This is a genomic window from Sporomusa termitida, from assembly GCF_007641255.1.
GTDB lineage: Bacteria > Bacillota > Negativicutes > Sporomusales > Sporomusaceae > Sporomusa > Sporomusa termitida.
Map to the genome: position 1 here is coordinate 3,448,529 of NZ_CP036259.1, position 461,373 is coordinate 3,909,901.

Genomic DNA, 461,373 nt, shown 5'->3' on the forward strand with positions numbered 1-461,373 from the left:
CATACCGCCGCCAATAATCAGGGTATCCACTTTATGCAGCAGATTTTTAATAACGCCGATTTTATCCGAAACCTTGGCGCCGCCGATGATGGCCACAAAGGGCCGGGCCGGGTTGGTAACAGCCTGCCCCAGGAACAGCAGCTCTTTATCCATCAGGAAACCGGATACAGCCGGAATATATTTAGTGATACCATGCACCGAGGCATGGGCCCGGTGAGAAACGCCAAAGGCGTCATTAACCAGAATGTCCGCCAGGCCGGCAAGCTGCCTGGCAAAATCAGGATCATTTTTTTCTTCTTCGGCATGAAACCGCAGATTTTCCAGCAGCAGCAGCTGGCCGCCGCCAAGGGCTGCCGTCATTTTTTGGGCTTCCGGGCCCACGCAGTCGGCAGCAAACCGGACCTCACGGCCAAACAGCAGCTGGGACAGCCTCAGGGCCACAGGTTTAAGGGAAAACTGCGGGGCGACCTTCCCCTTGGGGCGGCCCAGGTGACTGGCTAAGATAACAGCCGCATTTTTAGACAGTAAATATTCCAGGGTGGGCAGCGTGGCCCGGATGCGGGTATCGTCAGTTATATTGCCTTCTTTATCCATCGGGACATTGTAGTCTACCCGTACCAGCACCTTCTTGCCGGCCACCCAGATGTCATTCAAACTCTTTTTATTCATGTGTCATTCCTCCAGTTAGAGCTTAGAGAGAGGAAGCAATCCCAAACGCTGTCTGAGATTGCTTCTTGAAATCAGGGCTATAGGCCTTTGCCGATAATAAAGCTGATGAGGTCGACAATCCGGTTGGAATAGCCCCATTCGTTATCATACCAGGAAACGACCTTGACCAGATTATCGCCCACCATCATGGTAGACAGGCCGTCGACGATGGAGGAATGGGGATTGCCGTTATAATCTTTGGAAACAAGCTCTTCTTCGGAAAAAGCCATAATCCCTTTGAGTTCGTTATTGGCGGCTTCTTTAAGCGCGGCGTTGACAGCTTCGGCCGTAGCCGGTTTTTCCAGCTGCGCCACCAGGTCGGTAATCGATACATTCGGGGTGGGAACCCGCAGGGCAAAGCCGTTGAGTTTGCCTTTGAGTTCAGGCAGCACCAGCGCCACCGCCTTGGCAGCTCCGGTCGTGGTCGGAATGATCGACACGCCGGCGGCCCGGGCGCGGCGCAGATCCTTATGGGGCAGGTCCAGAATATTCTGGTCATTGGTGTAAGCATGAACGGTTGTCATTAAGCCTGATTTGATGCCGAATTTTTCCTGCAAAACTTTGGCAAACGGGGCCAGGCAATTGGTCGTGCAGGATGCGTTGGAGATAACCTGATGGCTGGCTGGATCATATTTATCCTGGTTTACGCCCATAACAATAGTAATATCCTCATTTTTACCCGGCGCCGAGATAATAACCTTCTTGGCCCCGGCTTTAACATGAGCCAGGGCTTTGTCTTTTTCTGTGAATCGGCCGGTCGACTCCACCACAACGTCTACACCCATATCCTTCCAGGGAAGGCTGGCCGGATCTCTTTCCGCCAGCACCTTAACCAGTTTGCCGTTAACGGCGATGCCGCCGTCCACGGCTTTAACCTCAGCGTTCATCGTCCCATGGACTGAATCATATTTTAAAAGATGGGCCAGTGTTTTAGCATCAGTCAGGTCATTGACAGCAACGATTTCAAAATCAGGATTGTTGACAGCAACCCGAAAAACGTTCCTGCCAATACGGCCAAAACCGTTAATTCCAACTTTAATAGTCATTATGAAATTCCCCCTAAATTAAATTTGTGTTTATAAGTAACCGGATGGCCTTGGCTGCGGCTTCATCAGTAATGAGCACATCCTGGCCGCCGGTGCCGGCCACCGCTAAAATAGCCTTAGCCTTGGCACTGCCGCCGGCTACGGCAATTACAGTGCCAATACCGGCCAGGTCATCCAGTCGTAAACCAATACTGCTGGTAACATATACAATCTCCCCCGGCAAGGCACAATATTGCCCCAGGGCTTCACCTACGGCCCCCCGCCGTTCAATTTCGGCAATGGTTGCTGCCGGCAAACCGCGCCGCTGCGCCATCTCAACCGCATCACCAATGCCATATACTAATATATTGGCTTTTTTAATGATTTCAGCCACAGTCCCCAGATTGGCATCACCGGCTAAGATCACTTCCATGGTTTCCTCACTGACCCCGTCGGGAATATGCAGCAGGCGGTAACGCCCGCCCAGTTTGCCCGCCAGTACGGCGGCAATGGTATTGGCCTGATACTCAACCACCTCGCCCAGGCCGCCCCGGGCCGGTACAACCGCAGTTGTCGGCACACTAAAATTGACGGCTTCCGCCACTTTGGCCATAGTTGAACCGCCGCTTACGGCAACAACCATATTATCTCCCAGATGCTGGCCAAGTACACCTGCCGCCGCCCGGCCAAGTTCACGCCGGACGGTGCTGTCGGCCTCGCTGTCGCCGGGGATGATAATCACTTGGTTCAGCTGCAGCCGCTCCGAGAGTTCATTCTCCAGCCCGACCAAACCATGCAGCAGGCGAATATATTCAGCCAGATCGGCCAGCATCGCCTGCCCTTCGGCCGTCACACTCATGCCTAGCTGGGAAAACTCGACCAGCCCGGCCGCCTTTAACCAGTCTACCTGCGCCCGGACAACCCGTTCCCCCATAGCCAGCATTATTGCCACTGCCCGGCGGCCAACAGGCTGGGCATGCTGAATATACCGCAGGAGATTATACCTTGCTTCAATTACTTGCGTTAATTCAGGCGCAATCTTGCGCTGCAGTTGAATAATCTTATCCACCATAATCCCCTTTGGGTCGCAAACTGTCCCGGTTGAACATATTTTGTCCCGTAACGGTAGCAAAATCTCTGTTTCATGTTAATACTATTCGCCCGGCGTAATGAAATTCCTGCATTTTTAACAAAAATATGGGTTTTTTTTACGGAACGCCGGCGGTGGCCACGACCAGGCCGCCTTCTTTGACAATGCCGGGGATCAAGCCCCGCCCACCGCATTTGTCAGCATTGCCTCGGTATTTTGCGATCCCGGCGCCAATACCGGCTAACACCCGGCACAACAACAAATAAAAAGACCTCTAACAGAACCGCAGTGCAGTTAGAGATCTAAATATTCACAACATTAATGTCTTTTGCGCCTGCTTGAGGCCGGAATCGTCAGCTCCTCCCGGTATTTAGCGACTGTCCGGCGCGAAACCATAATCCCCTTGCCGTTTAAGAGATCGCTTAACGCCTGATCACTTAAGGGCTGTTTCGGATTTTCGGCAACAATAAGCTCTTTGAGTTCCTGCTTGACCCGGCTGGCGGAAATATCCTCGCCCCCGGTACTTTGCAGACCGGCAGTAAAAAAAGTATTCATGCCAAATACCCCATGGGGAGTACAGACATACTTGTTGGCAGTGGCCCTGCTCACTGTTGATTCGTGAACGCCAATCTGTTCGGCCACTTTTTTCATCGTCAATGGCCGCAAAAACTTGGGGCCGTGGTCAAAAAAATCGCGCTGGAGGCTAATAATAGCTTCAGTCACGTTATATAAGGTACGGCGACGCTGTTCAATACTTTTTATCAGCCAGACAGCCGCATGGATCCGGCCTTCGACATATTTGCGGGCATCAGTGTCGGCTTCGCGGACAATTTGCCGATAATAAGGATTGATTGACAACTGCGGCACATGATTGTCGTTAATAAGAATGACATACTCGCCATTAAGGCGCTCAATCGAAACATCGGGGGTAATATAGCCAGGCTGACCGCCCCCGAAAGCCCGGCCTGGTTTCGGATCAAGCGTCCGGATAATATCAACGGCCTGCTGTACTTCGTGAGGAGTACAATGCAGCTTGTCTGCAATTTGTTTATAGCGGCCGCATGCCACCTGATCAAGATGTTCGGCGATAATTGCCTTAACCAGGTGGATCTCCGGACCCGGCGTCTGCTGCGCCAGCTGGAGCAATAGGCATTCCTGCAGGTTGCGCGCCCCTACCCCCAGCGGGTCAAAGGTTTGAATAATTGCAAGAACATCCTCCGCACACTCCCCGGCAACCCCTAGCCGGGCTGCTGCTTCCGCCAGTGTACCGCATAAATAGCCATTATCATCAATACTGCCGATCAGGTATCTGCCGACTGTAAGATGAATTGGTTCAAACACAGCAAAATGCAGCTGCATTTCCAGATAATCCTGTAATGATACCGTCTGGGCATCAGCCACTTCCCGGGCCTGGGTCGGCTCCGACATCCCGGCCTGACTACCGCCGGCTACCGGTGTACCGCCCAGCAGATATTCAATCCAGCCATCAGCCTCAGGCTGATTGTCATATTCGGCACCGGTTGGCTCCGGCACCGCCGGTAACTCGTCGCCATTCTCCTGCTCATTTTCATTTTCATTATAGTTGGCATCAGCCTCAAGCACCGGGTTTTCCAACAGTTCTTTGCCCACCAAAGCCGCCAATTCCATGGATGGAAGTTGCAGAATGGCAATTGCCTGGCGTAATTGAGGAGTCATAATTAGTTTTTGTGTTGTTTCTAATTTAAGTCCATAGTCTAACTGCACACCTGTTAACCCTCCCCCTGTGGCATCCGGCAGACCTTTTGCCTGCCCCTATACCATAATAATATGACAAGCATTAGAAAATATGTCAGCAGATCCGCGGTAATTGTTCGCCTGACAACATATCTAAGAGGCGAAGTCCGCCCACGGTAGTCCTGAGCGCCACCTGCCCTGCCGGCTGGGCGGTTACAGACCCAATCACCCGGGCCGCGGCCGCCAGCGGGTTTTGCCGCAATATCGTCAGAACTTTTCCACTATACTCTTTTTCGACAATAAATACGACTTTTCCTTCATTGGCAAGATATAAAGGATCAAATCCCAGTAATTCACAGACAGCCTGCACTTCCGGCCGCACCGGCAGTGTATTTTCTTCCAGGATCATGCCCACGCCGGCCTCGGCGGCAATCTCATTAAGCGTGGTTGCCAGCCCGCCCCGGGTAGGGTCACGGAGCATCGCCACCTGCGGCACTGCGGTCAGCACCGCCGCCACCAGCTGGTTGAGCGGGGCGCAGTCACTGGCAATTGCCGCCGGCAGCGTTAGACCGTGCCGCTCACTCATAACCGCCACGGCATGATCGCCGAGATAGCCGCTGACAATGATATCCTGACCGGGTTTAACACCGGGTGCGCCAATGTTGACACCAGGCAGCAGGACGCCAATCCCGGCCGTGTTAATATAAATGCCGTCCACAGCTCCTTTTTCCACAACCTTGGTATCACCGGTAACAATCGTTACCCCGGCCGCCACTGCCATTTGGCGCATCGATTCGACAATTAACGTCAGCTCAGACAATAACAGACCTTCTTCCAGAATAAAGCCGGCGCTCAGATACGCGGCCTGGGCACCGCACATCGCTAAATCATTAACGGTGCCGCATACCGCTAACTTGCCGATATTGCCGCCGGGAAAAAACCGGGGCTTAACCACATAGCTGTCGGTTGTAAAGGCCAGGCGGGTACCGCCTACATCCAGCCGGGCCCCGTCGTGGAGCTCACTCAGGGCCGGATTGGCAAAGGCCGGCAGCATAATATTCCTGATTAGCTCATGACTGAGACGGCCGCCACTGCCATGGCCCAGTAAAATGCGTTTCTCCCGGTTATTCACAGCTCCACCGTCCTTGCCCGTATTTATACCAGGCGGCACAGGCCCCTTCGACAGAAACCATGCACGCCCCCACCGGCTGCTCCGGGGTGCAGTGCCGGCCGAAGCAAGGGCAGGCCGGCGGAGTAATCAAGCCGCGCAGCACCTCGCCGCAACGGCAGCCGGCCGGTTCCCGTGACCCGGCAACCGTCAGCGGCAGCGCCGCTTGGGCGTCAAACCGCCGGAAAGCTGCCGTTAATTCCAAGCCTGAACCGGCAATCTCGCCAAACCCCCGCCAGCCGGTACCGGCCGGCTGATACACCTGATCCAGTATGTCCCTGGCCGCCGGATTGCCTTCAGTCTTAACCACCCGCCGGTATTGATTCTGCAGTTCAGCCTGCCCCTGCTGCAGCTGCTGCAGGAGCATGTAAATACCCTGGAGAATATCAAGCGCCTCGAAGCCGGTAACCACGGCCGGCACCCCAAATTGCCCGGCAACAAAACGGTAGGGTTCCAGACCGCTGATGGCAGCGGTATGTCCGGGCAGCAAAAAACCATCAACCTTGGTTGCCGGTGTGGCTAAAATGGCCTTAAGGGCCGGCGGCACCAATTTGTGGGCCGACAGGACAAAGAAATTAGTCAGGCCCTGTTTGTCGGCCTGAAGGATAGTGGCCGCTGCCGTCGGGGCAGTGGTCTCAAAGCCGACAGCCAGAAAGATAACCGCCTGGCCGGGATTATCCCTGGCAATAGCCAGACTGTCCAGGGCCGAGTAGACAATACGGATATCGGCGCCACAGGCCTTTTCCGCCATTAAACTGGACTCTGAGCCCGGCACCCTGAGCATGTCGCCAAAGGTGGTAATAATTGTACCCGGGCGGCGGCTGTAGGCAATGGCCGTATCCAGATATTCATTAGGGGTCACGCACACCGGACAGCCGGGACCGCTGACCAGTTCAACAGCCGCCGGCAGCAGCTGCCGGATACCGGCCCGAAAAATGGCAACCGTATGGGTGCCGCACACCTCCATAAGCCGTACCGGCCGGGTAGCCAGACAGGTTATGCCGTCAGTGAAAAAACGGGCGGCACGGGCTGTTTCTTCAGCTGTCAGCAGCATACTGATCCAACTCCTTAAACAATGCCAGCGTCCGCCGGGCCTCTTCCTCATCAATCGCCTGAATCGCAAAACCGGCGTGAACCAGTACATAATCGCCCACTGCCGCCTCCGGCAGCAGCATGATGCTGACCTGACGGGTTACGCCGCTAATCTCCACCGTGGCCATATATTCTGTTCGTTCAATAATTTTGGCAGGAACAGCCAGACACATATTCACCGGCTCCTTTCCCCGGCAATCACCGCCTGGCCGAGGGCCAGGCCGCCGTCATTCGGCGGCGTTTGCCGGTGTAGATATACTGTAAGCTCATATTGCGCGAGCATTCCGATAACTTGAGTCAATAGAGTAAGGTTTTGAAAAACGCCGCCGCTTAAAGCGACCGCTTTGATGCCGGTGGTCCTGCTGATCGCTGCCACCAGCTCGCAGGTGGCGGCAGCCAGGGTAGTATGAAAATCCGCCGCCAGCTGCTGTATGGGCAGCCCTTTTATCATTGCCTGGCACAACTCGGCAAACACCGGCTTAAAATCCAGTATCCGCAGCTCCCCGGCCTTACTGACGTCATAGGGCAGCACCCGTCCGGCCGCCCCCCGGGCGGCAAGTTCAAGCTCCACCGCCGCCTGGCCTTCATAGTTAATACTCTGCCTGATGCCCAGCAGCGCCGCCGCAGCATCAAACAGCCGGCCGGCCCCTGAGGACAGCGGTGTGTTAAGGCCCTGGCCGGCAGCCGCCAGTACCAGCGGCCAGCCTGACGGCAGCCTATGCACAAACGGTAGCGGCAGCTCGACAAACTGCGGGCCGTACAGCGCCTGCAACAGCCAGACAGCCAGCCGCCACGGCTCTTTGATGGCTTTGGCCCCGCCCGGCAGCGGCAGGCAGGCCAGATGACCCAGCCGGCGGTAGCCGGTTAAGTCGGCTACCAGAAATTCACCGCCCCACAGGGTACCGTCCGGACCATAGCCGGTGCCGTCAAAAGCCACGCCGATAACCGGCCCGGTCAGCCGGTGCTCGGCCATAACAGCGGCAATATGGGCATGATGATGCTGCACGGCCACACTGGGCAACGCCAGGGTGGCGGCATACTTTGTTGACAAATAGTCAGGATGCAGGTCATGGGCCACCACCCGGGGCGCAACATTAAGCAATTTTTGCCAATGCAGAATCGCCGCCATATAGGCCTGATAGGTCGGCACATTCGCCAGATCGCCGGCGTGAGCACTCATAAAAGCCTGCTGGCCGCGGGTCAGGCAAAAGGTGTTTTTGAGCTCACCGCCCACCGCCAGCAGCGGCGGCAGTGCCCGCCCCAGTCTGACCGGCGCCGGCACATACCCCCGGCTGCGGCGCAGGAAATAGGGCTGATCCAATACGGTTCTAACCACCGAATCATCGGCCTGACAGTAAATATCCCGGTTATGAACAAGAAAATAGTCGGCAATACCCTTCAGCCGGGCGGCAGCATCGGCATCTTCATGGGCAATGGGCTCGTCGCTGACATTGCCGCTGGTCATAACCCAGAGATCACCTGCCGCCAGCAGCAGGGTATGGGCCGGGGCATACGGCAGCATGCAGCCCACATACGGATTCCCCGGTGCAATCATCTCCGCCAGATCATAGCCTGCAGCCTTGGGCAGCAGCACAATCGGCCGCGCCGCACTGACCAGCAGCCGTTCATCGGCGGCCGACACCCGGCAGCGGGCTTTGATCGCCGCCAGACTGCCGGCCATAACGGCAAACGGCTTATCTTCCCGGACCTTGCGCCTGCGCAGCCGTTCCACCGCTGCACCGTCAAAGGCGTTAACCGCCAGGTGATAGCCGCCAATGCCCTTGATGGCCAGGATGGCGCCGGTGGCAATCAGCCGGCCGGCAGCCGCAAAGACGTCCTGTGCGGCCGGGGCGGCCGGCTGGCCCTCCCGGTCCAGCAAGCGATACTGGGGACCGCACACCGGACAGGCATTCGGCTGGGCATGAAAACGCCGGTTGGCCGGGTTGTCATACTCAGCCTGACAGGCCGGACACATGGCAAACCGGCGCATTGTCGTCGCCCGGCGGTCATAGGGAATATCCTCAATAATGGTATAACGGGGGCCGCAATCGGTGCAATTGATAAACGGATAACGGTACCGCCGGTCTTCCGGGTCCAGCAATTCCCGGCGGCAGCTGGCACAGGTGGCAACATCAGGCGAAACCAGCGCAGTCTTCGCGGCGCCGTCAGCACTGGCTCTGATGGCAAAGCCTGTATACCCCTGCGGCGCCCCGGGCCGGACCGCAACCGACTCAATGACGGCCAGGGGCGGCGCCTGGTCCTGCAAGGCCGTAATAAAGGCGGTAAGCCGGTCCCCGGCCGCTTCGGCGGCAATGTCAACCCCGCTGGCATCATTGGCAACCCAGCCGGTTACGCCATAGCGGCCGGCCAGATTATAAACAAAGGGGCGGAACCCCACCCCCTGCACAATACCGGTTATATGAATATGAACAGCTGCACACCTCATATACGAAACTCCTTAGCGTTAAGCTTCAGTCCGCCGGCTTCTGACAGGCAACCGCCAGTTTGGCCTGGATCATAATTGCACATTCCAGCCGTTTTTTCTGCAATTCACAACCCAGCTCATACGGTTTCAGCAGGTCGTTGTGGAACAAATCAGCGTTGGCATGACAGCCGCCGCTGCAATAAAACCGCGCCCAGCACTCACGGCAGGACGGTTTATTCAACACATGGGCCTGCCGGAATTTTACCGGCAGCGCACTGTTTACGACTCCTGTATCTATATTGCCCAGCTTATATTCATCCCGCCCCACAAACTGATGGCAGGGATAAAGATCGCCTGCCGGCGTTACGGCGAAATACTCATGGCCGGCGCCACAACCGCTCAGGCGTTTGGCCACACAGGGACCATTGCTTAAATCCAGGTTAAAATGGAAAAAGTCGAACCCCCTGCCGGCCAGCTTGCGCTCCAGATATTCCACGGCCAGTTGTTCATATTGGCGGTAGAGCTCCGGCAGGTGCGCTGCCGTCAGTTCGTAAGCAGCGTCTTTCGCCACCACCGGCTCCACCGACAGCTGACTGAACCCGAGCTCGGCCATGGACAGTACATCGGCCGCAAAGTCGAGATTGTAAGCAGTAAACGTGCCCCGCAGATAATAGTTCTGGTCGCCGCGGGCGTCGGCAACCTGCTTACAGCGCTTAACCACCAGATCATAGCTGCCGCTGCCGTTAACACAGGGACGCATCCGGTCATGCGTTGCCGCCCGTCCGTCCAGGCTGAGCACCAGGCTGATTTGATTTTCGTTTAAATATTCAATCAGCGGCTCTGTCAGCAACAGGGCATTTGTCGTCAGCGTCAGCTTGAACACCTTGCCGGTTTCCGCCTCCCGCTGCCGCACATAGCTGACAACATGACGGACCGTATCCATATTCAGCAGCGGCTCGCCGCCAAAGAAATCCAGTTCGCAATTACGGCGCCGGCCGCTGCCCGCAATAATAAAATCAACCGCCTTTTCCCCAATCTCCCGGGACATGAGCCCCCGGGCCCGGCCAAAATCACCGGTGCCCGCAAAGCAGTAGCCACAGCGCAGATTGCAGTCATGGGCCACATGCAGGCATAAGGATTTAACCAGCGGCTGTTCACTAAAAGTCAGCGGTACCGTCAGTTCCGGGGAAAATAGCTGCCCGGCCTGTACCAGCTCCGCCAGCTCGGCTACCGCTTCCCTCACCGCCGCCGGCGCATAGGCAGGCTGGAGGGCGGCAACAGCCTGCTCAGCGTTCGCACCGTCATAAATATCCAGTATATCATACGCCAGCTTATCGACAAGATGGACGGCGCCGCTATTAATATCAAGTACAATATAGAGACCGTTTAGATAGAACTTATGAACCTGCATTGATCTTCCTCTTTCTACCGGCGACGTCTTAAAAATGCCGCTCCAAAAATACAGCCCCTTGGCCTGTCGGGGCAAGGGGCTGGGCTGTGCCTACTTCTGGCAGACCTGATTGCCGACAGTGCAGGAAGTCTTGCAGGCCGACTGGCAGGAAGCCTGGCATTCCCCGCAGCCGCCTGTATGTACAGTTTGGGCCAGCGATGCTTTATTGATAGTCACAATATGCTTTTTCATAGTTAATTCCCTCCTTGCCTACTCAATATGTGGGTAAATAAGTAAAACTCTACTATACTATTTTAGCCTTTTTACCGGCAGGAAGCAATAGCCAAACGCACGCGCCCGCCGGGACCGCTGTCAAGGGGACGGTTCTTTTGACAGATGTCAGAAGAACCGTCCCTCTGACATTCGCATCCCTTTGGCACTCCCGTCGGCTACTGCCGGGTGACCGGGGCCAGAATAATTTTGACCGGCAGGTTCGAGGCACCGGGCGGTGAGAAGGTCAGCCACAGCGACTGACCGCCGCTGAAATCACCGAGATGGTCCATGTCGGTTGACGTCTTACTGCCAAAAAACAGCCTGTCCGCCGGGGTGCCGACGACGGCCTCCTCCCGGTGGCGGTATTTAAGCTTGAGGCCGCCGGCATATTCCCCGCCCCGGGGGTTTAGATAAACGGCATAGTTTTGTTCAAAGGCGGTTGGCAAAAATACCCTGTACAAAACACCATAATTACCGTAATTCAGGGCTGGCGAGCCGTCGGTCGCATCAATGCCGGCCACATAGGTGTCCAGCTTATGGTCGGCCAGCGTAATCCCCAGCACGCCGTCGCGGGTGGAATCATATACCTGGGTTGGCACAACCAGCCGGTCCCGGCCGGCGAAAGTGCCTCGCAGGCGCTGACTGTCGGTGGGCAATATCTTCGCTTTTTTAATAAACTCAGCCGGATCAGCCTCAACCGGCAGCATCATAACAACCACCTTCACCGGCTCCTTGGTTTGAAAATCGTAGATGCCATTAACCAGCGCATCGGGGACAACCACCGTTTCATTGAGCACCGGCTCCAACAGGGCCGTACCTTTAGCCGGTACCTCGATCAGTTCGACCTCGTGCTGGTTCAGGTAGTTAAGCTGAGCAATCTTCCCCACGGCCAGATAGTCCAGGCTGGGACCGCCCAGGCCATACTGATTGACAATAACCTGGGCCGCGGTGCGCGATTCATTAACAAGCAGCACGACCACCTTTTTTAACTCCCTGGTCGCATTCACATGATGGAAGAAAAGGCGGACATTACCGGCGACTGTGTCCTGGTACATAATACCGTCGGCCGGAACCATCTCCGGGCTGTCGGAAAGCAGCAGCGTTCCGCCCAGCTCAGTCACGGTCGCAGGCAGTTCGGTAACCCGGGAAACATCAAAGGGTGCGGTTGGACCAGGGTTAGCCAGGCCTGGCTGGGGGGTTGAGACAAAATTAACGGCCATGGTGACAGCAACGGCAACACCGGCCTGACGAAACCAAGTAAACAAATAGCATACCTCCTAACAGGCCAATCGCCTTCCAGGCAATTATAGCAAACTATTGCCTGGCCAGCAACCTGCAGGGAGATTTTACCAGCAAGCCGGTCAGGAAGCCAGGACTGCCAGCGTGGCATACAGGCGGGCCCGCAGCAGCCGAAGATGAAACGCCCACAGACCGCAGCGGGGCCGGGTATATTAACTACTCATTCTGCTCCTGCGCCTCTGCCGGCAGCCGGCTGCGCAGGGACTCGGCAATCTCCCCCAGTTTGCGCAGGCGGTGATTGATCCCGGATTTGCCGACCCGCCCTTCCAGGGCTTCCACCAATTCCGCTAGGGTGGCTTCGCGGTGTGCCAGCCGGGCCTCAGCGACCTCCCGCAGCGCCGGCGGCAGTTTGTCTAACCCCAGGTGCCGGGCAATCAGGCTGATACTGTCCACCTGGCGCACAGCCGCATTAACCGTTTTCTGCAAATTAGCGGTTTCACAGTTAACAAGCCGGTTTACCTGATTGCGCATATCTTTGACCACCCGGACATTCTCAAACAGCAATAAAGCGTTATGGGCGCCGATAATCTGGAGAAAAGCAGTAATGGCATTGCCGTCTTTAAGATAGACTATGTAGTCGTCCTTCCGGTCCGTCATCCGGCCCGGCAGGCTAAGAGACTTCATAATTCTGACCAGCGACTTGGCCAGTTCCGCATTGCCTGTAACCAGTTCCAGGTGGTAGGATCCTTCCGGGCGGTTAACGGAGCCGCCGCCTAAAAACGCGCCCCGCAGATAAGACCGGCGGCAGCATACTTTACGGAGAATGCTGCTGTCAGACTGGACATTCAGGCCGTCCGCCCCCATGATCCCCAGAGCGGCCAGCAGATCATTAACGCCCGGTGAGGGAATAACCCGGACATGGTAGGTGTTACTCTTCTTGAGGCGCCGGCCACGGGTAACCACCACCTCGGTTTTTACATCGGAATACCGTTTGATAAGACTCAGTACCTTCCGGGTGACAGCAGCATTTTCACTGCTGAAATTAATGCCCAGATTGTTATTGCCGCCAATCGCCATCGAACCACCCATCCTGATCAAGGCCGCCAGTTCAGCGGCTAAACAGCAGCTTTGCTCGCCGATAATACGAGCCAGTTCATTTTTTACTTCAGCAGAAAACGACAAAGTCTTCAGTCCTTTAGCTTTTTAATGCTTTCGGCCATAATATAGTAGTCCAACAGCCGCATCCGGTCGGAATTGATCTTAAGGTCATAGACCATGGACATGATGGTACGGGACAGGCGGGCCGGATCATGACGGACCAGATTGGTTTCACTGATCAGATTGGCTTTAACCACCTTAACGCCCATCGCTTCAATGCGGTCCAGATCAGGCACAACCGGCTGCGCTCCCCGCTGGGCATAAAACTCCCGCAGCTCCGGCGCCACCTCCTGGACATTAACAATCGCCATGTCGATCGAACCCGGGCCGGCATGGTCAATAATGGCCTTGATATGGTCGGAAGCAGTATAGCCGTCGGTTTCTCCCGGCTGGGTCATCACATTGCAAATATAAATCTTAACAGCGTCGCTTTCCCGCAGCATCTCGGCGACGCCGTTAACCAACAAATTTGGAATCACACTTGTATACAAACTGCCGGGGCCTAAAATACAGGCATCGGCCTCACGAATCGCCTCAATAGCCCCTTTAACCGGCCTGACATCGGCCGGCGTTATCGCTACCCGTTTTATGCGTTTGCCGGACAGCGGAATCTGCGACTCTCCCTGCACCACGGTGCCGTCCGTCATTTCCGCCAGCAGCAATACCGGCTCAGTCGAAGAAGGCAGGACCTGCCCCCGCACGGCCAGTACCTTGCTCGATTCTTTGAGCGCCAGTTCAACATCGCCAACAATCTCAGTCATAGCGGCGATAAATAAATTGCCAAAACTATGACCGGCCAACTCGCCGCTGCCGCCAAACCGGTGCTGAAACAGCTTCTCCATCAAGGGCTCGGTATCGGCCAGCGCCACCAGGCAATTGCGCAAGTCCCCCGGCGGGATAATGCCAAAATCCTTACGCAGCCGGCCTGATGAACCGCCGTCATCGCCGACGGTCACGATGGCGGTGATATTGCTGGTAATACTCTTAATCCCCCGCAGGAGTACCGACAAACCGGTGCCGCCGCCAATGACGGCAATCGCCGGCCCGCGGTTGAGCTTGCGTTTTTCAAAAATAATCTCAACCAGCTTATCGGACCCTTCCGGCACCAGGACACTGATAACGGACTTGATAATCTGGCGCGTGGCCGCCAGCATAATGCTCATGCCCAAAACAACAATAGTAAGCCCGGCGACGGTAGTAACGGCATAATAATAGTTGCCGGTCGTCAGGTAAAACAAGCGGAAAATAGCTTCTTCCACCACACCGATATATTTATAGTTAAAGACAATGGCCAAACCTAAACTGACTAAAATAACGCCTGCCGAAAACAGCAGCAGCCAGCGCTTAAACTTCATCCCTGGATATAACCATTTCAAAAAGTGCATATAATCACCCGCATCATTCAATCATTTTGACTTGCGCAGTTTCTGACGCCCGATCATTCAATGACGTTGTGCTTAATATCCCGGTGTTCAACATTGACTTTAAAGCCTTTGGCCTTCAGATACTCAAACATCTTTTCCGCAATAAACACCGAACGGTGCAGACCACCGGTGCAGCCGATGGCAATAATCAGCTGGCTTTTTCCTTCTTTGACATAATGGGGAACAAGAAAGTCAATCAGGCCGGCCAGCTTTTCCATAAACTGCTGGGTAACAGGCCATTTCCAGATATACTCACCCACCACAGCCTCCTGACCGCTTTTGCGCCGGAGTGACTCCACATAAAATGGATTGGGGAGAAAACGGACATCCATCACCATATCGGCGTCAAGGGGCATACCGTATTTAAAGCCAAAGGAGACAACAGTCACCGTCATGCGCTCCAGTTCGCGTTCTTCCGCGAATAACAGCGTTATTTTGCCTTTGAGCTCTGCGGTGGACAGACCGGAGGTATCGATAATATGGGTTGCCCGGCCCCGGATTTGCTCCAGCCGGTCCCGTTCACGGTTAATTCCCTCGCTGATCCGGCCATGGGGCGCCATGGGATGACGGCGGCGGGTTTCCTTATAACGGCGGATGATGGTGGCGTCGGAGGCTTCCAGAAAGAGAATCTCATACAAATGCCCCTGCTTTTCCATCCCCTCGAGCACCTGCGCCAGGGTATCAAAAAATTCGCCGCCGCGGATATCGACCACCAGGGCAATCTTGGAAACCTTGCCGCCCGACTGAGCACAAAGTTCAGCGAATTTGGGAATCAGCATCGGCGGCAGGTTATCCACACAAAAGTAGCCTAAATCCTCCATCGCCCGTATCACCTGAGACTTGCCGGCACCTGACATGCCGGTGATAATAACCAGGCGAAAGTTATCTATCGTCATCGTGAACATCTCAACTTTTCCTCCCCTTATCTTTAAAACAGGCCCCAGGATCCCTGCTGATTTGATTAGCAGCCGCTATAGCCAAAGCCGGGCTTTCTGTTCCGAAACAAAGTGCCCGCAATACTTACACCTTAATTATAGGGCAGGGCCGGGAAAAAAGCAAAAAGCAGTTCCCGTCATTGCTGAACAGGAACTGCCGATGCCAAATTTATAGCTTAAACTTACTGACAGAGGTCTGCAACTCCTGGGCCATCTGCTGCAGCCCCTGGCCGGAGGCCGCAATTTCCTGCATCGAGGCCGATTGCTCCTGGCTGGCGGAGGCTACCGTCTGGGTCTGACCGGCAATATCCCTGCTGCTGGCCGAAAACGCCTCGACTGCAGTGACAATGCGCTGACTGCCGCCGGCCATTTCCGATATGGCGGCCGATATTTCCCGGATTTCTGCCGACATTGTGGCAATATGGGCGGCGATCTCGGTAAAGACGCCACCGGCGGTGTGAACGGCTTCTGCGCCCAGCCTGACCTCACGGGTCCCCGATTCCATCGCGGTGACCGCTAAACCGGTCTCAGACTGGATTTCGCCAATCAGAGCGGCGATTTGTTTGGCTGACTGACTGGCCTGTTCAGCTAAGCGGCGCACCTCCTCGGCCACCACGGCAAACCCCCGTCCCTGCTCGCCGGCCCGGGCTGCTTCAATCGCGGCATTCAGCGCCAGGAGGTTGGTCTGACTGGCAATCCCGGAAATGGCATTCACGATTTCGCCAATCTGCTGGGAATATCCGCTCAGCTTACCAACCACAGCCGCCAGGCTGTTGACCGTTGCTTCAATGTTTTCCATCTGGGACACCGCCTTACCCACGGTCCTGCTGCCCGACTGAGCCGCAGCTGCCGTATCCTGTGATGCCGCCACGACCGTACCGGCATTGGCGGCGATCTGCTGAATGCCGGCCGCCATCTGGCCGGCAACAGCCAGGGCATCGTTGGCGGCCGCTAACTGACCCTCGGCATCGGTGGCGACATGCGCGATTGATTCATCCACCTGGCCGGCGGCCCGGGCCGAGGTCTCCACAACAGCCGCCAGGGTATCCGCGGCGGCCGCCACCTGGCCGGCAGAGCCCAGGATCGCCCTGATGGTGGTTTTAAAACGGCTCTGCATGGTATTGAGCGCCGCCGCCAGCTTACTCAGTTCATCACCATCAGCGACCTGTTTGACCGGAATACTCAGATCACCCTCGGCCAGGCTGTTGGCAACAGTAAGCATACTTTCAATCGGCCGGCACACCATGCGGGTGAGCAGAAGGCTGAGCCCGCCGCCAACCAGAACGGCGACCAGGGCCACCAGGGCCGTAATGCCTAAAAGCCGGTCCATACTTATATAGGCACTGCTTGACTGTTCATCCACAATTGCCTTATTAGCTTTGACCACTTTTGTCAAAATATCGGCAATCTGTTCAGAATAAGGTGTAATCCGGGCATTAATGACAGCGGCCTCCGCTTTCAGCTGCTGCGCCTCAGCCGCATTGCCTGCCGCCAGCTGTTGATGGTAAGCACGGACCACCGGCGCCAGATCATTGACAACCCCGTCGGCATGCTTACTTGTCAGCTGAATGAGTTTCTGTACATCCTGGCGGGAGTTTTCATCCACTACATCAATAAGCTGGTGTTCCAGCACTACAGTATTACTCATCGACTGATCCTGCAGCTTGGCAAATTTTTCATCCCCGTAGGCAATAAACCCGCGGGTGCCGGCCACACCGGCCCCAAAGCTGTTTTCAATCTGCAGCGCCAGCTGTAACCGTTTGTTGGCCGCATCAATCGAAGCCAGGGTCTTGCCAAAAGAATTCATCGACAGGTAAGCTATGGCCCCCAGCATAATAATCAAGCCCAGCATAACCGTAAACCCCAGACTGATTTTAGTACCTATCTTCAATTTTCTAAGTACCATATGTATCTCCCCCAGCCCGCTAATATCCCTATATAAAGAAAACACGGCTTGCGCCGAGCCTTGGCGAAAGCGGAAGCCGATGTTGCCCTTATCCAGACGGAAAGTTATACTTTCTTACAGGATAAAAAAAAACGCTTCTAAGCCAGCATTGCTATCACTGTACAAAAGCGTCTTTGCTATCACCTATATGTGTTTATAGTGTAATAATACCAGGTTGTCTGTCACTTGACAAGATACACTTTGCGAAAGCCGTACCAATATTTTAAAATATTTACGCTACTCGCGAAAAAAGGGGACCGCCCGGGGCTACCATTGGCGATCCAGCATAGTCTCCACCTGCGCAGCCGGCAGCGGACGGCTAAATAAATAGCCCTGCATTGTATTGCAATTCATCTCCCGCAGAAACGCACGCTGTTCCACTGTTTCCACACCTTCAGCCACAACCTTGAGCCGGAGATTATGGGCCAGAACAATAATAGCAGAGATAATGGCCGCATCCTCGGCCTCCCGGGTGGCATCCTGAATAAAAATCCGGTCAATCTTAAGGGTGGTAATCGGAAACCGCTTTAAATAACTCAAGGATGAATAGCCTGTGCCAAAATCATCAATAGCAATTTTGATGCCCATTGCCCCCAGTTCCTTAAGGATAGCAATCGTATAATCGACATCCTGCAAGGCAATGGTTTCGGTTATCTCCAGTTCCAGATATTCAGGAGCCAAACCGGTGGCAGCCAGAATCTGGCTGACCCGGCCGATAAAATTAGGCTGACGAAACTGGCGGCCGGACAAATTTACCGATACCACGACCGGCGGATAGCCACGATCCTGCCAGGCTTTATTCTGAGCGCACGCCGTCCTGAGCACCCACTCGCCAATGGGCACGATCAGGCCTGTTTCCTCAGCCAGCGGGATAAACTCCATGGGCGGCACCAGGCCGCGTTCGGGATGCTGCCACCGGACCAGCGCCTCAACGCCGGCGGTACGGCCGGTGAAGCTGTCAATCAGCGGCTGATAATACACGACCATTTCCTGATTGCTGAGGGCCTGCCGCAGGCTGTTCTCCAGCACAATCCGCTCCAGCACCTTTTCGTTCATGCTCTTGGTATAAAACTGATAGCCGGCGCCGCCCTGCTCCTTCGACCGGTACATGGCCGACTCGGCATTTTTCAGCAGCGAGTCCACATCCTGACCGTCATCAGGGAAGACCGCAATGCCGACACTGGCGGCTGCATGCCAGCTATAGCCGTTCAGGTCGATTGGCCGGCGAATTTCTTCAATCATAATTTCAGCAAATATTGCTGCAATTTTAGATTCAACCAGGTCCGGCAGCAAGACGGCAAACACATCGCCGCCAACCCGGGTTACCACTGCTTTTTCCCCTAAGCACCGGGTCAGTCTGATGGCAATAATACTAATAAGTTTATCGCCAATACTATGGCCTAACGTATCATTGACAACCTTAAAGCGATCAATGCCGACAAAAAACAAGGCCATCATCCCACCGTTACGTTCCGCTGCCGACAGGGCCATCATCAGGCGGTCAATCAGCAGCAGGCGGTTGGGTAAACCTGTTGCCCGGTCAAAATAGGATAAATACTCGATCATGGCCTCGGCCCGGCCGAGCCTGATCGCGGTCCGCAAGCCCCGGGACAGAATTTCTTCGGAAAGTTTTCCTTTCACCAGATAGTCAGTGGCCCCGGCCTTCATGGAATCAACAGCCAGTTGTTCGTCTCCCTGGCCGGTCAGAATAATCACAGGCGTTTTGACGCCGGCCGCCCGGATCGCCGACAGCACGGCTAATCCGTTATCACCAGGCAGGCAATGATCCAGAAAAATACAGTCATAGCCGCCCCCCCGGGCTTTCGCTAGGCCATCAGCGCCATTATCGGTTTCATCGATTACAATATCGACGTACGCCGCCTTCAGCGCCCGTATGACCATAATCCTGTCAACCTGGTCGTCATCAATCAGCAGTATACGGAGTTCTTCAACCATGCCAAGCCTCCCTTATGGCATTTCACTTAAGGTCCAGTAATGATCCAGCGCCGCCATAGCTTCAACAAACTGCTCAAAGGACACCGGCTTAATAATGTAACCGGCAACATTGAGCTGATAGGCAGCAATCACATCACATTCCTCATCAGAAGTTGTTAAAACGATCACTGGCAGGATCTTATGCTCAGGGTCCTGTCTGATTGCCCGCAAGAATTCAATCCCGTTCATGCGCGGCATATTAATGTCCAGCAAAATAATCCCCGGCCGGCCCATACCGTCAGGGCCGCTCTGCCTGCGCAGCAGGGCTAACGCCTCAACCCCGTCGCGGGCTATGTATAGCGGATTGGTCAGGTTAATTTTTTTAAAGGCCCTCATTACATTCATGATATCCACTTCATCATCTTCCACCAGCAGTATACTCATGCTCTTATCCCGCATATTGAGCCTCCCCAGCCTTTTGGTAATGGATATTCTCACCTGCGCCTGTAATTTCCTGCTGAATGGTGTCAGATTACAAGGATTTTTTACATCGCTATCGCAATATGTATTTTTCAATGGCTTCTGCGACCCCGTCAGCATCATTGGACAGCGTCTCGAGCCGGGCGGCCGCTTTGACGGCGGCATTGGCATTACCCATCGCTACGCCCCAGCCGGCATATTGCACCATCGCCAAATCATTGCCGCTGTCGCCAAGCGCCATGATTTCCGCTTGCTTAATGCCCAGCCCGTCGGCCAGAAACGCCAGGGCCTGTCCTTTATTGGCCAGCGGGTCGGTAAGCTCCAGAAAAGTCGGTTTGGAAACAGCAATACTGAGTTTGCCGGCAAACGCAGCTTTTAACTGCCCGGAAATCTTTACAATCTCAGCGGGGTCGGCCATAATCAGGATCTTGCTTGGGCAGCCCGCTTCCGTGTATAAACGGTTGCCCAGCACAACCGCCGGTACCCCGGCCAGTTCCGCATAACGCTGCGCATAATGGTTAAGCTCAGCCACATGGAGCTCATCATCGACATAGGTCTGGACATGCCAGCCCCGCTCCCGGCATAAGGCCAGGATCTGGCCGGTAAGCTCCCGGGGGACCGGTCTGTTCAGCAGTACCTCACCCGACAAACAGGACTTAATCAGCGCCCCGTTATAAGTAATAATCGGCACATCAAGCCCCAGCTGCCTGGCATAAGGCAGGGCCGAGGCGTACATCCGCCCGGTCGCAATCGTTACCATAACCCCTATTGCCACGGCCTTGCGGATCGCCGCACAGGCCCGCGGTGAAACGGCCAGCTTACTGTCCAGCAGGGTATCGTCCAAATCCAGGGCTATTAGTTTTATCTTCATTATTACTCTCCTTTGCTGCTTGAATAACGGCGTGGAATTCCTGGCTGCAAACCTGGTTACGGCAGTCATCACGCTATAATAAAAAAGGAATTTTGCGGTTGGCAAAATCCCATAATTTTTACCTGTCCTGTATCACTTTAGACAAGGTAAAGCTGCACAGAGTCATCAGCAATACGCCTGCCAGCAAGGCAATGGCACCGGTTACCTGAAACCCCGGCAGGGCCTTAACGACCATGAACGGGGTAAAGATATTGGTCATCACCGTAACGCCGCCCAGGGTCAGCATATTAAACGGCAGCTCCGCCAGGGCTAACAGCGGTCTGATGGCGGCATTGGCCAGACCGACAATCGTCGCTCCCAACAGTGTCCCGCCCAGAGTATCCACAAAAATACCCGGCAGCTGGGCCACCATGACCACCAAAATAACTGCATTGATTATGATTCGCAACAAAAAACCTGTCACCGGACTTAATCCCCTCCTGCCGAATCACCATTTCCATATCGGACCGGTATCTATTATTATATCCCACCGGGCAAAATTCCCGCAACATTTTTTTTAGCCTGTGACTAACCGGCAGTTGGGGTTCAGACCTCACCGGCAGCTAGGTTTTCGCTATGCCGGTCCGGCAGCTATCGCCCTCATCCAGCTGCTTTACAGCAAACTGCCGCCGCTTTCCAGGATGAGCAGCGCTTTTTTCATCTCCAGCCCGCCCCCAAAGCCGGTAAGACGGCCATTGGCTCCCACTACCCGGTGGCACGGCACGACCAGGGGGGTGCGGTTATTATGCAGCGCCCCGCCCACGGCCCGGCTGGCCCCGGGGTTGCCGACAGCCCGGGCAACCGCCTGATAGCTGACCGTGGTCCCATAGGGGATTTCTGCTGCCGTAAATTTAAGAACGGCTGTCTGAAAGGGGCTGTAGAACCGCCAGTCAACGGGAACCGAGAACGTGACCGGAAAGCCCTGAAAATACAGCCTCAGATCACCGGCCAGCTGCTCCGACCACAGGCCGGCCTTATGGCCGGCAGCCAGCGGCATAACCTTGCCATTTGGGCGCTGGATATCAGCAGCCGCCAGTTGCGCCGCCGGCCGCGGAAAACCCAGGGCCCACAGGCCGGTGTCAGACCAGACGGCAGCCACCAGGCCCCAGCCGGTGGTGATGGTATTGCCATAAAGGCTTGCCGGCTCTACCATAATATTTCCACAGGCACATCACTCAGCCCGGCTGTACCGGTCAGGATCATCGCCGCACTAAGCTCAGCTTTATATTTATTAAGAACAAACGCTACCCCGTCAGCACCGCCGCCTACCGCCGCAATCGCCAGCGGCCGGCCCAGCAGCACGGCATCAGCGCCCAGGGCCAGCATCTTCAAAACATCAGTCCCGCTTCTGATACCGCCGTCCACCAGGACTGTCATCTTGCCTTTGACGGCTTCAGCCACATAAGGCAGCACTTCAGCTGTACCGGGTGTATGATCAAGCGCCCGCCCCCCATGATTGGAAACAACAATGGCATCAACCCCGGCCTGCCAACAGGCTTCGGCATCATCAGGGGTCATGATCCCTTTGACAATAAACGGAATGGGCGTATGGTTCTTAATGTATGCAAGCTCCTGAATGGTTTTGGGGCCTACAGGCTGACCGGCATTGGTCATATTCACCAGGGCGGCGGCGTCAATATCCATACCGAAAGCCGGGGCCCCGGCCGCGGCGGCCTGTTTGGCCAGCTCCACGATTTTATCGGTGTCCCGCGGCTTAATAACCGGTATGCCCCAGCCATCCTCACGGCCAATGGCATCCAGGCCGGCATCAAAGACAACCGGCACCGGGCCGTCGCCGGTCATGCCGATCGTGCCTGCCTGCCGGCAGCCGCTGATGATCGCGGCGGTGTATTCCGCCTCCGCCATGGCCCCATTCATATTAAGGGCAATACCGCCGATGGCGGCACCAATCACCGGCAGCGCCAAATCCAATCCCAGAATACGGCAGGCCAGATCCGGCTTCTTCACACTGTGAACGGTCCTTAAGTTCAGCCGGCATTCAGCCAGCGCCTGTATATTATGACGAAAGGCTGCACCTGTACCCAGGCCGCCCATACCAGGCACCTCGCCGGCACAGATAGTCCCGTTGCACACCGGGCACACCCGGCAGGCGCCGCGAAACCTTGCTTTCGCTGACCTGTGAATTGTATTTATATCCATACAGATTCCCTCCCCAGTGAAACATTTGTCTTTTGTTGAAATTCTTTTTTAGCCGGTAAATTCCTGCCGAACGGTGGCTAACAGGTATAAATTTTATTAACCTGACCATATTACAATTAAGACAACCGTTGAGTTGAGGAGGTCATGTTATGACTGTGATGGACAAAATTAATTCGCAAACCCGCACGATTATCAATTCCATTTTTGACAAAGAGCCCTTAAACTACATTGAGGCTGCCGGCTTATACGGCGTCGTTGCTCAGGGCCGCTTCAACATCTCGCTCCTGCAGGTGATGTACAATCATACCAATGACCCGGAGCTTAAGGCCCTTGTTAAGGAAGCGATTGACCAGCATGTGGCAATGACTATCGAAAAGGCGGAAGACAAGCTGGCCAGCACTGATGGCCACACACCGGGTTTCCATTTTATCAAACGCAACCTGCACGATTCACCGCTTAATATCCCGGACGATGCCCGGCTGACCGACAGGGAAATCGCCATTGCCGTCGGCACAATGGCCAAGGCTTCGCAAGCGGTCATCCTGACCGGCCTGCACCAGTCCTATCAGCTGGATGTCGCCCTCATGTACCGTAAGGCCCTGGATGACGGCCTGGACTTTGACTACCGCTTATTACAGCTTATGCTGAAAAAAGGCTGGCTGCCGCATCTTAATAAAATTTCTCATTAGTTCTCTCTTTAGTAGCTTGTCAGCCCTAAAACGGTGGAATAAAGGGCTTGGTTTTACTTTTGGCATTGCCCCAAAAGTAACAAAAAGTCTAGGCCCAGAGCCTCCAAAAGCTGAAAAGCCGGGCGGTATTCCTAAAATCCGAAACTCGCTGCGCTCAAACAGTACGGATTTCTTAACGGCATACCGCCCGGCTTTTCTCCTGCGGAACGCTTTTTCCGGCAAAGGGCCGGGGGGGTTACCGGGGGTGCGGGGGCACCGTCTCTGCTCAAGCTGGGCATTGACCTTGGTCCCCTTATTTTATAAGGACTTTCAGCCTCGCAAAATTTATAAATTCTCATAGTATAAAAAAAGTCGCGCCCGGCGCGACTTTTTTCTATCTATTACAGCTTCTCAAACTGATCTTTGCCTACCCCGCAAATCGGGCACTGCCAATCCTCGGGAACATCGGCAAAGGCCGTTCCCGGTTTAACGCCATGGTCCAGATCACCCTCTGCTGGATCATATTCATAACCGCATACCATACACTTATATTTTTCCACTGACAATCACTCCTCTTCGCTAATTGAAATGCCTGTCTATATTTTACTATTTATGGAACAGGATTGCAAACTAAATTACCGGCGGAAAAAGTTATACACCGCCTCGGCGGCCGGTGTGCTCATCCCCTCTACCTTTGTCAGTTCGGGGATTGCCGCGGCTTTAATCTTAGCCAGGCTGCCAAAGTGATCCCACAGGGCTTTGCGCCGTTTGGGACCAATGCCGGGGATATGGTCAAGAACGGACACCAGGTTCCGTTTCGAGCGCAGCTGCCGGTGATAGGTAATGGCAAAGCGGTGGGCCTCATCGCGAATGCGCTGCACCAGATACAGTGACTGGGAATGGCGCGGCAGGATCACCGGCTCGCTGCTGCCCTCGCAAAAAATATGCTCAAATTCTTTGGCCAGACCAACAACCGGTACTGTACTAAGCCCGGCCGCGCGAATCACCGGCAGGGCGGAGCTAAGCTGGCCCTTGCCGCCGTCAATAATGATTAAATCGGGAACAGGGCCTTTGGTAAGCGCCTCCCGGTATCGCCGCCCCACGACCTCCTGCATCGACTTAAAATCATCAGGCTTGCCCTCCACTGTTTTCAGCTTATAGCGGCGATACTCATTTTTGTTCGGCTGTCCGCCCTCAAATACCACCATGGAGGCTACCGTTTCCGAACCCTGAATATGGGAGATGTCAAAACACTCAATCCGGTCAGGAGCTGCCGGCAGACCTAAATAGTGTCCAAGTTCAGCCGCCGCCCCGGTTGTTTTGTCAAAGTCAGCCTCCTGCCGCACGGCCTGCTCCTGCAATACATTGGCCGCATTGCCTGCCGCCATATTGACCAGATCCTTTTTCGTCCCCCGTTTCGGTGTTTCCACCTGCACACGGCTGCCTTTGACTGAACTCAGCCAGTCTGACAGGAGCTGCTGCTCAGCCACAGCCAGCGGCAGCAGGATTTCCCGGGGAATAAACGCTGCCTTACTATAATACTGCTTGAGAAAAGCCGCCAGGATAGCCTCATCGGTCTCATCTTCGCCACCAGCCAGCATAAAGTGGTCGCGGCCCACCATTTTACCGCTGCGGATAAAGAAAACCTGGGCGCAAATGCCGGCGGCCGACCGGGCCAGGCCGACCGCATCCTGATCACCGCTGCCTGTAACAATATTTTGCTTTTCGATAATCTTTTCCACCGCCGTGAGCTGGTCACGCAGCCTGGCGGCCTGTTCAAACGCCAGTTCCGCCGCCGCCGCCGCCATAAGCCGCCGGAGGTTTTTAACAACAGCATCACTGCGGCCTTCCAGAAACAGCCCCACCGCCTTAATCATCTCCCCGTAGGCGGCCTGATCGATCTTACCGGCACAGGGAGCCAGGCAGCGTTTAATATGATGTTCAAGACAAGGCCGCTTCGCATCAAGCCGCCGGCAGGAGCGCAGCGGAAACAGCGTCTTCAGCAGCCGCAGGGTTTCATGTACGGCCCCGGCACTGGTATAGGGACCAAAGTAGCGGGCCCCGTCCTTAACCACCTTACGGGTGGCATACACCCGCGGATAGTCCTCCTTGGTCACCTTAATATACGGATAGGTTTTATCATCCCGGAGACTGATATTGTATTTGGGCCGGTGTTTTTTGATCAGATTGCATTCCAGGATCAGGGCTTCAATCTCCGAGGCGGTAATGATGTATTCCAGATCGGCAATCCGCGCTACCAACGCCAGTACTTTCGGCGCCTGCTTGCGGCTGGACTGGAAATAGGAACGCACCCGGTTTTTCAGATTGACAGCCTTGCCGACATAGATAATCCGGTCTTTATTGTCCTTCATCAGATAAACACCGGGTTTATCAGGCAGCAGCGCCAATTTTTCCTCAACAACAGCAGCAATGGTAGAAATAGCCGGCACCCTCCCTTACTGCCGCGGTCCCCGTGCTAACACCGGGGCCAGATAATGACCGGTATAGGACTGGGGCACAGCCACCACCTGCTCCGGTGTGCCCTGGGCAACAATCGTCCCGCCCCGGTTACCGCCCTCCGGGCCCAGGTCAATAACATAATCGGCAGTCTTGATTACATCCAGGTTGTGTTCAATCACGATTACCGTATCACCGCCGTCGACCAGCCGCTGCAATACCTCCAGCAGCTTGTGGATATCGGCAGTATGCAGTCCGGTCGTCGGTTCATCCAGAATATACAGGGTCTTACCGGTACTGCGGCGGGCCAGCTCAGTCGCCAGCTTAATCCGCTGGGCTTCGCCGCCTGACAGCTGGGTAGCCGGCTGTCCCAGTTTGATATACCCCAGACCAACATCCTGCAGGACCTGCAGCTTGCGGTGGATCTTGGGGATGTTCTGGAAAAACTCAACCGCTTCATCCACAACCATAGCCAGCACATTGGCAATACTTTTGCCTTTATAGCGGACCTCCAGGGTCTCCCGGTTATACCTGGCCCCTTTACAAACCTCGCAGGGCACATACACATCAGGTAAAAAGTGCATCTCGATCTTGATAATACCGTCGCCTTTACAGGCCTCGCAGCGGCCGCCCTTGACATTAAAGCTGAACCGGCCCGGTTTATAGCCCCGCATCTTGGCTTCCGGCGTCTGGCTGAATACCTCCCGGATATTATCAAACAGGCTGGTATAGGTTGCCGGATTGGAACGCGGCGTACGGCCAATGGGCGACTGGTCGATATCAATAATTTTGTCAATATATTCCAGGCCGCGCAGACCTTCATGCGCCCCGGGCCGGGCATGGCTGCCGCGATACAGCTGACTGGCCAGGCCTTTATAGAGAATCTCATTCACCAGGGTGCTTTTGCCGGAGCCGGACACCCCGGTAACGGCGGTAAATACCCCGAGGGGAAAGCGGGCGTTCAGTTTTTTCAGGTTGTTCTCCCGGGCGCCGATAATCTCCACCCATTTGCCATTGGGCTGACGCCTCACCGCCGGGACCGGAATGGCTTTACGGCCGCTCAGGTACTGGCCGGTGACCGATTCGGCGCAGGCTTTTATCTCTGCCACCGTGCCCTGGGCGACAACCGTGCCGCCGCCGGCCCCGGCCACCGGGCCGATATCAATAATGTGATCGGCGGCATACATGGTATCCTCATCATGTTCCACCACCAGCAGCGTATTGCCCAGGTCCCGCATGTGCTTCAGGGTAGCCAGCAGCCGGTTGTTGTCGCGCTGATGCAGGCCAATGCTGGGCTCATCCAGGATATAGAGCACCCCCACCAGCCCTGAACCAATCTGGGTGGCCAGCCGGATGCGCTGGGCTTCCCCGCCGGAAAGCGTACCGGCCGCCCGGTCCAGGGTCAGATAATCGAGGCCGACATTGAGTAAAAAACCCAGCCGGGCATTAATTTCTTTGAGGATTTGATTGGCAATCACCGCTTCGCGGGCCGTCAGTTCAAGTTGGCCAAAGAACTCTTTCGATTCCGCTACCGTCATCCGGGTCACTTCATTGATATTCCTGGTACCGATCCGGACTGCCAGCGCTTCCGGCTTCAGCCGCGCCCCCTTGCAGGCCGGGCAGGGCTTGGAGCTCATATACTCTTCAATCTCTTCCCGGGCCCAGTCGGAGGTTGATTCACGGTGGCGGCGGGACAACAGGGGGATAACCCCTTCAAAAGTCGAATGATAGGTTTTGGTTTCACCATACATATTCTCATAGCGGAATGTAAATCTTGCCTGACCGGCGCCATTGAGGATAACCTCCTGGACAGGCCCGGGCGTCTGTTCCCAGCTGTCATACAGCGTCTGCCCGAAGTGTTCGAGCACCGCCTCCAGCTGACACATAAAGTAGGAATTAGAGCTCTTGCTGAGCGGGGCAATGACCCCGTCGATAAAGGCTTTGCCCGGATCGGGAAGGACCAGGGCCGGGTCGATCTCCAGATTATTGCCCAGACCGGTGCAGGCGGGACAGGCCCCAAAGGGGCTGTTGAAGGAAAACATCCGGGGCGCAATCTCCGGCAGGCTGATGCCGCAGTCCACACAGGCAAAGTTCTGGCTGAACATCAGCTCATTGGTGCCGCCGACAGCAACCGTCAGGATGCCGCCGCCCAGTTTAAGGGCCGTTTCGATAGAATCGGCCAGGCGGGCGGCTACGCCGTCCCGGACCGCAATCCGGTCGACAACCACCTCAATGGTATGCTTCTTATTTTTTTCCAGCTTAATCTCTTCCGTAATATCGCGGATCTCACCATCCACCCGCACCCGGACATACCCGTTCTTACGGATGTCTTCCAGGATTTTCTGATGCTCGCCTTTTTTGCCGCGTATCACCGGCGCCATAATGCTCAGCCTGGCCCCCTCACCCAATGCCAGCAGCTGATCAACGATCTGCTCCACCGTCTGCTGGCTGATAGGCTTGCCGCATTTGGGGCAATAGGGACGGCCGGCCCGGGCAAACAACAGCCGCAGGTAGTCATAGATCTCAGTTACCGTACCGACTGTCGACCGCGGGTTGCGGCTGGTAGTCTTCTGGTCAATCGAGATCGCCGGCGACAAGCCTTCTATATAATCCACATCAGGTTTGTCCATCTGGCCCAGAAACTGCCGGGCATAGGCCGACAATGACTCCACATAGCGGCGCTGCCCTTCGGCATAGATGGTGTCAAAGGCCAGTGAGGACTTGCCTGAACCGCTCAGACCGGTGATAACGACCAGCCGGTCCCGGGGGATTGTTATGTCAATATTTTTTAAATTGTGCTGTCTGGCACCTTTAATAATAATGCTGTCTGTCATGGTGGTTCCCCTCTTTATGCTACTATCTATTAACTGATATTGATTATTCGACTTTACTATTATACCAGTATTCGCCGCATAATGGTAGCATTCACTGTTAACAAAAATGCTGGCCTTATCCTGTTCCAAATGACCAGGAACAATATCAATATAATATACACCCGGCAATAACGCCGGGTGTCTGGGTCTATTTTACGGTTCTGTTGCTGTCTGGCGGCTCATTCCTTGTATTTTTCTGGCGCCTTGGTGCTTTGCCGCCGGTGGCTTTGGCTTTGGCCGGTCCGGCCCCGGCTTTTTGCCGGAGCTCCACAATCATATCCCGGAGTTCGGCCGCCCGCTCAAACTCGAGCAGCTTAGAGGCCTGGCGCATTTCTTTTTCCAGATTGGCGGCCAGTTCCAGCATATCGTCCCGGCCCATATTGCCGATGCGGTCGGTTTTGTAGGCGGCAGGCGTCTCGGCCACCTTAGTTGTTTCAATCAGCTCTTTCACCCGTTTTTCAATGGTCCGCGGGGTGATGCCGTGTTTAACATTGTAGGCCAGCTGAATCTCCCGGCGGCGCTCGGTCTCCCCCATCGCCCGGCGCATGGAGTCGGTAATATGGTCGGCATACATAATGACTTTGCCGTGGGCATTGCGGGCGGCACGGCCAATGGTCTGCACCAGCGAGGTCTCGGACCGCAGAAAGCCCTCTTTATCGGCATCCAGAATGGCCACCAGGGATACCTCCGGCAAATCAAGCCCTTCCCGCAGCAAATTGATGCCAATCAGCACGTCATGGACACCGGCGCGCAGGTCACGGATGATCTCCACCCGCTCAATTGTCGCAATATCGGAATGCAGGTAATTGACCTTGATCCCCATGCCCTTCAGGTATTCGGTCAGGTTTTCCGCCATCTTTTTCGTCAGGGTCGTTACCAGTACCCGCTCATTGCCGGCAGCCCGCAGCTTAATCTCAGCCAGCAGATCATCCATCTGCCCTTTTATGGGCCGTACTTCAATCTCCGGATCAATCAGGCCTGTCGGTCTGATAACCTGCTGGGCTACCTGGCTGGCTTCCTGCAGTTCATAGGCGGCGGGTGTGGCCGAGACATAAACAATCTGGTTGATCCGGGCCACGAACTCAGCAAAGGTCAGCGGCCGGTTATCAAACGCCGACGGCAGCCGGAAGCCATTTTCGACCAAAGCCTCTTTGCGCGAACGGTCACCGGCATACATCGCCCGGATCTGCGGCAGGGTAACATGCGACTCATCAATCACGATCAGAAAGTCTTCCGGAAAATAATCAACAAGGGTAAACGGGGATTCACCGGGCCGGCGGTTCGTAAGATGGCGGGAGTAATTTTCGATCCCTGAGCAGTAACCCATTTCCAGCATCATTTCCAGGTCATAGCGGGTGCGCTGGTCAATGCGCTGGGCTTCCAGCAGCTTGCCGTTAGCCCGCAGCCAGGCCAGGCGTTCCTCAAGCTCGCTCTCAATATCCCGCACGGCCCGCAGCATGTTTTCCCGCGACGTTACATAGTGGGAAGCCGGATAAACAGCAATATGCTTACGCTCGGCAATAATCTCGCCGGTGAGGGTATCAATCTCCAGAATCCGTTCGACCTCATCACCGAACAATTCGATCCGTAAGGCCTTCTCGCCATAAGCAGCCGGGAAAATCTCAACAATATCCCCCCGCACCCGGAAGGTGCCCCGGCTGAAGTTATAGTCATTGCGCTCATACTGGATAGACACAAGCTTGCGCAGGATTTCATCCCGGTCTTTGATCTGGCCCTGCCGCAGTGACAGCACCAGCCCCCGGTATTCATCGGGAGAGCCTAAGCCGTAAATACAGGACACGCTGGCGACAATGATGACATCACGCCGCTCAAACAGCGAACTGGTGGCCGAATGGCGCAGCTTGTCTATCTCATCATTAATGGAAGCATCTTTTTCAATATAGGTATCGGTCTGGGCAATGTAGGCTTCCGGCTGATAATAGTCATAATAACTGACGAAATACTCTACCGCATTATTGGGAAAAAATTCCTTGAACTCGCTGGCCAGCTGCGCGGCCAGTGTTTTGTTATGGGCAATCACCAGGGTCGGTTTTTGTACCTTTTCAATAACCTTGGCAATGGTAAAGGTTTTGCCGGTACCGGTAGCCCCCAGCAGGACCTGCGCCCGGTCACCGCCCTGGATAGCGTCAGCAAGCTGGACAATCGCGGCCGGCTGATCACCGGTAGGTATAAACGGGGCTTCCACTGTAAAAGGAATCCCCCCTTCCGTATGGACAGTATTAAGTTTGGGTACAGTTGCCATTCGCCTCACCTCACCGACTTTTAACTTGCCGCCAGCCAGACTGGCGGCATCTAGCGATTCATTCCTCTGTTAGCGGCGTTTAAGTTTATCAAGCACCCAGTCGAGCAGCCCGTAGCGCTCAGTCGCCATTTCCGCATAAAACTGCTCGTCCCCGTCCGGCACCGGAATTATCCCCAGCCGCCGCTGACCACGGGTAAACCGGACCTCTTTCACCAGGGTCCGGCCATCCCGCTCCAGGCTGAGGCTGAATTGGTCAGGCGTGTGACTGATGGCAGCGGCCAGCTCGAAACGGTTGTTAACAGGCATACCGGCCAGATGGGTAATAATATCACCCGGCTTAATGATCCTGGCGGCCGGTGTACCGACAACCGTATCCAGGGCCATAATGCCGTAAGGCGGGGGAACAAACCGGGGCGGGGCCTGCAGTTCCCGGCGGTTATCCAGTTGAATCAGCAGTTCGTGGCCAACCGGCGACAGCAGGGCGGCAATCACCATCAGCCAGGAATATTTCGCCGACAGCAACGCCAGTGCTAACAAAACAAGGCTGTATATCGCCAGATTCAGGGCCGACCGCCACCGTCGCTGCCGGGGCAGACTGGCGATGGCCATGTCGGTATAGCCGAGGGCCGCCACTACCGGGGCCATGACATAGACCCAGCCGGAACCGGCCGGCGGTTCCTCAGCCAACGGCAGCAACGGCCACCATTCAGGCATATTGATCATACCGCCGCCGGCGGCGTTCCCGGTCGGCACGGCCACCGCGGCCAGGATCACCAGCGGCAGCGGCCAGAAATTCTGCAGGCTGAAAGCCCCGACCAGCCGGCCGTCAGCCTTTTTGATAATCATCGGCATCGAACTGTAGCCGCCGCTGATGGCAATCAGCAGGCTCTCCGTGATATGCAGTACAGCCACCAGGGCCAGTACCTGCGGCACATCCACCTCCGGCCAGCCAAACAGCACACTGGCCAGAGCCACCAGACCGCCGGCATAGGCAAAACATAAAAACCGCATATTGATAAACATAAGCAGCAAAGCTACCGGCCAGATATAGGCCAGCCCCAGCTGATTGAGGGTAACGCCGACCAGGGTTAACAACAAGCTGCCGGTTATGCCGCCGATAAGGCCAAAAAAACCGGCCAGCAGGATCTGCTGGGACAAGGTGTAGTTATACACACCAAACATCTGCAGCTGCCGCTTCTGGGTCTGCCAGTACTGATAGCCCACCAGCGCCAGGATCAGCAGGAAATTAAAATTGAAGATGATCCCCAGGGCCCCACGGATAATAAGCAGCGTAATATCTGACCACGGAAACAAGTTGTCCTCACCTCAAACAAGCTTTAGTCCGGAGAATACAGTACTTCGTCTTTCTTAAAACCGATAGAATAATTGGCGTAGATTTTTTCGCTCGGCAATCTGTAATGCGACGACAACGAAGCAGTGCGGAAAAGCTCCGCAATTATCATTGGTTTTGCGGGAGATGAAGGACCAGGCCGGGAAGGAAGATAAAGGTTGGTCTATAGTCACTATAAACCAACCTGATCCCTACATTTTACTTTTCAAAACCTCAACCGCTTTATCAAGCTGTATATCTTTATTGTCTTGGGTTTCGGTCAATTCCAGCTGAATATCAGGCTCAATGCCGACGCCATTAATCGCCCGGTCCTTCGGGGTGAGATATTTGGCAATCGTCAGTTTAATGGCTGAGCCTTCATCAAGACGGATAACAGTCTGGACAGACCCTTTGCCGTACGTTTTGGTGCCGATCAGGGTACCCACACCGGTATCCTGGGCAGCTCCGGCCACAATCTCCGAGGCACTGGCACTGCCGCCGTTAACCAGGATAGCTACCGGGTATTTCGCGGCCGGCAGATGGGAGGAATGAGTCTCCCGGTGCCCGTCCCGGGTAACCACAGAGACTACCGGGCCTTTGGGTACAAACTGGCTGGCAACTTTAACACTTTCATCCAACAGCCCGCCCGGGTTATCCCGCAGGTCAAGCACCAGCGACTGGAGGCCTTCCTGTTCGAGCTCCTGCAATTTGTGGATAAAATCATTGCCGGTATTTTCATTAAACATCGCTATCCGGATATAGCCGATGTTGTTCTCCAGCATTCTGCCGGCGACAGTTTTAATCTGGATGTTCGAGCGGGTCAGGGTATATTCCTGCAGTTCCTGGCCCCGCAGAATAGTTAACACAACTTTGCTGCCTTCGGGGCCGCGAATTTTGCTGACAGCCTCGTCCAGGGCCAGGTCTTTGGTATCCTGACCGTCAATTTTGAGAATTTGGTCCCCGCTTTTGATGCCGGCCTTTTCGCCCGGGGTACCTTCAATCGGGGCCACAACGGTCAGCAGTTTATCCTTGGTGCCGATAACAATGCCCACGCCGCCAAAAGACCCTTCGGTCTCAATCATGAATTCTTTAAACATTTTGGCATCCATATAAATAGAATGCGGATCATTCAGGGAATTGACCATCCCTTTGATGGACCCGGCCATCAGGGTCTCAACCGGGACCTCCTCAACATAGCGGGCCTTGACAACCTGCAGGGCCCGCAATACCCGGACAGTGCTGATCACATCCGAGGACCAGGCATTCATCAGGTACAGGAATCCGGCCGAGGTTGTCAAAAATGTCACTAAAACCAATAGCACTGCACCAAAAATTATTTTACGGCGGCTCAATCAATACACCTCGCTGAAGTCGCGGGTTCAATACCGGACTTATCCCTTTTCATTTTATATTTTTAACTATATGTCAAATTGCCGATAAATATTCTTGCGCTAGGGCAGATATCCCAGCGGACTGACCGGCGTACCATTTTCACGGACTTCAAAATGCAGGTGCGGCCCGGTTGAATAACCGGTGCTGCCGCAGCGGGAGATCAGCTGTCCCTTTTGCACCCGGTACCCTTCTTCCACCAGCAGTTCCGAGTTGTGGGCATAAAGCGTCGAGATGCCGCCGCCATGATTGATAATAACGGCCTTGCCATAACCGCCCATCCAGCCGCTGAAGACAACGGTACCGCTGTCGGCAGCAAGAATGGAGTCCCCGTAATCGGCGCCGATATCAATCCCGCTGTGATAACGCTGCGTACCGAAGATCGGATGTACACGCCAGCCGAAGGGGGAAGTAATCGGGCCGGCGGCCGGCCAGATCAGCGCGCCGCTGCCGCCTGCCGCCCCGGCCGGGCCGCCGGTCTGGATATTACGGAGCATTTGCTCGATCTGACGCGAGGTCTCCATTAATTCCTGGTAGGCGCGCTCGGCCGTATCCCGTTCCTGCACCGCCGAATCCAGCACTCTTTCCCGTTCATCCCGGCTGGCTTCAATAACCAGTCTTTTGGCTGCAGCCTGGTCTTTGAGCTGGGCGATGGCCGCCTTGTCCCGCTCCAGCTCGGCCCGTTTCTGCACAACCAGCTCCCGTTCGGCCTTAACCTGGGCCACAAGGGCCAGGTCCTGATTAACGACCCGTTTGAGCAAATCGGCCCTGGTGGTAAAATCAGTAAAATCGGCAGCCCCCAACAGCACATCCAGATAATTAACCTGCCCGTTTTTGTAAATGTCACGCATCCGTTTATTGAGAATCTGGCTGCGCTCAGCCAGGTTTTTTTCAACCTTAGCCAGCAATTCGGTGTTTACCTCGATTTGCTGCTCCGTCGCTGCCAGCTTGGCTAAAATAGCATTATATTCAGCAACTGCGCTATCAAGGTCGCCCTGAATTGTCCGCAGTTGGTCCGATACGCTGTCAACCTGCCGCTGCGCCTGGGCGGCCCGGCTTTGCTGGGCCGCCATCTCCCGCTGAACGGTCTGCAGCTGCCGCTGTTTTTGATCAATTTCATCAGCCAGCGCCGTACCAATTACGCTGGCCGTCAGCAGGACAACAAGGCCTAAAGACAATATTCGTTTGCTCACAAGGGTTCTCCCTCCTGTTACACCTTCATAAAGCGGCGAAGTGAAATCGTACTGCCCAGGGCGCCAATGGCCGCCCCCACGACTAACAACACTATACTGATATGGGTTAAAAACGGGCTCTTCGGAATCAGCGGCAGAAAGGCCAGTGATTCGTAAACTTTTTCGGTCAGGGCGCTATAGGTCTGGCTCAGGACCAGCACCGCGCACAGGGCGCCGCCAAACCCTAAGATCATGCCTTCAATCATAAACGGCCAGCGGATGAACCAGTCGGTTGCCCCAACATACTTCATAATGCCGATCTCTTTGCGGCGGGCAAACACAGTAATTCTGATGGTATTGGCAATGATAAACAAGGCGGCCAGCGCCAGAAAGCCAATCAGCAGCAGGCCGACGATCCTGATCATTTTTGTCAGGCTGAATAGCTGTTCAATCACTTCCTGACCATATTTGGCGGTTTCGACCCCGGTAAGCCGGCTGATTGCCGCCGCTACCGGCTTAACATCCTCAGGCCTGTCCACCTTTACCTCAAAAGAGTTAGGCAGCGGGTTGGTATCCCCCAGGGCGGTGAGCAGTCCCTGCTGTTCACCCAGTCTGTCTTTAAACTTAACCAACGCCTGCTCTTTATCGACAAACATAACCTGCGTAACCCCGTTCAGCTTGGTTATCCTGGTGCCAAGCGCCCGCATGTCCCGGTCGGATAAGGAATCCTCCAGATATACGGTAATCTGAACCTGGGTTTCCAGGGTTGAGGCCATATGGTTAAGATTAAGGATCATAATTAAAAACATGCCTAAAATCAGCAGCGACAACGCTACTGTACTAATGGAGGCAATGCTCATCAGGCCGTTATGCCGGAGTGAGGAAATAGCCTCCCGCACAAAATATTCAAAGGTTCTAATCTTCATAACCATAAGCCCCTTTTACCTGATCACGAACAATGCGGCCTTTTTCAATAGCAATCACCCGTTTCTTCATGGCATCAACCACCGTCTTATCATGAGTAGCCATCACAATGGTGGTGCCGGCTTTGTTAATTCTGTCAAATACCTTCGTGATCTCCCAGGAGGTATCAGGATCAAGATTGCCGGTGGGCTCATCGGCAATCACCACCACCGGATTGTTGATAATAGCGCGGGCAATGGCGACCCGCTGCTGTTCCCCGCCGGACAGTTCTGACGGATATGTACGCAATTTATGCCTGAGGCCGACCAGTTCCAGCACATTGTGAACGCGCTTTTGCATCTCCCGCCGCGACGCTTCAATCACCTGCATGGCAAAAGCCACATTGTCAAAGACGGTTTTATTCGGCAGCAGACGATAATCCTGAAAGACAATGCCCAGGCCCCGCCGCAGATAAGGCACCTCGGCGGCTGTCATCGCAACAACATTACGCCCGTTAACGACAAGCCGCCCGCTGGTAGGCAGTTCTTCCCGGAAAATAAGTTTAATGAAGGTCGATTTGCCTGCGCCGCTCGGACCGACTACAAAAACAAAATCCCCTTTGCCAATCTCTACGGAAACATCAGCTAAAGCGACCGAGCCGTTATGATATACTTTCGACACTTCACTCATGGTAATCAATCCTAAAGTACCTCCAACGTTAATTACACGACTTAAAGCAATTTGTTGTATTCGACATGTTTTGGGAAAAACCTCCTTAATTTTTGATAATAATCATTCCCTGACAGCTGTATTTTTTCCAGAATATTACATTATTTCAGCAATTCCATCGTATATAAAGTGGTTACTCCCAGTACGCTCAGCAAGCCGAAATACCACCAGGCCACTTTGAGCCGCTGGGCGGCCGTCAGCTGATAATAAGTACTGTCCTGATGCTCTTCCCCCCGCCACAACTCAAACAGGGAAAACAGGAAAATAATTAAGATGAATATATTATGGGTATACAGAAAAACACCGCCAATAACAAGACTGCCAATCCACCACAGGCGGGGGGAGATGGCAGCGGCAATGCGTTCCCCGTCAAGCGGCGCGCAGGGAATCAGGTTAAACAGGTTAAGCAGGCAGGCCGTGTATGCCAGTACCAGTATCAGCATACTGTCGCTCCAGAAATAAAATGCCAGGCACAGCAAAGCACTGAGGGTACCGGCCGCCGGACCGCCAATCGCAATATTAGCCGTCATTTTGGCATTGACCGGGGCCCGGTTTAAGCTAATGACCGCGCCGATAAAGGGGATAAAGGTCGGCCCGGTGGCCCGCAGGCCGACAATGCGGGAAGCGACAACATGCCCCAGTTCATGGACCAGTAAAAGCAGAATAAACCCCAGAGCAAACCGGCCCCCGAAGGCCAGCGCATAAAAAGCCAGCGACACCAGCATGGAGGCGGCTGTCGACAGGGCGCCGCCCATCTGTATCAACGCCAGCAGACCAACAAACCCGATCCCGGCCCGGCGCAGCACCCGGCGAGCCAGGTTGATTACTGTCCAGTTGTTCACACAACCCCTCCTAAAAAAAATTGAGCCCGCCCCTACATAATACATATGCAGGGGCGGGCTTCTTTCATGCTTCAGCCGTCTTAGGCGTTTTTACGGCTGACGGCCTTCTGGACGGCAGCAACAATCGCGTCCTCGGTCAGATTATATTTTTTCAGCAGATCACCGGGTGTGCCTGATTCGCCAAAAGTATCCATAACCCCGACTCTTTCCAGCGGCACCGGGCAGTTTTCCACAACGACTTCAGCCACGGCACTGCCCAGGCCGCCGATAATGCTGTGCTCTTCACAGGTAACAATGGCTCCGGTATCCCGGGCCGCAGCAATAACGGCCTCTTTATCAAGCGGTTTGATCGAAGCCATATTCAGCACCCGGGCGCTGATTCCCCGGGAAATAAGCTGCCCGGCCGCCTGGCGGGCCGGTGCCGACATAATGCCGCAGGCAATAATCGTCACATCCACGCCGTCGGTCAGCAGGGCGGCTTTGCCAAGCTGGAACTGATACGCCTCACCGAACAGATCAGGTACTGCGGCCCGGCCCAAACGGATATATACAGGCCCCTGGTACTCGGCGGCAAAATCAATGGCTTGTCTCGTCTCCGTGCCATCGGCCGGAACAATAACCGTCATGTTCGGTACCGCCCGCATAATAGCAATATCCTCAACCGACTGGTGCGAGGCACCGTCCTCACCAACCGTCAACCCGGCATGGGTGGCGGCAATCTTAACATTAAGCTTCGGGTAGCAAATGGAGTTGCGGATTTGTTCAAACGCCCGCCCGGTGGCAAACATGGCGAAGGTGGATACAAAAGGCAGCTTCCCGGCAGCTGCCAGGCCGGCGGCAGTACCCATCAGATTCTGCTCGGCAATGCCGACATTAAAAAAACGGTCAGGAAAAGCCTTGGCAAATACATTGGTCTTCGTGGATTTGGACAAATCAGCGTCCAGCACCACGACATTTTTATTACGCTCGCCCAGGTCCTTAAGGGCCAGACCGTAGGCGTCCCTAGTCGCTTGGTTAGCCATGTTTTACCTTGCACCTCTTTCGTGGGCGGGCGGCTCTGAACGCCCATCTGCGTTGTTGCTCCTGCGGGCGTTCCCTCCGACGTACTTCCCAGTACGACTGCGGTCACGTCCTCGTCGCGCCTAGCATCTGGACATTCATAGCCACCCGCGTGTATATTCATAGTTTTTTAAAAAGAACGGTGGGGGTTTAATCCTCCAGTCCTTCCAGCTCTGCCAAGAACAGTTCGCATTCTTCCCGGCTGGGGGCTTTGCCGTGCCAGTCGGCGACATTCTCCATTTTGCAGACGCCTTTGCCTTTGACGGTTTTCGCGACAATCATAGTCGGCTTGTCCTTTACCGTCTTGGCGGTCTGAATGGCTTCATAGATCGCCTGGTGGTCATGGCCGTCAATGACCAGCACCTGCCAGCCAAAGGCCTGCCATTTCTCCGGTATCGGCAGCGGCGACATAACCTCGGCCACAGCGCCGTCAATCTGAAGACCGTTGAAATCGACAAAGGCGGTAAGGTTATCCAGCTTGTAATGAGCCGCAAACATAGCCGCCTCCCAGATCTGCCCTTCCTCCAGCTCACCGTCGCCCAGCAGGGCATAAACCCGGTAGTCGCGGGCATCAATCTTGGCCGCCAGGGCCATGCCATTGGCGGCACTCAGCCCCTGTCCCAAAGAACCGGTCGACATATCAACCCCGGGAATCGCCTTCATCTCCGGATGCCCCTGCAGCCGGCTGTTAACCTTACGCAGGGTAAGCAGCTCCGCCACCGGCAGATACCCTTTCTCCGCCAGCGTAGCATACAGCACCGGCGCCGCATGCCCCTTCGACAGCACAAAACGGTCGCGGTCAGCATCCTTCGCCTGCGCCGGCGACACATTCATCTCCGCAAAATACAGCACCGCAAGAATATCGGCAGCAGACAATGAACCGCCCGGATGGCCTGATTTGGCTTCCGTCACCATGCTTACAATATTGCGCCTGATGGACTTGGCCCGCCTGGCCAGCTCCTCGAGCTGCTCCGGTGTCAACTTCTTTACCATACTTTCATAAACCCCCTATTAGTCTTTATCTAAATTATGTATATTGCAATTCCGGCAGGCAAACACGCCCCAGCCCCCCCGTCCCGTCACCCCAATGTCCGCACGCGGACGAGGGCGTCACCCCGCTGCCCCCGCCAACCCCAATGTCTGCATCGCAGACGAGGCCGTCCCCCCCACCCCCGCCACTCCCGTCAATCCCGATGTCCGCATAGTGGACGAGTCCGTTTCCCCGTCCCGCCCATCTAAAATTGCATCCAGCACCGAAAATGCCGAGGGCCTGAAACGGGCGAGAAATGCCCAGATGCGAGGCGCACCGGAAGAGCGTGCCGCGCCGCGTACTGACGTACGCAAGCAAACGCTCTGAGGAGCAACGAAGCAGGTGGGCGTTTATCGCCCGTTTCAGCGCGGGGAGGAGAAGCCTTCGCCCAGGACTTCGTGAGCATCCGCCACAATCACAAAGGCCTGACGGTCAATCCGGTAGACCAGGTCCTTGATATGGGATACCTCCCGGGTACTAACCACACAGAAGACGACATCACGCTCAGACTTGGTATAGGCGCCGCGGCCGGCCAGCATGGTAACGCCCCGGCCCAGCTCGGCCATAATGGCATCAGCCACCTCGCCGGAGGAAGAAGACATGATAAAAAAAGCTTTGGCGGCACTGGGGCCTTCCTGGACCAGGTCAATAATTTTGGTTGTAACAAAGAGAGAAATAAGTGCATATAACGACAATTCGGCGCTGCCAAACACAACACCCGCCAGGGCAATAACAAAAAAATCAACACCCAGCAGCGCCTGGCCGATGCTGATGCCTGTCAGTTTATTGATAATCGCGGCGGCCAGATCGGTGCCCGCCGTGGTTCCTTTAAATTTAAAAACAATGCCCATACCCACACCGGCCAGCACCCCGCCATAGATGGAATTAAGCAGCAGATCACGCGTTAAAACAGGCACAAACGGGGCCGTAAAATCAATGCTTACCGCCAGTATGCCGGCACCAAACAGGGTATTCACGCCAAAACGGGCCCCCAAAATCTTAAGACTCAGTAGAAACATGGGAATGTCAAGCGCCAGCATGGTCAGCCCCACCGGCAGCCCGAAGGTATGATGCAGGACTGTGGCCAGGCCGCTGGTGCCGCCGGCGGCAACCTTATTGGGAATTAAGAAGATATTAAGTGCCAGCGCGGTAATAACCGTGCCCAGCCCAATCCCTGCATAGTCCCTGAGCCACTTCCATTTCACCATTGCTCCCCCCTTATTTCTTCATGAATCAGCTGAACACCATTCCCGGAACGGTTAAGCTCACTTAATCAGACTGAGCGCAAGTTCGGCGTTTTGAAAAGCTTTAGTCCGTAAAATATTGATATTTTCCACCCGCTTATGATTGGTCTGTTTGCGTTCTGTCCACAGTTCACGCACCCGGCCCAGCAGTTTGTCAGCCGTTACGGTCTTAAGCGTGCCACAATGCCTTTCGCCAATCGTTTCCAGAAACCGGTCAATTTTAGGATCATAGGAGATGCCGGCCATAGGTACATGCATAACAGCGGCAAAGATCAGCGCATGCAGCCTGATGCCAATCAGCAGATCCAGATTGCCGACCAGCGAGAGCAGCTCACTGGTACTATATTCACCAGGCAGCACATTGCTCTTATTTTTCATCCGGCCGGCGATTTTTTGGGAGACACTGAGATCATCAGGCCACTGCATGGGAATAAAAACGACCCGGGCGCCAAATTCGGCAATCATCTGATCGGCGGCATGCGCCAGCACCTGTTTAAAATGGCTCCAGTCCTTCCACTCCCGGACGGAGATGCCGATTAAGGGCGCCACCCCCTCCTGCCCATGCTGTTTCAGAATTGACCGGCCGATCTGCCGGTCAACCTGATGCATGGCCAATACCGGATCGGCCGTGATATAAACGGGGGGCGCCGTTACCTTGAGCCGCTTGAGCTCCTCGTAAGACCCGTCGTCACGCACAGTAATCATGTCCACCATATTGCCGATATAACGCATCGCGCCCTGGGCCAGGGTTCCCTGTACCGGACCAATGCCCTGGGCGTACAGCATGACGGGCTTACCCAGCTTCTTGGCCAGCATCATAATGCTGAGGTAATAATAGAGGCTGCGGTCACTGGTCACATCCTGGAGCAAACTGCCGCCGCCACTGATTAATAGCTGGCTTCTGGACATAACCCTGGCGATTTCGGGATAATTAAGCCGGTAGACGGCGCCAACGCCATGGCGCCGCCTGGTATCTTCGGGATCGCCGGAGATAACGGTAATCCGGATAGCAGGGTCAATATCGATTAAAGCCTCAATCATGGCTGCCAGCATCGCCTCGTCACCGGCATTGGCAAATCCATAATAGCCTGAAACAACAATTTCACTCATTAGCGGCCGGACTCCTTCCCAAACGGGCAATTACAACCTGGAGGATATATACGCCGACAACGGCAGCGGTACCAATCACCGCCCCTAACAGCAAGCCATCCAGACCCCGGATGACCGACATGAAAATGGGCGTCCGCAAATGCGCGAACGTTTCCACCAGCGATCCCTGCGCAATGGTAGCCGCTATTACGAAAATAAACTGGAAAAACCGCGGCCACTGATGCCAGATAGCCATTGCCGCCAGTAAAAATGCCGGATGGCCGATGAGAAACTCTTTGCCCCGCGGCCGGGCATACATTAGCTGCTCCAAAAGCGCCCGGAGCTTAAGCTCGGCCGTCGGCACAGGTACACCGGCAGTATGCCCGGAACGGCCAATAAATACCCAGGCGGCAAAAGCAGCGGCACCAACAAACAGCAAGGCTTTCATCGTCACCGGGTAGTTCAGGATGGTAACGACCTGGCGCCATAACCCGCGGGCATCCGCCGACCAGACCTGCTCAAACAGATTATACCTGGCCAGATAGGCGACAGCGACTAATATAAGCGGGGCGACAAAAGTCAGCTTTACGCCGCGGAATATCTCCATCTCCAGAAAAAACCGCACATCACTGAGTACAGCCCCTAAATACAGCCCGCCGGCTAAAGACAACAGGGTCGTAGCAGCAAGCGCGCTCAAGCCGCCGCTAATAACCCGGCCAATACCGGCAGAAGGGCCAAAGTCCCCGGCCAGTTCCCGGGCACGCCAGCGGTCCAGCTGCCAGATCATGGCCAGCACCGGGAAAATAATAGCACTGGCCAAACCGACCGCTTGCCGGCTTAGGGTGCCGCCGCCGCTCAGCACCGGGAATATCAGTACTACTGCCAGCAGCGCCACCAGGGCGTACTGCCAGCGGGCAGCAAAAGGAATAATCAGGGATAAGAAAAGCACCCCGGCCGCTGTCGCTCCAAGCACAATAACAGCAATTAGCCATGGTGCCGGAAAGTAGGGCGTAAAGGTCGTTGCCTTCCCGATAGTGAAGCCTGCTGCCGTCAGTTCCGCCTTGACACCAGCCACATAGTCAAGATTCGTTTCCAGCAGGGTCTTGCCCGGCTCAGGCTTATCATACTTGCGCATCAGATTGATCCGGATATTGCGTTCCTGGTCGGTGACCGTCCAGCGGCGAATCGCCTCAGCCGCTTTAAGTTTAGGCTGCTCATCCTTAGGGATGGTGTACACCCGGGCGGCCTGATAGTTATTGGCGGCAGCCAGTTCAGTCAGACCCTCCTGTTTAAAAAACTGTAATTGCAGCGGGTGTTCGATCATCGCCAGGGTGAGCCGGCGTTCTTTAAAATGCCTGGCAGTAAGCGGCAGCAAATCAGGATAGCCTAAGACTTCATCACCCACGAAAATCATGGCACTCAGATTTTTTATGCCGGCTAAACGGCCGAATACGGCATTGACATCAGCCGGGGTCACCTTGGTATAGTTAGTCGGCCGGGGCACTACATAAAAGCCAAGCTCGTCAACCTTAGCCAGTTCATCGGCCGGCAAGCCCAAATTCCATTTGACTGCTTTCTCAAAATTGGCTTTGGCGGCCAGCACCGGCCGGTCCCCGCCGGCCAGTAAGGTAACCCGGCCCGGCCCCAGGCGGCGTTCCAGATCGCTCTGGACTTCGGCGAAAACCTTGGTATCCTGCCCGGCCACATACACGTCTTCCGCTGCAATCCTGCCCTCGGCCAGCAAATTTTGCCAGAACGGGTCTGTAAGCGTACCCGTACGATTCTGGTGGAGAATATCCGCACCGGGCAGTGCTGTTACCTTGCCGTTCTTATTAAGCTTTTCCAGAGTGGTTTCATATACCGCCAGGGAGGTAATGCCGGCGGCCTTAAACCGGGCCAGCAGGCTGTCAGCTTGAATACCTTCAATTTGGGCCAGTTCCACAAGGTCTTCATACTCCATGACCAGTTCCACAGTGGAATTCGCCTGTTCCACCTGGTAACGCTGCCAGGCAACTACCCCGGCCGCCAACAGCCCGATGATGATGAGGCCGATTAACAGCTTATTATATGTAAAGGTTGTCAAAATCTCTCCACCCTTTTTGAAACTGCCAGCTACCTGCGGTTTCAATTGAATTACCAGATACTAGGGCCGATTATCTGTATAGATAGTCACTTGTCCCTGTTCAATAACAATATCACGCACATTAACGCCAAATGGCAGTTTTTTGAGATCAAGCAGCGACACCTCGGTCAGCAGTGAGCCGCCGATATTACCGACAGGGGTATTATTCAGCCAAAACCGGTCGGCCACAAAATTAATGCTGCGCTGCTCCCGGTCACCGGTAATCCGGCCTTCCAGCTTGATATCAACCCGGGCAATCCCCCCCAGGGTCAGGGCGCTGTCAACCTCCACCTTACCGGGGGAAAGGGTAACAGCGGCATTTTTGACACCTTTTACCGCGCTATTCAAAAATGCCGCCAGTTCCTCCTGCGTAATGGTGGTCGTAATTACGGCATCATCAACCTGCCGGAGCACCAGGGCCCGTTTCGTCAGCAGGGACGTCATATCGACAGCAACACCGGTTAAGACAATATGCATATTCCGCAAGGTAAGCTTGCCGGTCTTAACGTCGCTGACGTCCGCCGACACCCGGTCAAACGTACCGCCCAGCATGAAGACAGCCGGGCTTTTTTCCACTTTGGCGACTACCTGCCTGCTGCCGGTCAGGTCACGCAGCCCCAGGGCCACAGCATCAGATACCACCTTGGGCAGCACGATCTCGACCGCCGCTAACACCATGGTGAAAAACAGAATGATGGTTGTCAGGCGCTTCATGTCCTACCGCCCCCTTTGCGCACTGTCTACGCTATCCCTGTGTATTCAGATCACTCTTTAAATAGGCTTCCAGAAACAAGTCGATCTCTCCGTCCATAACGGCCTGGACATTGCCGGTCTCGGCCGCGGTGCGGTGGTCTTTCACCAGGTTGTAGGGATGAAACACGTAAGAACGGATTTGGCTGCCCCATTCAATCGCCTGATATTCGCCGCCTAATTCCGCTTTCTTATCATCCTGTTTCTGCCGCTCCAGCTCAAACAGCCGCGCCCGCAGCAGGCGCATGCACTGCTCACGGTTTTGAATCTGGGACCGTTCACTCTGACACTGGACAACAACACCGGTAGGCAGATGCGTGATCCGGACCGCCGAGTCCGTTTTGTTGATATGCTGCCCGCCGGCACCGCTGGCCCGGAAGGTATCTACCCGCAAATCAACCGGATTAATGGTAATCTCCACCGAGTCATCAATCTCAGGCATGACGTCAACGGCCGCAAATGAGGTATGCCGGCGGCCGCTGGCATCAAACGGTGAGATACGGACCAGGCGGTGCACGCCCTTTTCGGCTTTTAAATAACCGTAGGCATTGCTGCCGCTGATCATAAGGGTCACACTTTTTACCCCGGCTTCATCACCGGCCAGAAAGTCCAGTGTTTCCACCTTAAAGTTTCGTTTTTCCGCCCAGCGGACATACATGCGGAGCAGCATCTGGGCCCAGTCCTGGGCCTCAGTGCCGCCGGCCCCGGCATGCAGGGTCAAAATGGCATTGTTGCCGTCATATTCCCCGGACAGCATCAGCGTCAGCGCCGCCTGCTCCAGCTCCCGCTCCAGCCCGGCGATACTGGCGGTGATTTCGGTATATACACTCTCGTCAGCCTCTTCAATGCCCAGCTGCCACAGGGTGGCCAGATCGCTGTGACGGACAGCCAGCTCGCGGTGCTGGCCGATACTGTCCTTCAGGCGGGTAACCTCCTGCGCTATTTTCTGCGCTTCCTCAGGCTGTTCCCAGAAAGCCGGATCACTCATCCGATCTTCTAATTCTTCAATACGTTCCGATTTGCCGGCAACGTCAAAGAGAAGCCCTCATTTCCTCAAGCCGGTGGGCCAGGGCCTCAATCGACCCGCGTAAATCCTCTAACAGCACACTCTCACTCTCCTATTTGGCCCCGCAGCAGCGTTTATACTTTTTACCGCTGCCGCAGGGACACAGTTCATTGCGGCCGGTGGTATCGGCATTAACGACAGGCTCGGCCGGCTGGGCCTGCCTGTCGCCCTCTTCCCCGCCGCGGCCGGCCTGGGCCTGCCGCAGATGATCCTCAGGCTGGGCCTGGGAAATAATATTAACCCGGAAGATATAACGGACAATATCTTCCTGTACAGATTCAATCATTTGCTGGAACATATCAAAGCCTTCGAGCTTATACTCAATCAGCGGGTCTTTCTGCCCATAGGCCCGCAAGCCAATCCCCTGCCGCAGCATTTCCATGGCGTCAAGGTGATCCATCCATTTGGCGTCCACAGTTTTGAGCATAACCACTTTTTCCAGTTCGCGCATATTGTCGGGGCCAAACAGGGCCTCCCGGCCGCTGTAGGCGGTGTCGGCCGCTTTCAGCAGCTCTTCTTTGAGCTCTTCCCGGCTCAGAGTGTCAAGCACTTCCACCTTAAGCTCGCCGGCCGGGGCAAAGAAGCCCTCACAGTATTCAATCAGCCCGGCATAATCCCAGTCTTCCGGATACAGCTTTTCATTGGCATACAGGTCCATCCCATGATCGACAAGCTTTTCAATCATATTAAAGATATTTTCTTTCAGATTATCCCCCAGCAGAATTTTCTTCCGCTGACTATAGATAACCTCACGCTGCTGGTTCATTACATTATCATATTCAAGCACATACTTGCGGATGTCAAAATTACGGGCTTCCACCTTTTTCTGGGCTTGCTCAATCGAACGGGTAATCAGCGCATGTTCAATCGGCTCATCTTCCTCCATGCCCAGTTTATCCATAATACCGGCAATATTATCAGAGCCGAACAGGCGCATCAGATCGTCTTCCAGCGACAGGTAAAAACGGGATGACCCCGGGTCCCCCTGGCGTCCGGCCCGGCCGCGCAGCTGGTTATCAATCCGCCGGCTCTCATGCCGTTCAGTCCCGATAATATGCAGCCCGCCCAGGTCGGACACCCCGGCCCCCAGGACAATGTCGGTCCCCCGGCCGGCCATATTGGTCGCAATTGTCACCGCCCCGGCCTGTCCGGCCTGCGCAATAATCTGCGCTTCCATTTCATGGTATTTGGCATTCAGAACATTATGGCGCACACCCTGCTTTTTGAGCATCGCCGACAGATCCTCGGACTGCACAATGGAGGTCGTGCCGACAAGCACCGGCTGGGATTTGCCATGTTTCTCGGCAATCTCGCTGACAACCGCTTTATACTTGGCCCGCTTGGTTTTAAAGATAATATCAGGAAAATCCTGCCGCTGCATCTCCCGGTTCGGGGGAATAACCACAACATCAAGATGATAAATTTTCCGGAATTCAGGCTCTTCGGTCTTGGCAGTACCGGTCATGCCGGCCAGTTTCTTATACATACGGAAATAGTTCTGGAAAGTAATGGTCGCCAGTGTCTGGCTTTCCCGCTCGATTTTTACGCCTTCCTTGGCCTCAATCGCCTGATGCAGACCGTCGGAATAGCGGCGGCCAAACATAAGCCGGCCGGTAAACTCGTCAACAATGATGACTTCACCGTCTTTAACCACATAATCGCGGTCCCGTTTCATCAGGGCATTGGCTTTCAGCGCCTGGTTAAAATGGTGGGACATCTCGATGTTTTCACTTTCATAGAGGTTCTGCACATTAAGCAGCTTTTCCGCTTTCGCCACCCCGGTCTCAGTAGGTGCTACCGTATGGGCTTTCTCGTCAATAGTGTAGTCTTCGCCTTCTGTTAGTTTGGGAACAACCTTCGCCAGTACATAATACATATCTGTCGATTTTTCGCCAGGCCCGGAAATAATCAGCGGTGTCCGCGCTTCATCCACCAGGATACTGTCCACTTCATCGACAATGGAGTAATTGAGCGGCCGCTGCACCATTTGTTCCGGGTAAATAACCATGTTGTCCCGGAGATAGTCAAAGCCAAATTCGTTATTGGTGCCATAGGTGACATCTGCACTGTAGGCCAGTTTGCGTTCATCAAAATCAAGCCCATGGACAATCAGCCCCACAGATAATCCAAGATAACGGTACAGCTTGCCCATCCACTCGCTGTCCCGCTTCGCCAGATAGTCATTAACGGTAACAACATGGACCCCTTTGCCGGTCAGGGCATTCAGGTATACCGGCAGGGTAGCCACCAGGGTTTTCCCCTCGCCGGTACGCATCTCGGCAATTTTACCCTCATGCAGGGTTATGCCGCCTACCATCTGTACATCAAAATGACGCATGGCCAGCACCCGGCGTGACGCTTCCCGCACCACAGCAAACGCCTCCGGCAGCAGCTCATCAATTGTCTGGCCCTTATCAAGGCGGCGCTTAAATTCAGCCGTCCTGGCCGTGAGGGTGGTATCGCTCATGCTCTGAAGCTCAGGTTCAAACGCATTGATTTTTTCCACAAGCAGCATCATGCGTTTGATCTCTTTTTCGTTATCATCACCAAATAAGTTTCGCAAAAATTTAAACAAATTATCACTCCCCGGTAAAACAAAGAATCTTATGTAACAAAGTTCAGACTGCGGTAAACAGTCATAGATATAGTATGTGCCTAATATATGATTTTAACAGATTCCCGGCATAAAGTCAAAAACCGGACAGCCTGGAAAAACGGAAAGAGATTACCCCGCAATGCGGAATAATCTCTCTTTTCAGCCTGTCCTATCCGGCCTGGTGCTGCCCGGGAGTGCTGGGTTTACTGCCTGGGACCGGCTCAATTTCATTGGCTATCCATAAGGGGTTATGATGTTCAGCTTCCTCAATCGTCTGCGTCCCATCCCCAAACATGCATAAAAACTCGCCCCAGTTATAGATACCGAGAAAGATATGGGCAAATACGGATAGTCCGAGGATAATCCCAATCACCAGATGGGCCATATCAAACCAGTACATAACCGCTTTCGGGGCTACAGGCAGGAACGCATATAACGCCCAGCCGGTAACAATTAAGATAATGCCGCCAAAAAACATCATAATCCCCAGCTGCTTCTGACCGGAGTTCATTTTTCCCATCGGCGGTACCGGAATGGTTTTGCCTAACAGCATCTTCTGCGGATAACCGCCGCCAACCAGTAGCCAGTCCTTATCCCGCTGATCCCAGGAAAATATGCGCCGCGTAAAAGCAACAATCCGGTCTAACCCAAATATCGTATAGAGAATACAGGCTATCGTAAGAATGGCGGCCCCAACAATATGGATCTGCATCAGCAGGTTTTGCAGATCATCACCAAATGGCTTCAGCCAGATAAAAAATCCGGTGATTGCCGCCGGTAAAAAACCGAGAATCAACCCCCAGTGAAATAGCCGCGAGATAAGTGGGTGCTTCAGTACCCGCGGGCCGTGTTCATCATGATGGCTCATCAGTCTATCCCTCCTACACCAGCTTAGTCCGGTTTACATATTTAGTTAGTATGAAAGAGTTCCTCGGCCAAATGGCTGAGCGGATTGTGGGCAAATTTTTTGTAGACATCGGTAACCGCCTGATTGTTGTGGCTTTGGCGGATCTTAGCCTTTTCATCATCTTTATATATGCCCTGGGCGCGCATTTTAATGTACTTGGTACGGTCCTGCACCAAGTCTGTGGCCACATACGCCCCGGTCCAGAGAACGGCGCCGGCCACGCCAACGATTCCTAAAAACTCACGCCGCGTAACCTTGACGGCTTTTTCCACATAATCATATCGTGCCATGTTGTCCCCTCCTTATGCCCAAGGCAGTACGGCCTTGGCTTTATCAAGCCATGAAGTACCCATCGGATTTATCGGCTGGCCACCACCGTTGACACAGCCGCCGGGACAGTTCATGATTTCGATGAAGTGATACGGTGACTTGCCGGCTTGCACCTCATCCAGCAGCGGTTTTACATTCTGTTTTGTGCCATGGGCTACGGCTACATTCAAGGTAACCGCGCTGCCGGTCTTGGCATCTTTCAGGGTAACAGCGGCTTCTTTTACGCCCTGGAGACCCCGTACCGGTTTAAATTCCAGCACATCCAGCTCTGTACCGGTGATAACAAAATAGGCTGTCCGCAGCGCAGCCTCCATTACACCGCCGGTATTGGCAAAGATGGTAGCCGCCCCGCTGTACTGAGCCAAAGGGTTGTCTTGATCACTATACTCCGCCACAGTCCGGACATTGATGTTCAGTTTTTTAAACAGGCGGGCCAGATCTCTGGTTGTGAGCACTACATCAATATCAGGATAGTCGCCTGATTGTCCCTGAGTTTGCCAATAGTGGGCGGCGCTGTGGAACTCAGGGCGCGAGGCCTCAAACTTTTTCGCAGTACAGGGCATAATCCCCACCATAAATACGTCCGCCGGCGCTACCTGCCATATCTCGGCCGCACCATAGGTTTTCCCCAGGGCGCCGGCCATCATCATCGGCGACTTGGCCGAGGACATATGGGGCAGCAGCTCCGGGTAATACAGCTCGGCATAGGTGACCCAGGCCGGGCAGCAGGAAGTAAACTGCGGCAATGGTCCTAAGTGATGCGCTGTCGGCTCACCCAGGGCATAGTGCCGGATCTTGGCGATCAGCTCCATTCCCTCTTCCATAATGGTCTGATCGGCCGTAAAGTTAGTGTCCAGAACCTTAAAACCAGCCTCTTTCATAGCCCCATACAGCTTTTCGGTAACCAGGCTGCCCGGCTCCATCCCAAACTCTTCCCCAATAGCGACGCGAACGGCCGGCGCTATTGTTCCCACTACCGTCACCTGCTTGTTCTTAAGCTTGTCGATCACCTGGTCCACGACGTCCACAGTATCCTGGGGCGCGCCGAAGGGACAGTTGATAAGACATTGACCACAAGACACACATTTTTCGCCGTCAATCTTATGTATGGCTCCATATTTACCCTCGATAGCATCGGTTGGGCAAAAAGCCTTACACGAATCACAGCCCTTGCATGTCTTGCGGTCAATTTCAATAATGCCGGTTTTTTCCTGTGCTTGAAAACCTTTCAAGACAAAACCTCCTCACCATAAAAATAATAATTAGTCCTTGAAACCGGGGAACTTTGTGAAAATTGGAACAATTTCGGCCCGTTGAATTGCTATGATTATATAAATACCTGCTATAACTGTAAATTATAAAATAGGTCTTGTCAATATTACGGACTTGTATCTGTAAGTTATTTATTTCACTACAAAGAAAAATCGCTTAGAAGTTTAATTTTTAGCCTCAGCGTGCATACTAATATAAAAGGTTATAGGGGTTTATCATCTGGGAGGGTTACCATGAGCCGTGATGTTTTAAATATACTGGATATTGCCGGCCAGCTTGCCGACCTGAAGGATGTCGATTACAGGAATACCCTGGCAATCGCCGTGCTTATTGAGCTGCTGATTGAAAAAGGCCTGTTCACCAGACAGGAATTTATGAAAAAGTCCCGGGAAATGGAGTCGGCATCGTTGGCCGAGATTATTCTGAAACGCCGTTCGGAGATACAAAGCCAGCGGCAAATGTAAAGGGGCTGTCGCCTAGCGAGCCCTCACAGCAAACAAACGACGGCCACCGGCAGCAGCCGGAAGCCGTCGTTTGTTGTAAAAGCAGGTTTGTGAAATACCAGCAATTACAGCTGGCTTAGACAAGCAGCGGGAGTGGCGCAAGCTGCTGCAGCCCTACCGGTGCAGGCAGGTCATAAGCTCCCGGCGGATCTGGCGGCTGTCCCGCAACCCCTGCCGGTAGGCAATTTCCGCCGCCTGCCCGGACTCCAGCGCCGTGAGTGCCTCGAAATCCATGACCAAACCGGTCATTTCCGGCTGCTGGGCCTTCAGGGCCCGGGCCAGTACCAGCAGCTTGCCCAGGGCGGCACTGACCTCGGCGGCGGTTTTACTGTAGCGGGCATCGTGGGTGCCGGCCAGGTTGAGGATCTGGTCCACCCTGGTAAACACGTACTGGTCAAAAACCTCGCTCAACAGCCTGGTCAGCATAACCCCACCCGCCTGTCCGGGCCGGGGCCGGCGCCGGCAGCCGGCGGCCCGGCGGGCAGCGGTGTCACGGCGGCGGACAGCGGGGAGCGCTGGCCGGAACCGGGTTCTTTGTTGGTCAAACAATTTTATCCCCCCTATACTTAGGCCGGGGCAGAAGGCTGCAGGCCCTGCCGCCGGCTGTTTACAGGGGGAAATTAAAAGAACGCAGGCGCAGGCTTTACCCTACACATGCGTTCTGCTTCGATAACTGCTACAGCCCCAATACCAAATAAGCCGGCTATACCCGGCTCGACAGCAAGGCGGTCAAAGCGGTAAGTCAGGGCTGGCCCTGCTGCTGCCAATTGGCTGAGGAGAGAAGGAATGATTTGCTGCATCGTCGCACTAACAGCCCGGCGCCGCCGGCAACGTCCCTTCTTATACCCGCGTCCCCCCGCTTGTGCTGGGGCAGAAACGCGGTGTATAATAGAAATGTCGTCGTGGACAGCTTGACTGTTACGTGTAGGTGTTATGGCACCTTGCGCGGGCCTGGAAGTGCTTCCAACACTTTCAGGTCACGGCGACTTTTAATTTCCACCTATTTCTAATTATAGCCTGTTTGCGGGGAATTGCAAGTAAAGTTACGCTGTTTCCCGGTTCTGGGCATAAGAAAAACCGCGGGCACGGTCTTTTGGCTTTGCGCATAGCAGATAATCCTGGACAGCAAGGGGATGGGCTTACTTTTGGCATTGCCCCAAAGTAACCAAAAGGTCTAGGCCCGGAGCCTCCAAAAGCTGAAAAGCCGGGCGGTATTCCTAAAATCCGCAAACTCGCTACGCGCTCAAACAGTGCGGATTTCTTAACGGCATACCGCCCGGCTTTTCTCCTGCGGACCGCTTTTTCCGGCAATGGCCGGGGGGTACCGGGGTTGCGGGGCCGCCATTTCCTTGCGCAAGCCGGACATTGACCTTGACTGCCCTTATTTTATAAGGACTTTCAGCCTCTTATAAATTCCGATACATTAAAAAAAGCGGCCGCCAGGCGTTTTTTTCAAAACGCCTGGCGGCACGCGCCCTGCTGGCCACTATTTAAATTCAGGTTCAATCAGACCGTACTGCCCGTCTTTCCGGCGGTATACGACATTAACCTCTTCCGTGTCTGCATTCATAAAAACGAAGAAATCATGGTTGATGAGGTTCATCTGCATAACAGCCTCATCGGCACTCATCGGCTTAACAGCAAAGCGTTTGGTTTTAACAATGCTGAACTCGTCTTCGCTGTCCAGGTGAGCTGCCGGCGATGCAGTCAGTATCAAATCAGTTTTAAAGCTGCCGCTTTTCAGCTTACGGGATAGTTTGGTTTTATATTTCTCAATTTGTTTTTCCAGTTTTTCAATAACCAAGTCAATAGAAGCGTACATATCGTTCGTAGATTCTTCACCCCGGAGGAGTATGCCGTTGATAGGCACCGTAACCTCGACAATGTGCCGGCCTTTATTAACAGTGAGGATTGCAGTAATCTCGCCTGTGCTGGCACCATCGAAGTATTTAGTGACTTTACCAACGCGTTTGGCGACATAGTCTTTTAGTGCAGGTGTAATCTCAATATTTTTTCCACGTACTGTAATTGCCATACTACCCATCCCCTTTCCTGATCCTATATATCTAATATTCCCCATTTGCCGAAAAATTCCTTTCAAAAAATTCATACTTTAAATTTTTCTGTAATTTTTTTTACATAATTCCCGAAATTTAGGCATATCAGTACTAGAAAACACGGCGTGCGCCGCGCCGTGGGCGAAAGCGTAAGCCGATGCTGCCCTTATTCAGGGAAAGCTATACTTTCTGGCAGGATAAAAAATTAAAACCCGGCGACAGTATTGTCGCCGGGTATGATTTATGTTGTTTATAGGTCTTATTGCGCTTTATAGACGTTGCTGGCTTGCGGTCCGCGCGCACCGTCAACGATTTCAAATTCAACTTGCTGGCCTTCATTCAGGGTCTTAAAGCCTTGATCCTGAATAGCCGAGAAATGCACGAACACGTCGCCGCCATCTTCTCGCTCAATGAATCCGTAACCTTTTTCTGCGCTGAACCACTTAACTTTACCAATCATGTGAAACTCCTCCTAAGATAAACTACAGACCGCTTTTTGCAGTCACAAGTGGAAGTATAACATATATTTACAGCAATGTCAACGCGACCACCTGGCAGGAGTCTACAGGATCTTAGACAGGAAAGCCTGGGTCCGCTCTTCGCGGGCGTGCAAAAAGATTTCGTCCGGCGTGCCTTCCTCGACAATCCGGCCTTCGTCCATAAACAGCACCCGGTCGCCAACCTCGCGGGCAAATCCCATTTCATGGGTGACGACAGCCATGGTCATCCCTTCATGGGCCAGGGTCTTCATTACATCCAGCACCTCTTTGATCATCTCCGGATCAAGGGCTGAGGTAGGTTCGTCAAACAACATCACTTTCGGCTTCATGGCCAGGGCCCGGGCAATGGCTACCCGTTGCTGCTGGCCGCCGGACAACTGCTCGGGGTAAACCCGGGCTTTATCGGCAAGCCCCACTTTTTCCAGCAGGTTAAAGGCGACCTTTTCCGCCTCAGCCCGCGATAAATTCCGGACTTTGACCGGGGCCAGCGAGATATTGTCCAATACCGTCATATGCGGGAAAAGGTTAAACCGCTGGAAAACCATGCCCACTTCTTCCCGGACTTTATTGATATTCGCCTCATTGGTAAGCGGGATGCCGTCAACCGTAATCTCGCCCTCAGTCGGCTGTTCCAGATAGTTGATACAGCGCAGCAGGGTACTCTTGCCGGAGCCGCTGGGACCGATAATAACAACAACCTCCTGTTCGCTGATATGAGTGGTTACACCCTTCAGAACATGCAGCTTGCCAAATTTTTTATGCAGATCCTTAATGCTTATCATCAGTCTTGTACCTCCGCTCAAGATAATCCACAAGGCGGGATATGGTAAAGGTCATTACCAGATAAATAAAGGCTACTGTCAGCCAGATTTCAAAAGAGCCATAGGTCCGGGCAATAATAAGCTGGCCGCGCCGTGTAAGCTCCTCAAAGCCGATTACCGACACCAGGGAGGAGTCCTTAAGCATGGCAATAAACTCGTTGCCCAGCGGCGGAATAATGCGTTTAAAGGCCTGCGGCAAAATGATATAGCGCATCGTCTGCGCCCAGGTCATGCCCAGTGAACGGCCGGCCTCCATTTGTCCTTTGTCAATGGACTGAATCCCGGCCCGGAAGATCTCGGCCACATAAGCGCCGCTGTTAACACTACAGGCGGTGATGGCGGCAATAAAGGGGTCAATCCGCTGGCCAACCACCAGCGGCAGGGCAAAATAAATCAGAAAAATCTGGACCAACAGCGGCGTTCCCCGGATAAAGTCTACGTACAAGGCAGCAAGTGTTTTCACAGGCCAGAGCGTGGACAGGCGGGCCATCCCGACAAACATCCCGATCAGCAGGCCAAAACCAACACTAAGCGCCGAAATCTGCACTGTAACCCCGGCCCCCATCAGGAGCAGCGGAAACGAACGGATAATTAAATCAAAATCAAAATTCACATTCCTCACCCTTAATTAAAATGTATAAGGTGTATAAAATCACATGACAATTATATGCGGACAGGCAGTGGGTGTCAATAAATTTTTGGCCTGCGCAAAGACCTGGCTTGTGCCAATCCGTTAAAATACCGGCAACGTTTTTACTTATTATCAGCAAGGGGAAACTTGCTGATAATGTAAAAAACGGCGCGAAATATCGCGCCGTTGCCGATCCAGCCCTATTGAGGAGGTTTCTTGCCAAACCATTTTACATAGATTTTCTCATATTCGCCATTTTTCTTAAGTTCATCCAGTGCGGTATTAAGCTTGTCGACTAACTCGGTGCTTTTCTTGGAGGTGGCAATGCCATAATCCTCGGAAGTCAGCGGCTCACCAACAATTTTAGCATCTTTGCCGCCAGCCTGGGCGATATAATATTCGTTAACAGGCAGGTCGTTGACCACGGCATCCACACCGCCGGCTTTGAGTTCCATAAAGGCTTCCGGCGCAGTATTAAACTCACGGATTTTCGCATCTTTAATCTTTTTGGCTTCCTCAGACCCGGTTGTGCCGATTTGTACGGCAATACTCTTGCCTTCAAGATCCTTAAATGATTGCAGGGTATTATTATCAGCCTTTACAACCATTGACAGGCCCGATTTGTAATACGGTTTGGTGAAATTAACCTTCTTAGCCCGTTCTTCCGTGATCGTCATCGCCGAAATTGTGGCATCAATGTTGCCTGCTTCCAGGGCCGGGATCAGACCGTCAAAATTCATACTCTGGACCTGAACCTCCATCCCCAATTGTTTGCCGATAGCTTTGATCAGGTCCATGTCAAAACCAACATATTCTTTTGATTTTTCGTCCTGGAACTCAAACGGAGCAAACGCAGTATCAGAGCCGACTTTAAGCACTGCGGCCTTAGGCTGTTCCGCCGGCTTGGACGACTGGCCACAGCCGGCAAGCCCGAGCGCCATGACAAATATAACAAGCACGGATAAGGCAATCAGTTTTTTCGACACGTAGATAACCCCCTTATAAAGTGTTAAAAGATCTATAATGATTATACGATTCTCAGTATATTTAGACAAGTATTTAAGCATGTATACATATACAAAATATATTAGTTTATATCCAAAGTACATTTTCCTGACACAGTCCTTAATCGGTGTACTTTACGGCAAATTAAAAGCCCGGGTATACTGAATCCCGGGCATAGTATGCTGCAATATAAGTATGCTGCAATATATATAATATAAATTATTGCTCTTTTTTGGCGATAAAGCAGTCACGGCAGTAAATAGGGCGGTCATTGCGAGGTTTAAACGGAACCTGAGTAGTCACACCACACTCAGCGCATACTGCCTCATGCATCTCCCGCTGGGTTGTCTGAGCATCCCCACCATCACGGCTGCGTCTTCTATTGCCCCTGCATTCACGACAACGGGCAGGTTCGTTTTCAAAACCTTTTTCTGCGTAAAACTCCTGCTCCCCTGCTGTGAAAACAAAGTCTATTCCACAGTCCTTGCACTTAAGAGTTCTGTCCTGAAAAGCCATTAACGAAATCCCCTCACCTTATGAATTTAAAAACCACTGCTTAGCCGACCTGGTCTTTGACCCCACACCCGCCTGCTGGGAATTTCGCTAATAGGAGTTAACCCCTCACTACAGTTCCTCTCGGTCAACTTTAACCCTAATAACCGCCTGTTACTGGGACCGGCAGGGCTTACCTCTAAGCCGCACCATGCTCAAAGCCGCTTTGGGCTCCTTACGTGGGTCGTTTCGCCTGCGACTGGCATCGACTTTCAACCACAGACCTAAGCAAATTGGTTCTTATCTTAAATTATAGATTTCACTTCTGAAAAAAGCAAGTATATATTTTCAGATGGTTTGAAAATATGGTTATATTTAACAAGGAATTGCGTAAATAGGCTTAACAAGGGTGCCGGCCGCACTGTCAGGCTGGCAGATGGCACAGTGGGCGATGAGCCTGGGGAAAACCAGGAAACCTCTCACTCAGGAGCTAATCAAACACTGCCCCTGGGTTCAGGTTAACATGTTAATTTAGAAGCAAATGTATACATCCTTTTATTTATTGGCGCACCAGAAAAAAATTCGGGCCGTATTAAACGTAGGTGACAAAACTGGAGTTGAAGTAGTATTTAGCCTGTTTCGCCACCACCGACTGCACCACACTGTTGAGGACCGGCACCAAGGACCTGTCGCCGGCCAACAGCTGGCGGACTGCCGCCGGCTCTTCAGCCGCGGCTTCGCGAAAGCGCCGCTCGCTGAACTTCATATTGCCGGTCGCCTGATCCAGGGTTAACCCGATACTCTCAAATTTTGCCGCGGCCGGCCCCTGCAGCACGGCTTGCACCTGCTGCAGCAATTTAGCGCCTTCACTGTTTAAATAACCATAGGACTGTAAGGCTTCATTCGTCTGGTTGTAAGCACTGACAAGCCTGTCAGTGGCACTCAGCAGCTTAAAATTATACACCGAGTCGGTCGGCGAGATTTCATACAGTGTGTCAAGCAACCCCCCCTGGGCAAAGTTCTTGAGCGCAGCCTGCAAATTAGTGGCAGCTGTATTCAACCCGGCCACTTCTTTGTTGACCGCTTCCGTGGACGGATAAAAAACAGCAGAGCCCGGCCGCGGCTGTCCGCTCCCGGCCGGGCTCTGCTGATAGTCTGTCCGATAAGTTACCGGTAATATAGCCATCGCTGTCTCCTTTACAAGTAGTCCACCAAGCCCAAATCTACAGTGTTCTTGGCGCGATATTTCCCGTCCAGCTTCGTTGTCGTCGCCTTACATATGTCCGATATGCGCGGCTCCTTCGCCTTGCTGGGCGAAAAATCTCACGCATTTCATCCTATAGCTTTAGACTTGGCGGACTACTAGCTTTTCCGGTCAAACCGGATACCGGACACCGTTACTCCCAGACCATCATAGGAGCGGGACCGGTTATGATTGCTTTTCGTTTTGTTCAATAGGGTCCGCAGCTGGCCCATGATCCGCTGGTTATCCTGCTGAATCGCAAACACCATCTGTTTGGCCCGGGCCGGCGGCAGAAAATCAATCTGCCGTCCGTCCAGCTCAGTTTGCAGCCGTTCCCGCTGATCCAGCAATTCATAAAAGAGTTCCAGCTCTTCCTGGTCGATGAACTTAAGCATTTCCCGGGTCAGAAACAGATAATCCTCCCACAGTTGCCGTGTTGTCTTCACTTACCAACCACCGCCTAACTGCCAAGCTGCTGCGATAACCATAAACTCTGCTGGCTTAATTTGGAAAGGGCCGCCTCCATGGCATCAAACTGCGTATAGTAGCGTGATTCTATATTGGCTAAGCGGCTGGTCATTGTCGTCAGGCGTTCCTCATAGTCAGTTAACCGCTTCGCTAAATTACTGGTTGTATCGGTGGTATTCGCTTTGCCGGCTTCTGTTTGCAGCTTTTGCAGCGAACCGTACATCTGCTCATAAACCCGGTTGGCAACCCCTTCGGTAGCGATGGTATCACCGCTGGTGCCAAAAATCTTGAAAACAATATCCGGGTCTTCTTCCAGCGCTTTCCGCAAGTCATCCTCTTTGACATACAGCTTGCCCTTTAACGACGACTCGCTGTTGAAATTGCCCTCGTCATCTACATAGGATCCTGTACCAATCCCAATATCGGCTGCACTTTGATATTTGCCAGACAAGCCTGCAATCGGCTCAATAAAGCTCAGCCGCAGCTTGTTGACCATGTCGGTCAGGATCGGGTCACGGCGCAGCATACCGCTTTTGGCTTTTTCCTCCCAGGCCTTGATTTCGCTTTCTTTCATGTCTGCCTTTTGTTCATCGGTAAGCGGAGCGAAGTCGCGGTATTTGTCCTCACTGAGCTCATTATTCAACGCCGAAAGATAGGTATTATAAGTCTCGATAAAAGATTTAACCGTGGCAATTGTTTTATCAATATCCGACTTTACCTCAATGGTGGTCGGTATCGGATTCCCGGCAGTATCGGCATAGCTGACTGATTTTAGATTATAAGAGACGCCGGAAATGGTAAAGGTATTGGACGCCTGTTCCAGCTTCACGCCATCAAGGGTAAGACTGGCGTTTTGGCCGCGTTCGCTCAGGCTCACCAGGCCCAACGTGTCGGCCAGAAAGCTTTTAGAAGCAGCGTCATCGCCTTCCAGGGTAAATTCATCATTAATACTGCCGGCTTTTATGACAATGCGACCGTTGGCATCGACAGCAGCCGTCCCGGCACCTGCCTCTGCATTCAGCTGGCTAAGAAAATCGTTAATTGAAGTGGCCGCGTCCAGGCTGATTGTTTTAGTCCCCGCCTGGGTCTTAACGGTAAAGCTTAACGGGCCTGTTACAGGCTTGGCTAATTCATCGGCATCAAAGGCAGCCGTACGGCTTACCAAACCACTGGTGTCCACAAGCGAGCCGGTGCTGCCCAGTTTGAGCTTAGCAAACAGAAAATCCATGCCTTCCGCACTGGTGCCGCTGAAATCAACGTTTGCCGCCGCGCCGGTCTTATTGGTGTATAAATAAAACCGGTCTAAGGTAGCGTCATAATTGGCCTTTAGATCAATACCGGCATTATTAATCTGAGTGACAACATCATTAAGAGACTTGCTGGTATCGACTGTAATCTCTTTCCCATTGATCATGAGATTAAATGAAGTTCCTTCATCATATCCAAACTGAGCCTGCAAGGAGGTCTTCAGCTTGCCCTCTCCGGTAATACCGGCACTGCTGGACAGCTTAACGCCGTCGGCCAACCGGTCGACAATGACGCTGTGGCTGACATTGGCCGCTTCACCGTTGGCCGTGGCACTAACGACCGCATCATTCATCGAGGTTACCAGCTTCGGCGACAGGTTGCTTTGTTTCCTGAAGTCTGACACCGTTTTGTTACGGAATTCCTCAGTTAAGGAATAAATAGTGTTAAAATCTTTTTTCTTCCATTCCACCTGGGTTTTCTGCTGCCACACTTTATCATACGACGCACGGCGGGCCTTCATTAAATCTTTAACAAGCTGATCAACATCCATACCGGAGCCGCTTAAGCCATAGGTACGCATTACCATGTGAATCCCTCCTGAATTTGAATCCTGTATCTCTATATATAGTAATTAAGCCTTTTTATCCAGCAGAAAGCCAACAAATTCTCTAATCTTGGCTATCGTATCCAAAAATTCATGGGGCGGAAACTCTTTCAATACGGTATTGGTCTTGATATCGACAACCTGCACAATAAGCTGCTGTGTTCCTTCATGAAGTTCAAATTGAAGATCCGAATTTGCCAGCTGCATAAATTTCGTCATTTCCGCCGACATTTCTTCCAGCTTCTTACGGTCGCCTTCGGCCTCAGTCTCTTTACCAGGCAACAGGTCCTGCTCAACAGTACCGCTAACCTTTCCCTCCAGCTGTGGATTATAGGCTTTACTATTAAAGTTATTGGCAGCTTCAGCCGGCTTCAATGAATTCATGTAATAAACACCTCAATTTATGCGTTATCATATTATATTATCGATAATTTTTCATTTTTCTTTAGTGAATTATGTAAAAATAGTTAACAGCATCTTCGCAGTCTCCGCCCAGCCTCATTCATCAGGACCTCGTAAAAAGCGGCAAAAGCAGCCCTGGACTTATTGGCGGCAATAGACACCGCAAAAATTTCTACTCAATTTACTTAAGGTATGACAAATTATATAATGGTACTACAAAGCTTAGCGGGAGGTCACCAAGTATGAAAAAGCAATACGGGATCGTTTTTCTTCTCTGAATTCCGCCAAGGAAGAAGGCAGACTTGAAGGCAAACTCGAGATCGCCCGGGTGATGCTTAAACAAGGCTTGCCTGTAGAAACAGTTGCACAATGCACTGCCATTCCTGCAAGCGAACTGACCAAACTGTTGGAACAGTAATTACCGGAAAGTTTCTAATCTGGCATTCTTATAATTTATTAAGAGGCACTCATTTTTGAGTTGCCTCTTTTTTGTTCAGCGACAACAGGACCCCGGGGTCCCTTATTGTCCCTTGAAAAATCACCCTGCTGCTGCTATAATGTAATTACAATATAATTACACTAGGAGGTTAATATGGAAGCCGATATAATCAGAATAGGTAATTCTAAAGGTATTCGTATCCCTGCCAGTTTGCTAAAACAATGCGGAATAGACAAAAAGGTCGTAATTAAGGTAGACGGTAATATAATCACACTGGCACCTGCCCGTGCTCCTCGTCAGGGATGGGAAGAAGCGTTTAAAAAAGCGGCCTCAAGAGTACACGAAGATGACTCTGTTATCTATGATGATACAATTGACCTCGACCTGCTGGAGGAGAAGCCTTCCAATGTATGAACAATATAGTGTATATTGGGTAGACCTGAACCCGACCAAAGGCGGTGAAATGAATAAAGTCCGTCCCTGTGTGATACTCTCACCGACTGAAGCAAATAAATACTTTCTGACAGTTATTTCTGCGCCCATAACCAACACAGACTTAGGACTACCCACACGCTGTAAAATTAAAGTAAAAAATGTAACAGGGTTTGTTGCCTTAGATCAAATGAGGGCATTAGATAAAACTCGCTTCTGTGATAAAGCAGGTAGCTTGCGTGATGCAGAGATACAAATAATTAAGTCAATCATTAAGGAATACCTAGTAGATTAAATATCCCTCAAAGCAAAACCAACTGCCGGAAAGTTCCTAATCTGCCATTCCTTATAAATACTCGACTGTTCATAAATAAGAAATATGCGATAATATGAATGAGTGAAATCACTGAAGTATCTTATTCTTGAATCAAGGTAATGTAGATACTTCCTTTTATTTTTTTCTGATATAATTTATCTTTGGCGAGAAAGAACGCAAGGCAGTTACGTTAAACCTGCTAAACACTCAGGAATTGGAGGAATTAACGAGGATGGATCCGTCTATTCGTGAGGCCCTGCAAGCTGTCAATACCTATATGAGTAATCCCCAAAAGCGGCGGGAATATAAATTGCGCGAAAAGGCAATCCGGGATCATTTTTCTTCTCTTAATTTCGCCAGGGAAGAAGTCCGGCTTGAAGGCAAGCTCAAAGTTGCCGGGGCTATGCTTAACCAAGGCTTTTCCCCGGAAACAGTTGCCCAAGGCACGGCCATTCCTATAAATGAACTAACCAAACTGTTGGAACAGTAATTACCGGGAACTTTTCCGCCTGACATTCTCATAATTTATTGGAGGCGCTCATGCTGAGCTGCCTCTTTTCTTTGTTCAGCAGCAACAGTAGTATCATCATCACAAATCGCAAGGCCTGACCCCATGTGCGTCCATCATGTGCGTCCATAACAATTTATTTTACACTTATTAGAATACTAAATTTCTAATAAGAATTAACAATTTGTTTTGCCCTGGAATATGTGAAGACTAGTTGAAAGCTATGGCTATGCACCGCTTATGTTGTGAGATCGGAAAACACTTAACAGAAGAGGCTATTTTTTATCACAAACAAGACGCTACCTCCAAGGCTGCTTCGATGGTCTTGTCCATATCAAAATACTTGTAATTTCCAAGCCGACCGCCAAAAATAACTGAATCACAGCAGTCAGCAAGTGCCTTATACTGCTCATAGAGGACATTATTTTTCTCATTGTTTACAGGATAATATGCCTCGTTTCCTCTGCTCCACGAGTGTGGGTATTCTCTTGTGATAACAGATTTTTTCTGATTACCAAACTCAAAATGTTTGTGTTCAATGATTCTGGTGTATAGCACTTCCTTTTCCGTATAATTCACTACAGCGTTGCCTTGAAAATTGTCAGTGTCTAAAATTTCGGTCTTAAAATTCAATGAGCGGTATTCAAGTTCGCCATAGCAGTACGCAAAAAATTCATCAATCGCACCTGTGAAAATAGTTCGACTGGCTATAGTTGGGTTTGCCTGACGAAAAGAAAAATAGTCCGTGTTTACTTTCACTTCGCATCCCAAAAGCATTTTTTCAATGATTGATGTATAGCCGCCTATTGGGATTCCCTGATAGCGGTCATTGAAATAATTATTGTCGTAGATAAACCGAAATGGTAATCTTTTGATGATGAACGCGGGCAGTTCTTTACAGTCCACACCCCATTGCTTTTCCGTGTATCCCTTGATGAGCTTTTCGTAGATGTCACGTCCCGCAAGGGATAAAGCCTGTTCTTCCAAGTTTTTGGGATTGGTTATCCCTGATTCTAATCGCTGTATTTCAATGATTTCCCTGGCCTCATCAGGTGTCTTTATACCCCACATTTTGTTAAATGTATTCATGTTAAAGGGGAGGTTATAGATCTCCCCTTTATAATTAGCGATTGGTGAATTAATGTAATTGTTAAATTCGGCGAATTGGTTTATATATTCCCAAATCGCTTTATTGCTTGTATGAAATATATGCGCCCCATATCTGTGAACGTTGATGTCCTCAATGTTTTCGGTGTAAACATTTCCGCCAATATGTGCCCGTCTATCCAAAACCAAGCAAGTCTTTCCTTTCTTGGTCATTTCATGAGCAATAGTTGCACCGAATAAACCGGCGCCGACAATAAGATAATCGAATTGCATTGACTCGCCTCCTTTGCGTGTACTGATACTAAAAGCAGGGCATCAACCGTTTTGCAGCATAAATATATTTTTGTTCTTTTTATAGTATTGAATCATGGCTTCCGTCTGAGGACCATATCCCAAATGCCCTGCCAATGCGTTATTCGCAACAACCATGACCCTTGCGCTCATCATACAATACTTACAAATATGCTCCTCATCAGCACCAAGGTTATTACCGTCAGTGACCGGAAACATCTTCATGTCAATCCAGGTCTCTTTTGAAAAAAGCACCATACCGATACTATATCTCGAAGGGCAGACACAGTATTCGAGTGTTCCCTTACTTAGTTCGGAAGCAAGTATGTCAATATTCTTGAGCGACTCACATTGCTCCCCCCACATGAACTTCGCCGCTTCAGGATTTCTTAATATTTCAAGGTGATGGGTAGTTCCATCCGAATATTTAGCTTCCCCAAAAGTTTTCTGCCAAACGTCCGCCAGATCTAATCTCTCCAGAAGACGTATATAGCCAAAAGTATTTGCAGGAATCAGAGGTGTCACAAACCCAATCTCATATCTCTCCAAGAGTTCAAATTTTTCATATGTTTTCATTAGAACTTGAAATATGTCCTTTGTGACAAACATATCTTCATCCAGCTTGAAAACATAAGCTGCATGTTTGTGTAAATGTATCCCTATATTCAAAACCGCCGATATTTTATTGTTGGCTGTTGAGAGATACGACCATCCATTTTTCTCACAGATTCGATTAAGTTTCTCATCATATATACCGCTGCTCAAAACACAAACATCGAAATACTCTGGGACAAAAGACTGCACTCTAAAAAATACGTCATCCCACAGCGGCTTTTTATATCCCGCTAAGATTATCAGCAAATGCTTGGAATCCTTTGTCCTTTCAACAAACGTGTATTCTTCGTTTAACAGACAATAAAGATCATTCAGTATTTTGTAGGTATCCACAAAGATGAAATCCTCAATGGGCTTTTTCCCTATACTTTTAAGTTTCTCGGCAATCATTGGATAGTAGCTGCTTGTTACAATAATATAGGAATCCTGCAACTTATCTTTTGCATTTTCAAAAGATATAACAGGCATCCCGTTAGGCAACGCTTGTCCAGATGGCTCGGATTCATCGATCAATAGAGCAACGTCAGAAGTATGATTATACAAATACTTTTGATAATCAAAAAATGTTTTTCCAATTCCCCAAAAGGCAACATTTCGACCTGATATGCTCTTGGAGATGCCTTTAAAATCACACTCATAAAGAAGGCGCTCATATGAAGCATATTGCTCATGGTCCAAATACCCCATGTCTGACAGTGCCAATAACGCAGAGCGATATTCCTGCATGCAAACAATTACAAACAAATTCTCCTTTTTCTCATTCCGCAAAGCGTCCGATGCTTTAAGTGGATGATGAAGCAAATGAATCCTGTCTTTTCTTTGATCATATGTATCGTCAACATAATAACTAATGTTCAATCCAAACATTGCTTCAATGTCCGTCTGAATTGCACCGACGCCCCAAATAACGATTGTCCTGTTCGCAATCTTTTCTAATAACGCACCCAAAATGTATGCCTCCTTACCAAGCGCATATATAATCTCTAAGTTATTTGGGCAGAAAGCGTTTGGTATGTGAACAATAGTATTCCGCCATCACTTTGTGTTGTGGGCCATATGACAAATGCCCCACAATAGCATTCTCCGCAACCACCATAACTCTAGCGTGCATTAAACAAAACTCACAAATACGCTCTTCATCGGCACCTAGGTTCAGGTGTTTCTTTATCGGAAACATTCCCATTCTTACCCAATTGCGTTTTGTGAAAAGAATAAATCCAATGCTGTAGCGTATTGGACAGATTGAATATTGAAAATCGGCCTCGCGCAATTTTCGCGCCATTTCATCAATATCCACAAACTTAGGATTATTCTCACCCCACATAAATAAAGCCGCAGCAGGCGAATCATGAATTGTGCCATGATGGTGATAGCAATCTGTATAAACAAGTTCGCCAAAACGGTCTTCCCATTGTTTGACCGCATCGAAGATTTCAAGCAATCTGACATACCCATAACCGTTTACAGGAATCAGAGGCGTAACAAAACCAACTTCGTATTTGCTTTCGGCCTGTACTCTGTCATAGGTTGTCCGCATCATCTCAAAACAGCCCTGCGTAACAAATATATCTTCATCAATTTTATAGATATATTTGGCTTTTGGGTGCAAAGAAATTGCTACATTAACTGCAAGGGAGACGTTGTTGCGCTCCGTGCTTACATATGACCATCCATATCGCTCACACGTTAGCTGGAGCTCTTGATTGACTAAGCCGCTTGTAACCACTACGACATCCAACTGTGTTGGGACGTACTGCTTTAACCTTGGGAATACGCTTTCCCATACCAGGTTTTTGTAGCCGGATAAAATAACAAGCAATTCCTCTGAACCCTTTGCTCGGTCAACAAAGCTATGGTTATCCGTCGAGAATGTTGATAGCTTTCCCAGCAAGGAAAAGGTTCTAATATTTATAAAGTCCCTTCCAATTTTTAAGCCACTGTTTTCTAAAAGATGTGCAATTTCGTTGTAGTAAATACTGCAAACGATTATAAAATCTCCCGGCGCAATTTGGGCTTCTGAAAAAGGAATTACAGGTTTTCCCTCAATTGAGGCAGGAGAATTATCGGACTGACTAATTATAAAGGATTGTATAGTATCAAGGTATTCAAATATCTCTGCTTTATGATAAGAGTAGGTATTTCCGGCACCCCAAATATGTATCCGATTGCTCTTGATAGACTCAAATAGCGGATAGTTTATCAGCAAATCCTCGCCAAAGCCATAATGTATATCCTCTTTGAAGCCCATCGTTTCCAGCCGACGCGCAGCATAATCCTCATCCTTATCACAAATCAGGATAAATAAATCATTCCTGTCCTCATTTAAGAGATGGGCTGAATCATAAACTTGCTTATCTGCTGGTATGAAAGATTCCTGAGATTGCTCATTGTAAAAATCGTCCACAAAATACAGCAAATTGTTAAAAGTGAACAGTCCCATAATATCAGACTGTAGGTTTCCTGTACCAAAAATGGCAATTCGCTTATCTTTGATTTTTTCATATTGTGTATCCATATCCATATTTATCCGACTCTCCTTATATCGCGTACAAGACAGTTTCAGCAGTATTCCAGCTGTAATGGCGCAAATAGAATTTGTAATTCTCATTCACTTCGCAAATCATGAGAGGGATTTCCCAAATATCTTCCGGTTTGTGATAAACACTAATGGCTAATTTGGGTTTTTGATTGCTAATAATTTTTTTCATACCCCTTAGAGCTCTTAATTCAGCGCCTTCAATATCTAACTTAATGAATGTAATTCTCTCATCTTTCAGCACATCATCCATGCGAACAGTTTCAATCACGATATCACCATCATTGCTAATAGACGCAGTTTTCGGATCGCTTTCAGCTGAATTAAATTTTAATGTTTCAACGCAATCGGATAACGCTTTCTGGATAATCTTAAAAGGTACGCCAGTATTCCTTAACGCTGTTTCACAAACAGGAACCTGATACTGATTGGGTTCAAACAATATTATGCCTATATTTTTGTTTGCGGAAGCAGATTTGCTCCATTGAATAAAATCCAATGATGTATTTCCGTCAAGGCAACCACCATCAACAAAAACTTCATGCTCCGCGTGTTCCAAATATGGAAAATCGAAGTATTGTATTTGATCTTGCATTTTCTTGAAAAGATTTTGGAAACAAACGGGCAAATCACACACCGGGATATCAAAGCGATTCAATTGGGCTTTTAGGTCATCGTAATAATCTATTGAACCAATGACTACATCGACATTGTCATACCTCCTGATGAATTCATCCAGAGAAAGAACAGGCAGGTTTTTCACCAAATTTGCCTTATTTGCGTAATTATCAATGAAGCAGACAGCGTTTTGGATATACTCCACCAAAAATTGTCCAAATTGTCCGCAACCAAATATCGCCACCGGTTTTTCAGATGAAATTTTCTGAATGCCTAGTACTGCACTGTCAAAACAATCCAGGTTTCCCGTAAGTGAATATAACAACCTTGCTTCAAAGATCCTTTTCGATTCTTCATCACCCAGTCTGTCAATTATTTTTGCTATTTTTTCTTTAAATTCCATTCCAGTCACTCGTATCCCCCCTAAAAGATAAGCAAATTGTAATTATGCGGCGTCCCCCGTTCAATAGACAGAAAAAGCACAAGGATAACATAGTTTTTCACAGGATAGCTTACTATTTCGCTGATTTAAGCAGCCATAGCCAACAAATAGTACTCTTCGGGAGTTCGGTATCCATTGGTGGCATGAATTCGTTGCCGGTTATAAAAGATTTCCACATATTCAAATACGGCGGCCCTGGCCTGTTCGCGGGTCTGAAACCGTTGCCCGATCAGCCATTCATATTTCATCTTGCCCCAAAATGCCTCCATTGGTGCGTTGTCCCAACAGTTGCCCTTCCTGGACATGCTGCAAATAAATCCGCGCTCTTTGAGTACATCCTGATAATCCTTAGAGCAATACTGGCTGCCACGATCGGAGTGAATGAGTACGCCGTGGGGCGGCCGAGCTCGCTTGCAGACACTGTCTAACGCCTGCATGACCAGTTCTTTGGTCATCCGCTCACTCATGGATAATCCGACCACTCTTTGCCCGCATAGGTCAATGATGGCAGCCACGTACAGCCAGCCTTCCTCCGTCCATAGATAGGTGATGTCACTGACCATTTTTTGATTGGGCCTGGAGGCTGTAAACTCACGGTTTAACAGGTTTTCGGCAACGGCAAGGGCATGTTTCGAATTCGTAGTGGCCTTGAATATTTTGGCTGTTTTAGAGTGAATGCCCGCCTGCTTCATCAGGCGTTCTATCCGCTTATGATTTACTCTCAGACCCTTACGGCGCAACTCTTGATAGATTTTACGGCAACCATAAACATGGCGTTTCGTTTGATGAAGTTGCTCAATCTGCGCCAAGATGGCCTCGTTTTCTAAGTCCCTTTGGCTTTTCGGGCGATTTTCCCATGCATAGTAGCCACTGCGGGATACCCCCAGCACTTTGCACAGCTTCTCCACCCGATAGGTTTGGCGGTTAGCTTTGATAAATTTGAACCGTTTTATTTCTGGTTCTTCGCGAAGTACGCTGCCGCCTTTTTTAAAATCTCATTTTCCTCCCGCAGGTCACGATTTTCTCGTTCTAGCTTTCTTAGCCGCTCATTGTCTGGACTGAGCTTGCCGCTGCCGGGAAAAGGGGCATTAGGTTTTTCCCGATACTTTTTCAACCACCCATGAAGCGTATTCTCATTGATCCCTAACTCGGCTGCCACTTTGGATACCGGCCCACCGGTCGCTTCTACTCTTTTCACCGCTTGCAGTTTAAACTCGGCGTTAAACTGTTTCACCATTTCATTCCCCTCTCTGATTCCAGTATACTACGCGTTTCTACTGTCCATCAAAGGGGGGACGGGGCATTATATAGCATACAAAACATATTCCCTCACATCATCTGGCGAATAGTGCCTCAGAAAAAAAGTATAGCTGGAATCGAATTCCTTGATCAATTCAGGTATCATCCAGAAATGTTCTGTTTTGTGATACACACAAATGGCTAATTTGGGATGCACTTTCTGAATGGTGCCTTTTGCGCCCAGCAAGGCCTCATATTCGGCTCCTTCTATATCCATTTTTATAAAGGTCGGCAATTCATCATTTGGCTTTCCCTCAAAATATTTGTCCAAAGATGTTACTGGCTGAAGTCCGCTTTTTTCATAATATTCGGTAACGAAACTTGAGGCGCTGTCAGCTCCCTCTCCGAACGGAAGTTCCGAATCACAACACCATAACCCTAAATTCTCCAAAGTTATATCGTGTATCTTCAGAAGACTATCTCGATATTTCTCAAAAATCCTCTTATTTGCCTCGAAACCGTAGATATGTTTGTATTGTCCGCCTACATGCCGTACGAAATCAAAAGTTGTTTCCCCATCAAATACGCCTGCGTCTACAAATACTTCATGATCGGTTAGAAGGGATACAAGCCTCTCATCGAAATAATGCTCGTAATACCTAGAATAAGAAGTCAGGTATTTCAGGCTGTCCAGTATTTGCACTTTTGACAAATCATCATCAAACAGTGTGTAAGATTTCTTCAAGCCGTTCACTAGGTAATAGCCAATTATGTCATAGTATTTTATTTTTGATTCATCTAACGACAGTTTTATCTCGTGATAGAATTTTGCTTCCGAAACTGTTATGGCAACATAAGCGTTTTTATAATCCTCTTTCAATTGGTTGAAAGAAATAATTGGTATAGAAATGTCCGGGCATTTATTAAAAACTTTACCGGCCTTTTTGTTGTCAACGAAAGCACTAACTTTTACACCTATAGAAAACAAAAAAATGGCGGCAGCTTCTCCGAAATTCCCTGCGCCATATAAAATGATCAGGCGGTTTGAATCTATGTTTTCCGGCAAATATTCCCACTGCGAAATGTAATTAAGATTCCTGATCGTTCCTAAACGAAGATGTGCCCGTGATTCATAAGGAACACTTGCTACCTCAGTCTGAATCGCTGATATTTTTTTTGAGAATTTATCCATATTTCTGCCTCCCAGTTTTACTCAGATTGAAATAACAGAAGCTTTACCGCCTGTTTCATTTATCCACGTTGCCAATCGCTCCATTTTACACAAGTCAACGGGAAATTCGCTAGGTGGATATAGCCCCAGCGTCCTATACTTGCTGTTTGCAAAGTTATGCAACGAAAAAATCTCTACCGGATAGCAGTTGTACTGATGGATAAACTCTTTCAGTAGTTTACTATTACTGTCCTTCAGCGTAAATTCATTGCTGCAGGGAATGCGAAATATAACTTTTTTTTCTGTCGCTGCCAAATGGCGGACGTTATTCTTAAACAAGTCTGCTTGCCCGCCGAGTATCTTTTTGCATTCCTGTTCGTCCAATATCTTTAGATCAACAAAGAGTAAATCAACATATTCACTTACGGTTTTAACTGCGTCTATCGGAACGTGCAGCGCCGTTTCCAGGACGATATGTATATTACTCTCTTTTAGAAGCATTAAAACCCGCTTTAATTCCTGTGCCTGCAAAAGCGGTTCTCCCCCAGAAAAGGTAATCCCTCCGGTTTCCTTCCAGTAAGCTTTGTCCCTTAGCAAAAGATTGACAAGCTCTTGTGTCTTATACGATTTACCATATACGCCTATCGCACCAAATGGGCAGGAAAACTTCGTTTTATCAGCATAAGAGTATTTCAATATGGTTTCACCAGGGCAGGCGGCACAAAATACACTTTTCCCTCTATTGGCCGAACAAATATCTTCCTTGAAATAATATTGTCTCCCGCAACGTATATTTTCCGGGTTGGCACACCAAGGGCAATGCAGAGTACAGCCTTTCAGAAACACGGTTGTCCGAATTCCCGGACCATCCTGCATGCACATCCTTTGTATGTTTGTAATAATCAAACTCATATGTCAACCGGCTTTCCGTTCATTCTTCAACGCCCGTTCTATCAATACATCCTTGTACTCTTCGGGCAAATCATTAAAATAGGCGCTGAATCCCCACACCCGTACAATCAAATTGCTGTATTTCTCCGGCCTTTCTCTGGCCGCGATCAGCTTTTCGCTGCTCACCACATTCATTTGCATCTGGAAAAAGCCATTCTCTATGCTCAAGGCAATGAAGTCAACAAATTTATCAAAATTATTGTTTATAAAATCTGGTGTGATCATAAAATCTACTACATTTCCATTAAACCGGTTATCGCCATAATCTAGCGCGGAAGCAAAATTAACCACTTCTGTATAGGCGGTTGATTCTTCATTGGAAATATGGACCTTAAACGGTTCACCTTTTCTCCTGCCATCAAAGGAAGCTGGAAAATCTTTTGCCGCATCAATATAAGTCGGCGCACTCAAACCAAATTTCATTTTGCCACCTAAATAGGTCACAAAGCTCTCGGTCTCCGCAGATACAAATCGGGTTATTTCGTTGGTTAAAGTGATAATCTCATTATCATCATTACCATACTTGTTAACTCTGGATTTCAGCATAGAAATCCAATCTTCCATGTCCGCAAAATCAGTCACAATCATTTTCTTAATCGAAATCAGCGAAGCCGTTTTCTTCTCAAAGACTGCGTCTTTAATATTCAACAAGGCATTTACCACATTAGCTAACGCTACAGTAGTAATTCCGACATTGTGATATACTGCACCGCCATGCGATACATCTTTCTTGCTTTCAAAACAACCTTCCATAAACACTGACAGCACCGGATCATATTGAAGCCTTTGCATGCCAATAACTCGCTTTACTGCATTCAGATTCCAGGCCAAATACGTAAAATACCGCTTCTTGAATTCTTCAAACGTATCTATTTTCGTTAAAGGATCACGCATAAACAGGTTGTTTAAGCTCCGCATGAAATTTAACGTTGTCATATTGTTCAGCGAAGTATCTTTCCCACCAATGAGAGGCTCCCAGCATGCGGATGTAGTATAATCCAGGGCATCTGAAAGCGGAATACCAAAACGGGTCAACTGCGGAAGAATAACGCCATCATTTGACAGCAATGGCGCTCCAATTCCTGTCGCAATGCACTTGACTGCAGTTTCTAAAACATTCCTCGGCGTATTTCTGTTTACGCGCAAAAGAATTTTGGGGTCTGGCAGTTGTACTCTTTCAAGCGCCTGAATGAATAAAAGCGTCAAATCATTGTAAATATATCCGCCTTGTTTATCAGATTTTCCCAGCACAATGATTTGTCCGGTGTCTCCAAGCAGCATATTGCTTTTATCACGATAATTTTCGTGCAGGATGTGGAAAAAGTTTTCAACAATTGAGAGTGCATCTTCTTTACTTAACCTTCCATTTTCTATGTCTTGGTTAAAGTAATCGATCAATAACGAATCCAGTCCGCCCAGACCGACTAGCCGGTGATTGCTCTGCCAAATAATTTGGTTCAAAAACAGAATGCGTTGTAGAGCCTCTCTGAAGTTTGTTGCCGGATGATCAACCATATGTTGAAACCATTTGAGCTTCGCGGCATAATTATGCGGTTGTTGGCGGATAAGTTCATCACAGATACGAGTAATTAACATGCATATACTGTCAGTCACGCTATTGTAGTCGACACAAAACTTGTTGGAGCAGTCGTTATCTGCATATTTTAGTTGGCTAAGTCCACTTTTCAAAAAGCGGGAATAGTCTGGCGTTAGATTGCCGAAATTATACCCCCTGGACGCATCCATAAGATGGCTAAAATCCAAAAAATAGACAAACTCATTGTCGTTTAAGGTAATGGCGACATCCCTGCACATTGTTTTAAATAATTCACTTGCTGACTGCATTTTGACTCCCCCCGATTTAAGGATTTATACCTCGTAGACCGCATCCTTAAGTGAGATAACAGACAATTCAGGCACTATTTGTATCAAATCCCTGCAAATTTCATCGAAGTTACCTATCGGTGTAACAATAAGCACATCAATATGCGCATGTTTCGGAATATCATTCAATGCGATGACAGGCACTCCTGCAACCTGCAAGAGGCCCTCGGAATTTCTGTCTACAAAATACTTAACTTTTATGTTAGAGCCTTTGAGTTCAGCGTATAATAAACTTCCTAAATCACCTGCACCGTAAATGCCAACAGTTTTATAATGATGGTCAACGAAATATGAAGCTAAATTTTTGCCCGCATTTCGATTTTCCATCCACCGTTTTAGAGTTACAAAGCTTTCAAAATATTTATCGCTCGCCATTGTGTTCATTCCCCTCATACGAACCATATTTTTTCACCATGCGTTATTTTTAGATTGTCGCGATTATATAGAAAATACAGTGCTGTAAGCAATTCGCCGATATACCCAATATATCGATCTTCTCTGAGGGTTGACATTGCGGTATAGTGCTGTTCTATTGCTTCCAGTAAAGGAAACAGCCAGTTGCAGTATTGATCGAAAACTTCGGATCTTGCGATCAGCATATTGTAATTATATAGATACTTATCTGCCAAAATCGTGCGTGAAGCTCGGAAATAGTCCGGTTGCATTTTCTCCAGAGTTTGGAAAGTAAGTTGGATGTCTTCTGCAGAAATATACCGTCCATACTGCCTAGATGTATCGGGGCTGCATACAAACGGTAACGGCAGCACAACGTCGATGTCATTACACATCATCCTGCGAAGATTGTTTTCATCGAATCGCAATACTCTCCTGTAATGGAAGATTCCTTTATAGTCGCATCTCAGGTTTTTCCACAACCAATAAGATGCCGTAAGTTCCGAGTAATTCCTGTTTCTCTGAGAAATATTGTCTCCCGTATTATCTTTGAGGCTGCTTATCTGTTTATGTGTCAAAGATGCGCCTACTTGTATAGGATGAACCCAACTTGGATTCTCTGGTGCTTTTTTTAAGGATAAATCAACGTGACTTTTCGCCATCAAAATATGAATGTTCACTGGTGAGCTCTCGTTTGTGCCACAAGTTTCTGAATAATCTTCGAGAAGACGGAAGGAGGTTTTCTTCCTGAAATATTCAGATAGTAAAATATACTCTAAATGGGAATCAATACACAGATAGTTCACATTATCATATTTACTTAACAATTCCATAATCTGCTCATGATAAGGCTCAGGTGTAGCTATTAGTATTAGTTGTCCGTTAATAGGATCATACTGTGAAAGTGGTAGTACAGGTATACCATCAATATTCGCAGGATTATTTTCCTGCCAAGAAACAAGAAAACATTTTGGTTTAATCTGAAATGCTTCTATTAGTGCAATGTAAATTTGACAAGCAATCGCTTGGGCACCAAAAAGAATTACTTCGTTTGCATTATGCAATCTGGATATTACTTCATTACTATTCATCAAGGCTACTCCTATACTTCCTAAATTCCAAGTATTTGTTTGTTTTCCATTGCTTCATACAACGCACGAAAAATGTAATAATCCGTTGGAGCAGTAATCTTCATATTATTGGGCGTACTTTTGACCATATGCATCTCAACTCCGTAAATACTTAACAAGTGCGCCGAATCAATACTCAATAGACCCTCTTTTTGTGCCATCTGATAATATTTCCAAATTAAAGGATAGTTAAAAGACTGCGGAGCTTTTGCCACATACATAGTACTTCGCTCAGGTACATGATCAATTCTAGCCCCATCTCTGCTTTGCACTACGCTTTCCTTTGCCGCTTCCGCTGTAATTGCGGTATTATATTTTTTTGCTTTGGCTATATTTTCCGAAATCAATTCTTCAGAAATCAGAGGCCGAACTCCATCGTGGATAAGCACAATGTCATCCTTATTGCAAATATTCTCCATCGCTTTCAGTCCATTATAAATGGATTCATGTCCTGTACTTCCCCCTGGGACAATCTTTATAATTTTTTTGAAGTCATACCTATGGAGCATCAGTTGCAGTTCATTTATCCAATTCTCTAGACAGACAACGATAATATGATCTATCTCTTGATGTTCTTCAAAATGATCAAGCGTATACAAAAGCACAGGCTTCCCATGAAGTTCTAGGAATTGTTTTGGTTTTGCTCGTGAGTTCATTCTTTGTCCAGTTCCACCCGCAAATATCAAAGCTACATTCATCTTAATCACCCTATAATAGTTTGTTTGGCATATGTATAAATCGCAGTACCTGAAGTACCGTCCATGTATTGCTCATTCTGCCTCTCTGAATAAAGCTCCGGTTCTGGCATTTGTTGCACAGCAAAATCTAAAAAATCACTTAAAGTCAAAAGCTTGCTTTCAATAACGTAACCATTTGCTTTAGAATCTAGTGTTTTACAAGATTGTTCAAAAACAAGCTGTATTATTTCATGTATTTTATCGGCCTCTTTGTCTAATACAGTTACTTCTCCAACCCTGCATTTTTGAGACGAACAATCATACTCGATAAAACAATTGTGTTTTTCAGAGCAGGCATATATATTATCTCCAACCTTTGTCATGAAGATATAACACTGACTGAGAGCTTCTTTTCCGACATTGTGTGGAGACATTATTTCGGGTGCATTAAGAAATGAAATATTACCATTCCGAATATCAATTCTTAATGCTTGATTTGCTTGATAAGGCAACATCCAAACTCCGTCTTCGACAACGCACATTCCGACAAAGTTATATTTTGTGCTAGAAAAGCCTTCTGGATAGTTGCTATATTCAAAGCATTGATTTTTTTCTTTGTCCCACCTTATGATGGGAGTGTAGCATCTGGACGCAAGCCAGTAATCCTTGCCATCAAAACAAGCGGAGAAATAGTTGTAATCTTTTTTTCCAACTTCTAAAACGGTTGATACTCCGGTTTCCATATCAAAATCAAGAACGGCATTTGCGTTGGCCGATGGTATAATAGCATGGGTACCCGTGATTACAGGTTTCCAAAAGTAGGAATCCTCTATGCTGTTCTGTAATTTTCTAATGGCGCCCATCCATTCGGAATAATATTCTAAATGGCCTGTTGTGGGCTCCAATTGAATAATCGCTGGATAGGAACATGGCAAAAAAAAGACCCGCTCTTTAAATTCAACTACAGAAGAAAACTTGTAATCCTCGCAATAAAGAGATGCTTTTTCACCTTTGGGTTTATTAAAGTTAAATTTTTCAAATGTTTTATTTTGTTTGTCATATACAGCAATTTCATTTGCTGTATATGGTGAAAAATAGAGTTTTTCATTATATGAGCTGATAGAGGTGTACAATCTCTTTCCTTCCATCTTTTCTCCTGGAAAACTCCCCATATATTCGGCTTTCCATGTCCGTTTTTCCATCTTAAAAAGCCCATTAAATTCATATGCTGTGAACCAGAAAAACTCACCGTCGTCATATAGGTTCTCAAATGCGAGATGATTCCTTACGCCATCCTTGCTGCAAATCTCCACATTTTGAATCATTGCTGGTTTTTCGGTACACCGGTACAACGCCACCAGAGAACTGCTATCACCGTAGTATGCATCTGAAACTGCAAGAGCCCGGTGCAAATCGGCGGTATCATCGTAAATACCGAAACCTTCATGTATGTACTGCGCAACGATACTTTCGTACTCATTCAAGAGCTGTGGTCGCATGGATTGGTAGGCAGCCTCATTCAAAGGATGTGGACGCCACCAAAGGACAATATCATCTCTGTCGCGGAAGCAGTCAAAAACATAGCGAAGTTTATGCAGTACCTTCTCATTGCCTTCCAGCAAGCTGGCAATGCTTGTATTGTAGAGAATAATCTTTTTCCGTCTGCCGTCCGGCTTTGCAATTAACCGCTTCCATGCGTCCGTGATATAATAATCCTCGCGTTTTTTGTGGATTATCTTGTCAAATTTTGGCGAACCAATGGCAATAAACTTTTCCTTTGCTTTGCCAAATAGCCCGATACAATGGTTAGTCTTTTCAAATTCTTTGATAACACGAATATAGGTCTGTCTTATTTTCTCCGATTGTACCATCACCTTATCGGCGTGCAAGGTTCCTGCACACACACACAAATGCTCTGGCACATCATCCACGCAAACGAAATAAGGAATATAAACAAGCAAATTAGTAAATTTCTTCAATCGTTCGTTATAATAGCCGGGGTGGATGCTAGTAATAAAGTTATCATCATCATATGGATTATGGGTAACGATAATATCCGGACGCCGTTCCTCGACATTGTATGTCTGCCAGTCTACAACTGGTACATAATCAGGGTATTGGCCCCCCTCATAATGCATCTGCCCTAACCCACCACTTGGCAGACGATCATAGTAGGGAACTGGGACAACATACGCGTCACACTGCGAGTCCTCTTTCGCCGCAAACCAAATTGACTCCATACAGTCAAACATCGAAGCCTTATAAGGAAAAAACACAATTTCAATCTTATTCGGTTTCAACTCAATTTTAGCATTGTTTTCGATTTCAACCAGTTGTTTTTGAAGATACACAATGAAGTTTCCGTTGCCGTTTTCGGTTTTTATTTCAAGACTTGCCTCATACAAAAGCTCACAGTATTTTTCCAGGCAGGAAACCGTTTTAGTTCCTTCGCCCTCGATCTGCTCAATAAAATTCCCGATTTGTACCACGAAGTCCTGACAATCGATCAGGATTTGAATGACAGAGGCAAGCTCTTTGCGCAAAAAGAACCGCTTGATCTCAGCATTCGCCTCATGTAGGGTTTGTATAAGGTCTAAAATTTTCTTCTGCTGGTAACTCCGCATATACTCTTCTCCAGATATTTTTTATTTTAACTGCACCTATGATGGTTACAGCCAACATTTCCTCTGGTTATTCCCTTCGTCCAAATTGGAGCGAATAATCCTTCATTTCCTCTGGACTGGAATAAATAGGAATCCATCTTAACGGCCTCTCCATTCAGCAATCATTCGTTCATACATTTCCGCAAGTCCATATACCGGCTGCCAACTAAGTTTTTTTATCTTATCCACATTCAATCTCATGGTGACATCAGGTGCGTATCCCCGGCTTGCTACATCTGGTGGCACATCCACGTTTACGGAAATCCTGCCACCACAAACTTTGTCTGCAACAATCTCAGCCATTTCTCGAACAGTCACGCTTGCTTCAGGATTAGCGATGTTATAGGCTTCACCGTTTTCACCTTTCAAAAGTAAGAGCAGTATCCCCCGGATAGCATCAGATATATAGCAGTAATTTCCGCGTGATCTACCTTCCGTATGAAGTACAATATTCTTTCGGGCAAGTGCGCTGCGGGAAAATTGGCCAAACACCCGGGGATCATCTTTTACACAGCCCGCTCCAAAGGTCTGTGCAAGTCGCGCAATCTTTACAGGAACATCATATTGTGAAAAATAGCTGTTGCACAAACTCTCACACATTCGTTTACTTTCGGGATAACAGCTTCGTGGGTTTTTCAAGTCAATATAACCTAAGTCAGCCTCGCTTACAGAGGGAATATCCGGATCTGTAAGACCATAGACCTCCATGGAAGAGAGATAGATCATGCTTTTTACATGCTTTCTCTTGGCCAGCGTGAGGATATTAAAAGTCCCTTTAATAGAAGTTTCAATCACGCCAACAGGATTGGAGACCATTTCGAAGGACTTTGTCACCGCAGCACAGTGAAAAATATAATCAACAGAACCATCCACCTTAACTGCTTCACATATATCCTGAAAAATAAACTCAGCACCATACAGACTAACAAGAGGCTTTGCCTTTTCCGTGTCCCGGCCAAACGTTAAAATTTTAATGTTTAGTTTTAGTTGCTGATTTGCTGCGTACAATGCTCGGACTATCGCTGAACCAATCGTGCCGGTAGCCCCTGTGATAAGAACGGTGGAATCCTGCATGCTATTCCATGGGATATTCGTGTCCGCCACAATCTGCTGCATGTCCTCTAGCAAAATTCGCGACACTAGCCGCACCTCCTATTTTTAAACAAGAAAATCTTTAAAGAAATTAGTTCTTAAATTTGTCTATTGATTCGTTGGCGTCATATCGCAAAAGTAAATGGGTTTCCAATGCAATGGATTTACTGCATGATTAGATCTGATGATCAACATACTTCCAATCTTCCCCTAGCACAGTGGCAACCCGATTTTTATCATTTTCATTTTGAATGTTCCACCGTAAAAATTCAAATATGTCATTTGCGTGATAGCCGAGTTTATAAGCAGAAATAAACGCTTCTAAGGCAGCAGCCGGTTCATTTAAACGTTGCAGGCAATAGCCTCGGTTATAATACAAAGCCGGACTTATCACAGCGTTGACAGACATGGCTTGCTCTAGCGCCCAGTCATATAAACATAGCCCCTGTTGATAATAACTGTCTTGAATAAAACGACTACCGGTTACCACCGCAGCCTGCACCCTGTCGGGAAAAAACACCAGCAACGCAACAAATCGTTCCAAAGCGCTAGGAGTTCCCCAAAGGATAATCAGTTGGGCAATTTGTACATAAGCGGCTATCCCGGCATCAAGAAGATCCCGTTCTTCGCCACAATATGCCTTAATGATTTTGATAAAGACTGGCGGCAGTACCGCCACGCACTCGGCAACATAGTATTCATTCCCACTGAGCAAAGCCACTGCCGCCGCCGTTGCCGCCAGCCGATCATCCCCGTCTTGCCGATAGTAATCCAGTAAAGCATGGAAGGCTTTATCATAATATCCGTTAGCTACCAGCATCTGCAGCACAGCTACATCCTGTTTGGGATATTTTTTTTCCCGCAAACTTATATAGTAAGCCATAACCTGGGGTACTGCGTGTTTAACAAGGCAGTCCGCCAAGAAATCCAGATCGGCTTCATTGTCAAGATCATATAGTGTATTAATACATAGAATAATATCTTTTACCGCCATTGTACGGATCAACATCATGAGCCTGTCAAAACAAAGTGCATTATTATTATCAAGCTTTAACGATTCTAGATAATATTCGATCGCCGCCTCACAATTATTACGATGTTCACTGATAGCTCCTAGTCGATTATAGACCAGCCAAAGATTAGCAGGCAGCGGATTGAATTCGAGAGAATCATAATTTTTATGCAGTTGCAGGGTTTCCTGATACTCTTGAAAAGCTGTATCATATTTTTGGGATTCATAAAGCAAATTCCCTTTGGAAAAATGAAATAATGGATGATAAGGAAATTTTCCAATAGCTTCGTTAATTACAGCCATAACTTCCTTACTTGGATGATCTAATTTCAGCATAGCATCGATTAGGTTATGGTATGGTCTTATATTATGGCCAGAGAGCTCCGTTTTACTTTCAATAAACAAATTCGTATATTCAATAACCTTCTCCCATTCCTCCAAACCAAAATAACAGTCAGCAATGTATTGGTAATATCCCGGTTTCATAGGGGCTTGAGGAAGTTCTCTAAGTAGCACTTCCAGGTTTCTTTCCGCTTTTTCTTTACGATTATCACAAGAATACCCGGTATGATAGATTACAATATCTTTGGCGTCAGCCATAAAAGCATGTATTTTCTTCCCAGGCAGTTTATGCTGCAACATTTCATGAATGGGAAGTATATAACGTATATGCTTGTTATTTTTAAAAATTCTGACCTGAGTCATCACATCAAAAACCTTGCCGGTTACCTGATCGATATTAAGCATTTTGCAGGCAATGCTATTAAAGATTGGATCCAGCCCCTGTAGGACAGCGCGCACATTGCCGCCCATATTCTCGCCAAAATATTCATCGGCATCCAAAAAGATGATCCAATCACCTTTGGCTTTGGAAATGGCGTAATTCTTCGCGGCGGCAAAATCGTCAATCCAGTTAAAATAAAACACCTTTGCCCCGAGGTTTTTAGCAATCGCTACCGTTTGATCAGTTGAACCGGTATCAACGACAATAATCTCATTGACAGCCGTACGATAGCTTTCAATGCAGCGGGCAATTACCTTCTCTTCATTTTTCGCAATCATACAAGCCGAAATCTTCACTGACCCCACTGTCCTTTCTTATAAATAGAGACCAGAGTATGCACTCTGGCCTCTATAAGTGGTAAACTAGGAATTACCGGAGAAGCTGCAGCACACCCTGCGGCTGTTGGTTGGCCTGAGCCAGCATAGCCTGAGCGGCTTGGGAAAGAATGTTGTTCTTCTGGAAGTTCATCATTTCTTTCGCCATATCTACGTCGCGAACACGAGATTCGGCGGCACTAAGGTTTTCACTGGAAGCACCCAGGTTGTTAATGGTGTGCTCCAGACGGTTCTGAATAGCACCTAGCTTGGAGCGTTCTGCCGATACCAGTTCAATCGCATTGTTGATGGTAGAAATGGCGGCAGTAGCTTTGTCATAGGAGCCAATATCAAGAGCTTTCGCATCTGCGTTGCGAATACCAATATCCTCGGCTTTCATCGAATTTATGCCAACCAGAATGTTCTGTCCGCTATTAGCACCGATCTGCATGCTGAATGCCGAAGCAACGGAATCGCTAGCGGTAACTTGTGCCTTAATACTGATGGTGATACTTTCACCAACAGCCAAATCGCTCAGCGCATCGCCAGTTAAATTGATCACTTTACTATCACTACTGGTGATAGTAGCATCCGCAAGCGTCCAAGTGCTACCGCTAGGGCTACCAACTGTGTAATTTCCTGAAGAGAAACCAGCGGCGGAAGTGGTACGGGTAATGATAATGGTTTCACTTTTCGCAAAATCAGTAGCGACAGTACCAAGTTTGATATCTGCCCTGGTATTCAATTGAATAGTAGCTTTAGAGTCTTCAGCTACCACAAGGCCTTTCTTACTGCCGTCAATCAACTTCTGGGTATTAAACTCAGTGGTATTAGCAATTCGATCAATTTCATCGGTTAACTGATTGATTTCCTTTTGAATTTCACCACGGTCAATCTCAGTATTCGTATCATTACCGGCCTGTACAGCCAACTCGCGCATACGTTGGAGAATGCTGTGAGTTTCGTTCAGTGCACCTTCTGCAGTTTGGATCAAGGAAATGCTATCCTGCGAGTTCCGTTGAGCCTGGTCAAGACCACGGATCTGGCCGCGCATTTTTTCGCTGATGGCCAAACCGGCAGCGTCGTCGCCGGCCCGGTTGATGCGAAGACCTGAGGACAGTTTTTCCAGTGATTTGCTGGTCTGGCTGTTATTAGCGGACAAACGGTTGTACGTGTTCAGAGCCGCAATATTGTGGTTGATAATCATGATATAATTCCTCCCTGATTTTTATTGCCTGGGCATCCTTGCCCGGCAGAATTTATTTCAGTGACTGTCTCCCTGCCCGGCCGGTACAGGAGAGACGGCTACTGATCTTCCCACTAATAATATCGGTAACTTATTTAAGATCCTTAAGGCTGAAATAGCTTATTATGCGAAATTATTTTCCCAAAATACACTTTTTCTCGCTATATCTCCCATTTTCATCTATTCCTAAAAACTTTGTCAAAAATTAGCGGTATTTTATACCAACTATCAACAAGCAATTATAATAAATAAAAAAATAAACCGCTGGCAGCGGTTATAAGGCTTTCCTTATTCTGTTTATATCCTCATCGTGCTGCACACCCTGCCGCATTAAATATCTAACGCTTTCGCTCATTCTGTCCTGATTGGTTTCTACTTCTTCCACTTTCCTGTATGTTTGTTCAAGCATTTCCAATATAGCGGCATCGGACTCTTTCAGGTTCTTAAATTCAGCCTGCATAGTGGCTATTATGCATTCCTGGCCTGCTTTAAGGTCTTTGATTTCGCCCTGCATGACAGCCTGGCCTGCTGTGAGATCTTTGATGTCGCCCTGCATAGCAGCCTGGACTGCTGTGAGATCTTTGATGTCGCCCTGCATAGCAGCCTGGACTGCTGTGAGATCTTTGATGTCGCCCTGCATAGCAGTCTGGCCTGCTGTGAGATCTTTGATGTCGCCCTGCATAGCAGTCTGGCCTGCTGTGAGATCTTTGATGTCGCCCTGCATAGCAGTCTGGCCTGCTGTGAGATCTTTGATGTCGCCCTGCATAGCAGTCTGGCCTGCTGTGAGATCTTTGATGTCGCCCTGCATGGTTTTGATGTCTTCCTGCATGACAGCCTGGCCTACTCTTATATCTCGAATTTCGGCCAATACCTGTTTTAATAACTCTTCCATGTCACACCGCCTCCTAGCAATTATTATATCATAACTCTCTACTGTTCAGCAGGTATGCGTGCAAGCTAACTTTATCTAGCCGCGGCCTGCTGTCCCCGGGCGGCTTTCATGGCCTGGCTCCAGGTGTCACGGAGCTCGGTGAGCATCGTTTTGGCTTCTGCCAGCTGGCTTTTGTCTTTTTTGATGTTGGCCTGGATCAGGCGGTATTCAATATAATCATATAATTTATAATAGCCCTGCGCTATTTCATACTGCATGTCCAGGGTACACATAAACTCCCGCACAATATCCTGGGCCCGCAGATTCGACGTATTGGCTTTTTCCAGATTGCCCTGCTCCAGTGCCTGCATACTCTCAGCAATAAACCGGATAGCGCCATTGTACAGCATCAGTGTGAGCTCTTCCGGGGAGGCCGTCATAATCTGCTGATTTTTATAGACATTAGCGGTATTGGCCGCATTCATAGGCTTAACCCTCCTGTTTTTTTCATGAAACCACATAAAGGACGCTAGTACTAGTGCGCCCTGTTATCCTTTCGTAATCCCTTTTAAAATTTCCATCTTGCTCAAATCAACCGGTTGCGCCGATTGCTGGTTCTCGGCGGCAATGGCGTCATAAATCTCCCCCCGGTAGATCTTGATTTCTTTCGGGGCCTCAATGCCCAGGCGAATACTGTCGCCTTTGATATCGACAATGGTAAGCACAATATTGTCACCGATGACAATCCGCTCACCAACCTTGCGGGTAAGAGCAAGCATGACTACTTACCCCCTTTGGCAGCCTGATTGGGCAGGCCCTGGGGAAACAGACGGTGCCGGACCGTGTACGGGGATTTCTCCAGGACAATCTGCATCGCCGTCCGGCTAACCCAGTTGATGACAATGGGCGCCAGCAGATTGGCGGTCATTTCTTCGGTTTTTTCCGGGATGCGGACAATATTGACAATCTTCGGCGGATTGTCGTCAGCCAAACCAAGTTCAGCGATGATTGTGTCTTCCAGCTTAAAGCAATACTCTTTAAAAAACGGGAACGGATCGGTAATAACGAAGCTCAGATCCGGGTCTGTTGCCGACTGCAGAAACGCAAACGGGCTGTCAGGCTGGTAAGGCAGGAAGGCAAAGGCATGTTCAGCCGGAAAACCCGGCAGACCGGCGGGAAACCGGATAAGTGCAGAATCGGCAATCTCTATTTCCCCAAAGCGGGTAGACTGTATAAGCATAGGATCCCCCTTAGTTACGCCCTGATATCGATATCATTATAACCGGTAACCCACATGGTAATGCTGGGGTATTGGACCATGCGGAGATTGAACTGGTATGGCTCATAGTCGGTATTGACCGTCCCCCGAATCAGTTCGGTGCTGAACCGGGCCGGGGTTGGACGGAATTCCGGCTGGTGGGCGGTATATTTGATCGCCGGCGGTTCCAGCCAGGTCCAGATTACCTCCGGCACCGGCGTGGCATTGGCCTCGGTAGCCAGCGCCACCACCGCATCCTGGCCTGATTCGATCCGGGCCAGTTGATCACCGTCCTCGGCAATTCGGCCAATCGTCTCCAGGGCAATCTGCCGGCCCCGGTCGGCGTTGTCCCGCGAAAACTCGCCGCTGTCCTTAATGCCGTAGGAAGCCCGGAACGGACGCCAGTCAATCTCCAGCTCTCCCTGGGGCTGGCGGATCTCGACGGTGGCCGCCTCGGTATCGATCAGCAGCCGGGGCGGGGTTGTCGTTAAATTATTATCCGCTCGTACTGTTGTTATCTCCATTTTAGCAGGTTGCTGAGAAATATTAAGGGTCAACATGAAGTACAGCCCCCCGTGCAGCGTTAACTTAAAAAATCGACAAGCGACGGCGGCATCAGCCGGGCCCCGACCGACAAAGCGGCCTTGTACACACTCTCGCTTGTTTTAAAATCAATGATTGCCTTGGCAATATCGAGATCTTCATTGGCCCCCACGTCGCTGGTAATGATCACATTATTTTTTTCCAGCAGGGCCTGAGCCTGTTCATACATCGACATGCGGGCCCCAATCTCGGTCTGGGCCCGGAGAATTTTATCATGAGACTTATCCACAAGGTCAATGCCCACCTTGGACAGCCATTGCAGGTCCGGCGTACCGGCCGTAGTCTGGTTAGGCACGGTATAGGTATCGCCAATAGCCGTATAGGCGGAACTGGTCATATCATAGACAACATCAGCCGTTGTCCCCATATTCTCCTTGGGGAAGGTAATCTGGCCGCCGGTAACGGTCGCATCCGTCTTCCAGGACAACCCGCCGTCCAGCGAATAGGCGACTTGGGTCGGCAGGCCGCCGGCCACATTGTCCACTTTAAAGGTAAAGGCCGCATGATCCTCGGGACTGCCGGCAGCCAGCTGCGTAGCGCCCCCGGCCGGATTGCTCTGGACGTTGGAATTTTTCCCCTCCAGGGCTTCCTTAACCCGCAGCAGATTGTTCAATAAATCAGCAGTAACAATCTCCGTGCCACCCTCATTGATGGTGTTGAGCGGTCCGAACAGATCGGCCCCGGTCAGGCCGACGCTATCCTGGGAGGGGGTAATCTCGCCCGGCTGGATCCGCATGGAGATCTTGCTGGTATCACCGGAATACACAACGGTTTCAAACTGAGTGCCGTCGGCGGCCGTAACCATCCGCCGCTTAAAGGGTTCGGTCTTGTCCTGCTGGCCGGCAAAGACGTACCTGTCGCCGACCTTGGAATTGCCGATCTCAATGGCCTGGTTAATGATGCCGTCAAGCTCCTTGGCAATCGCCTCCATCGCCATGTCCGGATTGGGATTGACCGCCTTAATGACAAGCTCTTTGGCCTTAATCATAATGGAGCTCAGATCACTCACAGCCCCGTCGGTTGTTTCCATCCAGGATATTGCGTCCTTGACATTCTGGGTATATTGCTCATTTTGCCGCAGGTTAATATTAAAGCGCAGGCTCCTGATGGTTTTAACCGGATCATCAGAAGGGCGGTGCAGGGCTTTGCCGTCCGAGAGCTGTTCCTGAATCTCATTTTGCCTCTGCATGGATTTATTTAAGCTAATTAAGAAATTATGAGTCAGCATATTCGTACTTACGCGCATACCTTACCCCCTACCTTCCTACGACACCGGTGCCATTAATTAGTTTATCCAGCATCTCATCCATGGTGGTCAGCACCCTGGCGGCCGCATTATAGCCTTTCTGAAACCGGATCATATTGCTCATCTCTTCGTCCAGATTCACGCCGCACACCGATTCCCGCCAGTTGGTAATCGTGTTGACCAGGGTTTGCTGGTTATCGGTCAGCCGTTCGGCATTTTGCGTCTGGACGCCCAAAGCACCGATAAACGAGCCGTAAAAGCTGTCAAGGGATGCATTGCCCAGAATACCGGACGTATCCACCTTAAGCTTGTTCGCCATCAGCACGGCGTTGTCACCGGCGGCATTTCCCTGCGTGGCTGCGGCCTTGGCGGCAATTTTCTCCACCCCGTTGCTTGTGAAGAAATCGGGGTTGACCTGCAGTTGTTCGATCCATTTGTATTTAGGCACATCGGCAGCCGCTGCCACCCCAAAGATCGAGGTCAGGTCAGAGGCGCTGTAATTGGGATCAGGCTCGCCGCCGGCCCCAAAAAAGTTGTTGCCGGTGGAGTCATCCATCCCATAACCGCTGCGATGAGCGGCATTAAAGTCCTGCAGCAAAAACTGACTGATCTGGGAGAGCTTGTTCAAATAGGCTTTGATGCCAATATCACTTTCCCGCGCTTCCCCCTGGGAGCTGTTGGCGGTTTTATCGCGGGCGTCGATCAGCCCTTTGAGCTCGCCGGAGGTGAAGTTTACGGTCAACTGGGTGGAGGCGTCGACCACGTCAACCACCTCATAGCCGTAATCGGGGTCTACATGGGATTTTGTCTGCAGCTTGCTGCGTTCATTGCCGTCGACCAGCACCAGCCCCGAGGACTGTACAATATAGTTGCCGGCTTTATCTTCCGTAACCCGGACATTGACAATCTGCGCCAGCTGATCCACCAGGTAGTCCCGCCGGTCCCGGAGGTCATTGGCATGGTCAAGGCCGCCAACCTCAATCCCGGCAATCTGTTTGTTCAACGACAACATCTCGGCGGTAATCTGATTGACGGTGTCAACCCGAATGCCGATGACGGCGTTAATGTCGGCCGCCATCGCCCGCAGCTGCGTATTGGCCTGCTGGATGGCGTCCACAAGCTCAACGCCCCGTTCCCGCAAAGCGACTCTGGCCCCGTTGTCGGAGGCGTTGGTGGCTACTGTATTCCAGGCCTTCCAGTAGTTGTCAAGCACAGTCTGGATTCCGGTCTCGGTCGGTTCCTGAAAAACTCCTTCCACCTTACTCAGGGTACTGTAGATCGTCTCCCCATAGCCTAAGGTGGACTTTTCCTTCCACATCTGCTGATCAACAAAAGTATCACGGATTCTGGTAATGGACTGGGTGGCAACGCCGGTGCCAAGCTGCACCTTGCCGTTGCCGCTGTAAATGGTCTGGGGGGTTGTTGACACCAGGTTGACCCGCTGCCGGGAAAAACCGTCGGTATCCGCATTGGCAATATTGTGCCCCACTGTATCCAGGGACATCTGATTGGCGTAAATGCCTCTGACAACCGTATTTAAACCACCGAATGTCGATCTCATAATCTGCCTCCGTTTGCTGCGATTTCCGGGTTTATGCTCTGGTGTCCAAAATGGTGCGGCTGGAGCCTTTGTCCAGGGGCTGGCCCTTCGGCACATACGTGGGTCCAACAGCACTCTGGCTTAATATGTTAATATTATAATTTATAAAATCCAGCGACTGCTCAATTAATTTGGTATTAAGGCCGTTAATCTCCACAAGCTCTTTTGTTACCTGCTCAAAGCGGTCACTCAAGGCGCTTAATTCCCGGGCGGTTTCACTGCCGGCACAGACAATCAGGCTTGACAGGGCTGTTGCCGACGGGGGCAAGCCTGCCGCTGCCGCTAATTCCCGGGCCAGGGTTAACCGCATATTTTCCAGCCTGCCGGCTTCAATAATCAGGACCTCTTCCTGCCTGGTCAGCAGATCTAGTTCCTGCGGTCTGGCCTCAACCAGGATATCGCGTTTTTTCCGGCTGAGGGTAAGCAACGCCTGATAGAGTTCGAGAGTCTGGTTCAGGAGAATGATCAGTTTATCCCACATTGCTGTCATTCATAACAGCCCCCTTTTTAATACTGGCGTTCATTTTTGGAATAGGCAATAATTCTATCGGCAAGCTCACGGGCGTCAACCTTGTACTCACCTTTGGCAATCTGTTCGGATAACATGTTAACTTTATCTTCCCGTACTTCAGGCAGCCCTTTGGCTGTCCGGAGAATCTGATTTAACCCCTGGGCATGAGTGGATAAAATGACTTCATCCGGGCGCTGCGCAGGGCTTGTGCCCGGGTTCTTACAGTTCTTGGTCACCTTGGATTGTTCACCATAGATCTTGGCAATATTTTGGATATTTTTGATATTCATTAGTGAGCACCTCACACCTCGGGAATTCTTATTAATACTATCGACAAAAAGGGCGGGGTTATTAATCCCCGCCACACACGATTACAAAGATTTATCGTCTATTTGCACTCTCTATGTACATATTACTCCCATTATCAACAGTTTAGGATTCCTAGTGCCTTGACAAAGTCAAATGTTAGGTTATACGACGCATCTTTTCCCGCACTGCTTCGTTGTCGTCACCTTACAGATTGCCGATCTGCGCAGTTCCTCCGCCTTGCATTGCGAAAAAATCTACGTTGTCTAAAACTAACATCTAACTGTGCCAAGGCACTAGTCTCTGCCATACATGCGTGAACGGATTTTCACATCAGGCTCATGCTCTTGATGGCGCTCCTCGGTTTTTATCTGATCGAGAATATTTTTACTGCATTTATTGCATAACCGGCCCTCGCTAATCAAAGCACCGCAGCTGTCACAGGGATAGGAAACATCACCCATAATCCGGCCGCTGCGAAGAAGGCGCAGGATAATTTTATGTTTGACCCCTGTAGCCTGATGAATTTCTTCCATGGTTGCCTTACGGGTATCCCGCAGATACTCCATAACCTTTTCCGCATCGTCTTCCTGTCTGCGGTAGCATTCCGGACAAAGCCTGGCCACATTCTCCACATAGACCTTGCCACACTCCGGACAATTATCTAGTCCCATAGCGCCGCCCCCTTTACCTTCCCTATCTTTATTATACATGATCAGGCCCTTTTTGGCCTAGGTCTTTAGACTCATTTCAAAAATATTGAACATTTTTTTTAACAAGCCGGCAGGATTATGACGTTTTTTGGCTAATTAACAATATTGCTTATTTTATAGTGTTTTATGAGTGAGATGGCCGGTTCAGTCCCCTTTGTCCCCCTTTTTAAAGCAATCTCGCTTTTATGTATAATAATATGGAAAACAGGCAGGTATATTATGGAAACGAGAGCCATGTGTTGCTTTCCAATGAAAGGCAGTTTGTCGTGTATATGCTAACGCTCATGCAGGATCCTGAAATCTATGCCGGTGATACGGAAGCGATCAACAGTATAATCGGCAATTTTATGCAGCTTATTCAATTGAAAAATTCAAAACTATTCTTGCACAGCCAACAGGTTGCCAACTATTCCGTTAGTGTCGCTGCCAAGATGCGGCTGCCCCGGGAAGAGATTGAGCGAATCCGCCTGGCGGCGTTGTTGCATGATATCGGCCACCTTACCGTGCCTAACCAGGTGCTGTCCAAAGTGCCCTATCTGTCAACCCGCGAGATGAGCGTATTCAAAAATCATTGCAATGCCGGCAGTTACATGCTGGAAAATATCCCCTCCTGCCAGGAGTTGATTCCCTATATCCGCTATCATCATGAACGGTTTGACGGCACAGGCTATCCCAAACGGCTCAAGGGGGTAAACATCCCGCTCGGGGCCCGCATCATTGCTGTTGCCAACTATTATGACCGCTTTATTAATCCCTGCACCCAGAACTGGGTAAAAACCAAGGACGAGGCCGTCCGCGAGCTGCTCAGTCTGTCCGGTACGGCGTTTGACCCGGAGGTGGTCAAGGCCTTTATTGATGCGTTAGGGTAGGCTTACCTGGCCCCGCCGGCCAGCGCCAGGCCCTGTACTTTGACCGCCCCCGCCTGTTTCAATACCCGGGCGCATTCGTTCATCGTAATTCCGCTGGTAAAAATGTCATCCACGAGCAGAATCCTCTTACCTTTGATTAAGTCAGGGCGCGTTACCGCAAACGCGCCCTGACTGTTTTTGCGCCGCTCTTTCAGGGTAAGCTGCCATTGCGGCGCAGTCGCCCGCGTCCGGGCCAGTGCCTCCAGCCAGCTCAGCCGCTGACGCGCCGCCCAGGGCTGAAAGATGAGCGCCGTCTGATTAAAGCCGCGCTCTGCAAGCCGCTGCCGGTGCAGGGGTACCGGTACGACCCGGTCAACCCCGGCATAGCAGTCAGGCACCAGACCATAATCGAGCAGCCGGCTCAAACGGCCGGCATGCCTGGTGACACGGCGAAACTTCATATCCCGGATCAGCCGCCGGACCGGGCCGGAATAGCCAACAACCGTCTGACACCCATCCAGGTACACCAGGTTATGGATCGCCACCGCCACCTGCGTAGGCCTGACGAGTCTGCCCAGGCAGGCCTGGCACCAGCCATGATGGTCTGCCCATTGCCGACAAGACGGGCAGCGGCGGGGAAAGATAAGCGCAAGCAGGGCTTCCAGCCAGTCTTTTACCATAAACTTTCCCCCCGCAGGCGTTCAGCCAGCAGCGAATAGCGGCGGCGGGTCCGGTCACTCAGCACTGCCGTATTGAGGGCGGCCCGGGTGCCGATGAGAATAACCCGCTCTTTGGCCCGGGTGACCGCCGTATACAGCAGGTTGCGCTGCAGCATAATGTGGTGGCCGGGAGTCAGCGGCATCACGACAACCGGGTATTCACTGCCCTGGCTTTTATGAACGCTCATGGCGTAAGCCAGCGTCAGTTCATCATGTTCGCCCTTATCATAGACAACATCATCCTCCGGGTACCGCACCAATACCTTGCCGTCGGCAATGGCCACAATGTAACCGATATCGCCGTTAAATACCTTTTTGCTATAATTATTGCGGACTTGCATAACCTTATCGCCTTCCCGCAGCACCTGATTGACGCCCTGGATAAATTCTTTGCCCTCGGCCGGGTTTAAGGCCGCCTGCAGCAGCCGGTTAAGGTTTTCGACCCCGCAGGGCTGACGGTGCATCGGTGATAGGACCTGCACCTCCCGCCAGATATCAAACCCTTCCCGGGCCAGCTCAGTTTGACATAACTCGACCACCGCCTGGGCCGCCCCTTCACTGTCGGCCAGCTCACGGAACTGAAAATCCGGGCTGCCGCATTCCGGCGGGCGGCCCCGGTTAATCCGGTGGGCATTAAGCACAATCATGCTTTCACCGGCCTGCCGGAATACCTCGGTCAGCCGCACCACCGGGATCGCTTCGGAACGGATAACATCTTTCAGGACTGAGCCCGGCCCTACTGCCGGCAGCTGGTCAACATCACCGACCAGTACTACCCTGCAGCCGTCAGGCACCGCCTGCAGGAAGCAGCTCATCAACAGCATATCCATCATCGATGTTTCATCAACAATAACGACATCGGCATCAAGCGGATTGTGCTCATCCCTGGCAAAGACCGGCTCCTCCCCGGCCCCTCCCCCGGCCTCCAGCAGGCGGTGGATGGTCATCGCCTCGCGCCCGGTTGTTTCACTGAGCCGCTTGGCCGCCCGGCCGGTCGGCGCCCCGAGGATAATTTTACCGCCCTGCTGCTCTAAGAGGGCCAGAATGCCGCGCACGGTTGTCGTTTTCCCGGTACCAGGGCCGCCGGTCAATACCAGCACCCCGTGGGACAGCGCGGCCGCCAGCGCCTGGCGCTGGGCGGCTGCCAATGTCATATTGCCGGCCGCTTCCCAGTGATCAATCAAAGTATCCGTATCAATCCCGTCAATTGGCTTAGCCTCCGCCTGCAGCCGCAGCAGCCGCTCGGCCACCGCCCGTTCAGCCCGGTATAAATAGCGGGGATAAACAAGAGTCATCCCGTGGAAATCCTCGGTATACAGTTTGCCAAGTTTGATCTGTTCACTGACAACAACCGCGATATCCGCCTTGTCAATATTGAGCAGCCGGGCTGTTTCCTCGGTCAGCATCGCCTCCGGTACACAGCAATGCCCGGCCAGTCCGGTTTGCAGTAAAGCAAACTGGACCCCGGCGGCCAGCCGGGACGGATGGTCCCGGTCAAAACCCACCGCCAGCGCGATCTGATCGGCCGTACGAAAGCCAATGCCCTTTACCTCCTCGGCCAGCCGGTAGGGATCTGTTTCCAGCACCGCCACCGAATTGGCGCCGTAACAGGCAAAAATCCGGGCCCCATACGCCCCGGTGACGCCATGCATCTCCAAAAACAACATGACCTCTTTCAATTCGGCCTGTTCGGCATACGCCTTGCGGATTTGCTCTACTTTCTTATCGCCAATACCTTCCACTTCCGCCAGCCGGTGCGGATAAAGCTCGATGACCTCCAGCGTCCGCTCGCCAAAATGGGCCACCAGCCGGGCCGCCATAGCCCGGCCAATGCCCTTGATCGCCCCGGAGGCCAGAAACCGTTCAATCCCCTGCAGGGAAGTGGGGGCAACCCGCCGGCAGTGGCCGGCTTTAAACTGCCGGCCATAACGGCTATGCTCCACCCACTCGCCGGTCAGAGCCACCTGTTCGCCCACCAGCGGGGCCGGGAAACTGCCGGTAACAGCCACTGTGCCCTGCTCGCCGTCTGGCTTCAGGCGAAACACGGTAAAACTGCCGTCAGTCGCCTGAAATGTTATATTTTCAACAAGTCCTTCAAGTTTATTATCCACACTGTTAACTCCCAAACATAAGTTCTTGTATTTATTCGCAGTACCGGCAGAAAAATCCTGCATTTTTTCGTAATCGGGGCAGGATTTTTATCGGCGATGGAGTACTTTAAACAAAAGAACAGCATTATTTACATCAAGTTACATTTTGCGAGGCATAACGACTGTGAAAGAAGACATGTACACCTATCACTACTTTCAAAACCGCACGATTATGCGGCCGTCCCGGTCGGCCACCTATGTTTTTAATGTGGCCCTGTTCTCCTCCACTGCGTACATTGCCGCCACCCTGCTGTACCTGATCCGCTGAAGCTGCCGGTAAAACCGCAATGTACATCCAAACGCCCTGTTACAGACTGTAACAGGGCGTTAGTTTTATTTTCCCCGTTCTATACCAGGAGCACAGTCTCCCGGCTGCGGATCCGGGCTTCCACCGGTGCCGCCAGCGCGGCCCCTTTGATGCTAAAAATGTTCCTGGCAGCAATATCCTCCATAATCACCTGCGCCTCAGCCAGCGTCAGTCCCTCCTTCGGATCAGGCACACTCAGGCTGACCTCCTTGCCGGCACTTGTGCGAAACACCATTTCTAAAGTTTTAATCATTACCATCCCTCCTGCCGTTGTTACTGTAAACGCCTAAACCGAGTTACTGATTAATCAGCGTGTTGATATCCTGGCGGACAATCTCCACCAGGGTATGCTGCTGCAGGCTGCCCAGCCCGGCCGCCACCGCAAAGATATCATCGTCAGTCGCTTCGGAGCGGATATTCGTGTACGTGCGGAGTTTGAAAACCGGGCTGCCGGTTTCACTGACACCGGTCTGTACCTTCAGGACCACCTTGCCGCTTTGCGGCGTTTTTACCACTGCCATCAACATCACCCCCTTACCTGATACATTCCGGCAACCAACATTTTTAAACAGGTGCGGCCGGCAAAAGTTTAAGCCCGTAAAAAAAACAACTACCCTTAATTAGGATAGTTGTCTGCAGCCCGCCTGTATCCCTGGCCGGTAAAATCATTACCGGGCAAAAAACGGCCTGGCCTCTGAAAACTGCGGTTCTATAACAATGTTGCCGGTTTGGTCCAGGTAGCCCCATTTGCCGTTCACCTTTGCGGCCAGTAACCCGTTTGAGAAATCCAGCATCTGGGAAATTTCCCGCTGCGCCGGCACGACAAAGGTACCGGTTGCGTCAATAACCCCCCACATATCATTTTTCTTAACTGCCGCCAACCCGTCGGAGAAGTTGCGGGCTTCATCAAATTGTACGGCAATAACCAACCTGCCCCGGGTATCGATAAACCCCCACTTATCCTCCAGCTGCACTGCCGCCAGTCCATTGTGAAACGGCGCGGCGTCCGCAAACGGCCGTGTGGGCAGCATTTGCCCGCTTTTATCAATAAAACTCCATTTGCCATTCGTTTTCGCCCTGGCAAAACCCTCCCTAAAATCAGACAGCTCTTCGTATTGAGCCGGAATCATAAAGGCGCCGGTTTTATCCACATAGCCCCATTTCTTTTCCACCCGCACAAGTGACCAGCCAGCATTGAAGGCACCGACCGCATCATATTTTGTCGGCACAATCAGGTGGCCGTTGCGGTCAATATAACCCCGTTTCTCATTGCTGGGCAGCAGATTCAAACCATGACCCAGAGTAGTACCGGTAGCCTGCCCGGCAACAGCAGCAACTGCCGCCAGCAAGGAGAAACTGGTCTTAGACACCCGGACTTCCGCTATCCCGTCGCTAAAGGGAAAAACCTGATCATAGGGGGCTGAAATCACCGGCTTGCCGGTATTGTCGATATAGCTCCATTTTCGTTTAAGCTTTACCGCGGCCAGCCCTTCGCTGAACCCGTCGCCAATTTCCGCGAACTGCCCCGGTATGACTAAGCGGCCACCGGCATCAATGAACCCCCATTTTGCGCCAACCTGCACTGGGGCCAGCCCTTCCCGGTACCCGGCTGCATTTTTGAACTGATACGGAATGACAAGCTTGCCGGCAGTGTCAATGAAGCCCCATTTGCCTTGATTCTTTACCGGCGCCATTCCCTCCGCGAAGCTGCCGGCCTCCACAAACTGAGGCTCGATGGGGCTTGTACCGTTTTTGTCAATATAACCCCATTTCTTGTTGCGCTTCACTAGCGCCAGGCCTTCCTGGCAGCCGGCTATTTCATCAAATTGCACGGGGGCGGCCAGGTTGCCGTTATGATCATAAAAACCCCACTTCTTCTTGCTGCGAACAGCTGCCAGCCCTTCCTGATAATCGTGGACCTCATCAAAGGCCACCGGCACAATCACCTTGCCGGTTTTATCATAGTAGCCCCACTTTTTATTACTGCTGACAGCCACCACGCCATCTATAAAAGCCTTCGTATCGCTAAACAGCGCCGGTATGACAAACTTGCCCTGCCTGTCAATAAACCCCCATTTGCCGTCCAGTTTAACCTGCGCCAGGACTGCTTCCTGTCCGGCCGCCGCCGGCACCGGTGCCTGCTCAGGCACGCCGGCCGCCTCATTGCTCACTGCCACCGCTGTTAAAGCAGCGGCGCCGGCCGGCGGGGCCGCCGCAACGGCCGGCGCCGGCAGCAACGTACCGGCCAAAGCCAGCATCAGCCCCAAAACAGCGCCGCCTACTGCTCCTTTACGTCTCCGTAACATAGTCTTTCACTCTCCTTGTATATACATCAATCGACATATTCTGAGTCTAGCAAGAGATTCCAGGGCTGTCAATGAGACTATAGTCTCATCTTAAGATGGATAAGCCGGTCAGTTGCTTGTGCAAACAGGTTAATCCCCGCTGCCGCAGGCCATACACGGCCTGGGGCGTAATCCCCCACCTGGCAGCGATCTCCGTTAACCGTACATCGCCAAGCAACGTTGCGACAATAACCAGCCGTTGCTTGTCAGGCAGGGCCGCCAGTGCCTCCTTGACCGCCCCGGCAATTGCTGCCTCCTCTGCCGCCAGCTCGACATTATCGGGGGCCGCCAGGGTGGTAAGCAGGCTGTATTCCCCGTCCTCCCTGTCGCCGCCGGTCAGCGGCACCTCCCGCTGCCAGCGCCGCCGTTCCCGTTTAAACAGGTTCCAGACCGCATACCGGACCTGCTGCCTGGCATAGCCGGCAAAGGGTATGCCTGTTGACAGATCGTAGGTCTGTACGGCCCCGGCCAGGGCCAGCCAGCCTTCGGCGGCGGCTTCTTCTTTTATCCCGGCCACAGCCGGCTGACAGGCATATTTATACACCAGGCCGGCAAACCGCCGGCAAACCTCGGCAAAAGCGGCACCGTCCCCGGCCTGAGCCGCGATAACCAATTCTTCTCCCGTCATTTTCCTCACCTGCGGCAAGGAACCGGTCCCTCAAACTCAGCGCTTGCCGCCAGCATAGCACGAACGGTGAGAGAACACAAAAGCCGGCACCGCCCAGGTCAACACCCGAACGGCACCGGCACCGGCAAAACAGACGCTGACCGGCGGCCGCCGGACTTATTCGCCGGTAAGCTCCAGCCAGGCCTGATACTTTTCCTCAAGCGCCGCCTGCCGCGCGGCATACATATCGGCCAGTTCCCGGCTGAGAGCGGCCTCGGCATGGCTGGCCGGGTCGTTCAGCCTGGCCTCCAGGCCGGCGACCTCCTGCTCCAAACCAGCGATTTCTTCCTCCAGCTTCTTTATCAGCCGGCCAGGCTCCGGCTTACGCCAACTGCCTTTACCGGCCTGGCCCGGCTCTATCCGGTGGTCCGGCCGGCCCCCGGCTTTCTTCGCCGCCAGCCCGGCCTGACTGGCCGCCTGGGCGGCAGCTTTGGCCAGCCTGGCCTTTTTGTCGCGATAATAGCTATAATTGCCGGCGTATTCGGTCACCTGCCCGTCCGCCAGCTCAACCACCCGGTTAGCCACTTTATCCAGGAAATACCGGTCATGGGACACGGTCAGGAAAGTACCCGGAAAATTCATCATGGCCTCTTCCACCGCCTCCCGGGCCGCGATATCCAGATGGTTGGTCGGTTCATCAAGGATGAGAAGGTTAGCCCCGGTCAGCATCAGCTTCAACAGCGCCAGCCGCGCCTTTTCACCGCCCGAGAGATCCCCCACCAGCTTGTACACCTCATCCCCCCGAAATAAAAACGCCCCCAGGTAGTGCCGGGCCCGTTCCTCACTGAACGCAAACTCGCCCATAACCTCGGCCAGCACACTGTTGGCCCCGGTCAGAGTCTCGTGCTCCTGGGCAAAATACCCCAGCCGCACCCGGCTGCCGAGTTTAATCTTACCGCCGACCGGCGCCAGCTCTCCGGTCAGCAGCTTTAAGAGGGTTGTCTTCCCGGCCCCGTTCGGCCCGACCAACGCCACGCCATCGCCGCGCCGCACCAGCAGCGACGCCCCCTTCAGCACCTGTTTGTCGCCATAGCCGGCAACCACTTCCCCCAGCTCGGCTACCCGCTCGGCACACTCCGCCGGCGGATTGAAGGTGAAAAAGTCAAACCCGGTCAGATCTTCCGGCCGGCTCAGACGGGCCAGCCGCGACAGCTGACTCTGCCGGCCGCGCGCCTGTTTGGACTTGATGCCGGCCCGGTACCGGTCGATATAGGCCTCGGTTTTGGCAATATGGGCTTGCTGCTTGGAATAGGCCTTCTCCTGGGCGGCCAGCTTCTCCGCTTTTTTCTCCAGGTATTCACTATAGTTGCCGGCATAGTCGGCAATGGTTCCCTTCTCTATGGCCAGAATCCGGCCCACCACGTTATCAAGAAAGTAACGGTCATGGGAAATCACCAGCACGGCTCCGGCATACCCCTGCAAAAACTCCTCCAGCCATTCCACCATCGCCAGATCAAGATGATTTGTCGGCTCATCCAAATATAAAAAATCCGGCTGGCGGATCAACGCCCGCGCCAGGCAGATCCTGGTTTTTTGCCCACCGGAAAACTCGTGGGTCCGGCACTCAAGGTCCGCCGCCGTAAAGCCCAGGCCAAAAGCCACCCGCCGCACCGTATTGTCAACCTCATAGCCGCCGCCCCGTTCAAACCGTTCCACTGCCAGCGCATACTCCTTCATCAGCCTGTCAAGAGCCGCTTGCTGCTGTTCCCCGGCAATAGCCGCTTCCAGCCGGCGCATATCCGCCTGCCAGCCCAGCACATCGCCATAGGCGCTCACCAGTTCATCATACAGGGTATGCTCACCCAGGGCTGTATCCTGCTCGACATAGCCGGTCCGTTCCGATGGCGCCATCACCACCTGGCCGCTGTCAGGCTTCTCCAGGCCTAACAGGCAGCGCACCAGCGTCGTCTTGCCAACACCGTTGGGACCGATCAGCCCGACCTTTTCGCCCCGCCTGATTTGAAAACTAATCTCCGCCAAAACAGTTTGTATCCCATAGGCCTTGCTCAGGCCGTGAACTTCCAATACACTCATACGTCGCCTCCTGTCTGCATACTTATTGTACCTATTAATAGCGGCCGGCACAAGGGCGGCTTACGGCAAAATCCCGCCCCCGGCCCGTGCCTCTTGCCAACAGGGCCTGATTCTGGTAATATGGAATTATCCAGAACATATGTTTGTCCATTGTTGGAGGTACAGTCATGAGTGAATTGTTGAACGCCTGTACACGTATTGCCGCCATCATCCCCTGCTATCAACCTACCGGTGACAGCACTACCGTCATTGCCGTCGATGGCAGCGCCACAAGTCTGACGACCCGCGTACGCACCGTACTCCTCCGCCTGGCCCGGCTCCGGGCCATTGACCTGAGCGCGCTCCGAACCCGGACCAGGGCCGCGACGGAACGCAGGAACCTCGCACCGCTGCCGCTCGCCCCCGGGCTTGTCCTGGTGCCTGTCAAGGTTCGCCAGCCGCGGGTGGCCGGTGACACCACCACCGGCTATATCAATTTCCATGCCGTTACCACCGTAGCGGCCAATAAAAACAAGCCTTACCAGACAACGGTCACTTTATCCGGCAAGACTGAGCTCCCGGTGCTCTGGACACCAGCCACCGTCAACCGGCAGCTGGCTTTAGCCCGCCTGGCGGCAACGGCGGCCCCGGCCCGGCCGGTATTGTCCGCTGCCCTGCAGGCCACCTTGCCCGGTTACGACCCGGCGCTGCTGAACCTGGCCGTCAAAGTGGCTGAGCTTTTCAACGAAATAGTATGTATGAAACCCAGATTATAACCGAGTACCGATATGGTCAAGACACTAGCCCTCCATCCGGCTCCGGATGGCAATATCGCCTTTCTTCTGCCGCAGCAGGGAGGCTACCACCGCAATAAACTCTTCCGTTTTCAGCCGGGTAGTCAGGTCAAGCACATGCACCACCGAGCCCCGGCACAGCGGCATCGCCTCCGAGACCGGCCGGAGCGAGCTCCGGGAATGAACAATCGTCAGGACCGGCATTTCCCCGGCCAGACGCTGTAGGATGACCGGCGTTAAGTCATCGGAGCCGCAATCGACCACAACAGCATCAAAGCCATGGCTGCCTTCCTCCAGCTCGCTGACCAGGTACCGCATCAAATCTTCCACTTCATATTCCATATTCTTAAGCAAAATGATAAAACTGGCGTCAGGTAACCGTACCAGTTCCAACGCAGTAAACCAATTCCACACATCCTTTAATACATACCACAAGCCATACAGGGCCAGCGATACAATGACGATACTCACCGGATATGATAAAAACAAATTATCCTACCCCCTTCATTTGGGATAGGATAATATATGCGGGCACCCCGGTATTGGTCAATTATAATACCACAATCTTTTGCCTGATAGCGTACAGTACTGCCTGGGTCCGGTCAACCACATTAATCTTGCGGAAGATATTGGTCAGATGATTTTTTACGGTCTTCTCACTCAGAAACAGCTTCTGGGCAATCTCCTGATTACTCAGCCCCTGACCAATCAGCTGCAGCACTTCAATCTCCCGGTAGGTTAACCGTTCCTCCTTCCGGCGCTGCGCCATGGCCGTCTCGTGCCGCTTCTCTTCCTGCCGGGAAAACTCGCCGAACAACCGCCGGGCCAGGGTCGGGTAAATAAACGACTGCCCCTCAAAGACTGTGCGGATAGCTTTGACCAGCATGCCTGGCTCAATATCCTTTAACAGATAACCAATGGCCCCGGCCTTGATTACCTCAAACACATAACTTTCATCATCATGAATGGTGAGAATAATGATTTTAACTGTTTGATTGGCAGCCTTAAGCCGCCGGGTTACTTCCAGCCCGTTCATACGCGGCATATTCACATCAAGCAGAATAATGTCAGGCTTAAGGCGCTCAACCTGCCTGATCGCCTCATCCCCGTCCGAGGCCTCCCCAATTACATCAAAATCCGGTTCCAGCGACAGCACATTTTTAATTCCCTGCCTAAGAAGCGCATGATCATCGGCTATTAAAAGTTTTATTGTCAAAAACATTCACCTCCCTGCCGGGCATGTGCATAATATTTACAATATTTAAAAATGTTCCAGATTGACTAATATGTCTAATATTCGCCCTCCCTGTCGGTTTTCCTGCAACTTTCCTGTTCTCTTATTACGGATAAGACAAAGGTCCTACTGTCTAGTAGGACCTTACGCATGTTAACTAATAAACCCCAAGCCGCATACACAATTTTCGAAAAATACCAGGTTTTTTCGCTTGGGCTAACGACTGTACTTCAAAAATCTCCACATCCTGGCTGTTGATTATACCTTGGGGATTGGTGATCAGTATTTGCCGGGTTTTTTCCGCCCCGATTAAACCTCTAAGTTTTTCCGCCGTTGTTGATAAATCAGGATTGCGGTGCCTGGCGCTGTGGGCATCAGACCCGATGCAGTGCACCATATCCCGGGCCAGTAAAAGCTCCGCCGTCTGCCGGCTGCGCTCACCCATCCGCCCCATCAGGCTGGAACCGTTGACCTGGGTTAACACCCCCCGCCTAATCCATTCCACCAGGATCTCCGGATCTTTGGCCAGCACCGGATGCCGCTCCGGATGAGCCAGAACCGGGGTAATGCCGCGGGCCTGCAAATTAAAAAAGAAGTCCTCGGTAAAACCCGGAATATCAATAGCCGGCAACTCCACCAGCATATAGCGGCCGCCGTTAAGACAATACGGTCCCGGCTCTTTCACCAGCTTCAGAATATCCAGATGAATGGCAACCTCCCCGCCGGGATAAACAGGCAGATTCAACCCGCGCGTACTCCCTTCGGCCTGCAGCAGCCGGCACCCGGCCACAATTTGCTCCCAGGCCGGCAGCCACTCCCCCTCAATGACATGAGGGGTGGCCACAATGGCCTTTGTGCCATTGTTCTGCGCAATCTCCAGCATTTTCAGCGAGGTGTCCAAATCCCTGGCCCCATCGTCAATGGCCGGAATAATGTGACAATGTATGTCCAGCATCTGATATTATGTCTCCTTTTACTTGGGTAACCTTCGTTTTTAGTGTACCTTTGTCCCCTGGTTTTGTCAATTATCAGGCTGGTAAAAAAACAAACCTCCAGGCTTGAATCCGGCGGTTTGGCTAGTTATTTATTTTATTCTTCAAACATTTTTGGGCGAAAGAACAATATTCCTCCATCGTTTCAATAAGCTCCCGGCATTGTTCTGACGACAATGCGGCCGGCTGACAGCTCGACTGGCCCAGTACCTCCCGGTATATATCCTGCAATTGATAATTGCGATAACCTAATTTCAACAGCTGTTCTTTTAAAAATTCGATACGTTCCAACTCTGTCACCGTGATCCCCCTTAAACGTCAACAATTTATTCGTCATATTTTACAGAATAATCCTGACAATTTAGTTCATTGGTCCTATTGACATTTATATGTATTTATTATATACAATCGCATTGAGAATGACAATCAAAAACTTTCGTATATTTAATGCAAATTTCGACAAATAATGCTATCTGTCGACAAGCAACCCCGGCAGTCGCAGGCTGCCGGGGTATATATAGCTCCGGCCGGCAAACACCAGAACCGGCACTAAACAATGATCACCTCCTGCAACCGGTTGCAGCAGATCAGCTTCTCTTTTCCCGCCAGCCTGGTCCGGAGCTTGACCCCGTCCCCCCATAAGGCGGCGACATGCTTGAGGGTCTCCTTGGCATAACCAAGCTCCAGCTCCCGGCCGTCATAGTCATGCGCCAGAATTAACTCGCCTTGTTCCACAGCCACCGGTGTAATGGCCGGGATTCCGCCCAGGCCGACTGAATTGGCCAGCTGATCGCGGATTAGCTGCCAGCCGTCTTCGTCCGCCACTTCGGCCACAACCACATTATCGCCCTCCACCGCGTAGGCAAACAGGTTCATCTCCCGGCACAGCTCCTCATTCAGGTAGCGCCGCAGAAAAGAATGATCCCGCTCGCCGGCCCGGATCTCCTTAATCTTGTCCCGCCCCAGCGACCGGTCCAGATATTCAAACAGCTTGAAGCCGACAAAATAAGGATTGAGCTGCTGCTGATGGGGCCGGACCACCAGGTTGTGCCGCTGCAGGAACTCCAGATGCAGCCCCTGGGGCAGGTCCAGCTGCTGCAGAATCCGGTAATGCCAGTAGCTGGCCCAGCCTTCATTCATGATTTTGGTCTCCAGCTGCGGCACGAAATACAGGCTCTCCTCATGGACGATGGTCACCAGGTCCTGTTCCCAGTCCTGCAGCCGGCCTTTGGCCGCCAGAAACGCCAGCAAATCATGCTGCAGCCGCGGGGGTACGGCCTCGGCGCGCTCCTGCTCCAGCGTCTGGCGGGAATAGGCCTGCGCCAGACCGGTGCGGCTGACCTGGAACCGCAGGGCATGGGCCGCATCCAGGATGCGCTCCACCTTGTCCGGGCCGATGCCCGGGTCCTGGATATAGGCCCGCACCCTGTCGGCCTGGGCCTTGAAGGTCGCCAGCGTCAGTTCCGCCCGGGTATCCCGCTGGAACAGACGGTTATTCTTAAAGAAATCGTTATGCCCGTAGACATGGGCCATCGTCAGAATCTGCAGCAGCAGGGTGTTGTCCCGCATCAGGTACGCCAGGCAGGGATCGGAGTTAATCACCATTTCATACGGCAGCCCGCTCAGGTTATACTGATAAAAGGTCTTTTGCCGTTCGTAGGCCTTGCCAAAACTCCAGTGCGGGTAGTGGGACGGCATGCCGGTATAGGCCTCATAACACAGCATATCCTCGGCACTGCACAGCTCAAACTGCTGCTGATAGCAATCCAGGCCAAACTCTGCGGCCAGTTGTTCAATCCGGTCATTCCACCCCGCCAGTTCCGCCAGTGTGTAATCAGTCATCGTCCTCCCTCCCTGCGGTGTCCTTATCCAGAATCTGTTTAAACACCGGCCAGACATCGTCCTTATCGGTCATTCTGGCGGTGATAAAGTTATCGGCCTGAATCTTGTCGTCATATTCCCGTTGGACGGCGCTGACCCAGTGTTTAACCCCCACCTCGACATAACCGAACAGATTGCCGGCAGCGCATAGCTGCCGGGCCAGTTCCACCGCCCGGGGGATATCCTCCTGCCAGTTGTCGCCGTCCGAGCAATGGAAGGCATAAATATTCCACAGGCCCGGATTATAGCGCTGTTCTATAATCTCCAGCGCTTTGGCATAGCCGCTGCTGATATAGGTGCCGCCGGACTCGCCCCGGTGAAAGAACTCGTCTTCACTGACCTCTTTGGCCTCCGTGGTATGGGCGATAAAGCTGACCTCCACCTGCTCATACTTATAGCGGACAAACTGATACAACAGGAAGAAAAAACTGCGGGCCAGATATTTGCGGGTCTGGTCCATCGAGCCGGAGGTATCCATAATGCAGATGACCACGGCATTGGACTGCCGGTCCAGCTCCGGTTTTACCCGGAAATACCGCAGGTCATCCTCCCGGAAGGGAACCCGGCCGGCCCGGCTGCCCCCGTCCGCGGCCGGTCCCCCCTCGCCGCGCAGGGCGGTCTGCTGCCGTTTCAGCTTCTCAATGACCGAGCGTTTCTTGGCCAGGCGCGGCGGGATGCCTTTGCGCTGAAACCCTGACCGTTTATAGTTGCGCTCGGTTTCGACCTGGGAAAACTTTTTGCGTTCCAGATCAGGCAGGTTCAGGTCTTCAAACAGGTACTGCACCAGCTCGTCCAGCGTGATCTCTGTTTCATAGATATCCTCGCCCGGCTCATTGCCGGCCTGGCCGGCCCCCTGTCCCGGACCGGGCTGACCGGTTTTGCCGATGACCTGGCCCCGCTGCTCGCCGCCGGTACCGGAGCTTGTACCGCCATTGTTGTTGCCATAAACAAACCGGTATTCCCTGATCCCCTTAATGGGGATCTTAATCTTCTTGTCCTTGCTCTGCCCGATGATGCTTTCCTCCGCGACGATGCCACCGACATTTTTTTTGATGGCATCCTCGACCAACTGACGGTGCCGCTTGCGGTCCCACTGGGAACGGTCGGTTCCGCCGGCACCTGCGTCCTTGAAAATCGCCACAGCTCTCCCCGCCTTCCGCTTAGTTCTCATTGCCGGCGCTAATCCCGCCAGAGGTTGTTGGCCGCATATTTTAAGATCACATTGCAGCAATGGTCACAATAGCCGCTCCGGTTCATCTCCGCCACCATCGCATCATATTTGCCGTCCTGCTCCTTGTCCCGCACCCGGGCCTTGGTCACAACCCGCGACAACTCGCGGACCGAGGCGGTCAGTTTTTTCTCGATGGCCTCCTTGAGCGGTTCGTAGCTCCGGTAGTCGATGGTGCCCTTGTTGCGCAGCAGGGAAAACATATAGGAGGTTACGTCCTGCCGGAACCCGAGCGCAGCCGTACCGGTAATGCCGATTTGCTCCTCAATCGACTGCAGGAAGGCCACATCCGGCTCCAGCTCCTCGCCGGTATTGGGGTCTTTTAGTTTGGTGGCATTCACAAAGGCCTCCGAATGATCCAGATAGTTGTTAAACAGGCTTTCGGCCTGCTCCTGGTAGCCGTGGATAAAGGCCCGGGTCACCTCTTTCTCCAGCAGCTTGTTGTATTCTTTTTTAATCGTATCCTGCAGCAGGCCCAGATAACGTTTCTTTTCATCGTCGGCAATGACCATATCCTTGACCGCCTTCACCAGAGTATCAAGCACCGCCAGCGGGTTGATGCAGTTATGCTCCGATTCGGACAAAGCCGTATCAATGGCTTTCATAATAAAGCGGGTCGAAATACCGCTCATGCCTTCCCGCTGCGCCTCTTCCCGGAGCTCCATAATATCGACCTTGCGGGTTGAGCCCTTCTCGACGATCTCCTCCCCGTTGTAGATGCGGAGCTTCGTCAGGGGTTCCACCTTGCTGGTGGGGGCCAGGCGGGTCATGATGGCAAACATCGACGCCACCTCAATGGTATGGGGCGCAATATGGGCGTCAAAGGCACTGTTCTTAAGCATCTTGCGGTAGATCTTGACTTCCTCGTCCAGCTCCAGGCAATAAGGCACCTCCACCTTGACAATCCGGTCCAGAATGGCCTCATTGGTATGGTCGGATTTAAACTTGTTCCACTCAGCCTCATTGGAATGGGCCAGGATAATGCCGTCAAAATAGATCATTGACCCTTTGCCGGGCGAGGGGATCGACTTCTCCTGGGTCGCGGTAATCATCGTATGCAGATACTCAACATCATTCTTGAAGACCTCGATAAACTCCACCAGGCCCCGGTTGCCCACATTGAAGGCCCCGTTCAACGCCAGCACCCGCGGGTCATCCTCGGCGTACAGGTCCATTTTGGAGATATCAACCGAACCGGACAGCACCGAGGTATCCTGATTATTCGGATCAACCGGCGGCACAACGCCCACCCCTTTCCGGGACCGGACCGAAAACTCGGCCACCGCCACCGGCACCTGTTCAAACTCGCCGTTATATTCGTTCTTAAGCCGGTAACGGCAAACCGGGCACAGGTCCCCCTCAATCTTAACCCCAAGCACCTTCTCAAACTGGGGCCGCAGGTGCTTGGGGATCAGGTGCAGCGGCTCCTCCCGCATCGGGCAGTCTTTGATGACATACACCGGCGGACTCATCTCCAGGGCTTTTTTCAGCGCTTCCATCAGCGAGGACTTGCCGGCCCCTACCGGTCCCACCAGGTACAATACCTGCCGCGCTTCCTCGCCCTTCATGGCGGCCGAATGGAAATAGCGCATAATCTTCATAATACTTTTATCAATGCCGTAGAAGTCATTCGCAAAAAACTTGTACCGGCGCAAGGTTTCATTACCGTAAAGCCGTTTTAAACGGGGGTTTTCCTCGGTTTTGACAATCTCCACCCCAGGTGCGGCCAACAGTTCCTGCATACGTTGATGGGCCAGCATGGCGACTTTCGGGTTGTCCTTCACAATTGCAAGATAATCAAGCAGTGTCCCGGAAAAATGCTGATGCTTCCGGTTCTCACGGTCTGTTTGAATCAGACTGGCAAAATCAAAATTTCCCATACCTGGCCTCCTTAACGTATTTACTCGGTAACCGGCTGGTAATTCAGGGCATTAGCACCATCGCCAATTGTTAATCAGCAGCAATTTATGCCGCAAACAATGTATGTTTGTATACTAATAGCCCTAATTTGCGGACAATTGTCCTTGTTTGTAATTAGTATATCAAAATTATGTAAACTTGTCTAAAGGATGTTTGTGGCAAAAAAACACAAAGACAAGTACCCGGGCCGGGTACTTGCCTTCGTGTCCTTATTCGCTAACCGTCAGGACTGTCCCTTGCGGCTTCCATATCGTGAACAAAAGAGGATGCCCGCCAGGGCACTGCCGCTATCGATCATCACATCCCGCAGCTCACCGCTGCGGCCCGGCACATAGACCTGGTGCAATTCATCCACAGCGGCAAAAGCGGCGCAAAAAAGCATAGTGACAGCCACCAGCCACGCCTTTTTCTGTATGCCCAGATGCAAACGCAAGGCCTGATAAGCCAGACAGCCCAGGACAAAATAGTTGACCCCATGGGCCACCTTTCTCACAAACCCGTGTAAGTGCTGAATCAGCAGTTGCTGTTCTTTCGCACTCTGAGCCACAGGCAGCAGGGTTGTCAGCATGTCGGCCAGCGCTTGAACCACCATTCCGCTCAGCCCCTTAGACTCAGCGGCCGGCTGTGCGGAAAACCAAATAATCAGCAGCATCCAGCCGCCAAAAAACAACAGTGCCAAAGTTTTCATTAACGCCTCCGCCTGACTACCTTTGATTAAGGTCCCTTTACATTAAACATCCAGCCCCCAGTCCTGTCAAGGGACTGGGGGCTGCTTTAGGTGTCGAACCTATGGCTACATACCATCACGGTAGCCCTGGGGGTTATTGATTTGCCAGTTCCAGGCATCTTTACACATATCCTCAATGTTTTTTTCAGCAACCCAGCCCAGTTCTGCTTTAGCCCTGGTTGTATCCGCATAGCATATGCCGATATCGCCTGGACGCCTGCCGGTAATTACATAGGGGATTGGCCGCCCGGTGGCTTGCTCGAAGGCCCGGACTAACTCCAGAACACTGTACCCCTGACCGGTGCCAAGGTTATAGGCAGTCACACCAGGACTGACCAGTACCTTTTCCAGCGCCTTCAGATGGCCTTTCGCCAGATCCACCACATGGATAAAATCCCTTACCCCGGTGCCGTCAGGGGTATCGTAGTCATTGCCGAAGATACTGAGCTTGTCCCGTTTGCCAATGGCGACCTGGGTAATATACGGCATCAGGTTATTGGGGATGTCATGCGGGTCTTCCCCGATGTTACCGCTCTCATGCGCCCCGATCGGATTAAAGTATCTGAGTAAAGCAATGCCCCAGGCCGGATCGGCAGCATAAAGATCGCTCAGGATATCCTCAATCATCAGCTTTGTCCGCCCGTAGGGATTGGTCGCACTGCGGCCACAATCCTCGCCCAGGGGAATACGCTCCGGTACGCCGTACACCGTGGCCGACGAACTGAAGACCAGCTGTTTAACCCCATATTGAGCCATAAGCTCACACAGCACCAGCGTGCCGGTAATATTATTGTGGTAATAGGCCAGCGGCAAAGCCACCGATTCGCCCACCGCTTTAAGGCCGGCAAAATGGATAACCGCCTCAATGCGGTTTTCCGCAAAGACTTTGTCCAGCTTGTCCCGGTCCCGGATATCCAGCTGATAAAACCCGGGCTGTTGGCCGGTGATGGCCTTGATACGATTTAACACTGCCGCTTTGCTGTTGCTGAGATTATCGACGATAATTACATCATAGCCTGCCTGGAGCAGTTCCACACAGGTGTGGCTGCCGATATAGCCGGTACCGCCGGTCACTAAAATAGACATCGCGTAATTCCTTTCCAACTCCCGTATTTTACCGAATCAGGCTCGCTGCCCCTTTCACGTCCTATTCCGTACCACTTTCTCCCAGCAACTCCTATGTACCTGAAGCAAGCTACATGGCCCGTTTTAAAGCCTGAATCTCAGCCTCCTGCCGGGTAGTGCGAATGGCCAGCACGTCAAGCACATCTGAATGATGGGCTTGTACCAGTTCTATTTTATCAGCCTTATCACCAAGTACATGTATCATATGGACGATATCAGCAAACCCTTTTTCCAGCTTACCTGCAAGAGTTACTATATCCTGCTTCAGTACAGCAACATCCTGTTTAAGCCCTGCAACATCCTGCTTCAGGCCGGTGACATCCTGACGCAATTCCTCGGTAACGGCATTATTGTGGCCTACCATTGTAATCAGTTGGGCCATCATTTGTTCCATCCGGTCAAAACGTTCTTCGCTCATTACCTATCCTCCTCACAATTCCCCACTTAGGTTCTGGATTGTATTTTCCGTCTTTTCTTCCAGTATATCATCGTGGTATGAAAATAAAAAGCAAAATACAGAAAACCTGGACTAACTCCTGAAACATTCATTTGGGAGAAGCAAAATGACCGTCCCCGTGCTTCTACTGACTGGCCAACCGCCTGTAGCTGTCGATCCTGTCCTTCGCCTCCCGCTCGGCTTTCGCGAACAAGACTTGGGCCTTATCAGGAAATTGCCGCTGAAGCGCGGCATACCGGACTTCGCTCTGCAGGAACTCCTGGAAGCTGGCCGTAGGTTCCGGAGAATCGAGTTGGAAGGGATTTTTTCCCTGCGCTTGCAACTGGGGGTTAAAACGGTACAGCGGCCAATAGCCTGCCGCCACTGCCTGTTTGGCCTGCAGCTGACTCCTCAGCCCGCCGCGGATTCCGTGATTCACGCAGGGAGCATAGGCAATAATCAGGGAAGGGCCTGGATAGGCTTCGGCTTCGGCAATCGCTTGGAGCGTCTGCTTTTTATCGGCCCCCATGGCGATTTGCGCCACATAAATATAGCCATAAGACAGCATCATGATACCCAGATCTTTTTTGCGTATTTCCTTGCCGCCGGCGGCAAATTGGGCAATCGCCGCGGTCGGCGTGGCTTTGGAGGACTGACCGCCGGTATTGGAATACACCTCGGTGTCAAAGACAAGCACATTGATATCTTCGCCGGCGGCCAGAACATGATCCAGCCCGCCGAAACCGATATCATAAGCCCAGCCGTCCCCGCCGAAAATCCACTGCGACCGTTTGACCAGGAAATCACGGTACCCGTAAATTTCGTTTAACAGGGCATTACTGCCTTTCGCCGCTGCCAGAGCAGTGAGTAACCGCTCAGCCCGCTCCCGGGTCCCTTCCCCCTGATCCTTATGGGTTAACCAAGCCTGCAGGGCGCTTGCCAGCGGCTCCCCGACAGGCTGCGCCAGTGCTGTTTGGATCAGTCCGGCCAGATTCCGGCGCACCTGCTGTACACCCAGGTGCATCCCCAGGCCATATTCAGCATTATCCTCAAACAGCGAGAAGCCCCAGGCAGGCCCCTGGCCCTTGGCATTGGTGGTGTACGCTACAGACGGAGCGCTGCCGCCCCACACGGTCGAGCAGCCGGCGGCATTGGCAATCATCATGCGGTCACCCACAAGCTGGGTAACCAGTTTGGCGTACGGGGTTTCGCCGCAACCGGCGCAGGCCCCGGAAAACTCGAGCAGCGGCTGGGCAAACTGACTCCCCTTTACCGTCAGCTGCTGCTTGTCAGGAACCGGTTTAACCGAAATCGTGCCGGCGAAGGACCACCATTCATCATTGTACGGCTGCTGGCTGGCCAGTGGTTGCATGACCAGGGCCGGCTCCTTAGCCGGGCAAATGTCGGCGCAGTTGCCGCAGCCGGTGCAGTCCAGCGCGGAGATCGCCAGGTGAAACTGAAGCCCCGGATAGCCCTGCGCCGGTTTTACGGCCAAGCCTGCGGGAGCATTGTTTAGTTCTTCCTGATTGAGCAGCAGCGGGCGGATGACGGCATGGGGACAAACATAAGAACACTGATTGCACTGAATGCATGGGCCGGCCTGCCATTCCGGCACCTTGACGGCAATACCCCGCTTTTCCCAGGCCGTAACCCCCAGCGGGAATGTCCCGTCTTCCCTGCCGGTAAAAGTACTGACAGGCAGTTGATCGCCTTGCTGACGATTCATCGGCAGCATGACCTGTTCAATAAAGTCCGGTAACTGGCCCATACACGGCGCCTGTTCATCGACCGCACTTAACCAGTCCTGAGGCACCTGCACCCGGTGCAGCTGCTCAGTGCCGCGCTCGATCGCCGCCCAGTTCATGTCGATGACAGCCTGCCCCTGTTTGCCGTAGGACTGGACAACCGCGTCCTTAAGATAACGCACTGCGTCGGCCAGCGGAATAATCGCCGCCAGTTTAAAGAAAGCCGCCTGCATCACCATATTGATACGGCCGCCAAGGCCCAGCTGCTGCGCAATGTCGACTGCATTAATGATGTAAAACCCAATCGAGCGACTGGCAATGTACCGCTTCATCGCGGCCGGAATGTTGGCCGCAAGCTCCGCCGGTGTCCATAAACAGTTCAGCAAAAATTTCCCGCCCGGTTTTAGCCCGGCCAGTACATCATACTGGCCCACATAAGCCTGATGATGACAAGCCACAAAATCAGCCTTAGTGATCAGGTAGGAGGATTGTATGGGCTGCCGGCCGAAGCGCAAATGGGATATCGTCAGACCGCCGGATTTTTTGGAGTCATAAGCAAAATAAGCCTGCGCATGCAAGTCGGTATGCTCACCGATAATCTTAACAGTATTTTTGTTGGCGCCCACAGTGCCGTCTGCGCCCAGTCCCCAGAATTTGCAGCAGGTGGTTCCGGCCGGGGTCGTATTGATGTCGGCCGGATATGCGGGCAGAGAAGTACCGGTTACATCATCCACAATGCCGACCGTAAAGCCGTTCCGCGGATTTTCCAGGACCAGATTCTTATAGATTGCCGCAATGTGGGCCGGCGTAAAATCCTTTGATCCCAGGCCGTACCTGCCGCCGACAATGACCGGTGCCGCCTTTTGGCCAAAAAATGCGTTCCTGACATCCAGGTATAGCGGTTCTCCCGCCGCCCCGGGTTCTTTGGTCCGGTCGATGACAGCAATTTTCCGCACGCTCGCAGGAATTGCGCGCAGCAGGTGCTCAATGGAAAAAGGCCGGTACAGATGAACCTCAACCAGGCCAACTTTTTCCCCGGCGGCATTCAGATAGTCAAGCGTTTCCCGGATCGCGTCACAGCCTGATCCCATCGCAATAATAATGCGGCCGGCAGCCGGATCGCCGTAATAATTGAACAATTGATAATTGCGACCGGTAAGTTTGTTGATTTCCCCCATATAGTGCTCAACAAGAGCAGGGATTGCCAGGTAAAACCGGTTAACCGCCTCCCGGGTCTGGAAATAAATATCCGGATTCTGGGTCGTGCCTCGGAGTACCGGCTGGTCCGGGTTAAGCGCCCGGCGGCGGAACTCCCGGACGGCTTCTTTATCCAGCAGCTTTTCCATTTCCGCAGATTCCAGAACCTCAATCTTCTGGACCTCATGGGAGGTACGGAAGCCGTCGAAAAAGTGGAGAAACGGTATCCGGCCTTTGATGGCGGCCAAATGCGCCACTGCGCTTACATCCATAACCTGCTGCACCCCGCTGGAGGCCAGCAGGGCAAACCCGGTCTGGCGGGTGGCCATTACATCCTGGTGGTCGCCAAAGATGCTCAGCGCATTCGCCGCCAGCGCTCTGGCACTTACATGGAAAACAGCCGGTAATAGCTCGCCGGCCATTTTATACATGTTGGGAATCATCAGCAGCAGCCCCTGGGAAGCGGTATACGTAGCCGCCAGCGCGCCGGCCTGAAGGCAGCCGTGGAAGGTTCCTGCCGCGCCGCCCTCAGATTGCATTGCTATCACCCGCACGGGCTGGCCGAATAAATTTTTACGTCCCTGGGAAGACCACTCGTCAACCAGCTCCGCCATTGAGGAGGAAGGGGTAATCGGGTAAATGGCCGCCACCTCGGTAAAATGATAGGAAACGTAGGCGGCGGCAGTATTCCCATCCATGGTTTGTTGTCTGCGCTTTGTCATGCTCCATTACTCCTTACGGTAAATAGTTTGGCCATACAGCTCCAGGCTATAGGCACCGCTCACGCGGCCCCCCGGCAAACGATATGTTTTCTTGGTCAGCGGCTGCCGGAGGAAAAAACCGCCCCCGCCGGGTTGCCCGCCGCAGCCGTCCAAAATAACCAGGGCCGCGGCCGCGGTCGTAGTTTCAGCCAGGTTTAAGATTTGAGACGGTTCTCTATTGTCTATGGCAAGTTGGTTTAATTTAGTAATAAAAATTTCGCCCTGCGCCTGATTGATTCCCAGCAAGGCCACCCCCGGGCCGCCCGGGAAGGCTACAAGCCCAATATCCGGTGTTAGAAATTCCAGCCGACCTGATGCCGGCAGCAGCTCTGACAGCGGGGAACCGATGACCCCGCCCCCGGCTGCCGTCACGGTTGGACTGCTGATACTCAAAGCAATGACTGCCATGCTTTCCAGCGCAAACAGCCGGCCCTGTCTGGCCAGCCAAAAATCAATAGCTGCCGGATCACAGATCCGCTCCAGGGCATATTGCTCCCAGGCAAGCCTTGCTTGCAGTTTACTGATTGCAGCCAGCAAGGCCTGATGGCTGCCGATACTCCCCGCCGTTCCATACCCCATAACTAATAAGGCTACAAGCGGGCTTACTACCTGCCGGAAACTAAAAATAAACACCGCTGCCACGCTTGCAATCTACCGCACCACTGGGGTGCCGGGTTGTAATTGAAGCCACTTTTCTGCCGTGCAGCCGCCCTGTTGGGCTGTAATGGAAACCAAATCGTCAAAGGCGATTTCAGGAACCTGCTCAGCCTGCACGATTCTGGCAACCTCAGCCCCGGTAATGCCCTCATTGGCAATTACCTCCACAATATTCCCTTCATTTTTGAATACCTGCGCCGGCGAGAATTCATATACATCAAATTCCAGGCCTGCCCCGGACACGCCGATAACCCTTACCGGACGGTTCAACCGCTCAAGCAGCTTCTTTTCGATCGCAGTGAGATTAATCCGGTCTATCTTTAGTCCCACAACCTTGACCACGGTCTTATCCACATAGACAATGACGCGTTCACAGCCCATTAGTCATCAACTCCAGCCTTTAATCATTACGATAGATGCTCACGTTATTGGCCCGCAGGTTCCTTGGTTAAAGGCAGGCGGAAACGGTTTTCTCCCTTCACCGGATACTGCGCAACAATAGCCCGGGCTACTTGTATTGCCAATGTCTTACAATCAATATCTTCTGCTGCACTTTCCAAAACAGCCTTAGCCCCGCTGACAGCCTCCACTGTAGGTCCGGGCAGGGTAACAACTAACTTATCTTTAAATCTGCCCACAACAATTTTCGCCAGCAGATGCCCGTTGCTGCCGATCAGTTCGACCGCCTCACCCCCTTGTACAATATCCAGGACAGCTTCATGCGTACAGTCTACTGCCAAACTACTGTCACACACCTTACCGCCACCGGAACCACCTGTTAAAAATATAATGCCCCGGCCTTGGCCCCAGCCCCGCACCTCTTCTTGAATCTCCGCTTTCCCGTCAGGGGGCGGAACCGCTCTGACAATGCGGCACGCAGGCCAAACCCCCAGGGCCAGCGCCATGATCTGCGGGGAATTTGTGTCCAGCACAAGGCCTTGCCTAATTTCATCGCCGGTGGGAATAATAACGACTTCTTCCATGTTGGCTTGCGGTCACCTCTACTTTGCCGGCCATTTATGCCTACACCTTGATTCTGATTTTCTCAATCACTTGCTCACTTTTTATCCGGGCAGCATTCTCAACCCCCGGGATAATGGTGTCGGCCTGCCGGATGATTTGCTCGCGGCTTAATGCCGGCCCGCTCTGAGCCAGCGTATCCACGTTAATGCCGATTGCGGCTAATTCCAGTCTCGCTGCCGGCGTGATATTATGGGCATTGAGCTCCACGCCGTAAGCGGCCGCTACCTGCAGGACCGCCGGCGAGCAGCCTAATTCGGCGGCCGGCCGCAGGCCGAAATCAAGCGCATCCAGGATGGCCGTTGCCAGCACCTCCTTCGGAGCTACAATACACGGCAGCCTGGCCTTCAGGGTTTGCGCATAGACACCGGAACTATGTGCCGTATCACCGGGCTTACACTGCAAAAACTGCTGGGACCGGCTATAATCTTCCACAATGGTGCAGCCAATGCCCACGGAAATTTCCTTCCCGGTGCTGCCCCAGAGAATATCCTGGTCTCTGAGGATCTGCAACTGCCCCAGAATAGGTACAAGCATTTCTTCCATCGTTACGCAATCCATGACTTCGGTGCCGGAATTATTATTCACGACACGGCCGCTAATCGCCACATTGTGCAGCGGCACGATCTTTTGCAGCGGATCCGGTCCGATAAACAGCTTGCGCCCGGGAAACCTTGCGTAGCCCAGTTTAAGATGCGGTTCCCGGACAAACGTTGCCGGGGTTACCTCCCGCTCCTTGCAAAACAACCGGCCAAACTCCGGATGGATTTTACCCCCATCGGCGGCGGCAAACGCAACAATGGCGCCTGCGACACAAAGACCGTCACTGGTGGTTGTATAGGCGTGCTCCATATCAAAAACATTGATCGCAACCGGTGAATGAACATGTTTGGCAATACTTTGCAGGCCTTCATCAAGCGCAAGCCCGGCCTGCGCGAACTCACCCACATCAACATAGGCAATATGAACCGGTGCACCGTGTTGGGGACCACAGCCTTTGGGTAACAACCTGACTTCTATCCTGCCGTCGCTCATATATTCACCCCGCTTCTAAATTCCTTCATTCCCCGGCTAATGCTCCCCTAATTTAGGCCGCCGGTCTTCCACTGCGGCAAAACCAACCAGCTCCACATCCTCAGTAGGGTGCAGAATATTGGTATTCTCCAGGATAGCCCTCACCGGGCTGCCGCTCTTATCAAACCCTTTGATAATAATGGTATGCATGGTTTCCGGTATCCTCGGCACAACGACAATCTCAACATTCTCTACCCGGCTGTCCGCCGCCAGCGCCGTGACCGCCAATTCCACCCTGCCGGTCCGCAGCGACTGGAATTTTGCATATTGCAAATTCTCAAGCCCCTTAATCACTACCGTTTTCAGGGGAGAACACTGATAAACTGCCGCTGTAAGCTTTTGCAGCCAGTCAGGCAGGCTTGTGTGCATCGCTCTCATTTTTACAATTCCCCCAGTAACTTATAAAGAATCTTCAGCTACCGCCCAAGCCGCTAACTTGATTAAAGACCAGGTGCGGCCGATCCCTTGACCGGTTTGGCAAACACCGCTACCAACAGGGCTCCCGTTATCGCCAGGCCCCCGGTTAAAAAGAAGGCACTGGTAAAGTGACCGGAGACCTGGACGATGTAGCCGGTGACGCTCGGGGCAAAAATACCGGCGGTGTTCGACAGAAAATGCACAAACCCGCCCACGCGGCCCACACTGTCGCTCTGTACCGAGTCCTGGATGATCGCCCAATAGGAGGGGGTTGCCAGATACGCAAAGAATATACCGCACGACATCAAGGCCACAGCCGCCGTCGCGGTTGACACCAGGCCGCACAGGCCGATGGACACGGCAGCCCCGGCCAGGCATACCGAGATAACTAGCTTTCTGGCCAACACCAGCTTGCCAAGTTTTTTAACCAGGTAATCGGATATAAAGCCCCCCAGGCCGTACCCTAACGCGCCAAACAGCCAGGGAATAACACTGACGATGGCCATATTTTTAATGCTCAGATTATGGGCCATGACAAGATAGCTGGGAAACCATGTCAAAAAGAAGTAGGTTGCGTAATTTGTGGCAAAAAATGCCACAACAGTCGCCACAATGATTGGCTGCTTAATGTAGTAGCTCAGCGGCAGTTTTACCGTCGTTTGTACCGAGGTGACCTTACCTGTTTCAATCTCCTGCAGCTCTGCCGGGGATACATGCGGGTGATCCTTCGGCAGATCGGTTACCAGCCGCTGCCAGAAAATTACCCAGACAAACCCCATCACAGCTAAGGTAATAAAGGATATCCGCCAGCCGTATTGAACGGCAATCAGGCCGACGATGGGCCCGGCCAGGGCAGCCCCCAGCGACATACCCGTATCGGTAATGCCTTTGGCTTTGGCCCGTTCGGTTGCCGGGAACCAGTTATTGATCATTTTATTGGTAACCGAGCTTACCGGCCCTTCCCCGGCGCCAAACAGGATCCGGAAAACAAGCAGGGAAGCAAAACTCCAGGCCACAGCCGGGGCCGCTGCAAACACCGACCACAATATCAACGCAATGGTAATTGTTTTCTTCGGACCGTAAATATCTGATACATAACCGCCAATAAAACAAAACAGTGCATAGCTGGCAAAAAAACCACTGAACAAAACCCCCATCTGCGCCGGGGAAAGAGCAAACTCTTCCATAACATACGGCGCCACGATCGACAGTGATGCCCGGTCGACATAGTTGATAAAGGTTAACAGCACCATAAGACCCAGAACTACCCAGCGATATCTTTTCATGACACGGCCTCCTCGTAATGTTTCGTTCCGGTTTTACGCCCGCTTAGCTGGCTGTCCAGCCGCCGTCAATGACAATGTCGGCGCCGGTAATATAGCCGGCCCGCGGTGATGCCAGGAAAACGATCAGCTCCGCCACCTCACGGGGAGTTCCGGTCCGTCCCAGCGGGGTCCGTGCTTCAATCAACTGCCGCCAGCAAGCATCGTTCATTACTTTTTCCACCATCGGGGTACTGATGAAAGCCGGCGAAATCGAGTTGATTCTGACGCCGCTTTTGGCCCATTCATTGGCCATCCCTTTGGTAAACTGTCTGACGCCGCCCTTGCTGGCCGCATAGATGGTCCGTTCAGGCAGCACGATATGGCCTTGCAAGGAGCTTAAGGTCACAATAGCGCCTGAACCCTGGGCAACCATCGCTTGGCCGCATTCCAAACAACAGAAAAAGGACCCCTTGAGATTGATATCGATAATATAGTCCCAGTCTTCTTCCGTGTAATCCAGGGCCAGTTTCCTTACATTGACCCCGGCACAATTGATCAGCACATCAAGCCGCCCGTAGCGCGCCATAACCGTCCGGACCATGCCCTTGATCTCGCCAACCTTGCCAACATCAGCGCTAACGTAACCGGCCTTATACCCCCTGGCGGTCAGCTCAGCGGCATAGTCCCGGCCTTTGACCTCATTCCTGCTTACAATAATGCACTGGGCACCGTCCTCGCAAAACCGCTGCACGGCCGCTTTGCCGATCCCTTCACTCCCCCCTGTAACGACAACAATCTTCCCGTCAAACTCTTTCATCAACTTCACCTCTGCAATTAATTTGCTGCATTTTCTTCAGCACCCGCATTGAAGCCAGGCCCTTGCTGCGCTATAATGGAGACAATCGCCTGTGGGAACACACCCCTGTTTTCCCTTCGATTCGTCTCCATCAGCAGCAGTCGTCTTAGTGTGACGATAGGCAACAAGTGTCCTTGGGACACATACTCAGGCAGACTCTGCCCTTGTTTGGCGGCTCACAAGTGTGTAAGCCGGCTGTGGTTTCGGTTGCTCTTTTTTATCCGCCTCCTTTCTAACAGCCTAGACATTAGGTGCTTTTCCCCGGCTTTCTCAACAGCGGGCACCGCTTTTCCAGCTTCCTTCATTTGTCAACACGCAGTTGACTCACCCATATTTTATTTTAGTCAACTATTTGTTGACTGTCAAGGAGTATTCTTATGTTTTCACGAGAAATTTTTGGTCACAGGTTAAAAAATTTACGCCAAGCACATGATTTGACGCAGGAACAATTAGCGGCAGAATTTGCTGTTACCAAACAAACTGTAAGCTACTGGGAAAAAGGTGACAGGCTGCCCCCACTGAATGTTGCTACAGGTTTAGCCATATACTTCAACGTGTCCTTGGACTACATAGTTGGCTTGTCTGATAATAAGAAAAGAAGATAGACAGTATTTAATACACTATAGGCAGGTTGTCACCGCCGGGCTATAAATAACTTATGGCGCCAAAAAAAAATTGACCCACCCCCAACGATAAGCTACCATTGGGATTGCAAGATCACCAGGAAGCAGCAATGTTAAGGAGTGGGCTGACCCTTATGATAAGGCCAAAGGCATTGGCGGGTCAATCCACGTATTCAGTTGGCAAGGAGTTAAGGATATCTAAAAATACGCCAAGAAATATACGGCTGAAGACAATGGGCAGCACCTTTATTGCAGCCCCAACAGCTTACATCATAGTTTTTGGTAACAAGATGCCTAGACTTGGCGGAAAATATCTGATTATTCGGTCAGTGGTAGCAATATCACGAGAAGCAAATGAAATCCTCATAGTTAATACAGCCAGCGCACACTGATGCCGGCAAAATGATCAGTCTCATCCTGCCCGCCGTTAAAATCGGCATTACTGACCCGGGCCATGCCAACCTGGCCGTCCAGGAACACCCGGTCCTGTAATTTCGTCTCATATTGCAGCCATAGGGATTTTATGGTTTGCTGAACAGGGGCATCCCGGTCCTGTTTGACCTGGTTGACATTAAGGGAAAGCTTACTGTCCTTGTCCAGATAATTGCCAAGCTGCATATAATACTGACTGGCATTATGGCCGATGGGATCGCCGATAATGTCACCCTTATACACATAGCCATTGGTATACAGCTGGTGCCCATACCAGGCACTGCTGGTATTCGCGTATTCCACCTTCATATCCCAGGCGCCGTCCTGGCTGAGCCGGGGAATATAAACGCCCACCCGTTCCGCGATCTTGGAGGGCATGTAGTTGGCCTGGTCTTCACCATACAACTCGCCATAGACCTGGATACCATTCCATTTCGGTACCCGCACTTTAAAATCAAAGCCGGCAATATTGTTCCATTTATCGGCAGCGGCATCAGCGTTTTCGCCGATAAGCCAGTCCCAGTAATCGCCGCTGCTCAGACCTTTGCCTTTACCGCCAACCATAGAAGTAAAGGACAAACCGAAGGTAAAGTTTTGCTGGGGGGTAAAGGTACTCCGCATACCCACAAACGAAGGACTGTCCACCTCATCCTGATTAAACCGCGTCCGGTTGCTTTCCAGCTCGCTGTACAAAGCAGTAAAGTTCATGTCCCCCAGAAAGCGGAAAAAGCCGTTAGTCCTATAGGGTTCAAGATTGGAAACCTTAATTGAAGTCAGCGGTGTCATGTTATTGCCAAGAATCAGCGACCCTGTAGCCCCATGCCCCCAAAATACCGGGTCTTTGCCCACCTGGATGGCAGTCCCGTTGAGCCTGGTTTTGACATAACCGCTGGTCAGAGCGGCGTCGCCATGCCGGTCATCATCATAGCTAATACGCGGCGCCAGGGCAACAGCCACGTCAGGATCAAGTTTACCAGTCAGCAAAGCTGAGGCAACCACATTGGCGTCCCTGCCATAACGATACCCGTTATTATTATTGTTGAGCGGCTGCTGGCCAGCCCGTGGCCCACTGTCAGGGTTCCGGCGGTAGCGGAGGCTATTGCCGTCATAGTTGCCAAACTCCAGACGTACTTCCCGTAATGCCAGCGACGTATCGGCCACGCCCCCGGCCAATATCTGCAATTCCGGAGCCAGTTCGCGCTCCAGTTCATTCTTCATGCCCGCCAGGTACGCCGGCACTGGCCGGTGCGCTGCCTCGATCCGGATTTCCGTCAGCCACTGGGCCATTTGCATGCGGGTATACGGCTTTGTCCCATCTGGGATTGACTTCATATAGCCTAACCCATCAAATTTTTCTATGTAGCTGTACAGCGGACTGGATAAGGGAACATTGTGTGAAACGAGATCAGACGGTGAGGCCTGGACACCTGCAGATAATGAAGAAATGAGCAATGCTGCTGTTAGGGATTGTTTCCATGCTATCACGAACCCACACTCCTTATTAACGACTACCAGTTATCGATATCATTTACCGCCTGCGCACTCTGATAAACGGTCTGCGGAGCATGCCGCCTGATGATTTCCAGCAATTTACCGTCTGGCTTAAACATGTGCTTAAACCCGGGATTGAACATAAATGTGGTCTACTGGAACTTTATCAGGCTGGTGAATTAGCCAGGGAAACCGGTATTGGTGAAGCAAACCTGCACCAATGGCGTAAAAAAGCACGTTCCAAAGGCTATGCTGCACCAGCAGATGGGCAAACTTCAGAATGCTGGTGCACTCAAAATCGCGAGGCCTGACCACTTTGACCAGCGATTGCCCTGTCATACGATTAAAGGGATTGGCATTAATGATGTAAATTGTGTATAATATAATTAGCACTATAAAGGAGGTAAATACTATGAGTACCGCCAAAGCTGATTTGCATGGTATTATAGATAGCCTTTCCGAATATCAAGCTCGTAAGCTAAAAAAGGTGATCAGCCTAGTTGTTGCTGAATTTATGACCGCCGATCAGGATGATAAGAATAAAACTATGCTAGAAGCATTTGCGAATGCGCCCGAAACCGATGAGCCAATATCTGATGAGGATTTAGCCGCGATTGCTGAAGCTGAGAAGGATATTAAGGCCGGTAGAATGCGTCCGCCTCAGATGTAGTCAGAGAATATGGTTTATGAGGATTGAGATCAGCCGACAAGCTGAAAAAGATTTAGCCAAAATTGAAATGCCAATCCGAAAGCGGATAATCAAAGAGCTATTAGATTTAGAAAACAGCCTTGCCGGCAAAGACATAAAGAAACTCAAAGGCGAAATAGATCGTTGGCGGCTTCGCGTTGGAGACTACCATATTATAATGACAATTGACCAGGATAAAGTAATCATATTAGTATTGCATATTGGTCATAGAAGAGAAATCTACCGATAAATAGTAAGACCGGCGAAAATCTTCGGTCTTTTTTGTTTGCTCTCCCTTGCATAATGTTGGCCATTGGACAACAGAAAAGACTGACGCTGTACTGGAGCCGATACTGTTCTCCAACCACCCGTCGAGCAAAGTCAAGAGAATGCCAGACTTTGCCTACATCCGTTTATCATATTAAATCGCAAATCGCGAGGCCTGACCCCGAGTGACGCTGGCTCTCAGCTACTATCTTCATTGATGGCGATGATTCTATGCGCAAACGAAAAGATATTTAACAGATAAAGCTTTAGAAAAAAAGGCTCTCCATATACATCCAATGTTTGGCTGACGCAACATTGGATGTATATTCTTGCATTTTGGGAACCCGTGAGCAATGCTCAGTTTTCAGCGTGACGATTGCTCAACAAGCAACGTGAGGCGCACATACGAAATCTTCACCTGATAGCTGCAAGGTAAAATTCATCCTTGCTTGACTGTTGCTGAAGTAAGGTTTTGTGACGCTGTCTACTTATGCTCCCGACCAAGCATTATTTACCTCCTGCGTGATGCATCCGATAGACGGCGTCGCCTATCCCTTGAGCCCTTCCCGCAGCCGGCCTAACCCCATGCAGTTCTCAACTTTGGCAAGTCACTAGGATAAACTAACCAATGAATATTTCTTTTAAGTCAATTACCAAATTCTCAAATATACCAACTTTCACTTCGCTTAGCCCTTCTTCGTCAGGGCTGTAAGTTTTGGGTTTACCATATCGCCCATCGACCAATTCAAATACCATAACCGTAAAGTCAGTTGGGTGAACTACCCAATATTCTCTAACTCCACTGTTCTCATATAAACTCAATTTCTTAATCAAATCTTTCGCGGCAGTAGAAGGGGAGAGAATTTCAATTATCATGTCGGGTGAGCCAACACAACCTTTATCCGTGAGTTTGTTTTTATCACAAATTATGGATATGTCAGGCTCAACATAATTTTTAGCGTTTGAAATATCGGCATTATTTTCTAAAAACCATACCCCAAAGGGTGCAACATAAACCGCACATTGTTTACCTTCAAGATAGTTGCCGATTTTCCTAAATAAAATACCCAACACAGTTTGATGTATCCTTGCAGGGGGTGGTGTCATATTGTAAGCGATACCATCAATTAATTCCCATCGTTCACTCTCAGGCCATTTCTCTATATCGGCATAAATATATCCATTTTGCATTGTCTGAGTTAGCGGCATTATTTTACCTCCCTCTTGATAGTGCTAATCTTATTATACACATTTTGGCTTAAATTCACCATATAGCCTGAGTCCCGTAAAGTGTAACGATGAAAACTTCTGGCAACCCTAGATAAGCAGCGGGATCAAGACTAAACTCAGCATATGCGATACCTTCTTATCCGGGGAAACTGACAGCTGCATTTTTTTACAATCTTCCTGCCAATCAAATCATAACCTGCCTTCATTATTTTCAGCCCAAGTGTTGCCCTCAGAACTATTCAGGCCTGACCCCATGCGACCCCACATGCGACCCCAGACCCCAGACCCCATGCGATTTATACCATTTCCGCTCGTTCAGGAAATACATCACTAAGGTTTATAGTAAGCTCGGATAGGATAATCGGACTTATCGTATCCTCCCGGCCAAAATATTCTGATTCTCTGTATTTAGTTAATGCTTCGTTCATATAAAGTCTCGTTATGATTTGATGTAAGGGATCAACGATCCAGTATTCAAATATTCCATTTTGTTCGTAGAGAAGACGTTTTTTAACTACATCATAACTGGCCGTTGCAGGCGATAAAATTTCAATAATAAGATCCGGACTGCCCTTACACCCTCTATGATCAAGTTTATTCGGATCGCATACTACCGTTATATCTGGTTGCACTATGGTTGAAATATGATTCTCAATTTCCTCTTGGCGTGGCAGCCGAACATCGAAGGGAGCCGCATATACCTTGCATTGCCTGCCTTTAAGATAGTTGCCAAACTCTAACATCAGGTTTCTGGATATATCCTGGTGGAGACGATTGGGTGCTGTCATTGCATAGGCAACACCATCAATAATCTCCCAGCGCTGATCTTCGGGCCAAGTCAGATAATCCTCATAGGTATAAGTTCTATCATCCTTTACAGCGCTATTGCCCACAATACTCATCTCCCTAAATATCTTTATCTTAGTATATCATACTTCCAGTAAATTAAAACGGCTTTAAGCACCGTGTAATTTGCGATTGACTAACATTGAATCGCCGGGCCAATTCGGCACCGCTAACCTGACAACTTTTTAGGGCCAGACAGATAAACTGCCTTCTGGCCAGTACAACCTGCCGGTTTTTACTCTTGCCTAAAATATCTTCTACCTCAATCCCGTTCTCTAACGCAACTGTTTGCAGCAGCTCCGCCAGCAACTCAGGGTGATCGGCTGCCGCTACGCCGGGAGCCACAGTTTTTTCTGGTATAGTGGCTTGGGGCCGGGTGGCCGGGACCGGCGTCTCTTCTTCCTTCATGAAGGATAAATACCGGGCAATAGCAGTAGTCTTGCCCTCCGAAAAAATCCCTAAGATAAAACTAGAATCAATGAATGAACAGTCCGCTCTAAGATAATATTGATGGCTGCTCCATGAATAGTCAAGCCCATCTACGATTTGTGCTTTTAGCGGATTATTATGTATATATCGCAGCGCTAATAACAGATAGCTTTCATCTGCGCAAAGCTCCGCATTGTATCGTTGCTGAAAAACATGACCTACATGCGCATACTTTTTATTATAGTACTGGGTGTAGCATAGCTGTACACCTTGCATAACCTTCGCTAACGGCTGGCTGGTAACCGTGAGCAGAAGGTGCACATGGTTGTCCATTAGAACATATGCATACAGTTTGCAGGCAAATTTCTCCTTGTAATGTTTTAGCAATGTCAGATAATATGTCTTATCAAATTCGTCGCGAAATATAATCTGCCGATTATTCCCTCTGGCCGTTATATGATAAATTGCGCCATGATAATGCACTCGCTGTTTTCTCGACATAATACCACCCACCACCAAACATTACTTATTACTTTGTTTAAATCGCAAATCGCGAGGCCAAATCGCGAGGCCAAATCGCGAGGCCTGACCCCAGCCAAACATTGCCTCCGCTCTGCCACAACTTTACATATTATCCATAATATGTTGTCTAAACAGCATTATATCCTCTAATCTGTTTTGCAAAATATCATATACAATATTTCCGTCAATACTCATATATTGATGAGATATCATATTCCGGAAAGCTACCATTTTTATATATACCTGACACTCCGCTTCCGTCCAATAGCCAACATCTTTAAGAATTCTAAACCCATCGGCCAACATGTCTACCTGGCCTAAATCATCATCGGCTACAATATGATTAGCCGTGTCAATCATACAGTTAATGATGATAAACAAATTATACTCAACAATATCTCTAGCAACGGAGTGACTGATAAACTCAGCATATGACAATACCTTATATTGCCTTATCTTACGCATGGACTTTTCAATTTGACCAAGCTTACGTTCTATAATATCCTGCTTTACCATATTAAACCTCCAAATACCGCATCCTGGTTTTCCGGGTCCAATACCGTACATCGTTATATTCTTTAATGACAGCTAACGAATACTCTGCTTCAAACAGCGATGCATGTGATAATAAAACAACCTTTTGCATATTTGCCACATGCTTTAGCAATGGACTTGCCGTATTTAAAACAATCAAGTCAACTTCCCGTTTTGTAATATCCATCAGCTTTAACTTAAGTTCTAAATACCAATCAAAATCATTAATCAGATTTTGATTACTTATATATATTGCAATATCCACATCACTAAAACGATTGGTTTTTCCAGTCGCTACAGAACCAAATAACCATACAAATAACAGTTCCGGCCTTGTAGCAAAAAAATCTTTCAATTTATTTATCAAATCATAATCCTTAGACATGTAAATTCCCCCCTACTAATTATAGCAAAATATTGGGGAAATAAACAATCTGTATCTATTTTGCCAAAAAATTCCAGGCATATAACAAGCAACCTTCATTGATTTCCTGGCCGTGCTCACCACCCACAGCAGTCAGTAAGAACGCCGGACATAGTTCCTGTCCACAAAAACAAATCAATGTTGACGGCATTTTTTCCGGCTTCTGCCTTTTTTTCCGCAGCATGTCAGCGATGTGTTACGTAGTGTTTTAAGAAAACCGGCCTGCATTATCATCTCCTCCCTACCTCATTTTCATAATTATGGTATTTCGACCAACATAATTATATTCCTCCATAATCCATAATTTGTAACTTCCATTTGTTTACGCCATATACTATGGCTATGAAAATGTGACGGAACCCTCCAAGCCGCAAGAAGAGACCATTACCGCTAGCCGTGCTCACTATGAGGCGTTGCAAGCAGAAAACGCCACTTGAACCAGAAGGTCAATTGGCTGCTGGAGCAAATGCGCCTGGCGCGCCATCGGCAGTTTGGCGTCTCCAGTGAGAAAAGCCAATATGACACACTGAACCTGTTTAACGAGGCGGAGATCACGGCGGATAACAAACGGCCGTTCATGATGCGTACAAGCTCAATATTGAAAGCATTGATCCATCGAAAGATATTTCCATGCGTGAAGTATATGGTTTAGATAAAAGCCTCAGCGAGTGATTATTCAGCGCGGTTTCCAAATCTCTGGAACTGCGGCTCCGCCGCCGCACCGGAATATCCATAAGAAGGAATATAGAAAAAGGAAAAACTTGTCTTATGCTAAGCCATGAGCAGTTATCGCAGACAGGGATGAGGGCTAAGAGTACGGCTTATGCCCAATTATAAAAAACAACATCCCTCTCCCCTTGTTAACTTATTTACTTTGTTTAAATCGCAAATCGCGAGACCAGACCCCATGCAGACGCATGCAGACGCCCTGCTTGGACCTGCTTGAGATTACGGAGGCCCGATACAAAAAGACATCTACTATCTTCTGTTCACAGTTTGATGTGGGTGGTTGGCACCAGAAGATTGGTGAGGCGACTCTCGCTGATGCCATCTGCGACCGCATCGTCCACGACTCTTATCGTCTTGTCATCGGGGGTGAGGATTCCATGCGTAAACGCAAGGGCATTTCTGAGGGAGCATAAGCCCTAAATGGATGCTTGCGGTGGCACCGTCAATCCCACCGCCGCAAGTGTCAAATTTTGCTGCCGTAACTGTAAAGATTCGCTGCCCCATGGTGTAAAATTGCGCCGACATATTCACATAATACCACCCACCACCAAAACATTACTTATTTACTTCGTTTAAATCGCAAATCGCAAGACCTGACCCCATGCAGACCCTAGAAGAGTATCCCAGCAGTACACTTTTATACTACCGCTATCCGATCTATATCTGATAGATTCTATATGCAATTGTAAGGCCTGCCCCCTTGCGGTCAACACTTCAGCGCACTAATCACATTCTAAATAGTCCCGCAGCGCTTGCTGCCACTGCCGCATGGGATCCCCCACCGACATTCGCAGCATATAATTATCCAGGACAGAATAAGCAGGACGTTTTGCCGGTCTGACAAACTCAGCGGTTGTTACGGGAATCACCTCGATCTCTTTGCCTGCTTGCCGGAAAATCTCACAGGCAAACTCATACCACGAGCACTGTCCCTGGCAACTGGCATGATAGGTGCCATAGGCATCACTTGCCAGCAACCGGAAAATCGTCCAAGCCAGGTCAACGGTTGAGGTCGGCGTACCGATCTGATCCTGGACTACCCGCAAGGATTTTTGCGTCTCGGCCAGCCGCAGCATGGTCCTGACGAAGTTGTTCCCCTCCCCGTACAACCAGGCAGTACGGACAATATAGTGCCGGCCAAGGATTTGCCGTACGATTTCTTCCCCCTGCCATTTGGTCCGGCCATATACGGTCTGCGGATGGACCGGATCAAACTCTCGATACAGATCAGTGCCGGCACCATCAAACACATAATCGGTACTGATATAGGCCATACGCGCCCCGGTCTCCAGACAACCGGCCGCTATATTCCGGGCACCAATGACATTAACACGGAACGCAGTATCACTGTCTGTTTCCGCCCCATCCACGTTCATATAGGCGGCACAATGGATCACTGCCTGAGGGTGCACCGCCTGGAAAAGGGAGCGAACCTGCTCCCCGTTAGTTATATCTAGAGTATCAACATCAGTCAGGATCAACTCATAGTTTTTCCCTTGCCTGGCAATCTCCCGGCCCAGCTGACCGTAAGCACCTGTTACTAAAATCCTCATAAGACCGCCTCCTGTTTTACTATCCACCGAATTGCGGCAGACGCTCCGCATTAATATCGCGCAAGCGCGGGTAGTCCTGATCTTTACCCGAAAGTTTGACCTCGGCCAGCGGCCATTCGATCCCGATATCCGGATCATTCCAGGTGATGCCACCCTCGGCGACCGGTGTGTACACAACGCTGCATTTATACGCGAAATAGACAGTATCACTGACTACACAGAAGCCATGGGCAAACCCCGGCGGAATCCACAGTTGATGATGGTTTTCGCCGGAAAGAAATGCACCTGCCCACTGACCAAAAGTAGGCGAACCCACCCGAATATCTACAGCGACATCAAATACCTCACCCTGAATAACCGATACCAGTTTCCCCTGGGCATGAGGCTGCTGATAGTGTAACCCCCGCAATACGCCCCGGGTAGAAAAAGAGATATTATCCTGCACAAACTCTTCGGTAATCCCAATCGCTTCATACCGCGATTTCTGCCACGTTTCCTGAAAAAATCCTCGGGCATCCCCAAATATTCTAGGCTCCAGGATTAGTACCCCTGGTAAATTTGTTTCGTTAACCTTCACAATCTCAACTCCACGCACTTGATGATTTAGCCAAAAAGCCTGCCGGTACTGGCAGGTTCCTTCATTCACATTCACTCTCCGGCAATTTTCAGGAGATATTGACCGTACCCGTTTTTCTTCATACTACTGCCTAATGTGATCAATTCGTCGCGCAATATATACCCCATGCGATAAGCGATCTCTTCCGGGCAGGCTACCATCAGCCCCTGCCGCTCCTGAATCGTAGCAATATAGTTTGAGGCCTGCAGCAGTGACTCATGTGTCCCGGTATCCAGCCAGGCATAGCCGCGGCCTAATGTTTCCACCCGTAATGCGCTCTGCTCCAAATATAGGCGGTTTAGGTCGGTAATTTCCAATTCCCCCCGCGCCGACGGTTTAACCGACTTAGCCAGCTCAACCACATTGTGGTCATAGAAGTACAGTCCGGTAACCGCGTAATTGGATTTAGGATGAAGCGGCTTTTCGGCTAAGCTGACAGCCTGTCCATTACAATCAAATTCAACTACGCCGTACCGCTCCGGATCACTAACCCAATAGGCAAAAACGGTTGCTCCCGCAGCTTGCCGGGCGGCCGCCTGTAGTTTTTGGCTGAAACCATACCCGTAAAAAATATTATCCCCTAGGATCAGAGCGCAGCTGTCATGGCCAATAAATGCTTCACCAATAATAAAAGCCTGAGCCAAGCCGTCAGGACTCGGCTGCACGGCATAGGACAACCGAATGCCCCACTGCGCGCCTGTGCCAAGCAGGTTCATAAAACAATCCCGGTCCTGCGGGGTCGTAATGATTAAGATATCCCGAATACCAGCCAAGAGTAAGGTAGATAACGGATAGTAGATCATGGGCTTATCATAGACCGGCATCAGCTGTTTACTCACCGATTTTGTTGCCGGATACAGACGAGTGCCGGAGCCACCGGCCAATATAATCCCTTTTGTTACGGCCATGTTACTATTCTCCCATTCCCAGTCGTTCACGGCGGTAGCTGCCATCGGTCACCCGCTGACACCACACGTTGTTGTTGAGATACCAATTAACGGTCTTGATGATGCCTGTTGCAAAGGTTTCCGCCGGTACCCAGCCTAACTGCCGCTGGATTTTCGAGGCGTCAATGGCGTAGCGTAAGTCATGGCCGGGACGGTCTTTAACAAATGTAATTTGCTCGCGGTAGGACTTGCCATCACTGCGTGGACGGCTCGTATCAAGAATATCGCACAAGGTATGAACAATACACATATTAGTCATTTCATTATGCCCGCCAATATTGTATTTCTCACCGACGGAGCCCTTTTCCAATACAGTTAAGATAGCCTGACAATGATCTTCTACATACAGCCAGTCACGTATATTCCGGCCTGTCCCATAGACAGGCAGCGGTTTGCCCTCCAAAGCATTGATAATCATGAGCGGGATGAGTTTTTCGGGGAACTGGAATGGCCCGTAGTTATTAGAGCAATTAGTCATCAATACCGGCAAGCCATAAGTATGGTAATAGGCACGCACTAAGTGATCAGAGGCAGCTTTTGATGCTGAGTATGGTGAATTCGGGGCATAAGGCGTTTCTTCGGTAAAATAGCCAGTTTCCCCTAAACTTCCGTATACTTCATCTGTAGAAATATGCAAGAACCTGAATTTATTTCTCCCTTCAGCGCTTAACTCACGCCAATATTTTCTTGCGGCCTCCAGCAGCGTAAATGTACCATTAATATTCGTTTTGATAAATTCATCCGGTCCATCAATGGAACGGTCCACATGTGATTCAGCGGCAAAATGGACAATCGCCATTGGTTGGTATTTAGTTAGTAGTTCAGCTACTACCGCCTGATCACAAATATCCCCCTGCACAAAAGTATATCTTGCCTTATTTTCGATATCAGCTAAAGAATCCAGGTTCCCCGCATACGTTAGTTTGTCCAGGTTTACAATCCGGACCTCTTGCTGTTTGAGGGCAATATGAATAAAGTTGCTGCCAATAAAACCGGCACCGCCGGTAACAAAAATAGTCCCCATGCTGTATCTCACTTTCTCAAATCTTATTTTCCTATGTAGTAGTACAACACCCGCCTAATTGTCCACCAAATGCAAATTGCAAGGCCTGACCCCTTGTGCCACTAATACATTATATAGGAGGACTTGCCGGGCGGTTTCCGTCTCCGGTATCACGGTTTCCATTTAGCCGGAATCGCGGTTTCTTACGACCGGACTGGCGGTGTATTTTGATCCGGAATACTCAATTGCTTGGCCGAATAGCTCCGGATTCACTGGCCGAATGTGGCCGGAATCGTTGGCCGAATCACACCGAAATATGCACCTGTTTCAAGGATTTTACCACCAAGTTTCCAAAAGACGTCAACTGGAGCTTTGCTTTTACTTGTTCGCAAATATCACCCTGTATAAAAGTATAGCTGGGGTTTTCATCAATATCCTTAAGGAATCAAAGTTTCCTGCATAAGTCAGGTTATCTAAATTTATATGTGGACATCTTGCTTTGCCAGTACTGTACGAATAAAATTACTCCCAATAACCCTTGCTCAGCCTGTGACTACAATATTCCTCAAGTAAACTCCCCCTCTTAACATTAACAAGATCTTATATGTTTTCTATCTGATAAATATCTGAATGATTATTATTATGTGTTCCAACAAGTGAACCCAAGCCTCCTGAAAGCACATGGACCGGCTATAAAGTAAATCTGCTGTTTTCCTCTCCTATTGAAAAACAATCTCCAATTCTAACTTCTTTTGTCATCTAAGTCCACACCCTAGACAATCCTCATATTAACACTTCGGTTCAAAAAACAATGTAATTGTCAATAATATTAATCAGTTTTTGTCGATACGATAAACTAGTCTTCCAATTTTTGTTTTCATTAACTCATTTAAGTCATTATCGATACTAACACCTAATTGTTCACTAATCTTATAAAAGGAATAAGCATCATCCCAAATTAAAGGCTCTGGATTTAATCCTGCTCCCAAGAAATATAATTGTTTTTTTAGATCGCTTAAGTCTATCTCACTAAATTCCAGCTTATTATTACTCACTGTATATGCAAAGTCTATAAGTGTCACCTTCATAGATTCCTTTTCAGCATGAATTAGTATATTATCTGGTCTTACATCTCGATGTATTAAATCATGACTGTATAAAAAATCACAAATCTGGTTAAATTGCTTGACCAATTCATATCTATTTTGATTTGTCAGCCTATTATGAGAAATGACGCTTGTTAGAGTTTCTCCAGTGATATATTTTGTAGCAATAAATGCAAATCTTCCTTCATCTAAAAAAGCAACCACATTGGGTATATACCAGTCGCTTTTATCAAATCTGTTCTCTTTTATATATTTTAAAACCTTAATTTCTCTTGTAATTAAATTTTCATTTCCACCGGTTTTTATAAAAACTATTCTGTTGTCTTTTTTTGTGTTACCAATAAAATAGTGCGATCCATGGTGCCATTTTAAAAATTGAATCGGTTTAATCTTATAAATACCATGGCGTTTTAATATTTGCTTAAATTTGTAATACATTGTAAGATACCAGACTAATGCTTTAAGATGTTTTACAAGTCTACTTTTATAATAGTTCAATTTACTCATGTTATCATCCTTCGAAGTAATTGGGATGTTCAAGACATTTTATTTATTAGAGTTTGAACTCTTTTTACAATCTTCTCATTAAATAAACGCTTATTAGTTATACTCTGCTTAACTCTTTTATTATTATAGTATACCGATAAATCCACAGGTTCAGTGTATTCATATTCATTAGATTTCATAAATGAATCTAATAGATTCATCATTTGTTGTTCATCTGCAAACATCTTAATGTTTGTAGATTTATTATTAATACATTCAAACAATTCCCCTATTTTCTTAATATAGTCCTCAGAGACTCTGCGTTTATGGATTAAAGCATGGTATAGTAAAGAATAAAAATAATCAACTACATTCGGTGTATAGAACAGATTCTTATTAACTATTCTATTATTTAAAATATTTTTTTCCCAATTACTATCATAGTAATTATCTCCTAAATAACGGCTATCAAGAAGAATTTTTTCCTTTCCTACATTAATGTGATACTGAACTCTATGTTTTTTTCTGGATAGTTTTATGCCATTTGATATCCACTCAAATTCTTTCAAGTTATCTACTAATAAATCAATATCCCCATGGTTCTCAATTTTATATTGATCAGGTAAACACTCAAAATTCCTTAAAATAACATACTTTACGGTATTATTTAGAACATAAAAAAATTCATTAATATCCTTCCATCCATCAGAACCTGTGATGTCACGGTTAAGTGTTACGACCTCGCCCAAATGAATGCTTGAATTGTTTAAGAAGTCTGAAGCATTTAATCCCAGTAATAAGGTTAAATCATGGTCAGTTTCTTCCTTAGAATTTGTACAGTGAATTTTGTGTCCGCCACCAGTCATATCTCTGTATTTAGATTTTAAATCAAATGTGTTTTTATTGACTACTTCATCACCTTTGGATGTTTTTCTCTCAATATAGTGAGGACTGCTATCTTCAATTACAACTAACAAGAAAGGTCCTGTTCCACAATGCTTTTCTTTGTTTGAATTTGCAGGGAGTTTCCTTCCATAAAATCTAGAAAAATTTTCAGAAATTTTATCTTTACTCCAAATTATATTATACACTCCTAATACTTTGAAATTTTCCCGTATTTCATCAAGTATTATCTTTTCCTTATATCTTGCTTTCTCCCATACTATAAATAAATGGACTTCGGGACTATAAATTTTCTCCATTTTTAAATAATGCCCCTTTCGTAATTTTGCCCCAATTAGAGTAAATATTAATATTGAGTGTTTTCTTAACATATACTACTGCTAAAATATTTTTTGTTACTATTGAAATTACTGTTGCAATCGCTGCTCCTATAGCACCAATTATGGGAATTAGAACTAGATTAAATAATAAATTAATAATTGCGCTTATTATCATGTTTCTTTTATGAAATTCGACATGACCACTCATCATTAGCAAAGAGCCTACAGGCCCTGTAGCTAAAACAAAAAATTGGCCTGTTGCTAAGACAATAAAAATACCACTTGATTTAATAAATTCACTGCCAAATAAACCCAATATTGGCTTATTAAAAATAATGAGTACAATATATATAAAAAGTGATATAACTGTAAGTACCAGGGTACTACTTTGAACTAGAAATTCTAGTTTTTTATTTTCGTTATTGCTGCTTAGAACCGAAAATTTGGGACTGAGAACACCATTAAAAGCTACCAATATCATACTGCTCATCAAAACAATCTTTGAGGCGATACTGTACAATCCTACAGCCTCTGATGATAAAAAAACACCTATCATGTAAATATCCATATAACTCAATATTAAATTGAAGGAAGAGACCCACATCAACGGGATACTTGCATCTAATAATTCTTTTAATGAGAAATTGGGATAGCTTCCTTTATCTACTATTGGACAGCTTATCTTCCATAATACTAAACTTACTACAAATACAATTACATTTGAGGCAGTATAACTTGCCAATAAGGTTGATAGATTTAATTCAGTCCAAAAATATAAGAACACAATAATTGCAAGATTTACTATTGTTATAAATGCACTTTGCAAGAACATTCCGGTCTTTATTTTTCCGATCCCTTTTAACATTTCTGCTTGTAAATGTATTGTTACAAGCGGAAAAACTGCGATTGATATAATTTTTAATGCTAACGATAATTGAGGTTCATTAAATATATTGATAGCGATAAATTCTGACATAACATTTAATACTAGGACAATAATAGAAGATGTAACCAGTGTTATCAAAAATGAATTTCTTCTTAAACCCCTTATTTTATCCCAATTCAAATTATGATGATGAAATGATATAAATTTTAAAAGAGCATTATCTAATCCCAATTTTCCAATTACAGTAAAAGTAGTAAGTATACTTATACTAAGTTGATATACGCCTAAATCCACTGCTCCTAATACCCTAGCTAGAATTACGCTAACAACAATTCCAAATAATGCCGCCAATAATTTTATTAGCATAGATAAAGAGATATTTGCTATAGTACTATTTATCTTAAATTTCATACCTGTTAATTCCTTATTTTTTCAATATGGTAATCAATATGCTTTGTTTAATAAGTCATATTATATAAAATTTAACACCCCAATAAAGTCCAAAATAACATTTCGATCGAGGATAATAAATTTTGAAAGTTCATCATTATAATACATTACTAATAATGGTAATAATGCTGAAATTAGAAGTAAAACTATAGTTATTAATTTGTCAATTTGATTCATATATTGAAGTGTCATAGCACTATAAAAAAACTTTGCTAATAATGCATTTCTTTGCATTCGTTTCACTTCTAAAAAATAAAAAGTAAATGGTATACTTATAATTGAAAAAAACACAAATCGATATAATACTTCCACCATTTCCTGGTCTTTTTTGTCTATTTTATTGTTAGTTTTTCTGTCTATCCACCAAATAGTAAACAAATCGAATAATACATATACGAAAACGATTAGAATCCCTAAACCTGGCTCACGTTCCAGATATACTGTCAACTTCTGAGGAAATAGCCAAACTAAAATATTCATTACTATAGGAGCTACTATTGAAGCAATTAAAACTCCTTTCCAAACTAATGATATAAATTCTTTTCTAGGTTTTGTACATAAATAATAAAAGGGTGTATAAATTAATGCAAATTTGTGCATTGAGATAGCTATAAACATTAGTAAATAATGTTTAATTACTTTTCTTTTTTGTATAAATATTAAAGAAATAAATACAATAAGATACATTATTGTATTTCGTAATTGTGTTACATTTATAATTAGTAAACCAATGCTATACAAAATAACTACTAGATTAGTGTACCTACTTGACTTTGTAAACATGAGTATAACAAATATTAATAAAACTCCAATTATAAACAAAATTGATTCAAATTCTAATCCCATAAATTTTAAGAATTCAGCGAGATAGGAAAAGCCAATATCAAAAAGTTCACTATCATATCCCGTATCAAAACTGTTCTTGTAATCATAATAATCTAATGTATAACTTCTATTAAAAGCAACTGTAATAAATAATAATAGGAGTGGAAAAGCCGAAAGTACTTTGCTTGCAAATCTACTTATTCCAATAAACTCAAAAACCAAAAAAGTAAAACTGATTGCCAAAATTAAAAATAAAAGAATACTACTCACCTCTGATTTGAAAAACTTTGGGGTTTTTAACCTTGAATGATTGACTTTGTCCATCGGCTGGCGTTATAACCATCAAGCGGCATATTTTTTCGAATAATAACCGCTTTAACATTCGGTGTTATGACTTAGCGACAATTATCCTAATTATAGGTTACACTTATCCATTTATTAATGTTTCTATCCAATGATCTACTGTATAATTCTCAACAATCTCAGATTTTACATCTAAAAATTTACCATCTATAAATCTACGATTAATAAAAAAACTTTTCTCATCTAAAAACTGAATATTTTCAGCTTTAAAAAAATCATAATTTACCAGATCTTTATTATTTGTAATTAATTTTTTCTTTAAAAATAATGCTTCTAACGCTCTTAGTGTCAAACCAGATTGACCAGATTGATTTATATCTAATATACATTTACTACGATTAATTTCTTGAATAACATCATTATAAGTTATTGGTTCATCTTTTAATTCTATGGTTTTAGAAAAATCTTTTTTATCATCTTTAACAATATAAAACTTTGCTTTTATCTCTTTGTCTGTACAAATTTTGTAGATTTTTTCCAAAAAAGCTAAACGACCTTTATTTCTACCTACAAAAAAAATATCATTTTCTATAATACTACTATTTACAGGTTTATCTATCCAAGTAAATTGTGGATGGTATTTAAATTGATGTTTTTCGGCGTCGTTTTTATCAAAAGTGTAAATATTATTACAGCTTTTTTTTATAGCAGATATCGTGTTTTGATCTTTAACAATATTCCAAAACCAAAATACTATCCTAAAATCTTTAAAGCGGCTAACAATGTATTCAATATTCTTGATCCATATGGGGGCATCAAAAATTATAACAGTATTTTGATTTGAGTTTGTAGGTTCTTTATTCTTTAATAGAAAATCGACCCATATTTTTTTTGATTTTAAATTTGAGTGAATATGAATTTTTCTGAGCGCCCTAAGTACTTTGGAATTTAATTTTGGACTGATTGGTACAATCCTGTCTTTATATTTAGAATGCTTTATTGCATCTTCGATTAATTCCGCTCCTGAATGTAAAATATAGATCATAAATAGCTCCTTAAACTGTTTAGATAATCAATTTAGCTTTCGCCTTATTTGTTATGATATTTATTGCAGAAATATAATTTTTTCTTAATTCATTTTCTGGCTGATTAAAGTATAAATACTTACTATATTGATCGTTTAAAATCGTCTCTGAATTATTTAGTAGTGTGTTATAAAAACTCGCAAGTTCTTCTACACTTGTTACACAATAGGGATCAATTCTAAAAATTTCTTCTAAATAACTATCTTTATATATTGCTATTGGTGTATTCATACTTAGTAATTCGACAAATACACCAGTCATATGAATTAAACTAAAATCAATCATTCTGGCATATTCATCATTACTTATATTATTTGAATATCCAAAAAGAGCGCCCTCGGTTACATAAGATAAATATTTATTCTGAGGATTTCTGGGGTGCATTCTTAAAAAATATTTCAATCCATAAATATGATAAAATTGATTTGCCAGTTTTATCATATTTATATTAGTAGTACTATAGGTCTCTCCACATAGTACTACCCCAAACACTTTGTTATCAAGATTAAACTTTACACGCTTATTTCTTGAAAACGCTCTTAAAGCTCCTGTTTTTAACAACCTATTGCTTGAAATATTAACTTTTATAAATTCATCGACTGTAGCTTGACCCCATGCAAATAAATAGTCACTTATAAAATTTTCATATGCTTCTGCATCCGCATTTTCATTCCCATGAGATAATATTCTATATTGACCATGCTGTAAAGTGCCAGTCTTAATGTTGTTTACTTTAGCAATCTGTGTAATTAAATTATCCGGTGGATACGCGTCACAGAATGTAATAATCATATCTGCATTATTTAGAAAAGCTTCTTTCTTCAACTTATTATATAGAATTCTATATTTTGTTGTTATTAGTGCGATATGTAAAGGATTATCTACTCTTTTAGCTAAATATCGAATGAAATTCTTAACTAATCCGATTACCTTTACATGTAGATTTTCAAGTGTCTTAATTTGAATTATTTCAACTTTATTAAATTCAGGATTTGTTTCCATAAACATGTCTATTATTTCATCATAGTCTAATCTGTTTGCATTTCTTAATGTATAAATCAGATATCTTTCGTTTATAGAGTTATGGGTGTAGGTTACTTTGAAATCAAAATAAAATAAAAGTACTATTTCTTTTATCAGTCCTTTTATACTAGTATCATACAACCTCATAGCACCTACTCTGGCATAATTAATTTCTTCAATTTTATATCTTTTATCTAATTTCATTTTTCGTATTCTCTCAATATCCATGATATTATTCACCTTTTCACTACACTTACGGTCTTTCCCACTTTTTTGTTTCCTGGTTAAATTTTTTAATTATTTTTGCTGGTATTCCCGCTATAACACAATAGTCCGGGAAAGTTCCTCTAACTACTGAATTTGCCCCGACAACACATTGCTTGCCGAGTATAGTCCCAGCTTGAATCCCTGCACCATAACCAATAAAACAGTTTTCGCCAATTCTAGTTTCTGAGACAATATAATCTTGGTCCATAATATGTTTATCTATTTCTGTATAATCATGATCAATATTAGTTATAAAAACATTGCCTGAAATTGTAGTATTTTTTCCTACTATGAGATTGCTATTTTTTGAAGTTATATGCAAATTCTGTCCAATAGAAACATTATCCTCTATGGTAATCATCCCTTTACCATGAGCTTCCATTCTCGCACCTGGATAAATTCTTACTTTATCTCTAAGAACTATTTTACTCGCTCCTAACAAAAAGAGTGGTGGTCCCATATATGATAACCAACCAACTGATTTAAATCTCAGTTTGTAAACTATAGCTCTTAGGGCCCATAACAATTTTAACGGACTCATTTTTTCATCCCCTACAAAATTAATAATCTACAATTTAAAACAAGATAACAATTTGATTGATGAACCTTTTACTTATTTCGATAATACGTCTAAGATCCAGTTTTCAATTGAATATTTTTGATAAATATCAACGTCTAACGGCTCATATTCTTTTAATAAAAAATCTTTAGGTATATTGATTTCATTTCTGGGTATTACCAATATATTGTTCGGTTTATAAAAATCATAATTTACAATGTCTCGATTAGTAGTAATTAGTTTCTTTTCCATCCCAATCATTTCAATGGTTCTCATAGTTAATCCAGTTTGTTTAGGATGTTGTATATCTAAGACTACTCTTGATTCATTAACGATCTCAGAAATTACACTACCACTCAAGTTATCATAGTCAAAGTCTTCTACATTCGTATTTGCAAACTCTCTTTTTGTCAATTTGTAAAACCAATAAATAAATTTGCTTTGCAAATACAAAAAGGTAAAAAATTGATAAGTGTTATTTGAACAATAAGTTTTAACTTCTTTAATTATTCGATATCTGTCTGAATGTACTGTCCCGCAAAAGCATAGATCATATTTAAATTCATTATCTCGGCTAATTTGATTACTTTTCTTAAATTCATCAATATAAAACAATGGGCGGAACTGAATAACAGAATGATTGTTAGCATCATGTCTATCAAATGACAGTACTTTATCAAAAAAAGCAAGCTTATCTAATATACCTGGTATATTTTTAATTGAATCCCAAAGATATAAACAAAACGTTGCATTTTTAAAAGTTTTTTTCATTTCATCAATGATATCGATAGATATCATGTCACATTTTACAATAAACACATAATCATATTCTTTTGATTTATTTGCTTTTAAAATCTCTTCATAATAACGACTTGTTTTGCTCTTAAATATATTAGGAGAAATTTTTAATAAAGCCTTTTCAAAAGAACTTGAAACGGATCTGGCGTCATAATAATCAACAGATGCACCTAATCTTTCCATTTTAGATTTAATTTTTAATTCATATCCAAAGAATGTTGGAGCTAAAAATAAGATTTTTTTGCCATCTATTGATCGATTATTATTCATTATTTATATAATCCTTTTTCTTTCATTTCTTGAATGGACTTATCATAATTATCCGTTTCTACTTCTTGCTGTTCTACCCAGTCAATAAATCTAGCTATTCCATCCAGAAACGATACTTTAGGTTCGTATCCTAATTTTTCTTTAATAAAAGTTAAATCGCCCAAATTATGTCTAATATCACCTAGTCTATAATTTCCAGACACATTAACTTTAACATCAATTCCATATTTATCTTTTAAGGTCTTAGCCACTGTTAAAACATCTGTTTTTACACCATAACCAACATTAAAAGTATGGAAATTGGCTGCATCTTTTTCAATCCCTAAGATAATAGCATCGGTTACATCATCAAGATAAACAAAGTCTCTTGTTTCATGTCCATCTTCAAAGATATTAATGGCATTACCATTTTTTATTCTTGTCGAAAATATCGAGATAATTCCTGTATATGGATTTTTCAGTGATTGGCCAGGACCGTAAACATTCTGGAATCTATAGGCGACAACAGGCAAACCAATTGATTTACCAACAATCATACAAATTTGTTCCTGAGCTTGTTTCGAGAACCCATATACTGAAGTAGGATGTAACCTCGAATTTTCATCTGTTGGAAGCATCTCCACATTCTCAAAACATATAGGACATTTCACTTCATAATCTCCATTTGACATGTGTTTCTCTAATCGTGATTCAGGAAAGACATTTCCATGTTTTTTACATTCAAATTTACCTTCCCCATATACCGCCCGCGAAGAAGGAATTATTAATTTTTTAACCTTATTCGCTTTATTAGTAAGCAACTCTAAGAGCTTAGCAGTTCCTCCAATATTTGTTGCAACATATTTATCTATTTCATACATCGATTGACCAGTACCAGTTTCAGCGGCAAGATGAACTACGACATCACATTCTTTTAAAGCTTTTTCCCAATCATCAAAACTGTTAACATCACCGAAAATCATATTCACTTTATTTTTAATCAAGTTATATGTATATGATTTATTGGGGTCATCACCATGTATTTGTTTACTTAAATTATCTAAAACAGTGACCCTATATCCTTTATCAATTAGTTTTAAAGCAAGATTGCTTCCAATAAATCCCGCCCCACCGCTAATAAGTACATTTCTCATAATTTTCTCCTAACTTATTTTGGTTGTTTGAATTAATCTAAAATCTCTACCATTAATTTGTGCCCAGCCTGTAAGACCAACAGGTATATCATTTTCACCATATTTGTCTCTTCTTTCAATTAGATCATACTGATTCCATAGCTGGCTTATACCGATGACACTTATTTCACCCTTAAAAATATTGACGATTTGCGGCAACACGTCATGGCTTGCATGGAATCCAGACATGCAAAAAAGGTGCTCTTCGAACAAAACCGGCAAATGAGAACGCCGGTTTTATGTTTTTGTCTAGCCACTTTCTTATTAATCGCTTACTGTCAGCGCCAGTAATAAGTATATTGGTCATTGCGAAATTGTCTTCTTGGTACTTGTAGCTTTCATCTTACCATTAACTCCAGTACTGCCCTCAACAACCCCGTCACTCTTACTGACACAAATAAGCGTTCTAAAAAAACACTTCATATCAAATAGAAAACTTATTCTTTCTACGTATTCACCATCTAACTTGGCTTTTACTTCTATGGGAAGTTCATCTCTACCGTTAATTTGAGCCCACCCAGTAAGACCTGGTTTAATATCATTCGCTCCGTACTTATCACGCTCATCAATCAAATCATACTGATTCCAAAGTGCAGGACGAGGTCCGATTACTGCCATTTCACCAACCAATATATTTATAATCTGAGGTAGCTCATCAAGACTTGTCTTACGGAGAAACTTACCAACTTTAGTTATATATTGATCAGGATTTGCAAGTAAATGGGTTGGTGTATCTTTAGGTGTGTCAATTCTCATGGTTCTGAATTTGAGAATGTCAAAATGTGTTTTATTAATTCCGATCCTTCTTTGCTTGAAAAAAACAGGACCTTTTGAGTCCATTTTTATCGCCAGGATGAGGATTAAAAAGACTGGTAAAAGAACTATAAGTCCGACAAAAGCAAGAATAAAATCTATATATTTTTTTGTTTTTAAATACACGCTACACACCTACCTCATTGGTCGTCGCTGATACGTTTCGAATTTTTTGTATGAAGAGAACCACCCCTCAGGGGGAAGAATTGCCACGCTTGCGCTCGCAATGACAGTTTGGGAGCACCTGCATTGGTGCCATCACAGGCCGGTTCCAAAATGCCATAAAATTCCAGAGATATATTACCCCTCTACCACGACTTGCCCCACCACAATCTTACTAGCAGGCCGATCTTCCACAGCGCTCTCCTCAGCCCCCCGTCGCTCCTGCCCAACCTTCCCCCTAGTAACCCGATAAGACGGCAAAATCTCCTCCATAAGCCTTACAATCTCATCTGGCGTACGCTCCCGAATCTGCAGCAAGGCCAAAGCTTTCTGTAACTGTCCCTCATCCACCTGCTTAAGATTAGCAACATAAATCTTCTCATGACAAGTAGAGTTAGTCCCCTCTTCGGCAGTCAAAAGCTCCTCAAAAAGCTTTTCCCCTGGCCTGAGTCCCGTAAACCTAATCTCGATATCTTTCCCCGGCTGTAGCCCCGACAGCTCAATCAAATCCTTAGCCATGTCGACTATTTTTACCGGCTCCCCCATATCTAAGACAAAAACTTCGCCACCATTGGCCATTGAACCAGCTTGCAAAACTAGCTGTGTAGCTTCAGGAATGGTCATGAAATATCTTTTCATTTCAGGATGAGTAATTGTAATTGGTCCGCCTTTGGCAATCTGTTTTTTAAATAGAGGAATTACACTGCCTCTGCTGCCGAGAACATTACCAAACCGCACAGCAGCAAACTTAGTTTTTCCCTTGCTGTTCATAGACTGAACAATAAGCTCCGCAACCCGTTTAGTCGCCCCCATGACACTGGTTGGATTTACCGCTTTATCAGTGGAGATCATGATAAAGGTTTCTGACCCAATTCTGCGGGCAGCCTCCGCCACATTCTTTGTCCCAAATATATTATTGCGGACTGCCTCATCAGGCTGGGCCTCCATCAACGGCACATGTTTGTGGGCGGCTGCATGAAACACTACCTGAGGTTTAAAGCGATCAAAAATATGATTAATTCTACTCTCATCCCGAATATCGGCAATAACTGGTTCGATTTTGAAGGTACTATATGTATCTCTCAGTTCTCTGTCGATTTCATAAATGCTATTTTCCCCTTTGCCTAACAATATCATTTGATTAGGACTCAGCTTGGCAATCTGCCGGCAAAGCTCTGACCCAATCGAACCACCGGCACCTGTGACCAAAACGCGTTTCCCGGTAAGATAGCCTGCAATTTCTTCCAGATCCAGTTTAACAGGGTCACGACGCAATAGGTCTTCCAGATCAACATCCCGCAATTGGTTAAGCGACACCTTGCCATCCATCAATTCATATAATCCTGGCAATACTTTAACCGCACACCCCGTCTTCTTGCATCCCTTCACAATATCCCGCAGCTTCGGTCCACCCAAAGAAGGAATGGCAATAATAATTTCCTTCACCTGGTATTCTACGGTGACCCGGGCAATATCACGGCAATTCCCCAGTATTTTCACACCATACAGCCTCTGGTTATGCTTATAGGCATCATCATCAATAAAACCGATTAATCTCTTCGTATTGTTATAGCGCTGATTAATCTCCCGGGCAATCACAGCCCCCGCATCACCAGCGCCCACAATCAACACATTAGTAACCTGATCCTGCCGGCTGTGGCGCACGAAGTGTAGGACCCGGATAAACAACCTGCTGGCCCCAAGAAGTAATATAACGAGCAGCCAACTGATGACCGGGATGCTTCTGGGAATATCGGCGCCGGTAACATTCATATAGACCCCAATTATAATACTGCTTATCGTAACTGCGGAAATTATTCCTATCAATTCATGAATGCTGGCATACCGCCATAACCGCTGGTACAGGCCAAACATATAGAAAACGGCCAACCTGATAACGATAATTTCCGGCAAATAATTAATAAAAAGTTCAAGATAACGTTTATTCACCAGCCCCTCAAACCGGAGGTATAAGGCAATAAACGGCACCAGGGCAACAATAGCCGCGTCCATTAATACCAGGCACAGCGACACCATTTTTCGTCGCATAAGACCACTCCTCAGTCTTACTTAGTTTTTTTTTCATTCCCATAATAATAGTAGTAATAGGCATGTTCCTCTTCAATCTCGACCTTATTCAAAATAACCCCCAGGATATGCCCATTCGCTTTCAGCAGCAATTCTTTGGCTTTTTGCGCCATCTCCGGCCTGATCTCACCGGCCCCCAGCACCAGCAGAATACCGTCGACGCTGGCCGCTAAGACACAGGCATCGGTAACCGCGACTGTTGGCGGCGCATCAATAATCACAATATCGGCCAGCCCTTTCAGGCAGTCAATGATGTCCCGCATTTTCGCCGAACCCAGCAGTTCCGAGGGATTGGGCGGTATAGGACCGCTGGGCAGCATCTGCAGGTTATCGATGCCTGTCTCCTGGATCAAATCGGCTACCGACCGGTCTTCGACAAGGATGTTGGTTACCCCCCGGTTCCGCTTGCCAAAAATCTTATGTTGTACCGGCTTGCGCAGGTCACAGTCAACGATAATTACCTTTTTCCCCGCTTGCGCCATGGCCACTGCCGTGTTGGCCGTTGTCGTCGACTTGCCTTCCCCTGGTCCGGCGCTGGTAAACATGATGACCCGCAGATCACTGTCCACCTTGGCAAACTGAATATTGGTTCTCATTGTCCGGTAGGCCTCGGCAATCGGCGACTTCGCGTCCTCATGAACAATAAGCTGTCGTTTCTGAGCCATAATTCACCTCTCTCTAAGAATTAGGCCTTATGGCCAGTCTTGGTTTTGAATAATTCCGTGGCCCGTGTAACCCAACTGGTATTGTGGGACGAAGTGTCACTGTCAAAGTCCGGGATACTGCCAATCACCGGCAAGTCCAGATACTGTTTGACATCCTCGGCTGTGCGGATGGTTTTATTGATATACTCCGTAAAGAAAGCAATGCCTGTCCCCACAAACAACCCCAGAATAGCGGCAATCACAACATTAAGTACCTTCTTCGGTTTAATAGGGTTCTCCGGCGCTATTGCTTTATCAATAATCTGTACATCGGTCGGCTCCATAACCTCGCTGATCCGGGCTTCTTCATAGCGTTTGGCCAGCATGATATAGATCTCCTGGGCCACATTGGCATCGCGGGCCACCTTGATCAGTCCTTGCTCTTTGGCCGGCAGCTTAGCAACCTCCTGGCTGCCCTCCTGAATGATCTGATCAATGGCCTGTTTTTGCGCCCCGGCCACAGCGATTTCGGCCTGAGCCTGGATTTGACTCTGCAATAGACCCTGGTAAATCGGATTAATGGAAGGCGCTTCGGCATTAACCACCCGGCCAATCTCCGCCGCCAGCATGGCTTTCGTTTCCTTTATCGCCGCCTGGATTGCCACCACTTGCGGGTGTTGATCGGTATAATTCGCCGACAGGCTTACCAGCTCAATCTCTAACTCTGTCAATTTTGCCTTGTATTGCTGAATCAGGGCATTGTCGGCCACAACCCCCTGGTGCTGGCTGCCCAGCTGCTGTCGGGTACTGGCAAGCTTAGCCTGCGATGCTGCCAGGGCAACCCTGTTTTCGGCAGCTAATTTGTCAATACCGGCAACTTTGTCCAATAGTGCTTTGGATTCTTGCGAGGGATCGACAACTTTTTGTTCTTCCTTATATTTCTGTAATATTGCTTCCGCCTGCTCCAGCTCGGCTTTCGAATCTTTCAGCCGCTGGCCGATAAATTCTTTGACTGTTGACTGCTCGCCCCTGACGAGGGCGGTCATTCTGCCCAGAAATACCTCAATTAAGGTATTGGCGACAAGCTGGGCTTCCTCCGGTGAGCCGGCCTGGATTTTCACGTTTAATATTTCTGTGTCTTTTACAGGCTGGGTGGTAATCCGTTTCAGCATATTTTCATATGTAGGGATCTCGTTCTTATCGGCCTGGGTCTTATCAATGACCTCCTGCACGACAGTCCGGCTTTTAATAATCTCCGCATAGGTGGACATTAGCTGTTTGGTGCCCATGGGATTACCGGTAGGCAAATCAGATAATAAAGAACTTGCCAGCCCCTTCGGCTGCTTCACCCTGATTGCGGTTTCAGCCTCATAAGTAGGGGGAATCAGGAAACTGACAACGACAGCCAAACTCACAAACAGCAGGAAGGTCCCTATGATTAGTTTTCGTTTCTTTTTTAGTGTCTTAATGATATCTCTAAGATCCAGCGTGGTTTCGTCCACTTCGATACCTCCAAATTCAGTTTGGCATAATTAATTGTTTCGCGTCTCACTAATTTGATAAGTGGCCGAAATCCAGGGCAGGATGTCTTTGGCAAAATCAATCTTATTACTTTTCGTCAGATAAACAATATCACCATCATGTAAAAGAACATTCTGCGACATGTCGCCTTTCTCGATCAGGTTAAGCAGATTCACTTTTAAAGGCTTGTCGGTCTGATCCTGGCGAATGATATAAACCTTCTTCTTCGCAGCATATTTAGTATAACTGCCGGCCATGCCAATGGCATCAATCAGGTTATGCTGCTTCTCAATCTCATACATGCCGGGCTTAAACACCTCGCCCAGCACATACACCCGGGTTGTCCTGAATTTGGCCACATTGACACTGACAACCGGATTTTTCAGGTAGTGGCTTAATTGCGTGGTAATCATACCGGCCAGTTCACCCGGGGTCATGCCGCCGGCCTGCAGCTCTCCGGCCAGGGGGATGGCAATTTTGCCGTCAGGCCTGATGGGCAGTTCTTCGATCTTCAGTTCCTCAAAGCCCCAGACATTAATGGCCAAAACATCGCCCGGACCTAATTGATAGTCCTGGGCCGTACTGGCTAGCGGCAGGGTCATCATTAAAAATAAAATAATTAAAACGGTTACCGGTTGTCGCATGGTCTCCTCCTTGGCTTCCTTTTAGTTACAATTAATTTAATTGAGTCAGCTTCTCATATCTTTTGTTACTATTTGACGTTTCGACAGTAAATCCTGCCATTTTGTGTACATAATACTTTTGTTTACAATGAAAAAGCAACCGGAATGCATCATCCGGTTGCTTACAGACTGCTGCTTTCACTGAATACTTTCTATACTTACCGAAAATCAGCTTACTAAAATATAAGTGACTCTCAGTCATATATTTATTAAAAGAGCAGATCGTAACTTTAAGTTTAATACCACAAAAAACTTAAAATTCCTTTTGAAAACCGCAATAATTTACAAATTTTATTTCGACATAATCTGATTATTTCAGCGATTTACGACATTTAACCGCAAAATCAACATACTCCTGCAATACTGCGGCCAGCTCTTTTTCCTGCCCGGCACTCAGGTCGTTCAAATGCACAGTACCGATTGCCTCCTTGATAATACTATCAAGTTGATACTGAACATACCCCAGATTATTAAGCTGTTCGATTAGCTTCTTTATTTCCTGATTTTCCGGCATACTCATCAGCCCTCCGCCACGTAAGGAATTTATTCAATAAATCAGACCGGTTTACACTTGTCCTTCTTTTCCAGGACTTTATACCTATTTATTATAATTCATTTTCCCTGATCCAGATACTGGCAAAGGAAAAACTTTAAGTAATCTTTATATTCATAAAGCAAAAGTAATTATCGTCTCTTGACAATCAGGCCAAGTTCCCAGGCTTTGATCAAAGCCTGAGCCCGGTTGTGGACCTCCAGTTTTGAAAATAAGTGATTGATGTGGGTTTTGACAGTGCTGAGTTCGACCCTGAGCTCCTGGGCGATTTCCTGGTTGGATAAGCCTGACGCCATGCGGTTCAGCACTGTTTCTTCCCGTCCGGTGAGAGCCGGCAGCCCATAAACCGGTCTGGCTGGCCTGGGTTTTATCTTTACATTATCGGCATTGTGCTGTAATATAACTGCCGCCATTTTCCCAAACCGTTTCAATATCATGGAGTCCGCTTCTGTTAAAACATGGCCGACAGCAAGGAATCCCACTCCCCAAACGGCAATAACGCCATAGTCTGCAGATAACGGCATGCCCATAACGGAGCGGACATTATCCCAACCGTCGGAACAGTCCCGGGCCCGTCCCGGCCAGTGCTGAATGTCCTGTATGGATAAGGCGCGGCCTGTTTTCCAGACAGTGCCGGCCAGTGACGGCTCTTCCTTGTTATGCTTTGCCCCCTGACAGCGGCGATAAAAACCGGCACCGTATTTTAATTCCAGTTCTTCCTGTTTTTTATTGATGGCATAGATAAAACCGTGAGGGGTATTTGCCAACCGGCAGCCAATATGAACAATTGTCTGGTATATGTCCTGCAAATTCACGCATTACCTCCCTCTTCAGGGTTTAGGGTTATGATAACGCCGCCCACTGCCAGCTGTCTTGGCAGTGGTATGTAGTACAAAAGCCGGCAAGCAAACATAGGACTTTATTCCTATTGCTTTATTATAAAGAATAGCAAATAAAAAAACCTCAACCATTAAGTGGAGGTTTGTATAAAAATTCTATTTTTTCTAGATTTTAACTCATTGATATACTGATAGAGGATTAGCCCGCATTTTACCTTTTCCTAAAGCCGCTCCACCAGGGAACTGTTCTTGCTGCACGCTTGCGGCTTTTTTGGGTGAGGGCAATGTAATCTTCCATTGCGGTCATCAGAATAAGGTATTGATCAGGTGACAGCTTACTGTTATTGAACGTTCCGATCAGATCACAGCTTATTTTATTGATCAGATAAGAACCATACCCCAGTTTAATTAATTGCTGCTTAAGGGACTCAAGGTAATCGGTGTTCTCCATCATATCCCGCCTCGTCATCCTTACGGGCAATCGGCTGCAATACCGGTAACGATTGATTGCCACTTTCTTTTAATTGTAGTAAGATTGCGAAGATTATACAACATTTTTTATACTACAATATCCCACACAAACATCTAGGAAGTTTTACAGAAAACCAATATTCGACGCTATACAGACTATTTTTCTGCTTACTGTCGAAAAAAGATCATCCCGGCTGCAACCGCTTTATATTCAATCAGGATTTTACTTGATAATTTATTTTATTATAAAATAAAAAGCTTGCATAATTCCTCAACCCTTGGATGGATATTTTTTATTTTCCCGCTTATCAGGTATTGAGCAAGCCGAACTGCCAGGCTTTCAGTAGCGCCTGGGTCCGGCTGCGCACCTCCAGCTTGTCAAACAAATGATGGGCATGGGTTTTCACCGTGCTGACCCCGACCCTCATATCCTGCGCAATCTCCTGGTTGGACATACCGCTTGCCAGCCGGACCAGAACAGCCTTTTCCCGGTCAGTGAGGTCAGGCACAGGCGTCATTTGCCTAAGCCGGGTCCTGTCGAAAAAAAATTCACTCCCTTGAGTGAATTTTCACAGGCCTTTGTTTATTCAGCTGCCTTCATTTGTTTCAGCAGCGGCCCCAACAGCCGCTTATAAGCTTCTACCCCCGGCTGGTCAAAGGCATCCACATCGGCCAGTTCCCCCTCGTAGGCCACCGATAAGGCCAGCAGGTACAGAAGTTCCCCCAGATGGAAGGCATTCAGACGCGGCAGCACAAAATTGGCGTTAAAGCGGTTATCCCGGATCAGTGCCGCCGCGTTGGCCTCGCGGGCCGCATCCAGGGCCTGGCTCAGCCTGAGGCCCGCTATATCGGCCAGGCTGGCTGCCGCCGGAAAACAATTGGGGATGACGGCATCCTCCGGCCACTGGCCGACCTGTACAAACTGGACGACCTTGTCCCGCTGGCCGTCCTGATGCAGCTGGGTCTGGGCGTGCATGTCGGTCGTCCCGACCGCGACCACCGGCGTCCGCCCGTAGTATATTTCCTGACCGGCCCGGTTGGTGCGTTTGCCGAGCGATTCGGCCAGGAGCTGGATATACCATTCGGCCACTGCCTTCAGGTGATCGGCATAGGGCATAAAGACCTCAATATCCCGCCCGTAGTTGGCTGCCGCCAGGTATTTCAACGCGGCGTTCAGCATGGCCGGGTTGTGCCGGATATCCTCGCTGTGGCAGGCCTCATCCATCGACCGGGCCCCGGCTAAGAAGGCGTCAATATCAAAGCCGGTGCAGGCAGCGGTAATCAGGCCAACCTCGGAGAATACACTGAATCGCCCGCCCACACCATCCGGCACACGGAATACCGGCCAGCCCTGTTCCCGGGCCAGCCGGTGCAGCAGCGTCGCCTGCGGGCCCGCGGCCGGATCGGTGACAGCCACCACCTCGACCGCAATGGCCGGGGCCGCCTGCTGCAGGGCGTCATAGGCCGCCATAAAGGTTGACATCGTATCCAGGGTTGCGCCTGATTTGGAGATAACCACCAGCGTTACCCGGTACGTCCCGTCACCGGCTCCGGCCTGCCTGGCCTTGCTTTTGGCCTCATCGACAATATGCCCGATCAGTTCAGCCGTCCGGCGGGGATCAATGTTATTGCCGCTAAAATACAGCCGGGGATAGCCGTGCCGCGCCTCCCGGTCCTTGCTGTTCCAGAACTCGCCGCACTGGATATCGAACAACACCTTATTGCCGAGATAGGAGCCGCCGATGCCAAAGGAGATGACCGCATCCACCCGGTGACGGAGGGACTGGCCGAAGGCTTTGAGCCTGGCAAGGGAGGCCGGGGTGTTGAGGTTGCCCTCCCGGACATAAGGCAGCTGGGTAAACAGCACCTTCTCCGGCTGGCCGTCTTTTGACAGATGCCCGCGCACCTCACCGGTGGCCCGCATCTGCGCAACCGCCTGGTGAGCCGCCCGGAGGCGGGCCGACAGGGCGGCGATGTCGGCCGGGGAAATCCGGCCGTCGCCATAAAGGTTGGTATAATCGAAGGTAAAACCTGATGGTAATGAAATTACGGTTTTAGCATCAGCCATGCATTCATCTCCTCATATCTTCCTGACCCGAAAATACCTGGAACCATTTATTTTTTTTGATTGGCGGCCGCGTCTTTGCCCAGCTGGCCGACAGTGCGCAGCAGGTAACGCAGAAATTGATCCCGCAGGTCCGGCCGCTTTAAGGCATACTCCACAGTGGCTTCCAGATACCCCTGCTTATCACCGACATCATAGCGGCGGCCTTCAAATTTGTAGGCATAGACCGGCTTAAAAGCCGCCAGCCGCCGCAGGGCATCGGTCAGCTGAATCTCATCACCCCGCCCCGGGGGGGTTTCTTCCAGCAGGTAAAAGATCTCCGGCTCAATGATATACCGGCCCAGCACAGCCAGCCGGGAAGGGGCCTCCTCCACCGACGGCTTTTCGATCAGGTCCACAGCCTTCCAGACATTGTCCTTGATCAGTTCCGGTTTAACAATGCCGTAGCTGGAAACCTTATCTTTCGGTACCTCCTGTACCCCCAGAATCGACCCCTGGTAGTCGTCATAGGCATCCATCAGCTGCCGGAGGCAGGGGACATTGGCATCAATAATATCGTCCCCTAAGAGGACGGCAAACGGCTCATTGCCGACAAACTGTTTGGCGCACAGGACGGCGTGGCCCAGCCCCTTGGCTTCTTTTTGCCGTATATAGTGGATTGTCACCTCTGACAACTCTTCCACCAGCCCCAGCAGGTCGTATTTTCCCTGGGCCTTGAGGGTCATCTCCAGCTCGAAGTTCCGGTCAAAATGGTCTTCAATGGCCCGCTTGTTGCGGCCGGTAATGATCAGGATCTCTTCAATCCCGGACTGGATGGCCTCTTCGATAATAAACTGGATGGCCGGTTTATCGACAATCGGCAGCATTTCCTTGGGCTGGGCCTTGGTGGCCGGTAAAAACCGGGTGCCAAGGCCGGCCGCCGGGATAATCGCCTTTCTTATTTTTTGGTGAATTTTAGGCATTTCTTTCCTCCCTTTCTAGGCCCGTATTAGCGCCAGCAATTCCTCAGTTTTGGCGGCCATCAGCTCACGGTCGCACCTGGACTCGACATTCAGCCTGAGCACCGGCTCGGTGTTGGACATCCGGACATTAAACCGCCACTGTTCATATTCTACACTCAGCCCGTCCACCCGTTCCACCTTCAGCGCCCCCGGCACATATTGTTCCTCAATCCTGGCGATGACGGCCCTGGCATCGGCCACCGTGTTGTTAATCTCGCCGCTGACCGGATAACACGCCGTTCGTGCGCGCATCAGCTCTGACAGCGGTTTGCCCTCGCGGCTCATGATCTCCAGCACCAGCAGCCAGGGGATCATGCCGCTGTCGCAATAGGAGAATTCTTTAAAATAGTGATGGGCCGACATTTCCCCGCCGTAGACGGCATCTTCCCTGCGCATCCTTTCTTTGATAAAGGCATGGCCGCTTTTGGACAGAACGGGAATGCCGCCGGCCTGCTCTACCAGTTCAACGGTGTTCCAGGTCAGGCGCGGGTCATAGATGATCTTGGCCCCGGCATAACGCCGGAGGAAGGCCTGGGCCAAAAAGCCAACAAGGTAATACCCCTCAATAAAGTCACCCTGTTCATCAAACAGGAAGCAGCGATCGAAATCACCGTCCCAGGCAATGCCGATGGCGGCGCCGTGCTCGCGCACAACCCTGGCGGTAGCCTCCCGGTTTTCAATCAGCAAGGGGTTAGGCACACCGTTGGGGAAGCTGCCGTCAGGCTCATGATTAACTTTGATCAGCTCAAACGGCAAAAACGGCTCCAGGGCGTCAATAACCGCCCCGGCGGCGCCGTTGCCGGCATTAACAACAACCTTCAGCGGTTTGAGGGCCGCCTGCTCAACATACGTCAGGAGATGGGCCACATAGTCCTGCATAATATTTACATAGATAACCTGACCGGGCACAATATCCTGGCTGACAGGCGGAAACTCACCGGTCACGACCTGTTCCTCAATCTCTTTCAGCCCGCTGTCGGCGCTGATCGGCCGCGATTCGGCCCGCACCAGCTTCATGCCGTTATAGTCCTTGGGATTATGGCTGGCGGTAATCATAATGCCGCCGCTCAGCTGAAGGTGAAAGGTGGCAAAATAGATCTGCTCCGTCCCGCACAGGCCGATATCGACAACATCACAGCCGGCTTCAGTCAGACCCCAGACCAGGGCGTTGCGGAAAGACGGCCCGGAGAGCCTGATGTCATGGCCTACCGCCACCTTGGTGGCTTTAAAAATATCCACATAGGCCCGTCCGATCCGGTAGGCCATCTCTTCGTTTAATTCATCAGGCACCCGGCCCCTGATATCATAGGCTTTGAAAGCGTCCCGTTTAATCTCCATACATTCACGCTCCTTTTTTCCAACTATATACTATATACTACATCTGCAAAAAATATTCCTTTATAGGCAGATGTTGCCAGAAATATTTTCAGGCCGGACTGACCTGGCCGGCACTTTTCCGCTGCAAATAGCTGCTTGTCTATCGGGCCGATAGGGGTTAGAATAATAGTAAGGGACAAAATACGGGGAGATGAGGTGAAAAGCAACATGGAGACAAAGGAACAGCTCAATCAGCTGCAGACCATGATGGAGCAGCTGGTTAAAATGGTCGGACACAACAATGCTGTAACCGAGGAGCTTGTCGGCCGGATGGACAGAATGGAAGAAAAAGTCGACAGGCTGGATGCCCGGATAGGTATGGTCGAAACTCGGGTGGGCGCTCTCGAAGCCCAAACGGCGAGTGGCTTTGCCGATGTCGTCCAGATGGTTACGGTCCTGGGTCAGAAGGTTGACAAAATGGACGCCGCCCAGCTCCTGCACGGAGAAATGGTGCGCAAGCTGGCCGCCGACTATGCCCAGCATGAAGCGGAAATTTTGCTGCTGAAACGGGCCAGGTGATTACGGCAAAAGAACCGGCTCCTATAATACGATGGCACAAAAACTCCTGTCAGCTAAAGCTGTCAGGAGTTTTTGCAGTTAAGCCCGCCCGTACACATCGTCAAAGCGGACGATATCATCTTCACCCAGATAACTGCCGTTCTGGACCTCAATAATCTCCAGCGGCAGCTTGCCCGGATTGGCCAGGCGGTGCTTGGTGGAAACCGGGATATAGACGCTCTCATTGACATGGACCATTTGTTCCTGCTCACCGATCGTTACCTTGGCCGTGCCGCCAATGACAATCCAGTGTTCGCTGCGGTGATAGTGGAGCTGCAGGCTCAGCTGCTGACCGGGGGTTACTACTATTTTCTTCATTTTGTAGCCGGGCCCTTCGCCGAGGACCGTATAACTGCCCCAGGGGCGGTACATGGTCGTATGCTCATCGACCTCCCGCCGCCCCCGGGCTTTGAGCTCGGCCACCACATCCTTAACCTTCTGGGACTCGCCCCGTTTGGCGACAACGATGACATCATCGGTCTCTACCACCAGCACATCCTCCAGGCCGATGCCGGCAATCAGCCGGTTGCGCCCCAGCATCAGCGTCTTGCTGCAGTCGATCGGCAGGCAATCGCCGTTCAGGGCGTTGCCGGCCTCATCTTTGTCCAGCACATCATAGATGGCATCCCAGGAGCCGATATCATTCCAGTAGGCGGTCAGGGGCGCCATAACTACCCGAGCCGACTTCTCGGCCACCGCATAGTCAATGGAGATGTTGGGCATGGTGGCAAACTTGTCGACAACCGCCGGCAGCGGGGCCGACGCCAGCTGATATATGGCCGGCGCATACCGGCTGAACTCTTCCATAATGCAGCCGGCGGTAAAGGCAAACATCCCTGAATTCCAATAGTAGTTGCCTGCTGTCAGATAGGCTGCCGCCGTATCCTTATCCGGTTTCTCCCGGAAGGAAACAACCTCATACCCGGGACCGCAGCTGGCGCCGGCCTGGATATAGCCATAACCGGTTTCCGGCTTATCCGGTTTGATGCCAAAGGTCACAAGCTTAGCCAGCGCCGCCAGTTCCACGGCCTGACGCACATTCCGGGCAAAAGTCTCGGCCGGATGAATGATATGGTCGGCGGGGGTGACAAACAGGATATCATCGCTGGCGCTGTGGAGTTCATCCAGACAAAAGCGGACAGCCAGAGCAATGGCCGGGGCCGTATTCCTGGCCACCGGCTCCAGCAGGATATGGGCCGCACCGGCGCCGCAGGCTGCCAGTTCGGTTTTTACGTGATGCATATATTCCTGATTGGTTACAACCACAATATCTGCGGCTTTGACCAGTGGTAAAAACCGTTTTACCGTTTGTGTGAGCAGCGAATCAGTGTTGCCAAGCTTTAAAAACTGTTTAGGCAGGCAGGTCCGTGATAACGGAAACAGGCGTGTACCGCCGCCACCGGCCAGTATGATGAGTTTCATATGATTACTCCCCTAATTGAAAAAATCTATCCTTACTAGTATATCATATTATAATAAGAAGGAAATCTCCAGAATAATCGTTTATTCCTGATAGTTTTTTGTACATCTTGTTTGCTGTGTCAAAATCAGGTAGTATATTATTATATTTAATAATGTCTTAATATGATGCTTGGTGGGAGGAACTCAGATGATACAATCGAAAAAACGGATTTTATGGGAAATAACTCCTGCAACCGCTCTTAGCTTGGCTGTAATGCTATTTGCTGTCTGCTTTGGATGGCTGTTGCCGCCTGAATATGGGCAGGAAAACGGCGCTGTGGAAAATCTGCAGATTTTGGTGTTAAGCCTGGCGGCGGGTATTGCCTTTAGTGTCTGCTTTACCCTCCAATTAAGGCAACAACGACGCAAGCTGTATGCACTGTCTGGTGTATTCCTGCTGCTGGCCATTGCCCGTGAGCTAAGCTGGGGGCGGGTCTTTTACATGGACAATGCCGGAAATATTCCGCCGCTGAAAGCACTCTGGTACGGCCCTGCTGTTTATCCGGTGGTAGCGATACTGATAACCGGCGTTTTGATCTATTTCTTTACCTCTGGATTACACAAAGAATTAATTTCCTGGTTAAAAAAAGATAACCTACCGCTGCTGGACCTGGTTTTTATGATTACAGGTATACTTGCGGCCGATTTTATTGAACACCATACCGCAGGCTTATTAGGCAACAGAACCGTAGTGTTTGAGGAGCTGTTTGAATTAGCGGCCTATTGCTCAGTTCTTGCCTTTATGGTTAATATTGTATTTAATAGTAAGTTTCATTCCACTGGGGCTCCCAAGCCTTAATTTCACATTGTGAAAGGTCTGATTACCATATGTCCAGATGGGAAATTGTATTTAGACAGCTTCAAAAAGATTTGAAGCTATATATCTTTATTCTGGCTGTCTTTTGCCTCTACCGTGTTGCTTTTATTCTTTATCTTAGCAAATATATCGGTCCGACAACGGATTTTCATGATATCAGCCTTGCCCTTTTTTACGGATTACGTATCAGTTTAAAGAGTACCGGCATTGTAGTCCTGTTCTCATTTCTTTTTTCCACATTGCTGGCAGTCATCTTCAAAAATGATAAATTTGACAAACCCAGAACCATATTAGGTTATAGTTATATATTTATTCTAACGCTGTTGTTCCATATCCGAATTCCGTATTACGAAGTATTTCATGCAGCTTTTAATCAATTTCTTTTTAATATCTTTAGAGATGACACTGTTGCTCTGCTGGTTACAGTTATACATGAATACAATTTGCCTCTCCGTTTTTTGTCTATTTTTGGCATCACACTAATTCTTTGCAGAATATTAAGAGCAGTCCTTCATACCAGGACTTTTACCCTGCCATACCTGCCCCATCGTGTGGGGTTAATTGCTTTTAAACTGTCATTAATCACAGGTATTGCCGCTTTTATGGTTTTCACCCGGTTTGGCGGCAGTTTAACCTATGCCAACTCCGTACACTGGGAAAATGCTGAAGTCAGCAAAGATCCGTTTCTCAATGAAGCGATCTTAGATGATATTCAGGCCCTCTACCGCGCTTATGCAGCTCATGAAGCACTAAAGAAGGCGGCCTCATTAAATATTTCACCCGAGCAGGTAAGAAAATATGGCACTCAGTTAACCGGAAAAACAATCAGCCCTGCTAATGTTGATGAGTATTTCCGGCAGGAAGCGCAAGGAGCAAGAATCCCCAAACCTTCCCATATCTTTTTGATTATCGGCGAAAGCTATGCCCAATGGCCCCTCCTGCCGGAGTTCAGTAGTCTGAATATCGCCAGTGGCATGAAAAGCATCCTTTCTAAGGATAACGCAGTGCAGGTAAAACCATTTTTACCGACAGGCGCCGGTACAATGGCCGGGATTAACGGCATTGTGACAGGTTTTCCGGAGGAAAACCTGTATCCGAATTATCAACCCGAATCCTATATAAGTGTTTACGCCACTGGCATTGCCGCGCAAATGAAACAGTTGGGCTATAGAACCAGGTTTTGGTATGCCGGTTTTTCATCGTGGCAGCAAATTGAAACCTTTACCCGTGCCCAGGGGTTCGATGAGTTTTATTCCTGCGGTGATTTCCCCTATGCAGCCGGCAATGCCTGGGGTAGTGAAGATAAATATTTTTATGAAGGCATCAATACGCTGTTCAATGATACACAGCCTAGTTTTAATGTCCTGCTGACAAGTGCAAATCATCCACCCTATACGGTAGATATTGAGGCCGAAGGGTTTAGTGAGGCAATCGTTTCCGCTGGTTTAAGCGGTTCAGCGAAAGCTGATAAAGAACTGATTACCAAGTTGGGCCATTTCTGGTATGCCGACAAATATCTGGTGAAATTTATTGCCGATATGAGCCAGCGCTTTCCGCAGAGTCTGTTTGTCGTGACCGGCGACCATGCCGACAGACTGAACATAACTCCCAACCCGACTTTGTTTGAGCGTTATGCGGTTCCTTTTATCATGTATGGACCAGGTATACACAAGAATATGTTTGATGCTCAGGTAGCCGGCTCGCATCTCAACATCGGACCAACGCTGATTGAACTTATTGCCCCTCAGGGGTTCGTTTATCATTCGATGGCTAAAAGCCTGACAGCCGGTGATCGCTTTGGCTTTAATTTGGCTTTCTGGATCTCCGACAACGCCATTGGCGTGATCGGCACCAAAACGGTCGAGGCCCTTACTGTTATTGACCGCCAGCCAGGAACTATGCCTAACGATTTTGCCGGACAAATACAAGCGGTTACGGCCATGCGTGGCCTAGCCTGGTGGCGAATGACTACCGGGGGAAATATCGCTAATTGAAAAAGGCACTGCTGCCCTTACGGATAGCAGTGCTTTTTTGCTCCTCAGTTGGTCTCAGATACAAAAGACTCAATCAAATCGGTCAGATTGTATTAATTGCTCGTATACTTTGGCAATCCCTTCCGGAAGCTTAATCTTATGTTGCCAACCAAGGGCATGCAGACGCGAAACATCCAGCAATTTGCGCGGAGTCCCGTCAGGCTTGGCTGCATCCCATATGATTTCACCTGTATGCCCCACGACGGACTGTATTAAATAGGCTAAATCACGTATCGTCAGGTCTTCACCGGTCCCGATATTGACCATTTGCGGTTTATCACACTGTTCCATCAAAAAGACACAGGCGGCAGCCATGTCGTCTGAATGTAAGAATTCCCGCCGGGGCATGCCAGTACCCCATACGACCACTGGTTGATCCGGCAGCGCTTCGTGAAATTTACGAATTAAAGCAGGCAGCACATGTGAAGTCTGCAGGTCGTAATTGTCACCGGGACCGTAGAGATTAGTAGGCATCACGCACATATAGTTTGTCCCATATTGGCGATTATAAGCCTCACACATTTTAATGCCGGCGATTTTAGCTAACGCATAGGCTTCATTTGTACTTTCGAGAGTACCTGTCAGGAGATATTCTTCCTTGATTGGCTGCAAACAATCGCGTGGATAAATACAGGAAGAACCCAGAAAAAGCAGCTTTTTTACTTTCTGACGCCAGGATTCATGAATAACATTAGTCTGAATGATAAGGTTATTATAAATAAATTGCGCAGGGTACATGCGGTTCGCCTCAATGCCCCCCACTTTAGCTGCAGCAAGAAATACATAATCTGGTTGCTCTACTGCAAAAAAGTGTTGGACTGCCTGTTGATCTGTCAGGTCCATTTCCGCATGAGTGCGCAGCAACAGGTTGTGATAGCCCTGTGTCTGCAAAGCACGCACCAGAGCACTCCCCACCAGGCCTTTATGACCAGCAACATAAATCTTAGCTTCTTTATTCATGATGCGGGAACACTCCAACCCCCTCTTGCTTGCATAAGGCATCACGTTTGGCCCGCTTTACATCCTCCCGCACCATTTCCACTACTAATTGGTCAAAGCTGATCTTGGGCGTCCAGCCAAGTTTCTCCTTCGCCTTCGTTGCATCGCCCAACAGCGTTTCCACTTCTGTAGGGCGAAAATAACGTGGGTCAACAGCAACCAGGCATTTTCCTGTTGCCGCGTCATACCCTTTCTCTTCCACCCCTGCGCCCTCCCAGCGAATATCAATTCCTACTTCAGTAAAAGCACGGCTAACAAACTCCCGTACCGAATATTGCCGTCCTGTGGCAATAACGAAATCCTCAGGTTTATCCTGTTGCAGCATCAGCCACTGCATTTCCACATAATCGCGGGCATGACCCCAGTCACGTTTGGCATCAAGATTACCCAAATACAGGGTATCCTGCAAACCCGCCTTGATATGAGCCACTGCCCGGGTAATCTTACGGGTCACGAATGTTTCGCCGCGAACCGGAGATTCATGGTTAAATAAAATACCGTTACAGGCATACATCCCATAGGCCTCGCGATAGTTGACCGTTATCCAGTAAGCATATAATTTAGCTACTGCATAAGGGGACCGGGGATAGAATGGTGTTGTTTCTTTCTGGGGTATCTCCTGAACGAGGCCAAAAAGTTCAGAGGTTGACGCCTGATAAAAGCGGGTTTTCTTTTCCAAACCGAGGATCCGAATAGCTTCCAGTATCCGAAGGGCACCCAAACCATCCGAGTTTGCCGTATACTCGGGTTCCTCAAACGACACAGCCACATGGCTTTGCGCAGCCAGGTTGTATATCTCATCCGGCTGGACCTGTTGAATAATCCGGACCAGACTGCTTGAATCAGTCATATCGCCATAATGCAAAACTAACCGCCGGTTATCTTCATGCGGATCCTGATACAAATGATCAATGCGCTCGGTATTGATCAGGGAAGAACGGCGTTTAATGCCATGGACCTCATAGCCTTTAGTTAAAAGAAATTCGGCCAGATAGGCACCATCCTGACCGGTAATCCCTGTGATAAGTGCAATAGGCATATAGAAATCTTCCTCTCAAATGCATTTTATATAATAGTAGCTGCTTAGAAACTCAACGATATTAAATTAAGTAAACTTCTTAAAAGAGTGTAGCACCTGTTATTATAAAATTCAAGTACTGTTCGTTTCGTCAAATTATTATTAATTATGACTTCATGTGAATTCAGAATTACCATCCTAAATTCATCTGTCTGGTAATATATGCTGTGCAGGATTATTACAAAAAACTTTGAATGTATACATGTAAATATACACTGGAGGAAGCTAAATGCACGAAGTCATTCAAAAAGCCATAAGAAATATGAAAAACAGAAATATACCCTGTCAAAATTTACCCCATGCACTAGAAAGCGACACATCAGTACTACTAACTATACAGGCACAGTTTTTCCATTTTATCAAGAAATTATCATATTTAAAAAAAGAATTAAAATTAAAATCTCAATGTAACGGTCTCGCAGATGAATCGCCGGAAACCAAAGTATATCAAATATTGCCCGAGTTTTCACAAGGCGATGCTGTTGGCAACGATACTATAGCGTTGCATCATATTCTCCAACAAGCAGGCTATGCAGCCTATATCTGTGCTCAATCTATAAAGCCAGAAGTAAAACATATGTGTATTAATATTAAAGAAGTTTATATTGAAAAAAAAGATATTATTATCTATCATAAATCCATAGGTTCTCCTCTGGCCAGGTGGTTTCTTGAAGTTCAATGCCAACGGAAAATCATGATTTATCATAATATAACACCAAGTCATTTCTTTATCAACTACAACTATAAGCTATATTCTCTCACCAAATATGGGAGAGACAGTTTATTATCTTTAGTGAACCATGTTGATGAATGTTGGGCTGATTCAGAGTTCAACAAGCAGGAACTGGATCAAATTGGATTTAGGAACACAAAAGTTCTACCAATAATCATAGATTTTTCTGCTTACAAGCAGGATGCGAATGCTGAAATCGTAAAAAAATATAATGATGGAAAAACAAATATTTTATTTGTCGGCAGGGTGGCTCCTAATAAAAAGCAAGAAGATATAATTATAGCTTTTCACTACTATAAAAAGTATATTGACCCGCAGGCCAGGCTGTTTCTGGTTGGGTCCTATGCCGGCATGAACAACTATTACAATGAACTACTTACGCTTTTAAAAAAACTTGATTTGGAAGACGTATATTTTACCGGGCATATACCGTTTGCTGATATATTGGCTTACTATAAAACCGCCACGGTCTTTCTCTGCTTAAGCGAGCACGAAGGCTTTTGCGTGCCCTTGGTTGAAAGCATGTATTTCAGAATTCCTATACTAGCCTATAATGCTGCCGCTATTGCCGAAACGTTACAAAATGGCGGAATTTTAGTCAGTCAAAAAGATCCCAAACTGATTGCGGAATTGATTCATCTCCTGGTTTCAGATAATTGCTTGCGCACCCGGATAATTAAAAATCAGGAATTTTGTTTAACAAGGTTTCAGCATGATAAAATTAGAAATAAATTTATTGATTATTTTGCGCACTATACTCCCTGATATCATTTTGTACCATTTCCACTATCATATCTTTAAACAAGGTGGTATGTTTCCAGCCTAAATCGGTATAAATACTTTTTGCGTTGCCAATGAGCGGCACCTGTTCTCCTGGACGGTAAAAGTCCTTATTGATGACAATATACTGAGTATAATTAAGCCCAACTGTAGAAAAAGCTGTAGCTAGCAGTTCGCTGACCGTATGGGCAACACCTGTGGCTACCACGTAGTCTTTTGGCCCCTGGGGATTATGGAGCATACGCCACATGGCTTCCACATATTCAGGTGCATATCCCCAATCCCTTATTGTCTCAATATTGCCTAATTCTATTTTTGTGGCTATCCCGAGGAATATTTTGGCAACAGTGGCCGTAATTTTTCTCGTCACAAAAGCATGTCCCCGCCGCGGCGATTCATGATTATAGGTAAAACCAGTACAGGCATATAAGCCGTACTGCTCCCGATAATTTTTCACTACATGGTGACTGGCGAGCTTGGATATACCATACATGGAGCGTGGATTGAACTTTGTGGTTTCTGTTTGCGGCGATTCTTCTGCGTTGCCAAAAATCTCACTCGAACCGGCGAAGTATACCCTACAGGACGGGCACAATTCTTTAATACTGGACAAAAGGTAATGAGTGGATGTAAAGTTTGCGGCAAGAATAGAGGCTTCATCTTCAAATGAATAACTTACAAAACTCGATGCTGCTAAATGGTAACATTCGTCTGGCCGGATAGCAGCAATTAGTTTATAGACAGACAAATGATTGTCTAGCGAACAAGCATGCAAATTTATTTTATCAGCTATACTCTGTATATTCTGTAGTTTAACAGTATTCTCCATACTGGCCCTGCGCACGGCCCCATGCACCTCATAGCCTTTGCCCAGTAACAACGCGGCTAGATAAGAGCCGTCCTGCCCGGTTATCCCTGTTATGAGTACTTTTTTCATCGAACTGTCCCTTTCTTGAATTACCTATCCGCATTAATGGCTGCCAGGTAGCAGTCTAAAGTCTGTTGGGCGGTTTGCCTCCATTGAAAGGTAGCCGCCCGTTCCAGCCCCTTCGCTTTTAAATTAGCATAGAGACTGGTATCTGACAGCAGTTGTTCCAGGCCGTCGGCAATGGCCTCTGTATCCAGAGGATTAATTAATATTGCTGCCTCACCAACGACCTCCGGAATAGATGATACGTTTGATGCCAAAACCGGTATTCCGCACTGCATGGCTTCGAGTGGGGGCAATCCAAATCCCTCGTATAAAGATACATAAGCAAAAGCATCTGCTAAATTGTACAGATGCGGCAAATCACATGCATCCACATACCCCGTAAAGATCACTTTATCCTCTAAGCCCAGCTCCTGAACAAGCTTGAATATTCCATCATACATCCAGCCATTTCCTCCAGCCAGCACAAGCTTGTGTTCGCAACCGGTCCTTTTAAATGTTTTAGCAAAAGCACTAATTAATCTCTGTAAATTCTTACGGGGTTCGAGAGTGCCCACATATAAAATAAACCGGTCAGGCAACTGATATTTAGCGCGAACTTCGGCAAAGTAACTATCTTCAGGCGATATCACCCGGAAAAATTTATCGGCCGCAAGTGGTGTGACATGAATTTTATCCGGGTCAATACCAAAGAAGTCTACAACATCTTTTTTCGTACTCTCCGATATTGTAATTAATTTTGTAGCACAAATTGTATACTTTTCCACAAAATATGATAAGAATCTTAAATTACGAACAGCTACCGTCTCAGGATATTTTTTAAATACAAGGTCACAAACTGTCAACACCGTTTTAGCTCGTTTTGTTGGTAAAATTGAGTAATTAGTTCCGTGATAAATATCAAAGTCACCCATAAATCTCTCTAGAGGAATAGAATACAAAAATCGCCCCTTCATGATTTCACGAAGATAACTATAAGGATATCTGATATATCGCTCCTCACCTATAACATACTTTTGTTTTCTGGGTTTGAACTTATTATAAACTGTTATAAATTCATGGCTGCCATCTAGCTGGTAAAGCCCTCTAATCAAATTATGGCAGTAAAATCCTATCCCAGTCTTATTCCCCATAAGAACCTGACCGTCAATCAATACTCTCATCGTTTCCTCCAATTAGTTCAATGTCAATTGTCAGATAATATCGTTTTATAAAAAGAAAGTGTCTGTGTCGCGGTGAGATCCCAGGAGAATAGTTTTTCCTGCCTAAACCCATTTTCAATAAGCCTTGTTCTTGATTCATTGTCACTAAGCACCTGCCCCAGCTTGCTTGCTAAATCCTCCGAACTCTGTGGATTAAAGTACAATCCGGCGTTACCAACTACCTCCGGTATTGAGCTCCGGTCACTAACAACAACCGGGCAGCCTTGATACATCGCCTCTAAGGGAGGAATCCCAAAACCTTCATAAAAAGAAGGATAAACAAAAGCCTGTGCATACTTATAATAATTTGCTAAGGCTTCATCTTCGCCTGATGCAAAAAGAACCTGATTGGTCAGTCCAGCTTTTTCAAGCAGTTCAACATCCCTTCTTTTTGTTTTCCCACCGCCAAAACAGACTAATTTAAACTGCTTACGTATTGTAGGAGAGATTGCCAATGCTTCCACCAGGCATTTAAAATTTTTATACCCATGCCGTTCACCGACATACAATATATAGGGCTCCTTGACCAGGGGCGGTGTACTAACAGGTATTCTCAATGAATTGCCATGATATATAACCGTAATTTTATTTTCCGGCACTTGCAGGATTTCCACTAAATCTTTTTTGGTCGACTCAGATACACATATAACCCCATCGCTTAGAGAAACACATCTTTTTTTCCACTCTACTGTTTTATCGCGATAAGAGAAATTAGTGGGAAACAGTTCATGAATCATATCATGTACAGTAATAATTTTTTTAAAATTAGTATTCGTGAAATCTGAAAAATAATATGTGGGATGATATATATCCGCACATATTTCAGACAGAAATCGAAATCGCAGTTTTTTATTTAAGAATGGACCTATTTTTTTGCCAAAAGGAAAGCGCTCTCGGTCTATTCCAAAAAATTTTGCATATGAATTTTCAAATCTCTGTAAACCATATCGATTGGCGTAAAACCCCATAAATAAAGCAATTGAGGCTTCATCCCGTCTAAGCATTCTCGATATCAATTCATAAAAGTATCTGGATATGCCCCCATAACGCTGCATCTCAAATACTTGATGGTCATAGACCACCCTCATGCGTTTCCCCCCTAAGTTTACTAAATTGCTATACGTCTCAGGAAACCTCTTATTGCCATACGGAACAGCTTAAGCTTGGCAAAAAAATAAAAACAGTAGAAGGTACAGCGATTGAAATGAGTCCGAATGATCCGTATTTTTTCGTATACGGTTGCTTGTTTACCTGCAGATAATGAACTTAAACCATCAATAGAAAAATGAGTAATTATTTTATCGATATAAGCGAATTGATAACCAACTTTTAAGCAGCGTATCTGTAAATCATAATCAGCAGCTATTCTATACTCTTCATTAAATTTATGTTTTTTCAGAATCTCAGTTTGCATAAACATAGCCTGATGACAGATTACGCGCCCTTTCTGCACCTGACGCAACCCGATTTTACGGCCTGAACGGCCTACTTTTCTGCCAGCGATGCTGCTATAGGTCATTACATCACCATAGATAACCGCTGGTTTCCCTAGCTGCAGGTACAAATCCACCACATCCTGAATCGTCTGGCGATCATAAAAATAATCGTCAGAATTCAGGAAATAAACTAACTCACCATGTGCATAGTTTAATCCCTTGTTCATTGCATTATAAATCCCTTTGTCCGGTTCACTCACCCAATAGCTAATTGTATTTTCATATTGGGAAATTAGCTGTAGTGTCTCATCTGTTGAGACCCCATCAATTACAATATACTCGATATTGGGATATGATTGATTGGCAACACTGTCAAACGCTTTTTTTAAAGATTGTCCATTATTGCGAGTTACGGTAATAATAGTTACTTTAGGTCCCATAAAGCTTTGGTCGTTCACGCTGCTACTCTCCAATTAACATAAATTTGATTTATAGCTTATAGCCATGATAGATACGCTGCATAGCTATTTGCAACCGGTAGGAATAACAACTCCATCTTTTATACCATTTTTTTCGATTCTTACCAACCATTGCATAATTAATTGTAGACTCTGCGCCACTTTCCCAAGCCGGAAAAGGCAATACCGTAAATATCTTAATTCCATATTTCCAAAATTTTAAAAACTCATGATCAATCGGAACAGTCATTGGCAACATCTTATCGAGATAACTTATCGCTGCATAACGATTCAGCAGATAGGCACCGGCTTTGGCCTGATGCAGAAAGTTAAAGATCAGCCTGTAATCCTTTATTAATTTCTTTTTTGTTACAGGGACTGCCCAATTTGAAGTGCCATTAAATTTAATCATATCCCAATTATCATGATTTGTCGTCAGATCATTCAAAACTAACGGAAAGTCATTGCTAAACTCCATATCATCTTCAAGAATTAATGCAAACTCTTTATCACTGGCAACAAACATCTCCAGGGCTCGGTAATGGCTAATATAACAGGCAACTTCTGTAGTAGTTACATATTTGCCATGACAACGCTCATACTCATCAGCATTAATCTCTTTTTCAGAAAAATTCACCAATCCCCCATCGATAGCGACACAACGCTGAAACGGCAAATTCAACCGGCTAAGACGCTGCTGCATTTGCAACAGCCGCTCTGGTGAGCGATCGAGATTAATGAGGATACAGATAACATTACTAGAATGCATTTTATTCCTCCGTACAGAAAATTAAGCTATCCAACCATTTTCACCAGCGACTGATATACAAGCGCCGGACTAATATCAACCAGGCACTCCAGCTCTTTGAGGCATTTACGCTGCCAGCAGCCTGTACAGGCGTGGCTGGTGGTAAGAACAACATGGCCTGGCCCGCAGGGACCGTTGCGGCGAGGATCAGTGGGCCCGAATAAGGCCACCACCGGGGTGCCTATAGCCGCGGCCAGATGCATCGGGCCCGTATCACCGGCCACCACCGCCCGGGCATTCTTGATCAGGGCCGCTAGTTGTTTAAGGGAGGTTTTCCCTGTTAAATCAAGTAGCGGCACTGCACTCTGGCCCTGAATTGCCTGCATTGCATTTTGATCGGCTGCACTGCCCACAAAAACCGGAATCAGGCCACTGGCAAATAACTTGCCGGCCAGGGTGGCAAAATGGTCGGCCGGCCAGCATTTATTCGGCCAATTGGTGCCAGGCATCAATATAACATAAGGGTTCTTGCTGTCAAGGCCGGCCTGGTGGGCGATGGCCCCGGCCTGGGCGAACTCGGCGGCGGTAATTTTTATGATAAATTCCGGTTCTGCTGCCCGGCAGCCTAACGCTCTGGCAACATCCAGGTAACGCTCAACAATATGGCCCTTCAGGTTGGGGCCGCAGATCTTTTTTCCAATCCAGTCACTGTGTTCGCGGGCATCGCAATATACCAGGCGTTCCGGTGCCCCGCTTAGCCAGGAGATGGCGGCACTCTTAAATAGTCCCTGCAGATCCAGGGCCAGATCAAACCGGCGCTCTCTTAGCTCCCTGATAAACGCCGGGGCATAACGGTACAGCCCGGCCAGCGATTTACACCGTTTTTTTTCAAAAACAATGATTTCATCAATACAGGGGTTATTTGTCAGCACATCATAGGCCGGCGGCTCAACAACCCAGGTGAGCCTTGTCTGGGGGAAACACTGCTTTAGCGCCGGTGCCACCGGCAGGGCATGGATGACATCGCCAATGGCACTCAGTTTGACAATCAGAATATTTTGGTAGGTCAAAAGACTGCCTCCTGTCTTTCTCAGGCTTGCCGGCCGCTGATCTTCCTGATGATATTGCTGGAGGATCGGCCGGCTACTTCCGGAATCAGCACAACGCGGCCGCCGTAGCTTTCGACAATGTGGCTTTCAGGCAGGTCCTTGACACTATAGTCGCCACCTTTAGCATAGACAGCAGGTTGAACCGCAGCAACAATGTTCTCGGCGGTTGTCTCGGGAAAAACAACCACATAATCGACAGCGCGCAGCGCCGCCAGCACCTCGGCCCGGTCCTGCTGGTCATTAACCGGCCGGGTCGGTCCTTTTAACCGGCGGACCGATTCATCGCTGTTGAGGCCGACGATCAGACAGTCGCCCAGGGCCCGCGCCCCATTCAGATAGCGGACATGGCCGGCATGGAGGATGTCAAAGCAGCCGTTGGTAAAAACAATGATTTTGCCGGCGGCTTTTAATTGGGCGGCCAGGGTGCCAATGTCGGCATAGGCAATAATGTTCATAGCTGTTGCTCGCCGATGGCCTGTTTTAATTCGGCCGGGGTTGCGGTGGCTGTACCAGGTTTGCGGACAACAACCCCGGCGGCAAGGTTGGCCAGGCAGGCGGCGTCATAATAAGCCGCACCGGCCGCCAGCGCCAGCATCATCGTGACAACGACCGTATCCCCGGCGCCGGTAACATCATAGACCTCGCTTTTATTGCTGACGGCAATATGGGAAACCGGGCCGGAGCGTTCAAACAAGGTCATACCGTCAGGACCCTGGGTAATTAACACGGCCTCAGCCTGCAAACGGTCCAGCATTGTCCGGCCGGCCTGCATCAATGCTTCCGGCTCCCGCAGGTCAAGCCCCAGTGCACTGGCTGCCTCTGATTCGTTCTGTTTGACAATGCGGATGCCGCTATAGGCCATAACACCGTAGCGGGAATCAACCATGGACGGTATGCCGGCCTGGTTGCAGGCAGCAATAACCGCTTCCCGGATAGCGGGGGGGACGCTGCCGTAGTCGCTAATAACGACAGCATCCATTTCCCGGACATGATTGGCAATATAATGCAGCAGACCTTCTTCCACTGCCGGTGTCAGGGCCTGTTTACACTCCCGGTCAATCCTAACAATTTGCTGGCGGACGGTGGCCTGGCCGCCGGCCATTACCCGTGTTTTGGTAATGGTCGGGCGGCCGGCGTCGGTAATAAAGCCCCCGGTATTGACGCCTTTGCTATTCAACACCTGGGTCAGCTGGACGCCGGCATTATCCGCCCCGATAACGCCAACAGCAAAAACCGTGCCGCCCAGGGTGGCGGCATTATGAACAGCGTTGGCCGCCCCGCCGGGAACGACCGTTTCCCCGGCATGCTCAAGAATGAGGACAGGCGCCTCCCGGGAGATCCGGGAGATCCTGCCTTCCAGATAGATGTCGGCAACCATGTCGCCAATAATCATAATTTTTTTATTTTGCAATTCATCAACTAGCTTCAGCAGCTTGCGAGGCACAGTTTCCGTCTCCTTCCGGTTTACCACTTAATTGTACTAACATCTAATTTAATCTGATCCCGTTTGGCCCGGTAAGTGACTTTCGCTTCCCAGCAGTGCAGATTGCGGTACCAAATATAATCCACATCAGCCAGACGGTCTCCATCCATATCATAGCTTTGCTTGATGCTGATTGTATTCATGCGGTCAATTTTATAGGTAAAACCGGCGGCCAGCTCACGGTTAATCTTATCGGCATCATAGTCAAACAACTTGGGATTATTCTGGTTATAGTGGTACCCGGCCCAGGTTGAGAACCGCTCCGACCACTGCCTGTCAATGGTGGCGTCGTATTTAAAATTGGTGGTGGTCGAGTGGTCATAGCTTTCCCGCACATGCTGCAGGCCGGCGCCCAGATACAGGTTGCTCGAACTGCTAAGTTTTATCGGCTCATGGCTGAAGTACAGGCTGTAATCCTGGTGCCAGCTTGATTTGTCGTCATCCGTCCATTTGCCGTAAATCGCGGTAAATGTATAATGGACCGGCCAGGAGCCTAATTGGTTGGGATAATAGGAAAACTTAAACTCCGGTTCTTTTTTTATCCAGTTGCTGTCACTATCCCGGAAATGGCCATAGGTCAAATCCAGAGAAAAGTTTTTCTCCCGCTGAATGAAGCCGGCGCTGGGTTTAAAGTCGGCCTGGCTGTAATAGTCCAGATTCGCATAAGCCGACAGTTTATTGTCAAAGGGATACTCAATATGCTGCTTGATTGACAGGCCATCATCATTATCATAGCCAATCCGGGGAAAAGCCATGCTGTCTTCTCCTTGTTTCAGCGACTGGCGGTACTTGGGCAGAGAAAAGATGACCTTATTGCCGATCCAGAATTTTGCGTTATAGGCAACCATTTGGTCGCCGGGCCAGATCTCGATCTTATCGGCACTGACATGATAATCCGGCACTTCGGCCGGACAGTGGGTTGCCGACCCCTGGCTGACGACATACTGATCAGGCTGCAGGCTGATCTTTTCCCCGGCCACAAATTCATGGCCGATTTTGCCTTTGATGGCTTCCATGCTGCCGGTCTTAAGCTTGTAGTTGTATACGGTGCGGCTGCCGGACAATACCGCATCAGGCTGGGAAAAATGGGCCTGATCATGGATCCAGATCTCATTGCGCTTAGTATTGCCGTTGATTTGTTCAGCCTCCACCCGCTGCCCCTCGTTGGTAATGACCACCTGGCCTTTGGCCAGGATATCACCGGTTTCCTCGCTAAAAGTCAGTTCCTCGGCTTCAATGGTAATCGGGACCTGGCTTACGGCTGCCGGCTGACCGGCAGCCGCCCGGGCCGGCCCCGCCGGTGTCCCAAAGACAATCACGAAAGCCATGAGTCCCAAAATAAGTTTTTTATTATTAGGCATAGCGCTTATTTTCTCCTGTCTGAAATAATGAAAGAAAAAAGGGTAATCTTCTTGACTTAATTCTACAGATTACCGCTTTTTCCTTCATTATGCGCCTAGCAATATGTAGAAAAGCCGCAGTTATGCGGCTTTAGGGCTGGTTTTTACCGGTTATTTAACTCTAATACCATAAACTTCAACATCATCTTTAGTCTGGATATACATTTGGCTGCCAATGGGGATCTCCGCATCTTTGCCGCTGATAAAGGCACCGCCAATAATCCCCACCGGTCCGAGAATGACCATCCCGGCCACACTGGCCCCGGCCGCTTTCGCCATAGACTTGGTCTCCGCTTTGGCCTTGTCACCTAAAAAGGTATTAACACTGCTGCCATCAACGGCCCGCACATTGTCAAAGCTGATCTCCAGCTTGGCATCACGGCCAAAGTTTTTGGCCTGCCGTACTTCTGTTATTTTACCTGTGCCAATAGCCCCTTTGGGTAATACCAGCACCCCGCCAATAAATACATCTTCCGCAATCCCTAACGCGACCGAATCGCCGACCCGGCTTTGTTTGCTGTTTAACTTCGACAGGGTTTTAATTTTAACAAGGGTATCTTTCGCCAGGATAGCAGGCACCACCTCAAAGTTCCCATCCGTATAAGCCAGGTTCAGCAGTGCATCCAGGCGGGCATCCAATGAACCGGTTCCCGGGAGGCCATTCATAGTCTCTTCCAGCTTTTCAATTCTGGTCATTATCGCACTGTCGCTGATACGCTGGGTAAGCGTCCATTCAACAGCATTTAGCTTAATAAGCAAGGAAGGGGTATGCTCATTTGCCTCAAAGATATATGTATAAATCTGCTCCACCCGCGGCAGTACGGCATCATAGGCTTCCTGCCCATAAAGGTCCTGCTCCACTTTAGTAACCCGGTCAACCAAAGAACCGGTTTGAGCAGCCCCGTATATGTTTTTTTCGGCAACTGCCAGTTTACCGATAACGGTGAGCTCACCTGCTGCCTGCGCCGCCGCCGGAACGGCCAGCCCAGAAACAATCAGCATAACAAGGGTAACTAGTGCCACTATTCTCTTTTGGATCATGCCGGTTCTCCTCCCCACATTGATTATACAGATTAAATTCGTCATTATAAACCAATATCCTGCCGGCAATCCGGCAGGATATGTCATTAATATAAAAATCTGCCGGCAAACCGGCAGATTTTTGTATTTAGAAGTAAAATTCTACTTGTGCCCGATAGTATTTGGAGTTTTCATTTTTGTCTGTAAGGCCGTCAAGATCGGTATACGTTGTTGTTAAAAGTGCATTTTTCATCGGTGTATAGGTAAAGCCCACTTCATAGCCTTTGCCGTCGCCGTTTTTACCGGCGAAATCCTGGTCAAAGGTTGGTGCAAAATAGGTATTAGGGTTAACTTCGCGGTACATGCCATATACGCCATATGAGCCGGCCGCGTTTTTGGCAGCGCCTTTGTAGGCCAGTTTTACGAAGTAGGAATCGTTTTTATCCACATCTTCCTTGGCATAAGCACCGGAAACCACAAGATTGTTAACAAGCTTATAATCCAGGCCTACTTCAAAAATATCTCGCTGAGCGCCATCATCATTATGGAAATAAGCGCCGCGGACATTGGCTTTGTCATTTAGGGCATAGCCCAGGTTAGCCATGTAAATGGTATCCTCAGACTTAAGGTCGGCAGTAGCAACAGTACCGAACTTATAAGCCGCAAGGTCGACCTTTAATTTATTGCCAAAGCTGACCATACCGCCGTCTACCTGGTCGTCAATTACAATACCATAGGCAGGCAGAACGCTGTAACGGCCCACAGTTACCGTGGCATCCCCGACTTTGCCGGTTACGTTGGCAATGTTTAGGACTGTACTATCATCATTGCCGCCTGATTTCAGGTTCTGAACATTCTGGAGGCGGGCGTTATAAGTCCAGTCATCACTTATTTTGCCGGTTACCATGATCCGCGTACGCAGTTTGGCATCCTGAGTCTTCGTACCTAAAATATCATTATCGTCAAAACGGGCGCGGATAACACCGGTAAGTTTGGTATTATCAACTTTTTTCTCGATCTCATCCACCCGGACACCCAGGGTATACAGTTCGTCGGCAAACTCAGCCTGCAGGGCATCCAGTTCTTTTTGGATTTCCGCATCGGCCTTTTCGCTGTTAGCGAGGGCTTTGCCGACAATAGTGGCCATTTCATAACGGGTAAGGGTTCTGTCCCCTCTGTAGGTGCCGTCGCCATAACCGGAAATGATGCCGGCTTGAGCCAGCTTGCTTACAGAGTCATAGGCCCAGTGTTTTGCCGGAACATCCACAAAGGGATTAGCCGGCGCCGCCAGGGCGGTTCCGGCCACGCTCAGGGCGAATACGGCCGCCAGAGCCAGGGCTGTTTGTTGTTTCATGTGTGTGCCTCCTTAGGTTTTTTAAAGTTTGGTTTTACGATAAGCGCCTAAGAAGTTAAATCTGAGTGTCCATGTTGCCTCAATATTCTCCTTGTCAGGTGATGCTTATATCTTGACGCCTTGCGGCGGGAAGACCGGGTACAAATATCTATGGATTAACTGGCATAATATTCTTGTGGATACAATATATTCTACATCTAAGGTTTAATTCCTTCATCGTTTTCCTAAATTAACAGTTATTTTCACAAAATATAACATTAAATACATTTCATATAATTATTCGATTTTACGCATACTACTTTTTTTATTTAAATAAACTATAAAAATTCGATTTAAAATAAAAAAAGGATTACTTCGCATAGGTTGAAACCTATTTTGAAGCAATCCTTTTAAGTTACGTTAGAATGGTTTAGAAGTAGAAGTCTACTTTTGTCAGGAAGTACTCAGCTTTTTGTGAGCTGTCATAAGAACCTTCCAGGTCGGTATAGCTGGTGGTCCATCTTGCATTTTTCACAGGTACATAGCTGAAACCAACTTCATAGCCTTTACCATCCCATTGAACTGCACCATAATCCAAAGTTGTCGAAATCAGAGTGCCTGCTTCGAGGTCACGGTAGTTAACCCAGGCGCCAAAGCTCTTAGGTGCAGTGCGGTCAGCACCTTTGTAGGTAATCTGGCCAAAATAGCCTTTGTTTTCGTCATCCGCATCACTCTTCAGGTATGCACCGGCAAGATTAACGTTAGGAGTTAACTGATAATCCAAACCAACTTCATAAAGATTGCCTGTATCAATATCGCTGTCTTGGGGGTCCAGGTGGAAATAAGCGCCTTTAAAGTTCAGCTTGTCACTAAAGGCATAGCCGAGGTTGGCAATATATAAGTCATCTTTTGTATCTCCGACATAATCCTGTCTGCCGGCAAAGATATCGACTTTAAGCTTGTTGCCAAAGCTGGCCTGCACGCCGTCAATCGTGTCGTCCAGAGCGATACCGTAGGCAGGTGTTGCATCAAAACGGCCCAGGGTTACGTCCAAGGCACCGATCGGGCCATTCACATAAGCCCAGTTAAGTTCAGTCTTGCCTTCGTTATTGGCATCAATACCACCAGTTTTTAAGTCCTGGGTATTTTGCAGACGGCCAACATAGGTCCAGTCATCATTGATGGCGCCTTGTACTTTTAAACGGGTACGGAGTTGTAAGGGTTTTGATTTAGGATTTGTCCAACCGGTAATCTCACCATCGTCATCAAAAGTTGCTATGTTCTTTTGCTCTTTGTCTTCATATCTGATACGAGCTTCACCGGTGATTTTTACATTGTCAATTTTCTTTTCCAGGCTGTCAACCCGAACGCCGAGGTTGTTGAGTTCGGCAGCAAACTCAGTTTTCAGGGCATCCAGTTCCTTTTGGGTTTCTGCATCGGCCTTTTCGCTGTTAGCCAGGGCTTTGCCGACTATAGCGGCCATTTCATAACGGGTAAGGGTTCTGTCACCTCTGTAGGTACCATCGCCATAACCGGAGATGACACCGGCTTTAGCCAGCTTGCTTACCGAGTCATAAGCCCAGTGTTTTGCAGGAACGTCCACGAAGGGGTTAGCAGGAGCTGCCAGTGCGGTACCGGCTACACTCAGGGAGAATACGGCGGCCAAAGCCAGGGCAGTTTGTCTTTTCATTGTTGTTGCCTCCTTAGGTATTTGTTTTTGTTGAGCATTTACCTAAAGAAGAAAACCGTTGAGTGTCCATGTTTCCTCAATATCTCTTCTTCAGTTCATACTCATATATCTTAACACCGGCTAGAAAATACCGGCATAAAGACCTGAATCTAGCGTGATATGTATTATTTACCTATCTTGCTATTAGTAGTATTCTACATGCGAGAATATATTCCTGCTTATTTTGTAAAAAAAATTACAAGCAGATTATATTTTCTTGTCATAAACATTAGAAAAATGGCTATGAGCCATTTAGCGGCCGCTAAAATACCGTTCGGCCAGGATAACAGCCACAAAGTCATCTACCGGTACCGGCGGCACCAGCATGCCGGTCGGCAGCAGGCGCTTCAGGCCCCGGGGCGGATGGCAGCGCCAGTACCGTACCCGGGCTTCATCGGTGGAGCGGTACTCATTGACAGGGACGATCGTCAGGCGTTGCCCCTTCACAGTGATCGCCGCCAGGACCGCCTGGGCGGTTTGGGTTGTGGTCCCGTCGCCGATAATTACGGTTGTCAGGTTATGGGCTGCAGCCAGGGTGGCTACTCTATCAGGGAGGTCAACAGTGGCGATAATGGTTTTATCGATCAGCCCCTGTTCTCTATGAACGACGGCCAGACCGCATTTCTCCCGGCCCGGGTCGATTGCCAAAACGCGATCGGCAGGCACTACACATCCCTCCATAACTATATGCGTTTGCCTTGTCTATGTTTCCTGCTGTAATATAATAATAATATCACATTCTGGCGGCAAATAAAATCAGTGCAGAGCGGGGTCAGGCCTCACACATTCCACTTTCTTAAAGTAGAATGTGTGAGGCCTGACCCCGCTCATGCAAACAAACAGGACGCCCGCGGGCGTCCTGTTGTTGCGGAATGCTTATTAGAATTTAACGTTGATAGCAGCCTGGGTACGGGCGCCGCCGTCAAGTTCAAAACCGTCTTGATCTTCGAAGTCCTGGTATTTAAGGTTCAGAGTAGTGTTTTTAGCGATGGCACGGTCATAGCGTACTTCCAGACCTTTGTAGCCGTTGCTTTCATTTTTCAGGTTCTGAATATCGTTGTGGATATTGGAGAACGGAGAATTAGCACCGGCTTCCACGTCACGATACAGAGCAGTCAGGCCCAGTTTGTTGAATTTAAGGCCATAGGCAGCTGCATCGGCATCGATGGAACCATTGTCAAAGTTATAGAATTCGCCAAGAGCAGTTACGCTGTTGGTCAGTTTAATTCCTACATTGGCACCATAAACATCGGTTTCGTTGTTTGTGCCGTCATCGTAGTTGGCATAGTCGGCAGTAACAGTAGCGGCACCAAGTTTCAAGCCATATTCGGCACCATAGATTTTAGTGCTGTCTTTCAGGTTACCGATATAAGCCTTCAGGTTGCCGGCTTCGGCAGCGAAACCGGTCATAGCTGAGTCATGCAGGAAGCCGTTGCCAAGCATCAGGTCCTGACGGCCAATAGTATTGGTCAGGCCAAGGGCATCAAAGGTTACGTTGGCAGTGTCAAGTTTAACGCTGCTTTGGTCGGAGAAGTCGGCATCATAGCTCAGATTGCCGCTAGTCATGCGGGCATTGAATTTCAGGTCGTCGTTGATTTTGCCGTCAAAGCTTACACGGGCCCGGAAGTCTGTGTTATCAAAGTTGTCGCTGGCGCCGTAACGGACACGGGCATCACCGGAGATTTTAACCATTTTGTCAACTTTTTTATCCAGGGCTTCTACTTTAATGCCCATTTCAGTCAGTTCAGCAGCAAATTCTTTGGACAGCTGGTCAACGATTTCTTTTTGGTCGTTGTCCAGGTTTTTTTGCATAGCGGAAGCAACCATGGAAGCCATTTCGTAACGGGAAATAGTTTTGTCACCTTTAAAAGTGCCGTCTTCGTAGCCTGTGATCACGCCGTCTTGAGCCAGCTTGCCAACAGCGTCATAGGCCCAGTGTTTTGCCGGCACATCAGAAAACGGGTTGGCAAAGGCCGGTACGGCGAAGGCCACGGTCAGAGCAGTGGTTACTGCTACTTTCAGAAGTCTCTTGTTCATTCGAAAATCCCCCTTGAAATTATATATTTGTCATGTGCGGGTGTCGCCACCGACATACCAGGAGGTCTACCCGTTCAGGGGGGATGGGTTCGAATGAGTATCCACGTTTCCTCAATCTCTCCGTCCTCTCTGCAGGGCTTATTCATGATATGCACCTGCCGCATTCCGCAGGTTTATGTTAACATAATTTCGATACAGTTGCAATAAATCCTGCTCATCTACCACATGTAGTTTTTGGAAAAATCCTTGTACTATAAGGTTTGGATAGATATGGCAACTGCATCTTGAAGAAGTTATTAGCTTTACATAACTAAACTTCATAATTGCTTATATTCTGCACAAAAATAAAGAATCCTGCTTGCTAAGCAGGATTCCTGACAGGTATATTGTGTCAATTATTTCAAAAGGCGCTTTTTATCCGGATCTCGATTTGCAGCGGCCCCACCGTATAGGTGTCGGCCTTAGCCTCGGCCGTTAACTCGATTTTGCCATTGTAGCGTTTGGCCCGGTTCACAACCTCAAAGAGCTGGGAGCCGCTCATGCTGCCGACAGTTCCCTGGATCGGGTCAGGCAGAATGCCCTGGGTAACAGCAGCGGCATTTACCTTTTGCAAAAAGAGCATAACCGCTTCCTCGGCCTGCTGGGCATTGGCCGGGGCGTTGACAACCTCACTGTAAACAACTCCGCCTTTATTATATACCAAATGGTTCGGATACAGCTCAATCCGGCCGATAACCGGTTCACCGTATACCGTATTGCCCACAGTGGAAATACGGACAATAACCGGCTGGTTGGTGCCGGCAATCAGGGCGGCCGCCTGGTCAAACTCCGAGCGGGCAATCCACAGCACCTCCAGCTTTTGCTCAGCTATGTCCAGTGTATCCAGTATCTGCAGATTGGCTCTGTACACCGCCACCCCCAGGGCGGCCGTGGTCTCTGCCAGCGGCTTGCCGCCATCAATCACCGCAGTGGATAATACCTCCCCGGTTCTAAAGACCACCGTCCCTTCCCGGACGCTCTGCAGGCCGTTTTTCAGACTTACAGTCAACTCATTCAAACGGTCCACATCGCTTTGGAGGGCAGTCTGCGCCGTCGTTAACTCACTCATTTTGGTGTTGAGACCGGCGATCCGGTCATCCAGTTCTGTTTTTGTGGCCTGCAGCTTCTGAATATCCCCCTGATACTTAACCAGGTTCTTCTGGGCTAAGGCATAATTGGACTGCAGCTGGCTCAGTGCCGCCGCGGTCTTATCGCGCTCGGCCGTAACCGCATCAAGTTCGGCCATACTCTGCGCCAGACGTTCGGCATTCTCTCTAACCTTGGCCGTGATCGCCACATATTCAGCGGTTTTGGTTTCCAGCTCAGCCCGGCTGCGATCCAGCTCGCTGGATTTAGAATCCACTTCCGTGGTCAGGGATACCAGTTCAGCTTTGAGCTCTTCCATGCCAAACAACGCGGTACGGACGTCCCAGGATACGGCGGTCATAAACATCAGGGTAAGTGCCGATATGAGAATCCCTGTAACTATGGTCACAATGATTGAAGTGTGCTTGGGTCTGAGGCCGAAGATACTGAGTTTCTTCTTCCCTACTTTAGTACCTAGTTTGTCACCAATATAGGCGATGGCGCCGCCCATAACCGCAATTATGGCAATAAGCACTACACCGTACATGGCTATCCCTCCTCTCGCCAAAAATGAAACAATAGTTATCGCGATGCCTTATAGATTAAATAGATGCCGGCCAGTGTCCCGATGATATTCGGTATCCAGGCCGCAAGCAACGGCGGAATCGCTCCGCCCTGTCCTAAGGCAGTGCATACCGTCAGAACAGCATAATACATAAAGATAATGATAATACTCAGGCCCAGGCCAATTGATGAGCTTGACCTGTTGGGAGACAACCCCAGGGGAGTACCAATCATGGCAAAGACAAAACTGGCCATCGGAATAGCTATCCGCTGGTACAGTTCTACTTCATAGTTGCTTGTTTTTGCATATTCCTGTTTTAAAACAGCTATATACTGCTTGAGTTCTGTCATCGACATCTCATCAGGCTTCTTTTGTTCCCGCGAGATATCAGTAGGATTTTTAGTAATCGGCATTACCTGCTCGGTAAATTTAAGGGTTCGTGTTACCCGGCCCTCGGTGGAAAGATCAGTGATTGTACCATTATACATCATCCAGCGGTCAGCGGCCCACACTGCACTCTCAGCATTTTCCAGCCTGACCAGCCGGCCGTCCTCAAATTCCTGAACAGAGACTTTACTCAGGGTGTTGGTATCTGACATATAGTTTTGTGCATAGGTTAACCGTTCAATCTGGCCTGCCTTATTAACATCTTTAACGACAATGTGCTCCTGTGATTTAGGCCGGGTATTTTTTTCGATCTCATAGCGCACAATGTTACTATAACCGGCATTGGCTGCCGGCACTACTTCTTCGTTAAGGACAATAGCAGCACCGCTTACTGCTAAGGCAGTAATCATCACCGGCACAGCCAGCCGGTAAAAACTGAGCCCGCCGGACCTCATGGCCGTGATCTCGCTGGAGCCGGACAAACGGCCGAAAGACAGCAGGGCCGCCAGCAGCATGGACATGGGAAAGGTTAAGACGATAATCGCCGGCAGACTGTAGAAAAACAGCTTGGTTACCGTAAGGATCGAGGCCCCGTATTTAGTTACATATTGAGCAATTCTAAACAGGGTGCTGGTGCCGATAAACACGCTGGAAAATGCGGCAATGCCGAAAAAGAATGGTCCCAGCAGCTCTTTTAGAATGTATTTGTCAAGTATCCGCATGAAATTCTCCTTACATGCTGAAGTTGTGACCAAGATAATATTTTTTCGCAACTTCACTGTTGGCAATGGTCGCACTGTCGCCGTCAATCAGGATTTGTCCTTCGTTGAGAATATAGGCTTTATCGACAATACTGAGGGTTTCCCGAACATTATGGTCGGTAATCAGCACGCCAATACCCCGTTCTTTCAGATAACTGATAATGGCCTGAATATCAGCCACGGCAATCGGGTCAACACCGGCAAACGGTTCATCCAGGAGAATAAAAGCCGGGTCGGTGGCCAGCGCCCGGGCAATCTCCACCCGGCGCCGTTCGCCGCCAGACAGCTCCGAGCCCAGGCGTTGGCGGACATGATCAACATGAAACTCGGCCAGCAGGCTTTCCCTTTTGGCCACAGCTTCCGCCCGGGTGAGCTTAGTTGTTTCCAGAATAGCCATCAGGTTGTCCTCCACCGACAGCTTGCGGAAAATAGAAGCCTCCTGCGGCAAATAGCCGATCCCGTAGCGGGAGCGCTGGTACATCGGCATATGGGTAATTTCTTCGCCATTAATAAAAATCTGGCCGCTGCTGGGGCGCTCCAGACCGACAATCATATAAAAAGTAGTGGTTTTGCCGGCCCCGTTAGCTCCCAGCAGGCCAACGATTTGCCCCTGTTCGACCCGCAGGCTGACCCCGTTGACTACATTGCGGGTTTTAAAGGTTTTTACCAGATCGCGGGTTTCGATATACATGCTTGCAACATCCTCGCTACTATACTAAGAGTTTGCCCGCCCGTTTACTGCGGGGTTATGACCAGTTTGGTACGTCCCTGGGCGCCCATCGCTTTTTCATCCAGGTGCAGGGTCAGGGTTTCCCCGGTCAGAATATTGCCGTCCTGGACGGCACGGGCATTGCCGCTGAGCACCACTTTGCTCTGCCCTTGGGGCTCGCCATAATAGGTTGCCGTATCGGCGATGGCATCAAGCTTGCGCGCCGGGCTGACAATGTGAACGGAGCCGGTGCCGGTCGCCCTGTTCTCAGGGATGAAGGCTTCAATTTTGTTGGCCGTCATAGTGCCGTCAGGCATTTCAATTTTAGCATTTTCCGGGACCAGGGCATATTGCGTGGTCGTAATATATTCAATCCGCGGACCTGTAAGCCGTTGCTCGCCTTTTGTCAGCACCGCCCCTCCCCAGGCAACCAGCCGGGTATTATTATTATAGGTTTTGACCTCTGCCGCCGTCAATGTGGCATCCTGGCTGACGGCCTGTACACCGCCGGTAAGATGCCCCTCCTGACTTTTGGTATTGTACTGGGCCCGGTCCCCGGTCATTACCGCCTGCCCCTGGGTAATCCGGACACCGCCGGTGGCCGTCATCAGGCCGCTGGCGGCGTCATATTCGATGGACTCAGCCGCAATCTCCACCGGGGTGTTAGCTGCCGGCGCCGCCGCCAGGGCCATCAGGCTGCCGGTACTTACCAGCAGCGCCAGGAGCATGGCTACGGCTGCCGGCCAGGAAATCCGTTTTATGTTTATCATTCTGTCTTCCCTCCTGTGAGTACCCTGGCCTTACCGAGCACTTTAATTTTTTCCAGCTTGTCGTCTGTCAGGATCTTGTCGCCGGTAATCACCGTATCGCCGCGGATTAAGGTGACACCGCCGGTACCGGTAAACAGCTTGGGTTCCCCACCCCAGCTGGCGGCCGGGGCGGTAAATACGGCGCCGTCACTGGCGGTGGCCCTGATATCGCCCTCCATGGAAATGTCCCGGGTCTTGGCATCAAGGACGGCCCGCTTGGCAATGATCTCCATCTTTTCTCCGTTTTCCTGATAAAACACGCCTTTCAGGTTGTGTAAATAGACTATTTTGCCGTCAGGTTCAGCCTCAATGGTATCGGCACTAAGTTCCCATAACCGCCTGCCGTCCTGCTCCTCAATAATTGAGCTGCCGGCAAAGGTTAGATTCGCGGCCGGTTGCGCCGGGGTCTGGGGATCGGCGGCCTGATCACCGTCCGGTCCCGCCAACAGATAATAGAGCCCCCCGGCCAGAATAACAATGACACAAATAATAATCAGATAGTTTTTTTTCATCAAGGCGACTTCACCTCTGTATTCCAGCGCTTTTTAAACCACAACCATTCATCAGGGTAGGTTCTGACCGCTGCTTCAATGATTTTGGTCAAACGTTCTGTCAGGTTATATAGATCGGCATCGGGATTGCCGGTATCTTCATAGTAAACAGGCGGCTGCAGCAGGATCCGGTGCGTCCCGTCGGCGTTCCGGACAATAAAGCCGGGCACTACCGGGGCTTTAAACCTGCGGGCAAAGACGGCAGGCCCCAGATGGGTTGCGGCCGGCTTACCCAAAAAATCGACAAACACGCCTTCCCGGCCGGCATCCTGATCACCGAAAAAGGCCAGCAGTTTGCCTTGTTTTAGCGCCCTGGCCGCGCCGATGATCTCGCCGGTGCCGCTGGCAAACAGCTCAATGCCGAACAGCTGCCGGTGTTCATTGAGGATCCGGGTATGCTGGTCGTTGGGCTGGTTTTTCACGATGTCGGCCACCGGAAACCCGGCCAGGGCCAGAGCGGCGCCGAACCACTCCCAGTTGCCCAGATGGCCGGTCAAAAAGACAACCCCTTGTTGCCGGGCCAGGGCTGCTTCCAGGTAGTGGCGATTCTCAAACGTTACATAGTTATTGATATTCGCCTGATTCAAAGCAGGCATATGGAGTACTTCGAGAAAGGTCTGGCTTAACTTGATAAACGAGCTTTTGATGATGGTTTCCGCCGCCGGCGCTGTCAGGTTGAGACGTTCTGTAATCTGCCTGAGAGCCCGGCGCCGCTGCTTGCCGGCCAGCCGGTAATAGAGCCGGCCCAGCCAGCTGCCGGCAGTAAGCAGAACCCGGTGCGGCAGCAGGCAGGCCAGGCGGCTCGCGCCTTTCCAGATGCAATATTGCCATTCATGCGGCATATCCCCGGCACCCCCTACCACTTGGAATTAGCGTTGCCATTAATTTTTTATTGACTTATAGTAAATCGTTCCGGTTTCATATACTGCTGGATCAGGTTGTCCCACAGGCCCTGGGCTTTCAGGATGTGCTCAATCACCTCACGCACCGCACCGCTGCCGCCCTGCCGGCTGGTTATATATTTCGCCGCGGCCCTGACCTCCGGCACAGCATTGCCAACCGCACAGGGCAGACCAATCCGGAGCATGACCGGCAGGTCGTTGATGTCATCGCCCACATAGGCAATCTCCTCTAACGCCAGCCCGTATTTGGCCACAAGCTCCTGCAGGGCGGTTACTTTGTCCATCGCCCCCTGGTAAACATCGCCGATTTTTAGTTCGGCCCCGCGCCGGCGCACCATTTCACTCTCGCGGCCGGTAATGATAGCGGTTTTAAGCCCGGCTTTGTGGGCCAGGGAGATACCAAGGCCGTCCTGCGCGTAAAATTCCTTGACGGTTTCGCCTTCGGCGCCAAAGATAATATGGCCGCTGGTCAAAACGCCGTCAACGTCAAAGATCAGCAATTTGATTTTTTTGGCCCATACTATACTATCCATTATACCACTCCTTGACGTAATAAGTCAGTAAGGTGAATAATACCAATTGCCCGGAACTGACTGTCAACTACTGGCAGCAGGGTAATGGGCCGGGGTTGATTTTTCTCCATTAGATTTAACGCCTGGGCAGCCAGCTTATCTTTGACAATTGTCCGCGGTTGTCTGGTCATCAGCTCACCGACAGGCTTATCCAGAAACTCGTGGCCATTTTCCAGACTGCGGCGGATGTCGCCGTCAGTTAACAGCCCCACCAGCTGCATACCGGCCAGAGACTCGACAACCAGCACGGCCCCCAGACCCTTGGCGGTAATGGCAAATAAGGCTTCTTTGACGGTTTTAGCCGGTGTTATCACCGGCAGGTCTTCGCCGCCGCGCATGACATTCTCCACCGTCAGCAGCAGCTTGCGGCCCAGGGACCCGCCCGGATGATATAAAGCAAACTCTTCCGGCGTAAAATTCCGGGCTGACAGCAGCGCCACTGCCAGGGCATCCCCCATCGCCAGCGCGGCGGTGGTGCTGGCCGTAGGCGCCAGCCCCAGCGGACAAGCCTCTTTTTCCACGGCCACATTAAGAAACGCATCGGCATTTTGCACAAGAGTACATTGTTTGCGGCCGGTCATGGCAATAATAGCGGCGCCAATCCTTTTAATGGCCGGCAGGATACTGACAAGCTCGCTGGTTTCGCCACTGTTGGAGATAGCTAACACAATATCGGCGGCAGTAACCATGCCGAGGTCACCGTGGATGCCCTCGGCCGGATGAAGAAAAAAGGCCGGCGTTCCGGTGCTGGCCAGGGTTGCTGCTATTTTTTTGCCAATAAGCCCTGATTTTCCCATACCGGTGACAACGACACGGCCGGTGCCATGCAAAATCATATTCATGGCAATGACAAACTGATCATCAATCCGGGGAATTAAGGCCCGGATCGCCTCCGCCTCCAGTTCTAAGCAAGCCCGTGCTTGTTCTATAGGCATAGTACACCCTCCCTGCAGATTCATGCTGCTATTTATGTTTTCTGACAACACTGTCGATTGCCAGTACGTCTGTTAACAGTTCTTCGAGTTTATCCACATACAGCATATTACAGGCGTCCGATTTACCCTCAGGCGGGTTGTCATGGACTTCCATAAACAGCATGTCAATGCCGGCAGCAGCGGCGGCTCTTGTCAGCGTGGGAACAAACTCCCGCTGGCCGCTGGAGGTGGTGCCTGCCCCCCCGGGCAGCTGCACACTGTGGGTGGCATCAAATACCACCGGATATCCCAGGGACCGCATAATCGGCAGCCCCCGGAAATCAACCACCAGATTGTTATAGCCAAAGGTGGCCCCCCGCTCGGTCAGCAGGATCTTCCGATTGCCGGCCTCCTCGATCTTGGTAATAACATTTTTCATGTCCAGCGGGGCCAGAAACTGGCCTTTTTTCACATTAATGGCCCGGCCGGTGCGGGCGGCCTCGTAAACCAGGTCTGTCTGCCGGCAGAGAAAAGCAGGGATCTGCAGAATATCCAGCACCTCGGCCGCTGCTTCGATCTGGGTTACACAATGGATATCACTGACTACCGGCACGCCCAGCTCTTTCTTGATATGAGCCAGGATACGCAGGCCTTCCTTCAGGCCCGGTCCGCGGAAGGAGTTATACGCCGACCGGTTGGCCTTATCATAGGAGGCTTTAAAGATATAGGGGATGTTCAGCCGGTCGGCAATTTCCTTGATGGCCCGGCCAATCTTCAGGGTCCGTTCCGGCTCTTCGATGACACAGGGTCCGGCAAGCAGGGCAATTGGCTGCCCGGTGCCGACGGTAATGTCTTGAATCTGTACTGTATGCATAAAATGGCCTCCTTTTATAGTGAGTGCTTACGGAAATAAGCATTGACCCGTTCCAGCTCTTCCGGGGTATCAACACCGATGGATTTAAAATCGGTTTTCAGTACTTTAATTTTGTAGCCATGCTCCAGCGCCCGCAGCTGCTCCAGCGACTCGGTCAGCTCCAGCGGCGTTGGCGGCAAAGCGGCATAGCTTAGGAGAAAATCACGCCGGTAGGCGTAAATGCCGATATGTTTATACACAGGCAGCGGCCCGCCGGGCAGGTTGTTATTCCGGGGAAAGGGAATCAGGGACCGGGAAAAATAGAGGGCATAACCGTCCAGGCTTACCACAATCTTGACCGCGCTGGGCAGCTTGTACTCGTCCGGGTCCATTTCGGTCATCAGGGTGGCCATGGTAAGCCCGGGACTGTCGTCAAAAGCCCCGGCCAGAAGATCAATAATCGCCGGTTGAATCAGCGGCTCATCGCCCTGAACATTGATAATGACATCAACCGCCGGATAGTGGGCGGCGACCTCAGCCAGGCGGTCGGTGCCGGTGGGATGACCGGCAGCGGTCATTAATACCTCGCCGCCAAAACCGGCAACCGCGTTATAGACCAGTTCATGGTCGGTCGCCACCAGTACGGTGGCCGGCCGCTTCGCCTGTTTAGCCCGCTCATATACATGCTGGATCATCGGTTTGCCGGCAATCATGGCCAGCGGCTTGCCCGGCAGCCGGGTTGATGAATAGCGGGCCGGGATTACACAGAGAAAATTCATGGACAATACCCCCTGTCAGGAACCATGGCTGGTCACCTGTTTTATCAGTTCCATAAGTTCGGCATAACCGTCATGAAACCTGACTTCTATTGACAGCACATAGACCGGCAGCGGCCGTTCGGAGTGGATAAACTCGGAAGGGATTTTGACGGCGTCTTTATCGGTGGTAATCAGGGCGCGGGCGCTGTTATCCACCGCCTTCTGCATAATGGCCTGCATCTCCGCCATCGTGTAGTCGTGATGGTCGGGAAATTGCACCGACCCGACAATCTCGCCGCCTAAATCGATAATTGTCTTTTCAAAGGACGACGGGTTGCCGATGGCCGAGAAGGGCAAAACCGGCTGCCCCTGAATTTTGCCAAGCGGTACTGTCTCCGGCCGTACCCCCTTATACCATTCTTCAATCTCGATAAAGCACTGGGGCGTATGGGTGCTTTCCACAACCAGCGCCTGATCATTATAGCGGGCCAACGTGTCCTTAATCGTCTCCCGGGCGTTGTCGGCCGCCTGATCAACCTTGGTTAAGAGAAAGGCATGAGCCCTGTCCAGATTTTTGAGCGGCTCGCGCAGCGTGCCGCGCGGCAGCAAAAAATTGTTGCCAAAGACATTCAGGCTGTCAATCAGTACAATATCCAGATCACGCTGCAATTGCCAGTGCTGATAGGCATCATCCATGATGATCACCTCAGCCTTAAGGTTATTAACCGCATAACTGCCGGTAATATAACGGTTGCGGCCGATAATAACCGGTACCCCCGGCAGGCTTTTGGCCAGCAAGTAGGCTTCATCGCCGGCCTCAGTCACCGTCATATAGATCTTACTGCCGTCCGATACCACCCCAACCTCGCCTTTCCAGCCTGAGCGGTAGCCCCGGTTGAGAATGGCCACCTTATAGCCCATATCCCGGATAATTGCCGCCAGGCGTTGCGCGGTCGGCGTTTTACCGGTGCCGCCTACGGTAATATTGCCCAGGCTGATTACCTTGCAGGGCAGTTTGTTGCAGGTTAAGACGCCTAACCGGTACATACCCAGTTTGATTGCGACTCCAAGGCCATAAATGAGCGACATGCCGCGGAGCACGCCAATAAGCACGGTTGCCAAAAGACCGCCTTTTTCGCCGTGCACTAATTTATATAGATATACCTGTAGCGCTTCACGCTGATGCATCATATAGTGTTCCGCCTTTTCGCCTGTTGTTAGTTCGTTTGCAATAAGTCATTGGCCTGCAATACTTCTCTCAAATGAACAGCGCTTTTACGGGCAGCGCCCTGATTTTCTTTGATAATGGCCAGGGCCTCATCGCCCATTTGCCGGGCCGCCGCCGGATTTCTTAACAGATTAAGCACCGCCGCGGCCAGACTGTCACTGTCCCTGACGGTCTCGCAGGCATCCCGGCCTGACAGCAGGGCATAGGTATCTTTAAAATTGAACATATGGGGTCCGGTTAAAATCGGTTTGCCATGGGCGGCCGGCTCCAGCAGATTATGGCCGCCGTGGGCGATCAGGCTGCCGCCGATAAAAACGATATCGGCAACACCGTAGATTTTCCCCAGCTCCCCAATTGTGTCGATAATAATTACGTGCATAAAATCGCCGCTGGTTCCCCCGGCCAGCTTGGTCCGCCGGGCAGCGGTAAAATTATATTTACCGGCCAGCTCGGCAATCTCACCGGCCCGCATGATATCACGCGGGGCGATAATCAGCTGGGTATCCGGAAATTCGGCAACAACCCGGGTAAAAGCAGCCAGCAGCAGGTCTTCTTCCCCTTTATGGGTACTGCCGGCCACGATGACCGTCCCGGGGCTGCGCAAGCGCAGGTCCTGATGCAATAAGGCTTTTTCGTCGGCATTCAGTTTTGTATAGCTCTGGTCAAATTTGGTGTTGCCTGTTACCACGATCCGGTCCGGATCAGCCCCCAGCCTGGTAATATATTGAGCATCAATCGTGGATTGCATGCAAAATTTTACGATGGTGTCCAGCATCTCTTTCAGTACGCCTTTTAAATAGGAATAGCGGGCCAGGCTTTTTTCACTAATACGGCCGTTAACCATCATCACGGGGATATTCAGTTCCCGGGCCGCTTTCAGGAAGTTAGGCCATAACTCGGTTTCCACAAGCAAAAACACCCGCGGCCGGATTCTCGTAATCACAGACCGGCTGAGCCAGGGCAGATCCAGCGGCGAAAAGATCACACCGTCGGCCTCGGGAATGATCCGTTGGGCCATCTCATAGCCGGACGCTGTAACTACCGATACCAGGACCGGTATGCCCGGCAGCTCATGGCGAATCTCTTTGACAATCGGGCTGGCCGCCACAATTTCACCGACTGAGGCAGCATGCAGCCAGATAACGTCTTTACCGGCCAGTTTGCAAATTGTCGCTGCCGGCAGCCAGCCCAGACTCTGTTTCAGGCGTTCGGTAAAACCTTTTTCCTGAAAGGTCCTTATGGCAAAAACCGGCAAGGCCACGATTACCAGAATCACGGCCAGGATATTGTAGATAAAGTACATGTCGCTACCTCTTTATTGGAATTCACAGGGTTGACACCGGTGGCTTTATTTATTGGCAAACTGGACCTGGTATAACTTGCGGTACAGGCCGCCGGCGGCGATTAGCTCCGGGTGGGAACCACGTTCGACAATGCGGCCTTTGTCCATAACCAGGATGAGATCGGCCCGCTGTACGGTTGACAGGCGGTGGGCAATGACAAAGGAGGTGCGGCCAATCATCAGCCGGTCCAGCGCCCCCTGGACCAGTTGTTCACTCTCCGCATCGAGGGCGGAGGTCGCTTCATCCAGAATAAGCACCCGCGGATTTTTGAGAATCGCCCTGGCAATCGCCACCCGCTGGCGCTGCCCGCCCGAAAGCTTGGAGCCCCGCTCACCGATATGGGTGTTGTACTGATCAGGCATGGCCATTATAAATTCGTGGGCATTGGCGGCTTGCGCCGCCGCAATGATTTCTTCCCGGGCGGCTTCCAGGTCGCCATACAGGATGTTATCATAGATTGTGCCGTTAAACAGAACCGTTTCCTGCGGCACAATCCCTATTTGCTCCCGCAGCGACTGCAGGGTAACTGTCTTAATATCATAGCCGTCAATCGTGATGACACCGCCTTCGGGACTATAAAAACGGGGGATCAGGTTGGCAATAGTCGTTTTGCCGGCGCCGCTCGGGCCAACGATCGCCAGCATTTGTCCCGGCTCGGCCACCAGGGAGATATCGTCCAGCGCCACCTCCCCCGTTTTATAGGAAAAGGTTACCTGCTCAAAGGCTACCCGGCCGGTAATGGCCGGCAGCGCCTTAGCCCCGGGCATATCCTGGATTTCCGGTTCCGTGTCCAGCACGTCAAATACCCGCTGCGCAGCGGCCAAAGCCCGCTGGATGTTGCCGTAAACACGGCTCAGGCGCTTGATGGGGTTAGTGATATTTACCACATAAATGAGGAACGCAATCAGCGCCCCCGCCGTAAGGTGGCCGTTAATAACCTCACGGCCGCCATACCAGATGATAATCGTAACCCCGATCGCCCCCAGAAACTCCACAATCGGCGTTAAGGTGGCACTAAGCTGGGCGGTTTTCATCTGGGCCCGGAAATTGGAATAGTTCTGCTGGCTGAAACGACTGATTTCGTAGTCTTCGCGGACAAAGGACTTGATAACCCGTACAGAGGCAATCGTCTCCTGCAAAACTGAAGTAATATCGGCTGCCCGTTCCTGCATGACCCGGCTGGCGCTGCGCAGCCGTTTGCCAAAAATATTAATGGCCTGGGCCACCAGCGGCAGCGTAATAAAGGTCAGAAGGGCTAATTTCCAGTGGATATAAAACATGGCGGCCATCGAACCGATGAGTACGGCCGACTCCGTTACCGCCTCGATTACACTTTCCACCAGGGCGTTTTGCAGGGCCGCCACATCGTTGGTTATATAGCTCATAATACTGCCTGTCTGCCGTTTCTCATAATACGACAGGGACAGGCGCTGCAGATGCCGGTATACGGCCTCACGGATATCAATAACCACTTTTTGCCCGATGTAAGACATCAGGTAGGTCTGACCAAAAAAGAAAAAGCCGCGCAGCAAATACACAACCACAATACCAACAGCAATGGTATCAAGCATCTGCATGTCTTTGGCGGCCAGCACATCGTCAATCACATTTTGAATAATCCAGGGAATAACCAGATTGGCGGCAGACGCCACCAGAATACAGATGATCGCCACGATAAACCGGGGCATATATGGTTTGATATAACGCAGCAGTCGCAGGTAAAGTTTCATTTAGATACCTCGCTCGTTGATCGGGACGCTACTTCCAGGATGACTTCAGCAACTCTTTTTACGGCGCCGGTTTGCCCAAGTTTTGCTTTGACCTCGGCCAGGTCGGCTAATACCTGGTTTCTAACCGCCGGATCGGCAATCAGTTTGACGGTCTCCGCCGCAATGGCGCCGGGATTAACGGCAGCCTGCAGCAATTCCGGCACAATCCTCCGGCCGGCAACAATATTCGGTAACCCAATATCAGGGATTTTAACCAGGAGTTTGCCCAAAATATAAGTCAGGGTCTCCATCCGGTAAATAATGACAGTAGGTGCCCCCATTAAGGAGGTTTCCAGGGTCGCGGTGCCCGACGCCGCAATGGCGGCATCGGCCAGCCCCATCAGGTCATAGGGATAATCACTGGTCAGGGTAATCTTCACCGCCTGGCCGGCCAGCATCGTTTGCAGCATTTCCCGGGAAATTGTCGAGGCTACCGGCAGATAAAACTGACAGTCCGGCAGTTTTTCGACAATCAGCTCACAGGCCGCCAGCATGACCGGCAGCAGGGTGCTGATTTCCTGCTCCCGGCTGCCTGGCATCAACAGCACCAGCGGGAGGTCCGGGCGGACAGCAAAATACCGGTATGCCTCCTCTTTACCGAGGGCCGGTTGTACGATATCTACCAGGGGGTGGCCGACAAAAGTGACGTCGGCGCCAGCCTCACGGTAGACTTCTGCTTCAAAGGGAAAAATAGCAGCCACCTTATTGACAATGCCGGCCACGTCCCGGGCCCGGCCCCGGCGCCAGGCCCAGGCTGACGGACTGATATACGATACTACGGGGATACCTTTTTGTCTGGCTATTTTTGCCAGTCTCATATTAAAATCCGGATAGTCGATGACCACGAGGGCATCCGGCTGTTCTTGGTCCATCAGGGCGGCAAGATTATCTCTCAAGGCAAACAGTTTGCCCAGATTTTTTATGACCTCAACAAATCCAATCACACCCAGGCCGGCAATATCATAAACAATAGTAACACCGGCGGCCTGCATCGCCTTGCCGCCCATCCCGAAAAGCTCAATATCCGGCTGTAAAAGTTTCAGGGCGTTAGCCACACTGGCACCATGCAAATCGCCTGATGCCTCACCAACTGAGAGCATAATTTTCATGTGGTTCCTCCTGCCGCAGTTAACTTAGGGCGGATATGGCAATCCCATTATTATCCGCCAGTGTCACTACCTGCTGTTTATCTACCACCAGCGTCTTCCCGGCCTCAATCACCAGGGCGACCGCCCCGGTTTCAATCATGGCCTGCAGGGTATCCGGCCCCACGCTGGGCACATCAAACCGCAGGTCCTGGTTGGGCTTGGCGGCTTTGGCAACAATAACCCCGCCCCGCCCCAGCTGGCCGCCGCGGCGAATACAGGCGTCGGTGCCCTCAATGGCCTCAACCGCCAGCACGGCCCGGTTTTTAACCACTACGGTCTGGCCAATATCCAGGCCGCCAATCTGCCTGGCCATGAATAAGCCATACTCCATATCGGCCTGCTCGGCCGGGGTTGGCTGACGTTTCGTCAGCACCCCGGCTGCCGGCATTAAGGGCCTGATGAGCTGCGTCTGATCCAGTACACCAATGCCTTCACCGGCAAACGCCTCCACCAGAGCCAGCATAACCGTATCGTCATTCAGATCGGGAAGCCCGGCCAGGAGCTGCCGCATCCGGGCATCAGGCTGCGCCACGCCGCTGAACAGATGCTCTTTCGTAACCTTGCCCAGCATGGTAACCCGGGGCACGGCTTCCTGTTTCACAATGGCCAGCAGTCTGTCCAGCTCGCCCAGACCCACGGTATAATATTTACCGGCAATCCGGGCCAGCTCGCTGTCGACACCGGGTGCAACAGCAATCGCGACCACGGCAAAGCCCATGCCGCGAGCGGCACGGGCAAATTCAACCGGTAACCGGCCAACGCCGGCAATAAGTCCTATGGTATTCATACTGATTCCCACCTTATGTAGCAGGCGCGGACCGGCCGCGGCCTGCACGTTCGTTATCCTGTTCCGGCATCTGTCTGCTATAGGTTTTGCCAAGCAGCGCCTGCCTATACATCCACAGTTAATCGTTTAAATCCTTGCGGCCGCGGCAAATCCCGCGTTCCGCGTTCCGGAGAAACCGCAGCATATGCTCAACTTCCTCACAGGATTCGAGGTCCTGCTCCATAACCGCAATGGCCTGAGCCAGGCTGAGACCGGAGCGGTACAAAATCTTATAGGCTTTTTTCAGATTGCGGCGGGCGACCTCGCTCATGCCGGCCCGGGAGATACCCACGCTGTTGAGACCGCAGACCTTAGCCGGATGGCCGTCAACGATAACAAAGGGCGGAATGTCCTGCACCACTTTCGAGGCCCCGCCAACCATGGCATTACGGCCAATTTTTACGAACTGGTGAACACCGGCCAGGCCGCCGATTACAGCCCGGTCTTCCACGACAACATGGCCGGCCAGAGTAGCGGCATTCGACATGATGACATGATTGCCGACAACACAGTTGTGGGCCACATGGGTGTAAGCCATCAGCAGGCAGTCCGAACCAACCCGGGTCTCTTCCCCTTCGCCGGTGGCGCGGTTAATTGTCGCAAACTCACGGATTTTGGTATTATCGCCAACAAAAACATAGCTTTTTTCGCCACGGAATTTCAGATCCTGCGGTTCGCCGCCGATCGAGGCACTGGGGTGGATAATGCAGTTGCGGCCAATACTTGTCCAGCCGTCAATCACTGCATGGGCCCCAATTTTCGTGCCCTCCCCGATCAGGACATGTTCCCCAATAACGGCATATGGCCCGATTTCCACATCTTTGCCGATACGCGCACTGGGATGGACGACTGCAGTTTCGTGTATTTTACGTAACGGTATTACAACCGATTCCGGTTTCATATCAAATCAACTCCCTACTAAGATTAGAACTATATAAGCAGATCTCGTATGCCATTTATTGTTATATATATTCCGACTCAGCAGTCGAAATATGACATGCGAAATACAGGTATATTTCGACTTAATTACTCAAATACAGGCATTACTGCAGATTATCATCCGGTTTTCAGTAATTATATCAATATTACGGATATTTATCTGGACGTAAGCGCAAACATAAATTCAGCCTCAGCCACAACCTGGCCCTCGACAAAAGCCTCAGCCCACAGTTTCCCGGCCGCACCGCGCAGCTTGATGATTTCAGCAACCATATACAGTTGGTCGCCAGGCGTCACCGGTCTTCTAAATTTAACCCTGTCCATACTGCCAAACAGAGCCAGCTTGCCCCGGTATTCTTCCGGGTATAGCATGGCAACCCCGCCCACCTGCGCCATTGCCTCTAAGATGAGTACCCCGGGCATAACCGGCCGTTCCGGGAAATGTCCCATAAAAAAATGTTCATTCATGGTTACGTTCTTGATCCCTACGGCCCGTTTCATTGGCTCAAGTTCGACAATACGGTCAACGAGCAGCATTGGATAACGGTGCGGAATAACCTCTTGAATCTCAGCTGCGGTCAAAATCATTGGAAAGCGCCTCCTCATATCAATCACATACTTGCTTTAAGCCATTATTTTTATAATCTGTTTCGCCAGTGTGGTATTTAGCTCATGGCTTGACTTTACCGCAATGACATGGCCCTTCATCCGGCCGGCCAGCGCCAGGTCGCCAATTACATCCAGAATCTTATGCCGGACCAGTTCGTCAGGGAACCGGAGCGGCGTTAAACAGTGCTGGTCATCATATACGATCGTATTCTCCAGACTTCCCCCCAGGGCCAGTCCCTGAGCCTGGAGGGCCGCGACCTCATGCATAAAGCCGATGGTACGGGCCGGAGCCAAATCCCGGGCAAAAACGGCAGGAGTAATTTCGTAGTCGCCAAACTGAACCCCGAGCAGGGGATGCGGGTTGATGGAGGTAAAGGTAATGCGAAAGCCGTCATAAGGTAAGATGGTAATAAATTTATCAGGATAACGCACCGTGACAGCCTCCTGAATCACGACCGGCGGCTGGCGCAGCGCCTCCTGACGGACAATGCCTGCCGCTTCAATCAGGATAAGAAACGGCAGGGAACTGCCATCGGCAACCGGCGGCTCGACTGAGGATATTTCGACAATACAATTATCAAGCTCCATAGCATAAAAAGAAGCCAGCAGGTGTTCCACGGTAAAAACCTTGGCTGCCCCCTGCTCCAGGGTAGTAGCCCGCATGGTATTGGTTACATTGGCAGCCCGGGCTGCCACCTGTGGCCGGCCGGCCAGGTCGGTCCGGACAAAAACAATGCCGCTGCCGGCCGGGGCCGGCTTCAGGGTAATCGTGACGTCCTGCCCGGAGTGCAGGCCAATGCCGGTATAGGTCACAGGCGAAGCCAGTGTGGTTTGGCGATTCATTATGGTTCCTCCTGAGTTGTCTAATTCCAATTAATTTTACAGGAATTTAGCATTTTGTGCAAGTATTAGATTTATTCAGAGGCTTGTCAGGCGATACGTTTCCCGGCCAAAGTGCTGGCACTGGTACTGAGCTGATATTCGATCAGTTCCTTATATTGCCGGCCCACCCGGGAAGCAGGCTCAACAAATACCTGGCTGGGAAGCCCGGTTTCCACAACAGCCCCCTTTTCCATGAGAACAATGCGGTCGGCCACATGCAGGGCGAAGGCAATCTCATGGGTAACCACCAGCATGGTGGCCGCCCGGTATTTCGCCAGCTCCTCCATGACAATCAGCACTTCCCTGACCAGCATGGGATCGAGAGAGGCGGTAGGCTCGTCCCACAGCATGAGCTCCGGCTCAAAGGCCAGCGCCCGGGCAATGCCCACTCGCTGTTGCTGGCCGCCCGACAACTGGCCCGGTTTTTGATCAATTGCCTGTTCCATGCCCACCTTGCCGAGGGCTGCCAGGGCTTTGCCATAGGCTTCCTCTTTCGACTGGCCGCCCATGACCAGGCCCAGCATCACATTTTCGATCGCACTCAGGCGGCTGATCAGATTAAACTGCTGAAAAACATAACCGATGCGTTTCCGCATGGTTCGCAGACCGGCGTCGTCCAGGCGGGTAATATCCACATTGTCAAACATAACAGCGCCCTGATCGGGTTCGATCAGCCGGTTGATCATCCGGATGGTTGTTGACTTGCCGCAGCCTGATGGTCCCATAATCACCACCGTCTCGCCCGGAGCTACCGACAGCTCCAGATTATTAACGGCTACAAGGCTGCCAAACTGTTTATACAGGTTTTGAATGCTGAGCACACACTTCACCCCCGGTTATTTAAACTTTACTTTGCGCTGATTCAGTTTTTGCAGTAACCCCGGCCGGCCACTGGGGATAACGATCTCCCGCATCACCTCGTCCATGGTCAAACCAAGGGCCTCACCGGCCATGACTTCGGCCTCGGCAACGGGGCTGATTTTCTCGGTGTAACAGGCCACCAGCAGGCCCAGCAGGGCCCCCAGCACCGGTACACCGGCCCAGGGAAGATAAGGAATGCCGCCGCCGGCCAGAATAAACATGGCTGTCAGCATAGTCGCCCCCACTCCAATACCGTAAAGGCGCTCAGGGGCGCTGAAAGTAACTGCCAGCCGTTCAGCAAACCGGCGCCAGCCGGTTGCCGGGATCTTTTTACTCAGCCGCTTGCGGCGGATTACGGTCATAATCGCGGTGTGGTCAAGCACCAGCAGCAGGAGCGTGGCAATGATGGCGGTCAGGCCGGCCAGAATGCTTTTGACTTCAGTCAGCACCTGATACAGTTCGCCGCGCGGGTCTGGTTCGATAACCCCCAGCGCAGTGGAATACAGCGACATATTGGTATGACCGGCCTGCTGCTGCACAACAGGCGTTACCGCATTGATATCAATACTGCTGGTGGTCAAAATCTGAATACGGGCGCCCGGAATGACCTGGCCGGCAATAAATTTATCCAGCAGGTTAATGGAATTGTTAATCTCTTCATCTTTAAGGTTGGGCACCGCCCCGGACAGGTACTGAATCTGAGCGGCAACCAGGGGCGTATTCAGCTCCTGCAGGGCTCCCAGGCGCAGCTGGGCACTGGTGAGGCCGGCTCTGGCCCCGGCTACGTCAAAGGCTTTCAGCGTGGCAATGGTGGTATTGCCATTGGCGGCAATATGATCAATCGTTGCTTTGGCCCGCCGGGCATTAGCCGCTACATTATCCAGCTGAGCCAGATTTGAGCTTAAACTGGTCAGATTTTGCTGGGCACCGCTCAGCGTGTCAATGGTCGAGCCAACATCACCATTCACCATCCGCAGGACCTGCAGTGAGCCGGCCAGACCGCCGATGGTGCGGGATGAATTGTCAAGCTGGCTGCGGATACCGCTGGTATCGATACCGGCCAGCCCGCTGGTGGCGGCCTGAATAATGCCGCCGGCCGCCTGCAGGCTGGACAGTGTCTGCTCCAGGGCAGTTATACTGCTGCCATAATTATCAAGCGCCCCCAGGGCAATAGAGCTAAGGTTCTTGCTATCCTGGGCAAAGCCGGGAATTTGGCTGACAAGCTTCCCGGTTTCCGTAAGGGCATTGCCTAATTGCTGGCGCGGATTCTTGTAAGCCGCTGTTACCGTTTGCCCGCCGGCCAGGTTTTTTTCCAGCTTGTAGCCGGCCTGGGTTTTTCCCTCCTGATTGCTCAGCCAGGCCGCATCGCCGGTGGTAATCCGACCCTCGGCGGTGCCGTTGGCGGCCATGGCCGTAATCTCAACAACAACATTGCCTGTTGCCGGTGCCTGGCCGGCCTGGGGCCCGCTGTCAGCCGTCCCCTGAAAGACAATAAGATCCCCTTTTGCCAGTTGAGTACCGGCGCTTGGGGTAAGTGTCACCTGGGCCGCATAGGCCTGCAGGAAGCGTTTAAGCTCCAGCATCGTACTGATCAGATAAGTCATGTCGTCATTGTTGCCGTCGACAGATACATTGCCGGCATAGGCCAGGCGGAGCTCCTGCTGCATGGCCTCGGCAATTGATGCCCCCAGGCGCAGTGGATTGGCCGGCTCACTGCCGACGGGGAAACTGATTTCAATGACCTGATACTCTTGCAAAAAGGTCTTAATTGCCGTATTGACGGCTGAAGATTTGTCCAGCGAACTTAAGATCACGCCAACCGACGAACCATCACGGAACACGAAACGCACGCCATCCAGCCGGCTAATCTGCTCCAGCAGCATGGTACGGGCCCCTTCAGGCACCCCTCGCACAGTCAGCCGCGGCTCGGTCATGACCCCGACACTGCCGCCGCCGGGCAGGCTGCCAAAGCTTTTCGCCAGCTCCTCATAGACTTTCTGGGTTTTAAACTGGTCAGGCAAGGCTACGAAGAACGGCGTCTTACCGGCAATCGTCGGTCCTTCTTTGGTCTTACCGCCCGGGAACACCTCATTAACAATCTTGTCGATGTGAACAGCCGCGTCCTGGCGGTTCTCCTCCCGCACCTGGACAAGCACGTCATATTCGCCATAGTCACCCACAAGACTGGCTAAGGTTTGAGAAAAATAACTATTCGCAGCCACCGAGACTGAACCAGCCACCAGCGAGCCTATGAGTACGCTAACAATAAGCAGCGTCAGAATATCGCGTTGAATTGAGTCTTGAAAGAACCTTTTCAGGAATTTCAGCTTATTTGTTTTCGGCGTCAGCAATGGTTCAGTCACCTCATTTCTGGTGTACATTATATCACGTATATCATTTTACTGTCCATAAGTATATCAAAAAAATGATATTTGTATATATTGTCAACTAAAAAAAGAGATTGCAGCCAAACTGGCGCAATCTCTTTTTCCGTTCCTGAACAATAGTGCCTTTATATAGCCGGCGGCTTGGTCTTCCAGCGGTTATGAAGCCAAAACCATTCATGGGGATATCGCCGGACATGGTTTTCAATGATCTTTGTCAGCTGCTGGGTGGTATTGCGGATGTCTTCCTCCCGGTCGGCGGTTTTCGGAACAGTAAGATGGGGATGAATGATTACCCGATGAGTACCGTCAGGGTTGCCCGTGATAAAGGCCGGAACGACCGGGGCCTGATTCAGCCGGCCTAAGGCCGCCGCTCCCTGCGGTGTCGATGCCGGCCGGGAAAAGAATTCGACAAAAACACCACGGTTGTGATTATCCTGATCCATCAGCAGGCCGATAATTTTACCGGCCCCCAGTAATTTAACCATTTCCCGGACCCCTTGCTTATAGGTAACATGCATTCCGGCTTTGGTCCGGTATTCATTAATAAAACTGTCCATGGCCGGATTGGTTTGCCGCTGCACAACAGCAACCAGCGGAAAATCATGCATGGCCAGCGCCGCCCCCAGCAATTCCCAGTTGCCGGTATGGGCGGTGGCCAGAACAGCCCCGCGCCCCAGCTGCAAGGCGGTTTCCAGATGTTCACGGCCGGTAATCTGAACATACCGGTCGATATTGTCCCTGTTTAGACAAGGCATATGGAGAACCTCCATAAACATCGGTCCAAACCGCACCGCACTGGCTTTGGCAATAGCCGCTGCCTGCCGCTCGTCCACCCGGAGGCTGCGGCTGATGTTGGCAACTGCCATCTTGCGTCTTCTGGCCGGAACCAGCGGCCAGCACAGAGTGCCGGTCAGAACGCCGATGAAATGCCGCAGCCAGGCAGGCAGCAAACATACCAGAGCGCTGAGCCCTTTTACTAAACGATACTGCATAAACCGCTCTTAGTAGGTGTAGGTAAGGCCAATGTAGGTCTCGCTGTGGCGCCAGCCGGCGTCAATTTTCAGGCCCGGCACCACTGACAGGCGGGCGCCATAGTTCATCCGGTCTCCATCCCACTCGGCAATCAGGGTCGTAGCCGGAAAGGCGTTGCTGCCGGTAATCACCCCGACCGGGTTAAACGTCTTTTCCAGTGAGGCGAATACGCCGTCATAGCGGCCATCACCAACACCGGCATGCAGCCTGAAGCCAAACGGCAGTGCTTTGCTGGCGGCAGCATAGAAAGTCCGCTTGTCCTCACCGCCAATATCCTCGACCCCAATGGCCAGGCCCGGGGTAACGACAGTCTCCGGCACCAGGCTGTATTTGGCATTAAAGTAGGTCTGATTATCCCGGTTGCTGTCACTGTCATAGCGGAAGCCGGCCACACCCAGCTCCAGCTTTTTAGCCGGACTGAAGACAAAACTGCCGGCGTTTCCTTCCTCCAGGTGATGATACCCCAGCGAGAACTGTCCCTCCTGCAGTACATCGGCGGAAGGGGTATTGATCAGCCCGGTGGAACCGTTAACCGACGGGGCGGCGTATACAGGCGCCGCCGCCATCAGGACAGCGACAGCTGCCAAAAAAGCTTTTTTCCTCATCGCAAATTCTCCTCCCTGCAAAATAATATGAATAGGTCCATATGCAGTAATATTAATTCCCTGTAATCAGTAAAAATCCTGCCCCCGCCCGCCGCCAATTTGTGGGTTGAAAAATTTCCTGACCTGCTGCGGGAAATAAAAAACCGCCGGCGCGGTCTTTAGGCTTTGCGCCTGACAGTTAATGCTGGCAAACAAGGGCCTGGGCTTACTTTTGGCATCGACCCAAAAGTAACAAAAAGTCTAGGCCCGAAGCCTCCAAAAGCTGAAAAGCCGGGGTTGCGGGAGATACGGGGCCGCCCTCTCCTTGCTCATGCCGGGCCTAACGACTCACGGGAACGACTCACGGGGACGGTTCTTTTGAGTCAGTTTTTTATATCGCACTTAAAATTCCTGAAAATACACAAAGAATTCCGCACTGTTCGAAGCGAGCTATGTGCACTAATTAGTGCCTTTGTTTTGCAAAGACTTTCAGCCTTTCCAAACTTGTGAAGAAAGGAGGTATACAGCAGCGTATACCTCCGGTTATTTATTTGCTTTCCAGTTGCGCCAGCCGCTTTTCAAGCTCGCGTATTTTCCTGACCATATCCGGCAGCCGGCCAATAGCGGCCTCTGACCGCAGCCATTGTTTGTGAGGTCGGGCCGGGAAGCCGGCCAAAAAAGAATTGGCCGGTACATCATTAATGGGTGCTGCTTTGGCGGCAAAGACACAGTTGTCGCCAATAGCCACATGGCCCGCACAGCCTGTCTGGCCGGCAAAAGTGACATTATTGCCGATTTTAGCGCTGCCGGCAATCCCGGTTTGCGCCACAAAGTAGCAGTTTTCACCAACGACCACATTATGGGCCAGGTGCACCAGATTATCGATTTTCGTACCGCGCCCGACAATGGTGCTGCCGGTGGTAGCCCGGTCGATACAGGCATTGGCACCGATTTCGACATCGTCCGCAATAATTACATTGCCTACCTGGGGGACTTTTTCATGACGGCCGCTGATGGTAACAAAACCAAAACCGTCACTGCCGATCACAGCGCCACTCTGAATAATAACCCGGCTGCCCACCTGGCAGTTTTCCCGGACGGTGACCTGGGGATAAATCAGCGTATCGCTGCCGACGGTCGTGTTCCGGCCAATATAAGTATGCGGATATAAAATCGTGTTATCGCCGATTACGGCCTGATCATCGACGACGGCATAAGCCATGACTGCCACATTAACGCCAAGTCTGGCGGTGGCGCTGACCGTGGCTGCCGGATGAACCCCGGCCGGGATGTCCGGCTTGGGTGTATACAGGCTCAGTAATGTGGTAAAGGCTATCCGGGGGTTTGCGACCCGGATAGCCGGTTTGGGAAACGCTTCAACAGAGTCGGGAATAATTACGGCGGCGGCAGCACACTTACCGGCTTTATCAAGATGGGGCGGTACCGCAAAGGTGATATCGCCGGGACCGGCGTCATCAATATTGGTAACGCCGGTAATCTCTATACAGGCAGCATCGGTAACGGTACCGTTAAGCAGGGCGGCAATCTCAGCTAATGACTTTTTCACACAACGGCCCCCTGCCTCTTATTGCATTTTCTGAATGACAGCATCGGTAACATCAGTGCCGCCTTGGGCCACACTGTTTTTATACAGCACAACACCCAGTTTTTGCTCGGTGCTTACCTGTTCAATGGCCTGTTTAATGCTGTTATCAATCTGTGTTTCCAGGTCTTGCTTAACCTTGAGGAAGTCGCTATAGGCGGTTTCCTGACGCTTTTGGAATTCTTCGGCACTGAGACTGGCTTTATCCTTTTCCAGCTGATCGCTCAATTCTTTGCCTTTGACATTAAGCTGTTCCTGCAGCTCCTTGACTTTCGGGCTGTCAGACATCACCTTATTTACGTCAAGAACCCCGACGGTCTGGTTGCTGCTGTTACAACCGGCCAAGGCCAGCGCCGCAACAAAAACCAGGACTAAGACCAACGCCATTCTCATTTGCTTGTTCATCAAAAATCCCCCTTTGGACCTAAGAATAATATTGAAAATAGTATACACAGACTGACTATTTCTTAACCGCCGCAATCACTGCATCGGTAATATCCACGGCACTCACATTGACTCTATGGCCTGTAAATACAACATCAAGATTGTCCTCACTGGCCACTTTGGCGGCCTTTTCCCGGATATCATTCAAAATAGACTGCTGCAGGACACTCATCTCCTGCTGTTTCAGCGCCAGCTGCTGTTCCAGCGCACTGACACCGGCCGCTGACGGCTGGCTCATCGCGCCTGGAATCTGGTCGGCCAGATTGCTGGTTTGGGCAGCAATCTTTTGGTTGATTTCAGCGCTTAGCTGTTTGGCATAGGCGGCAAGCTCCTGTTCACTGGCCGCTTTCTCAGGAGTCAGCGCCGCTTCCAGTTTTTGCGACAGCTCCTGTTCGCGCGCAGCCAGTTTACCGGCCTGCTCGGCCTTAAGCTCGTCCAGCTTTTGTTTGGTGGCCGCCGCTTCTTGTTCATTCATCCGGATGGTCTGCAGTTTTAGCTGCAGGTTAAACTGCTGCGGCTGATATTCCTGTTCCAGCTGCTCGGCATAGGTTCTTAATTCAGCGGCAAGTTCATTGTGCAGCTTACCGGCTTTCTCCGCCAGGCGGGCCTGCAGTTCCTGCTGCTTCGCCGTCATTTTGGCATTAAACTCCTGTTCAGCCGCAGCCTGCAGACCACTTGCGGCCGCTGCCGGCAGCTGCATTGCCGGCATTTGCGGCGAAGCCCCCGCCGCCCTGCCGGCCTCGGCCGCAAGCTGCTGCTGCAGGGTGGCAGCCTGCTCGTTAAGCTTCTGCCATTCGGGGTGCTTAGCATGGGCCTTTACGGCTTTATCCATGTCAATAACGCCAACCTGGGGCGTGACAGGGGGGGGGGTTTCCGGCGCAGGGCGGGCACAGCCTGTCAACAGCACGGCACCAAAAATCAGGGTTGCCAGAAACCTAATTGGTGTTGTCAGTTTCACACCAAATCACCCTCTCTAGATCAATCATTATTGTGAAGAATAGAAAGCCGAGCACAGGCTAAACCGGCTCGGCTGTAATGACCGGAGCTTTAATTTATTATTTGCCGCCCAGTTTTTTTACCACATCATCGGTGATATCCTGACCGCCATAGACGATGTTGCTCATGTCAAGAACCACAGCCAGGCCTTTAGAATCGGCAACGGCTTTAACCGCGGCGTCAATCTGATTCAGGACCGGTGTCCGCAGCTCCTGTTCCTTAAGGGCCAGACGCTCACGCAGCTGATTGTTGTAATCCTGTTTTTCTTTTTCATTCATCGTTTTGGATTTTTCATCAAAATCTTTTTGGGCCTGGGCAACCTCATTCTGCATGGTTTCTCTGAACTTGGCAAATTCCGGGGTGGAATTGACCAGGCGCTGATAATCGACTTTACCTACATTGGAGGCAGTACCGGCATTGGCAGCATGACCAACTGTGCTTTGGGTGATTGCCACACCAAATACACCTAATAGAAATACGGCAACTATAGATACAGCCACAATTCTTGCCACTTTTTTGTTTTTAAACATTCTTTGACCCTTCTTTCCTGCCACTTGGCAAATAAATTATTCTCCTCTATTTAACAATTATAACAGCCAGCCCTGTATTGAGCAAGTCTTACAGATTAGCCACCAGTCGCAGCCAGCTTTCCTTGTTGGTAATCACATACTCGGTGCTGAGGAAATCATGCAGCTTGTATCTTACACCAAACTCATTATATTCCGGCCGCGGCGTGTGCTCAAACCGGAGTGTCCAGTTAGCGCCCATATAGTGATTAACCCACAGGGTGCTCTCCTGTTCCGAGAAATTATACCGGAAACCGGCCATTGTATTGTCGGTAAACTTGTGCCCCCAGCCTGGTTCGAACTCCCAGGTCAGGTTATCAGGCAAAAATTCCACTTCCAGGAATACCTCGTCCCGGCTGCCGGTAAATTTACCGAAATGAAGCTTGCCGGCGGTATTGTTTTCCTCCCGCCCCATATCCAGGCTGCCTTCCAGTGTAACCCGATATTTGCTGGTTTCAGCATTCAGGATAATCTCCGTATTCCGGCCCGGCTCCACAACCGGTGTAAGCTGGAGTCCATACTGGCTGGTAATGGGATGGCCGGCGGCTGCCGCCGTGATCCTTTCCGTAAAATAGTCTTGATGGCGCTCCACAAACGCCACCGGCAAGCCGCGCAGCATGCCCGCCGCCCCGCTGACGGCCGGACTGGCTTTGGCCAGCAGGACATTGGGGATAGAGCGGGACCGCATAGCGACATGCACATTATCAATCACCGGCCCGATTGGAATCAGTGACAGCTTAATATGGGTTGTCCGGCCGCCCGCAATCTCCAGATTGCTCCGGAATTCCGGCAGCTGGTCTGCTAATAATTCCCGGATTACCGCCGTGGAGACGCCACCGGCCCATTCAATGGAATCGACCGGCAGGCCTGTCAGGACATTGGCAATCTGATCCTCCACCCGGCTCAGGTCTGTTTGTATCAGGCTCTTAACCGCCGGTGACAGGCCGCCGAAATCAACCTCCAGGGTAACGTCGCGGACCACATCCCCCCAGGGCACTACCTCCACCCGGATATGAGTGGTCGTGCCGGGGGTAATACGGACCTGGCCGACCGTATAGCCGACAAGTACCCGGTCAAATATCTCCCGTACCAAATTCTCATAACTGCCCTGACTGGCTTCCACCTCACTGACCGGCCGGCCGGCCAGCATCTGCGTGCCGACGGTCGTAACACTGGCGGTCATCCGTTTGGCTACCCTGGCCGGCGGCGGTTCGGCGGCACTAATGGTCACCGTGATTTTGTCCACCGTATTGGGCGCAGCCAGTCCGGTACCGGTACTCAGGGTAAGCAGCAGCACCACAAGGCCCGGATAGAGTAAGGGTCGCAGGCATTTTGCAATAATAACGCGCACCTCCCTAGTGAACGAGCCAGGCCTGTGGCCTGACTCGTTCGCTGCAACTATTAGAACTGACCGCCAAAGCTAAAGTGGGTGCGCCCCCCCTGATCGCCTTGGGCGTAGTCGATACGAATCGGCCCAATCGGGGTTGTTACCCGGATACCGACACCGACACTGGCATTAAGATCATCAAGCTTGTACCCTTCACCGTCCCAGGCATTACCGATATCGGTGAAGACCACACCCTGCACCTTGCTGACTACCGGGAACCGGTACTCAACAGAGGCTGCCAGCATTTTATCGCCATCGAACGCATCGTCCTCATAACCACGCAGATTGTCAGCGCCGCCGACCGAGAACTCACCGGACTCCGGCATATTGCCGTCGGCATAACCGGCGGTAAGCCGGGCGGCGATTACGTGGTTACGGCCTACTTTATAGTATTTGCGGCCTTCGGCAGTGTATTTGTTATAGTCAAAATCACCACCGAACATTTCGCCGGCAAATTCGGCCGACAGGGAGAAGCGTGCTCCTTCTGAGGGATTAAACACATTATCCCGGGAATCAAAGACCCGCATCAGGGTAACGCTATTGGTTTTACCAAAATTATCGTCAAGGTAGCCAGCGTAGTCGGGATCTGTCGAATAATCGACGCCGTCCACTGCCTCTACCCAGGTGTCTTTACGGTTTTTATAGGTGAGATAGTTGTGAACATATTCACCCTGCGGACGGCCGAGAGTAATCTCAAAACCTTTGCGGTTTTTATCGTAACTTGATTCCAGCTTGCCATTATTATAATAGTCGCTATACTCGTTTGTCATATCATAGACGCTGAAGCTTAACGAGGTTTGCCGGCTGTCAAGCCAGGGACGGGTATAGCTGACCTCATAGTTCTTATTGCTGGCCCCGCCAAACTCCCAGTGGAACTTGACCTTGTCGCCCTTGCCGTTAAAGTTGTTGTCACCCAGTTCCAGGATACCAATCAGGCCGTCGGCCTTGCTATAACCGCCGCCGATGGAGAAAGTACCTGTTTTCTGTTCCACAACGCTGGCCTCAAGCACAACGGCATTCGGTTCCTGACCAGGGTTAAGCTTCATGTTAACATCCTCGAAGTAACCGAGGTTGTACACTTTTTGCATACTGCGGCGCGCATCTTTTACATTAAACGCCTCACCCGGCTTAACCTTCATTTCCCGGGTAATTACATGGGTCTTGGTCTTTTCGTTGCCTTTGATCACAATGCCTTCCAGTGAACCTTCATTAATTGTCAGGGTTAACACCCCGCCTGGTGACATTGCCACATCGCTGACCTTGGCTAAGATATAGCCCTGGTCATGGTAATAATCCTCAATAGCACGGACATTGGCATTGAGCGTCCGTGTATTTAAGACACCGTCCTTACCGGTAGTCACTTGTTCTTTAATCTTATCGGCACTAATCTGCGTGTTGCCTTTAACAACAATGTCTGTCAACTTCGGGTTTTCCATGACGGTGTAGGTTACTTTCACACCTTCAGGCACTTCGGTAAAGTTGGCGACAACATCGAAGAAATAACCCAGATCATAAATTGCCTGCATGTCCTGCTTTATTTTATCAGCCGACAGGGTATCACCCGGTTGTATTTTCACCACGCCTCTGACTGTACTCTCAGCGATCTGGCTAAGCCCGGTAATCGTTACGGCTGTAGCGGTCTTGCCTTCAACGTCTGCTGCGTAAACAGGCAAAACCAAAGCTGCGGCCATGCTTAAGACAATGACTGCCGCAATATAAAGCTTACAACATCTAATGTTCTTCATGCATTACCTCCTTATCTATTTGTTACTGTCCACGCAACGATTTTCCGGCTAAACGAATCAGTTTGTGAATCTCCTCCGGCGTCAAAGGCACATCTTTTGTTTGGTCAGTTGATGCCGGCACGGCCGGCGGCTGCGGGGAGGTATCTGTATGTCCCTGCTCAACGGCAGCCGTACTTGTCTTAACTGCCGCTGCCGGTGCCGGCGGCACCGCAGGTGTCGTTGCTGTACCGGAAATGGCATTGAGTTGAGCCGGACCATTCTCAACTATAACAGCAGGCTGCGCAACCGGCAGCCGGTCCGGGGTGTTGTGGCGGCTTATTCCCCACATATAACTGGCAGTCATGCCACCAGCGGCAACAACAATGGCCAGGCCAACAGCCAGACTGTGCCGCAGAACAGGGTACCGGTACCGCCAATAGCGGGAGCGGTTAACCTCTTTGGCATGCGTAAGTTCGGCCTGAGCCAAAAACAGGTTAAGCTCACCCCGAATATCACTATCTTTGTCAAAAGCCTCTTCTGCCTCCGACAGCCACTGCTGAGCAGAGTTTAGATGCCTGTTGATATTTTGTTTACAATCCGCCACATTCACCACCCCTATTATAAACATTATTTATAGTCCTGGGAAGGGGCCAGATTTTGGTCATTAACAAACAAGCAAAAACGGGCAAATAATACAATTGCCTCATTATTGCTGCCTATTTCGTCAGCATTTGACTGATTTGCTCACTTTCTCAAATCCTTGCGGCGTGTTTGTAAAAACACGCTTCCTTACTCTCCGGCAACTGGCGAGAAATGTCCAGCCATCTTTCACCAATTGCCCATTAGTTTGGAAAGCATCCCCCGCAACCGGCGAATTCCCTGCTTTTGCAGGCGGTATACATGAGAAACGCTTAATTCCATTGATTCGGCAACATCTTTGGCTTCACAATTGTCAAGATAAACACTGTGCAAGACCTGTTGTTCCTTGGCCGGCAGGCGGTCCATGGCCGTCCGCAGCTGATCAACAAGATAATTGTGCTCAGCCTGGGCAGCCACTTCCGCCCGCGCGTCAATGAGTAAGTCGCCAATTGTGGCCTGACTGCTGTCTGCTGTCACCGGGCTGTCAATCCGGACCAGGTTATTGTCCTCCCGGGTCAGGTAATTAATCATCCGCCCCCGGATACGGTGTACGGCAAACAGGCTGAAAGCCACCCCCCGGGCATGATCATAGTTTTCCACCGCTTCGATCAGGCCAACCGTGCCTTCCTGAATCATATCAAGCATAGTGGCCTCAGGCAGCTGCCAGCGCATGGCGGTTTTAAAAACCAATGGCTGGTAACTCTCGATCAGGCGGCGGCGGCAGGCCAGATCGCCGCTTTCTTTGTAGCCTTGCCACAATACCGCCTCTTCTGCCGGCGTCATAATCCGGATATTTTTTAATTCAGCCAGATATTGACTGAGTATCATTTGTATCATCCTTTACAAAACCGGAATCTGGTCTATTTTAAAAAGCAAATCTGGTTTCTATGGTCAGCAGCGTTTTAGCAGTACCGCCGAAGGAACCGCCCAGTCCGATATTTTTGGTCAGGTCATACCTGAACCCGACACTGTTGTTATGCTGATCAAGCCCCACACTGTAGCTTATGAGGAATTTATCGGTAAGGTACTTGCCAATCTCGAGATTGTAGCCCTGGAACTGGTCGGACTGGTTGTTTCGCGCCCTTCTGCTGCCGGTCTCAAAGAGGGACGACCGGACCAGCCGGAATTCATCAAGCCCCAGCTTATCCTGCAAAGCACCTTCAATCTCGGCAATAAAACGCATTTGCAGGCCGGCATCGAGCAGGCTGATTAACTCATCCCGCCCAAAGGTGCTGTCATTATCGCTGCCGTCATTTTTAGTGAAATAACCGCCGCGCAGGGTTAAGAGCGACATGATTTCCTGCTGGCTCATCGCCGGCTCTGAGGTCAGTTTAAGATCCATCGCCGTAGCCGGGCCGTTAATCGCCAGATGAATCCGGGTGCGGGCGAACTTGGATTCCGCTTCCAGTCTGATGATCGGCACAATCGAACCAAACTGGGTAAACTCGGCACTGCCGCTCAAGATGGTAAAGCGATTGGTGAGGTATCGCACCGTACCGCGCCGGACTTCGACCCGGCCTGAAGCGGAAGGTCTTTTCAGCGACCCGTCAATTTTAACCTTGCCCGCAGCCAGGAAATCATACAAATACGGGTTATACATACGCACTTTGTCACCAACAACCACTTCAATATCCAATCCGGCATTAAAGGGCAATTCGCCGCTGTCCGGCATGGCCGGAATATCGACGGTGGCATTGTCAACTGTCACTTTGCCGGCAATAAATGGCCGCGAGTTTTTGCTGGTTACTGTAAAAGCCCCATCAATCGGCCCGGCAAAATACTTATGTTTTACCCCCAGCCGGTTTAAGGTCAGCCTGAGGTTGTAGTCATCAAGCGTTAAGCCGTTGATCCGGGCCGAGCCGCCCAGGGAATAGGAACCGCCGCCCATTTCCCCGTCAAAAGCGCTTATATCTATTTTATCATCTTTAAAATGAATATCAATCCCTACTTTTTGGATAGGATCTGACAGTGCTTTCAGCTTGACCGTGCCATTGGTCACGGTTAAGTGGCCATTCAGAGTCGGTTGCGAGAGGGTGCCGCCGACGGCGATCTCACCGGTAGTAGGGCCAGTGGCCCAGGCAACCTCTTTCGTCAGCATCGGCAATATCCTGAGGTCAGCATTGTCAAGCCGCAAATTCAGGTCCATAGCATCGGTCACATCGGCCTTGCCACGCCCTTGGCTGTTCAGAGCCTTTAACGGCACAATGCCATAAGCACTGGCTTTGTACGGACCGCGCGCCACAAACAGCTGGTTAACATGGATGCTGCCGTTGTTATAGATTAACAGGCCGTATAGGTTATCAAATTCGGCATTGGCGATACTGCCGTTCTGCATTTCCATCGATACCGACACATTGGGGTCGGCCGTAGCACCGCTGGCCTGGGCAGTAAAACTAAACTTGCCGGTAGTCTCCAGAGTTGTATTAAATAATGCTGTCAGAATACCGGTATCAATGGCCCGGCCGCCAATTTCCATATCGATCTGGCCGTTTAAATCGGCCTGCCCCTGCGCGGCCAATACCCCGTCAGGCCCCTGCTTGGCCATCAGCGTATTAACCGCAATGACCTTATTCCTGAGTTCGGCATCAATATCAATCGTATCAAACAGGTACTCTTTTATTTTGCCATTACGGATAGAACCCCGCAGCACGATATTAGGGTTACTCATACTGCCGCTTAAGACAATCTCACCATCGAGACTGCCGCGAATGCCCCGGTCTGGTACATTGGCCAGCGCCAGAATCCCGGCCAGTTCCCCGCCTTCGACCCTAAATAAGCCGTCGATGCCGTGAGTTCTAATGTCAACAGCCCCGCTAAACAGGTAACTGCCCTGGCCTTGGGAAAAACGCAGTTCCCTGATATCGGCCTGCTCATCTTCATAACTAAGCTCAGCAGAGATATCTTTCAGTTCCTGCCCGTTTGCCAGCACGCTGCCGGCAGTCAGCCGGCCGTTGACCGCCGGGCTGGCGATGGTGCCTGTTACCTGGCCGGTCAGGCTGAAGATACCGGATACCGGGTAAGGGTACTCCAGTTTCAGCCTGGCCACATCTATATTTTCCGCTGCCACCGAAAAATTCAGGTTATCGTCGGCCGACACGGTTCCGGCCAGCTTGATCCTGGTATTCAGGGAGTCTATCATCAGATCATTTACGGTTATGACCCCATTCTCCCGCTGATAGCTGCCTTCGGCACTGGCAATAAGATAACCGGCAAAACTGCCTTCCGATAATTTCAGCTTGCCATGTACAGCCAGGTTGTCTAACGGGCCGCTTATCGTCATTTCCTGGTCCAGATTACCGGTCAGGGGCAGGTCAGGCTTAATGATCCGGACCAGGGTCTCCGCCCGGGCTGAACGGGTTACCAGCGTGAGATTCACCACCGGCTGAGCCCCGCTAAGGACTACCTGACCGGCCAGCTCATGGGCAACAGCCCCGTCATTCAGGGTTACCTGTTCCAGCGCCACCAGGTCGGGTGAGGCGGTGAGAATGCCGCTGGCCTGACCCAGCAGCTGCTGATTAACGGTCAGACCGGCAGCCTGAAAAGTAAGTCTGAGCTCGGGCCGGGCGATTGTCCCGGTTAGTCCCCCCGTAAAGCCGGCATTGCCGCTGACACTGAGATCTTTGCCCGCAGACACAGGCAAGGCTGCCAGTTCGACCCCGTGGCCGTCTAATGTTATGGCCAGCGTATCTCCCGTAATCGTCCCCTCGGCGGTAATAAGGCCGGTGGGCAAAATCAGATCATAATGTTTAATGGCCGTAGTATTGCCGGTACGCTCGACAAGTGCGGTCATCCGGGTATAAGGCAGCCCCTCTAACTGACCGTCTGTAAGCGACAGCACGGCGGAACCGGCGACTGACTGCCAGTTGCTGCCCTGGCCGCCGGCAGTTACCGTCAGGTCCCCGCTGCCGCTGACAGCTACCGGTAAGTCTCTGATGGCAGCAGTATCAATATTGCTGGCAAGCAGTTGCACCTGATAGCGCTGGGTGTCTGTATCGAACAGGCCTTGCCCGCGCACCTGACCGCCAAGCGCCTGGGTGCTAAACTCAGCAATTGTTACGATTTTATCTGCATAGCTGACCCGGGCCCGGCTGTCCTGCAGGCTGTAGCCAGCGACCTCCACCCGGTCCGGAGCTGCCAGCTCAGCCGTAACCACCGGGCTTGCCGGCGTGCCGGTAACGTCAGCCTGAAGGGCAACCCTGCCAGCGAGCGGAAACCCGTCGCTCAGGGCAGCCAAATCAACGCCCGTTGACTCAACCCTGAGGTCAAACACAGGCTGCTCACCGGCGATGCCAATGTTGCCGCGCACCGCAACCGGCTGCTTGTTGACCAAGGCACTGGCACCAAGTATGTATACATAGTTAGTGGTGAAACTTACCCGGCCTTGGGCCTTTTCCACAGTGTATTCCCCGCTGGCGGCGGCAATCTGATCCATGACAAATTCACCGGCATAATGTAACCCGGCTGCATTTCTGGCGATGGTAACATCAAAGCCTGTAAGCAACCCGTTAGTAAAGTGAAGCGGTGTGCCTGTCAACAGCAGCTGCTCATAGGCAGCCGGGTTTACACTGTCGGCCTGAATTGTCAGGGACAGGTTATTTTGGTCAGTATTAATAAACCCTTCAACACTCAAGGCCGAATCATTGTGGCTTGCCGCCAGTTTTAACGCAATCGCCCGGCTGTCCTGCACCGTAAGCAGACCATCAACAGCAGTCAGCTGCCACTGTCCCTTCAGGGCATTGACAGCCAGCACCGCCTGTTCAATCACAATTTTGCCGTTAAATACCGGGCTGTCCGGCTGCGTTTCCTGTTTTAAAAATTCGATATTCCAGATGCCGTCAGCGTCTTCGACCAAGCCGACCACCGGTTGAGTAAGGGTAACTTTCCGTAAGGCATTGAGAGCGGTTTGACCGCGCGCCAGACTAAGCAGGCTATAGTCTACAGTAACCTGCTTAATAACGGCCAGCTCCCGGCCTTGTTTATCAAATATAATGACATCATTAATAACAGCAGTTGTCAGACCAACTGCCTGTAATTGTCCTATGACAACCTCCGTGCCCAGTGCCTGGGTTAATTCAGTCGCTAGTGTATTCTCAAGTTGGGCAAAAACAGCCTGGCTGTGGGTGGACCACCAGCCAAAGGCAGCCATGCCAAGCGCAAGCAGGAGCACTGCTAAGAGTGCAGCTTTGGTTCGCATATTGTGCCTCCCCTGGCATTTAGATATCTATCGGATACTTCGACAGCAGGCCGGCTTCTTCCTTTTTTGTTTTTTCTGGGATTTGGTTACACTGCGCCCCTTGGGAGGCTCTGGCAACAGGTAAAAGGCAGAACCGAAAAACCAGTTCTGCCTTAGCATTGCTTTACTCTACGGTCACACCCATCGCTTTGTCAAGTTTAGCCCGGCTGGTGTTGTAATCATACATAGCCTGGACATAGTCGGTTTGGGCTGAAGTCAGGGCCACCTGGGAATCAATAACATCAAGATTTGTGCCGACGCCGGCACTGTAACGCACCTGGGATATTTTGTAATCCTCTTCCGCTTTGGTAACAGCTACCTTACTTGTCTCGATGCGTTTCTCGGCTTCCTGCATATTGAGATAGGCTTGACGGACTTCCAGCTGCGCGCTGTCCCGGGCCTGACGCAGCTGCTCTGACGCCTTGCCAAGACCGGCTTCGGCCCCTTTCACCTGGGATCTGGTCACACCGGAGTCAAATAAATTGTAACTGGCATTGATACCGACAACCCAGTTATTGTTATCGGTGCCGGGAAAATCTTTATCATTCCACTTCTCGGACGCCGTAGCCGCAATGGCAATCTTATTGCCGCTTTCGGCCACTCTGATGTCCGCTTTGGCAATATCCAGATTTGCCGCCGCCTGGGCTAAATCAGGACGGTTAGCCAGGGCAGTGCTAATGCACTCTGCCAGCGTCTTATCATATTTGGCATAATTTAGCTCTTCCTTAAGCACCAGCGAAGTATCAAGCGGCAGGCCAATAACATTATTCAGGCTTGAAATTGCCAGCTCATAGGCATTGCTCGCTTTGATCAGGTTTTGCTCGGCACTGGCTTTCTCCACCTCTGAACGCAGCACGTCAGATTTAGCCACAGTACCGGCGCTATACTGAGCCTCTACATTTTTCAGATGGGCATTAAGGCGCGCCAGCGACTCCTCACTTAATTTGACCAGATTGCGGGTTTGCAAAATGCTGTAATAACCGGTTGTTGCGTCAAGCTTAACCTGCTGCAGTGAGTTGGCAACCCCCAGGTCAGATACTTTGAGGCCGAGTTTGGCTTTCTCAATAGTGCCTTCCAGCCGGCCGCCGGTGTATAGCGGCAGCGTCAGGTCAACACTGTTGGCATACCTGTTATCGATGCTTTCCGGAATAGGAACTATAAAAGGCTGCCGGTTAGTATCATAGCCAACCCCGGCTGAGGCGGCACTTTTGGTGCGGCTGGCATTGTGGGACAGGGTTACCGACGGCCCTTTACCGGCTTTGGCCATCTTTACATCCCAGTTGGCCTTTTCCATATCAGATTCGGATATTTTTATCGCGGGATTGCTTTTAAGAGCCATATCAATGGCCTCATCAAGTGTAAGTTCTACGGGCGCGGCAAGGCCTGGCAGAGCAGCAGCTGCCAGCATGCCGCCGGTAATCAAGGCCGACATGCGTTTGGCGATGCTGCCATATAATCTAAATTGTGCCATAAAATACTATGACCTCCTTGATGTTATCGCTATTTTTTTCGGGTTCTGACTGTTCAGTCAGGTACTTATAATTATATGTCCAAGCCTGGGCGGTGTCAATGCCAAGTGTATCAGAATGACCGCCGGACACCGAAATAAGATGCCTTTTCCTCCCCCTTGTTCAGGTCATCAGACTGACCGACAATAAAGGTATCAGGTGCCACCTTATACTGTGTCCGCAGCTTGACCCGCACATCATTCGGATCATACACATCCAGCGACAGCCGCAATTGACTGCCCATTTTGGCATCAACCCCGACCCCGGCTTTACTGTCAATCACCCCGAAGCGCTGATTAAAGACCGGTCCTCTTTTGCCCAGCTGGAGGTTCAGCTTGCTGTCTTCGCCAATATCGCTCACGCCAATAACGGTAAAGTCGCCGGGCCCGGTATTGATCGTAATATCGGCATTGCTTTTGTATTTATGGGTATCGGTATTATATAAGGCTTCTACATTTGTTTCTGTTTCTATCGCCGCTACCCGGCCCAGCATCTTGTTGGCTTTGGCACTGGCATCACGCGCGTTCTTCAGGGTTTCTTTGATATTTTGAGCTGTTGCCGGTTCTGTTACCACCCCTTCTAAAGCGGCAGCCATTCTCTCCACCCGGCTGCTGGTTTGTTGCAGGGCAGTGATGGTTGCCCGCAGCTCAAGGGCTGTCTTGCCGTCATTGTCGACAGTGGCAATCATTTTATCCACCCGGGCGGCGGTATCCTTAAGACTGCCGGACATGGCCTTCAGATTAGCGACCGCCGCGGTCACATCGCCCTGATTTTTCTCAGCCAGAGTGGCCAGCGTAGTCGTCAGTCTGTTTAGATTAGCCGTGATCTCCCGGGCATTTAAGGCCGACTCCTTCAGGGCCGCTCTTACTTTATCGTCGGCCAGCACATCATTCAGGGCCTTAACCAGTGTCCTCACCTCAGCCAGCACCTGATTGGCCGCTACCATCAATTCATCCATTCCCTGGGGACTCTCGCCATATACTCTGGCATGGGGGGCTAAAAACCCCTTGAGCTCCCGGGGCGGCATAATATTAATATATTTTTCCCCCAGTAAACCGTCAGACCCAATTGTCAGAGCAGACCCTGCCGGTATTTTTACCCCGGGATTAAGCATAATGTCGGCGGCCACACCGTCAGGCAGTACCTGCACAGCAGTGACCTCGCCAATTTCAACACCGGCATAACGGACAATATTGCCTGGCTTCAGCCCGCTGACCTGAGCGAAAACAGCCTGGATCGGATAACCTTTGTCACCAAAAGTAATGCCGCTTAAATAAGCAAACATTCCGGCTAGCAGCAGCAGGCCGGCAAGAGTTACAGCGCCGACTTTGGCCTCGGTATTCATACCCTTGCCCTCCCCTTACGCTCCGGCAGGACGGTCGCCCCGCGGATAAATTTAGCCACAATCGGATTCTCCGACTGTTTGAAACTATCGGGTGTACCGGCCTCAATGATGCTGCCATTATGGATCATGGCAATCCGGTCGGCAATCCGGAAGGCACTTGACATGTTATGGGTCACAACCACCGAGGTGGCATCAATCATTCGCCTGGTACTGACAATCATCCGGTCAATCGTATTGGCCATAATGGGATCAAGCCCGGCCGTAGGCTCATCATACAGAACAATATGCGGATTAATGGCAATCGCCCTCGCCAGGCTGACCCGTTTTTTCATGCCGCCGGACAGTTCACTCGGCATGGCATTTTCCTGCCCGCGCAGGCCTACCATGCGCAGCTTGCGGCGTATTGTCCGCAGAATCTCCGCTTCGGACATATCGGTGTGCTGCCTGAGGCCGAAGGCCACATTTTCCCCGACCGACATGGAATCAAATAACGCCGAATACTGAAAGACCATGCCCATCTCCAGCCTGATCCTGCCCAGTTCATCCTCGGTCAGGCCGGTGATTTCCCGGTTATTGACCCAAATCTCCCCGGCGGTTGGTTTTAACAGACCAATAATCAGCCGCAGTAATGTGCTTTTACCGGAACCGCTTGGCCCGATAATCACCATAATTTCCCCTTGTTCAATAGTAAGGTTAATGTCTTTAAGTATTTGCTTGCCGCGAAACTCCATATTGACATTAACTAGTCTGATCATAATTTATACCTCATTTAATTTTTACCGGTATAATAGTACCGATAAAAAATAGTTGCTGACAAAAATCAGGATGATCGATAAGACAACCGAACCGGTTGTTGCCTGCCCTACCCCCTCAGCCCCCTGGGCGGTGGTCAGTCCTTTATGGCAGCCGATCAGGGCGACAATGGCCCCAAAAAATATAGCTTTGATCATGCCGCCGATGATATCGTGGGGTACGGCAAAAACCTTGATCGAATTAAAGAAAGTGAAGGAGCTGATACCGGCATAGTATTTGCCGATCATATAGCTGCCGAAAGTCCCAATGACATCGGCAAAGATAACCAGTACCGGCAGCATCACCATGCAGGCCAGCATCCGGGGCACTACCAGATAGGCAACCGGGTTTACGGCCATTACCCGCAGGGCATCAATCTGCTCTGTTACTTTCATGGAGCCGATTTCGGCCGTAATTGCGGCCCCCACCCGCCCGGCAAAGACCACACCGGTCAAAACAGGCGATAACTCACGGGCCATGGCTACCGCCACAAGCCCGCCAACCGAGGACTGAGCCCCGTATTTTACAAATTCAAAAGCGGTTTGCACCGTCATGACCATACCTGTAAACAGCATGGTCAGCAAGACAATGGCCAGTGAATCTGCCCCCAGATGCGCCATTTGCCTAAGCAGCAGGGTAGTGTTCAGCCGGCGCAGATGTAACACAGTCTGACTAAACAGGATGAGCACCTGGCCCACATGCTCCAAAAAAGTTATAACAATTCGCCCGGTACGGGTGAATAGCTGATTAAGCATAGGCAAGCTCCTTAACCTTATTCGGTGCAGTTGATCTTTAATAGTATTCAATATTTATTTTTAATTCCCTGCCGTTTTTTTAACTGCCTCTATTTTCCTTGCCGGCGGCGGCTTAGGCCGGACTGAACAAAAGGCAAAAGCCGCATCTAATGCGGCTTTTCTCCAGCAGGCAATTTACTTGATGATATTTAACATGACCTGAGTGTCACCATCAATAATATAATCGGTTGTTACATACACTTTTTGTTTCAACTCGTCGCCTTTGCTATTTTTGCCGGCCGCCCTGCCAGCTGGCCCGTTTTTAGACGGCTGCATGGCGGTTGTTTCCGGTAATGCCGGGCTGGGAGCAGTCTCGAAGGTACCGGGCACCGGTTTTACATTTCTGCCGGCTGAGCCGGCAGCAGCATCAGGCATACTCATTTCAATGGTCTCAACAACGATATCGTTATTACGGTCACGGCTAACAAGGTCCTGAACGGCTTCCTCCAGGGACCGGGGTCTTGCTTTAAGCATAAACAGTTTACTTAGATCCTGTTCCATGCTGGGCCGTTGGCCAACAAGCTGGGCAATCGAAACCATACCGCCGCCCCGCACGGTCAGCATCAGGGTCCCCGGCTGCTGCTCTTTGGGTACGGTGTACGTGATATATTGGGTCAGCGGTTCACCGCGAAACGGTTTAATGATTACAGCGATATCAACCTTGTCACCAGGTTTGGCAGCCGCTGTATTGGCTTTAGCCTCAAGAATAGTCGCCGTCCGCCGCTCGCTGTCAATGGCGACATTGACCTTAACATCCATAATACTAACAGGGGTAAACTGGTTGCTGCTCAGCAGCGCCAGGGCCTCATGCACCTCGGCGATGGCCAGTTCCCCAACATTGCCCTGCGTATAAAACATATTTTCCCGCGCCAATACCTCACCGGGTATACCGGCAGCACTGATTTCAAAGCTGATTCTGGCTGTACCGGAGCCAACACGGTCCGTGGTTTTCTCAATCGCGTTAAAGACACTGACCGCCGACAGGGTCGGCGCCAGCTCTTCATCCTGCACAACCTGGGCCCATAATTCGTTCGTGCGGCCCAGATTTTTATCGGTAACAGTAATCCGGAGCGGTACTATATTGGGGAATTTGCTGATAGTACCGGCAATACCGGCCCCTCTGTCCTGGTTAATCACCCCGATTGTTTCGGTTGAGGTGCCGACTTTGAAAGAGTTTTCCAGACCGCTGATGGTAGTGTAGACCTCGGCATCGGTCAGGAAATAGTTGACTTTGCCTTTTTTAAGGAAAGGATGACCAAAAGCCAACAATTTATCGCCCTCAACATAGGTTACGGTGCCTAACGCGCCCAGACTGATATCCCCGCGCACCAGCTGCAAACCGATCGTACTGCCTGGCTCAACGGTTTTATTGTAGACAATGCCGTTATTGTCGTCGGCCATGCTGCCACTTACTGCATAGGGAGTCAGATTATAGGGCTTCAGCTTGTCTGCCAGCATCTTCAGAGCCTGGTCACCAAAACCGGAGGCCATTAAGGGTGTACTGACCGCATTATCGTCCAGTGGGGCTGCCGGCGTCTGCAATTCTGCCTGGCCGCCGTTCAGCTCCCATAATTTGAGCATGTCGGCAATTGGGGTTACCATCCCGATCTTATGGTCTGTCAGGCCCCAGCCATAAGCTACGGCGCCAACCAGCTTGCCGTTAATATATACCGGACTGCCGCTCATGCCCTGGGCAATGCCGCCTGTCCGTTCGATGACATCGCCATAGGTGCGGACCAGGATCAAGTCACCTGATGGTCCTTTTTGCTTCATAACCCCCAGAACTTCTACACCAAACTCTTCAATCTGACTGCCTGAGACAACGGTTTTGGCTGTTCCATGCATACCTCTGACAACCTGTTCAACAGGCATAAATTCAGGCGCAGCTTGAACATAACCAATCGGCAGCATAATCAGTATTGCCGCCAGCGCTGTCAGGCAACGCCTTAAAATATTAAACATAGGTTCATCCTTCCATGAAGAAGATTAGGGCGCATTGTTAGCCTTGCCAATTGCCTCCCTATCAGAGTAGCTTGTCAGCTCTAAAACGGTAGAATAATGGCGAGGCTATTTTTCGCAAACCAAGGCGGAGGAGGGAGGCATACCAGACGTATGCTGACTGACGACAACGATGGGTTGCGGAAAATAGACCGGCAGTATTCACTGGGTTAGGGCTGATAAGCTACTGGGTACCTACCTGCCCTACCGCTTAAGCGGTTCAATCCTGACTAAAACATCACCGCTCTTGACTTGGTCGCCCGGCTTAACCAGCACTTCGCGGACAGTGCCGTCGGTGTTGGCACGGACTGCGACCGCCGGACCGGTAAGGGTATTAACATAAACCAGGATATCGCCTTCCCGGGCCAGGGCGCCGGGGGCCACCAAACCATTGGCCAGAACACTGCCTGCTAATACACCGCGCTGGTCAACCGTCTGGCCTGCTGCCAATACCCAGGCTACGGCGCCGACAACAACCAGCAACACGGTAACGAGCATGATACTCTTTTTATGAACCATACAGAAACACCTGCCTTTGTCTTTTGCTGTAGAGGTTTCTCTACTTTATTATAGCGCATTTTTATCAATTAGCAACACGGCTTGAAATAATTGCCAAAGCGTCCCCCACCCGCCGTTCCCGCCGGTCTGAGGGCCTGTTGATAATCTTACCGTTTAATACCATCTCACTGGACCCGCCGCCATCGAGATTCATAGCTTCCTGTGCTCCCAGCTCCTGCATAAAAAGCGCCAGTTCCAGGAGTGTCATCCCGGTACTGAGCTCCTGCCGGCCATCCACAACCACCACCAGAATTTTCCCGTCGGCCTTAAGGCCAAGTGCCGTCCGGGGAGCGCGGCCACCGGCCACATCGGAGCCAAATTCTTCAATTTTAGTTGTTAAAAATACGCTGTTATTTTTAACAAGCATCGGCCCGGCGCCCAATGCGTGCCGGGTTTTATCCCACTCCGGCCCCAGTGTCTGCTGAAGCCTGACGCCGTCGCCAATGCTAAGACCGGCAAGGAGGCCGGCGGCGGCACCGTGGGCGGAAAGGACAAAGCCCGCCGGCGGTATCGGCGAATTGCCGGTATTGACTGCCGTTACTTTACCGTTTACAACCACATATTCTCTGCCGAAATTATTACTGCCGGTCGCCGGGGCATAAAGGCCATTGTAGAGCACAAGCTCGTTTTCCCCCCGCGGTCTGTTAACACCATGAATCGTCACGGTCCTGTCGTCCGGTAATTCAACCTGGCCTTCATACTCGACCTGATCAATAAGCATCCGGCCGTCAGGCATAATACCAAGGGCTGTACGGGGTAAGGCGGGTGTACTGGCGATTTCGCCGTCTATCTTCAGTAAGCCGATAATCGTCCCGTCAGGCCCAAAATAAGAGCCATTAACCGCAGCTATCGCCCCGGCCCGTTCGGCCATCGGCAAGAGTGGTTCCAGCCCCTTGATGACACCATTGGACAGCACCGGCTGGACCGCAAAACCGGCCTGGGGATCGACCTCAAGGATATGGGCCCATAAGGGACCGCTGGCTTGATTTCTCAGCCAGGAGGTATAGGTCAGGCCCGGTGCCAGTTCCTCCACCTGCTTCTGCTCATAGTCTTTAATAATATCAACAACCAGCCGGTTGGGGTCTTTCAGGGTAAACACCTTGTACAGATAGGGAGTTTTCAGATCAACAACCGCTCTGAGCTTGCCTGGCTCAGGCGCGGCCAGACGTACCCTGGCTACGGTCGGGTCATTGACCCTATATTGGGCGATCCCCTTATTGGCAACCCCGGGCATATCTATGACCAGCCGGAGCGGGTTCTCCAGCGTCATTATTTTGTATTCGGGCAAGTCGGAGACATCAAACACAATTCTAACTTTTTCCGCATCCTGGCTTAGCCTGATTTTGCTCACTACAGGTTCAGAGGCTGCCCAGGCAGCACCCTGAAGCAGCAGTACCACCAGGAAAATACAGGCTGTCAGCAGTGGCCTTTTTAGGCCCGGACGATTGAACATGAAACCACACTCCTTATAATAAAATAAGCAAACCGGTAATTATGCAAAAGAGGCCAGGCTATCGAGCCTGGCCTTTAACAGGGCTTTTACTTAGCTGACGGTACAGCATGGCGGCCAAGCCCATTCCCCCGGCTTGCGCCATATTTTTTGTTAACTCCGTGTCCAACAGCGATTGCATTATTTCTTCGCCTGAGGTATCGCCCATAAGCTTAGTCTTGGGTACACTGGCCCGCATTCGCGCCAGCATCATATTCAGAAAAACCGCTTCCAGCTCCTGGCAGGCGGCCTTGAGCTTAGCATCTTCACTGCCTTTTGCCGGCGCAGCTCCCGCCAGCCCGGAGGTCTGAACCGCTTGCTCCAGCCGGGCGGCAAAAGCCGCTCCCTGGCCGGACACCGCCGCCCCGCCGCCGGCAGGAATGGTATTGGGCTGTATGAGATTGGCAGGATTTATTTTCAACATTCACTCACCCCTTATCAGTATAGGCCCGCAGCTGGCTAGAAAGGTCCGGCTGCGAGGCGCGACGAGGACGTGACCGCAGTCGTACTGGGAAGTACTCGGAGGGAACGCCCGCAGGAGCAACGAAGCAGATGGGCGTTTATAACCTGCTGCGGCTTACATGACCTGCAGTTCGGCATGCAGAGCCCCGGCCGCTTTTATGGCCTGCAGGATAGAGATAATGTCGCGGGGTGTTGCCCCTACGGCATTCAGGGCGGCAACTACGTCGCCCACACTGGCTGAAGCCGGCAGGACAATAAGACCGGCCGGTTGCTCCTCGGCCTCAAGGGTTGTATCGGTGGTTACTACGGTGTTGCCGTCCGAGAAGGACGGGGGTTGGGAAACTTCTGTTGACTTGCCGATCTTAACGGTAAGACCGCCCTGAGCGACAGCCACCTGGTCAATGGTCACATTGCTGCCAATCACAACCGTACCTGTCCGTTCATTAATAACAACTTTGGCGGCAGTATCAGGTGTAACGGCCAGTTCTTCCAGGGCCGCAACAAAGCCGACAATATCCTCATTATAATAATACGGAATATTAATGACTACCGTGCCGGGGTCTTTGGCGACAGTAATCGGCCCGAAGCGCTGATCAATGGCCGCACTAATCCGGTTGGCAGTTGTAAAATCAGGCTGATTAAGCGACAGCGTAATCTGGCCGTTCTCTTTATCCGCGAAGGGCATTGGTACTGCCCGTTCCACTAAGGCCCCGGCCGGGACATTGCCAACGGTCGGAAAGTTTTTCTGCTGGCTGGAGCCACCGGCCCCAAAAATAAAGCCGCCGGTAGACACCGGTCCCTGACCGACAGCATATACCTGGCCATTAGCGCCCCGCAGCGGGGTTTGCAGGAGCGTTCCCCCCTGCAGGCTTTTAGCGTCGCTCATAGAGGATACGGTGATATCAATAGCATCACCGGGTTTGGCAAACGGCGGCAGCGTGGCTGTGATCATAACAGCGGCCACGTTTTTGGGCTTAATCGCCGATGAACTGATGACAACACCAAAAGATTTCAGCATATTGGCAATAGATTGCAGGGTAAATACACTTTTATTAGAATCGCCGGTACCGTTCAGGCCCACCACCAGTCCATAACCACTCAGTTGGTTGTTGCGCATGCCCTGCACCCTGGACACGTCCTTAATCCGGGTACTGACCTGGGTTGGGGCAGCCAGGGCCGGAACCGTTATGCTTACAGCCAGAACAGCGGTCAGGCAGATTGCTGTTAATTTGCGCATATGTCCTCCCTCAATATCATTATCCTTAAAATATAAAGTTGAATATTTGGGTCAGAATTCCCTGTTTTTGTTTGCTTGCCAGCGGGCCCTTGCCTTCAATTTTAAGCTGGGCGTCGGCAACATTACTGGACAGCACCGTATTGTCGGCAGTAACATCTTCCGGTCTCACGAGGCCGGTAACGGTAATCTTCTGCTCATCACTCAGCTGCTTTATCGATTGCGTGCCGGAGACAACCAGCAGCCCGTTAGGCTTAATCTCGGTTACCTTAACGGTAATCCGTCCGGTTACCCTGTTGCTGTTGGCCACCGACCCCTGGGCCTTAAAGCTGTCGGATGAGCCGCCGCTGACCGGTTCAATAAAGGTCAGCAGCCCGACCCCGGCATCCAGACTGGTGCTGGCCGATTTCGAGTTGGACGCATTGCCGATACGGCTGGCACTGGAAGACTCGCTGATAACAATGGTAATAATATCACCCACGGCATGAGCCCGGAAGTCACTAAACAGGCTGGCTGTCGGCCCCGAATCCAGCCAGAGGGAATTGGCCTGTACAGGAGGGACAGGCTGAGTCATAACAAGGAGTAATAACAGAAAACCAATAAGCTTACCCATCCTAATCACACCCTCTTTCGCTATATCTGGGCCAGGACCGTTGTTTCATCCATGATCCTGGCAGTAATTACTTTCCGGGAAGTTGTGTTTTGCACCCGGATGGACTGGCCTTCACTGCCGCTTTGCAGCGCAACCCCCGGCGCACTTACTTCAATGCCGCCGGTTTGGGCAACAATGCGGACGGTTTGGCCCCGCTTAATCAGCAGCGGTTTAACCAGTACACTCTCGCTGATTGCGGTCCCCGGCGACAGTTGACGCTTCACAGCCAAACCCAGGACTTGATCAGGATCGGTAAAATATCCCGGCGGCATGCGCCCGGTGTCGCGGCGCTCAAAAATAATATTGTCGGCAGTAATGAGGTCGCGTGGTGCTATTGCCCGGCTGGCAACAGCCACTTGCTCATACCTTTTTATATCAATTCTTACTCTGGCCGCGGTATAAGGCTGGCCTGCCAGATTCAGGCCGATATGTACGGTGGTTGGCGCATTATATTTTAACCCATAGGGCAGTTCAATAGTAAAACCCACAGCCCCCGGCGGCACCACGAGATCCTGAGGCTGACCCACCGGCAGCAGTTCAACATCGCTGCCGGTAAGGTGTTCCCGCAAATATTGGGCAGCCAGACCGGTAAGCCGTTCACCGGTAATGACCTGAGACAGGGCAGTTACGCGGAATTGCGGCGGCACCTGCCAGGTAAGGCCTGTCAGATCGTGGCTGCCGGTATTTAACCGGATCGCTAACAGTTCTGCGGAAAATAGTATGCTCTGGCCCGGCGCCGGCGTCCGCCCGAGCCGGATTTGCTCCAGGCTGGCAATCCGGCCGGCGTCATCCCCGCTAATGCGGGCAATATCACCGAGGGTAAAAAACTGGCCCGTAACCTGCGACTCAGGGGCAACAGCGATGGTCAGCCCCTGCGCCCTGGCGTTGCCGCCGGTAAATAATATACCGGCAACACATAGGATCACCATGGTAAGCCGGTATAGTTTATTCTTCATTGGCTATTGCTACCGTTTGAGGCTGGCGGCCTGCCCCAGCATATCGTCAGCCGTTTGAATGGCTTTGGAATTCACTTCATAAGCCCGCTGGGCAACAATCATATTGACCATTTCCTCAACGACCTGGACATTGGACATTTCCAGATATTGCTGCGCCAGCGTACCGGCCCCGTCAGCGCCGGGGTTGCCTACTACCGGCACCCCAGAGGCCTCGGTTTCCTTAGCCAGGTTGCGGCCCATATTTTCCAGACCGGCCGGATTAACAAACCGGGCAATGGTAATCTGCCCGATTTCCTCAGTGCCGGCCGGTGTTGTTGCACTTACAAGGCCGTCGGCAGAAACAGTCAGACTTGTTGCATCATCCGGCACAGTGATTTGCGGCTCCAGCGGATACCCCTCGGCTGTTACCATCCGTCCCTGGGAATCCTTTTTGAAGGAACCGTCACGGGTATAAGCCAGGGTCCCGTCAGGCATCGTGATCTGAAAAAAACCTTCCCCCTCAATCGCCAGGTCATAGTCATTACCGGTACTTTGGAAATTACCCTGTCCGTATAACTTCTGGGTAGCCACCTGGCGTACACCGTGGCCGACCTGAATACCTGTCGGCAGCTGGGTATCGGGGCCGGTAGCCGCACCGGCCTGGCGAATCGTCTGATACATAAGGTCCTGGAACTCGGCCCGGCCTTTCTTGAAACCGGTAGTATTTACGTTAGCCAGGTTATTGGAAATGGTATCAAGGTTGGCTTGCTGGGCAACCATTCCCGTGCCGGCAGTCCATAGTGCTCGAAGCATAGTAATGACCTCCATTGTGATTTTATTGCCTAACCGGCCGCATCAGTCGGTCAGCGGCCAAGGGGCTCCCGCTAAGTCCAGCCCCAAGCAGTTATTGTGATTTGCCAAGTATTAGACTTTACCCACTTCATTGACAGCCTTATCCAGCAGCTGATCATGAGCCTGTACCGTTTTTGCGTTTACTTCATAAGCCCGGTAGCCGGCAATCAGGTTCACCATTTCCGCCACTATATTGACATTGGATTGTTCCAGAAAGCCTTGCATGATCTTGCCTGTCGCCGGTTGTCCATTTTCATCGGTACGGTAGAGGCTGTTGCCTTCTTTTACCAGCTGGCGGTCATCGGCAAACTCCACCAGTCGGAGCTGACCGGCCTCAGCGCCGTCAACGGTAACCCGGCCTGTTTCCTCAACTGAGATTTTCCCGTTAGGAATGGCAATGGCGCCATTTTGTCCCAGTACCGGAAACCCTTCGCTGGTTACCAGCTCCCCCTGTCCGCTGCGGGTAAAGGCCCCATTCCTGGTAAAACGGACCCCGGCCGGCGTTTCCACAGCAAAAAAGCCCTTGCCATCAACGGCAAAGTCAAGCGAATTACCAGTTGAGCTGATACTGCCGGCGGTTTGGATTGTCGCGATTTCATCAATGACCGTCCCTGCCCCCAGGGTGCCAATGGGCGGCACTGCCGGTCCGTCATTGATACGCTGGATTAACAGACTGGCAAAATCCTTGGATATTGCTATATCTTTTTTATAGCCGGTGGTATTGCCATTAGCCAGGTTATTGGCGATGGTATCTGTTCTGGTCGTTTCCGCCACCATCCCGGAAGCCGCAGTATAAATACCTCGAATCAACGGGCTTCACTCCTTAAAAGAATCTATCGTAATAATTATATCGTAGTAATTGCTGGTTTTCTTAAGACAAGATTGCCCATACACTGGTACCGCCTGGCAATCTTTTTCCGGGTGGCCCCGTTAGCCGGCCAGAGTGCCTTTTTTGAGTGTTGTCAGGGTGTCCTGCAGATTTTCCAGCGAATCAAGGGCTTTACCGGTGCCTAAGGCCACGCAGGACAAAGGATCTTCGGCCAGATATGTAGGTATTCCTGTTTCCTGGTTAATTAACTTATCCAAACCGTGAATCAGCGAGCCGCCGCCGGTCATGACAATCCCCCGGTCAACAATGTCGGCCGCCAGTTCAGGCGGTGTTTTTTCCAGAACGGATTTAACGCATTCGACAATCAGAGCCACTGGCTCGGCTAAGGCTTCCCGCGTTTCCGCCGAGCTCATGCGAATGGTTTTCGGCAGCCCTGATACGAGGTCCCGGCCCCGGATCTCCAGGCTTTCATTACGTCCGTCCGGGTAGGCGGTGGCAATGGCTACTTTAATCGCTTCCGCCGTGCGTTCGCCAATCAGGATATTGTATTCTTTTTTGACATGGCGAATCAGCGCTTCATCAAATTTATCGCCGCCGATCCGCAGCGATTCGCTGACCACAATACCGCCCAGGCTAAGTACGGCAACATCGGTTGTGCCGCCACCGATATCCACAACCATCGCCCCGCATGGTTCAGCAATCTCCAGACCGGCCCCCAGGGCCGCCGCCAGCGGCTCTTCAATCAGATAGGTCTTGCGGGCCCCGGCCTGCATCGCCGCTTCCAGCACCGCCCGCTTTTCCACTGTGGTTACGCCGGAGGGGATACACACCATGATCCGGGGTTTAAAAAAGAAATTCTTGCCGGCAACTTTTTGAATAAAATGCCTGAGCATGCTTTCGGTAGTGTCATAATCGGCAATGACCCCTTCGCGCAACGGCCTGATGGCAATAATGTTGCCGGGAGTCCGGCCCAGCATCCGCCGGGCCTCTTCGCCGATGGCCAAAATCCGGTTACTGTCGCGGTCAATGGCCACCACCGACGGCTCCCTCAATACGATGCCCTTACCCTTTATGTATACTAAAACGTTGGCAGTTCCCAGGTCGACGCCAATATCCATGGTTCCAAACATGTGAAATCCTTAGCCCCTTTCAAGTCATCTGACTATCCCCCAGCATGTCCAATTTCTTCATAGGAAAAAAAGAGGTATATAGGAAGATAAATACAAGTGTTTTAGGTATTCTACAAATAAAATTAAATTCCTTTATTTTTCGCTATACCGAAAATAGTTCCTCCTATTTTTGTTGCTGATCTTATTCTGTACCCCCGATTATCCCGACCTCAGCCACACCGGCAACCTGTGCTCCCTGCATTGTCCTCCTGATCGCGACGCCGCTGCTTGCGGTTTGTTGAACCGGGCGGCAATGCAGTATAGCAATGAGTTTTGCCATGCCCAGGAAAAAACCGGCAGGCCTGTCCCTTGCTGCCGCAAATAATAATTTATTGCAAAAAAGAGGAAAACCGACCGAAACAGCAAATACTATAAACGGAGATTATTTTCTTCTTGTGTAAATTTAATGACGAAAATCTCCAAACACGGAGGTGATTCTGGTACATGAATCTTTTTTCCCGGATTCGGCTTCACAGCAACCGGCTCACTGCCTCACAGAAGAGGATTGTGCAGTTTTTACAGGCTTCTGCCGGTGAAGCCCTGCGGCTGCCTATTAACAAGCTGGCAGAGCGGTGTCAGGTGGGAGATGCCACGATTATCCGGTTTTACCGCTTATTGGGTTATGATAATTATTCTATGTTTCGCATTGCCCTGTCCCGGGAAACGGGAGAACAGGAGATGCGGCCTATTTATGAAGATGTGGACAGCCAGGATGGACTGGCTGCTATCATTCATAAGGTAATTCATTCTTCGATACAGGGGATTGCCGAGCTTGAACAGCAGCTTTCCCAGACGGCGCTGGCGAGAATTGCCCACAGGCTGCGCCAGGCGGCTTTTATTCACGTGATTGGCCTGGGTGCGTCAGGAGTCGTCGCCCAGGATGTTATGCATAAGCTGATGCGCCTGGGCTTAAAGGTTAATGCCTATACCGACTCTCATTTGATGACAATTGCGGCCACGGTTGCCCAGCCGCAGGAAGTTTTCTTTGCCGTCTGCCACTCAGGGGAAACCACCGATATTATCAGGACGCTGGAATTGGCCCGGGAACAGGGCTGTTATACCTGTGCGCTTACCGGTTATATGAATTCCGGTATTACCAGGCTTGCCGGCGACTACCTGCTCAGCAGCACGCGCGAAACAAAAATGCGCTCAGACGCTATGATTTCCCGGATTGTTCAGTTAGTTGTTATCGATATTCTGTATGTCCGGCTGGCGCTGCAGATTGGCGACGAGGCGACAGACCGGGTAAACCAGTCGCGGATTGCCTTAAAGCAGCTAAGAGGCGGCGCAGGCAGCAAATAGTTAATTCAGAACTGACTTTAGGAGGTATGGGCTTTGAAAAATCAGCGTAAAGCCATGGCGGTTATCGCCGACGATTTAACCGGGGCCAATGATACCGGGCTGCAATTTTCCCGTTACGGCCTGTGTACGGAGGTTTTGCTGGAAGGAGCCGAGCCGGGTCCGGCTTCGGCGGCAGATATTGTTATCTGGGATACAAACAGCCGGGCCATTGACGGCCAGGCAGCTTACGACAAGGTGCAGGCGGCAGTGCGGCAGGCGCAGCAGGCAGGTTTTACACGCTATTACAAAAAGCTGGACTCAACGCTGCGGGGCAATGTGGGTATTGAGATTAAGGCGATTCTCGATATGGGGCTTCATGATTTTGCTTTTGTCCTGCCTGCATTTGTGCAAACAGGCCGGACAACTGTTGGCGGTAATCATTTGGTACAGGGCGTACCGGTAGAAGCAACCGAGATTGCCAGAGACCCCAAATGTCCGGTTACCGAAAGCTGCCTGCCGGCGTTGCTGCAACGCCAGTCAGGCTTGCAGGTGGCTCATATTGGCATTGCCGAGCTTACCGGCGGTCCGGCTGTCATTGATGCGTTTGTTCGCCGCGCCCTTGCGGCCGGGTGCCGTATCATTTCCTGCGATGGCTGGGCAGATGAGCATTTTGACCTGGCCGCCCGGACGGTGGCCGGAATCTCCAGTCAGGTGTTATGGGCCGGTTCCGCCGGGCTGGCGGATTGCCTGCCGGCGATTTTCAACTGGAATGACAAGGTCCGGGAGCAAACGCCGGCTCTGGTCATTGCCGGCAGTGTCAGTTCAGTCACCAGGGAGCAGATTGCCGAGCTGTTGGCCGGCGGCTGTGAGCTGGTGGAAATTGAAGTGGCCAAATACCTGCCCTGGCAGGAGCAGAGCGCGCTGCCGTTGCTGGCCGCCATTAGTAAAAAACTGGCCCAGGGTACCTGCCTGGTTATCGCCACAGGGTATCAGCCGGCGGCCGTTGAACAAACGAAGGCCGCCGGCGCCAAACTGGGCTTCAGCGCGGTAGAGGTCAGCGAAATTACAGCAACAATGCTGGGCTGGATTGGCGCCCAGCTTGTTAACAGCCAAAAGCTTGCCGGCATTGTCCTTACCGGCGGCGACACGGCGGTGGCGGTCTGCCGGGCGCTGGGCGTAACCGGCATCAGGATACTGGAGGAGGTAACGACCGCTATTCCGCTGGGCACAATGACAACAAGGGAAGGCAAAACCCTGCAGGTTATTACCAAGGCCGGAGCCTTCGGCAAGCCTGGCGACTTATTGCAGGCTGTGCGCAAATTACAACAATAGAGGAAGTGATGTAATGACGATAAAGGATCAACGTCCGGTATTGGCCATCACCATGGGGGATGCGGCAGGCTGTGGTCCGGAGATCATTGTGAAGGCATTAGCCGACGACAGGGTCTATCAAATCAGCCGGCCGCTGGTATTTGGTGATCAGCAGCGGCTGCAGCAGGCCGCCGGTATCGTAAACAGCAAGCTGACGATCAGGAAAGCCGGCGGCATTGCAGCCGGAGTGTACCGCCCCGGCGTTGTTGATGTTCTGGATTTTGCCAACATCCCGGCCGGCCTGCCGTTCGGACAGGTGGACGCCCGGGCGGGAGATGCTGCGTTTCGCTATGTTGAGGCGGCGGTCCAGGCCGCGCTCCGCCATGAGGTGACGGCAATTGTTACGGCCCCCCTGAATAAAGAGGCGCTTCATAAAGGCGGGCATCATTTCCCCGGGCATACTGAAATTCTGGCGCAATTAAGCAACACTGCTGATTATGCCATGATGCTGGCCGGTGATGCGTTGCGGGTTATTCATGTTACAACCCATGTTTCCATGCGGCAGGCGGCCGAGCTGATTACCAAAGAGCGGGTGCTGCGCATCATTAAACTGGCTGACCGGACACTCCGGCTGCTGGGTCTGGAGCAGCCGCGCATCGCTGTCGCCGGCTTTAACGCCCATGCCGGTGAAAACGGTCTGTTTGGCCGGGAAGACATTGACGAAATTGCCCCGGCCGTTGAGGCTGCTTGCCGGGAGGGTATTGCCGCCACCGGTCCGGTGCCGCCGGATACCGTGTTTTTCCGGGCGGTAAGCCGCAAGGAATTTGATATTGTTGTGGTCATGTACCATGATCAGGGGCATATTCCGATTAAACTCTTAGGGTTTGATAATGGCATTAACGTGACTGTCGGCTTACCGTTTCTGCGCACCTCGGTGGATCATGGGACTGCTTTTGACATTGCCGGCAGCGGCGTTGCCGACAGCAGCAGCATGTATGCAGCCATCGAATTTGCCGCCCGGCTGGCGAATGGAGTCCGTAACTCAGATAAAAGATAAGGAGCATAGTTATGAAAATTAAACAATCTATTGAAAAAGTCCCTGGCGGAATGATGATTATTCCTTTGTTTTTCGGGGCAGTGCTAAACACCCTGCTGCCGGAATTCGGCAAGACCTTTGGTTCTTTTACCGGTGCCCTGATGACGGGTGCCATGCCTATCTTAGCGGTTTTTTATGTGTGTATGGGTTCAACCATTGACCTGAAGTCTACTCCGTATATCCTGCGCAAGGGCGGAGCTTTGCTGGGGGCGAAAATCCTGACCGGCGCTGTATTGGCCATAATTGCGTCAAAACTGCTGCCGTCAGGCTATGTTGAGGCCGGCTTCTTTGCCGGCCTGTCGGTTTTGGCGATTGTAGCTGCCATCAATGATACCAATGGCGGGCTATATATGGCGCTGATGGGACAGTTTGGCAAAAAAGAGGATGTCGGCGCCTATTCGGTAATGAGTCTGGAATCAGGCCCTTTCTTTACCATGGCTACCCTCGGCATTGCCGGGCTGGCCGCTTTCCCCTGGCAAACCTTTGTCGGCGCCATTTTGCCGTTGCTGATCGGCATGTTGCTAGGCAATCTGGACCGGGAACTGCGCGACTATCTGAGCCGGGCCGTCCCGGTACTGATTCCCTTCTTTGCTTTTGCCCTGGGCTGCGGCTTAAATCTTGGCAATATCGTTAAAGGCGGTATGCTGGGCATTCTGATGGGAGTTGCCGTAGTGGCGATCAGCGGCACAGTTTTGTTGCTGGCCGACAAACTGACCGGCGGCAACGGCATTGCCGGTCTCTCTGCCGCGTCCACTGCCGGCAACGCCGCCGCCGTACCGGCAGCCATCGCCGCTGTCGATACTTCGTATGCGGCGGTTGCGCCGACGGCAACCGTGCTGGTGGCAACCTGCGTAATCGTTACGGCTGTACTGGTACCTATCGTAACTGCCTGGTGGGCAAAACGAATTGGCGTAGGCGGAACTCCCGCCGCTTAGCCCCGGAGTATTACGCTGCCAATACGGCACCTGCACTTATATTCTGTACAGATGAAAAACAAAACCGCTGTTTGCCCTTCGGCAGCCAGCGGTTTTTTGGCACGGGCAAGCACCGGAAGCAAGGGGACGTTCTTTTTGCTTCTTTTTGCATACAGAAAAAAACCGAAGCAAAAGGACAGTGCCCCTGCTTCGGTTCCCCCTTTAATAATCAACCATTACTTCCTTTCAAAAAAAGCAAACAGGTTATTAGTTCAATAACTCCAGCATGTCAATAGAAGCAAAGGGACTGTCACTTTGCTTCTTGCCAGTAAATCAAGCTTCCCGCTTTTCTAATATTGGGTCAGGTTCATCATGGTGGTTCTCTAATGGTCTATTCTTCCTCTTTTTCTTCTTTGTATTTCTTTCTGGTAGCCTCACCGCCGCGGATATGCCGTTCTGCCTTATTTAGCTCCAGGATATTTTTTACCTTGGCAGCCAACCGCTTATTAATCTCAGGAAGACGTTCAATCATATCTTTGTGAACAGTGCTTTTGCTTACCCCAAAGACAGTGGCAGTCTGACGTACTGTATGCTTTGTTTCCATGATGTGGTTGCATATATCCAACACCCTTTTGCGAATATACTCTTTCATTCGGCCTCTTCCCCCTCGCGCCCGTCCTTTTAACCCTTTGCTAACATGTATATGCGGAGGAAAAGAAAAAATGACCTTACTCCAAGGTCATTAATTTTGTGAAAGTTAATTTAATTAATGATATTCGGAAACAGCTCCCGGGGGTCAATGCGATCGCCGCCACTGCCCTGGACGGCCAGATGCAGGTGGGGCTCCGGTTCACTGGTGCTTATTCCCATCGAACCAATCGGGCTGCCTGTTTTTATCATTGTATTTTTGTTTACGGCCACACTGGCCAGAGACCCATAATACACAGTGTATTTACCGCTGCGCACAGCGACTGTTAAACCGTGTTGCTTATCAGTAAATACTTCCACAACCTCCCCGCTTAACAGGGCCGGCACGAGCTGGCCTTCACCACCGCCGATGTCAAGACCGTTATTATAACGCCAGTCCTGGTACAAGGGATGAAGCTGCCAGCCGAAGTCCCTGATTATAGCGCCTTGCCACAGGTTGCGAATGGCTTCATTACCGGCCGCCATATCCTGCTGACCGGCCGCGGCTGCAGGTAATTCATCAGCAGGCGCCTGGGGGCCGGCAGGCAATTGGCTAATTGAAACAGCAGGCTGAGGCTGGGCTAGCGGCAGAGACTGGGCAGGCTCTGACACCGGTGCAGTTTTAGTTACCGGCGGCGTAGGCACTGTCTCCAGGGTACTGGCAACCGCAAATATCAGCAATGCCGCTACCGCCAGCAGCCCCCCTGCTGTCAATACCTGTCCTATGTGGCCGGAACGGACCAGTTTGGTAAATATTTTTCCGGGCATATCATCACCTCATGGATATTATGCCCAGTTTGCAAACAAATAATTCCGGTCAGGCCTGAGGAGTTAGACCGTGCCCACCTAAATTTTCAACCTAGGAACCAAATATATTCTTGATCGCCGTGCCTGTGTAATAGTGGGTTAATATCTGCCGGAAATCCCGGCTTTCTTTGGCTTGGCCATTGGCGCCGTATTGGCACAGGCCGACACCGTGTCCATAACCAAAAGTTTTAAATATTAGTGTATTCCCGGCCGGGGCAACACTAAAATTGGTTGAGCGCAATTCCAGCTTTTGCCTTACCTCAAGGCCTGACAACGTTTTCGTTCCTATCCTGACCTTGTTGACCCTCCCGGAGTTGGTATAGTCGATAATGCCGGCAATACTGGCACTACCGCCGCTCTGAGCGGCTGCCAGTATCCCGGCATCCGCCCCTAACCGCACTTCCAGCTCGGCCAGGGTTATTTCCTTGGTATCCTGGTACCGGGGTGATTTTTGATCCCAGGTACAGGCCACACTTTGCAGATAGGGATAGTCAAAGCCCCATACTTCCTGCGCACTGGCCGTCTTTCCGCCGCTGGTGGAGTGGAATACGGCATTAATGGGTTCCCCCTTATAGGTTATAATGAGGCCCCTGGTCTCGTTAGCGGCCTGACTGACTTTACCCCAGTATTTAGCGTAGTTTTGACCCCATTTATTTCTCAACACAGTTTCATTCTGCCAGGCCTGGCTGTCATTATGATCTGTCGTCACATCGGCGCCGGGATACTCGCTGGAACCGGTACCGCCGAACAAGGCCATATGCTTTACAGCATAAGTGCGCGCCGCCACAGCCTGGGCCTTGAGGGCCTCAGGCTCAAATTCCGCCGGCATTTCCGCCGCCACCACCCCTTTTACATAATCTTCCAGATTCATGGCAACGACCTGTTTAATATCATGCACATACACTTTAATCGTAATATCCTCGCCCCTGTAAACAACCGGGAAACCGGCTGCTGCCGGCTGCCGGCCCCAGTCGCTCACTCCCTGTACTATGAACGCCGGAATTGCAATAACAGTCACGATTACCAGTAAGATACTATATACTGCCACGTAACGCACCGCGCTCACCTCTACTCAGCGTTATCCATATTATTATTTCATAATATGCAAACAAGCTAAGCGGTATGAGTGGAAAAAATCAAGAGCGGGCTTGCCCCCGCTGGTGCAAGTCCGCTCTGCGATGATAAACAATGCTTATTATAATTATTAGTTCGGCTAATCTACACGTTCAATATTGGCACCAATACTGCGGAATTTTTCCACAAGCCGGTCATAACCCCGGTCAATGTGATGAATATAGCCAATCTCGGTTTGCCCTTCAGCTACAAGGCCTGCGAGCACCAGCGCCGCTCCCGCCCTTAAATCAGTGGCCTTGACAGGGCAGCCGGTCAGCTTGGCAACCCCTTCAACAACCGCGCTGCGGCCATCAATTTTAATTGCTGCCCCCATGCGTTTAAGTTCGTCAACATGCATAAACCGGTTCTCAAATACAGTTTCAGTGACAATACTTGTACCCTGAGCAACCGTCATCAGGGCCATAAACTGAGCCTGCATGTCGGTGGGAAAACCGGGATAAGGCAACGTTTTGATATCTACGGCGCGGATGCTGCCTGTAGCGCACACCCTGACGCCGTTTACATCCTCTTCAATCAGCACCCCGGCTTCTTTGAGTTTGGCAATCACCGGCTTCAGATGTTCGGTCAGGGCGTTTTCCACATATACGTCACCACCGGTCATGGCCGCCGCGACCATATAAGTCCCGGCTTCGATCCGGTCAGGTATCACGGTATGGCAGGCTCCCCGCAGCTCGCTGACACCTTCAATCCTGATCATTTTGGTGCCGGCCCCGCGGATGTTAGCCCCCATGTGATTAAGAATATTGGCCAGATCAACAATTTCCGGCTCCTCAGCCGGGTTCTCAATAATAGTCTGTCCCTTGGCCATACTGGCGGCCATCATAATGTTTTCGGTTGCCCCAACACTGGGGAAGTCCAGGTAAATTCTGGCCCCCTTTAAGCCCTGGGGCGCCCTGGCCTCAATAAAGCCATGGCCCATAACGATCTCAGCCCCTAAAGCCTCAAACCCTTTCAGATGCAGGTCTATTGGCCTGGTACCGATGGCACAGCCGCCGGGCAGGGAAATCTTCGCACAGCCTTCCCGGGCCAGCAAAGGGCCCATAACCAAAAAAGACGCGCGCATCTTTCTTACCAGCTCATAGGGAGCTTCACAGGCAATAACATTGGAGCTGTCAACATATAATGTTCCTGGTTCAATTTTTACCGCCGCACCTAAATGCTCAAGCACCTCGGCAATCGTCCGGACATCTTCCAGGTCTGGTATCTCTTCCAGGGTGCTGGGGGTTGTCCCCAGCAGCGTTGCCGCAATCACCGGCAGTACAGCGTTTTTTGCACCGCTGACTTTTACCGTACCGGACAGGCGATTGCCCCCGCGAACAATTAGTTTTTCCACAAAAGTTTCCTCCCACAACAGCGGTTACCTTACATGTATAAAAAACCGGTTCAACATGTTCGAATGCTAAACAGTCTACAGTTTTCCTATAATAGTTTATCATTACCCTAATCGCTAATCAATAGCCGGCGACTTATAATAAAGTAAAATAAAGCTGTTATGTTCATTTTTGCCAGGATTTAGGTACGTTATTCAATGTAAATTATGGTGTGCAAAAAGAAAATGAGAGTACTCTGCAGAATACTCTCATTTCTTTACATTTTAGAATTATTTTTTTTCAGCAACCCTTAGACGCACTATGGCCCGCTTAAGGGCAATTTCAGCACGATGTACGTCAATATCTGCACTTGTTCTTAACCGCGCTTCCGCTCGATCTTTAGCCGCTGCCGCCCGTTTAACATCAATTTCTTCCGGCAATTCGGCGCAACTTGCCAATACTGTTACCTTCTGGGGGCGAACTTCAATAAAACCGCCGCACAACGCCAGTTGGTGCTCGCCTTCGTCCTTCATGATCCGGAGTGGCCAGACATCAAGACCGGCAATCAGCGGGGCGTGCCCTGGCAAAATGCCCAGGTCGCCGTCAGTCGCTCTGGCAATCACCATATTGACGTCTTCGGAGTAGACCATCCTGTCAGGAGTAACAATATCCAGCCGAATCTTATTGGCCATCTATTATTCCCCCTTCATTTTTTGAGCCTTTTCCACTGCCTCGTCAATAGTACCTACCATGTAGAACGCGGTTTCCGGCAACTCGTCATGCTTGCCGCTTAAAATTTCCTTAAAGCCGCGGATCGTTTCCTTGAGCGATACATACTTGCCGGGGGTGCCGGTAAATGCCTCGGCCACAAAGAACGGCTGACTCAGGAATCTCTGGATTTTTCTGGCCCGGGCTACGGTCTGCCTGTCTTCATCAGACAACTCTTCCATACCCAGAATGGCAATAATATCCTGCAGTTCTTTATACCGCTGCAGCACTTCCTGAACACCGCGGGCTACCTGATAATGCTCTTCCCCTAAGACATGGGGGTCCATAATCCGGGAGGTGGAATCCAGCGGGTCAACGGCCGGGTAGATACCAAGCTCCGAGATCTGACGCGACAATACGGTGGTGGCGTCAAGATGGGCAAAGGTCGCTGCCGGCGCCGGATCTGTCAGGTCATCGGCCGGCACATATACGGCCTGTACCGACGTAATTGAACCTTTTTTGGTGGAGGTGATCCGCTCCTGCAGGGCCCCGACGTCAGTACTCAGGGTCGGCTGATAGCCAACCGCTGACGGCATCCGGCCCAGAAGGGCCGAAACTTCGGAGCCGGCCTGGATAAAGCGGAAGATATTATCAACGAACAGCAGTACGTCCTGGCCGCCGACATCACGGAAGTATTCCGCCATTGTCAGGCCGGTAAGGCCTACGCGCATCCGCGCTCCCGGCGGTTCGTTCATCTGACCGTATACCAGCGCCGTCTTATCGATAACGCCTGATTCGATCATTTCGTTCCATAGGTCATTGCCTTCACGGGTACGTTCGCCTACGCCGGCAAATACCGAGTAGCCGCCATGCTCGGTGGCAATGTTGCGGATCAGTTCCATAATCAGTACCGTTTTGCCTACGCCGGCACCGCCAAACAACCCAATCTTGCCGCCTAACGCATACGGGGCAATCAGGTCAACAACCTTGATGCCTGTTTCGAGGATCTGCGTAGAGGTTTCCTGGTCTTCAAACTTTGGTGCCGGCCGGTGGATTGGCCAATACTCATCGGCCGTAACCGGCTCAGGCTTTTTATCAACGGTTTCACCAAGTACGTTAAATACACGGCCTAAAGTTCCCTTGCCAACCGGTATTTTAATAGGCGCCCCGGTATCTACTGCTTTCATGCCGCGGGTCAGACCGTCCGTAGAGGACATGGCTACACAACGGACGGTATTATCGCCCAGGTGCTGCATGACCTCTGCTGTCAGTTTTACCTGCACATCACCGACGGTTTCGTCAATGGTAACGGCATTATATATGGCAGGCAGTTTCTCCGGGGGAAACTCAGCGTCAATAACAGGACCGATAACTTGAATAATTCTACCGATATTCACTAGGGTTTCCCCTCCTTAACTTCTTCGACCTTCTACTTAAGCGCCTCAGCGCCACCGACGATCTCGGATATTTCCCGAGTAATGGTGGCCTGACGGACCTTATTGTAGTTCAGGGTCAGTTTGGAAATAAGTTCTTGCGCATTATCAGTAGCCGAACCCATCGCCGTCATCCGGGCCCCCAGCTCGCTGGCCGCTGCTTGCAGCAGCGCCCCGTAAATGACTGTTTCCAGGTAACGCGGCAGCAGCAGACCAAGAACCTCAGCGGCCGATGGCTCAAATAAGTACTCGGTCTGGGGGGTCTGATCCCCTTCGCCGATGCCGGCAAGCGGCAATAATTTGATTGTTGTTGGCTTCTGATTAATAGGCGAATAGAAATGGGTGTAAACCAGATAAATTTCGTCATACTCACCGGCCGCAAACTTTTCAGCCATCAGCTGGGCTAGCATGACCGCATCTTGAAAGGACGGTTTTTCCGTGAAACCGGTATATTCGCCGTCGATTGTATAACCACGCCGTTTAAAGTAGTCGCGGGCTTTACGGCCCACAGTCACCAGTTTGGCGTTGTCTCTGCCGCGGACCTGTGGTAAGACCTCTTTCATCAGGTTGGACGAGTAGGCCCCGGCCAGCCCCTTGTCGGCACTTAATACCAGATAAGCAGTTTGCTTAACTTCCCGCACCTCCAGCAGGGGGTGGGAGGCATCCCGGATATTGGCAGCTACACTTGTCAGCACTTCTTTTATCTTATCGGTATAAGGCTTGCTGGCAATGGCCCGTTCCTGCGCCCGGCGCAACCGGGCGGCGGCAACCATTTTCATGGCTTTGGTTATCTGCTGAATATTCTTTACGCTTTTAATGCGACGGCGGATATCTCTGGCGCTAGCCATGCATTATCACCTCGCCGCTTCAACTTTAACAAAAGTGTCTTTAAATTCTTTCACAGCTTTTTTAATGGCCGCTTCGGTATCGGCATCAAGAGCTTTCTTTTCTCTGATAATTTTAGCCACTTCCGCATAGTTACTGCGCATGAATTTCAGGAAGTCCTGTTCAAATTTAGTAACATCCTCAATCGGCACATCATCAAGATACCCGTTGATCCCGCTATAGATAACCATAACCTGTTCATCAACAGCCATTGGCACATATTGGGGCTGCTTCAGAATCTCCATCATCCGCTGGCCGCGGTCAAGCTGGGCCTTGGTGGATTTATCAAGGTCGGAACCGAACTGGGCAAAGGCTGCCAGCTCACGATATTGGGCCAGGTCCAGACGCAAACGGCCGGCAACCTGTTTCATGGCTTTAATCTGGGCGGAGCCGCCTACCCGGGATACGGACAGACCGGCGTTAATGGCCGGGCGAATCCCGGAATAGAACAACTCACCTTCCAGGAATATCTGACCGTCGGTAATCGAAATAACGTTCGTCGGTATGTAGGCCGACACGTCACCGGCCAGTGTTTCGATAATCGGCAGCGCGGTAATGGAACCGCCGCCCAGTTCACTGGACAGCTTCGCGGCCCGCTCCAACAAGCGGGAATGCAGGTAAAATACGTCACCCGGATAGGCTTCACGTCCCGGTGGACGGCGCAGCAGCAGGGACATGGCCCGGTAAGCAGTGGCGTGTTTGGACAAATCATCATACACGCACAATACGGCGCCGCCTTTGTACATAAAGTACTCGCCCATAGTGACACCGGCATAAGGCGCCAGATATTGCAGCGGCGCGCTGTCAGAGGCGGTGGCGGCGACCACAATGGTGTACTCCATAGCACCGGCCTCTTCCAGGGTTTTAACAACCCGGGCCACGGTCGATGCTTTTTGGCCAATGGCCACATAGATACATATGACCCCCTGGCCTTTTTGATTAATAATGGTATCAACAGCAATTGCCGTTTTACCGGTACCACGGTCACCGATAATCAGTTCGCGCTGACCGCGTCCGATCGGTACCATGGAGTCAATTGCTTTAATGCCTGTTTGGAGCGGCTCTTTTACTGACTGTCTGTCAGCAATGCCTGGTGCATGGTATTCAACCGGACGAAACTCAGTGGTGTTTATCGGGCCTTTGCCGTCAATCGGCTGACCAATGGCGTTTACAACCCGGCCAACCATGGCTTCGCCTACCGGCACCTGCATGATGCGTCCGGTCCGGCGGACAGTGTCGCCTTCCTTGATCAAAATCTCGCCGCCCAGGAGCACGGCACCCACATTATCTTCTTCCAGGTTTAAGACCATGCCAAATACTTCATGCGGAAATTCTAATAATTCGCCGGCCATGGCCTTTTCCAAACCGTGGATCCGGGCGATACCATCGCCTACTTCAATAACGGTACCGACATCATCAACATTGAGGTCTACCTGATAATGCTCAATCTGTTGTTTGATAATCGCCGTTATTTCTTCTGGCCTCATTTTCATAAGTTAAGATCTCACCCCAATCATAAAGTAGACTCAGCTTCAGACAGGAAATAACCCTGCTGAACTATAGTCGACCTTATCCAGGGACTTAGCCGTTGGCGCTCCCATTGGCAAGCGGGAGACGAAAGCGGCCTGGTCATCGGATAAAGTCCGCGGCTATACGGCAGTGATTTGATTTGTCAAAAGCGCTGCTTTCAGCGCTTTCAGCTGACGGGCTACGCTGCCGTCAATCAGTTTATCACCGATTTTAACAACTACACCGCCCAGCAGTTCTTGATCTATGGTTGTCTTGAGTACAATACTCTTGCCGGTAACACTGCTAAGTTTGGCAGCCAGCGCCTCAAGCTGCCCGGCGCTGAGCTCCTTGGCAGTAAAGACTTCGGCCTCGGCAATATTCCTGGCCTCATTGGCCAGGCGTATGAATTCACGGATAATGGCCGGCAGTGCGGGCTCGCGGCGTTTATCAATCAGGAGCTGCAGGAAACTTTGAACAAAACCGTCCAAATCGCCGGCAAAAACCCGGTTGATCGTTTCTTTCTTGGCAGCAGCCGGCACCAGCGGATGATACATAAGGGTAGCCAAATCAGTATGGCCGGCAATGGTGGCCTCTACCAGCCTGAGCTGTTTCTCCACATTGTCGAGCAATGCTCTTTCGCTGGCAATTTCATATATGGCCTGTGCATATTTGAGCGCCAACTTATTGGTTAGCATGGCAAACCACCTATTTTCTTACCATCCAGGTTTGTGATAAAGTCTTCAACAATCCTGGCATTGGCAGCATCGTCCATGTTTTGGGAAACAATTTTGGAAGCTGCGGCAACCGCCAGCGTAACAACCTCACCTTTAAGTTCGGCAAGGGCGAGCTCACGTTCACGGGCAATTTCTTCCTGCGTGACTTTTAACAGCCGTGCGCTTTCTTCGCGGGCTTCTTTCAGTATTTCTTCTTTGGTTTGTTCAGCCAGCTTGGCGGCCTTTTCAACAATAACCTGGGCCTGGGTACGAGCTTCGGCCAGTTGAGCAAGATATTCCTGCCTGAGCTTCTCAGCAGCTTGCCTCTCCTGTTCAGCTGTTTCCAGACTGTCAGCAATTTTGGCCTGCCGGTCAGCCAGCGCCTTCATCAGCGGTTTGTATGCCACTTTAGTTAAGATAGCAACAAGTATAAGAAAATTTATAATTTGCGCTATAAGCGTCGCGTTCAAGTCAACCAATTGAGGGCCCCTCCTCTTTCCGGCGTATAAGGGGAGCGCTGGCAGAAAGCAGCATAGGCTTCTGCCAGACGCCCGATAACGCTTTGATTACTTAATAAACGGATTGGCAAATACCAGTACAATGGCAATAACCGCCGCGATAATAGGAATAGACTCGATCAAACCTACTGAAATCAGCATGTTTACAAGAATAGTCCCTTTTGCTTCCGGTTGTCTTGCCATACCCTCAATGGCCTTAGCGGTAACCGCACCGTCACCGAGAGCGGCACCAATAGCGGCAAGGCCAATAGCCAAACTCGCACCAATGGCTGAGGCTGCAATAATAATAGCTTGTTCCACAAAAAATTCCTCCTTTTTCCTCTGTTCAATTATGTACATAAAGGTAGCAAAAAACTAATGTTCGTCTTTTAATGAATTAGACAGATAAGAAACAGACAATATCGTAAAAATAAATGCCTGTACCACCCCGACGAACACACTGAAGGCCAACCATGCCGTTGGAATAACATACGGCACGAGCATGCCCAGGATGATGAGCAGAATCTCACCAGCCAGAATATTACCGAATAGACGGAAGGATAAAGTAATCGGCTTGGCCACTTCTTCAACAATATTGATAATAACAAAGGGGATATAGGGTTCAAAGAAATGTTTGAAATACCTGACAGGCCCCCGGTGTATGGCTCCTACAACATGTACCAGCACAACTATCATCAGAGCTAAACCCAGTGTTGTATTAATATCATTGGTCGGTGAGGTAAATCCCGGTACCAGGCCCAGTTCATTACCGACTAGCAAAAACAGAAACAGCGTAATAATAATCGGTGCCAATTTTCTGCCTTTAGGACCCATGTTATTATCAATCTGGTCTAACAGGGCGGTCACTGCCATTTCCAGGATGTTTTGCCAGCCACGGGGGACAATTTCTACCCGGCGTGTGGCGATCACTGCCAAAAAAATGACAATCGCCATAGTTAACCAAGTCATGTATAAGGTGTCGAGATTAAACGTAAGTCCGGCAAATTGCGCGAGCTTATGTGCGCCAATCTCATGGCCTCCTCCACCATGTCCCATACTTTCACTTTCACTCCTTTCCTATTTTAGAATTGGACTTGTTTACGTTTTCTAAAAGTCCGGTAATTACGGTAATTACGGCATTAACCATTAATACTATATGAAGTGAGAATAATCCCACTACTGCCGCCCAAAAATCAATACCCGGCACATATATTGACAAAACAAGTATTGAAATGGCAAAACTGAACCGGATAAGCCAGCCGGCCCACATGGAGGCGACAGCCTTTCCAGGTGGCAGTTCAGCACTTTTCTTTACCCGGCGGCACATCAGGAGAAAATAGATTACACTTCCCGACCAGCCTGTCAATAAGCCAGGTATAACAAATATTTTGTCTGTAATAAAGGCACTACAGGTTATAAAAAAAACCCAGGCCCCCAAATGAGCCAGTGTTCGCCGCATCTGCACAGCGAAGTCATCAGCAAAACCGGTTTTAAGCACTTGTCCTCCTAAACTGTTTAGCAAAGCTTGGCTTGGGCTAAGTATCCTTTACAGTCTCATTTAACAATCCTCTTATAGGTGCCCCATAACCCGGCAATCATGCCCACCACAATCCCCCCCACCGTAAACCAGGGAGATGAATCCCAAAACCGGTCGGCAGAGCGGCCTAAAAACAGGCCAACAGCCACAGATGCCACCATATTAAGCCCGATAGATCCGGCTAGACCAAAGGCTGTCCATAGCCCGTCATTTTTGCCAGGCATATCCTCACCTCTTACAATTAGGCATCTTAGCGATTATATAGCACCACATTATTTTGGCAAAAACCCCAAAAATAGGCTAATATCCGATATGTTTTATTCTCTATTGGCGGGCAAAATTCCTGCATAGACATACAGGAAATAATAAAAATTACACATATTCAGTAAAATGCAAATTCATCGGGCCGACTGTTCACTATCCCATATTTGTGTAAAATAGCGGTGACAATCCGCCGGGCTGCCTGGCCATCGCCATAGGGGTTAACGGCATTGGCCATTTTATGATATTCACAGCCGTCAATAAGTAAACGCCGGGTTTCAGCATAAACACGGTCCCGGTCAGTGCCGATCAGCTTAACAGTGCCTGCGGCTACCGCCTCCGGGCGTTCCGTGGTATCCCGCAAAACCAATACCGGCTTGCCGAGAGCCGGCGCTTCTTCCTGAACGCCGCCCGAATCGGTAAGCACCAGATAAGATCTGGCAATTAAATTGGCAAACGGCTGGTAATCCAGCGGATCGATCAGGTGCACCCGGTCCAGTTCGCCCAGTTCTTCCTGGACTACCTGCCGGACAAGCGGATTTTTATGTACAGGAAAAACAATTTCCACATCAGCGTGATCGATAACAATCTCTTTCAGGGCCTGGTATACATGGCGCATTGGCTCACCAAGGTTTTCCCGCCGGTGGGTTGTGACCAGAATGACCTTGTGGTTAGCATAGTCAATATGCCGGAGCAGGCGGCTGGTAAAGTGGTAGCCGTCATCAACAGTGGCCATCAGCGCATCAATGACCGTATTGCCGGTAACAACAACAGCCCCGGGATCAACATTTTCCTGCAGCAGATTCTGCCGGGCCGTCATTGTCGGGGCAAAATGCATGTCAGCCAGCGAGCCGGTCAGCTTGCGGTTCATTTCCTCCGGAAAAGGTGACTGCTTATTGCCTGTTCGCAGACCGGCCTCAACATGGCCGACCGTGGTCTGGTGATAAAAGGCCGCCAGGGCCCCGGCAAAGGTGGTGGTGGTATCACCGTGGACCAGTACAATATCCGGTTTTTCCTTAACCAGCACCTGATTAAGGCCGGACATCGCCCGACAGGTAATATCGAACAGGGTCTGTCCCTTGCACATAATATCCAGATCATAATCAGGGGCAATCCTGAACAGCTTCAGTACCTGATCAAGCATCTCCCGGTGCTGGGCGGTCACAGCCACCACCGGGGTGATAGCCTCAGGATATTTCGCTAACTCCAGCACAACAGGCGCCATTTTTATCGCCTCCGGGCGGGTACCAAAAACAGTCATCACTTTAATGCGGGACATAAAAATTCTCCTCTCGGTCGGCATCAAGTGGAAAAGTTCCCTTTCACCACGGGATAACATAAAGCGGGCAAAGATTGCCCGCCTTATGTGCGTTATAAGCGCGACTCAAGCCTAATGGCTTTTGACATCGGTGCTTTTCAACACACCTTCATTGTTTTTAAGCACGCCAATCTTTTTAGCTCCCAGAATAGCGACTGTGATAATTGACAGTAAAATCAAGGCGGCATACACGTTGCTTACGGCCGTCAGGGCAATAGCACTTACGCCCAGACAGCCGCTGATCACATACATGAGTAATACAGCCTGTTTCTGACTTAAGCCCATCGCCAGCAGGCGATGATGAAAATGTCCTTTATCCGGCTTAAATATCGGCCGTCCGCTCATATAGCGCCGGATAATAGCAAAGGCGGTATCCATAATTGGCAGCCCCAGGGCTACGATCGGCACAACAAGGGCGATGGTCGCCGCACTTTTTACCGTCCCCAGGATGGAGACAGCGGCAAGCATATAACCCAAAAACATGCTGCCCGTATCACCCATAAAAATTTTCGCGGGATTAAAGTTATGCTGCAAAAAGCCAAGGGCACTGCCGGCCAGGGCCGCCGTTAAAATGGCCACTGTCCAGAAATCCTGCTCCAGCGCCACTAACAGTATCGTCACCGACGCGATTGTCGATACCCCGGCGGCCAGGCCGTCAAGGCCGTCAATCAGATTGACGGTATTGGTCAGGCTGACGACCCACAGAATCGTGAGCGGTATCGATAAATAATTAACATAGATCATATCACCAAATGGATTTGTCAGCCATTCAATGCGAATATCAAACATAATGAGTACAGCGGCAGCCACAATCTGACCTAAGAGTTTAACTTTTGCCGGTAATTGCTTTAAATCGTCAATAATACCAACTGCTAAAATAACAGTGCCGCCTAACAGCAGCCCCCAGAGTTCATGCGTGATATGCATACTGAACAGTACAGCCAGCACAAAACCAAAATATATTGCCAGTCCGCCCATCCGGGGGATTGGAATTGTATGCACTTTACGGGCGTCAGGAGCATCAAGCGCTCCGGCCTTAATGGCCAGATCCTTAACATGAGGGGTGATAAAGTAAGCTGCTGCCAAGGCAACAGTAAAAGCCACTACATATGTTTGCAAATGCTAACACCTCTTTTCTACGCAACACTCATTGTACCTCATCTGTATAAAAGTTGTCAATCAGCCCTTAACCGCCAAATCATCCTGTATCGGTAGTATTTAATTACCAAAACTATATGAGCCGTCTATATGCAGTATACCTCGATTTATTGCGCCCTTATACCTTTTTTTTAACAGTAGCCTTTATGGCGCAGTTTATCCACATGGGTGGCCACAAGGGCCGGTATGCTTACAGCATGCCGTTCAGCCAGAATATACATCATCGTAAAGCAGCACTGAGCGACATCCAGAAGCTCCAGGGCCGCACCCCGGTTAACCTCGTTGCTGTCGAGCCGGGCTTGTTCCCCGGACGCGCCGGCATGCTTGCCCAGAAACTGGGTCAGTTCGCCAAGTTCTTCCTGAATCTTGCACACGGTTGTCAGCAGGGTGACATCCTCGATATTCAGATGGGGCAGGCTGATGTACTTAAAGTTGCCGCCATGCAGGTTTTTTATTGTGGTAATCGAATAGCTCTGGCTTACGTCATACATATATCCCTTTTCAAACAGTTTGGCCAGATGCTCACCGATCAGACTGTCGGCATCAATACCGAAGGAATCCTCCATGACAAAAATCATGGTCACACAAGTCTGGGCAACATCCAAAAGCTCTTCTTTAACATCGGCGAGCAAGGCAACGGCCTCCGGCTGCGCACTTAATGCCGCCGGGCTCAGCTGCTCCCAGGGCATAAACTTCAGCACGGCCCGGGCCAGTTCACCGGCCTCTTCCATAGCCTTCAGCAGGGTTGAGTCAAGGGTTGGCGTCAGCGCCTCCAGTTTGGGTAAGTAAATAGCTTCTACCATGCACATTCTCCTATAGCAAGGCCGGTACAACCATCCAGTCGGATAACAAACCGGCCTAAGATTATGAATTTCAATTCGCCGCAAGCCGATAAAATCCCTTTTAAGCCGCGATTTTTCCTGGGTAATGTGAAAAATCCGGCTTTTGCCAGGTACTTGCGGGCACCGGCCGAGGCCCTAGTGCCTTGACAAAGTCAAATGTTAGGTTATACAACGCATCTTTTCCCGCACTGCTTCGTTGTCGTCGCCTTACAGATTGCCGATCTGCGCGGCTCCTCCGCCTTGCATTGCGAAAAAATCTACGTTGTCTAAAACTAACATCTAACTGTGCCAAGGCACTAGCCGTTCTTAACCTCATCGGCAAGAGGCTATAATTCCTGTCCATGAAAAACCGCTGCTGCCTCAATCAGGCGCAGCGGCTTCTAACTAACCGAAACAAACACATTCAATTCCGGCTTCGCCAATCAGTTGTTCAGCCAGTTTGTCAGGATAGCTGTATTGATAAACAACCCGCTTAATACCGGCATTTACAATAATTTTGGTACAGGCCGAACAGGGCTGGTGGGTAGAATAAATGGTCGCGCCCCGAATAGAAACCCCATACATAGCAGCCTGAACAACAGCACTTTGCTCGGCATGAAGACCGCGGCAAAGCTCCTGCCGCTCACCGGAGGGGATCTGGTTGTCGGCGCGGACACAGCCGGTTTCTCCACAGTGGGCCAGGCCGCAGGGTGCGCCATTATAACCGCTGGCTAATAACCGCTGTTCCTTAACAATCACCGCCCCAATCTGGCGGCGCAAGCAGGTAGACCTGGTGGCCACCACCTTGGTAATCTCCATAAAATATTCATCCCAGGTGGGACGGACAAGGTCCGGTTTTTCCTTCATTTTCCTCTACCCCCTTGGCCAAACAGTGTAATAACAATGTATTCCCGGCCCGGGTATAAAATGCCCTTACTTTGTACCAAAAATACGGTCACCCGCATCCCCCAGCCCGGGCACAATATAACCATTTTCATTGAGATGACTGTCAACAGCCGCAACATACACCTCAACATCAGGGTGATGGTCATTAACCAGGTTAACGCCTTCCGGCGCAGCTACCAGGCACATCAGTTTTATATGTCTGGCACCTTTGGCTTTCAGCATATCAATCGCCGCCACCGAGGAACCGCCTGTCGCCAGCATCGGATCAATGACAATGAGTTCGCGCTCAGCCACATCGGTAGGCAATTTGCAATAATATTCCACAGGCTTCAGGGTTTCATGGTCACGGTACAAACCAATATGTCCCACCTTGGCGGCCGGGATCAGCTTCACAATACCGTTTACCATCCCCAGGCCGGCCCGCAGAATCGGCACTATACCAATTTTTTTGCCTGACAGCATCTTGCAGGTGCAGGTTGTCAGCGGCGTTTCGACCTGAGTCTCCTCCAGCGGCATATTCCGGGTCAGTTCATAGGCCATCAGCATCGCCACTTCCTCTAACAGCTCCCGGAACTCCTTGGTCCCTGTTCTTACATCGCGGATCAGCGACAATTTATGCTGAATCAGGGGATGATCGATTACTTTTACCTGCATGGTTATCTCTCCTTATTTTTCCTCAGACCCCAGCCTCGCCGTTTATGCGTAGAGAGGATATTTACGGCACAAGCCGGCCACCAGGGAACGGGCTTTAGCCTGAGTTTCACTGTCTTCCGGCTTGGTCAGCGTCATAGAGATAATGTCCCCGATAACCACCATATCCTGCTCCGTCATGCCCCGGGAGGTGACGGCCGGGACACCGATCCGGATACCGCTTGTAACCATCGGGCTGGCCGGGTCGTTCGGAATTGCGTTTTTATTGACCGTAACCCCGATCTCGTCGAGGAGATGTTCAGCCTGCTTGCCGGTAATCTTCTGGGTCCGCAGATCGACAAGCATCAGATGATTGTCGGTACCGCCCGACACCAGGGTAAAACCGTTCTGTTTCAGGCGTTCGGCCAGAGCCTGAGCATTTTTCACGATTTGTCCCTGATACCGGCGGAACTCCTCACTGAGTGCTTCTTTGAAAGACACGGCCTTAGCGGCAATCACATGCATTAACGGCCCCCCCTGAATGCCGGGGAATATTGCTTTATTAATAGCCTTGGCATACTGGGCCCGGCACAGGATCATGCCGCCCCGCGGGCCGCGCAGGGTCTTGTGCGTCGTGGTGGTAACAATATCGGCATGAGGCACAGGACTGGGATGATAACCGGCGGCCACCAGACCGGCAATATGGGCCATGTCAACCATAAACAAAGCCCCGGCATCACGGGCAATCTGGCCCAGCCGTGCAAAATCGATCACCCGGGAATAAGAGCTGGCGCCGGCCACCAGCATTTTAGGCTTGTGCGTTTTGGCCAGTTCGGCCACCTGATCATAGTTAATGCGATGGGTAACATCATCAACGCCATAGGCAACAACATTAAAATACTGACCGGAGATATTCACGGGGCTGCCATGGGTCAGATGACCGCCATGGGCCAGATTCATCCCCAAAATGGTATCACCGGGCTTCAAAAAAGCAAAATATACAGCCGTATTTGCCTGGGCCCCCGAATGGGCCTGCACGTTAACATGCTCAGCACCAAACAGCTCTTTGGCCCTGTCAATCGCTAGCTGTTCAACAATGTCGACATGCTCGCAGCCGCCATAATAACGATGCCCCGGATAACCTTCGGCATACTTGTTGGTAAGTACCGATCCCTGGGCCTCCATTACGGCTTTGCTGACAAAGTTCTCCGAGGCAATAAGTTCCAGCTTGTTTTGCTGGCGTTTGCGTTCAAGCTCAATGGCTCCTGCTATTTCCGGGTCCACTCCTGCAAGTATTGTCATAACTATTTCCTCCTCAAATAAAGCAAAAATTATTTTGTTAGCACAGCTCATAAACGGCCCGCGCCCCGCCGATTAACTTAGGCCGGGTGCGCGCAGCCGTCAAATAAGCCTCGCCGATATTCCGCTGCGCTAACCGTACCGGAATAGCAACTTTCTTGATATGCATGCCGATAAGGGTACTGCCGATATCAAGACCGGCATGGGCAATAATCGCTTCCACCACCACCGGCTTGGCAAATTTGCGCATCGCCATAGCCGCCAGCGCCCCGCCGGCCTTGGCAACCGGAATAACAGTCACCTCGTCCAGACGGTATTGTGAAGCCACAGCCTGCTCTACAACCAGCGCCCGGTTAAGGTGCTCACAACACTGGATGGCCAGCGCCACCTGATACCAGGAACAAATTTTCTGCAGGCTCGCTAAAATCCGGGCCGCGACCACATCCGAGCCATAGGAGCCGATCCGGGCTCCCTGCACCTCGCTGGTACTGCACCCTACCACCAGAATTTGTCCCGGCTGCAGCCCGGCCGTCTTCAGCAGCTCTTCCGCCGCCTGCATCGTCTGCCGGCCAATCATCGACAAGTCTGTGTCCATGGGTTACCACTCCATTACTTCTGCGCTTTTTCCAGATCCATGATTTTTTCGACCCGGCAGGTATGGCGCCCGCCGGCAAATTCTGTTCTCAGCCACATCTCGACAATCATCCTAGCCAAACCGGCACCAATGACCCGCTCACCCAGGTTCAGGATGTTGGCATCATTATGCTCGCGGGCCATCCGGGCGGAAAAAACATCATGGCACAGCGCCGCCCTGATCCCCTTAACCTTGTTGGCAGCAATATTTACACCAATCCCGGTACCGCAAATAATAATGCCCCGCTCATACTCGCCGCCGGCTACCGCCTGGGCTATCTGGCAGGCAATATCGGGATAATCAACAGATTCAGCCGTATATGTACCGAAATCGTGGCTGTCGACCTGCAGTTCAGTCAACAGGGCTTTAATCTCCTCCTTGAGGCGGAAACCACCGTGGTCGCTGCCAATGGCTAGCTTCATTGCGTAACACTTCCTATATTATAAAATTTGCGGATCTTTCACCTTTTCCACGTGAATTACTTTTTTCCTGCCAAAGTGACAATTTTTCCCCAGGCGGCCTGCAGGTATTGTTGGATCTGCCGGGCACAGTTACGGTACTGGACCTCACTGCCGCCGTACGGATCAACGACATCACCGGCCTGGCCGGCCAGTTCTGCCAAAGTATATATCTTGCCGGCCAGACCTGGTGCCATACTGGCCGCCGTCTGCTTGTGGGCCAGTGTCATCGTCAGGATCAGGTCGGCATTCTGAAGCTGGGCCAGTGACAGTTGCCGGGAATAATGCTTGTCCAGGTTTAAGCCGGCCTGACGCATTACGGCCTGAGCCCCGGCCGAAGCCGGCTGACGCCCGGCAGCAATTCCCGCCGACTCAACGTGGATACTGCCGGCCAGCCCGGCCCTGGCCGCCAGCTCAGTCAGGAGCGCGGCCGCCATCGGGCTGCGGCAGGTATTGCCTGTACATACAAACACAATCTTGAACATTCTCGATCAACCCCCTTTTATTTTGTGTCCGTAAAAACTATCTCATACCCGCTGAGTACGGCTAAATTGTCGTCCATAAAATATGCACTCCCAGCAGGAGTAAAACAATGCCGCCGATCAGTTCGGCCTTCTCGCCGATATAGCGTCCCAGCTTGCGGCCCAGTCCCAGGCCCATCAGGGCGATCACAAAAATAACGGCCCCCAGAATAATACTCAGCCGCAATAAATCAACGTCAATCATTCCCAGGCTGAACCCTGCGGCCAGGGCGTCAATACTGACACTGGCGGCAAGCATAAAGAGGGCGCCGCCGCGTAAGGGATTGCCGGCCGCTGCCGCCTCGGAGCCGCTGATATTTTCCTTGATCATGTTTACGCCCAGGCCGGCCAACACCACCGCGCCGATGATGGTAGCAAAATTTTGCACATTGGCCACCGGCCAGTCAATGTGGTAGGCGCCAACATGTTCCACAACATGGCCCAGCCAATGGCCGATATGGTAGCCGGTCAGGATCATGATAATGTGAAATAAAGCAAAAACAATGGCCGACTGGACAATAACCAGCCGCCGTACCTTATTCATGCCAATCGGCACGGCCACTGAAAATAGGTCAGTACCCAAAGCTGCGCTTAAGATGAACAGTTCGAACATGCTCATAACATTATTCCACCCCTTTACCCTATCGGCTGCTTAACCACCCGGCTGTGGCCGGAAGCTCACGCAAGACCTGGTAATATATATGTGTGGGCAAAGGGCAATATGTAAGCATGGCTTGTACTATTCGCGGATAATGCGGTAGCCGGAGGCTTTACGCAGCCGGTTCATTACCGCCAGCCCCAGTCCCTGTTCAGCAATGCCCTCGGCATAAATAACATCAACCCCTTTATGATCAAAGCTCCGCAGCGCGTTATACAGGTTGGCGGCAATAACCCCGGCTCCGCCCTGTGGTCCATACACGGCGGTTATGACCGGGGCCGGCAATACCGGTGCGGTCTCGGCCGACACAATGGCCCCCACCGTTTTACCTGCCGCCAGTGCCCGGGTAATCTCCCGCAGCAGCAGCACGGCGGTGTGTTGCGGGCCTGTTTCTATTAAAAACAGGGGTGCCGCCGGTGCATAATGCGTATATTTCATCCCGGGCGAACGGGGAACCGCCGGCGAACCGGCCAGCGCCGGGTCAATCTCGACGGCCCCTAACACGGCCAGCAGCATTTCATAAGTAATGCCGCCAGGCCGCAGCAGGGTCGGCACCGGCGTGGTACAGTCCACAACCGTCGACTCCACCCCGATTTCACAGGGACCGGCGTCGATAATGGCGTCAATCCTGCCGGCCAGATCAGTTTCCACCGCCCGGGCCGTTGTCGGGCTCGGGCGGCCGGACGTGTTGGCACTGGGAGCCGCCACCGGTACCCCGGCCAGCCGGATAAGCTCCCTGGCGATCAGGGAGTCCGGCAGACGCACCGCCACCGTGTCCAGCCCGCCGGTAACCGCATCCGGCACCTGCGGCTGACGCTGTACCACCACACTAAGCGGGCCGGGCCAGTAGCGGTCAATTAAAGCCCGGGCACTGGCAGGAACGGCCGCCGCCAGTTGAGCCAGCTGCCCGGGGGCATCAATATGTAAAATAAGCGGATTATCGGCCGGCCGCCCCTTGGCCCTGAATATCCCGGCCACCGCCCGGGCATCCAGGCCGTTGGCCCCCAGTCCGTATACAGTCTCGGTCGGAAAGGCCACAAGCCCCCCCTGCCGCAGCAGCTGCGCTGCCGCCGTCAATACCCCCCGGTCAGGATTAACCGGGTCCACCTTATAATATACAGTACGCAATTCCAATTCATCTCCATTGATCACTGACTCAACAGACTCAGGGGGACGGTTCGTAACCACTGAAAAAGTCAATATTAAAACCGATTTCCTACAATATATTGAGAATGAAATTATATTGGACAACTATATATAGTATGTATTCGAGGACGAGTGGCACTTTTTCAGCAGTTTCGGACGGTTCTGTTGAGTCACCCCTGAATCGTTATGTTAAAGAAAATACCACTACCCGCTCAATGCCGGCATAATCTTTGATAATGGCGGCTGCTGTAAGCCTGCTGGCGGTATTCGCCAGCGCCGCCACCGGCCGCGCCTGGTTAACGCCAACCTCGACGGCGATAAACCCGCCGGCCTGCAAATAGGCAGCCCCGCTGTCCACAATACGGCGGTAAAAATCCAGGCCGTCCGGCCCCCCGGCCAGCGCCAGCCGGGGTTCCCGCCGCACCTCAGCGCTTAACCCGGCAATATCTCTGTCCGGGATATAAGGCGGATTGGACAGGATAGCGTCAAACTTGCAGCCCGCCAGCGGGGCAAACAGGTCCCCCTGGCGACACATCAGCCGCGGTAAAACCCCGTGCCGGCCGGCATTCGCTTGTGCCGTTGCCAGGGCCGCCGGCGAAATATCCACAGCCACGCCCCTGGCAGTCATTAGTTTGGTCAGAATGCTGACAATAATTGCGCCACTGCCTGTGCCCAAATCCGCAACATACGGGTCCGGCCCGGCAGCCAGGCGGTCAAGCGCTGCTGCCACTAAGATTTCCGTATCCGGCCGGGGGACAAGTACCGCCGGACTAACGGCAAAGTCCAGGCCCATAAACTCCTTATAGCCGGTGATATAGGCCACCGGCAGCCGCACCGCCCGCTGTTTGACAGCGTCACGGTAAGCGGTCAGCTCGGCCGGCGTCAGGGGCTGATCAAAATTCGTATATAAATACAGCCTGTCCTTACCCAGGATATGGGAAAGCAGTACCTCGGCATCCAGACGGGGGTTGTCAATCCCCTTGGCGCCAAAATACTGCCTAGTCCAGTTTAAGATTGAACTAATCGTCCACTGCTCAGCCATTTCACTCTACGTCCTTTAGCTTCTCGCTTTGCCCCGTTGTCACCAGCGCCGAAATGAGTTCATCCAAATCGCCATTTAAAACAAAATCCAGTTTATGCAGTGTCAGCCCGATCCGATGGTCGGTCACCCGTCCCTGGGGGAAATTATAGGTCCTGATCCGTTCACTGCGGTCGCCTGTGCCGACCTGGCTCTTACGGTTTTCCGCCACCTCAGCCGCCTGCTCGGCCTGCGCCAGTTCCAGCAGCTTGGACCGCAGCACCCGCATAGCCTTGTCGCGGTTCTTAAGCTGTGATTTTTCATCCTGGCACTGTACAACCACCCCTGTCGGCAAGTGAATAATCCGCACAGCCGATTCGGTTTTATTAACATGCTGGCCGCCGGCCCCACTGGCACAATAGGTGTCAATCCTGAGGTCATTGGGATTGACATCAATATCAACATCCTCGGCTTCAGGCAATACGGCCACCGTCACGGTTGAGGTGTGAATACGGCCGCTCGACTCGGTTGTCGGCACCCGTTGCACACGGTGGACACCGCTTTCATACTTAAGCCGGGAATAGGCGCCATCGCCCTGAATCGAAAACACAACTTCCTTAAAGCCGCCCAGATCAGGGGCATTGGCATCAAGCATTTCGACCCGCCAGCCTTGGGTTTCGGCATATCTGGTATACATCCGGAATAAATCACCGGCAAACAGGGCTGCTTCGTCACCGCCGGCACCGCCCCGGATTTCAACAATCACGTTTTTGTCATCATTGGGATCTTTGGGCAGAAGCAGAATTCTTAGCTCTTCCTCCTGCATAACCACTTTGCTTTTGGCCTCAGTGTATTCGGCTTCGACCAGCTCACGAAACTCATCGTCCAGTTTGTCTTTCATCAGGTCGCGGGCGTCATCAATCGCCTGCCTGGTCTTCTTATATTCCCGGAATTTCTCAACCACAGTGACCATCTTACTATGGGCTTTGGTCAGTTTCTGCCATTCACCCATATCAGCCATAACTGCAGGATCGCTGATTCGGCCCTCTAATTCCAGAAACTTGTCTTCAAGGGCCTGCAGTTTATCAAGCATTTGTCTTCACCTCTACGTCTTCATCAGGGCGCACAGCGTTTAAGGCTGCAATGGCCACTTCAATCTGGTCGTCACTTGGTTCACGGGTAGTCAAATGTTGCAGCCACATGCCCGGGGTAATGGCACAGGCTACCCATCGGGCCTGACTCCGGCCGGCAAACCGGATAATCTCATAAGCAATACCGGCTACTACCGGCAATAGAATGACCCGGGACAAGATGCGCAGCCACAGATCCGGCCACCCGAGAAAAGCAAACAGTACAATACTGACCACCATTACAATGAGTAAAAAGTTAGTACCGCACCGTGGATGCAGCCGGCTGTGCCGCCTGATGTTTTCCACCGTCAGTTCCTGGCCGGCCTCATAAGTGTGAATAGTTTTATGCTCGGCGCCGTGATATTGAAACACGCGCTGAATGTCTTTCATCAGGGAAATTCCCAGAATATACAGGAAAAAAATCGCCAGCCGCAAAATCCCCTCAAAGGTGTTCAACAACCGGGAATCTGTCACCGCACTATGAATATACTTGGCCGCATAGGTGGGAATGATGACAAACAGAACAATCGCCAGACTCAGTGAGAACACCATCGTCATGGCAATTTCCCTGGTTGACAGCGCTTCTTCTTCCTCACCTGCCGCCTGAGCTGAAAATGACAATGCTTTCATACCGTATACCAGGGATTCAAATAAAGCCACAACACCCCGCAGCATTGGCTTTTTTAATACCGGATAACGGTCAGTTATCGAGGTCAGACGCTCTTTTTGCACAGTGATAGTGCCGGACGGTTCGCGAACTGCAGTAGCAATATATTCCGGCCCGCGCATCATAACCCCTTCGATAACTGCCTGGCCGCCGACAAAAGGCTTTTTCTCACTCATGCTCCCGCCCTCCTTTATTTATAAGTACAGCAGAGCATTCCTGCTCTGCTGCCTTTGTCTTGTTCAATTGGCCAAGCCGCAATTATTCCTGGGTATTGCTGCCATAACGCTTGTTGAATCTTTCTACACGGCCGCCGGCAGCTATCTGGCGCTGTTGACCGGTATAGAACGGATGGCACTTGGAGCAAACATCTACACGCAGTTCTTTTTTAACTGAACCGGTTATGAATGTATTGCCACAGCCGCAAACCACCTTAGCTTCATTAAAATTAGGGTGAATTTTTTCTTGCATGTCTTGCACCTCACTTTTACAGCCACTTAATTTATCCGCTAGCTGTTCGTCCCGCCTCGCCTGCTGTTATGCAAAAGACCCAGCCGGAACAAGCTCCTGGATAGGTTCAACTACGCCTCGCCCGGCATTTTAAGCACCCTGGAGGTAAGTTTCACTTTATGCGTAGTAATTATAGCATACCAGGCGAAGAAAGTGCAAGTTATCTTACGGCAACTTTGCCAATATCGCAATAAATACTTTGGTTAGTTCAGAATCAAACTGTACACCGGCATTTTTCCTGATTTCGCCGCTGGCCGCGGCCGGCGGCACAGGCAGCCAACAGGGCCGTTGATGATGCTTTTTCCCGCATCGGCACCCTGTTATCGCCTTTTGCTTCTATTATATTATAACGGCCAGGCCCATTACACAATAGGTAAGGCAAAACCGGCCTACAGTTCGCTGAGCATACCGCCGGCCAGATAGAGGGCCGCCCCCCAGATAAAAACAGCGGAGATCTTGCCGATAATGCCCAGCATCTTTCCTGTACTGTCTAAATTCCCCATCAGCCGGCCGGCAAAAGCCAGCGCAAAAAACCATAGCCAGGAGACTGTAATACAGGCCGCAGTAAACACGACTTTGTCATTGCCGGTATAGTTTAAGGAACTTGTCCCGATCACCCCGATGGTATCCAGGATGGCATGAGGATTTAAGAGCGATACCGACGCGGCAAACATAACCTGCCTGGCCGGCGGCAACCCTGCGTTGCCAGCCACCTGATTGTCATCAGGCTTGCTGCGCCAGGAAACCCAGCCCATATAGGCTAAAAAAACTATGCCGGCACCGATGAGTGTCAGCTTAAGCCAGGCAAAACTCAAAATCACCAGCGACACCCCGAGCACTGCCGCCAGAATCAGCAATGTATCACATGCCCCTGCTGTTAAAACAGCAGGCAGTGCCTGCCACAGGCTGGTTTGCAGAGCACCTTGTGTAAAAACAAATAAGTTTTGCACCCCCAGTGGTAAAATCAGTCCGAAAGCCAAAATAATGCCATGAATAAACGGTTCCATTTCTCTCTCCCTCAACAACTGCCGCCAAAATCAGTCTCTATATATTTCCGGCCGCCGGTGCTTAAGCAGCGGCAGCTCCTCCCGCACTTTATCTGTTGTCCTGAAATCAATCTTGCCTGTAATTACGGTTTCCACTTCACTGGCCACTGCCAGTACCCGGGCCCAGGGGTCCACAAGCATGGAATGTCCGTGCGCCTCATATTCAGCGGCGGCATTCAGTGCCGGTGCCGCCGCCACCACATATACCTGATTATCAACAGCCCGGGACCGCATTAACAATTCCCAGTGCGCCGGGCCGGTGACCGGACCAAAAGCAGCCGGATAAATTAAAATCCGGGCACCTGCTAAGGTCATAGCCCGGGCCAGCTCGGGAAAGCGGACATCATAGCAGATCGCTACCCCCATCGTCCCCAGCGAGGTTCTGACAACCGTCATGCTGCTGCCTGCTGCCAGCGTCCTGGATTCCTGAAACATCGTGCCGCCTTTAATGGCTATATCAAATAAATGGATTTTACGGTGACGGCCAATCAGCGCACCCCTTTCATCAAAGATAAAGCTGGTGTTATAGATATTACCGGCCTCATCCCGCTCAGGGATTGAGCCGCCTACTACGATTACCTGATATTTGGCGGCGCATTCCGCCAACATGGCTACTGTTGGGCCGTCTTGAAAACTTTCTGCATACTCCGGAAACAGGTCGGACTGATACGGACAGTTAAACATTTCCGGCAAAACCACTAGCCGGCTGCCCCGGGCCGTTGCTTCACCAATCATTTGCCGCGCCCTGTCAAGGTTCACCAGCTTATCGGGTACGACCCCCATTTGACATATACCTACCGTAAATACTGACATAAATATCCCTCCACTGTCTGATATTACCAACAAAATAGTATGATTTTTTTCGAATCAACATCCTTGACTGAAGGATTTATTCCCCTAGGCTGTCGAATAACATAGCCTGGCAAATAAATAACTTTACATCATAGGGAGGCTCCTTCACATTCATGCAAAAAGTTGCCATAAAAAGTTTACAGCCTGGTATGGTCATTGCCCGCAACGTTTTCAGTACTGAAGGGGTGCTGCTCCTAGGCTCCGGGACAGAACTGAACCATTCCCAGATCGAGCGGTTACGGCAGTTTGGTCTGACAAGTTTATATATTAAAAATCCGTTTACTGATCAGATGGTCGACTCTGACCTCATTGACACGATCCCTGAGGTTGTCCGGGAAGAGACGCGGGTACAAGCGGTACAGGCGGTGCATACGGCCTTTCAAAATATTGCCAGCACGCGCCGGGTAGATACCAGGGAGTTCAAAGAAACCGCGGCATTTCTTACCGATGAGGTGATTAAAAACAGAGGGGCAATGATCCATCTCACCGATATCCGCTCCTGTGACGGCTATACCTTCGGCCATTCGGTAAATGTTTGCGTTTTGTCAACACTTACCGGTGTCAAGCTGGGCTATAGTCTCCCTCAGCTCCGCGAACTCTCCTTGGGGGCTTTATTGCATGATACTGGTAAAATGCTGATACCCAAAGAAATCCTGGTTAAACCGGGCCCCCTCACCGGCGAGGAAAGAAAAATCATGGAACAGCATCCTGATTATGGCTTTGATATCCTTCGCCGCCAAAGCGAGATCCCCCTTATCTCCTCCCATGTCGCCCTGCAGCATCACGAAAAATTTGACGGCAGCGGCTATACCCGCCATATGGGCGGTGTAACTATCCATCAATATGCCAGAATCGTCGCCATCGCCGATGTTTATGACGCGCTTACCTCAGACAGGCCTTATAAAGAGGGCACACTGCCGCATGAAGCCTATGAGGTCATGCTGTCCCTGTCCAATACCCATTTTGATCCCGTCATTCTCAGAACCTTCCTGAGTCAAATCGCAATCTATCCACTGGACAGTATCGTCAGGCTCAATACTGGTGAAATTGCCCTGGTAATAAAAGTAATCCCTGGTTTACAAACCCGCCCTGTTTTAAAAGTACTTATTGATGCGGAAGGCCACAGGCAAACCGATGGACCCGAGATTGATTTGACCAAACATCTGACTACTTTTATTGATAAAATCTTCACGCCGGCAGAAATAATCTGCCTTAAGGCTCATTTAACCTAATAAACAAGCCGGAGGCATCATCCCAGCGGCTGCTGGTTTTTACCAATAGATTAAACCAGTCGACGGTAGCTGCAAAATCCCGCAGCTTAAGTTCGGCCGGCAGGCCATTGACCTCCACCAGATCCAATATTCCGTCTGTCACAAAGTAGATAGTATCACCGGCCTTTACCGGCATTTGCAGCTCGGCAATGTCAAGTTCCGGCATGATTCCCAACAGCGAGCCGCCTGTTTTTATCAAACCCTGGCCGGCATCGGTGGCAGCAAAAAAGCCTGTAATACCTGTCGGCACCAAAGTAAGTATCTTGCTGTCGAAATCAAGTTCAAAACACAGCATGGCTGCAAAGGTTTCCTCGGTAAAGTAACGCATAACTGTCTGGTTTATCCAGCGGACTCTATCAATGAGCGGTACTTCCATTAAATAGGTTTCCTGCATGAGCACATTTAAGGCCGATGTCTGCAGGGCGGTTCCCAGACCGTGGCCGGCTACATCAATCATATAGCCTGCGAGGACATGACCGCCTTTGATAAACGCATAATGAAAAAAATCACCACTAACCATATGATAGGGTTCAAAGATCGTCCGCACACTCACCGGTCCGGTATCAAGATCAACAGGCAGCAAACTGCGCTGTACTTGAGCGGCTGTTTTTATGTCCTTTTTTAGCGCCTCCTGCAAACGTACATACTCGGTAATATCCCGGAAAGTTGCCACAATAACCTGTTGACCGCTGTAACTGATCTGAGTTGCCGAAAACTCAACAGTAATACCTTGCCCGTCTTTGCGCCGGAACGTCTGCTGCCGGCGGCTCACACCAGTGGCCAGGGCCGCTTCCAGATCGGCCACAATATCTGCTGAAATTGCCAGATCGGCAATATGGAGCCAAACTACCTCAGCCTCTTCAAACCCCATAATATGCTTGAAGCGATCATTGACTTCCTGAATGCGCCAGTTAACAGCATCTAAGACAATGATCCCGTCGCTCGACTGCCGTAAGAGCGCGCGGTAACGCTCATTCCTGGCATTAAACACCTCAGCCTGGCGGGCCGTTTCCCGCATTTGCTGTTCGACCTGTCTGACCATATGGCAATTCTGTTTGTATAGCCAAGCAGAAATCATACATAGTATTAACAAAAATACGATTAAAAAATTGATCCAGTCCATGGGGATTACCTCCGTCTTGATTAACAGCTATTTTTTTATTATATAATATTTTCCTGCCAGTGAAAACAACGTGGTTGCCATAAATAAAGAAAACGAGATTGCCGGCCCCAAGGCCGCAATCTCGTTTTGCTTCTAGCGATGGCTGATTGTTAATTTATTTTTACTCAACACCTTGCCGTTCTGATCAACAAACGTAATATCTACGCCACCCCGGCTCGAGAAGATTGCTTTATCAAGTACGATATAGTCGGCCGGTTGTGTCAGCGCCATTGTTACAGCCGCTCCGCGGCCCGGGCTTTGCGTGCGGACAGTAACAGTCATTTTGCTGCCGTTCAGCACTACTTTTTCAATACCAATACCGTAACCGCCTGACGGGGCTGTGCCAAGGTAGGCAAACAGTACGACTTTTTTATCATAATTAATATTTTTTATTTTGCTCAGAACATTTTCCGGAATCCGTTTGTCCTTTTTAAGCTGGTAGTTATAATCGACAACAGTGGCAAAAGCCATATCTTTCAGATATCTCCCCTGCTGCCAGCTCCAGCCGTCATATTTAGTTGTGGAAAACAAGGTTTTACCGGGATTTTCAACCGGTGGAACCGGTTTATACTGACCAACGACCTTATACGTTGTCCAAATGGCGTCACCGCCCCCAAATGGTTTAACCAAAATCATGGTATAGTCCTTGCCCTTATGAGTTACTTTGACGTGGATCTCGCCATGGCGGGCCAAATTGCTTGTGGCCAACCGCTTAACAATCGTAAAGGTATCCTGATCGGTAAAACCATATTGTTTCCCTTCCCGCCGTGCGACCTGCAAGGGGTCAAGGCGCCAGCGCTCGTAACCGGCATCAACATTTTGCTGCCACTTAATGACCTTGGCATAATCAAGGTTTGCCACCCCCGGGCCCACGTCAATTTTACTTGTGCTGGCTGCAACCCGGCCTGGCAGTACTACCGAAACCTTAGTAAGAGTGTCTGCCAGTCCCTGCATTGCAGTATCTTTAAGGTAAACAGCCGGCTTAGCCGCCGTAATTGCCTGATCAAGCGGGACGGCAAATATTTTGCTGGCTGTCGCTTGTGGCTGGACACTGGTCGCTGCAGCGGCCTGAGCGGCAGCAGTCCCGTCTTCGGTCACCGCCGCCGGGTCAGTTAACTGCATGTTGGCCGGCAATAACTGAACCCCGGGTTCACTGACAGTAGCAGGAATCGGCTCCAGCCGTTTGGCAGCTGCCTGTCCAGGGAAAACTGCCCCAGGCCCCATCAGCATTACTCCCAGACCGGTAACAGCGGCAATAAATTTTACCTGCTTCTTATTGAAATTCATTTTCTAACCCTCTCACTTCTTAATTAATTATACCACTGACGCTTTGGTCAACTCACCTAATTAAACGCCCCGGTCAAACAAAGGTAACGCCGGCAGCCCCAGCAAAAATTTCCAGACTTTTTGACTCAAGGGGACGGTTCTTCTGAGTCGCTTTTCACAAAAAAGCGACTCAAGAGAACCGTCCGAAAGCACTGAAAAAGTCAATAAAGCAAGCGCCCCTGAATTATGGTAAAATATAACGGTAGATATTTGCGTAATGGAGGGGCTTGCCTTGCTAAAAAATGTGCCGCACCAATTAAGTATATATAGCGTGCTCTATGATAAAATTCCCAGTAATCATATTCTGAAGATTATCGCTGGTAATGTGGATTTTAGCTTCATTAACGAGTTGCTGAAGGATTCGTACTGCCAGCATCTGGGGCGGCCGGCCAAAGAACCGGAAATGCTGGCCAAGATCCTCATTTTGCAATATCTATATAACTTATCCGATGTCAAAGTCATAGAAGAAGCCCGATTAAACTTAGCCTATATGTGGTTTTTGGGACTCAATCCCGAAGAGGATCTGCCGGACGCCAGCCTGCTGGCCAAGTTTAGGAAACATAGACTAAAAGAAACCAGTGTGGATGATATGATTCAGGAAGTGGTTCGCCAGTGTGTGGAAAAAGGCATAATTAAAGGAACCGGACTAAGCATTGACGCCACGCATACCCAGGCCAATACTAAAAAAAAAGTGCCGGAAAGAATCATGAAGCATCTGGGAAGAAGAATCATAAGGGCCATTGAGAAAGAAAACGGGGTAATCCCCGCCGAGCTCATTAGCGAAGTTCCCGACTATAAGCTCATAGAAGACCACAACGAAGCGAAGCAGAAAATGAAGTCCTATGTGGAAGAACTGATCGGGAAAACCGAAAGCCATGTCGATTTGTCTATCCTGCCCAACAGCCAACAAGCGGTTAACGAAGCCAAAGAAATCCTGGAAGATCCGAAATTTATGGTCCAAAAAGGAGTCCGATCGCTGGTAGATAAAGAGGCGCGCGTAGGCTACAAATCAAAAACAGACAGCTTTTACGGCTATAAAGTAGAATTTGCCATGCTCCCGGAAACAAGGATCATTACGGCGGTAACAGTGGAAAGCGGCGCCTATGTGGACGGCAGCCAATTTGAGGAATTGTATCAGCGAAGTAAAGCCTGCGGCTTACCCATCCAAGCGGTGTATGGAGATAAGGCCTATTTTCGCAAACCGATTCTTAGATACCTTACAAACCGAGGCGGTAGAAGCCATCATTCCCGTAAACGCCTGTGTCTACAAGCTAGACGAAAGCCGTTTTAGTTACAACAAAGACAGCGACCAGTGGTTTTGCGAAATGGGCAATCATACCGAGAAGAAAGTGCGCCAAAAATACAAGAACAAAAATGACGTGTACCGCTATCATTTTGTGAAATCGCACTGTGTGCAGTGTCCGCAACGGCTGACCTGTGCTGGCAAGAATACGAAGAAAAAAGTACTGCGCGTCAGTGAACACTGCGCGCAATATTACGAACATAGTCAGCTTGCCAAGAGCGATCAGTTCAAGCTAAAGTACAAAAAGCGAGCCAGCCATGAGTGGAAGAACGGGGAAATGAAACGTTTCCATGGATTAGACCGTGCACGGGGGTATGGTCTAAAAAGCATGTCCCTGCAAGCCAAACTGACGGCCTTAGCCGTAAATTTGAAAAGGATAGCAGCCCTGATATCCTTTTGCGGCCATGCGTTTATGCAACAAATTGTCAATTTTGCAGCCTATTGCCGATTGACTCCGATTTTTACCCAAGGTTAGTTAAAAAAAACAGGCTTATATCAGTGGTTTCGAACCGTCCCCTTGAGTCGCTTTTAATTGGCTATGCTTACTTTGGTGAGGGTTTTGGCCAGGTTCAGGAGTTCTTCCTCAGTGGCTGCCCCCTCCAGGGTTACTTCGGTGTTACCGACTGTTACCGTTACTTTGTTACGGTCAGGCGGTTTGATCTCTACCGATTCATTGGGAACAGGGGCCGCCATTTTCATCTGGATTTCCGGGGGTTTGGGAGCAGTCCGCAGGCTGCGCTGAATTTTTGGGGCCTGGGTAATGATAATCTCATCCGGCGCCCCCTGGTGATAAACCTGACGGATTGTTTTGCTGACAGCATCAATGGTAACAATATCCGCTTTTCGCTCGGCCAAAGCCAGCATTGTGTCGCTGGCCGCCGGCACAGGCGACTGGGGCGGCATAAGGGCTACGCGGGGCGGCTCATCTGCAGGCGGAGAAATCTCAGCGGCTTCGGGCCGGCCGGCCGGGGCTTCCGGCGCCGGTACCGCCGGTAAAACCGGGGTTCGGGTGTCAGCCGGCGGGGTAATTAAATCTGGCGGCGTCTGGGTAATTGACGGCGCCGGCGGTGGGGCCGTATCTGCTGACGGCGGCATCGTCTTGGCCAATTGCTGCTCCGGGGTAACCGGCGGCATAACCTGCAGCATAACCACTAAAACAACAGCAGCAACGGCACTTGTCACACTGGCAAACCCCCAGGCCAGGCTCCGCTTGCGTTTTTCCCGGGCAATGGTGCTGGCTGCCTGATCTACCAGGTGATCAAGCACCGGCGGCGGCGGGGCGGCCATTGTCACTGTCGAGGCCTCCTTAACCAGCCGGGCAGTATGCAGCAGTTCTTTTATTTCGTCGTCCTGGCTCTCTGCAGGCGCCATACCCCGGTTAAGGGCATCAATGGCAGCTGACAGGGCCTCGGCCTGACTTTTTTCCAATTTAGTATTGTCCTGCACCGGCTTCACCTCCAGTTATCCCCTGCTCGGTAAACAATTCTTTCAGTTTTTTTAATGCCCGCTGCTGCAGCATTTTTACCGCCGCGCCGCTTTTGCCCATAATCCGGGCCGCATCAGCAACTGCCAGCCCCCGGACAATGCGCAGCTCAATGACCTGTCGCTGTTCATCAGGCAAGCGGGCCAGCAAACAGAGTACCTCTTGCCGGCGTTCGGTGTTTAACACCGCCTCTTCCGGCCGGGAATCAGGATCAATAATCGGTTCGTTATAATCCGCAATATCCACGACCTGGGGGGCACGACCGCGGCGGCGGTAATGATCAATAATAAGATTAAGCGTAATTCGCGACAAATAGGTTTTAAAAGTGGCATTGGTCTCTTTATAGCGCGGCAATGCGGCCAGAGCCCGCAGAAAAGTATCCTGGGCAATTTCCTGGGCATCTTCAGGATTACTGGTTTTAGCCAAAGCCAGCCGGTAAATGGCAGGCCAATGGCTGGAGACCAGCGCATTAAGCGCCGCCCGGTCACCTTCCCGGGCCTGGGCAATTATGAAATTTTCATTCTCTGACACCATTGTCACCACTCTTCAGGCTTACATATACTTTAACGTCACAGCAGCCAATAAGTAACGCCGCCATTATGCACCTTATAGTTTTCTATGAATGACTGAAAAAAATTCTCAAAAAGATTATTTTACCAAAAACTCGCCCAGAGTGAGCGGCAGCTCGCTCAGCTTCTCTTTAACCTCACCAACAACAGCGGCAAACCCGTCAGCCGCTGCCGGGTCGGCAAACCGTACTTTGACATCCACGGTGTGTCCGTCATATAAGCGGAACGAGGTCTCCACTAACCCAATATTCTCGGTCTCCAGGCTAAGCCTGAGCCAGGTTTCGACCTCGGTCCCGGCCGGATTATTTTTATCTTTCTGTTCCTGGTGGTAAATATGAATATGGGCCGGATAAGCTGTCTGGCCATCACCAAAATAGAGCGGTATGGTAAAAGTTAACAGACTCTGCTGCTCCTGGCGTTCGGCGACACCACCGCCCGGCTTGGCCATCGTCTCCGCCAAGCCTCTGATGATACCGGCAGCAGCCTTCAGCTCCTGCGGGCTTTTGCCCGGCCAGGCGGCAGCAGTCTCAGCCGGATTCACCGGGGTACCGGCCAGGGCTTTGGCGGCAGGCCGCTCCGCTGGGCCGGACGCCTCTGCCGCCTGCTCCAGGGCGGCGGCAAACAACACCAGTTTCTCCGCTAAGGGTCTGGTTGATTTGATAAAAGCCGCCAGGGCTGCCGGCAGGTCCGTCAGGCCTGGCTGGGTTTGCAGCTCCGGACGGGCCGGCAGGCCCGGGGGGACCTGCTGGCCTGACTTCCCGGTCTGGACCGGCAGTTCCTGCCGCAGCAAGGTTTGAATTAATTCCCGGATCTCCGGCCGCAGGCTGTTAGCCATTTCCGGCCGGCTTAGGACAGTCTTCACCAAGTCAGATACATTCGCCGGCGGCGCTGTCCCCTCAGGTCCCGGCCGCAGGGGTATTGCCGGCATATCTCTTACCTGCCGTGGTGGGCCGGGCAGTGGTATGACCGGCGCTTTATCAGACGCCGGTGCTTTATCGCTGAGCTCCGGCTGAACCGGCGCCTGCGGCTGTGCTGCCGGTTCAGCGGTCCCGCCCCTGAGCGGAGCCGGTACTGCCGCGCCGGATCCGGGCTTGGCAGCCAGACTGCCGGGCTGAGTAACAGTTGCCGGCACCGGCGTCCGGCCGGCCGGGGCTTGCTCCGGCGGCGTCAATACAGCAGCGGCCAGTTCACGTACTGCCCGGGCCATTGTTTTAAGCTCGCGTGGGGACAGCTGCCGCCAGGCACTGATAAGTTCAGTCAGCGCAGCCTGAGGCTTACCGGCCGGCGGACCGGCAGGTGCCCCGGCTTCGCCGGCTGCCGTTTGTTCCAGTGCCGCCGCCAATGCCAGCAATTTTTCCGCCGCAGTCCGCGGCGACTTCAGCAAGGCGGCTGCCCCGGCCGGCAACGCCGTTGCCGCGGCCTGCGTCTGCTGTAATATATTTTTTACAAGCTCCTGGATTTCGGGGGCCAGGCTGCCAACAAGTGCGGTGCGGCCTGCCAGCGTTTTGCCAAGCCCGGCCAGTTCAGTGGCAATAAAGCTTTCCAGCGCCAGAAGCAGCGCCGGCGTGGCGGCCGGTTTCGGGCTGGCGGCACTCGGGGGAACATCCCCGGCGGGCTGCTGCCTTACGGCCAGGCTGTCGGCTGTTTCCAGCTTGACCGGCACTACCGGAGCGGTACTATTACTATTAATATTATTCATGGTTCACAACGCCTGCCTTCCTCATTCCCGCAATAAACACGGCAATACTGGCAATAGCTACTACCGCGCTGCTGTAAAACATGGCCGTATAGCCAAATAATTCACCGACAAACCCCAGAATAACGGAACCGGCAGTTATACCCAGATCCATAAAGGCTGTAAAAAATCCCAGCGCCGCACCTCTATCCCGGGGCGGCGTATAATCAACAACCAGCGCGTTAAGGGTCGGCATAAAGGCACCAAAGCCAAAACCATATAACAGGGCTGTAATAATCAGCATCTCTCTGCTGCTTAGCTGAGCCAGTATACAAACTGCCAGCACAATCAGCGCCATGCAGGGCAGAATAACAGGCTGGCGGCCAATACGGTCAGACAGCTTACCGGTAAATATCCGGCTGACAACGGTACTGGCCGCAAAGGCGGTAAAAAAAATGCCAATATCAGTGATTCCCCGCTGGGGCGCAAATAATGGCAAAAAGGCAATGATGGCACCATAAGTGGTTGCACCGCCAAATAAGGCCAGCGCCGGCAGCAGTACCTCACGCCGTTTACCGACAGTTAAAAATCCCGCCCCCGGCCGGCTGCCGGCGGGGGCAGCCGCCAGCTCCCTAACCGGCAGGATGCAGAGAAAAGCCAGCCCCGCCACCGCTGCCGACAAGCCAAATAAATAATTAAAATCACCGGTCCTGCTGATAACGGCCGTACCCCAGGCCGGGAATAAAGCCATGGCCAGGACATTGGCCGTACCGTAAACACCCATTGCCTCGCCCCGTCGCGCCGACGGCGCCAAATCAGCAATATAGGCGGCGGCAGCAGCCAAAAAAGCAGCATGAGCCAGGCCATGGACAACACGCAATATATACAGAGGGTAAATAGCCTCGACCAGACCATACAGCATAAATAACAGCGTAAAGCAGCCGGCACCGGTCAGCATAATTTTTTTCCGGCCGCTACGGTCGGCCAGCTGACCAAAATAGGGCCTGACCACGACGGCGGCCATGGTATAAAGGCCGGTGACCAGTCCAACCTGCGCTGCTGTCCCGCCCAGGGTATCAACATACTGGGGCAGAATCGGCAGCAGCAGGTAGAAGCTGCCAAAATAGAAAAAATTAGCAAGACAACTAAGAGAAAAGTTTCTGGACCAAAGTACACCGTCCTGGGGGTTCATACCATACCTCCTTGCTGCATTACTTATATATTTGGCCTGCGCTGCCCCGGTTCCTGCTGCCGGGTTTATTTTCAAACTGTTTTTTACTTAATCATTTAACATAAACACACAAATATTTGCGTGGCAACATAAACTATAGTAAAAGCCATAAGGAGGCAACATAATGGCAACTTTCCAAAGTATGATAACAGGACGCAACTGCAAGCCCAATCCAGTGGTTCAGCTGGTGCCGAGCCAGTCGCTCACTGCCGGTCATTTTTTGTTACAGGTGGAGCCTGCCATTCGTCATGGGATCAGGGAGCTTGAAAACACAAGTACGCGCCATGCTATGACCGAATTAGCGCTTATGAGTTATTTAATGGGCATGGGTTTTGAATATCGCACAGCTAAGGTAATTGTGGAGTCCTGGGAAACTGACGACAGTCTGCTGGCACAGGGGTTACTCTGCGAATAAAGAAAAAAGATTGATGGCACCGGCCCGCGCTGCCGTTGGCATGTACGCCCAACGGCAGTGGGGCTTTAGTGCAGCAATCTTTTTTATCTAACCCCATTAGAATTTATAGAATTTCAAAACTATCTCTACAGGGATAAGAAAAATCTTTACCCTCAAGGGCACAGGCGGCTTCTGCCGGCATCCTAAAGGACTTGGCACAAGCCAGGTTTTTTCTAGTCAATTACCGTAACCAGTTGCCCAAACAGCTCTTTACTGGCCTTAATTTTCTGTTCGCCCCCGAGCACACACAGGTAGTTGGCTTGCATAACCGCATCAACAACGTCAGCAAGTTTTCTGATGTCTTCCTGTCTGGTAGCTAAAACCTCAGCCCGCTCCTGCTGCAGGTCGGCCTGGCTGATATTTCTAATGTAGGCGGCATCGGCCCGTTCGCCCTTCATCTGCGGTGTCAGCGGTGTATCCAGGGCACTCATAGTACCTATAATATATTTGGTCATTTCCCGCTTGCTTACCTGGCTGGCAGTAAAATTGTTCAGATACTGAACAGTCTCGTCATAGACCCTGACGGTTTCCGCCAGATTAGGGTCCCGGTACGAACCAAATACAACATTACCACTCCGGTCAAACTGGGTAAAGGCACCATAGGCACCGCCCTGAACCCGGATCCGGTTCCAGAGATAATCATAGCGTAGAATCGTCTCCAGGACTTTCATGCTGCCGTGATAGGTGTAGCCGAGGCGGCGGAAATTGGCCCCTTTGGCAACATACTGCACCTTGCCGGAGGTCAGCAGCCCCTCGTTAAGCGCCTGGGCTTTGAAGCTGTATTTAACAGGTTTAAACTGGCGGGAACCCAGTTTTTCAATAAGCACGGCCAGGCTCTCGCTGAATTTCTCATAATCCTCCCGGGTGCAGGTGACACCGGCCAGAAGATTATCCTTATTAAAGATTGTTTGCGCTACCGCCGCCAGTGTCCGGCCTATTTCATTCACCCTGGTTTCAAGATTGTCTTCCAGAGCAGCAATAAACTTATAGTAGGTCAGCAAGCCGGTCTCATTGTATTTGGCAACAGGTGATACATAGGATAACAGACGGCTGGCAACCACCTGTTGGCCGCGGCGGAACAGGGCCGTATCCCACGCCGCCTTGGTTTCGCGGATCAGTTCTTTGAGCCGGCCGCTGTCATTAAACAGGCTGCTGCCGGCCACATCCCCCAGGAGGCCAAACATCTCCGGCAGCTTGCTCACAAGGGCCTTGGCTTTCACCCTGAACATCGGGGTAAAGGTTTCATCATCGGCATTTTCAGAAAAAGCAAAAACATCATAGGCAAAACCACCGGTGTGAATATTAATCTCCTTGGCCAGTTCGGTATATGGCAGCCTGGCAGTATCCACCTTACCCAACAGATCAGCTAGCAAAAACACGTATGGCAGCTCGGCCTCGGCTACCGCGCCGATATTGAAATAAAGGTTGACATAAGCAATCTGATTTGTAAAATAGGGATGCAGCAGCACCGGTATTCCCTGTTCTTTTTGTTCAACAGTTACCAGTTCCTCTGCTTTCGGATCAATATCTTTCAGTTCCAGCAGCGGGATCGACTCCAGCGCTTCCGGCGAATCCGATGTTTCCTGCCGTTCTTTTAAGGCCTTGGTTTGCTTAACAAGGGCAGCCAGCTGGGCCGGACTCAGACTCTCTTTGTAGTTGGCTAATTTTTGTTTTAACTCTGTCGCCTTTTGGGCCCCCACATCACAGCTTGGTGTTAAGGCAACAAGAGCCTGATGGGTATTATTCAGGAGACAGGTTTTGATCAGTTGTTCAAAATAGCCTTTTTTAGCCTGCCGCTTAATGGCAGCCAGCGCCGGTTCATAAGCCAGATGGATCAGCGGGTCCTCATCATACAGCCAGCTGTCAAGGCACTTCATATTATATACAAGCCCCTTAGGCCTGTTCCCATAGTTCGCTTCCCGGAGGTGAAATTCGAAAATGTTGACTGACGACTCGACCAGTTTTTTATCAAGTCCTTCATTAGCCAGTTTTGCCAAAGTGGCCGCGACTGCAGCCTTAAATTCCTCAACCTGGCCGGGGTTCGCCCCACTTACACCAAAGGTCATGGTTGGCTGCAGGATGCTCTTGTTGTAGCTGCCGAATACCTCTTTACCCAGCCCTGCATCCAGCAGCGCTTTTTTAAGCGGGGCAGCCGGTGTCTCCAGCAGGATATGCTCCAGCATCATCAGCCCCAGATAGCTTTCGGCATCGGTGGCCTTACCGGCAGCAACATTGAGGGTAATAAAAGTCTTATCCTTGGTCGATTCCTGGGGCGATACCGGATAATCCACCACTTTAACCACCGTTTCTTTAAACGGCTTTTGCAGCGGAATCCGGGAATCAATCTTTACGGCCGTAAAATCTTGCAGATAAGCCTCATCCAGGAATTTGAGCTGATCGTCTAAATCCAGATCACCATACAGGAAAATGTAGCTGTTGGCCGGGTGGTAATACTTTTTATGAAAAGCGGCAAACTGCTCCTGCGTAAGGTCAGTAATATATTCAGGGTCGCCGCCGGACTCCACCCCATAGGTTGTATCGGGAAACAGCGCCGCATAAATCTGATGTTCCAGGATAGCATCAGGTGAGGAAAATACGCCTTTCATTTCATTATAGACAACACCTTTATAGGTAAGCTCGGCGTTCTTGTCAGGCAGATCATAATGCCAGCCTTCCTGCATAAGGATTGCGGGCGTCTTCAGCATCTGGGGATAAAATACGGCATCCAGATATACGTCCATCAGATTGCGGAAGTCTTTTTCATTCCGGCTGGCCACAGGATACATGGTTTTGTCGGGAAAGGTCATGGCATTAAGAAAGGTATTGAGCGAACCCTTTACCAGTTCAACAAACGGTTCTTTAATCGGAAATTTGCGTGAGCCGCACAGGACCGAGTGCTCGACAATATGCGGTACACCGGTTGAGTCTTCAGGCGGGGTGCGGAAGGTAACGGAAAAGACTTTGTTATCATCATCGTTGCCCAGATACAGCAGGCGGGCGCCACTTTGCTTATGCACTAACAATTTGGCATCAGAGTTAATCTCGGCTACGTGCTTAGCGTCCATCAGTTTAAATCCGTGGTAGGTCTGGCCAATCTTAAAGGACATGCTCTTACCTCGCTTTTTGTAATTTTATTTTTTATCCTATGTATTGCCTTGTCAGGAGGTTAACTATTTTGCCTTTCGTCAGCATGGAACAGTTTTCCTGCAACAATGGGCCGCAACAGCTAATAATAGATTCTCCCGTTTAGCGAGAATTAAGCATTGAACCTCTTGGTTAAATAAACTTTTAAAAAACGGCTGCTTCCAGCTTACTGCCTGCCACGCCCAGAAGTTCGAGGTTACTGGGTTCTACAGCAAATTCCAAGGTAAAAAAGGATGTCAATTCACGTGGGGGGCAAAAAATGCCGGCAATATGCCGACATTTTTTTAGCTTACTCATTCTTATTTTTCAATACCAGCCCCGCAGCTTCATAGCCTCAGTCAGCCGTTCAAGAGCAACAACATAGGCAGCCACCCGCAGGGTGCAGTTATATTGCTGACCGGCTTCATAGACCTTCGCAAAGGCCTCTACCATCATTTCCTCCTGGCGGGCATGCACCTCTTTTTCCGTCCAGTAATAGCGGTACAGATTCTGCACCCATTCAAAATAGCTGACAGTAACACCGCCGGCATTAGCCAGGACATCGGGGATAATCATAACCCCCCGTTGATCCAGCAGCTCGTCGGCGGCCGGGGTTGTGGGCCCGTTGGCGCCCTCGGCAATTATTTTTGCTTGTATGCGGCCGGCATTCTCGCCTGTAATCTGGCTCTCAAGGGCGCAGGGAGCTAGTACGGTGACAGGCAGCTCCAGCAATTCGGCATTGTCCATGCTGCTGGTGCCGGGAAACCCGGCCACCGAACCATGGTCCTTCAGATATTCCTCGACAGCATAAGGATTAAAGCCGTCCTCTTTATAGATCGCCCCCTGCACATCACTGACCGCCACAATGGTTACACCAATATCGTACAGCAGCTTGGCCGTAAAGCTGCCCACATTGCCAAACCCCTGCACGGCTGCCGTAGCTTGTCTGGCATCAATACCCAGTTTTTTAAAGGCCTCCCGCACGGTAAACATGACCCCGCGGCCTGTAGCCGAGCCCCGGCCGGCCGAGCCGCCGATCGTCTTCGGCTTGCCGGTAATCACGCCCGGGGCCAGGCGTCCGTAGACCTTGCTGTATTCATCCATCATCCAGCCCATAATCCGTGAATCGGTATTAACATCAGGGGCCGGAATATCCACATACTCACCAATGACTGGGGCTATTTTTTGGATATATCCCCGCGACAGACCCTCCAGCTCGCGCCGGGACAGGTTGCGGGGATCAACCACAACCCCACCCTTGCCGCCACCGTAGGGCAGATTTAAAATTGCACTTTTGAAGGTCATCCAGAAACTGAGCGTCTTTACTTCGTCCATAGTAACATGCTGGTGAAAACGGATGCCGCCTTTGGCTGGTCCCAGGGCGGTATTGTGCTGGGCCCGGTAACCGGTAAATACCTCAAGCCGGCCATCATCCATAATTACCGGGATAGATACCTCGAGGGTCCGCTCCGGCTCAGCCAGCAGCTTAGCGGCAGCAGGATTTATTTTAATCAGGGCTGCTGCTTTGTCTAACGGGATTTTTGCCATTTCAAAAATATTTTGCATCTTAACCTCCCGATATGTTAAAATATTCTCACTTTTATTATATATTTGCCCGGACTGTGTGTCTACAGAATACATAATACAAAACCAATCCCAATATAAGTTAATTATTTCACTATGCATAAACGTCTTTTCACTGTCATCAGCTCATTTACGCCAGGCATTATTATCCTTCATTAATCAATAGTAGTGTAAATTAGCCGCGAAAATATGCATCAGTTAAAATTCCGGAAGGATATTTTCCCTCCCCCCCGAAAGATGTATGTAAGAAATCTTTTATTGGCGGCACCGATCATCAGCAATTTTGTTTGTAAGAAGGTGAACTTGATTGTCAGAAATTGTCCTCATCGCCCCTGACCATGAAATTGTGGAGTTAGCAGAAAAACTGGGCTTACAGGGCAGGCAAATCTCCTATATTCCCGCCCGTTTGCACGAAGGGGTAACTGCGGCTAAAGCCGCGGTCAGTGCCGGCGCCAAAGTACTCATCACCAGGGGCATAACCTTTCATATGATTCTTAACGCCATTCCCAATGTTCCTGTTATTGAAATACCCTACACCGGCTATGATATTCTCCGGTCTCGCCTGACAGCCGCCAGACAAGGCGGGCAGCTGGCTTTGGCGACGGATAAACAGGTAGCCGGCGGCTTCGCCAGCATTGAAGAGATTTTGGAATTGCCGGCCAGCATGCAGGTGCACTTAGAGGACGGAGCGGATATTGCTGCCGCAATCCTAAAGGCCAGGGACCTCGGGGCAACAACGATCATCGGCAGCCGGTCAGTGGTGGAAACCGCCGAGTCTTATGGCTTAACCGGTATAACCCTCGCCTCCGGCCGGGAAGGGCTGGAGCAGGCGATCAGCCTGGCGGTCCAGCACCTGTCAAACCAGCGGCTGGAGGAGCAAGCCGCCCGCCAGCTGGAAACAATTATTAACTCGATTAACTACGGCGTGCTGGCCATTGATCATACCGGCGCCGTGACCGCCATGAATATCGAGGCGGCCCGGTTATTTAATCTGGCCAAGGCCGGCTGGGCAGCTGCGGAAAGCTCTTTCATTCAAAGATTATGGGAGTGTATGGCGACCAGGGAACGGCAAATCGGGGTTGTGGAGCGCATTGGCCGTGATTGTACAATTGCGGTCAGCTTTCAGCCGGTTGTTGTCAGCGGCGAGGTGGCAGGGGCAGTGGCCACATTTCAGCTTATTGACCAACTGCAGGAGTTAGAACAAAAGACACGGCAGGAGTTATCGCTGCAGGGCCGGATAGCGCGGGCATCTTTTCTTGATATCGAAACCCGCACTCCCGCTATGCACAAGGTTATTGAGGAAGCCAAACGTTTTGCCGGTTATAACAGCACCGTGCTAATCCTGGGGGAAACAGGCGCCGGCAAAGAATATTTTGCCCAGGCCATCCATCAGGCCAGCCCCCGCCGGAACGGACCATTTGTCGCCGTCAACTGTGCGGCGATCCCGGAAACCATCCTGGAGAGCGAGTTATTCGGCCACGTCGAGGGCGCTTTTACCGGCGCTAAGAAAGGCGGCAAGACCGGGCTGTTTGAGCAGGCCCACCGGGGAACCATTTTCCTGGATGAGATTGGCGAAATGTCGGACTCGCTGCAGACAAGGTTATTGCGTGTCCTGCAGGAACACCAGGTATACCGGGTCGGTGATGACCGCGTAATTCCGGTGGACATCAGGGTCATTGCCGCCACGAACCGCAATCTGCAGGCAAGGATGACCGACCAGAAGTTCCGGGCTGATTTATATTACCGGTTAGCCGTGTTAACAGTAAGCATCCCGCCGCTTAGAGCGCGTAAAGATGATATCGGGTTATTTGTGCGGTCTTTTGTTGCTAATTGCAATCAGAAATTCCATACCTCTGTTAAGTATATAGAGCCACAGGGCATCAGCCTGCTGGCCCAGTACGACTGGCCGGGCAATATCCGCGAGCTGCATAATATAATCGAAAGGCTGGTGGTACTGGCAGCTGCACCGGTTATCACCAGACAGGAGGTCTGGTCCTGCCTCAAAAACCTCCTGCCGGCGCCAGACCAGGCCCCTGCCGAGCTCAAAGATTTTGAAATCGCTGCTATTCGCGAAGCCCTGGCCAAGACCGGCGGCAACAAACAGCAGGCCGCCAAGCTGCTGGGGATTGGCCGCTCGACCCTGTGGCGTAAATTACGGGAATGGGGCGAATGATCCAAAAAGGAACAGTTTTTGTTTCATAACGAAACAGAAACTGTTCCTTTTTGGATGAAAATAGCCTAAAAGCGAGCATTTAATATTCGGCACGAGAATTGCATATTATATAGGTATAAAGCCCTTATTAACGTAAACCCTATAAATAAGTCACGGCTCTAAATTAACACAAGGAGGTGTCGTTATGCAAGAAATGAAACCTGGCTCCGACCCGACTCGATCGCTCCCGCAAAGAACCCCAGGCTTCGAGTTTTTTACTGCCATCCACAGCCTGTTTATGGGCAAAGCCGAATCCAAAGCCGAAGAAGCCCAGCAGCTGCTGAATCCGCAAATCTCTGATGAAAACAATCCAGCCGACAGCCTGGACACCGGCAAACTAACCAAGCTGATTAACTATATCAGGGGCGGCGCACCCTCGCTACTATTGGTGTATACCGCTTATGGCCTGTTAGTCTGATACTTCCGCCCAGTTGCTGGAGCGGGTATCGGGTATAGGGAAGACGTGATTGTGCCGAGAGGCAGCAATCGGTCTTCCTTTTTCTGTTCCGGCCGGCTGATATCTGGTATAATCAATTCATCAGTCTGGCAAATTTGGAATATGAACTGCGGAGGCCCGTATGAAACCGATTGTTGGAATCACCAATGCCACAGGCATGATTTATGCAACGCGCCTTTTAGAAACCTTTTATGCCCTTGGTGCTGAAACCTGCCTGATCATGAGCCGCGAGGCCGGGACCGCCCTGGAGCGGGAAACAGATTACTCATTGCCCCGGCTGCAAGGCTTAGTCCGGTATTTTTGTTATGATGACGCCCCTGCCTTGCCCATCAGGGAGTACGACGCGGCGGCCATGATTCTCGTTCCCTGCAGCCTGGCGGCGATTGCGCCGCTGGTGCAGGACTTACCGCTGAGCACCCTGCAAAAAACTGCCGGCGCTATTTTGAAATTGAAAAAAAAACTAATTATGGTCACCAGCGAGCCTGTCCTGGCGCCGGAGCATTTAAAAATTTTGCTGGCCATGGCCTATAAAGGGGCCACCATTATGCCCTATATGCCTAGCTTCTATCATAAACCAGCCTCTATTGACGATATCGTTACCCATCATACCGGCCGGGTCCTGGACCTGCTGGCAATTGACCATAATCTGTTGAAACGCTGGGGAGAAGACATATTATAACCGGAACCTAAGAGGGGACTGTCTCATACTGAGACAGTCCCCTTTTGTTAGCTATGCACTTTGGTGAGACCGCATTTATTTTTTAAATGAATCGTATACTACTTTATACTCAGGTGTTGGCGGAATGGAGGTATAAATATACAGATGAACCCCGGTCGGGTCATTAACCACAAAGCTGCGCTCCCCCCACGGCTTATCGATAAGATCCTCGCAAGGTTCCACACCCGCCGCTTTCAGCCGCCGGTATTCGGCATCCACATCATCCACTTCAAAGGAAATGATAATGCCCGAACCATGGAAAAACTCACCCGCATCACGCTGCGGCTTGGTAAAGCTGATGCCGGCCGGCAGACCGGGAGCAATCAGCTCAATATACCAGTCGCTTTCATAGACCAGTTGAAAATTAAAGTGCCTGATATAAAACTCTTTGGATTCAGTCAGTTTATCGGTGCTAATCGTCGTATCAACCCGTTTTATCCTCATAATGCTACCTCTCCCATTCCGGTTTACGCTGCTTAAAATAGACTACCTTCAGGCTGCAGGCTGCGGCCATCGCCTGGGCCACCTCCAGCCGGCAGCCGATGTTTTCCGGTATATGCGCGTCAGACCCCAGGGTAACCATCCGCCCGCCCAGCTCATAAAACCGCTTATAGATCGGAAGCAGCCTGGCGACCGCTGCCGGACTTGTCAAACGGCGGGTATTAATCTCCAGCGCTTGTTCGTTCTGAACGGCAACCTTTATTATTTCATCAATCCAGTCAGCAAATTCATGATAATAAATCTCCGGGTCCTCAAACCGCGCATACCGGGCTATATAGTCAATATGACCCAGGCTGTCGATAAAATCGTATACCTTCAGACAGTCCAGCATGGTCTCAAAATAGCGGCTGTAGGCATCCATTTTGGTGCGGTTATGATAGAAAACCTCCTGATAGATTTCAATATTATCCACAAAATGAATTGATCCAATCACATAATCAAACGGATAAGCGTCAATTATCGCGCGGTTGTCGGCCAAACATTCGGTCCGCATGCCGACCTCGATCCCCAACAGCAGCTTTTCATTCCGGTATTTTCTATAATCCTGCCAATATTGTTCAACATCCAAAGCAACGTCTGGCTCCGGCTGCGCCAGATCAACATGTTCGGTAACAATAATCCCCAGTTTTAGTTCGGCGGCCCGGCTGATCGCCGTTTCTATTGCCATCTCGGAGTCATCAGAATACCGGGTATGGATATGTGTGTCAAATAACAAGCGAATGCCTCCTAATCAGCTAAAGAACTACTTTATGTATCTATATACCATTCTAATATAAAAATACCCAAACTTCAAACATTGGTTCAGGAATTATTCACTGCCTAAACGGCTATACTGTAATCTTGGGACTAGAATATGTCTGGAAAGGAACTGATTACACGCATGCTCAAAGTACTGTTCGTCGCCGGCGAGGCTGCCCCGTTCATCAAAACCGGGGGCCTGGGCACCGTAATCGCGTCTCTGCCGCAAGAACTCAGGCAGCAGGGTGTCGATGCCAGGATCATCATTCCTAAATATGGCGGGATTCCGGAGAAATTCAGGCACAGCATGTCTGTCAAAGCGTCCTTTCCTGTCCCGCTCTCCTGGCGTTTACAGCCTTGCCGGCTCGAAGAGCTTGAACTGGACGGCCTGCCCTGTTATTTTATCGATAATGAATACTATTTTAAGCGGTCCGGGGTTTACGGGCATTATGACGATGCCGAGCGCTACGCCTTCTTTAGCCGGGCCGTGCTGGAGGCCCTGCCGCAGCTTGGTTTTCAGCCCCACATCCTGCACTGTCATGACTGGCAGTGCGGCCTGGTCAGCGTTTTCTTAACCGCCCATTACCGGGACCAGCCCTTTTACAATAAAATCAGGACCCTCTTCACCGTCCATAACCTGAAATATCAGGGCATTTTTCCCAAAGCTATCATGCTTAACCTGCTTGATTTAAGCTGGGATTACTTTACCGTCCAGGGTATGGAATTTTACGATAACGTTAATTTTATGAAGGGCGGACTTATCTTTTCCGATTTAATCAATACAGTCAGCCCCACCTACGCCCGCGAAATTCAACACGCCTATTACGGGGAAAAGCTGGAGGGTGTATTGGCCGGCAGGGCGGCAGACTTAGCCGGGATTATCAACGGCATTGATTTTGCGGTCTATAATCCGGCCACCGATCCTTGTATTTTTGCCAACTATGACTGGCAGACCCGGGAACGCAAAACCAAGAATAAGCTTGCACTGCAGAAACTGCTGGGACTGACGGCCGACCCGGCGCGGCCGCTGTTAGCCATGAACTGCCGCCTGGTGGAAGCGAAAGGCCTGGACCTGGTGCTGCGGGTACTCGCTGAAATCCTGGACAGCGGCGCCCAACTGGTTATTATCGGCCAGGGCAGCGAACACTATCAGCAGTTGCTCTGGCAGGCCTCCTGGCTGCACAACGACCGGCTGGCCGCCATTATTCCCTTTAGTGAGGATATGAGCCGCAAGCTGTATGCCGCCGCCGATTTATTTTTAATGCCTTCCCGCTATGAACCCTGCGGTATTGGCCAGCTCATCGCCCTGCGCTACGGCTGCCTGCCGGTAGTCCGGGAGACAGGCGGCCTCAATGATACCGTCCTGGCCTATAATGAGCAGACCGGCGCCGGCAATGGCTTCAGCTTTACCAACTACAACGCCCATGACTTTTTGCACACGGTCCGGCGGGCCATCCGTATTTATCACAACAAAAAAGTCTGGAATATGCTGTCCGGCCGGGCCATGCGGATCGATAACAGCTGGCATATACCGGCAGGCCAATACCGGCAGTTATATACTAAGCTGTATACTGAAGAACACCTCTACAAAGCAGCAAGGATTGCACCGGGGACTACCCCCGGTCCTGTCCCGTACACGGTCTCCCCTTACAGTGAAAACCCATTCCCGGTAAAGGAGGTTCCCTATGCTCATTAACAGCAATCTGTACAACTGTGAGCCGTTGACAGCCCCGGGCACAAAACCGGAGGCGCTATCAGTCACTGAATTCAGAGATTCCTTTGTTCATAAATTTGCGGCTATGCACGGCAAGCCGCTCAGTACAGCAACTGACGGGGAAAAGTTTGCTGCCCTGGCCGCCCTCCTCCGGGAGATAATCAGTAAAAACCTGATCACAACCCGGCAGGAGCGGGCCCGGACTGACCCCAAACAGGTCTATTACCTGTCAATCGAATTTCTCCTGGGCCGGCTGCTGGCAACTAACCTTGTCAACCTGGGCCTCCGGGAAACCTGTGCGGAAGCGCTTTCCCAGCTTGGCATTCAGCTTGACAGCTTATTGCCAGAAGAAGAGGACGCCGGGCTGGGCAACGGCGGCTTAGGCCGGCTGGCCGCCTGCTATCTGGACTCGATGGCCGCGCTGGGTCTGGCCGGCCATGGCTGCGGCCTGCGGTACCGCTATGGCCTGTTTGAGCAGAAAATAATTAACGGTTATCAGCATGAATACCCTGACAACTGGCTCCAAGACCGCAGCTATGTCTGGGAATACCGCCGCCCGGACGAACAAATAGCGGTCCGGTATGGCGGCACCGTCCGGATGCAAACCAACGGCAAAACCCGTTTTCTGCATGAAAACTACGAACAGGTCATGGCGGTCCCCTATGATGTGCCGGTGGTCGGGTTTCAAAACAAAATTGTCAATACCCTACGGCTCTGGAGCGCTGAAATCGACATTTCCCACTACACCTGCTGCCGGCAGGGCGCCGACTGCAACAGTGTGATCGACTACAAGCACGGGGTCGAGGCCCTTACCGACCTGCTTTACCCTGATGATACCCACTATGAAGGCCAACTGCTGCGGCTTAAGCAGCAATACTTCCTGGTATCGGCCAGCCTGCAGAGCATTGTGCGCAGTTTCCGGCTGAACCATGACGCCCTCCGGCTGCTGCCGGCTAAAGCAGCCATCCATATCAACGACACCCACCCGGCCCTGGCGGTGCCGGAACTGATGCGCATCCTCCTTGATGACTGCGGCCTGGGCTGGGATGAGGCCTGGCCGCTCACGGTGGCCACCATCTCCTACACCAACCACACCATCCTGCCTGAGGCCCTGGAAACATGGCCTGTCACCATGGTTGCGCAGCTGCTGCCGCGTATCCACATGCTTATTCAGGAAATCAACGAGCGCACCGGCCGCGAGCTTTGGCACACCTACCCCGGGGACTGGGACCGCATCCGCGCCATGTCCATCGTGGCCGACGGCCAGGTCCATATGGCCCATCTGGCCATTGCCGGCAGCCATTCCGTCAACGGCGTGGCCAGGATTCATACCGAGATCCTCAAGCAATCAGTGATGCGCAACTTCGCTGCCTGTACGCCGGACAAGTTTACCAATGTTACCAACGGCATTACCCATCGCCGCTGGCTTTTAACTGCCAATCCCCGGCTGGCGGCCCTGATTAACGATGCAATTGGGCCTGACTGGATAAAAACCCCCGCTAAATTAGCTGAACTGGCCGCCGCAGCCAGCGACCCCGGCTTCCTGGCGGCCCTGGCCGCAGTCAAGCTGGACAACAAGCGGCAGCTGGCCCGGTACATCAAAGCCAAAAATAACCTTACGGTTGATATTAACTCCATCTTTGACTCGCATATTAAGCGCATGCATGCCTATAAGCGCCAATTCCTCAATGTCATGCACATTATGGACCTCTATAACCGCCTGCGGGCCGACCCCGCGCTGACGATCGCTCCCCGCACCTTCATTTTCGGCGGCAAAGCGGCGCCCGGCTACTATAAAGCCAAAAAGACCATTAAACTGATTAACACCCTGGCCGACAAAATAAATAACGATCCGGCCATCAGGGACCAGCTTAAGGTGGTATTCCTGGAAAACTATAACGTCTCGCTGGCCGAACTGATTATCCCGGCCGCCGATGTCAGCGAGCAAATCTCGACTGCCAGCCGTGAAGCCTCCGGCACAGGCAATATGAAGTTTATGATGAACGGCGCTGTGACCATCGGCACCCTGGACGGGGCTAACATTGAGATCCGCGAAGCCGCCGGCGCCGACAACATCTTTGTGTTCGGCCTCTCAGCCAATGAAGTCCTGGACTATTATCAGCAGGGCGGCTATAACCCCCGGGAGCTGTATACCAGCGACCCCAGACTCAAAACGATAACAGACCAGCTTGTCAACGGCTTTTTCCCGGTCGGGCCGGAGGAATTCCGGCTCCATTATGACGACCTGCTGCATCATGGCGACGAGTACTTCCTGCTCCAAGACTTTGCCGGCTATGTCGACACCCAGAACCGGCTGGCCGCAGCCTACTGCGACCAACAGCGCTGGCAGCGGCTGGGCCTGCTGAATATCGCTTATTCCGGCTGGTTTTCCAGTGACCGTACCTTCGCCGAATACGCCACCGACATCTGGCAGCTGACTGAGCCTGTTCCCTTCTGGAACCAGGACCAGCCCGGGATTTATGACCAGCTGCGGCCACTGGCCCGGCAGGATGTGTTGTGTTAATTCTGGTTATATAAATATAGAAAAAAGCCGCGAAATTCGCGGCTTTTCCCGTAGCTAGGCCTGTTCTTCTGCTTCGTCGTCGATCTCGATGGTATCCTCAAAAGTGTCGAGAATGTTTTGATGATGGTCCTCAATCGCATCATTAATCAGCCGCAGCACCGCGTTGGTCTGCTCTTCCGGCAAACCCATGGCAATAATAATATCCATCAAACGGTCGCCAAGGAGTTCAACATCATCAGTAAATAGTACCGGGATTTCATCTGTCAATTCTAGAGTTTCTTCATCACACATAATATTACACCCCTCGTCACTGTTATTATCGGTCTCAAACGAAAAGCCCTGCCAGTTGTCCCGGCCAACGCTAATGCTTGATTCACTATTATTGTAACACATCTGCCGATAAATAATAGTTAAATCTGAAAGATCACGAAAGTTCGCCTCTGATCCGGGCCAGCTCGGCCTGACTCTCCAGATAATACCAGCGCACAGAATTGCCAAACCGGCACTGAATGGCATGCAGCTTGCCGTCCTGGGCCAGCTGCCGCATTTTTGCCAGCGAAAACCCATTCGCCGAGAAATAATTGGCGGAAATAAAGCCTCTGCGTTTTAACCATTTTCGATGCTGCTCAGCTTCTCTGGATTCCAGGTCAACCTGCCAAATCGCCATAGTTACCACAGACCTTTCTTTGTAATTGCTTTTTATTATAGATCAGCCTGTGAATATAAGTGTTAGGGGCAGGTAAAATTATTGTTAACAATTTGGTCGAAACAAAACCCTGTCCCCCTGTTTCAAGAGAACAAGGGGCCTGGACACACGCTCTGTCCAGCCCCCCTGTTCTCTTACTTTTCTGCTAGTCTGGCTATAGCAGCCAGCAGGCTGAATTAATCAAAGCTAAGGATTCTTTGGCCGTTGACAATTTTCAGGCCTGTTTTCTTTTCAGCAGCCTTGCGGGCTTGCTGGGCCAGGACGGAATGAGCGGCGAAGGATTTAGCAACGCCAGCCGATTGGAGCGCGGCACCGGCCCGCGAGGTCAGATCCGGGGCCAGAATGATGGCCGAGTTCAGGTTGCCGCCGCTATAACCGAGCTGGGTCGGGGTGAAGGTTCTGGTGGCCGTGTCGCCAGTGCTGGCAGGCAGGCCGGGATAGATGTCGATCTGGTTGCCCTTAACGAACCAGAAACGGGTGCTGTCGCCATAGATGCCCCAGAGGTAGCCGGGGGAGTTAATCGTGCTGACATTGGTCCAGGTTGAAGGGGAAGTAAGGTTGGCTACGGTAGTACGGTAAACATTGCCGAGCATGTTGGCAAACGATGCATTATAGTTGCCCAGGAATACATAGGCGGTGTTGGCGTCAACGATGGTAATGTCGCGGAAGTCGCCGATCATGCCGCTGGTTTTGGTAACGGTGGTCTTGGTGAAAGTGGCCAGGTCAATGATATCCAGACGGGTGTCAGGATTGGCGCTGCCGGCATTCTGCATGCCGCCTACGGCGCAGACATAAAGTTTGTTGTTATAGTGATCCAGGGTGAAGGCGTTTTTGCCGACTTCTAAGTGGTTGACATAAGTAAGAGCACCCGTGATTGTATTAATTGTAAATTTGACAACAATACTGTTCGAATATACTGAATAGCCGCCATCCGGATTAATGGTAAATAGGGCATATAAATTGTTATCAACAACAGTTAAGCCTTCTCCATGAACCGCTGCACCGGCAGGCACAGAAATGCTCGGCCATGATGTCGGGAATTGATAGTTATGTGCTGTTTGCGCATAACCGCTATTCATATTTACAACAGCAATTTTTGCTAGGTCATACCCGGTGGCATACAGCCACTGGTTTTTGGTAGCCACTGCATGCAGATTGGCCACATTACTCCAGCTTGGTGATACAAGCGGGTTCCAGCTGGCGGCAAAGGGATCAATGATTCTGTTTGGCGGTGCTGTAGGCGTATAATTGTACTCACGCAGTACCAGCCGGCTTTCATTGCCCTGGAAGAAATTGAAGATCGCCGGGTCGCCGTTTAAACCGGTAACCTTGGTGCTGGAGGTAAAGGTGGTCGGGTTCCCGGTCCGCTCACCGCTGATGGCGCCGGCCAGGCCTTGGGAGTAACCGGAATCGACAACCGTATAGCCGAATAAATTTTCCGGGGCGGCCTGTACGGCCGAACTGCCGATAATGGACAGCGTCATCGCCGTTAGGAGTATCCGTTTAAGAAAACCTGCTTTTAGTTTCATTCGTTTAATCCCTCTTTTCCATTTTTTTTAGTCTACCCGTGTTTGAACTACTGCCGGCTTACCGCCGCTTTTCACCTCCTTCCGCAAGGCCGGCCTTGCCTGTTTTGGCATAGGGCATCACCTCCTTAAATGAACTGAATTAATACTTGTACTGCAGCGTTACATAATAGGTGCGGCCCTGCAGGGGATATTCAAGCAGCTTGTTTTGTGCATCGAATGCATAGCCAGTACTGGTAAACGTCATCTCCGGCCCTTTATCAAAGAGGTCGTTGACACCGGCAATGATTTGGCAATCTTTATCCATTTTATATTTGGCCCCCAGGCCGACGGTGGTTAGGGAGCTTTGGACCTTCTCCGGATCTTGCTGCCAGCAATACATCTCATCAATATATTTTACTTCACTGAAAATCGCCAGCCGGTTGTCCGGGCGGTAGGTCAGGCGCACCGAGCCTTCCCAGTCCGGGGCGTAGAGATGCGGCATCCGGTAATATACATCGCCGGTGCCGGTAGGCGAATCGTTCTTGGTCCACTGCTTGGTACGCATATAGGTACCTGCCAGATTCATATCCCATTTGCTCCAACTGAAATTGCCCTGCAATTCCGCACCGTTGACCCGCCCCTTGTGCGCATTGGTATAAGACCAATAATTATAGCCAAAGCGGTAGAGCTGGAGTATATTTTTCGAATCGCGACCGAAATAGGTCAGTTGCACCTTGGAGGAGTCGGCGCCCAGCAGTTTTCCGTCCCAGCTGGCCGACAAATCCCACTGGGTTCCTTCCTCGGGTACCGGGAATATGCTTTGACCAGCGTACTTGGGGTCGTTATAAGCATTAGGCCGGGGCAGAATGCCGCCGCCGTCGCCAGCAATCTCATACAGGTTGAGCAGCCGGTAGTAGGTGCCATATGTGGAACGCAGGGTTAGATGATCGTCCACCTGCTTTTTCAGCGCCACCTGCCAGGTGACCTTATCATTAACCTGGGAATCTTCCTGATCGACCCATTTATTTAAGTCAGATTTTCCCAGCGCCCTGCCCATAACGTTGGAATAATTGTAGCGAATACTGGGAGTCAGCCAGAGATCGGCCGCCTGGTTGAGGGTAATGGTATCCTGCAATTGGAGATTGAACAGCGTCTGTTCATAATATGTCCGAAACCTCTCGCGATTGGTAAGACTAGGTTCAAAGTCATATTTGTCCATCCGGCTGCCATCAACATCCATTTTCTCCTTGGACCAGTTGGCCAGAAATTCGAGCAGGTGCTTGTCGCTGGTTTTATAAGTACCGTCAATGGCCCCGCCAAGCCGTTGGGAATCATAGGCGCTCCATTCGCTAAATACTGCCGGCATGGAATTAAATTTCAGATAGTCCGGGTTGCGGTAACGCTTATCCTGGTCCAGGTAATTGACCTGCCAGCCCCATTCCAGGTTGCCGTCCGTATCCCGCCGGCCCACCAGCACATCCTTGGTGGTTAGTTCCTGTCTCTTGTGTTCGATCTGGTCAGGCAGGTCGATAAGGGAGTACGTAGGATTTGAAATATCCCCGGTAAGAAACATCTTTCGCGGCATGCCCCGGTCAATTTTTTTCCAGCTGCCCTTGACCAGCCAGTGGTCGTCCTGCCATTTGATAATGGCGTCGGTGTTTTTATAGTCGTTATTGCGGCGGTAACGTATGTCATCCGCAAGTTCCGGGTGTGCGGCCTTTTGTTCATCCCACCACTTTTGTTTAAAATCAGGATCATAACCAAACCAATCATTAGCAGAAAGCAGATAATTAAGTGTCTCTGTATCATAGCCTGCAGCTATGCCCGCATTCATAAGTGCATTATAAAATGGACTACCTGCTGTAGTTGCTTGTTGAACCTCTTCTAATGACGTAAAAGGCTCCCAACCTATATTTAAACCTAAACCATACTGACTATCTTGCAACGTATCAAGGCTCGCATTATAATTCTGAAGCATTGTAACCGTCAACTGCTCATACTGCTGGACTATCTGGTCATACCCTGCTTTGACGCCAGGATTCTTATAGCGGAAATCGCCGTCACTCTGGTCGCGGTTGATACCGATCATCAGGCTACCCTTTCCCAGCGGCTGGGTGATCTCCAGGCCTACGGTATTACCGCCCCAAGAGCTTTTGCCGACCTGGGCCGAGATATTAGCCTTGTCCGGCTTCTTGGTAACGATGTTAATAACGCCGCCCATATAGGTGCCGCCGAACCGGGCCGGGATATAGCCGCGATAAACCTCAATCCGTTCAACATTATGGATGGGAATAGTCGAGATGTCCATGGCGGCATCACCACCCAAATTAGAGAGCACCCCGTCCACAAAAACCCCTACCTGGGCTGCCGTGCTGCCGCGAACGGTCACGGTGGTGTACTGGCCCTTGCCGGATACATAGCGGACATGGACGCCAGGCACATCTTTCAAGAGTTCCGGCAATGTCTTTTGCTCGCCTTTGTAATCATCAGGCCGGATAATAGTCACCGTCCCCGGTGACAGCTTGGCCTCCCAGTCGGGGCGTTTGGCCTCAACCGTAACCGCCTCCAGGGCATAGTCCTGGGCGGAGCCGGCATCGGCGTCCACAGTTTCCCCGGTTGCCGGTGACGTCTTGCCGCCGGCTGCGGCCGCCTGGGCAAGGCCGCTGTAGTCCGGGGTCAGGCTGAAGGCCAGGGTACAGGCGATCCCCATCGCCAGGGCTTGTTTGGACAATTTACGTTGTTTCACTGCAAATCTCTCCTCATATGTCTTACTCTTTTCTGAAAAAATTGCTGAGAATGGTAGCCCGATTTAGCTGTTGCTTACTTCTTACCCTCCCCTCGTACCGATTGCCTGATCTTCCCCTGTCGCTCGCAGGGTTGGCGAAGACCGTCCTTACAGGCAGTTCTCCTGACTCCAGTTCATCATCAGCCCGGCCTTCCCGGAAATTTCCTCCAGTGGCGTCTGCGGACTGACTCCTTGTTACAGTGGCGGGACCGCGCCGGCTTCAACCGGACTTCTCTATTAAACCCTCTGCAGGGCACCTGTACGCAGTGAAATACGGCCAAATAAAAAATGGATTTCTCATATAGTCATCCAGGAGCGTTGACTACATGGGAAATCCATTTACCCTCGTTTTATCAGCAGACTTACTGCTATAAACCAAGAACAGACTACCGCACATAATCCCCTACCCATCGCTCGCAGGTCACCGGTGATCGTTGTATAGGCAGTTCTCCTGACTTCTGGTTCATGGCGCCTCCAAACCTTCCCACGACAGTTGTCCGCATCGCAGTGGCATATCCTGGATTTGCTCCCCATTACAGTGGCGGGACCGTGCCGGTTTTGCACCGGACTTCCCTATTAAGCCCCGTAGGGCACCTATACCTGGCAATTATAAAATTGTCTGACTCAGGCTGCCAGCCTTGGCAGCTTACCGCTTCTAAACGGGTTAGTACGGATTGCTCAGATAATTACAGGCTCTTACCGGCCGGCCCTGGAAATACTGGAGCAGCTCGCCGGGTTTTGCCAGCCAGTTGAGCCGGCGGTACTCCCACACCCAGGGTACGGTAACCTTAACCTCATTATAGCTGTCAAACGCACCCCAGCGGGCAAAGACCCGGCCCTGGCCAATATCCTGACGCCGTTCCCATAACTGGGTCAGCGGTACCAGCCGGTAACCGCCATGGGCCCCGCCCGGCAGGACTTTGCTTATCGGCCCGGCCGGCTTGTCACCGGCCGGGATCTCATAGATGCCGGCCGCCGGCAACCCCTGTCGGCTCCGGCCGGCAACGGTAATCTCATGGCAGCCGGGCCGGATATTCAGTACCGGGTGCCGGCCTTCCAGGCGCACCTGCGCGCCCGGCCACTGCCGCCATTTTTTATTACTGTGGGTCAGCAGCATATCAAGCCGCCCGGTCTGATCAGGCGTTTTGGCCACCGCCAGCAGCACCCCGGTCAGATCATGCTCATGCTCGGCCCGGCCTGTGTAACGCGGGTAATACTGATAGTAGCCGATAAAATAGTGGGTGTCGCTTTCCACCACCGAATAATACATAACCCGCTCCAGGGGATAAAACAGCAGGTTATACCAGTTATTATTGAGCCGCCAGTCGCGGTCGTAATTGACCAGCGTAAATATATCTTGCTGAGCGGTGAGGCCATTACTGTTGTCGGTCTGGCAAATAACCGGCGACCACCGGCTGGCAATGTCCGCTGCCGGCACCGCCGCAACCGGCAAGGGGAAAAACAGGAAACTATATAAAAGCAGTAGGAAGACTTTACTTTTTGTTATATACCGTGACTTCATCAATTTGATAGACCTCCATATTCCAGGTGCCGCCGCGGGGAGGCGACTGGACAAAAACGCCCTGCCCCACAAACGAGACAAGATTGCCTGTTGCCAAAGCAGTTTCCAGCAGGCTTTGCAGCCTTTGCTCGGCCGACCGGATCACAATGCTTTTCCCGGGGGTATCACGGAGATCAATCACGGCATAGAAGCTATTGGCAGGGGCATAACAGTTTATCAGGGCGACATGACCATACAAATGAACGGCCGGCGGCATTAAGACAACGCCGATAACAGGCTGCGGCCCAGCGGCGGCAAAACCGGTCTGAACAAACGTTATATAGAAAAATACTATCAACAGGAACAGTCGGCTCGCCCGCACTAGGTACCTCATGATGTTGCTCCTCCTGCTTATATTAATCAATTATCTTTGGCGTCAGCATAATGACCAGTTCCGTCTCCGTCACCTGCTTGGAGCTGGAGTGAAACAGCCCTCCCACTAGCGGCAGCTGCCCTAATATCGGTACTTTAAAGGTATCGCTGGTCTCCTGGCGCTGAATCAGGCCGCCCAGCACAATGGTTACACCACTTTTAACCCTTAGGGTCGCATCCGCCTGGCGGGTACGGATATTGGGGTTGCCATTTTTCGTGGTATCGGTCTTATTGCTCACTTCGGGCTGAATGCGGGTGGTAATAAAGCCGTCTTTGTTGACAGTGGGCGTTACCTCCAGCTTAATGCCGACATCCACATAAATCACGGAGATGATGGGGATGCTGCTTGTCGTCGGCTGCTGGCTCTCAACCGCCAGCTTGTCCCCGATCAGAATCTTGGCTGTTACCCCGTCTAAGGTCGCAATCCGCGGGCTGGCCAGCAGCCGGCCTTTTTTGTTCTCGAGCAGGTGATTGACAACCCCCTGCAGATTTACCCCGTATTTCCCGGTACCGATCCTAAATTGCAGGTCCTCATAGATAATGGGGGCGGCAGGCAGCTTAAATGATGCCCCCCAGTCGACACCAAGGTTGGACAAATCATCGCGGTTAATCTCAAGGACCTGCACCTCGAACATCACCTGCTGGGGCGGTGTATCAATCTGGGCCAGCAGATAGTTAACCTGATCATACACCTCCGGGCTGCCCATGATCACCATGGTGTTGCGCACCGGATCGGTTTTAATCTGTTCCTCAGGCACAAGGGCGCTGATCAGGGGTCTGGCCTGCTCCACCTTCAGATAGTTCAACTGCACCACCAGGGGCCGTCCGTAGTCAGCGGGCGGGCTGACAGGCTCAGCCGGAGCCGGATACTCGCTGTCACTGCTGACGGCAGACGGCAACTCCAGCGGGCTGTCCGGGAAAGCCTCCTCCATGCCTGCCGGCAACGCCTGAGCCAGCCAGGGCAACAGGAACAGCAGTAAGGCCAGTACCAGGGAAAAAGCACAACACCGGCGGTAACGGGCCACGATATTCACCGACTTTCACTGATGTATACTTTATCGGCAGACCACCCCGGCTTCCGTTGCTGCTGCTTGCTGCACAGGACATCCGCTGCCGGGTCAGTCTTATCCTTGGTTGTTAACTGCGATCAAAAAGCTTGTACACTTACAGGCATAAAGCATATTCTCAAACAGCCAAATAAAAAGAAGCCGCCTGTGATGTGTGAACTACCCATCAGTCAGGGGCTTCCTGTTTCATACAGGCAAAAAGCCGGCACAAAAATGCAGAAAAATGCAGCTAAATCCCCTCCCCATCTGTCGCAGGTCAACGGTGATTGTTGTACAGGCAGTTCTCCTGGCTTTAGGATCATTGCGCCTCCAAACCTTCCCAAGACGGTTGTCTCAGTGGCATACCTTGGATTTGCTCCCCATTACAGTGGCGGGACCGCGCCGGTCTTGCACCGGCTTCTCTATTATGTCCTTACGGACACCTGTACCAAATTGTATTCATTTGTTTTTTATCAATTTTTTTATTATTATTTTATTTCTTTTCTAGATTTTACCACAAATAGTTATTTTTGTCGAAAGTTTTTATCTTGCAAAATTCGACAATTTCTACTTCAATTTTATTTTTAATATTAAATCAGTTTTTCTAACCTATAGCTTACACAGCAACAATTCTTAATTAAAAAAACAGCCAGATGCTTATAAAAGCACATGGCTGTCCCTTATTGTAAACAAGTAGTACCGCTAAGAAACAGTGTTTGACTCACTCCGTTATCTGATAGATCTGCCGCGATGCTTCCGCCAGATTACTGGCCAGTTCTGCCAGCGACTGGCTCGATTTGGCCATCTCATGGACCGCCTCGGTCTGCCCGCTTACATGCTGGTCAATATTGTCAATCTTCCGCGTGAGTTCGGCAATCGCCTGCTGAATAGCGCCTAAGGACGCTGATATCTGGGTAACAGACTCGGCACTGGACACGGCCAGCTTCCGGACCTCAGCCGCCACGACGGCAAAGCCCCGGCCCATTTCGCCGACCCGGGCGGCCTCGATGGCCGCATTCAGCCCCAGCAGGTTGGTCTGGCTGGCCACATTTTTGATAAAGGTGACAATTTCATTGGTCTGATTGGCCGTCGCCAGCAGTGTTTTTCCTAATTGGTCAAGTTCACTGCTGGTATTGGCCAACCCGGAGGAACGGCTGGCCAGTTCCTGCAGCCCTGCTGTCAGTTCCTCGGAAGCGGCCGCCAGTTCACTGGTGGCGCTGTTGATGCTTTCAATAACGGTGATACTCTGCGTGGTAGTGACACAACCGACAACCCGGTCCCCTTCCCGGAACGGCAGGGCGCAGGCAATATAGGCAATACCAAAGGGTGATTTATCCCTGGGAACCACCCTGACAACCTGTTGGCCCGAATCAAGGGCCTGCTTACTGGCACCTGACACTACCGGCTCACCGACCCTGATTTTAAGGTCCAGATCGCCGGCCGGCAGATACAGCACATATTTACCGTCACGGATAACGGTAAAACCAATATCAGCCGCAACGATATCATTCATGTAGGGAGCCAAATCGCAAAACATATCCAGAATCTGGTATCCGGTAAGCTGCCTCATACTTAACATCCTCCCAGACCGGCACCTACGCCAGCCTATTCAATATGGAGATTAGATATTCTCTTTTTTCGCTAAAAAAACCTTTATTCCGACAAAATTAAAAGTTGTTGCCGATCTCCCGGCTCTCCACCACCACCGGCGCTGTCCGCAGCTTATTCACACTGAAACCGGTGATCAGCTCCGCCGCCCGGACAGGCTCAGGCCTGTCCAGCAGGCCGGCTTTATAAGCCAGATAGCCAATAATCGCTTCCGCCCTCACACCCTGGGCCCGCAAAGCGGCAATGGCCAGATCCTGCTGACGCTTGGACAGCCGGTGGCCGTCGGGGGCAACCAGGAGCGGCACATGGGTAAATACCGGCGCCGGCCGGCCCAGCAGCCGGTACAGCAACAGCTGCCGCGGCGTTGAATTCAATAAATCATAGCCCCGTAAGACATGGGTAATGCCCATGGCGGCATCATCCACAACCACAGCCAGCTGGTAAGCATGAACACCGTCCGAGCGGCGGATGACAAAATCGCCGGCCGCCCGGCTGATGTCCTGGCTGACGACCCCGGCCAGCAGATCGGTAAAGGCGGTTGCTCCCGGCGGCACAGCCAGGCGCAGGGACGGCTGCCGTGCACCCTTGCCGGCGGCTGCCGGTTGACGCCCCCGGCAGGTGCCGGGATAAATCCGCTCATGCTCACCGGCGTGCGGGGCCGAAGCGGCCAGTTCAGCCCGGGTACAGGTACAGGGATATACCAGGCCGGCGGCCGTCAGCTGCTCCAGGGCCGCCTGATACAGATGACGACGGGCCTGCTGGCTGTACGGGGCGCAGGGGCCGCCGACATCAGGGCCTTCATCCCAGTCCAGCCCCAGCCATTTCATATCGGCCAGCAGCCGGTCGGCATACACCGGCCGCGACCGCGCCGGATCAAGATCTTCCATTCTGAGGACCATCACGCCCCCGGCTGACCGGACCTGCAGCCAGGCCAGCAGTGCTGTCCAGGCATTGCCCAAATGAATTTCGCCGGTCGGGCTGGGAGCAAACCGTCCCCGCATTATTCGCATACCCCCAGTGGTCCCGCCTTGGCTTTAGGTCCGGCAGGCGCCAGCGTGGTCAGACACACACCGGTAACCACCAGCACCATGCCTGCCAGATGCATAAAAGTCATCGTCTCGCCGTATACGGCCCAGGCAATCAGGATGGCATTAACCGGCATGAGGTTAATATAGGCGCTGGCCTTGCTGGCACCAATGCGGGCAATCCCGATATTAAAGATAATAAAGGCCGCTACGGTGGCAAAAACAGCCAGATACGCCAATTCAGCCATTACCTGCCCCGACAGGCGGGGCAGGGTGTGCCAGGCTCCTTCGCTAAGAGAAATCAACGCTAATAAGCCGGCGCCAATCAGGGTTGAGACCGTCGTCGCCAGGGCGGGCTTAACCTGTTTCATTACCACCTTGCCCAGTGAGGTATAGGTGGTCCAGCTGGCCACCGCGCCGAATAACAGCACTTCACCGTAATTTAAGGCTAAGCTGGTCAGGGACGCCAGGCTGCCCTGCGTAATGACCGCCAGCACCCCGGCCAGGGAGGCAGCGATCCCCAGCCCCAGCCGCCAGCTCCATTTTTCTCCCAGGAACAGAACGGCAACAAGGGCGGTTGTGACCGGATTTATAACAATAACCAGCGCCCCGGTAATGGCGGAAGTATACTGCAACCCCACAGCAAAAAAATAATTATAGGCCAGGACCCCGCTCAGCCCCAGCCCGGTCAGGCCCAGCCAGTTTTCTCTAATTACCTTGACATCCCATTCGCGGCGGATGGCCAGCCAGCCGCCCAGCAGCAGCCCGGCCAAAAGAAACCGGACTGCCGAGGCGGTCAGCGGCGGCAGCTCTGACAGGACATGCTTGGTGCTGCCAAAAGCCCCGCCCCAGAATAACGGCACCATCAGCATAATAAAATAGATTGATGCGCCTTGCGTTAGCTTCATGACTCGCGGCAATCCTCTCTGACAGGCATAAAAACCTTAATCGCCGCTACGTCCTGTTGTATTGTGGTGTCTTCGACCTGAATTGTGCGTCTCACTAAAATTCCTCCTCCAAAGTTGAAGCCTCTATACCAACGGCAAACTGAGTGTGTTATGAAAAAGCGCCGCTAACGACAGCCTGCCCGTGGCGGACAAGCTGCCTGCCTTTGGCAAAAACATGTTCAATAGCGAGACTATCGCCAAAGACAACAATATCGGCATGGCTGCCTGGCAGCAGGGTCCCTTTCTCCGGGTATAATTTAAGGATTTTGGCCGGATTGACAGTGACCGGCCGCAAGGCCTCACTCAAAGCCAGGCCGCAGGCGGTCAGATTTTTGACCTCGCCGTGGAGGCCGGTCATACCGGCAACCTTCAGCCCGCTCATACTGCCCTGGCTGTCAAACACCGGCAGACTGCCCTGACCGTCGGAGCTGATTGTCATACAGTCAATAGGCACACCCTGCTCCAGACAATGCAAAATAGCCTGCGCGGCAGTAAGAGAGTCAGGCTGACCGGACTCGGCGGCAGTAAAATCAATCACCCCGCCCAGCCGGGTCAGCCTGATACCGTCATTGACCAGGTCCCAGTTACGGTTGATATGGGTAGGCACAAACTGGCTCACCGGGATCTCCGTTGCCGTTATGATGTCAAAAATCATACTAAGCCGGCGCGCCCCGGTGCCCACATGCAGGTGCAGCACACCGGCCTTGCCGCTTAATAAGCCGCCCACCCGGGCCTCAGCCGCCAACCGGGCCAGCTCGGCCGGGATTGGCTGGGAAGAGCGGTGGTCGCTGATCGCAATCTCACCGCAGCCAATGACTTTATCAATCAGCACCAGGTCTGACCGGACGCTGCCGGTAATTGTCGGCGGCGGCACCTCGTAGGCCCCGGTATAAATATAAGTGGAGATTCCCTCCAGCTCAAGGCTCCGGGCTTTGGCCAGCAGCCCGGCCATACTCCTGGTTATCCCGTCCGTGCCCAGACAGCCGACAACGGTCGTTGTACCGGCCAGCACAATATTGCTGAGAACAACCTCCGGTGTCCGGGTGGCATAACCGCCTTCCCCGCCGCCGCCCAGCAGATGAACATGCTGATCGACAAACCCCGGCACAATCCGCCGGCCGGTTACATCAAGCACCCTGGTTTCCCCATAGCCCGGCACCGGCTCGATCCCCGGCGCAACACGGGCAATCACCTGTCCGGCAATCAAAACATCCTGCACCCCCATATTCTCAGGGGCAAAGACTGTGCCACCCTTTAAAATGGTAAACATGCTGTCACCTCCGGCCACTGCCGCCAAGGGTAAGTTCCCCCAGCAAGGTCATAGGACCGTTAATCATCCCTTTACGGAAATAGGCGTCACTGACTGCCGCAATCACAACCGTACTGGGACCGGCTGATTTATTGATATTAATCCCGGGCTGCTCGTAGACTTTGAGCTGCAGCCTGTTATTGCGCGCCAATTCCTGCATTTCGTATAATATCCCTTGGGAACCGACCGGGATGAGTTCATAAACGGCCTCATCGCCGAGCAGCTGCCTGATTGTATGATAATTGACCTGCTCCTCCGGCCTGTTTAATACCTCCCGGCCGACGTTCGGCCGGCCAAGGGCAACAAGCAACGCCTCGCCCTTAATATTGTTGATCTTCAGTTTCTTAGTCTCCGCCAGGCCAACTGCCGTGATCCCCAAACCGGTCATCACTGTGGAAAAGTTTTCTTCCGTACTGCCGGTCAGGACAACCTCACGGATACCAGCCGCTTTCAGTTCTTCCTCGATCCCCTGAATAATAGCTATGCCGGTCGGGTCAAATTCATTGCAGATAGTATTTGTCAGGCAGATAACCTCCGCCCCGGCACAGATAACCTCCATAATCGCAACCCGGGCCGCATATTTGCCGGTAATAAAAGGGGTAACCTGTAACGCATCGCCGGCTTTCAGGCCGATCCCGCCACAGCTGTCACAGGCAATTACCATCGTTTTATCCCGGTCCAGCGCCACTAACGTTAAATCTCTTATCTTTTCTATTTTCATAAATTATTTGTCATTCGCCTCTTTTGCCTTAACATTGCCCAACAGCCGGTAGATAATAACGGCTAATAACACATTCAGCGCAGCAACGCCGGTGATAAGCGGCAGCAGCGACAGCATGCCGGTCTGACCTATCAGCGGCAGGAGTAATGGTGACAGGATAAACAAGCCGACCGGACCATTGATCAAAACCGCAACAAGCCCGGCCAGAAGCGCCCCTGGCCCGGAAAAGCGGCTGCCGGCGGCAAACCGCTGATAAACGCTGCCAAAAGCGGCCATAGTGGCCGCCATAATACCCATTGTGATAATATGCACAAGCAGCGACAAAGGAAAACCTGCCAGCAAGGCTGTCAGGAAATGCCCGGCAGCCGCAATAATGGCGCCATGTGCTGCCCCAAGCAGTAGTGTTCCCAAAAATCCCGGCATTGAATCAAAAGCAATACTCCCCAGCACCTTGATATTCGCCCCGGCAAAACTTAAGGCAATAAGCAAGCCTGTTACAACATTTGCTCTTACATCCAAAGCGATCCCCCCCCTTAAGACATAAGGGCCGGCAGTTATGTCTTGCTACTTTTTCTCAACAAGAGCTTTACTTACTCCCGTCAGGCGGGATATTTGCCGGATTGATAAGCCCCGCTTTCGCAGCTCCCGGAGAGAAGCCTTCCGTTTTGCCGCATCTAAGCCCATAAAAGCACTGGTATCCACAACGCCGCTGACCTCGCTGAGGATAATTTTCGCCTCCTCATCTGTCAGCCGCAAATGCTCTGCACTAATATCAAGAACGGTCGCAGGTTCCTGCTGCTGATGAAAATGGGCAAATTCCTCCCGGTTCATTATCCCGGAAATATACTCCGCATCGACCAGACTAGCTCTGCCAAGGTACTCATGATAGCTGCTCCAGGGATATTGGCCCGGTGATTTGACCAGACCGGCAGCAACCGGATGATTATGTATATACCTTAATACAGTTAATATATAACTGTCATTATCTACCGGCTCACTTCTAAACCGGTCCTGAAACAAAGGCCCGCTTCTTTTATATTTCCAATTATAATAATATACATATCTGGCACCAATTCTTTTGAAGATTTTCTCTAAGCCTTCTTTGTCAGTCTTTAATAATAAGTGGATATGATTGCCCAGCAAGCAGTAGGCATATATTTTATATTGACTGACAGTTTTACATTCTTTTAATACGGCCAGAAATTTTTGATGATCCTCTTCATCCGCTACTATGAACTGTTTATTGATCCCGATAATCATGATATGGTATATGCCGCTTTCGCTTTTTACCCGGGCTGCTCTTGCCACTTTACCACCTCATGACCAGCATACCACTTCTGCCAGATATTTTCAAGACAGCACCACCGTCCCCTTGTCTTGATCTGAAACTAGAAGGAGCCGCTACCGGCCCGCCTGTTAACCTGCGCTATGCTCGTATAAAAACGTTTCTCTCCCGTTCTTGCAGCAGCCGCTGCCCTAGAACCGGCAACCCCCAGGGTTACAATGTTTAGCTTCGGCCGCACAGGCACTCCTCCCTTTTCTTTTACTCAACATTATTATAGGGATCCCACTCAGTCACGTCGGCCAGCTGGCTCTGAGCCGCTTTAATGTCGGCAAGCAGCCTGGCCTTATCTTTGGGTAAAGTAGCGGCGAAAGCAATATGGTTCGAACTATGGTTGCTCCTAAACAGGCAGTGGCTGGCCGCCGGCAGTTCAATGGCACTGATCAGTTGATAGAGTTCACCCATTATTGCCGCCGGCGGCAAGGGCACAAATTTGCCACATTCAAACTGCTCCAGCAGCTGGCTGCCACGGTACAGCATCAGCGTTAGCGCACTCAGCATATGGGGGCGAATGGCATTGACTGCCTGCGCAGTGTGATAGGCATGCCTTGCGGACCCCGCTTGGCCGCCAAGACCGGCAATCACCATCACCGACAGCTTGATGCCGGACTCGACAATACGCTGTCCGGCCATGATGGCCTCCGCCGCTGTGACCCCTTTATTAACGTCTTTAAGCACAACCTCATCGCCGGACTCCAGCCCATAATAAACAAGCTTCAGCCCGGCCTCGCGCAGGGCGGTCAGTTCGGCCGGCGACTTATTCAGCATATCCTTGGGACCGGCATAGCAGGACACCCGCTGCAGACGGGGAAACGTTTGCTGTAAGACAGCCAATACCTGCAGCAGCTTGTCTGTTGCCAGCACCAGCGCATTGCCGTCCGCCAGAAAGATGCGGCGGATCTGCAGCGCATAGGGTTTGGCAGCCTGAATCTGCGCCATGATTTCTTCCAGGGGCCGGGTGCGGAACTTGACCGACCTGTACATATTGCAATAAGTACAGGCATTGTGGGAACACCCAATCGTCACCCGCAGGATAAAACTGTAGGCCTCACTCGGCGGGCGGAATACATTGCCCTCAGCCTGATCAAAATACAAGCAGCATCACCTCTACTAATCCGACTCAAGGGACGGTTCTCCCGAGTCATTTTGCCAGGGAAAATGACTCAGGAGAACCGTCCCCCCTTAAGTCACGCGCCCCCGCAGGCGCGGTTATCGTTCTGTGTATTTTTTTGCTCCGGCAGCGATAGCGCTCAGAAAAGCAGAACGCAGCGGTTTAACCGCCATAAACGCCTTGACCGGGGCCGATTTTTCGACCATAGCGGCAATGCGCCCCAGCGCCCGGTGGCTCAGCCGGGAAGGGTCGTCAAAAAGAAAGCTGCTCAGCTTGCCGCGCTCTATCGCCATTGCTACCATGCGGTCAAAGGTGGTCTCCGGGACTACAACCTGCTGCCCGCGCCCTTTCAGCCGGATCGCCCCCCGCTTACAGGCCTGATAGCATACCCCGCACCCCAAACACAAGCTGGCTTCGCACACCGCCTGGGTGCGGCCGTCACTCCCGGCGGCCAGCCCAATGGCCTCTACCGGACAGGCCCGGACGCACAGGCCGCAGCCGGTGCAGGCCTCAGGGGCAATAGCAGCTGCCCAGCTGGAGGTAACAACAGCGCCCCGCAGGTCAAAGGTCTTTATAGCCTGGATCATACCGCAGCAGCAGCCGCAACAGTTGCACATAAAGCCGACAGAGCGTTGGACATTGTCGGCAATTTGCGCCAGCCCGGCCTGTTTGCACTGTTCCAGCACCGCCATGGCCGCACCGGCACCAGCCTGTTCGGCCATCCCTTTTTTGATCAGCATCTCCGCTCCCTGATTAAAGGTAAGACAGGTCTTCAGCGGCGCCGCACAGGCTTTGTCCAGGTGGCTGGCTTTATGGCGGCAGGCACAGAGCGATAACCCGATTGTCCTGGCGGACCGGATAACATGGCTGGCTTTTTCCCAGTCAAGCACCTCCGAGTAGTCACCGGCCGGCAAGGCTTCTTCCTGTGCCAGGGCGCGGCCCAGCTGGGTATTTTGCTGGAATACATCACGGGCAAAGCGGTCGTCACGGTACATGTACTCTTCAAATAACTGCGCCAGCTCCCGCATGGGTAAATCATCGCGGGTACGCATATAGACAAATTCAAAAAAGCCAATGACAATCGGCGCTAATACGACATGAGCCTGCCCCCGGTATTCAAAGTCAAAAACTAAACCTTTCTCGGCCATGAGCAGAATCTTTTCCTGCAAAGCTTCCGCCGGCAACCCGATTTTGCGGGCCAAAGCCGCAACGGCAACGGGACGCAGCGGAATCTTCCTGGCAATGGCTGCTTCAGCCGGCGAAAACAGCAGTTTCAGAATCCGGGTCAGGACCGGGGAAGAGGGTGCCCCGGTAATATTTTGATCAAGACGCTGCTGCAGCAAACGGTATTCACGTTCCCCGTTAACAATATGTCCCAAAGGGCAATACCTCCCGCCACTCAGATATTATCAGTATGTGCGTAAGCTGCTTGATACAGCTTTAGCAGCTGTTGATACTCTGCCCAGGTGTCGGCGTCATAAAACGGTGCCGGCTCAGGCCATTTCAGCGGCGTAACCCACGCCGGGTTTTCCCGGATAACCTTGCGGCCGCCGGTGTCACCGGTTAACCCGGCCAGGGCCGCACGCCAGTGACTGCCGAACAATACCGGGCTGTAGCGCTGCCCCTGATGGCAGGGTACAATAATCGCCTTATCGCTGGCCTGCCGGGCAAAGCAGGCACGGATTGCCTGAATCAGCTCTTTGCTAACCAGCGGCTGATCACCGAGGAAAAACATCATGCCGGCTAAGGACTGCGGCAGCGTTTGCAGTGCCAGCACAATCGAGGTGGACTGGCCCCTAGCCCGGCCGGCATTATACACGGCCTTAACCGAATACCGGGCACACAGCCCGGCCAGTTCCGCCGCCGGCTCACCGATTACGGCCACACAGTCCGCCCAGGGCAGGCTGCGCACCGTACTTAGCACATGGGCGGCCAGCGGTTTATTGCCCAAAGGCAGCAGCAGCTTCTGCCGTCCCATGCGGCTGGCAGTGCCTGCTGCCAGAATAACGGCACCAATTCCGGAATCTATAACAGATACACCTCACAGGGCTGCATGTTGCAGCCATAGCCTGTCGTCAGCACCACCCGGGCCAGGCCTGCTCCTGCCAGCGTTTTATCGCCGGCAATCAGTCTGCCGGCCGGCCTCAAGTCAGGGTCCTGAGCGCCACTGAGCAATAAAACCCTGGTTCCCCGGGCATACTGGAAAAGCCCCTGCCGATGTACGGCCAGCCGGACAATATCGCTCCAGGCTACAGCCGCACCGGCCTGTTTGCCAATAATCCCTGACACTAACTCCGGTCTGTGGGTGTTGGCCGCCGTTAGCGGCTGGCCGACAGCCCCCAGGTTTACGATCCCGACAGTTACGCTGGTGCAGGCCGGGATAACCGGCTCCCGGGCGGACGGGGCCTTGAGCAGGGCCTGGCGCGCGCCGTCGGCCTCAATAAGGATATTAGCCCAAGGGGCCTTGGCAGCGATACTGTCAATCCCGCCGGCCGGCACGCCGATTACTTTCTCCCCCTCCAGCCGGGCAAACCAGCCTACCGGTTGGCCTTGTTGCAGGGCTGCCGCCACCTGCGCCACGCCGGTTGCAGCAGCTTCGGTCAACACCAGCTCATAGCCGGCGACCTGGCTATAAAACATTTTAGTCGTCGCAGTAACCAGAACCGGCCAGCCCCGGCGGCAGGCGCCGGCGGCCAGCGACTGAATCAGCGAGGTCTTGCCGCCGGCACCGACACAGGCGACTACAGCAGGCCGGTTAAGCCCTAAGGCAGCCCACAGCATTTTACACAACCTGGACGAATACTTCCATCATTCCCCCGCAGGCCATCCCCTCATTAGCTGCTGTTTCCCCTGTCATGAGTACCCGATAGGTAAAACAACGGTTATCATCCAGGGCTGTTAACGCCTGCACCCGGACTTCCGCTTCAGCACAGCCGCCGCCGATGGTGCCGATAACCCGGCCATCGCGATAAACCAGCATTTGCGCCCCGGCTTTGCGGGGGGTTGAGCCCCGGGTGGCAATAATGCTGACAAGAGCGGCCTGCGCCCCTGACTGCTGCACATCATAAACAGCCTGAACCATCCTGTCATCCATTGGCTTTACACCTCCGCTTCTCCGACATTGGCCGGCAGCTGGCATTGCTTTTACTGGCCACAATCTCCGACACTATCCCCAACGCAATCTCGGCCGGTGTTTCCGCCCCGATATCAAGGCCAATCGGTGCCCGCAGCCGGGCTAACGCATCCTGGTCATAGCCTTCCCTGGTCAGGGTGTTAATCACAACATGAACCCGCCCCTGGCTGCCGATCATGCCGACATAAGCTGCCGGCTGATCAATAACCGCCCGCAGGCACTCCATGTCAGACCGGTGTCCCCTGGTTACAATAATAATTGCGCCATAACCTGACAGGCTGAGGTCCGCCAGCGCCTTTTCAAAACTTCGGCAAACGACCTGCTCAGCCTGGGGAAACCGCGCGGCATTGGCAAAATCCGGACGGTCATCCACGACGGTTACAGCATAGCCAACCATGGCCAGCATTTGCGTCAGCGGCTGGCTGATATGCCCGGCCCCCAGTACCAGGGCCGACTTCTGCCGGGACAGCTTATCCCAGAAAACCCGGTATTGACCGCCGGCATAATCAATCGGAATAAGCATTGGCCGTTTCCATTCGCCCCGGGCAACCTCGGCCATAATCAGCCTGGTAAACGGCTCATCAAGCAGCACCTGTTCATAACAGCCCCCGGTAATGAGCAGCATTTGCCCAATACTGCCGGCCTGCGGTGCCGGCGCACTAATCAGGGTAATGATATCCGCGCTGCCCGCCTCTCCGGCCTGCTGCCGGAGACGGCTAAAAATCCCTTTGTTCATCGCTCCACCCCCATATGCAATAATAGCATCAACAACAGCCTGTCCATCATCACCGCCTGGGCAAAAGCGACAGTTCGCCGGACAACCGTCGGCGCCGGCAATTCGGTTATCACTACTTTAAAACGGCTTTGGTGCAGACGCTGGGCAATGCCTGTAGCCAGATCGCCGCCGCCTTTGATGATAATTAATCTATTCATACAGTAACTCCTTGTAATGTCAAAAGAACCGTCCCCCTGACACAAGGAAAGTAAAGGCGGCAGCCGTTAGAGGCTGTCGCCATTATTCTTTCGCTAATTAGCCAATATATTCCTGCTTGCCGATGGCCGCCTCACCCGGCTTAGCTGTTCCGTTTAAAACAGCATTCAGAACAATGGCCGCCACACTGCCGGCAGTAATGCCGCTATGCAGGATTACCTGGGCCCAGCTGGGGAAATTGTGATAAAAGTTCGGTACGGCCAGGGTAATCATGCCAATACCTAAACTAACAGCCACCACCATAATATTATGGGTGCCGTCAAACTGGACTTTGGCCAGGGTCTTGATGCCGCTGGCCGCAACCATGCCAAACATGGCAATGCCGGCGCCGCCCAGTACCGGGCTGGGTATAGCGGCAATCACGGCCGCCAGTTTGGGGAATAAACCCAGCAGTACCAAAATAACCCCGGCGGCGGCCACCACAAAGCGGCTCTTGACCTTGGTCAGGCCGACCAGGCCCACGTTTTGGGCAAAGGCCGTATAAGGAAAACTGTTTAAAATCCCGCCCAGCATGGTCGAGAAACCATCGGCCCGCAGGCAGCGGGTTAAGTCCTGCTGGGTAACAGGCTTGTCAATAATCTCGCCTACCGCAATACAGTCACCGGTGGTTTCCGTCATAACCACAAGCATAACCAGGACCATGGCCAGGATGGATGCCGGGTCAAACGTCGGCAGGCCGAAGGCGAAGGGGGTCGTAATGCCAAGCCAGCCGGCGCTGGCAACCTGCGAAAAATTCACCATGCCCAAGACAGCGGCAATGCCGGTGCCGCAGGTTAAGCCTAAAAGCACGGCAATATTGCTTAAAAACCCTTTAAAACAGCGATAGAAAAATAACACCAGCACTAAGGTGAGCAGCGCCAGGCAGATATAGGGAAAGGCGGCAAAATCCTGGGCGGCAGGATTGCCGCCGGCGGCCCAGCGGACAGCTACCGGCATCAGCGTCACCCCGATAATCGTAATAATCGTACCGGTAACGACCGGCGGGAAGAAACGAATAAGCCGGCTAAAATAAGGACTCATTAGATAGGTGACAAAGCCGGCGACAATGATGGAACCATAAATGCCGGTCAGACCGTGGGTCTTGCCAATAATAATCATCGGCGTTACCGCGGCAAAGGTTACACCCTGAATAATCGGTATCCGGATGCCCATGTTCCAAAAACCCAGGGTCTGGATCAGAGTGGCGATCCCGCAGGTGAACAAGTCGGCATTAATCAGGTAGATAAGCTCTGCTTTGCTTAACCCCAGGGCGTTGGCGATAATCAGCGGCACAGCCACGGCCCCGGCATACATGGCCAGGACATGCTGCAGTCCGTAGGTAAATAGTTGCCCCAATGGCAGCATTTCATCAACAGGATGTTTTAACTGGTTGTTTTGCACAATTCTCCCCCTTATTCTGGACCAGCAATCTCGGCGCTGCTTGCGCCCCAATGAAGCAATATTATCTTTTCATGCCCATAAACACCTTTTCCGGTGTGATCGGTAACCGGGTAACGGTAACCCCAACCGCATTATAAACAGCATGGGCAATGGCCGGCGGCGGCGTATTGATAACCACCTCCCCGACCGACTTGGCCCCAAACGGGCCTGTAGGCTCATAACTTGCTTCAAAAGCCACGGTAATCTTGCCGACATCCTTGCGGCAGGGGATTTTGTACTGCATAAAGGTATTTGTCTGCATCTGACCGCGTTCATCATACCGGACATCCTCATACATAGCCATGCCAATGCCCTGGGCAATACCGCCCTCGACCTGAATGCGGGCCAGGTTGGCGTTAAGCACCGTGCCGCAGTCGACGACCGCCACATAATCAAGCAGTTCGATAACCCCGGTCCCGGGGTCGACCTCCACCTCGGCAAAACCGGCAATAAAGGGTGGTGGTGAAATCGGCGAACCATAGGTCGCAAACCCGGTTAACTGCCGTTTACCGGCCCCCAGCACCATAAGCTCGGCCAGTTTCTCCAGACTCATTGACTTGCTGCCGTCAAGGGCAGTCAGGTTTTCGCCGTCAAAGCTTAGCTGCCCCGGCGTAAGCGCCAGCTGCTTGGTGCCCTGGTCAATAATTTTTTGTTTTAGTTCCTCAGCGGCCTGCAGGGTGGCCATGCCGGTCACATAGGCGGTACTTGAGGCATAGGAGCCGGGATCATAGGGAGAAACATCGGTATCGGCGGCGTGGACAAGGATGTTGTCCAGCGAGGTTGCCAGCACCTCGGCGGCAATCTGCGCCAGCACCGTATCACTGCCTGTGCCCATATCGGTGGAACCGGTAAGCAGGGTGTAGCTGCCGTCGTCATTCAGCCGGATCTCGATCGAGGCCGTATCAATGCCGGCAATCCCCGACCCCTGCATCGTGACCGCCATGCCGATGGCCCGTACCTTGCCGTCCGCCAAAACGCGGCGGGGGTATTTCTCATCCCAGCCGATCAGCGCTTTGCCCTTTTGAATACAGCGGTCCAGGGTTGAACTGCCCAGGGTTTTGCCCTCATACACCAGGCAGGTTTCGCCTTCTCTGATCAAGTTCTTCAGCCTGAGCTCAGCCGGGTCCATATTGAGCCGGGCCGCCAGCTTGTTCACGGCCGACTCCAGCGCAAACGTCCCCTGGGTAGCGCCGTAGCCGCGGAGCGCCCCGGCCGGCATTTTGTTGGTATACACAGCATGGCCATGATACCGGACGGCCCTGGTTTTATTATATAACGGCAGCGTTTTATCGCCGCACACCATAAAGGTCGTGGAGGCATGTTCGCCGTAGGCACCGGTGTCGGACAGGTTTTCAATATCAAGAGCGCGGATAAAACCGTCTTTATCGGCCCCCAGCCGCAGCTTCAGCCGCATGGCATGACGGCTGGTGGTACAAGTGAAGGTTTCCGTCCGGCTATAGATAAACAGGGCCGGCCGGCCGGTCTTCAGGGTAACCAGGCCGGCAAACACCTCGCCGGCGCCGGTCTGCTTGCCGCCAAAGCCGCCGCCAATGCGGGGTTTAATCACCCGGACCCTGCTGGCCGGCAATTCCAGGGCCCGGGCCACATGCCGTCTGATATGGAAGGGTACCTGGGTCGAGCTGACAATAACCAGCCGGCCCGTATGGTCAAGATAGGTAAAGGCCCGGAAAGTCTCCATCATGGCGTGAGCCTGAGCCTGGGTATAATAGGTTTCTTCAATCACAATGTCACAGTTCTTCAGTTCCTGCTCCACATCCCCGGCCTCCACCCGGTGGGTGGAGCAGATATTGCGGTCTTTGTCCATGCCGATGGCAAAATTGCAGTGCAGATCGTCTTCCGGGTGAACAACCGAGCGATGGCCGATCGCCTGTTCAAAATCAAGCACCGGTTCCAATACTTCATACTTTACTTTGATTTTTTTCAGGGCGGCAGTGGCTGTTTTTTCATCAACGGCCGCCACGATAGCCACCTCATCCCCGACATAGCGTACAACCTGATCCAAAATCAGGCGGTCATAGGGCGATGGTTCCGGATAAGACTGCCCTGCCAGCGTAAACCGGACTTGCGGCACGTCCTTGTAAGTCAGGATACACTCGACCCCTTGTACGGCATAGGCTTTCGTCAGATCAATGGCTTTGATTCTGGCATACGCATGGGGGCTGCGGAGAATCTTTACCACCAGCGCGTCAGCCGGCGCCAAATCCTCGGTATATACCGGTTTGCCGGTACTAATGGCGATGGCATCTGTTTTGGCAACCGCTTTGCCTACATATTGCATTCTGCTACCCCCAGGTATTTCTTGACGGCCCGGAGCTGCCCCTGATAACCGGTGCAGCGGCAAAGATTGCCTGTCAGGTAGTGAATAATGTCCGCTTCGCCAGGATTGGCCAGTTCCCGCTTCATCGCCAGCACCGTCAGGATAAAGCCCGGGCTGCAATAGCCGCACTGATCCGCACCTTCGGCCGCCATAAAGCGGGCAAAGCCCTCAGCCTCATGCCGGAGGCCTTCAATTGTGGTAATATGCCTGCCCTGGGCCCGGAACGACAGCGTCGAACAGGCCAGGGTCGGCCGGCCGTCAAGCCAGACCGTACACAAGCCGCAGCAGGCTGTATCACAGCCCCGCCGGACACTGAACAACCCTTGCTTGCGCAGGGTATCAACAAGAAAATCATCAGGTTGAACAGTTAATAAAACCTGTTGATGATTGATATATAGCTCTATCTGCATGCGGTTACCTCCGTAAGCCCCCGTTGGACTAAGGTTTGGCACAGCAGGCGCCGGTATGCGGCCGAAGCACGCATATTCGCCCCAAATGGCAATTCTTCTGCTGCCAGTTCGGCCGCCTGCCGCAGGCAGTCCGGCGGCACATCACGCCCGGCGCCGGCCAGCAACACCGCCGCCTGCGCCGCCAGCTTGGCCCGGGTTGGCCTGGCACCAACGGCAATTTTCCAAGCCCCGTCAAGGCGGGAAACGGCAACAGTCAGCACCGGAAAATCACTTTGCGAGTTCCGCAGGGCCAGATAGGCGGCCGTACGGCTTGTCTTATGAATAATTACTTTAACTAACAGGTCCTTGTTTCTGGGCATATCGACAAATGCGGCCAGCGTCAGGCGCCCGCCCTGATAGAGTTCAATCTCCGTATCAAGGGCCAGCAGGGCGGTGAGAAAATCGGAAAAACCATAGCGGGCAAACACCGAGGCGCCAACGGTGGCGACATTACGGAACTGCACGCCGATAATGCTCTGCACCGACTTGGCCAGGATACCGCTAAACCACCGGTTGAGGGCCACGCTGGTCTCAATATCACGCAAACTGGTCATGGCCCCGATTTCAAAATAAGTATCATATTCTTTAATAAAATTCAAGCCAAGTTTAGATAAATCCACCCCGGTGTGAATCGTCTGCGAACCCAGCCGGAGCCAGGCGCAGCCGCCAAGGATGACGTTACTCTTTTTGGCAGTCAGCAGCCGGTAAGCCTCTTGCTGCGTATCTGGTTGCGCTATGTTAAGCAACGTGAACAATTTTCACACTCCACTGCCGAACGTTCGGTTTATTTCACGAATACGTTTCGAATTATATCACATAGGTGGTAAAGTGAAAACCTGGTTTTCTATCGTCAATCGACATTTATCGTTTATATTTATCATTTTTCGTCAATATTCTATCATAATTTGCTGTTATTTGTAATGAAAGGCTGTTTAAGCAAAATTATGATACACCTGACTCTATCCCCAGAAAAGCGAACAATCAGGGATATAAGAAAAACTTGGCTTATCCACAGTCCTTTAGGACGCCGGCAGAAGCCGCCTGTGCGCTGCAGGGTTAGCCCTTAGCTAATAGCAACGAATTCTTTATAAACTCTGCTGGGGTAAGAAAACACGGCTTGCGCCGAGCCTTGGGCGAAAGCGTAAGCCGGTGCTGCTCTTAACCAGGGAAAGTTATACTTTCTATCACGATAAAAAAACAGAACCCGATCAGGTTCTGTTTTTACCGGGTCCTACCCGCGCCAGCCGCCGCCGGCCAAGCATTGTGGGCAATATTTACAGCCAATCACCAAACCGGCGGCTTGCCGGCTATACGATTTTAGTGGTCCAGTTCTCGACATTCCAGACGGCAGTTACCCAGTCTTCATAGAAATCCGGCTCATGGGAAACAAGCAGAACCGTGCCTTTAAACGCAAGCAACGCCCGTTTCAGCTCGGCTTTGGCCTCAACATCCAGATGGTTGGTCGGCTCGTCCAGGACCAGCCAGTTTACCTCCTTAAGCATCAGCTTGCATAAACGGACTTTGGCATTTTCCCCGCCGCTTAACACCATCATCTGGCTGGTAATATGCTCGTTAGTGAGGCCGCAGCGGGCCAGCGCCGCCCGGACCTCAAAATTCGTCAGGCCGGGAAACTCATCCCAGACCTCTTCCATCGCCGTCCGGCTGTTGTTACGGCCCGATTCCTGCTCAAAGTAGCCTGAATGCAGATAGTCCCCCAGGCTCACCTTACCGGCTACCGGCTGGATAAAACCCAGCAGCGTCTTCAGCAGGGTTGATTTTCCCAGGCCATTGACCCCCCTGATGGCTACTTTCTGCCCGCGTTCCAGCACAATGTCCACAGGGTTGGTCAGTGGTTCATCATAGCCTAACACCAGCTCCCTGGCCTCCACAATAAACCGGCTGGGCGTCCGGGCTTCGCGGAACTGGAATGTGGGTTTGGGTTTTTCCCGCGGTTTTTCCAGGATCTCCATTTTCTCCAGGCGCTTTTGACGGCTGTTGGCCATCCCTCTGGTCGCAACCCGGGCCTTGTTCCGGGCAATAAAATCCTCCAGCCGGTCAACCTCCTGCTGCTGCCGCTCATAAGCCCGGGTTTCCTGGCTTTTTCTTACCGCATACAGCTGCTGGAATTGCTCATAGTCACCGGTATAGCGGGTTAGTACGGCGTTTTCGACATGATAAATAACATTGACAACCTCATTTAAAAACGGAATATCGTGAGATACAAGAATAAAGCTATTTTCATAGCCTTTCAGATATTTTTTCAGCCATTCAATATGTTCAAAGTCAAGGTAATTCGTCGGTTCGTCCAGAATCAGGATGGTGGGATTCTGGAGCAGCAATTTGGTCAACAGCACTTTCGTCCGCTGTCCGCCGCTCAGGTCGGCCACATCCCGGTCCAGGCCGATATCGCCCAAGCCCAAACCATTGGCTACTTCCTCAATCTTGGCATCAAGGACATAAAAGCCGCCGTGTTCGAGCATATCCTGCAGTTCGCCGACTTCGGCCATCATCTTATCCACTTCGGCCTCGGTCGCATCACCCATTTTATCATATAACCCCAGCATCTCGGCCTCAAGGTCAAACATATTCTGAAAAGCTTCCCGCAGCACAGCCCGGATCGTTTTCCCTTTCGTCAGGACCGAGTGCTGGTCAAGATACCCCACCGTCACCCGGTTGGACCACTCGACCTTGCCTTCATCAGGTGCCAGCTGGCCGGTAATAATATTTAAGAAGGTTGATTTCCCTTCACCGTTAGCGCCGATCAGGCCGACATGTTCCCCTTTTAACAACCGGAAGGAAGCCTCGGTAAGAATGGTGCGGGCGCCAAAGCCATGGGATACATTTTCAACAGTTAAAACGCTCATTATAAACTCCTCATGCTATTTAACAAATACCTCTTTATTTTATCCCAAAGGCTCCCCTGCTGTCAAAAGCAAATTACTGCCGCAGGGGCCGGAAGCATGGGGACGTTCTTTTTGCTTCTCTTGCGAAGCAAAAAGAACGTCCCCGCGCTTCCGGCCCGTTGCGGCTTTAGCTCATTTCCGTCAACCCGGCGGGTACTGAATCCCTGTTCAGCACCCGCCGGGCGCTATAGCATTCTCTGTAAAAAAGTCTGCGTCCGGGGCTGCGCGGGGGCACCAAAGAGTGCTGCCGGCGGCCCCTGCTCAACAATCTCGCCATTATCCATGAAAATCACACGGTTGGCCACTTCTCGGGCAAAGGCCATCTCATGGGTAACAACAATCATCGTCATATGCTCCTGGGCCAGCCGGCGCATGGCTTTTAAGACCTCGCCTGTCAGTTCCGGGTCCAGGGCGGAGGTGGGTTCGTCAAACAGCATAATATCCGGGTTCATCGCCAGGGCCCGGGCAATGGCCACCCGCTGCTTCTGCCCCCCTGACAGGCGGGAAGGATACACGTCCCGCTTGTCCGCCAGCCCTACCTTGCCCAACAGCTCCTCGGCCTGGGGGACAATGTCCTCGCGCCTGACGCCCTTGACGGTAAGCGGGGCTTCGATAAGATTCTCCAGTACCGTAAGATGGGGAAACAGGTTAAACTGCTGAAATACCATCCCCATCCGGCGGCAGATCCGCCTGGCGTCGGCTTCCGCGGCATAGCGGACTTTCCCGTCAGGCTCATCACTGGCAGCCAGCACATCGCCGGCAATCTCAATAAACCCCCGGTCAATGGTTTCCAGGCGGTTCAGACAGCGCAGAAAAGTACTCTTGCCGGAGCCGGAAGGGCCGATAATGGCAACAACCTCACCCTGGGCCACCGTAAGCGAGATGCCTTTTACTACCTCCAGGTGATTAAATTTTTTCTGAATGCCGATGGCATGTATCATATTCATGGGGCTGCTCCTACTCGTCATATACAGCATACTTTTGTTCAAGTTTTTGGAATATCCAGGTCAGGGCCAGGGTCATTAGCAGATAAAACACGGCGGCCACAATGAACGGCGTGGTGTTGAAATCCCGCTGGACAAGGGCCCGGGTTGTCCGCAGCAGATCATTCATCGCTAATACATAAATCAGGGAGGTATCTTTAACCAGCGTGATCGTCTCATTGCTGACCGGCGGCAGCACTCTTTTTATCACCTGCGGCAGCACAATGCGGCGCATGGTCTGGATATAAGTCATCCCCAAAACCCTGGCCCCTTCGTATTGACCGCGGTCGATAGACTGAATGCCGGCGCGGAATATTTCCGCAAAATAGGCCGCGTAGTTGAGCACAAACGCCAGCAGCGCCGCCGGAAAGTCTGGCAGCCGGACGCCAATGTAGGGCAGGAACGGCAGGCCAAAATAGATAAACAACAGCTGCAGCATCAGCGGTGTCCCTCTAAACAGCCAGATGTATACCCCCACGGCGCCGCTCAGCGCCCGCCAACGGGAAATACGGGCCAGGGCCAGCAGCAGGCCCAGCGGCAGCGCCAGGATGATTGTGGCAAAAAACATCTGCAGGGTCACAACGGTGCCAGCCAGCAGCGACGGTAAAATGCCCAGTATATAATCCATTTACTTCTTCCTTATTTTACAATATCTTCGCCAAACCACTGCCGGGAAATCTTGGCCGCCGTGCCGTCCTGTTTCATCTCATCCAGGGCTTGCTGCAGCTTGTTCAGAAGCTCCGTATCATCTTTGCGCATACCCACGCCATACTCCTCGGAGCCGAAGTTTTCCGTCAGGATGGCATATTCGCCAGGTTTTTTGGCTATGTAATAACGACCGACAACTTCATCCACCACCACCGCATCCAGGCGGCCGGTCTTTAGATCCATCAAGGCGGCCACATTGTCACCAAACGTTTTGAGCTCTTTGAAGGTGGCCAGCGTAGCCGCATCTTTTTCAATGGCATCAATACTGCTGCTGCCTTCCTGGGCGCCAACAACCCGGCCGGCCAGGTCAGCCTTGGTTTTTACCGGCGAACCGGCCGCCACAACAATAATCTGGCGGTTTTCCATATAGGCTTTGGTAAACAGAATGTTTTCCCGGCGCTTTTCCGTGATTGTAAGACCGTTCCACAGCACATCCACCCGCTTGCCGCTCAGCTCAGCCTCCTTGCTGCCCCAGTCAATAGGCTTAAATTCTACTGCCAGGTCCAGGCGCTGGAAAGCCTCTTTCGCCATATCCACATCAAAGCCGGTAATATTATGGTTATCGTCACGGAATCCCATGGGCGGGAAATTATCATCAAGACCAACCACAATTTTTTTCCTGTCGCCACTCCCGCACCCGGCTATCAACATACCTGCGAACACCAATGCCAGCATGGCGGCCACTAATTTTTTCATGCTGTATTCCCCCACTCTTTTTATTAATTGCATCTCTATTCTACTTTAATACATTAAAGTTTGGAAGTAATAAAAAGTGCCGTTTTGATCAAGGGCCTGAATATTTGTACTGTATTTCTCGGATTTACGGCATATCTCTTACGATTTTGTTCTTTTATCAGAGACAAAAATTTTTACACCGGCGGCCCTCCATACCCGGCTTTGTGCCAGAGGGTTCAGCCCCGGCCCTTTCATGCTCCGGAAAATAGAAAGCGCCGTAAATAAGCAGGGGGCTGCCGCGCTAAGCGAGCCCCCAGAGAAAACAGACCGGCTTGCAGCAAGCTGCTTCAATCATACTGCTGCAGGCAGGTCATAAACTCCCGGCGGACCTGGCTGCTGTCCCGCAGCCCCTGCCGGTAGGCAATTTCCGCCGCCTGCCCGGACTCCAGCGCCGCCCAAGCCTCGAAATCCATGACCAAACCGGTCATTTCCGGCTGCTGGGCCTTCAGGGCCCGGGCCAGTACCAGCAGCTTGTCCAGAGCGGCACTGACCTCGGCGGCGGTTTTACTGTAGCCGGCATCCTGAGTGCCGGCCAGGTTGAGGATCTGGTCCACCCTGGTAAACACGTACTGGTCGAAAGCCTGGCTTAACAGCCTTGTCAGCATAACCCCACCCGTCTGGCCGCCCCGGGGACGGCACCGGCAGCCGGCGGGACGGCCGGCCGGGCGGCGGGCAGCGCTGGCCGGAGCCGGGTTCTTTGTTGGTCAAACAATTTTATCCCCCCTATACTTAGGCCGGGGCAGAAGGCTGCAGGCCCTGCCGCCGGCTGTTTACAGGGGGAAATTAAAAGAACGCAGGCGCAGGCTTTACCCTACACATGCGTTCTGCTTCGATAACTGCTACAGCCCCAATACCAAATAAGCCGGCTATACCCGGCCGGGGCAGCAAGGCGGTCAAACCGGTAAGTCAGGGCTGGCCCTGCTGCTGCCCATTGGCTGAGGAGAGAAGGAATGATTTGCTGCATCGGTCGCACTAACAGCCCGGCGCCGCCGGCAACGTCCCTTCTTATACCCGCGTCCCCCTGCTTGTGCTGGGGCAGAAACGCGGTGTATAATAGAAATGTCGTCGTGGACAGCTTGGCTGTTACGTGTAGGTGCGTGTTCACCTTGCGCGGGCCTGGAAGTGCTTCCAACACTTTCAGGTCACGGCGACTTTTAATTTCCACCTATTTCTAATTATAGCCTGTTTGCGGGGAATTGCAAGTAAAGTTAGCGTCTATTTCAGCTGCCTGCCGGCAATGTCCGGGGCGCGCCCCCAGTCACAGCCGGCGGTTTACCCGGCCCCGGACACAGGAAAATTTTTAATGAGCCTGTCAGACCGGTACGCCTGCTTCGCACGGTACCGCGGTCTGACATTTGCCACAGCCGTAACGGGGTTTGTACCGTTCGGCGGTACGATCAAGAAACGCGGCACAAAGATCATTATTTTTGCCGGTGTTATCGATGGCCTGCGGCGGGCAGCGCCGGATACAGGCGCCACATTTGCTGCAGTACTCATCATGCCTTTGATACTTACGGGGTGTGGCCTGCACAGGGGCGGTGACAATAACACTGCCCAGCCGGCCGGCTGCCCCGGCCTGGGTGATAAAGGACCTGTTCAGGCTAAAAGTGCCCAGCCCGGCGACAAAGGCCACATGCCGCTCCGACCAGTTGCTCTTGCGGCTGACTACCGCAAACCGGGCGTCAAGCCCCGGCGCCACCGCCTGGTAACCGGCCTTGGCAAACCAAGCCACTAAAAACCGGCGTACGGCATTATTGACAAGCTCGCCCTCAATCCGCGCATACAGCCATTCGACGGCCGGCTGATCCCCCTGCCTGTTAGCCACCCGCACAGCCTGGGTAAACGGGAGAAAATAGGTGATAACCGACTGGGCGCCGGCCAGCCAGTCCCGGGGCAGTAAATGCTGGGGACCGACAATGTCTGCTGCTTGCAGGTTTTCAAATAATACATCGGTGGCACTGGCTACGCCAACCAACGGCTGGTCAAAGATTTTTCCCAGCCCGATTTCGGCCGCGGCATTCAGGGCCGTTTCATCGACAAAGCCGGCTATGGCCTGGTCAATTGTTGTCAGTTCCATCAGGTTCCCCTCCCGTCCGTACTATATAAGCTGTTACGGTTTTCGCCCTACGGCGGCACGTCACAGTACCGCTTTATTTACCTGGCTCAATTGTAATCTTTGTAATGACAACATCCTCCACCGGCTTATCCTGAGCACCGGTTTTGACCTTGCCAATCGCGTGGACGACATCCAGCCCGTCCACGACCTTGCCAAACACGGCATGCTTATTATCCAGCCACGGCGTCGCCTTTAAAGTAATAAAGAACTGGGACCCGCCGGTATTGGGACCGGCGTTGGCCATGGAAATAACCCCTTCATTATGCTTGAGGTCCCGGTGGAATTCATCCGGGATGGTGTAACCGGGCCCGCCGGTTCCATTGCCTTTAGGATCGCCGCCCTGGATCATAAAATCCGCAATGACCCGGTGGAAAATCAGCCCGTTGTAATAGCCTTTATTGACAAGGGTAATAAAATTTTTCGTGGTAAGCGGCGCTTTATCTTCAAACAATTCAATGCGGAAGCTGCCCTGTGAGGTTTCAAAGAGCGCCACACTGTTTTTGGTGCTGGCCGTTTCGGCTGCCGGCGGCGCCGGCTTGGGGCTGGTCTCCGGCTGATTAGGCAAAGCGGCATTGCTGCCGGCACAGCCGGCAGCCAGCAAAACCAGACACATAACCATCACCGCAAAGGCTACCAGATATTTTTTCATATACTCACTCTCTTTCTATACGTTTTATCCAAATATTAGTATATCACAATCAGTGGACAGTTTCCAATAAGCTTTTACCGCTCCTGACTTGGCTAAACCTACAGCCAAAGCTCCGCCGCCGCTGCCGCTTCAGCAATTTTGCAGCTACCCGGCCTTTACACTGGTTTTGCAGAAGCACGGGGACGTTCTTTTTGCTTCGCAAAAGGAACAGTCCGCCGAAGCAAAATGAACGTCCCCATGCTTCTTCTGGTTTTGTTAAAACTCCTTTTTCACGCTTGGTTGTGGCCGGCTGGTGCTTTTTATTATTTTTATGGTTAAACAGCCATAAACTGCCGCGGTTGCAATGACTTATTTTTGCAGATACTAACAAAAACTCAACCTTGGTAAACGAAAGGAGAAAACAACATGTCCACCAGCCGCAGAAAAATTGCCAGGCGCAAATACAAACGTCTAGTGGCTGCCCTTGCCGGTGCCGCCGTTGTATCCTCGGCTCTGTTGCCTGGTCTCCCCATCTCCAAGGTTCAGGCTGCTGAGAAAACGATAGTTGCTTCGCCGGCTCCGGCAACTGAGGCGGCTTCCCCCAGCCCGGATACTGATACTACCAAAAAACCGGTGCAGGACCGTACTAATGACAGGGGCACAGAGCGTGACAAGGACCGCAACAAAGACCGTGATAAAGAACGCCCCGGAGACAATCAGAATATTGCCGGCTCCCCGGTGGCAGCGGTTAAAGCAGCTGCAGCCAAATACGGCTTCGATGCCAGGCGCGACCAGTTTTCCCTGCAATCAAGCAGTGACAGGTCAGCCGTCGTTTCAGTCCGTAAGGCCAACGGTAAAACCTTTAGCGTTCGGTTAACCAAAGATAAGAATACGTGGAAAATTATCAGTGTAAAAGAAATCAGCAGTGGCGTTATTCGCGGCGGCGACCCGGTGGATGTAGTCCGGGCTAATGCCAGCCGGTTCGGCTTTGACAGCTATCATGACTCCTTCAGCTTGTTATCGGTTACCGGCAGCAAAGCTATTGTCCAGGTAAAAACCAGCGGTCAGACCTTTAAGGTCGACCTGGAAAAAAACAGTGGCAAATGGGTGATTACCACCATTCGCGGTATTGGTAACAGTAAATATCCGGCCACCTACCGCCCGGCCAGCATGTATGGCGCCGTGGGCACTGTCGGACCGGTAGTTGTTGCGAAAGAGCAAACACTCTATGCGAACAACAACTTCTCTGGCTGGGCCTGGAATCAAAGCACCTATCCGGCCGACATAAAATTCGGGGTCCTGCTTGCCAACCCGGCATCCCCCGATATTGAAGAAGTTCCCGATATCATTATTGATAAAGTCGAATCGGTTGATTTTGGCCGGCAATTTGCACTTTATGCTCATATAGGTTCGGTGGCTGACAAAGGGTATGGCATCGGCATTGAAAAGGTTGTCCAGACTGGCAATGATCTCAGAGTTACGGTCAGAACCAAAAGCCCGCTGACCAACAACCGGCTGACAGCAACCCAAACCAATGACGTCATCCCCCTTGACCGCGTGTCCCTTAATTTCAATAATCCAATTACGATCACCTTTGTTGATCAAAACGGTACAACCTTAAGCACCTATACAATTCTTAGACAATAATAAAAACCGGCGGTCGCTGTGGAGGTAGAGCTACCCGGCGACCGCCTCTTTTTCCCTGGCAGAAGGGCTGGTCAGGTTTAGTAAAGATATCCGTACTCATGGACTCGCCCCCAGATGCAGTAAGGCTTCCAGCACCCCGCCGCCAATGGCCCGGGCCTTATCGGAAACGGTATAGCAATGTTCCGGGCGGCAGCGCGGGTCAACATCGCCGATTTTTAAACCCTTGGTAACCGTCAGGCCGCTTTGAATGAGTCCCCGCAGCACACCGGTAATAGCAACCGCTACCGGCACTCCCCCCACATAACCGACAATTTCACCGGCCTGAACCGTAGCCCCGATTTCCCGGCAGCCGGTAAATTCACCAGCAACCGGCGCCTTTATCAGCCGTTCCCGCGTATAGCCGCCAACCTCACCGGGAATACCGGTGTTGGCAATGGCAGTTTTTTGATAGATTACCCGGCCCAGGTCATGACCGCGCATAGTCTCAATTACGGCATGCACGTCGACGGGCGCGGTAAAACCTGGCCCAACCCCAATGACCACAGGCGCGTCCGTAAGCATAGTGCCGGTATTGCGTTTGGCAATAATGGCGTCGACCACGGCCTGTGGCCGGAGCACGGACACATACCTGGCAACCGCATCAACAACGACCGGAATACAGCCCGCAGCCAGGGTCGGCCCGATAGCCTCGGCCGTTACCCGGCGGGCCGTCACGCCTTCCACCACTGCTTCCCCGTCCACCACGGCCTGGGCGAAGGCAACCGTACGCCGGACAACCGTGGGCCGCGGCAATTCCGTTATTACAATGTTAAACCTGCTCTTATAGAGACGGTGGGCAATGCCGGTGGCAAGATCACCGCCGCCTTTGATAACGATTAATTTATTCATAGTCACTCCCGGTTTAAACAGCAAGAGAATCGTTCCCTGGCAGCGAAAAGAGTTTTTTTATCATTTTGATATTTTTTATCATTTTGATAAGACAAAGTTCTTCTGTGTTTTTCCTTACAAAACGAATTTGTTGGTAATCGCCGGGCTGTGTCCCAGCTTGCTGCCTTATCAAATTAATAATGCACAGCCGAACCGGCTTAATCCGACCGGCTGGCGGCGCGGGCATTGCCCCCCACCGGACAGTTCTCTTCGCTTTGCCGACATCCGGCCGGCGTCAGTTCCCCCCCAAACCGGCTAGGCTGCCAATACCTTCTGTGTTAAATTAAACTTGCAATTATCGTGCCATTTAGCAAAATCCCGCCCCTTCCCAGGCAAAAATAGCCGAGAAACCTTGTATTGAGGGGCTTTTCCCCCGGGCGGCGCGGCTTGCCGGTAACATTTTCAACCGCACTGACATTGCAAGCTGCATTTCAATTGAAATGCAGCTTGCAATACTTGCCGGACAGACGCCGCCATCAGGTGCCGGCGCATTTTATTGTTGCAGTGTATCTTATAGAACCGCAATTACTTATAACCAAATCGCTGCCGTCCCCCGCTGCGCGGCTTTCAGCCCGGCCCTAAAATTGCGGCTCCTCAATTTTCCGGCCGGCTACATATCTGGCGATAATATTTTTATCATTGCCAATATAAATGAACCGGCTCAGCCTGTCTGCCAGGGTGAACGGATTGCCGGCCGCAACCGCCAGGCTGCTGTCGTCAATAACCAGGGCGTCGAACTCATAGCCTTCTTCAAAGCTGCCCACTTGGCCGAAAAAGCTGCCGCCGCCTTTGGTGGCCAGATACAAGACTTCCGGGATGGTGAAGAACGGCTCCTGCCTGCCGCTTATTAGCCACTTCAGTTTGGAAACCTGCACCGCCATGGCCATAACTTTGGCGATCGATACCTCATGGCCGCCGGCTATGTCGGAACCCAGGCCCACGGGTATGCCGCTGTCAATGCACCTTCTGACCGGCGCCAGGCCGCTGGCTAAGTTAGTATTGGAATAGGGGCAATGGGCCATATACACTTTGTTTTTGGCCATCAGCGCCAGCTCGGCGGCATCATTATGGATACAATGGGCCATTATGGTCGGCTGTTGGCCAAATAAGCCAAATTTATGATAGACACCGGCATAGTGGGGGCATTCGGGGTGCAACTCCCGGACCCAGGCAATTTCCCGGGTATTTTCCGCCAAATGCGACTGAACCGGCAGATTATACTTTTGGGCCAGCCCGGCAATACCGCTCATCAATGCCGGTGTGCAGCTGGGAACAAAGCGCGGGGTTACAATCGGCTTTACCAGTTCATACCGGTCAATGGTATCTTGGATAAAAGCCTCGGTATCAGCCAGGGATTGTGCGGTTGTTTCGCTGAGAGCAGCCGGCGAATTCCTGTCCATATTGACTTTGCCGACATAACCGCCCAGCCCCGCCTGGGCGAGCAACGCCATTAACCGGGTTGTCGCTGCTTTATGAATGGTGCCGAACAGTACCGCCCGCGTTGTGCCCCACTGCCAGAGCTCCCGCACAAATTTTTTATAAACCCCGGCCGCATAAACTACATCGTTATATTTCGCTTCTTCGGGAAAAGTATATTGTTCCAGCCAGGGAATAAGCTCCAGGTCAAGTCCCATACCCCTGTTGGCAAACTGCGGCGCATGGGCATGCAAATCGACCAAGCCGGGAATGATCAGCTTATCTTGGTAATCGGTTACCAGGCTGCCCTCATACCCGGCCGGCAGTTGGCGATAAAGCCCTTTAACGCGTTTCCCCTCAATAACGATAAAGCTAGCGGCGGCAATTTTTAACTCGCCAAAACCGGGAGTGAAAATAAAATTACCTTTTATAATTTTGCTGTTGTTGCCCAAACCAATCAATTCCTTTCAGCTTATACAATGCAAGCATTCATTTTGCTGCTTATTTCATATATAAATGCACAGCGAAAATAACTGCCAGGCCATACATCAGGGGATGGATCTCCCTGGTTCTGCCGGTGGCAAGCTTAAGCAGGGTAAACGCAATGAACCCGAACGCCATACCTTCCACAATACTGCAGGTCAGAGGCATAAGGATAATCGTGAGAAACGCCGGCAAGGCATTGGTGAAGTCGGTGAAATCAATGCGGGTAATTTCCCCGATCATTAACGCGCCGATGATGATTAAGACCGGTGCCGTGGCCGCGCCGGGGACCAAGCCCGCCAGCGGCGTTAAGAATAAAGTAGCCAAAAACAGTACGCCGGTAGTTACTGAAGTTAACCCTGTTTTCCCGCCTGCCGCCACACCGGCGGCACTTTCGATATAGGAGGTGACCGTGCAGGACCCGAACAGGCCGCCGATCATTGTGGCCGCAGAACCGGCCAGCAAGGCTTTATTAATATCCGGCAGATTGTTATCCTTATCAAGTAATCCGGCCTTGCCGGAGATGGCTATCAGCGTGCCGATATTGTCAAATAAATCGACAATGGTAATGGTGAAAATAATGGATACCAGCCCATACCCTATAGCCGCGCCAATGTCCAGCTGGCCAAGCGTGTCGGCCGGCATTGGCGGCACCAACGAAATGATGTCGCTCATACCGGCCGGCACCTTGGTAACCCCCATAAACATACCGATGACGGTTGTGGCTAAGATGCCCAGCAGAAAAGCACCCTTTATATTTTTGGCCATTAACAGGCTGGTTATGATTAAACCGATTACCGCCAGTAAAACGCCGGGCTGCTTTAAGCTGCCTAAGGTTAAAATAGTTCCCGGCGCCGGGACAATGAGCCCGGCGCTTTTAAAGCCAATAAAGGCAATAAACAAGCCCAGGCCAACGCCGATGGCCGATTTTAGCAGCGGGGGAATCGCCGCAATAATTGCTTTTGTTATATTGGTGATTGCTAAAATAAAGAACAGCACCCCGGAAATAAAAACCGCACCTAGCGCCGTTTGCCAGCTTAAGCCCATGCTGCCGACCATAACAAAAGTGAAAACAGCACCAAGCCCCAGGCCCGGGCCCATCGCAATCGGCAGATTGGCATAGACGCCCATCAGTAACGTGGCCACAGCGGTGGACAGGATTGTCGCCGCCGTGGCGCTGGCCGGCGGTATGCCGGCGGCAATCAGAAACTGACCGGGAATTACAAAAATCAAATACGCCATGGCAATAAAAGTAGTTAACCCGGCCATGATTTCTATTTTCAGAGTGGTTCCCCGCGGTGATAACTGGAAATGCCGGTCTAAAAATCCATTGTCACGGTATGTTTTTTCCATTTCTGGTTCCAGCATAATAAACCCTCTCCCTTATAATAATTTTTTAGCTCCTATCCAGGAATAAATTTTGTCCAAACCGCGAACCTGTGGCGAAGGCGTAAGGCCGCTGCCGCCTGTATACGCCAAGCACTGTATCCTGTCCGCATAAAGAAAACACGGCTGGCACCGAAGCCTTGGGCGAAAGCGGAAGCCGATGTTGCCCTTATCCAGGGAAAGGTAACCTTTCCATCAGGACAAAAATAACCTGACTATGAAAAATAGGCACAACAAATACCTATTCCTATAGTCAGGTTATTTACGGCAACCTGGTAGAAACTCTTGACCCCTATCGTCAATAATATACAAGAATCTTTTTAAATTATTCAATTGTTACGCCGCCGGCAGGGTGCGCCTCCTCCCGGCGGCCTGGGCCGCGCTGCTGCCGTCAGATGCCGTTGCTCGCCAGAAAGTCCCGCAGCAGATTCATACAGACCGCCTTTCTGTAGGCGGCCGAGATTCTGCCTTCGATGGGGACAATGGCCTGATCGTAGGCGGCAAGGTACGCGGCCTTAGCGGTCCTGGCCTCGGCCAGCGTTTTACCGATCAGCATGGCGTCAAGCTCCGGCCGTTTGATGATAACGTCACTGACGGCGCCGAAGGCCGTCATACAGCCGGCAATTTTATCCCCGGCCACATCCAGAACCGCCGCGAAGGATACCCGGGAAATGGCCAGCGCCTCTCTGGCGCCTACCTTTTTATAGTAATAGTTGCCAAGGCCGTCCTTTTTCATAAGCACTTCCGCCAACAGCTCATCCGCCGCCAGCGCCGTCTGCTTCCGGCCAAGATAGAACTCGGCAATGGGCAGCACCCGTTCGCCCCGGTGGCTGACAAGACGCAGTTTGGCGTCTGTGGCCACAAAAATTAAAGCACTGTCCGCCTTGGGCGAGCCGTTGCAAATATTGCCGCCAATGGTGCCAAGGTTGCGGATGGCCGGTGCGGCAATCTGGGATACGGCTGTTTTTAACAGGGGCGGAGCCAGTTCACTTTCCAGGATTTCCGTAAAGGTGCAGGCCGCTCCGAGACGGATATAGCCGGCATCCTCGGAAATCTTTTTCAATTCGGGAATTTTGCTGAGAAACAAATAGGTGGCGTTCTCATCGGCTTCAATCATCAGATCGGTCCCGCCGCCATAAGGCACGATGGTGGTGTCCCGGCCCAGAATGGCCAGTGCCGCCGGCAAAGATGCCGCCTGATACCCGTTTACCATAAGCCTTTTCCCTCCCTGGCGGCGATGCCGATGGCTTCGACGATGGCATGATAGCCGGTGCAGCGGCAAAGATTGCCGGCAATACCGGCCCTTATCTCCGCTTCGGCGGGCCGGGGATTGCGGGCCAGAATGCATTCGGACGCCAGCAGCATGCCGGGAATGCAAAAACCGCACTGGACCGCGCTGACTGCTGCATAGGCTTTATCCAGCGCGGCAAAACGCGCTGTGGCGCGATACCCTTCGATGGTCATCACCGTACTGCCGGCAACATGCCCCAGGGCTACCATACAGGAGTTAACCAGCCGGCCGTCAAGAATAACCGAACAGGCGCCGCATTCCCCTTCCCGGCAGCCGCATTTTACACCGGTGAGGGCAAACTCCTGCCGCAGTACGTCAAGCAACCGGACATTGGCTTTGGCAGTAGAGGAGACCTCCTGGCCGTTAAGAATGAATTGAATCATTATGCTCCACCTCCTGCAAGACTCTCATGGTATCTTCCGGGGTAAACGGTATTTTATTTATTTTGACCCCCAGGGCATTTTCCAAGGCGGCAATATAGGCCGGCGCAACCCCGACAACCGGCAGTTCGCCGGCTCCTTTCGCGCCGTAAGGGCCATAAGGGTACGGATTATTGATAAATTCGGTGACCAGGGGGGGAACATCCATGGCCGTAGGCACAATATAATCACTGTAGCTGTTATTCCGGATCAGGCCTTTAGCATTATACTCCATTTGCTCCATTGAGGCGTAGCCCATTCCCTGCAGCAGGCCGCCCTGCATCTGTCCGTGCAGAATATTCAGGTCAATGGGCACGCCGACATCATAAATACCCCAGGCGCCAATGATTTTATGGGTGCCAGTGAGCCTATCCACCTCCAGTTCAATGACATTAACAGACCAGGAATAGGTTGGGTAAGCATCGCCGGTAAACTTTTCCAGATCAAACGGAATGACAAAATCAGGCTGCACATAATGTTCCTCAATGACTTGTTCCTCGCCGGCACGCCAGCCGGCTTTAAGTTTCCCGGCCGCCCGCTGCAGCAGTCCCCCCACGATCATCAGCGACCGGCTGGCGACAGTCGGCCCGGAGTCGGGCACCCGGTCGGTATCCGGGTTGTCAATATATACCCGGTCAAACCCGATCCCCAGCGTATCGGCGACAATTTTGCAGAAGGTTGTTTTCAAGCCCTGGCCGATATCGGTATTACTGGCCAGCACCTCAACCGTATCGTCGGTGTTTTTCCGCAGCTGCACCACCGCCTTGATATAGTCCCGCTCGCCGCTGCCGGTAAAGCCGCAGCCGTGGAAGAACAGCGACAGGCCAATGCCCTTGCGGCAGCGTCCGGTTTGTGCTTGATACCGCCGGTGTTTTGCCCGGTAGCCGGTAAGCTCATCCAGCCGCGCAATCATCGCCGGCAGCGGTACCGGGAAATGATATCTGCCGCCGGTAGAGGTAGCGTCTCCCTGCCGCACCATATATTTTTCTTTCAGGGCCAGTGAATCCACTCCCAGTTCGCGGGCCACGTGCGCCATCATCATTTCGGCCGCAAAGAAGGTCTGCGGCGCGCCAAAGCCGCGGTAGGCGCCGGCCGGCACGGTATTGGTCCTGACGGCCCGGCCGGCAACGCGCAGGTTATCAATGCGGTATACCCCGCTGGCGCAAATCAGGCCCCGCTGCAGCACAACCGGCGACAGAGTGGTATAGGCGCCGCTGTTGTATAGCACCTCAATATCCATACCGGTAATTTCACCGTGTTTAATAGCGACCTTGTAGGTACAGAGGGACGGGTGGCGCTTGGAAGTAAACGCCATGTCCTCCCGCCGGCCGTAAATCACCTTAACCGGCTTGTTGGCTTTCCTGGCAGCCACCGCCACCTGGCAGGCCAGGATGGAGGGAAAGGCTTCCTTACCGCCAAACCCGCCGCCGGTGACATCCTGAACAACCCGGACGGCCTGGGCGCCGCAGCCCAGGGCTTTGGCAACCGCGCCGTGCACATAGTAAGGGCATTGCATCGACCCGCGGACCGTCATCCGTCCGTCCCGGGGATCGGCGATGATTCCCTGGGTTTCCAGATAAGCCTGTTCCTGGTAGCCGGTCTGAAAGGTCTCGGTTAACACCAGGTCGGCCTCGGCCAGCGCCTTGTCGATATCGCCCTGGGCATAATTGTAGTTGAAAAAAACCTCATCGGCTTGGCGCATATCCAGGACTGGCTCCTGTTCTTCATATACCACAACAATCGCCCGCAGAATCCGTTCCACTTCCGTGCCTACCGGACCGACCACCATCAAAATCGGCTCACCGGCATACTCCACCGTCGCCTCGGCAAACACCGGCGTATCATCCTGCACAATGTGAACACGGTTTATGCCGGGTACATCGTTCCTGTCCACAACCAAATACCCTGCAGGCAATGACGGCAGGCGAACAGCGGCGATGCGGGCTTTCGCCCTGGTGGAGTGCAATAGTTTGCCGCAGAGCATACCGTCTGGCACATGATCATCCACATACAGAGCGCGGCCGCTGATCTTGGCTGCATGATCTTTTTTCCTGGTTGATTCACTAATCTTCTCCATATCGCACCTCCCAGACCTGAAGTAACAAGAGTTGAGTTTTATGTTAAACAGAACAACTTCCTGTTTCATAATATTTCAACAACTTTGTGTTAAAACCATTATAAAATGAAGACTGATTTTTCGGCAAATTCTTTGTCAAAAGAACTTGCGCCAGCGCCAAACCATATTCGCCCTCTCCGGCCTGCAACCAGCTTGCCGGGAGAAACACGGGGACAGGGACATTGTTTTCGGGCAAATTGCCGGCAAAGGACTGGCCTATAGAAACGTGCGGTTTATAAACCATCTGTCAAACTCATTTTTCGCATACTGCCGCACGTTTTCTTCAAACTGCTGGAACTTCGCCAGAAATTGAGCGCCTTCTGCGGTCAAGTACGTCTTCCCGCCGTTACTGCCGCCATGTTTTCTTGCCACCACGGCATAGCCTAACGCCTGTTCCAGCTGGTTGATCATATTCCAGGCCTTACTATAAGACAGGGCAATATGCCGGCAGGCGCTGCGGACCGAGTGGGTATCCTGAATCAAGATTAAAAGCAGCTTGGTGCGTGAGTTAAAAAACAGGGATTCATTCTCAATGCTTATGCGCAAAAACGGATGAAGAATCTGTTGGCTGTGTTTCTTTAGCAGTGCATCCCAGCGGCCAATATCATCCATATTGCGGCAAATTCCTTCATCGTCTGTATCCAGCCGGCAGCTTTCAATGCCAAGATTTTGTATGGCTCCCCGCATTCCCCGGTCGCCGTCATAGGCCAAAAGTCGCGGAATCAGTTCGTTGGCAAGCAGAAGAGGATGGCCGGGTTTTCCCTGATAAGACGGTAAAACTACTTTTGCCCGGCATGCCAGCATTCGCTGCAGGGTTGCCGGCGTAAACAGCGCAGCCGTAACCGGGCTGAACAGGACCTGCTCGCATTTGTCGCGGAGAAACGTCAGACCAATTTTGGCCGAATCGAACATTTGGGAAGTTTCATAGTGTTCGTTGCGTAAAAAGATAACCCCGTAATCAGCTAAATCATGTTCGATTTCTTCCGCTTTGTAGCCGGTAATGATTACAATCGGTGAAATGCCGGCTTGCTGAAAGGTTAATACAATCCTTTTTACTACGGTGATCGAGCCAATTTTTAATAGTGGACTCAGAACCCTGGGGTCTGTTTTTTTGCCGGCAGCAACAATGATACCGCCGGTTATTTTGTTTTCCTTTGCTTGCATATCTCTACCTCTTACGCCGCCAGTGTCATGGCCATGTTATATTTTAGTTTTAGGGCGAGACAAAATGGAAAAGGGCAAGGAAGCACCGACGGCGCACAGGAGTTCTGTTCATTAGCATGGCAAGCGGCAGGCTTATAGTCCGCCCGGAACAAATCGTTTACGGAAGAGGTAGCGGCCCTCGGGCTTCGCTGCCGCCACCCCGTCTTTCACTACCTGCCGGCCACGCAGGAAAACATGAATGGCCTGGCCTTGCTGCACCATGCCCTCATAGGGACTGTAATCCACGTTGTGCGCGTGCGCAGCCGCCCCAATGATCAAGCGGCGCTTTTCGTCCCAGATCACTAAATCTGCATGGGAACCCGGAGCAATGGTGCCTTTGTGGGGATAAAGCCCAAAGAGCCTGGCCGGCTTGGTCGCCACTTTGTCAACAAACTGGGTGAGGCTCAGCTTGCCCTCTTTGACACCATAGGTGTACAAAAGCCCCAGCCGGTGCTCCACACCGGGAATGCCATTGGGAATCTTGCTGAAGTCTTCCCGGCCCCGGTCTTTCTGCCCGCGGAAATTAAACGAGCAGTGATCGGTGGCGACAGTATCCAGAATACCTGTTCTCAGTCCGTTCCATAAACCGGCTTGGTTTTCCCTGGCTCTAAGCGGCGGCGACATGACGAATTTTGCACAGGCAAAAGTAGGGTCCTGATAGACGCTGTCATCCAGCACCAAATACTGGGGGCAGGTTTCGGCAAACACCCTGACACCCCGGGCTTTGGCCTCTGCTACCGTCGCCAGGGCCTCCCGGCAGCTCAGGTGGACAACATATACCGGCGCGTCTGCCATTTCGGCCAGCACCATCAAGCGGTTAACGGCTTCCTGCTCCACCCGTGGCGGCCGGGATAAAGGATGAAAAGAAGGCGCAGTTTTGCCCTGCCGGCGCAACTGCCTGGTCAGATTATCGACAATATCGCCATTCTCACAGTGCACACAGGTGAGAATCCCGCAGTCGCGGCTCTGTTCCAGCACCTGAAACAAGACACTGTCGTCAACCTGCAGGCTATGCTTATAAGCCATATAGAGCTTGACGGAAGCTACGCCGGCCTCCCGGCTGAGCCACGGCAGTTCCCGGGAAACCTGTTCATTCCAGTCGGTAATCGCCATGTGAAACCCGTAGTCGGTGTAGCAGTTGCCGCCGGCCCGCCGCTGCCAGTTGGCCAGACCCTGCTGCAGGGTCTCCCCTTTACCTTGCGTGGCATAGTCAATAACGGTGGTAGTACCACCCAGGACAGCGGCCCGGGTGCCGCTGGTAAAGTCATCGGCCGTAGACAGTCTGCCAACAGGCAGGTCAAAATGAGTATGGGCATCAATGCCGCCCGGGAATATATAATATCCCTCTGCCGCCAGTACGGTATCGCCGGTCTGCGCCAGCTGACTGCCAACAGCGGCGACAAGCTCCCCCTCAATGCGGATATCGGCCTGGTAACAGTCAGTGCCGGTAACAATCGTGCCACCGCGTAAAATAATCCCCACAAAAATCGCTCCTTGCTGTATAACCAGCGTTAAGCCGGTGCCGCCCAGGGCACCAGGCGACGCCAATCCAGTCAGGCTGTTCCTTGTTTTCTTCTAGCTGTCGCCCGAAACTCCTTTCCCGGCGGCAACATCATTTGTTGCCATGCTGCCGTTCAGGATGAGGTTGAGGAGAATAGCGGCCAGGCTGCCGGCGGTAATCCCGCTGTGCAAAATTACCTGCAGCCAGTTGGGGAAGCCGTGATAGAATTGTGGGACTGCCAGAGTAATCATCCCGATGCCGATACTGATGCCCACCACCATAATATTGTGCGTGCCGTCGAAGCTGACCTTGGACAAAGTCTTGATACCGCTGGCCGCCACCATGCCAAACATAACGATGCCGGCTCCGCCCAGCACCGGATGCGGTATGGCCGCGATTACTGCCGCCAGCTTGGGTACGAGGCCCAGCACAATTAAGATGGCGCCGGCCGCCGCCACGACAAACCGGCTTTTTACGCGGGTCAGGCCGACCAGGCCCACGTTTTGCGCGAAAGCGGTATAGGGGAAACTGTTTAGAATCCCGCCCAGCGTGGTCGAGAAGCCGTCGGCCCGCAGGCATCTGGCCAAGTCTTCCTGCCGAATGGGTTTTTCAATAATTTCACCAATGGCGATACAGTCGCCGGTAGTCTCGGTCATGACTACCAGCATAACCAGCACCATGGCCGCAATGGAGGCGGCATCAAAAGTGGGCAGTCCAAACCAGAAGGGAGTGGTAATGCCAAGCCAGCTGGCCGTGCCCACCGGGCTGAAGTTGACCATTCCCAGGGGAATGGCGATAACCGTGCCGCAGATCAGGCCTAAAAGCACGGCAATGTTACTTAAGAAACCGGTAAAGTACTTATAGAAAAACAGGACAAGGAGCATGACCACAAAGGCCAGGACAATATTCTCCGGACTGGCAAAATTGGGAGCTGCCGGATTGCCGCCGGCCGCCCACATGACGGCAACAGGCATCAGGGTAACCCCTATTATCGTAATAATGGTACCGGTGACGACCGGCGGGAAAAAACGGATCAGTTTGCTAAAATAAGGGGCCACCAGGTAGGTAATAATCCCGGCGACGATGATGGCCCCGTAGATTGCGGTCATGCCATGGGTCTTGCCGATGATGATCATAGGGGTTACGGCCGCAAAGGTAACGCCCTGAATTATGGGAATCCGGATACCCATATTGCCAAAGCCCAGGGTCTGAATCAGGGTGGCAATCCCGCAGGTAAACAAATCGGCATTAATGAGGAAAATCAGCTGCTCTTGGGTCAGGCCAATGGCATTGGCAATAATGAGCGGGACGGCAACCGCACCGGCATACATGGCCAGTACATGCTGCAGACCGTAAATAAACAGTGGCCCTGCTGGTAGCATTTCATCAACCGGATGACGCGTATTCTCTGTCACTTTAACATCCCCTCGCGTTAGTTTTCAAGTGGTTGTTCCCGTTTGTGCGCGTGGACAGGCCTAAGCTGCGGACGGCATTTCTCAGCTCCTTTCAGAAAAATATCCATCGCTATACTTAATCAGTATCGTGCAAAAATCATGCCAAAAAAGCATTTAAGTAACCGGAAACAGTTTGCTGCCGAACGGCAATCCGCCGCCCGGCATAGGCCATATAGAGCCTGGACGGTTAAATAACAATATTTCTTTTAGCATAACATTCTAAATAATTAATTTAAATTAACTGAAACAGCCGTATAATGCCTTATCAAATTGATAAATTGTATCAATTTGATAAGGCATTATGCTTACCATCCTATTTAATTCCATTTCATAAAGCCAGCGATCTTACTGCTCTTACATTCTTCACGGTCAATTTATATTTCTATCAAAATGATAATTTTCCAGCACTCTATCTTCGGCGTCCAGCGTGACATGGCGGCGGCATTTTTTATGAGGCCCAGGAGGCAATAGGGGCAGTGAACCGGACATACCCGGCCCACTGCCCCATTTTTCCTAACCCTTTAAAATCGCTGCAGCCGCCGTATTGCCTCACGGCAGCTTATCCATATTATCCCACAGGCGCTGCGCAGCCTTGCGGGCCTGTTCGTAAACCGGTCTGACAGCAAACGGAAATTGTCTGTTTTCCAGCACGATTTTGCCGTTGATGATAACGTCGGTCACATCCCGGGAGTCCAGGCCAAACGCAATATGACCGCCGATGTTGCCGGGTACCAGCGGCGTGGGCGCCTGGTAATCCAATACCGCCAAATCGGCTTTACAGCCAGGAGCCACGCGACCGAAATCGGCGGCAAAGTAACGCTTCAGTATTTCGTTGCCGTTATACAGGAACTTGAGATAGCTGTCAGGCCACAGGGGACCGCCGGCGTCTTTATGCTTAAAGTAGGCAAACCTCATTTCTTCCCACATGTTGCTGCCCATGCCGTCCGTCCCCAGCACAAGGTTGTTGTACAGGGGCAGCTTCGGGCTGTAGCCAACGGCATTATTCATATTGGAGCGGGCGTTATGGGCCAGAAAGGCGTCGGCGTCATTAATGATCGCAATGTCCCGATCGGACAGGTATATACCGTGCACCAACAGCGCCTTGTCATTGATCAGGCCAAATTCCTGCAGGCGGACGATTACGTCTTGGCCGTACAGATGATGGCTGTGCGACACGTCATAGCGGTCCTCGGCCACATGCACATGAATGCCCCGCCCTGTCGCCTGCACGGCGTCCCGCATCAGTTCCAGGGCGGCGTCAGGCATAGTAACCGGGGCGTGACCGCCAATCATGGCCTCTACCAGGTGATTGCCGCCGGCGGCCGCTTTGTCGGCTTCACACAGTTCGGCAAAATCAACGTTCTCCTGTACGCCGGCCTCGACTTCCCGCCGTCCCGCATTGCGGTCGGTGGTTTCATAGCAGGCAATGCCGCGCAGACCGGTTTCCTCAAACGCCTGTTTCAGGGTCTTGAGCGAACCCTTAATAAAGGCCGGCGAGGCATGGTGGTCAATAACCGCCGTAGTGCCGCAGCGGATGGCTTCCAGGGAACACACCAGACCGCTGTAATAAAGGATTTCTTCGTCAATGGCCAGATCCAGCCGCCACCACAAATTTTTCAGCACCGATATAAAGTCGGGACTGGGAGCAATACGGGCGGTAATGCCTCTGGCCAAGCCGGAATAAAAGTGATTGTGGCTGCAGACAATGCCTGGCATCACAATTTTGCCCCTCAGGTCAAGCACGCGGTCGGCCTCAATACCGGCGGCGGCGCCCGCACCGGCAGCAATGATTTTGCTGCCGTCGACGACAATATCCACGCCGGGCCGGATCGAAGCCGGGTAAAATTCTACAACGGTGGCGTTTTTCAGTACCAGCATAATGGTCCCTCCCCTATTCCGCTACCGGGCCAAATAAGGCCGGCCGCTTAGTGTACAGGTAATTAAATATCGCTGCCAGCTGGTCGAAGGCCGGATCGCCGTTTGCGCCCAGCTGTCCGTTTTGCAAGGTATGGGCAGTTACCATACCCCCGGCTCGCAGCATTACGGCCTTACCCGCCGCCAGGAAGCCGTTGTTTTGACTATGGTCGAAGTCGTCGCGGCGGCTGAATATGGTAAGCTTATCGGTGAAGGGGCGGCCTGCCCACGGGCAAAAGCCTGCACAGTTGCCGCATTCGTTGCAGAACGCGTCAAGGTGAATGATCTGATTATAATTGGCGACGCCATGCTTCACCTGAATTGGCAGATTGGCGCGGTTCGGGCAGACTTCCACGCATTTATTGCAGACATAGCTGCACTCCAGACAGCGGCTGTATTCTCTGTCGCCGGTTGCCACGTCAACTTGGCCCGGGCCTTCGGCCGTCAGGCTAGCTGCGCCTCGCAGGCCGCATTTTTTGGCCGTAATTGCCTGCGCCTGCTCACACTGGGCCCGGGCGGGTGTCTCGGCGGTGCGCAAAAAGCCGGGCAATTCCCGTTCACAAATAGCGTCTGCGGCGCTCCGGCCGTCGGCTATGCACTTGACAATAGAGGAAGCGCCCTGCCGGGCATCGCCGGCTACATACACATTGTCGATATTGGTGACTTGCCGGCCCGCTGTGGTAATGCCCAGTTTAGCCAGCAAAGCCGCATTGATATCCTCGCCGGTCGCGACGATGATGGTATCGGCGGCAAAGGTTTTGTACTCGCCGGTAGGCTCGCTGCGCCGGCGGCCGCCGGCGTCAGGCCGGCCCGGCCGCATAACCTGGCAGACAAGCCGGCCTGCAGCGTCAATTCTCTCCGGCTTGACCAGGAAATGAAAAGCCACGTGATCAGCCAGGGCCAGTTCGTATTCGGCGCGATCGGCCGGCATTTCTTTCAGCGAGCGGCGGTAGACGATGGAACTTGCTTCGACACCCGGCACCCGGAGCGCAGTGCGGCTGGCGTCCATAGCGGTGTTGCCGGCCCCGATGGTAATAACCTGCTTGCCTAATTGGAGGGCTGACGCAGCTTTATTGAATTGGGCCAGGAACTGCAGGGCCGGAATGATTTGCGGTTTTCTATCGCCGGCGGCGGTAAGGGTAAAGGGTTTCTCCGCGCCGGCGCCGACCGCGACGACGACATACTTGTACCCTTGTTGCTTGAGCTCGGCCGGTGTGAGCCCGGGGCGGGAATTAAAGACAAACTCGACGCCATGGTCCCGGATAAATTGAATGTCATTGTCAATGGTCTCCCGGCTGATCCGGAAATGCGGAATAACGTGCTTCACGGTGCCGCCGGCGCTCGCACGTGTTTCGTACACGGTCGCGCCGATGCCCTGGCGGGCCAAAAAGAAAGCTGCGGCCAGACCGGCCGGGCCGGCCCCCATTACGGCCACTTTTAAGCCGGCCCGGCGTTTAGGCACTACATATTGCCGGCGGTATTCCTCCCAGCCCTGTTCCACCGCCAGACGCTTGACCTCACGGATTTGTACACAGCCTTCATAATCCAGCCGGGTACAATTATGCTGGCAGGCATGATCGCAGATTGCGCCGGTAATCCCCGGCAGGGCATTTTTTTCATAAATAAGCGCCAGCGCCTCGGCATAGCGCTTGTGCCCGACAAGCCGGATGTACTCGGGAATATCCTGGCTGATGGGACAGGCCGTCTTACAGGGCGCAGCCGCACAGTCCAGGAGCGGCAGCGGACCTTGGACCGCGGCTTTACGGAAACCCCGGAAATGTTTTTGCGAATAGTCGGCAGTCAGGGCTTTTTCAGCCAACGCTTGCAGCCCGGCAACGTCAATTTTGGTACTTTCCCAGCCCGGCGCCGTCTCCAGTCGCGCGGCAATGGCCGCCAGGCGGGCATAGCCGCCGGGCTTTAAGAGATCGGTAGCCAGCGTTACCGGTTTAATGCCTGTGGCAAATACGTCGGTTACATTGTGCTCGCTAATCCCGCCGGAGAAGGAAATCGGCATTTCCCCCTGAAACGCGGCGGACAGTTTGGCCGCCAGGGTAATGGACAGCGGGAACAGGGCCCGGCCGGACATGTACATTTCGCCGCCTGGCAGTTTGCCTTTAAAATTGACCGAACCCAGCGTATTCGTCAGCTTAACGCCCAAGAAACGCCCGTGGGCGGCAGCCAGTTGCCTGAGCCTTGTCAGCATGGGAACGGCGTCAGTATATTGCAGGTCATGCTGAAAGGATTCTGCCGCCAGTTCGACATAGTCAAAGCCGGTCCTGTCAAGTATGGCGCGCACCCCCTGGTAAGTCAGCAGGGTAGGATTCAGTTTCACGTACATGTCAAGCTTTTTCTCGGTCAGCAAATAGCCGCAGATTCGCTCGATTTCGGCCGGCGGACAGCCGTGCATGGTCGACAGGGTAATCGACTGGCAGACCTGGCCGGAAATGCGTCCCGTTATCCCGGCCAGCCGCGGCAGCCGCTCTTCCAGGCCCGTGCCCCGGAGGAAACCGCCGTCCTCAATCAGTGCCGCCAATTCGGCCAGGCATTGTTTAAAATACGGGTGCTGCGCAGCGTCCCGCAGATTATTTAAGTAGGCATCCATGCGCGGCGACTGAATGCCGGCCAGGTTATAACCGGCGCTCATATTAAAGATAAAGGAACGCCGGCCGCTTTGGCTAAGGCCGAAAACCTCCTCGACCAGGTGCAGCAGCACCCAGGCTTTGATGTACTCCTCATACGCCTTTTCCACCGTGAACTCGCTGGACCACTCGGTGTTGAAGCCTTCGTCGTCGGCGTCGATGCAGGGTTTGGCGACAGGCGGCTCATGTTCCTGCACCGTTTTCAGCTCGATAAAACGGGCACCGGCCAGGTACGCCACTACAATATTCTGGGCTAACTGGGTATGGGGCCCGGCAGCGGGGCCTACGGCCGTCTCAATGGTTTCGCCAAACAGGGCAAAGGTCTGCCGGTTCTTCTTCTGGAAAAAATGGCAGGAAGGATAGCCAAAAACAGAGCGATCGGCTGCATATTCTTCAAAAATCCGCGCAATAAGCTGGGGCAGGGGAACCGGTCTCATTAAGTCTCCCATTTGTCATTCCTCCCGGTTATGTTCGTTATTTGCAGAGGGCAACGGCTTCTATTTCCACCAGTGCATCCTTAGGCAGGCGGGCTACCTCCACGCAGGCCCGGGCCGGGAATTCCCCGGTAAAATATTGGGCATACACCGCGTTGACGGCGGCAAAATCGTCCATATTTTTCAGAAAAACCGTTGTTTTTACAACCGCTTTGCCGCTAAGTCCTTCTCTAGCCAGAATGGCCATTACATTTTCCAGCGATTGTCCGGCCTGGTCGGCCACAGCGGCCGGCATGACGCCGTCCGCGGGATTTACCGGCAATTGCCCGGATATGAATAACAGGCCGTTGGCCTTAATAGCCTGGGAGTACGGGCCGATAGCGGCCGGGGCTTTATCTGTGGCAACAATGGTTTTCATGTAACTACCTCCAAAAAATATATCATTTTTTCCGGCTGTAGGGCGTCTCCTGCAGCGGTAAATCGGTGCGGACTTTGCCGTCCAGCCTAAGGTACGCGGCGGCTACGGCCGGGGCGGTGGGAACCGAGGTGATTTCGCCCACGCCTTTGGCCCCATAGGCCAGTTCGGCTTGGTTCTTTTCGACGATGATACTTTGTATTGCCGGGATATTGCCGGCCCGGAAGAGGCCTAACGTGCCGAATTTAACCTGGGGAATGCCGGCCTGAAGCGGAAAGTCCTCGGTCAGCGCATAGCCTAAGCCCATAACCACGCCGCCTTCAATCTGCCCTTCCACCCCCAGCGGGTTAATGGCTTTGCCGACATCATGGGCGGCAACCACTTGAACCAGCCTGCCGGCTTCATCGACAATGACAACCTGGCTGGCATAGCCATAGGCGACATGGCTGACCGGGTTGGGTTTGTCAGAGCCCATGGGGTCGGTTATCCCCGAGTATTCGCCGTAAAATTCGCGGCCTTCCAGTTCAGCCAGGGAGGCTGCCGCCAGGGCCGCCTTAAGCTTCAGGCCCGCCTGGCGGGTGGCCTCGCCGGTAAATACCGTCTGCCGGGAGGCGGTGGTGGTGCCGGAGTCGGGGGTGAGGCTGGTATCCGGGGCAACGGCCGCTATCCGGGAAGCATCCAGGCCTGTTGTTTCCGCTACAATCTGGGTCATAACGGTGACCAAACCCTGGCCGATACAGGCCGCCCCGGTAAGAATGACGACCTGACCATTAGCGATTTTCAGCTTTACCCGGCCAATGTCCGGCAGTCCGACACCGATACCGGCATTTTTCATGGCACAGGCCAGACCGGCGTGAGGACTGGAGTCAAAAGCCGCTTTAACAGCCAGCAGCGTTTCTTTCAGCGCGGTGCCCTGATCAGTGATTTGGCCGTTAGGCAAGACCTGGCCGGGTTCGATGGCATTGCGCCAGCGTATTTCCCACTGGGACAGGCCTGCCTGTTCGGCCAGCAGATTGATATTGGTCTCCATGGCGAAACAGGACTGGGTAACGCCAAACCCCCGGTAGGCGCCGGCGGGCGGATTATTGGTGTAGACACCCAGGCCGGTAATATCCACATTGGCGATCCGGTACGGCCCGGCGGCATGGGTGCAGGCCCGCTGCAACACCGGCCCGCCCAGTGAGGCATAGGCGCCGGTGTCGGCCAGAATCTCGGCTTTCATGGCCGTAATGACGCCATTTTCGTCACAGGCCGTAACAAACTCCATTTCCATGGCATGGCGCTTGGGATGGACCAAAAGGCTCTCCTGCCGGCTCAGCGTATGTTTCACCGGCTGTTTGGCATGCCAGGCCAACAGCGCGGCATGATGCTGCACGGATAAATCTTCTTTGCCGCCAAAACCGCCGCCCACCATTTTGCTGACAATGCGTACGTCGGTTTCCGCCACTCCCAGCAGGGAAACAATGCCATGATGATCATCGTAGACGTTCTGCCCGGCCGTATACACCGTCAGGGTGCCGTCCGGCTGGGGAACGGCCAGGGCGCTTTCCGGCTCAAGAAAGGCATGCTCGGTAAACGGCGTGGTGTAACGCTGGCGGACAACATACCTGGCAGCGGCAATGGCGGCGTCGGCGTCGCCGCGTTTCAGCACGGTTTTGGCCAGCAGGTTCCCTTGAGGGTGAAGCGGCGGCGCATCGTTAGCCAGCGCCTGCCGGGGCGAAACAAGCGGCGGCAGTTCTTCGTACTCCACATGGATTAGTTTGACGGCCGCCTGGGCGATTTCTTTGCTGGCGGCAGCCACAGCCGCCAGGGCGTCGCCGATATAGCGGCTTTCCTCCCCCTCCGCGATAAAGGCCGGCCAGTCGGGAATAATGTGTCCCTGCCGGCGCCGCCCGGGAATATCCCTGGCGGTGACGACGGCTGCGACGCCGGCAAGCTTCAGGGCGGGGGCAATATCAATGCGTTTGATCAGCGCCCGCGGGCTCGGAGCCCGTAAAATGGCGGCGTGCAGCATGCCGGCCACATACATGTCGTCCACGTATTCAGCCAATCCCAGTACTTTGTCGCGGGCGTCAATGCGCGGCATTCTGTCACCCACTTTATAGTCACTCTCCGCCGGCGGCGTAAAGCCTGCCCGCAGGGCTTTGGCAGCCAGCAGCACGGCCTGCTCAATTTTGACATAGCCGGTACAGCGGCACACATTGCCGTGCAGCGCTTTTTTCACCTCGGCGGCGGTAGGGCAGGCGTTTTTACCTAACAGCGCCTTGGCGCTGATTACCATGCCGGGGATGCAGAAACCGCACTGTACGGCCCCGGCGGCGGCAAAAGCCCAGCTGTAAATATCTTTTTCCCGTGCGGACAAGCCTTCGACTGTAAGCAATGTTTTGCCGGCGATTTTGGCCGTTGTCAGCACACAAGCCCGCACGGCCTTTCCCTCCAGCAGCACCATACACGCCCCGCAGGCGCCTTCGGCGCAGCCGTTTTTTACTGAGGTAAGCCGGGCAAAATCCCGCAGGTACGCCAGCAGGTTTATATCCGTGTCACAAACGGCCGGCTGATCGTTGAGCATAAAGCTGTACATACGTAATCCTCCTGTTCAGGACAGGTTTTGCTGGAAAAAAAAGCGGATAAGCTTACTGAAGTAAGGGCTTAAGAAATAGCCGATAATGCCGGCGGCGATCGTGCCGCCAAAAATTCCCGGCAGTCCGTGTGCTTTTCCTATCAGGACCATAGGCGCTACGGCGGCAAAGGATACGCCCTGCATACAGGGCTCCGAATCCCCATATTCCAGAGGCCCTAGGCCTGGAAAGAGTGTGTTGCACCGCTTTTGCCAATATTCGCAATTTTAGTTGTGTGATCCTTACTTGTGAAATGTTTGCACTGCCTATACATCGTAAAGCGGCTGACGGCTTGTTGGTCACGCGTCTTAACCGCGGATTTTCTGATTCAGTCAGTTTCTTTGCCCAACCATAGAAGATAGTATTGCAGAGATACTCCGGCCCGGGAGTATCTCTGCCTCGCCTTTACAAAATTACATGAGTTCCCGCTTTCCCGGCCACTGCCGCTTCCAGCGACTCCGGATTGGTAATAATGGCTTTCCTGCCGCCATTCTCCAAAAAGCGGATGACGGCCTGAATCTTGGGCAGCATGCTGCCGGGTGCGAAATGGTTTTCCCTGACATATTCCTTCAATTCCGCCAGCGTGACTCTATCCAGGGCTTTCTCATCCGGCTGGCCGTAGCTTAAATACACTTTCGGCACCCCGGTGGAAATGATGAGTTCATCGGCCTTAACCGCAGCGGCCAGCAGACCGGCGGCAAAATCTTTGTCAATAACGGCGTCGACACCGGCGAAGGTGCCGTCTTCCCGGCGGATGACGGGAATACCGCCGCCGCCGACGGCGATCATACAGTAGCCGCCCAGCGCCAGTTTATGAATGACCTCTTTTTCGACAATCTCAAGCGGCAGCGGCGAGGCCACTACCCGGCGGTATCCCCGGCCGGCGTCGCTTACCATGATCCAGTCCGGATGCTCCTGCTGGATTTTTTCCGCCTGCTCCCGGGTATAGAAGGAGCCGATGGGCTTGGTCGGTTTTTTAAAAGCCGGGTCATTACCGTCCACCACTACCTGCGTAACCAGGGTAATGGCGGATTTGTCCAGGCCCCGTTTCTTAAACTCGTTATCCATAGCCTGCTGGATCTGGTAGCCGATGGCGCCCTGCGTATCGGCGCCGCAGGCCACCAGCGGCACGAAATGCATGCCGGCCACTTCGTTGGCAATTTCCGACCGCCGGAGAATAAAGCCGACCTGCGGTCCGTTGCCATGGGTAATGATGACCTCATACCCCTGCTCAATCATGCCGGCAATATGCCTGGCCGTCTCGCAGACGGCAGCGTACTGGTCTTCCACTGTCTGGCGCGTGTTATCCCGGATTAAGGAATTGCCCCCAATAGCGATAACAGCTAATTTAGCCATGCTTATCGGCCGCCCATTAACAGGGTCATTACCGCTTTGGCAGTATGCAGGCGGTTTTCCGCTTCGTCGTACACGATGGAGTGCGGCCCGTCGATGACCGAATCTTCCACTTCGTTGTTGCGGTCGGCCGGCAGGGCATGCATGTACATCACGTTTTTGTCGGCGGTAACCATTTTGGCCTCGGTGCATTTCCAGAATCTTTGGGCTTTGAGCTTGTCGTCCACTACCGCCACGGCGCCGGCGGCGGCCACACCGGTCTGGTCGTTCACCCAGTTGCCCCAGTTTTTCGGGATTACGATATGAGCGCCTGCATAGGCTTCGGCCTCATTGTCGGTAACAGTGACCGAACCGCCGTATTTTTCGGCATTGGCCTTAGCCTGGGCAATTACCCAGTCAGGCAGTTCCCAGCCCTGCGGGTGAGCCAGGACAACATCCATACCGTAGCGGGGGAACAGCAGCACCTGGGATACAGGCACGGAAATCGGCTTTTTGTGGCTTTCGGCATACGCCCAGATAATGGACACTTTGACCCGTTTTAAATCGCCGATTTTCTCCCTCATGGTCATGAGGTCGGCCAGGGCCTGGAACGGGTGATACAGATCGCATTGCAGGTTCATGATGGGTTTTGACGACCATTTAGCCATTTCGGTAAGGTATTTGTTGCCATAGCCCCAGTTGCAGTACCGGCAGGCAATGGCATGGCCGAAACGGGACAGAATAATGGCGGTGTCTTTGGCGCTTTCCCCGTGGGCGATCTGCATGCTGCTGGAATCTAAAAAGCCGGCGTGACCGCCTAGTTGGGCAAACCCGGCCTCCATGGAATTTCTGGTGCGGGTCGATTGCTCGAAAAACATTAAAAACATAGATTGATGCAGTAAATAGGGAGTCGGCACGCCCATGGCAAACTTTTTCTTCAGGTCCAAAGAGACCTCGAGCATGGTATCTACTTCTTCTTTAGTGAAATCTTCCAAGTTGATAAAATGTCTTCCTCTGAAAATGGATTGCATTTGTAGATTCCTCCCTGATTTTTTCATAATTATCTATTATGGTGGTATTACCATAGGGTAGCTTGGTTTAGCCGGAGCCTTACACCAGATTTTTCGTTTCCTTGGTCATTTTGTCCGCATATTTTTGTGTGTAGATGAGCGGAATAGCGGCATACATGGCGGCGCAGTCAACCAGCTCCTGCTTCCAGGTACGTTCGTTCGGCGCATGGGCCTGATCTTCATGGCCGGGGCCGAAACCGATGCAGGGAATGCCAAACCGCCCCATAATGGCAACGCCGTTGGTCGAGAAGGTCCATTTGTCCACTTGCGGCTCTTGCTTAAACAGGCCTTGGTAGGCCTCCACCAGGGTATGGCATACCGGATGCTCATTTTCAATCAGCCAGGTCGGGAAGTAGCATTCGGTCGGATATACCAGACCGGTATAAGCCGGCCGCTCATAGGTATACATACTGACTTCGGCCTTGGCGGCTTTTACCGACGGCAGATTCTTAATTTGCTGAATGGCATGCTGACCGGTTTCGCCGGCCGTTAAGCGCCGGTCGATGGAAATCCAGCAGCTGTCGGCTACGGCGCAGCGGGAGGGCGAGGTGTGGAAGATTTCCGATACCGCCAGACTGCCTTTGCCCAAAAAGTCATGCTCCATAAGGTTTTCATGCAGGGCCTTTAAATCACTTAGGATGGGGCCCATTTTATAGATGGCGTTATCGCCCCGTTCCGGGGCCGAGCCATGGCAGCTTACACCGGTGGTCATAACCTTGATCTCCATCCGGCCCCGCTGGCCCCGGTAAATTTTGCCGTCGGTCGGCTCAGTGCTGACCACGAATTCGGGCTTAAGCTTATCTTCCTGAATAATGTACTGCCAGCACAGGCCGTCACAGTCCTCCTCCTGGACCGAGCCGACCATGACCAGGGTATAGTTGTCTTCCAGCCCGAGCTCTTTAATAATTTTGCCGGCATACACCATGGAAGCCATGCCGCCTTCCTGGTCGCTGGCGCCCCGGCCAATAATGATTTCATCATCCTCATAGCCCTGGTACGGATCGTATTGCCAGTTTTCCGGATTACCGACACCCACAGTGTCAATATGGGCATCCAGGGCGATAATATGCTGGCCATGGCCGATGTAGCCCAGAATGTTGCCCATCGGATCAATTTCCACTTTGTCAAAACCGACTTTTTCCATTTCTTCCTTAATCCGCAGGATAACCTGTTCCTCCTGACAGCTTTCGCTGGGGATGGCAATCATATCGCGCAGGAATTTACTGATGTCCGGTTCATACTTTTTCGCCAGTTCCAAGATTTTTTCAAATTCCAGTTTCAAGGTGATGACCCCTTTCGTTTTTGCTTATACGTTGTTCCCGCTGTAAAGAGCAGCTTATTTAGCAGGAGCAGGATATTCGCCGTTCCAGACAATATCGCGGTATTTCACCGGATCGGTATCGCCCTCGGTACTGAACAACAGAATTTTGGACTTTTCATTGAGGCCGAGTTTCTCTTTTGCCGCCGCCAGCTCCGGGTTTGTCATCAGCTCGGCCAGGAGCCCGGCGGGAACGGCCCCCGACTCGCCGGAAATTACTCTGGCGTCATTGCCCAGCGGATTGCCTAAGAGCCGCATGCCTTTAGCCGCCACCCAGTCCGGACAGGACGCAAACAGATAGCTATAGTCTCTCAGTACATTCCAGCCGATGGTATTGGGTTCGCCGCAGGCCAGACCGGCCATGATGGTGGCCAGGTCCCCGGTGACAATGCGGGGCCTGCCGTCATTGGCCACTGCCGATTGATATAAGCAGTCGGCCTGATCGGACTCCACGACCACCGTTGGGGGAACGTCACCCTGACAGGCTGAGGCAAAGAAACCCTGCACGGCGCCGGCTAAAGAGCCTACCCCGGCCTGCACGAACACGTGAGTCGGCTTGTCGACCCCGGCGGCCTGGAGTTGTTCAAGCGCTTCCAGCGCCATGGTCCCGTACCCCTGCATAATCCAGGCGGGGATTTCTTCGTACCCTTCCCAGGCGGTATCCTGTACTACCACCCAGCCATATTTCCTGGCATTTTCTGTAGCTAACCGGACGGCGTCATCATAATTCAGATCGGTGATAGATGCTTCGGCGCCTTCGGCCCTGATATTCTCCAGGCGGGTAAGGGACGATCCTTTGGGCATATACACCACCGCTTTTTGCTTGAGCCGGTTGGCCGTCCAGGCAACACCCCGGCCATGATTGCCGTCAGTTGCGGTCGTAAAGGTGATCTCGCCCAATTGTTGCCGGACTGCCGCCGTGGTTAGCTGCCGGTAAGCCAGCTTGCTGATGTCCAGCCCCAGACGCTGCGCCAGGTATTTCCCCATCGCATACGAGCCGCCCAGGACTTTAAAGGCCTTCAGGCCAAAGCGGTAGGATTCATCTTTCAGATATATACCGCCGACGCCCAGATACCCGGCCAGCTCTGTTAAACTTCGCAGCGGAGTTTGGCGATATTCAGGGAAACTCTTATGGAACTCGCGCACTTTGCGAATTTCCTGGCAGCTCAAAAAGTCAATCGATGATTTCTCCGTTTTGTCCATCATCTGATTTTTAACCCATTTGATTTTCCGGTCCATTCTTGTACCTCTTTTCTGGTTTATGTCTGTCGCAGCTAATTACCATTGCAAAGACCGTGCCAATATTATCAATGCTCTGAAATTTTTTCTGTTTAATAGGGAAAGCTTCGTATTCAGGCCATTACACCGGAGTAAAATCACATCCTGCTCGCTCTGCGCGCCCTGGCTGCAGCCTGACCGGGGCCTGAATTTTCTTATTTTCTTTTATCAAAATAATAACTTTATCAATATGATAAATAGATAGCGAATTACCACTTTTTACGCCCCGGACAGTAGCTAACCCGAACTCTTTGGGGCTACAAGGCGTGTTTTCAGCAGCAAGTTTTTATCAGATTGATAAAGTCACAAATAGCCAAGAATTAGCTGGAGAAGCGTTTACTTTATACCACGGGTAAGGCGGAAGCCAGCTCCGGCAAGGCCATACTTTGTGCAGGTAAAAAAATATATGCTTTCTACCCAAAAAGAATAAGTTTTAAGGTAGAAAGCATATTGCTGCGTCACGGAAAACCGGTATAAATTACTTAGCGGTTACTGTGTTTCTTCGATTTCGCGCAATTTTCTGTATAAGGTGGCTATACCAATTCCCAGCTGCCTGGCGGCGGCCAGTTTTCCCTGGGTTGTATCCCCGAACCGCCGGACAGCCTGCAAAATGTGTTCCTGTTCCACCTGGCGCAAAGTCTTAACAGCAGCCGGTTCTGCCGGCACCGGCTGCCCAGCCCGGCTGTCCAGGAAACTCCGCGGCAGGGTATCCTTGGTCAGCCAGCCACTGTCATCGGCCATATTAATCATAAACTCAATGGTATTCTCCAGTTCCCTGATATTCCCCGGCCAATTGTACTGCAGCAGTATCCCCATGGTTTCGCGGTCAATCCCGCGAATCTTTTTGCTGAACAAACCGCTGTACTTGCCGATCAGGGAGTGCACCAGCGGCTCAATATCTTCCACGCGGCTCCGGAGTGGCGGCACCTCGATAGGGATTACATTTAACCGGTAGTATAAATCTTCCCGGAATTTTTTTTCTTTGATGAGTTCTTTCAAGTCCTTGTTGGTGGCGGCAATAACGCGGATATCCAAGGATATCAGCTGGTTAGAGCCAATGCGCACGAGTTTGCGTTCCTGCAGCACCCGCAATAGTTTCACCTGTAGATACAGGGGCATATCGCCAATCTCATCCAAAAAGATGACGCCTTTATTGGCCAGTTCAAACTTGCCGATTTTCCCCCGGGGATCGGCGCCGGAAAATGCCCCCTTCACATAGCCGAATAATTCACTTTCCAGCAGCATGTCAGGGATAGCGGCGCAATTGATACCGATAAACGGCTTATCGCTGCGGTTGCTGACCGTGTGAATGGCCCTGGCCACAACCTCCTTGCCGGTACCGCTTTCGCCAATGATCAAAACGGTGGAATTAGAATCGGCAAGTTTCGTCAGCTTGGTTTTGAGCTGCTCGGTCGCCGGGGAACAACCGACAAGATTATCCAGGGTGACCGGCATATCGACTTTGGTTAAGCCATAAATACCGGATTTTACATTTTTTATTTCATTAAATATAAAAATCCGGTCATAGGAAGGCAGGCCTGATGATACCGACAATAAACTGCCTATGAGAAAATAGGTGGTATTATCAATGACTACTTTGTATTCTTCCACACCCAGCAGGGAATCGCTGGTAGCAGCCATAGCCACCGGTTTGCCGATAGAGTCGGCAGTCAGCTGCAGCTGTTTGCAGGCACTGTCATTTATTTGGATGATTTTTCCCGCTTCGTCCAGCACCAGGACCCCATTGTCCACATTATTGATGACCTGCAGCAACACTTCCAGCATCCGCTCATTACGTTTGCTGTCTTGCCGCTCATAAGCCTTGGCACTGATGAAGTCGGCGATCTGCGTCAGAAACAGCTGATAAAAGCTTAAATCCTGCATGATTTGGTTCTTTTGCGCTTCCGCAAAGCAAATCATCCCAATAACGCCGATAATCTCCTCGCCTAAGGTAATAGGAGTACATAATTCAAGTTTTTCCTCACAGCAGCCCTGCTTGGGGCAGCGGCCGCAAAGTTCGTGCCGGCCCGGCTCCTCAATATACTGGGGCTTGCCGGTAGCCAGCACATGCTTATAGACAAAACCTTCCTCCGACATATCTTCATTGATGCCCCGGCCATAGATGCCGGTGCCGGCAATGCGCACTAAGCCGGCATCGACGATTTCCACATCCACCCGGATAACATGGGCAATAATTTTCGCATATTGAATAACAGCAGCCTGAATTTCCTGTAAAATTGATTTTTTCATGTTTTGCTGTCCTTTGGCTTTACTGATTTGTGTGGGTACAACCCGTTCGAACCATCTATTTTCTCTAAATTCGCTTGCTTCCGTCTTTCCCCTGCTGCTCTTGTAACTTTTATCGGCAGCAAGGCGACGGTTCTTGGCCGCTAGCAAAACCATTATCGATAAAAAATTATCTTTCTCAACCCGGATGAGCTTATCAGGCACCTGCAGCAGCTTTTCCTTTGCTCCCACCGTTCCGGGCTAAGCTTTCTTTATACTTAACGCAACAGCGCCTGCCGGTCATGGCCATACTGCAGCTCCAGCCGCATAATTTCCCGCCCCAGGTCATCAGCTCCCAGCAGCCGCTGCCAGATACGGTTTAACAGCAGCAGCGTCCGGGAAAAACCGAAAATATAAAATGGTTTTTTAAACAGCAGACTGACAAAAAAGTTTTCCAGCAAACCGCTGCCTGCCTCCGGCCGGGCAGGCTCACGGGCAGCAGCCAGCTCCTCCAGCCAGTCGTAGTTGCGGTTAAATAACGCTGTCAGCTGGCGGGAGATATCCTGGCTGCCCGCCAGGCGGTCCACGGCCTGTACCGTATCGGCCAGAAAAGCCAAACGCTCGCTGAAGGGCATCGCCCGGCATTGCAAAAGATCAATAAAATGGCTTTCCAGCTCAAAATAATAGCGGAGAGGCTGCCGGTCCGGCTGCTGCTGCGGATAAATCTCGGCGGCATAGTTGTCAGCAGTAAGCTCCAGCGGCGGCTCCTCGGCGCGGATAAGCCGCAGCCCTTCCTCCCGGTCAGCCAGTTTTAATACCGCCGGGCAGCTAAAGCTTAGGGTTATTTCGAGCCCGCGGGCTGTACTCACCGGATAGCGGGGAAACGTCCGGCAAACAGCGTCAAGATGACTGTGGCCAGCCTCTTCATGCAGCCGGCACAGGTTGCCGGCCCCTAAAAACCAGCAGCCACCGCCGGCTTGTTTGGCAATATAAGCGTGCTCGCCATAACCACTCCGGCCGGCAAGGACAATAAAAGCCTGCGCAAACTCAGCCGTACGCCCGCCGGCGGCAAACAGCGCCTCATTCCGGCGGTAGCTGGCCTTGTCCACCGTTACCTGCCACTGATTACGGCAGCAGGTTCCGCACATCTGGCAGGCAAACTGACCAACAATATCAGTATAAATATACATTTGTCCTCCATCCATCCATATTTTCTATAGAAGCAAGAGGCGGAAGCGCGAAGCAGGGGGACGTTCTTTTTGCTTCGTTTTAATTTAAATCTTAAATATAACACTTTGATGAATTCCTGTCACGCGGGCAATCTGCCGTTGGGTTACGCCTTCTATCTCTTTAATTAGCCTGATTAAATTATTCCGGTTATCCCTACTCAGACTTCGCAAAGCTGAAACAGGTTGTCCATTTAAGAGCTTCATAATCTCCTGAACCAAATCTGCATCGTTCTTGTGCTGCTTTACCGTAAAGTCCATGAATTGATCAGCGTTTTCCTGCTGCATAAAATCAGCAAATTGTTTTATGGCCGCCTCGCGGTTGCTATTCAAGATAGCTAATACAAATCCAGTATTAGTCAAGCCGTCATAAAAATCCTGCTCTCTGTAATAGGCCTGACAACTGCTCCACTTATAGTCTTCCGTCCTTACTGCCAATTTTGCTTTTAAGGGATTATTATGGATATATCTTAAAACAGTCAATAAATACGCTTCTGTCTCAACTGGCTCACTTTTAAACCGACTCTGAAAGACATGACCAACCCGGTCATATTTTTCATTATACCACCGGGCATAACTTGTGCCGATACGCTTCATAATAACGGCAATTTCTTCCTTTTGTTCATGCAGTAAGAGATGGACATGATTCCCCATCAAGCAATATCCATAAATAGTGTAACCGCCATTAGCCCTGGCCCGGTTCAATGTTTCGATAAAGCGGCAATTGTCCTCTTCCTCAAAAAAGATCGCCTGACGGTTGATCCCCCGCAGCATCACATGATAGATGCCAGTAACACTTTTTTTTCTTGCACATCTTACCATATTTTCCCTCCTTTTTATTTGATTTTATCATAATCTGCTGCAAGAAGCAAAATGAACGTCCCCGCGCTTCTCCTTAATTATTGCAAAATTTTTGCAAGCTTTTCGCGGACACTTTGAAAATGCTGCTCATTCGGTTGCTGCCACGAGCCTTCGGCTAAATAACAATAGCGTAAATAATACAAAAACCTGTCAATTAATTGATGGTCCGGCTCTGCGTTTATAAACGGAATACTCGCTGACAGTTGCTCTGATTGCGTAACATGGCAGACCAGGTCCTTTACATTATAGAACGCATTCCCCAGTGTTATAACAGGTTTATGATGAACTAAGGACTCAATACCCACTGTCGAATTCAGGGTAATAATCCCTTGTGCCTGCGCAATTAAGTCCGGCGTTGGATAAAAGCGCAAAAATAAGATATTATCATTTTGGTACTTTGCCTGCAAAGCAGAGTAATCTACACGGCCAAAATCGGAAGGATGCTCCTTGGCAACGAGCCAAAGATTGGCCCCGGTGATTGAGTTGTGCTGTTTTAATGCCTTCACAACACAATCTACTAATTGCTCCATTGACTTAAAGTGCGGCGAATACAACAACACCTGCGTATCATCCTGTACCTGGAACGGCAGAAAGATAAAGTTCTCCGGCAGGATAATTGCTTCCGGTTGTCGCTTCTCTTGCTTTTTGATTAGGTTTTGATACCATTTACTCTTTATTTGCCGGAGTGGTGGGTCCGTATTATATAGTTTTGCCAGCAGCTGCGGTTGTGGTACTATAGCATCATAAAAGGAGCGCGGCTTATTCACTAAGCTATTCTGATAGTTAACACCGGTTGGATCAAGGGTAGTTGTATCTCTTAGATAGCCATTTTCAAAAAAAACAGTCTGTTTGCCAAGTTTTCTTGCCACCCTGGCGGCAGCTGCCAAGGGAAGATTTATGCCGTTCCATACACATACAAGGTCAATAGGAACACGGCACAGGTATTTATAAAAATACAGAGTTGCATAATATGCCCGGTTTTCCAGCACTGACGGCGAATGCATCCAGCCGCGAAAACCAGTAAAGGCGCGGGACTTTCCCTTTATTAGCAAAAAACGAATGATCTCGGCCAATTCTTCTGCAGTGAAAGCAACACATTCCGGCAGCGCCGGTTTTATCAGCGCGCCAGCAAAATCAGACAAGCCGTAATCAATATGGTAAATATTATAAGAATCATTTAAATTTGCGCCTAGTTGGCGAAAATACCGGCTTTGATGCCGGTTTAAAGCCACAAACAGGATTGATGGTCTGTCTTGGTTTTTCAAGCTATCCTCTCCTGTAAAGAATTATAATTGTCTGGCTAATCACTCCGCACATTACACTATATATCTCCTTGCTTAGCAAAATATATCCACCTTCAAGAGTTTCCTCTTGAAGGTGGTTGTATTAAGAGTATAGAATGATATACAAAATAGTAAGAGCTAATTTTTGTACGCCAGGCGTAACTATCACCGCTTTGGGTATAGTATAAACTACTTTCTTAGAATAATTCGTTGCAGGGTATTTTACAGTATGGGTTTGCCAATGATCCGGTTAGGCAGATTTACAGTTCCTGCTATTCCTTACCATATTTATCTTAGCTGTGGCCAGAAGCAAAATGAACGTCCCCCTGCTTCTGATTAGCTGTGGCCAGAAGCAAAATGAACGTCCCCCTGCTTCTGAACGGCAGTGTTTACTATAATTATAGTGCACGAGTTAGGGAGGGATTACTCTGGAAAGTAACTATCGTATTGCGTATGACAAAGGCTGGCAGGATCTTGAACCGAAAACGCCGGCAGAGATCGCGGCCAGTATGGATGTGCTGTATCTAAGGGAAAAACAGCAATTTGTCGTCCCCTATTTAAACGAAAATTATATTGTTGACTGTGTGAATAAAACCATCTGTAAAGAAAAAGACGGTTCTGTTCCTAAAATCGGGGCGGCGATCCTGATCCTGCATTACCTCACCTTCTTTCAGACCAGGACAGAAATAGCCAACAAGTGGGTCAGTCTAAAAGAGATTCCCAATGGGGGCATGCTCTTTTATCCGGCCTTCCATAAGGAGGCCATCGGCGGCCTGATAAAAACCTTCGGCCACCAGGCCTCGCTCCTGTTGGAGTGCGCCAAGCCCCTGGGTGGTCAGCCTGCCCGTTTTGGCGATGCCTCTGCTATCTTTAAGGTTTTCCCGAAAATCCCCCTGTGTGTGGTTGTCTGGGAAGGCGATGAAGAAATCGCGGCCAACGCCACCGTTTTATTTGACCCCTCCATTGCCCATTTTTTGCATATTGAAAGCGTTATCGGTGTCGGCGGCTATCTGGTGAACAAGTTGATCAAGCTGGCTTCACCGGATTATCGCCCGGGACATGATATTTGGTAATCCCCTGTTACGCCAAGCCCGCCGGAAGCTGAGTAAATACCGCCTGCATAAAAGCGCCACCTTGTCTGCGAAGACATGTGGCGCTTGCTTATTTATAAACCGTCTTGTTAGATTGGATTAATGCCCAGGCCCAGCACTTCATGCTCATACCCTTTAATCGGCGCCCCCATATTCCCGTACAGAGCCACCGCAATCCACTCCCCATCAGCATCATTCCCCGGCAGCTTCGTACCCCGCACAATACAAAACAACAAACCGGCACTGCGCAATACCGTTCCCAGCCCGATCTGCCCCCGGCACATGCCGCTGTAGGCTTCGAACACCGAATGATATAAGGCATGCTCTTCCCGGTAACGCTGGTCAATAAGGCCTTCTTTTTTTGCCGCCGTCTCAACGGCCGCAAAGATCTTGGCCGAATCCATCGAGCCCACTTTGCCTTTATACAGCCGGTAACCGAATTTTTCCCCCTGCCGTTTTAAGGCGATTTCATCCTCACCGCCGGACATGATTGTTAAAATTGCCAGTTTACCCAGGCTGCCGTTATTTTCTATATTGAACATTACTGATCCACCTTTCTTTCACTATCTGCCGCAGAAAAACTCAGGGGTTGGCAACATCCTCTTACTGCCTGTGCTTCAACCAATAATACTGGTACCTTGACCGGGCTGAAATTAGGTTAGGTTGGGGAGATTTGTTCGCCCTGCAAGGCGGAGGACCGCGCATATCGGACATATGTAAGGCGACGACAATGAAGCAGGGCGGGAAAAAATCCACAAGGTAGCCAAAGTTTTAATCCTGTCAAGGCACTAGGAACAGGAGTCCCTCCTGTTCCTAGTATTGTACCATATATAGAGTGTTAATAAATTTTCATCGGCCCGATTGCCGCTTCTACGGCCTTAATCAGTGAGCCATCAGCTAGCAGCTGATAAATATTTTGAATATCAGGTGCTGGTATCCGGTCTTCGTCCAGATGCGGTACCGCCTGACGAATCGCTTTATGGGCAGCGCCGGTTCCCTGCCCCGGGGTCAGAGGCGCGAGAAAATCAATGCCCTGAGCTGCTGCTAAGCATTCAATCGCCAGGATATAGCGGACGTTCTCCAAAATTTCCCTGGCCTGCCGGGCAGCAATGGTTCCCATGCTGACATGATCTTCCTGGTTGGCTGAGGTCGGTATCGAATCAGCACTGGCCGGGTGGACCAGTACTTTATTCTCCGACACCAGGGAAGCCGCCGTATACTGGGTAATCATTAAGCCTGAATCCTCGCCCGGATAGGCTGTCAGAAACGGCGGCAGTTCGCTCAGATGAGCATCCAGCAGCCGGTTGGTGCGCCGCTCTGAGATATTGCCAAGCTCAGCCAGGGCCAGTTTCAGATAATCCATGACCAGCGCGATCGGCTGGCCATGAAAGTTGCCGCCTGATATTGCTTCGCCGGTGTCAGGCATAATCAAGGGGTTATCGGTGGCGGCATTGATCTCAATGTTCAGGGTTTCTTCGACCCGTCGCAAGGCATCCTTCGAGGCCCCATGCACTTGCGGGACACAACGCAAGGAATAGGCGTCCTGTATTTTGCCGCAATTGACATGAGATTCAATAATCGGGCTGTTCTCTGTCAGCCGCAGCATATTTTCCGTGGTCGCCATCTGGCCGATATGGGCCCTTACCTGAGTAATACGGGGATCAAAAGCAGTCCGGGTACCTTTTAAAGCCTCTGTGCATAAAGCGGCGGCCACGTCGGCACTCTTCATCAGGTTAACGGCATCCTCCCATACCATACACCCAACAGCGGTCATGATCTGCGTGCCATTAATCAAAGCCAGGCCTTCCTTGCCGCCCAGAGCCAGTGGTTCCAGCCCGCTTTCAGCCAGGGCCTGGGCTCCGCTCATCAGCCTGCCGTTCACATAGGCCTGACCTTCCCCCAGCATAACCAGCACCATATGGGAAAGAGGCGCTAAATCGCCACTGGCGCCAACCGAGCCCTTAGCGGGAATCGCCGGGCAAATGCGCCGGTTCAAAAAGGTCAATAACATCTCCACCGTCGAGAGCTTAATCCCCGAATAGCCTTTAGACAAAGAATTAGCCCTTAGCAGCATCGCCGACCGCACAACATCTGCCGGCAGATGTTCCCCTACCCCGGTAGCATGGCTGAGGATCAGATTTTTTTGCAGTTTTTCTCTTTTCTCTTTAGAAATAAAAATCTGGCTGAAATTTCCAAAGCCGGTGGAGATACCATAAACCGGCGTCTCGTCTTCCAGAATTCTATCGACAATGGTCCGGCTGGCCACGATTTGGCTGCGTCCCTGCTCACTTAGTCCTACTTCCGCATACTCTCTGGCCACTCTTACCACGTCTGCCAGCGTTAAGCTATATCCGTCTAATAATATCATGTCAGTACCTCCGTTTTTTAGAAACTAAAAAGGGGATAAAACTCATTACTGAGTTTACCCCCTAATATCTCATAACTATGGGCAAGCTATCCGTTCAAAACTACATTTTCCGGAAAATCGTAAAGCAAGCTGTCCTGGCGTATTATCTTTGCCTGCCACACTCTCATATCTAGCATCTAAGGAAGGCAACTTATATATTATGATAGTTGACCTGACCGCCAAAGTCAAGCCAAATATTGTACAGGCAAGGCTGTGGTAAAGCCGGTTCAGGGTGCTAATTTAATAGTTTTCTTCACTATTTGGGTATTGTTGTTGATTCCTGTTTCGCCTGCGGCTTAAATTTGTAGCCAAGCCACAGAAGGATAAGCCATAGAGGGGTCAGGTACATGGAAATGCGCCAGTCTCCGCCTAAATACCACATTATCCCGAATACCATCGCCAAAAAGCCTATGCAGACGTAATTTGTGACCGGAAACCATACTGCCGGGAATTCAATTTTTTCGCCTGCGGCCACCTTAGCCATGCGGAATTTCATATGGCTGACACTGATCATCACCCAGCTGATAATATCCGCCGATACAACCAGGGCCATCAGATAGGTAAAGACCTGGCTTTCAATTAGGTAGTTCAAAAATACAACCAGGCCCATAAGCACGGAGGAAAAAAGTATTCCCACTACCGGTACGCCGCCTTTGTTCAATTTCTTGAACATGCTGGGAGCATTACCTTGCTGCGCCAGATTATAAAGCATCCGTCCATTGCTGTACAGACCGCTGTTATAAGCAGACAGAGCTGCTGTAATTACCACAACATTCAATAGTGCCGCCGCCGAGGAGATACCTATTTTGGAAAAGATCTGGACAAACGGGCTGCCTTCCGCCCCGCCGGCACCTAATTGATTCCAGGGATAGATCATCAGGATGATTAACAAGGCGCCGACATAGAAAATCAGGATCCGCCACATCACCTGATTAATAGCCATGGGGATGGTCTTCTTGGGATTGTCCGCTTCTCCGGCCGTAACCCCAATTAATTCCGTACCGCCGTAAGCAAACATGACGATTGCCAGGGAGCAAAGAAAACCTTCCACTCCATTCGGGAAAAAGCCGCCATAATTCCAGAGATTGCCTACACCGCTGCTGGGGCCGGCCTGCCCGTTCAACAGGAGCAACGTACCGAAGACAATCATGCCGATGATGGCCACTACTTTTATAATGGCAAACCAGAATTCAAATTCGCCGTACAATTTTACATGAATCAGATTAATCCCTGTAAGTACCGCCCAGCATACCAGAGCCGTAACCCAGACCGGAATGTCGGGCCACCAGAACTGGACGTATTTCCCGACTACTGTCAGTTCGGCCATATTGACCAGTATATAAGCGATCCAGTAGTTCCAGCCGGACAGAAAACCGGGGAAATCGCCCCAGTACTTATAGGCAAAATGACTAAAGGAACCTGAGACCGGCTCATCTACCAGCATTTCGCCCATGTGCCGCATAATCCAGAAAATAATAATACCGCCGATCAGATAGGAAAGCATAACTGCCGGGCCTGCTATTTGGATCGCTTTTGTTGATCCGTAAAATAACCCGGTACCGATAGCCCCCCCTAAGGCAATCAACTGAATATGCCGGTTCTTTAGCCCTCTTTGCATGCATTCTGCTTGAGAATTCTCGGACACTTTGTTTTCTCCTCTCCGTATTACAATTTAGCATGTGACTTTCAGAACTTTTGGGTACAAAGGTCCTGAATAATAAAAAGAAGCAAAACTCAAATAGAGTTTTGCCCCCTAATATCTAATAGCTATAGGCATATATAAGTCATTTATATAATTTTCTTAACTTTAAGTATATTATAATTTGAGTACATATCTCTTGTCAATCTTTTTCAGAAATACATTTTACTTTACTTACATTGTGCAAAAAAAGGTTTGTGCTGAATTAATTCAACACAAACCCTAAAGCAACAAGTTTTACAGAAAGTCAGAAAAGTTATCAATTTTTCCCAATACGGTCAGTGTTTCTTTGGCTTCCGCAAACGTAGTCCCCAATTTCTCCACTTTCCTGGTGTTCGTATGCAGCAAGAGAAATTCACCATCGGCAACAGCAACCTGCTCTTCCATGTCATCACTATACCAGAAACCTGTGAAGTCTGACATAATTATGGCCACGTGAACCATCTCCTTAATTTGCTGATATAATAGAATATTCGGCAAAATTTGAGCAATTCCTGCAAACCGGCCAATTAATAACTGATTTATTCGAAAAATACTTTGCGAAAAATAGCGATCACCAGCACCACCCAGGCAATAGCCGCTACGGCAATCATCCCCAGGATATACGGCATACGGCGGCCCCAGGTTTCACTCTGCCGCTTACTCTCCGCCAATACCGGCGCCGGCAGCAGGCGCGTCAGATACAGCGCCGCCGCCGTTAACAGGGTGGCATCATCCGCAATGCCAAGCAGCGGCAGGTAATCAGGCAGGATATCGACAGGGCTGACCATATAGATAACCAGCATTGTCAGCAGCCCTTTTACATATTGGGGGGTCAGTGGATGACGCCATGCATAATATAATATTACTGCATTATCCCGCAGGATTTTGAGCCAGGCCCAAAACCGGAACAGGGTTCCGCTCTTAATCATGTGATCACCAATCCTGAAAGTTTTTATACACTACAACAGCTACAGCATGGGGCCGGCAAGCCGCTTTTATGTCCGTTTAAGGGAAATCAGAGCCCCCAGCACCGCTAACCCGGCCCCAACCAGCAGTGCATCGTGATAACCGGTCATAAAAGCCGCAACCTGCTGGCCGGCAGTGGGCTCGCTCAGACCGCTGAGATAGGCAACACGCCGGTATTCCAGAATCGCTACTGCTACAGCGGTGCCGCACACCATGCCGAAGTTCCGGGCCAGGGCGTTAATGCCGCCGGCCACGCCCAGCTGCCGCGGCTCAACAGCGCTCATTACGCTGTTATTATTCGGCGACTGAAACAAGCCGTTGCCCAGTCCCATCAGCGCCTGGGCCCCCATAATCAGCCACAGGGTGGCATCCAGCTGCAGTTTTGCTGTCACCAGCAGCCCGATAGCCATTAAACTCAGGCCGGCGGTTGTCAATAACACCGGCCCGACCCGATCCGACAGGGTGCCGCTCACCGGGGCAGTGACGGCCATAACCAGGGGAAAGGCCGACATAATTAAGCCGGTTTTCGCCGGGCTAAAAGCCAGCACATCATGGAGAAAAAACGGCAGCAGCATGGTATTGGTAAACATCGCGGTAAAAGAAAGAAAGCCTGCCAGATTTCCGGCCGAGAAGGTAATGTTTTTAAAAATAGCTAATTCCAGCATCGGCTGCTCAATCCTGGTTTCATACCAGATAAATACCCCAAAGACAAGCAGGGCAAAACCAACGCAGCTCATGGTAGTAAGGGAAGTCCAGCCCCATGCAGTGCCATAACTCAGGGCCAGCAAAAAACTCACCATACTTGCCGTAAATAAGGCCGCGCCCAGATAATCGATCCGCTCCCGGCTCAAGTCCCGGTCGGCCGGCAAAATCAGCCGCACCCCGGCATACCCCAGCAAACCAACCGGGATATTCACAAAAAATATTGCATGCCAGCCAAAATGCTCAACCAGCAGGCCGCCGATGCCCGGACCGCTCAGACTGCCCAGCGCTACCACGGTGCCAATCACCCCTAAGACTTTGCCGCGTTCACTCTGCGGGAAGCAGCTGGTAATAAGGGCCATCGAATTAGCCATAAGGGCCGCCGCCCCCACAGCCTGCAGTACCCTAAACCCAATCAGCATGCTGACTGAATTGGCAACACCGCACATCAGCGAACCGGCGGTAAAGCCGATAAAACCAAAACCGTAGAGGTTCCTCCGCCCCCAAATATCTCCCAGCCGCCCCATCAGCGGCAACAGGCTGGTGATAACCAGCAGATAGGCGGTAACAACCCACTGGGCGGTGGCAATATCCGTATGTAAAGCGGCGGTAATCGGCGGCAAGCCGACATTGACGATCGATGCGGTCATTGTCGCCATAAAGGAACCGGTAGCCACAACGCCGAAGATTAACCACTTATAATAACTCAAATTCTGCAACTTTGCCTGCATCATTAGCTCCTCTCGCTGGTTGACCCTTCCTCATTTAGTTTACCTTTATATTCCTCGAGAAATTCCACCTTAGAAAACCATTCTCCTTTGGTAAATTAATCCAAATATTTGTATACACAAAAAAGTAAGTCTTCCAAACCCTTTATATAACGAAAAAGCCTAAGAAAACCACAAAAGCGTTTTTCATAGGCTTTTTATCACTCACTCATAGCCTTACTGACAACTTCAGTCATCTAAACAGGATAATTGCCGGCCGATTTACTTGGCCCGGTTCAGGTGCGTATCACCTCATCATGTTCACTGGCCTTACGTAAAAGAAATGAGACATCGCCAGCCATTGAATACACATTGGCATCAATGCGCGTCACCTTCCGTTCCAGGCTGTCCAGGCTGTCCCGCACCTGATTCACAGCTCCCGTCAATTCAGCCAGATTATGTCCGCTGCTATAAACCTGGGCATTGAGTTCTTCAGTACGATGCAAGAGTGCCTGCACAACCTCGCTGTTATGGCTGACCCGGCCCTCAACAGTATCAAGCCGGCCCTCAATCCGGTCCAGCCGGATTTCAACGCGGTCCAGTCCCTCCTCCAGTTTGCCTAGGCTGTCTTCAAGCCTGTCCAGTCTGACAAAAATTTGTTTCTGGCCTGCGACTAGCTGGTTTTGGCCTTCAAATAGTTGTTTCTGATCATCGGCTAGCTGCGCCTGGCCTGCGAACAGCTGCTTCTGGCCTTCAGTTAACTGCGCCTGGCCTGTGAACAGCTGCTTCTGGCCTTCAGTTAGCTGCGCCTGGCCTGCGAACAGCTGCTTCTGGCCTTCAAATAAATGTGCCTGGCCTGTGAACAGCTGCTTCTGGCCTTCAAATAACTGTGCCTGGCCTTCGCATAGCTGCTTCTGGCCTTCAAACAACTGCGCCTGGCCTGCCAACAGCTGCTTGAGCATTTCCTCCATCTCCACACCCCCACCCTTGCCTTATCAGGTCCTTTTATTTATTATAACACAAACCGCCATCCCATCACATAAATGACAGCTCTTTTTCCGGCCTGTACCAAACTTATCATCACTTCACCATCCTTGCCGTATATTAGGGTACACCTCATAATAATCTCGCGTAAACCGCCTATGAAATGTATTTCCTTTTTAAGTACCACAAGGTGGTGTTTACAATTCCCACAGGCCCAAGGCCTTTCGCCCCTTTTCCTTCAGAAATACTTGCCAGGCATTACATCAGGACTTGCTAAACATAATAATCTAGCCCTATAATATTCTAACAGACCTGGAAAACAATTGCTAAGATACGCGAGGTAACCGATATGAGCAACCATCCTGATTTTCCCCAAGAGCAGCAGCATTTAGCTGACACCATCCAAGCCATGCGGCAGATCATTAAAGATTTAGAGAATGATATGGACGAGCGGGTGCTTAAAATCAGTCAGTCCCGCTCTAAAAAAGATGAAGTAAGCGCCTATGTCCACTCACTGATGAAAAGTGACCATGCCGTTAAGGCATCAGATATTGCCAAAGCCCTGGACAGCCCCTATTTTGGACGCGTTGATTTTCGCGAAGATGGCACCGGGGATTTTGAACACTATTATATCGGCCGGACCAAAGTCGCCCGACTGGATATAGAAACCGTTAAGGATATACTGGTATTCGACTGGCGGGACCCGGTATCGACAATCTTTTATGAATGCCAGGACGGCCGCGCCAGCTACGAGGTGCTGGGCCGCTATACCTATACCGGTGACGTCAGGCTAAAGCGCCAGTATAAAATTGAAGACAGTCAGCTGATCTCTATGGCTGATGACAATATCCTGAGCAAACTGATGAACCGGCAGCAGGAGTCGCTGATTGCCGATCCTTTCCTGCTGGAACGGCTGCTAAAGGGTGCCGGTGACCGCCTTAAAGATATTGTTACCTCTATCCGCTCCGAGCAGAACCAGATTATCCGCGAGCCGCTAAACCAGGTTACCATCATCCAGGGCGTGGCCGGGTCAGGCAAAAGCACCATCGGCCTGCACCGTTTGTCTTATCTCTTATACAATGAAAAGCTGAACCCCGAAAAACTTGTCATCATTGCTCCTAACAAAATTTTTCTGGACTACATCTCCGACCTGCTGCCGGAAATTGATGCCCAGGACGTACGGCAAATGACCTTTGCCGATCTGGCAGCAGCGATTATCCAGTTTGAACCGGTTATCAGCCCGGCCAGTGCTGATACTGAGCCGCTGGCTGCAATGGCCAGATGGAAAGGCACCCCCGAGTTTATTAAAGTAATGGAGATATTTCTGGACAAACGGCTGGAGAAATTCTGTCTGAAACTCAATGACATCAGCCTGTTTGACGGCCAGCTTGTCATCAGCCGGGAACAGCAGCTGGAGAAGGTTGTTGAAGGCGCCAGCGTCCCTTATAATGAGCGCTTGCGCTCCCTGCAGAAATATATCAGCTTCCGGATAAGAAACTTTATCGAGGTGTATGAAGCCAGGTATAAACGGGGTGAAGCGCGGGCCGATGAAAAAACGGCAGCCCGCTATGCTGCCGAAGGTAATCAATTTATGGAACGGCATATTGCCAAATGGCCGTTTCTGGAGCTATTAGCGGGCTATGCCGGCCTAATGCAGGATAAACAGGCCTGGCGCAAAATAAAACCCCATGGGTTCACTATTGATGAACTGACAGCACATACCGGGGCCGTCCTGGCAGCGGGGCAAATTGAACAGGACGATCTGGCCGGATTGTGTTACTTTAAGCTGCTCATCGACGGCTTTACTCAGGTCGGGAAATTTGACCATATTGCCGTCGATGAGGGCCAGGATATCAATCTTCTCGAATATATCGTATTAGCCCGCCTGTCCCGCAACACGTCCTTTACCATTATGGGTGATATGTCCCAGGCCATCCACACCGACCGGGGTCTGACAAGCTGGCAGGCGCTGTTGAAGGATGTGTTCGACGAAGCTAAATGCCGTTATTATGAGGTTAATTTCAGCTATCGCTCTGCCAAGGAAATTGTTGATTTATTCAACAAGGTCCTGCCCGCCGGCCGGTCAAAAGCTGTCCCGGTCTATGAAATTGGCCGTCAGCCGGTCATTGAGCGAGCGCCTTCCGCACTGGCGGCACTTACCAGCACCCTCCGCACCATTGAGGAATTTCGGCAGTTAGGCTGTAAATCTATCGGCATACTGACTAAACTGGAAAACGACAGCCTGAAATTATATGAAGGCCTGCGGGCTGCCGCCCCGCAGCTCGACAACCTGAATCTGATCTCAGGCAATGTTTTGAGCTACCATGGCGGTATTACGGTAGCTCCGATCAGTCTGGCTAAAGGTCTTGAATTTGACGGCGTTATTATCTGGAATGCCGCTGATAATAAGTTCACCAATGATCCTTATGATGCCAGGCTGCTGTATGTGGCCCTGTCCCGGGCCATGTATTATCTCCATATCCTCCACCAGGGCCGGCTTACCCCGTTGCTGGAATAAACCGCTGTCCCGGCGACTCAAAAGAACCGTCCCCTTGATTCACCCGTGAGTCGGTTATCCACGTAGGCCTGCAGCGTGGCCTTGATGGCCCGGCAATCACCGGTATCAGGCAGGGAGTCCAGCTGCCGCTCGAGATGACCTTCCGCAATCAGCTGGGCCAATGTCCAGTCAAAATAAATATCGTAAAACCAGCTCAGCCTGATCAGGCGTTTGTCAGCCAGGGTTTTGACATCCCGGTAGGAGAGGACCCCGCCCGGTTTTAACTGACCGAGCAGCTGGGGCGAGTAATCATGATCCGCCTGGACCGGCGGCAGCAGCCTGAAGATATCCAGCTTATCGGCATCGCGGATCAGCTTGGCAAACAGCAGGGTCTGGGAACAGGCCGGCGGAATCTGCATTTTATTGTGATTGGCAATGGCAAAGCCGATCACCGCCTGCTCAGCCGCGGTAAAATCCGCCAGCAGGCCGCTGCGGGCCAAGGCCGCCGCGCCGGCATCGCCATGGTCAAAAGACTCGGCATCGACAAAGGTACGGTATTCAGCAACCTGGCGAAAGCGGGCAAGGTCATGGAACAGGCCGATCACCTCCGCCAGCAGCCTTGGCCGCTCTGCAAGCTGCAGCTCAGCGGCCAGGCTCGCGGCAATGGCCGCCACCCGTTTGCTGTGTTCCTCTTTCAGCAAAACCCTGGTCATGATGAACTCATCACTGGTATAATACGTCCGGACATGGTCCCGGAACCATTCATACAGATAATCAATTGCAGACAATCCAGTTACCCCCTAATAGGAAGAGACGGTTTTGACGAATAAAGTCAGAAACCGTCTCTGTTGTGTATTATAGAGATATTATCCGGCAGCTATACCGTTCTAATACCTGCAGAGTAAAGAAATTCACCATTTATAAATCTTTGAAGGTATCCCGGATATTCAGAAACTCCTCCAGGTTCGCAAGAAAGAGGTCGACAAGCAGGGGGTCAAAGTGGCGGCCCCGTTCGCAGGTAAAGTATTCGAGAATCTTATCCAGCGGCCAGGCGGGTTTATAAACCCGTTTGCTGCCTAAAGCGTCAAAGACATCAGCAATGGCCGTTATGCGGCCATAAATATGAATAGCTTCCCCTTTTATACCGTCCGGATAGCCTGTGCCGTCATATTTCTCATGGTGCTGCAGGGCGATCAGGGCAGCGGCCTGCAGGATTTTACGGTTAGAACTGCGCAGAATCTCGTAGCCCAGAACCCCGTGCGCTTTAATGACCTCAAACTCCTCCGGCGCCAGCTTGCCCGGCTTATTGAGAATAGAATCGGTAATCCCCAGTTTACCGACATCATGCATTGGCGAGGCCAGTTTGATTAATTCGGCTTCTTCTTCCGGCAAGCCATATTTTAAAGCCAGCAGCTTAGAGTATTCAGCCACCCGCCGCACATGATTGCCGGTCTCCTTGGACCTGACTTCCGAGAACTCACCGAGGGTAAAAATAATTTCCTTCTGGGTGTCCTCAATCTCCTGGGTAAGAAAGCTGTTATCAAAGGTGGCCGCTACTGTCATCCCGAAAATATTGATCAGATTTTTTTCCCAGTCCGATAAGCTGTCTAAGCCTTCTAAATAGATAAAACTTTCATGCTGATTTTTTCCCTTAAAATACTGAATGAAGCAGTTGTCCGCATGAATGCCGCTTTTACTCTGCCGGGCCTTGTCGATAATGGCATCAAGATCGCCGGCCGCCATCTGTCTGGCCGGGCAGCCGACTATACCACAGTATTTCTCGGTGCCATCCAGGATATAAAACTCACCGTTAGCCTCTTTGACTGCAACAAAACCGGCAATGGCCGCGGCCCGGTGACTGGCATTAATACTAAGAATTGATAATAACTGTGTCAATACACAGGCTGCCAGACGTTTCAGCGACTGGGCCTCCAATAAAGCCGCCGCCGATTCCAGGGTCTTTTCCAGTCCTTTGCGATTATTGTCAAGATTGACAATATCCCGGTAAGACCGGAGCGAGGCAATGATGGTCGTCGTCAGTTTCCGGGCGGTAAGCTCCGTCTTTTCTTTGTAGTCGTTAATATCATAGTCGCGGATCACCGTTTCCTCCGGTGCTTCCTGCGGCTGACCGGTCCGCAGAATAATCCGGACGAGATGATTATTCAAATCTTCCCGGATACACCGGGCCACTTCCAGCCCGGCCTTATCACCGTCCATCATAACATCCAGCAAAATTACGGCCACATCCGGGTTACGCCGCACCAGTTCTTTGGCTTCGGCCTGCGAATAGGCGCTCAAAAACTGTAAGGGCTTGTCCTCAAAGGTAAATTCCCGGAGAATTGTTCTGGTTATCTGATGAATTCCTTTGTCATCATCGACGATAATGATCTTCCACCTGGCACGGTCACCGGGTTCAAGCTCCGGGGCAAATGCCAGCAGGCTGTCCTCATCTTCTGTGTCAAAAATCAGGTTATCGGCTTCATTACTCATGTTTCAACTCTCCTATTGGCAACCTTATTGTAAAAATGGCACCCTTACCGGCAGGGCTGCGGCACTCGATTGTGCCGCCAAACCTTGTTGTGATGATCTCTTTAATAATACTAAGCCCCAGTCCTGTATTGCCCTGCTCCCGCTTAGTCGTAAAATAAGGATCAAAAATATGACCAAGAGTACTCTCGCTTATGCCTTTGCCATCATCGGCATATTCAAGTACCGCCATCCCGTCTTCCTGCGTTAGCCTTAACAGCATATGCCCCTGTTCCCCCTGTTCATAGGCATGAGCCAGGGAATTAAGGACCAGATTGGCAATGATCTGCTGCAGGCGGCCCGGGAAACCATGCATGCGAATATCCGCATCAAACCTTAACTCCAGCGTGTGCCCGGCCTGAGTAAGCCGGGGCTTCAGGGCCGTCAACACCTGATTAAGCTGGGCGGCAATACTGAATACCCGGCGCTGTTCACCGCCGGTTGCTGGTTTTCTGAAATCAGCAACCAGTTCGGCTGCGGTTTGCAGGTTGGCCAGGATACTGCCCGCTGACTCACTATAAAGGGTAAGATGTTTTTCCAGATCGGACTTCCTAACCGCCCCCTGCTTATATAACTGGGTTAATGTTTCCACTTCCTGCCCCAGATAAGAGGCCGCCATTATGCCTGTTCCCAGAGGTGAATTTATCTCGTGGGCGAAGCGGGCGATTTCGTCGGCAGTAACAATTGTACCGGCTGTCTGCCCTAACGAACTGTCCGTTGCCGGCAGCGGCTCTGCCGGTTCTCCAGGCACCAGTTCCTTCGCCAGCGGCGCTTTGCCGCTCCTAAGCCCCGCCTCACGCCCCGGCTCATGTAACGTTCGCCAGGTCCTGGCCAGAACCCGCCGGCTGCTGGCGTTCTCTTCTGATAACCGGCGCCGCAGCAGCAATAAAAAAATCAGTACCATAAGGCCATAGCCCCAGTAGGCCGCGTATGGCCCCGGCCAGACTGCTCCCCCCGCCGCAGCCAGCAGGCCCAACCCGTGTATGACGGCCAAAATCCCCAGGCCGGCGGCAACAACTCTGGCGGCAAAGCTGCCATAAACGGCCCGGCCGACAATAATCCCTCCGGCAGCCAAACCGGTGCCTGCTGTAATCCATACCAGTAAGCAGCCGGCCTCAGTCCCGGCCGCGGGCTTGGCCGCTACCCATAAGAGGGCAGTTACCGCATACACAACATGCAGCCTGACAAAACGCGCCAGCCAGACATGCGTTCCCTGGCATACATAGTGCTCCAACAAACGGTAAAATGCGGCCGGCAATAAGCAAGCGGCCAGCAAAGCAACATGCTCCCACAAGAAAGGGACAGCAATAAATTCCCGCTTGATTTCCACTTGGGCCAATAACCGGCTGCCTATGCACAAAGCCAGCCAGCTAACCGCCGAAAACAGACTGCTATTTCGTTTGCCAAGCAAAAAACCGGCCAGCGGCATAGCCACGGCAATAGCAAAAAAAAACAAAACCAACAGGGCCCCTTCCATATTGCTATACCCCAACACCGCCGCCTCCTTCCGCAAGTCAAATAAGGATATCTGTTATTCAAAGGGATTCTATTCTAGTCAAATTCTGTATAATCCTGCCGGCACTAAAATAATAAGTCGGCCATTGTAGGATAATCCAGAAATTGCAGGAATTTACATGTAACTGCGTCGAAATTAGCCATAAATTACTGGCAAATGCATTAAACCTAGCTATATACCCCTGAAGGAGTCAGCCATACCTATGAATTTTTTAAAAGGTTTCCTGCTGCCCGCTATTGGCTATGATCCTGGATACCGTTTCTTACGCCTTCAGGACGCAGGTACTGCAAGCCATCATGACGGCATGACACGGAAATAAATAAAGCCAAAGGAGTGGTGTATCCCATGAAGAAACAAATTGTATTTATGCTGATCATCCTTTTGGTCCTGACAGCGGCAGGCTGGAGCATAAAGCAAACAAACCGGCCCGCCGCTCAAAACCCCGCCACTATCAATATTGCCTATGTCAAACTGCCGCTCAACGTCCCTTCGATTATTGAGAAAAAACTGGAGCTGTTTGAAAAAGAATTTGCCGGCGACAATATCAAGGTTGCGTTTCCGGAAATAACCGAAGGTCCGAAAATGACAGCCGCCTTAGCGTCCGGTTCACTGGACTTCTGCAGCGCCCTGGGCGGAACCTCGGCTATACTGGCAGCAGCTAACGGCCTTGACATTAAAATCATCGGCATCCATAGCCGGGCCCCCAGGGCGTTCGTCATTATGACCAAAGATCCGGCAATACAAACCGTGGCCGACCTTAAAGGCTGGACAGTGGCCGGACCGAAAGGAACCATCCTCCACCAGTTGCTGCTGGCGGCCCTCAAACAGCAGCGCATTGCCGGTGATACTGTTAAATTTGTCAATACGGGCATTCCCCAGGGGGTTACAGCCCTGATGGCCGGCAATGCCGATGCGGCGCTGGTGGCCGGTCCGGCTGTGCCCCAAGCAGTGGCAGCCGGTGCCCGGATTATTACCACCGGGGAGGGCCTGCTGGACGCCACGATTGTCATTGCGGTGGAAGGAAAGTTTCTCCGGGAACACCCTGAGCTTGTTAAGCGCTATATGAAAGTCCACCGGCAAAGCTTAGCCTATATGCAGAGCCATCCGGACGAGGTATACCGGCTGACGGCGGAGGAAACCGGCATAGCGGTGGAAGATGTCCAAAAGATGTATGGCTGGTATGACTTCAAGCCGACAATCACCGGCGACGACATCCGTGATTTGGAAAAAACCCAGGATTTTTTGCTGCAAAACGGCTTACTTACCCAAACGGTTGAGATACCGAAGTTAATCAAGGATATGAGCACCGAATTTTAATTGCCCCTTTGACTTGCCTTGCATTATTTTTTATGATACTATAAGTACAAATTAACAATGAAGCATGTGATGACAGGGACAGTACCAAAACAGTCTTACCCTCCAGAGAGCCGGCTAGGGTGAAAACCGGCGGAAGCTATTTTGGGAAAGCCACCCTTGAGCTGTAGGCTGAAATCAGTAAGTGCTACCGTTGCCTGGCGTTAACAGGTCAGAGCGAGCCGCTTGCCGGCTAATCTAGGTGGTACCGCGGGAACTATGATCCCGTCCTTTTCTAAGGACGGGATTTTTTATTTTTATTACACCTTTAGGAGGCTATCTATTCATGAAAGAGTTACTGGATCTATTGGAAAAAGACTGTACCCAGCCGCTGGAACAGCTGGCAGCCCTGCTCCGCCGTTCCCAGGACGAGGTTGCCGCTCAGATTAAACAGCTGGAAGCCGAGAAAGTCATTGTCAAATACCAGCCGATCATTAATTGGGAGCAGGTCGGCGAAGACCGGGTAACCGCCATTATTGACGTGCGCATTACCCCCCAGCGGGAGGTGGGCTTTGATGCCATAGCCGAACGCATCTGCCGGTTTCCCGAGGTAGTCACCCTGTATCTGATGTCAGGCGCTTATGATTTGAGCGTCATGGTGGAAGGCCACACCCTGAAAGAGGTTTCCCAGTTTGTGGCCACCAAGCTATCGACCATTGACGGTGTTATCAGCACGACAACCCATTTTATGTTAAAACGCTATAAATATGCCGGTGTTATCATCGAAGACCGGGAAGACGACCGCCGGCTGGTGGTGTCGCCATGAACTGGGCCGACCGCCTGTCACCGGCCGTTAAAGCAGTTCCCCCCTCAGGCATCAGACGGTTCTTCGATATCGCCGCGGAAATGAAAGGGGTTATCTCGCTCGGTGTTGGCGAACCCGACTTTATCACCCCCTGGCATATCCGTGAAAGCTGCGTCCATGGACTCCATAAAGGCTACACCACCTACACCTCAAATTATGGCCTGTTAGAGCTCAGGGAAGCCATTGCCCAGACGATTTATAATAACTACAACGTAAACTATGACCCCCGCCAGGAGGTCCTGGTCACCGTTGGCGTCAGCGAGGCTCTGGATCTGGCAGTCCGGGCCCTGCTCAGCCCCGGCGATGAGGTGCTGATCCCCGAACCCTGTTATGTATCCTATAAAGCCTGCGTGCTGCTGGCCGGCGGTGTGCCGGTACCGGTGCCAACAACCATTGACCACGAATTCCGCGTCACTGCCGGACAATTGGCAAAGCTGGTCACGCCCCGCACCAAGGCATTATTAATCGGTTATCCCAACAACCCGACAGGGGCCATTATGCCCCAAAAAGAACTGGCGGCCATTGCCCGATTTGCGGAAAAACATGATCTGATTGTTATTTCGGATGAAATATATGCCGACCTGACCTACGACGGACCCCATACCTGTTTTGCCAGTCTGCCGGCCATGCGGGACCGCACAATTCTCTTAAACGGGTTTTCCAAAGCCTATGCCATGACCGGCTGGCGGATCGGCTATGCCTTATCCAATCCTGACTTTATTGCCGCCATGAATAAGATTCACCAGTACACCATGCTCTGCGCGCCAATTACCGCTCAATTGGGGGCCATCGAAGCCCTCCGCCACGGCAAAGACAAAATGGAAAAAATGGTGGCCGAGTATAACTGCCGCCGCCAGCTCATGCGGGAGGGAATGCAGAATATTGGCCTGACCTGCTTTGAGCCGAAAGGCGCCTTCTATATCTTCCCGTCCATTACAGAGACCGGCCTGACCTCCACGCAATTTGCGGAAGAACTCCTGGTGTCGGAAAAAGTAGCGGTTGTTCCCGGCGATGCTTTCGGGGCCAGCGGCGAAGGCTTCATCCGCTGCTCTTATGCCTCCTCCATCGGCAATCTTACCGAAGCGTTGAGCAGAATCGGGCGTTTTGTCCAACAACACCGTTAAATGATTAACAGCCGTAATTGGCCGCCAGCTCACGGCAGCACCTAAAACCTGCCAGCGGTGCCGCCTGGGTTACAGCCCGGATGACGGCCTGGGCAACAGCCTGAGCGGCCAGGATGCCGACGGCATTGACATTGGCTGCCGTCCGGCCGGTAGCCAGAGTAAAAATAGTATCACCATCCAAGAGAGTATGGGCCGGGCGGATTGTCCGGGCATAACCATTATGGGCCATGGAGGCCACCTTATTCGCCTCACTTTTAGTTAATGCCGCATTGGTGACTACGGTACCGATTGTCGTGTTGGCGGTGAACAGGCCGGCATGCTGTTCGTACCGGTCAATCAGCCCCTGCTCACAGTTGAGAAAGCGAAACGGAGTTTCGTTAAAAGCACCGGCCAGAATCTTGCCGTTTACAGGGTTAACAACATCGCCGAGGCAGTTTACAGCCACAATCGCCCCCACCAGCAGCGGCCCGGCCGTCAGGCAGCAGGTGCCGATCCCGCCTTTCATAGCCTGCTCCATACCATACACCTTACCTACCGTCGCCCCGGTCCCGGCCCCTACCGACCCTTCAGGCACCACCGGCCCCGCAGCCGCCAGGCAGGCGGCATAGCCCATGGCCTTATCCGGTCTGACCCGGTAATCGCCGCAAGTCAGGTCAAACAGGACCGCCCCGGCCACAATCGGCACTTTGGTTACGCCAACATCAAACCCGGCCCCCTGTTCCTCCAGATACTGCATAACCCCGGCCGCGGCGTCAAGACCGAAAGCGCTGCCGCCCGCCAGTAATACGGCCTGCACCCTGTCAACATGGTTTACCGGCTTCAATAAATCTGTTTCCCGCGTACCGGGAGCGCCGCCCCACACATCAACCCCGGCCACAGCGCCCTCCCGGCACAGGATAACTGTACAGCCGGTGGCGGCAGTAAAATCCTGGGCATGGCCAATCTCAATACCGGCAATATCAGTCAGTTTTGCCATCGTTCTTACCATCCTTTCGGTAGACCAGATATTCAGGGATTACTGCCGCCGCTGCACCAACAACAAAGCCATTATTGCCCTCCTCTTGCAACCTATTATTCCCCTTGACTTCTTGGTTCAGCAGAATATTTCCTCCAAAGGCTAACCAAAACCGCCCCGCCCGCATACAATGCAACAAATCAACGCTGGTTAGCGTAATAGATTAAGAGGGGGACTACTCAATGAGTGGGTTTGGCAAAGGCAGTAATTCGTGTTCAATTATCATTATTATTATCATTCTGTTGTTTTTCTGCTTCTGCGATAACGATTCGACAAAATGTTAAGCTTTTAGTACCTTGACCGGATCAAAACTTTGCTTAGCTTGCGGATCTTTTCCGCCCTGCTTCGTTGTCGTCGCCTTACATATGTCCGCTATGCGCGGCCCGCGCAAGTAATAAGCGACCTCTCGCCTACCGGCTCATTCAAGCAGATCTTAATGAATCAGCTAGCGTCCTCCGCCTAGCAGAACGAAAAATCTCCCCAACCTAACCCAAATTTCCAACCCGGTCAAGGTACTCGTACTTTACCGACAGGCCGCAGTCCACTCCGGGCTGCGGCCTGTTCCATTAATGCTAGGTTTTATTTACCAGACTGTCGGCGGTTGCCGCTATTTCCTGGCACTTTGCCGTAACCTCCTGGATAGTTGCCGAAATGCTGGTGATTTCCGAGCTTACTGCATCCATCTTGGTTTCCAGGACATTGGATATACTAAATATGGCTTCGATCTGCCCGGCGATCGCATCTACACTGGCTTGCGTGGAGGCAACCGTATCTTTAGACCTGTCAGCCAAAATTCGCACCTCGTTGGCCACCACCGCAAACCCTTTGCCATGCTCGCCGGCCCGGGCCGCTTCAATAGCCGCATTCAGGGACAGCAGGTTGGTTTGGCCGGCAATACCGACAATCTCATCCGAGGCCTGGGTAAAGCTCTGCAGCTTGGCTTCCACCTGACGTACACTATCCCGGAGTTCATTGGCAGTCTGGAGTAAGGACAGCACCTCCAGGTTAATGGCCTCAATACTCCTGGCATTTTCACTGCTGCCCAGCGAAACCTCCTGAATAGCGCTGTTTATATCTCGGACCCGTTCCTCCAGCCGGCTGGCCGCGGCCGACCGCGCCTCACTCAGGACTTTCACTTCCGCCATCATTTCTTCAATCTCCCGGTTCTTCCCCATTGCCTCCTGGTGTTCCCGGGCCAATTCCTGCCGGTTATAATCAATACAGTTATCAGGATGGTTAAACCCGTTGGCAACAGCCTGCGCAAAATTGCGGCAGTTGCCGAAACCACAGGCATAACAGTTTATGTTCTGTGAGTCCTCAGTCGTTTTATGCAGCCTGGCAAATACCGGCCTAATGGCTGCAGCGGACGAGTCCGGAACCGTAACACTGCCGGACTCGTCCTGATACTGGCAGGTAAAGTCGCTGAGTCTGAGTTCTTTATCAAATTTTGCAAATAAGGCATATACCTTCTTATAAAACATCTTTTTACTCTGCTCTTTAACCTTGGCCGCTTTCAGCCTGTTCATCATATAGTCGATGTCATCAATAGGGATATCCTTGGCCGTGCCTGTTCCTTTATTGCAGCCATTCATGCAGTTAAGGATATCAACCAGCAGGGGCAGCGGCTTGCCGTCCTTGACCCGCTGGGCATATTCCGTCAGATAGTGGTAGGCATGCTGCGGCCCTTCCACCTGCCGGATCCAGATGCCGCCGTCGCCGGTATGGTGCTCGACATTTTCCCGCAACCCGCCCGGCCGGCTGAAAGTAAGGCCGATCCCACAGGTGTCGCCGTCAAAATCGGCCTCAGGATACTGGGATAAAACAATGTGATTGCGTACAAGGTATTCTTCTACTTTCCTGAAAGTAACATTATACTCAACCAGTCCCTGGGTGGTCGTTTCATTGATCTCGTCAATCTTGCCAATGCAGGGTGACAAAAAGGCCAGCTTATCTTTAATCCCGGCATATTGCCTGAGATAGACGGCAGTACACAGCATCGGGCTGTGAATAGGCGCCAGCCGGGATATTAATTCCGGTTTATACTTCTCAACATAATTAACAATCGCCGGACAGGGCTGGGCAATAACAGAATCAAGCTTATATTCTTTGATTGCCTTTAAATAAGCCCAGGTAGTAATATCAGCACCAAACGACACATCATAGATTACCTTTACCCCGAGTGACCTTAGATAACCAAATAACCTTTTATAGTCAAAATTAAACCGTACAGCCGGAGCGGCAACCACTGAGATTTTACCGCCCTGCTTAAGGTCGGCAAAAAACCTTTCCGTGTCATCGGCGAAATCCCGGGCCTGGTGATCGCAGACATCCAGACACTCCCCACAGTGAATACACTTGACCTGATCAACCTTGACCTTATTCTGTCCGCCAACAGCATAGGCAATATTGGCACTTACCGGACATTTGGCAATACATTTGTTACAGCCGGCACATTTTTCCTCATTAGTCAGTAAAATATCTGACATGCGACTCCCCCCAATACAAAGTTAATTTAAAATTACAACAAGTTCATTCTATCACATAGCCCGATAAATTTCGCTAAATAATGGCAATTTTCTGCTTTATATATGTATTTTATTACATAATCTGGTATTTCAACATTATTATAGAAGGTTTTACGCTTATAACAAACGATTACTGCAAAATTATCAAAAATTAATAGGAAATAACTATATATTTTTTTGGAATATAATGTTATAATTATTATTCAGGGTATAGCTTATTCTCAGGCTTTACCATTAGAGCATAGTCAAAGCCATTCTCTTTAATTGCGTTGCGTCTCTTATTACGGCAAAAATTGATTTTGAGTTTACAGATAATCACCGGACTCTGAATAATTGTGGACTTCGGAATCGATATAAGGATGTTCAGGGGTGACATTCACAGACGGTTGAGCGCAGCACCCTACGTATACAATATGTTATCTACTGGCGATACTATGTAAAAGACATGAATAAAAGGAGGCAACATTCATTGGAAAAATTCAAAGAGCTAGGAATTAGTGATTTGACAATTCGGGCTCTTACTGATATGGGCTTTGAAGAACCAACTCCCATCCAGGAACAGGCTATTCCCACCTTGCTTACAGGCAGGGATTTAGTCGGACAGGCACAAACAGGCACAGGCAAGACAGCCGCATTTGGTATTCCTTTATTACAAAACCTGAAAAACATCCTCGGTGGTATTCAGGGCATCGTATTAACCCCGACCCGCGAACTGGCGATTCAGGTTGCGGAAGAGTTGAATAAACTTGGCCAGTTCTCACAAATTCGCGCCCTGCCTATTTACGGCGGACAGGACATACAACGGCAGATCAGAGCCCTGCAAAGAAAGCCGCACATTATTGTCGCAACCCCGGGCCGGCTGATGGATCACATGGACCGGCGCACCATCAGGCTTAACGACATCAAAATGGTGGTGCTCGATGAAGCCGACGAGATGCTCAACATGGGTTTTATTGAGGATATTGAGAAAATCCTGAGCACTACCCCTGATTCACGCCAGACTTTGCTGTTTTCGGCAACCATGCCCAGACAGATTCAAAACCTGGCGCAAAAATTTCTGAAAGATCCTGTCCTTATCAGTACTAAATCCAAAGAAGTCACTGTTCCGCTTATTGAACAGCATTATTACGAACTGCACGACAGGCAGAAATTTGACGTACTTTGCCGTCTCCTGGACATCCAGTCGCCGGAACTGGCTATCGTTTTCGGCAGGACCAAACGCCGGGTGGATGAGTTGACCGAGGCGTTAAAAAAACGCGGCTATTCGGCGGAAGGCATTCATGGCGACCTGACTCAGGCTAAGCGGGATGCCGTACTCCGGCAGTTCAGAGAAGGTATCGTCGATATTTTAGTGGCCACAGATGTTGCCGCCAGAGGTCTCGATGTCAGCGGCGTTACCCATGTATATAATTTTGATATCCCTCAGGACCCCGAAAGTTATGTACACCGCGTCGGCCGTACCGGCCGGGCCGGCCAAACCGGCTTGGCAACCACCTTTGTCATTCCCCGCGAGCTGGAACAGCTTCGTTCCATTGAACGAATTACCAAGCGGAAAATCGTGCGCATGACCGTCCCCACCGTCAATGATGCTATCGAAGGCCAGCAACGCCTGGCCATCGAGAAGCTGCTTAACCAGATCGAGGAAGGTAACCTGGAACGCTATCGGGGCCGGGCCGAGGAACTGCTCGCTGAGACCGACTCTGTATCCCTGCTGTCAGCGGCGTTAAAGCTATTAACCAAGGAACCTGACAACACTCCCATTAAAATTACGGAAGAGGCACCATTACGGACCCGCTCCTTTGGCAGCAAACGCCGCCAGCCAGAGCACCGGAAAGATACTGCTTCCGGCAAGCCACGTTATAAAACAGGCGGTTACAAAAAATAAGACCGACCAGAGGGCTTACCTCCCGGACAATAGCGAAGCCAGCCCTATTAAAGCAAACAGACAGTTTCCCTGAGGGAAACTGTCTGTTTGCTTTAATAGCAAAAATCTATTTTCCGGCATGGCTGGCTTTCATATTATCTGCCTGCGGAACATCATTTTAACCTCGGCCTGCCCATTATTTTAGTTGTTTTTCTCATAGTTTCTGGCAATATCATACATGGAGTCAGCAAATGTTTTGGGGGTAACGGCGGCAAACTTAGCACTCTTCTTGGTTTCCTCCAGTAACGTTCCCTGTTCGCTGAATACCCGGCTCTCGGTCACAGCATACTTTTTTCCCCTGACCTGAAACACCATCTGCATTTCACTGTAGGCGACTTTATCATTTGCCGGCAGCTGCTGTTTGTACTTTTCGGTCAGCTTGCCAATAACCTCAGGGTCCGTAAAAATGGTTTTAACCAGAACATAAACCAGCTTTTTGTCGGCTTCATCCTTACGCAGCGACTTGTTGTCAAAGGCATACCTGCCGATATCATTGGCAAAAACATAAGACCAGCGCTGCCGTTCAAGATCCTCAGCCGTTGGTTTTTTCAGCACACTAATCTGCCAGTCCAGCGGCGAAGTTTCGGCCTGTTCCTCAGCCTGTACCGGCCCTGGCAGCAGGAAGCAACACAAAAGCACCAATAATAATCGTTTTTTTATGACAAAACCCTCCTTTTGCAGCATTATTTGGCCCGAACTGTTAACTTAATCCTTCGCCGGGACAAAGCCCGATTCCTGTAAGCTGTAGTCCTGTTATAAAAAAAATAGCGATCCCTGCCTGTTCAGAAACACAGTTTTTTCAACTATCTGGCGCTACACACCCAGGCTAAAACCGGAGGCCGGCAAATCTCCGGCCCGGTTTTAGTGGTAGGAATATCGTAAGCGAACATAGAATTTTAATACAGGCTGCTTTACGTTTGGAATGTATAGTCTGTTAAAATTTATCGATTAGTTTAAGCTTTCAGGCCAAATCCGCCTATTACGCAGTTGGAGGAGATGTATGCGTTTCTTTACTATGATGTTCATCCTGCTGGTGGCAACCGGGCTAATCGGCTGGCTCAATTACTTGCTGCTGAAACAGCGGTTTTCCGTTTACCGCCAACCGGCTGTTCGCTATACCTATCTGTTGATTACGGCAGCAGCCGTCGTGGTGATGATTTATACCCGGCGGCGGAATTTATCGCCAATGAATCCGGACGATGAAATATTTTATTGGCTGCTCTATCTGGCCTTAGCCTGGTTATTTGGACAGTTGGTGCTCATCCTGCTGCAACTGCTCTGTTATGTGACAGAACGGCTGCTAAGCCTGCGCCAGCCAAAGCCGGCAGCGCCGTATTCAGGCCAACCGGCTATAACAAGACGGAGCTTTTTAACCGGCTTGGCCGCTGTCTTGCCGCTGATTTCAGTAGGAACGGGAGCAAAAGGGATATACGAGGCTCAAGCGGAAATGCTTGTGCAGCAATATCGGCTGACTTTTTCCAATTTGCCTGCTTCTCTACAGAATTTTAAAATCGGGCAAATAAGCGATACCCATCTGGGGCCATATTTTAGCTTGGATCGCCTAGATACTGTGATCCGGCTGATCAAAGAGCAAAAACCCGATGTGCTGGCTATAACGGGGGACTTCGCCGATGATCTGCGCCTGCTAAAACCGGCCCTGGCGCGGTTGGATCAGCTCCAGCCGTTTATTCCCTGCGGTATTTATTTTTGCATCGGCAATCATGAATATATTCGTGATATTGAACGGTTTCGGGCAGAAGTAGCGAAAAGCAAGGCCGTGCTGCTGGAAAATGACAGTCAGTTAATTGTGGCCGGGGCGCAACCTCTTTATCTGTTAGGAGTAGACTATCCTGGTTCAGATGTTTCCCGTTCGGCCCTGGACGTCAGCGTCACCCGCCGGCTGCAGTGTTTTGCCGCCGCCAGCAAGAACATTCCTGCCAGTGCCTTTAAGATTTTACTGGCCCATCATCCCGATTTTCTGATTGATGGTTTTGCTGCTCAAATCCCCCTGACACTGGCTGGTCACACCCATGGCGGCCAGCTAAACATCGGGGGCCGGCCACTGGTTAGCAACCATCTTTATATGCGTGGCCTGTATCAGGAAAATGGCGTGTACGGTTATGTCAGCAGCGGGGCCGGCCACTGGTTTCCCTTCCGCCTGGGCTGTCCGCCGGAAATCAGCATGTTTACCTTGACATCATAGCGAGGCGAGCTGAGGACAATCAAAGAACCGTCCCGCTTCACACGGTGAAGGCCAGGACGGTTCTTTTTGTTCGTCTTTTAGCCGAGACTGAAATTACCGTTCGCAAATACCGTAACCGACTCTCCGGCTGCCGTAATGCCCGTGATATTAAGATCGGCGGTGCCGATCATAAAATCAACATGCACAATCGAGTCGTTGACCCCGGCCGCTGCCAGCTCGCCGGCATTCATCGCCACGCCTTTTTCGATACAAATCGGGTAGGCCTTGCCAATCGCCAGATGGCAGGAGGCATTTTCGTCAAACAGGGTATTATAGAACAGAATATTGGCGTTGGAGATTGGTGAATCATAGGGAACCAGCGCCACCTCGCCCAGATAGTGCGAGCCTTCATCTGTTTCCACAAGTTTCTGTAATACTTCCTGCCCTTTGTCAGCCTTACAGTCAACAATCCGTCCCTCTTTGAAAGTGAGCGAGAATTTATCAATCACCGTGCCATTGTAATTCAGCGGTTTGGAGCTGACGACAGTCCCGTTAACCCCGGTTTTCTTAGGCAGTGTGAATACTTCTTCGGTCGGCATGTTGGCGACAAATTCGATCCCCCCTGCCGTATATTCCGGGCCGCCGAGCCAGATATGCCCGTCCGGCAGCTCAATCTGCAAATCGGTGCCCAGTGAATTCTTATAATGAAGTACTCTAATTTTACGGTCATTTAACCGCTTCATATTTTTCTTCAGGGCCTTGCTGTGTTCCTGCCAGGCAGCAACCGGATCAGCCGTATCCACCCGGACGGCTTTCAGAATAGCAGCCCACAACTGTTGCACCGCCTGGTCTTCAGCAGCCTCCGGGAATACCTTCTTCGCCCAGGCAGTGGTGGGTACAGACACAATGCACCAGGCGTTTTTGTTGCTCATCAACCTTTCCCGGTACTCTTTCAGGGCTGTATTACCGGCTTTTTGCACCCGCACTACCCGGTCCGGATCCACATCTTTCAAAAGTTCAGGGTCAGACGCAGCAATACTGACAAAGGCTGCCCCCTGACGGACATAGGACAGATAAAACTCTTTCTGCCAGTCCGGGAATTCGTCGAATATTTCTTCCGGGGCCTGCAGGAACCTGATTTGGGAAGATAGTTCATCCTTCCAGTTCATGACAACCTCTCTGGCCCCAGTCTGGTAAGCCACCTCGGTGATGGCCCTGGCAAAGGGTGCACACTCAATCGGCGAATTAATGACAAGTGTCTGGCCTTTTTGAATGTTTACGCCGGTTTTAACAACAAGCTGCGCATATTTATTGAGAGTTGAAGTGTTCATAATGGGTCTCCTTTCATGAGCTCATCTTACCATTAACTATTCTTATCATATAGTATGCTCTTTATCATACAATCAGTAGCTATTGTATCTTCTTTGCCACTCGCCTGCCTAAAGGCCGAGGATTCTTAGGCTTCAGCACCAATTCCCGGCGGCGGCCCGCCCGCTCCTGCCCCAGCCAGGGCAATACACTTTCCAGCAGTACGCCTTCCCGGATAGGTGTCCCGGCGGCAAAAGTCGCTTCAATCGCCGTAACCACAAAATCAGCAGCCAACTGCATAGCCGCCGGTAAACTAAGCTTAGCCAGCAGGGCGCCGGCCATAATACTGGCTGAAATATCACCGGTTCCGGGATAGCGGTCGGGAATATAAATAACCTAAAATAGCTGAAATCGCCAAATTGTAATGTTCGCTGTAAACTTTATCATTCCTGCCGGTCTATATGGCAATTCGGGGGGCTAGGCGCTCCGGTACGCAGTGGTCAGACTGATCAAGGCCCTGGCCGCCAGGTAAAAATTCTGCAATTCGCTATATCACGCAGAATTCGACTATTTCCCGGGAAATTCCATTTGTTTTTCAGCATTGCGCTAGCTGCCGGCGGTGTTTTGGGCCTGGCCTGACAGAATTCATGACCACAATCGCAGCAAGTGTTAAAGCCCCGCCAGCCGGTTGGGACCGGCAGGACCCTGGCGGATGAGCGCCGGCGTAACCGGCGGCACTCCGGCAACAGCAATTTTTATGCTTATACAAGAAATTCCCCATAAGACAGCAGTCAGGAAGGAGCAGCATGAGATTGGCCGGCAAATACCGGCGGTGCCGTAAATGAATCGGTGGTAGTCTGCCTATACGCTTTTTGTCCTATAGTACCCGCCTGCTTTTTCCGCTATCTATTGAAAAAAGCAGACAGGTGGATTGTAAAAAATTGCGGTGCCGGTTATCGCAGCCTCTGGTATTTTTCCGGCGTCACGCCGGTATGCCCTTTAAAAACTTTGATAAAATGGCTTTGGTCATAGAAACCGGCCGCATAAGCGATCTCGGTCACAGGCTTGTTTTGGCGCAGCTGCCTTTTCGCATAGTTAATCCGCAGTAGCGTTTGATAAGTATGGGGCGGTACCGCAAATTCTTCTTTAAAAGCCCGAAGCATGGTAAACCGGTTTAACCCGGAGACTTGCTCCAGTGCGGCCAGGGTAATCTTTTGCCGGAAATGAGCGTGCAGATAGTCTCTAATGACAGCCAACTTAGATAATTCTTTAGTCCTGCGGCCAGGGAGCACCGGGCTCACAGCATTCGCAGCCTGCTCCAGCAGCGAGATAATGCTGGCCTCTTTTGCCAGAGGGCCGGACGGGCCTGTCAGGCTAGCCACCATATTGCCGATAACGGCCAGGGCTTGCTTGTCCGTCATAGCTTTTACGGCCGGGCAACCAGCTGCCGGCCGGCCCGTGGCGGCAAAAAACTGATTCACCCAGCCAGCATCAAGAAACAGCATTTTATAGCGCCACTGATTTTCCGCCTGTGGATTGCAGGCATGGATCACGCCGGCCGGAATAAGCACCACCGATTGGGGGCCCACCGCCAGCAGCCGGCCGCCACACCACAAGGTGCTGCGGCCAGCATCCACAATGCCAAGCGAATACTCCTCATGAGCATGCTTTTTATAAGCAAGCCGGCTGGAATCACACAGCTTCAGTTCAAAAAACGGTAAATCACTATCACGGTAAAACTGAACTTCAGTCACAACACACCTCTTTCAGTCATCAGCCGGTTTTGCCACTGGCTTCTTCCGCCACCGCGTCTGCAGACCGCAGGCTCTGCAGCTGTGTTAACAGCATCCCTGCCAGCATTAAGGCACAGCCGGTTAATTCTTTTTCCCCTAAGCGTTCGTCAAGCAGCAAAAAACCGCCGATAGCGGCAAAAACGGTTTCCATACTAAGAATAATGGCAGCATGAGCAGGAGGCGAATATTTCTGGCCAACTACCTGCAGGGTATAGGCGATGCCCACCGAAAAAATCCCCCCGTATAAAAGCGGGATGAGGGCCCCGGCCACCCCCTCGCTGGTGATTGTTTCCCAGTAGAATGCAGCGCCCAGGCTAAGCACAGCACAGGTAATAAATTGGCAGAGCGACAGCTTCAACACATCTACCCTGTTGGCAAAATGGGCAATCAGCAAAATGTGCACAGACCAGAACAAGGCACCCACTAATTCCAGGAAGTCACCATAGGCAATGGAAAAATTCTCTTTGACACATAACAGGTACAGGCCGCTAAGGGCCAGCAGTGAGCTGAGCCAGGTAGTCCTACTGATGCAATGTTTTAAAAAGATGCCCAGAATGGGGACAATTACAATATAAAGACAGGTAATAAACGCCGCCTTGCCGGCAGTGGTATAAATAAGACCAATTTGTTGCAGGGACGCCCCCGCAAACAGGACCAAACCGGCTAAAATCCCCGCCTTCACCGCGTCTGCAGGCTCGCCGGCCCGTGTCGGCTGCCGGTTGCGGCCAAAGTGGAAGATCAGCGGCAGCAGCGACAGACTGCCTAACACAAACCTTATCCCATTAAAGGCAAAAGGCCCGATATGATCCATGCCCACCCGCTGGGCTACAAAAGCAAGCCCCCAGATGGCTGCAGCCAGTAACAACAACAGATTCGATCTTACAGCACTCATTGTATAAACCCCTTTATCATTTCCTAGGTGCAGCAAATGCAGCATGATTGTCCACACCATCATATTTACACTCAATACTACAAAAGCACGCTAATTCCTGCCTTCTGTAACGTTTCGCTGCAGCCGGACCAGCCTTAATAGCAGGACTACCGCCCCTACGGCCAAGCCGGCGATTAAGCCCACCCAGTAGCCATACGCAGCCAGGGCCGTATATTTGGCCAGCAGATAGCCGACAGGCATGCCGATGACCCAATAAGACAAAACAGCCATCAAAAAGGTTACCCGCACATCCTTATAGCCGCGCAGGGCCCCCTGAATCGGCGCGGCAACCGCATCTGACAACTGAAAGAACACAGCGTAGATCAGAAAATTCCTGATTAACGCCAGTACGCCCGGTTCCTGGGCATAAAGCCCGGCAATCTGCCGGTTAAACGCTAATAAGCTGATGGCAAAAAAGCCGGCGATCGTTACGGCAATACCAATACCAAGCTTGCTGTAAACCGCTGCGTCATGATACCGGCCGGCGCCGGCTTCAAAGCCGATGACGATTGTCAGGGCCATCCCAATACTCAGCGGCACCATATACACTAAGCCGGCAAAATTAATGGCAGCCTGGTGGGCAGCAATCACAGCCGTGCCGTATTCGGCCATCAGCAGGCCCACAACACCAAAAATGCTGACCTCGCAGAATATCGCCAAACCGATTGGCAGCCCCACCGTCAGCAGTTCACGCCAGGTTTTAAGAGAAATGCCGGGGAGGCTGGCAAAAACACGATACTCTTTAAACGGCGGCAGATAATGGATAACCCCCATGCTAATAAGGGCCAGACACCAGTAGGTTATGGCTGATGCATATCCCGCCCCGGCCCCGCCAAGCCGGGGAAATCCCCAGTAGCCAAAGATCAGCAGATAGTTCAGGGCAATGTTAATAGGCACCGCACACAGCGTAATCAGCATGGTTATGCGTGTATAGCCCAGGGCATCAATAAAATTCCGGCAGACCGCCGACACAAACAGGGGTAATACCCCGGCCGCCAGTGCTGCCAGAAACCGGTAGGCAATATCATGGACAGCCGGCTCGAGCTTCATAGCCTCCAGCAAAAGGGCAAGCACCGCCGCACCGCCGGCAATGACAAGACCGGCCAGGGCCAGGGCCAGATAGATACCCTGGATCAGCAGGAACGGCAGCTCCTGCTTCCGGCCGGCACCATGGAGCTGGGCCAGAATCGGCGTCAGCCCGGCCAGCACCCCGCCAATCCCGGTAAAAACGGGCAGCCACAGGTTGGCGCCAATGGCAACACCGGCCAGGTCATAGTGGCTTACCCGGCCGGACATGACCGTATCAAAAAAGCCGGTGGCCATCAACGACAGCTGGGTAATAAATATCGGTAGCAAAATAAGCAGGAATTGCTGTACTTTCTCTTTAACGGAACGGGTTGCTCTCACTTGGCACCTCAAAAGTAAGAAGCCAGACCAGAGTCTGGCTTGTCTCCATATTCTGTAATTATATTATCACTAATCCCCACACCGCGTCCAGTCAAACCCTGAGTATTGGCCATTTGTTTTATTGTCGAGGATATAATAACAATACTGCGTACCCGGGCGGGCAGTTATACTCACCTGGCCGCGGTTGACCAGGTCGACGGAATACAACCCCAGATTGGCAATAAAGGCACACAGATGATGATGAATAAACTCCACGCTTTTCAACTCAGCAGCCAGGGCTTTGTCCATATATTGAGGAATGGCGGCAGGCTGGAGAATACTGCTGACCGACTCACCGTTTTCATCGATATACTCCAGCCACTGCCATTTGAGCGGCAGGGTTTGCAGATACCGTTTTTTTATAAAGGGCCGGGCCTGACAAACCCAGGCGAACGGCCGGTTGACACCATATTTTCCGGCCCATTCCGCGGCTTGTGCCGTTTGCTCCCGGTATGTTAACGCCACCCCCAGGTGGGCAGGCAGCTCAGCATCAACGACCTCAATCCAGAGCGACCGGGCCGGCGGTAATAGATTGCCATACTCTACCTCCCGGGTAACAGCAGCAACCACCGGCGATGCTTTCGCAAAAGGCGCCAGCAAAGAAGAAGCCTCGAATATTTTCGCCTTCATATTATTGTTATTAATATTTTGCCAGAAGGCAGCCATCGTATCAACTACCTGGAACCTTGCCCCCGGCGGCTTGTCAGGCAAAGCGGCTGCCTGCCTGACAATATCTTTTAATATTTGCATGTATCACTTGCTCCTGTTGCCTTTTCCTCTAATTTCCCCACCCGGCGGCCGGTTTATGTAACCTGTTTTTTGGGCTGAGCCCTGTCTGGCCCCTGAGCTCAGCATAATATTTGACTTCTGCCGCCAAAGAAGATACAAATCTGTTTAGATATTGTTGTTTTCCCACTGCCCACGCCCTATTGACGGTATATGAAACAATCTCTATAATAATTAACAGGCACTTATATCTTCGTACAACGAACAAAACAGGGGGAAATCTAAAATGCAAACAACACCAACAGCCGCAAGCCAAACGGCAGAGTCTGCGCGGCCGACAAGACAGCGGGTAGTGTTAGTGGCCATTCTGCTCCTTACCTTGCTCGTAGCTTACCTGGACAGGGTAAATGTCTCGGTTTTACTGGCCGACAATACATTTCTCACGGAGATGGGGATTAAAGGCCAGCCTGTCCAAATGGGTCTGTTAATGACATTATTCTTAATTGCCTATGGCGTGGCCAATGTGGTGCTCAGCCCGCTTGGCGATTACATCGGCCCCCGCAAAGCCATGTCTATCTCCATATTGCTGTGGACCATCTCGGTTATGATCGGCGGCTGGGCAATGACTTTTGGCACCATGCTGGTGGCCAGGGTGATTCTGGGAATCGGCGAAGGCATGCACTGGCCAATGCAAAGCACTTTTGTAAAAAACTGGTTTCCTCCCCACGAGCGGGGCAAAGCCAACGGGGTCTGGCTGATCGGCCTGATGGCTGGACCGGCTCTGGCAATGCCTTTTTTCAGCTGGATTGTATCTACCTGGGGCTGGCGTCCGAGCTTTTTTATCCTGGGGGCCCTGGGCCTTATCCCCTTGGCCTTACTCTGGTTTTTTGTCACCGATCATCCGCGGCAGCATAAACGGATCAATGCGGCTGAGCTGGAGTATATCGAAAGTGCCCTTAAAATTGAGGCGGAAGAAGAAGCCAAAATTAAAACAGAAAGCTTAGGTGAACGGCTACGCTCCTTTGTGCTCAATTACCGGTTCTGGCTGCTGACAGTCAATTACTTTTGCATAGCCTGTATCTGGTGGGGCACCATGGCCTGGCTGCCGTCCTATCTTAAAGCCGCCCGCGGTTTCTCCTGGGCAGAAATGGGGGCCTTGGCCTCTTTACCCTATATTCTCGGCAGTATCAGCATTCTGTTCTTTGGCCATCTGGCTGACAAACTCGGCCGCCGCGCCCCGTTCATTGCCATTGCTCATCTCGGCTCAGGCCTCGGGCTCTATTTCGGCGCCACTGCCAGCGATAATCTGACCGCCGCCCTGCTGATCTCTGCCGGCATTGCCTCAGTTGCCATCGCCCTGCCCTCCTCCTGGGCTATTCTCCAGCGCATTGTGCCCGGTAAGGCAATCGGCGCCGGCGCCGGTATGATGAATGGCCTGAGTAATGGCGGTTCAGCCTTTGCCCCGGTGTTAATCGGTTTTTTTATCAGTCTGACCGGCAGTTATGTGGGCGGGCTGATGTTCCTGGTTGGCGTTGCCGCCCTGGGCTGTGGCTGTATGACCATCCTGTCCCTGCAAAAATATTAATTGGGCAAAGCCCCTGCTGCTTGCAGGAAATAGTCAATCAATCTAGTATATGGTTACCTGGAGGGATGAAAATTGCTAAAAGAATTTCATTTAAGGCTTGGTGACAGCCAGGTCAAACTAGCACTGCCTGAAGAACAAATAATCCATGTTGTCGAAGGTAAACCCGCGGCAGCAATTACCGATGTACCGGCAGCAGTTAAAGCGGCGCTCCAGCAGCCGATTGACTCACCGCCCCTGAGCGAGGTGGTACAGGCCGGCGATACTGTGGCTATCATTGCCAGCGATATCACCCGTCAATGGATTAAATATGATCAATTCCTGCCAACCCTGTTAAATGAACTGAATGCCGCCGGCATACCTGACAGCAATATTACACTGATCGTCAGCCTGGGCGCTCACCGTCACCACACTGAGCAGGAAAACATTCTTGTATACGGCCAGGAAGTAACCGGCCGCGTCCGGATTGAACAGAGCTATGCGCCGGCCGGCGAGGACTTCATTCATGTCGGCACTACCACCCGCGGTGTGGAAACATATATCAATAAACATGTCGTTAATGCCGACAAGGTCATCCTGACAGGCGGCATTGTCTATCACCTCATGGCCGGATTTGGCGGCGGCCGCAAGGCCATTATGCCTGGTGTCGCCGGCTATGCCAGCATTCAGGGCAACCACAGCTTCTGCCTGCATGAGGTTGTCGGCCAGGGCATCAGTCCCAGTTGCATCTCCGGCAAACTGGAAGGCAATCATATGAATGAAGATATGATCGAAATGGCGGCCATGGTCAAACCGGCCTTCCTGCTCAACGCTGTTTTCACACCGGAAGGCAAGTTTGCCCGCATTGTGGCCGGTCACTGGCACAATGCCTGGCGTGAGGGCTGCAAAACGGTGGAAGAGATCTTCGGTGTACCCATTCGTGCCAAAGCCGATTTGGTCATTGCATCGGCCGGCGGGTTCCCCAAAGATATCAACCTGTACCAGGGATCGAAAACTACCGATAACGCCTATATGGCCGTTAAAGAAGACGGTGTCATCATCGTCCTGCTGGAATGCCGTGACATTATGGAACCGCCTGATTTCAGCGGCTGGTTTGACTATGAATCATTGTACGACCGGGAAACAGCGCTGCGCAAAGCCTTTACTGTTCCTGGCTTTGTCGCCCTTAAAACCGGCCTGATGGCCCGCAAAGTCCCGTTCATTATTGTCACCCTGCCGGAAAACAAGGCCTTTATTGAAAAGGCCGGCCTGATTGCCGCAACCACAATCGAAGAGGCAATGGCGATTGCTGAACAAAAGCTGGGTCGCAAAGAATATACCATCACCGTAATGCCCCATGCGGCCAATACGGTGCCGCTGCTGCAGGGATAATGGCAGCCAAAAACAGCCCGGACCTGTACCAATCAGGTCCGGGCTGTTTTTTACCCGGCGGCAGCCCTACCCCGCACTGCTCTTAAATATAATCCGGATATCAACAATCTCGGGCTGATTGCCAATCCGGACAGGCGGGCCCCAGGTGCCATAACCGCAGGAAACAATAACCTGATACGCGCCTTTGCGCAAATACCCCCAATCCAGCTCAAACAGCCGCTCTGTCACCAGGTTATTGGGAAAAAACTGACCATGGTGGGTGTGACCGGATAGCTGCAGGTCAACCCCCTGCTGCTGTCCCTCTGTCAGATTCTGCGGCTGATGATCCAGCAGAATAACCGGCAAGGACCGGTCAATTCCCTGCATAACGGCCGGCAAGGTCAGGCGTTTGGCCCCCTCCATCCGGGCCACCGTCGGATCATCCCGCCCTACCACATAAAATTGCTCATTAACCTTTACATACCGGTCACGCAACACCTGCACCCCGGCCTGCTCCAGAGCCTGGACAGCCAGCAGGGCCTGCCCGCCAAGATACTCATGATTGCCCAGGACGGCATAAACACCGTACCTGGGAGTCAACCGCTTCAGCAGTGTCGCCATTTTCCGCTCGATAAACAGCTCGGCATCCTCATCTATCGTATCGCCGGCCAAAAAAACAATATCCGGGTTCAGGCGGTTGATCTGATCTACCATGGCCGTCAAACGGTCCTTGCCAACAATAAGCCCCAGATGGATATCCGCCACCAGGACCGCCCGCAGGCCTGTCAAGCCCCCCGCAGATTTCCTGATTGTCACCTCATAACGGCAAATCCGGGGGTTGCGGCCATTCCAGACCCCGTAAGCAAGCAGACAGCCAACCGTTACTGTTACGGCAGCGCCTAACCAGGCTGGCGGCAGCCCCGGCGCTGCCGGCCACAACAAGCCGCCGGCCAGGCGTATGCTGTCAACCAGCGCCCAGCTTACCACCAGATAATACAGGGCAGCCAGCCAGTAATTGCCGGCAACAGCAACCAGGCCGTTAAGCCAACGGGGAATCCAGCCCCGGCCCAGCGGGGAGATTAAAGGCGTAGAGGCCAGCAGCACATAACAGCCCCAGTAATACCCGGCGTAAGCCGCCAGGACCCCGCCCCAGGACTGGTACAAACGTAGGCCGGCGTAATAGCAGGCGGCTGCGTAAACTAAGAAAAACAAGCTGACAATAGCAATAAAGGACTTCATCTTTTCTCCTGTAAAAAATAAAAATAAAGTACATCCATCTACATCTTTCGCGCCGGCGCCATATTATCCTGCCGGCCGGCAGTCTGCGGCCGGTCAGCAGAGATCCCACAATTACATTGCACTGCGCTTTGCCGCTCACAAAAACAACTTTTCCCGGCGAGGCAGGATTTTCGCTACTTTTGCAGTAATTATTAGATTACAAATAACTGCCGGAGAAAAATATTCCGGTTTATTTGTTGACCCCCTGCAAAAATTTAATGTAAGTGAGGAGATTGTCATGAAATCATTACAAGGTACAAAAACTGCTGAAAACCTGATGAAAGCATTTGCCGGCGAATCACAGGCCAGAACCCGCTACACCTACTATGCCGCCACCGCCAAAAAAGAAGGTTATGTTCAGATTTCCAACCTATTCACGGAAACAGCCGACAATGAGAAGGAACACGCTAAGCGTTTCTATAAGTTTCTTATCGAAAGCTTAAACGGTGAGATGGTTAACATTCATGCCGATTATCCTGTTGCCTGGGGTGACACGAAGGAAAACCTGCTGGCGGCGGCCAACGGGGAAAACGAGGAATGGTCAGAATTGTATCCTCATTTTGCCGCTGTTGCCGACCAGGAAGGCTTTCCGGCGATCGCTGTCGTATTCAGGAAAATAGCCGAAGTGGAAAAACACCACGAAGCCAGATACAGAAAGCTATACAATAATCTGATCAACGAAACGGTGCTCAAAAAAGACTGTGCCGTGGAATGGAAATGTAACAACTGTGGCTATATCCATACAGGCGACCATGCCCCCGAACTCTGTCCTGCCTGTATTCATCCCAAAGGCTTCTTTGAAGTATTTGTGGAAGCATATTAAGCGTGTTTCTATAAAGAAAGGAAACACGGCTTACACGCTGGCGAAAGCAGAAGCCGCTGCTGCCTTTATCCGAGAAAGCTACCCTTTTTATCGGGAAACAAAGCCGGAACCCTTTCTATCAGGGTTCCGGCTTCTTTATTATATCCGGTTTTCAACCTTACTATTATATTTTACTTTACCTAAAATCGCTCAGGCAGAACCTCCAGCCAATACCCGTCCGGATCGGCAATAAAGTAAATGCCCATTTCCTTGTTTTCATAACAAATACAGCCCATCTGCTTATGGAGCTGATAAGCCCGGGCAAAGTCGCTGGTGGTAAAGGCCAGATGAAACTCGTTTTCGCCGAGGTTATACGCAGTCTGCCGCTCCTTCAGCCAGGTCAGCTCCAATTTATGCGGTGTCTGCCCATCGCCCAGATAGACAATGATAAAACCTGGTCTTTCAATACGCCGGGTTTCTTCTAATTCCAGCGCCTCTTTATAAAAGGCCAGGCTTTTTTCCAGGTTCAGCACATTAATATTGTTGTGCGCAAATCTAAAATTCATTACGATTCCTCCCACTTATATCTTATCCCTGCCGGTTCCGGGTCCCGCTCAGCCACAACTGGTTAATAAAATCCTGAATATCATCACGTAAAACAACACCATGGCCTGTACAAAAAAAATCAGGCTGGTAAGCACGTAGCCTGCCTAAGCCGGTGATAAAGGACGCAAACTCCGTACCGCCGGCAGCTGCCTGGCCGGCAACATACTGGCAGGACCCCCGCCGGATATAGTCACTGGCGGAAACAAGTTCGCCGGCCGGCAGGGCTTCGCCAAAATAGCAGAAAAAATCACCAACAAACAGGGCCTTCGTGATGTGATCATAGATGGCAACCGAGCCGGGAGAGTGAGTATTGACGAAAATTATCGCAAAATCACTGAGACCAGCGGCTGTAAGACGGAAGCCATCAGCCAGCGGCGCATAAGCAGCAAACTGGGACGCCAGCGGCGCCGGCAGGAACGGCAAATCGTCCGCATGCACAAATTTCCGGGCCTGGCCAAAACATTCAGCCCCCTCAACATGATCATGATGCCCATGAGTCAGTAAAATATGAGTAACCTGCGCCGGCGTCACACCAATTTCAGCAAGCGCGGCGATGATGGCCGGCTGATATTGCTTCAGACCGGCATCGATCAGGATCGTCTGGCCGTTCCGCTGCAATACATATAAGTTTGTATAAGAGGGAACATCCCAGGTATAGGTATCTTCAACGGCGATTACATAGGCGCCGTCAGCCATCCGGGACAGTAAATAATTCATGCTTTCACCGCCATATTGTTGATAAAATGTGGTTAATTTATATTACCACATTTTACAAGCCGGGGCAATAAACGGCCCGCTCCGGGCTTATTGCCCAACCGGAAACCGTATTTTAAAAATACTGCCTGCCCCTGGTGCGGACAGCACAGTGATCCGCCCCTGGTGTCTCTCCAGGATGCTAAGGCTGACGGCCAGCCCCAAACCGGTATTGGTCGCTTTGGTGGTAAAAAACGGGGCAAAAATCTTGCTTTTCTGTTCCCGCGGAATGCCCCGGCCTTCATCCTGGACATACAATATCACCTCCTGTTGCTCATGAGCGGTACCCAGCGTTAATCTGCCGCCTGCCCCCATTGCCTCAATGCCGTTGCCGGCCAGATGCATAATCAGCTGTTCAATCTCAGCGGTATCCAGATTCACCAGCGGCAGTCGCTCAGCTAACACCAGCTCGGCGGCAATACCGTTGGGGGCAGCAGCCTGCTGAATGGCCGGATATACCTTTTTTACAATGTCATTCAGGTTTTGCGGGCTTTTTTTACTCGTTTTATTATGAGCCAATAATATAATATCGCTTATAAAATCCTCAATTTTGCCTAATTCCTGCAGGATGATTGCTAACGATTCACCGCTGCAACAGACTGCCCTTTTGTCCTGTAACTGCAAATAACCTTTGATCACAGTCAGGGGATTTCTAATCCCATGCGCTACCCCCACAGCCATGAGCCCAATCAAATCCCGGCGGGAAATCCTGGCTGCCTCCCTGTCATTTGCCCGCGGATAGATATTAATCACCGCCAACGCCCCCTCTCCATGTAACTCATCTCTTTTCAGTGTCATTAAGACACTTAAATTCGGCAGTAATTGTAAAATTCCTCTCCGTCAATGTCTTATGGACACATTAATTGAACCTGGGACATAAGCGCGTTATGGTAATAGTGAGGAGTGTGGGCTTATGAAAACCCTGGGTACAAGAATCAAGCAATTGAGAAAGCATCTAACGCAAGAAGAGCTAGCCGCCATACTTAAAGTAGACCGTTCAACCTTAGCCTCCTGGGAAGTAGACCGCCGGGAACCGGATATTGCCACCCTAAGCCGCATTGCATCCTACTTCCAGGTTAGTATTGACTGGCTTGTCGGCCATAAATCTGCTAAAGCCGACAATGGCGCCAGAATGGTTTTGGTCCGGGAGACTGCCGGCGACTATCTGCTAACAATTGACAAAGCCTGGGAGAAAGTGATTGCCACTGCCCAGGCCTACGGCGTTGAACCCGATATTGTTCAACAGCTGGTGGAGATAAACGCTAAAATCGCGTTAACGATGAACCACAGCCAACAGAAAAAGTAATTCGGCACCAACGGGATATTCGCCGCCGCTAACGGCCGGATATCCCGTTCACTGTTACGCCTGAAGCTGATACCGCTACCTGGCAGCAGGTAGCGCTCTTTCCGGCTGGAATATAGCAATAATCTATTCTTTGTCAGGAGCTGTTGTCATATGCTTGCCATCCTAAAAATTCTTGTCACCCTTGCCCTGATTGTCTTCCTGCTGAACCGTAAAGTAAAAATGGGCAACGCAATGCTGGCCGGGACCACTGTCTTATGGCTCCTCTCCGGCGGTAACCTGCTGCATGCCCAGACGGCAGTAATAAATACCGTGCAGAGTCACAGCACCTGGGAGATCGTGCTCGCCTTGTATTTCGTCATGTGCCTTGAATATCAGCTGCGTACCGGCGGCATTATCGACGGCTTAATGACCACCGCCCGCCGGGCCTTGCGCAGTGAGCGTATCCTGCTGGCATTAATGCCTGCTTTTCTCGGCTTTTTACCCTCCCTGGGCGGGGCAATTTTCTCGGCGCCCTTAGTGGAAAGCGCCAGCAAGCCCTATCAGCTGACCCCGGAGACGAAAACAGCAATTAACTATTGGTTCCGCCATATCTGGGAATATACCAACCCGATTTTTACCGGTATGCTGCTTGCCAGCCAGCTTTCCAATATTCCGCTCAGTGCCCTGATCGCCAATATGGCCTGGCTGACAGTCCTGGCGACCGTGATCGGCTGGCTGTTTTTCCTGACAATGCTGAAAAAACAGCCGGCACCAGCAGCACCTGTCAATACCAGCCAGGCTGCAGACCGCGGGTATTATTATGTTACACTGGCAGCAGGCCCTATCATTGTGAACTTTATGCTGGTCGTTTTCCTCAAACTGGCCGCTGCCGTTTCTATGGCCCTTGTCGTTGCCGCTATGGTCCTGCTGTTACGGCAGAACCTGACCGGTATCCGGGCTATGCTGGCTCATGCCCTGGACCGCAAACTGCTGTGGGGCATTGTGGCGATTCTTTTCTTTCAAAACATCCTGCGGCAAACCGGCGCCATTGAGGATATTGCCGTACTGCTCAACAACCTGGCAATCTCCAATGCTGTCGTTGTTGGGGCAATTGCTTTTATTGCCGGGATTTTAACAGGTACCTCCCAGGGCTTTGTTGCTATAACCTTTCCTTTCATCGCGGTTTTGTCACCCGGTGATATCACGCTGGCGATGGTCTGTTTTGCCCTGGGTACGGCCGGACAGATGCTGTCCCCGGCCCACCTCTGCCTATTGGTGACACTGGATTATTTTAAAGCCGATTTCCTGAAAACGCTGCGCCCGGTGGCCTGTTTAGAACTCATTATGATTATTGCGGTCTGTGTTGTCACAACCTTCCACTAGCTGTTTGTTGTTTCCAGGCCAGCATCCCGCCCTTAAGAACATAGACCCTGTCAAAACCGGCCTTGGTTAAGATTTGAGCACCGGTAGTCGCCCTGGCGTCAGACCGGCATACAACCACAATCTTTTTAAATTTATGTGCTTGCAGCCCGGCCAGACTGCCTGCCAGCCGGCCGATCGGGATATGGAGTATCCCGGCCAGCTGCCCAAGCGGGCCGGTCAGTTCCTCCTTTTCCCGCACATCAATCAGCACTACATCGGTTGTATCGGTCTGCAGCCAGCGGCTTACTTCCTGCGCTTCGATATACCGGACTTTAATCTCATTTACACCGGCAGCCATAGTACCCCTGAGCGCACAGGCCGGCGTATCAACAGGAATCCAGGCCGCCTGCGGATCTTGGGCACAGGCGTAATTAGCCGTAAGCACATCACGCATCCAATCGGCAGGGTCCGGCTGCAGGTCGTCCAGATATTTAATAAATTCTTCTTTGCTGCGTTGCTGCAGATGGGGATTGCTCTGCCGCTGCCTGCCAAGGGTTGACGGCTGTCTGTTCCTGTATTCATGGGCCGGATAAACGACCAGTTCAGCCGGTAAAGCCCGGAGTTTGTTCAGACTCTCCCAGTGGTCGCCCGGGCTGCCGCCCGGCAGATCGTCCCGGCCGGCGCCGGCATCGTCAAGAAACAGAAAATCTCCGGTCAGCAGCTTGTCCCCAATCAGCAAGCTAATCGAATCAGGGGTATGACCAGGTGTATGCAGAACGGTAATCTCCAGGGTATTGCACCTGAGGATATCGCCATCCTGCACGCGGGCACTGACACACTGCGGCGGCGCCGCTGCATGCATCACATATTCGCAGCCGGTTGCATCCCGTAATGCCGAACCGGCAGAGATATGGTCGGCATGGCTGTGAGTGTCAATAACATGGGTAAGGCTTAATCCTTCCCCTTTTAATAAAGCCAGGTAATCACTAAAATGGTCAATTACCGGATCGACGATAATAACCCGCGGATCGTTTTTGCTGCCGATAAGGTACGTACGGCAGGCCTGCGGGTTTAACTGCCTGAATATCATAACTCACCCTCCTCCTGACCAAAGTTTGATTTGATTATACTATAGCATGGATATTGTTCGTAATAGCTATGATATAATAAAGAAAAATGGACAGGAGGCGGTTACCGTGGTTGTCATTAAATTAAAAACCGGCGCCCAGCAGGCTTTGCCTGACAAATACAGAACCATCGAGGATTTTTATGAAGATATCAACACCTATGAAGAAATAATCTTTGCCTATAACGGGCAAAAATATGTTGTTACTTATTACGATCATATATTGTCAGTCATGCAATATAATGCTGCCGCTACAGAACAGCACTACCCATCCCCGCAGGCTTTCGCCGAAAACTTTACCCTTGACGGTACCAGCTTCCAGGATCTTGTTACCAAAATTAGTGTACTTGTCCGGTAAACAGTGTGGCAACAAACAACCGGCCTCCGCTTCGGAGAGGCCGGTTGTTTGTTGCTATCGCTTATTGCTTAACGAATTCGCTTTCCTGGCCGCAGAGTAGATTTTTTCCACAACGGCCTTCATCACACAAGGCATAAGGATATAGATGGGAAAACCATAGCTGTGCTGCCAGTTCAGCGGCATATATACCCCCATTGCCTCCAGTACAGGCTCACAAACAAAAGCAAATACGCCAGCTGTCAGTACGCTGATGCTGATAAATCCCCGCCAGCCTGGAAAATACTGATATTCCAGCATATAGATCACCGGCAGCGGGCTGGAGTCAATAAACGCAACAAAGGAAGAAAATGGCAGCAGCTTGTAGGGATATGTCCAGAATCCGGTTTCAAAGCCGATGGTATCCAGCCTCATAATGATTAAGTGCATGAATAGCCCGAATAACCACAGCTCCGGCAGTTTTCTCCGGTCAGCCGTGTAATAGAAGATGATCCACGGCACAATAAGCAAGGCTAAAAGAAACCACCATTGCCAGGTAAACAGATTATATGCCAGCCAGTATTCAATCCGGGCCTGGGTTAGAGCCTGGGTTAACTGCGTTAATTGCTCATTTGTGGGCACACCAGACATGCCATTCCTCCTCAAGGTTATAGACATAATATAACCTGCTGTAGGCGGGAATTATTCAGGCAGCCTGCGGGCAATCTCCGCAGAAAAATCCCCCGCCCGTCATACCTCCTGGCTGTTTTGACGGTGCATAACGCCCGTAAGATATCGTACCCTAACTTAAAAAATTAAAGCTCCGCTTGCTTAATGGCAAAAAAAAAGCACTATCTGGGCCTTGGCTGCCTCACATAGTGCCTTATTGCAATTTATCCTTTCGGTTTATACGGCAGCCCCTGGGTTCCCTGATATAACATAACCTCACGGTCAGCCATTACCTTGACGGTAACCCGCAGTACAACCGCGACATCAAATCGCCGGGTGCAGCGACGCGGTCTTTTGTGCGGTTTGCAATGATGGTCATGATCGTGATCGCAGCCACAGTCAGGCTTGCACTTATGTTTTTTATGCTTCTTGTGCTTATGATGACCGTCATCGCAGTCGCAGTCATCATCCCAGTCGTCGCAGTCATCATCATAATCATCGCAGTCACAGTCATCATCCCAGTCATCACAATCATCATAGTCATGACCCTTTTTTTTGTGCCAATAGGCACGGCAGTGCTTATCAACATCATAATCCACAAACTCTACGAAAACGCCGGCATCGGCGTCCATCCCCCGCCTGGCCCCCGGGATATCGGCGTGGGCCGTGAAACGAATCGGCCACACTTCCACGGCGTGCACCGGCTGCCTTGGCCGGCAGGCGACATATAAGGCCTTAACCTCGAATTTTCCTCTGACAATAACCTTATTGTGTATGACATCAACACTGTTAATTTGCAGTCTTTTAACAAAAACATCAACGATTTGCTCAATGGCAGGTTTGTGGCGCGGCACCACCACATGCACATCAATTGATTTTTGAACATCCTGTGCGCCCAATACCTGCTGGACGACAAGAGACTTCGAGCCGGCGCTGATGCCGGCAGTACAATATTGCGGCCGATCCCATGGTTCTATGTGTGTCATTGTTACCCTCCTTTCGCGTCTTATACCATATATATGCAAAAGGACGGAAGAAGACAACAGCAGTTTGCGGTAATACTATTTGTTCATGGTTTTTCCAGTCCCCGGAAGCTGGGCGACTTAGTATAAGCAATAATAAAATCAATAAAAGCCTGGGCCGCTTTTGACAGATATTTTCCCTTCTTCCAGGCAAGGCCGATCGTGATTGTCAAAGGCTCAGCCAGCGGCACACCAACCAAATTAGGCTGGTTACGAACCACCATGTTCATTAAAAAAGAAATGCCGGCATTACTTGCGACCATTGCCTTAATTGTCTCGATCTGATTGGAAGAAAACACAATACGGGGGGTAAAACCGTGGCGCGCACATTCTTCAAGTATTAACTGGCGGTGATAGAATTCTTCTTTTAACAGGATGAAAGGCTCGGCCTGCAATTGACTGAAAGCAACCGGCTTGGCAGTATGCAGGCGATGCTCAGGCGCCAGACACAGCATGATCTCTTGCTGAGTAACAGGAACAGTATTGAGCACGGTTGAAGACTTAGGCAGGATAATCAGGCCTAAATCCAATTCTTCTTTTTCCAGCATTGACCGGGCCGCCAAAGAACCTTCTTCATACACCGCTAAATCGAGATTGGGGTAGGCACTCTTAAACAGGTTGAAAATATTGGGGAAAAGATAGGCCCCAATCATTGGCGGAGCCGCAAATTTAATACTCCCCCGGTTCAGCTTGCGAAAATCCTCCATTTCATGGACAGCTTGACGGACATCAAACAAAATTTTTTTGATTCTAATCTGAAAGGCTTGCCCCTCAGCAGTGATAGCAATCTTTTTCTGACTGCGGTCAAACAGGAATACCCCCAGTTCTTCTTCCAGCTTCTGAATAGCGTTAGTAATTGATGGCTGGGCCACATGCAGCTCTTCGGCCGCCCTGGTAAAGTTCTGCAGCCTGCTAACAGCCTCAAAATATTCAAGTTGACGCAATTCCACGTATGATTCCTCCATTTTTAATAGTCACTACCTATTGTACCATAGAATATCGATATTTTAATTACTTATGTACCGGTGCTAAAGTATAGATAATCTCTGTCGTGAACCTGATTGTCCTTGATAAAAGGCATACTGGCAAAGCTAACATGGCCGGCTGCATATAGGTTGCGTTATATATAATACTATCATCGAGGTGAACTATGCTTAACTTTGACGTACTCGTTATCGGCAGCGGCGGCGCGGGCATGCGGGCGGCCCTGGAAGCAGGCCGGCAACAGGGCCTCGCGGTCGGTCTGATGACTAAAATGTTCCCCACCCGCTCAGCCACCGGCTGTGCCCAGGGCGGCATCAACGGTTCTTTGCAGAATGCCGATCCTAATGATTCTATTGAAAAACATATTTTTGATACCGTAAAAGGCAGCGACTATCTCGGCGACCAGGATGCCATTGAATACTTTATCAGCAGCATGCCTGCCGCCATCCGGGAACTGGATTACCTGGGCGTCCCCTTCTCCCGGGACGGCCAGGGCCGGATTGCTCAGCGCAACTTCGGTGGCGCATCCTCACCCCGGACCTGTTTCTCAGCCGACGTAACCGGCCATGTTATTTTGCACACCCTGTATGAGCAGTGCCTGCAGCATGGCGTAACCATGCTGGCAGAATGGTACCTGCTGCAAATTGTTACCGACCAGGGCCGGCTATGCGGGGTAGTCGCTTATGATTTAAAAGGCGGCCGGATTGTTCCCATTGCGGCCAAAGCGATTATTGTCGCCACCGGCGGCGCCGGCCGCATGTACTGGCTCCGTACCACCAATCCATTTACCTCGACCGGCGACGGTATTGCCGCTTGCTTTGAGGCCGGCATCCCGGTCAAAGACCCTGAGTTTATTCAGTTCCACCCTACCGGCCTCGCCGGCACCGGCATCCTGATGTCAGAAGCCTCCCGCGGGGAAGGCGGTTATCTGCTAAACAACCAGGGTGAACGCTTTATGGCCCGTTATGCGCCGGCAAAGATGGAGCTTGCCACCCGTGACCTTGTCTCCCAGGCCATTGAGACCGAGATTAAAGAGGGACGCGGCTTTGGTGAAGGCCTGAGCGCCTACGTGCAACTGGATCTGCGTCATTTGGGCCGGGATAAAATCCTGGAGCGTCTGCCCCAGATTCGCGAGCTGGCAATCACCTTTGAACAGGTAGATCCGATTGAACAACCAATCCCGATCCGCCCCAGCTGCCATTATTCGATGGGCGGCATTGATGTCATTGACTACCGCACCTGTGCGACCGCGGTTGAAGGCATTTTTGCCGCCGGCGAGGCGGCCTGTATCTCAGTCCACGGCGCTAACCGCCTTGGCGGCAACTCGCTGGCCGACATTGTTGCCTTTGGCCAGTTTGCCGGTCAGGGCGCGGCCGCTTGCGCCCGGCAGCGGCAAGCCGTCAATCAGGCTCCGGTTGGCCAGGCCGCCCGGGCCTGGGAGGTCAGGTATGACTCGGTTACCGCCAGAAAAACAGGCGTTACTACCGCCTCGATCCGCGACCGGCTGGCGGAAGTCATGTGGAATAAGGTCGGCGTATTTCGCAGTGGCGAGGAAATGCAGGCTGCCCTCACAGTCGTTGACAGCTTGCTGCAGGAGTACCAGGCCGTGATGGTGCCTGACCAAAACAAGCTCTACAATACGGCCTTTGTCAGCTACATCGAACTCGGCAGCATGCTTACCGTGGCCAAAACAGTCGTCCTTGGCGCCCTGAACCGTCAGGAGAGCCGGGGCAGCCATTGCCGGGCCGATTTCCCCGGCCGTGATGATGCCAACTTCCTGAAACACACCCTCGTGTCCCGGGCAGGCCAGTCGTACAATATATCTTACCGGCCAGTTGTCATCACCAACTACCCGCCGGCAGAAAGGAAATATTGATGCGCCAGATAACCTATAAAATTGAACGCTTTGACGGAGCAAAAAATTTCATCCAGGAATATACCTTCCCCCATCAGCCTGGCAAAACCATTCTCTGGGGCCTGATCACCATCAAGGAAACCATTGATCCCACCCTTGCTTTCACCGCCGCCTGCCGGACAGCGGTCTGCGGTGCCTGCGCCGTTCGTGTCAATGGCCAGGCCTTGCTGGCCTGTGAAACCCCGCTTGACGGTATCCTGGGCCGCTGCGGTGATACGCTGACCATCGGGCCAATCCAAAACTTCCAGGTTATTCGCGACCTTGTCGTTAACTGGGAGCCCTAGGCCGAGCGGTTACTGGCCGCCAACACCTGGCTGAACCCCAAAGACGAATTCAACGCCCGGGAAGGCTGTCGTCAAAACGCGGCCGACTTTAAGAAAATCAACACCCAGGCCGGCTGTATTCTCTGCGGTGCCTGTGCCTCCGAATGTTCCAAGCTCAGTGCGAACAACAAGGATTTCCTCGAGCCTTTTACCTATTCTAAAGTATGGAAATTTGTTGCCGATACCCGGGACAAGTCGGCAGCCGAACGTGTTAAGGCGGTTGTTGATAAAGGCCTCTGGCGCTGTCTGCACTGCGTCGAATGCAGCACAAAATGTCCCAAAGGGTTAGCTCCCGGCGAAGATATTGCCCGGCTGCGCCGGTTATCCATCAAGCTGGGTTATACCGATAATCCCGGCGCCCGCCATGCCCTGGCCTTCCTGCAGGACATTGAGGCTACCGGCCGCCTGAATGAAACTAAATTGTCGGTACGCAGTGTCGGCCTGCGAGGCTCCATGGCCAAATTCCCGTTGGCCCTCCGCCTGCTGCGCCGCGGCAAACTCAATCCTTTCCAGTTCCCGCACAAGGTCAAAGGCCATGCGCAGCTTAAGGCCATCCTCAACGCAGCAAGGGAGAGTGAGCAATAATGAAATACGCATTTTTTCCGGGCTGTGTACTGGAGGGAGCGGCCAAAGAAAACTATCTGGCCACTACTGCTGTGGCCAAAGTACTGGGGATTGAGCTTCGCGAAATCCCCGGCTGGACCTGCTGCGGCGCGTCCCATGTGCAGGACGTGGACGATCTGGCGGCAACAGCCATTAACGCCCGTAATATCGCCTTAGCCGAGCAAATGGAACTGCCGCTGTTAACGGTGTGCAATACCTGCACCTTAATGCTGCGCCAAGCCAAAGCCAAGCTCGACAACGGCCAGCAAGAAACCGTCAACAGACTCCTGGCTGCTGCCGGCCTTACCTATCGGGGCACCAGCGATATCACCCATTTACTCTGGGTGCTGCTGAGCGACTATGGCCTGGACCGGCTGCAGCGGTTGGTTAACCGTCCCCTAACCGGTCTTAAAGTGGCTGCCTACTACGGCTGCCATATCCTCCGCCCCCCGGTCCTGATGGATTTTGAAGACCATGCTAATCCCCAGTCGCTGGAAAACCTCATTCGCGCCCTCGGTGCTGTACCTGCCGACTATGAGGCCAGACTGAACTGCTGCGGCTTCCATGCTACCTATACGGCCAGCGAGGACCTGATTCGCATTACCGGTGAAATCAATCACAGTGCGGTCAACGCCGGAGCGGACTGTATCGTAACCCCCTGTCCGCTGTGCCAGATGTCGCTGGACATGAATCAGCCGGAAGGTCAGACGGCGGTGGGCTGCCGGCAGGAGATGCCGGTATTGCATCTGGCCCAGTTAGTAGGACTGGCGCTGGGACTTGCCCCGGAAAAATTGGGGTTGAATATGCACATTGCCGGCCGCGAAGCCATAAAGGGAAAACTAGTGTTAAAAAGTTAAACGACAATCCACAGGAAAACGGTCTGAAGCCGCGCCAGGGTCCAGACCGTTTTTTGCATTGAGCCGGCTTACACCTGAGATTTTGCTTAGGCGTTACAGCCGTTTTTGCTTGCTTAGTATGCATAATTCACTTCAATAGGTCAAATAAAGTCAAAAAGTCAGAAATAGTTATACAGGATGCGCATTATGATCACCATTGCCTTTAATTGCCTGACAAAGCCGGAAATCAGCTTAAATCAGATAATTAGGAACTCCAATCAATAACAATTATCTGGTAATATGTAATTGTAAACATTTGCATAAAGTGAATATCCAACCGCAATCAGTGCATATGAATATTAACAAATCAGGAGGCGTATAATTATGGCAAAAATAGTGGGTATTGATCTAGGTACAACCAATTCGGTTATTGCCGTACTGGAGGGAGGACGGCCGACAGTCGTTGCCAATGCAGAAGGCAGCCGGACCACGCCTTCCGTCGTATCCTTCCGGGATAAGGAGCGTCTTGTCGGCCAGCTGGCCAAACGGCAGGCAGTACTCAATCCGGCTAAAACCTTTGCCTCAGTAAAACGGTTCATTGGCCGCCGCAATGATGAAATCTCGGCCGAGGCTAAGCTGGTGCCTTATAAAATCAGCGCCGATGCCAAAAATGCGGTAAAGTTTGTCGTTGATGATACGGCTTACGCACCGGAGGAAATTTCCGCGCTGGTATTGCGCAAACTAGTAGACGATGCCGGTAAATACCTGGGTGAAAAAATCACCGAAGCAGTCATTACCGTCCCGGCCTATTTCAATGATGCCCAGCGGCAGGCTACCAAAGACGCCGGGCGGGTGGCCGGTCTCAACGTACTGAGAATTATCAACGAGCCCACAGCCGCGGCCCTGGCTTACGGTCTTGATAAAAAGAAAAACGAAACTATTCTTGTTTTCGATCTGGGCGGCGGCACTTTTGACGTTTCCATCCTGGAAGTGGGCGACGGGGTCTTTGAAGTCAAAGCCACCAACGGCGACACCCACCTGGGCGGTGATGATTTCGATAAAGTCATCGTCGACTGGCTGGCCGCCGAATTCAAAAAAGATCACGGCATCGACCTGCTGGCCGACAAACAGGCCCTGCAGCGGTTAACCGAAGCGGCCGAAAAAGCCAAAATTGAATTATCGTCAGTGTCGGAAACCTCGATTAATCTGCCGTTCATCACGGCCGATGCCAACGGACCCAAACACCTTGATACCAAACTCAGCCGGGCGAAATTTGATGAACTGACCCATGCCCTGGTGGAACGCTGCCGGCTGCCGGTGGAAAAAGCGCTGGCTGATGCCAAGCTAACGGCGGCCGCCGTCGATGAGGTTATTCTGGTAGGCGGCTCCACCCGCATACCGGCGGTCCACAACCTGGTTAAAACCCTAACCGGTAAAACCCCCAATCAAAGTGTCAACCCCGATGAGGTCGTGGCTGTGGGCGCGGCTATTCAGGCCGGTATCTTAAGCGGTGAGCTCAAGGATGTAGTTTTGCTTGACGTAACCCCGCTGTCCCTGGGGGTGGAAACAATGGGCGGCATTATGACCAGGATTATTGACCGCAACACCACCATTCCGACCCGGCACAGTCAGGTGTTCAGCACCGCTGACGACAACCAGCCCGAGGTGGAGATTCACGTGCTGCAGGGCGAACGGGAGATGTCGGCCGACAACCGGACCCTGGGCCGGTTTAAGCTTGGCGGCCTGCCGCCGGCTCCCAGAGGTGTGCCGCAGATTGAGGTCACCTTTGATATTGATGCCAATGGCATCCTGACGGTAAGTGCCAAAGACCAGGCCAGCACCAAAGAGCAGTCTGTCACCATTACCGGCTCCAGCAATCTGGACAAAGCGGCTGTCGACAAAATGGTGGACGATGCCAGGCAGTATGCGGCTGAAGATAAAGAACGCCGCCGCCAGGGGGAGCTAAAAAATGATCTGGACAGTCTCAGTTATCAGGCCAAAACCCTGCTGGACAAAAATACAGCCACCCTGCCGGCTCATCTGAGCGGCCGGCTCAGCGAGGCGGTGGCCCAGGCCAAAGCGGCGGTCGAGCAAAATGCTGCCATCGATAAACTGCAGCAGACCAAGGCCGAACTGGAACAAGCCTATACCCAGGCCAGCCAGTATCAGCCCCCGGCCGCCAACCAGCCACCGCCGGCCGGTGACGACAATATTATTGACGCCGAATATGAGTAAAATAAATCAGCCCCGGTAAAGGAGGGCGATGCTGATGAAATACATCGACTATTACGAGGTTCTGGGCATACCCCGGACAGCATCTGACAAAGAAATTAAGCAGGCTTACCGCCAGTTGGCCCGTCAGCATCACCCCGACCTGCACCAGGGGGATGCCAAACAGGCTGCCGAAGAAAAATTCAAAGCCGTCAATGAGGCTTATGAAGTGCTGGGTGATCCCGAGAAGCGGAGCAAATACGATCAGTTAGGCCGCAATTGGCAGACTGGCCAGGACTTTGAACCGGCCGGCACCGGTTTTGCCTACAGTACCCATAACACAGCCGATTTTGATCTGGGCGGCTTTGGCTTCAGCGATTTTTTCGCTAACATATTTGGTCAGGATTTTGCCCAGCGGCGGCAGACAGGCCGGCCGGCGAGCTTCAAAGGCGAAGATATTGAGGCCGAAATCAGCCTGTCGATTGAAGAATTACTAAACGGAGCGGAAAAAGACCTGCATCTGACCACGCCTAATGCCTGCATTGCCTGCGCCGGCCAGCGGTTCACCAGCCGGGGCGTCTGCCCGGCCTGCGGCGGTCTGGGCATGACCGAGGAGAGCAAGACTGTCAAAGTCAAAATCCCGCCCGGTCTGCACCCCGGGGCCAGCCTGCGCCTCAAAGGCCTCGGCGGTCAGGGCCATGGCGGCGGTGCCGACGGCGACCTTTATCTCCACATTAAAGCCGCCTCCCACCCTTCCTGGCAGTTGGCCAACAAGGCGGATCTGACCATGGACCTGACCCTGCTGCCCGAGCAGGCCGTACTCGGTGCTAAAATACCGGTGTCAACCCCTCACGGCCAGTTGCAGGTAAAGGTACAGCCAGGCGTCCGCTCCGGCCAGCAGCTGCGCCTCAAAGGCAAAGGCCTGCCCCAGGGACCTGGCCGCTATGGCGATCTTTTCCTCAAAATCCGCATTGATATTCCAGCCAGACTGACAGACGAAGAACTGGCGCTGTACCGGCAAATCCAGAAACTAAAAGCGCCGGCAGCAGAGAATTAACCGTCCGGACGATGCAGCAGGCAGCCTCATGCTGCCTGCTGCATCATTTTTCCCCATCAGAATTTATAAAAGTTCAAGGCTATGAGCTTAAGAAAAATCTTTACCCTCAAGGGCACAGGCGGCTTCATATTATGATTTTTCATAAACCTGACTCCCTTCTGTTGAGGCTGTTATTAGTCCCTCCCCCGCTGGCGGCAGCACTGCCGTGCTCCCGGGCCGCTGAATAAAACCGGTATTTGTTCTTACCATTATTTTTTGCCATGTACATAGCTATATCGGCATTTTTAATCAACGTGTCTGCATCCAGACCATGCTGCGGACAAAGGGCAATCCCGGTGCTTACCGACAAAAAAAATTCGCAGTTATCCAAGCAAAAAGGATACATAAACACCTGCCTGATAGAAGCTGCTGTTGTGGCGGCCGCCGCCGCCACTTCCTGCCCGCTGCCGCCCTGCAGAAGCACAAGAAATTCATCGCCGCCAATTCTGGCCAGCATCGCCCCGGGACCCAGAACAGTCTTAATCCGCTCAACCACCTGCTTCAATGCCGAATCGCCGCAGGCGTGGCCTAAATTGTCATTGAGCAGTTTAAAATCATCCAAATCAAGAAACAGCACCGCCAAGGTCCTGTTATCCCGGTCCCCGGCGAGCGCCGCGGCGATCTGCTCGTAACACCGGCGGCGGTTAGGCAAACCGGTAAGATAGTCATAATTGGCATGATATTGGACCAGGGCGGCGGCAGCCCTGCTGTCTCTGATTTCCTGCTGCAGGTCCGCATTACACGCCTCTAGCTCCGCGAGCTTACGCTCTATTTCCGCCGGGATTACCCCTAACTGCGTATTTCGCCCCCTGGCCCGGTCACAGCGGTCCGCACTATAAAGGAGAAATTGCCAGAACACGCTGCAGAAGACACACCAGCTGCAGGCGGCAAGAAATCGCCAATAAGCCGGGACATTCCTTATCAGGGCAGCAGCAACCGCCAAAACCAATACACATACTATTCCATATACCAGCAGCAACAGGCGGCTCAGCTTACGGGTACGGCTGGCCTGATACCCGCGAAAGCCGTTGTAGAGGCTCATAATTGCGCTGCCAAAAGCTATAAAACCAGCAATAAGCAAATTATCCTCTCTCATTTTGTCTTACCTCGCAACCCTGAGTTAATAATTGGCCACAACCTGGTCATGGGCCCATAATAAGGATTCACGATAAGATTTGGCCACATCCTGCTCATTGATTCCCAGCTCAGCCACACACCCGGCATAAGCCTGCCATTCGCCTTGCTCATAAGTCCTGATCAGCTTATACAGCATTAATAATGGCCGCATCCGGGATAATATCTTCCAGAATCTCTACAGCTACGAATTTTCGGGGCAGCATTGCGGAAATTTTTTTTTAATGAATTAGCGGTAAAATTAATAAATGCTTTTTTACCGCTTGTCAGTGTTTCCAGGCCAAATAGCAAAAAGCTGTTGGCAATGACATCATGCGTGGCATGATCACCGTCGGCACGGTCATAGCTGTTGATAAAATGGCTGCGAAACAACAGTTCGTAGCCAAAAACATTCAGCTTATTATCAAATATAGGCTGCCGGGCCACATGAACTTCGGTTTCCTGTGCCATAAGCCTCCTCCTTTCGGCTAGTATTCCTGTTACCGGTTATGTTGCCGGTAATCAAATTCCGTCAGTTCCACCAGCGTGACCCCCAGAGCAGCCGCCAGCTGCTGCAGATAAAAAATTCCCGGATTCTTGCGCTTGCCTGCTTCAATTTCACTGATAGCCGATTGCGGTACTTTTGAGATAATTGCCAGTTTGTTCTGAGACAGGCCTTTACTTGCTCGCAATCGAGCCAATTGCTTGCCGAGGTTAGTCATTTCCTCACCTCCGATACAAACTTAATCATATTCTTATACTTTTTGGGATTAATGTCAATACTTATAAGTATATAAATCTTGAATTTGCTTGTGTTACACTAGCTATACGAATCCATATAACAAAGGAGCATGCTTATGAAAATAGGGCAGAAAATCAAAGAAGCCCGGGAATGCCAAAACATCAGCATGAATCATTTAGCCCAGAAATGCGAAGTTTCCCAAGCGAATTTGAGCCGTATTGAAAGTGGCCACCAGCAACCGGCTTTCGATACACTGGAGCGGATTATCAGTGCGTTAGGGTTCTCTCTCGCGGAATTTTTTGCCGACGGCACGCCTGACATCACGCCTGATATAAGAGCTCTGCTGCCGATTATCCAGACACTGACCCCCAGGCAAAAGCAAGCCTTACAGAGATTTTTGGAAGCAATGCAGCAATAGTCGGCTTATAGGCTGCTTGCGAAAAGCGCCAAACCTGCGGTTCCCGCCAGAAACAGACCGGATATGCCAAGCAGGGAACAGGCTTACCTCCATTATGACAGTGCCGGCAAACCCGTTCAATCTCTCAGGCATACAACAAATTAAGCAAATAAACAAAGCTCACTATCCCGCAGGGATAGTGAGCTTTGTTTTGGCGGCAAACGCTTGAAGGATAAACAGGAAAAATGTCTAATGTAACAATGTTCCAGTATTGGAGGAATAAGCAGGGAGGTATCCATAATGACGCAACGATATAAATTCAACTGGGATCTTTTGGGAGATATTGCCGAAGGCAGGCCAAACCTCGGACCAATGGTCCGGACGGAAATTTACCGCTTGATGCAGTTTAGCTTCCGGGATGTCCTCGAACAAACATATGGTACAGAAGCGGCAGACAAGCTGTTTTATCAGGCCGGCCTGCTGGCAGGCAAACAGTTTTATCAGAACGTAATGAAAGCAGCGGCAGCATTTAATGATTTCAGTGATTTTATCAAAACATTCCAATCCACCCTGGCTGAAAAGGGGATTGGGATCCTGCGGATAGAAGCAGCCGATCACGCCCGGGGCAGATATGTGCTCAGCATTGCCGAAGATCTGGACTGCGCCGGCTTGCCTGAACTGGATTATGAGATATGCGTGTATGATGAGGGCTTCATTGCCGGCATTTTTGCAAGCTATACCGGCCGGGAATATACCGTCAAAGAGGTCGATTGCTGGTGCACCGGTGACCGGACCTGCCGGTTTGTGGCTGAAGTTGCCGCCGCTAACAAACTTGCCGGCCAACCGGCAGATCGCAGGGAGGTCTAATCATTGAACCCGGAGTTAAAAGCCGAACTGGATGAAATAATAAAGCTCATCCATAGTCTGATTAAGAAAAAAGGGCTGCCGCCGGGACTTGCGGAATACGCGGATAAATCACCGCTCCTGGGACAATTAGTTAATGATCTTACAGCAATCTGCGAATTTGCCAACACATTATCGAATGGGGATTTATCCCAGACCCTGGGGTTGCGCGGCTACTTCCCGGGAGCCCTAAAAGCCTTGCAGGCCAATCTCAGGCATTTGACCTGGCAAACCAGCATGGTAGCTGCTGGCGACTACAGCCAACGTGTTGATTTTATGGGTGACTTTTCTTTATCTTTCAATACTATGATTATCCGGCTGCAGCAGGCAACAGAAAATGAGCAGCGCTACATTGCCGAGCTGGAAAAAAGCCAGGCGGCAATTGCTGAAAGTGAAAGAAAATACAGGCTGATTGCCGAAAACACCGATGATGTAATCTGGCTGCTCGACAAGTCTATGAAAGTCTGTTACATCAGTCCTTCCATAACAAAATTAACAGGCTATGCACCGGAAAAGTTTACCGGCAAAACAGCAGTCGAAACACCGATGCCATGCTTGCAGGCAATTTTTCACGAAGCCAGTATTGCCTTTGCCAATGAAGCTGCCGCCAAAAAACCATTGATCATTGAGAGCGAACAGGTTCGCCACAATGAGAAAATCATTTGGACAGAATCGCTGGTGAGTATTGCCAGCAATAATGAAGGTGACTTTGTTGGTTATCTGGGCGTAACCAGGGATATTAGTGAACGCAAAAGAAACGAGAGCCTTGTACGCCAGGCCTATGAACGAAGAAAAAAAGCTGAGTTTTTCAATCAGCTGACCCTTGCCAAAAGTGGCAGTGAGCTGGAGATGCTGCATATAGCCAGGCAAAATAAAATTTATATCCCGCAAAATTTTTCTTGCTTGGTGTTGACTATAACCAGCCTGGATACACTAGTGGCTGATGAGCATAACTTACACCGCAAACAGCAGATTATTGACGCACTTGTTGACTTCCTCAGCCGGAAGGAAAGCACAATTGCCTGGGAAACAACCAGCGGTATTGCTGTTATTGTCCCGGTTCCGAAAACAACTGACCGTAAAACAGCCGAATTGGAAACAGCCCGGGAATATAGCAAAGAGATATCTCTGTATTTTCCCGACCTGCAGATTGTCATTGGGCTTGCTAACTATGCCGCCGGCTTAAGCCTGTTTGCAAGCCGCCTGCATAATGCGGCGACAGCGGCGGCGATTGGAACCCGCATCTGGCCCGGCCAGCAGATTTACCACTATGACGATTGTGGTATTTATCAGGTTTTAGCCCCGTTTGCCAGAACAGATGACGCGCATAACTATATAAAAAGATTGATTGGCCCGCTTATTGCCCATGATAAAGCCGCAGGCACCCATCTTGTCGAAACCCTGGAAAAACTCCTGTCCGGGCTGAGTTTTAAAGAAATAGGCGGACAGATGTATCTGCATCATAAGACCATCCAGCTGCGCAAGCAACGGATTGAACAAATCCTGGAGCTTTCGCTGGATTGCCATGAAACCAGGCTGACTTTGGCAACGGCCCTGCAATTACACAGGCTTACTCAGCCAACGCAAGAGCCTGCTGCTGTTCATACGCAATACTAAGCCGGCCTGTTGGCCACTGTAACGGCTTCCTCCCTGCAGCCAATAATTCCCGCTGGGGACTTACCCTGTAACAGCAAGTAAGACAGTGCAATTTTATGATTTGCCCAGATAATGTAAAATATTTCGCTGTATTTTAGCAAATTAACAATATTTGATCTTATATTACTTTTTGACTTTTGCTGACTTTATGCTATCATATGTATAAGAAAACCTGCTAAACTGCAGGCCAAATACATTACATTATTGGAGGTTGAGATTATGTTTGATCTGGTACCGTTCCGCAAAAACAGCAACAATCTGGTAAAGCGTGGTGATTACTTTAATCAACTGGTCGAGAACTTCTTTAATGAAGACTTTTTTGCCCCCCTGACTCACAACGGCGGGCAGTCCTTCCAGGTGGACCTCACCGAAACGGAGGATGCCTATCTCATTGACGCCGACTTACCGGGCATCAACAAAGAGTCCATTGAGGTCGATTATGCCAATAATTATCTGACCATCGCTGCCAAACGGGAGGATGTTGTTGAAAATAAAACCGGCTCTTACGTCCGGCGGGAGCGCAAATACGGTGAATTCCGGCGGGCATTTTTCATCGATAATGTCCGGCAGGACGGCATTGAAGCGGCCTTTGACAACGGGGTGCTGAAAACAACTTTGCCGAAAGAAACGAAAAAAGCCGGCCAACCCAGCCGGATTGAGATTAAATAACAGCACCGGGCAGCAACCCCATCTGCTAAGGATATATCGGCCGCGATTTTAGCCCCTGCCGTTGCCAGTTGGCAACAGCAGGGGCATTGTTCATAGCTCTAGCCTGTTGGCTGGGCCTGCGGCCCCTGGTCCCGCCGGCTTTCACGGCCGCCTCAAATCTGTTTGGGCATAATAACTTCCTCCTGGAATAAAAATCAACGGCTTATCGCCTGCCGCTTAGTCATCTGACGAACCCTCAGCAGGTTTTGAGGCCATCGTACTGTTTTTGCGGCTATAGGTAAAATACACGATCATGCCGATTATATACCAGACCCCAAAGAAGGTCAGGGTTTCTACCGGCAAATTCATCATAAGGTACCCGCACAGCAGCACGGCCAGCGGCACAACCACGCTAACGGCCGGGCAGCGGAAAGGTCTGTGTACATCAGGCTGGGTCCGGCGGAGCACCCCTACGCCGATGGAGACCAGAATAAAGGCAAAAAGGGTGCCCATATTGCAGAGCTCGGCAATAATGTTGATCGGCAGCAAACCGCTCAGCACCGCCACTACGGACCCGGCAATTATTGTAATCACATGCGGGGTGTTATATTTAGGGTGAATCTTCACCAGACTTTGCGGAATCATGCCGTCACGGGCCATCGCCAGGAACACCCGGGTCTGGCCATACATAAAGACCAATAGTACTGTGGTAATGCCGCAAATGGCCCCCAGGGCCACAAGAGCACTGCCGAAGTTCATCCCAATGGCCCGCAAGGCATAAGCCACCGGTTCGCTGTTGTTCAGGCTGGAGTAAGGCACAACCCCGGTCAGGACAGCCGCAACGGCAATATACAGCACGGTGCAGATAACCAGCGAACCGACAATGCCGATCGGCACATCCCGGTTGGGATTTTTGCATTCCTCCGCAGCAGTGGATACAGTATCAAAGCCGATATAAGCAAAAAAGACGATGGCGGCCCCGGTGGCCACACCGCCCCAGCCGAAAGGCAGAAACGGCTGCCAGTTTAACGGGTCAACATGAGGCGTGGCCATAAACAGGAAAAAACCGATACAGGCTAATTTGATAAATACCAGAATTTTGTTGAGCCTGGCGCTCTCTCTGGTTCCCAGCATTAATAAGTAAGTAAGGAAAGCAGTAATTACAATCGCCGGGACATTCAGGATACCGCCGTCAGCCGGGACCGCCGTCCAGGCCGTAGGCAAGTCAATGCCGGCCGACTTGAGCAGCCCGACCATATAACCTGACCAGCCGGCTGCTACCGCCGCCGAGCCGATCGTGTATTCGCAAATCAGCGCCCAGCCGACCGCAAAGGCCACCACCTCCCCCATGGACACATAAGCAAACGTATAAGCACTGCCGGTAACCGGCACCATGGCGGATAGCTCGGAATAGGCTAAGGCGGCAAAAGCGCAGGCCAGACCGGACAAAACAAAAGACAGCATGATGCCGGGCCCGGCGTATTTGGCCGCAGCAACCCCGGTAAGCACAAAAATCCCGGTGCCAATGATACAGCCGATGCCTAATAAAACCAGGTCGGTCGCCCCCAGCGTCTTCCTCAACCCATTTTTCTCGCTGGTCCGGATTAGTTCCGCAATATTTTTTTTACGAAACAGACTCATGTATTTCCCTCCTATTATCTCAGAATATTCGGTTATTTTTTTCTTTACCTCTCCCTTATGGCTAAATCATGACAACAATCCCCTCCCCGCCGGCCGACAACTACTATAATACTGATTCCGGCAATTATCCCGGTGCAGGGAGGGGTGGTATGAACCAAACTATGGTAATAGCGTTTTTTTCACCTTGCCGATCACGGCAATCCGGGCCTCTGCCAAAATGTCGGCCGCTTTATAGGTCGGAATCCCTTCGCGTTTGGAGATAGCAATGACCTGCTCGATATTATTGTAAATACCGTCTACCTTGCGCAGGGCCCGCTCACGGTTATAACCGCCTTGCTGCAGTTCATCGGCCACATTGATAACGCCCCCGGCATTAATAATAAAATCAGGCGCATACAGAATTCCCCGCTCCTGCAGAATATCACCATGGCGCGTTTCCTGCAGCTGATTGTTGGCAGCCCCGGCAATAACCCGGCATTGTAACCGGGGCAGGGTTTCATCATTGATTACAGCCCCCAGGGCACAGGGGGCAAAGATATCGCAGGCAACCCCGTAGATCTCATGCGGAGCAACGGCCCGGGCGCTAAAATCGGCAACAATCCGGCTGACATTCTCCTCACTGATATCGGTCACAATCAGCTTGGCTCCTTCGTCATGAAGATGCTGGCAAAGGGTATAGCCCACATGCCCCAGTCCCTGAACCGCCACAGTTTTCCCCTGCAGGGAATCGGTTCCCCACACCTCGGCGGCACAGGCTTTCATCCCTTTCCAGGTACCATAGGCGGTAACAGGTGAGGGATCAGCCACACCCCGGCCAACCACATGGGCGGTTTCGATGTGGATATAATCCATGTCTTCGACGGCGGTGCCGACGTCTTCCGAGGTAATATACCGCCCGTTCAGACTCTGGACGAAACGGCCAAAGGCCCGGAATAAGGCCTCACTTTTATCGGTTTTGGAATTGCCGATAATCACTGCTTTGCCGCCGCCGATATTAAGCCCGGCGGCTGCATTCTTATAGGTCATGCCTCTGGCCAGGCGCACCACATCGGTGATGGCCTCTTCCTCACATTCATAATGCCACATCCGGGTGCCGCCCAGCGCCGGCCCCAGCGTGGTATCGTGGATGCAAATAATGGCTTTTAAGCCGGAAGCCGGATCGTGGCAAAACACCAGTTGTTCGTACCCATGCTGCTCCATCCTTGTAAAAATTCCCATTACAATCCCCTCCTTAAAAGTGAGTGATCAATCTGACCATTATTAATCGCAAGAAATATGCCAGACTCAGCAAGCCCGCCAACTCAGTATTGACCACTCAGACAAAACAAATTCACTGCAAGACTTTGCAGCAATTGCAAAATCCTGCAGTGAACTATTTTGCAGCCCGGGGTTATACGGGGCTGCCGCTTAAGCCGTATTTCTCCAGCTTGTAATACAGGCTGCGCAAAGATATATTGAGGTGACGGGCGGCTTCCGCCCGGTTGCCTCCGTAACGGGCAACAACACCGGCAATGGCCCGCCGTTCCGCCTCCGCCAGTATTTCGGCCAGCGTCCGGCCGTCAGCAGATCCGTCGGCCGGGTTCTTACACTCTGCAGGTACGCCGGCCCCGGTGGCAAGCGGCGGTAAATGGGCCGCCAGCATCGTATATTCATTAAACTGCATATTAATCAGCGCCCGGCCAAGGACATTCTCCAGCTCCCGCACATTGCCCGGCCAGTTGTAGGCCGCCAGCACAGCCGCCGCCTCGTCGGCTATCCCCTGCACGCTGCGCCCATACTCACGGTTGAGTTTGGACAGCAGATGCCGGGACAGCTCCGGCAGGTCGCCCCGCCGCTGACGCAATGGTGGAATCGTTATCGGCAAAACACTAATCCGGTAAAAAAGATCTTTGCGAAAGTTGCCTTTTCTCACTTCCTCTTCCAGGTTTTTATTGGTGGCGGCGATAATTCGCAGATCAAGCGCAAAGGCCCGGACACCGCCCACCCGGGTTATCTCCCGCTCCTGCAGCACGCGCAGCAATTTTACCTGCAGGGAAGGCGGAATCTCGCCAATCTCATCCAAAAACAGGGTACCGCCGTCGGCCTCTTCAAACAGCCCCTTTTTACCACTCTTAAGCGCGCCGCTGAAGGCGCCGGCCTCATAGCCAAATAGCTCACTCTCCAGCAAGGTTTCCGGTATTGCCGCACAGTTTACCCGGATAAACCGCCGGTATTGCCGCGGGCTGGCACTGTGGATAGCATGAGCGAACAACTCTTTGCCGGTCCCGCTCTCGCCTGCCAGCAGCACAGTTGCCGGCGTCAGCGCCGCCCGGCAGGCATTTTCCACTGCCGCCCGCATGACGGATCCGCTGGCCACTATATCATTAAATGTATACCGGGCTGGCCCCTGATTCATCAGGCAGTGAGCGCTGTTAAGGCCGGCGGAAAGAAATTTATATTCGGCAATATCATGGGCCATAGCTACACTGCCGCGCAACCGGCCATCGACGATCAGGGGCGCCGCGTTAATAATGACCTCGCGGCTGGCCGGTCCGACCTTGAGCGGCACGCCCCGTACCGCTTCCATGGATTGCATGACACGCAGGTGAACACTCTCGCCCTGGCGGATATCTATGGTGGGAGGCTGCCCCATGACCTCGTCCTTACGCATTCCGATCAGCCGCGTATAGGCCGGGTTGACCAGGATAATCTTGCCCTGGTCATCCACAACCGAGATAACATCCTGCGAGGTATTAATGATCGCTTCCAGCAATTTTTTCATTTCTTTGATGCAGGTCATCTCTTCGGCTAACTGGCGGATTTCCGTCATATCCCGGAATACGGCCACCGCTCCCACAATCCCGTTATCCTCATCCCGGACCGGAACCCGGTTGGTAAGGATACAGGCATCACCGATCTCCTGCCGCTGGTTAAGCTCAGGCCGGCCGGACTCCAGCACACAGTGCAGGCGTGAGCCGGGGATAATGTCCCGGGCGTATTCGCCATAGGCCTTCCAGGCCGCAATCCCCAGCAACCGCTCGGCTGCCGTATTAAACAGGATGATGATCCCTTTTTTATTAACAGCGATAATGGCGTCATGGGTTGAATTCAAAATATCCTGCATTTCCCGGCTGCTAATACTCCAGTCGTTGCTTGTGATTAACTTACGAACCTTCACCACACACAACCCTCCCCGGCTGCCTTTCTCCGCAGATGTAAACGTCCACTCATAATACCATATTTCTCTATGTCTCTTTTAATTCCTCTCCTGGGAGTGGACAAATACAATAAAAAAGCATAAAGTGCTGTTCAGGCACTTTATGCTAAAGCGGCTGGGCCGCAGTCACCAGAGAAGGGCTGGCCCCCAAATACAAAATTTACTTCTTACGCGGCAAGGCTATACAGGCCCCGACAAGCAGGACGCCACCGGCTACGGTCAGGGCATCAGGCACCTCGGCCCAGAAGAGGTAGCCCCAGCCGGCGTTAAAGACAATCCCGATATAACGGACCACTTCACAACCACCGCATTCTCATGGGTAAAAGCTTTGGTCAGGAATACCTGTCCCAGCAGTGAAACAACGCCAATGCATAACAAATAAAATAGCTCCAGCCGGTCAGGAATGACAAATTCCTGACCCAGCAGCGGTATCGATACCAGGGTAGCAGTCATCATAAAATAAAAGATGATCTCGAAGGTATGATGTTAGCGCGCCAGTTTTTCCTTCAGAAAAACAGCCGCAAAGAGCATAACAAACACCGGTGACAGATTAGCTTTACTTGTCCTTGCAAGCATATTTGTCTTATTATTTAACAACTGAAAAATTGTTGACAAATCGGACGTCCTACCGTCTCTTTCTATCTCGCGATTTTGACCAAATTGAGTTATAATCGATTCCTATTACCGATTTAACTTCTTGGAGCGTCGCACGCACAACTTCCTTCGCTTTTAGTGTTCCTTCTTGAACCACCCGAATAACTTCGCCTGGGTCCCTTTCCAACCGTTTTCTCTCGGCACGAATCGGGGCAATAACTTCTTGCAGTATGCCATTAAGCCGATTTTTTACGACGCCATCTCCTAAACCACCTCGCACATAATTAGCTTTAAGCTCCTCTAGTTTTTCTTTTTCAGGATCAAAAACGTCAAGATAAGCAAATACAACGTTACCTTCAACCTTCCCAGGATCTTCAATGTGAATATGATGAGGATCAGCGAACATCATTTTTACTGCTTTTTCAATCTCTTTTGGCTCAGCTTTAAGATTAATCACATTACCTAAGCTCTTACTCATCTTGGCTTTGCCATCAATACCCGGCAAACGTCCTATCTTGGGAACAATAGCAGTAGCCTCTACAAATACTTCTCGCCCATAAATACGGTTAAATTTTTTAACAATCTCATTGGTCAGTTCAATCATAGGCAGTTGGTCTTGCCCAACAGGAACTATCGAGGCTTTAAAGGCTGCAATATCTGCTGCTTGACTGACCGGATAGGAAAAAAAGCCAAGCGGAACATCATGTTTGATCCACTTCTGATTTAACTCTTCCTTAACAGTTGGATTCCTTCCGACTCTTGCCACTGAAATAAGATTCGAAAAAATCATGCTTAATAGCGCAATATCAGGTAGTTGCGATTGGACAACAAATTTGGATTTTTCGGGATCAATACCCACTGCCAAATAGTCGGTTGCCACCTCTAATACGTTCTGACTAACCTTTTCCGGCTTCTCGGCATTATCGGTCAGAGCCTGCATATCGGCAATAAGGATATATTGATTGTAGTTTTCCTGCATCTTGACTCTGTTTGAAAGAGAACCTATAAAATGCCCCAGATGCAAAGGCCCGTAGGTCTATCTCCTGTTAAAATTATTGGTTTTTCTTTTTTACTATTAACATCAGCAAGCACGTCTGTAACCCCCTATATTAAATTCTAAGAAAATCAAAAACTTTGTCCTTATTAATATGGTCCAGGAAATAATGGCTTACTTTAAAACTTTTTACAACTATGAGCTTAGACCGAATACGCCGGCGTAGTCACAGGTCATAGGAAAAACCGGCAGTCTGAAATTTCAGAGCCCCGCAGGGTACCTGTCGCAGCATATGAGTTTTGTTATAGTTTAGTAAAAAATGTAAAAAATAGTCAATAGGGACTCTGGCCCTATTGACTATTTTAATTATCTACGCAACACATGCTTGAAGCTTGGCGCTACTTATTATATATTGGAAACAATCCTCTAAATCCTCAGGCCGGCGCTGCCGGCCGCGGCAAGCAGCCCGACAAAACAGGACACCAGTTCAGGATCAAACTTAACCCCGGCCAGCCCCTGCAATTCTTCAACAGCGGCGGCCGGCGGTATGGCTTGGCGGTAGGGGCGGCCGTAGGTCATAACATCATAGGCATTCACTATTTGAATGATTCTGGCCTCAACCGGTATCTCCCGGCCCTTAAGACCAAGCGGATAACCGGCTCCGTTCCACCATTCATGGTGCTTAAGAATCCAGTCGGCAACCGGGGCCAGTTCGACCGTCAGCCTGGCCAGGTGAAAGCCGGTCTCCGGATGGCGATGCACAGCAGCCCACTCATCGGCCGATAAGGATCCGTTTTTTTGTAAAATACTCTCCGGTATGATTATTTTGCCGATATCATGAAACTGGGCAAACAGCCGTAAATGTTGCATTCTTTCGTCTGTAAAACCAAGAGCGGCCCCCAGACCGGCCGCCTGCTGCCGGATGCGCTCACCCTGTCGGCCCAGGCCGGCATCCTGCAGCAACAGCGGCTTGATCACTGTGTTCAGCAAGCTGGCACTCATCGTTTGCATGTGCTGCATTTTCTCCCGGTACATCCCTGCTTCAGCCCTTTTAACCAGGGAAAAGAAGTCATTCTCTGTTAAATCACCCACAGCCTGGCCAATTGCCATGGTTAACGGCAGTAATTGATCTTGCTTATTCTTTTCTGCCAGCTGCTGCCTGATGCCCTGGCTGACAGAAGCCAAGATTTCCGGGGTGGCATGGTATATCACAATGGCAAATTCGTCACCGCCGGTACGTATCGCAATGCCCTGCTGACTGACGGCATTTTTAATAATGTTGGCTACTTCTTTTAGCCACTCATCCCCGGCATCACGGCCAATGATATCATTGACCAGCTTCAAATTGTCAATATCACAGATTAGCACCCCTGCAACCTGGACCTGCCGCTTGTACAGCTTATAGGGCATTTCCTCAAAATAATTACGGTTATACAGACCGGTTAGGGGGTCATAATAACTGAAGTATTTTAAATATTCCTTAATGCGAATCTGACTGGTAATATCCCGCCCAATGCCAATAATGCCGGTAACCTGGTCGGTTTCGTCACAAAGAGGCTGCTTGTTAATCTCAAAAAAACGTTTTTTCCCATCGGCGGCGATCTGGTAATCTTTAAAAGTGGCAGTCAACCGCTGCTGGCAGACCAGTTGATCTTGCTTCTGGTAGTCGATGGCCCGCTCAACAGGCTGAAAATCAAAGTCTGTTTTGCCAATAACATAGTTTTTGGGCAATCCGAACAAGGTATTAAATGAATCGCTGACAATAATATAACGGCCATTTGTATCTTTCATCCAAATAATGTCCGAAACATAATTTAACATCGATGCCGCTAGCTGAAAGCTATGTTCCATACGCTGCCTCCATACACGGCAGGTCAAATTTTCTTTTTATCCAGCCAGATACAACTTGTCTGAATAAAGGCGGCACCGGCTTGCGCTGCCGCCAAACGCCGTGATTTCTTTATCAAATTATAAATCGTTTAGCCGTATTTTGCAATTCTCCGCCATTGTAACCAACGCTTTACCGGCTGCGGCTAGCTCTCCCGCTGCTGCGAGTTATTCCTGCGTAGCCGCTGTTACAGATTCAGTATGCCCGGTGGCCTCCTTGCTGACACGATCAATTTGGGAACAGCGGTCACACTGGGCTGGCTGCCTCAAATTCTACCGCATTCACCCTCCCCAGCCCCCTCGTCCATATTCCTGATCTCGGGAAATATAATTACCTTACCCGGTAAAACTGCAGGCAGACATGCCTAGCGGCTGCGTGCAAGATTCAACATAAACTACTTTTTTTCGTCAAGTATTGCACTTATAATTATATTTCTTTGAAATTAAGAATGTCAATGATTATTTCATAAATACTAAGAAGATGTCCAGAAAATCTTAAATTGAAGCTATATAGTAAAAGGAGGCGTACCATTGAATCCCAAAATTGCATCAAGGTTGAAGCTCGCCCGGGAGCGCCAGAATCTGACTCAGGTAGAGGTCTATCAACTCACTGGGATTAACAACAAAACTTTGTCCGGCTATGAAAATAGTGTCAGTGCTCCAGATCTCAATACACTGGTAGTTCTTGCAAATCTATATGAAACTTCTTCTGATTATTTATTAGGCATCGTGGATGATTACACCCCGAGGGCATCATCCCTGGCGCCCCTTGATCTTGCAGAGGAAATACCCAATCTGCCAGACGAATATAAAGAGATTATCTATGCTGTGATCCGTTTGCACAAGCATACTAAAAAAGGGGCTCGCTGCTGCAAGAAATAAAGCTGTTGCTATATTCGCCGCCAAACCTGCGTAACTGACTAAAGATGCCGGCGACTTCCTAGCCGCCGGCCGCACAAGGCAAAACAGCCGCCCAAAGATTTTGATTAGCACCAGGCCGCCGGCCAGGACGGTCTGCACCGACAGCAATAAAAAAAAACTCATTCTCCCTTGATTATGTTATTTATGCCGGAGAATGAGTGTTTGTTTGGTTTTTTTATTTCACAATGTCACACATTTGTCATATTTATCTGCTATGATAAAGCCTGGCCGTCGTCAATGTACCGCTTTTTTAGTCGTGATAAATACCAATAGAACCAGCAATGCGGGTACGGAGGCGATTTGATATACATAAATTCTCCGTCTGTAAATTTACTGAAGAAAAGAGGGATTTCCATGAAAAAAACGATATTTGCGCTGTCTGCTTTACTGCTTGTCAACTGTGCCCCGGCCTTTGCCGCCCCGCTCAATGACCTGACTACAGGCCAGACTGCGCTTGGTGTTGACAGCGACACCTTCTATCTCGAACACAAACTTGCCGATAACTTCACGCTCGGCTATCAGGACGTGGACCGTGGCCGTTATGGCAGCAGTGATGATATTTACGGGCAGCTGCAGATGACAAATGAGCTCAGAGGCATTATCGGCCACCGTGATTTCGGCTCTGGCTCCATGTATTTAGGCCTGGGGCTAAACGGGCCGCTTTCGCCTAATGCCACAGGTTATGCCTCCTTTGTCGCCAGCAACAACTTCAAGGAATTGCAGGCCGGTGCCAACTTTAATATTGCCCGCAATGTTGACCTGAACGTTAACTACCATGCTTTTATGCCTGACAGGGGCAGCAATGAGAACGGCGTGGGTGTTGGCGCAACCCTGAAATTCTAAATACAAAACTACAAAAAAAATCTGACCTGCTTGGCTGCAGGTCAGATTTTTTTGTTACCGGTTGCTATACATTTTGGGCTATTGGGCTCCATTTTACAACTAAAAACACAACCGCTATTGCGATATTATCGCAATGCGTGCGACAAGTAAGGCAATGCGCCAGCCACGCCACCAGGAGGCAGCCTTGTGCTAATACCCGTTGAGCAGCACAGATACCTCGCCTGTATGCGGCTCAAATATTAAGCCATGTATCGGTACATCGGCCGGGATCAGCGGATTATTCCTTATCCGGCCAACGACTTGCCGCACATTGTCATGAGGATGGTGGAAAGTATCCAGCCAAACTGTCAGCTCATCTTTGATCATTTTTATAGCATCAGGCGAGATTCCCCTGTCCAGCATTTTATTAATTACGGTACCGGCGCTGGAGTGAGCCACACCGCAATCTTCATGGCCAATCACAATGATTTCCTGCACACCAAGTTCGTAGATGGCAATAACCAGACTGCGGATGGTTGCCTCAAACGGCCCTGTCACCGAATTCCCGGCATTTTTAATGACGACGGCATCTTCACGCCTCAGACCAAGAGCCGGCTCGAGAAATTCCACCAGCCTTGTATCCATGCAGGTAAATACGGCCAGCTTCCGTTTTGGTACTTTGCCAACATAGCTGCCGATTTGCTCATAAATCAGCGATGTACTGTCCACAAAAGCTTTGTTTTTGGCAAGCATCTGTTCTAAGACAGTCATATCTTTCCCCCTGCTTTCTTGCGGTTTAATCTTCATGCTTTATTGTGTGGTAACTAATAGGCTTGTATCAGCTCGCGCGGGTAATCGGTGAGCAATTCAGAACCATTGTTTGCTATATAGATACAATCCGTCACCCGGGGTCCGCCAATGTCCTGTCTGTAGATGGTAGGCAACAGCAAATCCACCACCATACCGGCTTCAATCCGTTCCTGCCGGCCTTTGCCGATGAGGGGATAAAACTCAGATTGCCGGATACCCACGCCATAGCCGACGACATCAAGAAAGCTTTGGCCGTAGCCGTGCTCCTCAACAATCTCCCGGGCGGCAGCATCCACCTCAGCAGCGGTTATTCCCGGCTTAAGCGCGGCAATGGCAGCTGTCTGTGCTTTCAGCAACAGCTCATATACAGCTCTTTTGGCCTCGCCAACGTCACCTACAGCCACGGTGCGGCACAGTTTGGCGCAATACCCCTCATACGTGGCGCCCAAATGGATAACGACAATCTCACCTGTTTCAATTTTCTTGCTGCTGGCGCAGGGATGAGTCAGCAGGGACCGGCTGCCGGCAACAACCTGAGGACGAAAGGGAGATCCGCCTGATCCTGCTTTTAACATGGCATACTCCGCTTCGGCCAGGACATCCAGTTCGCGCACGCCCGGCACTACCGCCTGCACAGCGGCCGCCATGCCCTGTACGGCAATCCTCCCCGCCTGGCGCATATACTCTATCTCCCCGGCGTCTTTCACCGCGCGCAGGCGATAAAAGAGTTCACCGGCGTTTTTGAACCCATTTTCGGGAAAATGGCGACGCAACGTATCATATACGGCAAACCCGACAAAATAACGTTCAAACCCGATACTGGGTTCGGTATAACCGTAAGCCTTGATCCGCTCGACGGTTTTAGCTGCCAGACTCTCTCCCGGAAAGAGATAGCCGTACGTTTTTATGCCGGTCTCATTCCCTACATAACCGGCATCCAGCCATAACGTTACGGCACATGGTTCACCCTGGCGCGGAATGATCACAGCCAGGCATTCAATCTGGGTCAACCCGGTAAAGTAGATCAGGTTCTCCCGGTTGGTTACCAGCAGGACATCAAGATTGTTCTCCGCCATCATTTGCTGGGCTCTTTGCAGCCGGTCCTGGTAAGGGGCCTTGATCATACGGCCCCCGGCCGGCGTTGTTTGCTCAGTTCAATGGCAACGTCAATAATCAGATCCTCCTGACCGCCTACAGTTTTGCGCCGGCCCAGTTCCATGAGAATATCCCGGGAATCAACCCCGAATTTTTCTGCGGCGCGGCGGGCATGGAGCAGGAAGCTGCCATAAGCACCGGCATAGCCGATAACCAGCGCGTCATTGCTGATTACCTGGGGGCGATGCAGCAGCGGGTCAATAACCTCCTGACCGACATCCATCAATTTATAAAGATCAATGCCGGTTTCATACCCCATTTTAGCAAGCACTGCTGCCAATACCTCCAGCTGGGTGTTGCCGGCACCGGCCCCCAGACCGCGGACCGAGCCGTCGATAATAGTAGCCCCGGCTTCGATAGCCGCCAAACTATTGCCAATCGCCAGGCCCAGATTGTTATGGCCATGGAAGCCAACCGGAACCTTGACAGCCGCCTTCACGGCCGCAATTTTTTCTTTCACTTCCCCCGGCACCATGGCGCCGCCGGAGTCGGTCACATAGACAATATCCGAGCCATAGCTCTCCATCAGTTTGGCCTGCTCAACCACTTTTTCCACAGAGGCCATATGGCTCATCATCAGAAAACCGATAGCCTCCAGCCCATGCTTCTTGGCAAAATTTATGTGCTGTTCGGCCACATCGGCCTCTGTAACATGGGTAGCAACCCGGACGGTGTGAACATTGTATTCCATGGCAACCTTCAAATCCTCAATCGTCCCGATGCCGGGAATTAACAGCACATCCAGCTTGCAATTTTTCAGCGCTTGCGAAACTGCCGCAAAATACTCTTTGTCGGTAGCTTTAGCGAAACCGTATTGCAGGGATGATCCGCCAATCCCATCCCCATGGCCAATTTCAACAGTAGTTACACCGGCCTCATCCAAACGCCGGGCAATTCCCGCCATTTGTTCGGCCGCCAGCGAGTGGCTGATGGCATGCATGCCGTCACGCAGCGTAACGTCAATTAAACGGATATGCTTCATGAATTAACCCCCTTCAGTTTGTTCTGGGCATAACGCTCAGCGACGGCAATCGCGGCCGAGGTAATAATATCAAGGTTGCCGGAATACTTGGGCAGATAGTCGCCGGCCCCTTCCACTTCCACCATGGCCACTACCCGTTCCCCGTCCGCATAAGGCTCGATTTTTAAATGATAGCCGGGAACATATTTTTTTACTTTCGTCACCATAGCGTTAATCGCTTCTTTGATTTTGTCAATATTACGGGTGTCACACTTGCAGTAAATTGTGTTGCGCATCATAACCGGCGGTTCCGCCGGATTCAGGATGATAATGGCTTTGCCTTCCTTGGCCCCACCCACTTTTATCAGGGCGCTCCTGGTGGTTTCGGTGAATTCATCGATATTTTGCCGGGTACCGGGTCCGGCGCTTTTACTGGAGATTGTGGCCACGATCTCCGCATATTCAACAGGGACCACCTGGTTGATTGCGGCCACAATCGGGACAGTTGCCTGCCCGCCGCAGGTCACCATATTCACATTGTCCACACCACCCCCTAAGTTAAGCTCTACTGCCGGTACACAGTAGGGTCCCACGGCTGCCGGTGTTAAATCAACGGCAAAAATCCCGGCTGCTTTTAAGAGTGGCGCATGCATTTGGTGAGCCCGGGCGCCGGTGGCATCAAACACTATATCAATATTCGCTTCCTGCAAAATCCCGTGAATGCCCTCAATTGTGGTCTTAATTCCTCTTTCTTCTGCCAGCTTTAATCCGTGAGAGTCGGGGACAATCCCGGCCATTATCACCAGTTCCAAATGCTCGCTACGGGCTATTTTCAGCATTAGATCTATTCCTATATTACCTGGTCCAACTATAGCGGTTCTTAACTTCACAAAATCCCCTCCTGTTTTTTAAAACGCGCAGATACGCTGCCGATACGGTCAAAATAAAATGTTATATTATCACCGTCAGCTACCGGGCAGGCGGCGGTAAAGGACCCGGACATAATGACCTCGCCTTTTTTCAGACTAATGTTATATTGGGCCAGCTTATTGGCCAGCCAGGCGACGGCGTTGGCCGGGTGTCCGAGAACGGCAGCGCCGGCCGCGGTAGCAACTACTTCACCGTTTTTCTCAAGCACCAGCCCCATATACCTCATGTCAATATCCGCAAGGGGCGTCAGCTTCCCGCTCAGAATAACCCGCCCGATGGAAGCGCCGTCGGCAATTGTGTCCTGAATCTTGATCTTCCAGTCTTTTATCCTGCTGTCAATAATCTCGATGGCCGGCATAATCCCGGCGGTAGCCCGTAAAACATCGGCAATCGTAATCCCCGGGCCCTGGAGGTCTTCCTGCAAGACAAAAGCAATTTCCGGTTCGACTTTCGGGGCAATAAGCTCGCTTAACACAACGGCATCACCTTCATAGCCCATCATATAATCGGCAATATAACCATAATCAGGCTCAAATACGCCCAGCGCATTCTGCATAGCCTTACTCGTCAAACCAATCTTTTTCCCGACAATACGATGTCCGGCGGCCAGCCGCAGTTTCATGCCTTCAAGCTGAATGGCATAAGCCTCGTCGTTGGTAAGCGGATACTGATCGGTGAGAGTTGCAATCGCTGTACCGGTCTTCTCCGCCTCATAAAGCGCGGCAGCCAGTTGATTAATGGTGTTTTTTTCCATGGTGACCCCTCCATTTTTGCTGTAATTTTCCCCGTAGAATCCGGGCCAGCTCAGTGGCCAGACCAGCCTGATCCACCAAACCGGCACGACAATATTGTTTTAGAACCTCAGTGGCTGCTACCACCTCATCATGCGGCCCTGGCAAGCTGACAATAGTAGCAAGCCCTACCTTGCCGATACCAATGCGTACCCCATCCTTGACATGTCTCCCGGTTCCTTGTTCAAATTGGACAATATAGGGCGTCAGTGCCGCCGGGTCAACCGCTAATAACGCCTCAACGCTAAAATCCTTGTCCTCGGCCCCCACACCGCCGGTAGTAATAATCAGACCAAAGCCACGATCAATTGCTTCCATTATTTTTCGGCTGATCGCCCCTTTGCTGTCGGCAATCACACCGCCGAACTCTGTTTTATAACCGTTTTCCTGCATAGCTTTACAGAGATACGGGGAATTCGTGTCTTCAATCATGGCCTGTTCAAGTTCAAACCCGGTGGCGTAAACCAGCGCCCGGGCCAGAACATTTTTTTCGATTTCCGTCAGCATAGCCTGCGTCCTGGTCACAATCTGCCCGGACTCCACCGCATCGCAATTAATCAGTCCCATAATCCCCTGGGAATCAATAAAAGTCTCAGGACTAATCGTAAGGCCGGTGATTTGTCCCAACCTTGCCAGCAGCAATTTTTCCTTACCGATAATCTGGTTGATGGAAACCTTCTTCTCCAGGATATCCAGACAAAAATGATCTTGCCGTACGTCAATAACCAATACTTTTTCCGGTGGTAATTCCAGAACCTGGGCTACGCTTGTGGCAATATCACTTAAATTTACATCTTTCATAAGGACATTCTGAACCCGCAGTTCCGTTTTCTCAAGCAGATTTAAATTCATGACAGCTTAGCTCCCCACCACATCAAGTTTCATGTCTAATAACGGTGCGTCGATAATTTCCATGCCGATATCCAAAATATCAATATCTTCGGCCTGTAAGCTGCCGATATTCTGCAGGGAAATTCCTTTGGCAAACGCCAGTTGAACCTGGGACCGCCGGCCGGTTTTTCTCAGACCGGCGCTTACCCTGCGTAAGTCTTCCACATTGCCGGTATCGACCATGATAATGCCGGCCCCGCACTCGGCCGCCAACACCGCCTCAGCCGCAATATCACCGGTTTCCCCTTTTAACTGCAGAACCTTTAACTCCGGTCTTGCGCTCACGGCAGTCAGTGTTTCCTTAATGCCGCCCAGCATGCGGACAAAGTTTTTGTCCAGATACAAAAACGGGACATCCACAATCCGGAAATGCGCGCCGCCATGATTGACCGCCTCTCTGACAAGCTGCTTGATCTCCGGCGGCATTTTTTTCCAGGCGCCGCTCACAATGCGCAGCGAACCAGCGCTGGCCACCGCCTTCCGGGCGGCAGTGGCAATCCCGGATGGCTTACTCAACATACCGATAGCAAACTCTTCGGCAACGGCAATCTCTTTCGGTGTGCCGGTCAGGGTAAGAATGACCTCGCCTGCGGCTACTGTATCGTTGTCTTGTTTGTGCAACTGATAGCTTAGCCGTTGCTCCTCCAGGACGGTTTGGAGCCGCTTAACGCCCGCCACTACCCCGCCTTGTTCCGCAGTCAGGCAGGCAGTATAGGTTTTGTCCCGCACCGAGGCAAAAATCGTGTCACGTATGTCGTTTGCCAATGTCATCCCTCCCATCAATTGAACTAGGCATTTTGCCCATTTTCACGCTCAAGCAGCAGTTCTTGCTCTTGCTCCTGTCGCTGAGCCACAAAATCCTCGCGTTCCAATATAATTGAGAACAGGAGACCGGCGATTAGTGCCCAAAATGGCGAGCCGATGTTAAATATGCTGATATTGGAAACAGCGACAATGAAGGACACGAACGAACCGTATTTGAATCTGCCGGAAAAGGCACCGGCGAAGGCACTGATTAATACGCCAAACATAGCCAGACCGGCCAGCATCGCCGTCAGTTCTTTCGGCACAAGCCCGGCAACAGTAATGGCAACGCCGGCGGAAAGGGAGAAAAGAATCCAAAAAACGCCTTCGGAAATAGCAGCAATAAAGCGGAGCGACTTATCCTCTCCGGCGGCCGGGCTGGCGCAAATGGCAGTACTGGGACCGGCAGTAACGCAGGGATGAGCCCCAAAAATGGCATTCAGAACAGTGCCAAGGCCAGGCGCGATGAAGATCGAATTGATCGGCAGATTTTTATAACCTTCCGCCATCAAAACACCCACCGCCTGAATGTTTTGCACGCCAAGCACCAAAATCGTCAGCGGGACTGTCAGTTCAAAAAATGCCCTGACCGTAAATTCCGGGTGCAGAAACAACACCGGTGTCGCTAATTGAAACTCGAGCACATCCCATTGGGCCATGCCCAGCGTTGTTGCCAGAAATCCGCCCAGAATAATGGATCCCAGTATCGGGGGGAATTTCTTAGCGAACCCTTTCAGCGCCGTGAGGGCAAAAAACAGCAGCACCGGCGGACCAATAAGCACCGGCTGCTCCTTGATTGCAGTGACCAGATTAACGCCGAAACTCATCATTACGCCGGCAATCATTCCCAGCATTACCGGCAGCGGCAGATAATCAATAGCCTTTTTTATCAGACCGGAAACACTGATGACAATGACAAGCACGGCCACCATATAGTAAGCGCCTACCGCTTCCGCGTGAGGCAGGTGAGTTAATGACTTGCCGATGATAATCGCACCGGGAATACTGTAAGCCGCTACCAGCGGCAAACGATACTTCAAAGCGTAATAAATAGTTAACAGGCCACCGGTCATATAGATCGCAAACAGCCAGGAAGTAGCAACCTCAGGGGAAAGCTGCCCCTGCTGAGCAGCATTCATGACAATAACACCCGGGCCCATAATGCTAAATATTGCGGCAACAAAACCGGTACCAATTCCTGCGGCATTAGCGTTTTTTACTGTAACCTTCAGACTGTCGGTAAGTTTATACCCTGGTTCCATCCATGCCATAATAAAATCCCTCCTCATAGCCTTCATTATTTTACTCATTTGGCAATAAACTTGCTTCGTGCAGAACAGGCACCGGCTTTAGTGTCTTGATAGAAACAACATTGAGCCAATATTAAACGTTGGCTGGTTGCCTAAGGTCAAGCGGCGGTTATTGCCGCTTAACCCCCAAAGGTGAAATGCCGCGTTGCCGCAGCCATTTTGGCATTAATTCCTCATCCACCCGTTTGGAGACAGCCGGTGCTTTTGCTTGCAGCAGCTGCAGGAGACTATGGCTAAGGTTCAGCCCGCCAATGGCGCCGTCAAAAATTAACACTTTATCGGTGTTGGCCGTTTTGTAGGCAAATTGCATGGCATTGTCAAGGCTTTCAGAAATCACCGCATGTTTGGTATACTCCAGATTCTGGGGATCATTGTCAAAAAGTTCCGCTTGTTCTTTCTTAACAACAATTGTTGGTATCTGTTCCGAGAAAAATGCGCTTGGGTAGCCGCCCCAGGCATAGTTGTGAATGACCATTTTAACTGCCGGATTAACCGGCGCAATATCGTCAATCAGCGGCTTGCCGTTTTTTCCGTAAAAAGCCTCAGTATACCAGGTATAGGGTGGCAAATCACCATCAAGATCAAACAAATCGACGTTGGCCCCTACCATATTGGCGTAAATGACGCCGGCGGCAAACACATAGGGCACCGGGCACGGGAAATCCAGGCCCACAATACATTCGTCAATCTCGCCCAGCAAGGTCATGATCTTCCCGTAATAATTAAGACCGACGAAAGTAAGATAGTCATTCAGTTCAAAGAGATCATTGGCAGCCACAACACCAACCACGCCGCTGGGTGCCATATCCAGAAACGCCGTAAAGGCAAATTTTGATTTAACAAACTCTGACTCAAAAATCGACCGGGCTGTAAAATTGGCGCCCCGCGGCCCCAGGTTCTGGTGATAGGTGGAACGGGTTTCAATCCGGGCATAACTCATACCAAACGGTTTTACGGCCCGGTCCACATGGCGGTGAAAGTGCACTTCCCGGACATCACTATTATGGGCATGTACAATCCAGTCGGCATCATACACCGATTTAAGCCCGTACAATGTCCCAATTTCTGTTTTAATCGGAATCCCTTCATCAATGGGGGCGATACATCTGGCTTTCCCTTTAAAATGAACGTTCAGTCCATACTGCTTGATATACTCTTCGGTCTCACGGAAACGCAGCCCGTTGCCGGCCCGCAGCCTGATATCGGTGGCGCCTGTCTTGCTCTCGATCTCGTCCCGCACCACTTTCAGGAAGGTCGCATAGGGCTGGCCGCCAAGTAAGGTAAAGCCATGGTGCGAGGCCAGTACATTGACAGAATGCCCCGGCTTAATCATAGACATATCAACATTTTGCAAAGCAGCGATTGCCGCCTTTTTAATCAGGTCAAGCCCGTCTCCTGCCGCACTGGGATAAATGACCTCCGGTGCATCAGGAAACAGCTCCTTAACCATTACCGAAGTCATCTCCGGATATTCAGCCATCCTTTTTGTCAGAAGATCCGGATGAATACCATATTGTGATATTTTTGCCGCTGTCGGTATAATCGGTTTGCGCATCAACGATCCCCCCTGCTGCCTTTTGCTTTAATTACCTTTTCTAAAATCTTGATATCTTCGTCAAAATAGAAACCGCTTGTTTTATATTTTTCTTTGATTTCCGGCGAAATATCCCAGAGTGTAGGCGTAATACCATACCATTGATACCCGTCAGGACGCTCGGGATCAATGCCGGCTGCTTTCAGGATTCGCAGTATCGGCTGGATACACTCCACCTTGCACCCCATACGAATGCCTGTCCGGCGGGATATTTCCTCTGGTGTTTTGGCGCCCGTCAGGACGGCTGCTGCTACTTCTTCCGCCCGGGTAGCGGTACAATAGCAGATGATCTGTTCCGGATGCATATGGGCAGTTTTACATAATTCCTTAATTTTTTCGTAAGGAACATCCTCTACATTAACGGCTACCGTATAAGGTTTTTCCAGCTTGACCATCGCAATGGCATATACGGGGCAGCGTTGTTCACAGGCGCCGCAGCCACGGCAAAACTCTTCATCTACAATCGCTTTTTTATCCTTGATAGCAATGGTTGCGGCCGGGCAAACCTTACTGCAGATACCACAGCCAATACATTTATCGGCCGAAATCGACGGTTTTACAGAGATGAGTTTCAAATGAATACCTCCCTTTTGAAATAATAAAATCATTTTTACCAACATTTATCTTTCTTGTCGGCATCCCCCCTTATATTGCGCGATACATCTATATGATATTACAGCTAATGCAACAATCGCTCTCGTCTCACATTGTCGCACGCTGTTCATATATCTTCGTAAAAAAACACAGTAGCGTGTGCAGTAAGACACTTCGTTAGTGTGTTTGTATTATTTATCTTCTATAGCCTAACTGGATTGAGATTGTATTGGCAGTATCAACGACATCGGCAATAATCTGATCTAATTTTTCCGGATTCATACGCTGCGTAGGGCCGGACATGCTGATTGCTGCAATCACGCTCCGGCGATGATCGCGCACCGGTGCGGCAATACAGCGCAGTCCGCTTTCAATCTCTTCATCATCCACAGCATAGCCCTGGCGGCGGATTGTCTGGAGGTGCTGCTGCAAGGCCGCCCCATCGGTAATTGTTTTTTCCGTAAATTTTTTTAATTTCTTTTCCGAAACTATTTTTTCGACTTCCTCATCAGCCAAACCGGCCAGCAGCATTTTGCCGACACCGGTACAATGGGCCGGGTTGCGGCCGCCAATTTGGGATGAGATACCAATAGATTGCAAGCTGGCTACTTTGTCAATATAGACAACCTCCCCCTGCGACAACACCCCCAGATGCGCTGTCTCGCCATGTTTGGCAACCAATTCCCGCAGCGGCGGTACGGCAAGTTTCCGTATATCCATACTGGCGTGAACAATCTGTCCCAGCTCGAACAGCTTCATTCCCAATGAATACCGGGCAGATGTCTGATCCTGCTGTACTAACCCCAGTTGTTCAAGGGTAGCAATAATACTGTAGGTGGTACTCTTGCTCAGGCCGATAGTTCTGCTGATATTACTCAGGCTGTCTTCATTGCCGTTAGCAGCCAGATGGTCTAAAATACTAACCGCCCTGGCAATAGATTGAATCTGCTTACTGTCATTTGTCGAATTTCGCATATTTACACCCTTTTCATTGGTACCGGCAATTTCGGCTGAAACCCGGTCTTTATGAATCCGCTGCAAACTACTTAAGCATCAGGTCCAGCATGGGGCCACAGCTGCGCAATACCTGCAGATGAATGGTTTTCAGGGGAATTTTATGTTTGACTGCAATGGTTTTGCAGTCTTCAAATTCCGGGGCGATATTCATGACTTTGTCGTTCAGCTTGCCAACTTTGACTTTAACCGTTCCCCACTCGGTCTCGATATTCAGCATTGAGACATCAATATGCGTGGTTTCGCAGCCTAGGATACGAACCCCCAGGGTACTTGTTTCCGCCAGCAGGATCTGCACGATGTCGCTGACCTTACCGGCTGCTGCCATAACAGTGATTTTGGTGCCGGGACGGTTCTTCTTCATAAGGATCGAAGTGAGATACACCTCATGGGCTCCGGCCGCAAACAGGCGCTCCATAACATAGCCATAAACCTGCGGATTCAGGTCGTCAATATTAGTCTCAATGATCTTAGTTTCACCGGCAGCGCCTAAGTTATTACGCAGTTCCTTATCTCCCAAATATAAGCGCAGAACATTAGGTATGTCAATATCCCGGCTGCCAGACCCATAACACACCTTCCTGGTTATAAAATGAGCCGGGGGTGACCCAAAGCCTTTGGCCAGCGCAGCGACAATGGCCGCACCGGTGGGAGTCACCAGTTCCTTCTTAATACCCTCGGCATAGAAAGGAATTCCCGTTAACAGCTCCGCTGTTGCCGGGGCCGGGACCGGCATAAGTCCATGACTGCATTTAACATAGCCTGATCCGACATGAAGGGCTGAAGCATATATTTCCACGATTCCCAGATATTCCAGACCGATTGCGGTTCCCACAATGTCAACAATGGAATCAATCGCACCTACCTCATGAAAATGAATTTTATCAACAGCAACCCCGTGTACTTTGGCTTCGGCAGCAGCTAACCGGGAAAATATGGCTAACGAATGTTTTTTGACCTGATCGGACAACAGGCTATCTTCAATAATTAACCGGATATCATTAAAATTACGGGCAGGCTGGAACCATTTGTTAACATCGACATTAAAATATCTGGCCCTGATGCCATTTTTTGATACTTCCTTATCAATGAGTTTATACGATGACAAGGCTAGTTTTTTCAGCTCCGCTTCAAGGTATTCCAGCGGCATGCCGGCGTCCAGCAAGGCACCAACCATCATATTGCCGCTGATACCCGAAAAACAGTCAAGATAGGCAATCGTCATGCTGCTTACTCCTTTTGTGTAGGTGGTTGAATAAACATCACCAGGTACAGTACGACATTATCGCATATTGTTCGATAATTTAGATATATCTCTATTCTACATAATAATTGCAATTCCTGCAATAGTAAAAATTTTTTTAATAAGAAAAACCGCTGGCTCGGTCTTTTGGCTTTCGGCAATGGCCGGGGGGTTACCGGGGTTGCGGGACCGCCGCCTCCTTGCCCAAGCCGGGCCATTGACCTTAGCGCCCCTTGTTTTATAAGTACTTTCAGCCTCTCAACTTATACTTTCTGATCTTATAAAAAAACCTCCCGCTGGCAGGGAGGCTTTATCCTGTATAGCTTTTACACTAATGTACGCGTTCTTCATAAACACGGACGATAACCAACAGCGCTAATAATGGACCTGCCGCTAATATCCACCAGACATAGTTGAAATTGCCGGTAAAATCCAGCACTTGCCCAATAACCCAGGGACTCAGCAGGGATGCCATCTGGAATAAGCAGTTGGCCACACCGTTGGCCGTAGCGGCCCGGGTTATACCTGCTGTCTGCGATATCAGCACTGTAAGCTGGGGATTAGCCAGATAAGAGCTGAAGCCGCCGGCGAAGCCTGTTAAATACAACAGTTCCAGTCTAGTTTGATAGCCGAACAAAATAGTAACCGGTACGACAAGGATAAAGGCGATGATCACCAATGGCTTTCTGCGCCCGAGCCGGTCGGATATAATACCCGATACAAGCGGCGCAATCGCCCCCCCCAAGCCATAATATGCCATTACCGTACCGGCCTCACGCACCGAAAAGCCCAGGCCCTTAATATAAACATTGGCCCAGGTGGCTGTCCCCAGCTGCAGCCACATCAAAAAGAAACCGGCAGCAGAAAGCAACATCAAATCTCTGTTACCAAATATATATTTTAACCCTGATAAAACGTCTTCCCGTTTCTTGTCAACACTGTAATTAACTTTCATCAGGAAAAATACCAGAACACCGGCAATGATCGTCAGCAGCCCTACGGCCTGAAATGCCCCCCGCCAGCCAAACATCATGTTTAGAAAGGGTACAAGAATATTAGTTATCAAAATTCCGCTGGAAGGCGCTGCCGTCAATATGCCAAAAGCCAATCCCTGCTCTTTAGCCGGAAACCATTCCACAAGGGCCCGGGAACAGGAGGAAAATACAGCGCCCGAACCTAAGCCGGCCAGAATCCGCAGATTAAAGCCCACTTCATAGTTATTGATCAGTGAAAACGAAGCTGTCGCAAAGCCTTCGATAATTAAGCACACCGCCAGAATGATCCGTACGCCAAATCTATCCGCCAGTATGCCGGCCGGTATCTGCGTGGCGACATACCCCAGATAAAATGCACTCATAAAGGCTCCGGCCTGGCTCATATTCATATCTAAAGCGGGAACTATCACCGGGATTAACGGCGGCCAGGTAAACCGGGTAATAAAGCTAAATAAAAAACACAATACACAGAGTACTAAGATCACCCACCGGTACTGTAAAGACTCAGTCCTGTTTTGCATAGTAGCCTCCTTTATAATGGCCTAGACGTGTAGACAACTCAATGTATATATACGACATATTTTGACAATATTCCTTGTATTAAAAATATTTAGATTTATCTTTTTCAAATGCTGCTGCCTTTAACCAGGAAATTAAGCTGATCTCAGAAAAACACAAAGGTCTGCATAGCACACAGCTTTTACTATCACAGACCTTCGGCGGTTCTATATTTATAAATTTCTAATAATTGCATACACACTTTTTATACTTTCCAGCCGCATCGGCGCAAAGAGGCCGCTGCTTGTACCAAAAATAAAGCCACTGCCGCGGCCCGCTGCCGCGGCAATTTTGCGCACCGCCTGCTCAAGGAACTCCCGGGAGTGCGGTTCAATCAGCGCCGCCGGGTCCAGATTCCCCCACAAGCAAAGCTTGCGGCCATATTGCTGCTTTACGGCCCCGATATCCATACCGGCCAGCGTTTCCAGACACTGCAGCCCGTCAAAGCCGGCGGCGGCGATATCCGCAAGCACCAGGGCCAGGTTACCGTCAGAATGGAAAAATACCGGCAGCCCCAGCTGTTGGGCATGGGCAGTCTGGCGGGCCAGCGAGGGAAATAAGGACTGCCGCAACAGGGAAGGGCGGGCAATGACGCCCTGATTAAAAGCAATGTCGTCGGCAAGAATAATACCGTTTATACCGCTGGCGGCCAGCCTGTCCATCAGCGACATATTCAGCTGTTCAACAGCGGCCGTTAATTCCAGGAAATCCTCATGGTGCCGGATCATTCTGGTCATCAGCTGCTCAAATCCCAGCAGCCGGAACCCCCAGCCCATCGGGCCGTCAAGTACCGCAAATGTAAACAAGTCAGACTTTGTCCAGTCCTGCAGCTCACCAAACACCACAGCCTGCGGCGCCGGCAGCCGGGCTGATGACTCATCGGCAACAACCGGGTGCAGGCACACGGCATCCAGGCCCAGAGTCTGCACAAACTCCAGCCGGTGTCTAAAGACAAGCTCGGTCTGGCCAAACATGGTCTGAATCAGTGCATCGGCAATAACCAGCTCTGCGCAGGGTATCCGGTCAACTGGCTGCCGTTTAATCGCCGCCGCCACTCTTGTCTTGTGATTCATAATACCTCCCTGCAAATTCCGGCTGGTTACTTCTGCGCGATTGCTTTGCTCCAGTCCAGACATATTTCCACACCCTGCCGGGCATCATCGACCCAGGCATCGGCCCCGGTATACTCTCTTACTTTTTCATTCACCAGACCGCCGATAAGGACCTTGATTTTTGAATTGCGTTCCAGCAGCCGCACCAGCTGAATGGTCCGCTTTAAAGCCTCAAAGCCGGGCGACAGCAAGGTGCATAAACACAGGATCTGAGCGCCTGATTCGGTTAAGGCCAGCATGAATTTATCAGGCGGCACATCGACCCCCAGGTCGTAGACCTCAAAACCGTAGCACCGCAGCAGGGAGCCTACCAGATTTTTGCCGATATCATGAATATCCCCCTCAATCGTTCCAAAAACGATTTTGCCGATAACAGGCTCCTTGGCGGCCAGTTCCACAACCGGCGCAATCATGTCCATAATCTGGGAAAATATCTCCGACGAAAGAATGAGATCACCCAGAAAGTATTCACCCCGGGAATACCGTTCACCCACGGCGATCAGGCCCGAGCGGCATTCCTCAACAATGTCCAATGGATAAACACCGGATTCCAGACTTTTCTTAACCAGTTCCAGCGCCAGCGGCTCATCAAGCTCGCTGATGGCGTTTGCCAGGAGTGCTAACACTTTAACGTCCCCCCTTTAACGGTTGTATATCTGAAATTAATGAATACCGGTCACTGCGGTAATAGAAAACACCAATGCCAACAGGCTGATCGTCACCAGTGTACAGGACCTGCTGCAGCCGTAATACAGGTGCTCCCGGTACAAGCTGCAGGTATTTGGCGTCAAATTCACTGACACTCTCGGCGGTCAGCATTGCCTGGCTCCTCACCGGCAGGAAGTCGGTGTGAATGGCAATAATCTCCGAAAACGCCATATACTGAAACTCATTTTCCAGAATAGGCCGGCCTTTTTTATAACACATATATTTATGCTCAACAGCAACCGCTTCGCCGTCAGCCGACAACAGCCGGCAATAGTATAAAATCCCCTGGCTGGGCAGCATGCCGATTTTCTGAGCAAACTCCGGCAGCTCTTTGCGAAAGCGGACATGCACCAAGCGGTGCCCGGTCTTTTTCCCCTCCTGGGCCATCTTGGCGGTAAACTCTTCCATGACAAACAGGGCGCGGTCCAATGACGGCCTGGAGACAAATGTGCCCCGGCCCTGCTGGGCACTGATCAGGCCCCGTTCAGCCAGCAGGCTGAGACATTTCCGCACCGTTGTCCGGCTCAATTCATATTCCCGTCCCAGATCATTTTCCGACGGCAGCGATTCTCCCGGTTTAAACTCACCAGCCAGTATCCGTTGCTCTAATATTGTTGCCAATTGATAAAAGGGCGGGGTAAATAAATTTTTATTAATTCTGTCCATTCCTTGTAGCAGCCACCTTATGCCAGCATCTATCCTTTATAGTTTCTACATGGGTGGAATCTTCCCTGCTTGCCTGATGAAAAAAGCTCCAGGGTATCAAGGGGGCGGCCCCGGGTACCCCCTGGACCGCCGCAGTTTTTTAGTAGTAGAATTCAAATTTTACCATATAGTTTTTATCAAGACGGTCGGAGGCCAGGCTGGTCAGGCCTCTTTCCTTAACTTTGAAATCCTGATATTCCAGCGACAGCAGGAGATTTTTTGCAATTACATTCTGGTAAGCCAGCATCAGCACATTGACATTATCGGTCCCGTGAGCGGAAACATTGTAGGGCTGGGCAAGATTGCTGACGGCCGTTTGGTCATAGCCGCCGGCGCCATTGGGGATGGCTCCCGGATCAATGCTGCGGTATCCGACCAGCCAGGCATCACTGCCCACTTTGGACGGATTGACCAGATTTACCGCCGGATACAGCACAGCCGGTCCCTGGCTGTTGCTGAACTGCACGGCCCAGGCTTTGGGATTGGACCCCAGCCCGTCCCGGGCATTGACAAGCGAGGTGCCGACATAGTCGCCCAGCAGCGTATACTTGCCAAGCTTGTAGTCAAAGCCGGCCGACCAGCCCTTCGACTTGTCATAACTGCCCCGGTTGGTGTTAAGCAGACCTTTACCGTCAGGGCTGCTGGTTCCCACAGCGTTGGCCCAGTAGTAGCCTGTCTTAACATTCAGGTCGTTATTCACCTTAAAACCGACCTGGGCGGTACTCAGCTGATTTTTGTTGGCCTCGGTGGACGGCCTGATGGTGCCTGTCCAGCCTTTGAAGCTGACGTCGCCGAACCGTTTGTTAATGGTGACACCGTCATAATTCAAGGGGCCGCCGAACAGGCCGGTTGTATAGAAATCAAGGGCCGACCGGCCGACGCGGATATTGTCTGACCCCAACAGCCCCTGGACCGTCACATTCATGATATCCAGGCTGATCTCCGAGCCGGAGCCGGGATAATTGACGCTGCCGAATTTATTGCCGCCGGAGGTTGTAATCCGGCCGATCCAGGAAATATCTTCATTGATCCGGCCCCAGAATTTAATCCGCTGCCGGAAATCAAACTGCTCCGAGCCGCTTAAGCGTTTGCCTGATGCCGGATTAGGGTCGTTGGCAATATAACGCATCCGCGTTTCACCGCCAAGCCAGGTGTTGGTTTTGTTTTCCACCTGGGCGACCCGGGCGCCGAGGCGGTTGAGCTCACTATTAAACTCGGCCGACAGGGTATCGATGATCTCTTTATTGTTTTCATCGGCCCTCTCGAAATTATCCATGGCTTTGGCCACAATAATGGCGAATTCGTACCTGGTCAGGACCCTGTCGCCCCGGAAGGTGCGGTCATTGTAGCCGTCAATAATCCCGGCTTGGGCCAGCTTGGCCACCGCGTCATAGGCCCAGTGATCGGCCGGCACATCACTGAACGACGTCGCCGCTGCCGCCGACACGGTGCCGGTCAGGGCCGGCGTCCCGGCCATGGTAATACTCATAAGCGCCAGGGGAATGATTGCCAGCAGTTTATTTACTTTTTTCATAATATATTCCTCCTCCATAAAATCACAGACATTTTTTTAAACTCTTCTGATAATTTCAGCTATGGATTGGCAACCAGCGGCCGGCCGGCGCTGCCGGTTGCGGCCCTTCCGCCTGCAGCCGGCAGCTTGCCCTGATGATTACATGGTCCAGGTCCACAGCCAATTAAAGGCCATCGCCTCTAGCTGATCCCAGGGCTGCTGAATCATAGCCTCATCCCCCCGTACACCGCCTAGCTCCTTGACCCTTGTCGCCCACGGGGTGATCCGGTACTGTCTGGCGATATCATCAGGAGCAGACGCAGCTGCCGCCGGCGGTTTCGGCACCGGTTTGCAGTTTTTGTCATACCAGCCGTATTGCATAATCGTATCAATCATGGCCCGGAAGTTTTCCGGCTTGGTGTCATAGGGTATATTACAGCCGCCATTGATGATAAAGCCGCCGCCTTTACCCACAGTCTCGCACAAATGGTGTACCCGTTCAGCAACTTCAGCCGGTGTCCCCAGGATAAAGGTAGAATCGTGTATTCCGCCCGAGATAGCCTGCTGCCGGCCAAAATCGGCTTTAGCCTTAAAGATATCCCCCTGGGTGTCAATATCGCAGAGCACCTTGCCCTGCGGCAATTCATTGAAGTGATGCCAGTGTTGTTTCCAGTCACCTTCCAGATAGGCCCGCACAGTATACCCGGCGGCAATTAATTTTTCCAGCACCCGCTTAAAGGATGGCCAATAGAAGGTGTCAAACTGCTTAGGCGACATAAAGCAGGCTTTATGGGTTGGCACAAAAATCGGGTAGCGCCGCAGCGGATCGGCAGTGGACAAGGCAAACCGCACCATGACGTCAACAAGCACATCGCAGGCCTCCAGCACCTGCCTCGGCCGGCGGTAGGTATCCATCAAGGCCCCCCGTAAGCCGCGCAGCACATCCCCCAGCACATCAAACGGCGCGATAAAAACCCCGGTCGTAGGCTGCGGCATTCCGCACACTGTTTGTAATTGCAGCGACCGGTTGCGCATGATATTATTCATCATCATCTGCCCCATACCGGCTTTCAGAAAAGCCATATGGGAACGGTTGGCATCCGGGCTGCCATATTCACCCAGGACCCGGGGCAAAAATTTGTTCAGCATAAATAAACCGGGGTCCTGAATAAGCAGCTCATACTCATCAGCCTGCATGTATTCTTCTTCAACAAACTGGAAGTGCTGGTTAGGAGGCAGGTCCCGTCCCGGCAGCTTATAGGTTTTGCAGCCAACTGCATCATACAGGGGCGCCCAGACGCGATTGTCACGTAAGGTGTCAATCTCTGGAAAGTCTTTTATGAAGGCCATCTCCGCCTGCAACCATTTATCAGGATCATAGATAATCTCCTGATTGGTGGCGCCGGAATATACCTCGGCCAGATAGCAGGAACCGGAGGCAATGGGAATCCTGTCGGTTGGCTCCAGTGCAATCGTAGCCTGATATCTTCCTAATCGCTCATCATATAACTTTTGCATTTCCAGAGACATTGGCCATACCTCTCTTCATGTTAATTATCTAATTTACAGCGGCGGTTTGGCTTTTTCTCCCTACAGGCAACAGCAGCAATATGCCAACAAGCGGTCCTGCCGCCATCATCCACCATACGGTATTAAAACTGCCGGTAGCATCAATAGAGAAGCCCAGGATCACAGGGCCAATCATCGATGCCAGCTGGAATATAAAGTTGGAAATGCCGTTGGCGGTTGCCGCCCATTCTTTACCGGCAAATTCCGAGATTAAGATAGTCAGCTGCGGGTTGGCCATATAAGAGCAAAAGCCAAAGGCAAACCCCACGATACACAACATACTTAATGTTGTCTGGTACCCGAAATACACCGTCAGGGGAATAATCGCCACATAGGACAGGATCAGCAGCTTTTTGCGATTGCCCATCCGGTCGGAAAGATACCCTGATACCATGGGCGCAATCACGCCGCCGATGCCATAAAGGATCATGACCAAACCGGCATCAGCCAGCGAGAAACCTAATTTCTTAATATAGGCGTTGGCCCAGGTGGCGGTTCCCAGCTCTACCCACATCAGGCAGAAGCCGGCGGAAGCGGTCAGCAGAATATCCCGGTTGCCGAATACTACCTTAAATCCGCCCAGCATACTCTTTTCACCCTTGGGCTCATCGGTCGTGCGCACCAGGAAATAAATAGCGATCCCCAGCAATACGGTGGCAATACCAATAGACTTAAATGCCCCCTGCCAGCCAAAGGCCTGATTCAAAGCCGGCACAATATAATTGGATAATACGATGCCGCCTGAGGGAGCAGCCAGCATAATCCCAAAGGCGATCCCCCGTTCTTTCGCCGGGAACCATTCCATCAGGGCGCGGGAGCAGGCCGCAAATACGGCGCCGGCCCCCAGGCCGGTCACCGCCCGCAGCCAGAAACCGGTATCATACCCCTGCATATAACCCATACCGAAGGTGGAAACCCCTTCCAGGATTAAACTGATCGCCAAAATTAAACGTACGCCAAAACGGTCGGCCAACACCCCGGCAGGGATTTGCGTCACCACATAGCCAAAGTAAAAAGCACTCATAAAGGCCCCGGCCTGGGTCATTTTCATGCCAAGCGCAGGGACGATCACCGGGATAAGGGGCGGCCACGCAAACCGGGTTACGAAAGTAAACAAAAAGCATAAGAACATTAATGCCAGTACTACCCACCGGTACTGATTAAACTCGTCCTTCTTCATCTGCGTTTCCATACTTACCTCCCTTTTTTTGCCTGTAACAGCTAACCTGAACTCGCCCTCCTTTCATTACCGGGATAGCGGCTTGCCGCTTTTCGCCTAGTCGAATAGTTGTCTACACAAGTTTTTATTCTGCATTATCTGTCAAATTCCTGCATAGTTTTCTAATAATTTATAATATTTTATTATATCTAATATACTGCTGTTAACTTTTTTAATAATGCCCGTTTGCACGGTATATCATACTGCTTACCGGAGCACACTAATTATCAGCTAATTACATTAGGTTAGAAAAACTTGGCTTATGCCAAGTAAAAAATCTCGCTCCGGCCTACGTCGTTACTCTGGCGAAAAATCCGGCCAATATCGCAAAAGATATTGCAAATTGTAATTCTGTTGTACCACCCTTTGCGCACTATTTGTCCATTTATTTGCTATGAGGAATAAGAAATCCAGGCGGGGAGCGGCCGGATTATAAATTAACATATTGACGGGCTTAAATTCGAATGCTATAATTATGGTTTTTAAGTTGATATTTATCTAAAATTATGTTATACTTAATAACATCGTTACTAGGGGGTGACTTCATGTTTCAAATTGGTGATAAAATCTTCTACCCGATGCATGGCGGGGGTATTATCGAGAGCATTGAGGAAAAGGAAATGTTCGGGCAAAAACAGCTCTATTATGTCGTGAATATACCTCATAGGAACATGCAGGTAATGCTCCCTTTTGATAAGACCGAGAGGCTCGGTATGCGCCCGGTTGTCGATCCGGACAAACTTGATGACGTTCTGAGTACCTTCCACAACCACGGAGAAACTGAATTGATAATGAATGACACACAAAGACAGCGCGCGAACATGTCCAAAATGAAGACAGGCGACATCTATGAGGAGATTGCGGTCATCCGTGATTTATTGCGTATTAAAAACAAGCGGAAACTGGGTATGGCTGACAAGAATATGCTTGATAATGTCCGTCAGATTCTTATCAGCGAGGTCGTACTGGTCAAAGACATTCCTCATGAACAAGCCACTAATTTCTTAGATGAAATGTTTACTGTCAAGTAACACTATGGTTAAACATCCTGGATTATTGACCAGGATGTTTTTTTTATTACTATTAAATTCCGCGCCGGACTGCCGGCAGACGCTTGTATAGCGGCCGCCGGCAGTCTATTTGTTAATTTCCCAGGCATCAATCAGCAGGCCGCTGTGACTGAACGCGTTAACGCGCAGCCAATGGCCGCCGGTTTCAACGGTAATGTAGGTTGCTGCTGCTACCGGATTGTGAAAAAACCGGTTCCATTCTTTCGCAGCCGTATTCAGGTATGTTTTGGTCCCGCTGCGGCCGCTGGCCACGTAAATTGTGCCCCCGGCCGGACTGCCGGCTGCGGCCCCGCCATACAGAGGATAGGTGCGGGCATAGACGTGATCATGACCGGTAAAAACCAGGTCAACGTGATATTGATCAAAAATAGGCCCGAAAACCTGGCGGAGACTGGGATTTTCCGGATTAGGCTTATTGTTGTAAAGCGGCCGGTGTATAAAGGCAATCTTCCATTTCTTATCAGTGAGCATTAGGTCCCGCTGGAGCCAGCGGCTCTGTTTGTGCAGCATATCAGGCTCAAATTGCCGCTGTTCGCCGGCCTGGCTGTCCAGCATAATAAAGTGGACATCACCATAATCAAAAGAATATACCTGCCCCTTAAGCCCCGCAGGGCCATTCTGCGGCAGCTTGAACTGGGCTGTAAAAAAAACCGGTTTTGAGAATTGCCGCGCTGGTGTATAACACTCATGGTTACCGGCAACAGGCATGGCCGGGATTGTATCAATAACACCCCGGGCCGCGCTAAACCAGCCAGCCCAGTGGGTATAATCCTGGCCCACATCCACAAGATCGCCCACATTGGTAAAGAACACAGCATCCCGGTTAGCCTGAAAGGCCTGTCTTAGCGTTGTTTGCCAAACACCATAATTGATACTCTGCGAATCACCGAACACCAGAAATTTAAAGCCCGGAACCTGGGCGCCGGCGGTGGTAAAGGCATGGGGCTCACTCCAGTGGTCCGGGGTACCCACCCGGTATAGATAACGGGTGCCAGGCTTGAGACCGGTCAGGGTCACAGAATGAATAGCCATATCGCCGGTATTGGTGCGCAGCACCTCAATACCAGCCGCGGCCCTGGCGCCGGCAGGAAACGCGATAAAGTCAGCTGCTTCCGCATACTCCGCCTGCCCGCCCACCGTGGCCGCCCCTGTCCGCCAGGTGATCGTCTGGGTGGTTGCCGGATCGTCGGTCCATGTTAACGTAATATGATCAGGCCAGGCATTGGGCGCGGGCATAATGGCAGCAGACAGCAAGGCTGTGGAACTCAGCAAGATGACAGCAATTAAACATAAAATCTGTACAAAGATGAGTGGTTTTCGCATTATCTCACCTACTTGTCGGTTTAGAACTCCCGTAAGCTGATCTGCAGTATGTCAGCTAAATGCATAAAACTGCTGGCTTGGGCCTCTGCTTTTGCCAACAGGGCAATCAACGCACAGGTACGGGCATCATGCAGGGCATTATGATGCTCAAACTCAATGGCAAATCGCCTGGCTAAGGTGGATAACTTATAGTTTTCCAGATCTGACCAGACCTTTCTGGCAATATCAACCGTACAGGCATAACGAAACGCAGGATAGGGCAGCCCGTATTCGTTAAGCATACCCCGTAACACACTGATATCAAAGGCGGCATTATGAGCAATTACGATTTTATGCTCCAGGTGCGGTCTGATTCGGTCCCACAATTCCGCAAAGGTGGGCTTATCCTGCACGTGTGCCGCCGTTAGGCCGTGAATCTTCGTATTCCAGTAATTGAATTGCAGCACAGGCGGACGGATCAGCGAATAGGCCGTGCGGACAATAGCCCCGTTTTCTACCGTAATCGCCGCCAGGCTGCACGCACTGGCCCGGCTGCTGTTGGCGGTCTCAAAATCAATAGCAACATAATTCATATCCAGGTAACCCCGCCGGCCGCTATGGCAGCCGGCGGCCTTTCTGTTCCTAATAACCCTGCCCCGGCCAGGCACGTAAGCATCATTTCCCGGCACATAAGCTAAAAACGCCCTGCAAGGTGCCTGAAGTCAGGGCGTTCTCTTATCTCTCAGCCATTATCTTAAAACCGTTAACCCTGTTGAAATTCCGGGGCCAGTGGGGCCAGCGACGCTGGCAATAAAACCATCGTCCCGTACTATCCCCATACAGTAATATGTATAAATAATCAGTATTGATTATACGTCTAATGTTGTTTTTTGGCAAGCTAATTTGCGCGCTGCTATTCTCCCTGGCCGGCATTGAGCTGCCGCGTAAGGATGTCGCCCAGCCCCTTCACCCCTTGCCGGCTTTCAGCTGAACAGACAACGGCAAAACTCAGCCGGATAAACCGGTCAGGAGCGTGACCTTGGGGAAAAAGGCCGTACCAGGTGTTAGCAGGATGCCTTGCCGTTCAGCCGCCTGGGCGGAGATTCAGCAGGGCTTTAGCTACAATATCGATTCCTTGCTGGGCGCCTGATATAATTTGCACATTATCAGCCTGGGTCCTGATCCCCTGCGCTTGTAAGTATAGCGCCGCGTAAAGGCTGAAATCCCTGACTGTCCTGGTAACTGAAGGCATTGCCCTTATCTCTGTCCAGTACCTCAATCAGGATATTCTTAAAATCATCGATCGGCAATAAATCAGGCGGCGGCATAACAGTGGCAAAATCAATACCGCTGGCCGGCACCGGTCTGTTAGGCATAACCTCAACCGTATCGGCAGCAGTTCCGGCCGGGCTTTCATCATCCGGCCGGCCCGTGCTCTCCGCTACATAGCTGCCGCTGCCGGCCCGGGAAAAGACATAGCCGTTTTGTTCCAGCAGTTTGTAGGCCCCCACCACAGCACCGGGATTAACCCCAGCAAGGAGGCTAGCTTGCGCACAGGCGGCAGTAAATACCCATAACTTAACCGCCCGCTCACAATGAGCTCCAGCAAATACTCATATAATTGCACATACAGAGGCCGCTTATCTTCTTTACTTAATTGTATCGATACAAAATTGGAAAAATCCAGACTCATATTGAGTTCTCCTTCGCCACTTGTTATAATTAAAAAAATTCAGTACCGGCCCAATAAAATTGTATCGGTACAATCATTTTAGTAAATACAATTATTTACGCAAAGTAAACAATATCTACATAGATAAGCTAATGATCCGCTCATGGTAGTCACTTTATCCGATGTTTCAATCCACGCGCCCGCAAGGAGCGCGACAAAATTACCCGGAAAACTGTGTCCATAACCTATGTTTCAATCCACGCGCCCGCAAGGAGCGCGACGGTCTAAAGGTGAGTGTAGAGGCCGTAAGACAGGTTTCAATCCACGCGCCCGCAAGGAGCGCGACTATAGCACTAATTTAACCACAGGTAAAGTCATCGGTTTCAATCCACGCGCCCGCAAGGAGCGCGACCTAATAACAATGGAGCAATTGCAACAACTAGAAGTTTCAATCCACGCGCCCGCAAGGAGCGCGACGCGTATACAATTTAATATCATCACGATAAGCAGGGTTTCAATCCACGCGCCCGCAAGGAGCGCGACAGATTCCAGGGCCATCTTATCTCGGGATGCAAACGTTTCAATCCACGCGCCCGCAAGGAGCGCGACATGGTCGGAGCAAAAGAAGATGAGGTTACCAAAGTTTCAATCCACGCGCCCGCAAGGAGCGCGACAAAAGAACTATTGCCCCAAAAACCCGCAAAAAGGTTTCAATCCACGCGCCCGCAAGGAGCGCGACAAAATATTTCATTGCGGCTCCGTTACTGAAATGTTTCAATCCACGCGCCCGCAAGGAGCGCGACGAAAGCCCGAAAGGAAGCGCCCAAGAACCCTATGGTTTCAATCCACGCGCCCGCAAGGAGCGCGACGCCCTTGTTACTCCGGTATATCGCCATCTAGCTTGTTTCAATCCACGCGCCCGCAAGGAGCGCGACCGTCCACGCAGCGGATCTTCCCAATCCGGGCATGTTTCAATCCACGCGCCCGCAAGGAGCGCGACCCATGTCGTACCCTTATAGATCAGCGCCACGTTGGTTTCAATCCACGCGCCCGCAAGGAGCGCGACCTTTAAAAAAATGAACTATGTTACAGGCGGATTTGTTTCAATCCACGCGCCCGCAAGGAGCGCGACTTAACCCAATAGCATCAGCTAATTGTGCTATAGGTTTCAATCCACGCGCCCGCAAGGAGCGCGACAGATACCCGCCATGCCGGCAGTTGCCTTGGCAAGTTTCAATCCACGCGCCCGCAAGGAGCGCGACTCTAGTTTAAGGCACTGTAATTCTGTTTTTAGCGTTTCAATCCACGCGCCCGCAAGGAGCGCGACCCCCGATCCCACAAACTCATATAAATCAAGCTCTGAAATCGCTATTTTTGCGAACCGAGTAAAATCGAACTTAAAAATTAAAAATTCTATAGCCTAAGTTGCTCGAATCCTTGTAACATCAATACTGCGAATATCCCGGGGAAATAATGTTCACTTGGGATTCGCATCAGATCATTAAAACACCTTCTGGATCATAAGCCGTCTTAGCACCGATATGCTCAATACGATTCTTCCAGTTGTTTCCAAGGAAATAATAACGCAAACTGTCGGTCTCAACGTCAATGATCGCTTCTAAACGATGCTTAAGTTCAGCAAATTGTGTTGGATCAACGAGACATTCAAAAACCGAGTTTTGCACCCGTTGCCCATAATTCACACATTGTTTTGCCACCCGGCGAAGCCGCCTCTTACCGGCATCAGTAGTGACACTTACATCATAGGTAATCAAAACCAGCATTGTTTCTCCTCACTTCCAGAAAAATGGCGGATAATCTTCTATATCACCCCGGATATGTCTGGCCAATAGTAAAGCTTGTACATAAGGCACAAGTCCCAATGAAATTTTTTCTTCTAAATAAGGATGCGTTATCTCTTCCAGTTTTCTCTTTTGCCAGGCTGTCAACACCTCTTTGCGGGTATCTTCCGCCATAATCACCGCCCCGTTTTCTTTCACGACAAAACCATCGGCTGAAATCTGTTTACGATTAATGAGCGTCACTGCCAGCCGGTCAGCAAAGTGTGGTCGCAGCTCTTCCATAATATCTAAAGCTAAACTAGGCCGGCCTGGTCGCTCGCGATGCAAAAATCCCACCTGCGGGTCAAGACCGACACTTTCTATAGCTGAAGTTACATCATGAGCTAAAAGTGTATACAAAAATGACAATAAGGCATTAATACGATCTGTTGGGGGGCGCCGGTTACGGTTGAATAAGTAAAATTCCTCTTTTTGACTTAGAATTAACTGGTTGAAATTAGAGAAATAAACCTGTGCCGCCTCGCCCTCTACACCGCGTATCACATCGCCGTTACCCGCCTTTTCCAATCTGTCTGCAGTGCCTGCCAGCCAGGTAATCGCTTTGTCCAGCGCCAGGCTGTCGACAGTTTCTTTATGATCGCGCCGCAAGCGATGCAGCAATGCCCTGCTGTTCATGATCTTTGCGGCAATGAATCGCCGGGCCAGTCGGGCGGACACAGTCGGATCATCCGCCCAGCGGTATTGCGCCCGCCTAAGGAGTACATTTCCGGAAATACCACCAGTTACGCGCCCCATAAATTTACCATATTCAGTTAGAAAGGACAGGGCCACACCCCGCTCAGAACATAAATACATAAGCTTCGGACTGGCTCCTGCAAAGCCAAAGCAAATAATACTTTCCAGATTATGTACAGGAACGCGGAATTTTGTCTCATCCTTCACTCTAATCACTACATTCTCACCGTCACAAGCCAAGTAGGCATCCGGCATAGTCACGTAAAGCGTATTCAAAAGCCGTCTCATTGTTCATCCGCCTCCAAACTGCACATTCGCGCCAAATATGCCGCCACCGGACGATGCCGCAGCATCCAGTACGGCTGGCAATCATCCACCAGCGAGCATTGGGCGCAGCGTTTCCCTTTTTTTGCTTTAGGTGTTATGCCCTCTCGAACTAATACATGCATCTTCCGGGATAACTCCATCGTGTGCTGCCGTAAAGCCGGAGTAAACTCAACCGCCTCCCGCCGCTTGGTTTCTCCATAAAAGAGACAACCTGAAGTTATCGTTAATCCCAGCATTTCTTCCAGCGCCACCGCCTGCGCACAAAGCTGTACTGCATCACGGCCATCCTTCTTGGGTTTACCCCGCTTATATTCAACAGGCAGCGGACGCCACCAGCCCTCGCGATCTTTTAACTGGCAGGTTTCACCGCTAATTTCAGGCTTACTATGGTGAAATTCCACTACATCGGCTACCCCGCGCAAGCCGAGACGGTGAGAGACAAGCGGCATACTTCTTACAATCCTCACCGTTTTGCGACTTTCATCAAAGAACGGATCATCTGCCCGTTCATGAAAATGCTTGCCCTCTACTGTCCGTACATTTTCTGCCCAGACTTGCTCTACATGAATCAACGCCCACTGACGTTCACAAAAAGCCATATGTTGAATGCCGGATAGGAGCAGAAGGTCTTCATCTAAATAGTGCTCTGTCATCGTTCGATCAATGTAACACCTTGCGGAATTTTTGTTTTATCCACAGAAATTGTATAATCGCCAAAATCCCGCGCTGGCTTATTATCATCTTTTTTCTTTACCGTAATTGCGTCAAATAACTGCTGTGCCGGCGCATTTCCCATTGCGGAAGAATGTTCAAAGATGATTAACTTTCTTGTACCCATCAGCCCTCGCGCAGCGGATCGGTCATGTTCAAACATCAGATCTAGCGCTTCCCATAGAATTTCTAAATCATCTTTTGAAAATCCGGTTTGATTTGCCAATGGTGCAGAAATAAAACCATGAGCGCGATACAGTCCGTAAGGAATGGTAAATTTACGACCCATTGTGCGATTATCACCGCCCTGTTTTTCTGCTTCGGCCTCCGTAGCAACCGCCATACGGGTAATGCTGTGTTCAAGCGCGACAACTGGGTCAACTGAACGCGCGAAGGTAAACTGTACCGGTCCCCTTACTTGACCTGCATTAGCCCCTGTTGACAAAACGGCACCAAAAGTCCGTATATCGAAGAAGTTTTGACACAAGAATTGTTTAGCTCGCTCAACTTCTTTACCTTGTCCTTGTCCAGCCTTATTGCGTTTATTTCCATCGGTCACATCTTTGGGCACCTCCTGGAGATTGATATCCAGACTGATATAGGCTTGCTCAATGACTTTATTCAAAATTGCTTTTTCTTTCACAAATATCCCATGTGGAGGATTGTCGCTGTTTTTTAGTCCTACATAATTTCTCACTTTTCTTTTTAGACAGACATCAGTGATGAGACCATGACCAGTTTCTGCATCAATTCGTGGTAAATTGCCTGCATCCGGGTCACCATTTGGATTTCCGTCTTTCACATCAAATAAAATAACAAAATCATAGCGTTTTTGAATCGGATTGCTGATACTCATCATTTAACACCCCTCATTTATATTCTTGTTTAATTTACAGAAGCAGCATCATTCTTTTTTAATAAAGAATGCTTGCCGTTGATGATAATAGCCGATAGCAAATCGACCTTGCTCATGTAAGTCCAAATGTGCCGGAAAATCAGTTATTTTACTAACGATATCCCCCAACATCCTTTCAAAATTCACTACACGCCCCCTATTCTCAAGTTTAGCAAGATGATGATTTTTAAGCCGAAGTAAATTAGCGAAAACAGTCACTGGGGTTGCGCATGCTGCTCCATAAAATCTTTCACGAATTGTTGCATTAATCCCGGGATTCGCTTCTTCTTGGATTTTTTCAAGGGTGGCAAACAATCTACCAAGCTGATAACCAATAGAGGGTTGAGATACATCAAGTTCCATAGTAACCTCCTTATGATTCTTATTGGGATAAAATCGGTGATATCGGTTCAAATAAGCTTTAATTAGCGCGGCCCGAACCGGCTTCACTCTATTTTCCGTATCACTGCCAATCCGGCGGATAACCGCTTGTAATGACGTGGCAGGATAAGGTGTTCCGTTCAAAATTGCCCTCATAAAATCACCTGCAAGGTTGGGAGGAATATTTTCACTTTCGTCTTGTACAGCAATATTTACTAAAGTACGCCAAAGCGAGTAATATTCTGGTTCTCTAGAAAGTTTAATAATTGCAAAATCCTCAAAATGCTGCCTGATACGTCCGGCAAACTCTGCAATGGTTCCCACATGCCAAAAACGTACCGAAATCCTAGCCGCATTGGGCGATAGCCCGAGAATATAAAAGCGGGAGGTACTGTCATCATCCCTATATGCACCGCTATTAACAGATTCAAATAGTGCCTTTATCTTTTCTGTACCTATATCAGGATTGTCTTTTTCCGGTTCTTTAAAAAAGAAGGAAAAATCTGATTCAAACGAGGATGGTTTTTCTGACCAGAAAATAGTCGAGGCATCACCAATTAAGAGGCGCTGTGAGCTAGATTTAAGCAAAGTATTTAAACCAGTAACGTAAGTAAATTCAGTTGATTTACTTATTGGTGCATTGTAACCCTGTTCTTTTCCATATGAGTCGTAGCCACTATTTTTTTGAAATCCAACTAAACATTTTGTATCTTTATTAATAGGTGTCCTACTGTGTGTTCTTGCTATAACACCAAATTCGCCAGTGATTAAACAAATACCCGTTTGTTCTTTCTCTTCACTTACTTCTTTGTCTATAATTCTAGTTGTATTATTTCTTACAAATTCTTGAACCTTCGATCTACAAGGCACCGGACACATATCAGATATTAACCGAAAGGACATGTTGCATTGCGGAGCCTTTAAACATTCTTTGAGTTGCGGACTCGCAATAGCTCTTTCTAATTCGTTATTGTTATAAAATTCAATAATAGCATTTACTCCAACATCTGTTAAAAGACCGCTATCAAGTCTGCTCAACGCTGCCAACCATGTTTGATGCTGTTTGGAGGACTTTGGATCTCCAATAGGTTGCCCCAGCAAATATCCAATATGATCCCACAATAAAAAAGTAGTTTCATAACTTTTATTGCCTGATCTTCCGACTGATCTTGGCAGTAAAAATGATTTGCCAACTAATCTCTTGCCAATCCTTTCTCTTGTATCTTCAATATTTAGAAAATTCCCCTTAGCATCTATCACTATTAAAAACTGTAGCTCTTTTTTTTCAAAGCCTTCCGGCGCAATATCGCTCTCCGGGTCAGCCGCTTTTCGATCATAATACTCTTTTAACGCCTGCAGTATCATCCCCTTACCTCCACTTCCCGGCGGTCGGTGTTGATGCCTCCATCCTTTATTTCTGCCCGGAAAAATAGCGGCGGCGGACTCTTTATATTCCGCTCAAAGTCCATGTCATATAACATATAACCTAGGTCGCGTGTTTCATTGATTAACTTAGCCGGTTCTAGGTCTTCATCAACTAAGCGGAAATCACAAGCAAACTCTCTGCAACCTAAATAGGGACGATGAAAGCATTGCCCTTTTTTTGCACGCCGCTCAAACATAGCGGCATATTTAGCTTCTATCTCATCCAGCCTCACTATTTCCGCGTTTTCCTGGTCATCTGCCCAAACCTCAGAAAGGAGCAAATTATTTGCTTTTCGTTTTTCTGGTGGGGTAAATTCAAAATAACCGTGAATTCGATACCTGACATCCCGCAAAAACAATCCGGCCCGCTGCTGCCGTTTTTCCTCGATAAATATTCCCAGGGGTTCGCTTGACTCGCCTGCCATCTGTCTGGCAGTAGGATTAGTGACGATTCCGCCCACCTCATTTCGGCGGACAGATATCCAGCGTATCGGATTCAGCACTTCAATTCGCGTCACATTCCATTTGATGGCCGGTTTCCAGAGAATTGCTTCAAAAATCGCTCTCGCCGCTGACGGTGTCATAACGTCATAGCTTACACGTTCCACTTTCATTTCCGGTCGGGTAAAGCAAGCATAGTCGCCCCATACTTCCAAACACCAGTTATGCATCCATTACTCTCCTCTCTATACAATCAATATTTCCGCTTCATAAGCATCATCGCCAAGCACTAACCCCACTGCCTGTGAGTAATCCATTTCCGACGTAAGAGCAAATATTCCTGGTTGTATTTCTGATATTACCCCGCGTCTCAGCATGTCATTAAAAGTCTCCTTGCTGATGTTAACTGTATATCGCTGCAGTTTTCTCAATAAAGTTCGATCTGGCCCTTGGAACCGCAATAAATCAATCCATGTATTTCCTTCGTCATAACGTACCAAGATTGTCTTTTGTCGAGAATCATCAATCAGTTTGAACCGCTCAGCCGCTGTACGAAAATATACACCACAATCCTGTGGGCTAGGAGTAAGCAGCTTAACAATTTCCTTAACATCCAGCGAATTGGCTTTCCAGTATAATTCCGAAAAATATTGTTCAAATAGACTGTGATGCAACGGATCTTGACATGTTGTTGCAAGAATACTGCGTGTTGTATCTGCTGCCTTTCGCAAAATTCCTAACGGTGGTTTTTTCGGAGCATTAAAAACAATCACCTTACCTAAATCAGACAGATTCCCTTCCCGATTACACCGCCCGGCTGCCTGCGCAATAGAATCCAGCCCAGCAAGCGCCCGGTAGACAACAGGAAAATCCATATCTACTCCCGCTTCAACAAGCTGAGTACTAATAACACGAACAGACTCCCCGTTTTTCAGTTTTTGTTTGACAGCCTCAATCACCTCACTTCGATGCTGCCCGCACATCAAGGCAGACAAATGAATTGTGCCTTTTGGCATTAAACGATGTAATTCACGGCAGCTTTTACGGTCGGATACCACACACAAAACTTGCTCATACTGCACCAATTCCTGTGCAATTTCCTCCCAACTTGTTACCGAATGAATGTCTTTAGGGAGATTAACCTGAGTCCGCTTTAGCGAGGCATATAGATCAGTGACGCCATTACCCATTATTTCTTTCACATTTTTTAGTCCAGGAAAATTCTTTCCATCAACTAAGCGTTCTTTAAATGCCGGTTGAGTGGCAGTGGAAATAACGAAACTAACACGATAATGGTCAACAAGCAATTGCATGGCTTCAAGAATAGGCAGTAAGTAATCAACCGGAACCAGTTGTGCCTCGTCCAAAACGATTACAGAGTTCACTATATTATGCAGTTTACGACAGCGACTGGATTTTGCCGCAAACAATGATTCAAAGAACTGAACGGAAGTAGTGACAATCACCGGGGCATCCCAATTTTCAGAAGCCAGTCGCGATTTTGGAGTAGAATCCTCCTCTCCCAGACTGGAGTGATGCTCAACAATCTGCTCTTTCCCAAGCGCGGCCTTGAATACATCAGCATTTTGCTCAATTATACTTGTATAAGGAATCACATAAATAACTCTATCTAAATCATGTTTCTTGGCATGTTCAAGACAAAAAGCCAAACTCGACAAAGTTTTTCCACCACCAGTGGGAACAGAAAGAGAAAAAACACCCCGGGACTCTCGCGCCATCTGCACACATTTATTCCGAACCTGTCGACGAATTTGATTAACATGAGTATTCCTCGATTTGCTTTCCAATTGCCGAATATACCAGTCAAACCGTTCCAACAACTCTGTTATATTGCAATAGCTCCCTCTTGTATCCGCTCTTTCTTTGTCCATATATGCCTCTGTATCCAAAAAATCCGCATCGACGAGGCATGAATATAACATTCTTATCCATAGAGAAAAATCTAATCCTTCGCTGCTAAATCGCCATGGTGGGTTAGCAAATTTTATAGGCTGTAATTCATTTATAATAAAATCCGCAATATCATGTATATCCTTTATTTGGCTTGCCTGAAATTGCAACGAAGATGTTCCCGCTCCCTCCGCATTCGACCAATCCGGCAAACCTGCATGATGCCCAGCAATACCATAAGCTAAAAAGCGTCCAATAGCCTTGCCAAACAAATCTTCAACCAGCTTTGCGCCATAAATTGCGTGAGGAATCTTGCCAACCTTCCCCTCCAAGTGGGCTTCATCATCATATCCGCTTTTGTGTCTTATATATTTCTGCCAATCTAGTCTTCCTTTGCCTGCATCATGCGCTAACCCCAAGGTTTTTCCCCATTTTCCAGATTGAAATTTATCTGCAAACTGCTCGGTTAAACTCGCTGTACCTCTTAAATGGTCTAACAGTAAATGAGGAAAACCCCATTTTTCCTCATCATCTTTTCGAACATGAGCAATCCATTCGTTATTATCCATTTTGCTTCTTCCTTATCATAAAGTTTAACCACCGCCTGGCCTGTCTGTTCGCCCTAATTGGCCTACACCGAATTTGCCCGCACGCGCTGCAGCTAGTCGGCCACAGAGTGCCAGGCGCTTCGCGCAACTGCCAGCGTATCAATAACATAAAACTCAGGCATAAACAGACCATAGTGAGTCAGTGTTGCCAACAGTACACCTATATCAAAATCAGCATTATGGGCAGCGATAATCTGCCGTTCAAAAAACGGTCTGGCCTCCGGCCAAACCTCACCAAATGTCGGTTGGCTTTTCACCATTGAATAGGTAATACCATGTAAGTAAGAAAAAGTAAATACTTTGGTGGGTGGCCTGATCAACCAGGCTTTTTCCAGCACAATCCGTCCATTCTCCACTACAGCTAAGCCCAGCTGGCAAGCACTGTGGCTTTGAAAATTGGCTGTCTCAAAATCAAACGCGGTAAAATACGCCTGCATGGCATCCTCTCCTGCTGGAAATTTACTGTATATTTTCTCTCAAAGCAGGTTTCTTTCCTGTAAAATTATGACTAAAAAACATTATTTTTGTAAAATTAGCCGCTCTTCTGCTTTTCTCAGTTATAGTAATCATAAAATCAAGTATTTTTCAAAAATGCTTGCCTAATTAATTAAGCATTAAAAACCCAAAATATAATAATTGTATCAATACAAAATAACAAAAGTCCTTTATATATTAAATTTCTTTTCTCATATTGCTATAATTGCAAAAACTAAATACCGATACCATAAAATTGTATCGGTACAATAATTAAAATATTTTTAAACACCTAGGAGAAAATCAATCATGCAAAACCGCTACGAACTCAACAAAAACCTGGCCCAAATGTTAAAAGGTGGCGTCATTATGGACGTCACCTATGCTGAGCAGGCCAAAATCGCCGAAGCCGCTGCTGATAAAATTGTTGCCGTAGAACAAAATAATATGCCAGCAATAGCGTTCATCCGGAATTAACTGCCAACCTGGCTTTTCATAACTATTTTGGCGAAAAGGTACTGCGCACCAAGTCATCCCCTTCATAGATGTCATACAGCGGATGCTCATTATTGGGTGCCTGGGCGTAGGCAGCAGCAGGCGTCGATTCAGCCAGGCTAAAGCTTTCCACAGCAGTGGCAGGCTCAGAAGCGTAGATGACTGCCGCGACAGGCGCAGCCATAATAAGTAATGTGGTAGCAAAACTTAAAGTATTAGATAATAGCCGTTTGAACATTTTTTCCATATTTGCTCTCTCCTAACAATTATTTTCCGGTATCTCATGTTTATATTCTAACCTAGTAATTTTAGTATTTCTTTTGAAAAACACCGGCCTGAGAAAAAATTAAGAAGCATCTGCACGGCAGATGCTTCTTAGCTTGTTTACGGAACTCTGCGCAGGCCATGGCCTGTTCGCTTACTGATCAGGAATCAGCCTGCTGTTCAGATTTAGGCAGGGGACCATGCTCCCTGTGCATCAGGCCTTCAGCATTGATCATCTTGGTCACGCGTTCTTCCATATTGGCTTTCATCCCGTCGGCCTGCTCGGCAGTAAGCCGGCCGGCTTGCACGCCGGCGTCCAGGCGTTCCGTCATTTGGGCTAACAGGAACTCTTTAAGTTCCTGCTCAGAAACGCCATGCTTCCCGGCAACCGCAACCAGAGTTTTTTCTGTCTTCAGTTCATTGCGCAGCGTGTCGGCATCAATATTCAGAAACGCTAACATCTTGTCATTGGCAAAGGGAGCATGCCCTGCCCTTGGACCGTGGTGCAGAGGCCCTGTACCGTTCATCATCTTAGCTACAAGCTCAGGCATGCCGCTTTTCATTGTGGCTGCCTGGTCAGCAGTTAAACGGCCTGACTTCTCTTCCGTTTCCAGGCGCTGGGTTATTTGGTTTTCCAGGAATGTTTGCAACTCTTGTTCAGAAACACCCTGTTCCTGGGCAACAGCCGCTAACGTTTTACCTGCCTTCATTTCTTCTTTAAACGTTTTATCGTCGATCTTCAGCAATGCCAGCAATTTATTGTAATCTTCTTTAAAGGCTTTTCCCTTACCCTCTCTCTTATCAAACGCAGCCTGCTTGGTACCATTACCGGCATCAGCCGGCACCGGCCCAACAGCAGCCATAGCCAGCCCATTGGCAGTAATCATCGCCGCAACCCCTACGGCCAGCAACCATTTACTATTTTTATTCATTCTATTTACCATCCTCTCATTTTTACAAGGTCCATAGCCGAAGCTATAGCTGTATTATGCACCCCCAATTTTAGAAATCCTTTTGAAAAAGGAAAAACCTAGCTGACTCAAGGGGACGGTTCTCTTGAGTCACTTTTTCCTGAAAATCAAGGCCCGGCTCATCCCGCCAGGACTAAATAACCGTTTAAAAATCTCCCTTGCCTGTTCCCCGCAAACAAAAATATGATTTGTCTATGTTAATTATAAAGAGACACCGCGCCCGATGGGCGTGTATCAGATTAAAAACACGGTTACCGGCAAGCTCTTTATCGGCAGTAGCCTGGACCTGCCAGGCAAGCTTAATAGCAACCGGTTTCAATTAAGCATGAAATCCCATCATAATAAAGAACTGCAGGCAGACTGGAATTTATACGGTTCTGACGCATTTACCTTCGAAGTGCTGGAAAACATCAATCCGGAAAAAATAGCACAAGAGTCCTGGCGTAACGCGGTGGCGGAATTAGAGGAAAAATGGCTTGACACCTTGCAGCCGTATGGTGACAAAGGTTATAATCCGCCGGCCAAACCATTAGCCGCCGCCAACAATACGCTGTAGAAAAGCAGGAACCCCCTGGCACTTCATTGAAGCTGCCGGGGGGCTCCTTACTGTTACCTGCCTGTTAACACAGTCTTTAAACCAACCTGAACAGTTACGTCACTTTTGTGACTCAGGAGAACCGTCCCCTTGAGTCGCAGAGGGGGTGATGGCAAGCTGGGCCGTCATATTCCAGCGCAGTCTCTCATCCCAGCTGTCAGGCGCAATGGTAACCGTATAGGTCATGTCACCGCGTTTTTTTTCGCCATAGGGCCTGATGGACTTCACTGTTCCCGTTAACTCCAGGCCTGGTATGCCGTCAAAGGTCAGGGCCACCGGATCGTTTTGCTTGACCCTGGCCACCGTCAGCTCCGTCAAATCATCGCTGCGAATCTCCCATTCACTTTGATCGGCGATGCGCACCAGCACCGTACCGATACTGGCATGTTCGCCGACCTTAACATCCAGGAAGGCTACCGTACCGCTGATGGCCGCTTTAAGCTCGGTTTTGTCAAGCAGGCCTTCGGCCTCCACTAACCGGGCTTCCTGCGTTTTCAACTCGGCCTGCGCCTGGGCCAGGGCCGCCTGATTTCTGTCAGCCGCCGTTTTCGCCTGTTCAAGCTGCTGCCTGGAGGTGGCGCCGGCTGCTTCCAGGCGTTGTTGCCGCTCCAGTTCGCGGACAGCATCGGCCAGATTGATTCTCGCCTGCTCCACCGCCGCCGCCGCGCGGCTGATATCGGCACCGGTACTGCCAACCCGGGCCTGGTAATCCTGCCGTACCAGCCGGATGAGCGGCTGACCGGCGGCTACCGCATCACCCTCCTCCACCAGAACCTCACCTATGGTGCCGTCTACCGGCATCACCATCTGCGCATAACGTACGGGAAAAATAATCCCCTCGGCCAATACCCGGTTATCCGCCTTAACTGGCGCCAACTCCTTTTGCTCTCCCTGGCGCCCGGTATAAAACCACCATCCGCCGGCAATCAGTGCCACAATAATAACAACGATCAGCGCCGGCAGCCAGCCCTTTGCTTTCATCAGCTTCTTCTCCTCGCTTCCCCTTGCTCGTGTATTCTTATTCATAACTTAATACTTCCCGCACACTCAGCCTGGCAGCATTCCAAGCCGGCATTAAACTGGCCAGTACCGACAGCAGGGTTGAAAGTGCCAGCCATATTCCCACCCCAAGAAAACTAAATGAAAACGTCAGCGGACTCTGCAGAAACAGCACGCCGACCTGATAACTCAGCAACGCGGCCACCGGCAGCGCTAATACCGCCCCTAACAACCAGCTTAGTATCCCAATGCATAACGCCTCAATGACAAACACCTTGCCAATATCAACGCCGGAGGCGCCAATGGCCCGCATAATCCCGATCTCACGGGTTCGTTCCAGGACATTGATCCCCATTGTCCCCATAAGCCCCAAGGCGCCGACAACAGCCAGCAGTACTGCCATCAACAATAAAAAGACTGTCAGTATATCAAACTGGGACCGGATACGCTGTTTCTGCTCCCAGGTAATATCAACATTTTGCACCCGCAGATTGTTTTTCTTCAGCTGTTCTTCCAGCCTGCGGCCCAAACTGCTTTGCTCCGCCGGGTCGGCCGACTGCGCCACAATCTGGACAGACCGGGCTCCGCCCGCCTCCTGAATCGCCCCGGTAAACCAGGGATAGGGAGCATACACAAGCGGGCCGGTTAAGGTGCTTTTGGCCACACCCACTACAGTAAAGCGCAGCTTGCGGGTGCCGATCTTGATGATTGCCGGACTGCCCACCTGCAGTTGCGGACTGTCTTTCAAGGCTTCCGTATTTACCACCAAAGCGCTTTCATCTCCGTCCACCAGCCAGCGCCCGGCAATAATCTGGGGCTGAATCATGGCCGAGTCGACCGGGGGCGCTAAAATAAAGACATTTTTGCTCGCATCATCCTCCGATTGCTTCCGTTCATCCCTGAGTATCCGGCCTGAGGAAAAACCCCAGGACTCGGCCGCTTTAACCCCCGGTACCTTAAGAACCTCATGTTCAATGCGTGAGGCCCGGTAATTCTGGGTAAAGCCGACAGACACATCATAATGAAAATAATCAAGGGCCGCATCCAGGGTCGAATACAGAGAAGACCGGATGGAGAACACCGCCATAAAGACCGTTCCCGCCACCGTTAGCGTTAACAGGGTCAAAGCCAGCCGCCCTTTGCGGCGAAAGGTATTGCGCAGGGAAAGCAATACCGGCCGGGGCAGCTGTTTCAGCCTGTCCAGCAGGCGGTCAATAAAAATGTCCAGCCGGCCTTTGGGCGCCACGCTGCCCAGACCGTAATCACTGACTGCTTCGCGCACAGTTATGCCCGTCCCCCGCCAGACCGGCCAGACAGCAGCCAGGATTGGCACAACAAGCGCGGCCGCGGCCTCTAACAGAAATACTTTGGCCGGCAATTCCAGTCCGCCTGAATCAAAGTTAAATACCTGGGCTATAAACCCGGTTACCACACTGGCTGCCAGCACCCCGAGCGGCGCGGCCACGGCCAGGGCCAGCACACCATAGGCCCCCACCAGGACTAAATACATACGCAGAATCTGATGGCGCCGGGCGCCAACAGCCTTCATAATGCCGATCTGGCGCACCTGCTGCGTCAAAATCGCCGATACTGTGTTAACTAATAAAAAGGTGCCTAACAACAGGGACAATACCCCGAGGACAGTTAACAGCAGCAGCAGGGCATTAATAATCCCCTGCAATTGATGCTCCCCCGGTTTGTTTATCTGCAGCCAAAACACGGTTGTGTCACCCTGCTCCAGTTTACTCCAGGCCCGGCGGCCGATAGCCTCAATCGGGGCCGTATCCTGGCCCTGCAGCACCCAGGGCTCAACCACAAAATTCACCTGATCAAGACGGCGCTCTTCATCCAGCTTCTCCAGGGTATCCATATTGATATAGCCGTAGGAACGGCCGCTAAACAGGCTGGGGATCTGACTGGAATCATACACAATGCCGGTAACCTTCAGGGTACGCTTCCGGCCGGCAGCGGTTTCCACCTGAATACTGCTGCCGGTTTGCACCCCCAGTTCAGACAGCGATGACCGTTCCAGCAAAACATCACCGTCACCGGGCGGCCAGGCCCCGCTCTGGCTTTTAACAAGATTCACCTTTTGTTTATGATAATCCGGAATGGCGGTCAGAAACATTTGCCGCCATTCCCCGCCGGCGGCATGAACCCGCAGGTCGACATTGCGCCGCCCCTCGGCCTCTTTAACACCCCGGAGGCTGCGGATACTGTCTACCAGCTCCTCGTCAAACGGATCAGCATACACACTGGCGCTGGCCGGCGCCGCCGCCGTCCAGCTTAAAGCCAGATCCCGCTCAAACATCAGATAAGAGCTGTACACCATCCCTACCGCAAAAACGCCAACTGTGATCGACAGGACAACCAGCAGGGTCCGCAGCTTATTTCCCCATAAGTCAGCCAGCACCTTACGCCAGCGGGGCGAAACCAGCAGATAATCAAGCATGGTTCCCCTCCCCGGCGACCAGAATTTGCCCGTCGTAAACCGTCACAATCCGGCCGCTGCGGCTGGCCAAATCGTTGTCATGTGTCACCATCAGAATCGTTTTGCCCTGACCGGCCAGTTCTCTAAATAAGTCAATAACAACCGTTGCCGTCTTACTGTCAAGATTGCCGGTCGGTTCGTCGGCTACTAATAAGGGCGGATCATTGGCCAGCGACCTGGCAATAGCCACCCGCTGCTGCTGCCCGCCTGATAGATTAGCAGGCAGTTTATGCGCCTGCTCACTTACCCCGACCAGCGCCAGCAGCTTAAGTGCCTGCCGGGGCCTGTCCAGCCGGTCATAGACATTACAAAAATCCATTGGCAGCATAACGTTTTCCAGCACTGTCAGGGTCGGCAGCAACTGAAAAAACTGAAATACCACCCCGACCGTCCGCCCCCGCCAGACGGCAATCTGATTTTCCGTTAAGCTATGTACCGGTGTGCCCGCCACCCATACCTCCCCGCTGGTAGGCCGGTCAATACCTGTAATCATATTAATCAGGGTCGATTTGCCACTGCCTGACTTACCCACAACGGCGACAAACTCACCGCCGGCCACCTGCAGGTCTACGCCTCTTAGGGCTGTGAACTCACCGGCCCCGGTTACATAGGTTTTATGTACTGCGGTAATCTCAACTGCGGCGGCGGCTGAACGGGGTTCAGGCAGCTCCACATGCAGCAGCCCGGACAACCAGTTTCCAAACATATTTCCCTCCATCTATCCCCGTGACCATCAGGCGACTCAAGGGGACGGTTCTCTTGAGTCAGGCCCGCGCAACAATGCTTTGGCTTAAGCCGGTTATACGCGCGATTTGCCACGTCGATACTCCGTTTAATTGCTTTATTTTATATAAGAGACTATTTCGCTTTTGTTTGTCCATGCTTGGCAGCGCTGCCAAACTGGCGCTACCGATACATTCCTGAATCAAAATCCGGGCCTGGGCATCGGTTGGTTTGGCAAAGTCATTCATTTCAATACAGGCAGCTGCGGCCTGCTCGTCCATATAGGTTTGCAGGTACTGCACAGCTTTTTCATAATCCTGATCAAAAATTCCCAGGATAAAGGCCGTCTCCGTAACGGCACTGCTGCCGGTATATTCGGCATAACTGCTCCAGGCATATTCCTCACAGCGGGCCACGATACCGGCCTGCACCGGGTTTTGGTGAATATAGCGTAATGCCGTTAACAGATAAGGCTCATCTTCGATGACTTCACTTTTGAAGCGGTCCTGGAACAAATGCCCGCACCGCTGATATTTGCGGTTATACCAGGCCACATAGCTCACACCTACTTTTTTGATGAACCCGGCGATGGGGTCTTGGCCTTCTTTAAGCAGCAAATGGATATGGTTATCCATCAGGCAATAGCCATAGATCAGACATTGGCAGCTGTCCCGGTATACTTGCAGGCAGCCAAGAAATTTTTTTCTATCCTCGTTATCATTGAAAATAACCTGTTTGTTAATACCACGTAAAATTATATGATAAATACCGGTCTGGCTGTTTTGCCGGGCTTGTCTGGGCATCAATATCACCTCCCTTAATATGATAACATAAGCCTGCTGCCTGACTCAAGAGAACCGTCCCCTCGAGTCAGATGCAATCAGCCAACCTAGCCTGCCGCCGACTCAAGAGAACCGTCCCCCTGAGTCGGATGAGACAAAGAGAAAGCCCCGCTTGCGGGGCTTTCGGAGGGTTGTTATTAGAATAAACCGCTGACCTTGCCGGTTTTAACATCAACATCAATGCGGCGATAGGCAGGATCGGAGCTGGTGCCCGGCATCAGGCTGATAGCGCCGGCCATCGGGCAGAGGAACTTGGCGCCGCCATAAACCAATACATCTCTGATCGGCAGCCGCCAGCCTTTGGGCACGCCTTTCCAGGTTGGTTCATGCGACAGGGACAGGTGCGATTTAACCATCATTGTGCAGTAGTCGGCATATTTAGGATCAGACTCAAACTTCTTGGCTTTCTCTTCGGCCAGCGGCGCCCAGTCCACGCCGTCAGCGCCGTAGACTTCGGTGGCGATCCGCTCAACCCGCTGCCGCAGCGGCATTTCCAACGGGTAGAGGTATTGGAAGTCGACTTCTTCTTTGCAGGCATCCATGACCGCATCGGCCAGATCCAGGGCACCGTCGCCGCCCTTTAACCAATGCTCCGAGACCGCGGCGCGGGCGCCGGCCTGCTCGGCAATTCTCTTGACCAGGGCATGTTCGGCCGGCGTATCGGTGTAGAAGGCGTTAATGCATACAACCGGTTTGACGCCGGACTTCTTGATCATGTTGATCAAATGCACCATGTTCTCGCAGCCTTTTTCCAGCAGGCCCAGGTTTTCCCGGGTGTATTCATCAGGCAACGGCCGCCCTGGTACTACGGTGGGGCCGCCGCCATGCATCTTCAAAGCGCGTACAGTGGCTACCAGGATCGAGACGTTTGGCTTCAGACCGCTCAGGCGGCATTTTACATTCCAGAATTTTTCAAAACCGATATCGGCGGCAAAACCGGACTCGGTAACATGATAATCAAAGCACTTCAGGCCGATGCGGTCCGCTATGATCGAGGACTGACCGATTGCAATGTTGGCAAACGGGCCGGCATGAACAAAACAGGGCTGCCCTTCCACGGTGGCGCACAGGGTCGGGTTGATGGTATTGCGCATCCAGGCGGTCATGGCCCCGTCCACTTCCAGGTCGCCGGTCGTAACCGGGTTACCCTGGCGGTTATAGCCAACCACGATGTGTTTGAACCGTTCCCGCATATCGGCCAGATCTCTGGCCACAGCCAGAATCGCCATCAATTCCGAGCCAACGGCGATACCAAACTTGGAGTGCATCATAAAGCCGTCTTTTTTGCCGCCCAGGCCAATGAGGATATTACGCAGGCCCTGGGCGGCAAAGTCCAGCACCCAGCCCATTTCAATATTTTTCGGATCAATATCCAGCCGCTTCAGACCGCGTTTTTCCAGCTCGGCATCGGTATAATTGGCCTCATGCTGCATGCGGGCATTTAAGGCGACCATCGCCAGATTATGCGCATTCATTATGTCGTTGATGTCCCCGGTCAGGCCCAGGGAGAACTCGGTCATCGGAATTAACAGGGCATTACCGCCGCCGGCCGCAGTCCCCTTAACGTTCATAGTCGGCCCGCCGGAAGGCTGACGCAGGGCGCCGCCCACATTCACACCGCGTTTGCCCAGGCCTTCCATAATGCCGATGGAAGTGGTTGACTTGCCTTCCCCTAAGGGGGTGGGCGTGATCGCGGTTACTTCAATATATTTGCCGTCCGGTTTATCTTTCAGACGGTCGATCACCTTCAGGAAATCAATCTTCGGCGTTTTACCATAAGGAATTATTTCATCTTTTTGCAGCCCCATCATCTCTTGGTACTGGGCGGTAGTTGGGATATTCCCCTCTGCCGCTTCGGCTATTTGCCAGTCCTTCAATACTGTAGGATCCCAAGCCATAAAAATACATCCCCCTCTTTTTTAACTACACATTGGTTTACTGTCTGCAGCTTATATCATCAATTTGCCTGAACACCCCCCCTGTTTGCTTATTTCCTGGGCCCTGCCTAGCCAAGCGCCGGGTAAAGTAAACCTGAATCGGAAATGAAAAAACGCTGATAGATTTAAACGCCGTATACTCCAAGAGTTTAAAATGCAATTGCCAATTAAGTAAATAGCCAATTCACATAATTCTGAAATTGCATTTTACTTCCGATTCCCGGTTAACAGCAACTTATATATACATCTATGTAACCTTTTGTAATTATTGTTAATTACTCCCACAGTTTTTACATTCTACATTGGCACGCTATTTCCTACCGGCGAAAAATATTTTTTTCACATTTCACAATATTAAGTTAAATTTTACAATTTTTCCAGAAAAAGCATCATTTTTGACAATATATTGGTCCTCTTCTGCCTGCCACCGCCGTTAGCCCTTAACGCTGTCAGCTCCCGGACGCTGGGACAGAATACTGGGGCCGGTGTTCAGGCTGGCGGCCGCAGCCCCGGCTGTTCTTCACCGGCAAACAGCAATAAGACCTGCAGGCATTAATTGCTTGCAGGTCTTATGGTAAGGTCTCTGAATGTCTTATAAATCCATGATAATAGGCAGGATCATCGGTCTGCGCCCGGTTTTGGAAAATAAAAATTTGGCAAGCGCTTCCCGGATACCGGCTTTAAGCGGCGCCCATTGGGTAATCGGCTGGTTTTCGAATCGTTCCAAAACGGTTTTTACTATTTTCCGCGACTCTTCCATTAAAGCCTCCGAGTCCCGCACATAGACAAAACCCCGGGAAACAATGTCCGGGCCGTCCAGAACACAGCCCCTGCTTTTGTCAAGGGTAACAACAACAATTAATACCCCGTCCTGAGACAACTGGCGCCGGTCCCTGATCACAATATTACCGACATCGCCAACACCTAATCCGTCCACAAAAATTTTGCCGGCAGTTACCTTGCCGGCCATACGTCCGGTCTCGGCCGTAAACTCAAACACCTGGCCATTTTCACCAATAAAAACATTTTCTTTGGGTATTCCCAATTCATTGGCCAGTTTGCTATGATGTTTGAGCATTCTGTGCTCGCCGTGAACAGGAATAAGGAATTTGGGCCGTGTCAGATTCAAAATAAGCTTAAGCTCCTCCTGGCTGGCATGGCCGGAGACATGGATACCTGATGTCCGCTCATAAACGACATGAATGCCGGACCGGAGCAAAGCATCAATCGTGCGGCCGATAGACCGTTCATTGCCGGGTATTGGGCTGGCTGCGATCAGCACCGTATCACCGTGCGTCAATTCCAGGCTGCGATGATTCCTCGCGGCCAGCCGGCTGAGCGCCGCCATCGGTTCCCCCTGACTGCCTGTGGTTAAAATCAGCATCTGGCGGTCCGGATAACGGTTGATTTCATCAACACTGATCAGAATGCCTTCGGGAATTGTCATATAGCCAAGCTCTTGCGCCTTGGTGATAACGGTCACCATACTCCGGCCGAGCAGCGCCACTTTGCGCCCGTATTGGCAGGCTGAATTTATGGCCTGCTGCAGTCTCGGCACATTGGAAGCAAAAGTAGTCAGGATGATCCGCCCCTTGGCAGAACGAAAATGCTCGTCTAACGCCACACTGACAGTTCGTTCCGATTTGGTGTAGCCCGGGCGCTCGGCATTAGTGCTGTCCGACAGCAGTACCAGGACACCGTCATTGCCCAGTTCGGCAAATTTGTGGATATCAATCATTTGTCCGTCAACCGGGGTCTGATCGATTTTAAAGTCGCCGGTATGCACAATTGTTCCTACCGGGGTTTTGAAATAAATCCCCAAAGCATCGGCAATCGAATGATTTACCCGGATAAACCCCACCTCAAACTGACCAAGCGTCAGGGAATCGCCGGGAGCCACGGGAATGAGGTTATGAGCCGAGACATCATATTCCTTAAGCCGTCCTTCCACCAGCCCCAGGGTAAGCCTGGAACCATACACAGGCACATCGACCTGGCGCAGCAGATAAAATAAAGAGCCGATATGATCCTCATGGCCATGGGTCAAAACAACGGCCCTGACTTTATCCTTATTTTCGATTATATAGGACATGTCAGGTATCACCAGATCAATCCCCAGCATGTCCTCTTCCGGGAAGGCCAGACCTGAGTCCAGGATAATTATGTCATCACCATAACGGAACACCGTCATATTTTTCCCGATCTCGCCAAGTCCCCCCAGCGGTATAATGAGTAGTTTGTCGTTCTTTTTCAACTGAAACCTCCAATAATTAATTTATTCTTTTTATTCTTTGACAAAATTAGAAACTAGGACCCCGACAGGCCCTAGTTTTACGCAACGTTACATTGTCATCCGCACCATCTGAGCAAAATTAACGCCGGTCACTAACTAGTATCTTTTATTATATACAACCAGCCCGCGTTTTGCAAATAGTCGTTATTCCTGTTTTATAAAAGCAATCAGCTCCCGGGCGGCATGCGACAAATACCGGCCTTTTTTCCAGGCCATGGCCAGCTGCAGATAGAGCTGGGGATCAGCCATCGGCAGCGTAGTAAAGCTATCGGGGTTAAGTTCCCGGCAAACCTTGCCCGGGAGTAATGCCACCCCCAGGCGGGCGGCAACAATCTGAGTCATAAGTTCCTGCTGCGATGTCTCAAAAATAATATGGGGTATAAAACCGGCTGCTTTACAGCGCTCAATAATTTTGTCATGCAGGATATAGTCATTGCTGTATAACACAAACTGCTCATCCTTCAGGTCCTGATAGGCAATCACGCTCCTGCCGGCCAGGGGATGCTGCGGATGCATAACAATATTAAGCCTGTCCCGGACAAAAGAGAGCTTTTCATACAGTTCTTCCTCTTCACAGGGTACATAGATGATCCCCATATCCAGGGTGCCGTCCTGAATTCCCAGCTCAATCTTCTTGGAACCGTATTCATAAAGCTTTATCTGGATATTGGGATATTCATTCTTAAATTGCCCCAGTGACTGGGCAAAGTCACTGACGCCGGTAATCGGTGGCAAGCCGATATGAATTTTGCCTGTTTGCAGCTTCGTTATGCCCTTCAGCTGTACATTGATGTTGAGAAAAGAGGACACAATCTGCTGCGCTTGCTCCAGGATTGCTTCACCGGCATCGGTGAGTTCAACAATCTTAGTATTGCGGTAGAATAATGTCGAACCAAGCTGCGTTTCCAGATCTTTAATCGTCTTGCTGATGGAAGGCTGGGAAACATGCAGGGTTTCGGCCGCTTTGCTGAAGCTTCTCTGCCGGGCAACCTCAATAAAATATTCCAATTGTCTTATATCCACGTAATTTCTCTCCATTTTCCTTCACTATTAAAAATTCCTTGCGTTAATAATGATGCATATTTTCCGGCCTGTAAGTATAGACTGTTCCATAAATCACATATTTTTTATTTACGAAATCTAAAAAGCAATTGACGTTTACAGCTATATTGACTATTATACTATTATTATCAAAGTTTGTGGATAATAATACTTTATTGTCGAATAATGCAATAGTTTAATTATAAATGAAGGGAGAATACCTTTGAAAGAGTTATTGCAATGTATAGCTATTATATCTTTAATGTTGTTAATGCCGCTGA

General features: G+C 50.9%; 434 protein-coding genes, 1 pseudogene, 1 CRISPR repeat array, 4 riboswitches and 1 other annotated feature (1 of these 441 running past the window's edge). Of the genes and pseudogenes, 62 read left to right on the top strand and 373 right to left on the bottom strand.

Annotated features, from left to right (window positions below; translation table 11 throughout):
• From SPTER_RS16205 to SPTER_RS16305, 22 genes are all read right to left on the bottom strand, one after another.
• A protein-coding gene (locus SPTER_RS16205; protein ID WP_144351323.1) for a phosphoglycerate kinase crosses the window boundary here: on the bottom strand, window positions 1-669 show its 5' portion. It extends 519 nt beyond the left edge of the window; 669 of the gene's 1,188 nt are visible here — the first part of the coding sequence; it begins with the start codon at window positions 667-669; its stop codon lies beyond the left edge, outside the window.
• Window positions 670-746: 77 nt separating this feature from the next.
• Entirely contained in the window at window positions 747-1,754 is a 1,008-nt protein-coding gene (gap, locus tag SPTER_RS16210; RefSeq protein ID WP_144351324.1) for a type I glyceraldehyde-3-phosphate dehydrogenase, read from the bottom strand.
• A 13-nt stretch (window positions 1,755-1,767) separates the two neighbouring features.
• Complete coding sequence (locus SPTER_RS16215) at window positions 1,768-2,805, bottom strand: sugar-binding transcriptional regulator (protein ID WP_144351325.1); 1,038 nt, start codon at window positions 2,803-2,805, stop codon at window positions 1,768-1,770.
• 136 nt (window positions 2,806-2,941) lie between these two features.
• Window positions 2,942-3,085, bottom strand: a complete 144-nt coding sequence (locus tag SPTER_RS24830; RefSeq protein WP_170233305.1) for a hypothetical protein — start codon at window positions 3,083-3,085, stop codon at window positions 2,942-2,944.
• Between the two features lie 56 nt (window positions 3,086-3,141).
• Window positions 3,142-4,566, bottom strand: coding sequence for an RNA polymerase factor sigma-54 (gene rpoN, locus SPTER_RS16220; protein WP_246105326.1), 1,425 nt, complete (start codon window positions 4,564-4,566; stop codon window positions 3,142-3,144).
• Window positions 4,567-4,651: 85 nt separating this feature from the next.
• Window positions 4,652-5,668, bottom strand: a complete 1,017-nt coding sequence (hypE, locus tag SPTER_RS16225; RefSeq protein ID WP_144351326.1) for a hydrogenase expression/formation protein HypE — start codon at window positions 5,666-5,668, stop codon at window positions 4,652-4,654.
• Window positions 5,661-6,758, bottom strand: a complete 1,098-nt coding sequence (gene hypD / locus SPTER_RS16230; protein WP_144351327.1) for a hydrogenase formation protein HypD — start codon at window positions 6,756-6,758, stop codon at window positions 5,661-5,663. Before hypD ends, hypE begins: the two co-directional genes overlap by 8 nt.
• Window positions 6,742-6,969, bottom strand: a complete 228-nt coding sequence (locus SPTER_RS16235; RefSeq protein ID WP_144352947.1) for a HypC/HybG/HupF family hydrogenase formation chaperone — start codon at window positions 6,967-6,969, stop codon at window positions 6,742-6,744. Before SPTER_RS16235 ends, hypD begins: the two co-directional genes overlap by 17 nt.
• Before the next feature lie 2 nt (window positions 6,970-6,971).
• Entirely contained in the window at window positions 6,972-9,242 is a 2,271-nt protein-coding gene (gene hypF / locus SPTER_RS16240; RefSeq protein WP_144351328.1) for a carbamoyltransferase HypF, read from the bottom strand.
• Between the two features lie 25 nt (window positions 9,243-9,267).
• Entirely contained in the window at window positions 9,268-10,632 is a 1,365-nt protein-coding gene (gene scfB, locus SPTER_RS16245; RefSeq protein ID WP_144351329.1) for a thioether cross-link-forming SCIFF peptide maturase, read from the bottom strand.
• 90 nt (window positions 10,633-10,722) lie between these two features.
• Window positions 10,723-10,863: a six-cysteine ranthipeptide SCIFF gene (scfA, locus tag SPTER_RS16250; protein ID WP_144351330.1), complete on the bottom strand. Its 141-nt coding sequence runs from the start codon at window positions 10,861-10,863 to the stop codon at window positions 10,723-10,725.
• A 197-nt stretch (window positions 10,864-11,060) separates the two neighbouring features.
• Window positions 11,061-12,149 (bottom strand): copper amine oxidase, encoded by a 1,089-nt coding sequence (locus SPTER_RS16255; RefSeq protein WP_144351331.1) that lies wholly within the window; start codon window positions 12,147-12,149, stop codon window positions 11,061-11,063.
• A 190-nt stretch (window positions 12,150-12,339) separates the two neighbouring features.
• On the bottom strand, window positions 12,340-13,305 hold the full coding sequence (whiA, locus tag SPTER_RS16260) for a DNA-binding protein WhiA (protein WP_144351332.1): 966 nt from the start codon (window positions 13,303-13,305) through the stop codon (window positions 12,340-12,342).
• Between the two features lie 5 nt (window positions 13,306-13,310).
• The gene (locus SPTER_RS16265; RefSeq protein ID WP_144351333.1) at window positions 13,311-14,666 is read right to left on the bottom strand and encodes a gluconeogenesis factor YvcK family protein; all 1,356 of its coding nucleotides are present in this window, start codon (window positions 14,664-14,666) and stop codon (window positions 13,311-13,313) included.
• A gap of 53 nt (window positions 14,667-14,719) precedes the next feature.
• Window positions 14,720-15,595, bottom strand: coding sequence for an RNase adapter RapZ (gene rapZ, locus SPTER_RS16270; RefSeq protein WP_144352948.1), 876 nt, complete (start codon window positions 15,593-15,595; stop codon window positions 14,720-14,722).
• A gap of 214 nt (window positions 15,596-15,809) precedes the next feature.
• Complete coding sequence (locus tag SPTER_RS16275) at window positions 15,810-17,546, bottom strand: methyl-accepting chemotaxis protein (protein WP_144351334.1); 1,737 nt, start codon at window positions 17,544-17,546, stop codon at window positions 15,810-15,812.
• A gap of 306 nt (window positions 17,547-17,852) precedes the next feature.
• The gene (locus tag SPTER_RS16280) at window positions 17,853-19,541 is read right to left on the bottom strand and encodes a putative bifunctional diguanylate cyclase/phosphodiesterase (RefSeq protein ID WP_144351335.1); all 1,689 of its coding nucleotides are present in this window, start codon (window positions 19,539-19,541) and stop codon (window positions 17,853-17,855) included.
• A 12-nt stretch (window positions 19,542-19,553) separates the two neighbouring features.
• Entirely contained in the window at window positions 19,554-19,979 is a 426-nt protein-coding gene (locus SPTER_RS16285; protein WP_144351336.1) for a response regulator, read from the bottom strand.
• A 94-nt stretch (window positions 19,980-20,073) separates the two neighbouring features.
• Window positions 20,074-20,871 (bottom strand): Cof-type HAD-IIB family hydrolase, encoded by a 798-nt coding sequence (locus tag SPTER_RS16290; protein ID WP_144351337.1) that lies wholly within the window; start codon window positions 20,869-20,871, stop codon window positions 20,074-20,076.
• Window positions 20,872-20,989: 118 nt separating this feature from the next.
• Window positions 20,990-21,334: a phage holin family protein gene (locus SPTER_RS16295; RefSeq protein ID WP_144351338.1), complete on the bottom strand. Its 345-nt coding sequence runs from the start codon at window positions 21,332-21,334 to the stop codon at window positions 20,990-20,992.
• 189 nt (window positions 21,335-21,523) lie between these two features.
• Window positions 21,524-22,063, bottom strand: a complete 540-nt coding sequence (locus tag SPTER_RS16300; RefSeq protein ID WP_144351339.1) for a methylated-DNA--[protein]-cysteine S-methyltransferase — start codon at window positions 22,061-22,063, stop codon at window positions 21,524-21,526.
• On the bottom strand, window positions 22,057-23,070 hold the full coding sequence (locus SPTER_RS16305) for an alpha-hydroxy-acid oxidizing protein (protein WP_144351340.1): 1,014 nt from the start codon (window positions 23,068-23,070) through the stop codon (window positions 22,057-22,059). The genes SPTER_RS16300 and SPTER_RS16305 overlap by 7 nt, the downstream gene beginning before the upstream one ends.
• A gap of 149 nt (window positions 23,071-23,219) precedes the next feature.
• On the opposite strand from SPTER_RS16305, the gene SPTER_RS16310 reads away from it, so the two are divergent.
• Window positions 23,220-23,759 carry a DUF3231 family protein gene (locus SPTER_RS16310; RefSeq protein ID WP_144351341.1) on the top strand — a complete coding sequence of 180 codons (540 nt, stop codon included), beginning with the start codon at window positions 23,220-23,222 and terminating at the stop codon, window positions 23,757-23,759.
• A 380-nt stretch (window positions 23,760-24,139) separates the two neighbouring features.
• On the opposite strand, the gene rd is transcribed toward SPTER_RS16310, so the two are convergent.
• The 21 genes from rd to SPTER_RS16415 all read right to left on the bottom strand — a co-directional run bounded on the left by rd (window position 24,140) and on the right by SPTER_RS16415 (window position 51,121).
• Window positions 24,140-24,298 (bottom strand): rubredoxin, encoded by a 159-nt coding sequence (rd, locus tag SPTER_RS16315; protein WP_144351342.1) that lies wholly within the window; start codon window positions 24,296-24,298, stop codon window positions 24,140-24,142.
• Window positions 24,299-24,373: 75 nt separating this feature from the next.
• Window positions 24,374-26,170: an excinuclease ABC subunit UvrC gene (uvrC, locus tag SPTER_RS16320; protein ID WP_144352949.1), complete on the bottom strand. Its 1,797-nt coding sequence runs from the start codon at window positions 26,168-26,170 to the stop codon at window positions 24,374-24,376.
• A 24-nt stretch (window positions 26,171-26,194) separates the two neighbouring features.
• Window positions 26,195-29,029, bottom strand: a complete 2,835-nt coding sequence (gene uvrA, locus SPTER_RS16325; RefSeq protein WP_144351343.1) for an excinuclease ABC subunit UvrA — start codon at window positions 29,027-29,029, stop codon at window positions 26,195-26,197.
• A gap of 187 nt (window positions 29,030-29,216) precedes the next feature.
• Complete coding sequence (gene uvrB / locus SPTER_RS16330; protein WP_144351344.1) at window positions 29,217-31,331, bottom strand: excinuclease ABC subunit UvrB; 2,115 nt, start codon at window positions 31,329-31,331, stop codon at window positions 29,217-29,219.
• Window positions 31,332-31,400: 69 nt separating this feature from the next.
• Window positions 31,401-32,645, bottom strand: coding sequence for a PDZ domain-containing protein (locus SPTER_RS16335; protein WP_144351345.1), 1,245 nt, complete (start codon window positions 32,643-32,645; stop codon window positions 31,401-31,403).
• 228 nt (window positions 32,646-32,873) lie between these two features.
• Window positions 32,874-33,983, bottom strand: coding sequence for a S41 family peptidase (locus SPTER_RS16340; protein ID WP_246105327.1), 1,110 nt, complete (start codon window positions 33,981-33,983; stop codon window positions 32,874-32,876).
• 129 nt (window positions 33,984-34,112) lie between these two features.
• Complete coding sequence (locus SPTER_RS16345) at window positions 34,113-35,243, bottom strand: murein hydrolase activator EnvC family protein (RefSeq protein ID WP_144351347.1); 1,131 nt, start codon at window positions 35,241-35,243, stop codon at window positions 34,113-34,115.
• A gap of 17 nt (window positions 35,244-35,260) precedes the next feature.
• Window positions 35,261-36,148, bottom strand: a complete 888-nt coding sequence (ftsX, locus tag SPTER_RS16350) for a permease-like cell division protein FtsX (RefSeq protein WP_144351348.1) — start codon at window positions 36,146-36,148, stop codon at window positions 35,261-35,263.
• Window positions 36,138-36,824, bottom strand: coding sequence for a cell division ATP-binding protein FtsE (ftsE, locus tag SPTER_RS16355; protein WP_144351349.1), 687 nt, complete (start codon window positions 36,822-36,824; stop codon window positions 36,138-36,140). The genes ftsX and ftsE overlap by 11 nt, the downstream gene beginning before the upstream one ends.
• A gap of 131 nt (window positions 36,825-36,955) precedes the next feature.
• Entirely contained in the window at window positions 36,956-37,696 is a 741-nt protein-coding gene (locus SPTER_RS16360) for a site-2 protease family protein (RefSeq protein ID WP_144351350.1), read from the bottom strand.
• Window positions 37,697-37,776: 80 nt separating this feature from the next.
• Complete coding sequence (locus SPTER_RS16365; protein WP_144351351.1) at window positions 37,777-38,718, bottom strand: transketolase family protein; 942 nt, start codon at window positions 38,716-38,718, stop codon at window positions 37,777-37,779.
• 187 nt (window positions 38,719-38,905) lie between these two features.
• Window positions 38,906-39,748 (bottom strand): transketolase, encoded by an 843-nt coding sequence (locus SPTER_RS16370; RefSeq protein ID WP_144351352.1) that lies wholly within the window; start codon window positions 39,746-39,748, stop codon window positions 38,906-38,908.
• 399 nt (window positions 39,749-40,147) lie between these two features.
• Window positions 40,148-40,993, bottom strand: a complete 846-nt coding sequence (locus tag SPTER_RS16375) for a YitT family protein (RefSeq protein ID WP_144351353.1) — start codon at window positions 40,991-40,993, stop codon at window positions 40,148-40,150.
• A 57-nt stretch (window positions 40,994-41,050) separates the two neighbouring features.
• Entirely contained in the window at window positions 41,051-42,139 is a 1,089-nt protein-coding gene (gene csaB / locus SPTER_RS16380; protein ID WP_144351354.1) for a polysaccharide pyruvyl transferase CsaB, read from the bottom strand.
• Window positions 42,132-44,201, bottom strand: coding sequence for a DUF5693 family protein (locus SPTER_RS16385; protein WP_144351355.1), 2,070 nt, complete (start codon window positions 44,199-44,201; stop codon window positions 42,132-42,134). Before SPTER_RS16385 ends, csaB begins: the two co-directional genes overlap by 8 nt.
• A gap of 60 nt (window positions 44,202-44,261) precedes the next feature.
• On the bottom strand, window positions 44,262-44,954 hold the full coding sequence (locus SPTER_RS16390) for an LmeA family phospholipid-binding protein (RefSeq protein ID WP_144351356.1): 693 nt from the start codon (window positions 44,952-44,954) through the stop codon (window positions 44,262-44,264).
• 31 nt (window positions 44,955-44,985) lie between these two features.
• Window positions 44,986-46,096, bottom strand: a protein-coding gene (gene prfB / locus SPTER_RS16395) for a peptide chain release factor 2 (protein ID WP_211367307.1) whose coding sequence is annotated in 2 segments (ribosomal slippage) — window positions 44,986-46,023 and window positions 46,025-46,096 — 1,110 coding nt in all. Because the reading frame shifts where the segments join, the coding sequence is not laid out codon by codon here.
• Window positions 46,097-46,108: 12 nt separating this feature from the next.
• Complete coding sequence (gene secA / locus SPTER_RS16400) at window positions 46,109-48,631, bottom strand: preprotein translocase subunit SecA (protein WP_144351357.1); 2,523 nt, start codon at window positions 48,629-48,631, stop codon at window positions 46,109-46,111.
• 190 nt (window positions 48,632-48,821) lie between these two features.
• Window positions 48,822-49,520: a cytochrome b/b6 domain-containing protein gene (locus SPTER_RS16405; protein ID WP_144351358.1), complete on the bottom strand. Its 699-nt coding sequence runs from the start codon at window positions 49,518-49,520 to the stop codon at window positions 48,822-48,824.
• Between the two features lie 41 nt (window positions 49,521-49,561).
• Window positions 49,562-49,849 carry an iron hydrogenase small subunit gene (locus SPTER_RS16410; protein WP_144351359.1) on the bottom strand — a complete coding sequence of 96 codons (288 nt, stop codon included), beginning with the start codon at window positions 49,847-49,849 and terminating at the stop codon, window positions 49,562-49,564.
• Window positions 49,850-49,861: 12 nt separating this feature from the next.
• On the bottom strand, window positions 49,862-51,121 hold the full coding sequence (locus SPTER_RS16415) for a [FeFe] hydrogenase, group A (protein WP_144351360.1): 1,260 nt from the start codon (window positions 51,119-51,121) through the stop codon (window positions 49,862-49,864).
• A 273-nt stretch (window positions 51,122-51,394) separates the two neighbouring features.
• Between SPTER_RS16415 and SPTER_RS16420 the strand changes: the two genes are divergently transcribed.
• Window positions 51,395-51,625, top strand: coding sequence for a hypothetical protein (locus SPTER_RS16420; protein ID WP_144351361.1), 231 nt, complete (start codon window positions 51,395-51,397; stop codon window positions 51,623-51,625).
• A 153-nt stretch (window positions 51,626-51,778) separates the two neighbouring features.
• On the opposite strand, the gene SPTER_RS16425 is transcribed toward SPTER_RS16420, so the two are convergent.
• The 7 genes from SPTER_RS16425 to SPTER_RS16460 all read right to left on the bottom strand — a co-directional run bounded on the left by SPTER_RS16425 (window position 51,779) and on the right by SPTER_RS16460 (window position 57,194).
• Entirely contained in the window at window positions 51,779-52,213 is a 435-nt protein-coding gene (locus tag SPTER_RS16425) for a hypothetical protein (RefSeq protein ID WP_144351362.1), read from the bottom strand.
• 937 nt (window positions 52,214-53,150) lie between these two features.
• A complete protein-coding gene (gene hpf / locus SPTER_RS16435; RefSeq protein WP_144351364.1) occupies window positions 53,151-53,699 on the bottom strand; it encodes a ribosome hibernation-promoting factor, HPF/YfiA family in 549 nt (182 codons plus the stop codon).
• A 281-nt stretch (window positions 53,700-53,980) separates the two neighbouring features.
• Window positions 53,981-54,181, bottom strand: a complete 201-nt coding sequence (locus SPTER_RS16440) for a cold shock domain-containing protein (protein WP_084574156.1) — start codon at window positions 54,179-54,181, stop codon at window positions 53,981-53,983.
• A gap of 102 nt (window positions 54,182-54,283) precedes the next feature.
• Window positions 54,284-55,003, bottom strand: coding sequence for an amino acid ABC transporter ATP-binding protein (locus tag SPTER_RS16445; protein WP_144351365.1), 720 nt, complete (start codon window positions 55,001-55,003; stop codon window positions 54,284-54,286).
• The gene (locus tag SPTER_RS16450; RefSeq protein WP_144351366.1) at window positions 54,990-55,655 is read right to left on the bottom strand and encodes an amino acid ABC transporter permease; all 666 of its coding nucleotides are present in this window, start codon (window positions 55,653-55,655) and stop codon (window positions 54,990-54,992) included. The genes SPTER_RS16445 and SPTER_RS16450 overlap by 14 nt, the downstream gene beginning before the upstream one ends.
• A 218-nt stretch (window positions 55,656-55,873) precedes the next feature.
• Entirely contained in the window at window positions 55,874-56,659 is a 786-nt protein-coding gene (locus SPTER_RS16455) for a basic amino acid ABC transporter substrate-binding protein (protein ID WP_144351367.1), read from the bottom strand.
• A gap of 238 nt (window positions 56,660-56,897) precedes the next feature.
• A complete protein-coding gene (locus SPTER_RS16460) occupies window positions 56,898-57,194 on the bottom strand; it encodes a zinc-ribbon domain containing protein (protein WP_144351368.1) in 297 nt (98 codons plus the stop codon).
• A gap of 333 nt (window positions 57,195-57,527) precedes the next feature.
• On the opposite strand from SPTER_RS16460, the gene SPTER_RS24835 reads away from it, so the two are divergent.
• Window positions 57,528-57,692 (top strand): hypothetical protein, encoded by a 165-nt coding sequence (locus tag SPTER_RS24835; protein ID WP_170233306.1) that lies wholly within the window; start codon window positions 57,528-57,530, stop codon window positions 57,690-57,692.
• 70 nt (window positions 57,693-57,762) lie between these two features.
• On the opposite strand, the gene fliD (SPTER_RS16465) is transcribed toward SPTER_RS24835, so the two are convergent.
• The 4 genes from fliD (SPTER_RS16465) to SPTER_RS16480 form a co-directional block, all read right to left on the bottom strand.
• The gene (fliD, locus tag SPTER_RS16465; protein ID WP_144351369.1) at window positions 57,763-58,356 is read right to left on the bottom strand and encodes a flagellar filament capping protein FliD; all 594 of its coding nucleotides are present in this window, start codon (window positions 58,354-58,356) and stop codon (window positions 57,763-57,765) included.
• A 176-nt stretch (window positions 58,357-58,532) separates the two neighbouring features.
• Window positions 58,533-58,859 (bottom strand): hypothetical protein, encoded by a 327-nt coding sequence (locus SPTER_RS16470; protein ID WP_144351370.1) that lies wholly within the window; start codon window positions 58,857-58,859, stop codon window positions 58,533-58,535.
• A 14-nt stretch (window positions 58,860-58,873) separates the two neighbouring features.
• Window positions 58,874-60,715, bottom strand: a complete 1,842-nt coding sequence (fliD, locus tag SPTER_RS16475) for a flagellar filament capping protein FliD (RefSeq protein ID WP_144351371.1) — start codon at window positions 60,713-60,715, stop codon at window positions 58,874-58,876.
• Between the two features lie 45 nt (window positions 60,716-60,760).
• Complete coding sequence (locus tag SPTER_RS16480; protein WP_144351372.1) at window positions 60,761-61,117, bottom strand: flagellar protein FlaG; 357 nt, start codon at window positions 61,115-61,117, stop codon at window positions 60,761-60,763.
• 610 nt (window positions 61,118-61,727) lie between these two features.
• Between SPTER_RS16480 and SPTER_RS16485 the strand changes: the two genes are divergently transcribed.
• The 3 genes from SPTER_RS16485 (at window position 61,728) to SPTER_RS16495 (ending at window position 62,812) form a co-directional block, all read left to right on the top strand.
• Window positions 61,728-61,988: an AbrB/MazE/SpoVT family DNA-binding domain-containing protein gene (locus tag SPTER_RS16485; protein ID WP_144351373.1), complete on the top strand. Its 261-nt coding sequence runs from the start codon at window positions 61,728-61,730 to the stop codon at window positions 61,986-61,988.
• A complete protein-coding gene (locus SPTER_RS16490; protein ID WP_144351374.1) occupies window positions 61,981-62,301 on the top strand; it encodes a type II toxin-antitoxin system PemK/MazF family toxin in 321 nt (106 codons plus the stop codon). Before SPTER_RS16485 ends, SPTER_RS16490 begins: the two co-directional genes overlap by 8 nt.
• 253 nt (window positions 62,302-62,554) lie before the next feature.
• Window positions 62,555-62,812, top strand: a complete 258-nt coding sequence (locus SPTER_RS16495) for a hypothetical protein (RefSeq protein ID WP_144351375.1) — start codon at window positions 62,555-62,557, stop codon at window positions 62,810-62,812.
• A gap of 303 nt (window positions 62,813-63,115) precedes the next feature.
• Here SPTER_RS16495 and glf read toward each other — a convergent pair whose 3' ends face one another.
• The 25 genes from glf to SPTER_RS16620 all read right to left on the bottom strand — a co-directional run bounded on the left by glf (window position 63,116) and on the right by SPTER_RS16620 (window position 90,064).
• Window positions 63,116-64,210, bottom strand: coding sequence for a UDP-galactopyranose mutase (glf, locus tag SPTER_RS16500; protein ID WP_144351376.1), 1,095 nt, complete (start codon window positions 64,208-64,210; stop codon window positions 63,116-63,118).
• A gap of 42 nt (window positions 64,211-64,252) precedes the next feature.
• A complete protein-coding gene (locus tag SPTER_RS16505) occupies window positions 64,253-65,791 on the bottom strand; it encodes a hypothetical protein (RefSeq protein ID WP_144351377.1) in 1,539 nt (512 codons plus the stop codon).
• A 40-nt stretch (window positions 65,792-65,831) separates the two neighbouring features.
• On the bottom strand, window positions 65,832-67,364 hold the full coding sequence (locus SPTER_RS16510) for a hypothetical protein (protein WP_144351378.1): 1,533 nt from the start codon (window positions 67,362-67,364) through the stop codon (window positions 65,832-65,834).
• 16 nt (window positions 67,365-67,380) lie between these two features.
• A complete protein-coding gene (locus SPTER_RS16515; RefSeq protein ID WP_246105634.1) occupies window positions 67,381-68,400 on the bottom strand; it encodes an FkbM family methyltransferase in 1,020 nt (339 codons plus the stop codon).
• Window positions 68,401-68,525: 125 nt separating this feature from the next.
• Window positions 68,526-69,673, bottom strand: a protein-coding gene (locus SPTER_RS16520; RefSeq protein ID WP_246105635.1) for an IS3 family transposase whose coding sequence is annotated in 2 segments (ribosomal slippage) — window positions 68,526-69,418 and window positions 69,418-69,673 — 1,149 coding nt in all. Because the reading frame shifts where the segments join, the coding sequence is not laid out codon by codon here.
• Between the two features lie 69 nt (window positions 69,674-69,742).
• Window positions 69,743-70,870 carry an FkbM family methyltransferase gene (locus tag SPTER_RS16525; RefSeq protein ID WP_144351381.1) on the bottom strand — a complete coding sequence of 376 codons (1,128 nt, stop codon included), beginning with the start codon at window positions 70,868-70,870 and terminating at the stop codon, window positions 69,743-69,745.
• A gap of 21 nt (window positions 70,871-70,891) precedes the next feature.
• Window positions 70,892-71,761, bottom strand: a complete 870-nt coding sequence (locus SPTER_RS16530; protein WP_144351382.1) for a glycyl-radical enzyme activating protein — start codon at window positions 71,759-71,761, stop codon at window positions 70,892-70,894.
• A gap of 3 nt (window positions 71,762-71,764) precedes the next feature.
• Window positions 71,765-73,645, bottom strand: a complete 1,881-nt coding sequence (locus SPTER_RS16535; RefSeq protein WP_144351383.1) for a pyruvate formate lyase family protein — start codon at window positions 73,643-73,645, stop codon at window positions 71,765-71,767.
• A 24-nt stretch (window positions 73,646-73,669) separates the two neighbouring features.
• Window positions 73,670-74,059 carry a nucleoside-diphosphate sugar epimerase/dehydratase gene (locus SPTER_RS16540; RefSeq protein ID WP_144351384.1) on the bottom strand — a complete coding sequence of 130 codons (390 nt, stop codon included), beginning with the start codon at window positions 74,057-74,059 and terminating at the stop codon, window positions 73,670-73,672.
• A gap of 14 nt (window positions 74,060-74,073) precedes the next feature.
• Window positions 74,074-75,168: a DUF4422 domain-containing protein gene (locus tag SPTER_RS16545; protein ID WP_144351385.1), complete on the bottom strand. Its 1,095-nt coding sequence runs from the start codon at window positions 75,166-75,168 to the stop codon at window positions 74,074-74,076.
• Window positions 75,169-75,188: 20 nt separating this feature from the next.
• The gene (locus SPTER_RS16550) at window positions 75,189-75,905 is read right to left on the bottom strand and encodes an IspD/TarI family cytidylyltransferase (protein WP_144351386.1); all 717 of its coding nucleotides are present in this window, start codon (window positions 75,903-75,905) and stop codon (window positions 75,189-75,191) included.
• Between the two features lie 5 nt (window positions 75,906-75,910).
• The gene (locus SPTER_RS25115) at window positions 75,911-78,508 is read right to left on the bottom strand and encodes a hypothetical protein (protein ID WP_211367308.1); all 2,598 of its coding nucleotides are present in this window, start codon (window positions 78,506-78,508) and stop codon (window positions 75,911-75,913) included.
• A 138-nt stretch (window positions 78,509-78,646) separates the two neighbouring features.
• Window positions 78,647-79,687 (bottom strand): NAD-dependent epimerase/dehydratase family protein, encoded by a 1,041-nt coding sequence (locus tag SPTER_RS16560; protein ID WP_211367309.1) that lies wholly within the window; start codon window positions 79,685-79,687, stop codon window positions 78,647-78,649.
• A gap of 127 nt (window positions 79,688-79,814) precedes the next feature.
• The gene (locus tag SPTER_RS16565) at window positions 79,815-81,713 is read right to left on the bottom strand and encodes a tetratricopeptide repeat-containing glycosyltransferase family 2 protein (RefSeq protein WP_144351387.1); all 1,899 of its coding nucleotides are present in this window, start codon (window positions 81,711-81,713) and stop codon (window positions 79,815-79,817) included.
• Between the two features lie 91 nt (window positions 81,714-81,804).
• Window positions 81,805-82,956, bottom strand: coding sequence for a flagellin N-terminal helical domain-containing protein (locus tag SPTER_RS25705; RefSeq protein ID WP_144351388.1), 1,152 nt, complete (start codon window positions 82,954-82,956; stop codon window positions 81,805-81,807).
• A gap of 313 nt (window positions 82,957-83,269) precedes the next feature.
• The gene (locus SPTER_RS16575; RefSeq protein ID WP_144351389.1) at window positions 83,270-83,887 is read right to left on the bottom strand and encodes a hypothetical protein; all 618 of its coding nucleotides are present in this window, start codon (window positions 83,885-83,887) and stop codon (window positions 83,270-83,272) included.
• A 71-nt stretch (window positions 83,888-83,958) separates the two neighbouring features.
• Window positions 83,959-84,351 carry a flagellar export chaperone FliS gene (gene fliS, locus SPTER_RS16580; protein WP_144351390.1) on the bottom strand — a complete coding sequence of 131 codons (393 nt, stop codon included), beginning with the start codon at window positions 84,349-84,351 and terminating at the stop codon, window positions 83,959-83,961.
• Between the two features lie 63 nt (window positions 84,352-84,414).
• Entirely contained in the window at window positions 84,415-84,645 is a 231-nt protein-coding gene (csrA, locus tag SPTER_RS16585; RefSeq protein WP_144351391.1) for a carbon storage regulator CsrA, read from the bottom strand.
• 2 nt (window positions 84,646-84,647) lie between these two features.
• On the bottom strand, window positions 84,648-85,106 hold the full coding sequence (gene fliW / locus SPTER_RS16590) for a flagellar assembly protein FliW (protein ID WP_144351392.1): 459 nt from the start codon (window positions 85,104-85,106) through the stop codon (window positions 84,648-84,650).
• Window positions 85,107-85,120: 14 nt separating this feature from the next.
• Window positions 85,121-85,684 carry a DUF6470 family protein gene (locus SPTER_RS16595; protein ID WP_144351393.1) on the bottom strand — a complete coding sequence of 188 codons (564 nt, stop codon included), beginning with the start codon at window positions 85,682-85,684 and terminating at the stop codon, window positions 85,121-85,123.
• A 23-nt stretch (window positions 85,685-85,707) separates the two neighbouring features.
• A complete protein-coding gene (gene flgL / locus SPTER_RS16600) occupies window positions 85,708-86,973 on the bottom strand; it encodes a flagellar hook-associated protein FlgL (protein ID WP_144351394.1) in 1,266 nt (421 codons plus the stop codon).
• A 10-nt stretch (window positions 86,974-86,983) separates the two neighbouring features.
• A complete protein-coding gene (gene flgK, locus SPTER_RS16605; protein ID WP_144351395.1) occupies window positions 86,984-88,534 on the bottom strand; it encodes a flagellar hook-associated protein FlgK in 1,551 nt (516 codons plus the stop codon).
• 31 nt (window positions 88,535-88,565) lie between these two features.
• Window positions 88,566-89,063: a flagellar protein FlgN gene (locus tag SPTER_RS16610; protein WP_144351396.1), complete on the bottom strand. Its 498-nt coding sequence runs from the start codon at window positions 89,061-89,063 to the stop codon at window positions 88,566-88,568.
• A 17-nt stretch (window positions 89,064-89,080) separates the two neighbouring features.
• Window positions 89,081-89,374, bottom strand: coding sequence for a flagellar biosynthesis anti-sigma factor FlgM (flgM, locus tag SPTER_RS16615; protein WP_144351397.1), 294 nt, complete (start codon window positions 89,372-89,374; stop codon window positions 89,081-89,083).
• 312 nt (window positions 89,375-89,686) lie between these two features.
• On the bottom strand, window positions 89,687-90,064 hold the full coding sequence (locus SPTER_RS16620) for a flagellar protein (RefSeq protein WP_144351398.1): 378 nt from the start codon (window positions 90,062-90,064) through the stop codon (window positions 89,687-89,689).
• A gap of 275 nt (window positions 90,065-90,339) precedes the next feature.
• Here SPTER_RS16620 and SPTER_RS16625 point away from each other — a divergent pair, with 275 nt between their 5' ends.
• On the top strand, window positions 90,340-90,972 hold the full coding sequence (locus SPTER_RS16625; protein ID WP_246105328.1) for an HD-GYP domain-containing protein: 633 nt from the start codon (window positions 90,340-90,342) through the stop codon (window positions 90,970-90,972).
• Window positions 90,973-90,974: 2 nt separating this feature from the next.
• Here the strand turns inward: SPTER_RS16625 and SPTER_RS16630 are convergent, their stop codons facing one another.
• Both SPTER_RS16630 and recD2 read right to left on the bottom strand, forming a co-directional pair.
• The gene (locus tag SPTER_RS16630; RefSeq protein ID WP_144351399.1) at window positions 90,975-91,631 is read right to left on the bottom strand and encodes a ComF family protein; all 657 of its coding nucleotides are present in this window, start codon (window positions 91,629-91,631) and stop codon (window positions 90,975-90,977) included.
• On the bottom strand, window positions 91,625-93,844 hold the full coding sequence (gene recD2 / locus SPTER_RS16635; RefSeq protein WP_144351400.1) for an SF1B family DNA helicase RecD2: 2,220 nt from the start codon (window positions 93,842-93,844) through the stop codon (window positions 91,625-91,627). The genes SPTER_RS16630 and recD2 overlap by 7 nt, the downstream gene beginning before the upstream one ends.
• A 100-nt stretch (window positions 93,845-93,944) precedes the next feature.
• On the opposite strand from recD2, the gene SPTER_RS24840 reads away from it, so the two are divergent.
• Complete coding sequence (locus SPTER_RS24840) at window positions 93,945-94,088, top strand: hypothetical protein (protein ID WP_170233307.1); 144 nt, start codon at window positions 93,945-93,947, stop codon at window positions 94,086-94,088.
• Between the two features lie 79 nt (window positions 94,089-94,167).
• On the opposite strand, the gene SPTER_RS16640 is transcribed toward SPTER_RS24840, so the two are convergent.
• From SPTER_RS16640 to SPTER_RS16660, 5 genes are all read right to left on the bottom strand, one after another.
• Window positions 94,168-94,380, bottom strand: coding sequence for a DUF2922 domain-containing protein (locus tag SPTER_RS16640; protein ID WP_144351401.1), 213 nt, complete (start codon window positions 94,378-94,380; stop codon window positions 94,168-94,170).
• Window positions 94,381-94,423: 43 nt separating this feature from the next.
• Window positions 94,424-94,648, bottom strand: coding sequence for a DUF1659 domain-containing protein (locus tag SPTER_RS16645; RefSeq protein WP_144351402.1), 225 nt, complete (start codon window positions 94,646-94,648; stop codon window positions 94,424-94,426).
• Window positions 94,649-94,795: 147 nt separating this feature from the next.
• Window positions 94,796-96,433 (bottom strand): WG repeat-containing protein, encoded by a 1,638-nt coding sequence (locus SPTER_RS16650; protein WP_144351403.1) that lies wholly within the window; start codon window positions 96,431-96,433, stop codon window positions 94,796-94,798.
• An 85-nt stretch (window positions 96,434-96,518) separates the two neighbouring features.
• Window positions 96,519-97,100 (bottom strand): RNA polymerase sigma factor, encoded by a 582-nt coding sequence (locus tag SPTER_RS16655; protein WP_144351404.1) that lies wholly within the window; start codon window positions 97,098-97,100, stop codon window positions 96,519-96,521.
• Window positions 97,101-97,256: 156 nt separating this feature from the next.
• The gene (locus SPTER_RS16660) at window positions 97,257-99,173 is read right to left on the bottom strand and encodes an ABC-F family ATP-binding cassette domain-containing protein (protein WP_144351405.1); all 1,917 of its coding nucleotides are present in this window, start codon (window positions 99,171-99,173) and stop codon (window positions 97,257-97,259) included.
• 167 nt (window positions 99,174-99,340) lie between these two features.
• On the opposite strand from SPTER_RS16660, the gene SPTER_RS16665 reads away from it, so the two are divergent.
• A complete protein-coding gene (locus tag SPTER_RS16665; protein ID WP_144351406.1) occupies window positions 99,341-99,928 on the top strand; it encodes a hypothetical protein in 588 nt (195 codons plus the stop codon).
• Window positions 99,929-99,952: 24 nt separating this feature from the next.
• On the opposite strand, the gene SPTER_RS16670 is transcribed toward SPTER_RS16665, so the two are convergent.
• The 18 genes from SPTER_RS16670 to SPTER_RS16755 form a co-directional block, all read right to left on the bottom strand.
• Window positions 99,953-100,435 carry a glycosyltransferase family 2 protein gene (locus SPTER_RS16670; protein ID WP_144351407.1) on the bottom strand — a complete coding sequence of 161 codons (483 nt, stop codon included), beginning with the start codon at window positions 100,433-100,435 and terminating at the stop codon, window positions 99,953-99,955.
• A gap of 61 nt (window positions 100,436-100,496) precedes the next feature.
• Window positions 100,497-101,162, bottom strand: a complete 666-nt coding sequence (locus SPTER_RS16675; protein ID WP_144351408.1) for a response regulator — start codon at window positions 101,160-101,162, stop codon at window positions 100,497-100,499.
• A 175-nt stretch (window positions 101,163-101,337) separates the two neighbouring features.
• Window positions 101,338-102,135 (bottom strand): tyrosine-protein phosphatase, encoded by a 798-nt coding sequence (locus SPTER_RS16680; protein WP_144351409.1) that lies wholly within the window; start codon window positions 102,133-102,135, stop codon window positions 101,338-101,340.
• A 121-nt stretch (window positions 102,136-102,256) separates the two neighbouring features.
• Window positions 102,257-102,472, bottom strand: a complete 216-nt coding sequence (locus SPTER_RS16685) for a hypothetical protein (protein ID WP_144351410.1) — start codon at window positions 102,470-102,472, stop codon at window positions 102,257-102,259.
• A gap of 249 nt (window positions 102,473-102,721) precedes the next feature.
• Complete coding sequence (locus SPTER_RS16690; protein WP_144351411.1) at window positions 102,722-104,014, bottom strand: SpoVR family protein; 1,293 nt, start codon at window positions 104,012-104,014, stop codon at window positions 102,722-102,724.
• Window positions 104,007-105,194, bottom strand: coding sequence for a sporulation protein YhbH (gene yhbH / locus SPTER_RS16695; RefSeq protein ID WP_144351412.1), 1,188 nt, complete (start codon window positions 105,192-105,194; stop codon window positions 104,007-104,009). The genes SPTER_RS16690 and yhbH overlap by 8 nt, the downstream gene beginning before the upstream one ends.
• Window positions 105,195-105,232: 38 nt before the next feature.
• Window positions 105,233-107,161 (bottom strand): PrkA family serine protein kinase, encoded by a 1,929-nt coding sequence (locus tag SPTER_RS16700; RefSeq protein ID WP_144351413.1) that lies wholly within the window; start codon window positions 107,159-107,161, stop codon window positions 105,233-105,235.
• Window positions 107,162-107,424: 263 nt separating this feature from the next.
• The gene (locus SPTER_RS16705; protein ID WP_144351414.1) at window positions 107,425-107,889 is read right to left on the bottom strand and encodes a VanZ family protein; all 465 of its coding nucleotides are present in this window, start codon (window positions 107,887-107,889) and stop codon (window positions 107,425-107,427) included.
• A gap of 105 nt (window positions 107,890-107,994) precedes the next feature.
• Window positions 107,995-109,014: a UDP-glucose 4-epimerase GalE gene (gene galE, locus SPTER_RS16710; protein WP_144351415.1), complete on the bottom strand. Its 1,020-nt coding sequence runs from the start codon at window positions 109,012-109,014 to the stop codon at window positions 107,995-107,997.
• A 109-nt stretch (window positions 109,015-109,123) separates the two neighbouring features.
• Window positions 109,124-109,471, bottom strand: coding sequence for a hypothetical protein (locus SPTER_RS16715; protein WP_144351416.1), 348 nt, complete (start codon window positions 109,469-109,471; stop codon window positions 109,124-109,126).
• A 163-nt stretch (window positions 109,472-109,634) separates the two neighbouring features.
• On the bottom strand, window positions 109,635-113,153 hold the full coding sequence (nifJ, locus tag SPTER_RS16720; protein ID WP_144351417.1) for a pyruvate:ferredoxin (flavodoxin) oxidoreductase: 3,519 nt from the start codon (window positions 113,151-113,153) through the stop codon (window positions 109,635-109,637).
• Between the two features lie 6 nt (window positions 113,154-113,159).
• Window positions 113,160-113,834 (bottom strand): hypothetical protein, encoded by a 675-nt coding sequence (locus SPTER_RS16725; protein WP_170233308.1) that lies wholly within the window; start codon window positions 113,832-113,834, stop codon window positions 113,160-113,162.
• Between the two features lie 9 nt (window positions 113,835-113,843).
• Window positions 113,844-114,230, bottom strand: coding sequence for a hypothetical protein (locus SPTER_RS16730; protein ID WP_144351419.1), 387 nt, complete (start codon window positions 114,228-114,230; stop codon window positions 113,844-113,846).
• Between the two features lie 44 nt (window positions 114,231-114,274).
• Window positions 114,275-114,832 carry a molybdopterin-binding protein gene (locus SPTER_RS16735; protein ID WP_144351420.1) on the bottom strand — a complete coding sequence of 186 codons (558 nt, stop codon included), beginning with the start codon at window positions 114,830-114,832 and terminating at the stop codon, window positions 114,275-114,277.
• A gap of 40 nt (window positions 114,833-114,872) precedes the next feature.
• Window positions 114,873-115,904: a hypothetical protein gene (locus SPTER_RS16740; RefSeq protein WP_144351421.1), complete on the bottom strand. Its 1,032-nt coding sequence runs from the start codon at window positions 115,902-115,904 to the stop codon at window positions 114,873-114,875.
• Window positions 115,905-115,940: 36 nt separating this feature from the next.
• Window positions 115,941-116,321 carry a hypothetical protein gene (locus SPTER_RS16745; protein ID WP_144351422.1) on the bottom strand — a complete coding sequence of 127 codons (381 nt, stop codon included), beginning with the start codon at window positions 116,319-116,321 and terminating at the stop codon, window positions 115,941-115,943.
• Between the two features lie 62 nt (window positions 116,322-116,383).
• Window positions 116,384-117,646, bottom strand: a complete 1,263-nt coding sequence (locus SPTER_RS16750) for an MFS transporter (protein WP_144351423.1) — start codon at window positions 117,644-117,646, stop codon at window positions 116,384-116,386.
• Between the two features lie 43 nt (window positions 117,647-117,689).
• A complete protein-coding gene (locus SPTER_RS16755; protein ID WP_246105636.1) occupies window positions 117,690-118,442 on the bottom strand; it encodes an SDR family NAD(P)-dependent oxidoreductase in 753 nt (250 codons plus the stop codon).
• 416 nt (window positions 118,443-118,858) lie between these two features.
• Here SPTER_RS16755 and SPTER_RS16760 point away from each other — a divergent pair, with 416 nt between their 5' ends.
• Window positions 118,859-119,086 (top strand): helix-turn-helix domain-containing protein, encoded by a 228-nt coding sequence (locus tag SPTER_RS16760; RefSeq protein WP_144351425.1) that lies wholly within the window; start codon window positions 118,859-118,861, stop codon window positions 119,084-119,086.
• Between the two features lie 387 nt (window positions 119,087-119,473).
• On the opposite strand, the gene SPTER_RS16765 is transcribed toward SPTER_RS16760, so the two are convergent.
• A complete protein-coding gene (locus tag SPTER_RS16765; RefSeq protein WP_144351426.1) occupies window positions 119,474-120,868 on the bottom strand; it encodes a capsule assembly Wzi family protein in 1,395 nt (464 codons plus the stop codon).
• Between the two features lie 233 nt (window positions 120,869-121,101).
• Here SPTER_RS16765 and SPTER_RS16770 point away from each other — a divergent pair, with 233 nt between their 5' ends.
• The 3 genes from SPTER_RS16770 to SPTER_RS16780 all read left to right on the top strand — a co-directional run bounded on the left by SPTER_RS16770 (window position 121,102) and on the right by SPTER_RS16780 (window position 121,965).
• Window positions 121,102-121,338, top strand: coding sequence for a hypothetical protein (locus tag SPTER_RS16770; protein ID WP_144351427.1), 237 nt, complete (start codon window positions 121,102-121,104; stop codon window positions 121,336-121,338).
• Between the two features lie 101 nt (window positions 121,339-121,439).
• Window positions 121,440-121,697 (top strand): hypothetical protein, encoded by a 258-nt coding sequence (locus tag SPTER_RS16775; RefSeq protein ID WP_144351428.1) that lies wholly within the window; start codon window positions 121,440-121,442, stop codon window positions 121,695-121,697.
• Window positions 121,698-121,713: 16 nt separating this feature from the next.
• Complete coding sequence (locus SPTER_RS16780; RefSeq protein WP_144351429.1) at window positions 121,714-121,965, top strand: type II toxin-antitoxin system RelE family toxin; 252 nt, start codon at window positions 121,714-121,716, stop codon at window positions 121,963-121,965.
• Between the two features lie 638 nt (window positions 121,966-122,603).
• Here SPTER_RS16780 and SPTER_RS16785 read toward each other — a convergent pair.
• The 5 genes from SPTER_RS16785 to mntA form a co-directional block, all read right to left on the bottom strand.
• Window positions 122,604-123,191 (bottom strand): Uma2 family endonuclease, encoded by a 588-nt coding sequence (locus tag SPTER_RS16785; protein ID WP_144351430.1) that lies wholly within the window; start codon window positions 123,189-123,191, stop codon window positions 122,604-122,606.
• Window positions 123,192-123,508: 317 nt separating this feature from the next.
• Window positions 123,509-124,105 carry a Uma2 family endonuclease gene (locus SPTER_RS16790; RefSeq protein WP_211367310.1) on the bottom strand — a complete coding sequence of 199 codons (597 nt, stop codon included), beginning with the start codon at window positions 124,103-124,105 and terminating at the stop codon, window positions 123,509-123,511.
• 52 nt (window positions 124,106-124,157) lie between these two features.
• Complete coding sequence (locus tag SPTER_RS16795) at window positions 124,158-124,988, bottom strand: transposase (protein ID WP_144351432.1); 831 nt, start codon at window positions 124,986-124,988, stop codon at window positions 124,158-124,160.
• Window positions 124,989-125,111: 123 nt separating this feature from the next.
• Entirely contained in the window at window positions 125,112-125,525 is a 414-nt protein-coding gene (gene hepT, locus SPTER_RS16800; protein WP_144351433.1) for a type VII toxin-antitoxin system HepT family RNase toxin, read from the bottom strand.
• A 1-nt stretch (window position 125,526) separates the two neighbouring features.
• Window positions 125,527-125,928 carry a type VII toxin-antitoxin system MntA family adenylyltransferase antitoxin gene (gene mntA, locus SPTER_RS16805; protein ID WP_144351434.1) on the bottom strand — a complete coding sequence of 134 codons (402 nt, stop codon included), beginning with the start codon at window positions 125,926-125,928 and terminating at the stop codon, window positions 125,527-125,529.
• Between the two features lie 472 nt (window positions 125,929-126,400).
• Here mntA and SPTER_RS25965 point away from each other — a divergent pair, with 472 nt between their 5' ends.
• Entirely contained in the window at window positions 126,401-126,619 is a 219-nt protein-coding gene (locus SPTER_RS25965) for an IS66 family transposase (RefSeq protein WP_170233309.1), read from the top strand.
• Between the two features lie 265 nt (window positions 126,620-126,884).
• Complete coding sequence (locus SPTER_RS16815; RefSeq protein WP_211367637.1) at window positions 126,885-127,109, top strand: ATP-binding protein; 225 nt, start codon at window positions 126,885-126,887, stop codon at window positions 127,107-127,109.
• Window positions 127,110-127,418: 309 nt separating this feature from the next.
• On the opposite strand, the gene rfbD is transcribed toward SPTER_RS16815, so the two are convergent.
• The 26 genes from rfbD to SPTER_RS16945 all read right to left on the bottom strand — a co-directional run bounded on the left by rfbD (window position 127,419) and on the right by SPTER_RS16945 (window position 153,446).
• Window positions 127,419-128,249, bottom strand: a complete 831-nt coding sequence (gene rfbD / locus SPTER_RS16820) for a dTDP-4-dehydrorhamnose reductase (protein ID WP_144351435.1) — start codon at window positions 128,247-128,249, stop codon at window positions 127,419-127,421.
• Between the two features lie 19 nt (window positions 128,250-128,268).
• A complete protein-coding gene (gene rfbC / locus SPTER_RS16825) occupies window positions 128,269-128,826 on the bottom strand; it encodes a dTDP-4-dehydrorhamnose 3,5-epimerase (protein WP_144352952.1) in 558 nt (185 codons plus the stop codon).
• A 71-nt stretch (window positions 128,827-128,897) separates the two neighbouring features.
• Entirely contained in the window at window positions 128,898-129,773 is an 876-nt protein-coding gene (gene rfbA, locus SPTER_RS16830; protein ID WP_144351436.1) for a glucose-1-phosphate thymidylyltransferase RfbA, read from the bottom strand.
• Between the two features lie 4 nt (window positions 129,774-129,777).
• Window positions 129,778-130,836: a dTDP-glucose 4,6-dehydratase gene (rfbB, locus tag SPTER_RS16835; RefSeq protein ID WP_144351437.1), complete on the bottom strand. Its 1,059-nt coding sequence runs from the start codon at window positions 130,834-130,836 to the stop codon at window positions 129,778-129,780.
• A gap of 812 nt (window positions 130,837-131,648) precedes the next feature.
• Window positions 131,649-132,428 (bottom strand): protein kinase domain-containing protein, encoded by a 780-nt coding sequence (locus SPTER_RS16840; RefSeq protein WP_144351438.1) that lies wholly within the window; start codon window positions 132,426-132,428, stop codon window positions 131,649-131,651.
• Between the two features lie 29 nt (window positions 132,429-132,457).
• Complete coding sequence (locus SPTER_RS16845; RefSeq protein WP_144351439.1) at window positions 132,458-133,609, bottom strand: hypothetical protein; 1,152 nt, start codon at window positions 133,607-133,609, stop codon at window positions 132,458-132,460.
• On the bottom strand, window positions 133,593-134,927 hold the full coding sequence (locus SPTER_RS16850) for a flippase (RefSeq protein ID WP_144351440.1): 1,335 nt from the start codon (window positions 134,925-134,927) through the stop codon (window positions 133,593-133,595). The genes SPTER_RS16845 and SPTER_RS16850 overlap by 17 nt, the downstream gene beginning before the upstream one ends.
• A gap of 60 nt (window positions 134,928-134,987) precedes the next feature.
• Window positions 134,988-136,115, bottom strand: coding sequence for an EpsG family protein (locus tag SPTER_RS16855; protein WP_144351441.1), 1,128 nt, complete (start codon window positions 136,113-136,115; stop codon window positions 134,988-134,990).
• Between the two features lie 103 nt (window positions 136,116-136,218).
• On the bottom strand, window positions 136,219-137,139 hold the full coding sequence (locus SPTER_RS16860) for a WaaS/CpsH family glycosyltransferase (RefSeq protein WP_144351442.1): 921 nt from the start codon (window positions 137,137-137,139) through the stop codon (window positions 136,219-136,221).
• Window positions 137,140-137,158: 19 nt separating this feature from the next.
• Complete coding sequence (locus SPTER_RS16865; protein WP_144351443.1) at window positions 137,159-138,430, bottom strand: hypothetical protein; 1,272 nt, start codon at window positions 138,428-138,430, stop codon at window positions 137,159-137,161.
• 25 nt (window positions 138,431-138,455) lie between these two features.
• Entirely contained in the window at window positions 138,456-139,010 is a 555-nt protein-coding gene (locus SPTER_RS16870; protein WP_144351444.1) for an acyltransferase, read from the bottom strand.
• Window positions 139,011-139,082: 72 nt separating this feature from the next.
• Window positions 139,083-140,096, bottom strand: coding sequence for a WaaS/CpsH family glycosyltransferase (locus SPTER_RS16875; protein WP_144351445.1), 1,014 nt, complete (start codon window positions 140,094-140,096; stop codon window positions 139,083-139,085).
• The gene (locus SPTER_RS16880; RefSeq protein WP_144351446.1) at window positions 140,096-141,229 is read right to left on the bottom strand and encodes an NAD-dependent epimerase/dehydratase family protein; all 1,134 of its coding nucleotides are present in this window, start codon (window positions 141,227-141,229) and stop codon (window positions 140,096-140,098) included. Before SPTER_RS16880 ends, SPTER_RS16875 begins: the two co-directional genes overlap by 1 nt.
• Before the next feature lie 9 nt (window positions 141,230-141,238).
• Entirely contained in the window at window positions 141,239-141,457 is a 219-nt protein-coding gene (locus SPTER_RS16885; protein ID WP_144351447.1) for a sugar transferase, read from the bottom strand.
• A gap of 114 nt (window positions 141,458-141,571) precedes the next feature.
• Window positions 141,572-142,207 (bottom strand): sugar transferase, encoded by a 636-nt coding sequence (locus SPTER_RS16890; protein WP_144351448.1) that lies wholly within the window; start codon window positions 142,205-142,207, stop codon window positions 141,572-141,574.
• A gap of 174 nt (window positions 142,208-142,381) precedes the next feature.
• Entirely contained in the window at window positions 142,382-144,292 is a 1,911-nt protein-coding gene (locus tag SPTER_RS16895) for a polysaccharide biosynthesis protein (protein WP_144351449.1), read from the bottom strand.
• A 17-nt stretch (window positions 144,293-144,309) separates the two neighbouring features.
• Window positions 144,310-144,996, bottom strand: a complete 687-nt coding sequence (locus SPTER_RS16900) for a CpsD/CapB family tyrosine-protein kinase (protein ID WP_144351450.1) — start codon at window positions 144,994-144,996, stop codon at window positions 144,310-144,312.
• Between the two features lie 20 nt (window positions 144,997-145,016).
• A complete protein-coding gene (locus SPTER_RS16905) occupies window positions 145,017-146,477 on the bottom strand; it encodes a GumC family protein (RefSeq protein ID WP_144351451.1) in 1,461 nt (486 codons plus the stop codon).
• 30 nt (window positions 146,478-146,507) lie between these two features.
• Window positions 146,508-147,140: a polysaccharide biosynthesis/export family protein gene (locus SPTER_RS16910; protein ID WP_144351452.1), complete on the bottom strand. Its 633-nt coding sequence runs from the start codon at window positions 147,138-147,140 to the stop codon at window positions 146,508-146,510.
• A 349-nt stretch (window positions 147,141-147,489) separates the two neighbouring features.
• Entirely contained in the window at window positions 147,490-147,693 is a 204-nt protein-coding gene (locus SPTER_RS16915) for a hypothetical protein (RefSeq protein WP_144351453.1), read from the bottom strand.
• Between the two features lie 170 nt (window positions 147,694-147,863).
• Window positions 147,864-148,547: a helix-turn-helix transcriptional regulator gene (locus tag SPTER_RS16920; protein WP_144351454.1), complete on the bottom strand. Its 684-nt coding sequence runs from the start codon at window positions 148,545-148,547 to the stop codon at window positions 147,864-147,866.
• Between the two features lie 235 nt (window positions 148,548-148,782).
• Window positions 148,783-149,025 (bottom strand): hypothetical protein, encoded by a 243-nt coding sequence (locus tag SPTER_RS16925; protein WP_144351455.1) that lies wholly within the window; start codon window positions 149,023-149,025, stop codon window positions 148,783-148,785.
• Between the two features lie 325 nt (window positions 149,026-149,350).
• Window positions 149,351-149,560: a response regulator transcription factor gene (locus SPTER_RS16930; RefSeq protein ID WP_144351456.1), complete on the bottom strand. Its 210-nt coding sequence runs from the start codon at window positions 149,558-149,560 to the stop codon at window positions 149,351-149,353.
• Window positions 149,561-149,625: 65 nt separating this feature from the next.
• Entirely contained in the window at window positions 149,626-151,110 is a 1,485-nt protein-coding gene (locus tag SPTER_RS16935; protein ID WP_144351457.1) for a glucose-6-phosphate isomerase, read from the bottom strand.
• Between the two features lie 47 nt (window positions 151,111-151,157).
• Entirely contained in the window at window positions 151,158-152,069 is a 912-nt protein-coding gene (galU, locus tag SPTER_RS16940; RefSeq protein WP_144351458.1) for a UTP--glucose-1-phosphate uridylyltransferase GalU, read from the bottom strand.
• A 15-nt stretch (window positions 152,070-152,084) separates the two neighbouring features.
• Complete coding sequence (locus SPTER_RS16945; protein ID WP_144351459.1) at window positions 152,085-153,446, bottom strand: phosphohexomutase domain-containing protein; 1,362 nt, start codon at window positions 153,444-153,446, stop codon at window positions 152,085-152,087.
• A 207-nt stretch (window positions 153,447-153,653) separates the two neighbouring features.
• Here SPTER_RS16945 and SPTER_RS16950 point away from each other — a divergent pair, with 207 nt between their 5' ends.
• Window positions 153,654-154,004, top strand: a complete 351-nt coding sequence (locus SPTER_RS16950; RefSeq protein ID WP_144351460.1) for a hypothetical protein — start codon at window positions 153,654-153,656, stop codon at window positions 154,002-154,004.
• 78 nt (window positions 154,005-154,082) lie between these two features.
• Here SPTER_RS16950 and SPTER_RS16955 read toward each other — a convergent pair whose 3' ends face one another.
• Window positions 154,083-155,465 (bottom strand): mannose-1-phosphate guanylyltransferase/mannose-6-phosphate isomerase, encoded by a 1,383-nt coding sequence (locus SPTER_RS16955; protein WP_144351461.1) that lies wholly within the window; start codon window positions 155,463-155,465, stop codon window positions 154,083-154,085.
• A 187-nt stretch (window positions 155,466-155,652) separates the two neighbouring features.
• Between SPTER_RS16955 and SPTER_RS16960 the strand changes: the two genes are divergently transcribed.
• Together SPTER_RS16960 and SPTER_RS16965 are read left to right on the top strand one after the other, a co-directional pair.
• On the top strand, window positions 155,653-156,303 hold the full coding sequence (locus SPTER_RS16960; protein WP_144351462.1) for a hypothetical protein: 651 nt from the start codon (window positions 155,653-155,655) through the stop codon (window positions 156,301-156,303).
• A gap of 569 nt (window positions 156,304-156,872) precedes the next feature.
• Window positions 156,873-158,315 (top strand): LTA synthase family protein, encoded by a 1,443-nt coding sequence (locus SPTER_RS16965; RefSeq protein WP_246105330.1) that lies wholly within the window; start codon window positions 156,873-156,875, stop codon window positions 158,313-158,315.
• Between the two features lie 69 nt (window positions 158,316-158,384).
• Here the strand turns inward: SPTER_RS16965 and SPTER_RS16970 are convergent, their stop codons facing one another.
• The gene (locus tag SPTER_RS16970) at window positions 158,385-159,317 is read right to left on the bottom strand and encodes a GDP-L-fucose synthase family protein (RefSeq protein WP_281289529.1); all 933 of its coding nucleotides are present in this window, start codon (window positions 159,315-159,317) and stop codon (window positions 158,385-158,387) included.
• Window positions 159,307-160,392 (bottom strand): GDP-mannose 4,6-dehydratase, encoded by a 1,086-nt coding sequence (gmd, locus tag SPTER_RS16975; protein ID WP_144351465.1) that lies wholly within the window; start codon window positions 160,390-160,392, stop codon window positions 159,307-159,309. The genes SPTER_RS16970 and gmd overlap by 11 nt, the downstream gene beginning before the upstream one ends.
• 268 nt (window positions 160,393-160,660) lie before the next feature.
• Here gmd and SPTER_RS16980 point away from each other — a divergent pair, with 268 nt between their 5' ends.
• Window positions 160,661-161,929, top strand: a complete 1,269-nt coding sequence (locus SPTER_RS16980; RefSeq protein WP_144351466.1) for a glycosyltransferase family 4 protein — start codon at window positions 160,661-160,663, stop codon at window positions 161,927-161,929.
• Here SPTER_RS16980 and SPTER_RS16985 read toward each other — a convergent pair.
• The 59 genes from SPTER_RS16985 to mreB form a co-directional block, all read right to left on the bottom strand.
• Window positions 161,898-162,881 carry a GDP-mannose 4,6-dehydratase gene (locus SPTER_RS16985; protein ID WP_144351467.1) on the bottom strand — a complete coding sequence of 328 codons (984 nt, stop codon included), beginning with the start codon at window positions 162,879-162,881 and terminating at the stop codon, window positions 161,898-161,900. The two genes, SPTER_RS16980 and SPTER_RS16985, sit on opposite strands and share 32 nt — an antisense overlap.
• 20 nt (window positions 162,882-162,901) lie before the next feature.
• Complete coding sequence (locus SPTER_RS16990) at window positions 162,902-164,038, bottom strand: glycosyltransferase family 4 protein (protein ID WP_144351468.1); 1,137 nt, start codon at window positions 164,036-164,038, stop codon at window positions 162,902-162,904.
• Between the two features lie 23 nt (window positions 164,039-164,061).
• Window positions 164,062-165,165 carry a glycosyltransferase family 4 protein gene (locus tag SPTER_RS16995; protein WP_144351469.1) on the bottom strand — a complete coding sequence of 368 codons (1,104 nt, stop codon included), beginning with the start codon at window positions 165,163-165,165 and terminating at the stop codon, window positions 164,062-164,064.
• 20 nt (window positions 165,166-165,185) lie between these two features.
• A complete protein-coding gene (locus SPTER_RS17000) occupies window positions 165,186-165,971 on the bottom strand; it encodes a glycosyltransferase family 2 protein (protein ID WP_144351470.1) in 786 nt (261 codons plus the stop codon).
• 31 nt (window positions 165,972-166,002) lie between these two features.
• Window positions 166,003-166,740, bottom strand: coding sequence for a glycosyltransferase family 25 protein (locus tag SPTER_RS17005; protein ID WP_144351471.1), 738 nt, complete (start codon window positions 166,738-166,740; stop codon window positions 166,003-166,005).
• 26 nt (window positions 166,741-166,766) lie between these two features.
• Complete coding sequence (gene waaC, locus SPTER_RS17010; protein ID WP_144351472.1) at window positions 166,767-167,789, bottom strand: lipopolysaccharide heptosyltransferase I; 1,023 nt, start codon at window positions 167,787-167,789, stop codon at window positions 166,767-166,769.
• Between the two features lie 20 nt (window positions 167,790-167,809).
• Window positions 167,810-168,283, bottom strand: coding sequence for a D-glycero-beta-D-manno-heptose 1-phosphate adenylyltransferase (gene rfaE2 / locus SPTER_RS17015; protein ID WP_144351473.1), 474 nt, complete (start codon window positions 168,281-168,283; stop codon window positions 167,810-167,812).
• Window positions 168,280-169,272 carry a bifunctional heptose 7-phosphate kinase/heptose 1-phosphate adenyltransferase gene (locus SPTER_RS17020; RefSeq protein WP_144351474.1) on the bottom strand — a complete coding sequence of 331 codons (993 nt, stop codon included), beginning with the start codon at window positions 169,270-169,272 and terminating at the stop codon, window positions 168,280-168,282. The genes rfaE2 and SPTER_RS17020 overlap by 4 nt, the downstream gene beginning before the upstream one ends.
• 20 nt (window positions 169,273-169,292) lie before the next feature.
• On the bottom strand, window positions 169,293-170,672 hold the full coding sequence (locus tag SPTER_RS17025; protein ID WP_144351475.1) for an LPS-assembly protein LptD: 1,380 nt from the start codon (window positions 170,670-170,672) through the stop codon (window positions 169,293-169,295).
• 150 nt (window positions 170,673-170,822) lie between these two features.
• Window positions 170,823-171,752, bottom strand: coding sequence for a hypothetical protein (locus tag SPTER_RS17030; protein WP_246105331.1), 930 nt, complete (start codon window positions 171,750-171,752; stop codon window positions 170,823-170,825).
• A gap of 127 nt (window positions 171,753-171,879) precedes the next feature.
• A complete protein-coding gene (locus SPTER_RS17035; RefSeq protein WP_144351476.1) occupies window positions 171,880-173,085 on the bottom strand; it encodes an S-layer homology domain-containing protein in 1,206 nt (401 codons plus the stop codon).
• 409 nt (window positions 173,086-173,494) lie between these two features.
• Window positions 173,495-174,754 carry an S-layer homology domain-containing protein gene (locus SPTER_RS17040; RefSeq protein WP_144351477.1) on the bottom strand — a complete coding sequence of 420 codons (1,260 nt, stop codon included), beginning with the start codon at window positions 174,752-174,754 and terminating at the stop codon, window positions 173,495-173,497.
• Window positions 174,755-175,045: 291 nt separating this feature from the next.
• Window positions 175,046-175,459, bottom strand: coding sequence for a RuvC family protein (locus tag SPTER_RS17045; RefSeq protein ID WP_246105332.1), 414 nt, complete (start codon window positions 175,457-175,459; stop codon window positions 175,046-175,048).
• Between the two features lie 213 nt (window positions 175,460-175,672).
• A complete protein-coding gene (locus SPTER_RS17050) occupies window positions 175,673-176,830 on the bottom strand; it encodes an S-layer homology domain-containing protein (protein ID WP_144351479.1) in 1,158 nt (385 codons plus the stop codon).
• 400 nt (window positions 176,831-177,230) lie between these two features.
• Window positions 177,231-178,502, bottom strand: coding sequence for a DUF3084 domain-containing protein (locus SPTER_RS17055; RefSeq protein ID WP_144351480.1), 1,272 nt, complete (start codon window positions 178,500-178,502; stop codon window positions 177,231-177,233).
• Between the two features lie 35 nt (window positions 178,503-178,537).
• Window positions 178,538-179,629, bottom strand: coding sequence for an LptF/LptG family permease (locus SPTER_RS17060; protein ID WP_144351481.1), 1,092 nt, complete (start codon window positions 179,627-179,629; stop codon window positions 178,538-178,540).
• A gap of 10 nt (window positions 179,630-179,639) precedes the next feature.
• Entirely contained in the window at window positions 179,640-180,359 is a 720-nt protein-coding gene (lptB, locus tag SPTER_RS17065; RefSeq protein WP_144351482.1) for an LPS export ABC transporter ATP-binding protein, read from the bottom strand.
• A gap of 44 nt (window positions 180,360-180,403) precedes the next feature.
• On the bottom strand, window positions 180,404-181,147 hold the full coding sequence (locus SPTER_RS17070) for an LptA/OstA family protein (protein ID WP_246105333.1): 744 nt from the start codon (window positions 181,145-181,147) through the stop codon (window positions 180,404-180,406).
• Complete coding sequence (gene lptC, locus SPTER_RS17075) at window positions 181,144-181,698, bottom strand: LPS export ABC transporter periplasmic protein LptC (RefSeq protein ID WP_246105334.1); 555 nt, start codon at window positions 181,696-181,698, stop codon at window positions 181,144-181,146. Before lptC ends, SPTER_RS17070 begins: the two co-directional genes overlap by 4 nt.
• Window positions 181,698-182,579, bottom strand: coding sequence for a lysophospholipid acyltransferase family protein (locus SPTER_RS17080; RefSeq protein WP_144351484.1), 882 nt, complete (start codon window positions 182,577-182,579; stop codon window positions 181,698-181,700). Before SPTER_RS17080 ends, lptC begins: the two co-directional genes overlap by 1 nt.
• Window positions 182,580-182,626: 47 nt before the next feature.
• Window positions 182,627-183,172, bottom strand: coding sequence for a KdsC family phosphatase (locus tag SPTER_RS17085; protein WP_144351485.1), 546 nt, complete (start codon window positions 183,170-183,172; stop codon window positions 182,627-182,629).
• Complete coding sequence (locus tag SPTER_RS17090) at window positions 183,172-184,146, bottom strand: KpsF/GutQ family sugar-phosphate isomerase (RefSeq protein WP_144351486.1); 975 nt, start codon at window positions 184,144-184,146, stop codon at window positions 183,172-183,174. Before SPTER_RS17090 ends, SPTER_RS17085 begins: the two co-directional genes overlap by 1 nt.
• A gap of 28 nt (window positions 184,147-184,174) precedes the next feature.
• Complete coding sequence (gene kdsA / locus SPTER_RS17095) at window positions 184,175-184,999, bottom strand: 3-deoxy-8-phosphooctulonate synthase (RefSeq protein ID WP_144351487.1); 825 nt, start codon at window positions 184,997-184,999, stop codon at window positions 184,175-184,177.
• A gap of 14 nt (window positions 185,000-185,013) precedes the next feature.
• Window positions 185,014-185,757, bottom strand: coding sequence for a 3-deoxy-manno-octulosonate cytidylyltransferase (gene kdsB, locus SPTER_RS17100; protein WP_144351488.1), 744 nt, complete (start codon window positions 185,755-185,757; stop codon window positions 185,014-185,016).
• 15 nt (window positions 185,758-185,772) lie between these two features.
• Window positions 185,773-186,927: a tetraacyldisaccharide 4'-kinase gene (gene lpxK / locus SPTER_RS17105; protein ID WP_246105335.1), complete on the bottom strand. Its 1,155-nt coding sequence runs from the start codon at window positions 186,925-186,927 to the stop codon at window positions 185,773-185,775.
• Window positions 186,928-186,953: 26 nt separating this feature from the next.
• A complete protein-coding gene (locus SPTER_RS17110; RefSeq protein WP_144351489.1) occupies window positions 186,954-188,267 on the bottom strand; it encodes a 3-deoxy-D-manno-octulosonic acid transferase in 1,314 nt (437 codons plus the stop codon).
• A gap of 45 nt (window positions 188,268-188,312) precedes the next feature.
• Entirely contained in the window at window positions 188,313-190,037 is a 1,725-nt protein-coding gene (locus tag SPTER_RS17115; protein ID WP_144351490.1) for an ABC transporter ATP-binding protein, read from the bottom strand.
• The gene (lpxB, locus tag SPTER_RS17120; RefSeq protein WP_144351491.1) at window positions 190,034-191,185 is read right to left on the bottom strand and encodes a lipid-A-disaccharide synthase; all 1,152 of its coding nucleotides are present in this window, start codon (window positions 191,183-191,185) and stop codon (window positions 190,034-190,036) included. The genes SPTER_RS17115 and lpxB overlap by 4 nt, the downstream gene beginning before the upstream one ends.
• 19 nt (window positions 191,186-191,204) lie before the next feature.
• Window positions 191,205-192,011, bottom strand: a complete 807-nt coding sequence (locus SPTER_RS17125; RefSeq protein ID WP_144351492.1) for an LpxI family protein — start codon at window positions 192,009-192,011, stop codon at window positions 191,205-191,207.
• A gap of 118 nt (window positions 192,012-192,129) precedes the next feature.
• Window positions 192,130-192,951, bottom strand: coding sequence for an acyl-ACP--UDP-N-acetylglucosamine O-acyltransferase (lpxA, locus tag SPTER_RS17130; protein ID WP_144351493.1), 822 nt, complete (start codon window positions 192,949-192,951; stop codon window positions 192,130-192,132).
• A gap of 194 nt (window positions 192,952-193,145) precedes the next feature.
• Window positions 193,146-193,577 (bottom strand): 3-hydroxyacyl-ACP dehydratase FabZ, encoded by a 432-nt coding sequence (fabZ, locus tag SPTER_RS17135; RefSeq protein ID WP_425474285.1) that lies wholly within the window; start codon window positions 193,575-193,577, stop codon window positions 193,146-193,148.
• Window positions 193,578-193,613: 36 nt separating this feature from the next.
• A complete protein-coding gene (lpxC, locus tag SPTER_RS17140; RefSeq protein ID WP_144351494.1) occupies window positions 193,614-194,441 on the bottom strand; it encodes a UDP-3-O-acyl-N-acetylglucosamine deacetylase in 828 nt (275 codons plus the stop codon).
• Window positions 194,442-194,527: 86 nt separating this feature from the next.
• Entirely contained in the window at window positions 194,528-195,301 is a 774-nt protein-coding gene (locus SPTER_RS17145) for an amino acid ABC transporter ATP-binding protein (protein WP_144351495.1), read from the bottom strand.
• A gap of 15 nt (window positions 195,302-195,316) precedes the next feature.
• On the bottom strand, window positions 195,317-197,704 hold the full coding sequence (locus tag SPTER_RS17150) for a hypothetical protein (protein WP_342787099.1): 2,388 nt from the start codon (window positions 197,702-197,704) through the stop codon (window positions 195,317-195,319).
• A gap of 149 nt (window positions 197,705-197,853) precedes the next feature.
• A complete protein-coding gene (locus tag SPTER_RS17155; RefSeq protein ID WP_144351496.1) occupies window positions 197,854-198,720 on the bottom strand; it encodes a lysophospholipid acyltransferase family protein in 867 nt (288 codons plus the stop codon).
• 9 nt (window positions 198,721-198,729) lie between these two features.
• Window positions 198,730-199,365, bottom strand: coding sequence for a YjbH domain-containing protein (locus SPTER_RS17160; RefSeq protein WP_144351497.1), 636 nt, complete (start codon window positions 199,363-199,365; stop codon window positions 198,730-198,732).
• A gap of 526 nt (window positions 199,366-199,891) precedes the next feature.
• Entirely contained in the window at window positions 199,892-200,911 is a 1,020-nt protein-coding gene (gene lpxD, locus SPTER_RS17165) for a UDP-3-O-(3-hydroxymyristoyl)glucosamine N-acyltransferase (RefSeq protein WP_144351498.1), read from the bottom strand.
• Between the two features lie 18 nt (window positions 200,912-200,929).
• Window positions 200,930-201,352: an OmpH/Skp family outer membrane protein gene (locus SPTER_RS17170; RefSeq protein ID WP_144351499.1), complete on the bottom strand. Its 423-nt coding sequence runs from the start codon at window positions 201,350-201,352 to the stop codon at window positions 200,930-200,932.
• 55 nt (window positions 201,353-201,407) lie between these two features.
• A complete protein-coding gene (locus tag SPTER_RS17175) occupies window positions 201,408-202,349 on the bottom strand; it encodes a hypothetical protein (RefSeq protein ID WP_144351500.1) in 942 nt (313 codons plus the stop codon).
• Window positions 202,350-202,446: 97 nt separating this feature from the next.
• Entirely contained in the window at window positions 202,447-202,917 is a 471-nt protein-coding gene (locus tag SPTER_RS17180; protein WP_144351501.1) for an OmpH/Skp family outer membrane protein, read from the bottom strand.
• An 88-nt stretch (window positions 202,918-203,005) separates the two neighbouring features.
• The gene (locus SPTER_RS17185) at window positions 203,006-204,304 is read right to left on the bottom strand and encodes a hypothetical protein (protein WP_246105336.1); all 1,299 of its coding nucleotides are present in this window, start codon (window positions 204,302-204,304) and stop codon (window positions 203,006-203,008) included.
• Between the two features lie 50 nt (window positions 204,305-204,354).
• Complete coding sequence (locus SPTER_RS17190; protein WP_425474374.1) at window positions 204,355-206,031, bottom strand: BamA/OMP85 family outer membrane protein; 1,677 nt, start codon at window positions 206,029-206,031, stop codon at window positions 204,355-204,357.
• Window positions 206,032-206,107: 76 nt separating this feature from the next.
• Complete coding sequence (locus tag SPTER_RS17195) at window positions 206,108-206,668, bottom strand: hypothetical protein (protein WP_144351503.1); 561 nt, start codon at window positions 206,666-206,668, stop codon at window positions 206,108-206,110.
• Between the two features lie 224 nt (window positions 206,669-206,892).
• Window positions 206,893-207,531 carry a sigma-70 family RNA polymerase sigma factor gene (locus tag SPTER_RS17200; RefSeq protein ID WP_144351504.1) on the bottom strand — a complete coding sequence of 213 codons (639 nt, stop codon included), beginning with the start codon at window positions 207,529-207,531 and terminating at the stop codon, window positions 206,893-206,895.
• A 37-nt stretch (window positions 207,532-207,568) separates the two neighbouring features.
• Complete coding sequence (locus tag SPTER_RS17205; protein WP_144351505.1) at window positions 207,569-211,897, bottom strand: translocation/assembly module TamB domain-containing protein; 4,329 nt, start codon at window positions 211,895-211,897, stop codon at window positions 207,569-207,571.
• A 163-nt stretch (window positions 211,898-212,060) separates the two neighbouring features.
• The gene (locus SPTER_RS17210) at window positions 212,061-213,407 is read right to left on the bottom strand and encodes a TolC family protein (RefSeq protein ID WP_144351506.1); all 1,347 of its coding nucleotides are present in this window, start codon (window positions 213,405-213,407) and stop codon (window positions 212,061-212,063) included.
• Window positions 213,408-213,517: 110 nt separating this feature from the next.
• A complete protein-coding gene (locus SPTER_RS17215; RefSeq protein WP_144351507.1) occupies window positions 213,518-214,789 on the bottom strand; it encodes an MlaD family protein in 1,272 nt (423 codons plus the stop codon).
• Window positions 214,786-215,544, bottom strand: coding sequence for an ABC transporter ATP-binding protein (locus SPTER_RS17220; protein WP_144351508.1), 759 nt, complete (start codon window positions 215,542-215,544; stop codon window positions 214,786-214,788). Before SPTER_RS17220 ends, SPTER_RS17215 begins: the two co-directional genes overlap by 4 nt.
• 21 nt (window positions 215,545-215,565) lie before the next feature.
• On the bottom strand, window positions 215,566-216,336 hold the full coding sequence (locus tag SPTER_RS17225) for an MlaE family ABC transporter permease (RefSeq protein WP_144351509.1): 771 nt from the start codon (window positions 216,334-216,336) through the stop codon (window positions 215,566-215,568).
• Window positions 216,337-216,510: 174 nt separating this feature from the next.
• A complete protein-coding gene (locus SPTER_RS17230; RefSeq protein ID WP_144351510.1) occupies window positions 216,511-218,337 on the bottom strand; it encodes a SpoIVB peptidase S55 domain-containing protein in 1,827 nt (608 codons plus the stop codon).
• 240 nt (window positions 218,338-218,577) lie between these two features.
• Window positions 218,578-218,892: a biotin/lipoyl-containing protein gene (locus SPTER_RS17235; protein WP_144351511.1), complete on the bottom strand. Its 315-nt coding sequence runs from the start codon at window positions 218,890-218,892 to the stop codon at window positions 218,578-218,580.
• A gap of 64 nt (window positions 218,893-218,956) precedes the next feature.
• Window positions 218,957-220,384 carry a phosphodiester glycosidase family protein gene (locus SPTER_RS17240; RefSeq protein WP_144351512.1) on the bottom strand — a complete coding sequence of 476 codons (1,428 nt, stop codon included), beginning with the start codon at window positions 220,382-220,384 and terminating at the stop codon, window positions 218,957-218,959.
• Window positions 220,385-220,442: 58 nt separating this feature from the next.
• Complete coding sequence (locus SPTER_RS17245; RefSeq protein WP_144351513.1) at window positions 220,443-220,844, bottom strand: rod-binding protein; 402 nt, start codon at window positions 220,842-220,844, stop codon at window positions 220,443-220,445.
• A 153-nt stretch (window positions 220,845-220,997) separates the two neighbouring features.
• Entirely contained in the window at window positions 220,998-222,119 is a 1,122-nt protein-coding gene (locus SPTER_RS17250) for a flagellar basal body P-ring protein FlgI (RefSeq protein ID WP_144351514.1), read from the bottom strand.
• Between the two features lie 25 nt (window positions 222,120-222,144).
• The gene (locus SPTER_RS17255; protein ID WP_144351515.1) at window positions 222,145-222,729 is read right to left on the bottom strand and encodes a flagellar basal body L-ring protein FlgH; all 585 of its coding nucleotides are present in this window, start codon (window positions 222,727-222,729) and stop codon (window positions 222,145-222,147) included.
• 20 nt (window positions 222,730-222,749) lie between these two features.
• Complete coding sequence (gene flgA, locus SPTER_RS17260) at window positions 222,750-223,724, bottom strand: flagellar basal body P-ring formation chaperone FlgA (RefSeq protein WP_144351516.1); 975 nt, start codon at window positions 223,722-223,724, stop codon at window positions 222,750-222,752.
• A gap of 9 nt (window positions 223,725-223,733) precedes the next feature.
• Window positions 223,734-224,516 (bottom strand): flagellar basal-body rod protein FlgG, encoded by a 783-nt coding sequence (flgG, locus tag SPTER_RS17265; protein WP_144351517.1) that lies wholly within the window; start codon window positions 224,514-224,516, stop codon window positions 223,734-223,736.
• Between the two features lie 111 nt (window positions 224,517-224,627).
• Window positions 224,628-225,365: a flagellar basal-body rod protein FlgF gene (gene flgF / locus SPTER_RS17270; protein ID WP_144351518.1), complete on the bottom strand. Its 738-nt coding sequence runs from the start codon at window positions 225,363-225,365 to the stop codon at window positions 224,628-224,630.
• A 120-nt stretch (window positions 225,366-225,485) separates the two neighbouring features.
• Complete coding sequence (gene mreB / locus SPTER_RS17275) at window positions 225,486-226,514, bottom strand: rod shape-determining protein (protein WP_144351519.1); 1,029 nt, start codon at window positions 226,512-226,514, stop codon at window positions 225,486-225,488.
• A gap of 483 nt (window positions 226,515-226,997) precedes the next feature.
• Here mreB and SPTER_RS17280 point away from each other — a divergent pair, with 483 nt between their 5' ends.
• From SPTER_RS17280 to SPTER_RS17295, 4 genes are read left to right on the top strand one after another with little or no spacing between them, the layout of a single operon-like run.
• Window positions 226,998-227,855, top strand: a complete 858-nt coding sequence (locus SPTER_RS17280; protein WP_144351520.1) for a MurR/RpiR family transcriptional regulator — start codon at window positions 226,998-227,000, stop codon at window positions 227,853-227,855.
• A gap of 33 nt (window positions 227,856-227,888) precedes the next feature.
• On the top strand, window positions 227,889-229,166 hold the full coding sequence (locus SPTER_RS17285) for a four-carbon acid sugar kinase family protein (protein ID WP_144351521.1): 1,278 nt from the start codon (window positions 227,889-227,891) through the stop codon (window positions 229,164-229,166).
• A 13-nt stretch (window positions 229,167-229,179) separates the two neighbouring features.
• On the top strand, window positions 229,180-230,202 hold the full coding sequence (pdxA, locus tag SPTER_RS17290) for a 4-hydroxythreonine-4-phosphate dehydrogenase PdxA (RefSeq protein ID WP_144351522.1): 1,023 nt from the start codon (window positions 229,180-229,182) through the stop codon (window positions 230,200-230,202).
• An 11-nt stretch (window positions 230,203-230,213) separates the two neighbouring features.
• Entirely contained in the window at window positions 230,214-231,176 is a 963-nt protein-coding gene (locus tag SPTER_RS17295) for a 2-keto-3-deoxygluconate permease (RefSeq protein WP_144351523.1), read from the top strand.
• 370 nt (window positions 231,177-231,546) lie between these two features.
• On the opposite strand, the gene spoIIID is transcribed toward SPTER_RS17295, so the two are convergent.
• From spoIIID to SPTER_RS17455, 31 genes are all read right to left on the bottom strand, one after another.
• Window positions 231,547-231,807, bottom strand: coding sequence for a sporulation transcriptional regulator SpoIIID (gene spoIIID / locus SPTER_RS17305; RefSeq protein ID WP_144351525.1), 261 nt, complete (start codon window positions 231,805-231,807; stop codon window positions 231,547-231,549).
• 110 nt (window positions 231,808-231,917) lie between these two features.
• A complete protein-coding gene (locus SPTER_RS17310) occupies window positions 231,918-232,610 on the bottom strand; it encodes a M23 family metallopeptidase (protein ID WP_144351526.1) in 693 nt (230 codons plus the stop codon).
• 91 nt (window positions 232,611-232,701) lie between these two features.
• On the bottom strand, window positions 232,702-233,706 hold the full coding sequence (gene spoIID / locus SPTER_RS17315; protein ID WP_144351527.1) for a stage II sporulation protein D: 1,005 nt from the start codon (window positions 233,704-233,706) through the stop codon (window positions 232,702-232,704).
• 156 nt (window positions 233,707-233,862) lie between these two features.
• Entirely contained in the window at window positions 233,863-235,116 is a 1,254-nt protein-coding gene (murA, locus tag SPTER_RS17320; protein ID WP_144351528.1) for a UDP-N-acetylglucosamine 1-carboxyvinyltransferase, read from the bottom strand.
• Between the two features lie 267 nt (window positions 235,117-235,383).
• Window positions 235,384-235,785 carry a F0F1 ATP synthase subunit epsilon gene (locus tag SPTER_RS17325; RefSeq protein WP_144351529.1) on the bottom strand — a complete coding sequence of 134 codons (402 nt, stop codon included), beginning with the start codon at window positions 235,783-235,785 and terminating at the stop codon, window positions 235,384-235,386.
• Window positions 235,786-235,788: 3 nt separating this feature from the next.
• Window positions 235,789-237,198 (bottom strand): F0F1 ATP synthase subunit beta, encoded by a 1,410-nt coding sequence (gene atpD / locus SPTER_RS17330; RefSeq protein WP_144351530.1) that lies wholly within the window; start codon window positions 237,196-237,198, stop codon window positions 235,789-235,791.
• Between the two features lie 32 nt (window positions 237,199-237,230).
• On the bottom strand, window positions 237,231-238,082 hold the full coding sequence (gene atpG, locus SPTER_RS17335) for an ATP synthase F1 subunit gamma (RefSeq protein ID WP_144351531.1): 852 nt from the start codon (window positions 238,080-238,082) through the stop codon (window positions 237,231-237,233).
• 6 nt (window positions 238,083-238,088) lie between these two features.
• A complete protein-coding gene (gene atpA / locus SPTER_RS17340) occupies window positions 238,089-239,612 on the bottom strand; it encodes a F0F1 ATP synthase subunit alpha (protein WP_144351532.1) in 1,524 nt (507 codons plus the stop codon).
• A gap of 156 nt (window positions 239,613-239,768) precedes the next feature.
• Entirely contained in the window at window positions 239,769-240,323 is a 555-nt protein-coding gene (locus tag SPTER_RS17345; protein WP_144351533.1) for a F0F1 ATP synthase subunit delta, read from the bottom strand.
• Entirely contained in the window at window positions 240,317-240,820 is a 504-nt protein-coding gene (gene atpF / locus SPTER_RS17350; protein ID WP_144351534.1) for a F0F1 ATP synthase subunit B, read from the bottom strand. Before atpF ends, SPTER_RS17345 begins: the two co-directional genes overlap by 7 nt.
• A gap of 87 nt (window positions 240,821-240,907) precedes the next feature.
• Window positions 240,908-241,159 carry a F0F1 ATP synthase subunit C gene (atpE, locus tag SPTER_RS17355; RefSeq protein WP_144351535.1) on the bottom strand — a complete coding sequence of 84 codons (252 nt, stop codon included), beginning with the start codon at window positions 241,157-241,159 and terminating at the stop codon, window positions 240,908-240,910.
• Between the two features lie 54 nt (window positions 241,160-241,213).
• Complete coding sequence (gene atpB / locus SPTER_RS17360) at window positions 241,214-241,894, bottom strand: F0F1 ATP synthase subunit A (RefSeq protein ID WP_144351536.1); 681 nt, start codon at window positions 241,892-241,894, stop codon at window positions 241,214-241,216.
• 10 nt (window positions 241,895-241,904) lie between these two features.
• Window positions 241,905-242,336: an ATP synthase subunit I gene (locus SPTER_RS17365; RefSeq protein ID WP_144351537.1), complete on the bottom strand. Its 432-nt coding sequence runs from the start codon at window positions 242,334-242,336 to the stop codon at window positions 241,905-241,907.
• A 56-nt stretch (window positions 242,337-242,392) separates the two neighbouring features.
• Entirely contained in the window at window positions 242,393-242,599 is a 207-nt protein-coding gene (locus SPTER_RS17370) for an AtpZ/AtpI family protein (RefSeq protein ID WP_144351538.1), read from the bottom strand.
• A 158-nt stretch (window positions 242,600-242,757) separates the two neighbouring features.
• Window positions 242,758-243,915, bottom strand: a complete 1,158-nt coding sequence (gene wecB / locus SPTER_RS17375) for a non-hydrolyzing UDP-N-acetylglucosamine 2-epimerase (RefSeq protein ID WP_144351539.1) — start codon at window positions 243,913-243,915, stop codon at window positions 242,758-242,760.
• A gap of 111 nt (window positions 243,916-244,026) precedes the next feature.
• Window positions 244,027-245,073: an MraY family glycosyltransferase gene (locus SPTER_RS17380; RefSeq protein WP_144351540.1), complete on the bottom strand. Its 1,047-nt coding sequence runs from the start codon at window positions 245,071-245,073 to the stop codon at window positions 244,027-244,029.
• 170 nt (window positions 245,074-245,243) lie between these two features.
• Complete coding sequence (locus SPTER_RS17385; protein WP_144351541.1) at window positions 245,244-245,915, bottom strand: nucleoside triphosphate pyrophosphohydrolase family protein; 672 nt, start codon at window positions 245,913-245,915, stop codon at window positions 245,244-245,246.
• 423 nt (window positions 245,916-246,338) lie between these two features.
• Window positions 246,339-246,800, bottom strand: a complete 462-nt coding sequence (locus SPTER_RS17390) for a deoxycytidylate deaminase (RefSeq protein ID WP_144351542.1) — start codon at window positions 246,798-246,800, stop codon at window positions 246,339-246,341.
• A 66-nt stretch (window positions 246,801-246,866) separates the two neighbouring features.
• Window positions 246,867-247,493 carry a uracil phosphoribosyltransferase gene (gene upp / locus SPTER_RS17395; protein WP_144351543.1) on the bottom strand — a complete coding sequence of 209 codons (627 nt, stop codon included), beginning with the start codon at window positions 247,491-247,493 and terminating at the stop codon, window positions 246,867-246,869.
• A gap of 42 nt (window positions 247,494-247,535) precedes the next feature.
• Window positions 247,536-248,771 (bottom strand): serine hydroxymethyltransferase, encoded by a 1,236-nt coding sequence (locus SPTER_RS17400; RefSeq protein WP_144351544.1) that lies wholly within the window; start codon window positions 248,769-248,771, stop codon window positions 247,536-247,538.
• 37 nt (window positions 248,772-248,808) lie between these two features.
• Window positions 248,809-249,363 carry a TIGR01440 family protein gene (locus SPTER_RS17405; protein ID WP_144351545.1) on the bottom strand — a complete coding sequence of 185 codons (555 nt, stop codon included), beginning with the start codon at window positions 249,361-249,363 and terminating at the stop codon, window positions 248,809-248,811.
• A gap of 14 nt (window positions 249,364-249,377) precedes the next feature.
• The gene (gene rpiB / locus SPTER_RS17410) at window positions 249,378-249,824 is read right to left on the bottom strand and encodes a ribose 5-phosphate isomerase B (RefSeq protein WP_144351546.1); all 447 of its coding nucleotides are present in this window, start codon (window positions 249,822-249,824) and stop codon (window positions 249,378-249,380) included.
• A gap of 56 nt (window positions 249,825-249,880) precedes the next feature.
• Window positions 249,881-250,345 carry a low molecular weight protein arginine phosphatase gene (locus SPTER_RS17415; RefSeq protein ID WP_144351547.1) on the bottom strand — a complete coding sequence of 155 codons (465 nt, stop codon included), beginning with the start codon at window positions 250,343-250,345 and terminating at the stop codon, window positions 249,881-249,883.
• A 61-nt stretch (window positions 250,346-250,406) separates the two neighbouring features.
• On the bottom strand, window positions 250,407-251,000 hold the full coding sequence (locus tag SPTER_RS17420) for a manganese efflux pump MntP (RefSeq protein ID WP_144351548.1): 594 nt from the start codon (window positions 250,998-251,000) through the stop codon (window positions 250,407-250,409).
• Window positions 251,001-251,120: 120 nt separating this feature from the next.
• On the bottom strand, window positions 251,121-252,167 hold the full coding sequence (locus SPTER_RS17425) for an L-threonylcarbamoyladenylate synthase (RefSeq protein ID WP_144352959.1): 1,047 nt from the start codon (window positions 252,165-252,167) through the stop codon (window positions 251,121-251,123).
• A 202-nt stretch (window positions 252,168-252,369) separates the two neighbouring features.
• Entirely contained in the window at window positions 252,370-253,227 is an 858-nt protein-coding gene (gene prmC, locus SPTER_RS17430) for a peptide chain release factor N(5)-glutamine methyltransferase (RefSeq protein ID WP_144351549.1), read from the bottom strand.
• 1 nt (window position 253,228) lies between these two features.
• Window positions 253,229-254,296, bottom strand: coding sequence for a peptide chain release factor 1 (gene prfA / locus SPTER_RS17435; RefSeq protein WP_144351550.1), 1,068 nt, complete (start codon window positions 254,294-254,296; stop codon window positions 253,229-253,231).
• Window positions 254,289-255,176: a DUF1385 domain-containing protein gene (locus SPTER_RS17440; protein ID WP_144351551.1), complete on the bottom strand. Its 888-nt coding sequence runs from the start codon at window positions 255,174-255,176 to the stop codon at window positions 254,289-254,291. Before SPTER_RS17440 ends, prfA begins: the two co-directional genes overlap by 8 nt.
• Window positions 255,177-255,258: 82 nt before the next feature.
• A complete protein-coding gene (rpmE, locus tag SPTER_RS17445; RefSeq protein WP_144351552.1) occupies window positions 255,259-255,468 on the bottom strand; it encodes a 50S ribosomal protein L31 in 210 nt (69 codons plus the stop codon).
• 428 nt (window positions 255,469-255,896) lie between these two features.
• On the bottom strand, window positions 255,897-256,514 hold the full coding sequence (locus SPTER_RS17450) for a LysE/ArgO family amino acid transporter (RefSeq protein ID WP_144351553.1): 618 nt from the start codon (window positions 256,512-256,514) through the stop codon (window positions 255,897-255,899).
• A 30-nt stretch (window positions 256,515-256,544) separates the two neighbouring features.
• Window positions 256,545-257,366, bottom strand: coding sequence for a carbon-nitrogen hydrolase family protein (locus SPTER_RS17455; RefSeq protein WP_144351554.1), 822 nt, complete (start codon window positions 257,364-257,366; stop codon window positions 256,545-256,547).
• Window positions 257,367-257,518: 152 nt separating this feature from the next.
• Here SPTER_RS17455 and SPTER_RS17460 point away from each other — a divergent pair, with 152 nt between their 5' ends.
• Window positions 257,519-258,637, top strand: coding sequence for an HD-GYP domain-containing protein (locus SPTER_RS17460; protein ID WP_144351555.1), 1,119 nt, complete (start codon window positions 257,519-257,521; stop codon window positions 258,635-258,637).
• Here SPTER_RS17460 and SPTER_RS17465 read toward each other — a convergent pair.
• Both SPTER_RS17465 and SPTER_RS17470 read right to left on the bottom strand, forming a co-directional pair.
• Window positions 258,618-259,718: a PP2C family protein-serine/threonine phosphatase gene (locus SPTER_RS17465; protein ID WP_170233310.1), complete on the bottom strand. Its 1,101-nt coding sequence runs from the start codon at window positions 259,716-259,718 to the stop codon at window positions 258,618-258,620. The genes SPTER_RS17460 and SPTER_RS17465 overlap by 20 nt on opposite strands.
• Before the next feature lie 213 nt (window positions 259,719-259,931).
• Window positions 259,932-261,125 carry a protease complex subunit PrcB family protein gene (locus SPTER_RS17470; protein WP_144351557.1) on the bottom strand — a complete coding sequence of 398 codons (1,194 nt, stop codon included), beginning with the start codon at window positions 261,123-261,125 and terminating at the stop codon, window positions 259,932-259,934.
• A gap of 256 nt (window positions 261,126-261,381) precedes the next feature.
• Here SPTER_RS17470 and SPTER_RS17475 point away from each other — a divergent pair, with 256 nt between their 5' ends.
• Window positions 261,382-262,455 carry a transposase gene (locus SPTER_RS17475; protein ID WP_144351558.1) on the top strand — a complete coding sequence of 358 codons (1,074 nt, stop codon included), beginning with the start codon at window positions 261,382-261,384 and terminating at the stop codon, window positions 262,453-262,455.
• 34 nt (window positions 262,456-262,489) lie between these two features.
• The gene (locus tag SPTER_RS17480) at window positions 262,490-262,942 is read left to right on the top strand and encodes a transposase (protein ID WP_170233311.1); all 453 of its coding nucleotides are present in this window, start codon (window positions 262,490-262,492) and stop codon (window positions 262,940-262,942) included.
• A 53-nt stretch (window positions 262,943-262,995) separates the two neighbouring features.
• On the opposite strand, the gene SPTER_RS17485 is transcribed toward SPTER_RS17480, so the two are convergent.
• From SPTER_RS17485 to SPTER_RS17500, 4 genes are all read right to left on the bottom strand, one after another.
• Window positions 262,996-263,913, bottom strand: a complete 918-nt coding sequence (locus SPTER_RS17485; RefSeq protein ID WP_144351560.1) for a hypothetical protein — start codon at window positions 263,911-263,913, stop codon at window positions 262,996-262,998.
• On the bottom strand, window positions 263,897-264,484 hold the full coding sequence (locus SPTER_RS17490) for an RNA polymerase sigma factor (protein ID WP_144351561.1): 588 nt from the start codon (window positions 264,482-264,484) through the stop codon (window positions 263,897-263,899). Before SPTER_RS17490 ends, SPTER_RS17485 begins: the two co-directional genes overlap by 17 nt.
• Window positions 264,485-264,598: 114 nt before the next feature.
• Complete coding sequence (locus SPTER_RS17495; protein ID WP_144351562.1) at window positions 264,599-266,218, bottom strand: hypothetical protein; 1,620 nt, start codon at window positions 266,216-266,218, stop codon at window positions 264,599-264,601.
• Complete coding sequence (locus SPTER_RS17500; protein ID WP_144351563.1) at window positions 266,211-267,386, bottom strand: MFS transporter; 1,176 nt, start codon at window positions 267,384-267,386, stop codon at window positions 266,211-266,213. The genes SPTER_RS17495 and SPTER_RS17500 overlap by 8 nt, the downstream gene beginning before the upstream one ends.
• A gap of 163 nt (window positions 267,387-267,549) precedes the next feature.
• Between SPTER_RS17500 and SPTER_RS17505 the strand changes: the two genes are divergently transcribed.
• Window positions 267,550-267,840, top strand: coding sequence for a hypothetical protein (locus SPTER_RS17505; protein ID WP_144351564.1), 291 nt, complete (start codon window positions 267,550-267,552; stop codon window positions 267,838-267,840).
• A gap of 212 nt (window positions 267,841-268,052) precedes the next feature.
• Here the strand turns inward: SPTER_RS17505 and SPTER_RS17510 are convergent, their stop codons facing one another.
• A complete protein-coding gene (locus SPTER_RS17510) occupies window positions 268,053-270,986 on the bottom strand; it encodes an insulinase family protein (protein ID WP_144351565.1) in 2,934 nt (977 codons plus the stop codon).
• A gap of 343 nt (window positions 270,987-271,329) precedes the next feature.
• Window positions 271,330-272,568: a Glu/Leu/Phe/Val family dehydrogenase gene (locus tag SPTER_RS17515; RefSeq protein WP_144351566.1), complete on the bottom strand. Its 1,239-nt coding sequence runs from the start codon at window positions 272,566-272,568 to the stop codon at window positions 271,330-271,332.
• A gap of 325 nt (window positions 272,569-272,893) precedes the next feature.
• Here SPTER_RS17515 and SPTER_RS17520 point away from each other — a divergent pair, with 325 nt between their 5' ends.
• The 3 genes from SPTER_RS17520 (at window position 272,894) to SPTER_RS17530 (ending at window position 275,934) form a co-directional block, all read left to right on the top strand.
• The gene (locus SPTER_RS17520; RefSeq protein ID WP_144351567.1) at window positions 272,894-274,759 is read left to right on the top strand and encodes a sigma 54-interacting transcriptional regulator; all 1,866 of its coding nucleotides are present in this window, start codon (window positions 272,894-272,896) and stop codon (window positions 274,757-274,759) included.
• A 184-nt stretch (window positions 274,760-274,943) separates the two neighbouring features.
• Window positions 274,944-275,216 carry a hypothetical protein gene (locus SPTER_RS17525; protein WP_144351568.1) on the top strand — a complete coding sequence of 91 codons (273 nt, stop codon included), beginning with the start codon at window positions 274,944-274,946 and terminating at the stop codon, window positions 275,214-275,216.
• Window positions 275,217-275,376: 160 nt separating this feature from the next.
• On the top strand, window positions 275,377-275,934 hold the full coding sequence (locus tag SPTER_RS17530) for a UbiX family flavin prenyltransferase (protein ID WP_144351569.1): 558 nt from the start codon (window positions 275,377-275,379) through the stop codon (window positions 275,932-275,934).
• 75 nt (window positions 275,935-276,009) lie between these two features.
• Here the strand turns inward: SPTER_RS17530 and SPTER_RS17535 are convergent, their stop codons facing one another.
• A complete protein-coding gene (locus SPTER_RS17535) occupies window positions 276,010-276,417 on the bottom strand; it encodes a VOC family protein (RefSeq protein WP_144351570.1) in 408 nt (135 codons plus the stop codon).
• A 4-nt stretch (window positions 276,418-276,421) separates the two neighbouring features.
• Window positions 276,422-277,189: a histidinol phosphate phosphatase gene (locus SPTER_RS17540; protein ID WP_144351571.1), complete on the bottom strand. Its 768-nt coding sequence runs from the start codon at window positions 277,187-277,189 to the stop codon at window positions 276,422-276,424.
• Between the two features lie 165 nt (window positions 277,190-277,354).
• Between SPTER_RS17540 and glgA the strand changes: the two genes are divergently transcribed.
• The gene (gene glgA, locus SPTER_RS17545) at window positions 277,355-278,908 is read left to right on the top strand and encodes a glycogen synthase GlgA (RefSeq protein WP_144352960.1); all 1,554 of its coding nucleotides are present in this window, start codon (window positions 277,355-277,357) and stop codon (window positions 278,906-278,908) included.
• Window positions 278,909-279,011: 103 nt separating this feature from the next.
• Window positions 279,012-281,450: a glycogen/starch/alpha-glucan phosphorylase gene (locus SPTER_RS17550; protein ID WP_246105637.1), complete on the top strand. Its 2,439-nt coding sequence runs from the start codon at window positions 279,012-279,014 to the stop codon at window positions 281,448-281,450.
• A 54-nt stretch (window positions 281,451-281,504) separates the two neighbouring features.
• Here SPTER_RS17550 and SPTER_RS17555 read toward each other — a convergent pair whose 3' ends face one another.
• The 33 genes from SPTER_RS17555 to SPTER_RS17710 all read right to left on the bottom strand — a co-directional run bounded on the left by SPTER_RS17555 (window position 281,505) and on the right by SPTER_RS17710 (window position 313,915).
• Window positions 281,505-281,843, bottom strand: coding sequence for a hypothetical protein (locus tag SPTER_RS17555; RefSeq protein ID WP_246105337.1), 339 nt, complete (start codon window positions 281,841-281,843; stop codon window positions 281,505-281,507).
• A gap of 31 nt (window positions 281,844-281,874) precedes the next feature.
• Window positions 281,875-282,117 carry a hypothetical protein gene (locus tag SPTER_RS17560; protein ID WP_144351574.1) on the bottom strand — a complete coding sequence of 81 codons (243 nt, stop codon included), beginning with the start codon at window positions 282,115-282,117 and terminating at the stop codon, window positions 281,875-281,877.
• A gap of 215 nt (window positions 282,118-282,332) precedes the next feature.
• A complete protein-coding gene (locus SPTER_RS17565) occupies window positions 282,333-283,685 on the bottom strand; it encodes a hypothetical protein (protein ID WP_246105338.1) in 1,353 nt (450 codons plus the stop codon).
• Between the two features lie 139 nt (window positions 283,686-283,824).
• The gene (locus SPTER_RS17570; protein WP_144352962.1) at window positions 283,825-286,374 is read right to left on the bottom strand and encodes a TonB-dependent receptor; all 2,550 of its coding nucleotides are present in this window, start codon (window positions 286,372-286,374) and stop codon (window positions 283,825-283,827) included.
• 171 nt (window positions 286,375-286,545) lie between these two features.
• A riboswitch (cobalamin riboswitch) is annotated at window positions 286,546-286,725 on the bottom strand.
• A gap of 148 nt (window positions 286,726-286,873) precedes the next feature.
• A riboswitch (cobalamin riboswitch) is annotated at window positions 286,874-287,062 on the bottom strand.
• Window positions 287,063-287,113: 51 nt separating this feature from the next.
• On the bottom strand, window positions 287,114-287,971 hold the full coding sequence (locus SPTER_RS17575) for a hypothetical protein (RefSeq protein ID WP_144351575.1): 858 nt from the start codon (window positions 287,969-287,971) through the stop codon (window positions 287,114-287,116).
• Window positions 287,943-288,344 (bottom strand): hypothetical protein, encoded by a 402-nt coding sequence (locus SPTER_RS17580; RefSeq protein ID WP_144351576.1) that lies wholly within the window; start codon window positions 288,342-288,344, stop codon window positions 287,943-287,945. Before SPTER_RS17580 ends, SPTER_RS17575 begins: the two co-directional genes overlap by 29 nt.
• Window positions 288,345-288,366: 22 nt before the next feature.
• On the bottom strand, window positions 288,367-289,416 hold the full coding sequence (locus tag SPTER_RS17585; RefSeq protein ID WP_144351577.1) for a type II secretion system protein GspD: 1,050 nt from the start codon (window positions 289,414-289,416) through the stop codon (window positions 288,367-288,369).
• A gap of 292 nt (window positions 289,417-289,708) precedes the next feature.
• Window positions 289,709-289,890: riboswitch (cobalamin riboswitch) on the bottom strand.
• A gap of 259 nt (window positions 289,891-290,149) precedes the next feature.
• Complete coding sequence (locus SPTER_RS17590; RefSeq protein ID WP_144351578.1) at window positions 290,150-290,998, bottom strand: methyl-accepting chemotaxis protein; 849 nt, start codon at window positions 290,996-290,998, stop codon at window positions 290,150-290,152.
• 97 nt (window positions 290,999-291,095) lie between these two features.
• Entirely contained in the window at window positions 291,096-292,037 is a 942-nt protein-coding gene (gluQRS, locus tag SPTER_RS17595; protein ID WP_246105339.1) for a tRNA glutamyl-Q(34) synthetase GluQRS, read from the bottom strand.
• The gene (locus SPTER_RS17600) at window positions 292,037-292,969 is read right to left on the bottom strand and encodes a DMT family transporter (protein ID WP_144351580.1); all 933 of its coding nucleotides are present in this window, start codon (window positions 292,967-292,969) and stop codon (window positions 292,037-292,039) included. Before SPTER_RS17600 ends, gluQRS begins: the two co-directional genes overlap by 1 nt.
• A 148-nt stretch (window positions 292,970-293,117) precedes the next feature.
• Window positions 293,118-294,278 carry a beta-aspartyl-peptidase gene (iadA, locus tag SPTER_RS17605; RefSeq protein WP_144351581.1) on the bottom strand — a complete coding sequence of 387 codons (1,161 nt, stop codon included), beginning with the start codon at window positions 294,276-294,278 and terminating at the stop codon, window positions 293,118-293,120.
• Window positions 294,279-294,282: 4 nt separating this feature from the next.
• Window positions 294,283-295,038 (bottom strand): AIR synthase related protein, encoded by a 756-nt coding sequence (locus SPTER_RS17610; protein WP_144351582.1) that lies wholly within the window; start codon window positions 295,036-295,038, stop codon window positions 294,283-294,285.
• A gap of 3 nt (window positions 295,039-295,041) precedes the next feature.
• Window positions 295,042-295,557: an ECF transporter S component gene (locus tag SPTER_RS17615; protein WP_144351583.1), complete on the bottom strand. Its 516-nt coding sequence runs from the start codon at window positions 295,555-295,557 to the stop codon at window positions 295,042-295,044.
• Between the two features lie 45 nt (window positions 295,558-295,602).
• Window positions 295,603-296,346, bottom strand: coding sequence for a transposase (locus SPTER_RS17620; protein ID WP_144351584.1), 744 nt, complete (start codon window positions 296,344-296,346; stop codon window positions 295,603-295,605).
• Window positions 296,347-296,426: 80 nt separating this feature from the next.
• Window positions 296,427-296,561, bottom strand: coding sequence for a hypothetical protein (locus SPTER_RS25710; RefSeq protein ID WP_281289454.1), 135 nt, complete (start codon window positions 296,559-296,561; stop codon window positions 296,427-296,429).
• 20 nt (window positions 296,562-296,581) lie between these two features.
• Window positions 296,582-297,364 carry a radical SAM protein gene (locus SPTER_RS17625; RefSeq protein ID WP_246105340.1) on the bottom strand — a complete coding sequence of 261 codons (783 nt, stop codon included), beginning with the start codon at window positions 297,362-297,364 and terminating at the stop codon, window positions 296,582-296,584.
• A gap of 225 nt (window positions 297,365-297,589) precedes the next feature.
• Window positions 297,590-298,870, bottom strand: a complete 1,281-nt coding sequence (locus tag SPTER_RS17630) for a 4Fe-4S dicluster domain-containing protein (protein ID WP_144351586.1) — start codon at window positions 298,868-298,870, stop codon at window positions 297,590-297,592.
• 20 nt (window positions 298,871-298,890) lie between these two features.
• A complete protein-coding gene (locus SPTER_RS17635) occupies window positions 298,891-299,469 on the bottom strand; it encodes a nucleotidyltransferase family protein (protein WP_144351587.1) in 579 nt (192 codons plus the stop codon).
• 47 nt (window positions 299,470-299,516) lie between these two features.
• A complete protein-coding gene (gene yqeC / locus SPTER_RS17640; RefSeq protein ID WP_144351588.1) occupies window positions 299,517-300,272 on the bottom strand; it encodes a selenium cofactor biosynthesis protein YqeC in 756 nt (251 codons plus the stop codon).
• Between the two features lies 1 nt (window position 300,273).
• Window positions 300,274-300,585 (bottom strand): XdhC family protein, encoded by a 312-nt coding sequence (locus SPTER_RS17645; RefSeq protein WP_144351589.1) that lies wholly within the window; start codon window positions 300,583-300,585, stop codon window positions 300,274-300,276.
• On the bottom strand, window positions 300,578-301,360 hold the full coding sequence (locus SPTER_RS17650) for an XdhC family protein (RefSeq protein ID WP_144351590.1): 783 nt from the start codon (window positions 301,358-301,360) through the stop codon (window positions 300,578-300,580). Before SPTER_RS17650 ends, SPTER_RS17645 begins: the two co-directional genes overlap by 8 nt.
• A complete protein-coding gene (locus SPTER_RS17655; protein ID WP_211367312.1) occupies window positions 301,357-301,557 on the bottom strand; it encodes a hypothetical protein in 201 nt (66 codons plus the stop codon). The genes SPTER_RS17650 and SPTER_RS17655 overlap by 4 nt, the downstream gene beginning before the upstream one ends.
• A 97-nt stretch (window positions 301,558-301,654) precedes the next feature.
• A complete protein-coding gene (locus SPTER_RS17660; protein WP_144352963.1) occupies window positions 301,655-302,959 on the bottom strand; it encodes a nucleobase:cation symporter-2 family protein in 1,305 nt (434 codons plus the stop codon).
• 97 nt (window positions 302,960-303,056) lie between these two features.
• Window positions 303,057-305,333 carry a xanthine dehydrogenase family protein molybdopterin-binding subunit gene (locus SPTER_RS17665; RefSeq protein ID WP_144351591.1) on the bottom strand — a complete coding sequence of 759 codons (2,277 nt, stop codon included), beginning with the start codon at window positions 305,331-305,333 and terminating at the stop codon, window positions 303,057-303,059.
• Window positions 305,321-305,782 carry a (2Fe-2S)-binding protein gene (locus SPTER_RS17670; protein WP_144351592.1) on the bottom strand — a complete coding sequence of 154 codons (462 nt, stop codon included), beginning with the start codon at window positions 305,780-305,782 and terminating at the stop codon, window positions 305,321-305,323. Before SPTER_RS17670 ends, SPTER_RS17665 begins: the two co-directional genes overlap by 13 nt.
• The gene (locus SPTER_RS17675; protein WP_144351593.1) at window positions 305,773-306,576 is read right to left on the bottom strand and encodes an FAD binding domain-containing protein; all 804 of its coding nucleotides are present in this window, start codon (window positions 306,574-306,576) and stop codon (window positions 305,773-305,775) included. Before SPTER_RS17675 ends, SPTER_RS17670 begins: the two co-directional genes overlap by 10 nt.
• Before the next feature lie 552 nt (window positions 306,577-307,128).
• Complete coding sequence (locus tag SPTER_RS17680) at window positions 307,129-308,685, bottom strand: ABC-F family ATP-binding cassette domain-containing protein (RefSeq protein ID WP_144351594.1); 1,557 nt, start codon at window positions 308,683-308,685, stop codon at window positions 307,129-307,131.
• A gap of 224 nt (window positions 308,686-308,909) precedes the next feature.
• On the bottom strand, window positions 308,910-309,671 hold the full coding sequence (locus SPTER_RS17685) for an amino acid ABC transporter ATP-binding protein (protein ID WP_144351595.1): 762 nt from the start codon (window positions 309,669-309,671) through the stop codon (window positions 308,910-308,912).
• A 10-nt stretch (window positions 309,672-309,681) separates the two neighbouring features.
• The gene (locus tag SPTER_RS17690) at window positions 309,682-310,335 is read right to left on the bottom strand and encodes an amino acid ABC transporter permease (protein ID WP_144351596.1); all 654 of its coding nucleotides are present in this window, start codon (window positions 310,333-310,335) and stop codon (window positions 309,682-309,684) included.
• Window positions 310,336-310,346: 11 nt separating this feature from the next.
• The gene (locus SPTER_RS17695; protein WP_144351597.1) at window positions 310,347-311,111 is read right to left on the bottom strand and encodes an amino acid ABC transporter substrate-binding protein; all 765 of its coding nucleotides are present in this window, start codon (window positions 311,109-311,111) and stop codon (window positions 310,347-310,349) included.
• A 326-nt stretch (window positions 311,112-311,437) separates the two neighbouring features.
• A complete protein-coding gene (locus tag SPTER_RS17700) occupies window positions 311,438-311,755 on the bottom strand; it encodes a hypothetical protein (protein WP_144351598.1) in 318 nt (105 codons plus the stop codon).
• A 707-nt stretch (window positions 311,756-312,462) separates the two neighbouring features.
• Window positions 312,463-313,227 (bottom strand): epoxyqueuosine reductase, encoded by a 765-nt coding sequence (locus SPTER_RS17705; RefSeq protein WP_144351599.1) that lies wholly within the window; start codon window positions 313,225-313,227, stop codon window positions 312,463-312,465.
• A 73-nt stretch (window positions 313,228-313,300) separates the two neighbouring features.
• Window positions 313,301-313,915, bottom strand: a complete 615-nt coding sequence (locus tag SPTER_RS17710) for a peptidylprolyl isomerase (protein WP_144351600.1) — start codon at window positions 313,913-313,915, stop codon at window positions 313,301-313,303.
• Between the two features lie 405 nt (window positions 313,916-314,320).
• Here SPTER_RS17710 and SPTER_RS17715 point away from each other — a divergent pair, with 405 nt between their 5' ends.
• Window positions 314,321-315,541 carry a hypothetical protein gene (locus tag SPTER_RS17715; RefSeq protein ID WP_144351601.1) on the top strand — a complete coding sequence of 407 codons (1,221 nt, stop codon included), beginning with the start codon at window positions 314,321-314,323 and terminating at the stop codon, window positions 315,539-315,541.
• A gap of 96 nt (window positions 315,542-315,637) precedes the next feature.
• On the opposite strand, the gene yqeB is transcribed toward SPTER_RS17715, so the two are convergent.
• From yqeB to SPTER_RS17830, 23 genes are all read right to left on the bottom strand, one after another.
• The gene (gene yqeB, locus SPTER_RS17720) at window positions 315,638-316,429 is read right to left on the bottom strand and encodes a selenium-dependent molybdenum cofactor biosynthesis protein YqeB (protein ID WP_144351602.1); all 792 of its coding nucleotides are present in this window, start codon (window positions 316,427-316,429) and stop codon (window positions 315,638-315,640) included.
• A gap of 617 nt (window positions 316,430-317,046) precedes the next feature.
• Window positions 317,047-318,336 (bottom strand): amidohydrolase family protein, encoded by a 1,290-nt coding sequence (locus SPTER_RS17725; RefSeq protein WP_144352964.1) that lies wholly within the window; start codon window positions 318,334-318,336, stop codon window positions 317,047-317,049.
• 49 nt (window positions 318,337-318,385) lie between these two features.
• Window positions 318,386-319,720, bottom strand: a complete 1,335-nt coding sequence (locus SPTER_RS17730; protein ID WP_211367640.1) for an NCS2 family permease — start codon at window positions 319,718-319,720, stop codon at window positions 318,386-318,388.
• 263 nt (window positions 319,721-319,983) lie between these two features.
• Window positions 319,984-320,085: riboswitch (purine riboswitch) on the bottom strand.
• Between the two features lie 59 nt (window positions 320,086-320,144).
• Window positions 320,145-320,966: an FAD binding domain-containing protein gene (locus tag SPTER_RS17735; protein WP_144351604.1), complete on the bottom strand. Its 822-nt coding sequence runs from the start codon at window positions 320,964-320,966 to the stop codon at window positions 320,145-320,147.
• Window positions 320,960-321,427: a (2Fe-2S)-binding protein gene (locus tag SPTER_RS17740; RefSeq protein WP_144351605.1), complete on the bottom strand. Its 468-nt coding sequence runs from the start codon at window positions 321,425-321,427 to the stop codon at window positions 320,960-320,962. The genes SPTER_RS17735 and SPTER_RS17740 overlap by 7 nt, the downstream gene beginning before the upstream one ends.
• Entirely contained in the window at window positions 321,408-323,540 is a 2,133-nt protein-coding gene (locus SPTER_RS17745; protein ID WP_144351606.1) for a xanthine dehydrogenase family protein molybdopterin-binding subunit, read from the bottom strand. Before SPTER_RS17745 ends, SPTER_RS17740 begins: the two co-directional genes overlap by 20 nt.
• Before the next feature lie 43 nt (window positions 323,541-323,583).
• Complete coding sequence (locus SPTER_RS17750) at window positions 323,584-323,823, bottom strand: hypothetical protein (RefSeq protein ID WP_144351607.1); 240 nt, start codon at window positions 323,821-323,823, stop codon at window positions 323,584-323,586.
• Complete coding sequence (locus SPTER_RS17755; RefSeq protein ID WP_144351608.1) at window positions 323,796-324,743, bottom strand: NTP transferase domain-containing protein; 948 nt, start codon at window positions 324,741-324,743, stop codon at window positions 323,796-323,798. The genes SPTER_RS17750 and SPTER_RS17755 overlap by 28 nt, the downstream gene beginning before the upstream one ends.
• Before the next feature lie 132 nt (window positions 324,744-324,875).
• Entirely contained in the window at window positions 324,876-326,264 is a 1,389-nt protein-coding gene (hydA, locus tag SPTER_RS17760) for a dihydropyrimidinase (RefSeq protein WP_144351609.1), read from the bottom strand.
• A 93-nt stretch (window positions 326,265-326,357) separates the two neighbouring features.
• Window positions 326,358-327,665: a nucleobase:cation symporter-2 family protein gene (locus SPTER_RS17765; protein ID WP_144352965.1), complete on the bottom strand. Its 1,308-nt coding sequence runs from the start codon at window positions 327,663-327,665 to the stop codon at window positions 326,358-326,360.
• 621 nt (window positions 327,666-328,286) lie between these two features.
• A complete protein-coding gene (ssnA, locus tag SPTER_RS17770; protein ID WP_144351610.1) occupies window positions 328,287-329,615 on the bottom strand; it encodes a putative aminohydrolase SsnA in 1,329 nt (442 codons plus the stop codon).
• A 13-nt stretch (window positions 329,616-329,628) separates the two neighbouring features.
• Window positions 329,629-332,739, bottom strand: a complete 3,111-nt coding sequence (gene ygfK, locus SPTER_RS17775; protein ID WP_144351611.1) for a putative selenate reductase subunit YgfK — start codon at window positions 332,737-332,739, stop codon at window positions 329,629-329,631.
• 25 nt (window positions 332,740-332,764) lie between these two features.
• Window positions 332,765-333,142 (bottom strand): RidA family protein, encoded by a 378-nt coding sequence (locus tag SPTER_RS17780; protein ID WP_144351612.1) that lies wholly within the window; start codon window positions 333,140-333,142, stop codon window positions 332,765-332,767.
• A 22-nt stretch (window positions 333,143-333,164) separates the two neighbouring features.
• Entirely contained in the window at window positions 333,165-335,720 is a 2,556-nt protein-coding gene (gene xdh, locus SPTER_RS17785; protein WP_144351613.1) for a selenium-dependent xanthine dehydrogenase, read from the bottom strand.
• Between the two features lie 15 nt (window positions 335,721-335,735).
• On the bottom strand, window positions 335,736-335,903 hold the full coding sequence (locus SPTER_RS17790; protein ID WP_246105341.1) for a hypothetical protein: 168 nt from the start codon (window positions 335,901-335,903) through the stop codon (window positions 335,736-335,738).
• A gap of 259 nt (window positions 335,904-336,162) precedes the next feature.
• Window positions 336,163-337,113, bottom strand: a complete 951-nt coding sequence (gene arcC / locus SPTER_RS17795) for a carbamate kinase (protein ID WP_144351614.1) — start codon at window positions 337,111-337,113, stop codon at window positions 336,163-336,165.
• Between the two features lie 2 nt (window positions 337,114-337,115).
• The gene (locus tag SPTER_RS17800; RefSeq protein ID WP_144351615.1) at window positions 337,116-338,120 is read right to left on the bottom strand and encodes an ornithine carbamoyltransferase; all 1,005 of its coding nucleotides are present in this window, start codon (window positions 338,118-338,120) and stop codon (window positions 337,116-337,118) included.
• 79 nt (window positions 338,121-338,199) lie between these two features.
• Window positions 338,200-339,441 carry a YgeY family selenium metabolism-linked hydrolase gene (locus SPTER_RS17805; protein ID WP_211367313.1) on the bottom strand — a complete coding sequence of 414 codons (1,242 nt, stop codon included), beginning with the start codon at window positions 339,439-339,441 and terminating at the stop codon, window positions 338,200-338,202.
• A 54-nt stretch (window positions 339,442-339,495) separates the two neighbouring features.
• On the bottom strand, window positions 339,496-340,716 hold the full coding sequence (dpaL, locus tag SPTER_RS17810) for a diaminopropionate ammonia-lyase (protein WP_144351616.1): 1,221 nt from the start codon (window positions 340,714-340,716) through the stop codon (window positions 339,496-339,498).
• A gap of 528 nt (window positions 340,717-341,244) precedes the next feature.
• A complete protein-coding gene (locus tag SPTER_RS17815) occupies window positions 341,245-343,233 on the bottom strand; it encodes a sigma-54-dependent Fis family transcriptional regulator (RefSeq protein ID WP_246105342.1) in 1,989 nt (662 codons plus the stop codon).
• 26 nt (window positions 343,234-343,259) lie between these two features.
• The gene (fliB, locus tag SPTER_RS17820) at window positions 343,260-344,171 is read right to left on the bottom strand and encodes a flagellin lysine-N-methylase (RefSeq protein WP_144351617.1); all 912 of its coding nucleotides are present in this window, start codon (window positions 344,169-344,171) and stop codon (window positions 343,260-343,262) included.
• An 84-nt stretch (window positions 344,172-344,255) separates the two neighbouring features.
• Complete coding sequence (locus SPTER_RS17825) at window positions 344,256-345,029, bottom strand: transposase (protein WP_144351618.1); 774 nt, start codon at window positions 345,027-345,029, stop codon at window positions 344,256-344,258.
• A 77-nt stretch (window positions 345,030-345,106) separates the two neighbouring features.
• Window positions 345,107-346,333: a capsular polysaccharide export protein, LipB/KpsS family gene (locus tag SPTER_RS17830; RefSeq protein WP_144351619.1), complete on the bottom strand. Its 1,227-nt coding sequence runs from the start codon at window positions 346,331-346,333 to the stop codon at window positions 345,107-345,109.
• Window positions 346,334-346,860: 527 nt separating this feature from the next.
• Here SPTER_RS17830 and SPTER_RS17835 point away from each other — a divergent pair.
• On the top strand, window positions 346,861-347,424 hold the full coding sequence (locus SPTER_RS17835) for a DUF3786 domain-containing protein (protein ID WP_246105343.1): 564 nt from the start codon (window positions 346,861-346,863) through the stop codon (window positions 347,422-347,424).
• A gap of 107 nt (window positions 347,425-347,531) precedes the next feature.
• Here SPTER_RS17835 and SPTER_RS17840 read toward each other — a convergent pair whose 3' ends face one another.
• From SPTER_RS17840 to SPTER_RS17870, 7 genes are all read right to left on the bottom strand, one after another.
• Entirely contained in the window at window positions 347,532-347,984 is a 453-nt protein-coding gene (locus tag SPTER_RS17840) for a histidine utilization transcription antiterminator HutP (protein WP_211367314.1), read from the bottom strand.
• A gap of 296 nt (window positions 347,985-348,280) precedes the next feature.
• Window positions 348,281-349,810, bottom strand: coding sequence for a histidine ammonia-lyase (hutH, locus tag SPTER_RS17845; protein ID WP_144351621.1), 1,530 nt, complete (start codon window positions 349,808-349,810; stop codon window positions 348,281-348,283).
• A 295-nt stretch (window positions 349,811-350,105) separates the two neighbouring features.
• Window positions 350,106-351,494, bottom strand: coding sequence for an amino acid permease (locus SPTER_RS17850; protein ID WP_425474287.1), 1,389 nt, complete (start codon window positions 351,492-351,494; stop codon window positions 350,106-350,108).
• Window positions 351,495-351,785: 291 nt separating this feature from the next.
• Window positions 351,786-351,983 carry a hypothetical protein gene (locus tag SPTER_RS17855; RefSeq protein ID WP_144351622.1) on the bottom strand — a complete coding sequence of 66 codons (198 nt, stop codon included), beginning with the start codon at window positions 351,981-351,983 and terminating at the stop codon, window positions 351,786-351,788.
• 86 nt (window positions 351,984-352,069) lie between these two features.
• Window positions 352,070-352,459, bottom strand: coding sequence for a YkvA family protein (locus tag SPTER_RS17860; protein ID WP_144351623.1), 390 nt, complete (start codon window positions 352,457-352,459; stop codon window positions 352,070-352,072).
• A 66-nt stretch (window positions 352,460-352,525) separates the two neighbouring features.
• Window positions 352,526-353,932 (bottom strand): MFS transporter, encoded by a 1,407-nt coding sequence (locus tag SPTER_RS17865; RefSeq protein ID WP_246105344.1) that lies wholly within the window; start codon window positions 353,930-353,932, stop codon window positions 352,526-352,528.
• A 269-nt stretch (window positions 353,933-354,201) separates the two neighbouring features.
• Window positions 354,202-354,876 (bottom strand): hypothetical protein, encoded by a 675-nt coding sequence (locus SPTER_RS17870; RefSeq protein WP_144351624.1) that lies wholly within the window; start codon window positions 354,874-354,876, stop codon window positions 354,202-354,204.
• Window positions 354,877-355,238: 362 nt separating this feature from the next.
• Here SPTER_RS17870 and SPTER_RS17875 point away from each other — a divergent pair, with 362 nt between their 5' ends.
• The gene (locus tag SPTER_RS17875; RefSeq protein WP_144351625.1) at window positions 355,239-357,407 is read left to right on the top strand and encodes a HelD family protein; all 2,169 of its coding nucleotides are present in this window, start codon (window positions 355,239-355,241) and stop codon (window positions 357,405-357,407) included.
• A 17-nt stretch (window positions 357,408-357,424) separates the two neighbouring features.
• Here the strand turns inward: SPTER_RS17875 and SPTER_RS17880 are convergent, their stop codons facing one another.
• From SPTER_RS17880 to SPTER_RS17890, 3 genes are all read right to left on the bottom strand, one after another.
• Entirely contained in the window at window positions 357,425-358,174 is a 750-nt protein-coding gene (locus SPTER_RS17880; RefSeq protein WP_144351626.1) for an HD domain-containing protein, read from the bottom strand.
• Window positions 358,175-358,304: 130 nt separating this feature from the next.
• Window positions 358,305-359,876 (bottom strand): response regulator, encoded by a 1,572-nt coding sequence (locus SPTER_RS17885; protein ID WP_144351627.1) that lies wholly within the window; start codon window positions 359,874-359,876, stop codon window positions 358,305-358,307.
• Window positions 359,869-361,404: a sensor histidine kinase gene (locus tag SPTER_RS17890; RefSeq protein WP_144351628.1), complete on the bottom strand. Its 1,536-nt coding sequence runs from the start codon at window positions 361,402-361,404 to the stop codon at window positions 359,869-359,871. The genes SPTER_RS17885 and SPTER_RS17890 overlap by 8 nt, the downstream gene beginning before the upstream one ends.
• A gap of 369 nt (window positions 361,405-361,773) precedes the next feature.
• Here SPTER_RS17890 and SPTER_RS17895 point away from each other — a divergent pair, with 369 nt between their 5' ends.
• The 3 genes from SPTER_RS17895 to SPTER_RS17905 all read left to right on the top strand — a co-directional run bounded on the left by SPTER_RS17895 (window position 361,774) and on the right by SPTER_RS17905 (window position 364,710).
• Window positions 361,774-362,745, top strand: coding sequence for an ABC transporter substrate-binding protein (locus SPTER_RS17895; protein ID WP_144351629.1), 972 nt, complete (start codon window positions 361,774-361,776; stop codon window positions 362,743-362,745).
• A gap of 60 nt (window positions 362,746-362,805) precedes the next feature.
• Window positions 362,806-363,017 (top strand) — a binding site (T-box leader).
• A 50-nt stretch (window positions 363,018-363,067) separates the two neighbouring features.
• On the top strand, window positions 363,068-363,547 hold the full coding sequence (locus SPTER_RS17900) for an Lrp/AsnC family transcriptional regulator (RefSeq protein ID WP_144351630.1): 480 nt from the start codon (window positions 363,068-363,070) through the stop codon (window positions 363,545-363,547).
• Window positions 363,544-364,710 carry an aminotransferase class I/II-fold pyridoxal phosphate-dependent enzyme gene (locus SPTER_RS17905; RefSeq protein ID WP_144351631.1) on the top strand — a complete coding sequence of 389 codons (1,167 nt, stop codon included), beginning with the start codon at window positions 363,544-363,546 and terminating at the stop codon, window positions 364,708-364,710. Before SPTER_RS17900 ends, SPTER_RS17905 begins: the two co-directional genes overlap by 4 nt.
• Before the next feature lie 4 nt (window positions 364,711-364,714).
• Here the strand turns inward: SPTER_RS17905 and SPTER_RS17910 are convergent, their stop codons facing one another.
• Together SPTER_RS17910 and SPTER_RS17915 are read right to left on the bottom strand one after the other, a co-directional pair.
• The gene (locus SPTER_RS17910) at window positions 364,715-365,686 is read right to left on the bottom strand and encodes a P1 family peptidase (RefSeq protein ID WP_144351632.1); all 972 of its coding nucleotides are present in this window, start codon (window positions 365,684-365,686) and stop codon (window positions 364,715-364,717) included.
• A gap of 611 nt (window positions 365,687-366,297) precedes the next feature.
• Window positions 366,298-368,211, bottom strand: a complete 1,914-nt coding sequence (locus SPTER_RS17915; protein ID WP_144351633.1) for a [Fe-Fe] hydrogenase large subunit C-terminal domain-containing protein — start codon at window positions 368,209-368,211, stop codon at window positions 366,298-366,300.
• Between the two features lie 508 nt (window positions 368,212-368,719).
• Here SPTER_RS17915 and cshA point away from each other — a divergent pair.
• Window positions 368,720-370,135 carry a degradosome RNA helicase CshA gene (cshA, locus tag SPTER_RS17920; protein ID WP_144351634.1) on the top strand — a complete coding sequence of 472 codons (1,416 nt, stop codon included), beginning with the start codon at window positions 368,720-368,722 and terminating at the stop codon, window positions 370,133-370,135.
• Window positions 370,136-370,315: 180 nt separating this feature from the next.
• Here cshA and SPTER_RS17925 read toward each other — a convergent pair whose 3' ends face one another.
• A complete protein-coding gene (locus SPTER_RS17925; RefSeq protein ID WP_246105345.1) occupies window positions 370,316-370,858 on the bottom strand; it encodes a hypothetical protein in 543 nt (180 codons plus the stop codon).
• Window positions 370,859-371,174: 316 nt separating this feature from the next.
• Here SPTER_RS17925 and SPTER_RS17930 point away from each other — a divergent pair, with 316 nt between their 5' ends.
• Entirely contained in the window at window positions 371,175-372,377 is a 1,203-nt protein-coding gene (locus SPTER_RS17930; RefSeq protein WP_144351635.1) for a metallophosphoesterase, read from the top strand.
• A 77-nt stretch (window positions 372,378-372,454) separates the two neighbouring features.
• Here the strand turns inward: SPTER_RS17930 and SPTER_RS17935 are convergent, their stop codons facing one another.
• Window positions 372,455-373,687 carry an aminopeptidase gene (locus tag SPTER_RS17935; RefSeq protein ID WP_211367316.1) on the bottom strand — a complete coding sequence of 411 codons (1,233 nt, stop codon included), beginning with the start codon at window positions 373,685-373,687 and terminating at the stop codon, window positions 372,455-372,457.
• Between the two features lie 79 nt (window positions 373,688-373,766).
• On the bottom strand, window positions 373,767-374,006 hold the full coding sequence (locus SPTER_RS17940; RefSeq protein ID WP_144351637.1) for a hypothetical protein: 240 nt from the start codon (window positions 374,004-374,006) through the stop codon (window positions 373,767-373,769).
• 346 nt (window positions 374,007-374,352) lie between these two features.
• Between SPTER_RS17940 and SPTER_RS24850 the strand changes: the two genes are divergently transcribed.
• Window positions 374,353-374,505, top strand: coding sequence for a hypothetical protein (locus SPTER_RS24850; protein WP_170233313.1), 153 nt, complete (start codon window positions 374,353-374,355; stop codon window positions 374,503-374,505).
• A gap of 112 nt (window positions 374,506-374,617) precedes the next feature.
• Here the strand turns inward: SPTER_RS24850 and SPTER_RS17945 are convergent, their stop codons facing one another.
• The 4 genes from SPTER_RS17945 to SPTER_RS17960 all read right to left on the bottom strand — a co-directional run bounded on the left by SPTER_RS17945 (window position 374,618) and on the right by SPTER_RS17960 (window position 378,584).
• Window positions 374,618-375,418 carry an AraC family transcriptional regulator gene (locus tag SPTER_RS17945; RefSeq protein ID WP_144351638.1) on the bottom strand — a complete coding sequence of 267 codons (801 nt, stop codon included), beginning with the start codon at window positions 375,416-375,418 and terminating at the stop codon, window positions 374,618-374,620.
• 19 nt (window positions 375,419-375,437) lie between these two features.
• The gene (locus SPTER_RS17950) at window positions 375,438-376,349 is read right to left on the bottom strand and encodes a DMT family transporter (protein ID WP_144352972.1); all 912 of its coding nucleotides are present in this window, start codon (window positions 376,347-376,349) and stop codon (window positions 375,438-375,440) included.
• A gap of 90 nt (window positions 376,350-376,439) precedes the next feature.
• Window positions 376,440-377,795: an MATE family efflux transporter gene (locus SPTER_RS17955; protein WP_144351639.1), complete on the bottom strand. Its 1,356-nt coding sequence runs from the start codon at window positions 377,793-377,795 to the stop codon at window positions 376,440-376,442.
• Between the two features lie 69 nt (window positions 377,796-377,864).
• Complete coding sequence (locus tag SPTER_RS17960; RefSeq protein ID WP_144351640.1) at window positions 377,865-378,584, bottom strand: hypothetical protein; 720 nt, start codon at window positions 378,582-378,584, stop codon at window positions 377,865-377,867.
• A gap of 262 nt (window positions 378,585-378,846) precedes the next feature.
• On the opposite strand from SPTER_RS17960, the gene SPTER_RS17965 reads away from it, so the two are divergent.
• Together SPTER_RS17965 and larAH10 are read left to right on the top strand one after the other, a co-directional pair.
• Window positions 378,847-380,145, top strand: a complete 1,299-nt coding sequence (locus SPTER_RS17965) for an MFS transporter (protein ID WP_144351641.1) — start codon at window positions 378,847-378,849, stop codon at window positions 380,143-380,145.
• Between the two features lie 72 nt (window positions 380,146-380,217).
• Entirely contained in the window at window positions 380,218-381,513 is a 1,296-nt protein-coding gene (gene larAH10 / locus SPTER_RS17970) for an NPN-dependent 2-hydroxyacid racemase, LarAH10 family (RefSeq protein ID WP_144351642.1), read from the top strand.
• A 66-nt stretch (window positions 381,514-381,579) separates the two neighbouring features.
• Here the strand turns inward: larAH10 and SPTER_RS17975 are convergent, their stop codons facing one another.
• On the bottom strand, window positions 381,580-382,731 hold the full coding sequence (locus SPTER_RS17975) for a metallophosphoesterase (protein ID WP_144351643.1): 1,152 nt from the start codon (window positions 382,729-382,731) through the stop codon (window positions 381,580-381,582).
• Window positions 382,732-383,008: 277 nt separating this feature from the next.
• Between SPTER_RS17975 and rbr the strand changes: the two genes are divergently transcribed.
• The gene (gene rbr / locus SPTER_RS17980) at window positions 383,009-383,593 is read left to right on the top strand and encodes a rubrerythrin (RefSeq protein ID WP_144351644.1); all 585 of its coding nucleotides are present in this window, start codon (window positions 383,009-383,011) and stop codon (window positions 383,591-383,593) included.
• A gap of 179 nt (window positions 383,594-383,772) precedes the next feature.
• On the opposite strand, the gene SPTER_RS17985 is transcribed toward rbr, so the two are convergent.
• The 3 genes from SPTER_RS17985 to SPTER_RS17995 all read right to left on the bottom strand — a co-directional run bounded on the left by SPTER_RS17985 (window position 383,773) and on the right by SPTER_RS17995 (window position 385,729).
• Window positions 383,773-384,138, bottom strand: coding sequence for a VOC family protein (locus SPTER_RS17985; protein WP_144351645.1), 366 nt, complete (start codon window positions 384,136-384,138; stop codon window positions 383,773-383,775).
• A 22-nt stretch (window positions 384,139-384,160) separates the two neighbouring features.
• On the bottom strand, window positions 384,161-384,895 hold the full coding sequence (locus SPTER_RS17990) for an MBL fold metallo-hydrolase (protein WP_144351646.1): 735 nt from the start codon (window positions 384,893-384,895) through the stop codon (window positions 384,161-384,163).
• Window positions 384,896-384,982: 87 nt separating this feature from the next.
• The gene (locus SPTER_RS17995; protein WP_144351647.1) at window positions 384,983-385,729 is read right to left on the bottom strand and encodes a two-component system sensor histidine kinase NtrB; all 747 of its coding nucleotides are present in this window, start codon (window positions 385,727-385,729) and stop codon (window positions 384,983-384,985) included.
• A gap of 115 nt (window positions 385,730-385,844) precedes the next feature.
• On the opposite strand from SPTER_RS17995, the gene SPTER_RS18000 reads away from it, so the two are divergent.
• Window positions 385,845-386,237, top strand: a complete 393-nt coding sequence (locus SPTER_RS18000) for a helix-turn-helix domain-containing protein (protein ID WP_144351648.1) — start codon at window positions 385,845-385,847, stop codon at window positions 386,235-386,237.
• Window positions 386,238-386,387: 150 nt separating this feature from the next.
• Entirely contained in the window at window positions 386,388-387,599 is a 1,212-nt protein-coding gene (locus SPTER_RS18005) for a DUF401 family protein (protein WP_144351649.1), read from the top strand.
• On the opposite strand, the gene SPTER_RS18010 is transcribed toward SPTER_RS18005, so the two are convergent.
• Complete coding sequence (locus tag SPTER_RS18010) at window positions 387,583-388,668, bottom strand: MBL fold metallo-hydrolase (RefSeq protein WP_144351650.1); 1,086 nt, start codon at window positions 388,666-388,668, stop codon at window positions 387,583-387,585. The two genes, SPTER_RS18005 and SPTER_RS18010, sit on opposite strands and share 17 nt — an antisense overlap.
• 46 nt (window positions 388,669-388,714) lie before the next feature.
• Between SPTER_RS18010 and SPTER_RS18015 the strand changes: the two genes are divergently transcribed.
• Entirely contained in the window at window positions 388,715-389,062 is a 348-nt protein-coding gene (locus SPTER_RS18015) for a hypothetical protein (protein ID WP_170233314.1), read from the top strand.
• A gap of 54 nt (window positions 389,063-389,116) precedes the next feature.
• Here SPTER_RS18015 and SPTER_RS18020 read toward each other — a convergent pair whose 3' ends face one another.
• The 3 genes from SPTER_RS18020 to SPTER_RS18030 all read right to left on the bottom strand — a co-directional run bounded on the left by SPTER_RS18020 (window position 389,117) and on the right by SPTER_RS18030 (window position 391,679).
• Window positions 389,117-389,689: a CBO0543 family protein gene (locus SPTER_RS18020; RefSeq protein WP_144351652.1), complete on the bottom strand. Its 573-nt coding sequence runs from the start codon at window positions 389,687-389,689 to the stop codon at window positions 389,117-389,119.
• A 242-nt stretch (window positions 389,690-389,931) separates the two neighbouring features.
• Window positions 389,932-390,693: a DUF3794 domain-containing protein gene (locus SPTER_RS18025; RefSeq protein WP_144351653.1), complete on the bottom strand. Its 762-nt coding sequence runs from the start codon at window positions 390,691-390,693 to the stop codon at window positions 389,932-389,934.
• A gap of 83 nt (window positions 390,694-390,776) precedes the next feature.
• Window positions 390,777-391,679, bottom strand: coding sequence for a LysR family transcriptional regulator (locus SPTER_RS18030; protein WP_144351654.1), 903 nt, complete (start codon window positions 391,677-391,679; stop codon window positions 390,777-390,779).
• Between the two features lie 200 nt (window positions 391,680-391,879).
• Between SPTER_RS18030 and SPTER_RS18035 the strand changes: the two genes are divergently transcribed.
• From SPTER_RS18035 to SPTER_RS25970, 3 genes and pseudogenes are all read left to right on the top strand, one after another.
• Window positions 391,880-393,589, top strand: coding sequence for an FAD-binding protein (locus SPTER_RS18035; RefSeq protein ID WP_144351655.1), 1,710 nt, complete (start codon window positions 391,880-391,882; stop codon window positions 393,587-393,589).
• A complete protein-coding gene (locus SPTER_RS25120; RefSeq protein WP_246105638.1) occupies window positions 393,589-393,912 on the top strand; it encodes a 2Fe-2S iron-sulfur cluster-binding protein in 324 nt (107 codons plus the stop codon). Before SPTER_RS18035 ends, SPTER_RS25120 begins: the two co-directional genes overlap by 1 nt.
• Before the next feature lie 117 nt (window positions 393,913-394,029).
• Window positions 394,030-394,179 (top strand): annotated as a pseudogene (locus tag SPTER_RS25970) ((2Fe-2S)-binding protein); the annotation flags it as partial.
• Between the two features lie 93 nt (window positions 394,180-394,272).
• Here the strand turns inward: SPTER_RS25970 and SPTER_RS25445 are convergent.
• A complete protein-coding gene (locus SPTER_RS25445; protein WP_246105347.1) occupies window positions 394,273-394,488 on the bottom strand; it encodes a hypothetical protein in 216 nt (71 codons plus the stop codon).
• 47 nt (window positions 394,489-394,535) lie between these two features.
• Here SPTER_RS25445 and SPTER_RS18045 point away from each other — a divergent pair, with 47 nt between their 5' ends.
• From SPTER_RS18045 to SPTER_RS18055, 3 genes are all read left to right on the top strand, one after another.
• Window positions 394,536-395,411: a CoB--CoM heterodisulfide reductase iron-sulfur subunit B family protein gene (locus tag SPTER_RS18045; protein WP_144351656.1), complete on the top strand. Its 876-nt coding sequence runs from the start codon at window positions 394,536-394,538 to the stop codon at window positions 395,409-395,411.
• A gap of 363 nt (window positions 395,412-395,774) precedes the next feature.
• Window positions 395,775-397,625 carry a molecular chaperone DnaK gene (gene dnaK / locus SPTER_RS18050; protein ID WP_144351657.1) on the top strand — a complete coding sequence of 617 codons (1,851 nt, stop codon included), beginning with the start codon at window positions 395,775-395,777 and terminating at the stop codon, window positions 397,623-397,625.
• Between the two features lie 34 nt (window positions 397,626-397,659).
• The gene (locus SPTER_RS18055) at window positions 397,660-398,658 is read left to right on the top strand and encodes a DnaJ C-terminal domain-containing protein (protein ID WP_144351658.1); all 999 of its coding nucleotides are present in this window, start codon (window positions 397,660-397,662) and stop codon (window positions 398,656-398,658) included.
• 139 nt (window positions 398,659-398,797) lie between these two features.
• Here the strand turns inward: SPTER_RS18055 and SPTER_RS18060 are convergent, their stop codons facing one another.
• The 4 genes from SPTER_RS18060 to SPTER_RS18070 are packed head-to-tail and all read right to left on the bottom strand — an operon-like array spanning window position 398,798 to window position 400,532.
• Window positions 398,798-399,793 carry a GGDEF domain-containing protein gene (locus SPTER_RS18060; protein WP_144351659.1) on the bottom strand — a complete coding sequence of 332 codons (996 nt, stop codon included), beginning with the start codon at window positions 399,791-399,793 and terminating at the stop codon, window positions 398,798-398,800.
• A gap of 24 nt (window positions 399,794-399,817) precedes the next feature.
• On the bottom strand, window positions 399,818-399,985 hold the full coding sequence (locus SPTER_RS24855) for a hypothetical protein (protein WP_170233073.1): 168 nt from the start codon (window positions 399,983-399,985) through the stop codon (window positions 399,818-399,820).
• Entirely contained in the window at window positions 399,970-400,281 is a 312-nt protein-coding gene (locus tag SPTER_RS18065) for a hypothetical protein (RefSeq protein ID WP_211367318.1), read from the bottom strand. The genes SPTER_RS24855 and SPTER_RS18065 overlap by 16 nt, the downstream gene beginning before the upstream one ends.
• Before the next feature lie 29 nt (window positions 400,282-400,310).
• Window positions 400,311-400,532, bottom strand: coding sequence for a helix-turn-helix domain-containing protein (locus SPTER_RS18070; RefSeq protein ID WP_144351660.1), 222 nt, complete (start codon window positions 400,530-400,532; stop codon window positions 400,311-400,313).
• Between the two features lie 135 nt (window positions 400,533-400,667).
• On the opposite strand from SPTER_RS18070, the gene SPTER_RS18075 reads away from it, so the two are divergent.
• The 4 genes from SPTER_RS18075 to hsp18 all read left to right on the top strand — a co-directional run bounded on the left by SPTER_RS18075 (window position 400,668) and on the right by hsp18 (window position 404,177).
• Window positions 400,668-400,970, top strand: coding sequence for a helix-turn-helix domain-containing protein (locus tag SPTER_RS18075; protein ID WP_170233315.1), 303 nt, complete (start codon window positions 400,668-400,670; stop codon window positions 400,968-400,970).
• A 279-nt stretch (window positions 400,971-401,249) separates the two neighbouring features.
• The gene (locus tag SPTER_RS18080) at window positions 401,250-401,816 is read left to right on the top strand and encodes a V4R domain-containing protein (RefSeq protein ID WP_144351662.1); all 567 of its coding nucleotides are present in this window, start codon (window positions 401,250-401,252) and stop codon (window positions 401,814-401,816) included.
• 3 nt (window positions 401,817-401,819) lie between these two features.
• The gene (locus tag SPTER_RS18085) at window positions 401,820-403,469 is read left to right on the top strand and encodes a PAS domain S-box protein (RefSeq protein ID WP_144351663.1); all 1,650 of its coding nucleotides are present in this window, start codon (window positions 401,820-401,822) and stop codon (window positions 403,467-403,469) included.
• A gap of 258 nt (window positions 403,470-403,727) precedes the next feature.
• Window positions 403,728-404,177 carry a heat shock protein Hsp18 gene (gene hsp18, locus SPTER_RS18090; RefSeq protein WP_144351664.1) on the top strand — a complete coding sequence of 150 codons (450 nt, stop codon included), beginning with the start codon at window positions 403,728-403,730 and terminating at the stop codon, window positions 404,175-404,177.
• Window positions 404,178-404,393: 216 nt separating this feature from the next.
• Here hsp18 and SPTER_RS18095 read toward each other — a convergent pair whose 3' ends face one another.
• From SPTER_RS18095 to SPTER_RS18115, 6 genes are all read right to left on the bottom strand, one after another.
• A complete protein-coding gene (locus tag SPTER_RS18095; RefSeq protein ID WP_144351665.1) occupies window positions 404,394-405,797 on the bottom strand; it encodes an amino acid permease in 1,404 nt (467 codons plus the stop codon).
• A 159-nt stretch (window positions 405,798-405,956) separates the two neighbouring features.
• Window positions 405,957-407,015, bottom strand: a complete 1,059-nt coding sequence (locus SPTER_RS18100; protein ID WP_144351666.1) for a Glu/Leu/Phe/Val family dehydrogenase — start codon at window positions 407,013-407,015, stop codon at window positions 405,957-405,959.
• A 172-nt stretch (window positions 407,016-407,187) separates the two neighbouring features.
• Window positions 407,188-408,957 carry a sigma 54-interacting transcriptional regulator gene (locus SPTER_RS18105; protein ID WP_246105348.1) on the bottom strand — a complete coding sequence of 590 codons (1,770 nt, stop codon included), beginning with the start codon at window positions 408,955-408,957 and terminating at the stop codon, window positions 407,188-407,190.
• Between the two features lie 196 nt (window positions 408,958-409,153).
• Entirely contained in the window at window positions 409,154-409,288 is a 135-nt protein-coding gene (locus tag SPTER_RS25715; protein ID WP_281289455.1) for a hypothetical protein, read from the bottom strand.
• Between the two features lie 330 nt (window positions 409,289-409,618).
• Window positions 409,619-410,566, bottom strand: coding sequence for a tryptophan--tRNA ligase (trpS, locus tag SPTER_RS18110; protein ID WP_211367319.1), 948 nt, complete (start codon window positions 410,564-410,566; stop codon window positions 409,619-409,621).
• Window positions 410,567-411,007: 441 nt separating this feature from the next.
• Window positions 411,008-412,432 carry an HD domain-containing phosphohydrolase gene (locus SPTER_RS18115; protein WP_144351667.1) on the bottom strand — a complete coding sequence of 475 codons (1,425 nt, stop codon included), beginning with the start codon at window positions 412,430-412,432 and terminating at the stop codon, window positions 411,008-411,010.
• Window positions 412,433-412,999: 567 nt separating this feature from the next.
• On the opposite strand from SPTER_RS18115, the gene SPTER_RS18120 reads away from it, so the two are divergent.
• Entirely contained in the window at window positions 413,000-413,350 is a 351-nt protein-coding gene (locus SPTER_RS18120; RefSeq protein WP_144351668.1) for a helix-turn-helix domain-containing protein, read from the top strand.
• Between the two features lie 393 nt (window positions 413,351-413,743).
• Window positions 413,744-414,232, top strand: a complete 489-nt coding sequence (locus SPTER_RS18125; protein WP_144351669.1) for a hypothetical protein — start codon at window positions 413,744-413,746, stop codon at window positions 414,230-414,232.
• A gap of 189 nt (window positions 414,233-414,421) precedes the next feature.
• Here SPTER_RS18125 and SPTER_RS18130 read toward each other — a convergent pair whose 3' ends face one another.
• The 19 genes from SPTER_RS18130 to SPTER_RS18220 form a co-directional block, all read right to left on the bottom strand.
• On the bottom strand, window positions 414,422-414,982 hold the full coding sequence (locus SPTER_RS18130; protein ID WP_144351670.1) for a beta-class carbonic anhydrase: 561 nt from the start codon (window positions 414,980-414,982) through the stop codon (window positions 414,422-414,424).
• Between the two features lie 53 nt (window positions 414,983-415,035).
• Window positions 415,036-416,145: a M24 family metallopeptidase gene (locus SPTER_RS18135; RefSeq protein WP_144351671.1), complete on the bottom strand. Its 1,110-nt coding sequence runs from the start codon at window positions 416,143-416,145 to the stop codon at window positions 415,036-415,038.
• Window positions 416,142-417,158 carry a 4-hydroxy-2-oxovalerate aldolase gene (gene dmpG / locus SPTER_RS18140; protein WP_144351672.1) on the bottom strand — a complete coding sequence of 339 codons (1,017 nt, stop codon included), beginning with the start codon at window positions 417,156-417,158 and terminating at the stop codon, window positions 416,142-416,144. Before dmpG ends, SPTER_RS18135 begins: the two co-directional genes overlap by 4 nt.
• On the bottom strand, window positions 417,155-418,027 hold the full coding sequence (locus SPTER_RS18145) for an acetaldehyde dehydrogenase (acetylating) (RefSeq protein ID WP_144351673.1): 873 nt from the start codon (window positions 418,025-418,027) through the stop codon (window positions 417,155-417,157). The genes dmpG and SPTER_RS18145 overlap by 4 nt, the downstream gene beginning before the upstream one ends.
• On the bottom strand, window positions 418,024-418,821 hold the full coding sequence (locus SPTER_RS18150) for a 2-keto-4-pentenoate hydratase (RefSeq protein ID WP_144351674.1): 798 nt from the start codon (window positions 418,819-418,821) through the stop codon (window positions 418,024-418,026). Before SPTER_RS18150 ends, SPTER_RS18145 begins: the two co-directional genes overlap by 4 nt.
• A complete protein-coding gene (locus SPTER_RS18155; protein ID WP_144351675.1) occupies window positions 418,802-419,710 on the bottom strand; it encodes a molybdopterin-binding protein in 909 nt (302 codons plus the stop codon). The genes SPTER_RS18150 and SPTER_RS18155 overlap by 20 nt, the downstream gene beginning before the upstream one ends.
• A 6-nt stretch (window positions 419,711-419,716) precedes the next feature.
• On the bottom strand, window positions 419,717-420,514 hold the full coding sequence (locus tag SPTER_RS18160; RefSeq protein WP_170233316.1) for a quinolinate phosphoribosyl transferase: 798 nt from the start codon (window positions 420,512-420,514) through the stop codon (window positions 419,717-419,719).
• A gap of 23 nt (window positions 420,515-420,537) precedes the next feature.
• Window positions 420,538-421,824 (bottom strand): benzoate/H(+) symporter BenE family transporter, encoded by a 1,287-nt coding sequence (locus tag SPTER_RS18165; protein WP_246105349.1) that lies wholly within the window; start codon window positions 421,822-421,824, stop codon window positions 420,538-420,540.
• 148 nt (window positions 421,825-421,972) lie between these two features.
• A complete protein-coding gene (locus tag SPTER_RS18170) occupies window positions 421,973-423,418 on the bottom strand; it encodes a hypothetical protein (protein WP_144351677.1) in 1,446 nt (481 codons plus the stop codon).
• The gene (locus SPTER_RS18175; protein WP_144351678.1) at window positions 423,418-424,032 is read right to left on the bottom strand and encodes a 4Fe-4S binding protein; all 615 of its coding nucleotides are present in this window, start codon (window positions 424,030-424,032) and stop codon (window positions 423,418-423,420) included. The genes SPTER_RS18170 and SPTER_RS18175 overlap by 1 nt, the downstream gene beginning before the upstream one ends.
• Before the next feature lie 214 nt (window positions 424,033-424,246).
• Window positions 424,247-425,026, bottom strand: coding sequence for an IclR family transcriptional regulator (locus tag SPTER_RS18180; RefSeq protein WP_144351679.1), 780 nt, complete (start codon window positions 425,024-425,026; stop codon window positions 424,247-424,249).
• Between the two features lie 67 nt (window positions 425,027-425,093).
• Window positions 425,094-426,290 carry a nickel pincer cofactor biosynthesis protein LarC gene (gene larC / locus SPTER_RS18185; protein ID WP_144351680.1) on the bottom strand — a complete coding sequence of 399 codons (1,197 nt, stop codon included), beginning with the start codon at window positions 426,288-426,290 and terminating at the stop codon, window positions 425,094-425,096.
• Window positions 426,291-426,639: 349 nt separating this feature from the next.
• Window positions 426,640-427,824: an MFS transporter gene (locus SPTER_RS18190; protein WP_144351681.1), complete on the bottom strand. Its 1,185-nt coding sequence runs from the start codon at window positions 427,822-427,824 to the stop codon at window positions 426,640-426,642.
• Window positions 427,825-428,034: 210 nt separating this feature from the next.
• Window positions 428,035-428,934 carry a uroporphyrinogen decarboxylase family protein gene (locus tag SPTER_RS18195; protein ID WP_170233317.1) on the bottom strand — a complete coding sequence of 300 codons (900 nt, stop codon included), beginning with the start codon at window positions 428,932-428,934 and terminating at the stop codon, window positions 428,035-428,037.
• 26 nt (window positions 428,935-428,960) lie between these two features.
• Window positions 428,961-429,599 (bottom strand): cobalamin B12-binding domain-containing protein, encoded by a 639-nt coding sequence (locus tag SPTER_RS18200; protein ID WP_144351683.1) that lies wholly within the window; start codon window positions 429,597-429,599, stop codon window positions 428,961-428,963.
• A 1-nt stretch (window position 429,600) separates the two neighbouring features.
• The gene (locus SPTER_RS18205) at window positions 429,601-430,347 is read right to left on the bottom strand and encodes a GntR family transcriptional regulator (RefSeq protein ID WP_144351684.1); all 747 of its coding nucleotides are present in this window, start codon (window positions 430,345-430,347) and stop codon (window positions 429,601-429,603) included.
• A 139-nt stretch (window positions 430,348-430,486) separates the two neighbouring features.
• The gene (locus SPTER_RS18210; RefSeq protein ID WP_170233318.1) at window positions 430,487-431,920 is read right to left on the bottom strand and encodes an S-layer homology domain-containing protein; all 1,434 of its coding nucleotides are present in this window, start codon (window positions 431,918-431,920) and stop codon (window positions 430,487-430,489) included.
• A gap of 138 nt (window positions 431,921-432,058) precedes the next feature.
• Window positions 432,059-433,429 carry a uroporphyrinogen decarboxylase family protein gene (locus tag SPTER_RS18215; protein WP_144351686.1) on the bottom strand — a complete coding sequence of 457 codons (1,371 nt, stop codon included), beginning with the start codon at window positions 433,427-433,429 and terminating at the stop codon, window positions 432,059-432,061.
• Window positions 433,430-433,457: 28 nt separating this feature from the next.
• The gene (locus SPTER_RS18220) at window positions 433,458-434,660 is read right to left on the bottom strand and encodes an MFS transporter (protein ID WP_144351687.1); all 1,203 of its coding nucleotides are present in this window, start codon (window positions 434,658-434,660) and stop codon (window positions 433,458-433,460) included.
• Between the two features lie 572 nt (window positions 434,661-435,232).
• Here SPTER_RS18220 and SPTER_RS18225 point away from each other — a divergent pair.
• Window positions 435,233-435,718 carry a CarD family transcriptional regulator gene (locus tag SPTER_RS18225; RefSeq protein ID WP_144351688.1) on the top strand — a complete coding sequence of 162 codons (486 nt, stop codon included), beginning with the start codon at window positions 435,233-435,235 and terminating at the stop codon, window positions 435,716-435,718.
• A 105-nt stretch (window positions 435,719-435,823) separates the two neighbouring features.
• On the opposite strand, the gene SPTER_RS18230 is transcribed toward SPTER_RS18225, so the two are convergent.
• From SPTER_RS18230 to SPTER_RS18285, 12 genes are all read right to left on the bottom strand, one after another.
• Complete coding sequence (locus SPTER_RS18230) at window positions 435,824-437,080, bottom strand: purple acid phosphatase family protein (protein ID WP_144351689.1); 1,257 nt, start codon at window positions 437,078-437,080, stop codon at window positions 435,824-435,826.
• 20 nt (window positions 437,081-437,100) lie between these two features.
• Window positions 437,101-437,652: a 3'-5' exonuclease gene (locus SPTER_RS18235; protein ID WP_144351690.1), complete on the bottom strand. Its 552-nt coding sequence runs from the start codon at window positions 437,650-437,652 to the stop codon at window positions 437,101-437,103.
• Between the two features lie 573 nt (window positions 437,653-438,225).
• Entirely contained in the window at window positions 438,226-438,573 is a 348-nt protein-coding gene (locus SPTER_RS24860; RefSeq protein ID WP_170233319.1) for an aminotransferase-like domain-containing protein, read from the bottom strand.
• Window positions 438,501-438,752: a GntR family transcriptional regulator gene (locus tag SPTER_RS18245; protein ID WP_144351692.1), complete on the bottom strand. Its 252-nt coding sequence runs from the start codon at window positions 438,750-438,752 to the stop codon at window positions 438,501-438,503. Before SPTER_RS18245 ends, SPTER_RS24860 begins: the two co-directional genes overlap by 73 nt.
• 163 nt (window positions 438,753-438,915) lie before the next feature.
• Window positions 438,916-440,058: direct repeats of the CRISPR family, unit length 32 nt; unit sequence GTTTCAATCCACGCGCCCGCAAGGAGCGCGAC.
• A gap of 166 nt (window positions 440,059-440,224) precedes the next feature.
• The gene (gene cas2 / locus SPTER_RS18250; protein ID WP_144351693.1) at window positions 440,225-440,515 is read right to left on the bottom strand and encodes a CRISPR-associated endonuclease Cas2; all 291 of its coding nucleotides are present in this window, start codon (window positions 440,513-440,515) and stop codon (window positions 440,225-440,227) included.
• Window positions 440,516-440,524: 9 nt separating this feature from the next.
• Entirely contained in the window at window positions 440,525-441,556 is a 1,032-nt protein-coding gene (gene cas1c, locus SPTER_RS18255; protein WP_144351694.1) for a type I-C CRISPR-associated endonuclease Cas1c, read from the bottom strand.
• On the bottom strand, window positions 441,553-442,248 hold the full coding sequence (gene cas4 / locus SPTER_RS18260) for a CRISPR-associated protein Cas4 (protein ID WP_144351695.1): 696 nt from the start codon (window positions 442,246-442,248) through the stop codon (window positions 441,553-441,555). The genes cas1c and cas4 overlap by 4 nt, the downstream gene beginning before the upstream one ends.
• Window positions 442,245-443,165, bottom strand: a complete 921-nt coding sequence (gene cas7c / locus SPTER_RS18265; RefSeq protein ID WP_246105350.1) for a type I-C CRISPR-associated protein Cas7/Csd2 — start codon at window positions 443,163-443,165, stop codon at window positions 442,245-442,247. The genes cas4 and cas7c overlap by 4 nt, the downstream gene beginning before the upstream one ends.
• A 45-nt stretch (window positions 443,166-443,210) precedes the next feature.
• Window positions 443,211-444,947, bottom strand: coding sequence for a type I-C CRISPR-associated protein Cas8c/Csd1 (gene cas8c / locus SPTER_RS18270; RefSeq protein ID WP_144351696.1), 1,737 nt, complete (start codon window positions 444,945-444,947; stop codon window positions 443,211-443,213).
• Entirely contained in the window at window positions 444,944-445,678 is a 735-nt protein-coding gene (gene cas5c / locus SPTER_RS18275) for a type I-C CRISPR-associated protein Cas5c (RefSeq protein ID WP_144351697.1), read from the bottom strand. Before cas5c ends, cas8c begins: the two co-directional genes overlap by 4 nt.
• A 15-nt stretch (window positions 445,679-445,693) precedes the next feature.
• Window positions 445,694-447,928 carry a CRISPR-associated helicase Cas3' gene (gene cas3, locus SPTER_RS18280; protein WP_144351698.1) on the bottom strand — a complete coding sequence of 745 codons (2,235 nt, stop codon included), beginning with the start codon at window positions 447,926-447,928 and terminating at the stop codon, window positions 445,694-445,696.
• A 92-nt stretch (window positions 447,929-448,020) separates the two neighbouring features.
• On the bottom strand, window positions 448,021-448,404 hold the full coding sequence (locus SPTER_RS18285) for an exonuclease domain-containing protein (RefSeq protein ID WP_144351699.1): 384 nt from the start codon (window positions 448,402-448,404) through the stop codon (window positions 448,021-448,023).
• A 346-nt stretch (window positions 448,405-448,750) separates the two neighbouring features.
• On the opposite strand from SPTER_RS18285, the gene SPTER_RS18290 reads away from it, so the two are divergent.
• Window positions 448,751-448,918 (top strand): hypothetical protein, encoded by a 168-nt coding sequence (locus SPTER_RS18290; RefSeq protein ID WP_144351700.1) that lies wholly within the window; start codon window positions 448,751-448,753, stop codon window positions 448,916-448,918.
• A gap of 22 nt (window positions 448,919-448,940) precedes the next feature.
• Here SPTER_RS18290 and SPTER_RS18295 read toward each other — a convergent pair whose 3' ends face one another.
• A complete protein-coding gene (locus SPTER_RS18295; protein WP_144351701.1) occupies window positions 448,941-449,183 on the bottom strand; it encodes a hypothetical protein in 243 nt (80 codons plus the stop codon).
• A 178-nt stretch (window positions 449,184-449,361) separates the two neighbouring features.
• A complete protein-coding gene (locus SPTER_RS18300; RefSeq protein WP_144351702.1) occupies window positions 449,362-450,132 on the bottom strand; it encodes a hypothetical protein in 771 nt (256 codons plus the stop codon).
• 262 nt (window positions 450,133-450,394) lie between these two features.
• Between SPTER_RS18300 and SPTER_RS18305 the strand changes: the two genes are divergently transcribed.
• Window positions 450,395-450,727, top strand: coding sequence for a GIY-YIG nuclease family protein (locus SPTER_RS18305; RefSeq protein ID WP_144351703.1), 333 nt, complete (start codon window positions 450,395-450,397; stop codon window positions 450,725-450,727).
• A gap of 99 nt (window positions 450,728-450,826) precedes the next feature.
• Here SPTER_RS18305 and SPTER_RS18310 read toward each other — a convergent pair whose 3' ends face one another.
• The 7 genes from SPTER_RS18310 to SPTER_RS18340 all read right to left on the bottom strand — a co-directional run bounded on the left by SPTER_RS18310 (window position 450,827) and on the right by SPTER_RS18340 (window position 461,074).
• Entirely contained in the window at window positions 450,827-451,747 is a 921-nt protein-coding gene (locus SPTER_RS18310; RefSeq protein ID WP_246105351.1) for an HlyD family secretion protein, read from the bottom strand.
• Between the two features lie 37 nt (window positions 451,748-451,784).
• Window positions 451,785-454,217, bottom strand: coding sequence for an ABC transporter permease (locus SPTER_RS18315; protein ID WP_144351705.1), 2,433 nt, complete (start codon window positions 454,215-454,217; stop codon window positions 451,785-451,787).
• Window positions 454,210-454,962, bottom strand: coding sequence for an ABC transporter ATP-binding protein (locus tag SPTER_RS18320; protein WP_144351706.1), 753 nt, complete (start codon window positions 454,960-454,962; stop codon window positions 454,210-454,212). Before SPTER_RS18320 ends, SPTER_RS18315 begins: the two co-directional genes overlap by 8 nt.
• Before the next feature lie 58 nt (window positions 454,963-455,020).
• The gene (locus tag SPTER_RS18325) at window positions 455,021-455,782 is read right to left on the bottom strand and encodes a transposase (protein WP_144351707.1); all 762 of its coding nucleotides are present in this window, start codon (window positions 455,780-455,782) and stop codon (window positions 455,021-455,023) included.
• 176 nt (window positions 455,783-455,958) lie between these two features.
• Entirely contained in the window at window positions 455,959-457,719 is a 1,761-nt protein-coding gene (locus SPTER_RS18330) for a formate--tetrahydrofolate ligase (RefSeq protein ID WP_144351708.1), read from the bottom strand.
• A gap of 631 nt (window positions 457,720-458,350) precedes the next feature.
• Window positions 458,351-460,012: a ribonuclease J gene (locus SPTER_RS18335; protein ID WP_144351709.1), complete on the bottom strand. Its 1,662-nt coding sequence runs from the start codon at window positions 460,010-460,012 to the stop codon at window positions 458,351-458,353.
• Between the two features lie 183 nt (window positions 460,013-460,195).
• Window positions 460,196-461,074 carry a LysR family transcriptional regulator gene (locus SPTER_RS18340; RefSeq protein ID WP_144351710.1) on the bottom strand — a complete coding sequence of 293 codons (879 nt, stop codon included), beginning with the start codon at window positions 461,072-461,074 and terminating at the stop codon, window positions 460,196-460,198.
• Window positions 461,075-461,373: the final 299 nt, after the last annotated feature.

What these genes read in the sequence shown, in the direction of transcription:
- gap (WP_144351324.1), bottom strand. Translation starts at nt 1,754, where the DNA reads ATGACTATTAAAGTTGGAATTAACGGTTTTGGCCGTATTGGCAGGAAC.
- SPTER_RS16215 (WP_144351325.1), bottom strand. Translation starts at nt 2,805, where the DNA reads ATGGTGGATAAGATTATTCAACTGCAGCGCAAGATTGCGCCTGAATTA.
- hypD (WP_144351327.1), bottom strand. Translation starts at nt 6,758, where the DNA reads ATGCTGCTGACAGCTGAAGAAACAGCCCGTGCCGCCCGTTTTTTCACT.
- SPTER_RS16235 (WP_144352947.1), bottom strand. Translation starts at nt 6,969, where the DNA reads ATGTGTCTGGCTGTTCCTGCCAAAATTATTGAACGAACAGAATATATG.
- hypF (WP_144351328.1), bottom strand. Translation starts at nt 9,242, where the DNA reads ATGAGGTGTGCAGCTGTTCATATTCATATAACCGGTATTGTGCAGGGG.
- scfB (WP_144351329.1), bottom strand. Translation starts at nt 10,632, where the DNA reads ATGCAGGTTCATAAGTTCTATCTAAACGGTCTCTATATTGTACTTGAT.
- scfA (WP_144351330.1), bottom strand. Translation starts at nt 10,863, where the DNA reads ATGAAAAAGCATATTGTGACTATCAATAAAGCATCGCTGGCCCAAACT.
- SPTER_RS16265 (WP_144351333.1), bottom strand. Translation starts at nt 14,666, where the DNA reads ATGCACTTTTTGAAATGGTTATATCCAGGGATGAAGTTTAAGCGCTGG.
- SPTER_RS16275 (WP_144351334.1), bottom strand. Translation starts at nt 17,546, where the DNA reads ATGGTACTTAGAAAATTGAAGATAGGTACTAAAATCAGTCTGGGGTTT.
- SPTER_RS16280 (WP_144351335.1), bottom strand. Translation starts at nt 19,541, where the DNA reads ATGGTTGAAGAACTCCGTATACTGCTGATTGATGACGACCAGGTTGAC.
- SPTER_RS16285 (WP_144351336.1), bottom strand. Translation starts at nt 19,979, where the DNA reads ATGCGGGATAAGAGCATGAGTATACTGCTGGTGGAAGATGATGAAGTG.
- SPTER_RS16290 (WP_144351337.1), bottom strand. Translation starts at nt 20,871, where the DNA reads ATGAAGATAAAACTAATAGCCCTGGATTTGGACGATACCCTGCTGGAC.
- SPTER_RS16300 (WP_144351339.1), bottom strand. Translation starts at nt 22,063, where the DNA reads ATGGTAGAGCCGGCAAGCCTTTATGGCAATACCATCACCACCGGCTGG.
- SPTER_RS16305 (WP_144351340.1), bottom strand. Translation starts at nt 23,070, where the DNA reads ATGGATATAAATACAATTCACAGGTCAGCGAAAGCAAGGTTTCGCGGC.
- SPTER_RS16310 (WP_144351341.1), top strand. Translation starts at nt 23,220, where the DNA reads ATGACTGTGATGGACAAAATTAATTCGCAAACCCGCACGATTATCAAT.
- uvrA (WP_144351343.1), bottom strand. Translation starts at nt 29,029, where the DNA reads ATGACAGACAGCATTATTATTAAAGGTGCCAGACAGCACAATTTAAAA.
- uvrB (WP_144351344.1), bottom strand. Translation starts at nt 31,331, where the DNA reads ATGGCAACTGTACCCAAACTTAATACTGTCCATACGGAAGGGGGGATT.
- ftsX (WP_144351348.1), bottom strand. Translation starts at nt 36,148, where the DNA reads ATGAAGATTAGAACCTTTGAATATTTTGTGCGGGAGGCTATTTCCTCA.
- SPTER_RS16365 (WP_144351351.1), bottom strand. Translation starts at nt 38,718, where the DNA reads ATGGCTAACCAAGCGACTAGGGACGCCTACGGTCTGGCCCTTAAGGAC.
- SPTER_RS16370 (WP_144351352.1), bottom strand. Translation starts at nt 39,748, where the DNA reads ATGGTAAAGAAGTTGACACCGGAGCAGCTCGAGGAGCTGGCCAGGCGG.
- SPTER_RS16375 (WP_144351353.1), bottom strand. Translation starts at nt 40,993, where the DNA reads ATGGTGAAATGGAAGTGGCTCAGGGACTATGCAGGGATTGGGCTGGGC.
- csaB (WP_144351354.1), bottom strand. Translation starts at nt 42,139, where the DNA reads ATGAGTGAAATTGTTGTTTCAGGCTATTATGGATTTGCCAATGCCGGT.
- SPTER_RS16390 (WP_144351356.1), bottom strand. Translation starts at nt 44,954, where the DNA reads ATGAAGCGCCTGACAACCATCATTCTGTTTTTCACCATGGTGTTAGCG.
- SPTER_RS16405 (WP_144351358.1), bottom strand. Translation starts at nt 49,520, where the DNA reads ATGAGCCATCATGATGAACACGGCCCGCGGGTACTGAAGCACCCACTT.
- SPTER_RS16410 (WP_144351359.1), bottom strand. Translation starts at nt 49,849, where the DNA reads ATGGCACGATATGATTATGTGGAAAAAGCCGTCAAGGTTACGCGGCGT.
- SPTER_RS16420 (WP_144351361.1), top strand. Translation starts at nt 51,395, where the DNA reads ATGAGCCGTGATGTTTTAAATATACTGGATATTGCCGGCCAGCTTGCC.
- hpf (WP_144351364.1), bottom strand. Translation starts at nt 53,699, where the DNA reads ATGGCAATTACAGTACGTGGAAAAAATATTGAGATTACACCTGCACTA.
- SPTER_RS16440 (WP_084574156.1), bottom strand. Translation starts at nt 54,181, where the DNA reads ATGATTGGTAAAGTTAAGTGGTTCAGCGCAGAAAAAGGTTACGGATTC.
- SPTER_RS16445 (WP_144351365.1), bottom strand. Translation starts at nt 55,003, where the DNA reads ATGATAAGCATTAAGGATCTGCATAAAAAATTTGGCAAGCTGCATGTT.
- SPTER_RS16460 (WP_144351368.1), bottom strand. Translation starts at nt 57,194, where the DNA reads ATGGCTTTTCAGGACAGAACTCTTAAGTGCAAGGACTGTGGAATAGAC.
- fliD (WP_144351369.1), bottom strand. Translation starts at nt 58,356, where the DNA reads ATGGCTATATTACCGGTAACTTATCGGACAGACTATCAGCAGAGCCCG.
- fliD (WP_144351371.1), bottom strand. Translation starts at nt 60,715, where the DNA reads ATGGTAATGCGTACCTATGGCTTAAGCGGCTCCGGTATGGATGTTGAT.
- SPTER_RS16480 (WP_144351372.1), bottom strand. Translation starts at nt 61,117, where the DNA reads ATGAATTCATTGAAGCCGGCTGAAGCTGCCAATAACTTTAATAGTAAA.
- SPTER_RS16485 (WP_144351373.1), top strand. Translation starts at nt 61,728, where the DNA reads ATGGAAGCCGATATAATCAGAATAGGTAATTCTAAAGGTATTCGTATC.
- SPTER_RS16490 (WP_144351374.1), top strand. Translation starts at nt 61,981, where the DNA reads ATGTATGAACAATATAGTGTATATTGGGTAGACCTGAACCCGACCAAA.
- SPTER_RS16495 (WP_144351375.1), top strand. Translation starts at nt 62,555, where the DNA reads ATGGATCCGTCTATTCGTGAGGCCCTGCAAGCTGTCAATACCTATATG.
- glf (WP_144351376.1), bottom strand. Translation starts at nt 64,210, where the DNA reads ATGCAATTCGATTATCTTATTGTCGGCGCCGGTTTATTCGGTGCAACT.
- SPTER_RS16510 (WP_144351378.1), bottom strand. Translation starts at nt 67,364, where the DNA reads ATGGATATGGATACACAATATGAAAAAATCAAAGATAAGCGAATTGCC.
- SPTER_RS16515 (WP_246105634.1), bottom strand. Translation starts at nt 68,400, where the DNA reads ATGGAATTTAAAGAAAAAATAGCAAAAATAATTGACAGACTGGGTGAT.
- SPTER_RS16525 (WP_144351381.1), bottom strand. Translation starts at nt 70,870, where the DNA reads ATGGATAAATTCTCAAAAAAAATATCAGCGATTCAGACTGAGGTAGCA.
- SPTER_RS16530 (WP_144351382.1), bottom strand. Translation starts at nt 71,761, where the DNA reads ATGAGTTTGATTATTACAAACATACAAAGGATGTGCATGCAGGATGGT.
- SPTER_RS16535 (WP_144351383.1), bottom strand. Translation starts at nt 73,645, where the DNA reads ATGCAGTCAGCAAGTGAATTATTTAAAACAATGTGCAGGGATGTCGCC.
- SPTER_RS16540 (WP_144351384.1), bottom strand. Translation starts at nt 74,059, where the DNA reads ATGGCGAGCGATAAATATTTTGAAAGCTTTGTAACTCTAAAACGGTGG.
- SPTER_RS16545 (WP_144351385.1), bottom strand. Translation starts at nt 75,168, where the DNA reads ATGAATAGTAATGAAGTAATATCCAGATTGCATAATGCAAACGAAGTA.
- SPTER_RS16550 (WP_144351386.1), bottom strand. Translation starts at nt 75,905, where the DNA reads ATGAATGTAGCTTTGATATTTGCGGGTGGAACTGGACAAAGAATGAAC.
- SPTER_RS25115 (WP_211367308.1), bottom strand. Translation starts at nt 78,508, where the DNA reads ATGCGGAGTTACCAGCAGAAGAAAATTTTAGACCTTATACAAACCCTA.
- SPTER_RS16565 (WP_144351387.1), bottom strand. Translation starts at nt 81,713, where the DNA reads ATGATTGCGAAAAATGAAGAGAAGGTAATTGCCCGCTGCATTGAAAGC.
- SPTER_RS25705 (WP_144351388.1), bottom strand. Translation starts at nt 82,956, where the DNA reads ATGATTATCAACCACAATATTGCGGCTCTGAACACGTACAACCGTTTG.
- SPTER_RS16575 (WP_144351389.1), bottom strand. Translation starts at nt 83,887, where the DNA reads ATGGAAGAGTTATTAAAACAGGTATTGGCCGAAATTCGAGATATAAGA.
- fliS (WP_144351390.1), bottom strand. Translation starts at nt 84,351, where the DNA reads ATGAATGCGGCCAATACCGCTAATGTCTATAAAAATCAGCAGATTATG.
- csrA (WP_144351391.1), bottom strand. Translation starts at nt 84,645, where the DNA reads ATGCTTGCTCTTACCCGCAAGGTTGGTGAGCGGATTGTCATCGGTGAC.
- fliW (WP_144351392.1), bottom strand. Translation starts at nt 85,106, where the DNA reads ATGCTTATACAGTCTACCCGCTTTGGGGAAATAGAGATTGCCGATTCT.
- SPTER_RS16595 (WP_144351393.1), bottom strand. Translation starts at nt 85,684, where the DNA reads ATGTTGACCCTTAATATTTCTCAGCAACCTGCTAAAATGGAGATAACA.
- flgL (WP_144351394.1), bottom strand. Translation starts at nt 86,973, where the DNA reads ATGCGCGTAAGTACGAATATGCTGACTCATAATTTCTTAATTAGCTTA.
- flgK (WP_144351395.1), bottom strand. Translation starts at nt 88,534, where the DNA reads ATGAGATCGACATTCGGTGGTTTAAATACGGTTGTCAGAGGCATTTAC.
- SPTER_RS16610 (WP_144351396.1), bottom strand. Translation starts at nt 89,063, where the DNA reads ATGACAGCAATGTGGGATAAACTGATCATTCTCCTGAACCAGACTCTC.
- flgM (WP_144351397.1), bottom strand. Translation starts at nt 89,374, where the DNA reads ATGAATATCAAAAATATCCAAAATATTGCCAAGATCTATGGTGAACAA.
- SPTER_RS16620 (WP_144351398.1), bottom strand. Translation starts at nt 90,064, where the DNA reads ATGGGACTAGATAATTGTCCGGAGTGTGGCAAGGTCTATGTGGAGAAT.
- SPTER_RS16630 (WP_144351399.1), bottom strand. Translation starts at nt 91,631, where the DNA reads ATGGTAAAAGACTGGCTGGAAGCCCTGCTTGCGCTTATCTTTCCCCGC.
- recD2 (WP_144351400.1), bottom strand. Translation starts at nt 93,844, where the DNA reads ATGCAGGATTTTTCTGCCGGTACTGCGAATAAATACAAGAACTTATGT.
- SPTER_RS16640 (WP_144351401.1), bottom strand. Translation starts at nt 94,380, where the DNA reads ATGATTAAAACTTTAGAAATGGTGTTTCGCACAAGTGCCGGCAAGGAG.
- SPTER_RS16645 (WP_144351402.1), bottom strand. Translation starts at nt 94,648, where the DNA reads ATGGCAGTGGTAAAAACGCCGCAAAGCGGCAAGGTGGTCCTGAAGGTA.
- SPTER_RS16650 (WP_144351403.1), bottom strand. Translation starts at nt 96,433, where the DNA reads ATGTTACGGAGACGTAAAGGAGCAGTAGGCGGCGCTGTTTTGGGGCTG.
- SPTER_RS16655 (WP_144351404.1), bottom strand. Translation starts at nt 97,100, where the DNA reads ATGACGGGAGAAGAATTGGTTATCGCGGCTCAGGCCGGGGACGGTGCC.
- SPTER_RS16660 (WP_144351405.1), bottom strand. Translation starts at nt 99,173, where the DNA reads ATGAGTGTATTGGAAGTTCACGGCCTGAGCAAGGCCTATGGGATACAA.
- SPTER_RS16665 (WP_144351406.1), top strand. Translation starts at nt 99,341, where the DNA reads ATGAGTGAATTGTTGAACGCCTGTACACGTATTGCCGCCATCATCCCC.
- SPTER_RS16680 (WP_144351409.1), bottom strand. Translation starts at nt 102,135, where the DNA reads ATGCTGGACATACATTGTCACATTATTCCGGCCATTGACGATGGGGCC.
- SPTER_RS16690 (WP_144351411.1), bottom strand. Translation starts at nt 104,014, where the DNA reads ATGACTGATTACACACTGGCGGAACTGGCGGGGTGGAATGACCGGATT.
- SPTER_RS16700 (WP_144351413.1), bottom strand. Translation starts at nt 107,161, where the DNA reads ATGGGAAATTTTGATTTTGCCAGTCTGATTCAAACAGACCGTGAGAAC.
- SPTER_RS16705 (WP_144351414.1), bottom strand. Translation starts at nt 107,889, where the DNA reads ATGAAAACTTTGGCACTGTTGTTTTTTGGCGGCTGGATGCTGCTGATT.
- galE (WP_144351415.1), bottom strand. Translation starts at nt 109,014, where the DNA reads ATGTCTATTTTAGTGACCGGCGGTACCGGCTATATCGGCAGCCACACC.
- SPTER_RS16715 (WP_144351416.1), bottom strand. Translation starts at nt 109,471, where the DNA reads ATGAGCGAAGAACGTTTTGACCGGATGGAACAAATGATGGCCCAACTG.
- nifJ (WP_144351417.1), bottom strand. Translation starts at nt 113,153, where the DNA reads ATGACAAAGCGCAGACAACAAACCATGGATGGGAATACTGCCGCCGCC.
- SPTER_RS16730 (WP_144351419.1), bottom strand. Translation starts at nt 114,230, where the DNA reads ATGGGCTGTGAACGCGTCATTGTCTATGTGGATAAGACCGTGGTCAAG.
- SPTER_RS16735 (WP_144351420.1), bottom strand. Translation starts at nt 114,832, where the DNA reads ATGGAAGAAGTCGTTATTATTCCCACCGGCGATGAAATTAGGCAAGGC.
- SPTER_RS16740 (WP_144351421.1), bottom strand. Translation starts at nt 115,904, where the DNA reads ATGAGCGACGGCAGGATAGAAGTCAGGTTGTTACCCAAAGGCTGTGGT.
- SPTER_RS16745 (WP_144351422.1), bottom strand. Translation starts at nt 116,321, where the DNA reads ATGAGAGCGATGCACACAAGCCTGCCTGACTGGCTGCAAAAGCTTACA.
- SPTER_RS16750 (WP_144351423.1), bottom strand. Translation starts at nt 117,646, where the DNA reads ATGAAAAGATATCGCTGGGTAGTTCTGGGTCTTATGGTGCTGTTAACC.
- SPTER_RS16755 (WP_246105636.1), bottom strand. Translation starts at nt 118,442, where the DNA reads ATGAAAGAGTTTGACGGGAAGATTGTTGTCGTTACAGGGGGGAGTGAA.
- SPTER_RS16760 (WP_144351425.1), top strand. Translation starts at nt 118,859, where the DNA reads ATGTTTTCACGAGAAATTTTTGGTCACAGGTTAAAAAATTTACGCCAA.
- SPTER_RS16765 (WP_144351426.1), bottom strand. Translation starts at nt 120,868, where the DNA reads ATGAAGTCAATCCCAGATGGGACAAAGCCGTATACCCGCATGCAAATG.
- SPTER_RS16770 (WP_144351427.1), top strand. Translation starts at nt 121,102, where the DNA reads ATGCCGCCTGATGATTTCCAGCAATTTACCGTCTGGCTTAAACATGTG.
- SPTER_RS16775 (WP_144351428.1), top strand. Translation starts at nt 121,440, where the DNA reads ATGAGTACCGCCAAAGCTGATTTGCATGGTATTATAGATAGCCTTTCC.
- SPTER_RS16780 (WP_144351429.1), top strand. Translation starts at nt 121,714, where the DNA reads ATGAGGATTGAGATCAGCCGACAAGCTGAAAAAGATTTAGCCAAAATT.
- SPTER_RS16785 (WP_144351430.1), bottom strand. Translation starts at nt 123,191, where the DNA reads ATGCCGCTAACTCAGACAATGCAAAATGGATATATTTATGCCGATATA.
- SPTER_RS16795 (WP_144351432.1), bottom strand. Translation starts at nt 124,988, where the DNA reads ATGTCGAGAAAACAGCGAGTGCATTATCATGGCGCAATTTATCATATA.
- hepT (WP_144351433.1), bottom strand. Translation starts at nt 125,525, where the DNA reads ATGGTAAAGCAGGATATTATAGAACGTAAGCTTGGTCAAATTGAAAAG.
- mntA (WP_144351434.1), bottom strand. Translation starts at nt 125,928, where the DNA reads ATGTCTAAGGATTATGATTTGATAAATAAATTGAAAGATTTTTTTGCT.
- SPTER_RS16815 (WP_211367637.1), top strand. Translation starts at nt 126,885, where the DNA reads ATGCAGACGCCCTGCTTGGACCTGCTTGAGATTACGGAGGCCCGATAC.
- rfbD (WP_144351435.1), bottom strand. Translation starts at nt 128,249, where the DNA reads ATGAGGATTTTAGTAACAGGTGCTTACGGTCAGCTGGGCCGGGAGATT.
- rfbA (WP_144351436.1), bottom strand. Translation starts at nt 129,773, where the DNA reads ATGGCCGTAACAAAAGGGATTATATTGGCCGGTGGCTCCGGCACTCGT.
- rfbB (WP_144351437.1), bottom strand. Translation starts at nt 130,836, where the DNA reads ATGGGGACTATTTTTGTTACCGGCGGTGCCGGTTTTATTGGCAGCAAC.
- SPTER_RS16840 (WP_144351438.1), bottom strand. Translation starts at nt 132,428, where the DNA reads ATGAGTAAATTGAACTATTATAAAAGTAGACTTGTAAAACATCTTAAA.
- SPTER_RS16845 (WP_144351439.1), bottom strand. Translation starts at nt 133,609, where the DNA reads ATGGAGAAAATTTATAGTCCCGAAGTCCATTTATTTATAGTATGGGAG.
- SPTER_RS16850 (WP_144351440.1), bottom strand. Translation starts at nt 134,927, where the DNA reads ATGAAATTTAAGATAAATAGTACTATAGCAAATATCTCTTTATCTATG.
- SPTER_RS16855 (WP_144351441.1), bottom strand. Translation starts at nt 136,115, where the DNA reads ATGGACAAAGTCAATCATTCAAGGTTAAAAACCCCAAAGTTTTTCAAA.
- SPTER_RS16860 (WP_144351442.1), bottom strand. Translation starts at nt 137,139, where the DNA reads ATGATCTATATTTTACATTCAGGAGCGGAATTAATCGAAGATGCAATA.
- SPTER_RS16865 (WP_144351443.1), bottom strand. Translation starts at nt 138,430, where the DNA reads ATGGATATTGAGAGAATACGAAAAATGAAATTAGATAAAAGATATAAA.
- SPTER_RS16870 (WP_144351444.1), bottom strand. Translation starts at nt 139,010, where the DNA reads ATGAGTCCGTTAAAATTGTTATGGGCCCTAAGAGCTATAGTTTACAAA.
- SPTER_RS16875 (WP_144351445.1), bottom strand. Translation starts at nt 140,096, where the DNA reads ATGAATAATAATCGATCAATAGATGGCAAAAAAATCTTATTTTTAGCT.
- SPTER_RS16880 (WP_144351446.1), bottom strand. Translation starts at nt 141,229, where the DNA reads ATGAGAAATGTACTTATTAGCGGTGGGGCGGGATTTATTGGAAGCAAT.
- SPTER_RS16885 (WP_144351447.1), bottom strand. Translation starts at nt 141,457, where the DNA reads ATGTCTGGATTCCATGCAAGCCATGACGTGTTGCCGCAAATCGTCAAT.
- SPTER_RS16895 (WP_144351449.1), bottom strand. Translation starts at nt 144,292, where the DNA reads ATGCGACGAAAAATGGTGTCGCTGTGCCTGGTATTAATGGACGCGGCT.
- SPTER_RS16900 (WP_144351450.1), bottom strand. Translation starts at nt 144,996, where the DNA reads ATGGCTCAGAAACGACAGCTTATTGTTCATGAGGACGCGAAGTCGCCG.
- SPTER_RS16910 (WP_144351452.1), bottom strand. Translation starts at nt 147,140, where the DNA reads ATGCGACAACCGGTAACCGTTTTAATTATTTTATTTTTAATGATGACC.
- SPTER_RS16915 (WP_144351453.1), bottom strand. Translation starts at nt 147,693, where the DNA reads ATGCCGGAAAATCAGGAAATAAAGAAGCTAATCGAACAGCTTAATAAT.
- SPTER_RS16925 (WP_144351455.1), bottom strand. Translation starts at nt 149,025, where the DNA reads ATGATGGAGAACACCGATTACCTTGAGTCCCTTAAGCAGCAATTAATT.
- SPTER_RS16930 (WP_144351456.1), bottom strand. Translation starts at nt 149,560, where the DNA reads ATGACGCCTGTGCCTGACCTCACTGACCGGGAAAAGGCTGTTCTGGTC.
- SPTER_RS16935 (WP_144351457.1), bottom strand. Translation starts at nt 151,110, where the DNA reads ATGGCTGATGCTAAAACCGTAATTTCATTACCATCAGGTTTTACCTTC.
- galU (WP_144351458.1), bottom strand. Translation starts at nt 152,069, where the DNA reads ATGCCTAAAATTCACCAAAAAATAAGAAAGGCGATTATCCCGGCGGCC.
- SPTER_RS16945 (WP_144351459.1), bottom strand. Translation starts at nt 153,446, where the DNA reads ATGGAGATTAAACGGGACGCTTTCAAAGCCTATGATATCAGGGGCCGG.
- SPTER_RS16950 (WP_144351460.1), top strand. Translation starts at nt 153,654, where the DNA reads ATGGAGACAAAGGAACAGCTCAATCAGCTGCAGACCATGATGGAGCAG.
- SPTER_RS16955 (WP_144351461.1), bottom strand. Translation starts at nt 155,465, where the DNA reads ATGAAACTCATCATACTGGCCGGTGGCGGCGGTACACGCCTGTTTCCG.
- SPTER_RS16960 (WP_144351462.1), top strand. Translation starts at nt 155,653, where the DNA reads ATGATACAATCGAAAAAACGGATTTTATGGGAAATAACTCCTGCAACC.
- gmd (WP_144351465.1), bottom strand. Translation starts at nt 160,392, where the DNA reads ATGCCTATTGCACTTATCACAGGGATTACCGGTCAGGATGGTGCCTAT.
- SPTER_RS16980 (WP_144351466.1), top strand. Translation starts at nt 160,661, where the DNA reads ATGCACGAAGTCATTCAAAAAGCCATAAGAAATATGAAAAACAGAAAT.
- SPTER_RS16985 (WP_144351467.1), bottom strand. Translation starts at nt 162,881, where the DNA reads ATGAAAAAAGTACTCATAACAGGGATAACCGGGCAGGACGGCTCTTAT.
- SPTER_RS16990 (WP_144351468.1), bottom strand. Translation starts at nt 164,038, where the DNA reads ATGAGAGTATTGATTGACGGTCAGGTTCTTATGGGGAATAAGACTGGG.
- SPTER_RS16995 (WP_144351469.1), bottom strand. Translation starts at nt 165,165, where the DNA reads ATGAGGGTGGTCTATGACCATCAAGTATTTGAGATGCAGCGTTATGGG.
- SPTER_RS17005 (WP_144351471.1), bottom strand. Translation starts at nt 166,740, where the DNA reads ATGCATTCTAGTAATGTTATCTGTATCCTCATTAATCTCGATCGCTCA.
- rfaE2 (WP_144351473.1), bottom strand. Translation starts at nt 168,283, where the DNA reads ATGAACATTATTGCCTATGCCGACATTGGCACCCTGGCCGCCCAATTA.
- SPTER_RS17025 (WP_144351475.1), bottom strand. Translation starts at nt 170,672, where the DNA reads ATGCCTAATAATAAAAAACTTATTTTGGGACTCATGGCTTTCGTGATT.
- SPTER_RS17030 (WP_246105331.1), bottom strand. Translation starts at nt 171,752, where the DNA reads ATGATCCAAAAGAGAATAGTGGCACTAGTTACCCTTGTTATGCTGATT.
- SPTER_RS17035 (WP_144351476.1), bottom strand. Translation starts at nt 173,085, where the DNA reads ATGAAACAACAAACAGCCCTGGCTCTGGCGGCCGTATTCGCCCTGAGC.
- SPTER_RS17040 (WP_144351477.1), bottom strand. Translation starts at nt 174,754, where the DNA reads ATGAAAAGACAAACTGCCCTGGCTTTGGCCGCCGTATTCTCCCTGAGT.
- SPTER_RS17050 (WP_144351479.1), bottom strand. Translation starts at nt 176,830, where the DNA reads ATGAACAAGAGACTTCTGAAAGTAGCAGTAACCACTGCTCTGACCGTG.
- SPTER_RS17055 (WP_144351480.1), bottom strand. Translation starts at nt 178,502, where the DNA reads ATGTACGGTGTAGTGCTTATTGCCATAATTGCGGTTATGGGCGGCGCC.
- SPTER_RS17060 (WP_144351481.1), bottom strand. Translation starts at nt 179,629, where the DNA reads ATGCGGATACTTGACAAATACATTCTAAAAGAGCTGCTGGGACCATTC.
- lptB (WP_144351482.1), bottom strand. Translation starts at nt 180,359, where the DNA reads ATGTATATCGAAACCCGCGATCTGGTAAAAACCTTTAAAACCCGCAAT.
- SPTER_RS17070 (WP_246105333.1), bottom strand. Translation starts at nt 181,147, where the DNA reads ATGATAAACATAAAACGGATTTCCTGGCCGGCAGCCGTAGCCATGCTC.
- lptC (WP_246105334.1), bottom strand. Translation starts at nt 181,698, where the DNA reads ATGAAAAAAAACTATCTGATTATTATTTGTGTCATTGTTATTCTGGCC.
- SPTER_RS17080 (WP_144351484.1), bottom strand. Translation starts at nt 182,579, where the DNA reads ATGCCGCATGAATGGCAATATTGCATCTGGAAAGGCGCGAGCCGCCTG.
- SPTER_RS17085 (WP_144351485.1), bottom strand. Translation starts at nt 183,172, where the DNA reads ATGGATAGTATAGTATGGGCCAAAAAAATCAAATTGCTGATCTTTGAC.
- SPTER_RS17090 (WP_144351486.1), bottom strand. Translation starts at nt 184,146, where the DNA reads ATGCCTATAGAACAAGCACGGGCTTGCTTAGAACTGGAGGCGGAGGCG.
- kdsA (WP_144351487.1), bottom strand. Translation starts at nt 184,999, where the DNA reads ATGCATACAGTACAGATTCAAGACATTACCGTCGGCACCGGGCAGCCA.
- kdsB (WP_144351488.1), bottom strand. Translation starts at nt 185,757, where the DNA reads ATGAATTTTCTCTGTGTAATCCCGGCCCGCTATTCATCAACCCGGCTG.
- lpxK (WP_246105335.1), bottom strand. Translation starts at nt 186,927, where the DNA reads ATGATGCATCAGCGTGAAGCGCTACAGGTATATCTATATAAATTAGTG.
- SPTER_RS17110 (WP_144351489.1), bottom strand. Translation starts at nt 188,267, where the DNA reads ATGTACTTTATCTACAATATCCTGGCCGTGATTCTGGTAATCGTGGCC.
- SPTER_RS17115 (WP_144351490.1), bottom strand. Translation starts at nt 190,037, where the DNA reads ATGAAACTTTACCTGCGACTGCTGCGTTATATCAAACCATATATGCCC.
- lpxB (WP_144351491.1), bottom strand. Translation starts at nt 191,185, where the DNA reads ATGAAAATTATGCTCTCAGTTGGTGAGGCATCAGGCGATTTGCATGGT.
- SPTER_RS17125 (WP_144351492.1), bottom strand. Translation starts at nt 192,011, where the DNA reads ATGAATACCATAGGACTTATTGCCGGCGTTGGCCGGTTACCGGTTGAA.
- lpxA (WP_144351493.1), bottom strand. Translation starts at nt 192,951, where the DNA reads ATGAAACCGGAATCGGTTGTAATACCGTTACGTAAAATACACGAAACT.
- fabZ (WP_425474285.1), bottom strand. Translation starts at nt 193,577, where the DNA reads ATGATTTTGACCGCAGCTGAGATTCAAGAGGTTATTCCGCACCGTTAT.
- lpxC (WP_144351494.1), bottom strand. Translation starts at nt 194,441, where the DNA reads ATGAATCGCCAAACCACACTGGCTTCGCCTGTGACCTATACCGGCATT.
- SPTER_RS17155 (WP_144351496.1), bottom strand. Translation starts at nt 198,720, where the DNA reads ATGCAGTATCGTTTAGTAAAAGGGCTCAGCGCTCTGGTATGTTTGCTG.
- SPTER_RS17160 (WP_144351497.1), bottom strand. Translation starts at nt 199,365, where the DNA reads ATGAGGAAAAAAGCTTTTTTGGCAGCTGTCGCTGTCCTGATGGCGGCG.
- SPTER_RS17170 (WP_144351499.1), bottom strand. Translation starts at nt 201,352, where the DNA reads ATGAACAAGCAAATGAGAATGGCGTTGGTCTTAGTCCTGGTTTTTGTT.
- SPTER_RS17180 (WP_144351501.1), bottom strand. Translation starts at nt 202,917, where the DNA reads ATGTTTAAAAACAAAAAAGTGGCAAGAATTGTGGCTGTATCTATAGTT.
- SPTER_RS17190 (WP_425474374.1), bottom strand. Translation starts at nt 206,031, where the DNA reads ATGGCCGCAGCTTTGGTTTTGCCTGTTTACGCAGCAGACGTTGAAGGC.
- SPTER_RS17200 (WP_144351504.1), bottom strand. Translation starts at nt 207,531, where the DNA reads ATGATACTCAGTCAATATCTGGCTGAATTAAAAAATATCCGGATTATG.
- SPTER_RS17205 (WP_144351505.1), bottom strand. Translation starts at nt 211,897, where the DNA reads ATGCGAACCAAAGCTGCACTCTTAGCAGTGCTCCTGCTTGCGCTTGGC.
- SPTER_RS17210 (WP_144351506.1), bottom strand. Translation starts at nt 213,407, where the DNA reads ATGGCACAATTTAGATTATATGGCAGCATCGCCAAACGCATGTCGGCC.
- SPTER_RS17215 (WP_144351507.1), bottom strand. Translation starts at nt 214,789, where the DNA reads ATGAATACCGAGGCCAAAGTCGGCGCTGTAACTCTTGCCGGCCTGCTG.
- SPTER_RS17220 (WP_144351508.1), bottom strand. Translation starts at nt 215,544, where the DNA reads ATGATCAGACTAGTTAATGTCAATATGGAGTTTCGCGGCAAGCAAATA.
- SPTER_RS17225 (WP_144351509.1), bottom strand. Translation starts at nt 216,336, where the DNA reads ATGCTTAATCAGCTATTCACCCGTACCGGGCGAATTGTTATAACTTTT.
- SPTER_RS17230 (WP_144351510.1), bottom strand. Translation starts at nt 218,337, where the DNA reads ATGTTTAATATTTTAAGGCGTTGCCTGACAGCGCTGGCGGCAATACTG.
- SPTER_RS17235 (WP_144351511.1), bottom strand. Translation starts at nt 218,892, where the DNA reads ATGGTTCATAAAAAGAGTATCATGCTCGTTACCGTGTTGCTGGTTGTT.
- SPTER_RS17240 (WP_144351512.1), bottom strand. Translation starts at nt 220,384, where the DNA reads ATGTTCAATCGTCCGGGCCTAAAAAGGCCACTGCTGACAGCCTGTATT.
- SPTER_RS17245 (WP_144351513.1), bottom strand. Translation starts at nt 220,844, where the DNA reads ATGTTGAAAATAAATCCTGCCAATCTCATACAGCCCAATACCATTCCT.
- SPTER_RS17250 (WP_144351514.1), bottom strand. Translation starts at nt 222,119, where the DNA reads ATGCGCAAATTAACAGCAATCTGCCTGACCGCTGTTCTGGCTGTAAGC.
- SPTER_RS17255 (WP_144351515.1), bottom strand. Translation starts at nt 222,729, where the DNA reads ATGGGTAAGCTTATTGGTTTTCTGTTATTACTCCTTGTTATGACTCAG.
- flgA (WP_144351516.1), bottom strand. Translation starts at nt 223,724, where the DNA reads ATGAAGAATAAACTATACCGGCTTACCATGGTGATCCTATGTGTTGCC.
- flgG (WP_144351517.1), bottom strand. Translation starts at nt 224,516, where the DNA reads ATGCTTCGAGCACTATGGACTGCCGGCACGGGAATGGTTGCCCAGCAA.
- mreB (WP_144351519.1), bottom strand. Translation starts at nt 226,514, where the DNA reads ATGTTTGGAACCATGGATATTGGCGTCGACCTGGGAACTGCCAACGTT.
- SPTER_RS17280 (WP_144351520.1), top strand. Translation starts at nt 226,998, where the DNA reads ATGAATCTTTTTTCCCGGATTCGGCTTCACAGCAACCGGCTCACTGCC.
- pdxA (WP_144351522.1), top strand. Translation starts at nt 229,180, where the DNA reads ATGACGATAAAGGATCAACGTCCGGTATTGGCCATCACCATGGGGGAT.
- SPTER_RS17295 (WP_144351523.1), top strand. Translation starts at nt 230,214, where the DNA reads ATGAAAATTAAACAATCTATTGAAAAAGTCCCTGGCGGAATGATGATT.
- spoIIID (WP_144351525.1), bottom strand. Translation starts at nt 231,807, where the DNA reads ATGAAAGAGTATATTCGCAAAAGGGTGTTGGATATATGCAACCACATC.
- SPTER_RS17310 (WP_144351526.1), bottom strand. Translation starts at nt 232,610, where the DNA reads ATGCCCGGAAAAATATTTACCAAACTGGTCCGTTCCGGCCACATAGGA.
- SPTER_RS17325 (WP_144351529.1), bottom strand. Translation starts at nt 235,785, where the DNA reads ATGGCCAATAAGATTCGGCTGGATATTGTTACTCCTGACAGGATGGTC.
- atpG (WP_144351531.1), bottom strand. Translation starts at nt 238,082, where the DNA reads ATGGCTAGCGCCAGAGATATCCGCCGTCGCATTAAAAGCGTAAAGAAT.
- atpA (WP_144351532.1), bottom strand. Translation starts at nt 239,612, where the DNA reads ATGAAAATGAGGCCAGAAGAAATAACGGCGATTATCAAACAACAGATT.
- SPTER_RS17345 (WP_144351533.1), bottom strand. Translation starts at nt 240,323, where the DNA reads ATGCTAACCAATAAGTTGGCGCTCAAATATGCACAGGCCATATATGAA.
- atpB (WP_144351536.1), bottom strand. Translation starts at nt 241,894, where the DNA reads ATGGGACATGGTGGAGGAGGCCATGAGATTGGCGCACATAAGCTCGCG.
- SPTER_RS17370 (WP_144351538.1), bottom strand. Translation starts at nt 242,599, where the DNA reads ATGCCTGGCAAAAATGACGGGCTATGGACAGCCTTTGGTCTAGCCGGA.
- wecB (WP_144351539.1), bottom strand. Translation starts at nt 243,915, where the DNA reads ATGTCCCGCATTAAAGTGATGACTGTTTTTGGTACCCGCCCGGAGGCG.
- SPTER_RS17385 (WP_144351541.1), bottom strand. Translation starts at nt 245,915, where the DNA reads ATGGTAGAAGCTATTTACTTACCCAAACTGGAGGCGCTGACGCCAACC.
- SPTER_RS17390 (WP_144351542.1), bottom strand. Translation starts at nt 246,800, where the DNA reads ATGAAGGAAAAACCGGACCTTGTCCGTCCCACCTGGGATGAATATTTT.
- upp (WP_144351543.1), bottom strand. Translation starts at nt 247,493, where the DNA reads ATGCAGGTAAAAGTAATCGATCATCCCCTGATTCAGCATAAATTGTCG.
- SPTER_RS17400 (WP_144351544.1), bottom strand. Translation starts at nt 248,771, where the DNA reads ATGACAATACTTGCAGGAGTGGACCCGGAAATAGCAGGAGCCATTGAG.
- SPTER_RS17405 (WP_144351545.1), bottom strand. Translation starts at nt 249,363, where the DNA reads ATGGACACAGACTTGTCGATGATTGGCCGGCAGACGATGCAGGCGGCG.
- rpiB (WP_144351546.1), bottom strand. Translation starts at nt 249,824, where the DNA reads ATGAAGCTAGCCATTGGCAGCGACCACGGTGGTTTCCGCCTCAAGGAG.
- SPTER_RS17415 (WP_144351547.1), bottom strand. Translation starts at nt 250,345, where the DNA reads ATGTTCAAGATTGTGTTTGTATGTACAGGCAATACCTGCCGCAGCCCG.
- SPTER_RS17420 (WP_144351548.1), bottom strand. Translation starts at nt 251,000, where the DNA reads ATGAGCATGTTCGAACTGTTCATCTTAAGCGCAGCTTTGGGTACTGAC.
- prmC (WP_144351549.1), bottom strand. Translation starts at nt 253,227, where the DNA reads ATGGCTGAGCAGTGGACGATTAGTTCAATCTTAAACTGGACTAGGCAG.
- prfA (WP_144351550.1), bottom strand. Translation starts at nt 254,296, where the DNA reads ATGCTTGATAAACTGCAGGCCCTTGAAGACAAGTTTCTGGAATTAGAG.
- SPTER_RS17440 (WP_144351551.1), bottom strand. Translation starts at nt 255,176, where the DNA reads ATGAGTGAGAAAAAGCCTTTTGTCGGCGGCCAGGCAGTTATCGAAGGG.
- rpmE (WP_144351552.1), bottom strand. Translation starts at nt 255,468, where the DNA reads ATGCAAGAAAAAATTCACCCTAATTTTAATGAAGCTAAGGTGGTTTGC.
- SPTER_RS17450 (WP_144351553.1), bottom strand. Translation starts at nt 256,514, where the DNA reads ATGGAACCGTTTATTCATGGCATTATTTTGGCTTTCGGACTGATTTTA.
- SPTER_RS17455 (WP_144351554.1), bottom strand. Translation starts at nt 257,366, where the DNA reads ATGTCAGTATTTACGGTAGGTATATGTCAAATGGGGGTCGTACCCGAT.
- SPTER_RS17460 (WP_144351555.1), top strand. Translation starts at nt 257,519, where the DNA reads ATGCAAAAAGTTGCCATAAAAAGTTTACAGCCTGGTATGGTCATTGCC.
- SPTER_RS17465 (WP_170233310.1), bottom strand. Translation starts at nt 259,718, where the DNA reads ATGGTCAGACAGGTCGAACAGCAAATGCGGGAAACGGCCCGCCAGGCT.
- SPTER_RS17470 (WP_144351557.1), bottom strand. Translation starts at nt 261,125, where the DNA reads ATGAATTTCAATAAGAAGCAGGTAAAATTTATTGCCGCTGTTACCGGT.
- SPTER_RS17475 (WP_144351558.1), top strand. Translation starts at nt 261,382, where the DNA reads ATGGAGGGGCTTGCCTTGCTAAAAAATGTGCCGCACCAATTAAGTATA.
- SPTER_RS17480 (WP_170233311.1), top strand. Translation starts at nt 262,490, where the DNA reads ATGGGCAATCATACCGAGAAGAAAGTGCGCCAAAAATACAAGAACAAA.
- SPTER_RS17490 (WP_144351561.1), bottom strand. Translation starts at nt 264,484, where the DNA reads ATGGTGTCAGAGAATGAAAATTTCATAATTGCCCAGGCCCGGGAAGGT.
- SPTER_RS17495 (WP_144351562.1), bottom strand. Translation starts at nt 266,218, where the DNA reads ATGAATAATATTAATAGTAATAGTACCGCTCCGGTAGTGCCGGTCAAG.
- SPTER_RS17500 (WP_144351563.1), bottom strand. Translation starts at nt 267,386, where the DNA reads ATGAACCCCCAGGACGGTGTACTTTGGTCCAGAAACTTTTCTCTTAGT.
- SPTER_RS17505 (WP_144351564.1), top strand. Translation starts at nt 267,550, where the DNA reads ATGGCAACTTTCCAAAGTATGATAACAGGACGCAACTGCAAGCCCAAT.
- SPTER_RS17510 (WP_144351565.1), bottom strand. Translation starts at nt 270,986, where the DNA reads ATGTCCTTTAAGATTGGCCAGACCTACCACGGATTTAAACTGATGGAC.
- SPTER_RS17515 (WP_144351566.1), bottom strand. Translation starts at nt 272,568, where the DNA reads ATGCAAAATATTTTTGAAATGGCAAAAATCCCGTTAGACAAAGCAGCA.
- SPTER_RS17525 (WP_144351568.1), top strand. Translation starts at nt 274,944, where the DNA reads ATGCAAGAAATGAAACCTGGCTCCGACCCGACTCGATCGCTCCCGCAA.
- SPTER_RS17530 (WP_144351569.1), top strand. Translation starts at nt 275,377, where the DNA reads ATGAAACCGATTGTTGGAATCACCAATGCCACAGGCATGATTTATGCA.
- SPTER_RS17535 (WP_144351570.1), bottom strand. Translation starts at nt 276,417, where the DNA reads ATGAGGATAAAACGGGTTGATACGACGATTAGCACCGATAAACTGACT.
- glgA (WP_144352960.1), top strand. Translation starts at nt 277,355, where the DNA reads ATGCTCAAAGTACTGTTCGTCGCCGGCGAGGCTGCCCCGTTCATCAAA.
- SPTER_RS17550 (WP_246105637.1), top strand. Translation starts at nt 279,012, where the DNA reads ATGCACGGCAAGCCGCTCAGTACAGCAACTGACGGGGAAAAGTTTGCT.
- SPTER_RS17555 (WP_246105337.1), bottom strand. Translation starts at nt 281,843, where the DNA reads ATGTGTTACAATAATAGTGAATCAAGCATTAGCGTTGGCCGGGACAAC.
- SPTER_RS17560 (WP_144351574.1), bottom strand. Translation starts at nt 282,117, where the DNA reads ATGGCGATTTGGCAGGTTGACCTGGAATCCAGAGAAGCTGAGCAGCAT.
- SPTER_RS17565 (WP_246105338.1), bottom strand. Translation starts at nt 283,685, where the DNA reads ATGAAACTAAAAGCAGGTTTTCTTAAACGGATACTCCTAACGGCGATG.
- SPTER_RS17570 (WP_144352962.1), bottom strand. Translation starts at nt 286,374, where the DNA reads ATGGGGATCGCCTGTACCCTGGCCTTCAGCCTGACCCCGGACTACAGC.
- SPTER_RS17575 (WP_144351575.1), bottom strand. Translation starts at nt 287,971, where the DNA reads ATGAAGTCACGGTATATAACAAAAAGTAAAGTCTTCCTACTGCTTTTA.
- SPTER_RS17580 (WP_144351576.1), bottom strand. Translation starts at nt 288,344, where the DNA reads ATGAGGTACCTAGTGCGGGCGAGCCGACTGTTCCTGTTGATAGTATTT.
- SPTER_RS17590 (WP_144351578.1), bottom strand. Translation starts at nt 290,998, where the DNA reads ATGAGGCAGCTTACCGGATACCAGATTCTGGATATGTTTTGCGATTTG.
- gluQRS (WP_246105339.1), bottom strand. Translation starts at nt 292,037, where the DNA reads ATGCGGGGACGGTTTGCTCCCAGCCCGACCGGCGAAATTCATTTGGGC.
- SPTER_RS17600 (WP_144351580.1), bottom strand. Translation starts at nt 292,969, where the DNA reads ATGAAGCTAACGCAAGGCGCATCAATCTATTTTATTATGCTGATGGTG.
- iadA (WP_144351581.1), bottom strand. Translation starts at nt 294,278, where the DNA reads ATGTTTACCATTTTAAAGGGTGGCACAGTCTTTGCCCCTGAGAATATG.
- SPTER_RS17610 (WP_144351582.1), bottom strand. Translation starts at nt 295,038, where the DNA reads ATGAAAATAGAAAAGATAAGAGATTTAACGTTAGTGGCGCTGGACCGG.
- SPTER_RS17625 (WP_246105340.1), bottom strand. Translation starts at nt 297,364, where the DNA reads ATGTACAGGTCGGTCAAGTTCCGCACCCGGCCCCTGGAAGAAATCATG.
- SPTER_RS17635 (WP_144351587.1), bottom strand. Translation starts at nt 299,469, where the DNA reads ATGGGACGGCAGAAGCTGCTGCTGCCTTTGGGCAATAAACCGCTGGCC.
- yqeC (WP_144351588.1), bottom strand. Translation starts at nt 300,272, where the DNA reads ATGCTGTGGGCTGCCTTAGGGCTTAACCGGCCTGCTGTAGTCGCCTGT.
- SPTER_RS17645 (WP_144351589.1), bottom strand. Translation starts at nt 300,585, where the DNA reads ATGGATGACAGGATGGTTCAGGCTGTTTATGATGTGCAGCAGTCAGGG.
- SPTER_RS17650 (WP_144351590.1), bottom strand. Translation starts at nt 301,360, where the DNA reads ATGAACAAAGGGATTTTTAGCCGTCTCCGGCAGCAGGCCGGAGAGGCG.
- SPTER_RS17655 (WP_211367312.1), bottom strand. Translation starts at nt 301,557, where the DNA reads ATGAATAGATTAATTATCATCAAAGGCGGCGGCGATCTGGCTACAGGC.
- SPTER_RS17660 (WP_144352963.1), bottom strand. Translation starts at nt 302,959, where the DNA reads ATGCTGCCATTGGGGCAACTATTTACCTACGGACTGCAGCATGTCCTG.
- SPTER_RS17665 (WP_144351591.1), bottom strand. Translation starts at nt 305,333, where the DNA reads ATGCAATATGTAGGCAAAGCGGTTGCCAAAACAGATGCCATCGCCATT.
- SPTER_RS17670 (WP_144351592.1), bottom strand. Translation starts at nt 305,782, where the DNA reads ATGCAGATAGAGCTATATATCAATCATCAACAGGTTTTATTAACTGTT.
- SPTER_RS17680 (WP_144351594.1), bottom strand. Translation starts at nt 308,685, where the DNA reads ATGAGCGTTTTAACTGTTGAAAATGTATCCCATGGCTTTGGCGCCCGC.
- SPTER_RS17685 (WP_144351595.1), bottom strand. Translation starts at nt 309,671, where the DNA reads ATGAATATGATACATGCCATCGGCATTCAGAAAAAATTTAATCACCTG.
- SPTER_RS17690 (WP_144351596.1), bottom strand. Translation starts at nt 310,335, where the DNA reads ATGGATTATATACTGGGCATTTTACCGTCGCTGCTGGCTGGCACCGTT.
- SPTER_RS17695 (WP_144351597.1), bottom strand. Translation starts at nt 311,111, where the DNA reads ATGAAAAAATTAGTGGCCGCCATGCTGGCATTGGTGTTCGCAGGTATG.
- SPTER_RS17700 (WP_144351598.1), bottom strand. Translation starts at nt 311,755, where the DNA reads ATGCTGACAAGGCTGTTAAGCCAGGCTTTCGACCAGTACGTGTTTACC.
- SPTER_RS17705 (WP_144351599.1), bottom strand. Translation starts at nt 313,227, where the DNA reads ATGGAACTGACAACAATTGACCAGGCCATAGCCGGCTTTGTCGATGAA.
- SPTER_RS17710 (WP_144351600.1), bottom strand. Translation starts at nt 313,915, where the DNA reads ATGAAAAAATATCTGGTAGCCTTTGCGGTGATGGTTATGTGTCTGGTT.
- SPTER_RS17715 (WP_144351601.1), top strand. Translation starts at nt 314,321, where the DNA reads ATGTCCACCAGCCGCAGAAAAATTGCCAGGCGCAAATACAAACGTCTA.
- yqeB (WP_144351602.1), bottom strand. Translation starts at nt 316,429, where the DNA reads ATGAATAAATTAATCGTTATCAAAGGCGGCGGTGATCTTGCCACCGGC.
- SPTER_RS17730 (WP_211367640.1), bottom strand. Translation starts at nt 319,720, where the DNA reads ATGGAAAAAACATACCGTGACAATGGATTTTTAGACCGGCATTTCCAG.
- SPTER_RS17735 (WP_144351604.1), bottom strand. Translation starts at nt 320,966, where the DNA reads ATGGTAAACGGGTATCAGGCGGCATCTTTGCCGGCGGCACTGGCCATT.
- SPTER_RS17740 (WP_144351605.1), bottom strand. Translation starts at nt 321,427, where the DNA reads ATGATTCAATTCATTCTTAACGGCCAGGAGGTCTCCTCTACTGCCAAA.
- SPTER_RS17745 (WP_144351606.1), bottom strand. Translation starts at nt 323,540, where the DNA reads ATGGAGAAGATTAGTGAATCAACCAGGAAAAAAGATCATGCAGCCAAG.
- SPTER_RS17750 (WP_144351607.1), bottom strand. Translation starts at nt 323,823, where the DNA reads ATGGTTTATAAACCGCACGTTTCTATAGGCCAGTCCTTTGCCGGCAAT.
- SPTER_RS17755 (WP_144351608.1), bottom strand. Translation starts at nt 324,743, where the DNA reads ATGCAAGCAAAGGAAAACAAAATAACCGGCGGTATCATTGTTGCTGCC.
- SPTER_RS17765 (WP_144352965.1), bottom strand. Translation starts at nt 327,665, where the DNA reads ATGCTACCAGCAGGGCCACTGTTTATTTACGGTCTGCAGCATGTACTG.
- ssnA (WP_144351610.1), bottom strand. Translation starts at nt 329,615, where the DNA reads ATGCTGGTACTGAAAAACGCCACCGTTGTAGAATTTTACCCGGCTTCG.
- ygfK (WP_144351611.1), bottom strand. Translation starts at nt 332,739, where the DNA reads ATGGGAGACTTAATGAGACCGGTTCCCCTGCCCCAGCTTATTGCGCGG.
- SPTER_RS17780 (WP_144351612.1), bottom strand. Translation starts at nt 333,142, where the DNA reads ATGAAAACCATTGTTGCCACAGATAAAGCCCCGGCCGCTATCGGCCCG.
- xdh (WP_144351613.1), bottom strand. Translation starts at nt 335,720, where the DNA reads ATGTACAGCTTTATGCTCAACGATCAGCCGGCCGTTTGTGACACGGAT.
- SPTER_RS17790 (WP_246105341.1), bottom strand. Translation starts at nt 335,903, where the DNA reads ATGCAGGGCGTATCCTTTGCCGCCGTAGCGCCTATGGTCCTGATAGGA.
- arcC (WP_144351614.1), bottom strand. Translation starts at nt 337,113, where the DNA reads ATGGCTAAATTAGCTGTTATCGCTATTGGGGGCAATTCCTTAATCCGG.
- SPTER_RS17800 (WP_144351615.1), bottom strand. Translation starts at nt 338,120, where the DNA reads ATGCAATCCATTTTCAGAGGAAGACATTTTATCAACTTGGAAGATTTC.
- dpaL (WP_144351616.1), bottom strand. Translation starts at nt 340,716, where the DNA reads ATGGACCGGAAAATCAAATGGGTTAAAAATCAGATGATGGACAAAACG.
- fliB (WP_144351617.1), bottom strand. Translation starts at nt 344,171, where the DNA reads ATGTATATTTATACTGATATTGTTGGTCAGTTTGCCTGCCAGATGTGC.
- SPTER_RS17825 (WP_144351618.1), bottom strand. Translation starts at nt 345,029, where the DNA reads ATGGTAAGATGTGCAAGAAAAAAAAGTGTTACTGGCATCTATCATGTG.
- SPTER_RS17835 (WP_246105343.1), top strand. Translation starts at nt 346,861, where the DNA reads ATGGATGTGCTGTATCTAAGGGAAAAACAGCAATTTGTCGTCCCCTAT.
- SPTER_RS17840 (WP_211367314.1), bottom strand. Translation starts at nt 347,984, where the DNA reads ATGTTCAATATAGAAAATAACGGCAGCCTGGGTAAACTGGCAATTTTA.
- hutH (WP_144351621.1), bottom strand. Translation starts at nt 349,810, where the DNA reads ATGATATTATTAGACGGATATAGCTTAACGCTGGCAGACGTGGTAAGA.
- SPTER_RS17860 (WP_144351623.1), bottom strand. Translation starts at nt 352,459, where the DNA reads ATGATTAAGAGCGGAACCCTGTTCCGGTTTTGGGCCTGGCTCAAAATC.
- SPTER_RS17865 (WP_246105344.1), bottom strand. Translation starts at nt 353,932, where the DNA reads ATGATGCAGGCAAAGTTGCAGAATTTGAGTTATTATAAGTGGTTAATC.
- SPTER_RS17870 (WP_144351624.1), bottom strand. Translation starts at nt 354,876, where the DNA reads ATGGAGGAAATGCTCAAGCAGCTGTTGGCAGGCCAGGCGCAGTTGTTT.
- SPTER_RS17875 (WP_144351625.1), top strand. Translation starts at nt 355,239, where the DNA reads ATGAGCAACCATCCTGATTTTCCCCAAGAGCAGCAGCATTTAGCTGAC.
- SPTER_RS17885 (WP_144351627.1), bottom strand. Translation starts at nt 359,876, where the DNA reads ATGAGTAATGAAGCCGATAACCTGATTTTTGACACAGAAGATGAGGAC.
- SPTER_RS17895 (WP_144351629.1), top strand. Translation starts at nt 361,774, where the DNA reads ATGAAGAAACAAATTGTATTTATGCTGATCATCCTTTTGGTCCTGACA.
- SPTER_RS17900 (WP_144351630.1), top strand. Translation starts at nt 363,068, where the DNA reads ATGAAAGAGTTACTGGATCTATTGGAAAAAGACTGTACCCAGCCGCTG.
- SPTER_RS17905 (WP_144351631.1), top strand. Translation starts at nt 363,544, where the DNA reads ATGAACTGGGCCGACCGCCTGTCACCGGCCGTTAAAGCAGTTCCCCCC.
- SPTER_RS17910 (WP_144351632.1), bottom strand. Translation starts at nt 365,686, where the DNA reads ATGGCAAAACTGACTGATATTGCCGGTATTGAGATTGGCCATGCCCAG.
- SPTER_RS17915 (WP_144351633.1), bottom strand. Translation starts at nt 368,211, where the DNA reads ATGTCAGATATTTTACTGACTAATGAGGAAAAATGTGCCGGCTGTAAC.
- SPTER_RS17925 (WP_246105345.1), bottom strand. Translation starts at nt 370,858, where the DNA reads ATGCTGCAAAAGGAGGGTTTTGTCATAAAAAAACGATTATTATTGGTG.
- SPTER_RS17930 (WP_144351635.1), top strand. Translation starts at nt 371,175, where the DNA reads ATGCGTTTCTTTACTATGATGTTCATCCTGCTGGTGGCAACCGGGCTA.
- SPTER_RS17935 (WP_211367316.1), bottom strand. Translation starts at nt 373,687, where the DNA reads ATGAACACTTCAACTCTCAATAAATATGCGCAGCTTGTTGTTAAAACC.
- SPTER_RS17940 (WP_144351637.1), bottom strand. Translation starts at nt 374,006, where the DNA reads ATGGCCGGCGCCCTGCTGGCTAAGCTTAGTTTACCGGCGGCTATGCAG.
- SPTER_RS17950 (WP_144352972.1), bottom strand. Translation starts at nt 376,349, where the DNA reads ATGAGTGCTGTAAGATCGAATCTGTTGTTGTTACTGGCTGCAGCCATC.
- SPTER_RS17960 (WP_144351640.1), bottom strand. Translation starts at nt 378,584, where the DNA reads ATGCAAATATTAAAAGATATTGTCAGGCAGGCAGCCGCTTTGCCTGAC.
- SPTER_RS17965 (WP_144351641.1), top strand. Translation starts at nt 378,847, where the DNA reads ATGCAAACAACACCAACAGCCGCAAGCCAAACGGCAGAGTCTGCGCGG.
- SPTER_RS17975 (WP_144351643.1), bottom strand. Translation starts at nt 382,731, where the DNA reads ATGAAGTCCTTTATTGCTATTGTCAGCTTGTTTTTCTTAGTTTACGCA.
- rbr (WP_144351644.1), top strand. Translation starts at nt 383,009, where the DNA reads ATGAAATCATTACAAGGTACAAAAACTGCTGAAAACCTGATGAAAGCA.
- SPTER_RS17985 (WP_144351645.1), bottom strand. Translation starts at nt 384,138, where the DNA reads ATGAATTTTAGATTTGCGCACAACAATATTAATGTGCTGAACCTGGAA.
- SPTER_RS17990 (WP_144351646.1), bottom strand. Translation starts at nt 384,895, where the DNA reads ATGAATTATTTACTGTCCCGGATGGCTGACGGCGCCTATGTAATCGCC.
- SPTER_RS17995 (WP_144351647.1), bottom strand. Translation starts at nt 385,729, where the DNA reads ATGACACTGAAAAGAGATGAGTTACATGGAGAGGGGGCGTTGGCGGTG.
- SPTER_RS18000 (WP_144351648.1), top strand. Translation starts at nt 385,845, where the DNA reads ATGAAAACCCTGGGTACAAGAATCAAGCAATTGAGAAAGCATCTAACG.
- SPTER_RS18005 (WP_144351649.1), top strand. Translation starts at nt 386,388, where the DNA reads ATGCTTGCCATCCTAAAAATTCTTGTCACCCTTGCCCTGATTGTCTTC.
- SPTER_RS18010 (WP_144351650.1), bottom strand. Translation starts at nt 388,668, where the DNA reads ATGATATTCAGGCAGTTAAACCCGCAGGCCTGCCGTACGTACCTTATC.
- SPTER_RS18015 (WP_170233314.1), top strand. Translation starts at nt 388,715, where the DNA reads ATGGATATTGTTCGTAATAGCTATGATATAATAAAGAAAAATGGACAG.
- SPTER_RS18020 (WP_144351652.1), bottom strand. Translation starts at nt 389,689, where the DNA reads ATGTCTGGTGTGCCCACAAATGAGCAATTAACGCAGTTAACCCAGGCT.
- SPTER_RS18025 (WP_144351653.1), bottom strand. Translation starts at nt 390,693, where the DNA reads ATGACACACATAGAACCATGGGATCGGCCGCAATATTGTACTGCCGGC.
- SPTER_RS18035 (WP_144351655.1), top strand. Translation starts at nt 391,880, where the DNA reads ATGCTTAACTTTGACGTACTCGTTATCGGCAGCGGCGGCGCGGGCATG.
- SPTER_RS25120 (WP_246105638.1), top strand. Translation starts at nt 393,589, where the DNA reads ATGCGCCAGATAACCTATAAAATTGAACGCTTTGACGGAGCAAAAAAT.
- SPTER_RS25445 (WP_246105347.1), bottom strand. Translation starts at nt 394,488, where the DNA reads ATGGCCTTTGACCTTGTGCGGGAACTGGAAAGGATTGAGTTTGCCGCG.
- SPTER_RS18045 (WP_144351656.1), top strand. Translation starts at nt 394,536, where the DNA reads ATGAAATACGCATTTTTTCCGGGCTGTGTACTGGAGGGAGCGGCCAAA.
- dnaK (WP_144351657.1), top strand. Translation starts at nt 395,775, where the DNA reads ATGGCAAAAATAGTGGGTATTGATCTAGGTACAACCAATTCGGTTATT.
- SPTER_RS18055 (WP_144351658.1), top strand. Translation starts at nt 397,660, where the DNA reads ATGAAATACATCGACTATTACGAGGTTCTGGGCATACCCCGGACAGCA.
- SPTER_RS18060 (WP_144351659.1), bottom strand. Translation starts at nt 399,793, where the DNA reads ATGAGAGAGGATAATTTGCTTATTGCTGGTTTTATAGCTTTTGGCAGC.
- SPTER_RS24855 (WP_170233073.1), bottom strand. Translation starts at nt 399,985, where the DNA reads ATGCGGCCATTATTAATGCTGTATAAGCTGATCAGGACTTATGAGCAA.
- SPTER_RS18065 (WP_211367318.1), bottom strand. Translation starts at nt 400,281, where the DNA reads ATGGCACAGGAAACCGAAGTTCATGTGGCCCGGCAGCCTATATTTGAT.
- SPTER_RS18070 (WP_144351660.1), bottom strand. Translation starts at nt 400,532, where the DNA reads ATGACTAACCTCGGCAAGCAATTGGCTCGATTGCGAGCAAGTAAAGGC.
- SPTER_RS18075 (WP_170233315.1), top strand. Translation starts at nt 400,668, where the DNA reads ATGAAAATAGGGCAGAAAATCAAAGAAGCCCGGGAATGCCAAAACATC.
- SPTER_RS18080 (WP_144351662.1), top strand. Translation starts at nt 401,250, where the DNA reads ATGACGCAACGATATAAATTCAACTGGGATCTTTTGGGAGATATTGCC.
- hsp18 (WP_144351664.1), top strand. Translation starts at nt 403,728, where the DNA reads ATGTTTGATCTGGTACCGTTCCGCAAAAACAGCAACAATCTGGTAAAG.
- SPTER_RS18095 (WP_144351665.1), bottom strand. Translation starts at nt 405,797, where the DNA reads ATGAGTCTGTTTCGTAAAAAAAATATTGCGGAACTAATCCGGACCAGC.
- SPTER_RS18100 (WP_144351666.1), bottom strand. Translation starts at nt 407,015, where the DNA reads ATGGGAATTTTTACAAGGATGGAGCAGCATGGGTACGAACAACTGGTG.
- trpS (WP_211367319.1), bottom strand. Translation starts at nt 410,566, where the DNA reads ATGCAGGAAAACTACAATCAATATATCCTTATTGCCGATATGCAGGCT.
- SPTER_RS18115 (WP_144351667.1), bottom strand. Translation starts at nt 412,432, where the DNA reads ATGGAACATAGCTTTCAGCTAGCGGCATCGATGTTAAATTATGTTTCG.
- SPTER_RS18125 (WP_144351669.1), top strand. Translation starts at nt 413,744, where the DNA reads ATGAAAAAAACGATATTTGCGCTGTCTGCTTTACTGCTTGTCAACTGT.
- SPTER_RS18130 (WP_144351670.1), bottom strand. Translation starts at nt 414,982, where the DNA reads ATGACTGTCTTAGAACAGATGCTTGCCAAAAACAAAGCTTTTGTGGAC.
- SPTER_RS18135 (WP_144351671.1), bottom strand. Translation starts at nt 416,145, where the DNA reads ATGATCAAGGCCCCTTACCAGGACCGGCTGCAAAGAGCCCAGCAAATG.
- dmpG (WP_144351672.1), bottom strand. Translation starts at nt 417,158, where the DNA reads ATGAAGCATATCCGTTTAATTGACGTTACGCTGCGTGACGGCATGCAT.
- SPTER_RS18150 (WP_144351674.1), bottom strand. Translation starts at nt 418,821, where the DNA reads ATGGAAAAAAACACCATTAATCAACTGGCTGCCGCGCTTTATGAGGCG.
- SPTER_RS18155 (WP_144351675.1), bottom strand. Translation starts at nt 419,710, where the DNA reads ATGAATTTAAATCTGCTTGAGAAAACGGAACTGCGGGTTCAGAATGTC.
- SPTER_RS18165 (WP_246105349.1), bottom strand. Translation starts at nt 421,824, where the DNA reads ATGGCATGGATGGAACCAGGGTATAAACTTACCGACAGTCTGAAGGTT.
- SPTER_RS18170 (WP_144351677.1), bottom strand. Translation starts at nt 423,418, where the DNA reads ATGCGCAAACCGATTATACCGACAGCGGCAAAAATATCACAATATGGT.
- SPTER_RS18180 (WP_144351679.1), bottom strand. Translation starts at nt 425,026, where the DNA reads ATGCGAAATTCGACAAATGACAGTAAGCAGATTCAATCTATTGCCAGG.
- larC (WP_144351680.1), bottom strand. Translation starts at nt 426,290, where the DNA reads ATGACGATTGCCTATCTTGACTGTTTTTCGGGTATCAGCGGCAATATG.
- SPTER_RS18190 (WP_144351681.1), bottom strand. Translation starts at nt 427,824, where the DNA reads ATGCAAAACAGGACTGAGTCTTTACAGTACCGGTGGGTGATCTTAGTA.
- SPTER_RS18195 (WP_170233317.1), bottom strand. Translation starts at nt 428,934, where the DNA reads ATGAATCACAAGACAAGAGTGGCGGCGGCGATTAAACGGCAGCCAGTT.
- SPTER_RS18205 (WP_144351684.1), bottom strand. Translation starts at nt 430,347, where the DNA reads ATGGACAGAATTAATAAAAATTTATTTACCCCGCCCTTTTATCAATTG.
- SPTER_RS18210 (WP_170233318.1), bottom strand. Translation starts at nt 431,920, where the DNA reads ATGAAAAAAGTAAATAAACTGCTGGCAATCATTCCCCTGGCGCTTATG.
- SPTER_RS18215 (WP_144351686.1), bottom strand. Translation starts at nt 433,429, where the DNA reads ATGTCTCTGGAAATGCAAAAGTTATATGATGAGCGATTAGGAAGATAT.
- SPTER_RS18220 (WP_144351687.1), bottom strand. Translation starts at nt 434,660, where the DNA reads ATGGAAACGCAGATGAAGAAGGACGAGTTTAATCAGTACCGGTGGGTA.
- SPTER_RS18225 (WP_144351688.1), top strand. Translation starts at nt 435,233, where the DNA reads ATGTTTCAAATTGGTGATAAAATCTTCTACCCGATGCATGGCGGGGGT.
- SPTER_RS18230 (WP_144351689.1), bottom strand. Translation starts at nt 437,080, where the DNA reads ATGCGAAAACCACTCATCTTTGTACAGATTTTATGTTTAATTGCTGTC.
- SPTER_RS18235 (WP_144351690.1), bottom strand. Translation starts at nt 437,652, where the DNA reads ATGAATTATGTTGCTATTGATTTTGAGACCGCCAACAGCAGCCGGGCC.
- SPTER_RS18245 (WP_144351692.1), bottom strand. Translation starts at nt 438,752, where the DNA reads ATGAGTCTGGATTTTTCCAATTTTGTATCGATACAATTAAGTAAAGAA.
- cas2 (WP_144351693.1), bottom strand. Translation starts at nt 440,515, where the DNA reads ATGCTGGTTTTGATTACCTATGATGTAAGTGTCACTACTGATGCCGGT.
- cas1c (WP_144351694.1), bottom strand. Translation starts at nt 441,556, where the DNA reads ATGAGACGGCTTTTGAATACGCTTTACGTGACTATGCCGGATGCCTAC.
- cas4 (WP_144351695.1), bottom strand. Translation starts at nt 442,248, where the DNA reads ATGACAGAGCACTATTTAGATGAAGACCTTCTGCTCCTATCCGGCATT.
- cas7c (WP_246105350.1), bottom strand. Translation starts at nt 443,165, where the DNA reads ATGATGAGTATCAGCAATCCGATTCAAAAACGCTATGATTTTGTTATT.
- cas8c (WP_144351696.1), bottom strand. Translation starts at nt 444,947, where the DNA reads ATGATACTGCAGGCGTTAAAAGAGTATTATGATCGAAAAGCGGCTGAC.
- cas5c (WP_144351697.1), bottom strand. Translation starts at nt 445,678, where the DNA reads ATGCATAACTGGTGTTTGGAAGTATGGGGCGACTATGCTTGCTTTACC.
- cas3 (WP_144351698.1), bottom strand. Translation starts at nt 447,928, where the DNA reads ATGGATAATAACGAATGGATTGCTCATGTTCGAAAAGATGATGAGGAA.
- SPTER_RS18285 (WP_144351699.1), bottom strand. Translation starts at nt 448,404, where the DNA reads ATGCAGGCGTATTTTACCGCGTTTGATTTTGAGACAGCCAATTTTCAA.
- SPTER_RS18290 (WP_144351700.1), top strand. Translation starts at nt 448,751, where the DNA reads ATGCAAAACCGCTACGAACTCAACAAAAACCTGGCCCAAATGTTAAAA.
- SPTER_RS18295 (WP_144351701.1), bottom strand. Translation starts at nt 449,183, where the DNA reads ATGGAAAAAATGTTCAAACGGCTATTATCTAATACTTTAAGTTTTGCT.
- SPTER_RS18300 (WP_144351702.1), bottom strand. Translation starts at nt 450,132, where the DNA reads ATGAATAAAAATAGTAAATGGTTGCTGGCCGTAGGGGTTGCGGCGATG.
- SPTER_RS18305 (WP_144351703.1), top strand. Translation starts at nt 450,395, where the DNA reads ATGGGCGTGTATCAGATTAAAAACACGGTTACCGGCAAGCTCTTTATC.
- SPTER_RS18310 (WP_246105351.1), bottom strand. Translation starts at nt 451,747, where the DNA reads ATGAAAGCAAAGGGCTGGCTGCCGGCGCTGATCGTTGTTATTATTGTG.
- SPTER_RS18315 (WP_144351705.1), bottom strand. Translation starts at nt 454,217, where the DNA reads ATGCTTGATTATCTGCTGGTTTCGCCCCGCTGGCGTAAGGTGCTGGCT.
- SPTER_RS18320 (WP_144351706.1), bottom strand. Translation starts at nt 454,962, where the DNA reads ATGTTTGGAAACTGGTTGTCCGGGCTGCTGCATGTGGAGCTGCCTGAA.
- SPTER_RS18325 (WP_144351707.1), bottom strand. Translation starts at nt 455,782, where the DNA reads ATGCCCAGACAAGCCCGGCAAAACAGCCAGACCGGTATTTATCATATA.
- SPTER_RS18330 (WP_144351708.1), bottom strand. Translation starts at nt 457,719, where the DNA reads ATGGCTTGGGATCCTACAGTATTGAAGGACTGGCAAATAGCCGAAGCG.